Here is a 422,226-nt window from a genome sequence, read left to right on the forward strand (position 1 = left end):
CTAACCATGATCGTGTCGCCAAGCACCTGCACAACAGAGCGACCGACGCTGTAACGGAGGTTTTTATTGCGCTCTACCGCGTCTGCTACGGGATAAAGCTTCGCTAGAGCTGGTCTGTAAGGTTGCCCGCCAGCGGCCATGATGAGCACAGAGAGCACTTCGCGAAGCACCAGTTTCTGCAACCGGGGGATTTCAGAGATTATCCAGACATTATCGGCGTTCCGCCAGCGCACGTAGTTGCGCATGGCTGTGGCTGTTTCCTGTGCGAGCCAGCTTCTGCTCTGGGCGCAGATGGCTGCGAAACGCGCCAAGTGGTGGACTGTTGAACTGTGCGCTTCCAGTTGGTTCCGCACGCGCACTCGTTCCGTGCTGGTATCTTGGTTAGTCGGGTCTTCGATCCAGGTGAGCCCAGCGGCCGAAAGGTCTTCTCTCAACGCCGTCCGTCGGGTTGAAAGCAACGGTCGCCAAAGCGTGACACCCAAATGGTGCGTGCATGCAGTCATGCCTGCCAAACCGCGCGTGTTGCTTGTTGGGCGCAGGCGCATCGCCCGCATGAAAACAGTCTCAGCCTGATCGTCCATCGTATGACCAAGGGCAATTGTGGCGGCGCCCAAGGACTGTGCGTGAGCCACCAAAAGATCGTAGCGCGCGGCTCGCGCGGATGCTGCGGTCTTCTTTCCTCCGGACCAGCGAAGTGTTGCGTGGGCTACATCAAGTTTTTGGCAAACAGCCTCCACCTGTAGCGCCTCTTCAGCAGCCTCCGGTCTCAAGCCATGATCGACTGTTGCTGCGAACAGATTGCCCTTGGCAATTTCGCGATGCAGCCGGTGAAGAAGTGCGGACGAGTCCGAACCACCTGAAATAGCGACCAATACGGGAAGGGAAGGCGGGTTCATTGCACCCTTATGGGAGTGCCGGCCAGTTTTGGAAACCGCAGCAGATCAGTGAAGATTAATGAACTGTCAGGAACACTTGGCAGCAGCCTGCTCGTCTTTCACGCGGTCTCCCAAACGATTCTTTGCGTCCGGATATTGCTTCAAAACCTCAGCATATGTCGCGCAGGCCACTTCGCGCTGGTTCAGGCCTGCAAGCGAAAGGCCTAGGCCGAGCAAATTATCGGCAGCCGTGGGCGCTTGCGGGTAATCATTATGCGCTTTCAGATGCATTTCCGCGGCTTGGTAATAGTCCCGCTGCCAGAACATGGCCTGCCCCAGATAGTGGTAGGCCTCGCCGCTGCGGGGATCATCCGGCCAAGCCAGAATATGTGCCGCCAGCGCCTTTTGCGCGTCGGGATAGTTGCGGCCATCGAGTTGTTCGCGGCCAGCAGCAAGCACCTCGTCTGGAGTCGCGCCATATTGTGATGCTTCGACAGCGCCAGCGGTCCCGTCGCCAAAGACCGGTGGAAGAACCGCGCCGTCGTCGGTTTCCACCGTGCGACCCGGTTCTACCGAGCCTTTAACGTTGCCATTTTCGTCAAACGTAATCGTGCCTGGTGCGCGTGGCGCGGGGGGCAAACCGGTTGTGCCGTTGTCTGTCGTTGGGCCCGTGGTTGTCGGGTCGATCAGTCGCGGTTCGCTTCCGCTGCCAACAGTACCTGTCTGAGAAACGTCTTCAGTCCGCTCTCCTGAAGTTTCAGGCGCGGAGGCTGAGGGCTTTCCCAAGCTGTCGCTCGCCCCCTGATCGGTGGAGGCAACATCCTTGTTATCATCGCCGCCGAGATTTCCCTGCTTGTCTTCGATTTCCTGAAAGCGAAGCTCGTTGTCCTCTTCCATCTTGCGAACCTTCTCCTGCAGTTGCAGCAGGATGAAGTTCAGCTCTTCCACGCGTCCGTTGAGCTGGCGGATTTGTTCCTCCAGCTCGTTGACGCGAAAGCTATCTGCCGACTGCACGTTTATGACCGGCAGGCTGTTGCCAACCTGTGCAGGCGGCACGATTTGGGACGCCTGAACGGGGAGCGCCACTAGAGAGGCGAGAAGAAAGAGGCGCAGACGCATGGAAACGACCTTCAATTTGGCTACAGCCAGTTAGCTGCTTGATCCGCCGAGCACTGTAACGGCACGACGGTTCTGCGAGAAGCAGGAAATATCGTTACAAACGGCAACCGGGCGCTCCTTACCAAAAGAAATCGTGCGGATGCGGCCACGGTTCACTCCGCGAGCCACCAGATAATCGCGTGTTGCCGCTGCGCGGCGTGCGCCGAGTGCAAGGTTGTATTCGCGGGTGCCGCGCTCGTCCGCATGGCCTTCGACTACGATTGAGTAATTGCCATAACGCGAAAGCCATGTGGCCTGCTTGTCCAATGTCGCGCGGGCATCGCCGGTTAGAGACGTAGAATCGGTCGTGAAGAACACGCGGTCACCGACATTGACCGTGAAGTCCTGTGTCGAACCGGCAGCGGCGCCGTTTGTATTACCATTGCCAAGGCCCAATTGATTAGCGTTGTCCGGCAACGGCTTTTTGCGCGAGCAGCCGGTTACGGCCACGAGGGCGGAGAGCGACACGATGAGCGCCGCGCGGGCGACGGTCGAGGAAGAGGTCATCTGGCGCATGGCGCAAGCTCCTGAAGATAGATCGCTTCAATATCGATCAAATGGGTCGGATTATATTTGCCAAACGATAACCAAGTCCGGTTAATCGCGGCTCAAGCGTTGGGGTTAACGAAATGTGAATTCCCGGTTTTCGCTTTCTTGGACCGCATTAGCGCATCGCCCAATAGCGTTTGGAACGATGTTTGCGGCAATTGCGGCATCACGACGACATAACCGCGTCTTTTTGCAGCCTGCTTATCTACCGCGCCCGTTCAGCCACAGCCGGTGCCAGCACGCACAGCAGTTCAAACATGATCGAAACGCCGACCCAAGCCGTGTTACCTGATGGGTCGAAGGGCGGAGAGACTTCAACAAGATCGGCTCCGATGAGATTCAGTCCGGCGAGCTCGCGCACCACTGCCTGGGCGGTGAACGTGTCTGGCCCACCGATTTCCGGTGTGCCTGTGCCGGGCGCGAAGGCGGGGTCGATGAAGTCGATATCGTAGCTGACATACGTCGCCGTATCGCCGACGAGATCGCGCGCCTGCGCCATCACGTCTGTAACACCGCGCTCCATCAACTCTTCGATCAGGATAAGAGTGACACCGGCATCTGCTGCAAACCGGCGGTCTTCATCATCATACATCGTCCCGCGAATACCGATCTGGATAGTGCGTTTCGGGTCGAGAATGCCTTCTTCGATTGCGCGGCGAAACGGCGTGCCGTGTGTGTAGCGTGTCCCGCCGAAATACTCGTTGAACAGATCGGTGTGCGAATCGAAGTGGATCATGCTCACCGCATCACCGCCGGAAAGCCCGCGCAGAATGGGCAGCGAGATCAGATGATCGCCGCCGGCGGTCAGCGGCACGATGCCGGAGGTTTTCAAATCGCTATAAAATTCTGCGACACGATCCAGCGTCGCCATCAGGTCGGCGGGGTTGGGCGGGACGTCGCCAAGGTCGGCACAGTTCACCAGCTCAAATGGCCGAACACCGGTGAACTGATGTTGCGCGCGGATCATGGTGGATAGGTCGCGCAACTGGCGTGGCCCATGGCGCGCGCCCGGGCGGTTCGTCGTTCCACCATCCCACGGCACACCGACAAGGCCGATCTGCACATCATTATAAAGCGCATCGCCTTCCACGATATGCGGCAAGCGCATGAAGCTTGGAACGCCCGCAAAGCGGGGAAGATCGAAACCGGAAACCGGCTGAAAACGTGGGTCAACTTTGGCGTCGGACATTTCAACGAACCTCCTAGATATCCAGCGACGCCAGTTGTTCGGCACCATCGCGCATCACATCAAGATGTCCCAGAAGCCGTTCGCGATCCAGCCGCAGTGTCGGTCCGTGGCAGGCCAGTGCAGCAAGAAAGCGGTGGCTGCGGTCGTAGATTGGAACGGCGATGGCAACCATGCCATCGAACAGTTCTTCTTCGTCCAGCGCGAAGCCCTGCTGTTTTATCCTGTGTAGTTCCGCATCCAACTCGTCGCGCTCGACATAGGTGTTGCTCGTTCGGCGCTCGAATTCCAGCGTGGACAGAAGGCGGTCCAATTCGCGGCGCTCGAGGCTTGCCAGATAACACTTACCTGATGCTGTGCAGTAGAATGGCACTCGCGAGCCAACCGGCAGTTCGGTGCGGAAAATCCAGTCCGTTTCCACACGATCAAGATAGGTCATGCCACCGGCTTCGGGAGCAGCGAGGTTGACTGTTTCCCGCGTAGCTTTGGCGACCTGCTCCAGCACCTCGCGTCGCGCAAAAGAATGACGGTCGGCGCGGAACATACCTCGCGCCATCGTCAGCGCACGGGGGGCAGGGGCCAGCCGTTTGCCAGCAAGATCGCGAACAATAAAACCCTCATCCACGAGTGTTTGGCACAGCCGGTGAATCGACTGTTTCGGCAGGCCGATAGAGCGATTGATTTCGGTCGGTGACAGTGGCACCGGGCTTTTTGAGAGCGCTTCCAAGATCAACAACATGCGCATGTTGGTGGCAATGCGGGAGGTCGAATCAACCTCTGCTGTTATTATTCCCGTATTTCCGTTCTTTTCATCCAGCACTTTGCTTCCCCCATCACCGGCTGACGCAGTTGCCGGTCATCAATCCCCAAGTGGACAAAAAGTCGCGATCCACACTTGTCAGGTCGGATGGACCATGGTTCACTCTCATTAACGAGACTAAAAGTCTCATTTTTTGATAGTCTTCGTCAAGGCCTCATATTCCGAAGGCCAGTGAAGTGGGAGAGGCTGCATCCGGAACCGGATGCAGCGTTCGGGCGAGGGGGAGCCGCTTGGAATTTGATTTCGTCGTTGTCGGCGCCGGCTCTGCCGGTTGTGCCCTTGCCGCCCGTCTTTCGGAAAGCGGTCGTTACACTGTCGCTCTCGTTGAGGCTGGTGGGCGCGACACGTCGCCTTGGATTCACATTCCCGTTGGCTACTTCAAAACGATGGGCAATCCGAAGATGGATTGGGCCTTCAAGACTGAATCCGATCCGGGCTTGAACGGTCGCTCTATCAACTGGCCCCGCGGTCGTGTGCTTGGCGGTTCGTCTTCCATCAACGGCCTTCTCTATGTGCGCGGCCAGCGTGAAGATTATGATGGCTGGCGGCAGATGGGCAACGAAGGGTGGGGTTGGGACGATGTTCTTCCTTGCTTCAAACGCTCGGAGAATTGGGAAGATGGCGAGAGCGATCTGCGCGGCGGTTCCGGCCCCCTCAATGTTTCCAAAACACGCATCAGCCGCCAGTGTGTCGACCGCTATGTCGAGGCCGCTCAAGATGCGGGCTATCCGTATAATGATGATTACAATGGCAAGACGCAGGAGGGCATTGGCTACTTCCAGCTTACGGCTCACAAGGGCCAGCGTTGCTCATCAGCCAAAGCTTATCTCAAGCCGATCCGTAGCCGCCAGAACCTATCCGTTCTGACCGGTCTCCAGACACGCCGCATCCTGTTGGACGGCAATCGTGTTGTCGGCATCGAAGCCGGTAGTGAGGCTGCGCCGAAGACGATCAAAGCGCGCTGCGAGGTTATTCTTTCTGCCGGCGCTATCGGTTCGCCCCAGATTCTTATGCTGTCCGGCATCGGGTCGGGCGAACAGCTTTCGGCACATGGCATCGAAGTGCGGAACGAAGCAAAGGGTGTTGGCCGCAACCTGCAAGACCACTTGCAAGCGCGCCCGATTTTCAAATGCCGCTCGTCCACCATCAACACCGAAACCAACTCGCTGCTGAAGCAAGCGCTCATCGCGGCTGAATATGCGCTCAAGCGCACCGGCCCGATGACAATGGCAGCCAGTCTCGGCACCGGTTATTTGAAAACACGGCCAGAACTGGCGACGCCTGATATCCAGTTCCATCTTCAGCCGTTCTCGACCGATAAGATCGGCACCGGCACCCACCCGTTCGACGCTTTCACTGCGTCCGTTTTGCAGATGCGGCCCGAAAGCGCCGGTCATTTGGAACTCAAGTCTGCACGCGCCGAAGATCATCCGGTCATCCATCCCAATTATCTGGCAACGCCGCTGGACCAGCAAACCATCGTCGATGGGATCAAGGTCGCCCGCCGCATAGCTCGCCACGAACCTGCAAAGTCCGAAATCATCGAAGAATATGCGCCCGGTGCTGCAATTGCAGACAACGATGATGATGCAATTTTGAATTGGGCGCGCGATACGGCGACCACGATTTATCACCCTACAGGCACCTGCAAGATGGGTTCTGACACCATGGCTGTCGTCGATTCGCGCCTCCGCGTTCATGGTATCGAAGGCTTGCGCGTTGCCGATGCCTCCATCATGCCCATGATCGTTTCCGGTAACACGAACGCCCCCGCCATCATGATTGGCGAACGGGCTTCCGATTTCATTTTAGAGGATGCCGCCTGATGTGGGATCTGGTTTCAGACTACGGTCGTATCATTGTCGCCGACCTCGTTTTGTCCGGTGACAATGCTCTTATCATCGGCATGGCCGCTGCTGGCCTTGCGCCGGAGCTTCGCAAGAAGGCAATCCTGTTCGGCATGGTGGTCGCTGCTGTTCTGCGCATCATTTTCGCGCTGGTGGCAACGAAGATGCTCGCTATCCCGGGCCTGCTGTTCGTGGGTGGCTTGCTGCTCTGCTGGGTGTGTTGGACGCTGTACAAAGAAATTCGCGAAAGCCTCGACGCCAAAGCCGAAGAGGCTCTCATCACGGCAGAGAATCCCGAGGCTGGTTACACCGGCGCGCCGCGTCGTTCGCTGCTGTCTGCTCTCTGGACAATCACCGTGGCGGACGTCTCCATGTCCATCGACAACGTGTTGGCCGTGGCTGCAATCGCCGATGGCGACAGCACGAAACTCGTGGTCGGGCTTGCTATCGCTATCATCGCCATGGCCTTCTTTGCGACACTGATCATGAAACTGCTGACCAAATACCCTGTCATCTCATGGGTTGGTCTGGTCGTGCTCATCTGGGTTGCGGGCGAGATGCTCTACAAAGGCATCTTCGATCCCGGCCGCGGACTGCTCGCCTACATCAACGGAACGGGGATTGTGGGTTAGGCAAAAGAATATGCGGGCAGCGCCTCATGCGCTGTCTCATTGCAGGCTGGCAGCGATAGTCGCAGCTTCGTCTGGAACATACGGTGACACACCATCATCCCGGGCCTTCGACGGGAACTTATGATGGCACCGTATTCATCGGGGGCACGGAAAAGAGACACTAGGGAGGAAACCAATGTCTGTTCTTTCAAAACTCGGGCCAAAACTGGCCAAAGGCTTTGCAGCAACTGCAGTTGCTGCTGCCATGACCACCGCGGCTTTCGCGGAACCGGTCAACATCCGTATTCAGTCTGTTATCTCGGCAACTGCCGATGAGGTGACGATGCTGAAAGACTTCGCAGCTGACGTTGCTGCGCTGACTTCCGACGATCCGGTCACCATCGAAGTGCTGCCAGCCGGCGCTGTTGTTGGTGTCAAAGAAGTGCTCGACGCTGTCGATAAAGGCCTCGTCGAAGGCGGCTTCGCCTGGACGCACTACTGGTCCGGCAAGCACCCTGCAGCAGCATTGTTCGGCTCCCCGCCAGCAGGCGGCGGCATCGGCATGGACAACATCGCGTTCCTGTCATGGTTCCAGTTCGGTGGCGGCAAAGAGCTGTACGACCAGCTTTGGACGGAAATGGGCGTCAACGTGAAAGGCTTCATGCTTCAGCCAGTTGGCCCGGAAGCTCTCGGTTGGTTCAAAGAGCCGATTCAGTCCATGGCTGACTTCCGCAAATACCGCTTCCGTACGCCTCCCGGAATTCCCGGCCAGGCATACAAAGACATCGGTGTTGCATCGGTCGCAATGGGTGGCGGTGACATCCTGCCAGCTCTGGAAAAAGGCACGATCGACGCAGCAGAATGGTGCTGCCCGAAGCCTGACTCCGTGTTCGGTTTCCAGAAAGTGCTCAAGCACTACTACCTGCAGGGTCTCCACCAGGTCGTCGTGAACGCTGACATGTACATCAACGGCGATGTGTATAACGCCATGACCGATCACCAGAAAAAAGCCATCGAAGTTGCTGCCAACGCATCGCTTTCGAAAGCTATGTCCTACCGTATCTACGAAAACGGTAAGGCGCTGAAGAAGCTGGTCGAAGAAGATGGCGTGATCCTTCACGACACTCCTGCCGATTACTTCCCGGCCTACATGAACGCTGCCAAGGCGCTGCTCGAGAAGAACGCTGCTGAAAACGCATTCTTCAAGACCGTCTATGACAGCCAGAAAGAATTTGCGGCAATCGCAGTTCCATTCTGGGCCGGTGCACAGGCGTCTAACGCTGCACTCGGCAAGGCATATGCTGACGAGTTGGCCAAGAAGTAAGTCTTCGAAACCAACATTGCAGCCGGGGGCGCTTTGGCGTCCCCGGTTCGCACCACATGACTGGTTATCCGCAAGTGCTGCTGTTGCTCCTATGAGCGCAGCGCTTTCGAATTGCCGATCAAGCGACAAGCGTGACGGAAACAAAAACGCCCGAATGGGCAGGGTAGGCCAATGTGCTGCCCGGGGGAGGACGAACCAATGGCTGATGAAGTCGTACCAGGCGAACTGGACATCACCGACGAGTTGATCGCCGAACGCCGTGCCGAAGAGCCCGGTGAAACGCCCGAAGACATGACGCCGTGGCAGCGTCCTATCGTTGCCTGCATCGACGTCATGAACTTGTGGGCCGGACGCATCGTCTGCTTGCTGCTCGTGCCGCTCATCTTCGTTATGGTATTCGAGGTCTTCTCACGCACAATGTTCGGCACGCTGACCGGTTGGGACATGAACGATGTCGCCCTGTCGCTCGGCCTTGGCCCAACGCTATGGGCCTACGATCTTTCCCGCATGAGTTCCGGCGTCATCTTTATGGCTGCGGCGGGTTATGCCCTTCTGCGCGGGGTCCATATTCGCGCTGACTTCCTTTACCGCACATGGACGAAAAAGACTCAGGCAACGACCGACGCATCGCTCTACCTGCTGTTCTATTTCCCAGCGATGTTGTTTTTCTTCTGGACGTCCGCCGACTTCTGGTGGGCTGCATTCCAGCGCGGCGAAACCACGATGGACTCCACGTGGGCGCCCGTTTTGTGGCCTGCACGCTTGGCGATGCCAGTTGGTGCGGCTCTGCTTTTCCTTCAGGGCATCTCTGAACTATTCCGCGCATTCTACGATATGGGCAAAGAGCGCGAACGCATGTTCGTGAAATTCTTGCCGGTCTACATCGCCATCGTTGCCGTTATATTCTTGGCGATCTTCTTCCCCGATGCCGTGCCATTCGATGATTGGTTTAATTCGGCCTTCGGCGGTGGTTTTGGCCTTTCGAAAGCAACCATCGGTCTGCTCATGTTGGGCGCGATGTTGTTCTCGATCTTCGTCGGCTTCCCGATTTCGTTCACCCTCATCTTCCTCGCTTTCACCTTCGGGTCATGGGGCGCGGGCTCGGCCGTCACCTTCTTCCTGATGACGTTGCAGGTGAACTCCACCATGCTCGACGACCAGTTGGTCGCCGTTCCGTTGTTCATTCTCATGGGCATCGTCATGGAGCAGGCAGGCCTGATGGAGCGGCTGTTCAACGCCGTGCAGTTGATGATGAGCCGCACCCGCGGCGCACTCTTCATCGCGGTGCTGTTTGTTTCCACCATCTTCGCAGCTGCCACAGGTATTGTTGGCGCATCCGTCACCATCCTCGGCATCATGGCCGCCAAGACCATGAATAAGTCGGGCTACGATGTACGCCTTGCCGCCGGTACGATCACCGCTGGTGGTACTCTGGGCATTCTCATACCGCCCTCGATCATGTTGATCGTCATGGGTCCGGTGCTAGAAATTCCCGTCACCGAATTGTTCCGTGCAGCGATCATGCCCGGCGTCATTCTTGCGGGACTTTATATGCTTTACGCATTGGGTCGTTGCTGGATTAACCCGAAACTCGGCCCGATCCTGCCTGAAGACGAGCAACCTGAAACGTCCGAATATTATGGGCTGGAAGTTCTCTGGGTTTTCGGCTCTTTGGGAGTTTTGATCAAACTTATATATTCTGGTGCAACCGGTCAGCTTAGCTACTTCCCAGTTAGCGGCTTGATAATTCCACTGCTCTGGACAGCGTTGATGTTCTTTGCTTATTCGATCAGCCGTTCTGCATCGATAAGTGGGAAAATCGTTGAAGTCGTTTCGCTGGTTTTTGGATTAGCGATCGCAATATTCTTGATATGGAACTTCACGATCCCTGCCTTTGTAGCGATAGTTGGCGGTGATATATTCTTCGGCATAATCAACTTTTTGCCTCTCCTGCTATGGCTACTAGTCATATATAAAACCATCAGCTGGGAGCGTATCAACGGGACTGGCGAACGCTTCTACTTCTCCGACCTCTGGTACGAGTTCTTCATGGGCCTTGTCCCACCAACTGTTCTCATCGCATTTGCGTTGGGTTCGATCCTTGCCGGTTGGGCAACCCCTGCTGAAGCTTCTGCATGTGGTGCGTTCGGTGCGATCCTGTTGTCGCTCGCCTATCGCAAGCTCACTTTCACGAAGTTCTACGACGCGCTTATCAAGACGCTGGAAATCTCCGTCCTCATCATGTTCCTTGTGGCGGCGTCCAACTTCTTCGGCGCAGTGTTCTCGAACCTGGGTACGCCCAAATACCTCACCGAGCTTCTGCTTTCCTTCGATCTGTCGGTGATCGCCATGCTCATCTTCGTGATGGCGCTGGTGTTCCTGCTCGGCTGGCCGCTGGAATGGGTGCCGATCGTGTTGATCATTATCCCAATCCTCGTGCCGCTGCTGGTGAGCATGAACGTGAACCTCACATGGTTCGCCATCCTCGTGGCGGTGAACCTGCAGACCGCGTGGCTGTCGCCGCCGGTGGCGCTATCGGCCTACTTCCTCAAGGGCGTGGTGCCTGAATGGGATCTGAAGGACATCTATTTCGGCATGATGCAGTTCATGTGCATTCAGGTTCTTGGCCTGTCGCTGATGTTTGCTTTCCCAGGTCTCATCCTGTGGTTCCCGGACTGGATGGCAGGCAACCCGCAGCCGTTCTTCAGCTACACCGGCTGGACCACTCCGTAATCTCGATCTCCCATTTGGAATAAAACGATGCCAATCGAATACCTGAAAAAAGCGGACATCACGTCCCAGACCGACTCCGCCGAAACGCGCGAGATCGTTCAGAACATCCTCAACGGCATCGAAGCGGGCGGCGAAGATGCTGCCCGTGAATATGCTGCGAAGTTCGACAAATATGATGGCAACGTCGTCATCACCCGTGAGGAGATCGAAGCCGCTGCTGCGAAGGTGCCGCAAAAGCTGAAGGACGATATTCAGTTCGCTCACGACAATGTTCGCCGCTTCGCCGAAGGCCAGCTAAACAGCCTGCAAGATTTCGACATGGAGCTGAATCCTGGCTTTACGGCGGGCCAGAAAGCGATTCCCGTTCGTGCAGCCGGTTGCTACGTTCCCGGTGGTCGTTACAGCCACATCGCCTCCGCCATCATGACAGCAACCACGGCTCGTGTTGCAGGTGTCGAAACAGTATCTGTCTGCTCACCACCGCGCCCCGGCGTCGGTGTGCATCCGGCGATCATCTACACGGCAGACCTTTGCGGCGCAGATCATATCATCGCCATGGGCGGTGTGCAGGGCGTGGCCGCGATGGCCTTCGGTCTGTTCGGTATGCCTGAAGCTGATGTGTTGGCCGGTCCCGGCAACCAGTTTGTTGCTGAAGCCAAGCGCATTCTTTTTGGCCGTGTCGGCATTGATATGTTCGCAGGCCCCACTGACAGCCTCGTTCTGGCCGACGGTAAGGCAGATGCTGAAATCGTTGCTGCCGACCTCGTGGGTCAGGCCGAACACGGTTACAATTCACCCGTCTGGCTCGTCACCGACAATCGTGAACTGGCCGAAAAAGTCATGGCCCGCGTTCCTGATCTGATCTCGACGCTGCCGGAAACCAACCGCGAGAACGCCGCTGCTGCATGGCGCGACTATGCGGAAGTCATCCTCTGTGCCGACCGCGAGGAAATGGCTGCGACGTCCGATGATTATGCGCCGGAGCACCTCACCGTGCAGACGGATGATCTGGATTGGTGGTTGGGACGCCTGAAATGCTACGGCTCGCTTTTCCTTGGCGAAGAAACCACCGTTTCTTACGGCGACAAGGCATCCGGTACGAACCACGTTCTGCCGACATCCGGCGCGGCGCGTTACACGGGTGGCCTGTCGGTCCACAAGTTCCTAAAAATCGTCACATGGCAGCAGGCCACCCGTGAAGCATCACGGGATGTTGCCATCGCCAGCGCCCGCATTTCGCGTCTCGAGGGTATGGAAGGCCACGCCCGCACATCGGATGTGCGCCTTGCCAAATATTTCCCCGGTGAGAATTTTGATCTGTCTGCAGAGGACTAAACCATGCGCGCCCTTTACTACACCGGCACAATGCAGTCGGAACTTCACGATGCATCGGACCCAGTTCCCGGTGCTGGTGAAATTTTGGTGGATGTCTCCCATTGCGGCATCTGCGGTTCGGATATGCATGCATGGCACGGACACGATCCGCGCCGCGTGCCGCCGCTGATTCTTGGTCACGAGGCCGTCGGTATAGCCGCATCCGGGCGTTACGAAGGGCAGCGGGTCGCAATCAATCCACTCCATTCATGCGGCTCCTGCCGTCATTGCCTTTCGGGCGACGATCACCTGTGCCCGGACCGGCAGATGATGAGCATGCAACTGCCGGGCGCATACGCTGAAAAAACCGTTGCAGCCGAGCGCAATCTCTACCCGCTAGATGATGCGCTTTCATCCGCCGATGCTGCATTGGCCGAGCCGCTAGCCGTTTGTGTTCACGCTGTAGAAGTCGCACGCAGAACTTTGCGCCGTCCTGTGGCTGAAAGCCGTTGCGTCATCCTTGGTGGCGGCGCCATCGGCGTGCTGACCGCAATCGTGCTGGCAGACCAAGGCTGCAAAGACCTCTGGATTGCCGAACCCAACGAGAAACGTCGCGCCGTGCTGGAAGCCGCAGTGGATTGCCGCGCTTATGATCCAGCCTCAGGCGCGCCGGATGATCAGACTGCCGACTTGGTGATGGATTGCGTTGGCGCACCCGTCACGCGCAAGGCGTCCGGCCAACTGGTGATGCCTGGCGGCACGATTATCCATGTCGGCCTGCAGGAAGCAGGCGACGGCTTGGACACACGTTATTTCACGCTGCAAGAGATCACTTTCGCGGGTACCTATTGCTACTCACGCTATGATTTTGCAGCCGCACTAAAGCTGCTGACACGCGGCATTATCCAGACCCACGGCTGGATCGAAAACCGTCCGCTAGCGGAAGGCGCACAGAGCTTTATCGACATCCACGAAGGCCGCGCAATGCCGAAGATCATTCTGGAAATGGGCTAACGACTAATCGCTTGAAATACACAGCGGAGATATACGAACCATCTTGTGACGGCTTCGGTCAGGCCGTCATAGAGATGGTCTGCTTGTTGAAGTCCGGTGGCCTAGACAGGCGCTTCGGTCTCAAGTCCTTCGATCTTGAAAGACGTTACGTCACGGGATTTGGTGCAGGTAGCGTTCTTGTACTGCTTTCAGCAGGCGACGTAGTTGTTGGTGGTTGCGTTATATTTCCTAGGCTTCAGCGTTCAAACGGGCCATGCGCTCTTCTCGCAGATCTTTACGTCGAACCTGAACATAGGAACTACGCGTGTATCTTCGCGGCGTATAGAGAACTCGCCGCATGGCGTGCCGGCCACGATAACGTGCCTTTCTATACACTGCCTAATACACGTGCGACACGTCTCAACCAGCGTTTTCTAGGTCTCGAAAATATAGATTTCTGTTTTCTTGAAGTGAGAATACGTCCCGTCGAATCACGAACGATTGCAGAGCTGCCATCAGATAACGTGCGTAACAAATGGTATAGAAATCCTGTGGTAATTACCTCTGACGATGTTGGACGGCAGGTAGTGTGGCGCGGCGTTGGAATACCATTCGTGAAATTCGTTCTCACTGCTGATGAGGGAGCAACGTGCGCCCCGTCTGGCGTCGTGCTAGCAACTGCCAAGACACATGAACGTATGGCCGGTATATCGGTGCCGATGGGTCGCAGACGTTTGGTCGTACAATGCAACGGTGCAATCAAAGCGCTTTTCCCGCAAGGCTTGCAGTTGGATGATTTCGATATCCTTTAACGCTACCCCTTCGTAACTACTCATTGACCATGATGTGAGATCATCCTGCCCTCTCAAGAGTGTGGATTACAACAATGAACAATGCGATCAGGCGACGCGAGTTTTTGGCAGTTGCAGGTGCGGGGCTTCTCGTGTCGGGGTGCAACAGCTCAAATTTTGACACGATGACAACTTCTGGCATTGATCGCATGTCCACCGGCTCCATCGGCGCACACCAGATACGCCCTGCCATCGGCGTCGATGCTAATCTTCGTTCTGCTGGCAAAATGTACGGCGAAATACGCGACGGCGAGCATCTGCTGGCAGCCGTGCCCCACGATAAAATGGACCCGCGTTTCCGACGCCAGCGCGTCGTGAACAAGACTGGCATGCCGCCTGGCACCATCGTCGTCAGCCCCCATCAGCATCACGCATGGTATGTCTTGAGCAATGACGAGGCGGTTCGATACGGCGTGGGTGTCGGCAAAGCGGGTTTCGAATGGCAGGGTGATGCTGTCATCGCCCGCAAGGCGCAATGGCCGCGCTGGACGCCACCTGCAGAAATGATCCAGCGCCGTCCTGACCTGGTAAAATTCGCCGGTGGTCAGGAAGGCGGAATCGACAACCCGCTGGGAGCGCGCGCACTTTATCTGTTCGCCGATGGTCGCGACACGCTGTACCGCCTGCACGGAACACCGGAGTGGGACTCCATCGGAAAGTCCATGTCATCCGGCTGCATCCGGTTTTTGAATCAGGACATCATCGACCTCTACAACCGCGTTCCCAATGGTACACGTGTCCGCGTGATCTGATCGGGCTTTCGGCTTTTATTCAACAGGCTTTCGCCTGGGATTGCCTTCGGCTACACCGCTTCCACGATCATTTTCGGGAGGCGGTAGCGCCATGAACACCATTCCACATTATATCGGCGGCAAGCGCGTCGAAGGCACGTCCGGTCGCTCCGCTGACGTTTTCAATCCGGCCACCGGCGAAGTGCAAGCACAGGTGCCGTTGGCCTCTGCCGATGAGCTGAATGCTGCCATCGAAAACGCCAAACAGGCACAGCCTGCCTGGGGTGCTACAAACCCGCAAAAGCGCGCACGCGTCATGATGAAATTCGTCGACCTGCTGCACCGCGATATGGATAAGCTGGCCGAAGCGCTGTCCCGCGAACACGGCAAGACGATCCCAGATGCCAAGGGTGACGTGATCCGTGGTCTGGAAGTTGCAGAATACTGCATCGGTGCACCGCAAATGCTGAAGGGCGAATTTTCCGAAGGTGCTGGCCCCGGCATCGACATGCATTCGGTCAAGCAGCCGCTCGGCGTTGCAGCCGGCATCACGCCATTCAATTTCCCGGCCATGATCCCGATGTGGAAATTCTGCCCAGCCATCGTGTGCGGTAACGCCTTCATTTTGAAGCCGTCCGAGCGTGACCCGTCCGTGCCGTTGATGTTGGCCGAATTGATGAGCGAAGCCGGTCTGCCGGATGGTATTCTCAACGTCGTCCACGGCGATAAGGAAGCGGTGGATGGCATTCTCGATCATCCTGATATCATGGCTGTCGGTTTCGTCGGTTCAACGCCGATTGCCGAATATGTTTATACCCGTGGTTGCGCCAACGGTAAGCGTGTTCAGTGCTTCGGCGGCGCGAAAAACCATATGATCATCATGCCAGACGCCGACATGGACCAGACCGTCGATGCGCTGATCGGTGCAGGCTACGGTGCTGCTGGCGAACGCTGCATGGCGATTTCTGTTGCCGTTCCTGTTGGTGAAGACACCGCCAACCGTCTGATGGAAAAACTAGCCCCCCGCGTCGAAGCGCTGAAGATCGCGCCTTACACCGCAGGCGATGATGCCGACTTCGGACCGCTGGTCACGAAAGAAGCCTACACCCGCGTGAAGGGCTACATCGACAAGGGCGTCGAAGAGGGCGCAGACCTTGTTATCGATGGCCGTGATTTCTCCATGCAGGGCTACGAAGACGGCTACTTTATGGGCGCATGCCTGTTCGACAACGTCACCAAAGATATGACCATCTATAAGGAAGAGATATTCGGCCCCGTGCTCTCAGTCGTCCGCGCCAAGGATTATGAAGAAGGTCTCGACCTCGCCATGAGCCACGAATACGGCAACGGCGTAGCAATCTTCACCCGCGATGGCGATGCAGCGCGTGACTTCGCCAGCCGCGTCAATATCGGGATGGTGGGCATCAATGTGCCGATTCCGGTGCCGCTGGCCTATTACACATTCGGTGGCTGGAAACGCTCAGGGTTCGGTGATTTGAACCAGCACGGCCCGGACGCCTTCAAATTCTATACGCGCACGAAAACCATCACGTCGCGCTGGCCTTCCGGCATCAAGGAAGGTGCGGAATTCTCGATCCCCACCATGGAGTGATCGAGCCGACATAGTCGGGAATGCAAAATTGAACGCTGGGCGGGGGCAAGATGAAAATCTTGTCCCCGCTCTCGTTCCAGCCCTCATCATGGCCGCCACCGCACTATATCCTTGAGGCCGCCCATGTTCGACGACGCCACCATCATCGCAATTTCTGAAATCGCAGAACGCTTGAATTGTCATCCCGCCGCTCTTTTGGCGGTGGTTGAAGTTGAATCAGGAGGACGCACAGGGGCGACAGTGCGAGGCCGCTTTCAGCCGCTCATCCGCTTTGAAGGGCACTACTTCGACCGCTTTTTGAAGGGCGATGTTTTGGAAACCGCGCGGTTGGCAGGGTTGGCGGATCGCAAGGCCGGTGCCATCAAAAATCCGCGTTCCCAATCGGCTCGCTGGGACATGCTGGACCGCGCAATCTCCATCGACCGCACGGCAGCGCTCTCATCGTGCTCTTGGGGTATGGGGCAAGTGATGGGCTCGCATTGGCAGTGGCTCGGTTACGGCTCTGTGGACGCGCTGGTGGCGGAAGCCCGCAGCGGTATTGCAGGGCAGGTCGAACTGATGGTCCGCTACATCGAGCGCGCAAAAATTTCAGACGCTTTGCGAACCTGCGATTGGCATCGTTTCGCCCGCATCTACAATGGTCCGGCTTATGCAAAGCACGGCTACCACACACGCATGGCCGCAGCGCACCGCCGCTGGATGCGTAAACTGGCAACCGCAGATACAGCCGAACGCGATGTGCTTAAATTCGGTGACCGAGGCCCTCGCGTAAAACAGCTGCAGGACCAGTTGAAAAACGCCGGATACATGGTCGTAAGCGATGGTATTTTTGGTCTCGATACGGATAAGGAATTGCGAAATTTCCAACGCGATAATGGGTTTGCGATTTCCGGCATGGTGGGACACGCAGAATGGGCCAAGCTCGGCGGTTCCACTGCCATTGCTGCTGTCGTGAAGCAGGCATTACCTAAGGTCAAAGTGCCCCGTTGGTGGACCAGTGCGTCACAGCGTTTGGCCAATCTGCTTTCCAAGGCCCGCGCCATCACCTAAGAGTGCGCCCGATAAATCAAAAACGCCGATGCGGACGTTCCTATGAAATCGAAAAATGAAAAGCTGGCAGAGATCATCGCCCTGTCGCCGGTTATACCGGTGGTGCAATTTGATGATGCCGATCAGGCTGTAGAAACGGCTAACGCGTTGGCGGCGGGCGGAATCCCTATCGTCGAGATCACACTCCGCACAAAGCGTGCTCTGGAATGCATCGAAGCTGTCGTTAAGCGCACCAAGGGCATCGTTGTGGGTGTTGGCACTGTGAACACACCTGAGCTGATGACCGACGTATTGGACATCGGTGTTGGATTTATGGTGTCGCCAGGCACGACGCAAGACCTGTTAACCGCTGCCAGCAAAACCCAAACACCTTTGTTGCCGGGCGTGGCAACGGTGAGCGAAGCCATGGCGCTTATGGCCGAAGGCTACCGCTACGCGAAATTCTTCCCCGCTGGCCCTGCCGGTGGACCAAGCTATCTGAAATCCATCGCGCCGGTTTTGCCCAAGCTGACCTTCTGCCCCACCGGCGGACTGACCGCCGACAACGCACCGGACTATCTTGCAGCGGCCAATGTTGGTTGTGTGGGTGGTTCATGGGTCGCGCCGACCTCGAAAATCGAAGCAGGCGATTGGGCCGGAATCACCGCGCTTGCGTCGCAGGCTGCCGCACTCGCTCGCTGAGGTTTCACCAGGATATGTTGCGACGAAGTGCTCTCACTCTCTTTTGCCTTTTCGCATCAATCGGCGCGGCATTTGCCAATTGTGCTGATGGCGAAAAAAAGCTGCGGCTTGGGGTAACCAAACTGATTGCTGGTTCCGATTTGCAGCGCGGTAGCGCAACGGTGAAAGAGCGGGTTGACCGCAATCTCCAAGGTCGATTTTGCCTCGACGTGTTGGAAGATGACAACAGTTTTGCAAGTGACGTCGCGATGTCTGGTCTGCAGGAAGGTGCTGCAGAAATGGTGCTTGTCGATTTGGGGCAACTTGGTCGGTTTGTGACGGTGGCGCAGGCCTATCGCTTGCCGTTTGCCTTTCGTCACGAGCGTGCGCTGACAAAGTTTCAGACTGCAAGCAATCCGGCGCTCAATGAAGTGCTGAAGAGCAACGGCGCATTTGTGCTTGCCAATCTTGTGCAACCATCCGTGCATTTCGGTGCGCGCAAACCACTGTTTGAGCCGTCTGACATGGCGGGTGCGAAAGTCCGCACCCCAGAAGCGGGCAATCTGTCCCGACCTCGCCTCAGGCCGCTTGATGCTGTGCCACAAGCGCCCAGCGATGCAGGTATTGTCGAAGACCTGAAGGCCGGTCGCGTTGATATTGTCGAAGCGTCTTGGAGCGAATTGCAGAAGCTGGCCGATGCCAAGATGATCACCCACGCTTTGGAAAGCCACCACCTCGCAGGTGGCTATGCCCTTCTCGTGTCTAACAAGTGGTGGGAAGGCCAGAGCGATGAGCTGCGCAAGGAACTATCAGCGCTGTTCAAAGAAGCTGTGCAACAGGCCAGCTTTCGCATCGCAAATGCGGATCGCAACGCCCGTAACATAGCTTTGGCGGCAGGGCTCGATGTTCGCATTCTCACCGATGGACAGCGTAACCGTTGGATCGCGCGGATGAGCGATTTGTGGGGCGATTTCCGCGCCTCTAACCCGCCTGCCGTTGTCGATGCTTTGGAAAGTGCCAACCGCGATTTTTAGATATTAGCCCTCCAAATGGGTCGCGATGCGATCCAATGCGCGCGAAATATTATCCTCGGAATTTGCGTAGGACAGGCGAATGTAACCTTCGCCCAAGATACCGAAATCCGGTCCACCAATGGTTGCCACACCCTGTTGCTCCAGCAATTCGCTTGCCAGCTCTTTTGCTTTGCGGCCTGTGCCGCTGATATTGGGGAAAGCGTAAAACGCTCCCTTGGGCGTCGCGCAGCTTACACCTGGCAGCGTGTTGGCGCGTTCGACTACGAGCTTCCGACGACGGTCAAAAGCCGTCATCATGTCGGTTACCGCGTCTTGTGGTCCTTCGATGGCGGCGATACCGGCGTATTGTGATGGTGCGTTAACGCAAGACCAGGCGTTCACCGCAAGCTTGCGGACGTTTTCGAAAAGCGCATCTGGCCAGATCGACCACCCCATACGCCAACCTGTCATGGCCCACGTTTTCGACCAGCCGTTCAACACGATTAACCTGTCGCGGATTTCCGGAAACTGAAGCAGCGAGACATGCTCCACATCGTTATAGGTCATCACGTCGTAGATCTCGTCGGACATAATAACGGCGTTCGGGAAGGCCTCTAGTCCAGCCACCAGTTTTGCGATTTCTGCCCGCGGAGTGACGCCGCCGGTGGGGTTGGCGGGAGAATTCAAAATGATGAGACGTGTTTTGTCGTTCACCAGCGAAAGTGCTTCTTCGCCTGAGAACGCAAAACCGTTCTCTTCACGCACCGGAATCGGCACCGGCGTTGCGCCGGTGAATTCGATCATCGAGCGGTAGATCGGGAAGCCCGGGTCAGGGTAGCAAATCTCTGCACCCGGTTCGCCCATCATTAGAATCGCGGCAAACATGGTCACCTTGCCGCCGGGCATGATGCACACGCGCTCCGGCGAAACCTCGACGCCTGTTGTGTCCAACGTGCGCTGCGCCACCGCTTCGCGAAGTGGCAAAATGCCGGTCGCGGGCGTGTAGCCGTGGTGCCCGTCACGCAGGGCTTTCACCGCCGCTTCAACAATGTGTTCCGGTGTTGGAAAGTCGGGCTGACCGATTCCCAGATTGATGACATCCATACCCTTGGCTTCAAAGTGCGGGGTAAGTTCAGCGGCGCGAGCCAGCACAGCGAAGGCATTTTCTTCACCGATCCGGTCGAAACCGGCAATGGTCTTGATCATGGGGACAACTTGACGTTCAACGTTGGCGATACGCCCTTCATGTCGCGCAATGGCGGCTTGGGCAAGCTGGGAGGCGCCCTTCAATTGACAGCCGATCTCGCCGACTGGACGCCGCGTCCTGCGCCGCACAATGGCTGCATGGCCGGACGCACCGTTCACATTCGCCCCTTCGACAGAACCAATGATCCGGCAGACTTGTGGGAAGCGTTCGGCGGTGACGGCGAAGGTGAGGGCACAGCCAACCATCACTTGCGTTACTTCGGTTGGCCGCTCCTTGCCGATGCGGATGCGTTCGGACACCAGTTTCATGATGCTGTTTTCGCTGGCGCGTGGTCACCATGCACATTCTGCCTATCCGGTAGCGACCGTGCTGTTGGTATGGCGAGTTACATGCGATCAGATCCTAGAAACGGCGTCACCGAAGTTGGTTGCGTCGGTCATGGCGCCGCTATGGCGGGCACAGCTGCTGCAACAGAAGCCCATTACCTGATGGCGAAACGCGTGTTCGATGATCTCGGCTATCGCCGCTACGAGTGGAAGTTGAACGCCGCCAACCAAAGTTCTCACCGCGCAGCAAAGCGCCTCGGCTTCACATTTGAAGGCACATTTCGACAGTTACTGGTCACGCCCCGTGGCAATCGTGACACGGCGTGGTACGCCATGGTGGACCATGAATGGCCGATCGTAAAAGCAGTCTTTGAGGCATGGCTGTCGCCTGATAATTTCGATAGCGGTGGTCGTCAGATCAAAACACTGGAAGACATCAGGAGCGCATCATGAGCGGACGTTTGAATGGCAAGACGGCATTGGTAACAGCAGCCGGGCAAGGCATAGGTCGTGCCATCGCGCAAATGTACGCCAATGAAGGCGCGAAGGTCGTTGCCACTGATCTCAACGTCGACCTGCTCACCGGCTTTACGGGTGATGTCACCGCGCACGAGCTGAACGTGCGCGACACGGCAGCGGTAAATGCCGCTGCGGCAGAAATCGGTCCGGTACAGATCCTCGCCAATATCGCAGGCTTCGTGCACCACGGTTCGGTGTTGGAATGTGATGAGGACGCTTTCGATTTCTCTTTCGATCTCAACGTAAAGTCCATGCATCGCACAATTGCGGCTTTCCTGCCCGGGATGCTGGAAAGCGCTGAGGGCGGTAACCTTGGCTCCATCATCAACATGGCCTCCGGCGCATCTTCGTTGAAAGGCGCACCGAACCGTTATGTTTATGGCGCGTCGAAAGCCGCTGTTATTGGCCTGACGAAATCGGTGGCTGTTGATTTCATTCGCAAGGGCGTTCGTTGCAACGCCATTTGCCCCGGCACGGTGCGTTCACCGTCTTGGGAAAACCGCGTAGCCGAATTAGGCAAAGAGGTCGGCAGCACAGAAAAAGCGATGGAAATGTTCGTCTCCCGCCAGCCTATGGGCCGTGTTGGCGAGGCTGATGAAATTGCTGCTCTGGCCACATATCTTGCAGGCGATGAATCCGGTTTCACCACCGGTGTCGCCATTCCCATCGACGGCGGCTGGACGCTTTAAGGATCAACACATGAAAATTCTCGTCCTAGGCGCTGCCGGAATGGTGGGCCGCAAGCTCATCGAAAAATTGCTGGAAACCGGAACGCTGCGCGGCGAAACGGTCGATGCCATTCACGCGTTCGACGTGGTCGAACCTTTGTTCGACGACGCCCGCGTGACGGTGCAGGCTGGTAACATCACAGACGCTTCGACGGTTGATGCGATGGTCGATGCAAAGCCTCACGTCATCTTCCACCTTGCCGCAATCGTATCCGGCGAGGCCGAAGCCGATTTCGAGAAGGGCTACAGCATCAATCTTGGCGGTACGAATAATCTGTTCGATGCCATCGTTTCCCGTGAAGGATATGTTCCGCGCGTCGTCTATGCGTCTTCTATCGCCGTCTTCGGTGCTCCATTCCCAGACACCGTTGCGGACGACTTCCATCTCACACCGCTCACTTCATACGGCACACAAAAGGCCATCGGCGAACTCCTTCTAGCTGATTATACCCGCAAGGGGCACATGGACGGCGTTGGTATTCGCCTACCCACCATCGTCGTTCGCCCCGGTAAGCCCAATGCTGCTGCATCGGGCTTTTTCTCCAACATCATCCGCGAACCACTTGTTGGTGAAGCAGCCAACCTGCCGGTCGATGATGATGTGATGCACTGGATGGCAAGCCCACGTTCTGCCGTGCATTTCTGCGTTCATGCTGCCGAGGTCGATGGCGAAAAGGTCGGCCCGCGCCGCAACCTTTCCATGCCCGGTCTTGCGATCACTACGGGTGAGATGGTCGATGCTCTGCGAAACTATGCTGGTGATGAAGTCGCCAACCGCGTGACGCGCAAGCCGGATGCGACGATCAAAGCTATTGTTGATAATTGGCCGCGACGTTTCGATGCCAGCCGTGCGGAATCGCTTGGTTTCAAGGCAGAAGCGAAATTCGACGATTTGATCGCAGCTCATGTGGAAGATGAGCTGGGCGGTAAAATCGGCTGACGGTTAGCTTCGTTCGTTTACCGAAGCGCGTTCCATCAGTGAGGGTTTCACCAACACCGCCTCGGTGGAACATTCTTCTTTTTTGATCTTGGAATAGAGGGCTCGCGCAGCCAGCTTCCCGATTTCGCCATGCCCGTCGTCCACCGTGGTAAGCGGAGGGAACGCGATGGCAGCTTCGGTGATGTTGTCATAACCTGTGACCGCGATATCGCGGCCCGGTTCCAGACCGGCAGCGCGCAAACCGTGCATCACGCCCAGCGCTACGGTGTCCGAACAGCAAGCGACGGCGTCAGGAGCAGGGCCATTTGCCAACAGCTTGGTCACCGCTTCGTAGCCCGCACGACGGTCGTAGGGTGTTTCAAAATCTTCACGCTGTGGCAGCGGCAGGCCTGCTTTCTCAAATGCTTGTGCAAAACCTGCTCGACGCGCCCGGCCTGTGGAGGTCAAACGCGTACCGCCGATCAGTGCGATGTCACGGTGACCTTTTGAGATCAGATGCGACGTTACCAACTCGAAGCCGGTGACATCGTCGCCCAAAAATGCGGGAACGCCTGCGTCTTCGACTGTGCGCGCCACCAGCGTGACGGGCAGGCCATTTTCTTCGATTTTGCGAATATCTTCTGCGGATGTTCCGACAGAAGGCGACATGATCACGCCATCGGCACCGAACTGCATGAGCGTCGAGATGAAATCTTCCTGCAGCGCAATATCATCACCGTGATTGCACAGCAAAAATGTCTGCCTGTTTTCGCTCAATTCCGCTTCGATGGAACCAAGAATCTCTGCAAAAAAGGGATTGATGATGTCACGCACCAATACGCCGACAATATCTGACCGCTGCGTTCGCAGGCTGGCTGCGCGCCGGTCATAAACATAGCCGATCTCTTTGGCGCGCCTTTTTATACGCTCCGTGGTTGCGGCTGCAACAAGCGGGGAATCACGTAGAGCGAGCGACACCGTAGCGGTGGACACTCCCAAATCATCAGCGATGGTCGTCAAGGTTACCTTCATGAAAGTCCAGCCGGCTTTTCATCGTTACGAACACCGTAACCATTTGGCGCGCCACGGCAAAGCATCTGCTTTATCTTTCCTGTCCATCCCCATAAGTTGACGGTCGAATATCGCAAACATTCAGCGGAAGATATCGATGCGGCTTTGGATCAAAAACCCCATGTCAATTTTGGCAAGCGGCGCAGAGGGCGGCGTCGTGGTGGAGGGAAGCCGCATTGTCGAACTGGTGGCTCAAGGCCGGGAGCCGTCTGCACCGGTGGATCGCACTTTCGATGCGTCTCGCCATGTTGTGTTGCCGGGCCTCATCAACACTCACCACCATTTTTTCCAAACGCTGACCCGCGCCCACCCGGCGGCCATCAACAAGGAACTCTTTCCGTGGCTGAAGGCGCTCTACCCGATTTGGGCGCGCAACGTGAAGCCGGAGGCGTTTCGCCTCGCCACGCGACTGGCGCTGACGGAGCTGCTCATGAGTGGCTGCACCACAGTGTCCGACCACCAGTATCTCTTCCCCGACGGGCTGGAGAACGCGATGGACATTCAGGTCGAGGAAGCCGCCCGTCTCGGTATGCGGATGACTGTTACCCGTGGCTCCATGAGCTTGAGCGAGAAAGACGGCGGCCTGCCACCGGACTCTATCGTGCAGGACGATGACACGATTCTGGCCGACTGCGAACGGGTGCTGAACAAATATCACGACCGCTCCGATGGCTCGATGTTGCAGGTTGCCCTTGCCCCTTGCGCGCCGTTCACCGTCACCAAACGTCTCATGACCGAGACGATGGAACTCGCCCACAAGCACGACTGCACTTGCCACACGCATCTGGGTGAGACGGTGGATGAAAACGACTATTGCCTCGAGCATTTCGGTTGCCGCCCTGTCGACTATCTCGATGAGCTGGGCTGGATGAACGACCGCGTTTGGCTGGCCCACGGCATCCACTTCAATGATGATGAAGTGCAGCGCTTGGGCAAGCACGGTGTCGGCGTTTGCCATTGCCCGACTTCCAACATGACGCTGGCATCCGGGCAGTGCCGTACGAAGGAGTTGGAAGCTGCCGGTTCGCCTGTGGGCTTGGGCGTGGACGGCTCCGCGTCCAACGACAACTCCAATCTGATGGAAAGCGTCCGCCACGCGCTGATGATAAACCGCCTTACCTACGACGCTGAGTCCATCACCCATTTCGATGCGTTCCGCTGGGCCACAGAAGGTTCGGCAAAATGCCTGAACCGCGATGACATCGGCAAGATTGCTGTGGGCAAACAGGCCGACCTGTCATTCTACACGCTGGACGAGTTGCGCTTTTCCGGCGCTGGCGACCCGCTTGCGGCACTGGTGCTTTGTGGTGCCCATTCCGCCGACCGCGTCATGGTCGCAGGCGAATGGAAAGTGGAAGACGCCAATCCGGTCAACATGGATATCGTGCGCTTACGCCACGAGCACGGCGCTGCGGCCAAAGCGTTTCTGGAAACCATTTGAGCAACGCCGCAATCACGATCATTCCGCTGGGCGCACACGAGCAGCACGGACCTCATCTCCCGTTCGAAACCGATGCCCTTATCGCATCCGGCGTGATGCAACGCACGTTGGCAAAAGCTGCGGACTTGAACCTGCACGTCATGCCCGCAGAACCGGTGGGATATTCGCCTGAACACATGCGCTTCGAGGGCAGCCGCACGCTGGGGTGGAGCGAAGCGATCATCCGATGGATCGGGCTCGGCGAGCAAGCTATCGCTGATGGTTCCGACCGCATCGTCTTCATGAACGCCCATGGCGGCAACGTGCCTCTGGTGCAGATCGTGTGTCAGGAACTGCGCTCGCGCCATGCGGTGCTTGCGGTTTCGACGAAATGGGACCGGTTTACTCGCGGTTACGGTATCGTTTCCCAAAGCGAGGAAGCGTTGGGCATTCATGGCGGCGAGATTGAAACTGCGGTCATGCTCGCGCTACATCCAGAGCTTGTGGATATGTCGAAAGCCGTCGATTTCCCCAACCTTCAATCGCGCCTGACAGGTCCGCACCTGCGCGCCTACGGGCCGCATTCATTCGGCTGGATGATGGGCGATCTCAACCCCGATGGCGTTGCGGGCAATTCTGCTGCGGCGACAGCAGAAACAGGCGAGAAACTTCTGGATATCGCATCCGATGGATTGCTGGCTTTGCTGCACGAAGTCGCTGACTTCGACCTGTCTTTGTTGAAGGATTGAGCGCCCACCCGTTGCGGTCGCACCCATCCAACGCCATATCCTGAGACGACCGCCCAAGCCGACCGAAGGAACCGCTATCATGTCCGCACCTGACCTCACCCCTGTCACCGTTCTCACCGGCTACCTCGGCGCGGGCAAGACGACTCTCCTCAACCGAATTCTGTCTGCCGACCACGGCAAGAAATTCGCGGTTATCGTCAATGAGTTCGGTGAAATCGGTATCGACAATGATCTGATCGTGGAGTCCGACGAGGAAATCTACGAGATGAACAACGGCTGCGTGTGTTGCACCGTGCGTGGCGACCTTGTGCGCGTGGTGCAAAACTTGTTGCGCCGTAAGGGTCGCTTCGACGGCATCATCGTGGAAACCACAGGCCTCGCGGACCCTGCACCGGTCGCTCAAACATTCTTTATGGACGAAGACGTGAGGGCCAAAGCGCGTCTCGATGCGGTTGTTGCGCTGGTCGATTCCCGCCATTTCCCCCAGACGCTGAAAGACGCACCGGAGGCCGAAGATCAGGTGGCTTTCGCCGATGTGGTGGTGCTGAACAAAACCGATCTCGTGGACGAAGCGGAGATCGAAAAACTGCGCGCGACCGTCCGGTCCATCAATCCGCATGCGGTCATCCACACGGCTGAACGTTCGGAAGTTGCGCTGGATGTTGTGTTGGATCGCGGCGCATTCGATCTCGACCGCATCCTGGAAAATGATCCTCACTTTCTGCATGCAAATGATCACGACCATGCCGACCATGAATGCAGCCCTGCCTGCGATCACCATGGTCACGATCATGGCCATAATCATGATCACGCAAAGCTTGATGGCAGCACCCACGACACCAGCGTCACCTCGATTTCTCTTCGCGGCGGAGAACTGAACCACACGCTGTTCTTCCCTTGGATCAACAAACTTACGCAGGTGGATGGTGCCGATATTCTACGCCTCAAGGGCATCGTTGCTTTCGCTGATGATGCTGACCGCTACGTGGTTCAGGGCGTGCACATGATTGTCGAGGGCGACCACCAGCGCCCGTGGCGTGATGATGAACCGCGCGAATCCCGCATGGTGTTCATCGGTCGTAATCTCGACCGCGAGAAGATTGAACGCTCGTTCCGCGCCTGCGAAGTGAAGCAGCCGGTAGCCGCCTGATGTCGACTGTTGCGCCGTATGATTTCGACGAGCCAGTCGTATGGGCAGGCTTCGTCGATGGTGAAGCCTGCTATGCTGTAGCCGATGGAACCGTGCATTTCCCGGTCGCTAAAAATGAACCTATGCAGGCCCACGACGGGTTGCTCTGCGCTACGTCTGCCTTGGACGGAAAATCACTTTTGACCGGCGGTGAAGATGGTCGGGTTGCCCGCGTCACCCAGCAAGGCGTGGAGTTGATCGCCGAGGAAACCGGCAAGTGGATCGACACGATTGCAGCAGGCCCACGCGGCGCATGTGCGTTTGCTGCGGGGCGTTCGGTGTGGATTGCAGACGAAGGGTCGGTAAAGCGTATCGACCACGAACGTGCTGTAGAAGGCCTTGCGTTCGCGCCCAAAGGCGTTCGCATTGCAGCCGCACGTTATAACGGCGTTTCGCTCCATTGGGGCGCCGGTGGGGATGTTTCAGAACTGCATTGGGATGGCGCTCACACCGGAGTTTCTTTCTCGCCGGACGGGAAATACATAGTAACCACCATGGCTGAAAACGCGTTGCACGGCTGGCGCTTGGACCAGTTGAAAGCTGGTTCCAAACCGGAAGATGGCGGCCATATGCGGATGAGCGGTTACCCCGCCAAACCCAAAAGCATGTCTTGGTCGAAAAAGGGCACCTGGCTTGCATCGTCCGGCGCTCAAGCTGCCATCTGCTGGCCTTTTGCAGGCAAGACCGGCCCGCAGGGGAAAGCACCGAAAGAGCTTGGGACGCGGGGCGATGCCCTCGTGATGCAGGTGGCGTTTCACCCGGTCGAGGATGTCGTTGCCGTTGGTTATAACGATGGCATGGTCGCTGCAGTCAGGGTGGAAGACGCACACGAAGCTCTCCTTCGCCGCTCTGGTAATGGCGAAATCACGTCATTGAACTGGGATGAAAAGGGCGACCGCCTTGCCTTCGGTACGGCCAACGGGGAAGCTGGCCTTATCGCGATTTGAACTGGCTACGACCCGCATGAAAAACCCTGAATTGAACGCATGGTGTAACTACGAACACGCAAAGGTTCCACACGCTGAAACCGGCCCGCTCGCTGGTTTGAAACTGGCGGTGAAGGATATCTATCAGGTGGCCGGTTACCCCAACGGCTGGGGGTCGCCGACGCGGCTGGTCGAAGCGGAAGTCGACACTGAAACTCAATCTGTGATCCAGCAGATGTTGGACGCTGGCATCGAGGTTGCAGGCAAAAGCCAATGCGAAGAACTGTGTTTTTCGCTCACCGGTATCAACAAGCACTATGGCGCACCTGTTAACGCTGCTGCTCCTGATCGGGTAACGGGCGGTTCGTCCTCCGGCTCCGCATCGCTGGTTTCTGCAGGCGTTGTCGAAGTTGCAACAGGATCCGACACCGGCGGTTCTGTGCGTGGACCGGCCAGCTATTGCGGCCTCATCGGCCTACGCCCCACCTATGGACGCTTGTCGCTAGATCGCACCATGCCGTTGGCTGACAGCTACGATTGCTTCGGTTGGTTCACGAAGGATGGTGAAACGTTCGGCAAGGTCGCGGATGTGGTGTTGGGTGAGGATGCGGACGACACCAAATTGCGCCGTCTTATCGCCGTGCCGGAACTCGACGCCCAGCTGCTCGGTGATGATGACTATCTAGCCTATGCCAAAGGCGCAGAAATTATCGAAAAGCACTTCGATGACGAACGCCATTTCGAGCCGTTGCCTTTCGATCTGGAAGAAGCCTATTGGGCTTTCCGCGTATGTCAGGCTTATGAAGCGTGGCAATCGCTTGGTCCGTGGATCGAGAAGAACAAGCCGCAACTCGGCCCCGGCGTGAAAGAACGCTTCGAGTTCGGAGCATCTATCACGAAGGCCGATTTCGAGAAACAGGTTCCCAAGCGTCTGGAATGCCGCCTGGCGCTCGAAGAACTGATAGGGTCAGACGGCCTTCTCGTCATGCCCACCATGCCGAGCTGCGCGCCGCTAAAGAATGAATCGGAGGAAACCCTTCAGGCCTTCCGTGAGCGCGCGCTGCGATTGCTGTGCTTGTCGGGTAATTCGGGTCTGCCGCAAATCACCTTGCCGCTGGCGACGGTGCATGGCGCGCCTCTCGGCGTCAGCATCATTGGCCCGCGCGGCAGTGATCGACGTTTGGTGCGGATTGCCGAAGCGCTGGTTTAGCGCCGGTTGCGCGGCACCACTTCGTAGCCTGTTTCTTCCGGTTCATCGTCGGTCATTTCTGCCGGAAAGCCATCGGCCAGAACACTCTGACCGGTCGCGTCCTCCAAACGACGGATGATGTTTGGAGACAATTCGCGAGGGCCGTAACGGGCTTCGCCGTCCTTGAAAATGTCCACGATTGCGGGGGAAAGCTCCAGCGGCACGCCATTATCTTCGGCTATTTTCTGAAATAGCCCGATATCTTTGGAAACAAGGTCCATGGTGAAGGAAATATCGCGCGATCCGTTGAGAATGATCTGTCCTTCCGTCTCCGCCACGAAGCTGGTGCCGGAGGAAATCGTGATCGCCTCGTAGGTGGTGGCAAGGTCCAAACCGGCAGCCTGCATCGTCGTCATGGCTTCACAAATCGAGATCAGATTCACGGTCGCCAGATAGTTTGTCATCACTTTTAATTTGGACGCGGTGCCGATTGGGCCGGTGTGCAAAACGCGACGGCCTAACGTTGTCAGCAACGGCAACATGCGGTCGAAAACATCGCGGTCGCAGCCGGCGAAAATCGAAATGTTACCGGTGGCAGCGCGGTGGCAACCGCCGGAGACGGGGCACTCGATAGCGGACGCGCCGGTTGCCTCGACCAGCTTCGCAAGCCGCGCGACTTCGCTTTCGTCGGTGGTGGACATTTCGGCCCAGATTTTACCGTCGCTCAAACCTTCCAGCAAACCACCTTCGCCCTCCACAACTGCAGCGCAGGCGGCTGGCGAGGGTAGGCATGTTATGGTGACATCGCATTCCCGCGCCATCTGTGCCGGGCTTTCCGCAAACTGTGCACCTTGTGCGATAAACGGTTCTGCAGCTTCACGGTCAAGATCGCGAACCCATGTGGTGAAGCCATTTCGAAGCAATGAACCGGCGAGTTTGCCACCGACATTTCCCAGCCCGATGAAGCCGACGATGAGGTCTGGTTTGGTCATGGACGGTCTCTAATTCAGTTGGGACAATTATTGCGGGTCGAGGACGATGGCTTCGCCGTGGGGCGTGCGAGCTGCGGCCTCGTGCCAAGCCTTTTCCCGCGTTTGAACTGCATCGCGGTCGGCTATGCGCTTGGTGTCCAGCAACGTTTCAAGCGCAGCGCACCAGTGGCGGTAGTAAGGAAGATCAGTTCCCGAATGAATTTGCGCAGAAAGTGCTGCTGCCCACTCATCCCAAGTAAAGACATCGCGTTGGTGCAGCGCCACGACCATAGCAAAAGCCTGCGCTTCCCATGGTTCACGGAAAACCGGCTCGCCATCATGCAGTTCGATCCCGTCGAGCGCTGCAATATCAGCCGCGCTCAAGATAAGGCTCCCACAGGTCTAGTGTTACGCTATCGCGCGGGTTGCAGTCGTCGCCCCAAAGCTCCCGCGCTGAAAAGCGAATTTGGTAGAGCCATTGCGGGTCTTCGCCCTTGCCGTGTGCACCCAAGGCGTTGCTGTCGGGAAAGACATGAAAGCCTAAAATGGCGGTAACAACGCCAGCCTTACCACGTGCATAGCGGGGCAGACGGGTGTGGCTTTCGGGGTGAATGTTGATGGTTTGCACGTTGTCGCCCACGGCAAAACCGGCACTACGATCCGCAGGTCGATCAACCGGTCCACCAGCTTGTAACGCAGCAGCAACGTCTTCGCGGGCAAGTCGTTTGCGGATGGGTTGTGGCTGCGAAATCATGCGTCCCGCTTCCAGCTCGTCTGTCGTTATCATCTGCCGTTCCAGCAGCAGCTTTTGGGCAGCCTCCAGCCAGATGCGGTAGTACGGAAAGCGCATGTAGTCGGCGGGCGGCAGGCTCTCGCGGGCGAAGCGGGATTGGTCGAGGTTCCATTTTCCAGCAGCACCAATTGCCACGATCATGCCCAGGACACGGGGTTCCCAGTCGGCATGAAACAAGGGATCTAATGCAGATGCTTCAGCGCTGTCGACAACAGGGCCAAAGCCCATCATGCCGCCAAGATCGGCCCCGCCGTTCATGCAGCCACCGGCTTTGCGGCCAAGGTGGTGCCGATCATGGAGTCGCGGGACACGCAGGCCATCAATTGCTCTTCGGACCATCCGTCCGTGCCATCGGGCCTGGCAGGGATGACGAGATAGCGGGTCTCTGCGGTCGAGTCGTGAACCTCGACACCGACGTTGTCTAGCAAGTCTGTTCCAAATTCAGCCAGGACACCACGCGGGTCGATCACAGCGCGGGAGCGGTAGGGCGGTGACTTGTACCAAGTCGGTGGCAGGCCGAGCACGCTCCACGGGTAGCATGAGCACAATGTGCAAACGACCATGTGATGCGTCTCATCATCGTTGAAGACGGCGACCATGTGTTCGCCCTGTCGGGAGATATAGCCGAGGGAATGAATGGCAGCGGTAGCGTCCCGCTTCAGCCAATCGGCGAAGTCCGGTTCCAGCCATGCCTTTGCCACGACATGTGCGCCATTGCGCGGGCCGATCCGCGTTTCATAGGTCTCGATGATTTCGTCCACTGCCGCGCTGTCGAGATAGCCTTTTTCAACCAACAGGCTTTCAAGCGCACGAACGCGGGCGTCCATCTCGCTCAAATGCGAATGATCGTCATCACCGTGATCATGCCCGTGGCTATGGTCGTGATTGCCGCTCACGCCGCCACCGATGCAGCGCCAGTTTTAGAATGCATGTAGGCACGGGAAGCATCGCCGAAAGCCGCTAGAACTTTGTTGGAAGCTGTGTCGGTCGCGGCCCAATATTCTGGATGCCATTGCACGCCGACAACCCAGCCCGGTGCGCTTTCAACGGTGACAGCTTCGATGGTGCCATCTGCCGCCATGGCTTCAACAACTATGTTGCGACCGAGTTCATCCAACGCCTGCGTATGAAGTGAATTCACTTGCGGCGGTGCGCCTTGTAGAATGCCCTCGAGGCAAGAACCGGCAGCGACCTTTACGCTGTGAGCCAGTGCGAACCGTTCATCCATCGTGCCTTCCCAAGGGTAGCCATGGCCTTCGATATTGCGGTTCTTCTGGAAAGCTGCAGTGATCGACCCGCCTAGAGCGACGTTCAATTCCTGAATGCCACGGCAGATGGCAAGAAGCGGCACACCGCGTTCGATGGCACGACGAATAAGGGGCAGGGTGGTTGCGTCCCGTGCGGGATCGAAAGGTTCGTGATCTTCCGTCGGTATCACGCCGTAATGGCTGGGATGCACGTTAGAGCGTGACCCGGTGACCAACACGCCGTCGGCACGGTCCAGCGCATCATCGATATCCAACCTGTCGGCGAGGCTGGGCAGGGCCAGCGGCAACGCGCCGGATACGTTGGCGACGGCATCAATGTAAGGCGAGGGCACGGCGTGCCACATATATGGATCGACCTGTTTATAGTCTGTCGTCACCAAAACGAGTGGTTTTGCCATGAATTTTCGTCCTGCAGGGCCGCAAACGTGATGCGGCGTTTCATTTTGCGACCTTAGACCGCCAAAACGCTCAAGCGAAAGACATGTTTGCGCCATTTCAACAATTCGCGAACGGTCTCAATTTTTCTCTCAATCGATTGAGAGGGCGCAGATGGCCTTGCGATATGCCGACATTTGTTCTGTAAGGAATGTCACTGGGAGGTGCGGCACAACTTGTCGCGGTCAGACTGTTGGACATTTTCCAACCGTCATGACCGTCTTGTCTGAAACTCCCGGTACTAACAACGGATCGTGGGCCAAAGCCTGCGGACGCAATGGGAGACCAATATGGATAGACGTTCATTTATCAAAAAGGCCGGTCTGGTCGGTGCAGCCGGTACGGCCGCCACCCTCGCCACGCCTGCACTGTCGCAGAACCTGAAGGAAATGGTCATCGTTTCCACATGGCCACGGGATTTCCCGGGTCTTGGTCTGCCGGCACAGCGCCTCGCTGCTCGTATCACCGAGCTGACCGACGGTCGCATCACTACCAAATATTTCGCTGCTGGCGAACGTGTCGGCGCATTCGACTCGTTCGACGAAGTCGCTTCCGGTAACGCACAGGGCTACATGGCCGCTGAATACTACTGGAAAGGCAAGCACGCTGGCTTCTCGCCATTCACCGCTATTCCTTTCGGTCTGACCTACACGGAAATGGACGCATGGATTAAATACGGTGGCGGCCAGGAACTTTGGGACGAGCTTTCCGCTGAATTCGGCCTCAAAGCATTCGCTGCTGGTAACACCGGCGTTCAGATGGGCGGTTGGTTCAACAAAGAAATCAACTCTGCTGAAGACCTCAAAGGTCTGAAAATGCGTATCCCGGGCCAGGGCGGCGACGTCATGGCGAAACTGGGCGCTTCGCCTGTTTCCCTTCCCGGTGGTCAGATTTATGAAAATCTCACATCCGGCGCCATTGACGCCACCGAGTGGGTTGGTCCTTACAACGACTATTTCATGAAGTTCTACGAAGCCGCGAAGTACTACTACTTCCCGGGCATGCACGAGCCAGGCGCACAGCTTGCACTCGGCATGAACAAGGCTTGGTGGGACGGTCTCGACAAAGTCGACCAGGCTATCATTCAGGCTGTTGCGAACGAAGAAAACGCGCGCACTATGGCTGAAACCAACGCCAACAACGGTGAGTATCTGTCGAAACTCATCAACGAAAACGGCGTCCAGCTGCGTGAATTCAACGACGATGTTTACGCATCGTTCGGTGAAGCTGCTCAGGAAGTCTTCGAAGAAGCCCGCGATCACTCGCCGCTTGCTGCGAAGATCCTTGATGCCCACGCTGCTGCCCGTATGGAACTCGGTTCCTGGATGGCCAAGTCGGACGTCTCCTACTCCATCAAGCGCAACAACGTGCTTGGCATCGAGTAAGCCTTTTGGCTTGCTGCAATCGCGGCAGGCTAACGTGACGAGAGTGAAGGGCGGCATATGCTGCCCTTCACTTCACTGCCGGTCAAAACCGCCGGTACGATAGCGGGAGCATGTCCCCGTACGGAAAGCGTAATTGCTCCGTGAAGTGATATGACGAAATTTCGCGTTGGCGATGCAGGGGCTGGGGAGCTGCTCTGCAAAAGCTGCGCCATGACGGGGATAGTGTCAGCATGAACGAGTCGACTTCGAATTTGGAGCCAGCCGCCGCGACACCCACCCCAATGAGCAATCCCGATAGCCGCGCCGTCCACCACACCGGATCAGGCATAGAGCATCCCGGAGATGCCATAACGCTGGGTGCACGGTTTTTCGGCTGGGCGATGCTCACCGTGCTCACCGTGTGGTTCGTAAATGTTGTATTGAAACTCAGCTTCGGATGGCCCGGAGCCTTGGCCCTGTTTGATGGCGGCGGCGTGTTATCCGCTATCGAAGTTGCGTCCTATCTGATCGCTGTCGCTTTTGCGGGCTGGATTGTGACCCGCGATAAAACGGTGCCTCTAAGAGCTGATTCCGCGCGTATTCACAGGTTCAATCTCTTCGTTGTCCGGGCTGCTTTTTTCATCGTTTTATTCGTTGGCCTCGGCGACGTTATCGTCTCTGCGCTACGCGTCGAAAATGCGCTGGAAGGTATTGTTGGCTCAGACCTTAGCCGTGATTTGGGCCGTTCCCAGTTTCGCGGTCCATGGCTTCATGTGCCGTTGATGATTTTGGGAGTTGTCTGCGCGTTCTTCGCCAGGACATTGGGCTTCCATTGGCTAACATTGATGATTGTCGCAGCGGAATTGATGATCGTGATCACACGTTTCGTGTTCTCATACGAACAGGCTTTCATGGGTGATCTCGTTCGCTTTTGGTACGCCGCTTTGTTCCTGTTTGCTTCCGCCTACACGCTATACGAAGAAGGTCACGTTCGCGTCGATATCTTCTATGCAGGCATGCGCAATCGCTCGAAGGGGCGGGTCAACACATTTGGAACTGTGCTGCTGGGCATGGGTCTGTGTTGGACGATCCTGATTATCGGCCTCGGTGGTCCATCGGCCATCATCTACGGCGCGGTTGCCAACTTCGAAGTCTCGCAGTCCGGCTTTGGCCTTTACGTCAAATATATGATGGCGGCCTTCCTTGGCGTGTTCGCGCTCACCATGCTCATTCAGTTTGTCAGCTATTTTATGGAATCGGTTGCAGACTGGCGCGACGAACCTGGCACCCGCCTCAACCGTGGTGACACCGCTGCTCACTAATAAAATTGAACGGCCAAACCACCTTCTGAAATTCAAGACCCGGTAGATATCCACGATGGAACTGTTTTTCCTCCTTCTCCTGCTCATCATCATGGCGACCGCTTTGGGGTCTGGTTATCCGGTGGCATTTGCGCTTCCCGGTGCAGCCATCATCACAATCACGCTGGCAGCGCTTGCAGGTTGGGCCTTTGCCGGTAGTCCAGACGCCTACTTCGCCCAAGGCGGTCCGGGGCAGTGGCTGTCTGCGGGGGTCACGAACCTTCGAGGTATCTATTGGGAGGTGGAGCGAGATACGCTGATCGCCATTCCGCTGTTTATCTTCATGGGCATCATGTTGCAGCGGTCCAAGATTGCCGAAGATCTGTTGATGACCATGGCGCAGCTGTTCGGTCCAGTGCCCGGTGGTTTGGGTATCTCGGTCGTTTTCGTGGGTGCTCTGCTGGCTGCCACTACTGGCATCGTTGGTGCCACCGTCGTAGCCATGGGCCTGATTTCACTGCCCGCAATGCTGCGCAACAACTACTCGCCATCACTGGCCACAGGTACGATCGCGGCATCCGGCACGTTGGGGCAGATCATTCCGCCTTCTATCGTGCTCATTATTTTGGCTGACCAGTTGGCCGCTGCAGTGGACCAGGCAGGCACCACCCGTAAAGCACTCTACAAGGCATCTACCGGCGAACTCACCATGCCGTCACCCTTTGGTGTGACCTCGACTTCCGCTGGCGAAATGTTCCTCGGCGCTCTCATTCCGGGCCTGCTGCTGGTGGCACTTTATATGATCTATATTTTGGTTACCGCATTGCTGTTCCCAAAAAAGGCTCCAGCAGTTCCAAACGAAACCGGGCTCGATAAGGTGTTCTGGCAGCGCCTTGCTCTGGTTCTGGTGCCGCCTCTGGCCCTCATCTTCCTCGTTCTCGGTACAATCCTTGCTGGTATCGCCACGGTGAACCAGGCCGGTGCCATCGGTGCGGCTGGTGCCCTCATCATGTCGGGTTACCGGCTGAAGGAAGGTCAGAAGGGTGCCTATCTGCCCGCTATTTTGGCATTGGTATCCATCGCAGTCATTGCGGTGGTGGTGAGCAACTTCAACACCAACATCAAAGCCATCAGCACCGCTAACGATCAGATCGGCATTATCATCGCCCTGATCGCTTCTGCTGGTCTAATTGGTGCGCTGGTCTGGTCCGCAGTGCGGGCCTACCGCACCGACAACACGCTCAGCGACGTTATGATTGAGACGGCCAAAGCCACGTCGCTTGTCTTCATCATTCTGCTGGGTGCAGCGATGCTAACCGCAGCCTTTCGCGCTTTTGGCGGCGAAGAACTGGTGCAGCACTTCCTCGAAGGTGTGCCAGGTGGCTTCTGGGCAAAGTTCATCGTCGTCATGGCGATCATGTTCGTTCTTGGCTTCTTCTTGGACTTCATCGAAATCGCGGTGGTCGTGGTGCCGATCATGGCCCCGATCCTGCTGGCAGACCCGTCCGCCAACGTCACTGCTGTTTGGTTAGGCGTGATGATTGGCCTGAACATTCAGACATCATTCCTGACGCCGCCGTTCGGTTTTGCACTTTTCTATCTGCGCGGTGTGGCACCTGCCGTGGTGAAAACGCTGGATATGTATAAGGGCGTCATCGGCTTTATCTGCTTGCAGCTTTCGGCGCTGTTTATAGTCGCGCAGTTCCCTCAACTGGTGAACTATCTGCCGAACCGCGTCTCACTATTGGGCGAAACCGCGCCGCCGCCGCGTAACCCCCGCCTGCAATATTGCGTCGAAAACTACATCCATGGCCGTTTCCAGGAGCCCACGGGCCGCATCGTTTCGGCTCAGGACAATCTCAAGGCGTTGGACGTGTCTTATCTGCCAGCCAATCTCCAAAAGGCTCTCGAAGAGTCTTATGCGGCAACAGGAGAAGCACGCGACAAGTTAATCGCGGCTAAAGCGGTTGAAGCCCGCGAAGGTGTTGCGGCCGACGCATTCCGCCCGCTCCATGTTTTGGTAAGGGGATATGAGCGTGACGCCCGCGCTCTTGATGCCGATATCGAGCGTCTCCGTGTTCGCGCGTCGCGCATGCGTAGCGAAGATCAGGCTGAGGCCCGTGCGCAGCTTGAACAACGGATCGCCGACGAAGAGGCGGAACGTGATGCGTTGCTCGCGCAGATCCCAGAAGATTGGGTGCCACGTCGTGACGCCTTCAAGGAAATCGTCAAAGAACAAGCGCAATTGCGCAATGAGTTCCGTCGTTCGTCGAGCACGGCGTACACCAGCGTGAAAAACCTACAGGGTGTCCTTGCGGGGAACGAAGACTTCAACGCATTCGTGCCTATTCTTGATGGTCTGATGGCCAGTCTTCAGGGTGTCGATTCCAAAGAAGGTCAGGCTCTGATCAAGGCGGCAGAGGACGCCGTATCACGTGTCGATGGAACCTCGAAGGTGAAAAGCGCTTTGTCAAAGGCACGCCGTGGTATGCGCCGCAATCCGCCTCGCATGGATGACGTCGAGACCAATGTGGCCGAAGCCCGTCGTCTATTGGCTGTTCAAGGCGAATGGCGAGCGCAGGTGACACCGGAATTCGTTGCGGCTCTTGATGAGTATGAGTTAGCGATGCGCGATACGGTGGGCCTTACCCAACAGCGCAGGCTGTCGCGTGAACAGGCTCTATTCGTGGCGAGCTGCCAGTCCGGCCATCGCGACATCTCGCTGAACTTCTAGTCTCGGCATGGAACGCGAGCCAGCGTTTCAGCCGGGCATTTGGGTAAAGGCGCTGCACGGTGTTGCAGCGCTGGCCCTTCTAGCCGCCTGTTTGCTGCAGGTCTCGGTGGTAGGTTTGCGGGCTGCCGGCATAGGCTTGCTTTGGGGGCAGGAATTGGTGGCAGCACTTTGCGCTGTCGCAATATTGACCGGTAGCGCTTCAACGCTGGCCCAAAACCGTTTGGTGCGCATTGATGTCTGGTCTGCTGGTCGCTCCGAAAAATTGTGGCGCGTTTTGGAAAAGGTTGGGACCGTGCTGTTTCTCCTGCCTTTCTCGTTGTGCTTAATCTGGTTCGGTTGGACATATGCCACCGAAAGCTGGCTCATCGGCGAAGGCTCGGCTGAGATTTCAGGTCTACCGGGCCGCTATGCGATAAAATTTCTCATACCGCTTTTTGCAGTCAGTCTTCTATTGGCCGGATTGGCGAAGTGGCGCCGATCATGATGGAACTGGCCATGACGCAACAAGACATGACGCTATCATGGACATAGTGTTCGCATGCCTTGCCCTGTTGCTACTGTTGGCCGGTTATCCCGTGGCGATAACTCTTGGCGGCTTTGCGGTTTTGTTTGCTGTCTTTGCGACGCTGGTAGGTGCGTTCGATCTTGCTCTCTTAGGCGCTATCCCGTCCCGGGTCTTCGGCATTGTTACAAACCCAATCCTACTCGCTATTCCGTTTTTTGTTCTGATGGGGGCTATCCTCGAACGTTCCCGCATCGCCGCAGAAATGTTGGAAGCTGCCACCCATGGTTTGCGCGGCCTTCGCGGTGGAGCTGCGGTTTCCGTAACACTGGTTGGTGCGCTTCTTGCTGCTTCTACGGGCATCGTGGGCGCAAGCGTCGTAACGTTGGGATTGCTAGCACTGCCAGTGTTGTTGTCGCGCGGTGTTGCGCCGAACCGGGCCGCTGGCACCGTTGCAGCAGTTGGTACATTGGGCCAAATCGTGCCGCCATCAATTGTACTTATCGTGCTGGGTGATCAGCTATCCAACGCTTGGCAAACCGCTCAAACAAGCAGCGGGAATTTTGCACCCGACACGGTGTCAGTCGCAGACCTTTTCGCAGCGTCCATTTTGCCAGGCGCGCTTCTGGTGGGGTTATTTGTCTGCTGGCAGATTTTACGAGGTGATGATGCAGGTCAGGGCGCCCAACCAGTTTCGAGCAATACAACCGCAGGCAGTTTGTCGGCGTTTGTTCCGCCATTTGCGCTTGTGGTCGCGGTGCTTGGTTCGATTCTTTCCGGCATCGCGACCCCGTCGGAAGCGGCCGCAGTAGGCGCGTTTGGGGCTGCACTTCTCGGCTCGCGCAAGCTGGGTTGGAACGACTGGCGGCATATTGCCAGTGAGGGCGTTCACCTCACGTGCACTATTTTTACGATCATCATCGGCGCATCCATATTCGCGCTTGTGCTGCGCGGTTTGGGCGGGGATGAAACGTTGGCCGGATGGCTTTCTGATTTGCCCGGCGGTGCCATGGGTGCGCTGGCAGTCGTTATGCTAACGGTTTTTCTGTTGGGTTTCGTGCTGGATTTCATAGAAATTACCTATGTTGTCCTGCCATTGGCAGCACCAGTGCTGCTGACATTGCCGATGGCTGATGGGTCCACCATGAGTCCCGTTTGGTTGGGCGTTTTGCTGGCGCTTAACTTACAGACCTCGTTCCTAACGCCGCCCTTTGGCCTTTCTCTTTTCTACCTGCGAAGTGTCGCGCCGAAGCAGATCACTACCGCCATGATGTATCGCGGTGTTGTGCCTTATATCGGGCTACAGCTTCTGGCTTTGGCTCTCGTCTTTTGGTGGCCATCTCTGGCCACCTCGCTACCAAATTGGTTCTATGGCGCGTCTTAACGGGCTTGACCCACGCGGTGATGCTGCGAAACTCGCAATAGAAGAAGCGCGCCCCGCTTCGTGTTGAGGGAGCCATAACCATGTCCGATAAAACCACCGATTCCGTCCACGCCGCAGGGTCCGGTGCGCAGCCTGATCTAACGCCCGTGAATCTTGCTGATAAATACGATCTCGATAAATCCGATGTCTTCATCACCGGCACGCAAGCCGTTGTGCGCCTGACGCTGATGCAGAAGGCACGCGATGAAGCGGCCGGTTTGAACACCGGTGGCTACGTGTCCGGCTATCGTGGCTCGCCCATTGGCGGCCTCGACATGGCCATGTGGAAAGAGCAATCGCGGCTCGGCGCCCGCGATATTGTCTTCGAGCCGGGCCTTAACGAAGACCTTGCAGCCACCGCAATTTGGGGCACCCAGCAGGCAGAAATGCGTGGCGAAGGCCGCTTCGATGGCGTTTTCGGTGTCTGGTATGGCAAGGGCCCGGGAGTGGATCGCTCAGGCGATGTGTTTCGTCATGCCAACCTTGCAGGCACCTCAAAAAATGGCGGTGTCTTGCTGTTGATGGGGGACGACCACACGGCAGAATCCTCCACCACAGCACACCAGAGTGAATTCCATCTGCTCGATTTGAAAATTCCGATCCTGTCGCCTGCCGGTGTTCAGGAGATCCTAGACTACGGAATCTTCGGCTACGGCCTGTCGCGCTACGCGAGCGTCTGGGTTGGCATCAAATGCGTGAAGGACACCATCGAATCGACTGCGGTCGTCGATGGTCGCGTTGACCGTTTGGAATTGCACGAACCGAAGGAAGATCGCCGCCCGGCCGACGGCCTCAGCATCCGTCCCAACGACCCGATTCTGGTTCAGGAAGAACGCCTGCATGTCCACAAGCGCTATGCGGTGCAGGACTATGTAGAGGCCAATAAGCTAAATCACACCATCACGTCCGGCGGGAAGAAACCCAAGGTCGGTATCATCACGGCAGGCAAATCCTACCTCGATGTGCGTCAGGCTATGGACGATCTCGGCATCGATGAGGTGCGCGCCAACGACCTCGGTATTCGCCTTTATAAGTGCGGTTGTGTCTGGCCGTTGTCGCGCAAAGAGTTGCGCGCATTCGGCAAGGGTCTCGACCTCATCATCGTGGTTGAAGAGAAGCGCGAGCTGATCGAAGTCCAGGTGCGCGAGGAGCTTTACTCGGTCCCCGACCACCCAGCGATTGTAGGCAAGAAAGACGAAAAGGGTGAATGGCTTTTCCCGATCCATGGTGCGTTGGATTCCAACCAGATTGCTGTTGCCATAGGCGAGCGGGTCAATAGTTTTGCCAAAGACCGCAAACTTGGCTCGCGGGTAAAAGCGCTAAAACAGGCGCAGGAAACCCTGAAGGCGACGGAAGGCGTTGCTGGCCGCATACCCTATTTCTGCGCCGGTTGCCCGCACAATTCATCCACCCATATCCCCGAAGGTAGCCGCGCTTATGCGGGTATCGGCTGTCACTACATGGTGCAGTGGATGGACCGGGAAACCGAGGGCTACACCCAGATGGGCGGCGAGGGTGCTAACTGGGTTGGCGAACACCATTTCTCCACCCGTGACCACGTTTTTCAAAATCTGGGCGACGGCACCTATAACCACTCTGGCTATCTCGCCATTCGCGCAGCGGCTGCCAGCAAGGCCAACATCACCTACAAAATTCTGTTCAACGATGCGGTGGCAATGACTGGCGGGCAGCCGAACGAGGGCGGACTGACGCCATGGCAGATCGCCCAGCAGGTGGCTGCTGAAGGCGCGCACCGCGTGGTTGTTGTCACTGATGAGCCAGAAAAATACGACAGTCAGATCGCGTGGCCGTTCGGAACGACGATCCACCATCGCTCCGAACTCATTCCAGTTCAGGAAGAGCTGGCCAAGGTGAAAGGTCTCACGGTCGTCATCTACGATCAGACCTGCGCCAGTGAAAAACGCCGTCGTCGGAAGCGCGGAAAATTTCCTGATCCAGATCGTCGCGTCGTTATCAATGAACAGATTTGCGAAGGCTGCGGCGATTGCGGTGTGAAGTCGAACTGCGTTGCCGTCGGCGCGGTGGAAACTGAATACGGTCGTAAACGCCAGATCGACCAAAGCGCTTGCAACAAAGACTTCTCTTGCGTCGAAGGCTTCTGCCCAAGCTTCGTCACCGTCCATGGCGCAAAGCTGAAGAAGGGCGAAAAGGGTGCAGCTAGCGGTGATATTCCTTCGGTTCCAACCCCTGAACTTCCAGCGCTCGATCATTCATTCGGTATCATCATCACCGGTGTGGGCGGTACGGGGGTGGTTACGGTGGGTGCCGTGCTCGGCATGGCCGCTCATCTAGAAGGGCGTGGCACGGCCATCATCGATATGGCAGGACTGGCGCAGAAAGGTGGCGAAGTGTCCAGCCATCTGCGCATCGCGCCAACGCCGGAAGACATCAAATCCATCCGTATCGCAGCGTCCGGTGCAGACCTGATTTTGGGTTGTGACATGGTCACGGCCTCCACCCAGAAGGTGCTCGGCTCCATCCAAAAAGGCCGCACCAAGGTGGTTGTGAACACGTTCGAAAAACTGTCAGGCGAATTCACCCATAATGTCGATTTTAGCTTCCCCACCCAGCGCATTATAAAGACGCTGCGGGAAACAGCTGGCAATGACATGACGGCGGTGGTGGACGCGCAAAGTGCTGCCATCTCACTGTTGGGCGATGCGATGGGGGCGAACATGTTCATGCTTGGCTTCGCTTGGCAGCGCGGCGGTTTACCTGTGAGTGAAGACGCCATCATGCGCGCCATCGAAATGAACGGCGTGCAAATACCTATGAACCAGGCGGCATTCCAGTGGGGCAGGGTAGCTGCCTATGACATGGCTCTGTTGCCGGTCCAGCCGGAAGCTAAGTCTAATCCACTGGAACACCGCCAGCTTTCAGAAACTCTGGATGAAATGATTGCGCGGCGCGTCGAGCGATTAACCGCTTATGCTGATCGCAAATATGCGAAGCGATTTGCAAGCAATATTGAGCGTGTGCGGCAGGCCGAAAAATCAGCCGGTGGCGACGACATCTTGAGCGAGACCGTGGCTAAAAACCTGTTTAAGCTTATGGCCATTAAAGATGAATACGAGGTCGCGCGCCTCTACACCGATGGCTCGTTTGCCAAGCAAATGGCGCACCAGTTTGAAAGCTGGGACAGTCTTGAATTTCACCTCGCGCCACCGCTGTTCTCCAAGACGAACGACAAGGGCGAGTTGCAAAAACGTCAATATGGCCCGTGGATGATGAAAGCGTTTGGTTGGCTGGCGCGCTTCAGAGGTTTGCGTGGAACAGCGCTGGATGTGTTCGGCTATACCGCTGAACGCAAGATGGAGCGCGAATTGCTGTCGGACTACGAGCTTGTGATCGACGAAATCGTCGCCGGACTGAACGGCAAGAATCTTTCAGCAGCGCAAGCCTTGGCAGCCTACCCGGAAACCATTCGCGGCTTTGGTCACGTCAAGGAACGCAACGCGAAAAAGGCGCTAGCAGAACGGATGAAACTTCGCGCTGGCTTTAACAATCCGGCTGGTTCGATGGACAATCTTTTGGATGCAGCTGAGTAACGCTGCCCGAATATGACCCTGAACTGATCTCGCAACCGCCGGAATCACGACATGTTTCGGCCAGATGGGAGGCGTGATGTCGCGCCACTTCATCTTGGGAGATTTTCATTATGTCCGAACCAACACTCACCGCTCCGGCACCCGCCGGAGTGCCCAGTGCTGCTGATTCAACAGTGGTTAGCAAAGCGCAAGGCTTCTTCGCTCAACCCGGCGTAAAATTTCTAGCCATCGGCTTTATATCTTTGCTGCTCATCATTCCGACCTTCTTCGTGATGGACATCGTTCGCGAGCGTCAACAGCGCGGCAATGTGGTGGCGAACGAAATCGCGCAAGGTTGGGGCGCACCACAAATCATAAACGGTCCCTATATCGTTGTGCCTCGAACACGCACCACAACGACGAATAATCGAATTTCAAAGCAGCGCGACTTCCTCTTCATCTCCCCGCAGCAATTGTCGGCAGACAGCGCGTTGGAAGTGACCGAGAGAAAGAAATCGATTTATTCGACAACGCTGTACGGAAGTGAAGTGGCATTAAAGGGGCGTTTTGCAGCCAGTGATATCGACGGGTTCGTTACTGAAGGAGAGGGTGAGTTGAATATGGCTGCCGCTTTCCTGCTGGTTCAGGTTGGCGACAACACGGGCTTTAGATCTTCTGTCACTGCTAAACTTGGTGCGCGCGATATGGAGATGCAGCCCGGCACGAATGGCGTTCTCGCTAGCTCAGTTTCCCGTCGCCAATCGCCCGGCGTAAACCGTCAGGGCAACGGAATTTTTCTCCCGCTTAATCAGGCTATGTTGTCGGCAGGTTTCGATTTTTCGATGACGCTGAATCTAAACGGTTCTCGCAGTTTCACCGTTGCGCCGGCAGGGCGCGATACCAAGATATCCATGAAAGCAGACTGGCCGCACCCAGGCTTTCGCGGGGCCTTTCTACCGGAAAAGCGTGACATCTCCGAAGCGGGCTTCTCCGCCACTTGGACTGTGCCCTTCATCGCGCGGGGTACTGCAGTCAACAGTTTTGCCACAGCAATTCCGAACGGCGGCGCAGCCGTATCCGTCGATCTGGTCGAACCGCTGAAATTCTACCAGATCGTCCAGCGCACGTTGAAATATGCCGTACTGGTCATCGCGCTCATTTTTCTGACCGTGTTCATTTTGGAACTTATGGACCGTAACGCTTTCCATTGGATTCAGTACATTCTAACTGGTATCGCATTGGTCGTGTTCTACGTGTTGCTTCTCGCGTTGGCCGAACGTGTTGGTTTCGATACTGCCTATCTCATCGCCGCACTCGCCACGACTGCGCTGATATCTTGGTATGTCGGCCATGCGCTGGCACGACGCTACGCTACATGGATTGTAGCTGCTGCAATCGCTGCAACTTATGCCGTAATCTATCTTGTGATGCGCGAGGCGGAATACGCCTTACTGGTCGGCGCGTTCGTCGCCTTCGCCGCGGTGGCTCTCACCATGATCGCTACGAGGAATGTCGACTGGGCCGGTGGCAGCACTTTGGAACCCGTAGAAGGAAAATAGGATGACGGAGCAGGCGGTACGGGAAGCTTTCACGGTGCAAGCGGATCATTGCGACAAGCTTGGTTCCCCCATGACCGCCCATCTGTGTCGCCTGTTCACAACCCATCTTGATGCTTCCACGAAGGTTGGGTCGCTTTGCCTGAACTGGCAAGGTGATCCATGCAGCGGTGCAGACAATGTGCCATTGCGCTTGTGTGGCGGGCTTCACTCCCTCGTTTTATCGGGCGTGAATACAGAGTTGGCGGATGCCTACTCGTTATCTTTATCGCACATCACGCCTGAACTTCTGACAGCAGTGATGCGCCGCAACGATGAGTGTTTGCACGACTTCATGGCCTCTCCGCCGCAGACGAACGAAGTTGCCCGCGCAGCAGCGCTTTGGCCTTGCTTGATGGCGATAGCTGGAGACAGTGATCTTCCATTGCACCTACTGGAGTTCGGATCGTCTGCCGGATTGAATCAAAATTTGGACCGCTTCGGCTACGATCTTGGTGGTGTCCTGTGCGGTGACCTTTCTTCGCGGTTGCAGCTAAAACCCAAGTGGAAAGGCCAGCGACCTCAATTGGCAGACGTAAAGGTCTCCGGCCGCCGTGGTGTTGACCTGTCGCCTTTCGATTTATCGGATCCCCAACAGCGCCTGCGTTTGCGCAGCTATGTTTGGCCCGACCAGCCTGACCGTCTAGCTCGTTTGGACGCTGCAATCGCAATCGCAGACGAGCATCCGACGAATGTAGATCGCGATGATGGCTTGGCGTGGCTTGATCGAAAGCTCGCAGACCGCCCGCAAAACGCGAAGACTGTCGTATTCTCAACGATTGCATGGCAATATATGCCGTCGGAAATGAGAGAAGCGGGCGACACTATGCTGAGGAAGCATATGCGCTCCGTCGGTGGCCCTGTTGTCTGGCTGCGCATGGAGGCCGACGGACAAGAACCCGGCGCTGCACTTACCGTGGTCGATGAAGCTGACAGCGAGCTCCGCCTTTTGGGTAGGGCCGATTTCCATGGTCGATGGATTGAATGGCATGGGTGAACGCTGAAACTATTTCCACGGCGTTCTCGTTTCTGCTTTACCCAAAAACAACGAGAGACGGCCTGTCATGAAATTTGCTATCGCTTCAGCCTTGCTAATGACCGCGTTCACCACGTCCGCCAACGCTGACGCCTTGCATGGCCTTTCGGGCAGTTGGACCGGCTCCGGCAAGGTTCTGGTTGAACCCTTAGGCCGCATCCCTGTGAAATGTACGATGAATGTCGATCAAACCGGCCCGCAAACAGCAATGACCGGCACCTGCCGCTACGGCATATTGAAGAAAAGCTTTGGGATGAAGTTGGCAGCAGACGGAACTGCTGTTCGCGGAGAATATGATGGCGCCCGCACGGGTGTTGCAAACCTACAGGGCAATAAGTCAGCCGACCGTGTTGTGTTGGATATTGGCTGGGCAGCACCTGTGAACGGCGACCGTACCGCACGGCTGACTGTTGTTCGCCAAGGTCCCAACCAATTTATGCAAACCGTTGGCGATCGTGTGGACGGTAAGGATGTCACCACCTCGTCATTTACCTTCCGGCGCATGTAGCCGCGAATAACCACGGTTTACCCGTAAATGGCGCTTGCCACCGGGCATTCCATTGACGAACATGTGCTGTCGCTTGGGAGGGCGGCAACATGGCAACGGACAAACTCGATACATTTCCAAAACTGCTGTTGAGCAACGCGAACAGGTTTTCCGACCGACCCGCGATGCGCCACAAGGATTTTGGCATCTGGCAAACTTGGACTTGGGCGGAAACGCTCACACAAGTCCGAGACTTTTCTCTTGGCCTAAAAGCTTTGGGTTTTGTAGCTGGTGACAAGGTTGCCATCGTCGGCACCAACCGCCCGCGGCTTTATTGGGCGCTAACCGCCATCCAAGCGCTCGGTGGTGTGCCCGTTCCCGTCTATTCCGACAGCGTTGCTGAAGAGATGGTCTATGTTCTCCAGCATGCCGAGGTGCGGTTTGCGGTTGTTCAGGACCAGGAACAGACCGACAAAATTCTTTCCATCAAAGATGAGCTGCCGGAGCTGGAAACCATCATCTACGATTGGGAGCGAGGGCTCGGTGACTACGATGAACCGTTCCTCCACTCCTTCGCAACGGTGCAGGAATTAGGCCGTGGCGCAGACGATGCCGCCCGCCAAAAATGGAAAGACCAAATCAATGCAGGCAAGGGCGAAGACCTGTCGGTCATGCTCTATACCTCAGGTACGACCGGCAAACCCAAGGGCGTTATGCTGTCCTACGACAACCTCGTTATCTCTGCCCGCAACGCAAATGCGTTCGATGGTTTCGACGAAAATGACGAGATCATCGCCTACCTACCGCTCGCTTGGGTTGGTGACCACATCTTCTCCTACGCACAATCTCTGACGTCGGGCTATTGCGTCTGCTGCCCCGAAAGCCCGGACACTGTCACAGAAAATCGTCGCGAGATTGCGCCCACTTATTTCTTTGCACCACCCCGTGTTTTCGAAGGCCTGCTCACCGACATCATGGTTCGGATGGAGGATGCCAGCGCGCTGAAACAGAAGATGTTCCACCATTTTCTGGGCGTGGCGAACCGTGTTGGTGAGAAGCTTTTAAACGGTGACAGCGTCGGCTTGCTGGACAGGTTGCGTTACAAGCTCGGCGATTTTCTCGTCTATGGTCCGCTGAAAAACCGCCTCGGCATGAGCCGTATGAAGGTGGGTTATACGGCTGGCGAAGCGATCGGCCCTGAGATTTTCAGCTTCTACCGTTCCCTCGGTCTGAACCTGAAGCAGCTCTACGGTCAGACCGAAGCCAGCGTGTATATCACCGCTCAGCCGGATGGTCAGATCAGCGCCGATACGGTCGGCACACCTTCTCCGGATGTGGAAATCGAAATCGCCGACAATGGTGAGGTTCTCTATCGCTCGCCAGGCACATTCATCGGCTATTATAAAAACGACGAAGCCACACGCGAGACGAAAAACGCAGAGGGTTGGGTGAAAACGGGCGACGCTGGTTTCCTCGACGCGCAGGGTCATTTGCGGATTATCGACCGCGCAAAAGACGTGGGAAAACTCGCCGACGGCTCGATGTTCCCGCCTAAATATATCGAGAACAAACTTAAGTTCTTCCCAAACATCAAGGAAGCGGTCGCTATCGGAGACGGGCGCGAATACGCAGCCGTCATGCTGAACATCGACCTGCAGCCGGTGGCCAACTGGGCTGAGCGCAACAACATCGCCTATGGCAGCTATCAGGAACTCGCGAACCACCCCAAAGTCTACGACATGATGGGCGATCACGTGGATCAGGTGAACCGCGACCTGGCTGCCGAAGAGCGCGTGGCTGGAGCGCAGATCGCCCGTTTCCTTGTGCTACACAAGGAACTTGACGCGGACGATGGTGAGCTCACCCGCACCATGAAAGTGCGCCGAAGCCTCATCAACGAGCGCTACGGCGACCTTATCGATGCGCTCTACGATGGCTCGTCTGAGAAATTCGTGGAGACAGAGGTGGTCTTCGAAGACGGTCGCAAGGGCAAAATCGCGGCCACTGTTCAGATCCGCGACGCCAAACGACATGCTCCAGAAGCAATGAAAGAGGCGGCGGAATGAACGCTCACGATACGAGCCTCCACGCTGCCGGCGATGGCATTGCGATGGGCGAAGAATTGCTTTCGGTTGATAACGTTACGCTCCGCTTTGGTGGCGTAACGGCTATTGAGGATATTTCTTTCGACATCCTTAAAGGCGAAATTCGCGCGATCATCGGACCCAACGGCGCGGGCAAAACGTCGATGCTCAACGTCATCAACGGCTTCTACCATCCGCAAGAAGGCACGATCCGCTGGCGTGGCGAGACGCGCACCAAGATGAAGCCTTATGAGGCTGCTGCCTCCGGTATCGCGCGCACGTTCCAGAATGTGGCGCTGTTCACTGGTATGTCGACGCTCGATAACATCATGTCCGGTCGTTCGCTGAAGATGAAGTCGAATTTTCTCACTCAGCTTTTCTACTACGGGCCTGCTCGCAACGAGGAAATTGAACATCGCAAGAAGGTGGAAGAGATCATCGACTTTCTCGAAATCCAGCATATTCGCCGTCAGCCCGTGGGCAAGCTGCCCTATGGCTTACAGAAGCGTGTTGAGCTTGGTCGCGCGCTTGCGCTTGAACCCGATCTTTTACTTCTAGACGAACCTATGGCGGGAATGAATCTCGAAGAAAAAGAGGACATGTCGCGTTTCATTGTTGAGGTGAATCGCCAGTTCGGCACCACTATCGCGCTCATCGAACATGACATGGGGGTGGTGATGGACCTCGCCGACCGCGTCGTGGTGCTCGACTACGGCAAGAAGATTGCTGATGGCGAACCCGCCGCCGTGCAAGCGAGCCAAGAGGTCATTGATGCCTATTTGGGAGTGCCGCACTGATGGCTGCTCACGACGCTCACCAGACTTCAGCTTTTGGATATTCAAATGAATTTCATTCGCGATTTAATCGTCGCCGACGCGCGAACCCTTTACGGCTTCATGCTTGTGGCGGGTATTCTACTCATCATGGTTCCAAAGTGGATACGATGGGCCATCGCGGTCACGATGATCGCGTTGGGTCTGGCTGGACTGTTCCCAGACCTTATTCCAACTACGCCGCCACCAACCTAGGGGCCGCGTAATGGATCTCTTCAACCAGTTTTTCGTGGACCCGTTTGTCTTGATGGCAGACATTCCTGACCTGCTCTTGCAAACGGTTTGGGAAGGTTTTGTTTCTGGCGTTCTCTATGCGCTGATAGCGCTGGGTTTTGTGCTGATTTACAAAGCCTCAGGCGTGTTCAACTTTGCTCAGGGCATCATGGTGGTGTTTGCAGCGCTCGCACTGGTGTCGCTGCACGAAGTCGGTGTTCCTGCATGGTTGGCGGTTATTTTGACCCTCGGCATTATGGCGCTTTTGGCCATTGGTGTGGAGCGGATCGTGCTTCGTAAACTGGTCAACCAGCACGACGCTATCTTGCTCATGGCGACTATTGGTCTGACGCTGTTTCTCGAAGGTCTGGGCGAAACTATTTTTGGCGGTGAGCCAAAATCGATGATCACCGAAGAATTGGGTCTGCCCACCGGGGTCAGCGACTGGGAAGTATTTGGCGGGCTGGTATCCTTCCAACATATCGACATCGCAGCCGTGGTAATCGCCGTCATCATGGTGGCTGGGCTTGCGCTATTCTTCAACTACAGCCGCATCGGTCGCGCCTTGCGCGCGGTAGCAGATGACCACCAAGCCGCTCTATCGGTAGGTATCTCGCTCAACCAAATATGGGCCATAGTCTGGTTCGCAGCGGGCGTCGTGGCGCTGGTGACAGGTATCATGTGGGGCGCACGCTCCGACGTGTCATTCGCGCTGGAGGTCATCGCGCTGAAGGCATTAGCCGTTCTCATTCTAGGCGGCTTCACATCCATCCCCGGCGCTATCGTTGGAGGCCTTATCATTGGCATCGGTGAAAAGGTCTTCGAGGTCTATTGGGGTGCAATCTTCGGCGGTGGCGTAGAAGCGTGGTTCGCCTACGTTCTAGCCCTCATCTTCCTGCTGTTCCGACCCCAGGGTCTGTTCGGCGAAAAGATTATCGAGAGGGTGTGATGGTCCGCCAGTCAGCAATATTCATAACCAGTTCTGTAGCATTGGCGGGTTGTTCTGACATCGGGTTCCCCAATAGGGCCGATATTCAGGAGTGCATTGCGTTTTCGCGCCTCTTCGATGTGTACGGTAGTAGTAATGCTGGGGCCAACGTCGCGTTCGCATTTGAAAGAGCAGAACAAAACTCTCCTGACAGAACATTTGAGAGCGAGAAAGAACGGCTGCCATTTTTTGCTGAGCAGCGATTGTCAGGCCGTATCGAAAGCGCTGTGAACAATAAGAAATTCGACGATATCGATAGATACGTAGAGATGTGTATCAGTGAAATTGAAGCTCGGAGCGCCCGCTAATGTTTTACCGCGAAGCAGGGCAATTCAAAACGTCCTACAAGTCCGATTCTGCGATCTTTCCGATCCTGCAGGACCGCGTTGGGCTGGCGATCATTATATTTGTAGCTGCCGTGGTTATACCGGTTTTCGGAAACGATCTGTTCCTCAACTCGATCATGATCCCGTTCCTGATTTTCACCCTTGCAACAATCGGGCTGAACATCCTGACGGGTTATTGCGGTCAGCTTTCGCTGGGCACAGGCGCGTTCATGGGGGTTGGAGCATACAGCTGTTACAAGCTCGCCACGATCTTCCCCGAAGTCTCGATCCTCATCCACATTCTGCTGTCGGGCTTTTTTGCAGCAGCCGTAGGCGTGGTGTTTGGTCTGCCGAGTTTGCGGATCAAAGGGCTGTATCTGGCCATCACAACATTGGCCGCACAGTTCTTTCTCGAATGGGCGTTTGTGCGTGTCGCTTGGCTTTACAACTACAATGATTCCGGCGCGATCCAGAACGTTCCGCAGAAGCTGTTCGGCATTCAGATTACCGGCGCTGCTGCAGAGCCCGTCACCCGCTACATGTTGGTTCTGGGTATCGTCATCATGTTCACGTGGCTTACCTCAAACGTCATTCGCGGACGTATTGGTCGGTCGTGGATGATGATCCGCGACATGGATATTGCTGCTGAATTGATGGGCATCAAACCGCTTAACGCGAAGCTTTCAGCCTTTGCGATGTCGTCTTATCTTTGCGGCGTGTCGGGTGCGATGCTGGTGTTCTTCTGGTTGGGTTCGGTAGAAGCTGAAAGCTTCTCGATCAACCTGTCCTTCCAGATTCTGTTCATGGTCATTATCGGCGGTATGGGATCATTGATTGGCTGTTTCATGGGCGCTGCGTTTATCTTCGTGCTGCCATTGCTCATCCGCGCTGTTACACGCGGGGTGGGTTTGGATATTTCCGGTGCAATGATCGAGCATATCTCGACCATGTCCATTGGCGCGCTCATCATCTTCTTTCTCATTGTCGAACCCCATGGCCTCGCGAGGCTGTGGCAGATCGCCAAAGAAAAACTGCGCAACTGGCCTTTCCCTTACGGTTAGGCAAAACTGCAAACACGAGGGCTGCAAAGCGCTCAACAAAACAGGCGCCGGGAGGGTGCCTCAACGACTTTCCCCGCCACATTGCGGGGCAACACTGGGAGAATGACATGACTTTGAAGAAAGCGATCCTCGGGCTTGCAGCCACCGCCGTATTGGCAAGTGGCGCAGCAACAGCATCCTTTGCTGCTGACGAACACTACATCCCGAACCTGTCTTACCGGACCGGTCCTTTCGCCGGCGGTGGCATTCCTTTCGCCAATGGTTTCAACGACTATTTCACGATGTTGAACGAGCGCGATGGCGGCATTGGCGGCATCAAGGTGCGGGTCGAAGAGTGCGAGACCGGCTACAACAGCCAGAAAGGCGTTGAGTGCTACGAAGCGACCAAAGGCAATAATCCGCTGGTCTATACGCCACTGTCCACCGGCATCACGTTGGCACTGATCCCCAAGACAACGGAAGACAAAATTCCGCTGCTCACCATGGGCTACGGCCTGTCGGCTGGCGGTGTGGGTGAAACCTTCCCTTACACCTTCACCTACCCAACGTCCTACTGGAACCAGATGTCGTCGATCCTGCAATATATCGACTCCACTGCTGAAGGCGGGATCAAGGGCAAGAAAGTCGGTTTCCTCTATCTCGATGCCGGTTACGGCCGCGAGCCGATTCCTGTTCTGGAAGCGCTTTCCAAACAGATGGGCTTTGAGTGGGTCGGCTTCCCGGTCGCAGGTAAAGACATGCAGAACCAAGGTTCGCAATGGCTGAACGTGCGCAAAGAACGCCCCGACTACATGGTCATGTGGGGCTGGGGCGCAATGAACGCGACCGCCGTGAAAGAAGCAATCAAGATCCGCTTTCCACTCGATAAGTTCATCGGCAACTGGTGGGCCGGTGCCAACGCTGATCTCGATCCGGTGGGTGCTGCAGGCAAAGGCTACAAAGCAGCCAACTTCTCTGGCGTGGGAACCAGCTTCCCGGTTATTGCCGACATCCAGAAGCATGTTGTTGATGCCGGTAAGTCTCAGGCCGATGCCGACAAGGTGGGCGACGTGCTCTACAACCGCGGCATGTACAACGCGGTCATCATCGCCGAAGCCATCCGCAAGGCGCAGGAAATCCACAACACTAAGACGCTGACCGGCGAGCAGATGCGTGATGGGTTGGAGCAGATCGACATCTCCGAAGCCCGTCTTAAAGAGCTTGGTCTCGAAGGTTTCACCGGCCCGCTCAAAGGTTCCTGCAAGGACCACGAAGGTGGCGGTGGTGTCTTCATCCAACAGTGGGATGGCGACCAGTTCGTGAAGATTTCCGACAAGATTGCGCCAATGCTCGACGTGACCCGCCCGCTTTTGGAAGAAGCTGCTGCAAAGTACGTTTCCGACAAGCCGGATTGGAAAGGTCAGACCTGCAACTAAGCGTGTAAAGCAGATCTAAGAATTGCAGCGGGGCGGCCTGTAAAGGTCGCCCCGTTTTGCACCACCGATTGAGAGGTCCGCCATGAGTGCCGAAATGAGTACGACGACAGTCCCGGCTACCGAACCGGTCGACACAATATTGGACGTTAACAATATCGAGGTCATCTACGATCATGTCATTCTGGTGCTGAAGGGCGTTTCGCTGACCGTGCCGCGTGGCGGTATCGTTGCTATTCTTGGCGCAAACGGCGCTGGTAAAACCACTACTCTCAAAGCTATTTCGAACCTCTTGGGCGCGGAGCGCGGCGAGGTGACGAAGGGAAACATTCTCTTCAAAGGTGAAGAGGTTCAGTCGCTTTCTCCCAACGATCTTGTGCGCCGTGGCTGCATTCAGGTGATGGAGGGTCGCCATTGTTTTGGTCATCTGACCATTGAAGAAAATCTCCTCACTGGCGCGTTCACCCGCAAGGATGGTGCTGCTGCCGTGAAGGCCGATCTCGAGATGGTCTATAATTATTTCCCGCGCCTTCGTGAGCGGAAGTCGTCACAAGCTGGTTACACATCGGGCGGTGAACAGCAGATGTGCGCCATCGGTCGTGCACTTATGTCTCGTCCTGAAATGATCCTGCTGGACGAACCTTCAATGGGGCTTGCGCCGCAGCTGGTGGAAGAAATTTTTGAAATCGTCAAAGAGTTGAATTCCAACGAGGGCGTCTCTTTCCTGCTGGCTGAGCAGAACACGAACATCGCACTGCGTTACGCCACTTATGGGTACATTCTAGAGTCCGGTCGCGTCGTTCTGGACGGTGAGGGCGCTGCCCTGCGCGAGAACGAAGATGTAAAAGAATTCTACCTCGGTGTCGGAGGCGAAGGCCGTAAGAGCTTCCGCGATGTAAAGCACTACAAGCGTCGCAAGCGCTGGTTGGCTTGATCCCGCATTGCTCGGCAAATGTGCCTAATCAATCGCTCACTCTTGGTTTGACGCGAGCAAGCCCTATTTAAGGGCGAGACGTTTGAACTGAATTCCCGGCGCAACAGGAACGACTGATGCAGACGCAATACCGCTACTCGCAGCAAGGGTTTCGACGTTCGGTCGCCACCGCAGTGGGGCTAACCGCGATCATGTCATTCCTCGTCTGGCTGTTTGCAAGGCTCGCTGGTTTTGCTGATGCGAAAATCATCGCGTCTGTTGTGGCGATCCTGTTCTTCTCGTTCTGCTCTGCTGCCATGATCTGGCGTTATCTGCGCCGTGAAATCGTGGTTGCCATTCGTCCGGACGGTCTCTTCGACGCTCGCCGTTCCAGCCAGGCTTTGCTTTGGGATGATATTCGCGAAGTGAAATTGGGCCGTGCTGAGAACGAGTTTCGGTTGATCCTGTCGGTATGGGAGCGCAGCGGAAAGGCGAAGGATGTAGAGGTCGATCTTTCCGGTCTCGACGCGGATGTGAATGTCATTCTGCAAGCTATTTCCGCTTATCGGGATGTGACAATGGAGGCTGCTTAAGTGCTGCTGGTTGGAATTATTGGCGTGGTGTTGGTTGGTTTTCTGATCTCTGGTCCGCAGCTGTGGGTCAAACGACAGATGCGCCAACACTCTGCTGACCGTCCAGATTTGCCGGGCACTGGCGCAGAACTCGCCGAGCATCTGATCAAACATTTTGGCGTCACAGGCGTCACTGTCGAACAGACTGACGCTGGCGATCACTACGACAGTGAAGCGAAAGCCGTGCGGCTTACCCAGCAGAATTACGAAGGTCGAAGCCTCACCGCGGTTGCTGTTGCTGCCCACGAAGTCGGCCATGCCATGCAGGATCACAATGGCGAAGCCGGGCTCAAACGTCGGCATCGCATGGTCAAATTCGCGATGGCGACAGACAAGATCGCTTCCATATTTTTTCTTGCCGCGCCAGTGCTTGGCTTGTTGGCGCGAACGCCTGCGGCGTTCATCGGTTTTGCAGCAATTGGTATCGCGTTGTTGGCTGTCCGCATTCTCGTTCACCTCGTCACACTTCCCGTGGAATATGACGCGAGTTTTGGTAAGGCGCTGCCAATCTTGAAGGAGGGCGGATATCTTGCAGATAGCGATTTGCCCGCCGCACGCTCGGTACTGAAGGCTGCTGCGTTGACCTATGTTTCAGCCGCCGTGATGAGCCTCATCGATCTGGCGCGCTGGATTCGCATTCTCAGATAGGAGACCGGCATGGCCGATCTGCCAACTAACGATATTCCCATCACCGACATGTATGACGAGATGGACACCCGTGACCCGGAATTGCGTGAGCGCAATCTCTTTGTCGCACTGCCGGAGCATTTAGAAACAGCGGTAACCGGTGCGCCGGGTCTCGCACGGCATCTGGAAGGCCAAAATCTGACAGCGATTACAGACCGTACGGCTTTGGCGACACTACCTGTTTTGCGAAAATCCGACCTTATGAAGGCGCAGCAAACCCAACCTCCTTTTGGCGATTTTGCGGTTGCTGCCAACCTCACCGGAACGCGTGTTTTTGTTTCTCCCGGTCCGGTATGGGAGCCACAGGGGCTAGGTGCCGATCCCTGGAGTGGCGCGCGGGCACTCTATGCTGCAGGCTTCCGAAGTGACGATATGGTGCACAATGCGCTTTCCTATCACGCAACACCGGGCGGGTTCATTCTTGACGAAGCATTGCGGGCGCTTGGTTGCACGGTGTTTCCAGCCGGTGTTGGAGGTACGGAGCAACAAGTTCAGGCGGCAAACCATTTTGGTGCCGTCGCCTATACCGGCACACCGGACTATCTAAAGGTTATGCTCGATAAGGCCGATGAAACGGGCATAGATCTGTCGTCTATCAAGCGTGCGATGGTGTCTGGCGGTGCGCTGTTCCCATCCATGCGCGAGGAATATCGTGAGCGTGGGGTGGACGTGATGCAGTCCTACGCCACAGCGGATTTGGGCGTGATTGCATACGAAACCAAAGGTCCCGATGGACTGTGCGATGGCATGATTGTCAACGAAGGATTGATTGTCGAAATCCTTCGTCCCGGGACGGGCGATCCCGTTGCTCCGGGCGAGGTGGGCGAGTTGGTGGTTACCAATTTTTCCAAAACCTACCCGTTGGTGCGCTTTGCAACAGGCGATCTTTCGGCGGTGCTAGATGAGCCGTCACCCTGTGGTCGCACCAACATGCGTATCAAGGGGTGGATGGGCCGGGCGGACCAGCGCACCAAAGTGAAGGGCATGTTTGTTGACCCCAAACAGGTGGCCGACATCATTTCCAGCCATGCGGGCGCATCCGCCGGACGTCTGATTGTGAGCCGCGATGGTGCAAGTGATTCAATGCACTTGCAGGTGACAGGCAGCGACCTTGATGCCGAAGCCATTGCCTCCAGCATCCGCACCGTCACTGGTCTTTCTGGCACGGTTGAGCTTGTCGATGCGCTGCCCAACGATGGCAAGGTCATAGACGACACTCGCGATTACGAAGCCTGATCCGAAACGCAAAAGGGCCACCCAAATGGACGGCCCTTCGTTTTTATCCGAGGCGCTTTACTTTATGGTCAATCGACCATCGATGCCCGTTTTCAGTGTGCCCAAATCGCGTACACGAGCCATCACCGCGTTTGCCATCAGCTGTGCCGAGTCTGCGTCGATCAACACTTTGCCTTCACGCAACATCGCGTAACCATCGCCACCACGGGCCATGAAGTCGTTGGTCGCTAACGTGTAGGTTGCGGCTGGATCGAGGGCCTTGTCGCCAACCATTACGTCCATAACCCGCGAACCGGCAGGCTTTGCTGTGTCGATGGTTGCCGTCATTCCTGACAGGTGCAGGAACGAACCGGCAGCTTCTGGCGATGCAGCATATCCATGCTCCAGCGCCTTCTGCAGCACTTCGCCGGTTACTTCGAGCTTCACGGTGCCGTTGCCGAAAGGAAGTTCCTCCAGCACATCGCGACGGGTGATAACGTGGCCGGGATCGTATTGTTTATTGCCGCGGATACCGCCCCCGTTAGTGAACGCGACGTCGGCATCGACCGCAACGCGCATGGCGTCTGCAGTCAGGTTTCCGAAAGCGTTTTCCTTGGTGCGAACGTCGATACGAAGTGTACTGAGCGCGACTTCGGAATTTCCTAACTCGACGTCGAGTTCCTTCGATAGCGTGGCTTCATAGCCCGCCACCTTCGCCTCAACTTCTGCGTCAGGCGTTACGGTTGCTGTGTCGATGATGTTCCAGTTCGGCCACCATTTAACTGAGCGACGCCCACGGCTTTCGCCGATGTCGAAGGCGACATTCATCACCGTCACATATTCGGCCTCTTCTTTGGATTCCACCAACGCGCGACGACCATCGAAATAGACGTGCAGCGTGTGATCGTGCCCGGACAGAACGATATCGACGCCTGCACTGTAGAGTAGATCAAAATCTACTTTCTGCGCGGTATGGACAACCGCAACCACAACATCTGCCCCCTGTTCACGCAGCTTTGCGCCCTCGGTCTTTGCCGTCTCTACCGGCGAAGTGAAGGTGATGTTGCCGGGCGATGAGATCGTTGGAGTGGTATCGGTTGTGAGTCCAATTATGCCGATTTTCAGATCGCCAAATGTTTTCATGATGGCGGTTTCGAAACCAGGAATCGGCTTGCCGTCCTGAAATGTGTTGGTGGCAAGTTTCGGAAATTTGCCTTCACTCATGCGCTTCAAAAAGACATCCGGACCAAAATCATACTCGTGGTTGCCCGGTACCAGCACATCTGGTGGTGACATATTGAGCAGTTCGATCATGTGCGCGCCTTTGTCGAAACCTGCGAGGATCGACGGTGACAGCAGGTCGCCGGGATAGACGAAGATAGAATTGCCGCCTTTGGCACGTTCGGCCTTCACCACCGCTGCTAGGCGTGCAACGCCACCGCGTTCCTTGCCGGACATTGTGTCCATGTCTGAGGCTACGATGAATGATACGTTGACCGTTTCGGCGAGTGCAGTTGCCATCGAAGCAACTGACACACCGGCTGCGAGGCCAGCTGCCGCGAAGATTTTGAAGAGTTTTGATGTAGGCATGGGATGGCTCCTTGAGATTGGGCTGCCCTATCGTGCGCCGCACTTCGCAACATGCGCAAGAGTTTGATCGGTTTGTCGACAGGGACAACCGAGAGTGAGGATAGCCGCGACCCTTTGACGGTTGCTCACGCGGGCTTGGGGGGCTAACCAATCCTGCGTGTCATCGGGGAGGATGGCGTCGCAAGCCCGCGTAATCGCGCCATAACTCCGACCACGGACCCATTGCCATGAATGCTCCCGTCAGACCTTCCGCATTTAAGCGTGATCTCTCCGCCGAAGCTTTTCCGCCTGAACATCCGGCAGTGAATTTTGGCCGCATCGGCGTCCTTCTTGTGAATCTCGGTACGCCTGACGGTCACGACAAAAAGAACATGCGGAAATATTTGAAGGAGTTTCTGTCCGACAGCCGTGTGATCGAGACGCCAAAGATCATCTGGTGGCCACTGCTGAACGGTATAATTTTGAATGTGCGGCCCAAGAAATCAGGCGCGCTATACGCTTCCATATGGAACGAAGAATTGGACGAATCGCCACTGCGCACATTCACACGTTCGCAGTCTGACCAGCTCACCGAACGCATGGGCGATGTCAGCCATCTCGAGATCGACTGGGGTATGCGATACGGCAACCCGTCTATTGAAAGCCGGTTGAAGGCACTTCAGGAAAAAGGGTGCGAGCGCATCCTGATCTTCCCGCTCTACCCGCAATATTCCGCTGCTACGACGGCGACCGTGAACGATAAGGCCTTCGATGCGCTGAAAAAAATGCGCTGGATGCCAGCCACACGGACAGTGCCAGCCTATCATGACGATCCGTCATATATCGATGCGCTTGCGATCTCGATCCAGAAGCACCTCGATAGTCTCGACTTTAAGCCGGAACATATTGTGGCGTCCTATCACGGCATCCCGAAGAGCTACTTCACCAAGGGTGACCCGTATCATTGCCATTGCCAGAAGACCTCGCGTCTTTTGAAAGAGCGCATGGGCTGGGATGAAGGATTTCTCATCACAACATTCCAGTCCCGTTTTGGGCCGGAAGAATGGTTGCAGCCGTACACTGACAAGACCGTTGAAAAGCTGGCCCATGAAGGTGTGAAGCGCATTTGCGTGGTCAACCCGGGGTTCTCTTCCGATTGTCTCGAGACCTTGGAAGAGATCGCAGGGGAAGTTCGTGAGGAATTCGAGGATAATGGTGGCGAGCACTTTAGCCACATTCCATGCCTCAATGACGGGCCGGAAGGTGTCGATTTGATCGAGACGATCGTGCGTCGAGAATTACAGGGCTGGATTTAACCGTTCTGCCGAAAGCAGCCGTCTATTCGTCGGATTTTATTGAAAATAATCGCTGCGCACCCCATATTCAATCAAAAGGGAGATTGCCGACATGGATTTAGCTTTCAGTGACATCGCATTCATCGGTTTTGCCGTACTGCTTGTTGTTATCATTACATCAATCCTCAAAATTGTGCCGCAAGGGTGGCACTATACGGTTGAAAGACTCGGCCGTTACGACCGGACGCTAATGCCGGGTCTGAACATCATTGTTCCGTTCATCGAAAGAATCGGCACGAAAATGAACATGATGGAGCAGGTTCTTGATGTTCCAACGCAAGAGATCATCACCAAGGATAATGCGACTTGTGCAGTCGACGGTGTGACTTTCTTTCAGGTGCTGGACGCCGCCAAAGCCTCTTACGAGGTCAGCGGGTTGGAAAACGCCATTCTCAATATCACTATGACCAACCTGCGTACTGTTATGGGTTCTATGGACCTCGATGAATTGCTGTCGAAACGCGATGAGATCAACACACGTATTCTGCATGTCGTGGATGACGCGGTGGCGCCGTGGGGCATTAAGATGACCCGCATTGAGGTGAAGGATATCGAGCCACCAGCTGACCTAGTGGAAGCCATGGGCCGCCAGATGAAGGCGGAGCGTTTGAAGCGCGCCAGCATTCTGGAAGCTGAAGGCGAACGCGAAGCGGCCATCCTGCGCGCTGAAGGTGAGAAACGCGGCCAAGTGCTTGAAGCCGAAGGCCAAAAGGAAGCTGCATTTTTGGAAGCAGAAGCTCGCGAGCGTGAAGCTGCGGCTGAAGCTGAAGCCACCCGTCTGGTGTCGCAAGCTATTGGCGAGGGCAACAGTCAGGCGATCAACTACTTCGTCGCCCAGAAATACACAGAAGCCTTGCAAACCATCGGCTCTGCGCCAAACCAGAAGGTTATTATGATGCCGATGGAGGCGACTGCGCTCATTGGTTCGTTGGCTGGTATGGGCGAAATTGCCAAGGAAGTGTTCGGCGATACTGCTTCTAAACCGGCATCATCACCGCGACCTGCCCGTAGCCGCACACCAGCGGTGGGTCGCAACACTGAAAGCTAAACAAAACCACGAAGGGAGATCGCCATGCTTATCGATATGATCGCCGCAGCCGGGCCATGGACATGGTTCATCTTGGGCTTTGCTCTCCTTGTCGGCGAGGCGCTTGTTCCTGGCATTTATCTCGTGTGGTTTGGCACATCCGCTTTGGTTGTCGGCTCTGCTTCGTTGCTGCCATTTGCAGCGGTAAATAACTGGTCATGGACAAGTCAGATCGTCGTCTTCGCGATCCTGTCACTCCTCAGCGTAATGCTGGCCCGCAAATTCTTTCCAACCGGTGTGGAAGGCGATGATGCGGGCCGCATGAACGACCCCTTAGGTCGTTATGTGGGTCGCGAGGCGACGTTGATGGAGGCCATGGAAAACGGCGCTGGACGCGTTCGAATAGGTGACACAACGTGGCGCGTTCGCGGCGTAGATGCGCCTGCCGGTACACGAGTGAAGGTTGTCGGCGTCGAAGACGGGGCACTAACGGTTACCCCGCTTTAGGCAACGCCCACACGAAGCAGATCATGAAGATGGACGATCCCAACAGGTCGTCCGTCTTCTGTCACCATTAGCGTCGTAATTGAGCGACGGTTCAAAATATCCAATGCAGCAGCTGCCAGCAAATCTGGCGCAACGGTCTGCGGCGCTGCGGTCATGATATCGTCCACCATCTCGCCAAGAAGCGATGTTGAAAGATGCCGCCGCAAGTCGCCATCGGTGACAATCCCGATGAGCAGGCCATCGCGAACAACCCCGACGCAGCCGAAACCCTTTGCCGAAATCTGCAAAATCGCTTCCGTCATTTGAGTGCCGGTTTGCACCAGCGGTAGCTCATCACCAGTGTGCATGACGTCGCTAACCATCGACAGTTGCGCGCCCAGCTTGCCGCCGGGATGAAACACGCTGAAGTCGCTGGCTGAGAACGAGCGATGTTCTAGCAGAGCGACAGCCAGTGCATCGCCCAAGGCAAGTTGCATGATAGCGGACGTTGTCGGGGCGAGATTGTGCGGGCAAGCCTCGTCAACCTTTGGCAATTGCAGGATAACGTCGGCATGACGTCCCAATGTAGATAATGGGTCAGCAGTCATTGCTATCAACGGGATTGAGAAGCGTTTCGCATAAGCCAGTGTGCCGCCAAGCTCCATCGCTTCGCCGGACTTCGATAAAGCGACGATAACATCATCGCGGGCGATCATTCCCAGATCGCCATGGTTCGCTTCGCTGGGATGAACGAAGAATGCGGGCGTGCCCGTGGAAGCGAGCGTTGCAGCGATCTTGGCCGCCACATGGCCGCTTTTGCCCATGCCGGTCACAATCACGCGTCCGCCGATGTCGGCAATTGTATCGACCGCCTTCTGGAACGCGGGAGCCATTTCGCTGCCAAGCGCATCGCGAAGAGCGGCAAGTCCGCGTGCTTCTGTGTCCAGCGTGCGAAGCGCCGAAGCGCGTGGGTCTGTTTTTTCTATCATTTCCGTGTCGTAGCGGTTGGAGAAACGGACGCAAGAGGGAAGGTGAGGAAGATTTCGTTAACCATCCCTGTTTACGGTTCGGTAACCGTGGCCTTACCCGTGTCACGACCCGTTTGCCGCAGCAAGAGACACACTTATGACAAACCACATCCGCCACCTATTTTGCGGAACAGCACTTGTTGCGGGCTTGTGGACGGTATCGGCTTTTGCACAATCCGCGGGTACGCTCGATAACACGGTGCTGCGTGGTAACATTGATGGCGCAGCAACAACCGGTCAATTGGCAACCGAAGATGCTTTTGCGGAGCCACTTTTCGATCCCAATGCCGAACAGCAGCTCAACGCATCGCGCGCGTCGGTTGAGCCACTTCAAAACGCTGATACTGCCGAAGTGCCGACGACGGGCCGTGCCCAGCCGGCAGGTAGAGTTGGAACTCTACAGGCAGACGGTAGCGTTACGCCCTTGGCCAACACGCGCGTTGACCCGATAGAAGCCAACCGCTCGACCGCAGGTGCCGATCCCTACGCGCCACTCGGCATAAGGCGTGGCAGCTTCACGCTGTTTCCGGTGCTGACCCAATCGTTTGGTTATACGACAAATGCCAACGACACGCCTGAGGCCGACGCGGCTGGTTTCAGCCGCAGCCAAGCGGATCTGACCGCAATTTCCGACTGGAGCCGCCATCAGCTGACCATTCGTGGCACGGGCAGTTATCAAACGTTCTTCGATACTGAGGCCGACGACACGCCAACTCTGGAAGGTGACGTTGAACTGCGTCTGGACCACAGCCGCGCACTGACCGCGACTTACGGTGTAAGCGCCAATTGGACGACGGAATCGATCTCCAGCAATAATCTTTCAGGCGTCGCTGTCTCCGAAGAACCAGGGCTGCTGCAATACGGTGCGCGTGGCCAACTCGACTATCAACCAGGTGCGCTGGGCGTAACTTTGCGCGGCAGCGTGGACCGGCTTGAGGCTGAAGATGTTGCCTTGTCTGGTGGTGGAACGTTGGACCAAAGCGACCGTGACTTCATTTTGGCATTGGCAGCAATTCGCACCACGTGGACCGAAAGCGCTGTGCTTCAACCCTATGCTGAAGTTGAAATTGGGCGGCGTGCCTTCGACAAAGAAGTGGATAGCAACGGTGAAAGGCGGACAGCCGACATTCTGGCACTGCGCGCCGGTGTAGCTTTCGACGGCGGTGAAAAGTGGACCGGCTCTGCGGAACTCGGCTACCGCATCGAACGGCTTGATGATCCACGTTTGGAAAACCTTGAGGGCTTTACCTTTGATGGCACTCTAAACTGGTCTCCACGCCGCTTTACGCAGGTGTCTGCTAATCTCCAAACGCAGGCCAATACATCAACTGTTGCGGGCGAATCCGGTTCATTGACATACGCTGGTACTTTGGGCGTCACGCAGGACTTGCGTGAAAACCTGTCAATCAATGCGCAAGCTGGACTGGCCTTTCAGGATTTCACAGGCTCGCAGGCTGATGAAACGACCTTGCAGGTCGCGGCTGGTACAGAATGGCGCCTGAACAGGAATGCAGCAATCTTCGGCACAGTTGACTACGAATTTACGAATGATGGCACTGGACGTCGACAAAGCACCACTACGAGAACGGCGCTTATTGGTCTTCGCGTCCAGCGCTAGCCCATCAGTTTTGCGATAATTTCGCGAACTGCTGGTCCGGTATCATCACGTTGCAATGCAAATGACACATTGGCAGCGATAAAGCCTTCCTTCGACCCGCAATCATAAGTCTCGCCTGTGAAGATGTTGCCGAAGAAGTCCTGACTATCGGCCAGTCGCAGCATCGAGTCGGTCAACTGAATCTCTCCACCGGCACCGCGTTCCTGATTTTCCAACAGGTCGAAAATCTCCGGCTGCAGGATGTAACGACCGTTGATATAGAGGTTCGAAGGCGCGTCTTCTTTGGAGGGCTTTTCCACCATCCCATCAATGCGAAACCCGCCAGCGACGGTTTCACCTTGTTCTACGATGCCGTAGCTTGAAACCTCGTCAGGATGACATTCCTGAACGCCAATAACGTTGCCTCCAGACGTGCGATAGACGTTCATCATCGACTCCATGCACTCGCGCCCGTCACGGCTTTTCATCACCATGTCGGGCAGCAACAGGGCGAAAGGCTCATCGCCCACAATATCGCGTGCACACCACACAGCATGGCCCAAACCGAGTGGTGCTTGCTGGCGGGTAAAGCTGGTTGCCCCGGCTTCCGGTTGGTGTGTTGCCAACACGTCCAGCATGTCTTGTTTTCCGCGATCAGCCAGCGTGTTTTGCAACTCCGGCTGGAGATCGAAGTGATCTTCTATCACGTGCTTGTTGCGCCCGGTGACGAATATGAAGTGCTCTATACCGGCGGCTTTTGCTTCGTTCACTGCATATTGAATGACCGGCATATCCACGACCGTCAGCATTTCCTTGGGCACCGATTTGGATGCGGGCAGAAACCTTGTGCCCAAACCTGCAACAGGAAAAACGGCCTTACGAACGGGACGAATGGCTGTCATGGGAAAATTCCTTGCTGTGCAGGCGGTTTGCCGAAAATTTCCCACAAATGCGGGATGCAGAAGTTCCAACACGTTTAGAACGACTTGGTTGCCCTGCAGTTGCTGTCGGACGGATGCAGACACAATACTGCGCCATCATTGACCTTATGGTAAACGCATTGTTAACGGCTCTTCGATTCACTGCCGGGTACAACCAGTCTTTCCGCTTCGCCAAGAGATTTTTTATGTCGCTTCTCATTCGTTCCGCAATGGCCGTGATTTGCTGTATCGCTCTTCTCAGCACCACAACACCATCTTTCGCTTCTGCCAAATTTCGCAAGTGGATTGCTGAGTTTGAAAACGTTGCCGCCCGCAATGGTGTGAAGCGTTCAGTTTATCGCAAGGCGTTTAAAGGCATACGTTCGCCCGATCCCGAAGTGTTGGAACTGGCACGCTTCCAACCGGAGTTTCGCCAGAAGCTATGGATGTATTTTGACACCCGCGTGAACGAAGAAGGCATCGCTCGAGGCCTTCAAGAAAAGCAAAAATGGGCACCTTGGCTTTCCCGCATCGAAAAGAAATATGGCGTCGATCGCGACATTCTGCTTGGCATCTGGTCTATGGAGACCGGCTTCGGTGAAGCCTTGAAGAAGGGCAGTGCCACGCGCAGCATCGTGCGTTCATTGGCAACACTGGCCTATCAGGACCGCCGCCGTCGCAAGTTTGCGCGTAGCCAATTGATCGCTGCGATGAAGATTGTGCAGGCAGGCCACGTGTCGGTAGAGGGTCTTCAAGGTTCTTGGGCAGGCGCGATGGGCCACACCCAATTCATCCCGACCTCTTACCGCGCCTATGGGCAGGATATGGACGGCGACGGCCGCAAGAACATCTGGACATCGGTGCCCGATGCGCTCGCAACAGCTGCCCAGCTTCTGCGCAAGAACGGTTGGCGCACGGGCGAAACCTGGGGCTACGAAGTTGAGAACGCTGGGCGTGCTTATACCCAGCGCAACCGTTCAAAAAGCATTGGTCAGTGGGCAAAGCTAGGTGTGCGTCGTGTCGCCGGTCGCAAGTGGCGCAACACGAAACAGCGGGCAGTGCTTAAATTTCCTGCAGGCAAAAACGGCCCTGCATTTTTGATGACCAAGAACTTCTTCGTTATCAAACGCTACAACAACTCAGATAAATACGCGCTTGCCGTTGGCCATTTGGCGGACCGGTTCGGTGGTTCCGGCGACTTCATCAACCCTGTGCCACGACCATTCCCCAAACTGTCATTCGATCAGCGTGTTGAGGTTCAGCAGCGTCTGGCACGTATGGGGTTGTATAAGAGCGATATCGATGGGAAAATCGGTAGCGGAACACGTGCCGCTATTCGCAAGGCGCAAATCCAAATGAAGCTCAACCCTACTGGCTTTGTTTCGCCTGATTTCTTGAGAAGACTGCGCAGAGTTAGCTGATAGCTTCATCCGTCGGGTGGGGCTGCCTATCAACGGAGATGCCATATCGTGACCCGTTCTTTACGCCTATTTGGCGCAGCTATCGTGTTCGTCGTTGCTTTCGCGGTTGGCCTACCTCAAAAAGTTGGAAACAGCTTCAGCTTCGGTGTTTCAGCTGTTGAAGCCCAAGAGAAACGCAAGCGCAAAAGCCTTTTTTCCGTTTTATTCGGTCGTCGTGATGCTCGCAAGAAGCGCGTGAAGAAGCGTGTGCGTGCGCAGCCCCGCAAAACGCAACGCACCAAGAAACGCAGAACCACCACACGTAAGAAAAGAACCACGCGAAGCGCTAGTGTAACAAAACGTGCCGCTGCTGTTGCTGCGGTGGAAAAGTCCGAAGATGCCAAGGTTGTTCTGGTTATCGGCGACTTTTTCTCCGGCGGCCTCGCAGACGGTCTGGTCAAGGCCTACGCTACCGTTCCCGGCGTCACGGTTGTAGATCGCAGCAACGGCTTGTCGGGCCTCGTTCGCGACGATGTGACGGACTGGGCCGCAACCCTGCCTGGCATCGTGGAAGAGATGAAGCCTGATTATATCGTCACAATGTTAGGCTCCAATGACCGCCAGCAAATGCGCGTTGCTGGTAAACGTGAAGACACGAGGAGCCTTCCGTGGGATGCGGAATACGGAGCGCGCGTGGCTTCTCTTGCTGCTGCAATGAAGGCGACCAATTTACCCTACACGTGGGTGGGCTTGCCGCCGGTACGTTTCAAATCGGTCAACAAGGATTGGCTCTATTTCAACGGTGTTTATTCGAAAGTGGTTCAAGGACCCGCCGGTCAATTTGTCGATGTTTGGGATGGTTTTTCCGATGCCGAAGGCAACTACACCCGTTCTGGGCCGGACGTGAGCGGTCAGATCGTTTTGCTGCGGTCCAAAGACGGTATCAATTTAACGAGGGCCGGTAAGGAGCGTCTGGCATTCTACGTGCAGGACGATATTCTCAAACGGCTCGGCGAAGGGGCTGGTGGTGCACTTGCCGGTGCCGATCCTTCGCTCCTTTTGGAGGGAGGCGTAGTCTCGCCCTCCGCGCCGACTTACGATCCTGTAAATACCGGCCGTACTATCGTTATGGGATTGGATGATCCGCAGGTGGATGGTGCCAATGCTCTTGCCGGAGCAGAAGCTTTACAACCGTCTTCTTCTGCATTGCCCAAAGAGGCTGGCATTGTTGTAACGCCTGTTTCTGCCAGTGCTAATCGGACGGGCAGAGTTGATGATGCAGCATGGCCGCCAGCGGAAATTACCCCCACTGCTCCCGCCGCAGTTGCTCAGAGCGGCAGTTGATACCTGTGCTGGAAACAAAAAAGGCCAGAGCAAAGCTCCGGCCTTTTGGCAGTCTATCCGATCAGATTAACGCGGAAGCATGGTAGCGCCCATCAAAGCCTCATCTACTGAACGTGCGCATTGGCGGCCTTCGCGGATTGCCCACACCACCAAAGATTGACCACGGCGCATATCGCCCGCTGTCCAAACTTTGTCATGGGTCGTCTTATAGCTCACGGTATCGGCCTTGACGTTATCGCGCTGGTCACGCTCGACACCGAGGTTTTCCAACATGCCGTCGGTCACCGGGGACACGAAACCCATGGCCAGCAACACAAGATCCGCCTTTATAACGAATTCAGTGCCTTTAATCGGTTGGAACTTCTCGTCGACCTCAATGCAATGCAACTTGGTCACTTGTCCGTCTTCGCCTTCGAACCGTTCGGTCATAACGGAGAACGAACGCTCCGCGCCTTCTTCCTGCGAAGAAGACGTTCTCATTTTCAAAGGCCAATTGGGCCACGTTAGAAGCTTGTTTTCCTTCTCCGGCGGCTGCGGCATAATTTCCAGCTGCGTCACCGAGAGAGCACCCTGACGGATCGATGTGCCGATGCAGTCCGAACCAGTATCGCCGCCGCCAATAACCACGACATGCTTTTGACCGGCTAGGATCGGCTCCACATTGTCGTTCTGTTCGCTGCCCACACGACGGTTCTGCTGCGGCAGGAAATTCATGGCGTAGTGGATGCCGTTGAGATCACGCCCGTCGATGGGCAGATCGCGCGGCTTTTCAGCACCGCCCGACAGAACAACCGCATCATGCTGATCGACGATTTCGCTGATCTGCATATCTTCGCCCACATGCACACCGGTGTGCAACGTCACGCCCTCCGCTTCCATCTGCTCGGCGCGGCGGTCGATATGGTGCTTTTCCATTTTGAAGTCGGGGATGCCGTAGCGCATCAGACCACCGATCTTGCGGTTCTTCTCATAAAGATGAACGTCATGACCGGCTCGCGCCAACTGCTGGGCCGCTGCCATACCGGCAGGGCCGGAGCCGACAACAGCGACGGATTTTCCGGTTTTCACCAGATTGATCTGCGGTGTCACCCAGCCGTTTTCCCACGCCTTGTCGACGATGGCGCATTCGATGCTTTTGATCGTAACGGGCGAGTCCACCATGTTCAACGTGCAAGACGCCTCGCATGGGGCAGGGCAGATACGGCCCGTGAACTCCGGGAAATTATTGGTGGAGTGCAGGTTCTTTGACGCCTGTTCCCATTCGCCGCGATAGACGAGATCGTTCCAGTCCGGGATCTGGTTGTTCACCGGGCAACCCTTCTGGCCCTTCACATCGTGGCAGAACGGGATGCCGCAATCCATGCAGCGGCTTGCCTGTTCGCGCAGGTTCGATTCCGGCAGCGGAACCATGAACTCATTATAGTTGCGAATACGCGCCGAAGCCGGCCGATATTTCGGCGCCTGACGATCGATTTCGAGAAAACCTGTAACTTTACCCATATCAATTCACCCTTCGGCCAGCGTTCGAGGCGGCCCGTTGGTTTTGTATTTCTGACTCAGCAGCCACACCTATTCAGCAGCCACACCGGCAGCCATCTGCGCTTCTTCGATTTCGCGAAGGGCGCGGCGGTATTCGGTTGGCATGACCTTCACGAATTTGGAGCGATAATCGTCCCAGTTATCGAGGATGTCGGCCGCGCGCTGCGAGTTGGTGTAGCGCTTGTGATTTTCGATCAGCTGGCGAAGCCGCTCATCATCGTAGCGTGTCATGTCTGACGACACGTCCACACGACCGTGGTGCTCGATATCGCCGCCATGATTGTGCTCGGACTCCATCAGATCGTCCTCTTCCGGCACCGGCTCCAACTCGACCATGGCGAGGTTGCAGCGGTTGGCGAAGTCGCCGTCCTCGTCCAGCACATAGGCGATGCCGCCCGACATGCCAGCGGCGAAGTTGCGACCTGTGTAACCGAGAACGGCGACGACGCCGCCGGTCATATATTCGCAACCGTGGTCGCCCACGCCTTCGACAACGGCGACTGCGCCGGAGTTGCGAACGGCGAAGCGCTCGCCTGCGACGCCGGACAAGTAGCACTCACCATCGATAGCACCGTAAAGCACGGTGTTGCCAGCGATGATGCTTTCGCTCGGTGTAATCTGCTTGGCCGCTGCTGGCGGATAGACGATCAGCTTGCCGCCCGACAGGCCTTTGCCGACATAGTCGTTGGCTTCGCCTTCCACTTCCAGCGTCACGCCGCGCGCAACCCAGGCACCGAAGGCCTGGCCGGTGGTGCCATTGAACTTGAAGTGGATCGTGTCGTCCGGCAGCCCTTTGTGGCCGTATTTACGAGCGACTTCGCCCGACAACATGGCACCAGCGGAGCGGTTGTAGTTGAAGATTTCCAACTCGTGCTGCACCGGCGTGCCATCGTCGAGCGCGGGTTTGGCGAGTTCCACCAATTTGCGGTCGAGAATATCGTCGATGTGGTGGGTCTGCGTCTCGCAGTTGTAGCGCGGAACGTCGTCGCCCATGCCGGGATCGGCAAAGAGCAGCGAGAAATCTAGCCCCTTGGCCTTCCAGTGATCGACGGCCTTGTCGCGGTCGAGAACGTCCAGCTGGCCGACCATTTCGTCGATGGTGGCGAAGCCCAGTTCCGCCATCAACTCGCGCACTTCTTCGGCAACGAAGAAGAAGTAATTGATGACGTGCTCCGGCTGGCCGGTGAAGCGCTTGCGAAGAACAGGGTCTTGCGTAGCAACGCCAACGGGGCAGGTGTTGAGGTGACATTTCCGCATCATGATGCAGCCGGAAGCGACCAGCGGTGCGGTGGCAAAACCGAACTCGTCCGCGCCCAGCAGCGCGCCGACGACAACGTCGCGACCTGTGCGAAGACCACCATCGACCTGAACGGCGATGCGCGAGCGCAGCTTGTTCTTCATCAAGGTCTGATGGGTTTCGGCGAGGCCCATTTCCCAAGGGGAACCGGCATGTTTGATCGACGTCAGCGGCGAAGCGCCGGTGCCGCCTTCCATGCCGGAAATCGTGACGTGGTCTGCGCGTGCTTTGGCAACGCCTGCGGCAACGGTTCCGACACCGACTTCCGACACCAGTTTCACCGAAATATCGGCTTTGTAATTTACGTTTTTCAAATCGTAGATCAGCTGCGCCAAGTCTTCGATGGAATAGATATCGTGGTGCGGCGGTGGCGAGATGAGGCCGACGCCTTGAGTGGAATGGCGTACCTTGGCGATCACGGCATCGACCTTATGGCCGGGCAGTTGGCCGCCTTCGCCGGGCTTTGCACCCTGCGCCATTTTGATCTGGATCATGTCGGCGTTGACGAGATATTCCGTCGTCACACCGAATCGACCCGAGGCCACTTGTTTGATGGCGGAACGTTTGGAATCGCCGTTGGCCATGGGTGTGAAACGTTCGACTTCTTCGCCACCTTCGCCCGTGTTGGAACGACCGCCGATGCGGTTCATTGCAATCGCCATGTTCTCGTGGGCTTCGCCCGAGATTGAACCGTAGGACATGGCGCCTGTAGAGAAGCGCTTCACGATGTCCGACGCACTTTCCACCTGATCGATGGTGATCGGCTTACGGCCCGTCTCATCAGCCGGGCGTAGGCGAAACAGGCCGCGGATCGTCAGCAAGCGCTCCTGTTGATCGTTGATGCTTTTTGCGTAAGCGCGGTATTTGTCCTGCGCGTCCTGCGACTGCGGGTCTTCGGACCGCACGGCGTGCTGCAGGTTCGTCACCTCGTCCGACGTCCAGGCGTGGACTTCGCCGCGCTGGCGCAGGGCGTAATCGCCACCCACGTCCAGCGCGTGGCGCAGCACTTCGACATTGCCGTAGGCTGCGCGATGACGTTCGAAGGTTTCCTTGGCGATGGCGTCGAGGCCGATGCCTTCGATTTGCGTTGCCGTGCCGGTGAAGAACTCTTCCACGAAGTCTGTGGACAGGCCGATGGCATCGAAAATCTGCGCGCCGCAATAGGATTGGTAGGTCGAAATGCCCATTTTCGACATGACTTTGAGCAAGCCCTTGTCGATGGATTTGATATAGCGCGTCACCACCTCGTTGTGGTCGACCTCCGGCGGGAACATGCCGTCGGAGTGCATTTGTGCCAGTGTTTCGAAGGCGAGATACGGGTTGATCGCTTCCGCACCGTAACCGGCCAGCACGGCGAAGTGATGCACTTCGCGCGGCTCGGCTGATTCCACCACAAGACCAACGGATGTCCGCAAGCCCTTGCGGATGAGGTGGTGATGAACGGCAGCGGTAGCCAGCAGGGCAGGGGCCGCGATGCGGTCTGCGCCGAACTGCCGGTCCGACAGGATGATGATGTTGTCACCGGCACGGACAACGCGCTCGGCCTTGTCGCACAAGCGCTCGAGGCAGGCGCGCAGGCCTTCCTCACCGCGCGATGCGGCGTAGGTCATGTCCAACACGCGGGAAACGAACTGGTTGTCGCCGATGTCCGAGATGTCACGAATTTTCAGCAGGTCGGAGTTGCGAAGGATGGGCTGGCGCACTTCGAGGCGCTTCTCGGCTTCATCACCCTTCTGCGAAAACAGGTTCGGGCGCGGACCGATGAAGGAGACGAGGCTCATCACCGATTCTTCGCGGATCGGATCGATGGGCGGGTTCGTCACCTGCGCGAAGTTCTGCTTGAAATAATTGTAGAGCAGCTTGCCCTTGTTCGACATGGCAGCAATCGGCGTGTCCGTGCCCATAGAGCCGAGCGCTTCCTGCCCGGTCATCGCCATGGGCGCGAGCAGAACTTTCACGTCTTCTTGAGTGTAGCCGAAAGCCTGCTGGCCATCGAGCAGCGCTTCGCCGGTGATGCGGCGCGGGCTTTCGCGGTTGCCCTTCATGTCTTCCAGCACGATCTGCGTTTCAGAAAGCCACTTGCTGTAGGGCTTGTCGTTGGCGAGCTGCTCTTTGATCTCCGCGTCGGAGATGATCTTACCTTCTTCAAGGTCGATCAGCAGCATCTTGCCCGGCTGCAAACGCCACTTGGTGACGACTTGCGCTTCATCGAAGGGCAGGGTGCCAGCTTCGGAAGCAAGAACCACAGTATCGTCATCAAGCACGAAATAGCGGGCAGGGCGCAAGCCGTTACGGTCCAGCGTCGCGCCGATTTGGCGACCATCGGTAAAGGCTACGGCAGCGGGGCCGTCCCACGGCTCCATCAGCGCTGCGTGATATTCGTAAAACGCCTTGCGGTCGGCATCCATCAACGGGTTGCCGGCCCATGCTTCGGGGATCAGCATCATCATGGCGTGGGCCAGCGGGTAACCGCCCTGCACCAGCAGTTCGAGCGCGTTATCGAAGCAGGCCGTGTCCGACTGGCCTTCGTAGGAAATCGGCCACAGCTTGGCGATGTCATCACCGAATTCCGGCGAGGACAGCGTGGCCTGTCGTGCGGCCATCCAGTTCACGTTGCCGCGCTTGGTGTTGATCTCACCGTTATGCGCGACGAGGCGGTAGGGGTGGGCCAGTTTCCACGATGGGAACGTGTTGGTGGAAAAGCGCTGGTGAACCATCGCGACGGCGGAGATGAAACGCTCGTCGGCCAGATCGAGATAATATTTGCCCAGCTGGTCGGCCAGCAACATGCCTTTATAGACGATGGTGCGGGACGACATGGAAACGGGATAGATATCGTCGCGGCGGCTCAACTCGTCGATGAGCGCGTTGGAGATCACGCGGCGTCCGACATAAAGCGCGCGTTCGAATTCATCGCCCGCTTCGTGAGTGCCTTTCTCAAAGAACACCTGCCAGCTCGATGGCTCGGACGCCTGAATTTCGGGGTCCTGGCTGAGGCTGGAATTATCCACCGGTACAGCGCGCCAGCCGATAACGGGAATGCCTTCTTCTTCGGCGGCTTCGTCGATCACTTTGCGGGCGCGGGCGAGATCGTCTTCGTCTTGCGGCAGGAAGAAGAAGCCAACGCCGTAGTCGCCAGCGTCCGGCAGGCGGAAATCTGTTTCGGATGCGAGGAAGTCGTGTGGGATCTGGACCAGCATACCAGCACCATCGCCCATCAACGGGTCGGCACCTGTTGCGCCACGATGCTCGAGGTTTTCGAGAATCTTGATGCCGTCCTGCACGATCTTGTGGGTCTTCGCGCCCTTCATGGAGGCGATGAAACCGAGGCCACAGGCATCGTGTTCGTTACGGGGGTCGTAGAGACCGTGTTTTTCAGCGCGGTTCTTCACCGGTACGGCGGTGCTGGCAGAAAGGCCGTCGAAAATCGTGTGCGTCTTGGTCATGGTGCAAACCCCCGGGCGCAGAGCCCGTTGCCGGGCCCGTATTATCAAACTTCACTATGCCCCCATGCCGCAAGCGGCTGTGAGGCATGCCGCCTGCTGGCAGCAAGATATGCGGTCACCAGCCTGTATCAGGGCCGAAGTGCCGGTCGTCATCCCCGCAATGTGCTGGGCCGCCATCAGGTGGTGCGGTGTCGCTTATGCCACGTCGGGCTGTGCATACACCATCGCATGATGACGCACTGCTTTTAACCGATGGCGACGGGTCATGCAATATGGGTAAGCAACACTGTCCTATTTCTGGGGATAGATGCTTGGCGACTGTCTCGACAAACCATCGGTGCAGAATACGCCGTTTTTAGTGCCGATCGCCCGTTTTGACTGCGTTGCGACCACGAAAAAGGGCGCCCGCATACACGAGCGCCCTCCGATCAGGCTCGAACCATCCGCGACGATGCGCGCGGCTGACCTACTTTTTCTTTTCAGCTTTCGCTTCGATCTGCTTCGCTTTTTCATCCGCACCGCCGATGGCGATCTTACGCGCCTTCATGGCTTCGGGAATCTCGCGCACGAGGTCGATGTGCAGCAGTCCGTTTTTTAGATGCGCGTCGCGCACTTCCACATGGTCGGCCAGCTGGAAGCGGCGTTCGAAGTTGCGCGCGGCGATGCCGCGAAACAGCATTTCGGTTTCACTCTCGTCAGGCTTGGCCTGGTTGCCCTTGACCAAAAGGGCGTGCTGCTTGGCTTCGATTTCCAAATCGTCTTCGCCGAAACCGGCAACCGCCATGGAAATGCGGTACTCGTTCTCGCTACGCCGTTCGATATTATAAGGCGGGTAGGCGGGAGACGATTGCTCCGGCTGGCCCATGGAATCGAGCAGGCTGAACAGGCGGTCGAAACCGACGGTGGAGCGGTAAAGGGGGCTGAAATCTACGTGTCGCATGAGGTATCCTCTTTCTGAGCGATATATGACGACCATCACGAACCTCGAAAACCTCCAGATGGCAGGTTTTCATTTCAGGCTCGCATATGGTGCAGACCCGGTGTTTCGGCGTCTGTAGATTAGATTTAAGGCTTCCAAACCGACCTTCAAGACCTGTGCCGGGTAAGTGATGCCGAATCCGCTTGAGGCGAGAGCCACCACCGGCTAGCACCCTGCAATGTCTATGAAACCGCAGCACGCTTCAGATCTGTTCAGCCTCACCGGCGATGATGATGCTCAGCTATATTCCATCATCGACAATCCCGCTCCCGACGGGGCGACTATCGGTTGGCTGGAAACATCCGATGGCGTGAAACTGCGCTATGCGCGGTGGGAAACACTGGTACGGCCTTCCAAAGGCACTATCGTCATTCTTCACGGGCGGTCGGAGACAATTGAGAAGTACTTTGAGACGATCACCGACTTCAGGTCGCGCGGTTTTGGCGTTTTGGCTTACGATATGCGTGGGCAGGGGGCTTCTTCGCGTATGACGGGCGATCGCAAAAAAGGCCACGTGGATTCCTTTGCGCACCATGCGGCCGATCTTGAACAACTTATGGAAGAAGTCGCGCTCCCCGATTGCAAGCCGCCCTATTTCGCAATCGGGCATTCGAGCGGTGCTCTCGTGGCCCTTCTGGCGGCCCCGCGGCTGGGCAACCGTTTGCAGCGGATGGTTCTTCTGGCACCGCTTCTGGGACTGACTAAAATTCCCATCTCTCAGACCCTGCTGCGGCGGGTCACCGGTCTACTCAACTTCCTTGGGCTAGGCCGTGCCTATATCGGTGGCAGCGGCACCCGCGTGCCCAACAAAACCTTCATCGGCAACAAATTGACATCCGACACCGCCCGTTTCGAGAGAAATCGCGCAATTCTGGATCGTTACCCCGATCTGGCCATTCACGGTCCGACAATCGGTTGGGTTCACGCGGCTTGCTTGGCCATGCAACGGGTTACAGCAACCGGCTACACCAACCGCATTACGATACCAACGCTGTTCATCGCGGCAGGTAACGATGAGGTTGTGGATTCGAGGCTGATCGAACGATTGGGTGATGGCATGCGCTCGGGTGCTTTTATAACCGTATCTGGTGCAAAGCATGAGGTGCTGCAGGAGCGCGATGTTTTCCGCGAGCAGATGTTGGCCGCGTTCGATGCATTTATTCCTGGGACCCAGCCGGGCAGCAGCGTGTCTTTGGAAAAGACCAAAGGCTAACCGTTCAAGACGGCCATCGCCTCATTGTGCACTGTTTCGCTAGCTGCTGCGAGAACACTTCCGCCCTGTGACGGGTCTCCACCATCCCACGCTGTCACGGTAGCGCCTGCCATTTTCATGATGGGGATGAGGGCAGCGATATCGTAGATATTCAGGCCATTTTCAATCACGAGATCGACATGGCCGGCAGCCAACAGGCCATAAGCCGTGCAGTCGCAGCCGTAGCGGAAAAGTTTCACCTTCTGCTCCACATTCTCGTAGCGCGTGCCATTGAGAAGATGCGGAGAGGTCGTCATCAAAATCGCCTCGGCGAGCGTTGTGACGTTGCTCACCTGATTTTCGATTTTTGTGCCGAACCTGTCCTGCAAAAGGCTTTTGCCGCCGGTTGCAATGTGTCGGTCGCCCGTAAACGGCTGGTCCATGGCCCCCGCGATTGGCCTGCGGTCATCATATAACCCGATCAACGTTCCCCATACCGGAAGTCCGGAAATGAAAGCGCGTGTGCCGTCCACAGGGTCGAGAATCCATGTGTAATCGCTAGAGCCTTCAACCGGATCAAACTCCTCGCCGATAATAGAATCATCTGGGCGACGCATCGCCAGAACATCGCGTATGGCTCGTTCCGCCTCGCGATCGGCCTCCGTCACAGGGTCGAACCCGTCGGCCTCTTTGTTGTCTATGCTTAGCCGTTGGCGGAAGCGGGGCAGTGTCTCGCGTGCCGCCACATCGCATAACTCGTGAAGCAGGGCCTTGATCTCAGCGTCGGTCATTCTGCAGCCAATCGCTGGGCTGGCAGTTCCGCATCGGGGATCGCGATAAGTTGGGCCATGACCTTGTCGATATCTCCGCACAGCGCAGGGAACCCGTCGGTCAATTCCAAATCCCGCTCATTCATATACAGGGCGCGATTGATCTCGATCTGGACCGCATGAAGCCCCTTCGCCGGCCGACCGTAGTGCTCAGTTATGAAGCCGCCCGCGTAGGGTTTGTTGCGGACGACCGAATAACCCAGATCGCTGAACCCTTGCATGATCTGGCGAGAAATCTCGCCGTTACACGCCGTACCATAGCGATCGCCCACAATGATGTCTGGCCTTGATGCCCGGTTCGCATGGTTTTGAACCGGCTGGGCGGATGGCATCGAGTGGCAATCCACCAGAACCGCAAACCCGAACTCCACAGCCGTTTGAGCCATCATCCGCCTGAGAGCATCATGGTAGGGCCTGTAGACAGCGTTCACCCGCTCCAACCCTTGGTCGAGCGTGGGCGGATTTTCGTAGATCGGTAGATTTTCAGAAATCAGGCGTGGGATGGTGCCCAAGCCTCCTCCAACGCGCAGCGAATGCACATTGGCGTGGCCGGGCAGTCTTTCGCGAAAAAGTTTCGGATCGAGTTCGTAAGGCTCGCGGTTCACATCCAGCCAAGCGCGGGGGAAGCGGGCCCGTAAAAGCGGAGCGCCCAAGGCCACAACACCGGAAAAGAGGCGGTCGACGGCAAGATCTTCGGAACGCCGCAGATCCAATGCCGACAATCGGGATGCCGCGAGAAAGTTGGGCGGATAATAATCTCCGCTATGGGGAGAGTTGAAGACGAAAGGCACCCGCTGTTGCGCCGGGCGTTCGACCAGAAATGGCGGATTGGTTTCCGCGTGGAATCCGGCAGGTAGGTCTTCGGTGAATGTCATCATTGCCTTGATGGTACGACGTGAAAGGCCATATTCGCATGCCGCAACCGTGTCAGGCGTCCCGCACGCTGTCTAGACCGAGCCGATGCGGCCGATATGTAATGGCTCCGTAATTCATCCGATATTTACCGCATCGCTGTTTGGTCTGCTATGGAACAGTGATGGACGCTTCAAGAGTGGCCACCGGGGAATGGAGTGACGCAATGGACAAGATCCTGCTGGCTGAAGACGACAATGATATGCGCCGGTTTCTCGCGCGCGCACTTGCCAATGCTGGTTATGACGTCATCTCCTACGATAATGGTGCCAGCGCCTACGAGCGTTTGCGCGAAGAGCCCTTTACGCTGCTTCTGACCGATATCGTGATGCCGGAGATGGATGGTATTGAACTTGCGCGGCGCGCAACCGAGCTAGACCCTGACCTTAAAGTTATGTTTATCACCGGTTTTGCTGCCGTAGCTCTCAACGCGGAAAGTGATGCACCCAAAGACGCCAAGGTGTTGTCAAAGCCCTTCCACCTGCGTGACCTCGTCAACGAGGTCGAGAAAATGTTGGCGGCCTAATGAAGCCAGCCACGGATAACATCTAATCTTGCCATTTTCCCGTCCTTGATCGTCTTGACGGCCTCGGGCTTTCATGGTCTAGGACGCATCGCTGCAGGCTTAAGCTTTCAGCATCCCGAACTCCGGATATCTCCGGACCGTTCATGGTAACGGGCGATTAGCTCAGCGGGAGAGCACTACATTGACATTGTAGGGGTCACTGGTTCAATCCCAGTATCGCCCACCATTCCATTGCGACATGGTTCCAGAGGCCTGAAATGGGTTCGAATTTTGGATTGTTGATACCGTCTTCTCAGCAGAACGGCGAAATTGAAGTCTCATTTTTCAGAGCTTGTGAAGACTAGTTTTCCCAATTCCGTAATGGCTTTAGTAGGCCTGACTTTCCTGAAGCTGACTTTTCAAGTCTCAGTTTTTGGCGATGCGAGGTTTTGGGTCCAGTTTTATGGTCTGAACCCTAAACTACAATGATTCTGGCACCCCTGGCGAATTGACACGCGTCAACGATGCCGCCTAGCCTCCTCCCCGCAAGATCGATGCCTTTCGACAACGGCAGGCACGCCGCTTCAAATATCGTCACTGACGATGAATTCCCGGGAGAACTTTATGAAAACTATGATCAAATCCGTATTGGCAGCTAGCATCGTCGCTATGTCCGCCACCACCGCGATGGCTGATGCCCACGTCAAAGAACTCGTCGTCGGCTACTTCCTCGAATGGCCAACCCCGAACCAGTACGCTCAGGCCAACGAGCTGTATGAAAAAGAGCTGGGTATTCCGGTCAAATGGGTGTCCTTCGACGCTGGCACCGCAATGTCCGCCGCTATGGCTTCCGGCGACGTGCAGATTTCCTTCTCGCAGGGCGTGACACCATTCCTCGTCGCAACCGCTGCTGGTCAGGATCTTCAGGCTGTCGACATCGCCGTGTCCTACTCCGACAACGACAACTGCGTTGTTCGTTCCGAGCTGGAAGTGAACAAAGAGAACGCTGCTGAGAAACTCAAAGGCAAAAAAGTCGCTGTGCCATTGGGCACCGCTGCTCACTCCGGCTTCCTCGCCCAGATTGCCTATCTCGGCATCAACGAAGCTGACCTGAACATCGTCGACATGTCGCCTTCCGATTCTTCCGCTGCGTTCGCGCAGCCAAGTACCGATCTCGCAATGGTTTGCGGTTGGGGTGGCTCACTTCGCAAGATGAAAGAGCACGGCAACCCGATCATCGAAGGCGCTGAAAAAGAGAAGGTCGTCGGCAAAGTGTTCGACATCACGTCCGTTCCTTCCGCATTCGCTGAAGAAAATCCAAAGCTGCTTGCCAAGTTCCTGAAGGTCACCGCCGACATGAACGCGCAGTACGCCAAGGATTCCGGCCCGATGATGGAATCCATCTCGAAAGCTGCCGGCATGGACATGGAAGGCACAACGGCTGTCATCAAGACATTCGTGTTCCCGACACTCGACGAACAGCTTTCCGACGAATGGATGGGCAAAACGGTCGCCGAATACCTGACCGCAGCTGCTGCCAAGCTCGAAGAAGGTGGCAAGATCAAAGCGCTGTCCGACTACTCCGCGCTGGTCAACACCGGTCCGCTTAAAGCCGCAGCAGGCATGTAAGCTGACTGACTGAATGAGATGGCGCGGTGGCAATCGTCACCGCGCCCTTGTTCGTCCCTGAATGGTGGGGCGGGGAATTTCCCAAATCGACCATTCGATTTTTCTGCAAGGACCAGCGTGGGGGATTGCACCATGTCCGGGCTTATTATCGACGACATTTCCATGACATTCGAACTGCCAGCAGGCGGTTCCGTCCACGCGTTGAAAAACGTCTCGCTCGACATCAAGGAAGGCGAGTTGCTCGCTGTCCTCGGTCCATCGGGTTGTGGTAAAACCACCCTGCTGAACATCCTAGCCGGTTTCCTTGCGCCCACAGGTGGCCAGATCGAGCTTAATGGAGACCGCGTCGTCGGACCAAGTTCCGAACGCGGTATGGTGTTCCAGCAGGGCGCGCTGTTCGAGTGGATGAACGTTTCCAAGAACATCGGTTTTGGTCCTGCCATGAAGGGCACGCCGCAAGCCGAGATCGACAAGCGCGTTACCGAACTTTTGGGCATCGTTGGCCTGCAGGATTTCGGCGAAAAAATGATCTATGAATTGTCCGGCGGTATGCAGCAGCGCGTGGCCTTGGCCCGCTGTTTGGCAAACGACCCCGACGTGATCTTGATGGATGAACCGCTGGGCGCGCTCGATGCGCTGACCCGCGAAAAGATGCAGAGCCTCGTGCTCGATATCTGGAAGAAAACCGGCAAGACCATCATCCTCATCACCCACTCGGTGGAAGAGGCTCTTCTTCTTGGAGAGCGACTTCTGGTCATGGCGCCAAGGCCCGGCCGTATCCATAAAGAATACAGACTGCCATTTGCCGAAATGGGCGTTGGCGCAGACCTCCGCGAGGTCAAACGCGACAAGAAATTCGGCCCCACCCGCGATGAAATCCTCAACATGATCTGGGACATGGAAGAGGAAATCATGGGTCGTACGGAAACCGCCTAACCGCGAGCCGATCTCCAAGAGAGAGCGGAAAAAGACGAAGTAGGGATTACGATTATGGGTGCAGAGCTGCTCGATACACTATTGGTCACCATCAAGATGGTTGGTGGCATTTTCGTCATTTTTGGCGTGTTTCTCGGCGTCAGTGCCGCAGTGTTTTTCCTCTGGAACCTGTTTTCAGGCAACAAGAAAGACGACAAAGGCTACACCAGCTTGAAAACTGTTACCTTCGGCGATGAAAGTGCGGTGACGGCAAACAGACTGGCCTCGATTGCTGGTGTGGTGACAGTGTTCCTGATCTGGAGCATCGCCACCGGTTCTTCGCTGCTGCCATTCAGCCTGCCAAAACCGTTCACCGGTATCTCGCAGTTTCAATACACAGCAATGAACGCCGCCGGTCAGACGGACACAGGCAGCGTTGCGGTGAATGTCTTCGTTTTCGGTTCGGAAAACAGTTCCGCACCGGAAGCACCAGCCAAGACCGGCTCCGGCTTCACGCAAAACGATACGGTCGCCGTTCCTGAACGCCGCCGTAAGATCGTGCGCGTCACCAACAACGACGAGGGCGGTTCCGAAGAGGGCTACAAGGTCACGGAAGTGAACGGCCAGCCCATCGCGCCCGGCCAATCCGTGCCATTCGATGGCGGCCAGGTCGCCATGCTGGCTTCCGGTTCTCTACAGGTTCGCCCCTCCGGCGGCATGACCATGGAGGCGCTTTATCTACCGCCGCCTGAGCAGGTTTGGACCCGATTCCTAGATCTCAATGCGAACGGCTACCAAGGCGTCGGCCTTTGGGAAAACGTCATGTGGTCGCTCATCCGCGTTGTCATCGGCTTCGCGCTGGGGTGCTTGTTCGGTATTCCTTTGGGCTTCGCCATGGGCCTGAATTCGTGGCTTCGCGGCTGGTTCGACCCAATCGTTGAGTTCATGCGCCCCGTGCCGCCATTGGCGCTTATTCCGCTGGTCATCATCTGGTTCGGTATCGGTGAGCAAGGCAAAATCAGCCTGCTGTTCCTCGCAGCCTTGTGGATCATGACCATCGGTGCGCGCGCTGGCGTGTCGGGTGTGAACATCTCGAAGGTCCACGCCGCTTACTCGTTGGGCGCTACGAAACCGCAAATCCTGTCCAAGGTGATTTTGCCCAACTCGTTGCCGGAAATCTTCACCGCAGCCCGTGTCGCCATGGGCGTCTGTTGGGGCACGGTGGTTGCAGCCGAATTGGTTGCGGCTGAAAAAGGCGCGGGCAAAATGATCATCGCGGCCTCCAAGTTCCAGCTCACCGATATCGTGCTCATCGGCATCATCATCATCGGCGTCATCGGCTACGGCATCGACGTGTTGATGCGCATGGCTGAGAACAAGCTGGTTCCGTGGAAAGGTCGCGGCTGATAAGTCTCGAACCGCGAACGTTTTTTCTTTCATCTGCGACGTCTTTGCCTGACCAAAAGCCGCAATAGAGTTGCGTGGCAGGCTAATTGAGGTCCAATGTCGCTGAGAAAATTCGGTCGGTCGGCGTGCATCCCACATGCGTTCTGAGACCTAAGATTGCCGCGATGGAGATGAAGCGTGTTTGTGAAAAAATCCCTTACCGGACTCGGTGCCGCAGCTGCAGTGTCATTTGCGTTAACAGCTTCGGCTTTCGCACAGGACGTGACGCTCAAACTTCACCAGTTCTTGCCACCGCAATCGGTTGTGCCAAGCCAAATTCTCGATGTGTGGGCTGACAAGGTTGAGGCTGCTTCCGGCAAATCGATCAAGGTAGAACGCTACCCGTCCATGCAACTTGGTGGAAAGCCGCCCGAGCTCATGGACCAGGCGATTGATGGCGTAGCTGATCTTGTATGGACCGTTGTTGGTTACACGCCGGGTCGCTTCCCGCGCACGGAAGTGTTCGAGCTGCCATTCATGTTGACCAATGCAGAGGACACATCCTGCGCTTTTTCAAAGATGTTTGATAAGCACATGAAGGACACGGAGTTCCAGAATCTCAAGATTATAGGAACGTGGGTTCATGGCCCTGGCGTTATTCACTCGAACCGTCCCGTGCGAAAAGTGGCGGACATGAAGGGTCTGAAAGTGCGCGGTGCATCCCGCACAATCACGTCGATGTTGAGCCAATTGGGCGCAACCTCTGTGGGTATGCCGGTACCTGCCGTTCCGGAAGCTCTTTCAAAAGGCGTCATTGATGCGACCACAATTCCGTGGGAAGTGACCGGCGCGCTAAAAGTGCCGGAACTCGTAAAAAATCACACTGAATTTGGCGGACAGGCGCTCTACACACTGACTTTCGTACTGGCGATGAACAAGGCCAAATACGAAAGCTTAAGCGACGAGATGAAAGCGGTAATCGATGCCAATTCTGGTCAAGGCTTTTCAAGCTTCGCAGGACGGGTGCAGCAGGCTGCTGACGAACCAAACCGCAAGAAAGCCGAAGATGCAGGCAATACCATCATCACTTTGTCAGATACGGAAGTGAATGAATGGAAGAAAGCATCAGAACCGGTGGTCGCAGCCTGGATCGAAGATGTGAAGGCTAAAGGCATCGACGGACAAGCGCTCGTCGATGAAGCCAAGTCCACGATTGCGGCATGTGCATCGGAACCCCGGTCGACATTTCCGAACTGATGTGAAAGCTGAACGGGGCGTTTCAGGTCCGTTTCTCCAAACGCCATATGCCGGGGGCAGGCGCACTTATGGCAACAGCTGACCGCTTCATTCGCACCCTGGCCCGATGGTTAGCTCTAACTGGCGGTCTGGTGCTCGTGGCGCTTATTGTCATCACCACTGCTTCTATCGTTGGCCGCCTTCTAAATTCCATCGGCTATTCGCAATGGATTTCCGATTGGCTGCCGATCCTCATTGCGCCGCTGCAATGGTTTCGCCCAATCACGGGTGATTTCGAGCTGGTTGAGGCAGGCATTGCTTTCGCGATAATGGCTTTCATACCGTGGTGCCAAATCAGTCGTGGCCACGCGAAGGTTGAGGTGCTGACCGGGCTCCTGCCATCGAGTTCAAACCGTTGGTTGGCGTTTCTTTGGGAAGCTGTTTTTTGTGCAACTTACATTCTCATTGCTTGGCGCCTTGTCGTCGGTACAGGCGATAAGATGCGCTACAACGAGACAAGCTTCATGCTCCAATTTCCCGTCTGGTGGGGCTATGCGGCTGTAACCGGTGCAGCTTTGCTGGCATGTTGGGTGGCGCTTTGGTCGCTATTCCTGCACGGGCGTGAAGCGCTCGGGTATGAACCGCTTTCCAAAACCGTATCGCGAACCGCCTGATGGAAAATTTGACCATCGGCTACCTATCGCTGCCGGTCCTGCTGGTGCTGATTTTTGCCCGGATGCCTATTGGGCTTGCCATGCTTGTGGTCGGCCTTGGTGGCACGATGTTGATAACGGGTGGGCCGACTGTTGTGTTGGCTAAGTTGAAAAACGAAACCTATTCGACTTTTTCATCCTACTCATTGTCCATCATCCCATTGTTTTTGCTTATGGGGCAGTTCGCGACGCTTGGCGGCATGTCGGCCGCATTGTTTAAGGCGGCAGAAACATGGCTTGGCCATAGGCGCGGTGGCTTGGCTATGGCCTCTGTAGGGGCGTGTGCCGGGTTTGGCGCGATCTGCGGTTCGTCCTTGGCAACTGCTGCCACAATGGGGCAGGTGGCTCTGCCGCAACTTAAGAAATACGGCTATCCGGGCGGTCTCGCCACCGCGACGCTGGCAGCGGGTGGAACGCTTGGCATCCTCATTCCGCCATCTGTAGTGCTGGTTATTTACGCGATCCTAACTGAGCAAAATATCGCGAAGCTCTTTCTTGCTGCTTTCATTCCGGGCTTTCTGGCTGCTGCGGGCTATATGATAACCATCTCGATTATCATGCGGGTTTCGCCTTCTACTGCACAGTTGCGGGAGCGTGTGCCCTATGCCGAACGCTTCAAGGCTATGGCGGATGTTTGGCCCGTTCTGCTCGTCTTCTTCTTGGTGGTGGGGGGCATTTATCTCGGGTGGTTTACACCAACTGAAGCTGCTGCAGTCGGCGCTGCCGGCACAGGCATCATCGCATGGTTAGCCGGTGGATTGTCACGCTCAACGTTTTCAGAGGCCGTTTTGGCGACGGCTTCTAATACCGGAATGATTTTCATCATCGTTTTGGGCGCTGGTTTCTTCAACGCTTTCCTCGCGCTCACGCGTGTGCCGCAGGAACTGTCCAGCGTTATTTTGGAACTCGGCCTAAGCCCGTGGACGATTCTGATCGTTATCTTGTTCCTTTATCTCATCTTCGGCTGCTTCATGGATTCGCTCTCCATGATCTTACTGACGATACCGATTTTTTTCCCGATCATCTCGACTCTCAACTTCGGTCTGACGCCGGAAGAAACAGCGATCTGGTTTGGAATCCTCGTGCTTATTGTCGTGGAGGTGGGATTGATAACGCCACCGGTGGGGATGAACCTGTTCGTCATTAATGCAATTGATCCGAGAACGCGTATCTTGGACACGTATCGCGCCGTCCTGCCTTTCGTAGCGTCGGACATAATACGCACCGCGATACTGGTTGCTTTCCCCGGCATCACATTGTTTCTGTTGCGCTGGCTTTATTGATGCGCGCTGTCGTGGCGTTTCGATTTCGGTGCATCGTAAATGACATGATCGCATCGTCTGATTGACTCACGCAGGAGCGCGTGTTGCACCAAAACTCAGCTTCCAACGCTCAGGCTCCTGCTATGACCGACCGCCCGCTCCTTATCGCTCCATCCATTCTATCGGCTGATTTTTCCCGTCTCGGAGACGAAATAGAAGCCGTGATGGAAGCTGGTGGCGACTGGGTTCATCTGGACGTCATGGACGGCCATTTCGTTCCCAACATCACCTTCGGTGCCCCTATCGTGAAGGCTGTACGGAACCGCACCAAAGCCGTGTTTGACTGCCACCTTATGATCGAACCTACCGATGCGTACCTGAAAGATTTTGCCGAGGCGGGCGCTGATATTATCACCGTCCACGCGGAAGCCACCCGTCACCTTGATCGGTCACTACAGGCGATTCGTGATTTAGGGGCGAAGGCGGGCGTAGCGCTCAATCCTGCGACACCGGAGAGCGAAATTGCTTATGTTTTGGACCGTGTCGATCTTATTTTGCTGATGACGGTGAACCCAGGTTTCGGTGGTCAGGCGTTCATTCCCGCCGTTGTCGATAAGGTGGCGCGCGTTCGTGAAATGATAGGTGATCGCCCGATCCATATCGAAATCGATGGCGGCGTTACACCGACAACAGCGCCAATGGTTTTCGGCGCTGGAGCAGATGTTCTTGTAGCTGGATCCGCAGTCTTCAAGGGCGGAACGCTCGCCCATTATGCCTCTAATATTGATGCAATTCGAAAGAGCTGCGCTATTTAGGTTCAGCTTGAACGTTTGCGTGGCATAAACCGCACGACGTTTTGAATGACCTGTTTCTGTACCGTTGGGTCTTCGTCGATGTTGAAGTGGTTTATGCCCGGGCGTTCTGAAAGATCGACATTGGTCAGGTTTCCACGAAACCCGCGCCCACGTCTAACCGGTTTGCCCCAGCCTTCGCCGCTGAAATAATAGTTAGTAACTTTACGAATGTTGGACGCGGCTGGCAGAGGATTCGTCGCAGCAAAAGAGGCGACGTAGTCAACCTTAATTTTGGCCTTCCGCAAGCCGGCAGCGATCTTCATGACCGAATTTGCGCCCCAGGAATGGCCGATCAATACAACCGGTTTGCTGCCATATTTCTTCTGGTTGGCAATGATCTCATCAACAATCGAATCTTCACGGACGTGAGAAATAACGTTCGGATTGAGACCGCGCTTCTTCAATTTGGCAGCCATACCATCCAACCCACGCGAAAACACGCCAAAGCCACCACGAACCAATATAAGTTCGCCAAAGTATGCCTGCTCTCGTGCGACTTCTAAAGCATCGACAGCTTTGAGCCCCTCAGCTTTTGCAGCTGTCGTCACTGTGGCGAATGATAGGGTGATGCAGATTGCTGCAAGTAAAGTGCGGATCATTTTGACTGTCTCGTAAGCAACGATTCGCTCAGATGGCGGGCGAATTTCGCATTAACTCAGTTGCTAAGCCAAGGGCGCGCGGTGAGCAACGGTGAGGCTGCATCTGACGTCGAATTTGGACGGTGGTGACTCTTTGGTGCATCACCCATGTAGCTCTGAGGTGCTCGGCGTTGTTAAACGAACCCGGGTACAAGTCTCGCCGTCCGCTTGCGATATGCGTCGTACTCAGGCCCGAACTGCGCCTGCATCATCGCTTCTTCCTTATTCACGCGGCTGAAATACAACCATGCCACAGCAGCAAGGCCGGTCAGTCCCGCAATCCAATTGGGAATGAGCAGCGCTTGCCCGAGGCCCCAAAGCCAGAACGAGGTGTACATCGGGTGACGAACGCGGGCGTAAACACCGTGATCGACCAGCTTGTGATCTTCACGGATTTCCAGCGTAACGGACCAATTGCGCGCGAGGTCGCGGTGGCTGAGATGGAAGAGAACCAAAAAGCCAATCATTGCGGTAGACCCAAGAATGCCTTGGATCATAAAAAACGGGTAGTCGGCGAAGGACAACAGCCCGGTTGCCAGATGGAAAGCCGGGATGACGACCAGCCCAACAGTACACCCGGTCAACGCAATCCACTCTGCACGACTGCGTTGATCGGTCACCACTTTGGTTTTGCGGGCACGACGCCGATGCGGCCAACGGATGACCAGCCAGAAAACTATGGATAGGCACCAGATTACAGAGGCGATTTCTGCGTTCATTTTTTTGCTTTCAGCGACGTCCGCACGCGCGTTTCCAGTGGTGTCGGACCAAGGCAAATTCCTGGAAAATCGTAGTGATATTCCTGCGTGTTTCCAAAAACGAACTGGTAGTGCAGACGGAAAAAATTACCGCGGATGTGCTCGCGGTAAAATTCGGGATCGACCATGTTGCGAACGCGGATCGTCTGAACGACAGGCTTGGAACCATCGCCCACACCCATCAGCTTCGCTGGTTTGGTGCGGTAGAAGTTGATGACATCGTTCACGCACTGATATTCAGCCCAAAAAATTGCGTTGTTGGCAACGATCCGTGCGGTAGCTTCACGGAACCACAATGCAGCGGGGTGAAGCCCGATTTTCAAGGCGGTGGAGCCCACGGTCAACATAGCGACACGGGCGCGCCCTGTTCCGATTTCGGGCCGTTCGCGTTGGGCTTTGTCCAAAGCTTCAAGAATGAGCGCGCCGCCAGTGCTGTGCCCGACAACCACGATTTCATCGTAGTGATCGCTAGCATCAGCTGCAGCAATCACATGGGCGAGGCGCAACAGGGCATCATGGGCAGCCGGTCTTTGACGTCGCAAGAATTCCCGTGAAAAGCTCCATAGATCCATCAGATGAAGTACCGACCAGCGCTCCCATAACATTTGAACGCAAGCGGAAAATGCTGCCAGAAAAACGATAGGGGCCATCAACCAGGACAGCGATACGCCAGACGTCCAGATCAGGCCTGCAATTGCCAGTGAGGCGACGAAGGACAGAAAAATAGCAACGAATGGATAAAGAAAATACAGCGAAAAACGCCAGGCGTGGCGAACGAATTTGAATGCTGTCAGCGTGATCGTATAATCAGCGAACGTAAGCAAATACCTGCCCAACCGAGACAGGAACGGTCTGCTGAAATCCTTCAGCACCAAACTGTCGACGCTTAGAAAATGGAAATCAGTGGTGACTTCCTGACCGTCATGATCGGTCTTGTAAGTGACGCGTGCGAGATCATCGTGCAGCATTTCAATGCTGTTTGCGTCGATTGATGCATCAGCCAGCGTTTCATAGCGTGATGCTTCGCGGCGAAACCTATCGAAGAAGGCTTCCGGCGATTTCGGATCGTAGCCGCCGATGAAGAATACGGCCCGCGATGATACGTTTGATACGTCTGCCGCCGGCACGTCCGTTCACCCCTGAATCCACATCGGTTTTAAATGTCGCGCCTGTCTAAGGCACCACACTTGCCGCGTCCACACTTGTGTTTCTAGAGCGCAGCATCCCGCGCCGCATCCTTCAGGAATGCGAAGAGATAAGGCGCGAACGAACGCCAGCACTCTACGCTGAATGTGTCGTTGGCGGGGCGGTGGATAACGACTTCTGTCTTGCCAATTACGGTGCGGGCTGCCGAACCCTTCGGAAAGGCTGCAAGTGAAAGGTCTCGAGGGCAGCCAGCGTTTAGGCAATCGGCAGCGTTGGTGCCGGATACGGTAAACGCTACATTGCGGTGCGAGACGTCCGTTGCAGAGATTTCTTTGCTTTCCGATTTGGGAACCATGCTGTCGTCCGGCTTCTTCATATCAACGATCAGCCATTCGTCCTGCCCCAGGCACATGGCGGTGACACCGGCTTTAGATTCGCTGGTGCCGATCTTACGAGGCAGCGTTACACTCAGCGATTTCTGGAAATTTGTTGCACCTCGTTTTGTGGCGCGAAGCGCAAGTCGCGAAGCGTCAGGCGCTGTTTCCACCAAAACGCCATCGCTAGCGATGCGCTTGTTGTTCACCGGGTTGTCGCGGGTAGCACGAATAGTCGTTGCTGCTTTAGCCATCAAGCTTCTCCCCCTTCGGGTCATAGAAAACGGAACCTGTCACTTCGACTTCGATGGTCTCGTCTTCCATCGGCACATAGAGCGTCTCGCCTATACGGTCGAAACCGCCTTCGACCAGCGCCATCGCCACGGAGTGACCGAGCGTGCCGGACCAGTAGGATGATGTGACGAAACCGAGCATCTTCATCGGGATCGGTTGGTTCGGGTCGGCAACGATTTGCGCGCCTTCCTGCAGCACCTTGGTCGGGTCTTTCGTCTTCAACCCGATCAGCTGGCGACGGCCATCCTTCACGAGGTCGGAACGCAACAGACCGCGTTTGCCGACATAGTCTGGCTTGATCTTGGAAATGGCCCAAGAGAGGCCAGCGTCGTGCGGGGTGACGGTACCGTCGGTGTCCTGACCGACGATGATGTAGCCCTTCTCGGCGCGCAAAACGTGCATCGCTTCGGTGCCATAAACACATGCGCCCAGCGGTTCGGCGCGTGCCCATACAGCCTCCCATACGGCGCGGCCATAGTCGGCAGGAACGTTGATCTCGAAGCCGAGTTCGCCCGTGAACGAGATGCGGAACAGGCGGGCGGGCACGCCGCAGACTTCGCATTCCACAACGCTCATATGGGCGAACTTCTCAGCTGATATATCGGCACCGGAAACCAGCGGTTCGATGATCTCACGGGCCTTCGGACCTTGCACCGCGATGGTGGCCCATTGCTCGGTGGTGGACGTCAGCCACACCTGCATGTCGGGAAACTCGGTCTGCAGATAGTCTTCCATATGCACCATCACGCGCGGCGCACCGCCGGTGGTTGTGGTGACGTGAAAGCGGTTTTCCGACAGGCGACCGACGACGCCATCATCATAGATGAACCCGTCTTCGCGCAGCATGATGCCGTATTTGGCACGGCCCGGTTTCAGCTTGCTCCAACCGTTGGTGTAGAGCTTGTCCATAAACGCTGCCGCATCCGGCCCCACGACCTCGATCTTGCCGAGTGTCGAGGCATCGAACACGCCTGCCGTTTCGCGCACCGTGCGGCATTCGCGGTCGACGGCTTCGTGCATGTCTTCACCTGCCTGCGGGAAGTACCATGCACGTTGCCAGTGGCTGACGGGTTCGAATTCCGCGCCATTCTCCACCGCCCAATGATGGATCGGTGTTTCGCGCACCGGGTCGAACAGCGGCCCACGGGCCTGGCCCACGATGGAGCCGAAGGTGGTGGGTGTGTAGGGCGCGCGGAATGTGGTGAGGCCGACGGCGGGGATGGGCTTGTCCAACTTCGTGGCCGCGATGGCGAGGCCGTGCATGTTGGACAGCTTGCCCTGGTCGGTCGCCATGCCGTTGGTCGTGTAGCGCTTCACATGCTCGATGGAATGCATGCCCTCGCGCACGGCGAGCGATATGTCTTTGGCGGTCACATCGTTCTGGTAATCGACGAAGGCCTTGCCCTTATCGGCGCTCGTGCCGGTTGCGCCAATCATGCCGCCAGAGCAGGAAATATCGTCGGTGATGTCGTGGCGCTTGGGCTGGCTGCCCACAGCTTCCAGCGCTTCCATCAACACGGCGTTCAAATCATCAGTACCGTTGCATCCGCCGATGGATACGCAGTCCTGCGGGCTCTTGCCGGGCAGGAAGCGTTGCGTTGCTTCGTCCCAAGCGGGCTTGCCGCGCGACTGGGAATAAAGATGCAGCGATGGCGTCCAACCGGCGCTCATCAGCAGCGCGTCGATTTCGAAGTCCTGCTCCTTGCCACCATCACCGTGCGGCTTGGCCGACATACCGTTCACCCGCAGGCGACCGGTGGTGTTGGTGATGTGGTGGCCGGTGAGAATCGGAATGCCGAATTCCTCAGCCTGCTTGCGAATGTCGTCGGAAATCGTGTCGCGATGTTCGATGATCGCAGCGACCTCGACGCCTTCTTCCGCCAGATCGAAGGCGGCGGCATAGGCGCTGTCGCAGGCGGTGAAGACGCCGATGCGGGTGCCGACGATCACGCCGTAGCGGTTCAGCCATGTTTGCGCAGCACCGGCCAAAACGATGCCGGGGCGGTCGTTTCCGGGGAACACCATGTGGCGCTCGATGCCACCCTGCGCCAACACGACCTGCTTGGCGCGAATCTGCCACAGCCGTTCGCGCGGCATATCAATGTCCGGACGGGAAAGGTGGTCGGTCAGCCGCTCGTTCAGCGCCACCATGTTCTGCTGGAAATAACCGAAGCCTGTGGTGCGTGTCAGCACGCGCACATTCTTGGCGGCCTTCAATTCTGCAACACGCTCCGCAACCCATTCATGGCCCGTGCGGCCATCGATGCGAATGTCGGTGTCCGACAGCAGCCAGCCGCCGAGCTCAGGATTCTCATCGACCAGAATGACGTCCCGCTTCTGCGCTGCGGCAGCGCAGGCTGCAGCAAGACCGGCAGCGCCACCGCCGACGATCAGCACATCGCAATGGGCGAAGCGGTTGGTGTAGCGGTCGGGGTCGGCGCGTTCCGGCGCGTTGCCGAGACCGGCAGCCGCACGAATGAACGGCTCATAGACCGTCTCCCAAGCGGCACGGGGCCATTTAAAGGTCTTGTAGTAAAAGCCTGCTGAAAACAGCGACGACATCAGGTTGTTCACAGCGCCCATATCGAAGGGCAGGGTGGGCCAGCGGTTCTGGCTTTCCGCCTCCAGCCCGTCGAACACTTCCTGCACGGAAGCGCGAACGTTCGGCACGGTCCGCGCCTTGTCGTTTTGCCCTGCGCGGGAAATTTGCATCAAGGCCGATGGCTCTTCGACGCCTGCGCCGATGACGCCGCGCGGACGGTGATATTTGAACGAACGGCCCATCAGATGAACGCCGTTGGCCATCAAAGCGGAAGCAAGCGTTTCGCCTGCGAGACCTTCATAAGTCTTGCCGTCGAATGTGAACGACACGGTGCGCGCGCCAGCCAATTGGCCGCGCTTGGCGATGCGGTAGGGCTGTGGTTTGGTCGGGGTCACTTCGCTGTCTCCACAACTTCGTTCAGGCCAACAACAGGGCCACCATCAGCCCGCGCCTTGGCGTGCATGGCCTTTACCTCGTCCACGATCTTCGCCAGCTCCTCGTCGGAGGGGCGCGGTTCGCCCGCTTTGTAAACGCGCAGAAACCTGTCGGAGATCGTGTCACGAATGGCGTTGAAAAACCGCTGGCAACCATGGGCATGCCGCCACCGCTCAAGGTTCACCCCCTTGGGGTTGGCGCGAATGAAGAACATCGCCTCGAAGTCTTCATCGGGCATTTCCGACATATCGGAAGGCCGCACGATATGCGCCTGTCCGGCATTGGCAAACTCCAACTCCGGCAAATCTTTTTCGCAATAGGGGCAATGGATTAGGAGCATTATCTTACTTCCAACTCTGTCATAGTCTTACACTGTTCCCGCAGGAGCGGGTCAAATCGCAAAGAAGCTCTGTGCGGAAAAGCGAGTAAGCGACGATCAGCATAAGCGCCAAACCTGCGAAGAAGACTGCGAGCACGCCAGAAATCTGGTGTGTAGATCGCAGCAATTCACTTGCTGTACCGATTTTGCCAACAGCGATGTGTCTTTCACTTATTTTCCACACAACAGCGCATGCAGCGCTCAGCAAAAAGCCAAGCAGAGCAAGTGTTGTTATTTGATCCGGCGTAGCCATTAGTGAGCCACAGCCGCAGCTGCGGCCTCATCGATCAAGCGTCCCGACCGGAAGCGATCCAGCGTGAAGCCTTCGTTGATCTTGTGTGGTGCGTCATTGGCTATCGTATGCGCAAAGACGTTCGCGCTGCCCGGTGTGGCCTTGAAGCCGCCGGTGCCCCAGCCGCAGTTTACGTAAAGGCCACCCACCGGTGTCTTGCTCAAAATCGGTGAGCGGTCCGGCGTCACGTCCACGATGCCGCCCCATGTCCGCAGCATCTTCATGCGGCTGAACATCGGGTATAGTTCAACGATGGCATCCAGTGTGTGCTGCAAAATGTGCATCGAACCGGTCTGCGAATAGGACAGGTATTGGTCCGTACCCGCGCCAATGACCAACTCGCCCTTGTCGGACTGCGAAATGTAGGCGTGAACCGCGTTGCTCATCACCACGCATGGGAAGCAGGGCTTCACCGGTTCGGACACCAGCGCCTGCAATGGATAGCTTTCCAGCGGCATGCGAACGCCTGCCATTTCCATCAGCACCGATGTATGGCCGGCGGCGACGACGCCAACTTTCTTGGCACCGATTGTGCCGCGATTGGTTTCGACGCCCGTCACCTTGCCGTCCGGCGAACGGTTGATGCCGGTGACTTCGCAGTTCTGAATGATGTCCACGCCAAGCGCAGACGCCTTGCGCGCATAGCCCCAAGCTACGGCGTCGTGGCGAGCCGTACCACCGGAACGTTGCAGCGCTGCGCCCATAACCGGGTAGCGGCTGTCTTTGGAAATATCGAGCGGCGGGCAGTATTCCTTGGCCTGCTGCGGGGTGAGCCACTGGTTGTCGACGCCGTTCAGACGGTTGGCATGAATGTGGCGCTGGGCCGACTGCACGTCGTGCACGCTGTGGGCCAGCATCATCACACCGCGCGGGCTGAACATGACATTGTAGTTCAGCTCCTGCGACAGCGTCTTCCACAGGTTCAACGAGTGATTATAAAGACCCGCCGATTCGTCGTAGAGATAGTTAGAACGAATAATCGTGGTGTTGCGGCCCGTGTTGCCGCCGCCGAGCCAGCCTTTTTCCAGCACCGCGATGTTCGTGATGCCGTGCTCTTTCGCAAGATAATACGCAGTGCCGAGGCCGTGGCCGCCCGCGCCGATGATGATGACATCATATTTCGATTTCGGCTCTGGGTTGGTCCACTGCTTTTCCCAGCCCTTTTGGCCGCGAAGCGCCTCTTTGGCGAGCGTTAGCGCATTGAAAGGTGTCATCGTTCAACGTCCTTACAGTCGTTTGCGTGCGGGGCTTGTCGTCGAGGCGGCTGGTCTGCCCGATCTGCGCGCGCTCCCCTGCGCTGCATCTCGTTGTCGTATTTGGCATTATCATGGCGGTAAGACCACGCACCATCGCGCTTGCGACACTGTGCGACATGCTGTGGTGCAGTTGCGCCACGGCGGCCTTCAAGCCCTCGAACTGCGCCTTACGAGGTTGACTTTGATCTATCGGACGCTAAATCAAACCAAGATTTCCCGCAGACTTTCGCAGGCCAGCGCGTTTCGCGCCATACCCGCTTGTTTGCCACACGAACGGACCGAGACGATGAAAGTCAAAAACTCCCTGCGCTCGCTTAAAGGCCGCCACCGCGCTAACCGCCTGGTTCGCCGCAAGGGCCGCGTTTACATCATCAACAAGGTGAACCCGCGCTTCAAAGCTCGCCAAGGCTAAGCGTTCCGGGCGCAGGCTGCTGCCTGCGACACCGCTGCTCAGGCAGTTCACGAAAATTCGAATTGACCGGCATGGGAACAAGGTTAGTCTTGTCTCCATGCTTTTGCTCGTCCGACTGACATTTGCCGTCTTGCTTTCCGTGGTTCCCGCAATAGGAGCCAATGCAGCTTTCGCGCAAGAAACACAGCTTGCCCCCGGAGTTGATCCGAGCGGGGACATCGACACCGGCATTCCGCTGCCGAAGGTTGAGAAGCCGGAAGCAAAGAAGCCGCCGCCGAAAACTGCCTTTGAATTCGCCAAAGACCTTGATGGTCTATTCGGTCAGTTGAAGCGTACACGCGACCACAAACTGGCAGACCGTATTTCCACCCAGATTTGGGAAAAGTGGCAAACGTCCAACAGCAAATCTATCGATCTGCTCACACACTGGGCACGCGCTGCCAGTGGCCGCAAACAGTTCGATGCTGCACTCGATCTGCTCGATCAGGTGATCGTCTTACGGCCGGAATACGCCGAAGGATGGAATCAGCGCGCGACTTTGCATTTCCAGCGAAAGGATTTCCGCAAATCGATTGCTGATATCGAGAAGGTTTTGGCGCTTGAACCACGCCATTACGGGGCGCTGTCCGGCCTTGCCGTTATTTTGGAACAGTTGGGCAATGAAAAGCAGGCACTGCAAACTTGGTATCGTGTCCTCAGCGTTTACCCATCCAATCGCAGCGCAGGCCGTGCGGTGGTTAGGCTGGAGGAAGAGTTAGCGGGCAGCGGCATCTAACGTGCGATCAATTCTGCTTTTACCCACATATCTGTAGTGATTTTTGAACCAGAACGACGTAGCGCTCGTTCCTACACACAGACACGCTAATCGGTTCTTCTCCTTTGAAAATTATGACCATTTTTATATTGCTCCTGCTCGTCGTCGGTGGTGCAGCCTTTGGATACACGCGCTTTCAAGCTGAACGGATCGAAGCGCAGTACCCGCCCGCTGGAGAGTTTGCGGATGTGGCGGGTGTTCGCCTGCATTATCTCGATGTTCCGGCAGAGGCGTCTGAGAAGCCGCCGGTCGTTTTTCTCCACGGCGCTTCCGGTAATCTGCACGACCAGCGTGGTGCGTTTGAAGCTAAACTCAAAGGCTCACGACGGATGCTGTTCATTGATCGCCCGGGTCATGGTTACTCGCAGCGTGGCGAGGCCGAAACACCTGCACAACAGGCTGATTTGATCGCCGGTTTGCTTGATCAACTCGGCATTGAGCGCGCCGTCATCGTTGGGCATTCACTTGGCAGTGCATCCACAGCTGCCCTCGGCGTTCTGCATCCGGAAAAAGTACAGGGTCTCGTCTTCTTGGCGCCAGCGACCCACGTGTGGCCCGGTGGCGTTACGTGGTACTACTCCATCGCGGCACTCCCTGTGATCGGGAATATGTTCACCGAAACCCTGTCATTGCCAGTGGGAATGACAGCACTCGAAACCGGTACAAAGTCGGTTTTCGACCCAAACGCGGTTCCACAAGGCTATGTTGAAAACGCTGCCATTCCTGTGTTCTTGAGGCCTTCTGTCTTTCGCGCAAACGCCCGTGACGTGGCGGGTCTGAAAGGTTTCGTAACAGAATTTTCCAAGCGTTATTCTGAGATCAAAGCGCCGACGGTTATTATAACCGGTGATACTGACGATATCGTCGCGCCATCCATCCATTCCATCGGTCTGGAGCGTGACATTGAAGGGGCTGAACTCATCATTCTTCCCGGCGTTGGCCACAAACCTGATTACGTCGCGACTGACCGAATTATTCAGGCAATAGACAAAGTCTCATTTGCGAAGCCGGTCCTGACCAACTGAACAGGTAACGAGAACTTAGCTCGCAACCCGATTCTGGCTGCCCTGACCGTCTTCGCTAATATACGCGATGCGAAGCATATTGGTTGAACCCGGCGTTCCAAGTGGAACACCCACTGAAATGATGATCCGTTCGCCTGGCTTGGCCAAACCCTCGCGGTGGGCACAGCGGCAGGCCTTGTCGATAACGTCTTCCAATGTGTTGGAATCAGGTGTGATGACGCATTTCGTGCCCCATAGCATCGCCATCCGCCGGGCCGTTGTGGCGACAGGCGATAGAGCAAGAATGGGTTTTTCCGGCCGCACACGTGCAGCGCGAAGGCCGGTAGAACCGGAGGCGGTGAAGCAAACGATAGCAGCGAGATTAAGCGTGTCGGCAATCTCCGCAGCCGCGAAAGAAATTGCATCTGCACCGGTCGATTCTGCCTGCGGGCGTTGGCCTGCAATCACGTCGACATAACCTTTGTCCTTCTCGATGGACTCAGCGATCGAGTTCATCGTTCGAACTGCATCTTCGGGATAGTCGCCAGCCGCAGATTCAGCTGATAGCATGATGGCATCCGCGCCTTCGTAGACAGCGTTTGCAACGTCGGACACCTCGGCACGAGTTGGAACCGGCGAGTGGATCATCGATTCCAGCATCTGCGTGGCGACCACAACCGGAACGCCGGCGCGGCGGCATTTGCGGATCATTTTCTTCTGAATTGACGGTACGAGTTCCAGCGGCATTTCCACGCCAAGATCGCCGCGAGCCACCATTATGGCATCGGAAAGGTCGATGATGTCATCAAGCCGTTCAACCGCTTGCGGCTTTTCGATCTTGCACAAAATACCGGCTTTGCGACCGACGATTTTGCGCGGTTCGGCCAGATCTTCAGGGCGCTGGATAAAGGACAGCGCGATCCAGTCGATCTCTTCTTTCAGCGCGGCCTCGAGATCTTTGCGATCTTTCTCAGTCAGCACGCCCGCGTCGATGTCTGAGTCGGGTACGTTCACGCCCTTCTTGTCTGCCAACCAAGTGCCGGACAGCACCTTGGTTTTGGACCAGCCATCGCCGGTTTCGATAACTTGTAACTGCACCTTGCCGTCATTCACCAACAAACGGTGGCCGGGTTCCATAGCTTCAAGAATTTCAGGATGGGGCAGGTGAACGCGTTCGCTGTTGCCAGGCGTCGGATCACTATCAAGAGTGATGACATGTCCCGGCACAACGTCAATTTCACCGTTTTCAAACGTACCGAGGCGGTGCTTTGGCCCCTGAATATCGACCATGATGCCGATGGGGAATTTTAGCTCAGCTTCGACCGCGCGAATGTGTTGAACCGTTTGGCGCATCAGATCATGGCTGGCATGGCTCATGTTGATGCGGAACGTGTCAGCACCAGCCAGCGCAAGCGCGTGAATTTTCGCTTGTGTGTTGGAAGCCGGACCGAGAGTGGCAACAATTTTAACGCGGCGATTGCGGTTCATTGGCTTGGAGCCTTTTCTTCAATGTCGTTGCCCGTGTCACTGCCCGGCGCGCGGGCTTGGCCGGGGTTGAGCCTAACCTGCCAATTGGTTTGTTTGCCGGTGTCGATCTCGAAAAATCCGGTGCGCTCGTGACCGCGCGCAAAGCAGTTCTCAAGGCCTTCGATGTTGAACTCTTTTGACGACGTGCACATGAACACTGGCCCGCGCCATTGTCCGCCTGTCACAGAATCTTCTGCGTGAAGATAGAAATACCGTGCGTTGAGCGAACCTTTGATAACGGCTGCGCAATCTCCGGCAGGGATGCGCCACCAACCTTCGCTCTTCCACATTTCCTTATCGCGGTAGCCTACGGACACGCCGACAAGATTTTCTGTAGTGTTGCAAACGCTTAAATCTGCGCGCGCAGGAAGGGGGGCCAAAGCTTGCAATGCAAGTCCGGCAGCGCCCGTCATAACGAGTTTTTTCAAACGATTCATAGGCTCTGGTGTTGCCTGCTCTCCGGCCAAGTGTCAACGCGCATAAAGGTGGTTAAGTCGCTCTTGGCCGTGCCACGTAAACACCTGCAAGAATGAGTGCGCCACCGGCCAGCTGCAACGGCGTTAGCGCTTCTGAAAAGATGATCCATGCAACAGCTGCTGCTGCCAAAGCTTCGATGAAAATGACCAGCGAGCCGAACTGTGCTGACAGGCTGCCCATGGCAACAGCGAGAAGTCCCTGTCCCCCGGTGTGACTGATAAGCCCCAGCGCCAGCAAAGCGGCCAGTCCTGTTGCGGTGGCCGGCCATAGGGTTGGTTCAAGCGCCAGCGCAACGACCAGAAGGATGGCAGCTGTGATCGAAGTGGATGAAAACGTCAGGGCGCCTGCGCCACAGCTGCGCCGTGCTACCCGAACTGCGAGAAAATAGAGACCGAAGAAAACCGATGTCAGCAGGCCGTAAATATCACCCAGCAATCGTTCTGGCGCCAAACTATAGCTGGAGCCGATCACCATGCCAGCGCCTATGAGACACATCGCCAAGCCGATATAAGAGTTGCGATGAACCGGCTCTCCAATCGCAACGCCGGACAATAGCACCACCCAGACGGGCGCAAGACATGTGAGCAGAGTAGCATTTGCGATGGTCGTGTTCAAAATCGCCAGATGCCAGAAAAACAGATCACCAGCGAAGAACAGCCCCGTTGCCAGAACAGCCTTGTTGATGGGCATGAGCTTGGCCGTTGGGTCGCGTCGGCCTTCGTACCATGACCATGCAAAAAGCAGTGGCAGAGCAAGTCCCACCCGCCAGAACGCGCTGGCAAATGGCCCGACATCCGCCAACCGCACGAAGACCGGTGATATACCCATGAAGCACGCGCCGACGACCAGCGCCGACAGCGCTGTGCCGGTGCCTAGCGGCGCGGTTTTACCGGAGGGTGATGCGTCTGGTGTGGACATGGATCAAAGGTAAAGGGGTGAGCAGGTTTCTCTCCATTGAACCCCCCGAGACGCTGTGACAAGAACCGCTGATGAGCTATGCGCAACCAAATTCATTCTCTCCCTGCCGCCTTATCGAGGGCGACCCTGAAGCCGGCATGATTTTGCTGTGTGACCACGCCCGCAATGGCTTGCCAGCAGAGTATGGAACACTTGGTCTCGATCCGGTGCAGTTCGAGCGCCACATCGCCTATGATCCGGGTGCAGAAATGATAACCGAGCGACTGGCAGAACGCCTCGGCTGCCCTGCCGTCCTCTCGACATTTTCACGGTTACTGATCGACCCCAACAGGGGGCTTGATGATCCAACATTGGTAATGCGTCTGTCGGATGGTGCTATCATTCCGCAAAACCACCCTATTGATGCTGCCGAGATTCAGCACAGGATCGACAGCTATTACACGCCCTATCACGCACTGATCGAACGTACGATCGATACTGCGATTGCAACCGGTCGTCCGCCGATGATTTTTTCGATCCATACCTTCACTCCGTTCTGGAAAGGACAGGCGCGGCCTTGGCACGGTGCTATATTGTGGGATGCAGATTCTCGTCTGGCACGCCCGATGATTGACGGGTTGCAAGGTAATTCTGATCTCATGATCGGCGACAACCAGCCTTATGATGGTGGAATGGCCAACGATACGCTTTATCGCCACGCTACGTCGCGGGGCTTGGCTGATGCTTTGGTCGAGGTGCGGCAGGACCTGTGCTCGCATGAAGCGGGCGCACAGGAATGGGCGGACCGATTGGCCGTGCAACTGGAAAGCGCCAATGCCAATCCCCATCTGCATGAAATACAACATCACGGTTCTCGCTCCGACCGCATAGTGGCAGCTTGAGTGAACCGCTAAACCGGAAGAACCTTATGACCGATACGACAACCGAACTCGAAGCTGCAGCCTTCCGTGCGTTGCGTGATCACCTGCGCGAGCGCACGGATGTGCAGAATATCGATCTGATGAACCTGTCAGGGTTTTGCCGTAACTGCCTGTCACGCTGGTACATGGAGGCTGCAAATGAGCGCGGCATGGACATGGATAAGGACGGCGCGCGCGAGATCGTTTACGGGATGCCGTTTGGCGAGTGGAAGGGTCTGTATCAGACCGAAGCGACGGCCGAACAGAAAGCCGCGTTCACCGATACCCATCCGCCGGTTCGAGATTCCGACGGCTAAGCCCGTCGCGCATCACTTCCAGCTTGGCATAACGCGACGAATCCTGTTCATGGCGAGTTCGCAAATTTGAAGGAATAGACCCATGGCCGATACATCTCTTGCCCGCGACCAGCTTCGTACCATCGTTGAGCGCATCGAGCGTCTCGAAGAAGAAAAGAAAGCCATCGCGGATGATATTCGCGACGTTTATGCCGAAGCCAAGGGCAACGGTTTCGACGTGAAAGCGCTTCGTAAAATTGTATCGCTGCGCAAGATCGAGCCAACCGAGCGCGAAGAGCAGGACATGATCCTTGACACCTACATGATCGCTCTCGGCATGGCGCCGGATACATCAGGTGACGGCCCCGACCTCGGCTAAATTGACCTCGGTTAAATTAATCTCGGTTGAGCAGATGGCGGTCGGCTATTCGCCGATTGCCACACCTTCCCGGCGCGGGTCCGCCCCGCCGGAAAGACCATCTGCTGAAATGACGATGCCGTGCAGACCAGACGTCAGCGCTCGGATTTCCGTCTCATAGCCGATGGCCTCCAGCGGCGCTTTCAGCGTCTCTGCTGCGGTACCCTCTTCCAGATCATAGCGTCCGAAGCGGTTGACCAGATGCGGGCTGGAAATGGCCTGTTGCACATCCATTTTCCAATCGATAATCGCGATCAGCGTTTTCGCCACATAACCGATGATACGGCTGCCGCCTGGCGAACCGATTGCAATCACCGGCTTGCCACCCTGCATGACGATGGTGGGTGACATGGATGAACGGGGGCGTTTGCCCGGCTCCACGCGGTTCGCGATGGGCTTGCCATCCTTCATATCGCGGAAGGAAAAATCGGTCAGTTCGTTGTTCAGCAAAAAGCCTTGCGTAATCAAGCGCGAGCCGAATCCGTTTTCGATGGTCGACGTCATCGAAACAACGTTGCCCGCCGCATCGACAATGGAAAAGTGTGTGGTGGAAGGAAGCTCCAGCGACTCATCCGGTGCAAGCAGCGAAGCCTCATCCCATTCCGGCTCGCCCGGCTCCACACTTTCGAGTGCATCCTCACGGAACAGCAGTTCTGCCCGTGCAGCGAGATAATCGCGCTTGAGCAGTCCCTTGGTGGGCATCTTCACGAAATCGGAATCGGCCATGTAGAGGCCGCGATCGGCGAATGCGAGACGCGATGCATCGCCTATCAAACGCCACGCTTGCGGCGACTGCGGGCCAAGTGACGCGACATCCATCGGCTCGATCAATTTCAGGATCTGTCCAACAGTCAGTGCACCGGAGGAGGGCGGTCCCATCCCGCAAACATCGTGGTCACGATAGGTGACGCAGACCGGTTTACGTTCTGCGACCTGATAGTTTTTCAGGTCGTCCAGCGTCAAAGTGCCGGGATTGGACGCAAAACCCTGTACCGTGTCCACGATGCCTTGCGCGACTTCACCTTCATAAAAACCGGCACGGCCTTCGCGGGACAGCTTTTCGAGCACGGTCGCATAGGCTGCATTTTTGAGAACGATTCCTTCGCGCAGAGGTTTTCCTTCTGGCACGAAATAAGCGCCCGTCGGCTTGTAGAGTCTCAGCGCCTGTTCGCCACCGGCAATGAGGCCAGCCAGTCGCGGCGAGACTGCAAATCCGTTTCGCGCCATTTCCGCAGCCGGTGTCAGAAGATCTGCGAACGGTGTTTTGCCCCAGCGCTTGTGCATATCCAACAGCAGAGCAGGGGTGCCTGGCACTCCAACTGAACGTCCGCCGATAACTGCCGAGAAAAACGAAAGCGGCTCGCCGTCAGCATCCTGAAACAGTTTTGGAGTTGCGGCTGCCGGTGCGGTTTCGCGTCCGTCCAGCGTGGTCAACTCACCAGAAGCTGCGTCGTAATAAACAAGAAAAGCACCACCGCCTAAACCTGAACTTTGCGGCTCCACCAGACCGAGCATTGCTTGCGTCGCAATAGCTGCGTCCGCCGCAGTTCCGCCTGCCCTTAACACGTCCGCCGCTGCTGCGGCTGCCAGCGGATTCGCAGCAGACACCATCCAGCGCTTTGCTTTCACAGGCTTGCGCGCATCACGTGCCACAAACCCGGTTGCCGCTTCCGGCGCAACGCTATCTGCGGCGTTTTGAGCGTGCGCCACCTGTAACGGCGCGAAGGCTAATGCGGTTGCAAGAAGAGTGCTTGTGGCTTTGCGAGGCAGGAAACTCATATCGACACCAATGAAGCTGTTTCTCGAATGTCGATGCTAGTCGCAGGTCCCACAGCTTGGAACCCCTGAAAGCTAGTCAGTGGTCATTGATTAAAATTTGAATTAAATTCAATTTTACTTGTAAATATTAGTATTAACAAAGTGTTTATTACACAAATACGCGGGTTGTAGTAAGAAAAAAGAAACCATTGGAGAACTCTGCGATGACCACGAAAATTCAGAATGTATATACAAACGAACCGTCGCAGAGCGCCCCGGACGCTGTGACAATTTCTAAATCTAACACGCCTCCTGCACCTATTGTGCCAGACGATATGAACGCAAAGGTCACTGTGACCGTCGCTGAAAGCGGCGGCCCCGGCGAAGATATCTTTGGCACCGACAGCGACGATGTTCTCACCGGCAAAGAAGGTGACGACGGCTTTCTGGAAACCAAGGGTAATGACACCGTTGATGGTGGCGCTGGTCGCAACCAGATCGACTATCTTGGCTCTAGCTCTGAATACGCCATCACACGCGACGGTGATACACTGACCGTGGTCAAACTCAACGGTGGCACCGACACGGTGACGAACGTTTCCGGTGTTTATTTCTTCGGGGACGACGTGTGGAAAGCTACGTCAGAATTTAGCGCTGCAACCGACGATAGCGGTGATGACAGCGATGATTGTGTTGGCGACGATAGTGGTTCCGATGATCATCCAGTAGATGATGGCGATGACACAACCGGTGGTGATGCTACCGGCGGCGACAACGGCTTCGGTGGTAAAGATTTCTTTGGTACTGATGATAACGACGTTCTTACGGGCGGCGAAGGCAATGATGGTTTCCTCGGGTCCGCAGGTAATGACACAATCGATGGTGGCGAAGGCTACAACCAGATCGATTACGCCGGTTCCAGTTCCGACTATTCCGTCACCCTCGATGGCGACACACTTACTGTTGTGAAGCCGAACGGCGAAGGCACCGACACGGTAAGCAATGTTTCGGGCGTCTATTTCTTCGGAGATGACACGTGGAAGGCGGTCGAAGAGTTCGGTGCTGACGGCGATGACGGCGATGATAGTGCCGACAACGTCGATTCTTACGATCATCCAGTTGACGACGTCACCGATGGCGGTTCCGATGATGCTGGCGACATGACCGGCGGCGACAACGGCTTCGGTGGCCAAGACTTTTTCGGCACCGATGGTGACGACGTTCTAACCGGTGGCGATGGAAATGACGGCTTCCTCGGCTACGCAGGCAACGACGTGATCGATGGCGGCGAAGGTTACAACCAGGTCGACTACACCGGTTCAAGCACCGACTATCAAGCTGGTATCGCTGCAGATGGATCTGTCACCGTGATCAAGCCGAATGGCGAAGGCACCGACACGCTCGTCAATGTTGATGGCATCTACTTTGCCGGAGACGACGTTTGGAAACAGGTGTCGGAACTTGGCCCAATTGATGCGGGCGAAGAGCAGCCTGTTGATGGTGGTGACGGTAACCCTGTAGATGGCGGCGGCGAAGAGCCAGTCGATGAAACGCCCGTTGTTGATTGCCCGGTTGATGGTGGCGGTGAACAGGCTGAAACATACGGCACCGACGGCTTCGATATTCTGAGCGAAGACGGGAGCTCGGCAGTCTACGGCTACGGTTCTGCCGACCTCATTTTTGCCGGTTCCGGTGATGCTGTTCTGGATGGTGGCGAAGGTTTCGACGTCATGCACGCTAATGGTGCCAGCACGGATTATACGTTCAATGCCAACAGCGACGGCTCGGTGACAGCTTCCAGCGATGTGGATGGCACCGACACGATGGTCGACATGGAGGCGGTTTATTTCGCTGGCGACGATCAATTCGCAATGGTGTCTTCATTGACAGGTGGCGGTGAAGCCGAAGTCGAAATGGACGCTGAGCTCAGCTGCTTCTAGGCGTTATTGCTGCGGTTTCAGCCTCGCACCAAATGCAAAAGGTCCGGTTGGTAACGACCGGGCCTTTTGGATTCTAACAGGTGGGGTAAATCCAAGAGCATTTGTTAGTAATTTTCATCCAATCTTTCGCAATCTCATCCTGCACCTAACTGGTGGCGGGTGTACGGGCGTGTGTTTGCCCGGCCGATCTTCATCATTCGAAGGCGGTTTGCGTTTGGAGGTTGTGTCGTGGGTCTTGGCTCGTTGAAATGGGTGGCTGTGTTTTCGGTCGCTACAAATTTGCTGATGATCGTGCCGCCACTGCACATGTTGCAGGTCTATGATCGTGTGCTGTCATCCAACTCGCTAGAGACGCTTATTTACATCACGCTTATCGCAGTTGCGGCCATGGTTTTGTACGGCGCAGCCGAAGCTGTGCGCGGTATTCTGGTGCAGCGCGCTGCTGCCCGCTACACGGTAGAAAAGGCGGACCCGCTTTTTGAAGGTCTCTCGAAGTCCAATGGCGGTATGCGCCAGTCTTCCGGCTTGCTGCGCGATTTCAATATGGTTCGCAGCTTTATCGCCAGCCGCACATTGGTGGGCCTTTTCGATCTGCCATTTGCACCGTTTTTCGTGCTGCTCATGTTCATGTTGCACTGGTCACTGGGCATCATCACGCTGGTCGGCATAATGGCGTTGGTCGGTATCGCGATCATGCAAAAGGTCATCACAGCCAAGGCTGCCGATACCGCCAAGGAAACCGACAGCGAAGCACTCTCCTTCGCACAAACCGTGTTCAGCCGATCTGAAGACATTCGCGCCATGGGCTTGTTGCCGTCAGTCATGCAACGCTGGGGCTCCCGCATGGGGGCGTCGCTTGCTTCCGGTGACGAGGCCGCTGGGCAGGCATCAGCATTTTACGGTACGTCGAAAGCGCTGCGTAAAATTCTGCAGATCGCCATCATGGCTTGGGGTGCTTATCTCGTGATCGACGGCCAGATTTCAGGCGGCGTCATCTTCGCGGCGTCCATGTTGTCCGGTCGCGCACTCGCACCATTTGAACAGGTGATTGGCGGTTGGGACCGTATCTCTCAAGCCCGTGGTTCGCACGGCAAGCTCGAGGCATTCCTTGCCGAACAGGCTAACCGCCCGGAAACCATGCGTTTGCCGGAGCCGACGGGGCACATCGCCGTGGAAAGTCTGACCTTCAATCCCAATGAAGAGAAGGGCGGCAAGCCAATTCTTGAGAATGTGTCGTTCGAAGTGCCTGCTGGCAAAGTGCTGGCCGTCATCGGTCCGTCCGGCGCAGGTAAATCTACCATCGCTAAGGCTATCGTGGGCGCGATCCAGCAGAACACTGGGCAGGTGCGGCTTGATGGTGCCGAACGCAGCCAATGGCCTGAAGACCAGTGGGGCGAAACGGTGGGTTACGTTTCGCAGGAAGTCACACTCTTCCCCGGTTCACTGGCGGAAAACATAGCGCGTTTGGAAATCGAACCAAATGAAGAAAAAGTGGTTCGGGCTGCTATGGCCGCCGGAATGCACGACATGGCAGTCGCCTTGCCAGATGGTTACGGCACCATGATTGGGCCCGGTGCGGTCATGCTGTCCGGTGGCCAGAAACAGCGCGTGGCACTGGCCCGCGCGCTTTATAGCGACCCGCGTGTACTGATCCTCGACGAGCCGAATGCTCATCTTGATGCCAACGGTGAAACCAGCCTCATCGCGGCAATAGAACGCGCAAAAGGGCAGGGACGCACCGTTGTGATCGTCACACAACGCCGTTCGGTTCTTACTGTCGCAGATTATGTTATGACGGTGAAAGATGGCCGTATCGACAGCTATGTCACAGCCAACTTTAGCAAGTCACAACAGCAGGCGAAGCCGCAACAAGCGGCTGCTCAAGCGGAACCTCAAGCAGCACAAAATACGCCCGTCGCCGCTGCAAAGTCGGAACGTTTAGATAGCGAAGCGTTGAAAAAACGTCGCCGTGTAGCCGGAGCGCCGGGCATCTCTACACCTGCAGCAGCCGAACCTGTGGTTGCGCCTGCTCCGGTCCAGCGCGATTTGGGAGAACGACTATGAACACCTCCGCACGTAACGCAGCAACGGCTGCAGCCACCGGCATGCGTTCATCCGGCAATGCGGCCCCCGCTCAGCCAACCCAAAATAGCGGTGATTGGCGCAAGCAAGTGCCCACGGCAAATGGCTCGATCGTCCGAAAAGGTTTGATTTTTGTCTTCGGCTTTCTCGGCCTCTTCGTCATTTGGGCCTTTGCGTTCCCCATCGCTTCTGCGGTTGTAGCAAGCGGCAAGATCGTGTCTTCGGGCCAGAACAAACTCATCCAGCATCCCACGGGTGGCGTGGTTCGTTCCATCTCGGTTCAGGACGGTTCACAGGTCGCAAAGGGCGATGTTTTGCTGGTGCTGGACGACTCCGCCAATCGTGCGGAATTTACCCGTCTGACGGCTCGTCACCAGCGTTTAACGGCACTGAAAACAAGGCTGGAAGCTGAAAATTCCGGCGGCACGTTTCAGCAACCAGCCGATACAGGTTTAGCTTTACGTGGAACCCAAGCCGCTTCCCCAAGCGGCGAAGAGACTGCGATTTTCAACGAACAGCGCCGTGAATTCGAAGCTGGGCGCAAACGTCTGAACGCTGAACTCGATGCTGCTGTTGCTCTGGCTGAAGCGCAAAAAGAACAGCTCGTCGGCTTGCAAACCCGCATCGCTGCCAGCCGTCAGCTTTTGGCACAAACCGATCTCGAAATTTCCCGCTTACGTCCACTGGCGAACGCCGGTGATATTGCAAAATCCCGCCTTTGGGAGGTTGAGCGTCGCCGCTTGGAACAGGCTCGTGATGTTGGTGATCTCGATTCGCAAATTGCATCGACCATGCAGCGTATTGCTGAAGGTGAAGCCCGTGTGGAACAGCTTGCCGAAAGTGACAACGAAACCCGTTCCGAAGAATTGACCGGTGTATTGGGCGAACTTCGCGAGATTTCCGATCAGCTAAACGCGGCTCGCTCCGCAGTAGAACTCACAGAGTTGCGTTCGCCTGTCGATGGCACGGTCACCGCATTGATCGCCAATACCATCGGCGGCGTGGTGCCTGCCGGTGAGCTGGTGGCACAAATCGTGCCGACAGGTTCAGAACTCGAGGCCGAATTCCGCGTGGCTCCGACAGATGTAAATTCCGTCAATGTTGGCCAGAAAGCGCGCATCGTTGTGACGGCCTTTAACCGTCGCACCTACGAACCCGTAGAAGGTGAAGTTACTTATGTGTCAGCAGATTCGCAGACGGATGCCAGTACAGGCGAAACCTACTTCCTCGCACGCGCATCATTGCTTCAGGACGTAGAAAAAAATCAGGGAATAGCCCAAATTCAACCGGGCATGCAGACAGAAGTCTACGCGCTGAAAACGCCACGAAACTTCGTCACATATGCGGTGCAGCCTGTGTTGGATTCCTTCTCAAAAGCCTTCCGCCAAACGGACTGAACAGGCGCAAACAGCCCGACCGGTTTCCCAGTCGGGCCTACTGCTATCATCCGGGGGTGGTGAGCAGCAGTTCGCGCTTAGCCGCCGACCAGGAGGGCGTATTCATCGGCATCAATAGCGCCATCATTGTTGGCGTCACCGGCGACAATGGCCGCTTCGTCCAACGTTGGCAGGGCAACCTTTGCTTCTTCGAGCGACAACGAGCCGCTGGCATCCGCATCGGCCTGTTCGAAGCTTGGTGCTGTTTGCGCAAAGGCTGTACCGGCAAACAGGGCGAGAGAAAGTGCTGCGATAAGACGGGTCATAGACGTGTCCTTTCGTGATGGGCCGAACGATTTCGTTGCGGCCCGTTGGGGGATGTGAGCGTTTGGTTGTTCGCTCGAAACCCAACCTGATGCCCTCTCGTGGCGGCAACTGGCCGCGACGGGGGCAGCAATGGGGCGCTTTGCACATTTGCGATCAACTGGCGTTACCGCGCGTCACACCGGTTCGCCACGTTTCTCCAATTGCAAGAAATGGTGTGTGAACGTGGCCTGTTTTGTGGTTGAAAGCACCCACGCAACAAAACGGGATCGACCATGCGAGACACTGTCGCCACCACGCCATTCGATGACCAGAAGCCCGGCACGTCCGGCCTGCGCAAGAAGGTTGCCCGTTTTCAGACCGAGAACTATCTGGAAAATTACGTGCAATCGGTTTTCGACTGCTTGTCCGGCTATGAGGGCAAGACGCTGGTCGTGGGAGGCGATGGCCGTTTTCACAACCGTGAAGCGACGCAAATCATCATCGCGATGGCCGCCGCCAACGGCTTTGGCCGCGTGCTTGTGGGGCAGGATGGTATCCTGTCGACGCCCGCGGTTTCCCACATCATCCGCAAACACGGCGCATTCGGCGGCATCGTGCTGTCCGCCAGCCACAACCCCGGTGGCCCCGATGGCGATTTCGGCATCAAATATAATGGCGAAAACGGCGGCCCCGGCACACAGGCGGTCATGGACCGCGTGGAAGCCCGCAGCCGCGAAATCACGCAGTATCAAATCTGGCGTGACGACGAGGTCGACCTCTCCCAAACCGGCACGAGCAAGCTAGGCTCCATGAAGGTCGAGATCGTTGATCCCGTCACCGACTATGCCGAGCTGATGGAAGAACTGTTCGACATGGACGCGATTGCTGCGATGTTCAAAGGCGGTTTCAACTTCCTGTTCGATGCCATGCACGCGGTCACCGGCCCCTATGCGAAAGCGATATTCTGTGACCGTCTCGGCGCACCATCGTCTGCGGTCATCAACGGTACACCGAAAGAAGACTTCGGTGGTGGGCACCCTGATCCGAATCTCGTTCATGCCAAAACCATCTACGAAGCCGCCATGCGCGACGATGGACCGGACCTTGCTGCAGCAAGTGATGGGGATGGCGATCGCAATCTCATCATCGGCAAAAAGTGCTTCGTCACCCCGTCGGATTCGCTCGCGGTCATCGCCGCCAACGCGCATTTGGTGCCGGGCTATGCCGACGGTCTCAAAGGCGTCGCCCGCTCCATGCCGACCAGCGGCGCGGTGGACCGTGTGGCCGAAGCCATGGGCCTACCGATGTATGAAACCCCAACCGGCTGGAAGTTCTTCGGCAACCTGCTGGACGCTGGCGACATCACGCTTTGCGGCGAAGAATCCGCCGGCACGAGTTCCAGCCATGTGCGCGAAAAAGATGGCCTTTGGGCAGTGCTCATGTGGCTGAATATCTTGGCCGCGCGCAAAGTCAGCGTCGCCGACATCATGGCCGATCACTACGAGCAATACGGCCGCAACTATTACGCCCGCCACGATTACGAAGAAGTGGACAGCCAAGGCGCGAACGATCTCGTCACCGCGCTGCGCGCTTCTCTGTCCGACCTTCCAGGACGCGTAACGGAAGCCGGCACAATTCAGCAGGCCGACGAGTTCGCCTATTACGATCAGGTTGACGAAAGCTACACGGAAGGCCAAGGCCTGCGAGTGCTGTTCGAAGGCGGCTCCCGCATCGTTTATCGCCTTTCCGGCACAGGCACGGTCGGCTCGACCCTGCGCGTTTACATCGAGCGTTACGAACCTGTTGGTGGTGATCTGACCCGCGAAACCGGCGATGCCATAGCCGACCTCATTACAACTTCGCGCTCGCTTGCCGGTATCGAACGGCACACGGGTCGCACCGAACCTAACGTGATCACATAAATTGGCACCACCGCTTTTAACACTACGCGATATTCACCTGACATTCGGCTCCACCCCGCTTCTCACCGGGGCGGATTTGGCCGTGCATGCGCGCGAACGGCTTTGCCTCGTTGGGCGAAACGGCTCCGGTAAATCGACGCTGCTCAAAGTTGCCGCAGGGCAGGTCGAACCGGACAGTGGAGAACGGTTTTTCCAGCCGGGCACGACCGTGCGTTATCTGCCGCAAGAGCCGGACCTCACGACATTCGCCTCCATCGGTGAGTATGTCGAAGGCGGCTTGGAAGAGGCCGACGACCCGTACCGCGCAGCGATGTGCATGGATGCGCTGGGTCTTGATGCAGATATGCCCACGACCAATTTGTCCGGCGGTGAGGCCCGCCGTGCGGCCTTGGCGCGCGTGTTGGCACCGGAACCCGATATTTTGCTGCTGGACGAGCCGACCAACCATCTCGATCTGCCCACTATTCAATGGCTCGAAGAGGAATTGGCGCGGCTGCGTTCGGCCATCATTCTCATCAGCCATGACCGGCGTTTTCTCGAAAATCTCTCGCGCCGTACCGCATGGGTGGATCGTGGCAAAACCCGCGTTCTCGACAAAAGCTTCGCCCATTTTGAGGACTGGCGCGACACGCTGCTGGAGCAGGAAGAACTCGACGCCCACAAACTCGACCGCACCATTGTGCGCGAAGAGCATTGGGTCACCCACGGTGTCTCGGGTCGCCGCAAGCGCAACGTTCGCCGCCTTGGCGAACTTGCAAACCTTCGCAGCCAGCGTGCCGACCGCATCAAGCCATCCGGCCAGGTGCAGATGACGGTTGCTGAAGGAAGCGAGTCCGGCAAGCTGGTGGCGCGGGTGGAGAAGATTTCGAAGGGCTACAACGAACGCGTTCTGGTGGATGATTTCTCCATGCGTCTTGCCCGTGGCGACCGGGTCGGTTTCGTTGGCCCAAATGGCATCGGTAAAACCACACTGGTGCGGATGCTCACCGGCGAATTGGAGCCGGACAGCGGCAACGTGAAACTGGGCGCGAATGTCGACATGCTTATCGTCGATCAGAAACGCGCTGCGCTAGACCCTAACGCGACCGTAAAAGACACGCTTACGGGCGGCGGCACCGACGTCGTTGCCATCGGCGATCAGCGCAAGCACGTCATGGCGTACATGAAGGATTTCCTGTTCTTGCCGGAACAAGCCCGCACGGCAGTCTCGCGACTTTCAGGTGGTGAGCGTGGCAGGCTTATGCTCGCCATGCGTCTGCGCCATCCGTCCAACCTTCTCGTGTTGGACGAACCGACCAACGACCTCGATCTCGAAACGCTCGATCTGCTGCAGGAGATGATTGCAGATTACGTCGGTACGGTTCTCGTCGTCAGCCATGATCGCGATTTTCTCGATCGCGTTTGCACCTCTGTCATCGTGCCGGAAGGGCAGGGCCAGTGGCAGGAATATGCCGGTGGTTACAGCGACATGGTGAGCCAGCGCGGGTCGGCAGATTTCAGCGGTGCGCGAGCAACGAATGTTTCATCCGAAACGCCTTCGCAGGAAGTGCCGACTGGGACGAATTCCGCAGCAGCAGCCAAGAAGTCATCCGGGAAGATGAGCTTCAAAGACAAGCACGCGCTCGAAACTCTGCCGGTGACGATGGAAAAATTGGAAGCGGATATTGCGAAAGTTGGCACTGCATTGGCGGAACCTGACTTGTTCGAGCGCGACGTGAAACGTTTCAACGGTCTGGTGGACTTGTTGCAAAAGACGCAGGGCCAGTTGGATGCCGCCGAAGAACGGTGGCTCGAATTGGAAGCCATACGTGAAGAGCTGGAAGGCTAGGCCTTCGCGACCAACGCATTTCGCACCGGCCTGAAACTCATCCGGTGAATCTGGCAGGGACCAAGGCGGGCGAGCGCATCGCGGTGGGCGGCGGTCGGGTAGCCCTTGTGGCCCGAAAATCCGTATTGTGGCCAAAGCGTATCGGCGCGCACCATGATCCGGTCCCGCATCACTTTTGCAATAATGGATGCAGCAGCAATCGATAATGAACGAGCATCGCCCTTCACAATCGCCTCTGCACTACACGGCATGTTTGGTGGCAACGCATTGCCGTCGATAAGCGCGTGGTTGGCACAAACGGGAAGCGCACGAACCGACTGTTCCATGGCGTAGAGGCTGGCCGCGCGGATGTTCATGGCATCGATACGGCCCGCAGCAACGGTTGCGAACGCCACCTGAGAGGTGGCCAAAATCGCGTCGAACAATTCACTGCGCCGTTTTTCCGTCAACGCTTTGGAGTCGTTCAGACCTGATGGAATGTTGTCAGGGTCCAGGATCACTGCGGCAGCAATCACAGGTCCAGCCAAAGGGCCACGCCCAGCTTCATCAACGCCGCAGACATTCTTTATGCCTTTGGAGAGTGCCAAGGTCTCCAGTGTGAAGTCGGGTTGAAAAGCGGCCATAGCCCGCAATGCCTGTCGTACCTATCGGCGTCAAATAAGTTCGGAGCCACCCACCCTTTTCAGGCGGGCAGCTCCGATGACCACCGGTCACGAGGCTGATGGGCCGGTGGTGTATCGATTGTCCTGGGTGAGCAGGAAAGCCAAGGGGAAGAGGCTCAGCCGACTGCCGGTGAGAGGCAGGTCGGGTGCAATCGATTGGGTTGCCGATCAGCGCCTCAAAAGAGACTAAGCTGCTGACCGGCAAGGGCGGGTGGCACAAAGCGATCCGTGCGCATCGAAATGGAGCGCAACGGCGCAAGGCCGAGTTTCTTGGTGGCGATCTCAAAGCGGCGACCCAATTGCCAGGCGTAGGGGCCGACACCCTTCATGCGCGTTTTGAAATTCGCATCGTAATCCTTGCCGCCGCGCATGTTCTGCATCAGCGACATGACGTGGGCTGCACGGTCGGGATAATGCTGCTGCACCCAGTCGCGGAACAGGGGGGCCACCTCGTGGGGCAGTCGCAACACGGTATATGTCGCTTCCGCAGCGCCCGCCGCTTTACCCGCATCGAGAATACGCTCCATCTCATGATCGTTGAGTGACGGGATGATCGGAGCGACGCTGATCGACGTCGGAATACCGGCCTCGTGCAACTTACGAAGCGCATCGAGCCGGAGGCCAGGCGTTGCAGCACGGGGCTCCATCGCGCGTGCCAGCTTACGGTCGAGCGTGGTAACTGAGAGCGCCACTTTCGCCAGTCCCTTTTTAGCCATGCGTTCCAGAATATCCACATCGCGCAACACCAGCGCAGATTTCGTGACGATGGTGACGGGGTGGTTCGTTTCTTCCAGCACGAGCAACAGATCGCGGGTTATGCGCCACTGCTTTTCGACCGGCTGATAGGGGTCGGTGTTCGTACCCAAAGCCAGCGGCTTGCAGACGTATTTTTCCGACGCCAGTTCTTTGCGAAGCAGTTTGGCAGCGTTGGGCTTGGCAAACAGTTTGCTTTCAAAATCCAACCCTGCCGAAAGACCCATATAAGAATGGGTGGGCCGTGCGTAACAATAGACGCATCCATGCTCACAACCGCGATACGGGTTCATCGATTGTTCGAAAGGAATGTCGGGCGAGTCGTTCGTGGTGATGATCTTGCGCGCAGCTTCTGCCGTTACGTCGGTTTTGAACGGTGGCAACTCGTCCAGCGTTTGCCAGCCATCGTCGAAGGCTTCCCGTGATGTGGGTTCGAAGCGGCCTGCCATGTTGAGGCCGGCACCACGCCCGCGCCGTCGTTGATCGCGAATGCGATGTGGCGCACCGCTGCTTAAAGCGACCGCTGCAGCTTGCGCTGAAAAATTCGATACCTGTTCTGCACTCGTAACCATAATACCGCTCCTTCATAAGGATCGTTTCGGACTACGAATTGGGTGGCATACGCTTTCGACTCAACACCCGTTCCGTGCATAAATTCCTAAAGAACGAATGAGAACATTACAAGAACAAAAATGAAGGCGGCGCAAATTTTATCCAGCACCGCGCCGCAAGTGCTCGTCCAGCCGCGGCATGATTTCCACGAAATTGCAGGGGCGGTGGCGGTAATCCAATTGCGCGCCAAGAATTCCGTCCCATGCATCGCGGCACGCGCCGGGTGAGCCGGGCAAGCAGAAAATGAAGGTTGCACCAGCAACGCCTGCGGTCGCGCGGGACTGGATGGTCGATGTGCCGATCTTGGCATGGCTGAGCGTGTGAAAGGCTATCGAGAAGCCGTCCATGCGCTTTTCAAACAGCGGCTCCAGCGCATCGGGCGTCACGTCGCGACCGGTAAAACCGGTGCCGCCTGTGGTGATGATGACGTCCACCGCCGCGTCGTCGATCCACTTTTGTACGCGGTGTTGAATGGCTTCGACATCATCGGTGACAATATCGCGGTCGGCCAACCGGTGGCCCGCTTCCTGCAATCGCTCCACCAGTGTGGTGCCGGATTTATCGTCTTTCGGTTTGCGGGTATCGGAGACGGTCAAAATGGCGATGGAGACAGGAATGAATTCCCTATTCGTGTCGATCCGGCTCATGATGTGCTTCCCTGTAATTGCGATGCGGTCACCCACCAATCGGGATAGGCTGCCTTTAGCTGCGCTGCCGCGCGGGCTGCGCACCCTTCACTATCATATAGCGCAAAGCACGTTGCGCCCGAGCCGGACATGCGCGCCAGACGCACCCGCGACGTGCCCCAGAGCGCGTCAAGACATTGGGCGATTTCCGGCGCAGTGCTGAAGGCTGGCGCTTCGAGGTCGTTGCGCTGGTCGGTCAACCACATCAACCAGTCGCCATCTGCGTCCTCTAACGCATCAAGTGGCGGATGGTCCTTGCGGTCGAGGCGCGAGAATATCGCGGGGGTGGAGACGGCAACACCGGGGTTCGCCAGCACGATGTGAAAGCCGGGCAGGACGACCGCCTGCAGCTGCTCCCCTATGCCTTGCGCGCGGAGCGGCTCACTCTTCAAACACATGGGCACGTCGGCCCCTAATTTCGCTGCGATTGACGCAAGGTCTGTGTCGGTGTCCCACAATGCTGCCAAGCCGCGAAGTGCTGCCGCCGCATCAGCCGACCCCCCTCCGATGCCGGAGGATAGGGGCAGGTTTTTCTCCAGCCGGATTTCTGCGCCTGTCGTTGCGCCTGCGGCTTTCCGTAAAGCAGTGGCGGCCCGCAAAACGAGATTGTCATCGTCTGTAGAAAGGCCTGCACCGAATGTTCCGTTGATAGACAGTGTCAGCTCATCGGCAGGTGCAAAATTCAACCGGTCACCCACATCTGCAAATGCCACCAGCGTATCGAGCAGATGGTAACCATCCTCACGTTGCCCGGTAACGTGCAAAGCGAGATTGATTTTCGCTGGCGCGAATTCGGTGATGGTTGCAGCGCTCATGGCCATAGACCGGATAGGAGGCAGCGCCTTGGCGCTACTTCTGTTCCTCGGCGAGCTTTGCTGCTTTTTCCTTTTCCAGCACCGCGTCGAGACCATTTTTCAGCTTGTCTGCGATACGCACTTCGGTGCCGTCCGGTGGGTCGAGCGCCAGCGCGTGTTGCCACTGGAATGTGGCTTCCAACTTGCGATTTGCGAGCCAGTAAGCATCACCCAGATGATCGTTGATCGTGGGGTCGCCGGGGCGCAATTCAACGGCGCGTTCCAGCTCTTTCACCGCTTCGGGAATGCGGCCAAGGCGGTAGAATGCCCAACCGAGACTATCCACCATATACCCGTCATTGGGGCGCAGGCTGACCGCCTTGCGGATCATATCCAAGCCTTCCTGCAGGTTGATGTCCATGTCGATCCAGCTGTAACCGAGATAGTTCAGCACGCTGGGTTGATCGGGCTCCAACTCCAAAGCGCGCTTGAAGGCGGCCTCTGCAAGCGACCACTGTTTCGTGCGTTCGTAAGCGATGCCAAGGCGGTAAAACAGGTTCCAGTGAACGCGCTGCGGTTGTTCCAACTGCGCGATATAGCGGTTGTAGATCTTGATGGACTCGTCATATTTTTCGTGCCGCGCCATCACAGCACCATAGGAAAGGTGGGCGACCAGATCGTCCGGACCGCTTTCCAACAGCGCGTCGAGTTCCTTGCGGGCCACGTCTTTCTGGTCCAACTCATCAAGGTTCAACGCATATTCCAGCCGAGCGATGCGGTAATTGTGCGAGTTGGGGTCGATTTTCGAAAACAGCGCGTTGGCCTCTTTCAGGCGACTTTGCTTGTCCAGTAGTTCGGCCAGCTTCAGCGCGATATCGTCGTTCTGTGCGGACAACACGCGGGCAAGTTGCACATAAATGAGCGCGAATTGCTCGCCGCCCTCACGATCCACCGCCATGCCGAGATTGAGGAATACTTCTGCCCCGCCGCGTTGGGCGGTGTTCAGTTCAAAGCCCGGCGTGCGGCCGTCTTTCGCCGCCTGCAACATGGATTCGTAAAGCGGGTCTTGCGGGTTGTCCTGCAAAGCGCTCGTCAGTATTGCGGTTGCCGCGTCTTTATTTTTGTTGCGGAAATGCGCCTGCGCCAGTGCCGCGACTGAGCGCATGTGGCTGCGCCGTGCAAACTGTCGACCGGCAGGGTTGGCCGTGGCTTTTTCCAGCCGCCCAACAGCTGCCGGCACGTCGCCAGCGGCCAGTGCGATCAACCCGCCATGATATTCCACGAAAAAGTTGAACCAGCCTGGTCCAGAAAGCTCATCGACAGCTTCCAGGGCTTTTTCAGCGTTGCCGCGCCCGAACTCGACCCAGCCATCCACAAGCCCCGCAATCAGACGGTCGACAGGGCTGCGCCATTCGGATTCCAGCAGCCGTTCAGCTTGTTTCCAGCTTTTCTTACGCAGCGCTTCTACGGACAAGATAAGGCGCACAATTTCCGGCGCGTCGCCTGCTTTGACGATCTCGTCGCCCAACTCCACCCCTTCGGCAAAGTCGCCATTGGCGATGAAGTTCATAAAGCCCTGCAGCTTCAGGTCCGTGTTGTCAGGATCGAGCGCGATGGCCTTGCGATAAAACTCCACCGCCGCTGCCGTATCACGATCGGTCGTCGCGATGCGGGCTGCCAGATAATTCCCAGCCAGCGAGCGTCCGGCCTTTATCTCATCAACAGGCGCAGTTTCCGCAGCAGCCGGTCCGGCAAACCCGAGACCCGCCACAAGAGCCAGCGATGCAAAACCCGCACGAGACACCAAATTTTTCATAAACGAAAACCCACCAAAAGCTCGAGCCCAAATCACCCGAAGATGTGAGCCATCATGGCGCAAACCATGGCGCTTTTGGGGGCGGGGGTCTAGCTTGTTGACACGTATTGGTGAAGCCATGACTGGCGTTTGGACGTACAACGTCCCTATCACGCAGAATGCGTTTGAAGTCATCCTCGCGTAGCTTCATTGAAACATATGCACTTGCGATTACCCCAATCTGCCGTTCTTGCGACCGGGTTCTGACAACAAGGTGGGTTTTGACTTTGCCAAGTCCCAGCCTAAAAGATTGATGCAATCCCCATTCGCAGGGGTCTGACATCGAATTCTTTTGACAAATGTCCTTACAGGATAGGTAAGAGATATTTTGAAGCCCTGCGTTTGTACGGGTCAGCTTAAGCGAACCGACTTCCATGACAACGCCTTCCAATCACATGACTGAAGAGATCGCGCGCATGCAGGAGGAACTGCTGGCAAATGCGGAAAAGCGCCGGTCGGACTCCAATATAGCACGCGCACAATCCCGACGTATCCATGTGTTGGAATCGATGATGGAGACGGTGCCTGTCGGTGTGGTTCTTGCCGATGCTGATGGGCAGATCATTTACGGTAACAAGCATGTGGAAACCATGGTCCGGCATCCGATCCTGTTTTCCGATGATGTTGATTCGTATGGCGAATGGATTGCATATCACGCTGATGGGAGACGGGTAGAAAGTCATGATTTTCCCCTGTCGAGAGTATTGCGCGAGCGCGATCCTCGCTCTGAACTCGATGTCCATTATCAGCGCGGCGATGGAAGTCGTTTCTGGATGCGAATTATTGGCGAGCCGATTCTTGATTCGGAAAATGAATTGCTGGGAGCGACAGTAGCGCTGATCGATATTGATGAAGAATTGCGTTTACAGAATGCACAGCGGGTTTTGATCGCCGAACTCAACCACCGTGTTAAAAACGCATTCTCTGTAGTAAAGTCGATTGTCAGTCAGTCGCTTCGTAAGGTTAGCGTAGATAGTGGCCTTCGCGACACGGTGAATAGGCGGCTAGATGCCTATGCGAGCGCCCACTCCAAACTGATTGGTTCGTCATGGGAAACAGCGCCTTTGAAGGATGTGGCGCTAGAAGTTCTCGGGCCCATCGGCGGGGATCAGGTCAAGCTGGAAGGGCCGGTTATTGAACTCCCCTCCCGGCAGGCTCTTGCATTCTCAATGGCGTTTTACGAGCTAGCGACCAACGCACTCAAATATGGTTCGCTTTCCGAACTGGAAGGCCGCGTCGATCTGTTTTGGAACCTAACTGACAACACGGAACTTTCTCAATTAGAAATCTGCTGGATCGAGCGTGGCGGACCAGTTCCGTCTGAACCCAGCGATAAGGGCTTCGGCTCATTTATAACCGGAAGGGCACTAGAGGCAGAAACGAGCGGTCGTGTGACCAGCGAGTTTCTACCCACCGGATATGAATGGAAGCTGCGAATGCCAATACAAAAGGAAGAGATAAAAAACACATGACTGACAAACCGCAACGCATATTCATTGTCGAAGACGAAGTGATGCTCGCTTTCGAAATGTCGGATACTCTTGAGGATCTGGGATTTGAGGTCGTTGGCCCGAGTATCCATTTGGAAGAAGCAAAGACAGTGGCAGAAAACGAAGACATTGATGTCGCAATTCTTGATGTGAATCTTGGTGGTAACAAAACCTCGAAGCCGATTGCCGATACATTGCGGGAGCGTGGCATCCCGTTCGCATTTGTGACCGCATATGACCGTGATCAGATTAACTTCGACACGACCAACGAAAGAGTTGTCAAGAAACCGGTTTCTACTGCAAAATTGCTTTCAGTTTTGCGATCAGCATTCTCCGAAAGAGAAAGCTAGGAACGTGAGGATCACCAGCCCGACGTTCTCGCCTCAACTCACCCGCGCAATACAAAAATCAACCACATCCAACAGCGCGCTCTTGTGCTCACCCGCTGGTAGCGGAGCCAGCGCATCGCGGGCCATTTCGCCGTAGTGGCGGGCGCGGGCGACTGTGTCGTCTATGGCACCGTGCTTTTTCAGCAGCACCATGGCGTCATCCAGCGCGCCTTCGCCTGCATTGTCGGCTTCCATGTTGGTGCGCCAGAAGTCGCGTTCTTCGTCTGAACCGCGACGGTAGGCCAGCAGCACGGGCAGGGTGATTTTGCCTTCGTGAAAATCATCCCCGACGTTTTTGCCGAGGTCCGCTTTCGAGCCGCCATAGTCCAGCGCATCGTCCACCAGCTGGAACGCGAGGCCGAGATTGAGGCCGTAGCTGCGGAGCGCATCGCGGGCGGGTTTGCCAGCATCCGCCAAAATGGGGCCAACCTCGCAGGCGGCAGAAAACAGCGCCGCCGTCTTGCCGCGGATCACGGCCATGTAATCGTCTTCGGTCGTTTCCATGCTTTGTGCTGCGGAAAGCTGCATCACTTCGCCTTCGGCGATGACCATCGACGCGGTGGACAACACGTCGAGCGCTTCCATCGAGCCGGCATCCACCATCATGCGGAACGCCTGACCGAGTAGAAAATCGCCCACCAAAACGCTGGCCTGATTGCCCCACACCATGCGCGCGCTTTGCTTGCCGCGCCGCATATCGCTTTCGTCCACCACATCATCATGCAGCAGCGTAGCCGTGTGCATGAACTCGACGGATGCGGCCAGCGTGACGTGATGGTCGCCGGTGTAGCCCAGCATTCGCGCGGCGGAGAGCGTGAGCATCGGGCGCAGGCGCTTGCCGCCGCTGTCGATCAAATGCTTGGCGACCTCGGGGATCATTTCGACGTCCGAACCGCATTTCGACAGAATGAGCGTGTTCACCGCTGCCATATCATCGGCGGTAAGGCGCAACAGCGGATCGATCCCGGCTTTTGCGGTTTTGGCACTGGCCAGTTCTACGACGACGCCCATGGTGGTGTTCCTGCAATTCGTTTTCTAACAGCGAGGTAAGGCGGTGACGGCCCACCCGCAAGCCCGCCGCTGGTCGCATCCCTGTGAGATGGGTGGACAACAGGTCTTGTCCAGTCGATGAAGCGCGCATGGAAGAACTGCTTCGCACCAACAATCCGGTTTCCGTATCCTTCGCGCAATCGCTGCTGCAGGAGGCCGATATCGTGCACTTCGTGGCCGACGAGCACATGAGCATCGTCGATGGTTCGCTCGGCATTTTGCCCCGCCGCATAATGGTCGATGGCGAAAAGCTGATGCAGGCGCGGCGGTTGATGGAAGAGGCGGGACTGGGCGTAGAACTTCCTGCCAAGCTGGTCCGTCCCGTCGATTGAGCGCTGCGGTAATGTGACAGATATCAAGCCGGAAATCACAGAAGACGGCTTTCTCGACAACGCCTTTGCCGTTCTCCAACCGAGAAAAGGTGCCCACCGCGCCGGTCTCGATGCTGTTCTTTTGGCCGCTTGCGTTTCAGCAAGTGAAACGGGGGCCGTCGCTGACCTCGGCGCAGGCACCGGAGTTGCCGGCATGGCCGTCGCCCAGCGTTGCGCTGAAGTGCAGGTGGAGATGTTCGAGAACGATCCAGCTAGTGTCACTCTTTTGCGCCGAACGGTAGCATTGCCGCGCAACACGCATTTGGCAGGTCGGTTAATCGTGACGGAAGCGGATGTAGTCGCGTTGGACGGAGCACGGTTTTCCCACGTCATCGCAAACCCGCCCTACAACGCAAGCGGTCGGCAGGCATCGCCACACGCCCGCCGCGCCGCCGCGCACATGGCGACGGATGGGTTGTTGAAAAATTGGGTCGAGGCTGCGGCGCGAATTTGTCTGCCGAACAGTCGGCTGACGATGATTCTCCGGCCGGACAATTTGGATGACATACGACAAGCGATGACTGGAAAGTTCGGGGAGAGCTTCGTGCTGCCGATAGCGGCAAAAAACGAAAGCGCCCCGATCCGCATTCTCATCACCGCCCGATTAGGAGCGGAAGACGGCGAGCGCGAATTGCCGCTATTGGTTTTGCACAAGCCGGATGGCGCCTTCACCGATCCTGTCGAAGATATTTTGCGCGGCAGAAAAGGCATCGATCTTCTGGGAATGTCGGGTTGAATTTCGGCAAAAGCGTCTCCATTTCCTGAAAAGACGCATTATTTGCCGAGAATTTTCAGGATACTCTAATTTGCCCAAACTTTCCAAGCTGTTACCCGCCAAATTACGTTCAAAAATGGGCATGGATGCCGCCATCATTCCCGTTGTTCGGCTGGAAGGGGCGATCATGTCCGGCGGTTCGGCGCTGCGCCAGAACCTCAATCTCGCCGGTTGTGCCAGCCGTTTGAAACGCGCTTTCGAAATGAAAGAAGCGCCCTGCGTCGCCATTATCGTCAATTCACCCGGCGGGTCGCCCGTACAGTCACGACTGATTTACCAACGAATTCGGGATCTTGCGACCGAGCATGACAAGAAGGTCCACGTTTTCGTAGAAGACGCCGCAGCCTCCGGTGGTTACATGATCGCCTGCGCGGGTGACCAGATCACCGCAGACCCATCCAGCATCATCGGGTCAATCGGAGTGGTATCATCGGGCTTCGGTTTCGTGGGGGCCATCAACAAATTAGGCGTAGAGCGCCGGGTTCATACAGCAGGTTTGAACAAGTCAGTTCTCGATCCATTCCTTCCCGAAAAAGCGCAAGACATCAAACGCTTGAAAGAACTTCAGTTGGAGATCCACGGTGTGTTCATCGACCTCGTAAAAGCCTCGCGAAGCGACAAACTGGTCGAAGATAAGTCCATGTTCACCGGCATGTTTTGGACAGCAGGACCAGCAAAAGACATGGGTTTGATTGATGGCATCGGCGACTTGCGCGGCACGCTGCGTGGATTTTACGGTGAGAAAACAAAGCTCAAGCTGGTAGAAGCCAAAAAGGGGCTGCTTGGTCGTTCTGCCAGTATGGGAATTTCCGGCTTGGGCATTCCGGTAATGGACGCTAATCTAGGCCATCAAATCGCCGATGGGCTGCTGTCCACCGCAGAAGAGCGCGCGCTTTGGGGCCGCATTGGCTTGTAACCAAATGAGAATTTCGGAAGGGCAGTCATGATCCAGTTCGTTGCCGCAGCAGCCGTCGGGGCTGTAGGTCTCTACGCGTGGAAAGAACTGCGCCGTCATTTGACCAAGCTGGAAGAAGAAGAGGCCGCGCAGGTCCGCGCTGAAAAACTGCGCGAAACCAAAGACGCACCAGCCCTCGAACTCGACCCAAAAACCGGGAAATATCGCATTCGTGATCGCTAAATCAGATGCGGTTCTGACTGCGCTGAGCTAGCCTCTCGCCTGACAGCAACGGAAATTACCCAACATGAACAAGATGATGCCCGGCACGCCTATGCCGATGATCGAAGTCGACACGCTGTCCGGCGGCAAGATGCAGCTCGGCGGTAAGGGTTGGAAATTCATCGTCGTCTATCGCGGTGCGCATTGCCCGAAATGCAAAGACTACCTCGCCAAACTCGAAGTTTTGCGCGCAGCCTATGCCGCAGATGGCATTGAAATTCTTGTGCTTTCTGCCGATAGCGCGGACCGCGCCCGCCCGTTCATCGAAGACTCGGAGTGGACCGCCGAAGTCGGCGTCGACCTTTCCATCCCGCAGATGGTGGAACTCGGCCTCTACATCTCGCAGCCCCGCGACGAGCAGGAAGCGCCACGACCCTTCGCCGAACCAGCGCACTATGTGGTCAACGATGATGGCCTCGTTCACATGCTCGATATGTCGAACGTGCCTTTCATGCGCCCTGACCCGGAAGCGCTTCTGGCAGGCATTCGCTTCCACCGCGAGAAGGGTTTTCCCATCCGCGGAAGACTGGAAGCCTAACGCACCCAACCTTGATTCTGCGGGCGTTGGGTGGCATCGCAACGGCACGTTCTCCAGCCGGTTGAAACAATGTCCACTCACGACCCGAAAACTTCCTTTCAGGGCCTGATCCTGACGCTCCATGACTATTGGGCGAAGCACGGCTGTGTAATTTTGCAGCCCTTCGATATGGAAGTCGGCGCTGGCACATTTCACCCGGCAACGACCCTGCGCGCGCTCGGCCCGAAGCCTTGGAAAGCAGCCTACGTGCAGCCCAGCCGTCGCCCCACCGATGGCCGCTACGGCGAAAACCCGAACCGCTTGCAGCATTACTATCAGTACCAGGTGCTGCTTAAGCCCAGCCCGCCGAACTTGCAGGAGCTTTATCTCGGCTCGCTCGCCGCCATAGGCATCGACCCGCTGCTGCACGATATTCGCTTCGTGGAAGATGACTGGGAAAGCCCGACGCTTGGCGCGTGGGGCCTCGGTTGGGAGGTCTGGTGCGATGGCATGGAAGTCTCGCAGTTCACTTATTTTCAGCAGATTTGTGGCCAGGAATGTTCCCCCGTCGCGGGAGAGCTGACATATGGCCTCGAACGTCTCGCCATGTATGTGCAGAACGTCGATGATGTTTACGACCTGAATTTCAACGGCGGGGAGGGCGAAGAGCGCGTGTCCTACGGCGAAATTTTCCAGCAGACCGAACGCGAATACAGCCGCTGGAATTTCGATGTCGCCGACACCGAAACTCTACTGCGCCATTTCGAAGATGCCGAAAAAGAGTGCCGCAACATTCTGGCCGCCGATCCCGTCGACCCGAAGAAAGGCCGCGCCATCGTGATGGCCCACCCCGCCTACGACCAGTGCATCAAAGCCAGCCACGTCTTCAACTTGCTCGACGCCCGCGGCGTGATTTCTGTCACCGAACGCCAGAACTACATCGGTCGCGTGCGCGATCTTTCCAAAGCCTGCGGCGAGGCGTTTCTCGCAACCGAAGCCGGTGGCGGAAATCCGGATGCCTCTGAAGTGGAGGCAGCGTAATGCCCGATTTTCTGCTCGAACTTCGCTCCGAAGAGATACCCGCCCGCATGCAAAGAAAAGCGGCAGGCGACTTGAAGAAGCTTGTCACCGACGCCCTAGTCGATGCTGGTCTCACCTATGAAGGCGCGCGCGAATACTGGACGCCGCGACGCTTGACGTTGGACCTTCGCGGACTGACCGCGCGGTCTGCCGACATAAAAGAAGAGCGCAAAGGCCCGCGCACCGACGCGCCGGAAAAAGCGATTGCTGGTTTTCTGCGCGGTGCCGGATTGGAATCTGTCGACCAGGCGGAAACCCGAACCGATCCGAAAAAGGGCGAGTTTCTCGTCGCGGTGATCGAAAAACCGGGGCGCGATGCCGCCGATATTATCGCCAGCGTCATGCCGGGCATCATCGAGAATTTCCCGTGGCCAAAGTCCATGCGCTGGGGCGCGAAGTCGGCACAGGCTGGCAGCCTGCGCTGGGTGCGTCCGCTGCAAAGCATCATCGCGCTGTTGGGCGTGGAAAATGACGAGACGGAAGTCGTCCCGTTCGAAGTGAGCGGTATCGCCACCGGCAAGGTCACCTACGGCCACCGTTTCCACGCGCCGGAAGAAATTACCGTGCGTCGGTTCGACGATTACGTCGCCAAGCTGGAAGCCGCCAACGTCGTGTTGGATGCCGAGCGCCGCAAGGACATCATCCGCGCCGACGCTGCCAATCTGGCCTTCGCCAAGGGGCTGGAACTGGTGGAAGACGAGGCGCTGCTGGAAGAGGTGGCGAACCTCGTGGAGTGGCCCGTCGCGCTGCTGGGCGAATTCGGCGCCGACTATCTCGATATCCCGCCGGAGGTCATCCGCCTCACGATCAAGGAAAACCAGAAGTGCTTCGTGCTGCGGAAACAGGGCGAAACCGCGCTGTCGAACACGTTTCTGCTGGTCTCCAACATCGACGCCCATGACGGCGGTACGGAGATCGCGAGCGGCAACGCCAAGGTGGTGAACGCCCGCCTGTCGGACGCGAAATTCTTCTGGGAAACCGATCTGCACACGATCGAGACCGAAGGTTTTCAGCCTTGGATAGACAAGCTGGACAATGTCACCTTCCATGCCAAGCTGGGCAGCCAGGGCGACCGCGTACGCCGCATCGCGGCACTTGCCCGCGAACTCGCCCCGCTTGTGGGGGCCGACCCCGATGATGCCGAACACGCCGCAAAAATCGCAAAGGCCGATCTCAACAGCCAGATGATCTACGAATTCCCCGAATTGCAGGGCGCGATGGGGCGAAAATATGCCGAGATCAAAGGCGAGAAACCGGAAGTCGCAGCCGCAGCTGAACTGCACTATTCGCCACTAGGACCGACGGACGATGTACCAACGGAGCCGGTGAGCGTAGCCGTGGCGCTGGCGGATAAGTTGGACACGCTGGTAGGCTTTTGGGCGATCGATGAAAAGCCGACGGGGAGTAAAGATCCGTATGCGTTGCGTAGGGCTGCGCTGGGTGTGACCCGCCTTCTCTTGGAGAATAAACTGAGCGTTAGTGTGTTTTCGTTGATACGCGAGTCGTACATCCAGCATCTCTTTCGCCGACAAGCTTGGAACGAGATTGTTCTCATTCCTCTTTGTGATCACGGTTACGCCTCCATAACTGCGTTTTTCTTCTATCGGGGTGACGAAGTTGCTCCGTGGGCAAAATTCTCTGAAATTGATTATGATCGTCGGGTTGCAGTGGTTAAGGCGAAAGAAGAAGAGGCTGATACTCGGGATTCTGCAACACTTACGAGCGGATTGCAGGATTACGAATTGAGTTATGAGTTGCCCAGTTTCGGGAGTGTTATTCCTGACCTCCTCGCCTTCTTCCACGATCGACTAAAAGTCTATCTCCGCGATTCCGGTGCGCGGCACGACCTCATTGACGCCGTCATTACGCCGGCATCGGACGACCTCCTCGCCATCACTCGCCGGGTCGAAGCCCTCGGTTCCTTCCTCGACACCGACGACGGCGCGAACCTGCTCGCAGGCACCAAACGTGCTGTGAACATTTTGGCGGCTGAGGAGAAGAAGGGCACGGGGGTTGCGGAAAGCGTCGATCCCGCCATGTTCGATACCGACCAAGAGCGAGCACTGTTCACGACGCTGGAAAGCGCCGAACATTGCGCTGCCGAAGCCGTGGAAAAACAAAACTATGAGGGCGCAATGAAGGCGCTCGCCGCCCTGCGCGCGCCGGTGGATGCCTTCCTGGACGACGTGATGGTGAATGTGGAAGACGATGCCGTCCGCGCCAACCGCCTGGCCCTAATGCGTCGCATCCGCGACGCCACCGGCACGGTTGCCGATTTCTCGAAAATTGCAGGATAAAACATGACCGACGCCCACACATCCGAACGAACTTGGAACGTCTATCTCTCCGGTGAAATCCACACGGATTGGCGCGAGGAAATTGCGGCTGGCACGAAAGCCGCCGGTCTGCCGGTGCGCTTTTCCGCTCCCGTTACGCACCATGAAGCGTCCGATGATTGCGGCGTGACGATATTGGGCGCGGAAGGCGACAAATTCTGGCACGACCGTAAGGGCGCGCAGGTCAACGCCATCCGCACCCGCACGTTGATCGAAGGGGCCGACATCGTGGTCGTGCGCTTCGGCGAAAAATACAAACAGTGGAACGCCGCTTTTGACGCGGGCATAGCATCCGCGCTCGGCAAGGCGCTGATCGTGGTGCATCAGGATGAGCACCAGCACCCGCTGAAAGAGGTCGATGCAGCAGCTTTGGCCGTCGCAAAAACCAGCGGTCAGGTGGTGGATATCCTGCGCTACGTCATCTGTGGTGAGTTGGCGGGTTACACCGACTAGCTCTTTTCCCGCTCCACCGCGCGCGCTCCGATATCGGTGCGCCAGAAGCCTTCGGGCCAGTTCACCTCTTCCACCGCGTAGTAGGCCAATTGTTGCGCTTCGGTGGCGGTGGGGGCTTTTGATGTGACGGCGAGCACACGCCCGCCAATCGCATGAATGCGCTCGTCGCGGGCTTCGGTGCCCGCGTGGAAAACCTCGATCTGGTCGTCGTACAACGCGTCCAGCGCGGTAATGCGGGTGCCTTTTTCGTAGGCACCAGGATAGCCCTTGGCGGCCATGACAATGGTGAGTGCGAAGTCATCGGACCATTCGGCGCTCTGACCCGCTAGATCGCCATTGGCGCAAGACAGTAGCAGCGGCACGAGATCGGATTCCAACCGGACCATCAGAACCTGACACTCAGGATCGCCGAACCGGACATTGTATTCGATGAGTTGCGGACCATCGGCGCTAAGCATCAAACCGGCGTACAGAACGCCGGAAAACGGTGTGCCAGCTTCTGCCATGCCGTCCAGCGTAGGCTGCACGATGCGCTGCATCACCTCGGCTTCGAGTTCCGGCGTTAAAACGGGCGCGGGGGAATAGGCTCCCATGCCGCCGGTGTTCGGACCGGTGTCGCCATCATAGGCGCGCTTGTGGTCTTGCGCGGTGCCGAAGGGCAGGGCATTTTTGCCGTCGCAAAGGAAGAATGCGGAGGCCTCTTCGCCTTCCAGATATGCCTCGATCACAACTTCCGCACCCGCTGAGCCGAATGACCCGTCGAAGCAATCATCCACCGCTGCATGGGCTTCTTCCACAGTCATCGCGACGGTGACACCCTTGCCAGCCGCCAAGCCATCCGCCTTCACCACGATGGGCGCACCCACCATGGTGATGTATTCGCGGGCCTTTGCGGCGTCGGTGAAGTGGCCTGAGGCGGCGGTGGGAATGGCCTTTCGCTCGCACAGTGCTTTGGTGAATTGCTTGGAGCCTTCCAACTGCGCTGCGGCCGCTGATGGACCGAATGTTGCAAATCCAGCTTCGCGTAAATCGTCTGCAAGACCTGCCACCAACGGCGCTTCAGGCCCGATGACCACCAAGCCGATCTCGTTTGCGCGACAGAACTCCACCACCGCTCCGTGGTCGGCCACATCCAAATCGGGATGTTCCCCATATGGGCGTGTGCCGCCATTGCCGGGTGCGATGAACAGCCGGTCGAGCAGGGGGGAATGATGAATTTTCCAAGCGAGCGCATGTTCGCGGCCGCCGGAACCGATGAGCAAGATATTCATGCAGTAGCGCTCAGTGTGCGTGATAGTCATGCAGCAGCATCTAGCACGAGCGGTGGCACTTCCACGCATGGACGCGGCGGTTGGTAGCGGTTATCCCCAATCACGATCTAAAAAAGCGGGCTGCCAGCCCGACGGAATATTTATGTCCACCAACTCCACCACCGCAGGCCGCGTTGCCGATGCGCCGAGCAACAGCTGGGTTTATCGTCTCCTGCCTGTCGGCCTGTGGCCCTATGCCCAACTTGCGCGGTGGGACAGACCGATTGGTTGGAAACTGCTGCTTTGGCCGTGCATGTGGTCGCTCGCACTGGCGTGGAGCGTTGCGGGTGAAACAATAGAACCGACTCTTCTGGCACAAATTGCGCTGTTTTGGGCGGGCGCCGTCGCTATGCGCGGCGCGGGCTGCACCTATAACGATGTTGTCGATGTGGATATTGACGCGAAGGTCGCCCGCACCGCATCGCGGCCTATTCCTTCGGGGCGCGTGTCGAAAATGCAGGCGACTGTTTTTCTTGTAGCGCAAGCGCTGGCCGGACTGTTGGTGTTGCTCGGCCTGTGCGCGCTGTCGGAGCCGTTCAACGGTTACGCCTTCATTCTTGCGTGTTCATCGCTGGGTGTGGTCGCGTTTTACCCATTTGCAAAACGCCTGACGGACTGGCCGCAATTCGTGCTCGGCCTGTCGTTTTCTTGGGGGGCGCTGATGGGTTGGGCGGTGGTGTTCGGCGAATTGTCCGCTCCGCCGGTGCTGCTCTATATCGGATCGATCCTCTGGGTCATCGGCTACGATACGATCTATGCCCATCAGGATCGAGAGGATGATGCCATTGTTGGCGTGCGATCTACGGCACGGCTTTTCGGCGACCGCACGGTGCAGGCTCTCCTCATTCTGTATGGCGGCACATTGATCCTGTTCGCAGCCGCCTATTTTGAGGCTGGTGTAGGTGCAGCGGGCTATATCGGGCTGCTGGTCGGCGGCATGCACATGATCTGGCAGATCACATCGCTGGATATCGAAGACGGCGAAAAATGCCTGCGGCTCTTCCGTTCGAACAATTTCTTCGGTTGGGCGGTTTTCGCTGGCCTGATAGCGAACTGGTTGATCTAGTTTCTAGCGATCAGCTCTTCGCCGGAAATACGAACCACGGGGCCAAGCATGCCCGGCTTACGACGGCGCAGGAAATGCGGGCGGTGGGCGATGTTCGATACGCGACGACGGCGCGGTTTCGGCGTGCGTGATACGAGACCGGCAGCGTCTTTTACCACTTCGACAGCACCGGTGTGGTCGATACTCAACATCGGCAAAGCGAGACGTTTCGCCCAGCTGTGCCAGTCACTTGCCGCATCTTCCAGCGTATCAGCCACGCAAAGCGGCACGCAAAGCGCAGGGTCGGTGTGGAGCAGTTCCAGCGTCACCGTCATGGAGCCATCGGTGTTTTCGAAGGCGCGTGCAGCTACGCCTTGAAAGGCACGGTTCGGCAGAGCCATTGTTAGTGGAAGGTTGCCACCGACCATGGTTTTGACCGTGGTTCCGGATGCAGCGACCATGTAGCTGGCGCGGCGTGCATCGTTGCGCTGTACGGTCTGGGGGAGCGCGAAAGGATCGACGCGGAGCGGTTGGTCCGCCCATTCTGGCTTTACTGCCATGTTGTTTGTTTTGGTCATCATCGGCCCCGTCGCTATCGTCTGTTCTGAACTTCAAGAGCCGCTGATCTGACGCCGCGATCTCTCATTTAGTTTCCCGCAGGCTCGTTGTTCGGCTCTGCGTTGAATGGACCATAGGGGCGGGGGTGCCCGTTTCCACTTAAGGGACGAGGTTAAGCAAATCCCACCGTGCGGCAGGGTTGACGAAAGCTTGTGGGGTGCAAGATCGAGGTAAGGTTGCGCGGGTGTTAAGCGCCGCGCTGCGTCTTCAGACTTCGATTACCTTGCCCGGGTTCATTATGTTAACCGGGTCGAGCGCCCGTTTGACGGCGCGCATCATGTCCAGCGCGACGGGGTCTTTAAGCCGGGCCAGCTTGTCGCGCTTCATTTGCCCGATGCCGTGCTCGGCAGAGATGGACCCGCCCAGTTGGCCGAGAATTTCATAGACGGCCTCGTTCACCGCATGTTCCAGCGCGTAGTGATCTGAAGCCTCCCAACCCACGGGCTGCGAAATATTGTAATGCAGGTTGCCATCGCCCAGATGACCGAAATTCACGATGCGGGAACCAGGTGCGATACGTTCGACCGCTGCGTTGGCTAACTTGATGAACTTCGGTACCTCACGAATAGGCACGGAGATATCGTGCTTGATCGACGCGCCTTCGGGTTTCTGCGCCCAGCTCATGTCTTCGCGCAATTTCCAGAATGCGTTTTGCTGTTCGCCGGACTCAGCAATTACTGCGTCGCTTATGGTGCCGTCTTCGAAGGCTTCGGTGAGAATGGTCTCCATCGTCTCGCGCGCATCTTCTGCGGAACGAGGCGAGGAGATTTCCAGCAACACATACCAAGCCGGACGGCTTTCCAGCGGCTCCCGTGCACCATCGGTGTGGCGGGTGGTGAACTCCATCGCCACGCGGGCCATGAACTCGAAGGCAGTGACGCCATTGGCCGCTTTGGCCTTTGCCAGTGATAGCAGTTTCAATTTGTCTTCAGGCGAGCCGAGACCTGCAATCGCAACCTCGCGCCCTGCCGGTTTAGGGAACAGTTTCAGCACCGCTTTGGTGACGATGCCCAACGTGCCTTCCGCGCCGATGATGAGGTTTTTCAGGTCGTAACCGGTGTTGTCTTTGCGGAGTTTCGACAGCCCGTCCCACACGCGCCCGTCCGGCAACACAACTTCCAACCCCATGACCAGCTCGCGCGTGTTGCCATAGGCGATGACCCCCGTACCGCCCGCATTGGCGCTGATGTTGCCTCCGATTTGACAGGTGCCTTGCGAGCCGAGCGAGAGAGGAAAGAAGCGGTCTGCTTTGTCGGCAGCGTTCTGGATGTTTTCCAGAATGGCACCTGCTTCGACGGTCATGGTGTTGGTCTCGGTATCGACTTCGATGATCTTGTTCATCCGCCCCAGCGAAACCATCACCTCTTCGCCCGTGCCGCCTTGCAGCGGAACGCCAGCGCCGACGAGGCCAGTGTTGCCGCCTTGTGGAATGATCGCAGTGCCTGTCTCCGAGGCGAGTTTCAGTATCGCGGATACTTCCCCGACGCTGCCAGGGCGAAGCGCCATCGCTGCGGTCCCATCAAAACGGTTCCGCATCTCGGTCGTGTAGGGCGCCATGTCCTCGGCGCGGTGGAAGGCGTAGCGTTGGCCAACAATTTCTGTGAAACGTTTGCGCAGGGTGTCATCCATGATCTTCACCTGATTGGTTGCTGCTTGACTGGGACCCATGGGCGGCACGGCGCAGGCGGTCGTTTATGGCAGCCCCGATCCCATTTTCAGGTACGGGCTGAACCGCGATACCTGCAACGCCTGCACTATCCAGCGTCTTCATCATGGCGAACAGATTGCGGGCGGCTTCCGCGACATCACCGGTAGGGCTTAGGTTGAGCGACGGGCCTGCACTGTGAAGCGGCGCTGGTCCAAAGGCCAATTGTCCTTCGCCTTCATCTACTTCATGAGCGTTCATACGAAGCGGCACGTCCGGTGCGTAATGCGCCAGCAATTGGCCGGGGGCTTCGATCTTTCCGCTTTTTTCAGGCTCGGCCAACGGTGCGATTTCGGTAAGCTGATCTGCCGTTATCCCGCCGGTACGCAGTATGTTGATCTTGCCGTTGGTGCATTTGACGATGGTCGATTCGACACCCACAGCGCAGGTTCCTCCATCAAGAACGAGATCGACCCGGTCTTCTAAATCATCGGCAACATGCTGGGCTGTTGTAGGGCTGATGCGGCCTGATGAATTGGCGCTGGGCGCAGCAATTCCGGTACCCAGTGAGCTGGCAAGCTCTGCCAGCACGCCGATGGGCTGGCGAAGTGCAACCGTTCCCAATCCTGCTGTAACGCTTGGTGCAAGGGCAGCATCACCACGCAAGGGCAACACTAGCGTGAGCGGCCCGGGCCAGAATTCTTCTGCAAGCCTGCGAGACAGTGGATCGAAAACCGCAAGCTCTTCCGCCATCTTCAAACTATCAACATGAACGATCAGCGGGTTGAAATCAGGCCGACCTTTGGCAGCGTAAATTTTTGCCACCGCCGTCGCGTTGCAAGCGTCTGCCGCCAAACCATAAACCGTCTCCGTTGGCACGCCCAACAAGCCGCCCTCGCGCAAAATGCGGGCTGCTTGTTCGAAGCCATCGCCGGTGGTCATGATGTTCGTCATGGCTTTGACGTAGCGGCTTGCGGGGCGGTGCAGCAAGCCCCTTATCTTGTCGGCGTCGCTTGCGAAAAACTTTGACGTTAACGTCAATTCGTGGCACCGGTTGATCGGAAGAATTGAGGAGCCTGCCCGCCATGTATCGCGCCCCTGTCGACGAGATCGTTCACACACTTAAAAACGTAACCGGTTTGGGTAGCCAGATCGAAGCCGGTGAGGCTGGCGATCTTTCTGAAGACCTTCTTGCTGCAATTGTGGAAGAAGGTGCACGGTTTGCTGGTGACGAGATTGCCCCGCTTTCGCGTGCCGGTGACGAGCAAGGCGCGCATGTAAAAGATGGCGTCGTCAGCCTGCCGGATGGTTGGGCTGACTTGTACCGCAACTGGGCGGAAGGTGGCTGGAACGCCCTGTCCGGACCAGAAGGTTTTGGCGGTCAAGGCCTGCCGATGAGCCTGCAAATCGCGGCTTTCGAAATGTGGAATTCCGGATCGTTGGCCTTTGCCATCGGTCCGACGCTGACCATCGGTGCAATCGAAGCCATCGACGCCCACGCCAGCGATGAGTTGAAAGCGATCTATCTGGAAAAACTAGTTTCCGGCGAGTGGACCGGCACGATGAACCTGACCGAGCCGCAGGCCGGTTCCGACCTCAACGCCCTAAAATCCCGCGCTGAACCCGTTGGTGATGGCAGTTATCGTGTGTTTGGACAAAAGATCTACATCACATATGGTGAGCATGAAATGACGGACAACATCGTCCATCTCGTCCTAGCGCGCCTGCCGGATGCACCCGCTGGGCAGCGCGGCGTTTCGCTATTTCTCGTGCCTAAGGTGCTTGAAGACGGCACCCGTAATGACGTCTATTGCCACTCCGTCGAGCACAAGCTCGGCATCCATGCGTCGCCCACATGCACGATGCTCTATGGTGATGGGAAGTTTGGCGACGAGCCGGGTGCTATCGGCTGGCTCATCGGCGAAGAAAACCGTGGTCTCGCCTGCATGTTCACGATGATGAACAACGCCCGCATCATGGTCGCTATTCAGGGCACCGCAGTTGCGGAAGCTGCCACGCAAAAAGCGCTCGCCTATGCGCAAGAGCGGCGGCAAGGCAAGGCGGAAGGCTTTGATGGCGAAGGCATGGCTCCGATCATCCATCACCCCGATGTGCAGCGGAACATTGCCACCATGCGCGCGCTCACCAACGCGTCCCGCACCATCGCTTACAATTGCGCACACGCTATCGCCCGTGCCGACGAGTTGAACCACGCGTCGGCCCGAAATGGCGGTGAACCGACGCCAGAAATGCCGTTCTGGCAGAACCGCGCAGCGTTGCTGACGCCCGTCGCCAAGGCCTTCGCTACAGATATCGGCTGCGAAGTCGCGAGCATCGGTGTGCAGGTGCATGGGGGCATGGGGTTCGTGGAAGAAACCGGCGCGGCGCAACTGCTCCGCGATGCCCGTATCGCGCCTATCTATGAAGGTACGAACGGCATTCAGGCCATAGATTTGGTGACGCGCAAATTGCCGCTAGATGGTGGTGAGCATGTTCGTGGCTATATCGGTGAATTGCGCGACATGATCGAAGAGGTTCGCGGCTCTAACCGTGCCGACCTCAATGGTGTGGCCGATGCGCTGTCGGAAGGGCTGGATGATCTGTTGGCCGCGACTGAGTGGTTGCTGGATCGCATGGCTGCTGGTGAAAAATCTTCAGCGCTGTCAGGTGCAACACCTTACCTTCGCCTGTTTGCGCTGGCGTCCGGCTCGACCTATCTCGCTGCATCTGCAGTTCGTTCTGAAGACGCGGATATTGCTGAACGGGCGGCAATTGCCCGCTTTGCCGCGCTTGATATTCTCACCACCACATCCAGCTTGCGGCGGTCCATCGAAGGCGGCAGCGCTGCTCTTTTGGCTGCCGGTCAATTCCTGAAATCCGCCTGATCTGCCCAAACGCCCGCACAGAAAGACCCAACCATGCCCGATATCGAAATTGGCCGCGAAGGCCGCGTTCAAACCATCCGCTTCAATCGCCCGGAAAAGAAAAACGCCATCACCCGCGCCATGTACCGCGAGATGGCGGACGCGCTTAATGAGGCTAACGACGATGACGATGTTGCCGCGACACTTATCATGGGCACGGCTGGTATCTTCACATCGGGTAACGATTTGGCCGACTTCATGGCGGTCGCTGCCGGCGGCGAACAGGCGAACGACGTACACGATTATTTGCAGGCGATGGCCAACGCCAAAAAGCCGTTCATCGCGGCGGTCGACGGTCTTGCTGTAGGCGTAGGCACCACGACACTGATGCATTGCGACCTCGTTTACGCGTCACCGCAGGCATGGTTTCAGACCCCATTCCTCGACCTTGGTCTCGTTCCGGAAGCTGGTTCTAGCCTCATCGCATCGCGTATTATGGGCCATCAGATGGCTTATGAACTGTTGGTGTTGGGCGAACGCTGGACTGCCGAACGTGCCGAGCGGGCCGGGCTCATCAATACAATCGTGGACGCGGGCAAGTTGGAGGCGCATGCGATGGAACAGGCGCAGCGCCTTGCAGCAAAACCTCCTCAGGCTTTGGCACTGTCGCACGGTTTGATGCGAAATGGCCCCGAAGAAATCGTCGAACGCATTCGCCACGAAGGCCAAATGTTTGCAGATCGTCTGAAATCCGATGAAGCCCGCGCGGCTTTCATGGCGTTCATGAACCGCAAACGCGCTTAGCTGCTGCGGCCTAGCGGAAGATCGAGCGTTTCTTGGGCGCACCCAATTTTTCCAGAAGCGCAACACTTTCGATGTGTGGTGAGAACACGAATTGGTCCACCGGCGTGATGGAAGCGATGCTCCATCCCGCTTTTACCAGCACGGCGACATCCCGCGCCTGCGTCACAGGATTGCAGGAAATGTAAGCGATGCGGCGGATGTCGGTGCGTGCAATTTCAGCAATTTGTTCGGCAGCGCCTGCGCGTGGCGGATCAAGACAAACGCCGTCGTAAGCCTCCAATTCCTTCGGCATGAGCGGCAGCTCGATCAAATCCCGAATTTCCGATGTCACCGCTTTGCCACCATCGCGTTGGGCGTAGTGTAGGGCCTTAACGGCTGCAACATCCGACTCCACAGCGTGCACCTTGGAGTTCGCTGACAGCGGAAATGTGAAAGTGCCGAGGCCGGAAAACAGATCTGCGACCCGTTTGCTTTTCTTCAAATGTCTACTCGCAAGATCCAGCATTGCGTCTTCAGCGGATTTCACGGCTTGCAGAAACGCGCCCGTTGGAAGCTCCACAGTCGCGCCTTGAAAGCTGATGATCGGGTGTTCACGCGCTGCGGCCACCTCGCCATCAACGCTAATGCGCAGGAATGGTGAGCGGGCAAATGCGCGAACCATCGCGGCCATCGTGTCTTCATTGGCTTCACCTGAGGTTTCGATGCCGACATCTATGCCGTTATCGGCGGCTGTCATGTGAGCCCGCGCCTCGGCATTGCCCTGCAACACGGTGGCCAGAACACTTTGCAACGGCCCTAAAGCAGCTCCCAGTTCTGGCACCAAGATAGGGCATGACTGGATCGGCACGCGGTCGGTGCTTCCTTGTTCGCTGTAGCCCAGCTTGATGGCGCCACCTTCGCGCCATGCCGTCATTGTAACGCGACGGCGGCTGTTAGGGGCGTTGCCGATGGTCTCTGCGACTTCGACTTTTAAGCCTGCCTTGGCGAAAGCGCGCTCTACTTCACTGCGTTTCCATGCCCGCTGCGCCGTCAGCGACATATGTTGAAACGTGCAACCGCCGCAGCGTTCGAAATGCGGGCAGATTGGATCGATCCGGTCTGGCGAAGGTTCGAGAACCGCATCCAGATCGAGATGCGGCGCTTCGCCCGAAGCCTCAACCCGTTCGCCTGGAATGGTGCGGGGAATATAGGCGGGGTGGCCCCGCGCATCTTTAGCGATGCCGTGACCAAGCGTGCCGAGCGCGTCGATGGTGAAGTCAGTCATCGCGAACCCCGCAAAGTAGATATTCCTGATTGCCGTCTCCGCCGCGAATGGCGGAAGGCAGAAGATGGGTGGCCCGCCAACCGGCGAGGCCGTTCAGCCAATCGCGCATGGTGTCGAGCATCGGTGGCACCAACGCTTCATCCCTTACAAGACCGCCCTTGCCGATACCATCACGACCGACCTCGAATTGCGGCTTTACCAGCAATATGCATCGGGCAGCGGGCGCTGCGAGAAGCAGGGCAGGTTCAGCGGCAATTCGCAGCGATACAAAGCTCATATCGCTCACGATGAAATCCGGCACGCAAGGCAAATGCGTTGCGTTCAAATCGCGCGCGTTGAAGTGCTCCAGCACAGTGGTGCGTTTGTCTTGGCGTATCTCATCGGCCAATTGTCCGTGCCCCACATCAAGCGCAATTACGTGGCTTGCACCGCGCTCCAACAGCACCTGCGTGAACCCACCGGTGGATGCGCCAAGATCGAGCGCTTCAGATTGGCTCACGTTCCAGCCTGTGTCATCAAGCGCGCCGACCAGTTTCAAAGCTGCGCGTGAGACATAGTTCGATGCCGCGTCATCGACTTCGATTGTGCTGTCTGGTGCGAGGCTTTGGCCCGGTTTGGTGATTGGGGTTCCGGCAATCATAACGCAGCCGCGCTTTATCATATCGGCTGCGCGCGAACGGCTGGGCGCCATGCCTCGCTCCACCAGCAATTGGTCAGCGCGTAATTTAGTTGGGCTTTGCGACATGAGCCGGTGTTGTCAGCCCGTCGCCGTCTTTGCAAGCGTTAGGCAGGGTACGCCTAACTGTCGGGGCCGTTGGCAATCATCGCATCGACCGCCTGCATGATCGAGCGCATGTCGGAATCGTTGGGCAGTTGCGCTGCAACAGGCTCCGCGCCGATTTTATAGCCAGGGTCAGATGGCAGTTCTCTGCGCTCAGCCACTTCTGGTACGGAAGCGATGGGCCGCCAGCGGTCGATCAATTCCACGGTCAGGCGAACGTTGGTGTCTGCCGGTGCGATGGTGCCACGAATGGTGCCCATTTTTTCCTTTACCCGTTCAGCCGCCATTTCCTGCACGCTGGACGCGATAGCGACCGACGGCATGGTAATGGAGGCGGCGAGAAAGAGCAGGTGCAAGCGCATGATATGACCAACGATTCGAACATTCGATTCAAACTCTATCTATCTCGAGTTGACCGCCGGTGCGTAAAGTATGTGAATTTTTGGTTAAAAGCAGGCCATCACAAGGCCCGCCATATAGGCCAATGCCACGCTTTCACCGAAGCCTATCCACAGTGCTGCAGCACCACCGGACAACAGCGCGAGCGCTGTAACGACGGCCAAGGTTGCGGTGCGGCTCACTACGAGTCTGCCAGCCGCTTCATCTTGGCAATAGCGACTTCAGCGCTCTCGCCATAGGCAATCGTGCTCTGCAACGTGTTGTCGGATGTCATCAGGAAGGTCGTTGCGGTGTGGTTCATCGTGTAGTCGTCGCCGTCCTCATCCACGCGTTGCGCGAATACTCGATAGGCCTGCATCATCTCAGCCATCTGCGCCTGCGTGCCGGTGATGCCTTTGATGCGCTTGTCGAAGGCGGAAATGTAGTCTGCCAGAACCTGTTGCGTGTCGCGCTCGGGGTCGACGGTGACGAAGTACATATCCACTTTATCGCCGTCTTCGCCCAAGGCTGCATACCACTGCGAGGCTTCATAAAGCGTGGTGGGGCAAACGTCCGGGCAATGGGTGAAGCCGAAGAAGATGGCGTAAGGGCGGCCTTCGATCTTGTCTTCATTCGCAACGGTGCCGTCCGTGAACACGCCTTCGAACGGCCCGCCGACAGCAGCTACATTATCGCCTTCGCGAAGCGTGGTCTGCACTGTTTGAAAAGCGAGATAAGCGCCGAGAACGAAGATCACGGACCACAGGGCGAGACGGAAGACTTTCACGGACAGGCTCCAAAATTGATGCAGGCTTTCGCGATGTGTCTATCCGATCAGAAGCGGAAATGCAGTGCGACCATCCGCCGAACCGCGAAAACGTGATCAGGCTCTAAGCGCTGCGTCCTGTTCCGTTCCCAATGCCGCGAATACGGTTTTGACGATACCGGCCTGGTCCAATCCCGCCACTTCGATCATCCGTGCAGGGCTCATCTGATCCAGATAAACGTCCGGCATGGTCATGGTGCGAATTTTCAAACCGTTGTCGAGAAGACCGGAACCGGCAAGATGATGCAGCACCATCGCGCCGAAACCACCGACAGAACCTTCTTCCACCGTGATGAGAACTTCGTGGTTGCGTGCGAGACGCTCAATCAAATCCGTGTCCAGCGGCTTGGCGAAACGAGCGTCAGCTACGGTTGTGGACAGGCCGTATTCCTCAAGCTCCTCAGCAGCCGCCATGCAGTCGGCGTGCCGTGAACCGAAAGACAGCAGCGCAATCTTCGTGCCTTCCTTGGTGATACGGCCCTTGCCGATTTCCAGCACAGAGCCGCGCTCCGGCAGGTCGACACCGACGCCTTCACCGCGTGGATAGCGGAACGACAGGGGGCCATCGTCATAGGCAACGGCTGTTGCCACCATGTGCTTTAATTCTGCCTCGTCGGCTGCGGCCATGACGGTGAAGCCTGGCAGACAGGCGAGATAAGCGATGTCGAAGGAGCCAGCATGGGTTGCGCCGTCAGCGCCAACGAAGCCTGCGCGGTCGATGGGAAAGCGAACCGGCAGGTTCTGGATCGACACGTCATGGACAACCTGGTCGTACCCGCGCTGCAAGAAAGTGGAATAGATCGCGCAGAACGGTTTATAGCCCTCGCTCGCCATACCGGCGGCAAATGTCACAGCGTGCTGTTCGGCGATGCCGACGTCGTAGGTACGTTCCGGAAACGCTTCGCCAAAGATGTCGATGCCCGTTCCACCGGGCATGGCAGCTGAAATGCCGACGATCTTGGGATCGTTCTCCGCTTCCTGCACAAGGCTTTGGCCGAAGACTTTCGTGTAGGATGGCGCGTTGGGAATGCTCTTGGACTGTTCGCCCGTCACCACATTGAACTTGGCTACGGCGTGCAATTTATCGCCCGCAGCTTCAGCAGGTCCGTAGCCTTTGCCTTTTTCAGTGATGACGTGGACCAGGATCGGCCCACTTTTGGCATCGCGAACATTGCGTAACACGGGCAACAGGACCGAAAGATCGTGACCGTCTATGGGGCCGACATAATAGAAGCCGAGTTCCTCGAACATCGTGCCCTGTTCGTTGAACACGTTGCGGGTGTATTCTTCGGCCTTGCGGGCCTTGTCGGCGATAAATTTCGGCAGCTTTTCATTCAGTTGCTTCGCGGTTTCACGCAGCGAGCGGTAGGTTTTGCCGGAAACAAGACGGGCCAGATAATGGCTCATTGCGCCCGTTGGTGGGGCGATGGACATGTCATTATCGTTCAAAATCACGATCTGTCGCGCATCGATACCACCGGCGTTGTTCATGGCTTCATAGGCCATGCCAGCTGTGATCGAGCCATCCCCGATCACAGAGACTACGTTGCGGTGAACGCCCGCCAGTTTCGAGGCCTCTGCCATGCCGAGACCAGCGGAAATCGAGGTGGATGAGTGCGCCGCGCCAAATGGGTCGTATTCGGACTCAGCGCGTTTCGTGAAGCCCGACAGTCCGGTTTCGGTGCGAAGTGTGCGAATACGGTCGCGGCGACCTGTGAGAATTTTATGCGGATAACACTGGTGGCCTACGTCCCAGATGATGCGGTCGTGGGGCGTGTCGAACACGCTGTGCAGCGCAACGGAAAGTTCCACCACGCCAAGACCGGCACCTAGATGCCCACCGGTAACAGATACCGCGTCCACCATCTCGCTACGAAGCTCATCAGCCAGTTGCGGCAGTTGTTCGTCGGACAATTTCCGTAGATCAGCGGGTATATGGACCTGGTCGAGAAGTGGCGTTTCGGGTCGCATTGCGGTTGGCTCCTATGGCCCGCGCGGTGCGGTCGCGCGGCTGGTCGCTCAAGTTTACAGTGCGACTGTCAAATAGTTTAGACACTCACGCTGCCTTGGCAAGTGTAAGGTGGGGATGACCTGTGCCAATACTGCGAGGCATGGCGTCGCGGTGTCAGTCGCCCAGCGGTTCGCTGCCCTTGGCCGTGCCGTCGGCACCTACGCGAATTTTCTCGACCTTGTTTTCGGCCGCTTGCAGCAGCGAGGCGCAATGCTTCTTCAGCACCTCGCCTTCTTCATACTTCGCAATAGAGGCTTCCAGCGGAACATCACCGCGTTCGAGGTCGGTGACGATGCGTTCCAGCTGTTCCAATGCCTGCTCGAAGGAGAGCTTCGATACGTCCTGTTTTTTATCACTCATCGCGGTCGTTCCCCAGATCGAATTTCGTTCTAGCCGTTCATCAGGCGCTTCACATGGGCAGCGCAGGATTCGGCCAATCCCTGTAGGTCATACCCGCCTTCCAGCAGTGCGACCACCCGGTTGCTGCAGTGCCGTTCTGCCGATGACATCAGCTCAGCCGTCACCCAATCGAAGTCGTGGGCCGACAGGTTCACGTTGGCCAGCGGGTCGCGGGCGTGGGCGTCGAAGCCTGCAGAAATAATGATGAGATCGGGCGCAAATGCGTTCAACGCAGGCAAGACACGGCTTCGAAAAGCATCGCGGAAATCTTCGGTGCCAGCACCGGGCTGAAGCGGCGCATTGCAGATGTTGCCGACACCTTCTTCGCCCTTTGCACCGGTGCCGGGGAAAAGCGGCATCTGGTGGGTGGAGGCGTAGAATACGCTCTTGTCACGCTCGAAAATATCTTGCGTGCCGTTGCCGTGGTGGACATCAAAATCGACGATGGCAACGCGTTCTGCACCGTGGTGCAATTGTGCGTGGCGGGCCATTACAGCGGCAGTGTTGATGAAGCAGAAGCCCATGGCGGTAACTTGTTCCGCATGGTGGCCGGGCGGTCGCGCTGCGAGAAAAGCGTTGTCGGCTTTGCCACTCATCACCGCTTCGACCGCGGCCAATCCACCGCCAACTGCGTGACGCACACACTCCCAGCTCTTCGGGCTCATCACGGTATCAGGGTCGATGCGGGCGATTCCCTCGTCGGGAATTTGCGCCCGCAAGCCTTCGACATATGAAGCAGAATGGGCGGTTTCGAACACGGCCTCGTCTGCCATCGTGGTTTCGAACCGTACCAGATCACGAAAATCTTCATGGCCCAGCGCATCTGCAACAACACGAATGCGGTCGGGGCGTTCCGGATGACCGGCGGGTGTTTTATGCTCGGCGAAAATATCGTGGGTATAAAGATGTGTTGTCATAATGCGCTCCCTGAACGCGGACTGTGGCAGGCTTGGCGCACACCGCAAGCGCGGCGTCGATGCTTCACAGGTTTCAGTTGTTCGGCAACCCACGGTGGATAGCGTAAACGGAGCCGTTCTCTAGCCCGACGGTCAGCACAACATCGTCGCCATTGCGCGTCACGCCGATGGCTTTGTCGATGGGCGAGGGCAGGGAAACGGAGGCGATGATATCGACCTCTGGGTTCTTACGGCTCGAGAGTTTGACGAGTTGCAGGCTGCGTCTATCGGCGGATGGCAGGGCGAGATCGGAAACACCGTCATCATCGAAGTCTTCGATGGCGGAGAGGCGCAACTCGGGCGAGCCGTATTGGTGGTTTGAGAAACCGAAGGCTTCCGCGACTTTCGTCAACGTGCCTTTCGACCATCGCCAGAACTCTAATGTTCCGCCGATATGCGGCGTGCGAACGACGGCAATGGAGGCCGAACCCGATCCGTCGAAATCCTCGATACCAGCGATGTTCATCCAACGGTTAGCCCGTCCGATGGCGGGTGTTTTTGCTGCAAGCGACAGCTTACCGTCGGCAAACTCATACACCGCAACAGCAGCGCCAGTGCTTGCTTCGGAAAGCAGGGTGACGACGTGAGCTTTGCCAAAACCATCCAGATCAACGGCGCGTGGCCATCGGTCTTCGAAGACGAGATTTTCCGGCAGAACCAACTTGTTGATCGGCTCTCCCGTTTCCGCGTCGATCGCCACGAGGCTTCCACCTTCGATATCGTCACCTAAGACCGCGTGGGCGTATCTGCGTGTCGGGTCTGAATAGATGAAGCGGTTTGGTGCATCGGCGCTTTGTAGCGGCGAGACATTGCTCATCGGCATCGCAAGCGGGTGGCCTTCGAATGGCGATTCGCCGCTCGTCGCAGACGCGCAACTGCTTGGATTTTTAGCGTTCTCGATGTGGCAGCGTGTCAGCTGCAAGACCGGTTGATCAATTTGACCGCCACTCGGTACTTCAATTGCAACAGGCGTGGATACCCAGTCGCTTGCCCAAGCAGGATATGCGGCCAAGCAGGCGGCAACGACCAACCATCTCACGATGTAATCGTTTCCGAAATCTCGATACCGAACCCGCTCAGGCCGACATAGTGGCGCTCTTTCGATGACATCAGGCGGATCGACGTCACGCCAAGGTCGCGCAAAATCTGCGCGCCGAGACCGATTTCCAGCCACTCTTCCTGTCGGCTCTGCGCGGTGCCGTGGCCTTCAGCTTCATCGCCGAAAGCTGCCCCTTCTGTTCCGACGCGCGGCTCGTGACGCGATGATTCCTGCTCTCCGCGAATGCCTTGCGAGGCCACGCCGACGGAACCCTCGCGCAGATAGACCACGACGCCACGGCCTTCTTTGCCGATGGTTTCCAGGTGATCGTGCAGCGCGTTTGAGCCGCGGAAGGCGTCGTCCAACACGCTTTCCACATGCAGGCGCACCAGCACGTCGCGGCCATCACGAATGTCGCCGAAGACGACGGCCAACTGCTGCATAGGGTCGAAGGGCGTGGTGTAGGTGATGGCGCGGGCAGGGCCTGCTTCCGTCACGGTGTCGAACTCGTCCACCCGCTCCACCAAGCGGTCCTGCCGCTGGCGATATGCGATGAGGTCGGCGACGGTGACGGTCTTCAAGCCCTTTTCACCGGCGAACACTTCGATTTGTGGTCCGCGCATTACGGAGCCATCGTCATTCACCAGTTCGGAAATCACACCCACCGGCGGCAAGCCCGCTAGGCGGCACAGGTCCACGGCGGCTTCCGTATGGCCGGAGCGCATCAGCACCCCGCCTTCACGTGCCACCAGCGGGAAGATGTGGCCGGGGCGCACGAAGTCGCTTGCGCCTGCATTGGGGTTCGCCAACCCGCGCACGGTGGAGCAACGCTCCTCGGCAGAAATGCCGGTGGTCGTGTCGTGCTTGTAGTCCACCGACACGGTGAAGGCGGTGGAGTGGGGCGCGTCGTTTTCCGCCACCATGGGCGCAAGATTCAACCGCCGCGCCTCGCTTACGGGCATGGGCGCGCACACGATGCCGGACGTATGGCGAATGAACATCCCCATCTTCTCCGGCGTGCAATGAACCGCCGCCACGATCAAATCGCCCTCGTTCTCACGATCATCATCGTCCATGACGACGACGATTTCACCAGCCTCAAAAGCGCGGATCGCGTCCGCTACTCGTTCCATGTCTGTGGTCATGTGCAACAACTTCTAATGTTAGAAACAATGAGGTCGCCATAACCCCAAATCAGAGTGCCAAACAAAATGGCGATTAGGCTAGGCGTGTGAGATATCGGGATCGTTTGAATAATGTTCAACAACTTGCTGACTTTGTCGTCCAATCTTGCAACATCCGTGTACACAAGAGTTTTGTTACACCGAGCAGTTAAGTTTAAATTCGCTTGTGACTTTTGTTCATGCTCGAATTTTGTGATTTTAAAAAGCGCATCGATAGTGAAGAACTGAAATTCTCTTGCAGCGCCACCAAGCACGAGAATTGATCCGGAGCGTTGAAACCATGATGAGCAGAAATCTCCTGTCCAATCGAAGTACAGGCTGACTACCGAAATTAGAACTGCGAAAAATAGGCTGAACTTAAGTAGAAAAAGGCTAGCCTCCAAAAGTTGGCGTTTGAAAGTGAGGCGCAACATCTACCCATTTTGCCCCCGATGCCGCAGCATGTGATCGGCCAGCACACACGCCATCATCGCCTCACCAATCGGCACAGCGCGAATTCCAACACACGGGTCGTGGCGACCCTTAGTCATCACATCCACCTCGTTGCCGTCCTTGTCGATGCTCTGCCGCGTCGTCAGGATCGAGCTCGTTGGCTTCACCGCGAACCGCGCGACTACCGGTTGGCCCGATGAAATGCCGCCCAGCATTCCGCCCGATTTGTTGGACAGGAAGCGCGGCTGACCATCATTGCCCATGCGGATTTCGTCGGCATTTTCTTCGCCGGTGATCGCGGCGGCCTCGAAACCGTTGCCGATTTCCACGCCCTTCACGGCGTTGATCGACATGAAGGCCGAGGCGATATCCTGATCGAGTTTGCCATAAACCGGCGCGCCCCAACCAGCGGGCACACCTTCCGCCACAACCTCGATCACCGCACCAACGGAAGAACCCGCCTTGCGGATTTTGTCGAGATCAGACGCCCAAAGTTCCGCCGTTTCACGGTCGGGGCAGAAGAACGGATTGTCGTTCACCGCATCCCAATCCCAATTTTCGCGGTTCACCTTTCGCGGGCCGACCTGAACGAGCGCGGCGCGAATGGTGACACCATCCAAAACCTTGCGAGCAATCGCACCCGCCGCCACCCGCGCAGCGGTTTCGCGTGCGGATGATCGCCCACCACCGCGATAGTCGCGGATGCCGTATTTCGCGTCATAGGCGAAATCGGCGTGGCCGGGGCGGTAGCGGTTGGCGATGTCACCATAATCTTTCGAGCGCTGGTCGGTGTTTTCGATCATCATCGAAATCGGCGTGCCGGTGGTGAGCAACGTGCCATCTTCCTGCGGCATCACACCGGACAGGATTTTCACCGCGTCAGGCTCTTTGCGTTGCGTCGTGTATTTGCTCTGCCCCGGTTTGCGCTTGTCCAGCCAGTGCTGAATTTCAGCTTCCGAAATTTCCACGCGCGGCGGACAGCCGTCCACAACGCAACCCAATGCAGGTCCGTGGCTTTCGCCCCAGGTGGTGAACCGGAAAAGATGGCCGAAGCTGTTGTGAGACATGGGTGCGCGCCGGTGGCGGAATGAGTTTTGCCCGTTCTATGGCGCAGCTTTGTTGTGGTCAAACAATCCATACGGTGCATAAGCGCACGGCCCGCTTTGCGCTTGCCGTTCGCTTCGCTAAACCGTGCCTCATGAACAGCATTACCATTCCCCGCCCCGACGATTGGCACCTGCATTTGCGCGATGGCGCGATGCTGGAAGGTGTCATCGCCGACAGCGCCCGTCACTTTGCCCGCGCCATCATCATGCCCAATCTCGTGCCGCCTGTGGTGACGGGCGACCAAGCCGCCGCTTATCGCGACCGCATTCTGGCAGCATTACCGGAAGGCATGGCGTTCGAGCCGCTGATGACGCTCTACCTTACCGAAACCACTGACCCTGATGATGTGGCCGCCGCCGTGAACAGCGGCTTGGTGAAAGCGCTGAAACTCTACCCCGCCGGTGCCACCACGAACTCCGATTCCGGCGTGCGTGATTTCGACAAGGTCGTGCCGGTGCTGGAGCGCATGGCCGAACTCGGCACGCCGCTCTGCGTCCATGGCGAGGTGACCGATAGCGACATCGATATTTTCGACCGTGAGGCCGTGTTCATCGATCGCGTGCTGGACCCGCTGCGCCGCAAGGTGCCTGGCCTGCGCGTGGTGATGGAGCATATCACCACAAGCGACGGCGTGGCCTATGCGCGGTCCGGCGGGCCGGACCTCGGCGCGACGATTACGACGCATCACCTCATCATCAACCGCAACCACATCCTCGTGGGCGGAATCAAACCGCATTACTATTGCCTGCCCGTCGCCAAGCGTGAGGAACATCGCCTCGCGCTGGTGGATGCTGCGACTTCCGGTGAGCCGACCTTTTTCCTCGGCACCGACAGCGCCCCGCACCCGACGGACCTGAAGGAAAACGCCTGCGGGTGCGCCGGTTGCTACACCAGCCCCAACACGATGAGCCTGCTGGCCCATGTGTTCGAGGCCGAAAACGCGCTGGACCAACTGGCGATTTTCGCCAGCCAGAACGGCCCCGCCTTTTATCGCCTGCCGGTGAACGACGACGTGCTGCGCCTCACCAAACGCGATGCGCCTGTGGCTTTTCCCGCCACACGCGAAACCGGCGCCGGGCCGGTGACCTTGTTCGACCCCGGCTTCGATCTTTTCTGGGAAGTGGAAACCACATGACCTTTGCCAACTCTTTTCCCGACCGCGAAACCATCGCCGAACTCACCGCCAAGATGTTGTGGGAAATCGGTGCGGTGCATTTTCGCGCAGACGAGCCCTACACTTTCACGTCCGGTCTCAAGAGCCCGGTCTATATCGATTGCCGCAAGCTCATTTCCTATCCGCGCATCCGCTCCGCCGTGTCGGATTTCGGCTGCGCCACGGTTATGCGCGATGCTGGTTTTGAAAAATACGATGTGGTGGCGGGCGGCGAAACGGCAGGCATTCCCTACGCCGCCTTCATCGCCGAACGCCTCAACCTACCGATGATCTATATCCGCAAGAAGCCCAAAGGCTTTGGCCGCAACGCTCGCATCGAGGGTGACCTGAAAGAAGGCCAGCGCGTGCTCTTCGTCGAAGACCTCACCACCGATGGCGGCTCCAAGATCGGCTTCGCAGACGCCATCCGCGAAGCCGGCGCACAAGTCACGGACACCTTCAGCGTCTTCTACTACGACATCTTCAAAGACGCCCCCGAAACGCTACGCGCCCACGGCATGGAACTGCATTACCTGACCACATGGCCAGACGTGCTGAAGGTGGCGCGGGCCGAAGCGCTGTTCGACGCCGAGACGCTGGATGCAGTGGAAGAGTTTTTAGGCGCACCGTATGAGTGGAGCGCGAAGCATGGTGGGATTAGTGAGCGGGGCTAGTCCGCACGGTCGCGCTGCGCCAATTTTTTTCGACGCGAAGCCACCACCACACCACCCGCAATCAACACCGAAGCCATCACGAATCGCAACGTCAGTGGTTCGCCCAGCATCACCATTCCGCCTACCATCGCGAGCGCTGGCACTGTCAGTTGGGCGACGGCTGCGGTGATGGTCTCCAGTTTGGGAAGCACGGTGTACCATAGGGCGTAGCCTAAGCCGGAGGTGATCGCGCCGGAGGCGACCGCAAGCACAATGCCCGTCGTGGTTATCGCGGTGCTGTCTGCGAAGGTTAGCGCGACGATTGCCACGAGCGGTACGGCCCAGAGGAAATTGGTTTGGGTTTGGCGCAAGGGGTCGGTGGCCGTGCGGCCTATCAGTGAATAAATGCCCCAGCCGATGGCTGCCGCTCCCATCAATAGCGCGCCGCCAAGGTTTGGGGCGCTGCCTTCACCGCCAATTGGTGCGAGCAACAGCACCACGCCGCCGAAGGCCAACGCCGCGCCGAACCAGCGGGCGCGGGTGATCGTTTCGCGCTTCACCAAGGCTCCGGCAAACATCGTCACCTGCACCCCGCCAAACAATATCAGCGCGCCGATTCCGGTGGGCAGGGTGACGTAGGCGTAGGAGAACCCCAGCAGGTAGGTGGCCAAGGCCAGCACGGACTTCGGGTCGATGGGGGAGGGCGCGCGCTCTTTCTTTGCTCGAAGCGCGACCAGCATCAAAAGCACCGCAGCGCCGGAAACCACGCGTAGAACCGCAAAATTTGCAGGCCCTATTTCACCGTCAGCAAGTGCCAGCCGGTTGAGAATAGAATTGCCCGCAAAGGCCACCATGGTGAGCGCGGTGAGAAACAGCAAGCGGGCTGGCAGCGGCATGAAAGTTGTCCGAACAGGCAATAGAATTACCTATCACGTGCGGGAGAAATGTCCGGTCACAATTGCTTGCAGTGGAACGGGTGCTTGCTGCGGAGTGGCTGCTTGCTGTGCAGCGGGTTAGAGACCCATCGAGCGTGCGGGAGCCGGTGCAAACGAAGCTGCCAACAGGCCATAGCCCATAATCATCAGCAGAACGCCGCCGCCCAGCGTAATGACCCCACTTGCCATGGCTGCTGTGTTGCCGGTCGCGCCGGACAGTTTCAGAGCAAAGGACCGTGCGTTGACGGCGAGTAAGGCCAGCGCAGTTACTGTAATCGCGGTTCCCGCAGACATAGCCATCACCGCAATCGCGCCGATCCATGTGATGTCTGAAAAGCGCGCAAAGGCCAGCACCAGCACCGCGCCGGTGCATGGGCGCATACCGATAGAAAGAACGATACCAGCCATCGTGCGCCAGTCAGTCGCCGCATCCACCTGTTCCGCTGTTGGCGCATGGGCGTGGCCGCAGGATGAGCAGACCTCATCATGGGCATGATTGTGCCCATGTGAATGAGAGTGGCTATGATCGTGATCGTGCTTCGCGTGAGAATGATCATGGTGGTGATGTTCATGATGATCGTGAGCCGGTTTTGCCCGCATCGCCCACAGCGCTTTCGCGCCACGCCAAGCCAGCGCGATGCCCACCAATGTAAGCAGACCAAACGCGATACGTTCGCTCCAAGCCACCGCGAATTTCGTATCCCGCGCCGCAACGTCAAAGATGAAAAACAGGCCATAGACCAAGGCGATGGCCACAAGCCCCTGAACCATCGACGACGCGATAGCGAGCCAGATGCTGCGGCCAATCTTCTCTGGCTGGCTGAGCAGATAGGTGGACAGAATGACTTTGCCGTGGCCCGGCCCCGCAGCGTGGAAAACGCCGTAGAGAAAACTACCGCTGATGATCGCCATACCAGTCGCCCAACCGGCTTTATCGGCAAAGGCTGAAACTGATTGCGTGAGTGCTGTGTGGAATTCGCGCTGAGTGGTGAAAATCCAGCTCAACGCGGCGGTATATGCATCACTGAACAGTCCAAACGTGAGCCAAACAAGCAGCGCAACAAACGGCAGGCCCAGAAACCCGACCCAACCACGATATTCACGTATCAGCTGCATTTGATCGTCACCCATTCTGCAAAAGCTGCGCCAAGTTCATCGCCACCGGATTCGTCGCGACCTAGAGAGCTGGCAAATGCTTCGATGTCGTCGCTCGGATCAGCACCGGCAATATCGCTGGTGCAACCGTCTGACGTTCCGGCCAATGATACCGCATCGTCACCTTCAACATGGTTCATGGCGATGAAAAATTGCTCGTCATAAATAGCATAGCGCAAAGGTTTCACAGAAACATCGAGCGCCTTTTTGAACGGAACGTCGAACACCAGAGTCACCTGTCGATTGTCGAAGCTGCTGCTGACCGGAATGGCCTTGTCTAACTCGGGCAGCGTGCTTTTCTCGTCAAATTTGGTGAAATAATCGATCTCGGCGATGTTGTTCAGCACGTCAGCCAGAAGCGCATCGGATTCGCTTTGCTCTACTTCGCGGTTGCCGTTTTCATCGAACGGTTCCAGCGCGTAGGCGGAGAAAAATTCATCAAATGTCCAGTTGTAGCGCATGCCGACCATGCGCCCAGCCTTATCGAAGGCGACCTGAATTTTCATTGTGACGAATTCGTGCGGGTGCGAAATCGCTGTGCTCATGGGTGTGGCGGCGACGGCACTAGCCAGCAGCAGCGTTGCAAAACAACGACGAAACATGACGCCCGATCCCAGTCTGCGCGTTTTCAAATCACACCTGTGAAGACGACAACACAATGGCGAAAGCTAGGCGTTGCGCAAGTCTTTCGCATTTGACTTTTATCGCGCGATGTAACGGTCTTCGCGATGATTGACCGCCAGCACCAAGTTCAAAATGACTGCACTGAGGACGGAAAGAGCGACAAGCCAAAGCTCCGTCACCCAAAGCGCGCTTGCCAGGATGCAAAGATCAATCGCCATTTGCACCCACCCGGCGCGCCAACGGAACTTGTCTTGGAGGTAGAGCGCCAGAATGCCTACGCCGCCCAAGCTAGCGCGATGACGAAACATTGCAAGCAACCCAAGCCCCAACAGAAGCCCTGCAACAACTGCGCCCCAAAGCGGGTTTATCGTATCGAATTGAAGCACAAGCGGCTGATAGCGAATGATAATTGTAAGCGCTGCCACCGCTGCAAAGGTTTTTAGCGTGAAAGCCCAACCCATTCGTAAGATAGCCAGAAGGTAGAAGGGAAGATTTATGAGAAAGAACGCGGTGCCGACGCCTATGCCGGTTGCATAGTGGGCCAACAGCGCCATGCCAGCGACACCGCCTGTCACCATGCCTAGCTTCGCATAGATCGCTAGCGCAAGACCGACCAAGACGACGCCGACAGCCATGCCGAAAGCGTCTTCCCACGGCGCGTGGTTACTGGCTGTCGATTTCCACTGGCCGAAGGACTGGGGCATACGGGCGATCTCGTGAAAACCAGATTCTTTATGATTTCACGACCATGCGCCAGCAGTGCTGACGCATGGCAGGCCTGCGTAGAGAAGAGGTGTAGTCAGCCCTTCGGGAAGTAGTCCGTCAGATCACCGTCACGGAATACGTCTGTAGTTGCGCAATGTAGGGCCCCGCCGAAGGCGTAGGCATCGCGGAAGGGGATCGGCAAAACTTCCAGGCCCATCTTGTCGAACTGCTCCATCTGGTTGATCTCGGATGCTTCGCAGCAGACGGTTTTTTCATCCACCATCAGAACATTCATCGACAGCCAAACGGACGAGTAGCAGAGCGATGGTGGCTGGTTGTGGGCAGGGCGTGCAGCATCGACGATTTCCCAGTCGTTGCGGTGGAAGAATTCGCGCTGATCGTCCGGCAAACGACGTTCCGGGTTGTTGATGATGAGGCCGGGCCGGATCGGCGTGAAGGTAGCGTCGATATGGATGGGGTAGGGGTCGCCGGGGAAATTCACGGCGGTGACACGGTGGTCCGGATAATGACGACGCAGCCAGTCGATGCCCTTCAGGTTGGTCGTGAAACCGTGCTGGACGATGAGATCCTTGCCGAAGCGCAGCACGTCTGCGGCATCGAACATCGGTTCTTCTTCTGTGGTGACGAAGAATTTTTCTGCAGTCCATTCCAACCGTTTCTCATCGCCAATCGTGTCAGCGAGATAGTCCATCCGGTAACTGGCGTCTGTCATGCGTGGCTTGGGTGCAGATGTGTGACGGAACGCAGGATCGTCCTCAAAATATTTCTGCAGCAACGGGCGGTAGCACAGGTATTCAAAGAAACGTGCGCGATAGCTCATCGTCGCTTCCAGCATTTCCTTGCCGACTGTCAAAATGACATCGCGGGGCGGCATACAGCCGAAGCTGGACGGGTTATCCCAATCCGGCGTCGACACCGGCTGAGAGAAATCCATCGGTGTAGGGCGGTCGACACGAACGCCTCGGGACTGCAGAATCTTCGCAAAATTATCGAGTTGTTCGTTGGCCTTGTCGACGGTTTCCTGCGTGCGTGGCCCCCACTGGCCTTTCATGTCTGAGTCTTCCGGCACCTTGGCATCCAGCGCAGGCTCTGAAGGCGGAATCATGCATCCGTCTGCAACGCCCACAATAACGTGCTTCAGTGGCGACCATTCATCCCATGATTTTACGATTGCTGGCTCATCACCGCCGAGGTTCGGGGCGGGGGTGGAAAACGTATCAGTCATGGCAGGTGCAACCGGTGATGGGACTCATTATGCGCTATAGCGGGGCGCAATATGACTTGCGACCGTTTGCGACACTGAATGTCGTAAGTCATGAAGTTAGCGGCCAGAGCCTAGAGCCAGACACCGCCATCTTTGCTGGTCCACTTCCATATACGGTCCTGTGGAACTTCCAAGTGCGCCGCATCTTCATGTTTCGTGCCGTTCAGCATGCGCTCTAGCACCCGAAGAATACCACCGTGGCACACCACAACCGTGTCCTCTTCGATGTAGCGCCACCAGCTCTCAACGCGGGCTTCCAGCCGTTCATAGCTTTCACCCAACGGTGGTGCGTAGCTCCATTTTTGGTCTTCGCGGGCTGCGACTGCATCAGCGTGGTCGACCTCAAGTTCCTTGAACGTGTACGTCTCCCACAGGCCGAACGAAATCTCTTTAATCCGGTCGTCGGTGTCGTAAGAATGAACGGGCAAGCCTAGTTCGCGGCGAACGATATTCATCGTCTCGCGGGTACGGCCCAAGGGGCTTGCGACGTAGCGATAGGCAGTCGGGTCGCCCAATATTTCCTTCAAACGCTGGCCATTGGCTGCAGCCTGCTTACGACCTGTCGCATTAATCGGAATGTCCTGCTGTCCTTGCAGGCGGTAGGCAGCGTTCCAGTCCGTCTGACCGTGACGCATGAAATAGACTGTGGGTGATGCCATGAAATCAGCTTCCGGTAATTTTGGGAGATGCAGGCCTCGGTTTTCCGGCTGACGCTTCATCGACTGCAAGACCCAGGCGCTTTGCACGATCACGCGCTTGCTGACGCGCCAGCACTTGCATGTCGGCAGTGTCGTCGGCTTCGTCGACTATCTCGAGACCGAGCAGCGTCTCCACCACATCTTCCATGGTCGCAACGCCGTCCATACCGCCATATTCGTCGGTGATGATGGCGATGTGAGCGCTTTCCTCAAGAAGGGTTGCGAAAAACTCTTCGAGAGACGTTTTCTCGGACACGCGCAATGCATCTCGTTTGAGTGTGCTAACGGGAACGTTCGTTTCTTTGCGTAGTGCAGCGGCCAGAATATCATTCTTGAGAACGATGCCGGTAACGTTGTCGATGGAGCCTTCGTAGATAGGCAAACGCGAAAAGCGCATTTGATCCATATCTTTGATCACGTCGCCCACCGTCGTAGTTTCATCAAGGGCATGAACCACCGTACGGGGTGTCATTACATCTTCGACGGTGACGGTATGGAACCGCAATAGGTTGCGGACTATCCGGCTGTGCTGCTCGCCCAACACGCCTTGCTGACGACCAACATCTGCGAGCGCTGCGATCTCTTCGCGGGTTACTGCGCCCTTAGGCTTACCACCGGAAATGAGCTTGGAGAGAAATTTGGACACCCATACCAGTGGGTAAAGCACCCAAATTAGTGGTGGCAAAACTCGGGTGACAAACGGCACGAGGCTTTTCCAATAGGTGGCACCTAGTGTCTTGGGAATGATCTCGGATGCGAACAGGATGATCAGCGTAAGCACGATGGAGAATATCGTCAGCGATGCATCACCAAACACTTTTGCAGCCTGCGCGCCCGCGCCAGCGGCGCCAATAGTATGAGCAATTGTATTGAGCGTCAGAATTGCTGCGAGCGGTCGATCAATATCGTCCCGCAGCGCCTGCATTTTTTTGCCGAGGACTGGGTCCTTTTCCTTCAACGCACCCAGATATGACGGCGAAACCGACAGCAAAACTGCTTCAAGGATCGAACATAGGAACGAGGCGAGGACCGCGATGGAGATGTAGACGACGAGAAGGGTCACGAGCGGTTTCCAGATGTATTTGTGGATGTAGCTCTAGAGGAAAGACACCGGCGGGCGCAAACGTTCCGCTTTGGCTGCTCCAGCTAACTATATACAAATAGCAATGTTGCGGAGAGCCCGCCCGAAATTCGGTTGATGTTAGTCTTTGTGAACCGTGATATCCGGTGCATCAACGGCTTTCATGCCAACGGTGTGGTAACCGGAATCAACGTGATGAATTTCGCCCGTTACTGCTGTGGACAAATCCGAGAGCAGGTAGAGCGCGGAGCCACCAACTTCTTCAATCGTCACCGTACGCTTCAACGGCGCGTTGTATTCGTTCCACTTTAGAATGTAGCGGAAGTCGCCGATGCCGGAGGCGGCAAGCGTTTTGATTGGGCCAGCAGAGATCGCGTTCACACGGATGTTCTGGTTGCCGAGATCGACAGCGAGATAGCGTACAGAAGCTTCCAGAGCCGCTTTCGCTACGCCCATAACATTGTAATGCGGCATAACTTTTTCAGCGCCGTAATACGTCATGGTCAGCAACGAGCCGCCATCTTTCATCAGCTTTTCAGCGCGTTGCGCGATGGCCGTGAAGGAATAGACGGAGATATCCATCGTGCGGTTGAAGTTGGCGGATGATGTGTCGACGTAGCGGCCCACAAGTTCGTTCTTGTCGGAAAAGCCGATGGCGTGAACCACAAAATCCATTTTGCCCCATTCGTTTTCGATGCGCTCGAAAACGGCGTCGATGGATGCAGGGTCAGACACATCGCAATCGCCGAATACAGTTCCACCCAGTTGATCGGCCAACGGCTCGACACGCTTTTTTAGCGCGTCACCCTGGTAGGTAAAGCCCAACTGTGCGCCATGTTCGGACAACACCTTGGCCACGCCCCATGCGATGGAGCGGTTGTTGGCGAGGCCCATGATGAGGCCGCGTTTCCCGGCCATCAATCCTGCTGTGGTGGTCATTTAGGCTGTCCTTGAAGTTCGCGCGCAAAAACTGCCCATGCGCGCTGGTGTAGCTGCTATTGCACACCGCCATGGGCGCTTCAAGCGAGGGGGGCAGACACCAAATATATCAGCCTGTCTCGTCAAGTGTTTCCGCGCGCTGGCGCATGAGGTCGAGCAGCGCCTCATCCTTCTCGCCAAGATCGACTTCAAGCGTGGCCAGAATATCGCCCGGTTTGCCGTCACGACCCGGTAGGCCTTTGCCGCGAACCCGGAACACCGCACCGCTGTTTGACCACTCAGGCACTGTCAGGGCAATGGCACCGCCAAGTGTCGGCACGCGAACGCGACCGCCAAGTGCTGCTGTTTCCAGAGCGATTGGCACGGTCACGCGCAGGTTTTTGCCTTCACGGCGAAATTCTGATTGGTCCACCGCCGAGCTATCGCTGATGTTCAGGGTAATAAGAACATCGCCGCGTCCGGCGGGGCCTTCTTTGCCCTGGCCTTTGAGACGAACAATTTGCCCGTTTTCCGGTTCTGGCGGAATGGTAACATTTACAGTGCGGTCTGCATCCAAGCGCACGGGCGCTTTGCCAGCGGCCAAATCTTTCAGCCCGACCGTAAGTTTGATTTTCCGGTCTTCGCCTTTGGATGGTCCTGCTTGTGGTCCACGTCCAACGCCACCTCCCATACCACCAGTCGGGCCTGCGCCGCCGAACGGGCTTCCGCCACCGCCCATGCCGCCAAACATTTGCGACAAAATATCTTCAGCGCCTGAAAACCCGCCACCTGCTCCGCGAGGGCCAGCACCGCGCTGACCGCCACCAAAGGGGCTTCCGCCGCCGAACGGGTTTCCTGTGAAACGCTCTTTGCCTTCAGCATCGATTTCGCCGGCATCGAACTGCGCACGTTTCTTTTTATCACCGACGATTTCGTAAGCGTTGCTCACCTCACCAAAGCGGGCTTTGGCGGAGGCATCGTCTTTGTTCTGATCGGGGTGATACTTCTTGGCGAGCTTCCGGAAGGCAGATTTAATTTCCTTCTCGTCGGCTGACTTGGGTACACCCAGAACCTGATAGGGGTCGCGCATGCCGCGTCTCCTTTATGCAATGGATGGAATGCTTGTTGGGATATAGGGGCTGCACCCCACTTATTAAAAGGGTGGTGGTGCGATTCATCGCGATTTATCGATGAAGTAGCTTCAGCTAGTCCGCTGGTTTGAACCAGGTCAGGAGCCAGCGGTCTTCGCGCACCTTGCAAGTTTCACCGTTGTACAACGCAACACCCATGAACGAATTCACAGATGTTTTGAAGCCACGGCAGATCTGCCCGTGCTTACCCTTGAAGCTGTCGATGGACAAAACGGTGCCAGTTGATCCGGTTTCAGGGTTGGACCAATTCAGCGCCATTTGTTGCCGTGGGGTCGGTACAGTCGTCACCACATCGGTGATGACCCTCGCATCGGTGCCGTCTACACCTTCCGGTTTTGTCTGCTCGTTCACCGCATTGGTTACGAGATCTTCGCCAGACGTAACTTCGGGCAATGAATTACCGTTGATGGCGCAACCGGACACCAGAATCGCGAACGTGACAGCGGATGCGGCATTTCGGAAGGTTGCAACATATGGAATGCATGCGCTGGCCGTGCCACAGCAGGGGCTGAAATGAGCTGTGCCCAACCTTTCCGACAACGCCGTACCTCCATCCGAGGATCGGCGCCGGTAGGGCGCTCTCGGATTTTACGCAATAAGTGCGCCATTGTGCGCTCGCAGCGGTAAACGAACCGTCAAGGATAATCACAGATGGACTTCACGACCCGAACTGACCCGTTGCCGCTGTTTGACGAATGGCTGAATGAAGCTGTCGAAAGCGAGCCAAACGATCCAAACGCCATGGCGGTCGCCACTGTAGATGAGGCGGGAATGCCCAATGTTCGCATGGTGTTGCTCAAGGGGCATGATGAGCGTGGCTTCGTCTTCTACACCAATTTTGAGGGCAAGAAGGGTGGCGAAGTGTTGGCCAGCCGCAAGGCTGGTCTGCTGTTTCACTGGAAGTCCCGCAGACGTCAGATTCGCATTCGTGGGCCCGTGGAAATCGTTTCCGACGCTGAAGCCGACGCTTACTACAATTCGCGGCACCCCCAGAGCCGTCTTGGCGCATGGGCATCGGACCAGTCACGCCCGCTGGCTAACCGACAAACCTTGGTGGACAAGCTTGCTGAAACCGAGGCGAAATACGGAACCGAGAACATTCCGCGTCCGCCGCACTGGAGCGGATTTCGTGTAATGCCGGAAACCATCGAATTCTGGCAGGACGGCGACCACCGATTGCACGACCGGGTCGTATTCACTCGAGAGGAAGATGGCTGGAGCTTGCCGGAACGGTTGTACCCTTAAATCCCTTAGGTATCAGCCGAAGCGTTTTGCCAAATCGTTCTGAATCACTTTGTCGAAGCCGAACAACACCTCATCATCGACGAGAAACACCGGACGTTTCATAAGCGTTGGATGCAGTAGGATGAGGTCTATCGCTTTCTCATTGTCCAAATCCGTTTTCTGGTCGTCATCAAGCTTGCGCCATGTGGTGCTGCGCTTGTTGACGGCCTTTTCCCAACCGGCGGTCGTCACGACATGCCGGACGATGCTTTCGGGCAGTCCATCACGCCGGATATCGTGGTTTTCAACTTCAAACCCGTTGTCGGACAGAAAACCAAGCGCCTTGCGGCAGGCGTCACAAGCTTTGAGAGTCAGTATTTTCATCATGCGACCAGCCGCTTGAGCGCTTCAAAGTGCTTTTCCGCATAGACCGCAAAATCTGCACGGAATTGCTGTGCGGTCAGTTCGACCACGTCGTCGGGGATTAATTTCAACGGCTTGCCGGTTGATTGTGCCAGGATCTGCTGCTTGGCAGCGCGTTCTAGATAGTACAGATCATCGAATGCCTGCGCCACGGTTTCGCCGTTGCAGACGACGCCGTGGTTGGCGAGAAACAGCGTGTCGATCTGCGGATCGTCCCGCGTTACGCCAGCTAGTCTGTCGCCTTCTTCTTCTGTCGAACCCAGACCACCGAAATGGTCTTCATAGGCAATGCGCCCGTGGAAGCGGCATGCTGTCTGATGAGCCATTTCCAGGCGTCCGCCGTCCAGCATCGAAATCGCTGTCGCATTGGGGCAATGGACGTGAAAAACCGCCTTGTGACGTGGGTTGGCGCGGTGCGCGGATACGTGGATGAAGCGCGCCGTAGCTTCAACTTCGCCTTCACCGTCCAAAACCGTGCCGTCACCGTCGATCAACATCAACCGCTCCGGCGTAACTTCGGACCAGTGCCAGCCGTAGGCGTTGATGAGATAGAGTTCGTCAGGCCCATCGCAGCGCACGGAGAAGTGGTTGCAGATGCCTTCATGCAGTTCGAAGTAAGCCGCCGCGCGGATCGCGGACGCGAGATCATCGCGGTCGCGGGCTATCGATTGTAGGTGGTCGGATTTGGTCAGCATATTTTTCGCCCCCGATGTTGTGCCGTGACTTTGCGCTGTGCGCATCTGCTACGCAAGGATGGTTAGCCCGCGTCGGTACCACCGATTGTGATGTCATCCATGCGGCAGTGCGGCTGGCCCACGCCCACCGGCACGCCTTGGCCCTGCTTGCCGCACATGCCGATGCCCGTATCGAGCGACATGTCGTTACCGAGCATCCGAACCCGCTTCATGTCTGCGGGCCCGTTACCGATCATCATCGCGCCTTTGAGCGGTTCGCCCACTTTACCGTCACGAATACGATAGGCTTCCGTGCAACCGAAGACATATTTGCCGGACGTGATGTCCACCTGGCCGCCGCCGAATGACACGGCATAAACGCCGTCTTTAACCGACGATATGATCTCTTCCGGCGTGTAGTCCCCGCCCATCATCACCGTGTTGGTCATGCGAGGCATCGGAGCGTGGGCGTAGGACTGCCGACGACCGTTTCCGGTGGCCTCCATGCCCATCAACCGCGCGTTCTGGCGGTCCTGCATGTAGCCGACCAACACGCCGTCTTCGATCAATGTGGTGCGATTGGTTGGTGTGCCTTCATCGTCGATCGTCAGCGATCCACGCCGCTCGGACACTGTTCCATCATCAACCACGGTCACGCCCTTGGCCGCCACGTGTTCGCCCATAAGGCCAGCGAATGCTGATGTGCCTTTGCGATTGAAATCGCCTTCCAGCCCGTGGCCCACAGCTTCGTGCAACATGACGCCGGGCCAGCCATTGCCGAGCACCACATCAAATGTTCCGGCAGGCGCAGGCACGGCTTCCAGATTGACCCGCGCCTGACGCACAGCCTCATCCACAGCATGTTTCCATACATCCGGCGTGATGATGCGCTCAAACGAATGACGCCCGCCAATACCGTGAGAACCTGTTTCCTGCTGGTCACCGTTTCGGCAAACCGCGCTAATGCTCAACCGCACCAAAGGGCGAATGTCAGTGGCCAACCGTCCGTCAGCCCTCAGAATAGCAACGTTCTGCCACGATCCCGTCAGCGATACAGAAACCTGATGCACATCGTCGCCAAGGCCGCGTGCGTAGGCGTCGATCTCTTCTAATAGTCTTGCTTTGGTTTCGAAGCTTGGCTCGATCAGAGGATTGGCCGCTTCATAAAGCGATGTGTTCGTGGCACGGGGTGGCTCGGCCAGTTCGCCGCTATAACCGTTTCCAACTGCGCGAACGGCTTGGCCTGCTCGTTCCAGTGCTGCCCGCGATAGATCGCCTGCGTGGGCGTAGCCGGATGCTTCGCCAAAAACGCTGCGTAGTCCAAAACCTTGCCGTGTGTCGTAGGATGCCGATTTCAGTTTTCCGTCGTCGAAAACGAGGCTCTCAGATTGGGTGGCCTCTACGAAAAGCTCACCGTCATCTGCGCCTGACAATGTGGCACTGAGAATTCGTTCGAGGGTAGGGCGGTCGCAGTCGAATTGGTCGAGAAGAGACATCGTGTGCTTTCGTTGGCGGCTGCGTAGGTTTGTCGAGTTATGGAAGTTTGACGAAACCGTCTTTGAAACCGGTCAGGTCAACCGGAATGCCGATGCCTTCTTCAGGAGTGGCAAAGATAATGAATGTTGCCGTAGCACCGATCTGCATCTGACCGAGCAGCTCGTCTTGAAGAATCACCTCTGCGTAGCAACCATCAGACATGCATCGTACGAAGTTGGCGCGACCGAGATCCTTGCCGTCGATATTTAGGCCCAAACCGTTGGGAAGAATAACGCCAAGAGGTGCAAGGACGCGAAGAATGCGCGCTTTGTTATCTGCAGTTTTCAACACAACAACCGAAAGCCCGACTTCAGGGCGGTCATCGGCCACAACATTCTGCATCAGTGCACATTGTTCCGATGAGGCTCCCGGAGGCGTGTCACATATGATGGTCCAAGCGCCGAACTTGGTTCCCTCTTCGCTAGTGGACTGAGCTGAGGCTGCGGAATGAATTCCGGTGACCATAAGCAGTGCGAATAACGCCAGGGAGAAACTACGGATTGGAAAAAATGACATGTAAAAACGACGAATCATAGGGAACCTCAGACGACGAACGGTGCAACAGCTGCGGGGCAAAGCAAAGCCGCTCCAACGTGATGTTGATAGCGTGTGTCTTCTGCCCTAGCGCCAAACTGATGGAAAATACGGCGGAAGCGGGGAGAAGACTATAAGAAGTGGTATTTTGCGCCTAAAGTTGCGCCTCTAATGGCGGCCATGACGCACCCGTGAAGCTTGCGGGGCTTAAGCTGTTGTGATTGAAACGCAGGAACGCCGGTTTTGATTAGAGAGCCTGGACCGGCCACAGCATATGATCCGGAGAGAATGGATGAAGCATCCGATGAAAACGCTCGTTCGCATGGCAGGGGCAGCAACTGCCTCAGCAGCGACAGCTTTGGCGTTGTCGACACCTGCATGGGCCGACAAGCCTGTGGACTGGCAGATATGGCACCAGACGGCTGCATCGCCGGGCATGGAGGCTATTGTCTGGTTCGACTGGTACACACTCGCCTTCATCGTGCCGATTACGCTCTTCGTCATGGCCTTGCTAGGCTACGTGATGTGGAAATTCCGCGCCAGCGCCAACCCTGTGCCGTCGCAGACAACCCATAATACGGCTATCGAAGTCGTTTGGACGTTGGCTCCTGTTGCCATTCTGGTGGCGATCGCCATTCCATCCTTCCAGTTGCTTACAGCGCAGTTCAACCCGCCAAAAGAGCCGGGGATTACGATCAAGACCACAGGTTATCAGTGGTACTGGGGTATCGAGTACCAAACCGGTGAAGATGGTGCCGCAGCGATCACCTATGACATGCGCCCAATCGGCTCCGACGAAATTGCCGGTTCTGCCGAGGCAGCTATGGCCGAGCGTGTTGCGCTCGGCAAAGAGGATGAAGAGGCTTACCCAACGCTTCTTGCCGTCGACAATGAAATCGTTGTTCCGGTCGGTGAAGTTGTCCGTGTTCTCGTCACCGCAGGTGATGTGATCCACAACTTCGCAATGCCTGCCTTTGGTCTGAAAATGGACGGTTATCCCGGGCGTTTGAACGAGACATTCTTCCAGCCCACCAAAGAAGGCCTCTACTACGGCCAGTGCTCGGAACTCTGCGGCAAGTACCACGCCTACATGCCAATCGGCATTCGCGTGGTTTCCCAAGCAGACTATGACACCTGGGCCGCAGCCGCCGCTGGTGGTGACGTCGAAGGTGCCAACAAGGCCCTGATGGCAACCCTGAACGCAAAAAAGAAGGTCGACGTCGCCTCCAACTAAGGCGCGTAACGATCCAAGGAATTTAAGAGAGAGAATACGACATGGCTTATGCAGCGACCCATGACGATCACGGGGAACACAAACCGTCCTTCTTCAAGCGTTGGTTCTATTCGACCAACCATAAGGACATCGGCACACTTTATCTGATCTTCGCGATCTTCTCGGGTATCTACGGCGGATTCCTGTCCGTCATGATGCGTTGGGAGCTTCAGGAGCCGGGCCTGCAGGTCTTCTCCGACCCGCATGTCTATAACGTGTTCACCACGTCGCATGGTCTCATTATGATCTTCTTCATGGTGATGCCCGCTTTGATCGGTGGCTTTGCTAACTGGATGATCCCGATCATGATCGGCGCGCCGGACATGGCATTCCCACGCATGAACAACATCTCGTTCTGGCTGCTGCCGCCTGCGTTGTTGCTGCTCACCATTTCTCTCTTCATGCCATCCGCGCCCGGTTCTGTAGGTGCCGGTAATGGTTGGACAATCTATCCGCCGCTTTCGACAACCGGTTCGCCCGGCCCGTCGATGGATTTCGCGATCCTTGCGCTTCACGTCGCTGGTGCCTCGTCGATCCTCGGTGCTATCAACTTCATTACAACGATCTTCAATATGCGCGCTCCCGGCATGACGCTGCACAAGATGCCACTCTTCGCCTGGTCCGTGTTGATCACCGCCTTCTTGCTTCTCCTATCGCTGCCTGTTCTGGCTGGTGCCATCACGATGCTGCTTACGGATCGTAACTTCGGTACGGCCTTCTTCACGGCAGAATACGGTGGGGACCCTATCCTCTTCCAGCACCTGTTCTGGTTCTTCGGTCACCCTGAAGTTTACATTCTGATCTTGCCCGGTTTCGGCATCGTCAGCCACATCGTGTCGACCTTCTCGAAGAAGCCGATCTTTGGCTACATCGGCATGGCCTATGCCATGGTTGCGATTGGTGCGGTGGGCTTCATCGTGTGGGCTCACCACATGTACACAGTCGGTCTATCGCTGAACACGCAGCGCTACTTCGTTTTCGCCACAATGGTGATTGCGGTACCGACGGGTGTGAAAATCTTCTCATGGATTGCAACGATGTGGGGCGGGTCTATCACCTTCCGCACACCGATGCTCTGGGCCATCGGCTTCATCTTCCTGTTCACCGTTGGCGGTGTGACAGGCGTGCAGTTGGCCAACGCCGGTCTCGACCGCGCATTCCACGATACATACTATGTGGTTGCCCACTTCCACTATGTGCTGTCGCTGGGCGCCGTGTTCGCGATTTTCGCAGCCTGGTATTACTGGTTCCCGAAAATGTTCGGCTACATGTACAACTCGTTCATCGCCAAACTTCATTTCTGGACCACGTTCATCGGTGTGAACATCATCTTCTTCCCGCAGCACTTCCTCGGTCTTGCAGGTATGGCCCGTCGCCACGTCGATTACCCACCAGCATTTGCCGGTTGGAACTATGTGTCGTCGCTAGGCTCCTACCTGTCGGCCATCGCTGTGCTGATCTTCCTCTACGGCATCATCGAAGCGTTCATGAAAAAGCGTGTTGCTGGTGACAATCCTTGGGGTGAGGGTGCAACGACACTCGAGTGGCAGCTGTCTTCGCCTCCACCATACCACCAGTGGGAACAGCTGCCCCGCGTGCGCTGATCCTGCAGCGGCAGAAACTCTGCCGCGTCTGACTGAAAAAGAAGCCCGCGGATGGTTCCACCGAACTGTCTGCGGGCTTCTTAATATAAACCCTGACGAACCAATTTGTGAGCTGACCAATGAGCGTTGATACCGCCGACACACAACCGGCCCTTTACGGAGACGATATCTCGTCTGCGATGCCGTCGGACTATATCGCGCTGATGAAGCCGCGCGTGATGCGCCTCGTTGTGTTCACCGCGCTGTGCGGAATGCTGGCAGCGCCCGGTTCAATCGATCCGGTTCTGTCCATAATTGCCATCATTTGCATCGCAGTGGGCGCGGGGGCGTCCGGCGCACTCAATATGTGGTACGACGCCGATATCGACGCGATTATGTCTCGCACAACAAAGCGTCCTATCCCTGCTGGTAATGTAACGCCGGAAGAAGCGCGGAATTTTGGTCTGATCCTGTCTATCATTTCCGTTCTTGTACTCGGCATGTTGGTCAACTGGATTTCGGCTGCGATCCTAGCCTTCACGATTTTCTTCTACGCCGTCATTTACACCATGTGGCTGAAACGCTCGACGCCGCAAAACATCGTTATCGGTGGTGCTGCCGGCGCTTTTCCACCCATGCTGGGTTGGGCGACCGTTTCTGGTGATCTTGCTTGGGGTGGCGTCGTTCTTTTCGCAATCATCTTCATCTGGACGCCTCCGCATTTTTGGGCGCTGGCGCTTTGGAAAATGCGGGACTACGACGACGCTCATGTGCCGATGATGCCGAATGCGGTCGGTGAAGCTTCCACGCGTAACCAGATGCTCGCTTATTCCGCGGTGCTGCTTCCAATCACCATACTGCCTGCCGTCATGGGCTTTGCCGGTATCGCTTTCGGCGTCGTTGCTGTAGGCTTGTCGGGCTATTTCCTTTGGCTCACTTACAAGGTCTGGAAGATCGCTGGCGCTGATGAAAAGCTGCGCGCTGAAAAGCACCTCTTCGGCTACTCAATTGCCTATCTCTTTGCACTTTTCGCCGCACTTGCGGTTGATGCCATAGTCTGGCGCGCTACAGGCGACTATATATTGGGAACGCTAATATGAGTGTTGATGATCCTCTGAAGGAAGACCCACAGACAATGCACATGCCACTGGAAACCGTTCAGCTTACAGAGCGTCAGATGAAGGCGCGCCGCATGCGGTCTGTTGCCATCGCACTCTGCCTGCTTGGTTTGGTTGGCGCATTCTACGCTGCAACAGTTGTGAAGTTCGGCCCGAAGATTTTGGATCGCCCGATGTATATCGAGCGGACGAACTGATGCAGAAGATAACAGGAACTGCAAAAACCGTACTTGCTTGCTCCGCAATGGCGGTTGGCATGTTGGGCATGTCCTATGCAGCAGTCCCGCTATACGAACTGTTCTGTCAGGTCACCGGCTACGCGGGCACCACCCAGCGTGCTGAAAACACAGACGGTCCCGTTTTGGATCGTACGATCACGGTTCGCTTTGATTCCAATACCGACCAGAATCTAAACTGGGAATTCAAACCCAAGCAGCGCTCGGTCTCGGTTAAGGTCGGTGAGAAATCGACAATTTTTTATCAAGCCAAGAATATTGGCTCAGTCCGCAGCCAGGGAACCGCTACGTTCAACGTTTCGCCGGGCGTTGCTGGCGTCTATTTCAACAAGATCGAGTGCTTCTGCTTTACCGAACAGCAGCTGGCATCTGGCGAATCCATTGACATGCCCGTCTTGTTTTTCATCGATCCTGAGATCGTAAACGATCCACTTTTGAAAGATTTACCCACCATTACGCTATCGTACACCTTCTTTGATGATGGTGACCCCAGCGATGAAACTGCGTCTGTTGAGAAAGCCGACGAAAAAACTCCTGGCTAGACCAAAGACCATGCGATTTTTCGTGGCAAAGTGGATTGTTTTTTCGCTATAAGGACGACAGACGGAGCCAATACGAGACCGCACCATGGCCGACGCACAAAGCAAAAATCACGACTACCACATTTTGGAACCCAGCCCTTGGCCGCTTATCGGTTCGATAGGTGCTTTCGTCATGGCCATTGGTGGTGTCGTTTGGATGCAGTCGCTCAAGGGCGCTGAATCGACCATGGGCATGAGTGGCCCTTGGGTCTTCGTGATCGGTTTGTTGATCGTTCTCTACACTATGTACGCATGGTGGTCGGATACGATCACTGAAGCCAATGCTGGCGATCACACGCCGGTTGTTTCGATGCATCTGCGTTATGGCATGATCATGTTTATCGCATCGGAAGTCATGTTCTTCGTGGCATGGTTCTGGGCATTCTTTGACGCTTCACTGTTTTACGATGAAGCGATCCAGGTTGGACGCACTGCATATACCGGTGGCCAGTGGCCTCCTGCTGGCATCAACGTGTTGGACCCACTGCACCTACCGCTTTTCAACACCATTACGCTGCTTCTTTCCGGCACGACGGTCACTTGGGCGCACCACGCGCTTTTGGAAGGCGACCGTAAGGGGCTCATTTGGGGGCTGGCGCTTACTGTGGGCTTGGGCTTCATCTTCGCTATTGTCCAAGGCATCGAATACGCGGTTGCACCATTTTCGTTCTCCGACAGCCTCTACGGCGCGACTTTCTTCATGGCGACCGGCTTCCACGGGTTCCACGTCATCATCGGCGTCATTTTCCTTGCTGTCTGTTTGGTACGTGCGATGAACGGTGCCTTCACTCCGAAGCAGCATTTTGGCTTCGAGGCTGCCGCCTGGTACTGGCACTTCGTGGACGTAGTTTGGCTGTTCCTCTTCGTTGCGGTTTACATCTGGGCCAGCGCTGGCGCGACAATCGCACATTGAATGATGGCCCGATGATCGAACATCATCTGGCATGGAGTGGGCGGCCCTTGGGTCGCCCTTTTCATTCGTGATTACGTATCCAGAGCAGGACCCGGTCTCTACAGGCGTGAAGGGCAGATGCCCGCGTTGCGGGGAGGGGAACCTTTTCGATGGCCTTCTGACCGTCAAATCCGAATGCACGGCTTGCCGGTTGGACTACGATTTTGAGGATTCGGGTGATGGTCCAACGGTTTTCATCATCATGGGCCTTGGCTTCCTAGTTTTAGGTGCAGCGCTCTTTGTTGAGTTGAACTATGGACCACCTGTCTGGGTCCATATCGTAGCTTGGCCCATTATGATTGTTGCACTTGGCTTACCGGCATTGCGTGTTGTGAAAGGCATTCTCATTGCGCTCACCTACCAGCATCGCCACAAGAAAAAACAGGATGATTCTTAATGAGGCTAAGCACGATCATCCTGCTTGTTTGCATCGCACTGGGTACTGCCTTTTTGATGAGCCTTGGCTTCTGGCAGCTCAACAGGTTGGACCAGAAGGAAGCCATGATCGCCCGCGTTCAGGCCAATATCGAAGGTGAACCGCAAACTGTTCAGGAAATTGATGCGCTTATAGCGGCTGGCACGGATATTGAGTATCGGCCCGCTGCCGCCACAGGCATTTTCGATCATGATGCAGAGGCCCATTATTACGCTACCCACAAAGGCCGGTCTGGCTATTTTGTGTTCACGCCATTGGTGCAGGACAGCGGAAAAGCCATCATGGTCAACCGTGGGTTTGTTCCGCTGGAGTTGAAGTTCGCTGAAAGTCGCTCGGATGGGCAGATCAATGGAACGGTGACCATTACTGGTCCTGCGCGCTCTGCGCCGCCTGAGAAACCAAATGCGGCAGTGCCAAACAACGATCTCGAGAACAATATTTTCTATTGGAAATCGCTGTCGCAGATGGTGTCGATCGGTGGTAAACTAGAGCGATCCTATGAGCGGTTCTTTTTAGATGCTGATGCAACGCGGAACGTCGGCGGCCTGCCCGTTGGTGGCGTTACCCGAGTAAGCTTTCCCAACAACCACCTGCAATACGCCTTCACATGGTTTGGCTTGGCTGGTGCATTGATCGCAGTTGGTGGTTTTTTCCTTTTCAGCCGTTGGAGGGGTACGTCCTGATCTGGTCAAGACCGGGTCCTCCCGCTACCTTACCCAAAGACGCATCTTCAGTTGGACACCGATAGTTTGCCGATTTCCAAGCAACCCATGACCCTATTGCTGTGCGGGCCACGCGGCTTTTGCGCCGGTGTGGATCGTGCGATCCAAATCGTCGTTTTGGCGCTCAAGAAATACGGCGCACCGGTCTATGTCCGCCATGAGATCGTTCATAATCGCTACGTCGTCGAAGGGTTGGAGAATCAAGGTGCGATATTCGTAAAAGATCTTGATGAGCTACCGGAAACTGAACAGCCTGTGATCTTCTCGGCCCATGGTGTGCCGAAATCGGTCCCGGAACGGGCGGCTTCGATGAACCTCAAATATCTCGATGCCACCTGTCCGTTAGTCTCCAAGGTTCACAAACAAGCCATGCTGCATGAACGGCGGGGACGTCATGTCGTGCTCATTGGTCACAAGGGTCATCCGGAGGTTGTCGGCACGATGGGGCAATTGCCCGAAGGCGCTGTCACCCTGCTTGAAACGGAAGCTGATGTTGATGCCTTCGTGCCACCTGCGGAGCTCGGTCTCGGCTTTGTCACGCAAACCACGCTTTCGGTCGATGATACAGCGGGCGTGATAGCTCGACTTCAAGAGCGCTTTCCAGAAGCTCAAGCGCCATCAGCGGAATCGATTTGCTATGCAACCACCAATCGGCAGGAGGCAGTAAAAGCTGCTGCAGATGGTTGCGATTTGTTCCTGGTCGTCGGTGCAGCGAATTCTTCAAATTCCAATCGGCTTGTCGATGTAGCTCTGAGGTCTGGTGCGAAAGAGGCCGCGCTTGTGAACACAGCCGCTGACATTCCTTACGCGACGCTGCCTAAAGCTGGACCACTGACTGTGGGTCTATCTGCGGGCGCATCCGCCCCGGAAGTGCTCATTGCCGGGGTTATCGATGCGCTGAAGGATCGTTACGACGTGACGTTGGAACTGGCGCAAACCGCAATCGAAGACGAGAATTTCATGGTTATGCGAGATCTGCGTGATGTACCGCTCACGGCAGATGATATGGCTTTCGTGAATGGTCCTGCCTGAACCATGGCCGTTTACACGCAGGTTTCTCCCGAGGCGCTAGAGGCGCATCTCAAATCTTATGATCTCGGAGATGTGACGTCGTTCAAAGGCATCGCTGGCGGTGTTGAGAACAGCAATTATCTGCTTGGCACGTCTCACGGCACTTATATCTTGACGCTCTACGAAGCGCGCGTTTCAGCTTTGGACCTGCCGTTCTTCATCGGTTTGATGGATCATCTGGCGGCTGCCGGGTTCCCTTGCCCGACGCCGATCCGGATGCGCAATGGTGGAGCGCTTGGTGAGCTTTGCGGGCGGCCTGCCGCTATCGTTTCTTTCCTTGATGGCATGGAAGTCGAACGCGCTGACGTCGATCATTGCCACATGGCAGGTGCCACAATGGCGAAGCTGCATGCGGCAGGGCAGGATTTCAAGATCCACCGCACCAACGCACTCGCACCGCATGGTTGGCCTGCGTTGATTGATGGAAACATCGATCACGCTGATGGTGTGGAAGCTGGCATGCAAAAGTTGATCAAAGACGCAAAGGCACAAACGGATGTTCAATGGCCGACCGATTTGCCTGCGGGCGTCGTTCATGCCGACATGTTTAAGGACAACGTTTTTTTCCTGGATGGTCATCTGTCTGGCGTCATTGATTTCTATTTCGCCTGCAACGATTTTCTCGCTTACGATATCGCCATCGCGATCAACGCATGGTGCTTTGATGAGAAACTCGAGTTTCAACCGGAGCTTTGTTCAGCCTTGGTCGCTGGCTACGAATCAGAAAGATCGTTGACGGAAGAAGAGCGAAAAGCGCTGCCTATCTTTGCTAAGGGGGCTGCGCTTCGCTTCCTGCTGACGCGCCTGAATGACTGGTTAAATGTACCCAAGGGCGCGCTGGTCATTCCTCACGACCCAACAGCGTTCAGTACCCGCTTGAAATTCTTCATGAATAATGAAGCGGTATTGGAACAAGCGACCCAACGGACATTGGCATGAAACATATCGAAATCTGGACGGATGGCGCGTGTTCGGGGAACCCTGGCCCCGGAGGTTGGGGCGCTATCCTACGTTCTGGCAAACATGAAAAAGAGTTGTCAGGTGGCGAGTTTCAAACCACCAACAACCAGATGGAACTATCTGCCGCCATCGAAGCGCTTAATGCTTTGAAGGCTGAAAGCCACGTCGATCTCTATACCGATTCCAAATATGTCATGGACGGTATGAAAGGCTGGATTCACGGCTGGAAGAAGAATGGCTGGAAGACCGCTGCAAAAAAACCGGTGAAGAATGCTGAGCTTTGGCAGGCATTGGACAGGGCAGTTTCCCGCCACGAGGTCACTTGGCATTGGGTCAAAGGACATGCGGGCCAAGTGGAAAACGAGCGAGCTGATGAGCTCGCTCGCATGGGTATGGAGCCCTATAAACTCAAAAGCTAAAGCTGTTCGAGAATAGCGCTTGCAGAAGATGCTACAGCCTGACCGGGATTATCTTCCACGTTTAAGTTGGTGATGACACCATCCTTGATAATCATGGAATAACGCTTTGAGCGCATACCCATGCCAGCGACGCCCAGATCAATTTCCTGACCAACTGCAGTTGCAAACTCTGCATTGCCATCCGACAAAAACACGACCTTACCCTTGGCTTTGGAAGCGTCTGCCCACGCGTTGGTGACGTGGATGTCGTTCACGGTAGTGACCGCAATCGTATCGACGCCCTTTTCCTTAATCGCATCCGAATGCTCTAGAAAGCCGGGCAGGTGGTTGGCATGACATGTTGGCGTGAATGCACCTGGAACGGCGAACAGCACTACGGTTTTGCCTGAGCAAAGCTCTGACGTGGACATTTTCGCAGGGCCATCGTCGGCCATGATGGTGAATTCAAATTCGGGGATGCGGTCTCCGGTGGAGATGCTCATGGATATATCCAATCAAAAGGGGAACGTGTTTCATGTATTCGCTCCAATGCTGCGTCGGTCAAGCGGATGCTAGTGACTGATCGTAACAACCTGTTCGATGCCTCTGTCACCAGCACGCAATGTCATGCTCATGGTGGTGCCAATAACGCTGGCGCTCTTGGGGCGTTGATCAATGGGCAGTTTGAAGCTGGCAACGCCATCTTTCACCGAACTGGCGTGAACAGGACCAAGATACCAGTCCGAAGGGCCGTCTGGGAACAGCGTCGCTGAGGTTGCGCCGACAGGAACTTTAGCCGTAACGATCAGGACGTCGTCATTTTGGGTGAGTCCCGTGATCGACATGTCGTCCTGCGCGCTAGGCGGTACCGAACTGCGTGCGACAAGAAGTGCGGACGCAATGTCACGCTTCGACACGCCTGTACCATCGATTTCCAACTCCACTTCGAATTGAACCGGAACGCAAATATCTTCGCAAACGCCCAGAAACCCAGAACCTTTTATGGAAAGAGGCCGGCCAGCAAAAAGCGGCTCTATCGTAATTGGCAGAGTAACAGTGGATGTGTAACCGGCCGTAAGGTCTCGCTTTGAACCGAAAGTTGTCGGTAGCGGATATGATATCCGCGTTGCTGCAACATTCTGCGAGCCTTCAAACGTGATCTGCGGTGGAAGCCCTGAGGCACCTGGTGCCTTCCAATATGTCTTCCAGCCTTGCTGCAGCTCAATTTGCAATCCTGCGTCAATCGTTGCCCCATCTGCTGCAGGCAGAGCAATCAGGCGCAGGCGCGCGCCGTCCGTTTCGAACCAAACGCTTTCGGCTGCCAGCGCGGTGCCTGTCAGGAGTGTGGATAGGGTAAGGGCGAGAAGTTTGATTTTCATAAATACTTTCTAGCGTGATGCGCATTAACTCACGACCAAAGCCATGTCAGTTTTACGTGACCGGAATGTGAGGCTGGCAACGGTCCTTTGCATCGCTAAGGTGTTGTCATGAGTAAACCACAAGATCTTGATCTGCGAGGGCATGTGCTGATCGCAATGCCGGGGATGGCGGATGACCGCTTCGCCCGCTCAATCGTGCTTTTGCTAACCCATACCTCAGAAGGCGCGATGGGTTTCATATTGAACAAGCCTATCGACGAGCCAACGTTTTCAGATGTTTTGGGCGTTTTGAAATTGCATGAAGAGCGCACCAAGTTCGACGACAGCTCCAAAGAGTTTCAAACCTTTAACGGTGGTCCGGTAGAAATTGGACGTGGCTTCGTCATTCATACGCTTGAACGAACAGACTCGTCGTCCGTGCGTATCAATGATTTAGCAGCGGTCTCCGGTACCCACGAAATTCTCCGCGCGATGATCGGTGATCATCCTCCCGAGTTTGCCTTTCTTGTGCTTGGTTATGCTGGATGGGGGCCAGGGCAATTGGAGGACGAAATCTCTCAAAACGGATGGCTAACGTTAGAAGCTACCCATGAATTGGTTTTCGAAACGAATTACGAGCACCAATACGACGCAGCATTGGCAGCCCTTGGAATAAGCGAAGAAGCATTATCGGCCAGCGCGGGTAACGCTTAGCGGATCTATCTTAGGCCGCTTTGCGCGTCAGTAATTGCATTGCATCATCGGCACTGACCCCGGGGCCGAAATGGAAGCCTTGTGCAAACTCGCAGCCCATTTGTTCCAGTTCCAATGCGTCGCGTTCGCTTTCAGCACCTTCTGCAATCACTTGCATGCCGAGGTCGTGCGCCATTGTGACAATAGATTTCAGGATAATTGGCCGTTCAGGCCCCGCCTGCTTATCAAGGAAGGCGCGATCGATCTTGATCGTGTCGAACGGGAAACGCATCAGGTGGGATAGCGATGAAAAGCCGGTCCCGAAATCGTCCAAAGCAAGTCCGGCACCTGCATCACGCACGCGGGCCAATACGCGGGTGGCATGTTCCGGATTGTCCATGATCAGCGACTCGGTGAGTTCCAGACGCAGAGCATCGCGGGGCAGGGAATGGCGTGCCAGAATAGTTTTGACGTCGTTGATGAGATCATGGCGCAGCAACTGTCGGCTGGAAACATTGACACTCACGAACAGGTTCTCGTCGCCGGTCGCAATCATGCGTGCCAGTTCGGTGGCAGCTTGTTCCAGCGCAAATTGCCCCAAGCGCACGATAAGCCCGGATTTCTCAGCCGCAGGAATGAACTCGGACGGCATGACGGCACCCCGTTCAGGGTGTTGCCAGCGCATCAGAGCTTCAAAGCCGACGAGCTGACGGGTTTTGAGGTCGACAATCGGTTGGTAAACCATCTCGAGCTGATTGAGATCGAGAGCTGAACGTAGGTCGTGGTTGAAGTCGCCAACCGGTGCCTGTCCGTGGCGGAAAGCCGGGCGGAATGGTTCGATTCTGTCGCCGCCAAGTCTTTTGGCCTGAAGCATTGCGGTTTCTGCGTCTTTATACAGAGGCTCCACCGTGCTGCGATCGTTCGACCAACTCACGAGACCAACCGATGCTGTTACTGAAATACCTTCTTCGGCAAAACTGATTGGAGCGCGGATGGCGCGTTGTAGCGCATCAGCAAGCACAACGACTTTCTCAGGCTCACCTTGAGAAAGCAGCAAGAGGCCAAACTGGTCGTTGGATAAACGTGCCAAACAATCTTGCGGTCTAAGGATACGCCGAATTCGGCGCGCCATAGTTAGCAGAACTGCATCACCAGCGGCCACGCCAGCGTCTTTGTTCAGCTGGGCAAACCTGTCGAAGTCGATGATGAACAGGCTTGGTCGCAGGTCAGAAGTTTGCTGCGCGATGGCGATAGCGCTCTCGATCCGGTCAAGGAAGATTTGTTTGTTGGGAAGGCCGGTTAAGTTGTCATGGACAGCGTCGTGCAGCAGTCGTTCTTGGGCTACGCGCTGGTCGGTCACGTTTGTCAGGCTACCAACACAACGCAACACTTCACCATCATTGCCAATGACCGGGCGCGCGCGCAGTGCGTACCATGTGTAATGCGCGTCGTCTCCGCGAAGACGGATATCCAGTTTCAGACGCCCTTTGCGGTGATCAAGTATGACATCGAGAGCGGAGCGGAACGGGCTACGGTCTTCCGGGTGTAAGTGCGGCAACCAATCGGCAGGCGCACCATCAAGAGCACCTTGTTTCAGGCCCAGCGCGGTTGCGACTTCCGGTCCGGCATGAATACGATCACGGTCTACATCCCAGTCAAAAACTGCGTCTCCTGAACCGGTCAGAGCGAGTGCCTGTCGCTCCACATCGCTGACGAGATTTTGCGCAATCGCGCCGCCCGCAAAGGCATGTTGCATAACGGTAAAGGCGAGCAACAGTACCAACAGAACGAGACCGCCCCCAAGTGCCGGTTGAATGATGTCATTGTCCAACTGGCCGGAAATTGTCCACCAGCCACCAACAGTCCAAGCGATTGTTAGCAACCAGGTTGGCACAATCAAAATCGCCCGATCATAGCGCTGGAAGCATAGGATTATGATCAGCAGCAGCGTGACGCCAACCGCGCCTGCAAACGCCATGCGGGCGATGCCGGAAGCTCTCTCCGGCATGAAGATGGCTGCCGCAAAAAGCGCGCCCATCGCCGCTATCCAGCCGAGCATCAACCAGTTCCAGCGGGAGTTCCAACGGCCAAGATGCAAATAAGCATACGGGAAGATAAGCAGGGTCGCTGCAAGCGCAACCTCCGTACCAGCACGCCAGCGGTTCAGATCGCCAGGCGCTAGATCAACGATCTTGGAAATGAAGCCGAAGTCGACGCAGATATAGGCAAGCACCGCCCAAGCCAAAGCGGCCGTGGCGGGGAACATTGCTGAACCTTTGACGACGAAAAGGATCGTAAGGAAGACGGCTAACAGCCCCGAAATGCCTAGAACGATGCCTTCATAAAGCGTGAATGAGTTGACCGCATCCTTGTAGGCGTCCGGCTCCCATAGCGTCAGGCTGGGAACGTCTGCAGAACCAAGTTCGGCAACGAATGTAACCACAGCGCCGGGATCGAGCGTGACGCGGAAAATATCCGCCCCACCATCAAGTTGCCGGTCCAGCGCGAACCCCTGACTTGGAGTAATCGACACGATGCGTTGGCGACCGAGGTCCGGCCACATGAAACCTGATCCTGGAAGCCGGTAGTGGGGAGCAACTATCAGGCGGTCGATTTGCCTGTCGGATTTGTTGGCCAGTGCGAATGACAGCCAATCACCACTGCCTTCATTGCCGGTGGAGCGCACTTCGATGCGGTTGATAACACCTCCCGCATCGGGGGCCGTTTGAACCGCCAATCGTGCACCGGCAGCCGGATGAAAATCGGTTGTGCCTTTCAAATCGATGGCGGTGGCTTGCGACGTCACATCGACAGGGTCGAGCGCGCGGGCCGATGTCGTTGCAAGGCATGTCAGCAGCACGGCCAATATAAACCGGATCATTGATCTCGTCGGTAATGACATAAACGCAGTGCTGCCTCTCCGCGCCTGACGAGAAGTTGGTCGGGCCTTGATTGGTAATAGAGATTTTGACCATCCGGGTAAACGGCAGCAAGCTGGAACAAACTGCCATTTTCCAATCATAAATCGCGATCAGTCGGTGCGGAGTCCTCGGCAAGCCGCGCAAATAGATCGTGGTCTCTCCACTGACCATTGATGCGCAGATAACCCCGCGCCAAACCCTCACGCTGAAAGCCGGAAGTCAGCAGAAGGCGCCGCGACGCATCGTTGTCTGTAACTGCGGCGGCTTCCAGTCGGTGCAGACGATGTGTTGTGAACAAATCCGTCGTTACCGCCTTAACCGCCTCGCTCATGAAGCCTAGTCCGGCATAAGCCTCGCCCATCCAGTAACCCAGCGTGCCGGTATCAGCGACGCCGCGTCGGATGTTGCTCACGGTTATGCCGCCCAACAACGCGTGGTCATGGGAAAACAAAAACCAAGGCAGGCTCCTTCCTTGCGCAATATCGGCTTCGTGTCGGCGCATACGAGTGCGCCAATTGGCCGTTGAAAACTCGTCTCTCGCCCAAGTTGGTTCATAGGGTTGAAGAAAAGCTCGGCTGCTTTCGCGCAACTCGCGCCATTTTTGAAAGTCAGCGGTTTCCGGTCGCCGCAGCAACAGACGTTCCGTTTCAAGCCGGGTGGGCTGTGGTGGTCGTTCCGGGAATCGCAGAAGCCGCATTGTCTGTTACTGCGCCGCCTCGCGAACCCGCACGCCCAGCGCATCAGCCAAAGCCGCTTGATCGGGGACGCCTGAAACCGGCCCAATGGCTGCGATAGTCGGCATGTTCTCGATGAACAGGCGCGCAGATAGGTCCCGAAGTCTCTCGATGGTAAGCGCGTTGAGACGTTCCATCAGCTCATCATTGGGAATGGGGCGCCCAAACAACAATATTTGTCGCGCGATCTGGCCCGCGCGTGAGGCCGGGCTTTCGAGACTCATGAGCAGACCGGCACTTATCTGGGCTCTTGCCCTATCGAGCTCATCCTGACTTATGCCTTCGCCTGCTTTTTTCAGTTCGTCTATGATGACCGGCATCAACTCACCCAGATCGCTTTCTTCAGTGGCTGCATGAACGCCGAATAGACCGGTGTCGGAATAGCCTTGATGGAAAGCGTAGATGGAGTAGCAAAGGCCGCGTTTTTCGCGAATTTCCTGAAACAGGCGGGAGGACATGCCGCCGCCTAACATCATGGACAGGACGTTAGAGGCGTAGAAATCGCGCGCGTGATAGGCGCGGCCTTCGAAACCCATAACGATTTGCGCTTCCTGATGATCGCGAACCAGCAACGCTTCACCGCCGGTGTAGAACCCTTTTTCGGGTTCTCTTGCAAGTTGGTTGCCGAAGTGGGCAAACCGCTTCTCTGCCATCTTCACTATAGCATCGTGATCCACGTTGCCGGATGCGGCAAGAACCATGTTCGGGCCGTGGTAATGGTCTGAAAGGTAAGAGCGAATATCATTGGCCCGAAACGACGATACAGTTTCTGGCGTACCCATGATCGGACGCCCCAGCGCCTGATCGCGAAATGCGACGGCCTGAAATTCGTCGAAAACTATGTCTTCGGGATTGTCGTGCGCCGCGCCGATTTCCTGCAGGATGACGTGTTGTTCTCGAGCAAGCTCGTTTTCGTCGAACAGTGAGTTGTTCAAAATATCAGCGAGAATATCGACTGCTAGGGGAACGTCATCCTTCAGCACACGCGCATAAAAAGATGTCGTTTCAGCGCTGGTTGCAGCGTTCACATCGCCGCCTACATTTTCGATCTGAACCGCGATGTCCCGCGCCGTTCGGCTGGCGGTGCCTTTGAACGCCATGTGCTCTAACAGGTGGGCAATGCCGTGTTCCGATGCCCGCTCGTCACGTGAACCGGCCTTTACCCATACGCCAAGTGCTGCACTTTCAAGGTGTTGCATCCGGTCTGTGACGACTGTCAGGCCGTTGCTAAGTCGTGTGACTTCAACGTTGCGGGGCAGATTTCCCACCAGTTCCACAACTTCGGCTGGTTCATGTGCGGCTATGAATTCGGACAATTCGTTTCTACTCCCAGCGCCGAAAGCGTTCGACGGTAATTCCTAAGAAGGGGATACGAGTTGCCTATGCGGCAGCCCGGCTGTGCCCCTTGATGAAGGCTTCCACGGCCTCCTGCTCATTGGCCAAGATTGTGAAGTGTTCCGGCCCCTCCATCAACCCCTCGCAACGTGCTGGTAGTTCTGGATGAATTCCGCTTGCAGCCTTCACCGCATCAGGGAATTTGGCCGGGTGAGCCGTTGCCAGAACCACCATTGGAGAACCTGTAGCTGCAGGTTTTTCACGTGCTACAGAAATGCCGGTCGCTGTGTGCGGATCGAGCAGATAATTGCTGTCGGCCAAAACATTTTCGATGATAAGATCGACTTGCGGATCGTTCGCGCGCCCTGCGGAGAAATCGCGGCGGATGGTTTCCAGCAATTTGTCATCAAGCGTGAAAGCGCCCGATTGAGAAAGACTGGACATGAAGCGCCCCACTTTTTCAGAATCGCGGTCGCCAGCCTCAAACAGCAACCGTTCGAAATTGGAGGACACTTGAATGTCCATTGAAGGCGATGTGGTGGCATGAACGCCGGATGTTTCGTAGCGTCCGCTTTCCAGGGTGCGGGCAAGAATGTCATTGGAGTTGGTGGCGATCAAAAGCTGGTCGATATTTAATCCCATGCGTTTGGCGGCATATCCTGCAAAAATATCTCCAAAATTGCCTGTTGGAACAGAAAACGATACCGCGCGATCAGGCCCGCCGAGTGCTGCCGCTGCTGTGAAGTAATAGACGATCTGAGCCATGATCCGGCCCCAGTTGATCGAATTCACGCCAGAAAGTGCCACGCCATCGCGGAAAGCGTGATGATTGAACATCGCCTTCACCAGCGCCTGACAGTCATCGAAATTGCCTTCAATAGCGAGTGCATGGACGTTGGGATCATCCACACCCGTCATTTGCAAACGTTGAACGTCCGAGACCTTGCCGTGCGGGTAGAGAATGAAGACGTCGCAATGTTCACGCCCATGAAATGCCTCAATGGCAGCGCCGCCTGTATCACCCGAGGTTGCACCGACGATAGTTACCTTCTCACCGCGTTCAGCGAGAATGTGATCCATCAGCCGTGCAAGCAGCTGCATGGCGACGTCTTTGAAGGCCAGCGTTGGGCCATGGAAAAGTTCCAACACAAATTCATTAGGACCGGTCTGCACAAGTGGCGCGACGGCTGCGTGTTCGAAGCTCTCATAAGCCTGATCTACGATGTCCGAGAATGTTTCGTGATCAATCTCGCCGCCAAGAAAAGGCTCAAGCACGCGCTTTGCGACCTCTGCGTAAGGAAGCCCAGCCATATCCCGCAGAGTATCGGCATCGAATTGCGGCCATGTCTGGGGAACATACAGACCACCATCGCGGGCCAGACCGGCAAGAATGACATCGCTGAACCCAAGAACAGGCGCTTGGCCGCGCGTGCTGACATATTTCATTGTAAAATCCCGGCAAAATCACAAAGGAATGACTTTCGGCCCTAAAGGCCATCGTTGCGCCATCGTCTATGGGAAAGACGCCTGTATTCCAAGCGGTGCAGCGCCACAGGCGCTGTAGCGAGTGCCACCTTATATTGGCAAACCGCGCAACACGGTGGTAAGTCGCCTCAACTCTTCCCGCATAGGCGTTTCTCGAACGCTTTTGTGACGAGATCGAAAACACGTGAGGGAGCGGGCAATGCCGCTGTTCGACAAGATGCAAACTCCGATCACCACAGCTGCTTTGGCAGCGATGCTAGCTTTGACCGCTTGTCAGACCGGCAGCGTTTTGTCGGGCCAGAACACGGATGATGCAACCGACACCGCCCAAGATACTGCGCGGCAGAACAATTTGACCAACCCCAACGACCGCCCGAAACTCGCCAACACCCGCACTGCGCTGACAGACTATTGCCCCACCGTGCAAATTCGCGCCGGAACGGAAAGCTTCCGTATTCTGCCCAAGGGCGAAGACCCTGAGACTAGCGACAAGGTGCGCTATCAGGTGTCGATCACCAACGCTGCCCGCGAGTGCAACTATGTTGGCCAAAACCTGCAGATGCGTGTCGGCGTGAAAGGTCGTCTTATCACTGGGCCGGTCGGCGGTCCTGGAACCGTCACGATGCCAATCCGAATTGCGGTAACCGAGGGCAACGAGACAATTTATTCAAAGCTTTACAAGCAGCCGGAAACGATCTCGTCCGGCGAGAGCGCAAAGCTGTTCTCGTTCGTTGATGAGGAGGTCATCATTCCCGCGCCGACCAGACCGAATATTCGTGTTTACATCGGCTTCGACGAAGGTCCGTATAATACGCCGTAAACTCTCTAAAGGTTTCCGGTATCATCCCACGCTGATAGAGCCTCAATGACGGCTGGAACATCTGTAAGCTTGGAAACAACGGTAATTGCGCCGGCTTCTGTTAACTCGTCAGCCAATCCACGGTGAGCGTGTGAACCGCCGGTAAAGCCGATTACACGCATTCCCGCCGCTGCCGCACCAGTGACACCCGCGACTGAATCCTCAACCACAACACAGGCTGCGGGAGCGACTTCGAGTTCTTTCGCGGCGTGCAGGAACAAGTCGGGTGCAGGCTTAGACTCTCCTTCGATTTCGTAAGCCGAGAAGACATAAGGGCGAAAGCGATCCCAAAGCTCGCCACGCGTTAGTTCGATTTTCAATTTTTCCATATCGGCATTGGATGCAATGCAACGGGGCTGGTCCAGATGGTCCAGCATCTCTTGAGCGCCGGGCATTGCTTTTACCTCACGCCACAAGCGCTGCTTCATCGCTTCGCGCATCTTGGGAATGTGATCTTCGGGCAGGGCGCGCCCAAGCTCCGCTTCCATAGTGGTTTTCACAACTTCAGACGAAGTGCCTGAGAAGCGTGCCTCAAATTCAGCTACGGTAAGCGTTGCTCCATATGGCTTCAGCGCGTCGACTTCGACTTCAGCCGCGATGCGCTCGGAGTCCATGAGAGTTCCGTCGCAGTCGAAAATAACGAGTTCGCAGGCTGGCATGATGAGCGCTTTCCGGAAGACAGGATTTCGCGCCGACCAATGCACAGCTGTGTCGTGGCGGGCAAGTTCGACATTTCTACCGCGCGCCTTAACCGCATCTTCACCCCGTTGGGTAACCTTAACGCCAACCCCAGTTGTTTTGCGTTCGGGTCTCAGATGCAGGTACTTTCCGCCGCTGCTATGCAGCAGGTCGAATCCGTAAAGTCGGTCGACCACCTCGATTCCATCATTCAGGGCGACTGCGTCGCCGCCATGTCACGGCTTCCCGCCAACAGCGTGGACGTGATTTTCGCTGATCCACCGTATAATTTACAGTTGGGCGGAGAGCTGTCGCGACCCGATCAGTCCACGGTCGATGCCTGTGACGATCACTGGGATCAGTTCGACACATTTGCCGCTTACGACGCCTTCAGCCGCGCCTGGCTGACCGCTGCGCGACGGGTGCTGAAGCCCAATGGTACGATCTGGGTCATCGGTTCCTACCACAACATTTTCCGCGTCGGCACGATGCTGCAGGACATGCAGTTCTGGATTTTGAACGACATCGTCTGGCGCAAGACAAACCCAATGCCGAACTTCCGTGGCCGTCGTTTCACCAACGCGCACGAGACGATGATCTGGGCGTCACCGGACCCCAAGGGCAAAGGTTACACGTTCAATTACGATGCTCTGAAAATGGCCAATGACGACGTTCAAATGCGCTCCGACTGGGTCTTTCCGATCTGCACCGGTGGCGAACGATTGAAGGGCGAGGACGGCAAGAAAGTTCATCCAACCCAGAAGCCGGAAGCGCTGCTGCACCGCGTGTTGATGTCTTCTACCAAGCCGGGCGATGTGGTCCTCGACCCCTTCTTCGGCACCGGCACCACCGGCGCTGTCGCCAAACGTTTGGGCCGTCATTTCATCGGTATCGAACGCGAGACGGACTACATCGAAGCTGCACGCGCGCGCATCGATGCTATCGAACCGGGACAGGCAGCGCAGTTGACCGTCACCACCGGCAAGCGTGCTTTGCCGCGGGTTCCTTTTGGCGCGATCATAGAAAACGGTTTGCTGTCAGCGGGCGATGTGCTCACCGATTCCAAGCGTCGCTGGAAGGCGATGATCCGAGCAGACGGTTCGTTGATCGAAAGCGGTGAGGCAGCTTCGATACATAAGACTGGCGCAAGGGTGCAGGGTTTGGATGCCTGCAACGGCTGGACGTTCTGGCACGTGGAGCGCGAGGGAAAATTGGTCTGTATCGACGATCTTCGCGCCATCTACCGCGATGCGATGGGATCAGCCGCGTAGTTTTTAGACTCACGAATCACTTTGCGAAAGAGTGTCGGCAAGTCGTTGATTTCGCTCATCCACTTGCCCTGAATCGGTGCATCAACTTGCGCCGACCAGACCTCGAGTTCGATGTGAAAATGGGTGAAGGTGTGAGTGATGCTTTCACCCTGTTTCCAATCCGCCACGAACGGCGCCGCGGCGATCCCTGTTGCGCCATCGACTTTCGATGACCAGTCCGTGCTCGGCGGTGCCTGCATGCCTCCCAGCATTCCATCTTCAGGTCGCCGGATCGTAAAAAACTCGTCGCCCTGCCACGCCACGAACGCAGCGCCACGCCGCGTCGGTTTCTGCTTTTTCGGCTTCTTCACGGGGTAATTCAACATCGTACCTAAGTTCCGCGCCGCACAATCTTGCGCCACAGGACACAGCCCACAAACCGGATTTTTCGACGTGCAGATCGTCGCGCCTAGATCCATCATCGCCTGCGCGAAATCACCGGGCCTGTCTGTGGGCGTGACTTCTGCCATCACCGCACGAACTTCACCTTTGGCCTTCGGTAATGGCGTCGAGATAGTCCGATGCCGGGTCAGCACCCGCTCGATATTTCCATCCACCACAGCTGCACATTCGCCGAACGCGATGGCAGCGATGGAAGCCGCCGTGTAGTCACCGATGCCCGGCAGTTTCCGCAATTCGTCTTCCGTCTCCGGAAACCGGCCATTGTAATCTCGGGTTACGATTTCCGCGCAGGCCTTCAAATTTCGTGCGCGGGCGTAGTAGCCGAGGCCCGCCCACCGGCTCATCACATCATCATTTTCAGCAGCAGCCAGATCGTTCACTGTGGGCCAGATTGTTGTAAATGTTTCGAAATACGCCTTCACCGCAGCAACGGTGGTCTGCTGCAGCATCACCTCCGACAGCCAAACCCGATACGGGTCAGGTCGAACACCGGCTTTTGATTGCTCCGGCGGAATGCGCCACGGCAATGTTCGCGCGTGACGGTCATACCAATCCAGCAATCTGGTCGAAAAAGAATCCATGCCGCCCTGTTCCACCCTTGCCGCGCCCGTGGCAAGACGGGCCATGGATGGATCACGCCCCCCCTTTAAAAAAACCGCCGCCCGGCCTGTGGGCGATCTGGTGTCGCGCTTGCTCGATCCTGTAATCGAGCGCCGTGCGGGCATGACCATGGACTTGATCGCGTCATGGACAGAAATCGTCGGTGATCGCCATGGCAATAAATCTGCGCCGCAAAAGCTGAATTGGCCGCGGCAGGCGAGTGACGACCAGCCCTTCGAGCCCGCAACGCTGGTGGTGGCATGTGACACCGGCCACGTCCTGTTCATGCAGCATGACACGACCACCATCATCTCGCGCGTCAATGCGTGGTTCGGGTTTTCCGCCGTTGCCCGCGTCAAGTTTACGCAACGCGATACCAAAGCCGTGAAGGTCTCGGACAACCTCGCGACACCTGATCCGCAAAGGACTGCGAAACTCGCCACCGCATTGGCTGAGATAGATGATCCGAACCTTCGCAACGCTCTTCAAAAAATGGGCGTTGGGGTGTTCAGCCGTGGTTCATGACAATCGTGTCATATTCGCTGTCCGGCCTTCTTTCGCCACACCCTTTCGCATAAAACGAACAAAAGCCTGAGACCTCAACTGGAGCGCCCCATGATCCGCCTCGACCGCCGCATCTTCCTCGCCTCGACTGCCGCTGCAGCCGTTACCTTCTCGCTTCCTGCTTTTGCGCAGAGTGTGGAAGGGCTGATGAACAACATCCCGCTGGAAGACAAAGTGATGGGCCAGGCCGACGCGCCGGTCACGATCGTGGAATATGCTTCCATGACGTGCCCACACTGCAAGACCTTCCACGACACAATCCTGCCGGACCTGAAGAAGGACTATATCGAGACCGGCAAGGCGAAATACATCCTGCGCCCGTTCCCATTCGACGGTGACCGCCGCGGTGAAGCTGCCTTCATGTTGGCTCTCTGCGCGCCGAACGATAATTATTACGCCATGGTCGACGCGCTCTTCGCGACCCAGAAAAACTGGGGCGGGCAGGGCAACCCTGTGCCGGAACTGCTGCGTATCTCGAAACTGGCCGGTATGAGCGAAGCTGACTTCAAAGCGTGCCTCGGCAATCAGGACCTGTTGACCAAGATGGTGCAGGGCCGGAACAAGGCTGTGAAGGAATTTGGCGTCCGTGCGACCCCCACAGTGTTCATCAATGGTGAAAAAGTTGGGGAACCAAGCCTTGCAAACCTCAAGGAAGCCATCGAAGCGGCTTCTTAGTGCTATAAGCGGCAAACTCCGCTTGGCTGGAGTTTGCCGCATCATGCTTGTGGCGAACCCATACTCGCGGCTGCAAACAGGCGGCTAAAGCGATGGAATTCGATAAATTACGCCTTCTTGGCTTCAAGTCCTTCGTCGAGCCGACCGAGTTCTCGATCAAGGCCGGTCTGACCGGCGTTGTCGGCCCCAATGGCTGCGGTAAGTCCAATCTCGTGGAAGCGCTCCGCTGGGTGATGGGCGAAAATTCCTACAAGAACATGCGCGCGTCCGCGATGGACGACGTCATCTTCTCCGGTTCCGGCAATCGCCCCTCGCGAAACATGGCCGAAGTCGCGCTTTTCCTGAACAACGATGACCGCACCGCGCCTGCTGCCTTCAACGATGCGGAAGAGTTACAAGTCTCACGCCGCATCGAGCGCGAGGCAGGTTCGGTCTATCGCATCAACGGCAAGGACGTTCGCGCCAAAGACGTGCAGCTTTTGTTTGCCGACGTCTCCACCGGTGCCCGTTCGCCATCGATGATCGGGCAGGGCCGTATCGGCGAGTTGATTTCAGCCAAACCGCAGGCCCGCCGCGCCTTGTTGGAAGAGGCTGCCGGTATTTCGGGCCTCCACTCCCGCCGCCATGAAGCGGAACTGCGTCTGCGCGGAGCCGAAACCAATCTCGAACGCTCCGACGATGTCATCGCGCAGTTGGAAACCCAGTTGGAAAGCTTGAAGCGACAGGCGCGCCAAGCCAATCGCTACCGTAATCTGGCTGGCGACATACGCCGCGCCGAAGCAAGCATTCTCCATCTGCGTTGGACCGCCGCAAGCGAAGCGTTCCAGCAAGCAGAAAGCGCTATGTCGGACGCTGCGGTAAAGGTTGGCGAAAGCCAGATCGTGCAAACCGAAGCCGCCCGCATTCAGGCGATCATCGCATCCAAACTACCCGCATTGCGCGATGCCGAAGTCGCAGCCGCTGCAGCACTCCAGCGCGTCACGATCTCCCGCGATCAACTCGACGATGAAGCCCGCCGTGCTGAACGCCGCGCCCGTGATCTCGTGGGACGCATCAAGCAGTTGGAAGACGACATAGAGCGTGAGGAAAAGATGGTGGCGGAAAACTCCGACATCATTTCGCACCTCGAGCGCGAAGAAAAACTGCTGACCGAACAGACGGGTGGCAACGCCGGGCGCGAAGTGGAACTGAAAGCGGCGCTGGAAACCGCCAAGGGCAGTCTTTCCGAAAGTGAGACGGCGCTTGGTGAGAAAACACAGGAATTGGCCGCACTCCGCGCTCGCATTCAGCAGAACGTCAACCGAACCCGTGATGGCGAGCGTCGTTTGAACAATGCCCGCGAGCAGGCCCAGACCGTTGAAAATGATCTTGCAGCAATTGTTTCGAAAATCAGTGAAGAATCACAAGTGCAGGCTGCAACTGCCGAAGTGGACCGCTTGCAACGCGAATCGGAGAAAGCCGCGCTTGCACGTGATGAAGCGGAGCGGCAGGCTGAAACTGCACGTGAGGCAGATCAGGCCGCGCGCCAGCCTTTGGTTGAGGCGCAGGCGGAACTAAACCGTATCGAAACCGAGGCGCGCACCCTGTCGAAAATGTTGAACGCTGGCGGCAAGGACCTGTTTCCCGCAGCGCTCGATCAGATCAAAGTCGCTGCGGGCTACGAACGCGCATTGGGCGCTGCGTTTGGTGAAGATGTAGATGCACCGCTGGACGCTTCGGCACCGAGCTATTGGAGCGATGACAACAGAGTGTCGGGTGCCGATCCGGCTTTGCCTGAAGGCAGTCAATCGCTGCTGGAACACGTAGATGCGCCTGAAGCTTTGCACCGCCGCCTATCCCAAACCGGCATAGTAGAAGCGGCTGAAGGTGCGCTCTTGGCAGATGGCTTGGCCACCGGTCAGGTGCTTGTCAGCCGGGAAGGCGACATATGGCGCTGGGATGGTTTTCGCGCAGGCGCGGAAGCTCCGACATCCGCCGCGATCAAATTGGAACAGCGCAACCGGTTGGCAGAACTCGACAAGCAGGCCGTCGAAGCTACCGTTGCGGTTCGTGAGAAAAAAGAAAAGTCGGACGCTGCAAAGATCGAAGCTGAGCAAGCGCGCGAAACCGAACGCGATAGCCGCAACACGGCTCGCGTTTCAATCGAGCAGTTGGAAGCTGCGCGCCGTGCGCTATCGCAAGCCGAACGAGCGATAGGCGACCTGTCGAACCGGCGTTCAGCGCTTGAAGAAGCGCAAAGCCGTTTGGCCACCAATCTTTTCGAGGCTGAAGAGGAGTTGAAAACGGCGCGCACCGATGAAGCGGCTACGCCTCAGCCCGCCGAGTTGGAGCGCGAGGTGACGGACATCTCCACGAAAACCGCTCACGAAAGGGCTGCGTTCGCCGAACTGCGTGCTGAATTCGAAGCGCTGGCGCGTGAAAATGCCATGCGTCTCGACCGGCTAACCGCCATCGGCCGTGAGCGGGCATCATGGAACGACCGCGCTCTTAACGCCGACCGTCAGATCGCCACCTTGCGCAAACGGCTGGAAGAAACCGCCGCCCAGCGTGAAAAGGTGGAAGCTGCGCCTGACGATATCGCGGTGCGTCGCATAAAAATTATCTCCAAAATCAAAGATGCGGATACGGCCCGGAAAACTGCTGCCGATGCGCTGGCACAAACCGAAAACGAACTGCGCGAGGCAGATCGTGCAGCAAGTCTCGCATTGCAGGCGCTATCCGACGCCAAACAGCTTTCCGCCCGTGGCGAAGAGCGGCTGGAAGCAGCGCGTGAGCGCAAGGCCGAAATTGCTACGCGTATCCGCGAAGACATGGAGTGCCACCCACACGAAGTGCTAACAAAAGCGGGTGTGGAAAACGCTGACAAATTGCCCGACCGCGAGCAGCTGGAAAAACGGCTGGAGAAATATAAAGGCGAGCGTGAGCGTCTGGGTGCGGTCAACCTGCGCGCTGAGGAAGAGCAGAATGAAATTGCGGAACAGCGGGACACGCTTGCCTTCGAACGGGACGAATTGATCGAGGCTATCCGCCAGCTTCGCACCGGTATTTCGAGCCTTAATAAAGAAGGCCGCGAGCGGCTTTTGACCGCTTTTGACCAAGTGAACGCCCAGTTCCAAACGCTTTTCACAACGCTCTTCGGTGGCGGTACGGCGGAACTGCAACTTGTGGAAAGTGACGACCCGCTGGAAGCCGGTCTTGAAATTCTGGCCCGTCCGCCCGGCAAGAAACCGCAGACCATGACGCTGCTTTCCGGCGGCGAACAGGCGCTCACCGCCATGGCGCTCATCTTTGCGGTGTTCCTCACCAATCCGGCACCAATTTGCGTGTTGGATGAGGTTGATGCCCCGCTGGATGACCACAATGTCGAGCGCTTCTGCAATCTGATGGATGAGATGTCGAAGAACACGAACACGCGTTTCGTCATCATCACCCACAACCCGATTACCATGGCGCGTATGGACAGATTATTCGGCGTCACCATGGCGGAACGTGGCGTAAGCCAGCTTGTGAGTGTCGATCTGCAAACTGCCGAATCTTTCCAAGAGGCAGGCTAATGAGCGACCTCATCACACCATTCGCCCTTGGCCTTGATATGCCTCAAGGCGATCCCTCAGCGCACGGGGTGAAGGGCGCAAATCTTATGACGATGGCGCAGCTTGATTTGCCGGTGCCTCCGGGTTTCGTCATCAGCACCGCGCTGGGCCGGGATGTTTCTGATGGTGCAGACGAGCTGCCCAAAGATGCGCTCGAGGCCATTAGCGCTGCCATTTCTACGATGGAAGAAAACCTGCAGCAGGGCTTTGGAACTGGTGAAAAACCGCTTCTGCTATCGGTTCGTTCCGGTGCAGCAATCTCCATGCCTGGCATGATGGATACCGTTCTCAACCTCGGCTTCAACGATGTTGTTGCCGATTGCGTGGCAAAAATTACCGGCGATGAACGCTTTGCGTGGGACACTTATCGCCGCTTCATCGCCAGCTTCGCGCAGGTGGTGTTGGAATGCGATCCTTATGATTTCGAAGACATGCTGGATGACCTGCGCGTCGCGGCCAATGTGGAAACTGACGCTGAACTGCCGACCGAGCGGTTGCGCGAAGCCGTTGAGCGGTCATTCGCAATTGTGGAAGCGACGAGCGGCGAGCCATTTCCGCAAGATGTCCATCAACAGCTTCGTTTGGCCTTGCTGGCCGTCTTTCGCTCATGGAACACGGACCGTGCCAAACGTTATCGGGAATTGCAGAACCTCGACGATACCGGTGGCACGGCTGCGATTGTGCAAGCCATGGTGTTCGGCAACCGCAACAGCGAAAGCTGCACCGGCGTCTATTTCACCCGCAATCCATCCACTGGCGATGCAACGCCCTATGGCGAATGGCTGCCCAATGCCCAAGGCGAAGATGTGGTGTCCGGCATGCGAACACCCTGTGAATTGACCGAAGTCGGACGTGATCTTTCTATGTCTTCACAGCCGTCGTTCGAGGCTGCCCAACCGTCGCTTTATAAAGAGCTACTGGGTATCGGCGCGCAGCTGGAACGCCATTTCCTCGATATGCAGGAAATCGAGTTCACCGTGGAAAGCGGCACGCTTTATATGTTGCAAACCCGCACTGGAAAACGGACGCCGAAAGCTGCTCTAGCCGTTGCCGTCGGTCTGGTTGAAGACGGCATCATCAGCCGCTCTGACGCATTGTCACGCTGTTCCGACGACGAGTTGAGCGCGCTTCAGGTGGCGAAAGTCGAGGTATCGAAAGCAGCCAAACCTCTCGCCAAAGGCCTGCCCGCTTCACCCGGTGCAGTAACCGGTGCAATCGCGCTGACCTCCGAGGACGCTGTTGCCATGGCAGCGCAAGGCGAAGATGCCATTCTTGTTCGCGCTGAGACCGACCCGCGCGATGTCCACGGCATGCATGCAGCGATCGGGATTTTGACCAGTCGTGGCGGCATGACGAGCCACGCAGCGGTGGTCGCAAGGTCGATGGCAAAAGCCTGCATCACGGCTGCTTTGGATGTTGCCATAGATATAGATGCGCGGCGTTTCACTATCGGAGATCATAGCTTTGCAGCAGGCGATATCATCACGATTGATGGTGCCACGGGCCAAGTCTATGCCGGCCCGCAGCCCTTGGTGAGGCCTAAGGCGGATGGGGCTTTGGCGAAATTGCTGGAGTGGCGGGATGGCAACGACGGCTGACCGGACGTGACAGGTTTTTATAGCGAGGACTCGTTCTTCACGCTATCTGCCGTCGGCCAAGCAGGATTGCTCTTAATTTCTACGGCCTTGGCTGCCATCTGGCTTTGGACTGTCTGGTACTTGGCGGGCGGCAGGCCATTCTGGCAGCGTTTGTTGATCGCCGTCATCGCTTTTGCTTTGTTCGACTGGCTCACACCGCAAATCTACTATTTCTACTACATGGTCTTGATCGACAATCTGCCGTTGCAGATCGTCACCCAGATGCCGCCATCGCCTTTGAAATTGCTGCACCTTCTAACCTTCAGCGAACGCAGCAATCTGTCCTTCCACAGCCGAGGCCTATTGGGATGGACTTTGATCGCAGGCGCTGCATTGCAGTGGCGTCGCCCGACTGTCTGAAGTTTCAATCGGCTCTCGCCAGACACGTTTAGGCTGCCCGCAGGCCTTCTTTGTTGGCCCAGTGTTCAGTGTCGTCCAGCGCGAGTTCCAAACGGTCGAACAATTCGTTTAACTCATCTTCCGTGATGATCATTGGCGGACATATAGCAATCGTATCGCCGATGGGTCGCAATATGACACCGTGCGCCTGGCACCGCGTGGCGCAATGCGCGCCTACGCCTTGGGTCGGCGACCACGCCTGTTTCGTCGCTTTGTTCGACACCAGTTCGACACCACCAACGAGGCCTGAATTGCGGACTTCGCCCACAAGCGGGTGGTCACGTAGTTTGGCAAGGCGTTGTTCGAACAGCGGAGTGAGGTCGCGCACGCGCTGCACGATGTTCATGCGCTGATAAATTTCGATGGCTTTCACGCCCATGGCACAACCGAGTGGATGGCCGCCATAGGTATAACCGTGGCCGAAAACGCCGATCTTGCGGGACTGATCTTCCAGCGCGTCCATCATGAATTGCGGGATCATCACGGCACCAAGCGGGGCATAGGCAGACGTCATCTGCTTGGCGACCGAAATCGTGTCCGGCACCATGCCGTGGGACGATGCGCCGAACCATTCGCCGGTGCGACCGAAGCCGTTGATGACTTCATCGTCGATGAGCAGAATATCGTGCTGCTTCAGGATCGGTTGAATGGCCTCGAAATAGCCTGACGGAGGCACGATGACACCACCGGCACCCATAACGGGTTCGGCGATCATGGCGGCAATCGTATCGCCGCCTTCGCGTTCGATCAGGTCTTCCAGCGATTTTGCCAGACGGGCAACGAATTCGCCTTCGCTCTCACCATCATGGCCGAAGCGGTAATGGTGCGGACAATCTGTGTGTAGCACGCCGTCGAAGGGCAGGTCGAAATCCATGTGGTTCGCGGGCAGGCCGGTCAGCGAGGCGGCCATGAGCGTGACACCGTGATAGGCCTTCATGCGGCTGATAATTTTCTTCTTTTTCGGGCGCCCCAACGCGTTGTTGTAATACCAAGCCAGCTTCACCTGCGTGTCGTTCGCCTCCGAACCGGACGAAGTGTAGAAAACCTTCGACGTATCGAAGGGCGAAAGTTCCTTCAGCTTTTCGGCCAACTCGATCGCAGGTTCCGTGCCGCGACCCGAGAACTGGTGGTAATAGGGCAGGGTACGCATTTGCTCGGTGGCGGCGTCGATCATTTCTTCATTGCCGAAACCGAGACCGGTGCACCAAAGACCTGCCATGCCTTCGATATACTCATTGCCCTGCGTATCGGTGATGAAAACACCTTTGCCGCTGGCCATGATGGTCGGCCCGATTTCGCGCAATTTATGCAGCGGTGAATAGGGGTGCAGCACCGCATCGAGGTCGCGGGCCTGAAGGTTTGAAAGTGGCTGGCTCATGGTTTGCTCCGCCGGTTGGTGGGCGCATCGGTTGGCGTTGAACCTAGTCCCGCAAGGCATCTTCCCGCAAGCTTTGACGTGAGCGTAACTGTCGCCCAAAGTCGCGAACGGATTCGCGGTCGATGTGGCCCGTTTGACCATACGTGGTAGGAGAATGACGATGCTGGGTTTGATGCAGGAATGGCCGCTGCTGTGCCACAAATTGCTGGACTACGCAGCCGAACAACATGGCGCGCGCGAGGTAATTTCACGGTCCACCGAAGGCCCGATCACCCGCACGAACTATCGCGACATTCACACCCGCTCAAAGCATCTGGCGAAATGGCTTGAAGGCAACGGCTACAAGCTTGGCGACCGCATCGCGACGCTGGCCTGGAACACCGGTCGTCATATGGAAGCGTGGTACGGCATCATGGGCATCGGTGCGATCTATCACACGCTGAACCCGCGGCTGTTTCCGGACCAGATCGCCTGGATCATGAACCATGCGGACGATCAGGCCATTTTGGTGGACCTGACATTCGTGCCGATTGTCGAAGCCATTGCCGAGAAAGTACCGGGCCTGCGCCACATCATCGTTCTCACAGACGAAGAGCACATGCCGGAAAGCAAGCTCGATCTCATCTGCTACGAAACGCTGATTGCCGAGAGCGATGCGGACTTCAAATGGGCCGATTTCCCCGAAGAAACCGCTGCCGGCATGTGCTACACATCCGGCACAACCGGCGACCCCAAAGGTGTGCTTTACAGCCACCGGTCCAACGTCATTCACGCCATGATGGCCGCATTGCCGGACGCGCTCAACCTGTCATCGAACGAAGTGCTGATGCCGGTCGTCCCGATGTTTCATGCCAACTCATGGGGCCTCGGCATGGCCGCGCCGCTGACCGGCACCACCATGGTTATGCCCGGTGGCGGCATGGATGGCGCGTCGATTTTTGAACTGTTGGACACGGAGAAAGTCACATTTACCGCAGCGGTCCCCACCGTCTGGTTGGGTTTGCTGGACTATCTCGAAGAGACCGGCAAGAAACTCCCGCACCTTACCCGCGTCGTCGTTGGCGGGGCGGCGTGTCCGCGCGCAATAACCGCAAAGTTCGAACGCGACTACGATGTCGAGGTCGTTCACGCATGGGGCATGACGGAAATGAGCCCGCTCGGTTCGCTCGGCTCGATCAAACCGGAATATGGTGGGTTGGACGTCGAAAAAACGCTCGATGTGAAAGAGAAGCAGGGTTTTGCACCCTTCGGCGTCGAGATGAAGATCACCGATGACGAAAACAAGGAACTGCCGTGGGACGGCAAGACCTTTGGCCGTCTGAAAGTGCGCGGTCCAGCCGTTGCCAAAGCCTATTACGGCGGTGCAGGCGCTGAACAATTCGACGGGGACAACTGGTTCGACACCGGCGATGTCGCGCATATCGATCAGTATGGCTACATGCAGATTACCGACCGCGCCAAGGACGTCATCAAGTCCGGCGGCGAATGGATTTCCACCATCGATCTGGAGAATCTTGCGGTCGGCCATCCCGATGTTCAGGAAGCTGCCGTGATCGGTGTCGCCCACCCGAAATGGGACGAGCGGCCGCTCCTCATCTGCATTCCGCGAAAGGGCGCAACGCCTACGAAAGAAGGCATTCTGGGCTTCATGGAAGGCAAGGTTGCCAAGTGGTGGATGCCTGATGACGTGGCGTTTGTGGAGGAGATTCCCCACACGGCAACGGGTAAGATTCAAAAGATCGAACTGCGGAAACAATTTGCCGACTACAAGCTGCCAACTGCTTAAGCGTATTGCCGTGGGCGACACCTGCGCTATGACATCGCCATGATGCGTACGGGATACATCGAACGATTTGAAGTGGAGGCGCGCGGCGTCTCCACAGCAGCAGCTTGGTGCCAACGCATGGCAATCTTCTGCGTGCCGTATCTTGCCATCGTTATTTTGGGCCATCGCTTTGGTAGTATTGAAACCGCGCAAGCATTTTGGCTGTTAGGGCTCGGTGCCGCCATGCTGTTGCTGGCGATAGGCCTCGGCGTTTGGGGGCTGTACCGGCTTTGGACGTTCGGAGATAAGGGCGGAATACGGTCAGCGCGAGGCCTCGCGATTGCTATGCTTTTGGTCGCACCATTCCTTTATCAAGGGGTGCGGGCATTCGCTCTGCCGCAGCTTTACGACATATCCACTGACCTTGAAGAACCGCCGCAATTCGACACGGTCATGGATGATCGTGCGACGGGTATGAATGGCCAAAGTGCGTTCGATGAGATTCAAAAACAGTTGCAGTTGGAAAACTACCCGCGTGTCGCGGCACGGCGCTATCCGCTGGGCATGGTAAGGGTGTTCCGTGCAGCGGTGGAATTGGTCAGCGAACGCGACTGGACGATCCTGACGGGAGAACGCAACAATTCCGAGACCGCGATTGATGAAGAAGGTAGCGATCTCATGGCGCGACCGGTAACCGGCTCTGACGGCATGCCACTTAATCCGAGCATACCTAGGTTTAGACCTGATACATCGCGCACACCGTCATCGGCGCCAGTAGAGGCTTTTGAGACCGTTCAGGTATCCCCAATCGGGCGTACCGCCAGCGATGATGCGGATCAAGACGAGCGATATATCGAGGCTGTAGCCACATCACTGATCTTCGGTTTTCAAAGTGATGTGGTAATCCGAATGATCGAAGAGGAAACCGGAACGCTTGTCGATATGCGTTCCAATTCGCGTTTCGGACCGCACGATCTTGGTGCCAACGCCGCGCAAATCGAAGCGTTTCTAGCCGACTTGGACGCGTCTCTTCAGGGGTTGGCGAACTAGGTACTCAGGCTGCCGTGTAGATGCTGTCCAGCAACGGGGCGCCGTCACATCGCACCGATCCTTTGCCCACAAGATCTTCCAGATGCGCCAGCACGGAAAGTCCTGCCGCGCCGTGGAGCTTTGGGTCCGTCGACCGGTAGATGACCGCAACCATATCGGGAATTGTGTGTCGCCCCTTACGAACCTGATCCAGAACGGCTTGCTCACGCATTTTGCGGTGCGCCCGCAGAGCGCGAACGAAGGCGTGAGCGTTTTCCAACCGTCCTCCATGGCCCGGAAAGTAGATACTTTGCGGTTCTGCCAGCATCACCTCAAGCGACGCCATATAATCGGCCATCGAACCGTCTGGCGGGGCAACGATGGATGTGGCCCACGCCATCACATGGTCACCAGACAACATGAAGTCTGTTCCTTGCAATGCGAAAGCCAGATGGTTGGCTATGTGCCCCGGTGTGAAAAGCGCCTTGGCCGTCCATCCATTGCCCTCGACAATATCGCCGTGAGCTACCTTCACGTCCGGTACGAAATCGGTGTCTCCGCTGGCATCCAGCGCATTCGTTTCGCCCAGCGCCAAAGGTCGGGCCGCGCGATGCGGGCCTTCGCCATAAGTCTCTGCGCCGGTAGCGTCTTTCAAACGAGCGGCCAGCGGCGAGTGGTCCACATGGGTGTGCGTGATGAGAATGTGGCTGACGGGCCGTCCGGCTATAGCTGCAATCAACGCATCGAAATGCCCGTCGTTCAATGGCCCCGGATCGACGACAGCTACTTCGTCAGTGCCCAACAAGTAGCTATTGGTGCCGTGGAATGTGAAAGGCGATGGATTGTTGCACACAACACGGGTAATACCCGGCGCGACTTCAACGGCCTTACCGTGGCGCGGTTCGAACTGCATCCGGAATTTGGGGGAAGACATGGCAAAGCCTCAGAAGCGCGCACAATTTTTACAGCGTTAAAGTGCGCAATGCGGGAAAGCGTGACGACTTGTCTTGGCAGCCCCCTTGCAAGTCAATATGGTTGCGCGAAAGCAGATGATGGCATCTGCATCCAAATTATGGGAAATCCACCATGGCTCTGAATTCTGCAGCTCTCGCACCTACCTATCTGCCAAGTGAAGGGACGAGCCGTATCATCCGCCAGACAGGCCTCGTCGTTTTAGGCACAGTGCTAATGACAGTAGCCGCTAAAACACAGGTTCCGTTCTTTCCTGTACCGCAGACGCTGCAGACATTGGCCATCTTCGGCATCGCGGCTGCTTACGGTCGCAACCTCGCAATTATCACGATACTCGCCTACCTCGCGCAGGGCATCATGGGATTGCCCGTGTTCTCTGGCGTAGCTTCCGGTCCGGCTTACATGATGGGTCCAACGGGCGGTTACCTGGTTGGCTTCATCATCGCTGCAGGCATCGTGGGTGAAGCTGCAGACCGTGGTTTTTCAAAGCGCCCATTCGCTATGTTCGGAACCATGTTGGTTGCTGATATGATCCTTTTTGCCCTCGGTTTTGTGTGGCTCACGACACTCATTGGGGCGTCCAAAGCATTCGAATTCGGCGTTGCTCCCTTCGTGTTGGGTGACATCGTCAAAATTGCACTCGCATCAGCTGCCCTTGCTGCAATTTGGAAGTTGCTGCGTCGCGCCTGATCGCTTTTGCCATTAAAATTTCAAACCGCGCTGCGATCAACAGATCCAGCGCGGTTTTTGTTTGAGGAAACGCCTGATGGGCCACACCGACCTACCGTTCCCACCGCCACGCATTCCTGCAACAGGCCTAGGCGCTGACCTCGCTAAACGTGCTGATGACGGCAAGCCGGTGCGCGTTTGCATTATTGGTGCTGGCGAAATGGGTACGGATCTCGTCACCGCCATTCGCCAAATGCGCGGCGTGGAAATCTCATCCATCGTCGACCGCCGTTTGCAAAGCGCAAAACCAGCCATTGCACTCGCCGGGCATGACGATGATATGGGCGTGATCTGCGATACCCACCGCGATATTTCGAACGCGTTGGACCGCAAGCGCATCCCCATCGTGCAGGACGCGACAACCGCGATCACCCACGATCAGGCCGATGTTGTCATCGACGCCACGGGCGTTCCCGCAGCCGGTGCCGAGCTGGGCATGGCGTCATTGGAAGCCGGTAAACATCTGGTGATGATGAATGTCGAAGCCGACGTCACCGTTGGTGCGATCATGGCTGAAGAAGCCCGAAAGCGGGGTCTCGTCTATACAGTCGGTGCGGGCGACGAGCCCAGTTCTGTGTTGGAAATCTATGATTGGGTCACTGCATTGGGCTACCCTGTGGTCGCTGCCGGTAAAGGCAAAAACAACGCCTTCCGTATCGATGCAGTGCCGGATGATTACCGCGAAGAGGCCGAACGCCGGAACATGAACCCGCGTATGCTGGTGGAATTCGTCGATGGCTCAAAGACCATGGTCGAGATGACCTGTATTGCTAACGCGACCGGCCTTGTGCCGGATAGACCCGGTATGCACGGTCCAGATTGCTCGCTCGATGAGTTGCACAATGTGCTGTGTCCCACCGAAGAGGGCGGACTGTTGTCCCGCCACGGCTGCGTCGATTTCACGGTTGGTAAAGGCGTCGCACCCGGGGTGTTTGTTATCGCCGATATGCGCCACCACCGCGTGCGTGAGCGCATGAACGATCTGCATCTCGGGCCGGGTCCATATTACACGTTCTACCGCCCTTACCATCTCACATCGCTCGAAGTACCGCTGTCAGCGGCTCGCGCAGTGCTCTACGGCACAAGCGACATGAAGCCGTTGCCGCGTCCTGTGGCAGAGGTTTGCGCGTTGGCAAAACGCGATTTGAAAGTGGGCGAGACTTTGGATTTCATCGGCGAGACTTGTTACCGCTCATGGGCAATGGAGGCTGGCGAAGCGCGGGCGGAAGGCGCTATTCCTGTTGGCCTGCTGCACAATGGCCGCGTCACGCAGGACATTGCCAAAGGCAGCCTCATAACGCGACACAGCGTCGATGTTGCCCGCGATACGCCACTCTACCGTCTCCGTGTTCAACAAGACGAATGGTTGGGTTACGACGCTTGCGCTTGATCCGGAACATGCAAAACCCTGCTTGACGGCGCATATCTATGCGCCAACATGGTGGCATGACCGAACCTATTACATTTGATTTGAACGGCGCACCGACAAGCGCTGAATGCCGCGCCGACCGTACCGTTCTGGAGTGGTTGCGGGGCGATGCGCTGTTGCGTGGCACCAAGGAAGGCTGCGCCGAAGGTGACTGTGGAGCCTGTTCAATTTTGATGCGCGCGCCGGATGATGATCGTTATCGCCCGGCCAATTCCTGCATCTTGCTTATGGGCCAAGTGGAAGGCGCAAGCCTGATGACTGTTGAGGGCTTGGCTGCGATGGGGCCCGATGGGCATCCGGTGCAGTCATTGATGGCCGAAAATGGTTCATCCCAATGCGGTTTTTGCACACCCGGCATCGTCTGTGCATTGGCCGGTCTTGGTGATGGCGACACGGCTGTCGACGAGCCTGCTGTTCACGAAGCTCTGGCCGGTAATCTGTGCCGTTGCACCGGCTATCGCCCTATCGTGGAGGCTGCTTTGGCCACCGCGCCTGTGAAGCTGAACGCGGCTTCGCCATCGGGCGGGCGACGCGCATCTGTTGGTTCTGCTAACTCGCAAATGCACCATCCCGGTAATTTTGAAGAGCTATGGGCGGTGATGAAAACACATCCCGGTTCACCATTGCTGGCGGGAGGAACCGACGACAATCTGTCGGTCGCCCAAGCCCACACCCGCCACGACAACATTATCTCGCTGCGAGCGATTGCAGAGCTTGCGAGGATCGAAACGAACGCCACTCACCTGAGCATCGGTGGTGCGGCGCGCTGGTGCGATATGCTTCCGCATCTGGAAATGCATTGGCCCAGTTTTGCGGCGATGTTGCGCCGTTTTGGTTCGGTTCAGGTGCGTTCTGTCAGTACGATGGGAGGCAATCTCGCCACCGCCAGTCCTATCGGTGATAGCGCGCCAAGTCTGATTGCGCTCGATTCTGCGTTGGTTTTGAAGTCATCTGCTGGAGAACGCCGCGTATCGGTCGAAGATTTTTACACTGGTTACCGCGAGACCATTCTTCGCGAAAACGAGGTTATCGCAGCTATCGAAATTCCGCTTTCAAAGGATGTGGAGTTTCGCGTTTACAAAGTGTCGAAACGTTACGATCAGGACATTTCTACCGTTTGCGGCGCGTTCTCCGTCCGGATGGATGGTGAAAAAATCGCATCAGCCCGCATAGCATTCGGTGGCATGGCGGCCACACCAGTACGATGCCGCAGCGCGGAGTCTTTGTTGGTTGGCAAGCCGCTCGAAGCGCTGAACGATGCCCGAATTTCCGACGCTATTGAAGCCGACCTCGCACCCATGTCGGATATGCGCGGAACAGCCAACTATCGCATGCGCGTGGCACGCAACCTGCCAAAGCGGCTTGCACTCGACCTGTCAGGTGAAATTGTGGAGGTGATGGCGCTTTGAACATCCGAACCGATCCAAAAGCACTCAAGGCTGACCCGCTTGCCATCGAACGAAAAGTGGTGGGGCGGAGCCATCCTCATGATAGCGCGCGCCGCCACGTTCGCGGTGAGGCGATCTACATAGATGACATGCCGGAGCTGCCGGGCACGCTGCATCTGGCACCCGTTCTTTCACCGGTGGCAAAGGGCAAGCTGAAGAACATTGATACTTCAGCGGCGCTGGACCTAAATGGTGTCGCCAGCGTCATCACAGCCGCCGATATTCCGGGCAGCAACGAAGCTGCGCCTATTCTGGCGAACGAACCGTTTCTCGCTGAAGACGAGGTGCTGCATGTTGGTCAAATAGTTGCAGTGGTCGCGGCGACTTCCTTCGAGCTTGCCCAACAAGCGGCCCGTTTGGTCGTCTTGGACATTGAGGAAAAAGCACCGAATTTCGATCTCGATACCGCGTTTGATGCTGACGATTTCACCCATCCCACCCAGCTACTTGCATCCGGTGACGCCGCATCGGAAATGGCCAAAGCCGATGAGGTAATCTCCGGTTCGCTGACTATGGGTGGGCAGGATCACTTCTATCTCGAAACCCACATTGCTCTCGCCATTCTCGGCGAAGACGAGGACATGCTGGTCTGGTCCTCGACCCAACATCCCACCGAAGTGCAGGTGCACACCGCGCTTGCTTTAGGCGTGGCGAGCCATCGTGTGGATGTGCAGATACGGCGTATGGGGGGTGCCTTTGGTGGCAAGGAAAGTCAGCCCACCATCATCGCTGGCCTAGCTGCGGTTATGGCGCGGCTGACCGGAAAACCATGCAGCTTTCGGCTGCGTCGCCATGACGATATGGCTGCCACCGGCAAACGCCATGGTTTCAAGATGGATTGGCAGGTTGGTGTCTCGAAGACGGGACGCATCGCTGCGATGAAGGTGAAGGCGCTCGCCAATTCCGGCCACGTGGCGGATCTCACCGGCCCGGTCGTCACCCGTGCTCTGACCCATTTTGACAATTGCTATCATTTGCCCGCAACCGATTTCACGGGGTTTTCAGCCAAAACCAACACGGTGTCGAACACCGCCTTTAGAGGCTTTGGCGGGCCGCAAGGTATACTCGCTTCAGAAGCGATGATTGATGAGATCGCACGGCATTTGGGCAAAGATCCGAACGAAGTTCGGGCGGTCAATTACTATGGACCCGGCACCGGCGAAGAGACGCCGTACGGGCAACCGGTGGATGATAACAGAATCACGGATGTAGTTGATCGCGTTATGGAAAATGCGGAATGGACCCGCCGCCGTATCGAGATTGACGAGTTCAATGCCAAAAGCCCTGTTCTGAAAAAAGGCCTCGCAATGATGCCGGTGAAATTCGGCATTTCCTTCAACCTCACCGCGCTTAATCAGGGCGGTGCATTGGTCCATGTTTACATGGACGGTTCCGTCCACTTAAACCATGGCGGCACCGAAATGGGGCAGGGGTTGAACACGAAAGTAGCACAGGTCGTGGCAGAAGTTTTCGGTCTGCCCCTAGACGCTATTTCTATCACGCCAACCACCACTGGCAAAGTGCCGAACACATCGGCCACGGCGGCATCAGCTGGTTCAGATCTGAACGGCGCTGCTGCATTCAATGCCGCCACAGCGATACGTGCGCGGATGGCGAAGGCTGCTGCAGAGCATTTTGACTGCCCCGTCGAAGACATCATTTTCGAAGACGGCTCCGTTTCAGCAGGTGGTCGTTCGATTACCTTCGGTACGCTCGCCAAACACTGCTGGGCAGAACGGATCGGATTATCTGAAGCTGGCTTTTACAAAACCCCCAAAATTCATTGGGACGGCAAAACACTCAAAGGTCGACCGTTCTTTTACTACACCTATGGCGCAGCCGTTTCTGAAGTCGTTATTGATACGCTGACCGGCGAAAACCGCTGCCTGCGGACGGACATCGTGCAGGATTGCGGCAAGCCGTTGAACCCGGTCATCGACCTCGGCCAGATCGAAGGTGGCTTTGTTCAAGGCATGGGCTGGCTCACCTGCGAGGAGCTGTGGTGGGACGATAAGGGCAAGCTGCGGACCATCGGCCCGTCCACCTATAAAATTCCCGGATCGCGTGATGTGCCACCGGTTTTCAACGTATCCATTCTTGATGATAAGCCGAACCGCGAAGACACGGTGTTCCGTTCGAAAGCTATCGGGGAACCTCCGCTCATGCTGGCGATTTCGGTTTGGCTGGCGTTACGCGATGCCGTTTCATCACTGTCCGGTGGACGGTACGCTGCAGCACTAAATGCCCCCGCTACGCCGGAAGCCGTGTTGATCGCGGTCGATGCGATGAAGGAAAAGGTTGTCTCCAAGGATGGATGAAATACCGTTCGATGAGCTGAACAAGATGGAGCCTGAAACCTTCATCGACTACCTCACGCCCATTCTGCAGGGTGAACGCTGGTTGCCGGAACGCGTCGTCGACAATCGCCCCTTCGGCTCTGTGCGCATGCTCCATAAGGCGCTGTTTAATGAGGTGATGGATGCTGGAGATCGCAAGCGCTGCGACCTGATAATCGCTCATGACGGCGTGCTGCCGCAAGAAGGAGACGCACCACCTGTTCCCGCGACGGAAGAGGCTGAAGAAATTCCAAGCCAAAGTTGGCCGTCGCTGCGGTCGCAATATCGCGGAAATTTCGGCTTCGACTTCGTGCTGGCTCGTCCGCCGGAGGACGAAGCCAAACTTCTCGGCGCACTCTTGGCTCGGATGAACAACACAGAAAAAGACGAGCGGCTGCTCGCGCTACGTGAAATTTCAGAGATGACCTTCGAACGGTTGGAAGACGCTTTTCGCGTTGCCGAGCCCGATACACAGCACGCCGAACAGGCGGGCGACACAGAAAATGACGAAGAAAGCTGAAAGGTGGTGCTGGAACCGTTGCAGCGTGCCGCAGCCTCACCTATAGAAGCGCCCGTGCCGTGTTATTCGGCACAATGCTGGGGCGTGGCCAAGTGGTAAGGCAGCTGCTTTTGGTGCAGCCATTCGCAGGTTCGAATCCTGCCGCCCCAGCCATTTATGGAAACTAAGATGTCGAAATCATATCAACTTGCACAATCGGCACTTAGTGACCTGAGAGCCGCTGTTCATATGATATTGTCTGAGTCAGGCGACGTTGGTCTTCGGAATGTCGAAATAGGGAAAGCCTTAGGCATTTACGCCGGACATATTGGTCACGTCGGTCATATCCCAAGAACTGTCTTAGGTCTTATGGAAGCTGATGGGACCGTCGTTCAAGACAAAGAAACAAAACGATGGACGCTTTGTCCTGTCCAAAACGGCGATCCCGAATCTAATTAGACTAGCCGAGCTTCGCCATGGCGACTGCTGTGTCGCTCATGCGGTTGGAGAAGCCCCACTCGTTATCGTACCAGGTGAGAATGCGCGCCATGTTGCCGCCGACCACTTTGGTCTGGGCTGACGCGAAATTCGATGAATGCGGGTCGTGGTTGAAGTCGATGGAGACCTTGGCTTCCGTGTCGTAGTCCAAAATACCCTTCAGTTCGCCTTCGGCTGCTTCACGGATGGCATCGTTCACTTCATCTGCTGTCACGTCACGTGACAAAACGGCTTTCAGATCGACCACGGAAACGTTGGGGGTAGGCACGCGGATGGAAGAACCGTCTAGCTTTCCGTTCAACTCCGGTAGCACGAGGCCCACGGCCTTGGCAGCGCCGGTGGAGGTCGGGATCATCGACATGGCTGCAGCGCGGGCGCGGTAGAGGTCTTTGTGCATCGTATCCAGCGTCGGCTGGTCGCCGGTATAGGCGTGGATGGTGGTCATGTAGCCGTGCTCGATGCCGAACTTGTTGTGCAGCACATGGGCAACCGGCGCGAGGCAGTTGGTGGTGCAGGAGGCGTTGGAAACGATCGTGTCGTCTGCCGTCAGCGTGTTGTGGTTCACACCGTAAACGATCGTTTTCTCAGCATTCACCGCATTGGAAAGCGGCGCGGAGATCAGCACTTTTTTGGCGCCTGCTTCGATGTGGGCTTTCGCCTTGGCCGGGTCGGTGAAAATGCCTGTGCATTCCATGGCGATTTCGACGCCAAGCTCACCCCAAGGCAGGTCTTTTGGGTCGCGGATTGCGGTCACGCGGATCGGGCCCATCGTGCGGTCGCCGTGGGAAATGGTGATGCTCTCGCCATCTACCGTCACCGTGCCGGGGAAGCGGCCATGAACCGAATCGTATCGCAGCAGGTGGGCGTTGGTCTCCACCGGTCCAAGGTCGTTGATGCCGACGACTTCGATATCGGTGCGACCTGATTCCAGAATGGCGCGAAGGACGTTGCGGCCGATGCGGCCGAACCCGTTGATGGCGACTTTGGTGGACATGATGCGTTTCCAAAACATTGGGAGAATTGCACATCTTCTAGGGGGGCGGTCGCACCTGCGTCAACGCAGACGAGGGTTCTTACCCCTTCACTTCCACTTAACTTTGCAATCAAACCGATTGGATATTATTTTGGTGGAAACGCAGTTCAGGAACGCACCACATGACCGCATGCATCACCGGTTGGGCTCATTCGCAATTCGGCAAGCTGGAAGGCGAAGACGTCGAAAGCCTCATCACCGGCGTCACCCGCGATGCGCTGGCAGATGCTGGGTTGGAGGCGGCGGACATCGACGAGGTGATACTCGGTCACTTCAACGCCGGTTTTTCCGCGCAGGATTTCACCGCAAGTCTCGTTTATCAGGCGGATGATGGCTTCCGCTTCAAACCCGCCACGCGGGTCGAGAACGCCTGCGCCACCGGTTCCGCTGCGGTCCACCAAGGCGCTCGTGCGGTCAATTCCGGGCAGGCGCGGCATGTGCTGGTGGTCGGTGTGGAAAAGATGACCGATACCCCCGGTCCGGCGGTTGGGGCGAACCTGTTGAAGGCGTCCTATCTGAAGGAAGATGGCGACACGCCGATGGGATTTGCCGGTGTTTTCGGCAACATTGCCGATGCCTATTTCCAGAAATTCGGCGACCAATCCGATGCACTGGCAGCGATTGCCGCGAAGAACCATGCCAACGGCGTGCACAATCCCTACGCGCAGATGCGGAAGGATTTGGGCTACGACTTTTGCCGCGAAACCAGCGACAAGAACCCATACGTTGCAGGGCCGCTGAAGCGCACGGACTGCTCGCTGGTCTCTGATGGCGCAGCGGCAATCGTGTTATCGGACACGGCAACGGCGCTTTCCATGAACAAGGCCGTAGCACTTCGTTCCACCGCCCACGCGCAGGACTTCTTGCCCATGTCGAAGCGCGATATTCTGGGTTTCGAAGGCTGCGCTGAAGCGTGGAAACGAGCGCTCGATCAGGCGAACCTCACCATTGATGATCTGTCATTTGTCGAAACCCACGACTGCTTCACCATCGCGGAGTTGATGGAATACGAAGCCATGGGTCTCGCACCGCGCGGCAAGGGCGCGGACGTTTTGAAAGACGGTATCACTCATCGCGACGGACGCCTGCCGGTCAATGTGTCAGGTGGTTTGAAAGCAAAGGGTCACCCCATCGGTGCAACGGGCGTTTCCATGCACGCGTTGACCGCGATGCAGCTCACCGGCACCGCGCCGGAAGGCATGCAGTTGAAAGCCCCGGAACTGGGCGGAATTTTCAATATGGGCGGCGCTGCGGTGGCGAACTACGTGTCCATTCTGGAGCGTATCAAGTAGTCGCCGGACCATCACCCCAAAGGTGAAAATTGCCGAAACCGGGAACTTTCACGATGCCATCGGCAGGGTGAAAACCAGAGACCAGGCCAAGAAAGTTCAGTTCGAACCCGTAGCGCTGGCCGATTGCAAAACCTGCATATCCGGCCAGCGAGACGCGCAGTCCTTCGCTACTGTTCATCGTGAACCATTGACCTTCGCTGGGGAAATCGCGGCCCACGGCGGTGGAAGTGGTGACAGCTTCCAGCTCAGGCACCGCGCGCAGAACGTGGGCTACAAAGGTGTTTGAATTCGGCCCCGGCCAGATTTTGTAGTCACCCGGCTCATTATATCGATAGCTTCCTATGGCCGCTTCCAGCTTGGGGATCAGCTTTTCGGCCTCCGGGCCGGAAATTGTGGCGTCGATACGCGGCGGGTTGGAATACCAGCGCGCATCCGGCGCGTAAGCGTTTTTGCGAACGGGGCGGCCCCAACCGACCACATCATAACGGTCGAATTGCTGACGCCCCGGCTTCTTGAGCAATATCCATGAATGCGTCGCCAGCGCGCCTTTCAAGCCACCGGTACGCGCTGACATCACATGAATAACCGCATCACGCTCCGGCAAAACGCGCGGCAGAGTGCCAGCACTCGACCAGTCTGCGGTCCGCCAACTCGTCGGCTTCTCGCCTGCCGTCCACACGGCGATGTGGAGCAACGCGGGTGCGATAAAAATGGCGATGAGAAAGACAAAGGTAAACGTCAAAATGCGCTTCATGTGAGGTGAGATCTTGGGAGATATGTGGTGCTTCAACTCTCACATTCCAAAGCTGGCGACACGATGGCGCAACACCTTTGGCGGCGTCACGCTTTCGTCACCCGGTTGTTTGCCAGCGTCAGATGCTCGGGTACACCGCTGGTGCGCCCCACCAATTCGCCGGTCGCAACCTCACGCCAGCGTTGGCCGATAATGCCGCCACGGGTCGGGCGGTCGATCACATTGTTGGTGATGATCGCGGACCCAGCGCCTTCCACCACGGTGGGCACGATTCCCGTTCGGCAGTTCCGCAAAATATTTCCACTCGCCACCACGTTTCGCATGTACGGACCCCATCCCATACCGATGCCCATATTGGGTGCGCCTTCGACCACATTTCCCGTAACCGTCGTTTCCGCTTCCACAGAAATGCCCGTGCCGAATTCGTCGATATCGGCGGGGTATGGACCGGTGGCGGACATGTTGCGGATGAGGTTGTTGGCGACCACCGCAAGGCGTCCACCCTCGTTGAAATTGACGATGGACACGCCGGTCGTGCCACCATCCACAATGTTGTTGGCCACCATCGCCCCTTCGAAGGCGAATTCCGAATAAATGGCGGTTTCTCCCGAACGAAGGCATGTGTTTCCCGAAATAGCGACATTATTCCCGGAATTTGCGCGGATTGCCGAAAAAGCGCAGTCTTTCAGATGGTTATTTGAGATATTTACGCCGCCAGCGCGGAATATATTTATTCCGTTACCGTACTGGCCCGTACCGCCACTGCGCGCGCCGATCCGCTCGATGCGATTGCCGGAAATGATCGTGTTGTCCTCGCCGATCTCCCAGCGGTGCACCAAAATTCCACCATCGGCACAGTCGCGAACTTCGTTGTCGGTGATGGAAAGTCCGGTGGAACCCACCGCATAAATACCGGCAACAGATGCTGCGCCGGAAATCGAACAGTGATGAATTCTACCGCCGCAGGCTTCTAAAAACATGCCCGCGCCGGCGCTTCCGGCAAATGTGCAATTGTCCAAAACCACCCGCGGACAAGCCCGCGTTTGCAACAATGCACCTAAATTATCGGCCAGCGGACGGTTCGCCCCGTCAAAGGAAACATCAGCTATTTCAACACGTTCGCAGCCGGTGGCCGTCAGCATTGCGCCGCCGCCGCTGTAAATTAAACGGGTCGCACCGGAAATTCCGATCAAACGCGTTCGCATCGGAAGTTCCAGATTCGAGACGCCATAAACGCCCGGCGGCAGGAACACCGCTTTGTCTTCGGCAGACGCTTTTTCCAACGCGCGTTTCAGTGCAGCGCTCTGGTCATCGCCATTTCCTGGCACCACACCAAAACTCGTAGCATCCAGCGACCCGCGCAAAGACGCCGATTGAATTTGTGCCGCAGCGGGAACCGCAGCAACACTGGCTAATGCACTGATAATAAAGCGACGTCTCAGCATGTCCCGATCCGGTACGAACGTGGAGTTTCACCATTTGCCATGCAGGAACCGTGCCACAGCTTCAAAGGCTCGCAGGGTTTGCGGGCCAAGCGTTGCCGCCGTATAGATGGCACAAATCTCGCACAGTTCGGACTTTCCCCATGCTCGAAGACGGTAAAATCTACCTCGGCACCAGCCGCAACCCGCAAGACGAATTGCAGGGGCCGGAATATCTCGAACTGTCCCTCGCCAACCGCCATGGTCTTATCACCGGCGCTACCGGCACGGGTAAAACGGTGTCGCTGCAGATACTTGCGGAAGGCTTTTCCAACGCTGGCGTTCCCGTGTTCTGCGCCGATGTGAAGGGCGATCTGTCCGGCGTTGCGATGGCCGGTAAGGGCAAGGATTTCCTTGAGAAACGCGCGCAGGATATTGGTCTCGAAGACTACGAGTATCAGGATTTTCCCGCGATCTTCTGGGACCTTTTCGGCGAACAGGGCCACCCCATCCGCACCACGGTTTCCGAAATGGGCCCGCTGTTACTGTCGCGCCTGATGGACCTGACGGACGCTCAGGAAGGCGTTTTGAACATCGCATTCCGCGTGGCTGATGACGAGGGATTGCTGCTTCTCGACCTCAAAGATTTGCAGTCCATGTTGGTCAATGTTTCGGAGCGTTCCAAGGAACTTTCCGCAAAGCTGGGCAACGTAAACAAGCAGTCGGTCTCGGCAATCCAGCGTTCGCTGCTGGTGTTGGAGGAGCAGGGCGGCGACCATTTCTTCGGCGAACCAGCACTTGAGATCGCCGATCTGATGCGGACCACCCGGGACGGTCGCGGTTCGATCAACGTGTTGGCCGCCGACAAATTGATGATGTCGCCACGTCTCTATGCAACGTTTCTCCTTTGGCTTTTGTCGGAACTTTTCGAGGAATTGCCGGAGGTCGGTGACTCCGACAAACCGCGCCTCGTATTCTTTTTCGACGAAGCACATTTGCTGTTCGACGACGCACCCAAAGTGCTGACCGAGCGTGTCGAGCAAGTCGTCAAACTCATCCGCTCCAAAGGTGTTGGCGTCTATTTCGTCACTCAGAATCCGTTGGATGTGCCGGACGGTGTGCTGGCCCAACTGGGCAACCGCGTACAGCATGCGCTTCGCGCTTACACGCCGCGCGAGCAGAAGGCCGTGAAAACGGCGGCAGAAACTTTCCGCCCGAACCCTGATTTCGATGCGATGGACACCATCAAAAATCTCGGCGTCGGTGAAGCGCTTGTCTCAACGCTGGAAAAGAAGGGCGTGCCGTCCATCGTGCAGCGCACTCTGATACGCCCACCGCAATCTCGCCTTGGCCCGTTGACGAAATCCGAGCGCGCAAAGGTGGTGGCGATGAGCCCTGTCGCTGGTCAGTATGACAAGGCCGTAGATCGCGAATCCGCTTACGAAATTCTCGCCAAACGTGCCGAAAAACAGGCCAAGGCCGAAGAAGAGCAAGAGCGTTTGGAAGCGGAAGAAAAAGCACGCGAAACTGAAGCGCGCGCCGAGGCCCGTAAAAGCCGCAAGAAAAGCCGTGGTTCAGGCCGTCAGACGGTTGCTGAAGCTGCGATTAAATCGGTCACCCGCACAGTTGCCACGTCGCTTGGTCGCGCCCTTGTGCGCGGTATTCTGGGCAGTCTCAAGCGGGGCTTCTAAAGAAGCTCCGTGAGGTCGGAGATCACGCGGTCGGGCGTGAGGTCGGCATATTCATCGGGCTGGCCGGTGCGGTTGCACCATACTGTGCCAAAGCGAAATGCCTTTGCGCCCGCGATGTCCCAACGGTTGGATGACTGGAACGAAACGTCTTCCGGCTGCAGGGCGAACTCATCACAGACCAACTGATACGCCGATGGCACGACCTTGAATTGCCGAAGTCTATGCACCGATATGCTGGCATCCAAGACATCATCGAGATCGGCAGAGGCTACCGCGGCTGCCAGCATATCTGGGGAACCGTTGGAGAAAATTGCGGTCTTCGCGCCGCTTGCCTGCAATTTGCCAAGGACGTCGCGCACTTCGCTGTAGGCTTCCAATTCCCAATAGGCATCCAGCAGGTCGTCGCGAACGCTTTTGTAGGCTGATGGAAAACGGGCGAATGCAAAATCCAGCGCTTGCTGTGTGATTTCCCAGAAATCTACGTAACGCCCCATAAGGGTTCTAACCCACGTGTATTCCAGCTGTTTGTTACGCCACATGTCGGAGAGCGCCGCGGCATCCGGTCCAAGCTGGTCCGCATATTTACGGACAGCAGAGTGAACATCGAACAGTGTGCCGTAGGCATCGAATACGTAAGCGGCGGGTGTGTTGGGCATGATTGCGGCTCGGATATTGGCTCAAACCGTACCAAGCCGCGTGTTGGGCCGTTGCGTCAAGGTGATGCGCGGCATAGCGTCGGTTCAAGCTCATCTGGAAGGACGAACCAGTGTCAGAATTTTCCGAAACTTGGACCTACACCGACGATGAATGGCATGAGGGCAATGTGCCGATCATCGGCGCGCGCGAACACGCATTCTGGTTGGGTTCCAGCGTTTTCGACGGTGCCCGTGCCTTTGAAGGTGTCACGCCCGATCTCGATTTGCATTGCGCCCGGCTGAACAAATCTGCGGTTGCTTTAGGTCTTGAGCCGACCAAGACGGCAGACGAAATTACCGCACTTTGCCGCGAGGGCGTGGCCAAATTCGCGCCGGATGCCGCCCTTTATATTCGTCCGATGTACTACGCGACGCAGGGCAATGAGGTGGCGGTCGCGCCGCTGCCGGAATCGACCAAGTTCATTATTTCGATCTACGTGACGCCCATGCCCGAACCGAAGGGCACGAGCATCACGATCTCACCCTTTCGCAGACCGACTCAGGAATGCATGCCGTTGGATGCGAAGGCTGGGTGCCTTTATCCCAATAACGGACGCGCTTTGGTTGAGGCGAAAAATCGCGGTTTCGGTAACGCAGTTCTGCTCGACATGCTTGGCAACGTGGCAGAACTGGCAACATCGAACTTGTTCATGGTGAAGGATGGTGTCGTCTATACGCCCGCGACAAATGGTACATTTTTATCCGGTATCACACGCCACAGGGTCATCCAATTGCTGGGCGATGACGGGATGGAAGTGCGCGAAACAACCTTGAAACCGCAGCATTTTGACGATGCTGACGAGATTTTCTCGACAGGGAACTTTGCGAAGGTCATGCCCGTTATCAAATATGAAGAGCGTGATCTTCAGCCTGGGCCTGTTGCAGCACGCGCGCGGGAACTCTACTGGAAATACGCATTCGATACCGCCGTCTGAAACCAGTCGGACATATTATTTAAGAGGAGACATTTTATGGCTTTTACCCTTCCCGAATTGCCCTATGCCTACGACGCATTGGGCGACTACATGTCGGCAGAAACGCTGGAATACCACCACGACAAGCACCACAAGGCTTACGTCGATAACGGCAATAAACTAGCTGAAGAAGCGGGCATGGCCGACAAGTCGCTGGAAGAAATCGTGAAGGCCAGCCACGGCACCAATGCAGGCCTGTTCAACAATGCAGCGCAGCATTTCAACCACGAGCATTTCTGGCACTGGATGGCCCCGAACGGTGGTGGCAAGAAAATGCCGTCTGAGCTTGAAAAAGCTATCAACGGCGATCTCGGTGGCTACGACAAGTTCAAGGCTGACTTCATGGCCGCTGGTGCTACGCAATTCGGTTCCGGCTGGTGCTGGGTTTCTGTTAAAGACGGCAAGCTGGAAATTTCCAAGACGCCGAACGGTGAAAACCCGCTGGTGCATGGCGCAACGCCAATCCTCGGCTGCGATGTCTGGGAGCATTCCTATTACATCGACTACCGCAACGCGCGCCCGAAATATCTGGAAGCCTTCGTCGATAATCTCATCAACTGGGACTACGTCGCCGAGCTCTACAGCAAGGCAAAGTAGGCCTGGCAGTTAGACGAATTGAAAAGGGGAGCCGCGAGGCTCCCCTTTTTGTTGCGGTGTCAGATCAGGCTTTGCCAGCGCATTTGAGCGCGAAGGCATAGACCAGCGCGACTTCTTCTAGATATGCGAAGCGGCCCGTCTTACCAAAATGGCCGGAGCCCATATTGGTTTTCAGCAGGATCGTGTTGGCGTTGCCGCTCTTTTCCCGCAGCTTCGCGATCCATTTCGATGGCTCCCAATATTGCACCCGTGGGTCGGTGAGACCCGAAAGAGCGAAGATCGGCGGATAGGCCTGTTCGACCACGTTGTCGTAGGGTGAATACCCCTGAATGATGGCGAACTCTTCAGCGCTCTCGATGGGGTTGCCCCACTGGCTCCATTCGCCGGGTGTTAGCGGCAACGTATCGTCGAGCATCGTGTTGAGAACGTCTACGAAAGGCACTTGCGCTATGATGCCTGAGAAGAGATCGGGCGCCATGTTGGTGACAGCTCCCATCAGCAACCCGCCTGCTGAACCGCCCATCGCCACAACCTGTCCTTTGGACGTGAAACCTTCCGCCGCGAGATGTTCACCCGCCGCGATGAAGTCCTGAAACGTGCGGGGTTTACCGGCCTTCTTAGTTTGCTCGTACCAGTTGCGTCCAAGCTCATCGCCTCCACGAATGTGGGCGGTGCAATAGACGAAACCACGATCAACAAGGCTCAACCGGTTGGTAGAAAAGCTGGCGGGCATGCCCGCACCGTAAGAGCCGTAGCCGTAGAGCAGGCACGGCGAAGAACCGTCAAGCGACATATCCTTGCGGTGCAAAACCGTCAGCGGCACCATAACGCCATAACTCGATGGGGCATGGAGACGGCGTACTACGTAATCCGACGGATTATGACCCGAGGGGATTTCCTGCTCCTTACGAAGCACGCGCTCGCGGGTGGCCATGTTATAGTCCCACACCTGTGCAGGCGTAGAAGGCGAAGAATAGCTGAAACGAAGGATATCGGTTTCGAACTCGTAGCCTGAGCGAATTCCCAGAGAATAGGCTTCTTCGTCGAAGGAAACTGTGTGCTCTTCACCGCTTTCCAGATGCCGAATGACAATTCGGGGCAGAGCATTTTCGCGTTCTTGACGGACCATCCAATTTTTTAGAACAAAGCTACCGTCGAGCAGCACGTCGCTGCGGTGAGGGACCAATTCCTTCCAGTCGCTCTCGTGCGGTGCGTCGATACTGGCCGTCATGATGCGGAAGTTTTCAGAACCGCCGGAGTTTGTGGTGATGAACAGTTGGTCGCCATGGGTATCTACGCTGTATTCATGACCAGCGCGGCGCGGTGCTAAGAGGATCGGTTCTGCGGTGGGGTCATCAGCACGCAACAGGCGCACTTCATCCTCGTCATTTTGACCAGTGCCTATCGCGATCCAACGGCCATCAAGTGAACGATCCAGACCGACATAAAAGCGGGCATCTTCCTCGTTGTAGATGAGTTGCTCTTCGCCATCATGTGGCCGGTAAAACACTTTGTTTGGCCGATGGTTCTCATCAACCTTCACGTAGAGGTAAGAGCGGGCGTCTGCGCACCAGGCAAAGCTGCCGACATCTCTGACGAGTTCCGCGCTGTCCTCGCCGCTGGCAAGGTCTCGGATGCGCATATGGTGATATTCGGAACCGTTTGTATCGACGCTCCAAGCCAGTCGCTCGTGGTCCGGCGAATGGCTCATCATCCCCAATGCGAAATACTCGTGGTCTTTCGCTTCTTTGGGGCCGTTGAATAAAACCGTCTCTTCACCACCGTCACGCGGTTCGCGGGTGAAGAGTGGATACTCGGCCCCCTCTTCGTAGCGTGAGGCGTATGACCATTTCCCATGGGGCGATGGCACCGAGGATTCATCAGGTTTGATACGGGCTTTCATCTCATCAAACAGTTCATCACGAAGCTGCTGGGTGTCTTCGAATGCGGCCTCTTGATAAGTGTTTTCAGCCTCGAGATAATCGCGAATATCTTGAGGTAAAGCTGCGGGGTCGCGCATTACCTCTTGCCAATTGTCGGCTCTCAACCAAGCGTAATCGTCGTACAGATCCTGCCCGTGATATGTGCGTGTTGTCGCCCGTTTCTCTGCTGATGGTGGTGTCAGCGCTGAAAGATCAAAGGCCATTCAAACGTCACCTTCCGGATCAAACTGCATGGCGATACCGTTCATGCAATAGCGCTGCCCTGTTGGGCGTGGGCCGTCCGGGAAAACATGGCCGAGGTGGCCACCGCAATCTGCGCAGCGCACTTCTGTGCGTTTCATAAACAGCTTGCGGTCTGTGTGTTCGCTCACCGCATCGGCGTCGATTGGCGCGTAGAAGCTTGGCCAGCCCGTACCGGAATCGAATTTGGTTTCCGCTTTGAAGAGTGGCTTTTCACAACCGGCGCAGATGAACAAACCGTCACGCTTCTCATCATTCAAGGGGCTGGTGAACGCACGTTCAGTGCCTTCTTCGCGCAGCACATAAAACTGTTCAGGCGTTAGTTCTTCGCGCCACTGGCTATCTGTCTTGTCGATCTTGGGCATAACTTGCTCCTCGCGTTTGCTGCCCAACAGATAGGCGCGCTGAGGGCACGGAACAACCGACAGGCGCTATCGTAGATCGAGCAGATTGACGCTGAGCGCAGCACCTAGAAGAACAGCTAGCCAAAGCACCATGGTTCCGGTCGGTTGCAACTGCGCAGCACGCCCCTCCGGCCCGTAAATGCTCTCTAGAAAACTGAACGTTGCTTTGAGCAAAATACCAAAGCCGCGCGTAATCTCTTCCCAGACTGTGCTGATGAAACGCGCCGTAAAGCCGAAAACTGCCGGAGCAAATACGCGGTAGCTCCAGTCGGTATCAAGATTGATCGAGCGCTTCTCTTCGGGGAAGAACCCACCGCGCATAAGCAACGCAAAGGCTAGCAGCGCGAACATGAGCAGCTGAAGTTGTCCGACAACATGATCAATCGTGTAGGGCACATAGTTCACGTCGTAGGGTAGCATGGCGTAAAGCGGCGCAGGAAACACGCCGACGAGGATACAGGCTGCTGCGGTGATGCCCATTGCCAAGAGCATATTCATTGGTGCTTCAGCCGGGCGTTTGCCGCTGTCATGGGCGAAGAATGTGAAATAGGGAATCTTGATGCCGGAATGACTGAGAACGCCAGCAGAGGCAAAAACCAGAATGGCCCAAATCACCGGATACTGTTCTGTCGCGGTAGCGTCCAGAATGAGTGATTTGGCGATGAAGCCTGAGAACAATGGAAAAGCTGAGATCGACATCGCGCCAACGATACAGAACGTCATCGTCCACGGCATGGTGCGATAAAGTCCGCCGAGTTCTGACGCTTTCGATGTGCCTGTGCGGAACATCACCGCGCCTACAGCCATAAACAGCAGTCCCTTGTAGAGAATATGCGCGAAAGCGTGGGAGGCAGTGCCGTTGAGCGCCATTTCGGTGCCGACGCCAACGCCAACCACCATGAAGCCCAACTGGTTGTTGAGCGAATAGGCAAGAACGCGACGCAAATCATTTTCTATCTCTGCAAAGAAGATAGGGAAGAGCGTCATCACAGCGCCGATATAGATCAGCATCTCGGTACCGGGGAAACCGCGGGCGAGGCAGTAGATGGCCATTTTGGTGGTGAAGGCCGACAGCGTCACCGCACCCGTGATTGTGGCGGCCGGATAGCTGTCCTGCAGCCAGTTGTGCATCAACGGGAAGGCCGCCTTGATGCCGAAGGCGATAAAGATGAACCAGACGCCCAGCGTCCATGTCTCAGGCCCACCGCCAGTCATCTTATCGAACGAAACGTTGCCCTCTGTGCCGTAATAGATGGCGATGCCGGCGATCAGGATAACGCCTGATCCGATCTGCCAGACAAGATAACGCATACCTGTCCGGAAAGCAGCCTCTGTACCGCGCTGCCAGATCAGAAAGACCGAAGCGAGGGACGTACCTTCCCAGAAGAAAAACAGCGTGATGAGGTCACCACAAAAGACGGCTCCGATAGCCGATCCCGCATAGAGCAGCGTAGCCACCTGCTGAACTGTGTCGCGCACATGCCAGGCGTAGAGAGCAGCCAGAAATGCGGCGAAGGAGAAGATCAGTCCGAAAATGCGCGACAGCGGGTCCATGCGCATCAAAATGATGTCTAGCGTTTCGATCCTGCCGACACCGAACACTCCGTCCGGGGTGTTCCAGATCATCCAGCCCGCCAGAATTGGCACGACCAATGTTACCGCGAGACGGAACGTAGCCACAGGAATGAGCATCACCAGCAGAGCGCCGACGAGAAAAAGCCAGATCGGGCTGGCGCTGAGAACGGTGATGAACTCACTCATCGCCGAACTCCTTCAGACCAAGCTTGCGGGCCGGGTAATCTTCAGAATCTACAGCGCCTTCGCCGTAATAGTCTTCCGGACGGCCAAGCAGTTTCTTCAAAACCTTGGTCGCAAAAATGATGAAGGCGAAAGCGAGAAAACCGAAAATTCCGTAGAAGGCCGGTAGGGTTTCTATCTCGAACTTGCCATGGCGATGATATAACAGATCGAAGACTGCAAGTGCTGCGCAGATCGCCACGAGTCCCCAAGTCAGCTTCTTGCGTACGGCATCGCTCTCGGTCAGCAGCAACAAGCGGCTCAACGCAGAGAAACGTGATGTGTCTTCGTTTTTATCAGGAGGCGTCATAGAGTCATTGCCCCGGAACGTTGGTAATCGGGATGAGGAATTCCTCAATCGTACCCGCATAGAAGAAGATGAGCAGGCAGCAGACGGCGGTGATGCACGGCGGAACCACGCAGAACAACGGCGCTTCCTGAATACGTTCGCGCCACGGCACACCATCCTGCACCACACCGCCACCGTAAAAGCCTCTGGCGAAGATGGGCAGAAGATAGACCACGTTGAGCAGAGACGACAGAATCAGAACGCCGACTACGATCTGGTGGTTCGTTTCAGCGGCGGTGATGAGCAGCAGCCATTTCGACCAAGAGCCTGCCAATGGCGGGAGCCCGATGATTGAAAGCGCACCGATACCGAAGGCGAGATATGTGAACGGCATCTTGCGGCCCAAGCCGTTCATGTCGCTGATCTCGGTCTTGTGCGTGGCCACGTAAATCGCGCCTGCACACATGAACAACGTTATCTTACCGAAGGCATGCGTAACGATGTGCAACGCACCGTCCAGCGCACCTGTCGTGGTGGCAAGTGCTACGCCGAGCGTGATGTAGGACAGTTGGCTGACCGTTGAATAGGCAAGGCGCTTTTTCAAATTGTCCTGCGCCATGGCGATGAGCGAGGCGATAATAATCGTACCGGCAGCAACCCAGACCAACCATTCCGATGATCCTGTGGAGTAGAGGTTATCAATGCCGAAAATATAGATGCCGACCTTCAGGATCGAGAACACACCAGCCTTCACAACGGCGACCGCGTGCAGCAACGCGCTAACGGGCGTCGGTGCCACCATTGCTGCTGGTAGCCACGCATGGAACGGCATGAGTGCAGCCTTACCGATGCCAAAGGCATAAAGACCCAGCAAAATCCCCATGAACAGCGGTGAAATTTGTCCGTTGAACACGCCACCCGGCGTGAACTGCATGGTGCCGGTGATGCTCCACGTCCACACGATAGCAGGCAGCAGGAAGAAGATGCTCGTGCCCATCAAGATGCCAAGGTAGATACGCGCGCCACGAATGGCTTCCGGTGTGCCTTTATGGGCAACCAACGGGTAGGTCGAGACGGTGAGCAATTCGTAGAAGAGGAACAGTGTCAGCAGGTTGGCGGAATATGCGATGCCTAAAGCTGCAAAAATGGCGAAGGCAAAGCATGCGAAGAAACGCGCGTGGTGCTTCTCGTTGTTCCCGCGCATGTATCCGACGCCGTAAATATGGGTCAGCACCCACAGCGATGATGCGACCAGCGCGAACATCAAGCCGAGGCGTTCGATTTCGAAGGCAAAAGAGATGCCGGGTGCAAAGTCGACGAGATTCAGACTAAACTTCGCGCCATCCTCTAGCGCAAATGCCATCGACAATACCGTCGCAAACAGCGCCAGCGTTGCCGCGAAAGTCAGGCCATCGCGTAGATTGTGTTGGTTCTTGAGCAGCAGACACATGATGCTGGCTGCAAGCGGGATAACCAGCGACAGGATCATAAGAGTGTTGGGAGACATCAGCGTCCGACCTCCCCGACGATAGTTGCATCACCGAGATAACCGCCTTCCAGCATGCTGCGGGCGGCAACTTCGCTGATGGACAGAATGGCGTTTGCGTCGATGCCGAAATAAATCGTGGCGATAATCAAAACCCAAGTCGGAATGAGCAAAGAAAGCGGTGCCTCGCTGACATCACGACCGGCAGGAACCGGTTTCATGTAAAGCGTTTCGACAATGCGCCAGACATATATGACGGCGATGAGGGATGAGGCCACGATGAGCATAGAAATCGGCCACCAGCCTTTTTCAAAAGCTGCAAAGAGCAACTGCCATTTGGATACAAAACCCGCTGTTGCGGGAACGCCGATTAGTGACAAGCCGCCGATAACCATCGCAGCGCCGGTCCATGGCATCTGTCGACCAATGCCCTCCATGTCGCGCACCAATGGGCTGCCGATCCGATAGATGATTGCACCAACTGCTAGGAACAACGCGCCTTTGGTGACGGCGTGGTTGAACAGATGCGCCATGGTGGCCGTCGTCCCTTCAACGCTCACAAGGCCGATGCCAAGCAACATGTAACCGATCTGCGCAATGCTGGAAAAAGCGAGCAAACGCTTGATGTTAGCCTGATAGACAGCGACTGCGGAGCCAACAAACATGCCCAACACGGCGAGCGGCATAACGATGTATTCCAGCAGATCGAGCTCGAAGACAAACTTGACCGAATAGACCGAGAACATGAACCGCATCAGCACATAGATCGCGACCTTAGTGGATGTAGCGGCAAGGAAGGCTGAAATTGAAGATGGTGCAAAAGCGTAAGCGCCGGGCAACCAGCGGTGAAGCGGGTAGATCGCGACCTTCAGACCCATCCCGATGACGAGAAATGCGAACGCGGAACGAACCGTGCGGTTCTCTTCCATGCCGGATAGTTTCTCAGCCAGGTCCACCATATTAAGCGTGCCGGTGGCCTGATAAATCATGCCCAGACCGATGACGAAGAACGTCGCGCCGATAGTGCCAAGAATCAGGTAATCATAGGCCGCTGATAGCGCTCGTTTGTCGTTCTTTGCGCCGAGAGATACCAGCACATAGGTCGCCAATGACGATATCTCGAGGAACACGAAAACGTTGAATGCATCGCCTGTAATCGTAACACCCAATAAGCCTGTCAGACAAAGCATCAGGCATGCGTAGAACAGTGTATGATGGCGTGTTGCTATCTCTTGGCGGATGGTTTCGCGGCTGTACGGCAGAGTGATGAACGCCATCGCCGATACTATGACCAAGACCAGGGCATTGGCTGCATCAACGCGGTACTCAATGCCTATAGGAGGAGCCCAACCACCCATCGCGTATGATAAAACTGTCCCGTCTTTTACGGCCATCAACAAAATGAGCGCGCATAATAGTGAAAGTCCGCTGGCGATCCATGCAATCGCGAACGCAAACGTTCTGTAGCCAACAATAACCGCGAGTGGGCTCGCAAAAAGCGGCACCAAAACGACACATACGATTGCCAGATGAACCCAATCGGACATCACGATTCCGCTTCCCCGGGAATATGCCGAGGCGTCACGCCAGCTTCTTCGGCTGCAATCAAATGGTCCTGATGCAAAACCGCGTCCTCTTCAATTGTGCCGTACACCTCGTTAATTCGAACGATAAGGGCGAGGCCAAGAGACGTCGTGGCGATGCCAACAACAATTGCGGTCAGTATCAATACGTGGGGCAGGGGGCTGGAATAAACGTAGTCGGGGTTGTCGCCAAAGATCGGCGCTGTACCGCCTGCAACTTTGCCCATTGAAATATAAAGCATAAAAACCGCGGCCTGAAAGAGATTCAGGCCAACGATTTTTTTCAAGAAATTGCCGCGTGCGACGACGACGTAAAGCCCCGTCATCATAAGGACGACAAAGAACCAGTAGTTCATGTGCCCGAGCACGAATTCCAGATTGATGAACTGCTCCACGCTACCAGTCCTTATCGTCTATAGAGCCGGAACGACCAGCAAACGCGTAATAAACCGACAACATGACCGCGAAGACGGCCAAGCCTACGCCGACCTCAACTGCGATAATTCCGTAGTGTTGGGCTGCGATGGGGTAAGGTCCCAATTGGCCATAGTTCAAGAAATTGTCGCCGAATATCATGCCAAGCACGCCTGTTCCGCCATACATTAGGACGCCAACAGCCATAAGCCGGTGGATCACATGGTCCGGAAATTTCGCCCGAAGCTGTCGCAAGCTGAAAATTGTGCCGTATAAAATAAAACCAACCGCGAAAATAACACCGGCCTGAAAGCCGCCACCGGGACCGAAGTCGCCGTGGAACTGCACATAGAGTCCGTACAAGAATATCGGCGCGATCAGGATTCGGGCTACAACCCGTAAAATGAGATGGTGATCGTTCATCGGTCGCTCCCACCCTGACGGCGACGTCTGCGGCCCAAGCCACTGAGCAAGAGAACGACCCCAATCCCTGCGGTGAAAACCACTACGACTTCACCGAATGTATCGAAGCTCCGGTAGCTGGCCAAAACGGCCGTCACGATATTGGGTACGTCGATTTCAGATGGCGTTCGCTCAATGTAGCCTGCCGCCACGCCGGAAATAACGGGTGCAGTAGGATCGCCAAAATTTGGCATGTCCAGTGTGCCGTAGATCAAAACACTGCCTGTCAGAACAACAACCGCGAGAGGGGTCCAACTGCTCGTGCGGGTTGGTGTTTCACTCCGCGCGGTCAAAGCGATGGTGCTCAGCATCAAGACGGTGGAAATACCAGCGCCGACGGCCGCCTCAGTAAAGGCAACATCCACCGCGTCCATAACGATGAACAGCAGCGCTGCAAGAAGCGAGAACACCCCTGACAACATGACAACCGCAAATAGCCGCGTCATGAACACGATGGCGATAGCTGTTGTCACAAGTAGGGTGAACAGCAGTAGCGTGAGAGCAAGTTCCATCAGGTTGCCTTGCTTTTCGTTTTCTTCGTCGCTGGCTTTTCGGATGGTGCTTTTCGTTTGCGTTTCGAAACAGGCTCACCGGCTCTCAACTTCGGCTCCTTCCGTGCTGTTTCGTCCACGACAAGCGAACGCGGCCTTGAGCCTGATGCGAATGCAGCATTGGCAACAGCATGCGATGCGGTCGGGCCTGTAATCAGCAGAAAGAGTACGATTGCGATGAGCTTGACCGTTACGAGCGTAAGTCCCGCCTGAAACATCATACCAAACAAGATGAGGCCAAGGCCCGCGCTGTCGATGATCGATGCGGCGTGCAGACGTGCCCAGAAATCACCCAATCGCAGTAATCCCAAAGAGCCGATGAACAGGAAAAAGCCTCCTGTAATGAAGCAAATCCAGCTGATTATTTCGACTGCTATCTCAAGCATCGCCATCACCGCTGTTCGTTCCCACCATCTCGGAATCTTCAGGTGCATCACCCAGACGGCGATAACGGAAGAATTTCAGCACAGCTATCGTACCGACAAAATTGATAAGAGCGTAGAGGAGCGCGATATCCAAAAATTCAGGTCGTTCAGCCAAAAAGCCCATTGCCGCGATAAGTAGGACGGTAGCCGTGCCAAACACGTTGAGCGCCAATACCCTGTCATACAGTGTGGGCCCAACGAATAAGCGGATCAGCATCATCACCATACACAGGATGATCAGCAGGTTGACGAAAATCATCATGCCGGCGCCTCATCTTGTGCTGGTGCAGACTCGCTTGATGCATCTACCGTTTCAAGATCGCAGACCCTGCGAGCCATAGCCGAAAGACCATCCATATCTCCAGCTTCTTCGTTCAGTGCATGAACAATGAATCGACCGGGTTCGGTCTCTACGGTTATCGTACCGGGTGTAATCGTGATCGAGTTCGCGTAGAGCATTTTCGCAAAATCGCATCGCTGCTCACTCTTCACATATAACAGTCTTTGATCATCGCCCCGATCTTTGGATAAAATGACCTTTGTCACTGCCCAGTCGGCTTTGCCAATTTCGAACACCAGCCAGAACACGTACCGCGCCAACGCAAATGGGCGCATATTGGATAAAAAGCCGCGTTCCGGAACTAAGCCCAGCCGATATATAAGCCAAACGGACACCACGCTGGAAAATACGCCAAAGCCAATTATCAACGGCCTGTAGATCCCGGATAACAGGAGCCAAAGCGTCATAAGGCCAATGGTGAGTAAGGCTGAGCGAAGGATAGCGAGGGTTCCGTTTCCCTGTGTGTCACTACGACTTTTCCCATTGCGTGCCGCAGGTCAAGCGCAAGTGTGGCGAAACCAAATTTTGCTTTAGCAAGGACATTTCAGTAACGGTCGTTTCCTGCCGATGGCACACACAATTGCCCGATTTAGGGTAAATAAATTTTGACACGTATTGAAGCGAATATTTTTGACTATTTTGGAATACATCGTTGATATTAGTTGTGAGTGTCAAATACATCGCGTTGCTTGACAGTGCGAAGCAAGCGGCCTAGTTGCCGCATAAATCTGTTCGGTTCCCTCTCTAATCAAGAGGTTGTTTCGTCAAGCTTTTAAATCGAATTCCTCGAAGGAAATATATCTCAATGGAAAATTATGAAGTAGAAGACGACAGCGTGATGTTAGGACTCACAACGGAAGTTGTCTGTGCATATGTTGGCAACAATCCGATTGCTGCATCCGATCTCGCTGGTTTAATAAAAGAGGTGCACGGTGCCCTTCACGGGCTGCAGGCTCCGGCGCCCGAGCCTGAGCCAGAAAAACCCGTACCAGCCGTATCGATCCGTAAGTCGCTAAAAGACGACTATCTGATCTGCCTGGAGGATGGGAAGAAATTCAAGTCGCTGAAACGGCATTTGAAAACCCACTACGATCTCTCCCCCGAACAATACAGAGAGAAGTGGGGCTTGCCGTCAGATTATCCAATGGTCGCGCCGAACTACGCCGCAGAGCGCTCTCGGCTTGCCAAGAAGATGGGGCTTGGCCGAAAGGCCAGCTAATCAAGGCAAAATACCATTCAGCTTTGTCTAGAAAACTGAATTTAACATACTAAACCGTCCGGCGCTTGTCGGGCGGTTTTTTTATGTAACTGAAATTTATCGGCTTTTCTGAATCATACACAGAGCGGAGAAAACTTTCCCCTTTTGTTCTTTTTATAGGATAATGGTCCTATAATTACGTGACTTGAACGATGAGGGTTCGTCTATGAATGGGAAGTTGAAATCGAGAAGTGTTGGTTTCCTGAATGAGCGGTCTTCCAAAGGGCCGCTGCAATTGCATCACGCAGGAGATGAGGTCACGCCATTTGCGCCTATTAACCCAGTAGGGCGTTATTCGCCGCTGCGCGCTGATCCCAATATTTTCCGGCTCGAACCGTCTCTCGACCTTGAACATTTGGGCACTCGACAGCGCGACCATTCCGGCAATTACCGTAATGCGGTGTGCAGCTTATGCAGCAGGACTGTCGCAATCGCTCTCCAGGTTTCGCTGGACGCATTGAATTCACCGGATCGGGAAAACGGTGAAACGTCCAAGGCACGACAGATTGCAATGTATCTAAGCGCAACGATGTTCAACTTGTGCGCAACCGAAGTTGGTCGGGCATTCAAGCGGGATCGTACCACCGTGGCCTACGCTTTGGAGCGAATCGAAGAACAGCGTGAAGACCCGGAGTTCGATTTTATTCTGGTGCAACTGGAGGACCTTCTCAGTGACGCCCGCCATGCCATATCCCTGTGCTACGATTACTTTGATGGTGGTAGCGTCAGAATTCTGGAGGAGGTGTAGTTATGGATGCATCTTCAAACACAAAACTCGCGGTCAGAATTCTGGAATTTCTGTCCCACCACGCGTGTGTCACCAGCAAACCATTTCTTGAAGCAACCGATTCTGTCGAGCATCGCGTTATTCTAACCGCGGATAACAATCGTTCGATGGTTGCCACGACTTCCGCGATTTCCGTTTTGGAAGCTGCTGATGTGCTGCGCTTGGACGGATCGGATATCTCACTTACGGCTATTGGCAAAGCGCGAGCTCGCCGGGCGAAAGCCGTGTTGGATGGCGCACGGGACGGCGGCTTTGCAGAGCAACATCAAAAACGCCGGGCAACCAACATCAATGTGAACGGAGCAACCACCAGTGTCTGTGTGGATGACCATGAGTCCCCGTTGTCACGGCTCAGACTACGTAAGGGAAAAGACGGCGCCCCTTGGATTGACGATGCGGCTTACGCGGCGGGAGAACGGCTGCGTTTGGACTTCACCCGGGCCCAGTTGATGCAGAAGGTAACGTCCAGTTGGGATCCAACATCAGGCTCACGCCAGAGAGGCGGTGCTGGCGGAAAGGCGGAACTTGGTGACAACGCTATAGATGCACGCGCACGACTTGAAGCTGTCCGTCGTCAACTGGGTGACGATCTGTGTGGTGTTGCGTTGGATGTGTGCTGTTATTTGAAGGGGTTGCAAACCGTTGAGCGGGAACGGTCTTGGCCACCTAGGTCAGCAAAACTGATGCTGCGCACTGCATTGGTGATTTTGTCGAACCACTACGGAACAAAAGCTGGGCATCAGTCAAACTAAAGCTCAGCTGGCTGCTGCTATGGCCTTTATACGATCCACCATGGCGCGCAGTCCGTTGGCGCGTTGTGGTGTGATGTGTTCTTCAAGTCCAATCTTCTGGAATGTCTCACGCTCATCAAGCGAAAGTATTTCAGACGGCGTTCTGTCTGAGAACAAAGCCAGTGTCACAGCCACCAGTCCGCTAACGATATGGGCGTCTGATGCTCCTCGGAACTGGAGTAGCCCACCCGCTTCTTGAGAAGTAACCCACACTTGGCTGACACAGCCCTGAACTTTGGTTCTATCGTTTTTCAACGCATCATCCAGCGGAGTAAGCGCGCGGCCCAGTTCGATCAGGTAGCCATAGCGGTCGTCCCAATCATCAAGAAACGAGAAATTCTCGATGATTTCATCGATATCGGTGTCGAGGGTAAGTGCTGATGACATGGTGTCGTTTTCGCGTTTCACTTTGGCCCAGCGTTAACGACAGTCAGTCGACAGGCCAAGTGGGCAGTTTGTCCAATTCCACGGGCTGCCGGCAGCTCACTTTGGAATTGCTGATTAAAAATCTCGCTAAAATTTTCATGTTTAGTTTTCCGTTAAACGGCATGTGGCAACCTGTTCGTTGAAAGCGGCTCACCAAATGGCTGGGCTTCCGTTTCGAGGATAAGTGTTGCGTTCCTTCGTTTCTCATAATTGGCTTAGCGGCCTAAGTGCACGGCTGTCTGCCTGGCTCAGGTCGCGTCAGGCCGCGACAGTCGGACTTGCTGGCATCGGTTGTGGGCTTGCTGCGACGGCTGTTGCAGCGGGTCCAGCTGCCGTTCCAATACTATCGCTTCTTGCAATTTTGCCGCTGGAAGCTGCCTTAACAGGCAGCCGTAAGGCTATGTGGTGGGCTACGGTATCTTCGTTGTGCGTTGCTGCGGCTTCAGTTTTGTTGATGCCGATCATTGGTTCGAATTTTGGAAACGCTTCGACGTTCACAACGGCGACAATCATTGCTGGATTGGCTTATCTCGCTCATTTCGCGACGCGACTTATCGGTCGCAAAGATGCTTCCGCTGAGCGCGAACGCAGCTTGATCGAGCGTGCTGATTTGCTGGCTGATCACTCCAACGAGATGTTGATGCGTCTCAATCGCTCGGGCCATGCAGCTTTTGTTTCCAAAGCTTCTGTTCGGCTATCCGGTCACGAACCTACGAGCCTTCACGGCGCAGGTTTGTTGGAAGCAATGCATGTTCAGGACCGTGTGGTATTTCTCAAGGCTGTCAACGACAGTGTGGCAAGCCGTGCGTGCGTTTCTACTAAGGCGAGACTGCGTGTTCGCGGGCACAGCGACGTTCTGTGGCGTGAGTTTGCCATTATACTGCACCCACCGATCAAGAGCCGTGAACTTGTTGCAGTTTGGCACGACAATACCCGAGTTGGGGCATTGGAAGATCGTTTGGATGCGATGGATGTTGCAACGCTTGAGCGTGGCGAATCCCAAGCGAAGAAGTTCGCCCAGATGAGTCATGAGTTGCGCACCCCGCTCAACGCAATCGGTGGTTTCTCGCAGCTGCTGGCATCCGGTGTCGCAGGGCCGCTAACGACCGACAAGCAACGCGAATATGTCGCGTTAATCCAGCAGTCGAGCGATCATCTTCTACAAATTGTCGGCGATCTACTCGATGTCTCGCGTATCGATCAAGGGCATTTCGAGCTTGATGTAGCGGCCTTCGATTTCGTTGAAATGGCGCAATCAACAACCGCTATGATGCAGGCGGAAGCCATCGCTGCAGACATAGACCTTGTCTGCGATATGCCCAAAAGCCTGGCTGCTGTGGTTGGTGATCGCCGCGCTTGCCAGCAGGTGCTGATCAACCTGCTTTCAAATGCCATCAAGTTTTCTCCCGCCGGTTCCAGCGTTCGCCTGACCGCGCGGCGTCATGGTCGTTTCGTGAAAATCCGCTGTAGCGATTTCGGTATCGGAATGACGCGTGAATTTATCGATCAAATCGGCCGACCCTTTATGCAGGCACAACCAGCGTCCGAAGGCGGTCCAACCGGTTCAGGCCTTGGCGTTTCTGTCGTGAAAGGCCTTGTGGAGCTTCACGGCGGCCAGATTCATTTTGACAGCAAACCGGACGAGGGAACGACGGTTACCGTCATGCTGCCTTTCCGTAGCGCCTCGGCAAAGCCGGTTCCCGCAGATGCCAAGACCCGTGTTTTGCGTATCGGCACCCCGCGATTGGCAGCTTCCACCGATGAGGCAGATACCAACGCCTCAGAAATCGAAAATACGGGCCCCGAAAATACGGAACCCGAAAACCAGACGTCCTCAATTCAGACGCAAGGAGAATCCAGTGCACGCGTATCAGCCTGATCGTCTCAAGTCCGCCCCCACCCGTGATGGCGGTTTCATAAATGACATTTTGTGCGCTCACCCCGCCTTGCTGGGTGGAGCGGCGATGTCGGTTGTCATGATGGCAGCCATCGTAACAAATGCTGTGTGGTATCAGCCGGGCAAACATCCTGCGCCGTTGTTCTCCACTCGCGTTGCTGCGGTGGAGCCCACCAGCAAATCTGTTCCTGCAATCAAGACAGTCAAAACCACCTCGGTTAATCCGGCTACCAAAGTGGTGACTGCTGAGGACGCGGCTTCCCGTGAGGTTTTACGCGAAGTGCAGACAGCTCTGTCCGTTCGCGGCTATTACGGTGGCAAGCTGGACGGGGTCTATGGTTCTCGTACCCGCAAGGCGATCACTGCATTTCAAACCGATACCGGTCTTGCAAAGGACGGAAAGCCCAGCGTCCGTTTGCTGACACAGATTCTGATGTCCGCCTCTGCTCAGACCGACCGCGTACCGCTTCCCAAGGCACCGAAGGTTGCCAGTGTAAAGCCGGTGCCCATTCAAACTGTTTCGATAACAAGCACAGCTCCGCAAGCGGCACCGGCTGATGGTTTGGTTGCGCGTATTCAATCCGGCCTAAAAGCTTACGGGTATGAAGAACTTCAGGTCGATGGTAAGATGGGCCAGCAGACAGCGACAGCAATTCAGCGCTTTCAGCTTGATTACGGCATGAAAATCACTGGTGAGCCATCCGGCGATGTTCTGCGTAAGCTAACCGAAATCGGTGCCTTCCAAGGCTAATATTAAGCAAGCAGACAGCCATGTTTCTCCGCATAAAGAGCGAAATTTGGGTGTCTGCGCTATTGCGCAGAGCGCGGGGTGCAGGTGCATTCGCGACCGTCCTGCATAGCGGAGCGGAAGAGGCTGGCGCTATATTTGTTGTGGTGAACCGGGGCGGCTTGCGCGGGAGCTATGACCTCTATGCGCCAGCACCCCAGAGCCTGACTGTTGATGATGACACAAATGCTTACGACCGGCGTTTCGAGCAACGTCTTGAAGGTGTTGATGAGGGCGCGATCAACAATGCTCTCGCATCAGAGCGTCGGTTCGATCCTGATCTGTGGGCGATTGAAATCGAAGATCGTGACGGCCACGCATTCATCGATGTAATCAGCGAATTCTAGCCGAAACGACGCGTATCCAACTGTGTCTCTGCTGCTGATGCCGGGCGCGCCTGCGTTCCGATATGGCGTTCTCGCAGGCCATCGGTATCCGCTGTTGCGGGCATATGGTCAGTTGACGTAGCAAGTTCAGCTTTCGGCCATTGTTCGATAGCTTCCAAGCAGCTTTCCGGTGTCAGGGTCGCGTAGAAGCGGACTGCGCGCATAGCGTTTTGTACGGACAGACCAATCGTTGGATGAGCAAGAATCTGAATGCGGTTCGCTTGCCCTTTTTCTACCTTGGCAGCTTTTAGCGTCACTGCGAGCGTGTCGCCGCTGTCGTCTTCCATCACCTGATGCGCAGACGTGAGATCTATCCCATAACGTTTCATCATGATGGTGCAGATCGCCTGCCGGTTGCTTGTGCGAGAAGCTTTTTCCATGGCTTCTCCAAAATCCCAATCAGGTGTTTCGATGGCTGGAGCAAGCGGCGGAGGTGCAATGTCTAGTCGGCCGCCGCGTGCGGCTGCTTGCAACAAGTCTTGTTGTGCGCTGCTCTGCTGTGAGACTTCGATATGCGCTTCTGCCACTTCAAAGAGCGAAATCGCCTCGGCTGAAGTTTCTTCTTGAACGACCTCCAGTGCTGCCGCGATGGTGCTGGTATTCATCTGCGTTGTGCTGATTTGCTGATCTTGAAGCGAAATAGCGCTTGATGATGCGACCGCATCAATTGATGAGCGGGTTGCAAGAATTGGGAAGGCTTGGTTGGCCTTTAAATACTGATTCACTGTTTCGTCATTCAAAGCGCGCAATGCACCAACGACGGTAGCACCTAGATCGGGTCGCATCGCGATTGCAGCGCAATGGTTGCTACCTTCAGTGTTGATGAGGGTCAGCAGATCTAGCTGGGACAGCGACTGCGAGTTGCGCAACATCGGCAAAGCAACGTCCAATGTGTCATAGGCAAATTTGAGCACGAGTTCGCGCGGCGCAAACGGACAGAATGCCAACAGGCGGGCAACCATCTGCCTGGTTGGTTGGGTCACTGAACCGATGAGCAGCCCGAACGCCTCAATGTATTGGTTATGGCTAAGGCGATCGCCGCTATTGGTATCGCAAAAGCGATTGGTCGCCAGCATTAACAATTCGTCATGGCTCTGTGGCTGGGAGCGCAGTCCGTTTTGCTCAGACTGCAAGTGGGAAATTGCGGGATCGAACTGCTGTGCCATGCGCGGGATATTCATCAAAGAATGCGGTTACCGCACCATGCTGCGCGTCTCGTTAATTTGCGGTTAACCATAATCAACCGGCAAGCAGGTTTAGTTCTGTGAGGATGTGTCCGTCTCGGAGGTGTCTGCAAAATCAGCCTGTTCGCATTTAGCCTGTCCAAGGAATCTGCTGACTTCTTCGCGCCAACTTTCGTCTTGTTGAAGGGCACGGATGAGGACGAAACCTGTTGTAGCCGTGGATTCAAACAGCACCGCGCGATCTGTTTCAGCGGGCGGGTTCTTACGGATTTGTGCCATTTGAATGGGGTTCACGACGAGCAGCAGCAGCTTCCGTTCAATGGCAGTGCGGTCGTTGAAGGAGTAAATATTGCGGCCCTTGCGGTCGAAGATCGCAACGGACCAGAATGGCAGGTCTCCATCCGCCGTGACTCGAAGCGGCGCTTGAGACAGATCAAAACGGCACGCTGCAATTCCAAAAGCCGGGTCGACATTGGGCAGGTCTGTGTTCAGTCGCCCAGGTTCGCTGACCACGGAAAACTGCCATGGCTCACCGCGTTGCTCTAGCTTCGCCCAAGCATCTTTAGCGGCATATGACGGGATCAAAAGCACGATCATGATATGCACGATGCCTGCAAGAACCAGCCCAACCACTCCGGCATAAATGAGACGGCGCATTTAGCAGGCCACCCTTTTGAGGGACGGCATATCTATACCGTTTAACGCACCGGTGCCGGTTAGTGGCGTATCGTAAAACCGCATCAACACGATGAAGAACCCTGCACCCGACGTCTGCAACCAATCTCCTGAGGACAGACCAGGACCAATGGCGATATCTACAGCGCCCGTTTGGTCGCGAAGCAATTGACCCGATGTCAGTACGGTCGCATCTGTTGCCACCGTTTGAGCAGCGCTCTCATCCAATCGTTGGTAGGTGAGGGTCCAAAGGCGGGCAGGCGGAGTTTGTCCCTGCAGTCGGTAACTGCACTGTGGACGTAGCTTACGGTCCGCTTCATCTGCTCTGATAACGAACGACAAGCCTTCCGCCGCACCCAGTGGTATTTCGCCACCAGCAGCAACGCGGGCCTTGGTGTAAGGGTCTGAATCAGGACGCCCTGAAGATGGCCATGACGTCCATTGACCGACACTTGCAGCACCTATGCCTTGGTCTGTTCGAATGGTCGCCCACGATATTGCACCGCCAACACCAAGGCCGAGCAACACAACGATCATGAGTTCCAAAGATCCTTTCAACGCGACAGGCCTAATCGTTCGAATCGACGAAACGTCACTGTTGCGTTGTGTCGGCAGGTTCAGCCGATGCCGCAATTTTTGACGGGCCGACAGGCGCAGCAGACGTGGTGCGAAGAGGTGCTTCGGGCAATGGTGACGCTGCCAGTAGTTGCTGCTCTAGCTCTCCCAGCATTCTAGACATGGCAAGTGAAAGCGGTTTTTGGCGAGCGATATTGACCGGTACATCTGCTGGGGCATCGCTTGAGGCAACTGGTGTTTCTCCGCCGTCTTTTCTCTTTTCAGGTTCCACAAACGGCAGTGGCTTCAGCTCAACATCGGCATGGGCATAGGTCATGAATTTCTTCCAGGTCATAGCTGGAAGTCGACCTCCAGTCAGACGTTTTGTGGGCGTGTAGTTGTCATTACCAAACCAAACTGCTGCGGTGTAATTGCCGGTGTAACCAACGAACCATGCGTCGCGGTAAGCCTGAGTGGTTCCGGTTTTGCCTGCCGTCTTAATGCCGTCCAGCTTAGCGCGGCGCCCCGTTCCCCATTCCGGCACCTGCGATAGCATCAGGTTCATTTTACCTGTCGCATCTTCTGAAAGAACGCGAACTGGTTTGGTTCCATCGCGGCGGAAATCGTAGAGCAACTGACCGGCTTTGTCGGTCACCTGTGTGATTGTATGTCGGTTGGTGGTCATGCCGCCTGACATGAATACGCCGTAGCCAGTTGCCTGGTCCATCACTGTCATTTCGTTGGTGCCCAATGGCATCGCCGGTTCAGCGGTGAGCGGTGAGTCGACGCCCATTTTTTGAGCGAGTTCAACGATAGGGCCACGACCCAGTTGAGCGGCGATACGAACTGGCACGGTATTGATCGACTTCACGAGAGCCGTCGTCAGGCTGATCCGACCGAAGCTTCTGTTGTTATAATTTTTCGGCGTCCAGCCACGAATGGTAATCGCTCCACCAGAAACGACTTGATTGGGACGCATGCCGCGCTCCATCGCGTAGGCATAGACGAATGGTTTGAAGGTAGAACCCGGTTGACGTTGAGCGCGCGTCGCCTTGTTGAACTGGTTTTGGCCGTAGTCAGTGCCGCCGACAATTGCGCGAACAGCCCCACCATTTTCGATCACAACCATTGCCGCTTGGTCGGCATTATACTCTTCGCCGTACTGGCGAATGTGGGACAGCACGGCGTCATCGGCCGCAGTTTGCAGGCTTGGGTCGAGCGTCGTTTTTGCAATGAATGTGTTCGTTGGAAATGTCGCTGCCAGATCTTTCACCTTCTCAAATGCATAATCTACGAAGAAGTCCGGCGAGTCCTTCTTATCACGTTCAACAGCGGTTGCAGGCTGGCGGCGCGCCTGAATAACTTGACCCTCTGTCATGAAGTCGGCCTGAACCATGTTGGTTAGCACCTCGTTGGCGCGGGCGCGGGCGGCTGGAAGGTTGATGTGAGGTGCGTATTTGGCGGGAGCTTTGTAAAGTCCGGCCATCATTGACGCTTCCGCAAGGTTCACATCGCGAATGGACTTGTTGAAATAGAACTCTGCCGCTGCTGCTGCACCGAACGCGCCGCCACCCATATAAGCGCGGTCGAGATAAAGCTTCAAAATCTCTTTCTTGCTCAGATTATATTCGAGCCAAAGGGAAAGAAACGCTTCTTTGATTTTGCGGCTCAGTGTCCGCTCGTTCGTCAAAAACAGGTTCTTTGCCAGCTGCTGCGTGATCGTTGAGCCACCTTGAACCACGCGGGACGCGCGGGCGTTTTCGACCATCGCGCGGACGAGTCCGAGGAAGTCGATGCCGATATGCTCGAAGAAACGCCTGTCTTCGGTCGCCAACACGGCTTTCACGAAGTGATCCGGCAGATCGTCTATTGGAACTGCGTCACTGTGCAAGATCCCGCGACGGCCGATCTCGTTGCCAAAGCGGTCGAGAAAAGTGACCGAGTACTCGCGCTGCTCGCGCCAGTTTTTCTCTGTTTCATCAAAGGCAGGCTTTGCTAGCGCTAGCATCAACAGAGAGCCAGCCACGCCCAGCGTCAATGCTTCGCAAGAAAGTTCGACCACGCCCTTTTTGAAGCCCGTCACGCGAAAGCGGCGGAAGAAAATGGTCAAGGATTCCCACCACTCGCCGCCGCCAGCCTTGAAGCGGTACATGGCGTCATCGACGGACGAGTCAAAACCCATCAGCAGGTGTGACAGGCTCCATTTTCGTTTTGGTGCGAAAGGATCACGCATGGCCTTTGTGGAGGCTCCGTTCCATAAGGGGCAATGTTTTGGCGGTCAGTCGCCTATTAATCGGATATTTCGATGGCAGGAGCAAGCGCGTGAGCGGCACCAAACCCGTTCAAAGTGAACGTCCGTACTGGGAAAGCGTGCCACTGGCAGAAATGTCACAGGAGCAATGGGAGGCTTTATGCGACGGCTGCGGACGATGCTGCCTGCAAAAGCTGGAAGATTGGGACACGGGCGAGATCGCGTTTACAAATGTCGCCTGCCTGCTGCTGGACGGCGATACCTGCCAATGTCGCGATTACGAGAACCGCTTCGATACCGTGCCTGACTGCGTGCAGCTTAAGCCAAGCGACATCGGCCAATATGCATGGCTCCCGCCCACATGTGCATATCGTTTGCTTGATGAGGGAAAAGCATTGCGACCTTGGCACCCGCTGATCAGCGGGGATCCTCAAACGGTGCATGAAGCTGGAATTTCTGTTTCGGGGCAGACTGTTAGCGAGGAGGGGCTATCAATCGAAGAGTGGGAAAAATACATTGTAGGGTGGCCCAATGTAGATAAAAAGGAAAAAAATCATAAAATAGGAAAATAGGCGTTGACTGCGGTGCGGTCGTCGTGTAGTCTTAAGACACAATCGGAGAACTGGGCCACTGGCGCTTCGATACACAACAAATTGCCTGTCGGCGCTTCACCATCTGGTGCGGCGCTTTTTTATGTCCGGCATTACCAAATCAATTCATTGATAGGAGCGACCATGAAGCAGCCTAACAGGCATAAATGGTTGGCCGCTCGACGTTTGCACGAAGCTTACGGTGTCGATCATCACGTTATTGCCGATGTTGCCGACACGACCTTAGCCGCGATCCGCTATCGCGCATCAAGCGAAGGATGGGGCCACCCTGGCATGGCCTTCGCGCTTCATGCGCGGCTGCTGAAACTCGTTGAGGCGCAGTTCGACCGCATCGCCAACAGTGATGAAAGTATCGAGAAAACTGCCCGTGCAACTGCGTCGGTGGCGAAGATCGTCGAGGATGCACTCGATCACGATAACAAAGAACGCGAGAAATTTGCCAATGATCGATACGCCGATGACAAAAACGGCAGTGACGATGACTGGCGGAAAACTTTCCTCGCGCGAGTGGAAGATGCAGCTCGGGCAGAATGCGAAGACGGAAACGGGAAACAGCCTCTTAGCGCCATTTGAGCTGGCGAACCAAACCGAAGCGGAGGGATTTTGGCCGCCAAAGGCGCGGCTGTCGCAACTCCCACCTGAAGGAAATTGGTCGACGTGGTTGCTGATGGGCGGGCGCGGTTCCGGCAAGACCAGAACTGGTGCCGAATGGGTGAAAGGCATGGTTCTCGGTCAAGACTGGTGCACGCTACGTGCTGTTGGAAGCATTGCGCTTGTGGGTGAAACATATGCGGATATCCGCGAAGTTATGGTGGATGGCGAGTCCGGTCTGTTGGCTATTCATGCCTCCAATGAGCGCCCGATCTTTGTCAGTTCGCGGCGGCGTCTGGAATGGCAAAACGGAGCGGTAGCACAGCTGTTTTCATCCGAAGATCCGGATGGCTTGCGTGGGCCGCAATTTGAAATTGCCTGGTGCGATGAATTGGCGAAATGGAAAAACGCCGAAGCGACATGGGACACACTTCAACTTGGTCTTCGATTGGGTAATTGCCCCCGTCAGGTTGTCACAACAACACCAAAAGCGGTGCCTTTGCTGAAACGGATCATCAACGATCAAGCCACGGTGATTTCGCGCATGAGAACGGTAGAAAACGAGGCGCACTTGGCTCCCAATTTTCTGGATCGCGTCACCAAGCTCTACGGCGGCACGTCGCTAGGCCGTCAGGAACTCGACGGTGAATTGATCGAGGATCGCGAAGACGGTCTTTGGTCACGTCCCATGTTGCAGCGGTGCCGTGTTCGCAAACATCCACCGCTGCAGCGTATCATCGTTGCCGTCGATCCACCGGTGACCGGCCACGCGCATTCCGATGCATGCGGTCTGGTTGCCGTGGGGCAGGGCGAGGATGGACAAGCCTATATATTGGAGGACCGGACGATTGGGGCGGTGTCGCCGGCCCGATGGGCTGCGGCCGCTGTCGCGCTGTACAGGCGGTTGGGCGCAGACCGTCTGGTCATCGAAACCAACCAGGGCGGCGACATGGCCGAAAGCGTTCTGCGCGCAGTCGATCCTGATCTGGCGATCAAACAGGTGAAGGCAACACGGGGAAAATGGTTGCGGGCCGAGCCCGTAGCTCACCTTTATGAGCGGGGGCTGGTCCACCACGTCGGGCCGCTGCCAGAACTCGAAGACGAAATGTGCGACTTCGGCCTTGATGGCCTCAGTCGTGGATCATCTCCAGACAGGCTCGATGCGCTGGTCTGGGGACTGACGGAATTGATGCTCAAACGGACGGGCTCGCCGCGCGCGCGCTCCATCTGACGACACGGCAGGCAGCTTTTCGCTGCTGCCCAACAACAGGAACATTTTATGAAACATCCGTTCCGCTGGTTCGCGCCGGCGCGATCCGGCACGTCTGCCGGTCACCAGATTGAAGAAAAAGCAGCAGCGCCCATGAATTCGGCAATGTTTGCGATAGCTGGTTCCGGCACGGCCATCTGGTCGAATGCCGACTACGCCACAATGGCAAAGCGTGGCTACATGTCGAACCCGGTCGTCTATCGCTGCATCAGGCACATTGCCCAAACCGCCGCTGCTGTGCCTCTTCTGGCCTATGATGGCGCACAGGAGCTCGACACCCATCCAGCGCTCGATCTGCTGCGGCGCCCCAATGAGCGTCAAGGCGGTTCGGATTTTATGGAGGCGCTGATCGGGCATCTTCTGGTGTCCGGCAATGCCTATATTCACGGTGCCGCTATTGATGGCGCTCCCCGTGAACTGCATCTTCTGCGTCCCGATCAGGTCGTTGCAACCACAGGCCGTGATGGCTGGGTGACGGGTTACGAACACACCAGTGGCACGGCCCGCACCCGATACATGGCTGATGAGGCTGATGGCTGGTTGCCGGTTCTCCATATTGCGCTGTTCCACCCACTTGAGGACGCGCAGGGTTTTGCACCGCTTCAAGCTGCGCTGACCGCGCTAGATGTTCACAACGCCGCCAACCGCTGGAACAAGGCGCTGCTGGACAATTCAGCCCGTCCATCCGGCGCGCTGGTTTATAGCGGTGGCCATGATGACAACCTGACCGACGAGCAATTTTCTCGTCTCAAATCCGAACTGGAAGATGGATATACGGGAACAGCAAGCGCTGGCCGACCTTTGCTCCTCGAAGGCGGTCTCGATTGGAAACCAATGGGGCACAGCCCCAAGGATATGGACTTCATCGAAGCGCGAAACGGTGCTGCGCGAGATATCGCGCTCGCCTTCGGCGTACCGCCAATGTTGCTAGGAATTCCCGGTGACGCGACCTACGCCAATTACCGCGAGGCCAATCGCGCATTTTTACGTCATACGATGGTGCCAACGCTATCGCGCATTCTGGATGGCCTGTCCCACTGGCTTGCCCCCCGCTTCGAGGGCGGGCTGCGCCTGGCCATGGACGAAGACTGTATCGATGGTCTCGGCGAGGACCGGCAGGCCATATGGGATCGACTGAAAGACGCGGATTATCTGACCGATGATGAGAAACGCGAGATGTTGGGCTTCTCGCCAATGTCGGAGGCCACAAAATGACCGCTGCACCGGAAATCAAACGCAGCGTCCTGCGTGTCGAAGAACTATCCGAAAACGGCACCTTCAGCGGTTACGCCAGCCTTTTCGGTAAAACCGATCTTGGGAAGGATCGCGTCGAACGGGGTGCATTCCGCAAATCGCTGAAAGTCCGAGGCGTCGCAGGCGTCCGCATGTTGTACCAACATGATCCGGCAAGTCCCATAGGGACATGGCTCGACATTCGCGAGGATGCGAAAGGGCTTCTGGTAAAGGGGCGCATTGTCGAAGACACGCCTCGTGGTGCCGAAGTTCTGACTCTCATGCGCGCTGGTGCGGTGGACGGCTTGTCCATCGGTTTCAAAACGATCCGCTCGAAGCCCGCAGGGCAGGCAGGCGTGCGCTCAATTCTCGAAGCCGATCTTTGGGAAATTTCTATCGTGACCTTCCCGATGCTGCCGCAAGCGCGGGTATCGCAAGTCAAATCGGGTGCCGGACAGGCTTTGCCGTCCGTTCGCACCTTCGAACGCTGGCTCACGCGGGATGCTGGGCTGTCGAGAAGTCAGGCGAAGACGATCATCGCCAAGGGCTTCGTCCACCTTTCGGGTCAGCGGGACGCTGCGCCTACTTCAGCCGATATGGCCGCCAGAATTCGGCAGGCCACCGCGCTGATGCAATCTCACCGCACATAACGAAATTGAACAGGACGTGTTGCACATGACCGCACACCACACCGCCGCCCCCGAAACGAAAATGGGAACTGGTACAGACGTCGCCGAAGCTTTCGACGACTTCATGATGGCCTTCGAGGCCTTCAAGGAAACCAACGACGAGCGCCTCGCGCAAATCGAAACACAAGTCACCGCCGATCCGGTAACCGAAGAAAAGATGGCCCGGATCGACCGCGCTGTCGAAGACCATAAACGCCGCCTCGACAACATGCTGCTGAAAAGTCAGCGACCATCTCTGTCGTCCGGTGGCGTTGTCACCAGCGCAGCGCAGATGGAGCACAAATCGGGCTTCCACTCTTACATGCGAAACGGCTCCGATCATGGCCTTCGCGGGCTGGAAGAGAAGGCGATGTCCGTCTCATCCGACCCCGATGGCGGCTACCTCGTGCCGGAGGAATTGTCGACCGAGATCGGTCGTCGCCTTGCTGCTATCTCGCCCATCCGCTCGATTGCCAGCGTTCGTGAGGTCTCCGGCAACGTCTATAAAAAGCCGTTCGCATCCACCGGTCCGGTGGTCGGCTGGGTCGGCGAAACGGAGGCTCGGGCAATCACCGCGTCGCCGTCGCTGGCCGAACTGCAGTTCCCGACAATGGAACTCTACGCCATGCCGGCAGCAACTTCTGTGTTGCTGGAAGATACGGCCATCGATCTAGACCGATGGATTGGCGAAGAAGTCGAAGTGGCGTTTGCCGAGCAGGAAAGCGCTGCCTTCATCAACGGTGATGGCGTCAATAAACCTACAGGCTTCTTGAGCGCCTCGCAGGTTGATGAGACCAACTGGTCATGGGGCAATCTCGGCACCATCGCCACGGGCGCTGCAGGTGAGTTCGATCCGGCAACAGGTGCCGACGTGCTGGTGGATACGATCTACGCGCTGAAGGCGGGCTACCGTCAGAACGCCAGCTTCGTGATGAACCGCCGAACCCAGGCGGAAATCCGTAAGTTGAAAGACGCCGATGGAAACTACCTGTGGCAGGCTCCGGCCATGCCGGGCACTGCAGCGATGCTGATGGGCTTCCCGGTCGTTGAAGCGGAAGACATGCCGGACATTGCCAACGACGAAACGGCAATCGCCTTCGGCGACTTCCGTCGCGGTTACCTCGTGGTGGACCGGACCGGCGTTCGCGTGTTGCGCGATCCGTATTCTGCAAAACCCTACGTGCTCTTCTACACCACCAAGCGTGTTGGCGGCGGTATTCAGGACTTCGATGCCATCAAACTGGTGAAATTCGGCACGGCGTAAGCCCCTCCCACTTGCGGTGGATCGGGTTCTAGAACCCGCCCGATCCACCTTCCGTGCCGTCAGACGGCCCTGCTTTCGCATGTCGAGAGTGGGGCCGTTTTTGTTTTCAGAAACGGGTTCCCATCAATTTCGGGAGAAAGATCACATGACCACAGCCATAATCACGCCGCCTGCACTGGAGCCGTTAACGCTCGCAGATGCGAAACTGCATTTGCGTATCGAACATGCCGATGAAGACGACTTCATCACTCAAACCATCGCTGCCGCCCGTCAGTATGTCGAAGCGGTTACTGGCGAACGCATGTTGACCCAAGCCTGGCGGCAATACGTTTCCGACTGGCCGTCCAACCGAGGCGTGCGTCTGGAAATTTCGCCGGTCCAATCTGTAGTGGCCGTCACTGCATTCGACCGTGAAGGTGTGCCTCATCAGATCGCGCCGGAAGACACGGAACTCGTGCGCGGCAGTCGCCCGCAACTGTTGATGTTTTCCGCAAGCGTCGATCCGAGTTTGGCGGCAAATGGTCTGGAGATCGATCTGACGGTCGGGCAGGGCGACCTTCCCACGGATGTTTCGCCCGCACTGCGACAGGCCGTCGCGATGCTGGTAGCCCATTGGTACGAATTTCGGGGCGCCGTCTCGCCATCGCAACAGCCCGTATCGCTGCCCGCCGGTCTCGACGCGTTGCTGCGTCCCTTCAAACGTGTGGGGCTGACATGAGCCGAACTTTTCACGATCCCGGTGCGCTGAACCACCGTATGGGCCTGGAAAGTTTGCTCGAAACCGCTGACGGTATCGGCTCGCTCGACAAGCAGTTTCAACCGGTGGCTACCGTATGGGCTGCCCTCGAACCGAAGCGCCATGATGAACGCCTGCTCGCGCAACAGATCGACGAACAGGGTAGTCACATCATCACAATCCGCTTTCGACCCGACGTGGCGACCGGTTGGCGCTTTGTGGAAGGCGACCGTTCGTTCGAGATCGTCGCCATCACCGACCCCGACGAGCGACACCGCTATCTGCAATGCCATACGAAGGAGGTCGCTCGATGAACCTGTCGTTGAAATTGACCGCCAATTCGCTGTCGCGTGCGTTGACGCAGCTGACAAAAACACCTGCCTTCGATGACGCCATGGAAACTGCGGCTAACGAAGCTGCTGATCGCCTCGAACCGTCTTTGGCAGCATCAGGCAGCGATTTTCAGCCGCGCATTGTGTCGAGCGCTAACGGTCCTGTTCTCAAGGCCGCCGCAACCGATGCAGCTATTGTGCGCGAGGTGCTGACATGAAGGATGCAACTCTCGCTGTTCATAAGGCAGCGTACCAAGCGCTTTATGCCGACACCGACCTACAAGCCGAACTCGGTGGCGCGCGTATTTTTGACCGGGTGCCGGAACGCGCCCGCCCGCCTTACGTCGTTCTGGGTGATGCGCGCAGCGACGACTGGAGCACCGCGACCGAAGGCGGCGAAGCCATCGTTTTCTTCGTTCACATTTGGACCCGCAGTGGTCACCGGCGCGACAACCATGCGCTGCAGGCCCACGCAAAACGCATCCTCACCGCAGATGGCCTGACCATCGAAGACCACCATCTCGTGGCGCAACGCTATCAGTTTTCCGACACGAGACGCGACCGCTTGCACGGTTATCTGCACGGCGTGCTGCGTTTTCGTGCGGTTACCGAACCTGTGACCAACATCTGATCCCACCACATTCAGGAGGCCATCATGGCTGCCCAAAAAGGAAAAGATCTTCTGCTGAAGATCATCGACCCCATCTCACAACTTCCCACCACGGTTGCTGGAATGCGAAGCCGACGCATCGCATTCAACGCTGAAAGTGTCGACGTGACGGATTTCGAAAGCGCCGGTCGCTGGCGTGAACTGCTGGCAGGCGCAGGGGTTCAACGCGCTGCGATTTCCGGCTCCGGCATATTCAAAGACGCTGCGTCCGACGCGAAAATCCGCACGCAGTTTTTTGCTGGTGCGGTCACGCGCTTCCAAACCGTATTGCCGGACTTCGGCACGCTCGAAGGCGACTTCCAGATCGTATCGCTAGAGTACGGCGCGGAACATAATGGCGAAGTGACCTTCGACATGTCGCTGGAATCTGCAGGTGCGATCACCTTCACGGCAGCAGCCTAATGGTGAACCGTCATCGTGGAGAAATACCCGCACGGCTGGACGGCCGCGATTGGACCATGTGTTTGACACTTGGCGCGTTGGCAGAGTTGGAAGCTGCATTCGAAGCTGATGATCTGCAAACGCTCGCCGAGCGTTTTTCAAAAGGCAAGCTTCGCGCGCGAGATCTGAGCCGCATCATTACAGCCGGGCTGCGCGGGGCAGGGCACTTGGTCGAGCTGGAAGAGGTAGAGCAGATGCAGGCTGACGGCGGCGCAATCGGCTTCGCGCGACTGGCTGGCGAACTGCTGCAAGTCACCTTTGGCGAACCCTTCGATGAAAATAATGTTCAGGCAAAAGTCATTGGCTGAGCCGCAACCGTTTCCATGGGCTGAAGCCATGGCCTTCGGCTTCGGGCGCTTGAAACTTTCATCGGCTGAATTCTGGGCACTCACCTTACCGGAACTGGCAGCTGCTATGCGCGCTTACGGTTTGGGTGAGCCAAATACTGTCGATCGAGACTGGTTGAATGGGGCGCTCAAAGACCACCCTGACCCGCAGCCAAACATCACTATGGGAGATGAATATGACCGATGATGAATTGGCCGTCACCATACCGGTAAAGGCTGACATAGCACCGTTTTCGGACGCCTTGGGCAGTCTGGAAAAGCAGAGCGACCGTTTCGGCCGCGCCTTTTCCAGTAGCCTCAAATCCGCTGTCACCAGTGGGCGCAGTTTCAACGACACGTTGAAAGACATGGCACTGCGCATGAGTTCCATCGCGTTGGATGCAGGTTTCAAACCTCTTGAGAACCTGGCGTCGGGGTTATTCCAGAACCTTGCCTCAGCTCTCGTCCCATCTGGTTTCGGTGGGGGCGGGGGAACACCCGCAATCACGCCGTTTGCAAAAGGTGGGATCGTCGCTTCGCCCACTTTTTTCGGCTCCGGCGGCAGCGTTGGGTTGATGGGTGAGGCAGGTGCAGAAGCCATTATGCCGCTGTCCCGCGGCAGCGATGGCAAGCTGGGTGTGAAGATGCAGGGCGGCTCTGCTCCCGTGAATGTGACGTTCAACGTGTCCACCCCGGATGCCACCAGCTTCCGGCGGTCGCAGTCGCAGCTGTCCGCAATGCTCGCCCGCACTGTCGGTCGCGGTCAGCGCAATCTCTGATTTGAAAAGGGCGCAACGATGCCTCTCGACAACCAATTTCACGATGTGCGGTTTCCGACCGACATCGCGCTTCAATCCAGCGGCGGCCCGATGCGGGAGACGCGAATTGTAACGCTCGGCTCAGGACGCGAACAGCGCAACCAGCGTTGGGCGCGATCCAGACGCCGGTTCGAAGCGGGGTATGGCGTGAAAGACATGGAGGCTTTGCGCCGTGTCGTTGCTTTCTACGAAGCAAGGCGTGGACCGCTTCACCCGTTCCGCTATCGCGATCCACTGGACTGGAGCACTGCTGCTGAGGGGCAACCTATAAGCAGCGATGACGAATTGTTGGGTGTTGGCGACGGTGTGCAAACTTCGTTCGTGCTTTCGAAGGCCTATGGCGAAGAGGCGACATCAGCCTATCGACGGTCAATCGATCTGCCGACATTGAGCACGCTTGTGATCGCTGTCGATGGTGTTGCGTCAACTCTAGACCAGGACTTCGACGCCGACCTGACACCGGGAACGGTCACCTTTCGGCAAGGGCATGCTCCGCCTGAGGGAGCCACTGTTACCGCTGGTTTCGAGTTCGACGTTCCGGTGCGGTTCGAGGCTGACGAATTGATGGTCAATCTGGCCGCGTTCACCGCAGGCGAGGTGCCGTCCATTCCACTCATGGAGGTTCTGCTGTGAGAGCGTTTTCACCTGAACTAACAAGCCATCTGTTCAAGGATGCAACGACACTTTGCACCTGCTGGATCGTTCGACGGCGCGACGGTGCCGTGTTGGGCTTTACCGATCATGATGCACCATTGGATGTTGATGGAACCCGCTGCGAAGCGGCCACTGGTTTCGAGCCGACCACGGCAGTAACCGAACTCGGACTGGCACCCGACAACCAGCAGATTGCTGGTGCGCTAAGCGCAGACGCCATTTCCTCTGAAGACTTGCAACTTGGCAGATATGATGGAGCAAATGTTGAGGTCTGGTTGGTGAACTGGGCGCGTGCTGATAGTCAAAAACACCATCTTCGCACCTTCATTTTGGGTGAGGTTGTACGTTCGGGTGCTGCTTTTTCCGCCGAGCTTCGCGCCTTGGCGAGCTTGCTCGACCAACCGATTGGACGAACGTTCAGCCGCAGTTGTGATGCAACCGTTGGGGACAGCAGATGCGGTGTCGACCTCTCCGACAGCCGGTTCCGTTTTGAGGCTCAGGTAATATCTGTCACCGATCGCCTAACAGTAGAAATAATTGACCCGATCAGCTTCGATGACGGCTGGTTCTCAAACGGCAAATTGCGTTGGGTATCGGGGAGGAATTCCGGCACGTCGAGCGAGATTTCCCGTCACGTCGGCAAACGCATTTCGTTGTGGCAAGCACCCGCGTTTCCACCTTCTTCAGACGATCAATGTGTGCTCACGGCAGGGTGCAACAAGACATTCGCGCAATGCCGTAACCGTTTTGAAAACGGCGATAACTTTCGCGGTTTTCCCCATATGCCCGGTGGCGATCTTTCGCTTGGCTACGCTGATCGTGACACGCTGCATGACGGTTCGCCTCTCGTCGTCTGATCTACTCTTTAGGAGTTTCTATGAAAAATCATGAAGTGGGCGAGCGCGTCGTTGCAACGGCGCGCCAATGGCTAGGCACGCCCTACATCCATCAAGCCTCTGTAAAAGGTGTCGGTGCAGATTGTATCGGGCTCATTCGCGGGGTCTGGCGCGAGGTGGAAGGCCAAGAACCACAGCAACTGCCGAACTATTCTAGCACATGGTCAGATCCCACGGGCCAAGAAGACCTGTTGGTGGCCGGATACACTCACTTTCGTGAAGTGGCATTTGGTGAAGATCAGCCGGGCGATGTGCTCATTTTCCGTATGCGCCGCGGCTCGGCTGCAAAGCATGCTGGCATTCTGTCGAGCAGCCGTCACTTCATTCATGCTTACGAAGGCAACACGGTCGTAGAGAGTGCATTATCCTCTTTCTGGTCTGATCGCATAGGCGGTATTTTCCGCTTTCCTTCATCTGTTTGTAGCGATGTGAAGGAGCCAGACTAATGGCCACACTCGTACTTCAAACCCTTGGCGCAACTGTTGGTACTGCTTTGGGCGGGCCGATTGGTGGTGCGATTGGGAGCGCACTTGGTGCGACTGCAGGCTCCGCAATAGATCAAAGGCTATTCGGTCCGGGTGACCGAAGTGTTCAGGGCCCGCGTCTGGATTCCGTTCGCATTCTCACGTCGCGAGAAGGTGCACCAATTGCACGCGCATATGGGCGAACCCGTATCGCGGGTGAAATCATCTGGGCAACGCAGTTGCAAGAAGTGCAGACCGTTCAGCGACAGAAGAGCGGCGGCAAGGGCAGCGCGCCAAAAACCACCACAACGACGTATACATATCTTGCCAATTTCGCGATCGGTCTGTGCGAAGGGCCGATTGGTGGCGTTGGCAGAATTTGGGCTGACGGCAAGTTGCTGGAACAAACGGGTGCAACAATCCGGGTTCACAACGGCGATCAGCAGCAGCTTCCCGACAGTCTGATAGAAGCGAAGCAGGGAAGTGGCGCTGCGCCTGCCTATCGCGGCACGGCATACATTGTGTTCGAGCGACTTGCGCTGGAGCGCTACGGCAACCGCATTCCCCAAATCTCGGTCGAAGTGCTGAATGCAATTGGTGACGTCGAAAAAAGCCTGCAGGGAGTCAATTTAATTCCGGGGGCGACAGAATTCGGTTACGATACGCAACCGGTAATTGAACGTGTAGATGCGGTGGAAAGCCGCTCGCTGAACGTCAACCAAACCGTTGCGACGACCGATTTCCTAGCCAGTATAGATGCTTTGCAAGCAAGTGTTCCAGGGATCGAGCAAGTGGCGCTTGTCGTATCCTGGTTCGGTGATGACTTGAGGGCCGGACAATGTAGCGTGGCACCGCGCGTTGAAGTCCCAGCGCGCAACATCACGTCCGGCCAAGGATGGTCTGTCGCGGGTATAGGTCGCCAGGATGCACGAACTGTGTCGCAGATTGAAGGTCGACCGGCCTATGGCGGAACGCCAAGTGATGGTTCGGTGCTTCGCGCCATCGCCGAATTGAAACGTCGCGGCTTACGTGTGGCTCTCAATCCGTTTGTGCTGATGGATGTTCCTGCTGGTAATGAACTACCGGCACCGGATGGAAGTGCATCCCAACCGGCCTTTCCGTGGCGGGGTCAAATTACCTGCGATCCGGCTGAGGGTATTGCAGAAACAGTCAACAAAACCGCCGCCGCTCGTCAGCAGGTTCAATCTTTCGCAAGTCAGAATGAGTGGTCCTATCGCCGCCTGATTCAGCACTACGTTGCGCTCGCTAAACTGGCGGGCGGCGTGGATGTGTTTATTATCGGTTCCGAGATGCGTGGGCTAACTCATGTCCGCGATGACAACGATGCTTTTCCCTTCGTGGAAGAACTGCGGTTTCTTGCAGCCCATGCAAAGCAGGAACTGGGAGCGTCTTGCACCGTCACATATGGTGCTGATTGGAGCGAGTATTTCGGCCATCAACCTGATGATGGTTCCGGCGATGTATTCTACAACCTTGATCCGCTCTGGGCTGATCCATCAATCGACGCGGTGGGTATCGACAACTATCTGCCGCTGACCGATTGGCGTGATGCTGGCGATCCGGTTGATGCCTTAAGATCAGTTTCCGATCCAGAATACCTAGCCGCAGGTTTTGCTGGAGGTGAGGGCTTCGACTGGTTTTACGCTTCTGAAGTAGATCGCAAGGCAGGGCAGCGAACGCCCATCACGGACGGCCTTGGCAAGCCATGGGTTTATCGACCAAAGGACATTCGTTCGTGGTGGGAAAACGAACATTATGAGAGGAGAAATGGCACCGAATTAGCTGGCTCTTCATCCTGGGTGCCTGAATCCAAACCCGTCATCTTCACCGAATACGGATGCCCCGCCATTCATAACGGGACTAACCAACCTAACGTTTTCTTTGACCCGAAATCCGACCAAAGCAGCTTTCCCTACTTTTCGTCTGGCAGTCGCGATGACGCCGTGCAGCGCGCGTATTTAAGGGCTACCAACGTCTATTGGAGCAATCTGGACAACAATCCACAATCGACAAGCTTCAACGGTTCGATGGTCGATCTGTCGCGAAGTCAGGCATGGGCATGGGATGCAAGACCGTTCCCAAATTTCCCACTCGATGACGAACTTTGGAGTGATGGAGCAAACTGGCAGCGCGGCCATTGGTTGAACGGCCGCATGGGTGGTATCGCCATGGCAGATCTGATTGTTGATCTGTTGCGTCGCAGCGGAATAGAAAACTACGATGTATCGAGGCTGGAAGAAGTTGCCGACGGTTATATCGTTGCAGAAACCGGCTCGGTTCGTGCCGCAATCGAAGTCCTCATCGAACTTTATGGGTGGGACGTATTCGAAGATGCCGGCGTCTTGAACTTTGTCTCGCGTGGAATCATCGAACCTGCTCTAATCGGTGATCACGAAATTGCATCGGTTGAGGTTGACCGGGCTCTGGTCGAATACTCCATCGAACAGGAAAGCGAGTTACCTGCCACGGTCCATCTTCAAGCTATCGACGGTCTTGAAGATTACCAAGAGGTACAGCGCAGCGCGCGCAGGATTGATAGCGCTTCATTGAGGCAGCAATCTTTTTCTGCCCCGATTGTAGTTGATGCGATGCAGGCAGAGCGACAACTGTTGCGTTGGCTACATGACGGTTGGACGGGAAGGCACTCGGTCACATTTGCTTTGCCACGCTGGTATCAGAATCTCACCGTTGGTGATCTCATAACTTTCGCTTCAGACGAGGGCGGTCGGATTTATCGAATTGCGCAGGTTGAAGAAGGTGATGTGCTGGAGGTCACGGGGCGCGCTACCGAATTTCCACGTCTTACTTCGACGACCGCTGCAGATGAAGTCCGAAAATATTCCAGTCGTAACCCAGCCACCAAACCGCTCGTCCGCTTTCTTGATTTACCTGTGTTGCCTATAAGCGCCGGTGCCTCAGGCAACTGGGTTGTTGCGACCAGTCGTCCGTGGACCGGCGCTCTAAGCGCCTTTGCGTCACCAACCTCCATTGACTTCGACTATCGCGGTGCGATTGAGCAACAAGCAACTGTCGGGGAAATACAAGAAGGCGCAGCGGGTTGCGGTACTATCTCAAGATGGGACGATGCTGCACGGCCCGTCATAACATTGTTCACCGGAACGCTCTCATCTGCGGAAACTACCCAGGTGCTTGCAGGTGGAAATGCAATAGCTGTGCGCCACCAAGAAGGTTGGGAAATCGTACAGTTCCAACAAGCCGAGCTGGTTGCCGACAGCAGATGGAGACTGTCCCGCCTGCTACGCGGGCAAGCGGGCACCGAAGCGCTCGCATTGAACCCTTTGCAAGCTGGTCGTGATGTTGTGTTGCTTGATGGCGCGCTAACACCGTTGCCGATTGCGGACAATGAACTGGGCCTGGCCCTTAATTGGCGCGTTGGCTCGGGTGATAACCCGCTTAGCGACGCGTCTTTTACAGGCGCTTCTTACGTTTCTGGGTACCGAAGTGTGACGCCGCTTAGTCCCGTCCATCTTAAAATTTCCGGTTCTGAAACCGATGGCTTTTCTACTAGCTGGATAAGGCGGGATCGCAGTGACGTCGGTGACTGGAATGCGGTCGAAACGGCAATGAGCGAAGTGGAAGAGCGCTACAGCGCGACGTTACTTTTTGCATCAGGTGCTGAAATTACCCACGACATACAGCAATCTGAAACAGTGTTTTCTGCTTCTGAAATATCGTCCAAAACTCAGTCAGGCGACAGTGTCTCCGGCTTCCGGGTCGCGCAAATGAGCACCAGCTACGGTCTTGGCGACCCTGCATTTCTTACAATCAACTAATCCGAAACCTATAAAAGGAGATCACTATGACTGAATCTAAACCTTGGTATCTATCCCGCACAATTTGGGCATCTCTTGTCGCCGTGGCGGCTGCATTGTCGTCGGCATTCGGGCACACGGTTGATGACGGGATGCAAACTCAACTTACTGAAGCTGCAATGCAGATCGTTGCCGTTGGAGCATCGCTCATCGCCGTGTTTGGAAGGCTGGCAGCCACATCAATCATTGAATGACAGTTCCATTGGCGCCTTTGCAGCGCTGCTTAAATGGATGCTTGATATCCTGCGCCGCCATTGGCGGCGCAGGTTTGAAGCCGAAGGGAGAAAGCGTGCATTGGCCAGAAAGCGGCAGGCTCAGAAAATCCGTAAGGCTATTCGTGATAGCACTGGGCGCAGCGGCAGTCTCAAGCTGCGCGAAGATGACGGTTTCAAGCGGGATGATTGACGACTGCGCGTTGTTTCAACCAATCATGTGGAGCGCAGCAGATAGTGATGAAACTCTGCGACAAGTACGGGAGCACAATGCGGTTTGGACAAATTTGTGCGGCCCTCGTTCATCGACGGTTCAGCTAGAGCCTGCTAACGATACATTATGAAAACTCGTATTGCCCTTTCCGCATTATTTGCGTTGACGCTCATCCACGCCACACCCGGTCATGCCGATGTGTGCGGGCAAAAGGCTGCTGCCTATGCCGCTAGCTCCGGCGCTAGCGTTCTTGCAGTGCGGGATACCGGCTCTTCATGCCGCGTAACCGTCCTCATTCCTTCCAGCACTGGTGCGCCGAGGCGTAAAACGGTTACGCTGCGCAAGTAGCCACGCTTTCGCTTCAGTCGAAGAAGTAAGGACCATCATGCATGCGCATTCTTGTCGTTGAAGATGATCGCGATCTCAATCGCCAACTCGTCTCTGCGCTAGAAGAGGCAAGTTACGTGGTGGACTCTGCAAGCGACGGTGAAGAAGGTCATTTTCTCGGTGATACCGAACCCTATGATGCGGTAATCCTTGATGTAGGCCTTCCTGAACTCGACGGCATTAGCGTGTTGGAGAAATGGCGGCGGGGCGGGCGATCAATGCCTGTTTTGCTGCTCACCGCCCGCGACCGCTGGAGCGACAAAGTTGCTGGCATTGATGCTGGTGCTGATGACTACGTCGCCAAACCATTTCACATGGAAGAGGTCCTTGCCCGCTTACGCGCGCTGATCCGCCGCGCAGCAGGTCATTCCAGTGCAGAGATAGAAATTGGAAAAGTGCTCCTTGATACGCGCCAGTCTCGCGTTTTCATGGACGGGACGCCGGTAAAGCTAACGTCCCACGAGTTTCGGCTTCTGTCATATTTGATGCACCACAAGGGTGAAATCGTTTCCCGGACCGAGCTCATCGAACATCTATACGATCAGGACTTCGATAAAGATTCCAACACGATTGAGGTCTTCGTCGGCAGGCTGCGCAAGAAACTGCATAGCGATGTCATCGAGACTGTACGAGGTTTAGGCTACCGCGTTTGACGAAAGGCGGCGAGACCCAAACTGTAGGTTCAATGTCGCTGGCACTGCGGCTAACCTTGTTCATCGGCATGTGGCTTGCTGTTGCGCTTATTCTGACCGGGCTTGTGCTTTCGGCACTATTTGCAGCAAACGCGCGCAACAATTTTCGTGACCTATTGCAAGCACATGCGCTTAACATCATTGCGGTAATTAATGTTGGCGATGATGGTCAGTTGAACGGTCTGCCCGATCTTGGCGATCCTCGTTTTCGTCAACCGCTCTCCGGTTGGTATTGGGCTGTTTCCAAGGCAAATTCCTCTGACGTGTTGCTTCTGCGATCCCCCAATCTTCCTGACACATTTCTCGAAACGGCCCCGGTTGCCGCTCCACCATTCGATGACCGCTTCAGTAGAAGTTACCGCATGGATGTTGCTGGAATTGGCATGATCCGCAGGCTTGAAAACCAACTGTATTTTGGAGAGGGCGACGAACTTTATCAGGTGCTCGTCGCGGGTAATGTGGCGGATGTAAGCGAAGCCATCTTTGAGTTTAATAGCCGCCTCATAGCGGCATTTACGGTCCTCGCTATAATTTCCTCTATAGCTTCTTGGTTCATAGTAAGACTGGGTCTTCGCCCGTTGAACCGCACCACCACAGCCTTGGCTGCCCTTCGCGAAGGACGGTCTGAAACCGTAGAAGGGCCATTTCCTGCTGAAGTTGCACCGCTCACAAAAGAATTGAATGCGTTGCTGGACGCGAACGCTTCGGTGCTAGAGCGCGCGCGAACCCAAGTCGGCAATCTCGCGCATGCTTTGAAAACACCATTGGCTGTTTTGAAGAATGAAGCCGAGGCCTCCAAGGCTCCAGAAATGCAGCTAGTCTCGCAGCAGGTCGAGGCGATGACCAACCAAATCGGCACTTATCTGGAGCGGGCAAATATCGCAGCCCAGCGAGGCGTCATCAATTCCCGCACTCCAGTCGGACCTCTCGTTGAGCGTATCGTCTCAGTTATGGGCAAACTATTTCCCGATACGAACTTCACCGTGACGAACGAAGCACCTCAGGCATTGTTTCGAGGTGAGGAGCAGGATCTCGAAGAGGTCTTGGGCAATTTACTCGAGAATGCTGCCCGTTTTGCTGATAGATTGGTCGAAATTTCGGTATCCCCGCATCATAAAGATAACGGGCAAATTATCCTGTCTGTCGAAGATGACGGTCCCGGAATGACCGACGATGAAATGAGCGAAGCAACCGCTCGCGGTAAACGGTTCGACGAACTCTCAGCCGGTTCAGGCCTCGGCCTATCCATCGTCAGAGATATTGCTTTAGAATATCGAGGAAGCCTGTCTTTGAGCCGAAGCACGAATGGCGGTTTGCGCGCTGCCGTTTTTCTGCCAAGTGCGGGCGTCACAAAGCCTCCTGAAACTTCGCATTCCAAGAAAGCCGGCTAGTTCAAGATGCGCCACGCACTATTCATAATTCTGGCAGGCTCTTTGGTCCTAACCTCTTGCACCGGCTTCGGACGAACATCGCCCGATACATCGCTGACAAATGGTGCGGATGATCAGCAAGCCCTCATCGCTCGCGTAAACCCAACCATCACAAAGGGCTTATCCCGACCTGAAAAAGATGTGCTGGCGGACGCGGAGTCGAGGGCTCTCAACTTCGCGCAAGCAGGTGATCCCGTGCGATGGGTCGGGGACAATTCAAAAACCAAAGGTGAAATTCGCGCGCAAGCAACGTTTCGTGTTGGTGGTAACACATGCCGCAAGTTTTCCCATGTGGTCACAACCGATGGCGAAACACGGCGCGGCAGTGCAACCGCCTGTCGTCAGGGCGATGATAGCTGGCAATTGATAACGTGATGACGCTCGTGTGTTCGGGCGTGATACCTGGTCGCGTTGCCATCCTCCACAGCTGGGATATGTCCTGATCATGACCTTTTGGATCATCGTACTCGCCATGCTTTTGATCGCTGCACTTTTCGTGCTGCGGCCGATGCTGCGTGCTGTTCCCGTTGAGCAGGCTGAAGAGGTGACCGCTACCGACATCTATCGTGCCGAATTGCGTGAGCTGAACGATCGCATCGCCAGTACCGATGGCGATAGTGATGTGTTGGAAGCCGAGCGTGTCGAACTGGCTCGGCGGCTCTTGGCGGCTGAAGATGATTTGAAGAACCGGCAAACTGCGTCGGGAGCAACGAGATCGTTACGCTGGGCAAGCGTTGCTTCTATTTTGGCAGTCCCGGCTTTAGTTTTGCCGGCTTACTTGTCGATTGGGTCGCCGGGTTTGCCCGATGCACCGCGTCTCGATCCTTCCAGTGTTAATCTCGCCGGACAATCGGTCGACCAGATGGTTTTGATAGCAGAGCGACACCTTGCCAAAAATCCCGACGACATTCGTGGCTGGAAAGTTCTGGCGGAGACTTATGGCCGGTTAAACCGCCCACTTGGTCGAGCGCGAGCACTGCGCCGTGTGGCAGAGCTTGGTGAAGACACACCGTTTCTGAAAAGTGAGTTGGGTGAAGCTCTCACTGTTGCCGCAGGTAATATTGTAACCGGCCCGGCCAGACGTTTGTTTGAAAAGGCGCTTGCGGAAGAGCCCACACAACCCAAGGCCAATCTTTATATGGCTCTTGCATTGGAGCAGGACGGCAGGGTTGGTGAAGCGCTAACCCGCTGGAAGGCGCTGCAAGCCACACGCCCTGAAGATCAACGCTTTCAGCAACTTGCTGCGGCGAGCATTGCGAGACTAGAAGCTCGCGTTCCGAGTAAGCGTGCCGGTGAAATAGCAGCTTTACCTCAAGCTGAACGTCAGTCGATGATCGAAAATATGGTTGAAGGTCTTGCTGAACGTCTCAATGAAGAGCCTAACGATTTCCAAGGTTGGGTGCGCCTCATTCGCTCTTACAACGTTTTGGGCCGCGACGCTGAGGCGCAGGCAGCGTTCGGCAAGGCAGTCACAATCTTTGCTGAAGATCAAAGCAATGTAGGAAATTTACAGAATCTGGCCAAGTCCCTCGGGCTAAAGCCTGCCGAAAAGACGGATGGATGAGCATGACAAGGCGGACGAACAGGCTGATATGGATCGGCGTAATTGGTATCGTTTTGGCAGGAGCCGTTGGTCTGTCGATGTTCGCGTTGCGAGAGGGCATTTCCTTCGCACTTTCGCCGAGCGAGTTGAAAGCGGCATCTGTTGGGCCGAAACAGAAGGTTCGACTATTCGGTTTGGTTGAAGAAGGGTCCGTAAATCGTGGCAACGGGTTGGATGTCAGCTTCGTGCTCACCGACACCGATGAAACCATCAAGGTCAGTTACACCAACATTCTGCCCGACCTGTTTCGCGAGGGGCAAGGCATTATCACGGAGGGCGTTCTTGGTGCCGATGGCACGTTTATGGCTGACACGGTTCTGGCCAAACATGATGAGAATTATATGCCCGAAGGTATGGCCGAGAAACTGAAAGAAAAAGGCGTCTGGAAGGAAGCTGCAAAGTGATTGTAGAACTTGGTCATGTCGCGCTTTTGATCGCCTTCGCTCTGGCGGTGATTCAGTCAGTGGTGCCTGTTTGGGGCGCTTATATCGGCGACCGGAAGATGATGGCTTCTGCCGATTCCAGCGCAATGGGCATTTTCGTTTTCACCGGGTTGTCTTTTTGCGCGCTGATGTGGGCCTACCTCCAGTCTGATTTCTCGGTCGTCAACGTCTGGCAGAATTCCCACAGCGATATGCCGACATTGTTCAAGGTAACTGGCACTTGGGGCAACCATGAAGGTTCGATGCTTTTGTGGGTGCTGATTCTCGCTCTATTTGCAGCAGCCGTTAGCGTATTGGGCGGTAATTTGCCGGAGAAGCTGCGGGCTAACGTTCAGGGCGTTCAAGCGTGGATGCTAGCGACATTTCTTGCGTTCATCATTTGGACGTCCAACCCGTTTGAACGCCAGCCGACAGCAATCGAAGGGCAGGATCTAAACCCGATCCTTCAGGACATCGGTCTCGCGATCCATCCGCCCATGCTTTACCTCGGATATGTCGGTTTCTCGATCACATTCGCCTTCGCAATCGCTGCACTGCTTGAAGGCCGGATTGATGCGGCTTGGGCACGTTGGGTGCGCCCTTGGGCTTTGATCGCTTGGGTATTCCTTACCGCTGGTATCGCGATGGGTTCTTACTGGGCTTATTACGAACTCGGCTGGGGTGGCTGGTGGTTCTGGGATCCGGTCGAAAACGCGTCCTTTTTGCCTTGGCTTTCCGGGACAGCGTTACTCCATTCAGCGCTGGTTATGGAAAAGCGCGATGCGCTGAAAATCTGGACGGTCTTGCTCGCTATTCTGACGTTCTCCCTGAGTCTACTTGGTACATTTTTGGTCCGCTCGGGCGTTCTCACGTCAGTGCATACATTCGCGTCTGACCCTTCGCGCGGCCTCGTCATTTTGGCAATTCTCGCCGTCTTTGTTGGTGGTTCTTTGGCACTGTTTGCTGTGCGCGCTAACAAGCTTGAAGCGGGTGGTCTGTTCGCTCCGGTTTCGCGTGAAGGCGCGCTCGTCCTCAACAATATATTGTTGTCGACTGCGGCGGCCACGGTTCTGCTCGGCACGCTCTACCCTGTTGTATATGAGGCGATTACCGGAGCAAAAATCTCGGTCGGCGCTCCATTTTTCAACCTGACTTTCATTCCGTTGATGATTCCGCTCATTTTGGCTCTGCCATTCGGACCGCTGCTGGCTTGGAAAAAGGGAGATATTCTCGGCGCGGCTCAGCGTTTGGTTTTCGCTGCGGTTGTCGGCATTTTGGCGATGGTGCTCGTGCTGGGCTTCACGCGGGGGGGCTCAATCCTTGCGCCTGTGATGATCGCGATTGCCGTCTGGCTTATGGTCGGTTCGTTTGCTGAACTTGCCCAGCGCGCTTCTTTCCGCACTGCTGGATGGAGCACAGGATTACGCCGTCTCGCCGGTACGCCGAGATCGGTTTATGCCACTGCATTCGCCCATTTCGGTGTCGGCGTTACGATGCTGGGTATTGTTGTAGTGACAGCTTACGAGACCGAGACCGTAACTGCGCTCAAACCGGGAGAAACGGTCGAAGCAGGTGGCTATACATTGCGCCATGACGGTTATGTCGACGAGCAAGGCTCGAACTTCCAGTCCCAAGGCGCCCGTCTAACGGTGTTCCTCGATGGAGAAGTTGTTGCTGAAGCTTTCCCGACGAAACGCTTCTATCCAGCGCGTCAGATGCCAACCAGTGAAGCATCAATCCACACTTTCGGCTTCTCACAGCTCTATTTCGCATTGGGAGACTTACAACCGGGTGGCGCAGTGACGTTGCGCATATGGTGGAAGCCCTACGTGACACTCATCTGGTATGGCGCAGTGATCATGTCGTTTGGCGGTCTTTTGTCTCTCACAGGGCGACGCAAACGTTTGGCGAAGAAGGCGGCCAAGCCATCGCCAAACGCGGTCCCTGCAACATGAAGATCGCCATCGCATTTCTGATGGTTTCTATGAGTTGGATGAGTGCTTTCGCCCAACCTGCGCTCGATACGGCGCAACACGAAAGGGCTAAAGCGCTCTACAGTGAGCTGCGCTGCGTCGTCTGTCAGAACCAGTCGATTGGTGAGTCCGATGCTGATGTGGCAAAGGACCTTCGACAGATCGTGTCGGAGCAGATTGCAGCCGGACAAACCAACTCTCAGGTCAAACAATACCTTGTCGACCGCTACGGAGAATTCATCCTCCTAAAGCCGGTTCTGGCATGGCACACGCTCATTCTTTGGCTTGCACCTGCTCTGCTTCTGGTGGTTGGCATTGGGTTTGCGTGGAGCAGACGAGGTAAGGCAGAGCCTGAGGCCGTTGCGTCTCTTACGCCAGACGAAGAGCGGCGCATCGCTGAACTCATTGATAAAAAAAGCTAAACCGCTGAGAGCGGCAACACTCTATCATTACCAAGCTTTAATTCTATCGCCCCCTGCATTTCACAATTGCAGTCCCATCTAAGTGGCGAGGGTCGGACACTACGTGGCCGCACCATTTTGGAATTCAGGAGCTAGAAGCATGAACCCCATCCGTAAAACTTTTCTCGGCGGCGTTGCCGCAGTCGCTCTAACTGGCGCATTTGTTGCCGGTGGCAATGTCAGCCTTATCCAGCCAGTTTTCGCTGAAGCCGTCAAAGTCGAGGCACCGCAAGCCCCTAGCTTTGCTGATGTAGTGGAAGCTGTCTCGCCAGCAGTTGTGAGTGTCCGCGTGAAGGCGTCGGTTAAGCCTGCGTCCAACGACGGCAATCAGCGTGGCTTCCGCGAAGGCTTCGGCAATCTACCCGAAGGTCATCCACTCCGCCGCTTTTTTGAAGATCAGCAGCGCGCCAACCCGCGTCGTGATCGCCGTTCCCCCCGCAACTTTGGTACATCACAAGGTTCAGGCTTCTTCGTGTCCGACGATGGTTACGTGGTGACCAACAACCATGTTGTCGCCAATGGCGATGAATTCACCATCGTTATGAACGACGGAGTTGAACTCGACGCCAAAATGATCGGTACCGACCCGAAGACAGACCTTGCCGTGTTGAAGGTCGAACGGGCCGAGAAATTCACCTACGTTGATTTTGCGCAAGGCAAGAGCCGTGTCGGTGAATGGGTGGTCGCGGTCGGCAATCCGTTTGGCCTTGGCGGCACAGTAACCGCAGGTATCGTGTCGGCTGCAGGCCGAGATATTGGCTCCGGACCTTACGATGATTTTCTTCAGATCGATGCAGCCGTAAACAAAGGCAACTCCGGTGGCCCTGCCTTTAACCTGCGTGGTGAGGTCATTGGTGTGAACACTGCGATCTTCTCACCATCAGGCGGCAATGTCGGCATTGCCTTTGCTATTTCTGCAAAAACTTCCAAGGAAGTCGTTGGCGACCTCATCCGTGAAGGCAGCGTGACGCGCGGCTGGCTGGGTGTCGCTATTCAACCTGTTTCCGAAGACATAGCTGACTCGCTTGGCCTAGATAGCGCAACTGGCGCCATCGTCTCCGAGGCGAGTCCAGGCAGCCCAGCCGATAAGGCTGGTATGCTCTCGCGCGATGTTATCGTCGCCGTGGATGGCAAGAACGTCAAAGATGCAAAGGCATTGTCCCGCATGATTGCGGCATATGAGCCGGACGAGATCGTGAAAATCGAGGTTGTCCGCAATGGCGAGAAACGCGTTATCGACGTCACTCTCGGTACGTTGGATCAACCAAAGGAAGCTGCTGCAGGTTCCAATTCGCAGCCAGATGAAAAAAGCGCTATCGAGCTTTCTGACTTTGGTATGTCGATCATTCCTGACGAAGATGGAGTTCGAGTTTCCTCGGTCGAACAGAATGGCGCAGCAGCAGAAAAAGGCCTGCGCGTCGGCGATCTCATCGTGTCGGTCAACGGTAAGGAAACCAGGTCGGTCACTGATGTCGGTCAAGCGGTTGCGCAGGCGATGGAGGATGACCGCAAGGCAGTGCTTTTCCAGCTTCGCAACAACGAACGAAACCGTTTTATCGCCTTGCCCGTTAATCAGGGGTAGTCGACCTGCATGAATCGGGGCGCGCGTGAGGTCTCCTCGATCCTCAACCCCAAGAACGCGCAGTCCCGGAAGCGACGGCAGCGAAAGCTCCGTCGCTTCACTCTCTTCAGCTTTCGCGTTTGCGATAGGAAAAGGAACTTGTCGTTGAAGATACTTCTGGCGGAAGACGATACCATCGTCGCGCACCAATTGACTTTAACGCTTGAGACGGCGGGCCACGAGGTGACGCATGTTGGTGACGGAGAACAAGGTGAAGCGCGTGCTTCTGCCGCTGAATTCGACGTGCTGATCGTTGATCGCATGATGCCCAAACGCGATGGATTGACTATGGTGTCCAATCTGCGTTCCCAAGGCGTGAACACACCCGTCCTAATTCTCTCCGCTCTGGGTCAGGTGGATGATCGCGTGGCTGGCCTTCGCGCCGGCGGTGATGATTATCTCACAAAACCCTATGCCCAGACGGAGCTTCTCGCGCGCGTTGAAGCTTTGGCCCGTCGTTCCACAGTGCAGGCAACAGAAACGTCCAGCTCCGTTGGAGACCTTTCGCTTGATCGTTTGTCGCGCAAAGCAGAGCGTTCAGGTGAAGAAATTATCCTGCAACCTCGCGAATATCGATTGCTTGATTATCTCATGCGGCACAGTGGCCAATTGGTAACCCGCACCATGCTTTTGGAAAACGTTTGGGAGTTGAACTTCGACCCTCAGACGAACGTAATCGACGTGCATGTTTCCAGACTTCGGAGCAAAATCGATAAGGGTTTCGACAAGCCCCTTCTTCACACGGTGCGCGGCAAGGGGTACCGGCTGGAAGCCTTGCCCGATTGATGGGCAGCTATTCGCTGGGTTTTCTCAATGTTCAAATCCACAGCTGCAAGACTAACGGTGGTCTATACGGTAATCTTTGGCCTGCTTGCTGCTGGTATTGTGGCCTACATTTCAACCAACACATCGCAGCTGCTGCTCGGCCAATTTCGCACGGCCATTGAGGAAGAGGTATCAAACCTCGACCGTATGAGCCGTCGCGGTGGCCTCGCCCAACTCATTAGGTTAATCGAAAATCGAGCACGGCAGCCCGGTGCCAATCTTTATCTCGTCGCTGATCGCTCCGGCAGGATTGTTGCTGGCAACGTTGCGCAAATTGATCGCGCATTACTCGCGCAAGATGGTTGGCGCACTGAACCTTTCCCTTACATTGCGTTGGGTAGTGACAGCACGGCCCGGCTTGCGGTCGCGCGTATTTTCACACTGCCACAAGGCCTGCGACTATTGGTTGGGCGTGACACGGCAGATGCCGAAAAATTCTCACATATTATCTTTCAGGCAGCCGTCATCGCACTCTCCATCATGGTGGTGACCGGCATCGGGCTGTGGTTCTTTATTGGGCGGCGTGGCTTGAAACATATCGAACGTGTTGCCCGCACCAGTCAGCGCATTTCAGCCGGTGATCTGTCGCAACGGCTTCCACTTTCGGGTTCTGGCGATGAGTTTGATCAACTTGCGGGCATTCTGAACGCTCTCATTTCGCGCATCGAGAAGTTGAATTCCGGCGTCACCGAAATGTCTGACGCTATCGCCCACGACCTGCGCACCCCACTCACTCGATTGCGCAGCCTGGCGGATGTCCGCGCCCATTCCGAAGATGCTGACGATCAAGCTGCATGGCTTGAGATTGTGGAGCAGTCGGACACGATGATCGCGACTTTTGACGCGCTTCTCATGATCTCGCAAGTCGAAGCTGGAGCGAAGCCTGCCGAGTTTACCACTGTCGATCTAAGCGCAGTCGCAGTCGATGTGTTTGAGCTCTACGAACCGTCTGCGGAAGATGTTGGGGTACAGCTGGAAATTGATACAAACGGTCCCGTCGAAGTGTTGGGCAACCGAGCTCTGCTCAATCAGGTGCTGGTAAATCTGCTCGATAACGCGATGAAATACGGTGCTGATGCCAGCAATCCGGTTGTTACAATCAGCATGCAACGGCAAGGGCAGGAAGCTGTGCTGTGCGTGCAGGACAATGGGGTAGGGGTCCCGTCAAAATACAAAGAGCGCGTATTCGACCGAATGGTGCGCCTTGATTCCAGCCGGACTGAAGCTGGATCGGGGCTTGGCCTATCTCTTGTTCGTGCAATTGCAGGTTTGCACGGTGGCAAAGTCGTTCTTGATGACGGCGAACCGGGGTTGATCGCACGGATTAGCTTGCCCCTGAGCTGACGATAGGCACAGTGGCTAAATGAAACAGCCCACGATCAAGCCGCATCAAAATGCATTTGATGCCGTCGCTCTCCAGACCCCTGTTCCAGCGTCCTGTCTGGCTAGCAAGGCGCTTAGCGTGGACACTATTCAACGCTTAGATGCGCTGGTCGTCGAACCGGACCTCCAGCAATTCCTGAAAGCATGTTGTTCTTGCTCACCTTATTTGAGTGTCCTGATGGAACGGCATCCGGATATAATTGCCTTGTGTCAGAGCGGATTTTCAACAGCGCTTGATGCAACGTTGGAACAGCTTTCCAGCAGCGCCTTTGACGATCTAACGGATGTCGCCAAAAGCCTACGGTTGGCCAAGCAGCGTGGTGCGTTGCTGATTGCCTTGGCAGACCTTGGCGGCTGGTGGTCGGCTTTGCAGGTCGGCGAGGCGATGACGCGACTGGCGGATGCCTGTGTGACGCTCGCGGTGCGCACATGCCTTTATCAAGCTCATCTGTCCGGTCGTTTGGCCTTGCCCGATCCTGCCATGCCTGAGCTTGACTGCGGCCTGACGATCATTGCTATGGGAAAGCACGGTGCACGCGAACTGAATTATTCCAGCGACATTGACCTGATTGCATTCATTGATCCCCACGCGCCCGCGATCAGCGATCCTGATGAAGCCGTGTCAACTTTCACCCGCATCATCAAGGCGCTTGTGAAGTTGATGCAGGAGCGAACAGCCGATGGCTACGTCTTCCGTACAGATCTGCGCTTGAGGCCCGATCCCGGAGCGATGCCGTTGGCCGTGCCGGTGGAAACAGCAATGATCTATTACGAAGCACGCGGCCAGAATTGGGAACGCGCCGCAATGATCAAGGCGGCAGCGATTGCGGGCGATGCCAAACTTGGAGCTGAAGTCTTGGACCGGCTGCAGCCCTTTGTTTGGCGCCGTTACCTCGACTACGCTGCGATTGCCGACGTCCAGTCGATCATGCGCCAGATCCGGTCTCACCGGGACCTCACCGGCCACCTTGCCCCGGGACATAATGTAAAGCTTGGTCGAGGTGGTATTCGTGAAATCGAGTTCTTCGTCCAGACCCAGCAACTGATTGCTGGTGGCCGAAACGCCAAGCTTCGTGGCTTGAGAACTGTAGAAATGCTGCGTCAATTGCGTGACGACCAGTGGGTTATCAAACAAGCGGCCCACGAGCTTGAAGAAAGCTATCAGGTGCTGCGCGACATCGAGCACCGGCTACAGATCGTAAATGACGAACAAACCCATATCCTGCCGGTCGATGATGCCGCGAGAACCAACATAGCGGCGCTTTGCGGTTTCCAGAATCTCCCTGACTTTGATGATTTCGTAGAAAGCCATTTGCTGCGGGTGGAGCAACATTGTTCGTCATTGTTTTCCGAAACGTCAACGTTGGCAGGAGAGACCGGCACCCTGTCGTTTACAGGTGACGAAGCTGATCCAGCGACTATCGAAACCCTGTCAGGTTTGGGTTTCCAGAATGCGGGCCGCGCAACTGACACGATCCGCAACTGGCATTTCGGACGCATTCCCGCCACCGCGGATGCACGTGAACGAGCTGCCCTGACGGAGCTCGCGCCGCTTCTCCTTGAGACATTGGGCAATACGGATCAACCCGACCAGATGCTGTCCGACTTCGACGGTTTCCTGAGTAATCTTGGCTCCGGTTCGCAGTTCTTCTCGCTGTTGCGCGCTCAACCTAGATTGCTGGAATTGCTGGTTACCATTCTTTCCACTGCTCCTCGTATGGCGCAAATAGCGACGCGACGGCCTCATGTTTTTGATGGAATGTTGGAGCCCGGTTTCTTTGAAACCACGCCGGGTCCCGCACAATGGCGCGAAATGCTGTCGCGAATTCTGCAGGATCTGAAGGGGTATGAAGACGGCTTGGACCGAATGCGTGTTTTCGCTGCAGAACAGCGTTTCCTTTTGGCGGCGCGCGCACTCTCAGGTCATCTCGACCTTCAATCGATGGGGGCGGCGTTCTCCGACCTTGCGGACACGCTGCTTCTAACGATGACGGCTTGGGTGAAGCAGGAGTTTGTGCAGCAACACGGCGAGGTGCCGGGCAGTTCGTTCGGTTGGTTAGCCATGGGAAATCTGGGAAGTCGTGCGCTTACAGCTGCCTCCGATCTCGATCTGATTGCGCTTTACCGTTTTGATTCAGATAGGGATCATTCCGATGGACCTCGTCCGCTTCACGCTTCGCAATATTTCGGACGTTTCACCCAGCGCATTGTGGCAGCCATGTCGGCAGCTACGGGGCAGGGTGTGTTGTACGAGATCGATATGCGTTTGCGCCCGGACGGCTCATCAGGCCCGGTGGCGACAAGCCTGCAGGCTTTCGAGCGCTATCATGAGAATAATGCTTGGACCTGGGAAAAGCTTGCACTTAGCCGCGCCCGACCATTGTTGGAAGATGACGATGAGTTTCTGGGAGCGATCTCGCAAGCCGTTCAGACGGCTCTGGGCAGCAACAAAACCAGCGCTGAATTAAAGGCTGATGTACTTTCGATGCGTCTGGAGATGGACGCAGGTCGAGCTCCGAAAAGTGCTTGGGACGTAAAACGTGCCGCCGGCGGCTTGATCGATGTAGAGTTCATCGAGCAAGCTCAAGCCTTGCTTGCTGTGCGATCTGAGAAGCTGGATATCTCAGAGGCAGGCAAGGCGGACTTAGAGACAGCCGGCACAGTCTATCGCGACATCGTGCAGCTCTTGCGTCTATGCGTTGGCGATGAGTGGAACGTCAACGAACAGCCAATTGCCGTTCAGGTCCGTCTTCTTAAGCTGTTCGATTTGCCCGATTTGGGGTCAGCCAGAACGCATCTGAAACGCACCACAAAAAGCGTGCGCAAAATCTTTAAAGCCGCTTTGGCGTGAGCCAGACAACCTGTCTTTAAACGAGCTCTAGCTCTGGTTTTTCTTCGCTCAGTATCTCGTCCTCATCTGACGCTTTTTCTGCGTCCAGATGCGATGTGCAGTCCAACGGCAGCCTAACGAGTACGGTGGTTCCGATACCTTCAATCGAAGAAATATCTACCGACCCTCCGTGCAATTCTGCAAGCGATTTTGCGATTGCAAGACCGAGGCCACTTCCCACGTGGTCGCGCGTCAGTTCAGATGCTGCCTGTTCAAATGGAAGGCCGATGCGTTCCAGCGCATCTTGCGAAATACCGATTCCACTATCCAGAATTTCCATCTCGACATTGTCGTCCAGCCGGCGGGCAGAAACCTGAATGCTTCCGCCTTTAGGCGTGAACTTAACAGCGTTGGACAGCAAATTAATCAACACCTGTTTGACAGCACGTCGGTCGGCGATGATGTCGAGACCAGTTTCGATTTCGGTGGTGACTTGCAATTCTCCATCATCAGCCTGCGCCGCGATGATCCTAAGGGTTTCCTGCAATAGGTCACTAACGGCCAATTCTTCGGGGTAGATTTGCATTCGTCCGGCTTCGATTTTTGACATGTCCAGCACGTCGTTGATCACGCCCAGCAGGAAGCCACCTGAGCTTCGAATATCGTTGGCATATTCCGTATATTTCTCGTTGCCCAACGGCCCGAACATGCCTTCGCGCATAATGTCGGAAAACCCGATAATCGCGTTAAGTGGGGTGCGAAGTTCGTGAGACATGTTGGCGAGAAATTGCGACTTGGATTTGTTGGCTTCATCAGCCTGTTTGCGCTGTTCATCGGCAAGCAGGCGCTGATCGTCTGCTTCATTGGCAAACGCCACTAGGTTCTGTTGCATCTTGCGAAGTTCTACGATGGTCGCGAGATGCTCACGCTCGGAATCTTCCAGCTTCGACTGATTACGCTTGATTTGGGTAATGTCGGTACCAACGGAAACCGCACCGCCATCAAGGGTGGGGCGCTCTGAAATCTGGAACCAGCGTCCGTCGTCCAACTGCGCTTCAAATGTATTGCTGTGGTGTTTCTGATTGCGATCCGTGTTGACCTGCGAGCGCATGACAGGCGCCTTACGGATAGCTGCGACGTCTTGCTTGGTAACGCCATGGCGGATTGCGGAAGAGGGTAGGTTGAACAGTTGCTGATACTTGCCGTTGCAAAGCACCATACGCTCCTTAGCGTCCCAAAGAACGAACGCTTCAGAGATGTTATCGATCGCTTCACGCAGGCGAATGTCTGCATCGCGGCTTTGACGCTTCAATGCTTCCTGTTCACTTACATCGACTGCAATGCCGATGAGGTGTGGTACTGCACCACGGTAGTGAACAAGCTCAGCCCGCAGCCGCATGGAAACCCAACCACCAGATGCGTGGAGAATGCGAAAGCGATGGTCGATCTGTCGGCTTGATTCCTGAAAGGTCTCGTTGGCGATCTGCAGCAGGTTGCGATCGTCAGGATGCAGCAATTCGGCTAGCTCGCCGTAACCCATGGCGCGGCTGCGGCCAGCGCGGCCGAGCATTTGATGCATCGACGGTGACCATACGATACTGCCTCGCGACAAGTCCCAATCCCACAATCCGCAACGTCCGCGAGCAAGTGCGGTGTCGAACCGCGCGTTGGTTTCAAAATAAAGGCTTTCCGTTTCCCGGGTCCGTGCGCCTTGCACGAAATAGGCGTAAACGATGATGAGCAGCACCGAGCCGATGGCAAGAAACAGCGTGACGTTGACTTTGACTGCTGTCCGCCAGCTTTCAAATAACGATGCGCTTGGGTGAACAAGCGCGACATAACCCGCGATGGTTTTATCAGCGAGCTCCAGCGGCACGGATGATGCCAGCGCACTTTCAGTTCCGTCAAAGAGTATCGACCGAACGTCTTCCTCCAGCTCTGTGCCTGCCGATTCTACAAAATCGCGGCCTATTAGTCGGCCCAGAAGAACGCCTTCGACAACTGATCCACCGCCTCTTTGCGCAACGATTTTGCCCGTGCTGTCTGCGAGGTAGATGCTTATGTCAGGTAGGGCAGATCGTGCTGGAAGCGCGTCGCGCAACACTGCAAGCGCTGCATCGCTGTCTTGTAAGGTCGTGGAAAGTTCCGAGTTAGCGCTTAGTCGTGACTGGGCAAGTTGCGTGGTGAGAGCAATTTCGGATCGGGCCTGAATTTCGATGTTCGACAGTTCGATCATCAAAGTTTGTGTGCGAACCGCAGCAACGAGAAGCAATAGACCGCCAATCAACAGCGGTATCAAGCGACGCAGAACCCGTTCTGATGCAAAGAAGCGCATCCAGACAGGTAGGCGTGACGTTTCGTGTGATGGGTGAAGACTGAGCAACGGCGACTTCGCCGATGATGCATCGGCCAGTCGATGCATATGCTCTTGTAGAACGCGCAGAAATCCTGCGCGCCCGCCTGCCGCGTTCGCTTGCTTCATCTTGATCTGTCCTACACCTCACCCTGAACCGTAGAACGCGACCACGACACCTCACCAGTGTGTCAGAAACGATTCGCGCTCACTTTGAATCGAGCGATTCGCCTTGTCTACCGTTAAATTCAAACTTTGGCGTAACCTTATGACTTTGAAACGAATTGTATCACCGGTTATGCAAGCGCGCGGTCGGCGATCTCTTGGGTGTCGACAGATAGTCCTGTACTTCCAGCAACTTTGGAAAGTGCTTCGCGGGCGTGTTCTGCACGAACCGGTTCCAGCTTCCGCCAATCGTTCATCAGGCTTAGCAACCTTGCGGCAAGCTGCGGATTTCGACGGTCTAATTCGATGATGGTATCGGCGAAAAGCGCCACGCCCGAACCATCGGCGCGATGAAAGGCGGTCGGGTTGGATGCCGCAAATGGCGCCAGCAACGCGCGTGCCCTGTTGGGGTTGGACAGTGTATAGAGTGGATGGTTCAGCAACGTTTCGAATGTTTTCAAGCCTGCCTCGCCCGGCGAAGCTGCCTGCACGGAAAACCATTTATCGATGACCAATGGTTCATCAGTGAACTCGCTAAGAAAGTTCTCGATAGCTTTGGCACTTTCATCCGCCATGACCGGTGATCGCAGCATCGTGGACAGCGTCGAAAGGCGAACGGTCATGTTCAGGCTTGCACGATGCGTTTCTACAACTGCGGTCGTGGCCCCCTTTACCTCACTTGCAACAAGCAGCTGCCATAGTGCCGTTGAAAGAGACCGCTCAGCAGCGGCTTGCAGCGGATCTGAAGACTTTTGGCTCTCATCAAGCTGCAACGCTAACGCGAACCCCGTTTCTCCTAGTGTGCCTCCCACACGTTTCGCCAATTCGGAACGAGCAGCGTAGATCGCGTCAGGATCAATGTTTGCTTCCAACTCCCGTGCAATGTCACCTTCGGAAGGCAGGGTGATCGCAGCTGCCCTAAACGCAGCCTCAAGCGAATTGTCGAGTGCTGTTGCTGCGAGCGTTTCAATCAAACGGCTATCGAAATCGAATTTCGGGTTTCCCGCCACTGCAGCCAACTGCTTGAGCGCGAAACCGGAAAGCGCCTCCCAGCGGTTATATTGGTCGCTGTCATGTGCAGCGCGAACCAGCCGGTCCTCATCGCTTTCGTCGAAGTCCAACCGCACAGGAGCTGAAAACCCCTGCAAAAGTGAAAGCACGGGCCGTTCGTTGAGGCCGATAAATGTGACGATCTGTTCAGCCTCGTCCAGCACGATTAGACCGCCTGTAACAGCCTCGCTCTCGTGGCTGGCAGATATCGGCTCGCCTGCGCCCGACATCAATCCGAAGCGCATCGGAATAACGAAGGGCTGCTTGGTGTCCTGCCCGGGTGTTGGTGCGGTTTCCTGGCTTAGACGCAGTGTGTAGCTTTTCGCGTCGGCATCGTACTCACCACGTGCTGTCACCCGTGGCGTACCGGCCTGCGCGTACCAGCGTTTGAATTGGGTCAGATCAATGCCTGCGCTGTCTTCGAAAGCTGCAAGCCAGTCTTCCACCACTGCCGCTTCGCCGTCATGACGTTCGAAATACAGATCGGTCGCCTTGCGGTAGGCTTCCGGCCCGACCAGAGCAGCCAGCATGCGAACCACTTCTGCGCCCTTTTGATAGACGGTCGCCGTATAGAAGTTGTTGATCTCCTTATAAGCGGCAGGGCGAACCGAATGGGCCAGCGGGCCTGAATCTTCGGAAAATTGTCCGGCCATCAAAGTACGAACCTGTTGGATACGCTGCACGGCGCGCGACCGTTCGTCTGCTGAAAATTCCTGATCGCGATAGACCGTCAGTCCCTCTTTCAAGCACAGCTGAAACCAGTCGCGGCAGGTGATGCGATTGCCGGTCCAGTTGTGAAAATATTCGTGGGCGATGATCGCTTCGATATTTGCAAAGTCCGCGTCGGTAGCGGTGCGTTCATCAGCCAACACGTATTTATCGTTGAAGACGTTGAGCCCCTTGTTCTCCATTGCGCCCATATTGAAATCGGAAACGGCGACGATGTTGAACACATCAAGATCGTATTCGCGGCCATATTTCTCTTCATCCCAACGCATGGAACGGATCAGCGAATCCATCGCCCACGCGGCCATCGGTGCTTTGCCGGTTTCGACGAAGATATTCAGATCGACTGCCATGCCGGAGGCGGTGGTGAAGCTGTCATTCAACACATCCAGATCACCGCCGACGGCTGCAAACAGGTAGCTTGGTTTGGGGTGCGGGTCGTGCCAGTGGGCGAAGTGACGGCCGTCTTTCGAAGCGCCAGTTTCGCCCGGATTGCCGTTGGATAGCAAGATCGGGCACTGCGCTTTGTAGCCTTCCAATCGCACGTCATAGGTTGCCAGCACATCGGGGCGGTCTGGAAAGAACGTGATGCGCCGGAAGCCTTGCGCCTCACACTGCGTGCAATACACGCCGTTGGTCAGGTAAAGCCCCATCAGCTTGGTGTTGGCTTCAGGCGCGAGCGAAGTTTCGATTTCGACCTGAAACTCGTTGGTGGCTGGCAGGTTGGAAACTGAAATTCCGGTGTCATCAAGCGTGTAGTCTGACGCGCTTAGCTTTTCGCCGTCGACCGAAATCGACACCAGTTTCAGCTCGTCGCCATCCAGCCATAACGGTTCTGACACTGCGATATCCGCCATGCGCTCCACCGACAATTTAGCGATGACGTGCGTTTTTTCGGCATGCAGGTCGATATCCAGATTGACGTGGCGAACTGTGTAAGCGGGCGGGGTGTAGTCTTCCAGCCGGATGACGGGGGCAGTGTTGGTCCGCATGATGATGTTCCAAAGCGAGCGCGTATGCAGCCTTCATGCCAAGGAATTCGCCTTAAGTCATCGGGCAACATGGAACGTGCGGTCTACCAGTTCTGGGCGATGGAGGCCGTCGCCAGTCTTGGCGGTGTGGCGTCATCCAAACGGTCCACGACATAAGACGTGACCGTGATCTTGTCGCTTACGAAGGACTTCAGTCCCGTCATCGAGCCATCGACCTTGATGGTACTGCGATGGCTTAGCGCGAGCCTGCGCCCTTTGCCGGTTACCCGGCCGCCCAAGGCAGAGCTTGCGCCTTTCAAGCCTTTGGCGTTGTCACCGGTTTGCTTCATCACCAAACGTGCCTGTTGCCGCATTGCACGTGGCCCTTCGCGCAGAGCAGCCATTGCCGACAGTGCAGCTCTGTCAGAGGCTTCCTGAAGCTGTGATTTCAATTGGCTGTATTGCGAAATTTCCAACGCACCAGCGACACCAATGGCCATTGGGAGCGCTGCCGCAGCAAAAATAATCATGACGTTGCCGCGCTCGTTATTGGCAAAGCGGCGCAGAAATTGCCGCCATGGTTTTTGGCGCGTTATCGACTTTTTTGTTGCAATCATCTTGTTGTCTACCCTGCACGGACTTGCCACCCGCAATGCGAATGTGGCTCAACCCCACAAACACTTCACACTCCTTTGTCGCCTTTTCGCGTTGCAAAGGGGTGCAGCAGTTATTCGCAATTTGAGGCAAGTTATTATGATCGACCCCGCCACCCGCGCTTTGGAAACGGTCCGTGAGCTTTGGCAAAACAAGCGCGACACCAAGATTGCTGAACTGTTTGATGCCGACTCGGGGCGCTTTGGTGGCTTCTCGACCAGCTGTGGCGATGTTCTCTATGACATGTCGAAAACACGGCTGGACGATGCTTTGCGGGACGCGCTTCTGAAGGTGGCTGACGCGGCAGATGTTGCGGGTTGGCGTAACCGTATGTTTGCGGGCGAAGCGATCAACAGCACCGAAGGCAGGGCCGTTCAGCACATGGCGTTGCGAGCGCCGGACGATGCTGAGGTGATAATCGACGGACAAGACGTAATGCCGGACGTTCGGGCCGTACGCGATGCGATGGCAACATTCGCAACGGGTATCCGCAACGGCTCGATTGCGGGGAAGGGCGGTGCGTTCACCGATGTCGTGAACATCGGCATCGGCGGGTCGGATCTCGGTCCTTATATGGTCACCGAAGCGCTAAAGCCTTGGCACGACGGTCCGCGCACGCATTTCGTTTCCAATGTCGATAGCGCAGATATTCGTGAAGTGCTGGCGAAACTCGATCCATCAACGACACTGTTCATCGTAGCGTCCAAAACCTTCACCACGCAGGAAACCATGACCAACGCCACGACCGCCCGTGAGTGGTTCGTGCAGCGCTGTGGCGAAGAAGCGGTGGGCGCACATTTCGCGGCACTTTCTACCGCTTTGGACAAGACCGCTGATTTCGGTATCGCGGAAGACCGCACGTTCGGATTTTGGGAATGGGTTGGTGGTCGCTATTCGGTGTGGTCCGCCATAGGCCTATCCGTCATGCTGGCTGTGGGGTCGGATCGCTTTCGAGAATTTCTCGCTGGCGCCCACGCCGTCGACAAACACTTTCAGCAAGCCGATGGCGCTGGTAATGTGCCGTTGATGATGGCCTTGGTCGGCATCTTCCACCGCAATATCTGCGGCTACGACACCCACGCCGTTTTGCCTTACGACCAATATCTCCACCGCTTCCCGGCCTATCTACAGCAGCTCGACATGGAGTCGAATGGCAAGAGCGTCGGTCGTGATGGCGGGGCGGTGGCCACCGATACCGGTCCGATCGTCTGGGGCGAACCGGGCACGAATGGGCAGCACGCATTCTACCAGCTCATCCACCAAGGTACCTCCGTCGTGCCCTGCGATTTCCTTATTGCGGCGAATGCGGTGAACCCGATCGGCGATCACCATGAGAAGCTTGCTGCTAACGTTTTCGCCCAAGGCGAAGCGTTGGCCAAGGGTAAGGATGAGGCGTCGGTTCGGGCAGAACTGGAAGCCAAAGGCATGGCTGCCGATGAGATCGACGCGCTCGCGCCTCACAAGGTTTTTCCCGGCAACCGCCCCAGCTGTACCGTCCTATATCCGCAACTAACGCCATTTGTTTTGGGCCAGTTGATCGCGCTCTACGAACACAAGGTTTTTGTTCAGGGCATCATCTGGAACATCAATTCTTTCGACCAGTGGGGTGTAGAACTGGGCAAGGAATTGGCGGGCGGTTTGCTGCCGCTGGTGAAGAGCGCGGCAGAAGCGAAGGCCGACGAAAACGCTTCTACCGCAGGTCTGCTGAGTGCATTTCACGCGATGAGAAACGCCTGAGCGGATTCCCGCACGACCCTGAAATGACTCATGTATTCGTGTGTTCGCGCCCCTGCGGCGAACGCACCAGCTTCGTGTTGCGAGCCCGTTCACGCTGAACGGTGTAGAGCGCTGCAGCGATGATCACGACCGATCCGACCCATGTGTACGGCCCGGGTAACGTGTCGAAAATCAGCCAGCCGAAGAACGTCGCGTAGAGCAGCCGTACATAGTCCAGCGATGCCAGCACGGAGGCCTCGCCCCATTTATAAGCATAGATATTGCCCATCTGCGCGGCGAAGGACGTGACGCCCATGGCGAGCAACAGCACCCACTCCGTGACGGTGGGCCACTGCCAAAAATAGATAGCGGGTATGGCGACACACAGGCCCACGAGAAACGCCTGATAGGCAAGAATTGTGATTGGCTCATCGGTGCGCGACAGCAGCCGGATAATGACCATCACCAAGCCCGCTGCGGCTGCACCTGCAAGCGCGTAAAGCGAGTAAGGGTCGAACCCGGAGGAGCCGGGCTGCACCATCACCAACACACCAAGAAAACCTACGGCAACCGCCATCCACCTCCGCCACCCCACTTGTTCCTTCAGCAGCCAGATTGCAAAAATGGTGACGAAGAAGCTCTTCGCAAAACCGATGGCAACCGCATCAGCCAGAGGCATTTCTATGATCGCCGTGAACCCTGCCAGCATGGCGACCAGCGCCAGAGCCACGCGAATAATTTGAAGATCGAGCCGGGAGGTCCGCAAGCAACCGGGAAACTCCTTCATCACTTGCGGCATCACAATGGCCATCATCACGACTTGCCGCACCAGCAGAATTTGCGTCACGTGCAGCCGTTCACCGGCGACCTTCACCAGCAGCACCATGACCGAAAACCCGAACGCGGCAGCGAAGATCATCAGCGAGCCCTTCACGTTGCCGGGAAGCGCGTGAAAGCGGCGGACTGTGGTTGCAATTGGCATGAGGCGGATTGATTCCAGCTGAGATGGACGCAGGATGGACCCGCGCCCCTCGCGGCACAATGCGCCTTGCGTAGGTGAACCAAAGCGTCGAAACTCGATACCGAATATGCAACCGCCAGTGGGCGGGTAGATGATGCGGAGCTTCCACCATGAACGCCATGACCCCACCAAAATTCGGACAGAAAGTCGGCATGGGCCAATCGGTTCTTCGCAAGGAAGATGCAGCCTTTATAACCGGCGAAGGCAACTACACCGATGATGTGAAGCGCGACGGCGCGCTCCACGCTTACGTTCTGCGCTCGCCCACCGCCCATGCGACCTTCACCATCGAAGACCGCGACACTGCAGCATCCATGGATGGCGTTAAGCTGGTGCTGACGGCAGCTGACATAGAAGGTCATGGCGGGTTGAAATGCCAGACGGTGCTGAAGCAGGTCGATGGCACCATGCACGACACCAAGGATATTCCATTGCTCTGCGACGGTGTGGTGCGTCATGTTGGCGACGCCATCGCTTTCGTGGTGGCTGAAACGGAAGCTCAGGCGCGCGAAGCGGGCGAGGCCATCGAAGTCGATTTCGACATGCTGCCCACCGTGGTCGATACCGAATCTGCGCTCTCCGACGATGCTGTGCTTGTCTATGACGACACGCCAAATAATCTCGCCTTCGAGGTGGAGATGGGCAATGCAGACCGCTCACGCGAGATATTCAAATCCGCGGCCCGCGTGTCCGAACTCAAGCTCATCAACAACCGGTTGATCTGCAACTACATGGAAACCCGTGGCTGCGTGGCCGAATGGTCCGATGAAGAAGATCGCTACACGCTTACCGTCGGCTCGCAGGGCGTGCACAGCATGCGCGATGCGCTGGCGGGCCAATGCCTCAACGTATCACCTGACAAATTGCGGGTGGTAACGCCGGATGTCGGCGGTGGTTTCGGCACCAAAGTCTTCCCATATCGTGAATATCCACTGGCGCTTATCGCTGCAAAGCGTCTCGGCCATCCGGTGAAATGGCGTTGCGACCGCTCCGAACATTTTGTCGCCGATGCCCATGGCCGCGATAACGTGGTGACCATGAAAATGGCAATGGATGAAGACGGTCGGTTTTTGGCGCTCGATGTCGATCTGATCGCAGCCATGGGCGCATATCTACACACTTACGGCCCGTACATCCCGACGCTTGGCACAACAATCGGCACCGGTATTTATGACATTGAAGCCTGCGCCTTCCACATTCGCGGCGTCTATACTCACACCACCCCGACAGATGCCTATCGCGGCGCAGGGCGTCCTGAAGCGATCTACGCGCTTGAACGATTGGTCGATCAATGCGCCCGCGACATGGGCGTCGGTCCAGATGAAATTCGCCGCCGTAACGCTATTCCTTCCGACATGCTGCCTTACAAAACACCGTTCGGCCGAACCTACGACACTGGCGAGTTCACCGCTCATATGGACAAGTGCATGGAGATCGCCGGTTGGGGAGATTTCGACAGCCGCGCAAACGCCGCAAAGACGGAAGGCAAATTGCGGGGCATCGGCATGTCCACCTATATCGAGGCCTGCGCCTTTGCTGGCTCCGAACCTGCCAAGCTGGAATTGCAGACCGACGGCACGGTGAGACTGCTCATAGGCACCCAATCTAACGGGCAGGGCCACCAGACTGCCTACGCGCAATTTGCAGCCGAAGTGCTGAACCTCGACATCGATTCCATTGACGTGCGGCAGGGCGATACAGATGAGTTGGCGACCGGCGGCGGCACCGGCGGTTCCCGCTCCATCCCGCTCGGGGGTGTATCGGTTAAACGCGGCTCCGAAGCGCTGGCGGAAAAAATTAAGGAAATCGCAGCCGACAAGTTGGAAGCAGCAGCCAGCGATCTCGAACTCATGGAAGGCGAGGTCTGCATCGTCGGCACCGACCGATCCATGACGCTGGCAGAAGTTGCCGCCAGCACCGACACGCCCGTCGAAGCCACCGGAGAGTTTGTGCAGGACGAAGCGACATTCCCCAATGGCACCCATGTCTGTGAAGTCGAGATCGACCCGACAACAGGCGAAACCGAAGTCGTCGCCTACACAATCGTTGATGATTTCGGCACCACGGTGAACCCTATCATGCTGGCCGGTCAGGTGCATGGCGGCGTGGTGCAGGCCATCGGCCAGTGCATTATGGAACAGACGGTCTATGACGACGATGGCCAATTGGTCACGGCGTCCTTCATGGACTACCGCATGCCCCGCGCTCAGGACATTCCGAACTTTCATTTCGAAACACGCAACGTGCCGTCCACGACTAATGCGCTCGGCATTAAGGGCGCAGGCGAAGCGGGCACGATCGGTGGTTGCCCTGCAGTCATGAACGCTGTCGTGGATGCGCTTCACCGCGCGTACGGTGTCGAGCATATCGACATGCCGGTCACGCCGCTCATCATGTGGAACGCCATCCGCGCCGCCGAAAAGCAGCGTGCGGCCTAGCCGCATATAAACGCACGATTTGCCCTTGCGGGGGCAGGTCCGCGCGCCTATTTTCCCGTCATCTCATAGAGGTGCCATCGGCAAAGCGTGCCGTGGCTGAGAGCCGTTCGTGGCAACTCTTTGAACCTGATCCGGATCGTGCCGGCGGAGGGAATGGGACATCGTGGAAAAGCACCTTCAACTCGACCCGAGAGCTATCGCCGATTGCGTGTTGGCTGTTCGTGAATTTCGGCCGCATGTTCACAGTATCACGAATTCTGTAGCCCAGAATTTCACCGCAAACGTATTGCTTGCCGTGGGCATGAAGCCGTCCATGACGGTTGCCGCCGCCGAAATGCAGGGCTTCGTCACAATGGCGGATGCTCTGCTCATCAACATCGGCACCATGGATGATGAGCGTCGCGCCGCTATCGATGAAGCGATCAAGGTTGCCGAAAAATCCAACACGCCGTGGTTGCTGGACCCCGTATTTGCGCAGGCATCCACGCCGCGTCTCGAACTTGCAAAACGCCTGCTCAATCGCAAACCCACCGCGATGCGGTTCAACGCTTCTGAAGGCCAATATCTGTTTGGTGCGCATATGACGCCAACGGCTCTTCCGCTGCTCAGTAGCTCGACAGAGGTCTCACTCATCCTGACTGGTGCAGAAGATCATGTTGCTGTTGGCCATGATGCGGCGACCATCCGTAACGGCAGCGCATTGATGGATCGTGTCACGGCGATGGGCTGCGCTCTGTCGGCGGTTATGGCTGGCTTTCTCGCTGTCGAACGCAATCAGCATCTCGCACTTACATCCGCGCTCGTTCTTTACGGACTCGCCGGTTCCACAGCGGAAGCGAAGTCCACCGGCCCAGGCAGCTTCGTGCCCGCATTTTTGGACGCACTCTACACCCTCTCGCCAGACGACATCATCGCAGGAGCCCGCCTCGCATGACCGCACTCGATATCAGCCTCTACGGCATTCTCGATCCCGCACGCTCCAATGGCCGCCCATTGCCCGAACTTGCCGCAGCCGCTGCCCGTGGCGGCGCAACCTTGCTGCAATATCGCGACAAAACCTCCGACACCCGCACCATGGTCGAGACCGCCCACGACATTCTCGAAGCGCTGGAAGACTTCGATATACCGCTGCTGATCAATGACCGGGTTGATGTTGCGTTGGCCGTCGGTGCGCACGGTGTTCATCTCGGCCAAACGGATATGGAAACGCAAGACGCGCGCGATCTGTTGGGCGATGACGCCATTATCGGTCTCACCATCAAGAACCGTTCCCACGCCACGAATGCGCCGGTGGATCTGCTGGATTACGTGTGCATCGGCGGCGTGTTCCAGACGTTGTCGAAGGACAATCCGGTAGCCATCGGTCTTGATGGCTGGTCCTCCGTCGCAGGCCACTTCCGGCAGATCGACCACCGCCTTCCGGTCGGTGCAATCGCAGGTATCGACGAAACGAATTGTGCCGACGTCATGTCGAACGGCGCCGATGGCGTTGCGATCATCTCCGCCATGTTCATGGCAGACGACGTGGAAGCCGTCACAAAAAATCTAGTCAAAATCATCAAGGAATCCCGCCGATGACCGCCATCGCACTTACAATCGCAGGCTCGGATTCCGGCGGCGGCGCGGGCGTTCAAGCGGACTTGAAAACCTTCAGCGCACTGGGTGTTTATGGCGCAAGCGTCATCACCGCTTTAACGGCGCAAAACACCCTTGGCGTTACCGGCATCCACGATGTTCCACCCGCATTCGTCACCGAACAAGCTGATGCGGTCTTCTCCGATTTGGCAATCAATGCGTTGAAGATCGGCATGTTGTCCAAGCCCGAGATCATCGACGCTGTGGCTGCTGCTATCGACCAGCACAAACCAAAGGCTACCGTCTTGGACCCTGTCATGGTGGCCGAGTCCGGCGATCCGTTGATTAACGATGCCGCAGTCGCGCATCTTGCCGAAACACTCTTCTCGCGCGTCACTCTCATCACGCCAAACCTGCACGAAGCTGCCCGGTTGTTGCAAACGGAAGTTGCCGCCGACAACGACGCGATGGAAGCGCAGGCGGAAGCTTTGCTCGACCTTGGTGCTAATGCCGTTCTGCTGAAAGGCGGTCACAGCGATGCGGTGGAGGCCTGCGATGTGTTGGGCATACGCGGTGAACCGCTCCGCTGGTATTGCGCGCCCTTCATCGACACGAAAAACACCCACGGCACAGGCTGCTCCCTGTCATCGGCAATCGCTGCACAACTGGCTAAGGGCGATGAATTGCCGGACGCCGTTCACGCCGCAAAATTATGGCTATCGGCTGCAATTGGCGCTGCCGATGATCTCGATATAGGGCAGGGCGCTGGCCCGGTTCACCATTTTCACGCCCTCTGGAACACCTGATATGACCAAGACCAACCGCCGCAATGTGCTTGCAGGCCTCGTCGCAGCACCGGCAGTCGCACTCGCTGCACCCGCATTAGCGCAAGACGTTACTGAATGGCGCATGGTCACGTCATGGCCCAAAAATCTGCCAGGCCCCGGCGTCACAGCACAGCGCTTGGCGGACTCGATTACGGCAATGTCCGGTGGACGGTTGCGCGTTAAACTCTATGCGGCTGGAGAGATCGTACCCGCGCTGGAGGTCTTTTCAGCCGTGTCCAACGGCACCGCGCATATCGGTCACACAGCGTCGCTGTTTTGGGGCGGAAAGGTTCCTGCTGCACCGCTTTTCACAGCCGGACCATTCGGCCTCACGCCTATCGAACACATCACGTGGGTGGACCACGGCGGTGGGCAGGCCATCTGGGATGAGCTCTACGCGCCCTTCGGCATCAAGCCTTTCATGGCCGGTAACACCGGTTTTCAGATGGGTGGTTGGTACAAGGAAGAGCTGAACAGCCTTGCTGACCTGAAAGGCCTGAAAATCCGTATGCCGGGTCTTGGCGGCGAGGTGATGCGTAAGCTTGGCGCGGCCCCCGTTACCATTGCGCCGGGCGAAATTCTGTCCGCGCTTCAAACCGGAGCAATCGACGCCACTGAATTTCTTGGCCCCTCGTCAGACTTCGCCATGGGCTTCTACAAGGCTGCGAAATTCTACTACGCCCCCGGCTTCCACGAACCCAACGGCACGGGCGAAGCGCTCGTTTCCGCAGAAGCACTCGCGGCATTGCCAGCCGATCTACAGGCGATTGTGAAAGCTGCATGCGCTGCCGAAAACATTCTGTCCCTCGGTGAAAGCGAGTGGATGAACGCCGAGCGTTTGAAGCTCTTGGTCGAAGAAAAAGGTGTGCTTCTTCGTGACTATCCGTCCGACATCATCAATGCAGCCCACGCTGCAACGGTTGAAGCATTGGATGAATTGGCTGCCCGTGATGCGCTAACGGCTAAAGCAGTTGAAAGCTTCCGCGCGGCCAGCCGCCACCAGAGCGAATGGTCTCGTCAGTCCGTGCAGAAATTCCTTAGCGCGCGTACCTAAAGCTTCCGCACCGTTACTGGCGGAGGCATAGCTGGCATCTCTTCCTCAGGTTCCAGCTGATAAGGGTCGCTCAGCGCTCTTGAGTCATACACATACGATTCTGGCGTCGCACTCTGCGCAAAGCCGATGGTCTGGAAATCTTCTCGGTCATCTTCTGCCACACGTTCCGAGCGGAACGTTCGGTAAAGTGCATAGCCACCAAACGCGGCATGAGCGATCGTGGTGGTTGTGAAAACGCCAGCCGGTCCCATGATCGTCATAATCTGCGCGGCCATCAATGGCCCGACCATCGTGCCGATGCCGTAGACCAGCAGCAGGCTGCTCGCGACCTTGACGAAATCATCTTCGGCGCGGTCGTTGGCCAGCGCGACGGCAAGCGAATAGATTGAGTAGATCATTCCACCATACAGCACGACGGCCATGAAAAACGGCGTATCGAAACTTGCTGATTGCGTTAGCACCGTCATGATACTGCCTGCGATGATGCCGATCATTCCCGCAATTGCCATCACATAGCGGCGGTCGATCATGTCTGAGAGTTTCCCGAGCGGGAACTGGAACAAAACAGACCCCGCCAAAGCAGCACCAAGAAGAGATGCGATCATTGCCGATGACATGCCGACTTGCTGGCCATAGACCGCACCAAAAGTTCCCCAAGTGGAGGATACGATACCGGCTGCGAACGCACCCACTGCTGCTGCGGGCGAGTTGAAAAACAGCCCCTTTACGTCCAATTCTGCTTCGTTCAACGGTGCCGGTGACTGAGCTTTGGACACGCTTGTGGGAATAAGCGCAAGCGCAAACAGGATCGCGCCTACCATGAACAACAGGTCACGGCTCGGTTCTGCCAGGATTAGCAAATACTGCCCTGCCGCCATCGCGACCATTGTGGTAATCGCGTAGATCGAGAACATTTGGCCGCGCTGTTCGTTGCTTACGCGCTCGTTCAGCCAGCTTTCAGCGACCATGTAACAGCCAGCAAAACAGAAGCCGGACAATGCCCGCAACACTATCCAGAAGATCGCGTCGACCCACATCGCATTGAGCAATATTGAAACAGCGAGCAGCGCCGTAAGCGCCGAGAAAGTACGCACATGGCCGACACGGCGCACGAGGTGCGGCATGAACCAGCAACCAAAAGTAAAACCTATTGCGTAGCCTGTACCGATCCAACCCAGCTGGAACGTGCCAAAGCCTTCGAGCTGGCCGCGAATAGGAATGAGAACGGCGTGTAGTCCGCCGCCCATCATGAGAAATATCATTCCGCCAAAAAGCGAAAAGAACGGAACAAGCTGACGCACCATGGCGCGGCCAATCTTACAATTCGACGCCGACAGATGCCGCGCGACCGGTTGCAGGGTGAAAGTGGCCGCAACCACTCCCTCATATTTCGCCTATGATCACAGGTTGAAGTGCGTGTCCAGTCACTAAATTCGCAGCTTATTCCGCGCCGATTTCCAACCGGGCCTTGAGCATCAAAAGGTCCTGCCAAGCACGACGTTTTTGCGCCGGATTTCGCAGCAGGTATGCCGGGTGAAACATTGGCAGTGCAGGCCATTCCCGTTCACCGATCTTCACATCTTTCCACCGCCCGCGAACCGATGTGATGCCATCGGTCGTTCGCAACATCGCTTTCGCGGAAGAGCCGCCGACGAGCACCAGCAACTTTGGAGCGGCCAGTTCTATGTGCCGTTCGATGAAGGGGCGGCAGATTTCAATCTCCGCAGGCGTAGGAGTTCTGTTTCCGGCTGGTCGCCACGGAATGACATTGGAGATGTAAACCGACTTGCGATCCAGCCCGATGGCCGCAAGCATACGATCAAGCAACTGACCTGACTTGCCGACAAATGGCAGCCCCTGCGCATCTTCATCGCGCCCTGGTGCTTCGCCGATAAGCATAACGGAAGCTTCCGGGTTGCCGTCTGCAAACACCATCTGCTTCGCTTGATACCGCAGGTTGCAACCTTCGAAGCCGCGTATTGCGTCACGCAATTCATCCAGCGTGGTGGCTTTTGAAGCGAGCTGCTTGGCCTGTTCCACAGCAGCACCGTCCGGAATAGTCGGTCGAGCGGGTGCTGCTGCGGGAGGCGGTGTTGCAGCTTTGGTGCGCGATTGGTCCCGCAGATTGGATTGCTGGTCAGCAACAGGGGCTTGTTGCGTTTGACGTTCATCCGTTTTGCTGACGGCCTTCTTGTTTTTTACTGCCTCAAACGCCTGTGCCGCCTCGGCAAAACGATCCACCGGCTCATCAGCCAACGCAATATCCACGCCAGCTTCAGCATACCATTCCAGCAATTCGTGGGGATAAGCGTGCTCGGTCATCGGTCCATCTTGAGCGATGCGTCGAAAACCACAACCGTGCGGATCGCAAAATGATCGGAGCCGCCGGACTCCAACCGTTGCCGCGATACCGGTCCTACACCATCAGACACCATCGTTTGGTCGATGGGCAGCATCGGCCATGGGTTGCCGTTGGAGCGCCCCGCGAGCCTTGGCCCCCAACTGTGAATCAAGCCTGAAAGTACCGCTGTCCTGCTCCATTGCGCCACCCGCTGAACCGCATCGCTCCATGGTGTTGAATTGAAATCGCCGGCCAGAATTTTGGGTTCCGGCAATGTCGAAAATCTCCCGCGAAGCCGTGCCATTTGCCGCCCCTGACCGGCAGGATATGGCCAGCGGGAATGAAATGTCGCAAGCGTGAACGGCTTTCCTTGCCAGACGATTTGCGCCGCAGCATACCCCTCGCGCCTCAAACAATCTCTCAACCCGCCGTCTAGGAATGGTAGACTGGAAACTATGGCAACGCTGCCGAACCGGTCGGTCTGACACGACAATTGATGCGGATAGCGGGTCTTCAATATATCCAACATGACCTCCGTCTTCCGCGTCACCTCTTGCAGCAAAATCACATCGGCATCGGAACCCAATAACAAAGCCCCGGCATCTTCAGGCCGCGGATTGTTGAAGAGCATATTCATCTGAACAACCACCAACTGCTCAAACTTTGCAGCAGTCTGCGGCGTTGCGTAGCCCCGTTTGAAGCCTGGAAGATACGGCGCGGTCAGCGTGGCCGATATCGCAATCGTGACACCTGCAGCGACCGCCCATCCTGGCTGCCGAACCCAGAGGCAGACTATCAAACCGACCACCAGCGCCAGCATTGCCAACACGCGAAAATGGCTGGCTGTATCGAGCAGCGGATGCACCGCCTGAAACCAGCCCGAAACCGACAGTCCGATCAACGCGAATGTTCCAAGCCGCACCAGCAAGATGAAAATGCGGCGCTGCGAATTCGAAATCATGGCAGAAAATACGCGGTGAACTATCCCGTGCCTTCTGCCATGATCGTGAGCGTCTGCGCCAGTACAATGACGCGCGGCGCTTTAGTCGTTCAGCACGAAAGTCACCTTCAGCCCGACGCGATATTCCGCGATCTTGCCGTCTTCGATCGACACTTTCTGGTCCTTCACCCACGCGCTTTGCACGCCCTTGAGCGTCGAGCAGGCGCGTTCGATGCCTTTGGCTGTAGCGTCTTCGAAGCTGGTGGTGGAGGAGGAAATGATTTCCGTTACGCGTGCGACTGACATGATGAAGTCTCCCAATGTTGGCGAAAGCACAATTGCTCCCACGCCATATCAACCCGCGAATGTGGCGAACGTTGCCTATCCCGCTTTCGACCACGCTTGAAACGCCTCGATATTGCGCGCGATGCACAGGGGCAGACCGCGGCTTTCCATGTTGTCCCATACGTCTTGTTCGGCGGTGGGCAGGGTGCGGCGGGTGTAATCGAAATGGCAGATGCGGTGGCGGCGGCATTTGGCGAGCGAACACCGGCGCGGCAGATCGAGGTCCATGGCGGCCTGAAGGCACATCCGCGCCAGTTGAACCAGCTTTCGGGTGTTGCACTCTTCCATATCACCCGCGAGCAACCGCGCCACACGGCGATGGGCGATGCTGTTTTCCGACGGGGAACCGCTGCATTTGCATTGCGGTTCGGCAGGAGCGGCTTTTGTTTTGGGAGCCATAGCGTCCTCGCATTTATTAGCGGAAAATCGCACGCGCGAAAGCGGCTGCCCGCACAACGGCGCGGGACAGGCAAAAGGCCAGAACAGTTTAGGGCCGGGATGCTTTATCGACATCTTGGCTAGTCTGTAGGCAGATGCCGGTAAAGCATCCCGCGGCTATCGGGCGAGGGGCGAACCCACCGCCGAACCACACCGTTCGCACTTGCAAAGCGCACGAACTGGCCGGGTCTCACGCTCCCCCGCCCATCGCCGCCTGCCTCCCGAATGAACGGGAGCGGAGATGAAACGGGTTACGGCCGTTGTGATGCACGCTGGCTCGACTCCAAGAGACAGTGCTCCGGCCAGACGGCATCAGCCGCATGACACGAAACAAATGGCTCAGGCCGCACGACCCCGTCAAAAAGACGGTACGCCGAACGATCTTTGCGTCGAGCAGGGCGAACCCCTGCTCCTCACGGGCGGGGCGAACCCCATCCGCTTGCCGGAAAGGTTCTCACCTGCCGACAAAAGCTGCGCGCGCACCCGGCAGCCCGACCTTAACGGTCGGACGGGCGACACCCTGCGGTCCCCGGTTCGAAAAGGCTGCAACCCCACAAACCGGCACCGGCTCCCCCCACCATAAGCAACGCCTCGCGAAAGCGGCCCCATGGGGTAAGCGATGGACAGGGTAAGAGATGGCAAAGGGGGCGGGGATAGAATTTTGCGCCCTAACAAATTGAGCGCCGCCCGCGCAGACACGACTGCGCAGATAAAGCGATAACAGGGCCGCGCAGCAAATGTCACGAACGGCCCCGTAGATGTTTAGAACAGTCAAATGGCGAAGTCAGTCGTTCAGAATGAAAGTGACCTTAAGCCTGACGCGGTATTCGGTGATTTTTCGATCGTTGATCGTAATCTTCTGGTCCTTGACCGAAGCCCCCCTGAACGCCCTTCTGCGTGAAACAAGCCCGCTCGATACCCTTCGCCGTGGCATCTTCGAAGTTCATATTAGAGGAAGAAATGATTTAAGTTATGCGTGCTACAGATATATCTATGTCTCCCAGGTCCGGCGAGATTGCTGGATGCGGAGAGCATGTTCGGCGATATGAGCGGAAGTACGCGGCATCTACGAATGCACCCGAACCCTCATTGTCATGCACCGGACGGATGAAGCTATGCGGTTCCCGATCCGGAGAAGCTGCGACACTCCCCAAGCGGGTGCCTGCCCTTCCCACCAAAACGCCGCTTTTCGAGGGCGGCCCCACTGAGAAAGCCTTCGTAATCCGGCAAATATCCCCAAAAAAAAAGGAGGTCCAATTTCTTGGAACTCCTTTTTCTCAAATTTTTGTCTTCGACTAACCCGAAGTACCCCCATCACCCAACTTAACAGCTGCTAGTTTGGAAAAATTCTTCATGGATCATCCTCAATTCGGCTTTTTGACGTTGTGATACGAAAATAATTCTATCGACAAGTGATTACAACAACTATCGGTGAAAATAATTAATGGCTCCCACCGCGTTGATCCGATATCGACAATTCTAGGTTGTCACCAAACACATGGTGAGTAAATGGTTAACCCAAAAACCAGCCTTAAAGATTTGCTTAAACATGACGAATTTTTGGCTCGGCTTTTTTTCGCCCCGCCGGTTTGACGTCCACTAAAATTTCCGCTGATTTTCCGACGTTAGCCGCACCTGTGTTCGACCTCCACCAAAGATTTATCCCTTGATGAGGTAAGACAGCCACGTCACTAACAAATGAGTGGGAGCCTCGTCCAAAAATTTTATCTGGGCTACCCAATATCTCTTTCAAAGAACCATGCAAAAGATCGTCGATCGACCACTCGATACCGTCGACTAGGTTGTTCACAACCACTTCCAAATCCTCCGATGGATAAAGGCTGGTCCAAAGTTCATTGTCGGAAAATTCTTTAATCAGCGTGAATTCAAACCTGACTCTAAGTTCGGATTTTCGTTCAACATTTCGAACAAATTGATAAGCTCTGTGCGATGCCACATCAACACCAGCGGTTTGCGCCCGTTTAAAAGCGTCGGAAATTTCGTCGTCAGACAATAGGTCGCCATCTAACATTCCAGAGTTAATTCTACAGACAGGTTTAAGGTCGTTAATATTTGTAACAGGAATCATCAGATCAATAGGGCAAACCAAGTCTACGTCTGTATGGTTCACGATGCTATACGACATAGTAGTCACAAGCTTTATATATGTAGAGTCAAATTTATTAGATATGGTTTTACCTTCGGGAAGATGCGCCGATCCAAGTGCTGAAAGCGGCGACAACTCGTACTGCAGTTTCATGTCTCTTCGCGAAAAGCGCGTCGAAAAAATGGAGTCCAAAATATGATCGAGCACTTTGTCGGGTATTTGACGTCTCAGAACTGAGTCAAAAACATCTTGCCTTACCATTTCCGAAGAACTTTGCGCAGTCTCGATAAGAGTGAGTAGTGCGGCGTCATGACTTACATTCGTGTCAGTTCTATGTCTTGCTTCCACAAAATAGATTATTGTGGCGGCGATAAGGGTAGCAAATCCGATCTCCTTAGTTAATGAAGCCCAGAACTCCGACTTGAACAGAAAAAAGGCGGGGTTTCCAAAAAAACTATCCTCTTGAGGGATTTTAGCAACCAGTTCTATGAAAATAGATATGCAAATAAAGGCGACTGAAAAAGTCAAAATTTTAGCAACTTTAAATTTTTTCAGGGCCTTTTCAGAACCAGACTTTGTTTTTTCTTGTTGTTCTTCGAGAAGGGCCTCGAGTAACCTCCTGGAGTCTCCGAAAGATGGTGCGTTCTCAATTGAGTGAAATTTTTTGTCGTCCATTATCGAAGCAATCAGAAAGATTTTTAAAAACTGTAAAACGCACATTACCTCAATGCAATGTTGAAAATTTCTCAGTTTAGAAAGTCATCTCTAAAAAATTTGGAAAAGTTTTCAGAATTTCGACAGATATTCCAACTCGCCAAATCTACTTGGATCAAATTTTGCAAGAGAATAATTAGCGCCTTGAGGTTTTGCCAATCTAGAGCACATTCATCGCCCCCGCTTATTCGCCTTGAACCCACCGCGTTGACCCGGTTTTCCGGTCGTACTCCTCGGTAATGGTCTTTTCTCCGGCACTGCGCCGCCCACTGGTTTTTCGGTTCTGCCGACGGTCATCTCGTCGAGTTCCGGTTTTTTGAACAGGCTGGCGTTTTTGTCGGTGTTGTCCGTGGCGCGGCCACCGACCTTGCCGCGTTTGGCGGTGTTGGCACGGCTGCTGCGGGTGTTTTCGATACCGGGGTTGCGGGCCAGAGGGTCGTCGGCGATTTCCAGCTCGATGGCCTGCAGGCGCTTGATCTCGTCGCGCAGGTTGGCGGCTTTTTCGAAATCGAGGTCGGCGGCGGCGTCGCGCATGTCCTTTTCCATGGCGGCCAGATGGGCCTTCATGTTGTTGCCCACCAGCGCGCCTTCTTTCGCAAGGCCCGCATCCACGCGCACATGGTCGCCTTCGTAAACGCTGCCCAGAATATCGCTGATATCGCGCTTGATGCTGGCCGGAGTGATGCCGTGCTTCTCGTTATAGGCCTCCTGCTTCTCGCGGCGGCGGTCGGTCTCGGCCATGGCGCGTTCCATGGAGCCGGTAATGCGGTCGGCATAGAGGATCACGCGGCCATCGACGTTGCGCGCGGCGCGCCCGATGGTCTGCACGAGTGACGTTTCGGAGCGCAGAAAGCCCTCCTTGTCGGCGTCAAGAATGGTCACCAGCCCGCATTCGGGAATGTCGAGACCCTCACGCAGCAGGTTGATGCCGATCAGCACGTCGAAGGCGCCCAGCCGCAGGTCGCGGATGATCTCGATGCGCTCCAGCGTGTCGATGTCGGAATGCATGTAGCGCACCTTGATGCCCTGTTCGTGCATGTATTCCGTCAGGTCTTCGGCCATGCGCTTGGTCAGCACGGTGACGAGGGTGCGATACCCCTGCGCGGAAACCTGCTTGATCTCGTCCACCACATCATCGACCTGCGTCTTGGCCGTGCGAATTTCCACCGGCGGATCGATGAGGCCGGTGGGGCGGATAACCTGTTCGGCAAACACGCCGCCGGCCTGCTCCATCTCCCAACCGCCCGGTGTGGCGGACACGCAGATGGTCTGCGGGCGCATGGCGTCCCATTCCTCGAAACGCAGCGGGCGGTTGTCCATGCAGGACGGCAGGCGGAAACCGTATTCAGCCAGCGTTGCCTTGCGCCGGAAGTCACCACGATACATGCCGCCGATCTGCGGAATGGTGACGTGGGATTCATCGGCAAACACCAACGCATTGTCGGGCAGGTATTCAAACAGCGTGGGCGGCGGCTCGCCCGGCTTGCGGCCGGTGAGATAGCGCGAATAGTTCTCGATGGAGGCGCAGGATCCGGTGGCCTCGATCATCTCGATGTCGAATTTCACCCGCTGCTCGAGGCGCTGTGCTTCGAGGAAGCGACCGGCGCGAGTGAGTTCCTCCAGCCGCCATGTCAGTTCGAGTTTGATCTCTTTGACGGCCTGATTAAGCGTCGGGCGCGGGGTGACATAGTGGCTGTTGGCGTAGATTTTCACGCTCTTGAGATTGTCGGTCTTCTGGCCCGTCAGCGGGTCGAATTCCGTGATCGTCTCGATCTCGTCACCGAACAGGCTGATGCGCCATGCGCGGTCTTCAAGGTGAGCGGGGAAGATTTCGATCGTATCGCCCCGCACGCGGAACGAGCCGCGCTGGAAATCCGCATCGCGCCGCTTGTATTGCTGCGCCACGAGGTCGGCCAGCAGTTGGCGCTGGTTCAGCGTGTCGCCGATCTTCATCTGAAAGGTCATGGCGGTGTAGGTTTCCACCGACCCGATACCGTAGATGCACGACACGGATGCCACGATAATGGTATCGTCACGCTCCAGCAACGAGCGGGTGGCCGAGTGGCGCATCCGGTCGATCTGCTCGTTCACGCTGGATTCCTTCTCGATGAAGGTGTCCGAGCGCGGCACATAGGCTTCCGGCTGGTAGTAGTCGTAATAGGAGACGAAATATTCCACCGCGTTGTCTGGGAAGAAACTCTTCATCTCACCGTAAAGCTGCGCGGCCAGCGTCTTGTTGGGCGCAAGGATGAGGGCAGGGCGCTGGGTCTCCTCGATGACCTTGGCCATGGTGAAGGTCTTGCCCGACCCGGTGACGCCCAACAGCACCTGCGTTCGTTCGCCGCCCTGGTTGGAGCCTGCTTCCGATTTCAACCCGCCAACCAACTCCTTGATCGCCGTCGGCTGGTCGCCCTTGGGTTCGAACTCGCTCACGACCGTGAACGGCTTCTGGTCGGGGTCTTTGTCGGGCCGGTCCGGGCGGTGGGGCACCCAGATGTCGCCCTTCATCTCGTCGCGTCCGTGTTCGATGAGCTCCGAAAGCGCCTGCACGGTTGCGGTAACGCCGGAGGTCGACGCCATTTCCAGCGCTTCTTCGGCAGAAACATCCAAACCTGCGATGGGGTTCAGGCCCGCTGCGACGCGCTCTTTCACATCGTTGGAACCCCCGATGATCGTACCGCCACCGGTGCGCTTGGTGCCGACCTTATCGCCTTTCTTGGGCTTAGCTTGTGCCTTGGCATCCACTTTGGCGCGATATTTGGCAGCCTTGTCCTCGCGTGCGGCGCGCTCCGCCTCTTCGGCCACAGATTCGCGAAACCCCTGCGGATTGGTATCGCTTTCAGCGGCGATTTCTGCAGCCCAAGACGAAACGTCACCGGAAAGCGGCGCGCCCTCGAACGGTGCCTGCGGTGATTCTTCAAAGCCGGTCTTGGGTTCGGTTTTCTTACTATCAGCCATAGAGCCTCGAATTATGCGGCTTTCGCGCATTCATATCAAAAGGTCGGCAGACCCGCCGGTCCACACATGAAGAGATGAACGCATGATTACGTACATGGTTCGTTCTGTGTCTTATCACACATACAAACGGGTCGCGTCGAGCGATGGTGACGCATCGAAGCAAAGGCTGAAAGGACAAGCCCGTGAAACTCTCCACACTCTTCGTCGCAGCTATCGTCGGCCTGATGATTGGTCTTTCCGGCCCTAACGCTAGCGCTGATGACCCGCAGTCATCTGGCGATCCATACACGATGGTCGCAGCAACGAACTGAACAAAATATTCGGAACGAAATGTCCGGCAATGTCTTTACTGAGCAGAACGCAGGCAAGGGAGCCAGAAAATGAAACTATCCGCCATCATTGCAGCCGCATTCGTAGGAATTTCGATTTCGCTTTCCGCTCCGCAAGCAGATGTTGCTCCTGCAAATGACTCAATGGCGAGCATTGATGTCGCATCCACATAGAGATTGGCTGACATAGCGACTCCAGCGCTATGTCAGCCTGTAATTCGAAAGGGCAGTCGGGAAACCGGCTGCCCTTTTCTGTCATGCAAGGGCGGTGAAAGCAGCCTTGTCCATATCTGCCGGGCGAATAGCCACTTGGCAGTGCGGGCACTTCGAAGTTGAAAGAACTTTGTTCTTCATCCGCTCGTCAACATAGGCCGAGTTGAGGATCGTTCGCAGGTGAGCGGATAACTCCTTGTGATGGGCAACGCACAGGGCGCTGTTTTTGCCTGCAACCGGGCCGGATGCCGATAGTCCAGTAGCCGCGTGGGCGGAACCCATAAGGCCGGGCGTTAACGCGCTGGCCGCCAAAGCTGCCACCGTTCCGGTTAGCACTGTGCGCCTGTTCGGGCCTTTATTTGAGTGATTTTCTGGGGTGAAGGTTGGACGAGCCATGCGCGTCTCCTGTCATTGCGGCCACCGTTCGGGGCATCACCTCGATGCCACCGTCTTTGGTCAACCAAATTACAGGTAGGTATTTGCGAACGGTTCGCAACAAAATTCTAAAAACAGCTCCCGTTTTGCAAACCGATTAAAAAGCTTACCTAAACGTAAAACCGCTTGTTCCGCGACATTCTGTCGGCTAGCTTCTGGTTCACCGTAGAGCGGCTCGAGACCGCCTATGGGTTATTTCCGCCTTTCGTTCCCGCAGCTACTGGTGGGAGCAAGAAGGGTAGGGGCGTTTAATTCTGGGAGATTCGCATGAACCGCACTGTAAAGACACTCGTTGGAGCCGCAGCAATCGGCGTCGCCATGGCAGCCGCTAGCGCGGCATTTGCTGCACCAATCGAGGGCAACTGGCGCACAGCGTCAGGCGAGACCGCAGCTATCGCAAAATGCGGTGGTTCTTATTGCGTTACGCTTCGTTCGGGCAAATATTCCGGCAAAAGCATTGGCCGCATGAAGGGCAGTGGTGCAAAATACTCCGGCACGATCACTGATCCCTCAGATGACAAAAAGTATTCCGGCACGGCCACCGTTTCCGGCAATTCCATGAAAATGCGCGGCTGCGCGTTGAAGGTTTTCTGTAAGACCCAGAATTGGTCGCGCAAATAATCAAGAGATAAGTCGACCGCCTTCCTGGAAGGCGATTGCAGATTGGCCGGTGGTGTTGGGAGGCACTACCGGCCTTTTTTTGTCTTGACCAAGGGTCGCATATCTAGCGCTGGGCCTTGATGGTTCCGGTCTGCGCGGGCAAGAGATGGCGAAAGCTGAAATTCCCGGATTCCCATCATGCAGTTTGCCGACATCAATGGTGTTACGCTCCACTATCAGGTTATCAGCGCGGCTGATGACAAGCCGACCATCGTCTTCTCGAACTCACTAGGTACAGATTTCCGTATCTGGCGTGATGTCATCATCCGTTTCGTCGGCGAAGCGTCCATCATCATGTATGACAAGCGAGGCCACGGCCTCTCCGACTTCGTAGCCTTGCCGGAAGGCGTTGCCCCGAAGATCGATGATCACGTTAACGATCTCGCCGGATTGCTTGATCATCTTGGTGTTACAGACGCCGTAATTTGTGGACTCTCGGTCGGCGGGTTGATCGCTCAGGGACTGAATTTCCTTCGTCCCGACCTGGTGAAAGCTATGGTGCTTTGCGATACGGCGGCAAAGATCGGCGACGATGAAACGTGGAACGGGCGTATCGAAACCATCGAGAAGGACGGACTGGCCGCCACGGTCGACGCGACCATGCAGCGCTGGTTCTCACCGACGTTCCACAACGAACGGGCCGACGAATTGCAGGGCTACATCAACATGTTCAACCGGCAGCCAGCTGAAGGATATATCTCTACCGCAATTGCCATTCGCGACGCAGATTTGCGCGGCGCAGCATCTCAAACCACGACACCCACAATCTGCATCGTCGGGGAATATGACGGAGCGACCCCACCTGCTGTGGTGCTGGAATTGGCCAAATCTATTCCCGATGCCCGCTACGAAGTTATCAAGAATGCAGGCCATCTACCCTGTGTGGAGCAGCCGGAAATGCTATCTGAAATCATCAAGGCATTCCTGAAGGACGCTAAGGTCACTTAGTCCACGAAGTCGCGGATCAGCGCCGCGATCTCTTCGGGCTTTTCGTGCAGCAACCAATGGCTTGCGCCTTTGAGTTCTGTGACGGTCAGATCGTCGCAAAATTCCCCAAGGTCGGCACGGGCTTCAATGAGAAGCGCCTGATCGTCTAATCCCCAGATGAGCAAATGTGGCATGGCGATACGGTAGCGCGCCCGCATCTCGTCGGTGATGTTTAGTTCCCGGGGCTCTGCATCTTCTGCTGGCACGATCATCGGGGAAGCGCGGTACCAGTTAAGCATTGCCGTCAGCCTCCCATCGCCCGACCAGGCTTTGCGGTAGGCATCTTCGATAGACGCATTCAGCCACGGTGCTGAAGAGAATTTACGAAACATGCCGAGCAGTCTTTCGAAGCCGTTCGGCGCAAGCCGATCTTCGATATCCGGCGTGCGCAGGGTGGTCATATACTGGCTGGCTACTGTCTGTTCGCCACCGGCATAGAGCGCCTTTTGAAAACAGATCGGGTGCACACCGTTGGCAATGATGAGACGCGAAACGCGCGCGCTATGGCGCATCGCAAACGCATAGGCAACGGACGCGCCCCAGTCGTGACCGCATAAGATGATCTGCTGGTCCGGCGCGATCTGATCAATCAGTCCAAGAAGATCGGCCACCATGTGTTTTGTGTCGTAGGCCTCGACACCTTCCGGCGCATCGGAGCGTCCAAACCCGCGCTGATCGGGCAGCACGAGATGGTATGTATCCGCCAGCTTCTCTGCCACCGCCGCCCAAGCAACGCTGTATTCAGGAAACCCGTGCAACATCACCATGACCGGCGCGTTCGACGCTCCGGCCTCACGCACATTCAGGTTGATGCCGTTGCTTGCATATGTCCGTTCGGCCCACATCATCTCATCCCTTCAAAACGTAAAAGGGCGACCCGAAGGCCGCCCTTTCTATCGTCATTCGTCTAACTCTACTGCTCGATACGCGCGAGTTCTTTCCAGTTGTCACCTTCGATAACCGAAATGATGATCTCGTCGGCACCTTGATGGTCCTCCGCGCTGTAGTCGACCATGTTGTCGGAAATCTCGTCTTTGTAGTTCAGGCTTTCGATACCCTTCTGGAACGTCTCGGCGTTCAGGTCTTTACCAGCGGCCTCCAGCGCTTTCACCATCGTGGTTGCGCCGCTGTGGCCGAGCAAAGCGCCCGTGCCGGGAAACTTCTCGCCGGACGCTTCAGTGTATTCTTTGAAGAAGGCCTGCACAGCTGGATTGCCCATGCGTGACAGCAGATCGGACCAACCGGCTGCCGCATAGTAACCTTCCGTCACGCCGCCGGGCACTTTTGCCATGACGGAGTGGAAGCCTGCGGACGCGCCCATAAAGCTCATGTCTGCGAAGCCAAGCTTCTTGGCCGTTGCAACGATGGCGATTGTCTGCCGCACGCCCATGGCCATGGTGACGATCTGGCAGCCATCCGCGTTCAGTTTTTGCAATGCGCCGACGAAATCAGAATCGTCGGGTTTGTGCGTGGTTTCCGAAGCAAACTCCAATCCGCCTTCAGATGCAGCATCGCCGGCACCTTCACGAATTTCTTTGCCGAAATCGGTGGGCAAATACATGGCGCAAATCTTCGTCGCGCCTTTCTCTTTGGCCAGATAGTTCACGCCAGCCTTGATCTGCGAATAGTAGGATGCGGTTGCCGCATAGCGCAGTGGGTGCAGTGGCTCGTTCATCTGGCGCGCTGCTGTGAGCGGCGCAACATTGGGAATTTTCTTGGCTTCGAGAAGTGGGAAGGCGGCCATGTTCATGGGTGTGCCGAGCGACAGCAACATGGCAAAAACCTTGTCGCCGTTCACCAGCTTGTTCATGCCTTGAATGGCTTTGGGCATCTGGTAGCCGTGGTCTTCGACAACGAAACGGATTTTGCGGCCATGGATGCCACCTGCGGCATTCACCTTGTCGAACACCAGCTGCGCTGCCTGCGTGGCAGGGCCGCCGAAGGGCGCGAATATGCCGGAAAGATCGTTGTTGGAACCGATCAGAATTTCGGTTTCCGTTACGCCCTGTTCCGCGCGGGCGACGCTTGGCATGGCGGTGGCCAGCGCCAGTGCGGTGGCTGCGATTTTTAATGTTGTTTTCATCAGTTTTCTCCTCCCAGAGTATCCCGTCCCGTGGACAGGGTTAGGTGTACATATCGTCGATAAGGGCAGCGTGGCGCTTTTCCACGAAGCCGCGTTTCAGTTTCAACGTGGGCGTCAGTTCGTCGTCCTCGGCTGTCAGCAGCACGTCGATCAAACGAAAGTCCTTGATCTGTTCCACGCGCGCAAAATCCTTGTTCACGTCTTCCACGATGCTGCCGATGAGATCACGAACCTCGGTTGCGGCGCAAAGCGACTGGAAGTCATTGAACGGTATGCGACGGTCCTGTGCAAACTTTTCGACATTTTCCTGATCGATCATCACCAGTGCTGACAGGAATTTGCGCTTGTCGCCGATGATGACGGCATCGGTAATCATCGGCGAGAATTTCAACCGGTTTTCGATCTCGGCGGGCGTTATATTCTTGCCACCCGCAGTGATGATGATGTCCTTCAGACGGCCTGTGATGGTGAGGTAGCCGTCTTCATCCAAATGTCCGATGTCGCCTGTCCGCAACCATCCATCTTCGGAAAATGTCTCCGCCGTCTTTTCCGGCAGGTTCAGGTATCCGGCGAACATGTTGCCCGCGCGATACTGAATCTCGCCATCATCAGCGATGCGAATTTCGGCACCATCTATCGGGCGCCCCACCGTGCCGACCTTGTTGCTGCCTGTCGCATTCAACGAAATGACGCCGGAACTTTCGGTCATACCGTAGCCTTCCAGCACGTTCACGCCGATGGCGTTGAACCAGCTGAGAAGTTGTGGTGCGATGGGTGCCGCACCGGATGCGCCACGGCGTAAACGATCGAGGCCAAGCATCCGCCGCAAATTGCGAAAGACCACATACTCGTAAATCAGCTCTTTCAGCCTTACGCCAAAGGGCAGCGGCTTGCCCGCAACTTCAAGCTCCACCCGCCGCGTGCCGTTGGCGATAGCTGCGTCGTAGATGCGGCGCTGTAGCGGTGTCGCTTCCTGCGACAGGATAGTGACCCGCGAATATATCTTCTCCCACAAGCGCGGCACGGCAACGAAAACGTGCGGGCTGACCTCTTGCAGATTGTCAAAAACCGTCTCCGGGCTTTCCGCAAAGTTCAGCCGTGTGCGAAATGCGATGGGCGAGAAACCGGAAAACACCCGTTCGAGAATATGACACAACGGCAGAAAGCAAATCTGCTCGTCGCCTTCATATAGCGGCGCGGCGGTTGCGCCTGCGGCGACCGAGTAAAGCAGATTAGCGTGGGTGATGGTCGCGCCTTTAGGCATTCCTGTCGTGCCGGATGTATAGACCATGATTGCGGTATCATCGGGCTTCGTAGCAGCCACTATTTCTTCGAAACGTTGCGGCTTTTCTGTTGCTGCACTGCGACCCAATTCCATCAACTGGTCGAGGAACATCACCTTCGGGTCGCTAAAATCCGTCAGCCCGTCACGCTCGTAAACCACGACGAGCAGATCGTCGGGCAACTCCGCTCTGGCCGCGAGATATTTATCCAGCTGCTCATCGTTCTCGATGAACAGAAAGCGTGTGCCGGAATCGTTCACCAGATATGCGAGCTGGGAGGCGGAGTCGGTGGTGTAGATGCCTGAGCAAATGCCGCCCAGCGCCTGCACCGCCATGTCGGTATCGATCCATTCCTTGCGATCTTCCGACAGGACCGAGGCGACATCGCCAGCGACCATGCCCAGCGCTTCAAGCCCCAGCGCAATCGCTTGTGTGCGTTCGAGAAAGTCGGTCCAGCTGAACGAATTCCACAACCCGCGATCCTTCTCACGGTGGGCGATGTCGTCGCCCATCTCGCGACAGCGATGCAGCATGAGCTTGGGAATCGTATCGCAACCGTCGATACTGGTAGGGCGGTCGACGTCACCGAGTTCGAGCGTGGGAATGGGTTTTAGCGCCATGTCTTGCGCGCCTTCCAACGGCGCTGGCCGCGCTGGTTTTCCTGTTGCGACTGGCCGAGATAAAATTCCTGAACGTCGGCGGAATTGGCAAGTGTCTCCGCGTCTTCCGCCATCACGACGCGGCCCAATTCCATCACGTAGCCGTAGTCTGCGACGGACAGCGCGATGGCTGCGTTCTGCTCCACCAGCATCATCGTCACGCCGCGCTCTTTATTGATGTTAGCGATGGTCGCAAAAATCTCCTGCGTCAGCAGCGGCGAAAGGCCGAGGCTCGGTTCGTCCAGCAACATGATGTCGGGCCGCGCCATCAACCCGCGCCCGATCGCCAGCATCTGCTGTTGCCCGCCGGACATGGTGCCCGCCGCCTGATTGCGGCGCTCTTTCAGGATGGGGAATGTGTCATAGACGAAGGCTTCGTCGGCGCTGATTTCGCCACGGTCCGAACGGGAATAGGCACCCATGGCAACGTTTTCAGCCACCGTGAGCAGCGGGAAGATTTCACGTCCTTCCGGCACATGGGCCAGCCCCAGAGCAACGGTTCGGTTGGGTTCGACGCCGGTGATATCCTCACCCTTGAGCCGGACCTGCCCCTTGCGCGGGTTCAACACGCCGGAGATTGTTTTCAACAGCGTCGTCTTGCCAGCACCGTTCGCGCCCAGAACTGTAACGATCTGGCCCTTGCGAACCTGTAGAGACACGCCCCGAATTGCCATGATGGGGCCATAGGAGGCTTCCAGATTGTCCACCTGCAAAACGATTTCGTGTTCGCTCATCCCGCCACCTTTCGCACATTGCCTGTGCCGAGATAGGCTTCGATGACGGCAGGATGCGACTGCACTTCTGCAGCGGTTCCTGTGGCGAGTTCGCGGCCATCGGCTAGTGCCATCACACGGTTTGCAACGGCGGAAACGAGGCCCATATCGTGCTCCACCATCAGCACGGTGATGCCCATCTGTTTGGCGATGTCCTCGATCCAGAAGGCCATATCCTGCGTTTCTTCCACCGACAGACCGGAGGCTGGTTCATCAAGCAACAACAAGCGCGGTTGCGTTGCCAATGCGCGGCCCAGTTCCACCACCTTGCGAACGCCATAGGGCAGGCCCGCAATGGGGCGGTCGCGGTGCGGTTGAAGATCGAGAAAGTCGATCACGTCTTCTACAGCGGCACGGTGTGCGCGCTCGTCGCGGCGGACGGAGGGCAGGTGGAACAGGTCTGATAAGACGTTCGTCTTGCGGTGGCGGTGGCGACCGACAAGCAGGTTCTGCAACACGGTGGCTTGTTCGAACAATTCGATGTTCTGAAATGTCCGCGCGATACCGAGGCCAGCAATGTCGTGGGCGGGGTGGGCCAGCAGGTCTTCGCCATCGAACGAGGCTGTGCCCTCTTCCGGCGTGTAGAAGCGGGAGATGACGTTGAAGACGGTGGATTTCCCCGCACCGTTCGGCCCCACCAGCGCAAACACTTCGCCCGGCTCAACGGTAAACGTCACTGTGTCGACAGCCGTCAGACCGCCGAAGCGTTTCGTTATGCCGTTGAGAACAAGCCCGCTCACGTCACTGCACCCGCTCGGTTTTCAGATAGCTTTTCTGGCGGGCGAACAGACCTTTGCGATAGAACGGGAACAGGTCGAACCATGTGCGGATTTTCATCCAGCGCCCGTAGAGGCCCATGGGTTCGAACAGGATGAAGCCGATGAGAATGGCTGCGAAGATCGCCTGTTCGATGCCGGGAATGTTGCCGGTAATATCGAACGATGTGGACAGCCATGTGCGCGCATTGGCGATGATGACGGGAATGAGCCCGACAACGATGGCCCCCAAAAACGCGCCGTGAATGGTGCCGAGACCACCGATCACAATCATCAGCAGCAGGGTGATCGACATGACGATGTCGAAGGTTTCGTGCGTCACGTAGGTTGCATTGTGGCCGAACAGGGCGCCGGCCAGACCGGCGATGGAACAGGACAAAAAGAACGCCAGCGCTTTTGTTTTAGCCGGATCGACCCCCATCGCGCGGGCGGAAATTTCGCTGTCGCGGATGGCAGCGAAGCTGCGGCCCGTGGGTGAACGCACGATGTTGCGGTAGAAGGCGACGGTGATGAGGCACACGCCCAGGACGACATAATAGAAGGCGTAGGGATTGGCGTAGCGGTTCACGGTGAATCCGAAGAGTGAGATATCAGGCACGGAAATACCGGCCACACCACCGGTGAAATCCTCACCCAGTACGATGAAATCTACCATCAGAACGGAAAGCGCCAACGTCGCCAGTGCGAGATAAACGCCGTGCAACCGCATGACCGGCATGGCGATGAACGTGCCCAGCGCACCGGCGATCAATCCGGCCAGCGGGAAAGCGATCAACCACGGCACACCGGCGTTCAACAGCAGCACATTGGCATAGCACCCGATGGCCATGAAGGCCGCGTGGCCAAGGCTGGCAAGGCCCGTTTGGCCGGTGAGCATCATCAGGCCGAGACCGGCAATGGCAAAGATGAAGACACTGGTCACTTCGCCCAGAAGATAAGTGTCGTTTTGCCAGAAAAAGTAGAGTGGCAGCGCCAGGAACGCGGCGAGTAGCACGAGATACCAGCCTAGTTTCGCCGGGTGCGAGAACCAGTCGATATCGGTGTCGTAGTTGGTTTTGAACAATGTCCGCATGGCTCAGACCTTCTTGGCCTGGGTCTGTGAAAACAGGCCGCCGGGTTTGAACGCCAACACCAATAACAGGATGGCATAAGGTGCGATTTGCGCGACGCCTGCAGGGCCGTAGCGGGCGGCCAGTGGTTCGATGACGCCGACGATCAGCCCGCCGACAAAGGCACCGGGCAGTGAGCCGAACCCGCCGATGGCGGCAGCCGCAAAGGCTTTGATGCCGAGCAGACCGGCGGACGGATCGATGGCACCGCGGGCTGCGAACAGCACTCCTGCAACGGCGGCCACTGCGCCCGAGAGCATCCACACCAGCGTCTGCACCCGCTTCACCGGCACGCCCATGTAATAGGCGGCGAGCATGTTTTGCGACGCTGCCTGCATGGCAAGGCCGAGTTTGGTTTTGGAAAAGAACAGGTAGAGCAGGGCGGTCAGCAACAGCGTAACAAGGATTGTCGCGATCTCGTCCACGCCTAGCACGACACCGCCAAGCCGGACGTCTGCGCCAGCAAAAGGCGTTTCCAGCGACACTGGCTCGTGCCCCCAAATCGTTCCTGCTGCGAACCGCAAAATGAAGCCAAGAGCTATGGTGAGAATAACGACGGACACCTGCGATTCACCCGCCATGCGCCGCAACACTGTGGCATCGAATGCGCCGCTGATAAGGGCCAGAACCACGATGGCCAGAGGCACTGCCAACCAAAATGACAGGCCAAAGAACTGCTGATTGGCGAAGCCCACGGTCAGGAAGGCACCCAGCATCATGAAGTCGCCTTGGGCGAAATTCACCGCTTCTGTGGCTTTGTATATCAGCACGAAGCCGAGCGCGATCAGGCCGTACACGCAGCCATTGGCAATGCCACTCACGATGAGCTGGATGAAATCCAAAACGTAGGTATCCTCATCGTGAAACTGCTGGAAGTCTTTGATATTATAATCGTAGTGGCAAGTGCACAGCCTTCGCAACTCCCAACCCTTAGACCACCCAAATTTGGACTAGCTCCCGATCAACCGATAGCCCAAACCGCAACTAAGAAACAAAAAAGCGCGGCTGCGAACCCTGCTGCAAAAAAGAAGGAAGCGATGATCAGCAGGCGCGTGGAGCCGGATTGCAACATGTGCATTTTCGTCAAAATATTTTGTTCGGAATTATAGAGCCTACTTCTGATGTCGGTATAGAGATGCTGCAGGCGAACTGAAGAACTTTCCGTGTGCCTGCTGATGTCACTCAATCGACTCACGAAGAATTCGCTTTCATTGAGTATGGACGGTTCACCGAAGCGGGCCACCGGACGAATGGTCGGTTGCTTGGACGGCATCGCCATATTGGGTATCTCGTTGGCCGGTTGGTTGGGCATGCTGAAAACAGGCCTGTCACTGTTGTGAAACCGTTTGGCAGATTCGAGGTAGGGCTCCACATTGGTGCCACGATAATGCTGCTGTACCCCTAGGCGATCAACGGTCGTATTTTCTCCCTTCTCAGCGATGCAGTAGGTCGATCCATAACCAAAAGTGCTGACGTGAGCAGGCAGGAACACTTCGCCATTTTCCGTGGGAACAAGAGGGTCGTAATGAAACAAGTCGACAGACTTGCCATAAACCGGCTCTCCGAAGGGCGTTTCGCAATGCGATACATAAACCTTGGCGTCGGCAAATTCGTTGACGGCGCAGAAGTCCATCATCCAGTCTGGAGTGATCTTCAGATAAGCGCTGGGAAAGCCTTCGCTCCAAGCGAAGATGAAAATTCGACCGCCTGGTTTTAGCATTCTTGTCATATTCTGGGTCATGCGAAGCACGTCGAATACGTTGTCCAGAGACCCACCGTCGATAATGAAGTCGAACTTGCCGACCAATTCTTCCGGAACCTCATCGCAAATATCGAAGACAAAATCCGCTCCTTCATAAGAACTGATATCGGCAACTTGATATTTGACGTTTGTAAATGACCGAAAAAAGGACGTGTCCGATATCGGTGTCTCACCTTCTAGGTGATGCGTATCCAAAACATCGTCTCGAATTCAGGATTCAAGATATCGACGCCGTATTTCTCCAGAAGAGACAGGACGTGATCGCCGGTAGAGCTGATATGCTGGCGGCCGATCGCCAAAACTTCACCGGTGATAGGTTTGTGCGAATGCTCATGGATGAGCAGTTCGATTTCGATGCTGCCCATACCCATAGGCGTATTCCGTTCGTTTTTTGTGCGACCAAGACGCGGATCGAATGAAGCTTGGTTATACTCTAATGGTATTTCCCCCAGCGATGTTGCGAAAACCGCATGTTTTCACAACATCACACAAGCTCAAGGCGTAATTTTACGGTTTGATGAACACCTTGCCGTTCGGCTTGGCCAGTTCTTCAGGCAGGCGCGCGATAGCGTCTTCCAATGGAACGATAGCCGTCACGTCGGTTTTCCATTCACCGGATGCGAAACGTTGCTGCGCCTGCTGGATGGTCTTCATCTTGGTGCCCATATCGGCATCCTGCATCCAGCGGGTGAGCCAGAAGCCTTCGATGATCTTCGATTGGAAAATCATCGCGCCGGGCTGGAGAATGGTCGGCAACTCGTCGGACAATTTTCCGTAGATGATCCAGCGCGAGCGGTTCGGCATGGCGTCGTGAATGACAGCCGACGTCTGGTCGGCCACGGCATCGAGGAAGATGCGGGGCTTTTCGGCGCGGCTCACCTTGGCAAAATCTTCGGCAAAGGTATCGCTGGTCACGTTCAAAACATGGGCGGCACCGTGTTCTTTCAGCATGTCGATCTGTTCGTCACGACGCACCAGTGCGATGGGGCGGAAGCCTTCATCGCGGGCGACATTCATCATCAGCTTGCACAGCTGGCTGGCACCGGCGGACAGGATGAATGCTTTCTCGCCGGTTTCGCGCACGATATCGAACATGGCGAGCGCGGTCAGCGGGTTCACCACCATGGCGGCCCCGTCCTCGTCGCGCACACCTTCGATCAACGGGATGCAGGTCATGGCGTCGGCGATGGTGAACTTGCCCCATGTGCCGGGCTTGCCGGGTTTGGCAACGACGGCAACGCGCTGGCCCATAAGGCCATCGGCATATTGTCCGCCACCGGACGCGACGACCTTGCCGACGCCTTCGAAACCGGCAGCATTACCCTGCACGCGCGGTTGGCCGTAAAGGCCTTGAATGAACATCTCGTCGGACGGGTTCACAGAGGCCAGCGTCACCTCGACCTTCACCTCACCCTCCTCGGGTTCCGGCTCGGGCAGGTCACCCATTTCGACGAAGGGCGTCATGTCGGACAGCACGACGCTGTCCGGTTTGTCTTTGGTGTAACCGTGGTTCTTGAGCAGAAGGGCTTTCATGGAATTTTCTTTCTCAGGGGGAGGGGCAGTCGAGCCGGGTCAGACGAGCACCGCAAAGATCGCGAGGACGAGTAGAAACAACATCGAGAATAGGGTGAGCATCATGCCGCCCACGCGGCCGAGAGGCCAGTTCATCGTGAAGCCGAATGCGATGCCATGCAGCATACGGCCCAAGACGAAAGCGCAGGTCGTAGCGATGAAAGCGACATCGAAGGCTCCAGCCCACAGCGTGACCGTTTGCATTTCGATCACGAAGATCAGCATCAGGGCGATAGGCACGTTCTCGACGAAGTTGCCTTGGCCGCGCATCGTCCGGATCAACCGTTCGTCGCCGCCATCACCCAATGAAACACCGGCGGCGCGTCTGGCACCGATGACACGCATCGTCAGGGCGACATAGAGACCTGCCAACAGCAGCGTGGCAAAAGTCGTGACTGGAATGCTCACGTCAGTTTCCTCTGCGTATAGCCCTTCAATTCCGCGCGAGCGATCTGGCGGCGGTGGACGGCGTCGGGGCCGTCAGCGAAGCGGAGTGTTCGCAGGTGCATCCACTGGCGGGCCAGTGGCGTGTCCTGGCTGATGCCGACGCCGCCATGCATCTGCATCGCATCGTCAGTCACTTTCAGCGCCATCAACGGCGCGACCACCTTGATCTGGCTAATGTATGGAGCGGCAGCGCGTGGGTCGCCCTGATCCATCATCCATGCTGCTTTCAGGCAGAGCAGGCGGGCCTGTTCGATTTCCATGCGGGCGTTGGCGATGATGTCGAAATTACCGCCCAGCTTCGCTAGTGGCTGGCCGAAGGCTTCGCGGGACACGGAGCGCTTGCACATCAACTCGAGCGCGAGTTCCGCTTGGCCGATAGCGCGCATGCAGTGGTGGATACGACCCGGGCCAAGGCGACCCTGCGCGATCTCGAAACCGCGCCCTTCACCCAACAGAAGCGAGTCGGCAGGCACGCGCACGTTGGTGAACCGTATATGCATGTGACCGTGGGGCGCGTCGTCCATAGAGAACACGTGCATGGGTCGTAGAATTTCGATGCCGTCGGCATCGGCGGGCACCACGATCATGGAATGTTGCTGGTGGCGCGGGTCATCGTCGCTGCCGGTGCGGACCATCACGATATAGACCTTGCAGCGCGGGTCGCCCGCACCGGAAATCCAATATTTTTCGCCGTTCAGCACATAGTCGTCGCCATCGCGGATGCAGGACATGTTGATGTTGGTGGCGTCCGATGAGGCCACGTCCGGCTCGGTCATGGCATAGGCGGAGCGGATTTCGCCGTTAAGCAACGGCTTGAGCCAGCGGGTTTTCATCTCGTCGGTGCCGTAGCGCTCGAAGACTTCCATATTGCCGGTATCGGGTGCGGAGCAGTTGAAGGTTTCAGCCCCCAGATGCGCCTTGCCCATTTCTTCGGCCAGATAGGCGTATTCGACGGTGGTGAGGCCGTAGCCGCGTTCCGAATCGGTGAGCCAGAAATTCCACAAGCCGCGCTTTCTGGCTTCCGCTTTTAGGCCTTCCAGAATTTCGGTCATGCGGGGCGTGTAGGTCCAGCGGTCGCCTTTGGAGACCTCGTCGAGAAACTCTTCTTCGACGGGCATGACCTCTTCGCGGATCATCTCCGCGATGCGGCTTTTCAGGTCTTCGACCTTGTCGGTAACGCCCAGATCCATACTCGCCATGTGCCGTTTCTCCTTCAGATTTGTGCCACCATAGGCACGGGCAGGCGAAGCCTTGTCAATGCTGTGCAGACTTGACGTGAACGTAAACGTCGATATTGCCACGGCTTGGAGCCGCGACTAGGGTTTTGTTCGCTGAGGAGAGCTGCATGTCGATTTTCGAAGATCTGTTTTCGGTTGCCGGAAAGACCGCGCTCGTCACTGGTGGTGCCAGCGGCATCGGCCGCATGATGGCGCAGGCATTGGTGGAAGCCGGTGCCCACGTTATCATCTGTTCGCGCAAAGGCGATGCCTGCGAGGCGGTCGCTGCCGAACTGAATGCGCTCGATGCGTCAGGCAGTGCGGAAGGTTTCGCAGCCGACCTGTCCAGCGAGGAGGGCGTGAAAGCTGCTTCCAATGAGGTGATGTCACGCTGCGATAAGCTGCACATCCTGTGCAACAATGCCGGTGCAACATGGGGCTCCAGCTACGAAGAGTTTCCCCGTGCCGCATGGGACAAGGTGATGACGCTCAATGTCGCCGCCGTCTTCGAACTGACCCGCGACCTGACACCGCTGCTGGAAAAGACGGCCACTGACGCGGACCCCGCTCGTATCATCAACACTGCTTCCGTCATGGGCATCAAACCCATCGCAGATGGTTGCTGGTCCTATTCGACGTCGAAAGCCGCCGTCATTCACCTGACCGAAATTCTGGCCAATGAAATGACGGACAAACGCATCACGGTGAATGCGCTGGCACCGGGACCATTCCCGTCGAAGATGACCGCCTTTGCCATCGGTTCGGAAGAGGGGGCGGCCAAGGTCGGCTCGCTCAATCCGCTCGGTCGGGTCGGACGTCCCGCCGACATTGCGGCGGCAACATTGTTCCTCTGCGGCCACGGCGGCTCATACGTCACCGGCACAACCATCCCGCTCGACGGCGGCTATCTCGTCGATACGGGCGACGATGGCCTGTTTGCGGAAGGCTGAAGCATGAGCGACACGATCACACTCGACGAGTTGAAAGCGCAGGTCGGCGGCGACCCGCGCCACAGCGAATGGTACACATTGGACCAGTCGCGTATCGACGCTTTTGCTGCTGCAACGGACGATCACCAATTCATCCATTGTGACCCGGAAGCGGCGAAGAATACGCCCTTCGGCGGCACCATTGCCCACGGCTTTTTGTCGCTCTCCATGCTGTCCACCATGAGCTATGACAGCGAGAAAGCGCTTGAAAACACGGCGATGGCGATCAACTACGGTTTCGACAAGGTCCGCTTCACGTCACCCGTCGCATCCGGCAAACGGGTTCGCGCCAAATTCATCACCCGTGCGGTTGAGGAAAAGGGCGATGGGATTCTCGTTACCCGTGGTGTCACAATAGAAATCGAGGGCGAGAGCCGCCCCGCGCTTACCGCGCAATGGCTCGGATATACAGTTTTGGAGAAAGCCACATGAGCGACATTCGCTACGACGGACAAGTCATCATCGTCACCGGTTCCGGCAACGGTCTGGGCAGAAACCACGCCATCGAATTCGCCAAGCGCGGCGCAAAGGTTGTGGTCAACGATTTCGGTGGCGCACGTGACGGCACGGGCGGATCGTCGGAAGCAGCCGAAGCCGTGGTAAAAGAGATCAAGGACGCTGGCGGCGAAGCCATCGCCAACGGTGCCAACGTCACCGACCGCGCCCAAGTGACTGCCATGGTGCAGCAGGCGATGGACGAATGGGGCCGCATCGATGTGCTGGTCAACAATGCCGGCATTCTGCGCGACCGCTCCTTCGGCAAGATGACCGGCGACGAGTGGGACGCAGTGGTTGCCGTTCACCTCACCGGTTCCGCCAATTGTTCGCTCGCCGTGTGGAACATCATGAAGGAGCAGGGCTACGGCCGCATCGTCATGACCACTTCCACGTCCGGCATCTACGGCAACTTCGGTCAGGCCAACTATGGCGCTGCCAAAGCCGGTGTGTGGGGGCTTATGAACACGTTGCACATCGAAGGTGCCAAGAACGATATCCGCATCAACTGCATCTCGCCTACAGCTGCCACCCGCATGACGGAAGACGTCATTCCTGAGGAAGCACTCAAGGTGCTTGACCCCAAATGGGTGACCCCCGCCGTGCTCTTCGCCGCCTGCAAGGACGCACCATCGCGCACGATTTTGTTGGCCGGTGCCGGTGGATATTCTGTCGCCCGCCTTATGGAATCGGAAGGTGTGTTCTTCGAAAACGAAGCCGACCGCACGCCGGAGCAGATTCTCGCCAACTGGGAACAGCTGACGGATATGTCCGACGCACAGCAGATGATGACCGGCTCTGACCATGTGTCGAAAATGGTCGCAAAAGCGCTGGGCGGTGCAACATCGGTGCGCCAGCGTTGAGCACTACTCCGCACCAACACGGATTCGACGAAGCTGCTCTGAATGAGTGGCTGACGGCGCATGTCGAAGGTTTCGACACGCTGCAGGAACTCGTGAAATTCGGTGACGGCCAATCCAATCCGACCTATCGCGTGGATGCCGCATCCGGCAGCTACGTGTTGCGCGCGAAACCGCCGGGCGAATTGCTGAAATCCGCCCATGCGGTGGACCGCGAATACCGTGTGATGAAGGCGCTGTCGGATACACCGGTCGCCGTGCCGAAAATGCTGGTTTTGGTGGATGAAGATGACAGCCCCATCGGGCGCATGTTCTTCGTCATGGAACATTGCGACGGTCGCATCCTTTGGGACCCTTCGCTGCCTGAGAGCGACAAGGCCGACCGCGCTGGTATCTATGAAGCGCAGAACGCAACGCTTGCTGCTTTGCACGATGTCGATCCCGCCGCAGTTGGCCTATCGGACTTCGGAAAACCGGGCGACTATTTTGCTCGCCAGACCACCCGCTGGGCACAGCAATATGAAGCCAGCGAGGTAGAATACAATGCCACCATGCACGAGCTGATCGCGTGGCTGACGGCGAACCTGCCGGAGGATGACGGGCAAGTTTCCATCGTCCATGGCGACTACCGCATCGACAACATGATCTTCCGCAACGACGCACCCGAAGTGATGGCAGTACTCGATTGGGAACTGTCCACGCTGGGCCATCCGCTGGCCGATCTCGCCTACCAGTGCATGCAGTGGCGCTTGCCCAACCAAGGTGCCATGCGTGGCCTTGCAGGCATCGACCGCACGGCACTCGGTATTCCCACTGAAGATGAATACGTCGCCCGCTATTGCGAACGTCGCGGCGTGACGAAGCCGGACAGCTGGCCCTTCTACATTGCCTTCTGCTTCTTCCGTCTCGCAGCTATTCTGCAAGGGGTTTACAAGCGCGCTTTGGACGGCAACGCCTCGAACCCCGAACGCGGCATCAAAATGGCCGCAGCGATTCCGCTATTGGCGGGTGCCGCGATGCAGGAGGTGAAGAAAGCATGAGCGATTTTGCAGGCAAGACCGTCCTCATTACCGGTGCTGCCGGTGGCTTCGGCCGCGCCATGGCGCAACGCTTCTCCGCCGCCGGTGCGAAGTTGGTCCTGTCGGACTACAATGCCCACGGCCTCGGCGAATTATCCGCCACACTCGACACGCCCCATTGGTTGCTCGCGGGCAGCGTCGGTGATGAAGACCATTGCGCTGAAACTGTCGCCATCGCCGATCGTGAGACGGGGCGCCTCGACATAGCGATCAACAATGCAGGCATCGGCCACATGCCCGGCAAGACGGCGGACATCGACTCCAAACAGGCGACCACGTGCGTGCAGGTCAATTTGATGGGCGTGTTTTTCGGCATGAAACACCAGCTGCCGTTGCTGCTGGCGACACACGAGAAACACGGCAGCATCGGCAACATCGTCAACTTCGCATCGCTGGCCGGTATAGGCGGCGCGCCTACGCTTTCGATGTATTCCGCAGCCAAACACGGCGTAGTCGGCCTGACGAAATCATCCGCGCTCGAATATGCACGTCGCGGCGTTCGCATCAACGCGCTCTGCCCCGCTTTCGCCCGCACACCGATGGTGGAAAAGGGCATTCTGGCTGGCAACAACAACGCCGAAGGTGAAGCGCATCTGACGCGCGGCATCCCGATGAAGCGCCTCGCGGAGGTGAACGAAATCGTGCAGGCCGTCGAATGGTTCTGCGCCGAAGAAAACTCGTTCATGACGGGACAAGCTGTCGCCCTAGATGGCGGCACCAGCGCGATGTAGTTTGAAGCGAACGATAAAAGCCACAATCAAGACCGAAAGCCTGCGGTACGGCAGGCAGCTCTGGGAGCCGATACAATGGACCTGAATTATTCCCCCGAAGAACTCGCGTTCCGCGACGAAGTGCGGACCTTCATGGAAACCAAACTGCCGAAGGATATCGCGCAGAAGGTGAAGACCAAGAAGAACCTGACCAAAGAAGATCAGGAACGCTGGCACGCCGCCCTTAACGAGGCTGGTTATCTGAACGCTCATTGGCCGACCGATTTCGGCGGCAAGGGCTGGAACGCCATCCAACGCGATATTTTCGATGTGGAATCGGAAGCTGCTGGCGGCCCCCGCGTTGTGCCGTTCGGCCTCAACATGCTGGCCCCCGTGCTTCACGCGTTCGGCTCAAAAGAACAGCAGGACCATTATTTGCCCCGCATTCTCGATGGCACCGACTGGTGGTGTCAGGGTTATTCCGAACCGGGTGCAGGCTCCGATCTCGCGTCGCTGAAAATGTCTGCCGTGCTCGACGACAGTGGTGAGAATTACATCGTGAATGGTCAGAAGACATGGACCACACTTGGCCAGCACGCCGACTGGATTTTCTGTCTCGTTCGCACGTCCAACGAAGGCAAGCCGCAGGAAGGCATCTCCTTCCTGCTGATCGACATGAACACGCCGGGCGTTGAAGTGCGTCCGATCATCCTGCTGGAAGGCACCCACGAGGTGAACGAGGTTTGGTTCACCGATGTGAAAGTGCCGGTGGCCAACCGCGTCGGCGAAGAGAACAAGGGCTGGACAATTGCGAAATATCTGCTCGTCCACGAACGTTCCGGCATCGCCTGTGTTGGCGACGCGTTGGCCTCCCTCGACCACCTGAAGCACATCGCTGAGGATCAGAAGAAAGACGGCAAGGCGTTGGCCGAAGATCCGTTCTTTGCCGCACGTCTGGCGCAGATCGAGATCGATATTTCTGCCATGCGGACCACCAACATGCGCGTCCAGCAGGCGGGTATGGAAGGCAAGGAAATCGGACCGCAGGTCTCGCAATTGAAGATCACCGGCACGGTCTTGCGCCAGTCGATCAACGACCTGACCCGCCGCGCACTCGGCCCATACGCCATGCCATTTGTCTCGGAAGCGTTGGAAGGCGGTTCGAATGCCGAAACCTTTGGTCCCGACTACGCCAATCCGCTGGCAGCCGATTATTTCAACCACCGCAAGACGTCGATTTACGGCGGCTCCAATGAAATCCAGCGCAACATCATCGCCAAGATGACCCTCAGCTGAAAGCTGAACTAAATAAGCCTGGTTGAGGATGAGAACATGAATTTCAATCACACCGAAGAACGCCAGATGCTCGCCGATATGGCGGAGCGTTTCGTGCGCGAAAACCTGTCCATCGATGACCGCCATAAGGCTGCTAGCCGTGATGACGGCTTCTCCCGCGAACGCTTTGCTGAAATGGCGGAACTGGGCCTTGTTGGCGCTCTCTTTTCCGAAGAAGCCGGTGGCTTCGGTGGGACAGGTTTCGACATCGCAGTTGTGTTCGAGGCGCTGGGCAAAGGCCTGGTGACCGAACCATTCCTGCCAAGCCTGCTGGCCGGTACAGCATTGGCTAAAGCCGGACGCACCGACGACGTCGAAGCCATCGCATCCGGCGAAGCGCTCTACGCTTTCGCCCATGGCGAACCGTCTTCACGCTACACGTTGGAACATGTTTCGACCACTGCGAAGAAAGCTGGCGACGGCTATACGCTTGGTGGCAACAAGGCCGTCGTTCTGGGTGGGACCACCGCAGACCATCTTGTCGTTTCCGCCCGCACATCGGGTAGTGTTGACGACGCAGACGGTATTTCGCTGTTTCTGGTCGATGCGAAATCAGATGGCGTCCACATCCGCGGCTATTCCACAATCGATGGTTATCCGGCTGCTGAAATTGCCCTGAAAGATGCGGCTGCCGAACTGATTGGCGATGAAGGTTTGGCGATCGAAACCATCCGCGCCGTCAATTCCACCGGTGCATTGGCCGTCAGTGCGGAAGCGTTGGGCGCTATCGAAGTCTGCATCTATATGACGATGGACTACCTCAAAACCCGCACGCAGTTCGGTCGCCCCATCGGCACGTTTCAGGCGTTACAGCATCGCATGGTCGACATGATGGGCGAGCGCGAACAAATCCGCTCCGCCGTCATCAACGCTGCGGGTCATCTGCTGGGCGACCAACGCGATTGGCACGTCAGCGCCGCCAAAAACCTGATCGGTCGTTCCGGTCGCATGATCGCGGAAGAATCGATCCAGATGCATGGCGGTATCGCCATGACGTGGGAATATGCCGTGGCGCATTACGCCAAGCGTGTCATCATGATCGACCATCTGTTCGGTGATGTGGACCACCATTTGGAGCAGATCATCAAACTCGGACGGGCTGCCTGATTGCGGGTGTGGGAACGGTGATGCCAGTCGAAACGTTTCCCACCCGATGACCGATCACCCAACCATTCCGAACTCTCCCGCGCTTTTTCTGGATTTCGACGGCACCCTTGTAGAACTGGCCGAAACACCGGGCGCGGTTCTTGTGCCTGATACGCTGGCGAATTTGTTGAAGCGGCTGAATACCTGCTGCGGTGGCGCAATAGCGTTCGTAACGGGTCGTTCGATCATCGACCTCGACGCACTGCTGGGCGACGCGCCTGCAAATGCTGTCGGAGTCCATGGCGCAGAATGGCGGTTGGCCGGGGGCGAAATTTCAGGGGTCGAAGGTGCAGGTTTTGACACTGAACGCGATGCGTTGAGAGCCTTTGCAGAGGAAAATACAGCCATTGTAATGGAGGAGAAATCCGGCGGACTGACTTTGCATTACCGCCGCGATCCCACCTTGCAGGACGATGCCCACGCGGTCATGGACACAGCCTTCGCAAACCGGAGTGATTTCGAAACATTCGGCGGCCATATGATGGTCGAGGCCCGCCGTGTTGGCGTCGATAAAGGCGCAGGTATTAAACGTCTCATGGCCGAACCACAGTTCACGGGCCGAACGCCAATTTTTCTTGGTGATGATGTCACCGATGAAGACGGGTTTGCTGCGGTCAACACTATGGACGGAGTTTCTATAAAAGTGGGGCAGGGCGATACATCCGCCGCCTATCGCGTGGCTGATATTCCTTCTGTTTACGATTATCTCGAAGCGCTGGCGGGTTCACGATGAGCCGCCTCATCATCGTTTCCAACCGTCTCGGCAATCCGACCAAACCCGCATCCGGCGGTTTGGCGGTCGCACTTAACGGTGCGCTCAATTCCCGTGGCGGAATCTGGATGGGATGGAGTGGTAACATCACGGACACCGCACCCGGTCGTGGAGACATTCACGTTCAGGAACTGGGCCACATCACCACTGCCGGCGTTGATCTGACCCAAGAGGAATATGACGGCTATTATCTCGGTTTCTCGAATTCCGTGCTGTGGCCAGCCTTCCACCACAGGCAGGATTTGATCGACTCAAAGGCCGAATATATCGACGCCTATCGTGCGGTGAACCGCACATTTGCCCGTCATTTACGCGAGATGTTGCAGCCTGATGATCTGATCTGGGTACACGATTATCACCTTATTCCGCTGGCCAGCGAATTGCGTGCCATGGGCGTGGAAAACAAGATCGGCTTCTTTCTCCACATCCCGCTGCCGCCGAGTCAGGTCATGTCCGCTGTGCCGGAACATGAGTGGCTGATGCGATCGTTCTTTTCCTATGATCTGATCGGGTTCCAGACCGAAGCCGACACCGAGAATTTCAATCTTTACGCCGAACGCCGCCTCGACCAACCGCAGATCGAAGGTGACCGGGTGAAGGCTTTCGGCTCGTCGGTTATCGCGAAGGCATTTCCCATCGGTATCGATGTCGAGCAGTTCCGCGACCTTGTGGCCTCTGAAGAAGCACAGGAATTGAGCGACCGGCTGCAAACCAAATCACAGGGCCGAAAGTGGATCACCGGTGTAGAACGACTGGATTATTCCAAGGGATTACCAGACCGTTTGAAGATTTTTCGCCGACTTTTGGAAAAATACCCCGAAAATCGCGGAAGATCGACGCTTGTTCAGATAGCCCCGCCCACCCGCGAAGACGTGGAAGCCTACTCCGATATCCGCGAAGAGTTGGAACGGTTGTCCGGCGCGGTAAATGGCGAGTTCGCCACCATCGACTGGACTCCGGTGCGCTACATCCACCGCAACGTTCCCCGCGCACAACTGTCGGGTCTCTTTTCGATTTCCAAGGTCGGACTTGTCACGCCTTTGCGCGACGGCATGAACCTTGTCGCCAAGGAATATGTGGCCGTCCAACCTGACGATGATCCTGGCGTTTTGGTACTATCGGAATTTGCCGGTGCTGCAGAGCAGATGACTGACGCTGTGATCGTAAACCCCTACGATATCGAAACCACGGCAGACGCTTTGCAACAGGCGCTCAACATGCCGCTGGATGAACGTCGCGACCGCCATGCGAAACTGAAAGACATCGTCGAAAAGACTGACGTGGTCATTTGGTGTGATGGATTTCTCGATCGGCTTCGTAACGTTTGATCGCACACAAATTCCCCTGTAAACGCAGGGTTGAATGTGGGGCAGGCTGGGCCGACCCTTTTAGAAGTTAGTGGCAAGGGAGCCGCCTGATGAGCGATAGTGTAGAACTGGAACCACGCGAAGCGATGGAATTCGACGTGGTCATAGTCGGTGGCGGCCCATCGGGGTTGAGTGCCGCGATCAAGCTCAAGCAGATCGACCCTGAAATCAACGTCGTCGTGCTGGAAAAAGGTGCCGAGATCGGCGCTCATATCCTGTCCGGCGCGGTTGTCGATCCCGTGGGTGTGGACCGTCTGTTTCCAGACTGGCGTGAAGAGGAAGGGCATCCCTTCACCGTTCCGGTAAAGACCGACAAATTTTTCGTGCTTGGTCCAGCTGGCAAGCTTCCGCTGCCCACTTCGCTGATGCCGAAGTTGATGAACAACCACGGCAATTATATCGTCTCCGTAGGTAACATCTGCCGTTGGCTCGCCGGTAAGGCCGAAGAGATGGGCATCGAAGTCTTCCCCGGCTTTGCAGCTTCCGAGCTGGTGTTGAACGATGCGGGCGCTGTAGTCGGTGTGGCCACCGGCGACATGGGCGTTCAGCGTGACGGCACGCCGGGTCCGAATTTCGAGCGTGGCGTGGAACTGCACGGCAAATATGTGCTCATCGGTGAAGGCGCCCGTGGTTCCCTAGCAAAGGAACTGATCGCGAAGTTCAATCTCGGCGAAAACAGCGACCCGCAGAAGTTCGGTCTTGGCTTCAAAGAGCTTTGGGAAATCGACCCTGCCAAACATAAGGAAGGTACGGTTGTTCATACCCTCGGCTGGCCGCTGGATTCCAATCAGGATGGTGGTTCGTTCATCTACCACCTCGACAACAATCAGGTTTACGTCGGCTACGTCGTGGCGCTTGGTTACAAGAACCCATATCTGTCGCCCTTCGATACGTTCCAGAAATTCAAGACGCACACGTCTGTCGCGCCATTGCTGGAGGGCGGCAAGCGCATTTCTTATGGCGCGCGCGCGATCACGCAGGGTGGTTTCCAGTCGGTGCCGAAATTGTCGTTCCCCGGTGGCGCGATCATGGGATGCTCGGCGGGCTTCGTGAACGTGCCGCGCATCAAAGGCACCCACAACGCGATGTTGTCCGGCATTCTGGCGGCTGAGCATGTGGCTGAAGCGCTGAAAGCCGGTCGTGAACATGACGAGCTTTCCTCGTATGAAAACGCATGGCGCGAGAGCGACATCGGTAAAGACTTGAAGCCGGTTCGTAACGTGAAGCCGCTCGTCACACGCTTCGGCACGGTGATCGGCACGCTGATCTCCGGTGCGGAAATGTGGTGCAACACGCTGCTTCGCAACTGGTCGCCACTTGGCACCATGAAGCACCAGAAGGCTGATTACGAAGCGACGGAACCTGCCGATCAGCACGAGCCGATCCACTACGATAAGCCGGACGGCAAGCTGACCTTCGACAAATCTTCCTCCGTGTTCCTGTCGAACACCAACCATGAGGAAGACCAGCCCAAGCACCTCAAACTGCTGGACCCGGAATTGCAGAAGAATTCCGAATTCATGAAGTTTGCTGGCTTGTCGCGCTACTATTGCCCAGTCGGTGTTTACGAGTGGGTCGATGACAAGGGCGATGCCGCTGACGAGAAAGACCCCAATGCGTCTTACGTCATCAACGCGCAAAACTGCGTGCACTGCAAAACTTGCGACATCAAAGACCCCAACCAGAACATCAAATGGGTTCCACCGCAGGGCGGCGAAGGCCCCGTTTATCCGAATATGTAAGGCAAGCGGCCACTCTCTATTAAAGCGTCATCTCGCGAAGAACGGCGGGCAACTCTTCTATAGAGGCGATGATACGGTCCGGCTTTGCGGGCCATGCTGCCGTATCTTTAGGCTGCGCGATTGCAACCGTGATCGCCCCCGCTGCATGGCCGGCTGAACAATCGTGTGCGCTGTCACCCACCATTACCGTATTTGAGGCGCTGACAGCCATCGCGTCGCAGAACGCGGTGACCATGCCCGCTTCCGGTTTTGCGCCGTAGCCGCTGTCGCAACCAACGATGAAATCGAAATACTGCGCCCAGCCCAGTGCATTGAGATGCCCGAGCGCACCCGCATGGGTGTCATTTGTTGCAACCCCAAGCTTCATGCCCCGCTGCGCCAACCCAATCAGAACCTGCTCGGTCGCGGGGAAGGGGGTCAGCGTTTTGAGGCTGGCGTTTCTATAGAGACGGTCGATGCGCTGGAAAAACGCTTCGCGGTCCGGAACGTCCACGACCTCCGCGATGTGATCGACGATATCGTAAAGCGACCCGGCAACGAGAACCGAACCGGGCAGAATGCGCCGGGCCTTCAAATCGAAGCCCACGGAAGCTGCAAGATCGGCCAATGGCATGTTCGGCGTCGCCAAATCTTCCAGCACGAGCGATGTTGCAGGTTCGAAGGTCGCATCGAAATCGATCAGCGTTCCGTCTTTGTCGAAAAGCACAGCTTCGATTGTCATTATCAGGCTCCGTCTTAGGGCAGTGTGGCCGCGACTGTCGTTCAGGACAGCCAAAATGCAGCGAATTGCACTCTATATAGAGCAGCATGTCATTCGTGCCTTGATCGTATGAATCTTTTGGCCTACCCACGGCGCGGGCAGGTGGCCGAGTGGTTGAAGGCGCACCCCTGCTAAGGGTGTAGGCGTGGAAGCGTCTCGAGGGTTCGAATCCCTTCCTGCCCGCCAGTCTCTTGCAGATACGGAATCTGACTTGGGTGCCGAAGTGCCCCGAGCGACGTTCGAACCCTCTCCATTTTTGTTTCACCGCTTCGCGATGGTGGTTCGAATCCCTTCCTGCCCTTGATCTCACTTTAATATCAGAGAGTGAGTTGGCCGCAGCACTTTAGCGCCAGCCAATCAATCCCCGCTGCCGACCCGCCTGCTATCCTCGCTTCTATATGGGCCTCGGCTCGGTGCGATGAGGGCAGCTTATGACGAACGCTGAACATGCAGGGGCGAACCCGCCTTTGCGGAAAACACTTTTGGAATGGGCAGAACTCGCCCGCAAATGGTGGTGGTCCGCAGCGCTGGTGGTGGGCTTCCTGCTGTTTCAGTCAGATCATCCAGCGGTAAAGGGTGCCTTGCACGATTTGAGTGGCGTCGGTGTTCTGGAAGATCAGGTCAGCGACCGCTTCGATACATTCGACCGCAAGATCGACGCACTGCTGGATTTGGGGGCGCGTTCCCGATCGGACAATGCCCGTAACTTCACCGAACTGGGCCAGAAGGTTCAATCCAACACCCGCCGCATCGATGATATCCGCTCCGACCGTAGAATTGTCGATTGGGACCTGAACGGCAGCTATGTAAAAGCAGGTTGCCGCATCGGCGGGCCTTGCGTTGCTGTCTATCGCCTAAACCGCACGCCGTTTGGTGAAACATGCGGTCGCCCCTTCGATCTGGTGGGAACCGTGGTCAACACCAACGGCCAGCCGCACCATCAGCGGCTCGATGACGGCAAAGCCATTCGTGCGACCGGCGTGAAAGGTAATGTGGAGGTGGCGTTTATCGCACCATCGCTGGCAAAACCCGGGCCGGCGCGCTTTTACGTCGGTCTTACCTATCCCGGCTGCTTGCCGGACCAGCCCAATATCAACCTCACCCGCTCCAGTGACGAGATAAAGTTCACCTTGCTACCGGAAGATGGCTAGGAACCGCGTTGCAGTGTTGACCGACAAACCCGGTTTCACATCTCGCACCGCAGATTCGCATCAATTCGAGCGATTCTGTCAGCACTTTCATTAGATTCGCCCGCAAACCTGCTGCGATTCCGTTTATCTTCATATTGTGTTAAGCATCTGAAGCCCGCTCACAGAGAAAATCGTGGCTTTCGTGCAACAACGGTTTTGGGAACATCCCTACAGCCCCCCAAACAGCGCTTTGGACGATTGCCATCCCGGCGCGTCCGTCTAGGTTGCACTCAGGGAACGGGCGTAACGATGTCCACCCCATCTTGGGCACCGCCCTTACTCAAATGGTTCTTACTGGAGATCATACCATGAAACTCAAAACCCTCCTTCTGGGTTCTGCTGCTGCCATGATCGCATTCACTGGCGCACGCGCCGCTGATGCTGTCGTTGCTGAGCCAGAGCCCGTTGATTACGTCCGCGTTTGCGACATGTACGGCGCTGGCTTCTTCTACATCCCAGGCACCGAAACTTGCCTGAGCATCGGCGGTTACGTCGACGTGCAGTACGAATACACCACACGTAACGGTGGTCGTTCTTCTACTGGTGAAGCTTCTTACACCGGTCGTGTGAACTTCGACGCTCGTAACGAAACCGATTACGGCACACTGCGCTCCTACATTCGCCTTGAAAGCGAAGGTGGCAACAACTCCACAACTGGCGATGCTGCTCTGCGCGACGTTTATATCGAACTCGGCAACTTCTCCATGGGTTATCGCGGTCACATCTTTGGTGTTTCCGGTCACCGTAAAGTCTTCACCATCGTTGATGATGATAACTTCCAGCGCGATTTCTACGGCCAGTACACATACGCAGCTAACGGCCTGTCCGCTACTGTTGGTGTGTCCACGGACAGCACGAATCAGGTTGCTACTTTCAATGCGGCTACAGGTGCTGCTACTCCCGCACCCGCATTCGCTCGTGTTGCATCTGACTCCGGTCGTTCGATCGACCCATACCTGAGCGTTTCTTACGCTGCGAGCATCTTCTCGCTCAAAGCAAGCGTCGCATACGATTCTTCTGCTGAAGAAACCGGCTACGGCATCAACGCTCTTGTCACACCTGTTGATGGTCTTGACATCTGGGCTTGGTACGAAGGTCAGTCCGACGATAACGAGTTCACCGCCTTTGAAAACTTCTACGGCGTTGGTGCTTCTTATCAGGTGACCGATACTCTCGCACTCGCAGTTGGCTACAGCTACGGTGACGAAGCTACCGGTACAACCAACACTGACCGTGAGCGTTATGCTGTTGGTCTGCTCTGGAACGTTGCACCAGGTCTCAACATGCACGCTGAGTACCACCACGACGAAACAGATCCAGGCGTTGGCCCTGATCTCGAATCTGACGAATTCCGCGTCCGTTTCCGTCGCTCCTTCTAATCAGCTAACACTGATTTGAAATCGAGAGGCCCGGTGGTTTACCACCGGGCCTTTTGTTTTTTGTTTTCATTATCAATGCCATAGTCGTTAGCTAATTGAGGTTGCCCCTTGTCATGCGGTTCGCATGCCTCAAATATGCCGCAAGACGGACGGCTCTAACCGTATGGATATAACCTCGACCAATTAAGCGGGTCGGCGGAGCGACTATCGCATCATGTTCGTACTGTTCATTCGCCTTCCCGTAATGTGGAGATGGATGACGCTCATGGTGAAATGGACAAAATGGATCGTCCCTGGCCTGATAACGATAGCCGTTCTGTCGTTTCTAGCAGTGCGCTTCGAGGCCGATCGTATAGAGGCTGATTTGTTGGCAGGCGCCGAAACTTTGCTTGCTGAAAAACAGTTATCCTGGGCAAACGTCACCCTAGATGGTCGCGATGCATTTATTTCGGGTTTAGCGCCTACAGAAGCTGACCGTGATCGTGCCCGCGATTTGGTGGCAGGAACCTACGATATACGTGTTGTTTCAGATGATACTGCTCTTATAGCTCTCCAAGATCCCTATATTTTCACTGGGAAGAAAGCTGACGGTAAGATAACAATTGGCGGTTTCGCGCCAAACGAGACGAGCCGTTCGGCGATATTGTCCTTAGCAAAAACAAGCTTTGCTGATGTCGAACTGGATGACCAAACCACCCTAGCGCGGGGAGCGCCGGATGGCCTCGAACAACTCGTGGCTTTTGCCTTCACACAATTGCAGAAACTATCGTCAGGCGAAGTCACGCTGTCCGGATCAGAGTTATCCATTACCGGAATTGCAATTGACCGCGAGGGGTACGACAGCATCCTTGCTCTTCCTCAATCGACGGATACATCCGGTACCAGCATTGGTGAGCTGAATATAACGCCACCGCTCGTTGAACCCTATGTTTGGCAGGCCACGGTTGCTGACAACGCTGTTAAAATTTCAGGCTTCGTGCCGGATCAGCAATCAAGATCAGTCTTGAGCAACCGTCTTGCTGAGCTTAGGCCGCAGTTGATGATTTCCGATACTAGCCAGCTCGCGCAGGGCAATCCTCAATCTTATGACGAAGCCATGACCTACGCTGCGGGACGTTTATCGCAGCTTGAATCGGGATCGGTCACAATTGAAGGCGAGAACATTTCCGTATCGGGCGTAGCACTTAATTCGCAAACATATCTGGATGCGGTATCCAAAGATACTTCCGCTCCGCCTAAGCCTTATAGATTGGCGACAAATGATGTTGTCGCTCCGGTTCAGTCAAACTGGAGCTGGGGCTTGCGCTACAACGGCCAACTTGCCGATGTCAGCGGATATGTTGCAAATAACACAGAGCGGACTTCCATCTTATCTGATGTTGCGGCTGCTTTGCCCCAAGCTCAGATTGTCGACGGTATGCAGTTTGGTTCGGGGGCACCAGAAAATGACAAGTCGCATCGAGATTTCACAATCCAGCAGTTGCGCCATCTTGCGTCGGCCGAGGTCGCTCTCGACAATGGAACTCTTGGAGTTGTTGGCGTCGCGATGTCGCGTGACGGTTATGCAGAGATAACAAGCGCTCTACGGGACAACCTGCCGGAAGGTCTTGCTTTGTCGAGGATGGAGATTACTCCGCCATCTCAGTCGCCGCATATCTGGAGCGCTAAACGTGATGTGAGCGGCACCACACTTTCTGGCGATGTCTCTAGCAACGCAGTTCGTGAAGGTGTGCTCCAACAGGCTGGTGAAGCGTTCGAAGGTTCCGTCATTGACAATATGCAATTGGCATCGGGGGCGCCTGACCAACGGCCCGAAGCGCGTGAATTTGCCTTTGGTCTCTTGGAAAAGATGTCATCGGGTATAGTTACTTTGTCGAACCAAAAGCTGTCTTTTAATGGTGTAGCGTCAAATCTTGATGCCTATGACGAGATCCAAGCAACCATCGCCAAGCCGCTACCTGCCGGTCTTGAGTTGCAGGAGAACGACATATCGCCTCCGGCAGTGAACTCATTCCAATGGTCAGCAATTTTGGAAGACAGCAATGTCACCTTGGATGGTTTTGTCCCCGACAATTCAATTCGCGCCGATCTCGTGAGTGAGGCAAAGCAGGTTTTTCCTGAAAATTCGGTTGTTGATCAGATGCGCGTTGCTGCAAGTTCTTCGACAGATTTTGGCGATATCGCTAAGCGGTCGATCAACGATCTGGCGCGCTTGTCCAGCGGCAGCTTGTTTTATGAGGATGGCAACCGTCGCATTTCCGGTGTGGCCAAGAGCTCTGGTGATTTTCTGTTCCTGAAGCGTCGGATCGACAGCGACCCGAAACTGAACGGTATAGTAACCCCACCGCGCGCAACCGGCAGCTATAATTGGCAAGCTGTCAAAACAGCGACGAGTATTGTTGTATCAGGCCTGGTTCCAACTGCTTCGGACAGGCAGCGCATTGCAGGGCAACTAGCTTCCGAAAATGCAGATAAGTCGATTGTTGATCGTACTCTTCTTACAAGTGGCGAAGGCCCCGCCCACATCAGCAACGTCGATCTCGTCGTCCAGGCTATGAATGGTATGCGCAGTGGCAATGTCGGCGTTAGCGATGGAAAAATCTCTATTGATGGAGTGGCTTCATCAGTTGATCAGTACGAAAGCTTGACGTTGGAGGCCGGAAAATGGGCCGGTAATCAATCCATCTCTACGGGCCTAATTGATATCCGCCCTCCGGCAATTTCTCCATTCACCTGGATGATCGTTGAGACAGAGCAGGGCATTACCCTGTCTGGATTTGCGCCTTCATCGGATGTCGCTGTTGATTTGGCAGCTGCAGCCTCGTCTCAACTGAAAGCCACGGTTGAAAACAACCAACGTGTCGCTGGTGGTGCGCCTTCGGGCTTCGGGCGCGTAGCTCGAATTCTGATCGATGCGGTTGGCCGCGTTGATAGCGCCTCTGCTAGTTTGACGGGTGAACGGGTCGTCCTTGAAGGCAAGGCAGGTTCGGAAACCGAAGTATCGGAAATAGGGAAGCGAGTGTCTGATGCTTTGCCGGACGGTTATCGTTTGGCGAACCGTCTTTCCTATCCGATTCCGGCACCAGCTATCGCTCCAAAAGCCGAACCGAAACCAGTAGAAGCTCCGGTATCCATGAAGCCTGAAAACCCCATTGCTGCACCGAAGGAAGACACCCCTGAGCCTGCTTCAGAAGAAGTGTCAGCTGCTTGTCCTGTTGATTTCCAACAGATTCTGCGTGGCAAAAAGATTCTCTTCGACAACAACCGAGCATTTATCAAAGCGTCATCCTATCCGTTGCTCGACAGTCTGGTGGATGGCTTCAGTAAGTGTTCTGATGCTCGGGTCATGATCTCGGGTCATACCGATGCAGTTGGCCGCGATGCCTACAATCTGTCGCTGTCTCAATCCCGGGCTCAGGCAGTTCTCGACTATATTGCCGGCAAGGGAATTGATGTTGACGCTTTTGAAGCGGCTGGCTTCGGCGAAACGAAGCCCATTGCAGATAACGCAACAGATACTGGTCGTGCTGCTAACCGCAGAATCGTAATCGAAGTTTTCCCCGCCGCACAATAGACCGCGTTATCTGCTGTCTTGAATGCGCATCTTGCGAAAGCCCAACGAAGGAACTGAACAACAATGTGGTATCTGGTGGAACAATATGTCGTCTATCTCGCGATTGCTTTCGCCATCGGCATAGCTGTCGGTTGGTGGAGCACTGAATTGAGAAAGGGCGAGCGGTGAACGGAAAAGCAGGAGACAAATCCCAATGGTAAGCCTTTCCATTCAAACGGTTCTTCTGATTGCGATCGCCTTCATATTAGGCTGCGTTATTGGCAGCCTCTTACGCTGGCTGTTCACATCAGGGTCCGAATCTACGCAATCTGAACCCAAGATAGCTGATGAGCGCGATGCGAAGCCTGCAAAGGTTGCTGCGCCTTCCGAACCGGTTCGCGTTGGCAAGAAACTTGAGCCAACCGCACCAAAACCGGTGGTGCCAATTGCTCCAGCGGAAAAAGCGACCGTTGCAAAGCAGGCTCCACTTCCCGACATTGAACCTGTTGCAAACGCAGAGCCGGTTCCGGCATTCGTTGCGGTAACGCCACCAGAAGGACCGTCAGACAATCTGAAGTTGGTACGGGGTATTGGTCCGCAAAACGAAGCCCGCTTGAACGCGCTCGGTATCACGCAGTTTTCGCAAATCGCGAAATGGTCCGCCAAGGAGCAACGTGCCGTGGGCGAAGCGCTCGCTTTTCCTGGCCGTATCGAACGTGAGGAATGGACCCAGCAAGCCGTTCTTCTGGCGAAGGGTGAGAAGACCGATTTCTCCAAACGCGTGGCATCCGGCGATGTGTCCTCTTCCATGGGCACCGCAGGTGTTGGCGATATTGGGACCAAGCCATCGGGAACGCTTATCGAAGCTCGTGGGGGCGCACCGGACAAGCTCACTCTCATTGATGGTGTTGGCAATGCGATTGAAAAAAAGATGTTTAAGCTGGGCATTTACCACTTCGATCAGCTGGCCCAAATGTCGAATGACGAACTTGTCTGGTTGGGTAATGCGCTAGGTTTCCCTGGTCGCCCTGAGCGGGAAAACTGGAAGGGCGAGTCTGGTGCACTTGCGTCCGGGGCATCGCCCACTGATGCAGAGAAACCTGCTGCACGCGGTGCTATAAAGACCAGCCGTGGCGGATCTAAGCGCAAAGAATAACGCATCTGCGTATGAAATAAAAAAGGGAGTGAACCTGATGGTTCGCCCCCTTTTTCGTATCGAAACCACCGCTACGCTATCTTGAGCTAAAGGCTAACGCCTAGCTTGTTGATGGTGGAGATCGTCAACCCGCCAGTTGGAAGGTTATTGTCCTCCTGAAACTTGCGGATGATTGCCTGTGTACCGGCCCCCAACTCGCCGTCCGGTTCAAAACCCAGCTTGTAGCCAGCGGAGATCAAAGCGTTCTGAATGCGCTTTACGACTTCCTGAGTGGTGTTGGTTTCGCAGAGAATCTGACGCCACTGCACGCTTTCCGAGTTGATGAGGGTGCGTTTCTGAATTGACGCAAAGCGTGCCGGGGTCTCATTGACCTCAAATTTCTCAGGAGCAACCAGCTCCTTGATCTTTATGGTTTTGTATTTGGCCGGAATGACGCGTCGTTGCGTCGTCGGAGGCGTCACCATCTTCTTGCGCTGAACTGTGACGTATTGAGCGGGAACGACCTCCTCGCGGGTCTGTGCCGGCTGGTCAATGACCTGCTGTTCGTAGGTTTTGAAAACGGCTGGAATTTCGACGCGGCACATAATTTCGCCGGTTGCAGCATCCAGTTTCTCGTGCGGCCCACGACCGACTTTCCATTCCATACGGGCAGGAGAGATGAGAACCCGCTTCTCTTCTGTTCGGTAGGTCGCTGGCACTACAGACTTCACCACCTGTTCGGGCTGCACCAAAATGGTCTCTGATACGTTCTCGTAAACCGGTGGAACCGCGACCAGTTCAAAGCTTTCCTCTTCAATGAGAACTTCTTTCTCAACGTCACGGTAGATCGCTGGAGTCTTCTTGAAAGACGATGAAGCAGGTTGAACCATCACCTCTTCCGGCGTTGTGCGGTAACTCGCTGGTATCAAAACCTTAGCGTAGCACTCGCCGGGTTTGGCATCTGCAGGCGGCAGCTGTTGGGCCAGTGCGGGTAGGGTGAACATGGAGACCGCGCAAAGCGCCAGCGCAGATGACCTGTAGTGTTTCATTTAACCCTCCTGCAGGACGACCAGAAATTGGTAGAACCCTTGAATACTATGTTTCACAGTGCCTTTGAGCGGAACTCAGCGTCCCGCACACACGCGTGCCAAAGGATAGCAGGCAGATTTTTCGTGGCGAGAGGCATAGTAAACAAATGGTTAATTTTCTCATTCTATTTTTTATGAATTCTCCTTAATATTCTGAAATTAATAGAAATAATGAACGATCAGTAAGGCTCGAAATGGAAGCGCTAAACGTGAAAACAGCACTGGTGAAATCTTTTTGAGCCAATTGTTGACCCTCAGCGCAGGCCAGCCCGGAGTCTGGGGTCTGTTTGAAAGCCGTGTTGCAGACGCGCCAAACGCAATCGCTTTAGACGATGGCATCACCCGCATGACCTATCAGGAACTGGCCGCTCGCGCGCTAAATGTTGCTGGATGCATGATCGCAGTTGGCCTTCGTCATGGTGATCGCGTGGCTTGGTTGTCGCGTAACAGCATCGACTGCGTGGTGGTCGAATTGGCTGCGGCCAGATGTGGTGTCATTTGTGCTGCATTGAATTGGCGGTTGGGTGATCGCGAATTGGCGCATTGCATTTCGCTGGTGTCACCCAAGTTGCTGCTTACCCAACACGATTTGCAAGCAAGTTTGCTACAGCCCCACAGCGCACTGGCGACTGACGAGTTGCCTGTGATGACCGTATCTGAGCTTTGCGATCTGGAGCCGAACTTGTTGGCTTCGCGGGAGGGCAGGGGCGAAGATGGCCTCGTTATTTTATACACCAGCGGAACAACAGGCCTGCCCAAAGGCGCATTGGTCAGCCACCGCGCAACGGTCGCGCGCGCTGCTGCGTTTGTGTCTGATCTCGGCTTGGAACCGGGTGCCAACTTCGTTGCTTGGGCACCATTCTACCACATGGCTTCGACAGATCATGCCCTGGCAACTCTGCTGCGCGGTGGAACGGTTTTCGTGGTGGACGGTTATCAGCCCAGCCTGTTGATCGAGATTCTGGCACAATACAAGATCGGCTGGTTCGTCGTCATGCCGGGTATGATTGCAGACTTTGCAAAGCAGTGTGTTGCAGCAGCACTCCAGCCGAAGGGCATCACTTGCATAGGTGCTATGGCTGATCTCGTTCCTCGCGATGATCTGGCCAAGATAACACACGCACTTAACGCACCCTATCTGAACAGCTTTGGCGCGACGGAAACGGGTCTTCCTCCAGCAACGCGCAGTGTGGTCGCCATAGGCGATGCACCGGACCGCCTGCCCAAACGACAAAGTGCATTCGTTGAAATTAGGCTGGTCGATGCGGAGGACCGTGACGTTCCAATTGGCGAAGCTGGGGAACTAGCTCTGCGTGGACCGACTTTGTTCAGCGGTTATTGGAACGCGAAGGAGACCAACGTTTATGATTTTCGAGGTGGCTGGTTCCACATGGGCGATGTCATGCGACGCAACAAAGATGGCACGCTCGAATATGTCGATCGCGTCAAATATATGATCAAATCTGGCGGCGAAAACATCTATCCAGCTGAAATCGAGCAGGTTCTACTAACTCACCCCGATGTTGAGCAAGCCATCGTTGTGCGCAAAGTCGATAAAGAATGGGGCGAGGTGCCAGTGGCCTTCGTCGTGGGAATTGCCAGCGAACATGAGTTGGCGGCGCTCTGCAAAGCAGACCTGTCCACTTACAAATGGCCACGCAAATTTATCTTCGTCGAGGATACAGAACTGCCCCGGTCAACGACCGGAAAGATCCAGCGACACTTGCTCGAAGCCCGCCTTAGCGGCTAATCGCGCGCTCTGCTGTCCAAAGCGTACCGGCACCGCGATAAAGGCGCTCGACGATGGTTTGTTCTGTCACACCGAGCCGTGCTGCTGGAGATAGGTCGACAGTGCCATCTTCGCCTGCATCCGAATGCTCGCCTCTCACACCTCGCAGGTCCAGTCCAAGATCGTTTGCGGCAGCCTTCAACTGATCCGGAGTTGCCATCAGATGAGGGAGCGCGATGTGCAAAGAAGCTCGCATGGCGGTTCCAAAATTCGTTGGGCAACTGGTTAGATAGCCGAACTGATTATCATGCAAAAACGACCGACCAAGCGCACCTTCCAGCATCGCTACCCGCGTCATCAGATCATCCAATAGTGCGCCAAGGGCGGTGCTGTGACGGATCATCATGATGCGCAGGTGATCTTCTTCGTTAACCCAAATAATGGTGTCACGCTGTGCTGAAATCCAGCAGCCCCGGCCTGACGGCCAGTTGCCGGATACACCGGCTGCCCGAAGGTAAGGGTCTGTATCCAGCGGCTTGAACAACAGGTGTTCATCAATCAGCTTTTGCTGCTGCGCGGCATCGATGGTGTCTGGCCTGGCCTGCGTGAGCGAATGATACTCACCTTCCCAACCCAGTTTGGTAACCGCAGACACAACCTCTTCTTCGAGCGCTAACCTGTCTGCTTCAGTCATCAGCGCTGGCAGAGGGTAGCCATCCAGATTGCGACCAACGCGAATACGCGCGCTGACCGGTGGTAGACCAAAATCTGCAATGTCGAAGCGTCCATTCGCCGGCTCTGGATCATACGGTTCGGCCTGTGCGATACCGTGTTTGAGTTCCGCGATGCGTGAGAACCAAGGCCTAAGGCGGGAGACATCGTCCATCTCACCTAAATAGCACCCCATCGCGCTATCCGAATTGTTGAGCCCTGAAGCGATGCAGCGCTGAACACGCATTTTATCAGCGGAATCGTAGGCGGCATATTCCGACGCATCGAACGCTTGAGCCGCAATCATTTGCGTCGCGCCGAGCGCTTTCACCGCAGATATGAAATCCGCATCCGTCATGCGGCAAGCTGCGCGAATATCGCGGCCTTTACCTGATCGGTGGCTTCTTCGGCTGGGGAGTGACCAACACCAGTCAGAAGGTGTGTCGTTGCGTGACCCTCGAATTGATCCAACTGCAAAACGGGAAGCACGTTATCTGCCGTCCCCCAAAGGACCGTCTTCGGCATGGGCAACGCCAGAATATCAGCAACAGGAAGCACGCCCTGCTGACCGTCCGACGACATGCCGGTTGCGATAGCGGTTAGCATTTCAACTGCACCGGTGCGGGATCGCAGATGGTGTTGAAACGCGACGATCTTCTCGGAAACTTCATAGGTCGGTCCAAAAAACTGTGGCAGCAAAGCCCGCAATTCTTCCGCCGTGCGCGCACCGGCCCATTCCATAAGCAGTGGATGGTTGAATTCGGTGCCGTATCCACCGGGTGCCAGAAGCGTGAGGGACGCAAATCGTTCGGGCTTCATCAACGCTGCAAGGCTTGCAACCGCGCCACCCATAGAATGTCCGACGATATGGGCTGTCGAAATGCCATGAGCTTCGAGCGTCGCAAGCACCGCCTTGGCGGCCAGTCCTGTCGGTCCGGCGCCTGCATAATCAACCGCCTCGCCATGGCCAGGAAGATCAATTGCCAGGGTTGCCGTTTTGAAAGAGGTGCTCGTTTGCAACCCGCGCCATTGCATCGCCGCACCGCCGAAACCGTGCAGGAAAACCACCGGCGGACAATCGGACCCGCCGGAATTATCAATTGCGATGGTCGGTAGCGGCTCCACTACAGATCGCCAGCCAACTTACGGTTTACGCCGGAGCAAAGCGCCTCGAGCGATGCCGCCACGATGTTTGCGTTGATACCCGCACCGAACCAGCGTGTGCCATCCTGCGTGTCTTCCATCTCCATGTAGCAGATGGCGGTGGCGTCCGAGCCTTGTTGCAGTGAATGCTCGGAATAGTCGGCCACAGACATCGTGGCCTCGAAGCGTGTGTTCAGCGCATCGACGAAACCGGCGATGGGTCCGTTGCCTTTGCCTTTCAGCACTTCTTCTTTGCCATCTACGGTAACAGTCACCTCGACATTGCGCCCGGCACCGTCGCTGTCGGTGAACGTGGCGTGGTCGATATACTTCACACGGCCGTCGGCCTGGTCGATATAGCGCTCCATGAAGCGATTATAGATAGCAGAGGAGGGCAGCTCTTTGCCCTCTTCATCGGTGATGCGCTGAACGTCGTTACGCATCTCCACCTGTAAGTTGCGTGGCAATTTCAGGCCGTAGTCAGCTTCCATCACGTAAGCCACACCGCCTTTGCCCGACTGCGAGTTGATGCGGATGATCGCCTCATAGCTGCGTCCAACATCTTGCGGGTCGATGGGGAGGTAAGGCACTTCCCACGTTTCCTTATTGGCCTGCTCCAGTGCCTTCATGCCCTTGTTGATGGCATCCTGGTGAGAGCCGGAAAACGCTGTATAGACCAGCTCGCCAACATAGGGGTGTCGCTCCGGGATGCGCAGCTGGTTGCTGTATTCGTAGACGCCCTTGATGCGCTCGATGTCCGAAATATCGAGCTGTGGATCGACACCTTGCGTCATCATGTTGAGCGCCAGTGTCACAAGGTCGACATTACCGGTGCGCTCGCCATTGCCGAACAAGGTGCCTTCCACGCGATCGGCACCAGCCATCAATCCAAGTTCGGTAGCAGCGATACCTGTGCCACGGTCGTTATGCGGGTGCAGCGAAATGATGACACTGTCGCGACGGTCGATCTGACGGCACATCCATTCGATTTGGTCGGCATGGATGTTTGGCGTCGACATTTCCACCGTGGCTGGCAGGTTGAGGATCAGCTTTTCGTCCGGTGACGGGTCTATGACGTCGATAATCGCGTTGCAGATTTCCAGCGAGAATTCGAGTTCAGTACCGGTGAAACTCTCGGGAGAATACTGATAGCGGAAGCTCGATTTGCCGCCTGACGTGGCAGACGCCATATCGACAATCAGCTTGGCGGCATCGGTTGCGATGTTGCGAATGCCATCGCGGTCCTGCCCGAACACAACGCGACGCTGCAGTTCAGAGGTCGAATTGTAGAAATGCACGATTGGTGTTTTCGCGCCCTCCAGTGACTCAAATGTTCGCGTGATAAGTTCCTTGCGGCACTGTACCAGCACCTGCAGATCGACATCGTCCGGGAGGTTACCCTCTTCCACGCACCAGCGCGCAAAGTCGAAATCTGTCTGGCTGGCGGAGGGAAAACCGATCTCGATTTCCTTGAATTGCATATCCAACAGCAGCGCGAACATGCGCGCTTTGCGTTCGTGCCCCATAGGGTCGATGAGCGCCTGATTGCCGTCCCGCAGATCGACGGAACACCAGATCGGAGCTTCGGTGATTGTGTTGGAAGGCCATGTCCGGTCGGTGATCTCCACCTGCGGATATGGCTGATATTTATGTGCTGCATCCATAATCATGGAAGCGCTCCTTATAGTGTGGCGCGCGTTTGCGGTGTCGTTTGGACGACCGGAATGCGCTGGAATGAAAAGTGATGGCGGGGCGCGTTCTGCAGCCTAATCATGTTGATGGCAGGCATTTGCATGGGCTGGCTTGCAGGCTATCTATCGACCGCCGGGCGCCCCTTATGTGCGCACGATCCGACGGCCGCTGGTTAGCAGCAGGTCGGAAGCAGTTAGGAGCGCGAAGATGGTCATGACGACAAGGTTATGTGTTGAAAGCGCACTCGGCAAGAGGGTGCATGCGCCGTTAGCGGCATTTTTCTTACTCTTTGCAATGCTATGGCCGGGGCAGGCGAGAGCAGAACCCGTAACCTTTGTTGCGCTAGCGCAAGTCAAACAGGGCGGGCAGGCGGGTTATGATGACTTCATCAAGAAGGTGAAGCCGATCTGGCGCGCCAATGGCATGACGGTGCTGGCGCGTTTGAGGGTGGTGGACCTGATGGTAGAGCCTGCCTTTCCAGTGCCAACAGAAATTACGGTCATTCACGCGGAAACCCGTGAGGGCTTCAATGCCTATATCGGCAGCGATGCTTACCGGCAGATCAAGCAGTTGCGTTTGGACGCTGTCGATCATCTGACCGTGCTTGAGGGCAACCTCAGCGGCCGCAGTGGCGAGGCATTTCTAGCGAAAAACCCAATGGCGGTGGTGACGTTGTCCGGCAACGCGAGCGCTGGCGAACGCTCCGGCTTGACCATCGACGTCACGTTGTTTGGACCGGTGAAAGGGAAGCGCAGCCCGTTTCTGAAAGAGGTTCGGCAGGTGCGCGTCATGCCGCTTGGGTTTGATGATAATCCGACGAACTTCGCAGCCGATAGTGATCAGGCATTCATCGCAGAACAAGTCCGATAGTTGGAGTGATGAGCCATACGCACCCTGCGTTGGCTTAAGGATTCGGCAAGCTTTAGGTTACATTATATTAACCATGTTTCAGGCGCTGACCTGAAAGTTGTTACCGGGGGGCGAACCATGTCCAAATATACAATGATTGCGACTGCCATTCTGGCTGGCGTTACAGCCACCGTTCCAGCCGCAGCGCAAACTTCTGACGTCATCGCCACGCAATTGGTCAGAAGCACTGTGTCATGGTCCGGCCAAACATTCTCGACCGAGAATCTGCGCAAGACATATGAACGGCGCAAAAATTCCCCTATCTGGCTGACCAATGGACAGTTGAACCAGCAGGGCGAAGCATTGCTCGGTGAACTGAGTGGATCATACCGCGATGGGCTTGATCCAAACGAATATCTCGCTGGCGTGCGCGGCTTTGCAGGCCAGTTGAGTGATGATGATGCAGCCAAGCTGGAACTTGCCATGAGTGATGCGTTTCTTAAGCTTGGGCTTGATCTTTACAGCGGTTTCACAACGCCCTCCGTTTCAGACCCGAACATTGTCATCAAACGCAAGAAACGTGACGCCACCCAGTGGCTTGAAGGCGCGACGGCCACCGGCGTATCTGCGATGCTGACGACGTTGCGACCACGGCATCCACAATATGGCCAGCTACGGCAAATGTTGGCAGGGTATCGCAGTCTGATGGCCCGCGGCGGCTGGCAGCCGATTACCGAAGGGATAACACTCAAGCCTGGAATGACTGATGCTCGCGTGAACGAAATGCGCCAGAACCTCGCCGCCCGTGGTTACGACGTTCGCGGCGTCGAGTTTGCCGATCTTTATGACGAAGGCCTCGTGGATGCGGTCAAACATTTTCAGAAACGCCACGGTCTGGCATCGGACGGCGTAGCTGGTCCGGCGTCTTTCAGGGCTTTGTCGGTAACAGCGGCTCAGCGTGTCGATCAGATCGCAATCAATCTGGAGCGCTGGCGCTGGTTGCCACGTGATCTCGGCAAGGCGCACGTGCTGGTCAATCAGGCCGGTTTTGAGATGTTCACGATGAACGGCACTGAGATTTACGACAAACGTCGCGTTATTGTTGGCAAGCCATTCCACCAATCACCAATGTTCTCGTCGAGCATATCTTATGCGGAGTTCAACCCGACATGGACTGTGCCACTGTCTATTGCTGGCAAGGAAATGCTGCCGAAGATACGCAACAACCCTGCTTATCTGGTTGAGAAGAACTATTCGCTCTACAGCGGCTGGGGCAACAATTCTCAGAAGCTAAACCCTTACGCGGTGGATTGGAGCGCTGTATCGGCCAAACGCTTTCCGTATCGCATCGTGCAGGAACCCGGACCGCGCAACGCGCTGGGGCAGGTGAAATTCATCTTTCCCAACAAATTCAGCGTGTATTTGCATGACACGCCATCGCGAAACCTGTTCTCCCGCACCGGCCGCGCCTTCTCCCACGGCTGTATTCGCGTCGATAAACCACTGGATTTCGCCCGCAAGCTCTATGAACTGCAAGGCGGCATGAACCCGTCTCAGGTGACCCCGATTATCGAAAGCAAGAAGCGCAAGCGCGTGAATTTCAAACGCAAGATGCCCGTGCATCTCGCCTACTTTACAGCATGGATCAACGAAGATGGCGTTCCGCTTTTCTACGAGGACGTGTACAAGCGCGATAAATTGGTCAGAAAATTCCTGTTCTAGAGTAGGCGCAGTCTCATGAGTTCTACCGACAAGTCAGATGATGACGCAAAGCCGGTGGAACTGAGCGGGCCGTCCCGCAGCCTGAAAGCATCCGTTGAAAAGCTTCGTAGCCGTAACGCTGAGCGTGAGGATGCCAAGACCGGTAGGTTGGCTGCTGAACGGTTGCGCCTTGAAAATCTGGCTGACGAACTTCGACCGGTATTTGAAGAGGTCGATCCAAACGACGATCGTTTTGAATTTACCTTGGTCGCAGGTTCGCGCCCGCGGCTTTGGGTCGATCAAACCGCATTCGTAGCTATTGGTCGCGATGGTCGAACGTACCGCATGTTTAAAGACACGCGAAACGGTCGTGTCGTTTTGGCTGAAATTGTCGAACTCGAAAGCATGGCAGATATCGTGTCCGAATATATCGCCGAGCGTGTGATCGCGCGCGAAACCATGATCGAATCTGATGTCGTACCGTTGCGTATTTTGCGCGAAGCCGACACCGCACCGACCCGCGTCAACAACCTCGACCGGAGAGCAGAGCCAAACTCTCCTGCACCTAGACGGTTGGGTTGGTTCTTGTTCGGCGCAATTGCGTCGCTTCTCGGCACAATCGCGGCCGTCATCGTCTATTCGTCAGCCGCGTTCTGACCGGCAATCGCGATTATGTCGTCCGCGAGTTCGGAGATTTTCTGTTGGCCGTCGCCGTAACCAAATTGCTGTTGGCGACAGCGCCATGCGCCTTGGTTGCCTGAAATTTCAAACAGATTGTAGCGCGCACCCGGGCGACCTATGCTCGGCGTTAGACGAGGGCCATGGCTGGCTGATGGCACACCAATGACCGGCACCGGCCCGTCCGGCCCATCAATACGTTCGTCACTCACGATATGAGTGTGCCCGTGTAGAATGAGCTCGGCCCCTTCGCGGGCTATCATGCGACGGAACCGTTTCGCGCCAATCAGTCTTTTGTGTTGTGCGGTGGCATTGGGGAAGGGCGGATGATGGATCATCACAACGCGAAACTGTCCGTCTGCTTTCGCTCGCTGTAACATTTCCGATGTGTCGCTATCCTGCTGTGCCCGCCACGAGCCTGTTGCCAGAAACGGTGCGGTCGCGCGTCCTGAATTGGTGCCGATGAGAGCTACCGCTCCCCGGTCGCGTCGGTAGGGAAATGGGTTTCCAGCGACCGGTTTATCGCCTTGCATCCAGGGTTTCCAACGCTCGATGATCCTTCTCAATGCGCCAGGAACGTAGGTGTCGTGATTGCCGGGAATCACCGAAATGTCCTCTGGTGCACCCAGTCCCGTGAGCCATTGATGGATCAGTTCGATCTCTTCTGGCAGCGCCAGATTGACCAGATCCCCGGTGATCGCGAGATGGTCCGGATTGGTTGCGAGGGTATGGTCGATCAGATTGCCCAACACACCGGAATGCAAGTCGCCCTTCCGGTTCAACCGCCAGTTGGCATAGCCAAGCACGCGCTTGGACAGCAGTGCGCTGCGTTTGAACGGAGGCAACGGCCCCAGATGGACGTCACTGATATGGGCAAGCTTGAACATCTTTGACCTAAGCGAAACGTGCCCGATCATGCGGCGCATCGAAGTTTAAATCAGGCCCAACGGGAACAATACGTGTCGGGTTGATGGTCTCGTGGCTTGCATAATAATGGTTTTTTATGTGGTCCATACGGATCGTCTCCGCGACGCCCGGCCACTGATAAAGCTCGCGCGTGTAGTTGAACAGGTTTGGATAGTCAGCGATGCGCTGACGGTTACATTTGAAGTGACCGACATAGACGGCATCGAAGCGGATGAGCGTTGTGAATAGCCGCCAGTCCGCTTCCGTGATCTGATCGTCAATAAGATAGCGTTGGCTGGATAGTTTTTCCTCTAACCAATCCAGCGTTTCAAACATCGGATGAAAGGCGTCTTCATAAGCGGTTTGCGTGGTAGCAAAGCCGCATTTGTAAACGCCGTTATTCACCGTGTGATAGATGCGCTCGTTCACCTCATCGATCACGCCACGAAGATTTTCGGGATAAAAGTCTTCAGTGTTTCCGGTGAAGCCATCAAAGGCCGAGTTGAACATACGAATGATTTCACTCGACTCGTTTGAGACGATTGTCGCTTGCTGTTTATCCCACAACACCGGCACCGTGACACGGCATGTTACGTCCGGTTGGGCTGCGGTGTAGACCTTGGACATCAGATCGAAATTATGAAGATTGTCGCCCACTGCGTCGTCATGCTTCTTGTCGAACGTCCAGCCTTGGTCTGCCATGTACCAATCGACAACCGATACATCTATAAGGCTTTCCAGCTCTTTGAGAACGCGGAAAATTGCAACACGGTTAGCCCACGGGCAAGCGTGTGAAATGTAGAGATGATAGCGGCCAGCTTCCGCTTTGAACCCGCCTTCGCCGGATGGCCCAACACTTCCATCGGCGGTCACCCAATTGCGAAACAGAGCTTCGCTGCGTTGGAATTTCCCGCCGCTACTCTTGGTATCATACCAACTGTCCTGCCATTTTCCGTCGACCAGCAGACCCATCGTCATTCTCCATCGCCTGATGCGTTGTACGATCGGTAAAGGGGCTAGGCTCATCCGTCCAGCAAACCGTATGGACGTGGTTTCAAACTCATGTTAGCCAACGTGATCGAAGAGAAGAGGCGGCCACCTATGGCTATTACGGCAACATCATTGCGACGACGATCCAAGCGGTGAATGCGCGGAGCTGCGCTTGCAGCTCAAATTCGCGGCCAAATGTGCCGCGCGATCTCTTTGAAAGCCTGCCGACATGACCTCCGTAAAATTCTCAAGCCAGACGGCTGATTCTGCTTCGTCTGTTTACATCTCATTGGAAACCGCTGCCGATTCTGCCGAAGTAGCCGCCCTGATCGAGCGCGTTTTCGGCCCCGCAATCTTGACCCGTGCAGCCCACGTTTTGCGTGGCGAAACAACATCTGTTCCGCAATTCACATTCGTTGCCCGGCGTGATGACACTATCATCGGCACGGTGCGGCTTACGCCAATCAGGTGGGGCGAACGCGAAGTGTTGATGCTCGGCCCGCTCGGCGTCGATCCGTTGGCCAAAAACATGGGTGTTGGTCGCAAGTTGATGAAAACTGTGATGGACGCAGCGCGGGCTGATCAAAATGCTGAGCGCTGGGGCGCTGTCATGCTGGTCGGCGATCCGCCTTATTATCACCCGTTTGGTTTCAGAGCTGTGCCGCACGGCAAGTTTGAAGCGCCGCTGCCAGTCGATCCTATGCGGGTGTTGGTGGCTGAACTTTGCGAAGGTGGAGCGGAAGATTTGTCCGGCAACGCAAGAGCGCTCTAGCGCCCTTCACGCGCCCACATACCCGCCATCGCCAGCAGCAAAATCGCAAGGCCAAGAAAGCCAGCCAACAATGGAATTTGCGATACGCCAATGAGCCGCGTGGCATCCGTTGTCCGCAAGCCGATCCAGCCATTGCCGCTGGTTGCAGAGTTGCCGCGCACGGGAATGATGTTGGGAAGCGCCGAAGCAGACCCATCGCGCGCCATACGAAGCACATTCCCACCAGTGGAGTTAGCCACCGGTTCCAGCAGGCTGGCGGTGGATACGATGTCGGAATATTCGCGCGGGTTAACAGGCCCGACATGGGTCAGTGCCGTCAAATCACCGTTGGCGAGACGATAGAGGCCTAGAGTAGGTGCTTCGTAAGACGCTGCAAATTTGCCGTCGCCTTGCGGCTCAAACGCCAATTCAATCACATCACCGGAAGGTGTTATGAGCGTCAGCGGGCCTGGTTCATCGCCCATGGTCTGGCGTTCAACGGTGATGCGATTGCCATTGGCTTCAGCTCTCAACGCCTCTTCGTCGAGCTCCGGCTCTTTCATGAGCCAATGGCCCAAACGGCGCAGTAATTGGCTGTGCGGTCCACCGCCTTCGAACCCGCGCGCCCATAGCCAGACATGGTCCGACATCAGCATCGCGATGCGGCCGTCACCGGGTCGGTCCAACACCAGCAACGGCTGATCGTTCGGCCCGTTCATAACGGTGCTGCCGCGGTTTGCTGTGCCGTCAATCTGGCGGAACCAACGGCTCCAGTCGGGGTCGGCAGCATCGCCTTCAGCGCCTAGCGCTGGCAGACCGGGAAGAGAGTTCGTCACCGGATGGCGGCGCCCTTCATCAGACACGAGCGGCTTGAACGGTCCGGTTGTGACATTGCCTGTGGGGCGCACCGGCATGACGCGGGAGAGGGGGGTCGTGTCGAGGCTTGCAGGACCAGAGTGTTCCGGCCCGGCAGCCACCAAAATGGCCCCGCCTTCTTCGAGATAACGCGCGATATTATCGAAATAGAGCACCGGCAGAACGCCACGTCGCTGGTAGCGGTCAAAGATGATGAGATCGAATTCATCGATCTTTTCGATGAACAACTCCCGCGTTGGAAAAGCGATCAGCGATAGCTGATTGATCGGTGTACCATCCTGCTTTTCCGGCGGGCGCAAAATGGTGAAATGGACAAGATCGACCGAAGCATCCGACTTCAACAGGTTGCGCCATGTGCGTTCACCGGCATGGGGTTCGCCGGAAACCAGCAAGACTCGCAGGTTTTCGCGGATGCCATCCAGCACAGTAAATGCGCGGTTGTTCACCGTAGTGATTTCATCATCGACGCTTTCGGCTTCCAGTTCAATAACGTTCTTGCCGCCGTGGGGAACATCGAAAAACAGGCTGAAATCCTGGCCGGAAACGATACGCTCGGTGGTCACCAATTCGCCGTCGATGGACAAGCGGATTTCAAGTTGGCTAAGCGCAGGGTCAATGTTCGTATCATCAACACGAAACGTGAGTTCTTGGCTTTGACCGACTATGCCAAAGCGTGGTGCCTTGACGATTTGAAGGCGGCGGTCGCGATCATCTTCGCTGCCAGAAAGTAGCGCGTGAACGGGGGCATTGAAGCTTAGCTCTTCCCTGGATTCTGGAACGTCATGAACCTGACCATCCGTCAACAATATCGCGCCACCAACCTGTTCTGGCGGTACATCGCCAAGGGCTGCTTGTAGCGTTGAGAACAAAGCCGATGATGCGTCGCCAGTCTCCGCACCACCATTTTTTGCAACGACTTCCCGCAGTTCAAACTGCGGCATACGGTCGATCAACGCTTTCACGGCAGCACGTGTCGCCTCGGTTTGCGTGTCACGATCATCGAATTTTTGGCTGTCGGTTTCGTCCACCACAACAGCGACTACGGTTTTTAATTGCTCCCGGTCTTCCCGCAGCAGAGATGGGTTCAGCAGTGCGAGCGCCAACAACACCCAAGCACCGGCGCGCATCCACGCGCCGCGCAAACCGCGCAAAATTCCGTAGGCAACCAGAAATCCGGCCACCACTGCCAATCCAATAATGATGGGCAGCGGGAAAAGGGGAGCTAGATCGATGGACCAGGCGTTCATTGGCCAAGCCTTTCCAGGAGCGCTGGAATATGGACCTGATCGGATTTGTAGTTACCGGTCAGTGTATACATCACGATGTTTGCGCCGGTGCGGTAGGCATAGACGCGTTGAGTGGGATTAGGCGGCACGATGGGTAGGCTAGGCGAGCGGTCAGCTTCAATTGCCCATGCGCCAGCGAGGTCGTTCGACGTGATCATTACGGACGAGACGCCATCACCGGCTCTCGCTGGTCGTTCGGCATCATCCTCACCGGTCGCCTGTGTTTCCACCCAAAGTGGTCCGTCTAGATAACGGCCGGGGAACACATTGAGCAGGTAAAAAGCGCGGGTGAGAACATGATTTTCAGGCACCGGCTCCAGCGGCGGAATGTCGAGGGTCGACAATATTTGCCGCAGTTTTTGGGTTTGCGGCGTCACTGCACCGTTTCCAAATCCGCCGGAAAGCTGGTCCCGCGTGTCGAACAGCACACTGCCGCCGCGCTTCATGAAGGTATCGATCCGCGCCATGGTGGCTTCATTCGGAACAGCCGCATCTTCCGAAATTGGCCAATAGAGCAATGGGAAGAAAGCCAGCTCATCAGTTTCGATATTCACGCCAACCGGCTCGCCTGGTTCCAGCGATGTTCGGCTGGAAATGAACTGTGTAAGGCCGAGCAACCCTTTTTGGGAAAGGCGGTCCAATGCATCATCGCCAGTTTGCACATAGGCGAGGCGGGTTCGAAGAGTATTTTCGAAATCAAAGCTGTCTTCCTGTGCAAGGCCCGGCGTCGGGTTTGAAACAAAAAACACAAGTACAAGCGCTGCTGCGCCCATTGAGCGTGTCTTTGGCATACGGCGAAGCGCTCCCCCCATCCATAGTACGGCGAGGCAGTCGAGCGTTAGCAAAATGATAGCGAGGGCAAGCAACCATGGTTTGATATCTGTTGCATTCTCGCTCGCATAACCTTCAACAACCGCGCCTGCAGGCAGAGTGGCAGGGTCAAACAGTTTCAAATCAGCGGGACCGCTAAACAGGTTCAACGCGCGGAATGCATCGCTCGTGCCGTAAGTCCCGGGCGGGTTTTGAAAACGTAACTCCGGTTCGGCGCCAGCGCGAACAGGAAGTGGTTCGACATCAGAAGACGCTGGCAAAATGCGTCCTTGAGGGTCGATTGAAAGCAACGGCGGTAAGGTGGTCTCTGTGGCAGAACGCGCAGCCGCGGTCGTGCCGCCGCCAGCAACTGTATCAGCAGAAATCGCGCCATTTGATACGGCAACGATACGGCGCAGCAGATCAACAAAACTGCCGGAAAGCGGCAGGTTTGACCATGATGTGTTGGCCGTTACGTGAAACAATACGATCCAGCCTTCGCCGCGTTGGGATGCGGTGATCAATGGTGTACCATCTGCAAGGCTCGCCCATGTGCGGTCTACGAGATCGATGCCTGGCTCTGCCAAAACCTGTCGGGACACTGTGACGTCAGCAGGTATATCTAACCCAGAAAATGGGCTGTCTTCTGCGAAATTGGCCAGCGGTTGCGGCGTACCCCACGTCAGCGTTCCACCAAGGCTGCGGTCGCCTCTGCGCAGTTCTACCGGTACCAAAGCATCGCTCTCTGCGCCTGCCATACGTGGGCCGGCAAAGCGCACCAACAGGCCACCGCGACGCACCCAATCGGTCAACTGTTCTTCAGTGTCTGTTGGCAAGGTGCCGATATCTGCGAGAACGAGCGTTGAGACATCCTGTTCCAACAATTCTGGTACGGCATCAGCAACGCCTGCAGCGCGGGGTTGGCGAACTTCGCTAAACGGGGCCAACGCGCGGTCGATATAGTAAGTAGGTGCCAGCAATGGTTGATCGGCAGCGTCCGCCTTAGCGCCTGAAATGATACCTACGCGACGGCGACGGAATCGCTCATCCAGCAGCTGGACAGAGCCTGCTGTTGCTCCACCGTCTATTGCTATTCGGGCGACTTCGTTACGAAGTTCCACTGGCAAATCGAAGCTTGCCTCGGAGAACTGGGTGTTGCCTTCGAATTCATAAGACGCGGTTCCTAGCGGTCTGCCCTTTTGGTCAAAGGCGGTTGCTGTACCTGTCTTCTCGCCACTGAAATCGGCCCTTTCGACGCCCACGGTCAGGGCTTCGGGCGTGTTGGTCACTTTGGTCAACACTTGCAGTTTTCCGCTTTCGGGAGCGAGATAAAGCGTGCGCGTCGGGCCATGGGCGGTAACTGCGGTGATCCAACCTGTAGTAAGCTCACTTTGCAAACCATCGGCCAGCCACGCGATTGTTCCGAAGGCCGTTGTGCCTTGTGAAAGCGCTGCCGTTATTGGTGAAAGGTCGCCGGGGATAGAGCGCGCCTGCGCCGCCTCTAATTGCGGGCGGATTTCCGATGCCAATTTCGGCGAAAGAGCCTCTGGCGTGCCAGTGACTGTAAGAGCGAAAGCCACTGGCTGGCCGGCATCTTCTGCTTCGTCCAGCAATACACGGGCTGCTGCTTTTCGCGCGGGCCAATTAGCCCCGGCGGTCCAGCCATTATCAAGCACAATCAACACCGGCCCTTCAGCCGCTAATTGCTTATCACGCGCATTCCAGACCGGTTCTGAAAGGGCGAGAATGACCAGTGCTGCCATGGCGAGACGCAACAACGTCAACCACCACGGGCTTTGCGCTGGCGTTTCTTCCTTGGGCGCAATTTCGCTCAAGATCGCTGTGGGCGGAAACACCTCGTCGCGTGGGCGTGGCGGCGTTAAACGCAGCAGAAACCAGATGAGCGGGAGGGCAAGAAGCCCAGCGAGAATAAGCGGCGCGCCGATCGTGAGGCCAAGAAATGTCATGCGGCAGCTCCCACGAACGAAGGCAGCGTCAGGCGCGTGTGAACGGCCACCAATGCAGTCGAAGCCAGTTCATCCGTATGGTGGACCACGTGATGCCAGCCGAGTCGGCGGCAGTGGTCCGACAGCGCCTGTTTCCGCGCAGCAAAGATGCGCGTGTAGTCATCGCGCAGCGTTTCCGCCCGACCAAAAGTCAGTTTTGCGCCTGATGAAGGGTCTTCAAAACGGGTGCGGCCGGTGAACGGAAACCGTTCCTCGGCAGGGTCGATAATTTGGAGCAATGTTCCGCGAACGCCCCGTCGCGCAATGGTTGATAAGCGCTCCAGCGTTTCATCCATAGGCGCCAGAAAATCTGATACCAAAAGAAGTTCGGAGCGATTTCTCACATCTTGCAGTGGTGGAAATTCGGGCATCTCTTTGGCGGCCATCAATTGCGCAGCAATACGTTCAGCCCCGTTTCTGGATGCTACCGCGCGGGTCACGCCTGGCCAGCCCACACGTTCACCGGAACGCGCCAACACGTCACCAGCCGCCAGCGCCAAAACCAATGCGCGTGATTGTTTCGAGACGTGACCCAGCTCAGACTTGTACAGCATCGAGGACGACGAGTCGGCCCAGACCCAAACGGTATGCGCTGACTCCCACTCTTGGTCGCGCACGAAAATACCCGTGTCGTCGCGGGCCGAGCGACGCCAGTCGATGCGGGCCATGCTCTCGCCGGTGTCGTAGGGACGAAACTGCCAGAATGTATCGCCAGAACCGCGTTTGCGACGACCGTGCCAACCGGCGGTAACCGTGTTGGCAATGGTATGGGCGTCTATCAGCAAGTCGGGAATGAGGGCAGCGCGGGCGCGGGCTCTCGCCAGCACCTCACGACTGTTTTCCGTTTCACTGCGTTGTCCGATGGTGACGGCCAAGATGCGCGTCCCGTCCTATTGCCAAGGCTTTTTGAGATCGGCGATGACCTGCCGAACCGTAACGCCTTCCGCACGGGCGGCAAAATTCAACGCCATGCGGTGCTGAAGCACGGGTTCTGCAAGCGCGACCACATCATCGACCGAAGGCGCAAGGCGTCCGTCAAGCAAGGCACGGGCGCGAACGGTAAGCATGAGAGCCTGTGATGCACGAGGGCCGGGGCCCCAAGCGATGTGCTTCTGTGCAGCGGTGCCGCCATCGTCTTCGTCCGGGCGGGCAGCGCGGACGATGCCAAGAATAGCTTCCACAACGCTTTCGCCCACCGGCATACGCCGCACCAACGCCTGAATGTCCATAAGCTGCTCTACCGTCATCGCTGCCATGGGGACGGCTTCATCGCTACCGGTCGTTTCCAGCAAAATGCGCCGTTCGGCTTCAAGATCAGGGTAAAGCACGTCGATCTGCATCAAAAAGCGATCCAGCTGCGCTTCGGGAAGCGGATATGTGCCTTCCTGTTCCAGCGGGTTCTGGGTTGCGAGAACGTGGAACGGCTTCGGCAGGTCATGGCGTTCACCGGCGATGGTGACGTGATATTCCTGCATGGACTGCAGAAGCGCTGATTGCGTACGCGGCGATGCGCGGTTGATCTCATCTGCCATTAACAATTGCGCGAAGATCGGGCCTTTAACGAAGCGGAACGAGCGTTTGCCTGCGTCGTCCTGGTCGAGGATCTCCGACCCGAGAATATCCGATGGCATAAGGTCCGGTGTGAACTGGATGCGATTGCCGTTCAGGCCAAGAACGGTTGAAAGCGTGTCCACCAGCTTGGTTTTGGCGAGGCCAGGCACACCGACAAGCAAACCATGCCCGCCAGCCAGCACCGTGGTGAGCGTGTTGCCCACAACATCTTCCTGCCCGAAAATAACCTGCGCGATGGCCTCACGGGCGCGGCCAACGGTTTCAACCGCAGCTTCTGCCTGCGCAACAAGCGCTGCATCATCTATTGCTGGCGTCTGGCTCATGTCATTCATTGCTCGACAAATCCCTGCTGGTTTTCTCGTGAGTTGCGGCCCACTTTTTGCATATGACTATGTGGTGGACGCAAAACGGGGCGGCAAATTGGCGGGCGAACCAGTATGGCTTTTGCCCGTTAGTATCGTCAGAAGCGTGGTACGCAACGAAGCGCTGCGCAAGTTGAAAAGGGTATTCCAACGCCATGGCCTCTGACAACAGCGACACATCATCATCCCGTGATCCAGCCCAAGATCCATCAGGTCTCGAAGAGTTGCTGCGGCGAGCGCGCGAAAACGGCGGTGGTGGCAAGGGCTTGCCGCCGGTGGACAAATGGAATCCGGACTTCTGCGGCGATCTCGACATGGTCATCAAGCGCGATGGAACGTGGTTCTATAACGGTACGCCGATCGGCCGCGCTCCGCTTGTGCGTTTGTTTTCAACGATTCTGCGGAAAGACGAAGACGGCAAGACCTATCTGGTCACGCCGGTCGAGAAGGTCGGCATCACAGTCGAGGACGCACATTTTCTCGCTGTTGAAATGGGCGAGGACGATGATGGTCGTCTGACATTCCGCACCAATGTGGGGGATGTCGTCACAGTAGATGACGACCACCCGATCCGTTTCGATATTTCTGGCGAGAACGACGAGTTGAAACCCTACGTTTTGGTTCGGGGCCGGTTGGAGGCGCTGTTGGCGCGACCTGTCATGTACGAACTGGTTGAACGTGGAGAAGAAATCGAGATGGACGGTCGAACCATGTTTGGTGTTCGCTCCGGCAAGCAAGTGTTCCCCATGATGCCAGCCGACGAACTGGCTACGCAGGTCGCGAAAGACAACGCTTGACCCTCGCGCATCTGGAGTCCTCTGATTTTTCGGTCGCTGGTTTTCGCGAACGCGTAAGCCAGCGCTTTGCTTCGCGGGCTGATGTGATGGCAGCCGTCGGTGGCGACCACGCCCTTAACCCCGACTATGCACCGGAACTGTCTGAGCGAACGTTCAAACCTGCCTCAGTTCTCATTTGCGCGTTCGAGCGCGATGGTGAGGCATGGGTTCTCCTGACGAAACGCACCGACCATCTGTCGAGTCATAGAGGTCAGGTGGCTTTTCCCGGTGGAAAGATCGACGATGGTGAAACACCTATCGAAACCGCATTGCGTGAGGCTGAAGAAGAGGTCGGTCTGCGTGAGGCCGACATCGAGGTGTTGGGCGCGATGGGCAAATACTACTCCGGTTCCGGCTACCTCATCCATCCGGTGCTGGCGATTGGGCGCGGTTGGCCAGAGTTGAATCTGAGTCCCGATGAAGTCGCCGATGCATTCTTTGTCCCGCTGGCTTTCCTGATGAACGCCGACAACCACATCAAGGAAAGTCGCGAGTTCAAAGGCAACGAACGCTTTTTCTACGCCATACCCTATGATGACGACGGCACAGAGCGAAACATCTGGGGCGTGACCGCGGGTATTATTCACACAGTGCAGGAGCGGCTTTACGGTGGCTGAACATATAGATCAGCCGTGGCTGCATCGCCCGCAACTTCAAGCTCTTCTTGCCTTGCTCAACGACGGCGAAGGCGAAGCAAAAATTGCCGGTGGCGCAGTGCGGAATTCCTTGCTGGACCAACCAATCGCCGACGTTGATGTGGCAACCACGCTGGTGCCTTCGGAGGTGGTGGAGCGGTTGAAAAGCGCAGGCCACAAATCTGTCCCCACCGGCATCGACCACGGCACGGTTACCGCCATCATCGATGGTGATGCCTATGAAGTGACGACACTTCGGGCCGATGTCGAAACGGATGGACGACACGCCACTGTTGTTTTCGGAACGGATTGGGAGGCCGATGCTCGCCGCCGCGATCTCACAATGAATGCGCTCTACCTCGACGCTGACGGCACGGTTTTCGACCCACTCGGCGGCATGCAAGACGTGCTGGCAGCCCGCGTCGTTTTCATCGATGACGCCACCCAGCGCATTCGTGAAGATTATCTCCGCATCCTTCGCTTCTTCCGCTTCTTCGCTTGGTACGGAAAATTCCGCCCGGACGCAGATGGTCTTCGCGCCTGCGCACGCGAAAAGGATGGCTTGGAGGGCCTTTCCGCCGAACGTGTCTGGCAGGAACTGTCCAAGATGCTCGCCGCTCCCGATCCTGTTCGCGCCGTACTGTGGATGCGGCAAACCGGCGTGCTGTCCAAAATTCTACCCGAAAGCGAAAACTGGGGCATCGATGGTATTCACCCGCTCATCGAAACCGAAAAAGAGCGAAAGTGGGAGCCGGACGCTGTGTTGCGCCTGATGGCGATTTTGCCGCCGATGGAAGAGCGGGTTGCCTCAGCGACAGAGCGCCTCAAGCTACCCAACAGCGTTCGCGACAGGCTGCTTGCATGGGCGCAGTTGGAACTGCCTGCAGCGAAAACGAAACAGGAAGCCTTTGCCCGCTTTCTATACCGAACCAACAACGATCAGGCAGTTACAGACCGGCTGAGGCTGGCGATAGCCACAAGTGATGCAGATGCGAAAAAACGCCGCCGCCAGTTGAAATGGCTCAAGCGTTGGCAGCGACCCATTCTACCCGTGCGGGGCGCTGACTTGATCGCAGCAGGCATGGAACCAGGCCCCGCGATCTCCGAACGCTTGTCGAAGATGGAAGAGCGCTGGATCGACAGTGACTTCGCCCTGTCTTCCGAAGAGCTTCTTACGGGAATTTGACCACTGGCGGCATGCTGGACAGGATCGAATTCACGTTTCCACCGGTCTTCAAGCCGAAGATAGTGCCACGATCCTGCAGCAGGTTAAATTCCACGTAGCGGCCACGGCGGATCAACTGCTCATCGCGCTGTTCCTCTGTCCACGGTGTCTCCATGTTACGGCGAACGAGGGCCGGATAAATGTCTGCGAATTCGCGTCCGATATCCTGAATGAACGCGAAGTTTGCATCCCACATGTCGTGCTTTTCGCCGCTGTGGAGATAGTCGCAAAAGATGCCGCCAACGCCACGCGGTTCATCGCGGTGGCTGAGGTGGAAATACTCATCGCACCACGCCTTGAACTCGTCGTAGTCGGCAACATCGTGGGCATTACACGCCGCTTCCATCGCTTTGTGAAAATCCACAGTGTCGGGGTCGGTTTGTGTGCGCCGCGCGTCTAAAACGGGCGTCAGGTCACCACCGCCACCGAACCACTGCGTCGATGTCACCACCATGCGGGTGTTCATGTGAACGGCTGGCACGTTGGGATTTTGCGGGTGTGCGATCAACGAAACGCCTGATGCCCAAAAGCGTGGGTCTTCGTTGCCGCCAGGCATCTGTGCCCGAAATTCCGGCGAAAATTCTCCGTGAACTGTTGAGCAATGCACGCCGACTTTCTCGAACACGCGGCCTGTCATCATACCCATGACGCCGCCGCCACCCTTGCCCTCGTCGCGGTGCCACGGGGTGAATTCAAAGCGACCGGCGTCTTTGTCGGAGAACGGGCCTTTCACATCATCTTCGATGGCTTCGAACCGCGCACAAATATCGTCGCGCAATTCTTCGAACCATGCGCGTGCGGTGGCTTTTTTGCCTTCGATATCGTCAGGCAGGCCGGGCGGTAGGGAGTGACGGTCGCGCATGGAAGCTCCGGTAGAGTCGCGGTTGCATTGAGTATTGGGTGCCATGCGTTTTGCCGTTCTGACAAGCCATACGGTCGTTGAAGTGAGAAAAGTCACTGCGCATGACAATTTTTTCGCCCAAGGTTGGCTCCGACGCCGTCAAAACCGGTTGAAGAACTTCGGAGAAGTTGCGCCCTTGTCTCATTCCCATACGCACACCGAACTGCTCGTTTCAGAAGCGCTGCAGGCTTTAGACACGCCCGCTGGCATTGAATTGCGTCGTCAGACCTTCACGATGGATGCTGATGAAGCCCGCAGCACGACTTTCGAATGGATGCGCCGCTGGCCTGTTGCAACTCATTGGACGCGTGTGGAAAGCTGGTCGAACCTTCCGGATGGCCGCATCCGATTCACTATGGTGCGCCTACCATCGAACGATCAGACAATTTCGAGTTGAGACCAGCCACATCGCCAACGGATCGCGCCCATGCGTTGCGGTTGCGGCATATAGTGTTCGTGGATGAACAACATGTGCCGTTGGACATGGAGATCGATCATCATGATTCGACCGATGCTCACCACTATCTCGGTTGGCAAAACAGCGAACCGGTTGCTGCCGCCCGCATCGTTATCTTTCCCAGCTACGCGAAGCTTCAGCGCATCGCTTTGATAAACGAGCATCGGGGCAAAGGTCTCGGCGGGGTAATGCTTCGACAACTGATCGAATTTGCCAGAACGCTGGCACCTGATTTACCGATAGCTCTGGACGCACAAATTCAAGCGCGTGGTCTTTACGAAAAACAAGGTTTCGAAGCCCAAGGCGATGTTTTTGATGATGCTGGCATCGACCACATTCATATGCGGTTGCGTTAGTCACACCCTTGCCCGACCAATTGCAATTGTTCCGGCAATTGGCCCGTGTAAAAAAGACAACCAACCCCCATATCGAGTCGTCCAGCATCACCGCTGCGCGCGAGGCAACATCATGTCTGGTCTCATCGACCGCATCCTAAGCTGGTTTGAAAACCGCATCGACCCGTTTCCACCGCAGGAACCGGAACAAGCCCCGCAAGGACTGCTTGCGTTTTGCTGGCATTATTCCAAAGACATTTGGCCCATTCTGGCAATCGTCAGCTTTTTGGGAGCATCGGTCGCGATGCTGGAAGTCACTCTGTTCAGTTATCTCGGCAGTATCGTCGATTGGCTATCCACGGCCGATAGGGCCACTTTTCTGGAGCAGGAAAAGGGCACCCTCATCATGATGGGCTTGGTGACGCTGGTGCTTTTGCCAGTGGTTCACGTCCTGTGGTCGCTGGTTTTTCATCAGACGATTATGGGCAACTATCCCATGCGAATTCGCTGGCAGGCGCATAGGTATTTGCTGGGCCAGTCGATGCACTTCTATCAGGACGAGTTCGCCGGTCGTGTGGCGACGAAGGTCATGCAGACGGCACTTGGTGTGCGCGAAGCGGTGACGAAGGTGTTGGATATCTTCATCTACGTCATCGTTTATTTCATCAGCGCCGCTGTGCTCGTCGCATCATTTGATCTGCTGTTGCTGATGCCCTTCATCGTGTGGGTTGTCCTTTACGGTTTCGTGATGCGCTACTTTCTGCCGCGCATGGCGGAAGTGTCGAAGCGTCAGGCTGACGCCCGCTCCATGATGACGGGCCGCGTCGTGGACAGCTACACGAATATCGGGACCGTGAAGCTTTTCGCCCACGCAGGGCGCGAAACCAGCTACGCGCGCGAATCTATGGACGATTTCCTGAAGACAGTTCATCCGCAAATGCGCCTGTCCACCGGCATGAACATGTCGCTCGACTTCTTGAACAACTTGCTCCTGTTCTCGGTCGGCGCAATCGCCATTTGGCAATGGCTGGATGGGTCCGCGACTGTTGCTGCGGTCGCTGTCGCAGCTGCGGTCGTCACGCGCTTGTCTGGCATGTCCCACTGGGTGCTATGGGAAATGGCGGGATTGTTCGAATCCATAGGCATGGCCATCGACGGCATGAACACAATCGCGCAGCCACGCAGCGTCTTGGACAAGCCGGATGCAAAGGCGCTCACCGTCAAAAAGGGTGAAGTCGCGTTCGATGAAGTGTCGTTCGAATACGATCGCCATGGGCGGATCATCAGAGACATGAACCTCACTATCGCACCGGGCGAGAAAATCGGCCTGATCGGGCGTTCAGGTGCGGGCAAAAGTACGCTGATGAACATCATGCTGCGCCTCTATGACATCAAAGGTGGCACGGTGCAGATCGACGGTCAGGACATCACCGGCGTGACGCAGGAAAGTCTTCGTGCGCAGATCGCGGTGGTGACGCAGGATACCTCCTTGCTGCATCGTTCTGTGCGCGAAAACATCTCCTACGGCCGACCTGATGCGACCGATGAGCAAGTTGAAGCGGCGGCCCGAAAGGCCAATGCTCACGAGTTCATCATGGAGCTTCGCGACAATGACGGGCGCACCGGATACGATGCACAAGTGGGTGAGCGCGGTGTAAAATTGTCCGGCGGCCAACGCCAGCGCGTCGCCATCGCGCGGGTGTTCCTGAAGGACGCGCCGATCTTGATTCTAGACGAGGCAACGTCTGCCTTGGACTCGGAAGTCGAAGCGATCATTCAAGAGAAACTGTTTGAATTGATGGAAGGCAAGACAGTCCTCGCCATCGCCCATCGCCTGTCCACAATCGCTGATATGGACCGGCTGATCGTGCTCGATGGCGGGCAGATCGTGGAGCAGGGCACCCACGATGAGCTGGTGAAACAGAAGGGTCTCTACGCCTCGCTCTGGTCGCGCCAGTCCGGTGGTTTCATCGATACTGAATCCATCGAGACGACTAAGTAGAATGGCAAAATACGACGTCATCGTTTTGGGGGCAGGGGCAGCCGGTCTGATGGCCGCCGCGCGCGCAGGTCAACGTGGACGCAGCGTGCTGGTCGTAGATCATGCGGATTCACCGGGTAAGAAGATTCTCATAAGTGGCGGTGGTCGTTGCAATTTTACGAATATCAACACCCGCGCCGAGACCTTCATTTCTGCGAACAAGCATTTCGCGAAATCGGCGCTTGCCCGCTACACCCCACGCGATTTTCTCGATCTCGTGGAGCGCTACGACATCGCTTGGCACGAGAAAACGCTGGGGCAACTGTTCTGCGACGGCTCCGCAAAACAGATAGTTGCGTTGCTTATGGAAGAGTGCCGAGTGGCGGGTGTCGAGTTCGCATTCGGCAGTGCTGCGGAGGCAGTCGAACGCACTGATGACGGTTTCAAACTGATGCTGGCGGGCAAAGCCCATCAAACTTCAAGCCTCATCATCGCCACCGGTGGTCCATCCATACCCAAGATGGGCGCGAGCGATTTCGCTTACAAACTTGCCAGACAATTCGGCTTGAAGGTCGTGGAGCCGCGCCCCGCGCTCGTGCCATTCACGCTGCCGAATGCCGACAGCTTATTCCGCGAATTATCCGGCGTTGCCACTGAGACCATCGCTACGGTGGGTAAGGCTGTTTTTCGCGAGGCATCGCTGTTCACCCATAAAGGTCTGTCAGGCCCAGCAATGCTGCAGGTGTCGTCCTACTGGCGGCACGGCGAACCGGTGCATGTCAATTTGTTGCCGGACGTTACGTCACACGACTGGTTGATCGAGGAAAAGCACGCGGCGCCTAAAACCAAACCCGTTGCATTGCTGACCCGCCATTTACCGGAGCGCTTGGCGCAGGCACTCGTCACCAAATTGGCCTTGCCCGCTATGCTGGGCGACTGCTCCGACAAAGCGTTGCGTCAGGCCGGTGAGCAACTCGCGAAATGGCCTTTCCTGCCCGATGGCACGGAAGGTTTTGCAAAAGCGGAAGTCACTGTGGGCGGCATATCTACGGCAGAATTGTCGTCCACCACGATGGAAGCTAAGCGTTGCCCGGGTCTGTACGTCATTGGCGAGGCGGTGGATGTGACCGGCTGGCTTGGTGGATACAATTTCCAGTGGGCATGGGCCTCGGGTGTTGCCGCGGGAAATGCCGCCTAAGCTGCCTTATCATCTGCTGGCTTCTCGTCCTTTTCGGGGACCAGCCCGTAGGGCGCGACCAGCTTCCATATATGGGCAGGCACCATCGACCGCATTTTCTTCGGCATCGCCGCGCGCAGATGCAGCACGGTTTCAATCGCTTTCATCTCGACCCTCGTGCGCGCGAATTCCTGTCCCTTGGGGCCGATTTTCGGCATCATGAACGCCACTATTGGCCGAACCCAATCCGGCATCGCCCGTAGCGGTAGTCCGCCAGCGGCGCGTTCGACATTCGCCATGAACCCACGCACATGGCTCTCACGTTTGCCCTTTGATGCCACCGGTCCTGTGATGATCTTGTCGTCGAGATCAGCCAGCAATTCCTCCCCGCGTTCGTTGCGGACGATCAGCCACTGCTCGCCGGTACCGCCCATATAACCCACGGTGATGTCGGCCAGTCGGTTCGTGTAATCGACACAGGTGCGGCAGGTGAGGGGGAAGAAGTCTGAAGGCAATTTGGAAATCGGCAGTTTCAAAAATGGAATTTCGCGCTTCGTCCCATCATCGAAGCGCAACTCCACCTGATAGTCTGCGCGAAATTCCAGATAGGTAATCCGCTCAGGTCGGTCGTCGAGCAATTCGAGAAACGTGTGGAAATTCTCGGTCGTGGTGTTGTCGGAACATGGCGTCCCAATCACGTAAAGCCGTTCAAGCCCTAGCTCCGCTTCCAGCTTCCGCAACGCGTGGATTTGGCAGGGAATGCCGATGACCGCGAGCCGTTTGTGGCCAGCTTCAAGAGCAGGCTCCAACAACGCCAGCAGCGGCGCATACCCCATTCGCATACCTCTGGCGCGGGTCATATCTGCTGCATCAGTGATGAGTGCAGGTTTCGGTCGCCATTTATCGTCGTCGCTGGGCACCATCGCCAGAACGGCATCGACTTTGCCCTGTTCCAGCAGTTCTGCGGCAAGGCCGGTGGTGATTCCTGTCCACTGTGCGCCTTCCGCTGAATGCGCCATTCGTGCGCGCACGATGCGTTGATGGACGCCGAAATGAACTTCGTCGGGCCGTTCGCTGGCCGCGCGCCCGTGGGCCACCATTTCGCTTTCTGCATATTCGGGTGCGATGAACTGGCAGGCGGTGCCGCATGCCGAAGGGTCAGCCATCCGCGACACGCCACAATCCGTGCAAAGCCGCCGCGGGACAGCGTCACGAAAGCCTTCCAAAGACGGCGGTTGGGTAAGGCGATCAGCACTCGACATGTCCAATTCACTTGTCATAATGAAAAGACAGGTGTCAACGTCATCTGACGGCTGTGTTTGCGCGGCTAATTTCCATCGGGAGCAGTAAATGTCAGCCGCAGCCGCAACAGCCAAGCGCATCGCCTATCCGTTTTCAGCCATTGTCGGGCAGGACAGCTTGAAACATGCGCTACTGTTGTCCGCCGTCGATCCCAGCCTTGGAGGCGTGCTGGCCTTGGGCGACCGCGGCACCGGGAAAACCACCGCCGTGCGCGGCTTGGCCAATCTGTTGCCACCCATCAAGGCGGTAAAGGATTGCCACTATCACTGCGATCCCGCTGTCACCGATGCGCTTTGCGAAATCTGCGCTGCGAACGCCGATTTAGCCAAACAAGGTACCCGCACAGTTGCCGTGCCGGTGGTCGATCTCCCCCTCGGAGCGACGGAAGACCGTGTGCTTGGCGCATTAGATATTGAACGTGCGCTTGTCGATGGCGAAAAGCAGTTTGAGCCCGGGCTGCTGGCGGATGCCAACCGTGGCTATCTTTATATCGACGAAGTGAATCTTCTCGAGGACCATTTGGTCGATGTCTTGCTGGACGTCGCTGCTTCCGGCTCCAACGTCGTTGAACGCGAGGGTCTATCGTTGCGCCACCCCGCACGGTTCGTCCTTGTTGGCTCCGGCAATCCTGAAGAAGGCGAATTGCGCCCGCAACTGCTCGACCGCTTCGGGCTGTCGGTGGATGTGGAAACACCAAAAGATCCCGCACAGCGGGTCGAGATCATTAAGCGCCGCGAGGCATTCGACGCAGACCGCGCGGCCTTCGCAAAGCGTTGGGCAAGCGCTGACGCGAAGAACCGCAAGCGCATTCTCACAGCTCGTGAAAAGCTACCGAACCTCGACGTTCCTGATGCCACTCTGCTGCTGATTGCTGAAATCTGCATCGCACTCGGCACGGACGGTCTGCGCGGCGAACTCACCCTCATCAAAGCCGCCCGCGCCCACGCCGCGCTGGAGGGGGCCACATCTGTGGAACCTTCCCACGTGAGGGCGATGGCACCGCTCGCTCTAGGCCACCGCTTGCGCCGCAATCCGTTGGACGATGCCCGCGCCACTGTTCGCGTGGAGCGCATTCTGGACGATATCTTCGCTGCCCGCGAAGCCGCGTGAGGGCCGCAGTGCATTCCGTCCTGCCGGACATTCCCCGCCTTCCTGCACCCCCGGAAGCCGAGGTCGCGCTTTGGGATGACGCGTGTCTGGCCGCTGATTTATTTGCCGCCATGGCTGCAGAAGGTCGGGTAGGAATTCGCATTCGCGCCTCTGCAGGGCCGGTTCGCGATGCATGGATGGCGCGTTTGGCTGCGCGCTTGGGCGAAACCCCAATACATCGTGTGCCGTCTGCTATTGCGCTGGACCGCCTGCTGGGCGGGCTTGATCTTGCGGCAACGCTGGAAACAGGGCGAACGGTTCTTGAAGAGGGGTTGCTCGCCAAGGCCGATGACGGCGTGCTCGTTTTGCAGTCGGCAGGCGCAACGGGAGAGACTGTTGCATCCATCTGCGCTGCATTTGACGATGGTTTCGTTCGTATCGAGCGCGATGGCGCAAGCCATATCGCAGCAAGCCGCTTTTCGCTGATTGTTTTCGATGAGTCGGAAGACGGTGATGAACCTATGGCAGAGGCCCTTACCGACCGCCTAGCGCTGCATATAGACCTGCGCCAGATCGGCATTCGCGCTCTAGACAGCGACCGTCTTCGCAGCGTTTCCAATGCTAGCGCAACAGCGCAGATTTCGGGTGAGCTCCTCGAAGCTATCGCTGCGATCCCACCCGGTTTTGGCCTCACGTCCCTACGCGTTTCGCTTCAGCTTGCCGCTGTGACGAGGGCAATTGCGGTTCATTCAGGACGAGCGGAAGCCATAGGCAGCGATTTGGAAGTCGCTTGTAGGCTTTGTCTGATCAATCGGGCCACGATGTTGCCAGCTCCGCCCGAGACCGAACAGGAACAGCAGGAGGAGACACCACCGCCGCCCCCGCCCGAACAGGAAAGCTCCGAACGGCCCGACAATGATGCCGACGACTGTGAGGTCGATCAGTTGCCGCCACTGGATATGGTGTTGGATGCGATCACGGCGCAACTGCCTGATGGCTTGCTCGAACAACTCATGGCCGCCCGCACCTCGAAAACCCGCTCCAAAGCCGAGACTGGCCGCGTGGGCAAAGCGCGGAAAGCGCTCGATCGTGGCCGCCCGCTGACCAGCCGGAAAGGACGTCCAGGTTCCGGCAATCGCCTCGATCTTATCGCGACGCTCCGCACCGCAGCCCCTTGGCAGAAGTTGCGTGCACGCGAAGACGATCCACGTCCAATCCAGATTCGTGCGGGTGATCTTCACGTGCGCCGCTACAAGGAAAAATCTGCAAGCAGCGTTATCTTCGCAGTAGATGCGTCCGGTTCGACAGCATTGAACCGGTTGGCGGAGGCCAAAGGCGCGGTGGAACTTCTGCTTGGCGAAAGCTACGCGCGTCGCGATCACGTCGGCCTTATCTCGTTTCGCGGGCAGACGGCTGAAATGTTGCTGGCCCCCACACGCTCTCTCTTGCGGGCTAAACGCGCTCTTGCGGCTTTACCCGGCGGCGGCGGTACACCGTTGGCTGACGCGCTGCGCCTCGCGGCGGAAGCCTCACGCGATGAGCAGGATAAAGGCCGCACACCCACCATCGTCATCATGACCGATGGCAGCGCAAACGTTGCGCTTGATGGGACCGGCGGCAGAAGCAGAGCGGGCGATGAGGCACTGGCCTCGGCTCACGCTTTCGCAACGACTGGCGCTAACGCTGTGTTGCTAGACGTGGGTCGTCGCCCATCCGCTAAAGCCAAAGCGCTTGCGGAAGCCATGGCGGCAGCTTACGTGCCGATGCCATTCGCCAACGCGGCGACACTTAGCGCCGCCGTGCGCACCGCAAACTGAGGCTGCATCTTGGATTGGAACCGACACAAGCGTGACTGGCCCCATGCCGAAGCCAGCCGTTTCGTGGTGTTGGACCGGCAGGCGTTCCACATTCAGGAACTATCCGGCCCGAAGAAAGCGCCGGTGGTCTTGTTGCTCCATGGCAGCGGTGCGACGACCCATTCTTATGCCGATATGATGCCGCATCTAACGCAGCATTACCGTGTCGTGGCGCTGGACCTTCCCGGTCACGGTTTCACGCAGCCCATGCCGGACAATCGTCCTACTTTGCCCAGCGTTGCTAGAAAGCTTGTCGCATTACTGGAAGGTGAAGACATCCAGCCGGCACTCATCGTCGGCCATAGCGCAGGCGCTGCGATTGCGGTGCAAATGCTCGGTCATCTTACTGAAGCACCGAGCGCGATCATCTCGATCAATGGGGCGTTTTTCCCGTTTCCGGGCCTAGCGAGTCACTTGTTTCCCGCTGCTGCGAAATTACTTTTCCTAAATCCATTCGTTCCGTGGGCTTTTTCTTTTGGCGCAGGCAGCACCCACAGGGTGGAACAATTGTTGAGTTCCACCGGTTCAAAAATCTCGCGCGAAGGCCTCGCGCGTTACCAAGCTGCTCTCATGTCACGCGCTCACGTGGAAGGCGCGTTGGCGATGATGGCGAATTGGGATTTGACCGATATGGAGGAGCGCTTGAAATCATTGCCGATTCCGCTCCATCAAATTATCGGCGCAAATGATGGGACTATCTCGCCGAACGCCGCACGCCGCGCTGGAAAATTATTGCCGCAAGGGCAGATTGAGGTCGTGCCGAATACTGGTCACCTCGTGCATGAGGAGCAGCCGGAACATGTGGCTGAATTGATCCTGCAATTTGCGACTGCAGCCGCCTGACGGCACTTGCCTCATTGGCTTCAATCAGCTTACTGTCAGGCGATGAATACACATATCCTGTCAAGCAACCTAGACAACGCAACACCTGCTGATGCCGGTGATGTTCGGCCCCATGCGGTCGTCATTGGTGCCGGTTTTGGCGGTCTTGCCGCCGCAATTCGCTTAGGTGCCCGCGGCTATCGTGTCACAGTAGCGGAGCGGCTGGAACAGGCTGGTGGCCGTGCCAGTGTGTTCAAGCAGGACGGTTATACGTTCGACGCAGGCCCCACCATCATAACCGCGCCTTTCGTACTGGAAGAGCTTTGGACCATTTGCGGCAAGCAGATGGCCGACCATGTGCCACTCACCGCGATGGACCCATTCTACACCATTCGCTTCGACGACGGCTCCGAGTTTCATTGCAATGGTGACGCTGATTTTATGCGCGCCGAGATCGCTCGTTTCGAGCCGAAGGATGTGCCCGGCTACGAGAAATTCTTCAAAGAAAGCAAAGCAAATTACGGTGTCGGTTTCGACCTGATGGACAAGCCGTTTCACCGTTTGATGGATATGGCCGCCTATCTGCCGCAAATGGCAGGACTGCGGGCCGATCGTTCGGTTTACGGCCACGTCGCCAAGCATATCTCCAACCCGAATCTGCGGATTGCACTGTCGTTCCATCCGCTGTTCGTGGGCGGCAATCCACTTCGGGTCACATCCATCTACTCGCTCATCGCCTATCTCGAACGCGAGTATGGCGTTCATTACGTTTGGGGTGGAACGGGTGCCTTGGTTCAAGGCATGGTCGATCTGATCGAGGAGCAGGGCTGCACTGTTCGCACCCACGCACCGGTCGATCAGCTGATGTTAGACGGTGAACGCGCCGTTGGCGTTGTTCTGGAATCCGGCGAAGAAATTCCAGCCGATGTGGTGGTTTCCAATGCGGATTCTGCATGGATGTACGATCATCTTTTGAAGGATCGTAAGCCGAAACGCTGGACCCGCAAAAAGCTGAAAAAGCTGAACTATTCCATGAGCCTTTTCGTCTGGTATTTTGGTACGGACAAGAAATTCGAAGACGTGCAACACCACACGATTTTGATGGGGCCGCGCTACCACGAACTGCTGACGGACATCTTCGATCGTAAAATTCTGGCCGACGATTTCAGCCTCTACCTGCATCGCCCAACGGCCACCGACCCATCGCTTGCGCCGGAAGGTTGCGATGCGTTTTACGTGTTGTCACCCGTTCCGCACCTTGAAGGTGATGTGGACTGGACGACCATGGAAGAAACTTATCGCAAGCGCATCGAGAAGCGTTTGGAAGAAACGATCATGCCAGGCCTTGGCGACCATATCGCCACATCGAAGACTATGACTCCGTTGGATTTCCGTGACCGCCTCAACGCTCCGCTTGGCGCAGCTTTTGGGCCGGAACCGACGTTTACGCAATCCGGTTGGTTCCGCCCGCACAATGTGTCGGAAGAAATCGAAAATCTTTTTCTAGTGGGGGCAACCACTCATCCCGGCGCAGGTCTTCCCGGTGTCGTGACATCGGCAAAGGTTCTCGACCGCGTCATTCCTCATGCCGATGATGTCGTGCGGGCAAGAACCGGTGCGAATGCCAGTGTCTGAAATGTCTGAAGCCATTCACACAGTACCCGACCTTGCGTCCAGCAAGTCGCGAAAAACGGTCAAGCTTCGCCATGCAGCGGAATGCCTCGACGTTATCCGCCAAGGCTCCCGCTCTTTCCATTTTGCCTCGCTCGTTTTGCCACGCGACATTCGCATGGCTGCTGCATCGCTATACGCCTTCTGCCGCGTGTCCGATGATCTAGTGGATGACCCGCGCGCCACGCTGGAAGCTGCGCACCGCCTTCGCGAACGGCTGGCGCTGGCTTACGAAGGCCGCCCGATCGACCATATAGCCGACCGCGCTTTTGCTGAAGTGGTCGAAGCCTACGATATTCCACAATCTGTGCCGCTTTCCATGATCGAAGGTTTCGAGTGGGATCTCACCGGGAAGCGTTACGAAACCATCGGTGACGTCATTGATTATGGTGCCCGTGTCGCCGGTACTGTTGGCGTTATGATGAGCCTCGTCATGCACCGCCGTTCGCCGCGGACACTTGCGCGCGCATGCGATCTCGGCGTCGCCATGCAACTTATCAACATTGCCCGTGATGTTGGCGAGGACGCCAGAAATGGCCGCGTTTATCTGCCCGCGGATTGGCTGGCAGAAGCCGGTTTGAACGTTGAAGAGTTGATGAAAAATCCACAGCATAGCGACGCTCTCGCATCTGTGGTGGAGCGGTTGCTGGATGAGGCTGATGCAATCTTCGAGCGCGCCCGCACGGGTTTTGCCGATCTCCCTGCCTCCTGTCGTCCCGGCATTCGCGCTGCGGGTTTCGTTTATGCCGGTATCGGCACCCAGGTGCGTGCCAACGGTTTTAATTCGGTCGACCACCGCGCCTTCACCACAAGGCGGCAGAAGCTACGGCTGCTGTTGCGCGCGCTTTCCGTTGCGGAAATTAATGGTGCTTGTGACGAAACACCGGCCTTGGCGGAAACATCTTATCTCGTTGATGCCGCAGCCGATCACAGCGCTGATCCGCGCAGCCGTGGTGAATGGCTGGTCGATCTTTCAGCCAAGCTTCACCAACACGACCGTCGCCCCACGCGCGTTCAGAGCTGAAGTCCAGCCAGCTGTTGCCAAAGGCCGCAGCGGAACTTTCGTGCTTTTCATGCGCTTTGACACTAGGTGTTGGTAATTCGCCGACCTAAGTTCCCTCTTTCGAAAGACGAAATCCATGAGTTGGTCGCTGCTTGCCTTTGTTGGCGTGAATTTTTTCGCCGCCATGTCAGGTGGAATTTTTAGGCCCGACGAGTGGTTTCGGGCCTTGAACAAACCTAGCTGGCAACCACCGGATTGGGCCTTCCCGGTCGTTTGGACGGTACTTTACCTTTTGAACGCAGTTGCCGGTTGGATGGTGTTCGAACAACTGGGCTTCTCGCCGATCGGCATCATGGTTCTCGCGATTTATGGAATTTCGCTTGCCTTGAACGCTGGGTGGTCAGCTGTATTTTTCGGAATGAAGCGTATTGATCTCGCAACCTGGGAGGCTGCTGCATTGTGGTTGTCACTCGCCGTTCAGATCGCTGTGTTCTGGACCTTTGTTCCGCTCGCAGCGCTGCTGTGCTTGCCCTATCTTCTCTGGGTGTCCATCGCGTTCTACCTCAGCCTCACCATCTGGAGGCTCAATCCACAGGCGGTGAGCTAAGCAATGGATATGAGCGATTGGGTTTTCGTGCTGGAATTTGGCGGCGGCTTCGCTGTTATATTGCTGCTGGGCTGGTGGCAGCTTCGAGTGCTGAAAAAAGATGAAGAGCGCGAAAAGGCTGAAGAAGCCGCGCGTGATGCTTCACCAGCCGGCGCGGCGGGGCATTCGGAAGGGCAACATCGCGCGAACGATGGGGCTTGAGAATTTACGGAGATCTAAGCTCTCGTGAACAGCTTCGACACGCTCACCCATCCAATCCGTCGCAATCTTGGAGCGCGAGTAGAACGGCGTGTCTTCCAACGTCGATATGATGCGCGGTTCATTTTTAGACAATGTCTCTCGCGGCATCCGCCAGACCATGCAGCGTGGTAGATTCTGCGGTCGCGGTATCGCGCGTTGCTGCACCTTTCCGCCTTCATCAAACTCTAGCGCATATTGCCGGTGCTGACCATCCAGCGTGTGGGCATCGTACAAAATGCCAGCCCCGTCTTTCAGCGAAGCCCGCGACCAGTTCCAATAGGAAAAGCCTTCCTCCAGCATTTCGCTGCCCCAGTTGGAATCGATATAGCCTTCGCCACGCCACTTGGTATTCGGCGCATCCATCTCGCATTCAACGTCGCAAATTGGCGCAATGGGTCGCCAGAAGTGCTTTCCTGCAAAATCCAGCGGCCAGTCCTGTTTGGTGATGCCGCGTGGCGTCAAACGCAGTTTTCCGCGAACGGGAAAGGGCAGGGGGGCTGCGCGTTCATCTATGGTGATGGTTAGCGTTGTGCCGTCCCATTCCAATGCAGATGGTCCGATGTCGAGGCGGGTGCGGGTTTGCGAAAGCGCTTCTTCGCCACGTTCGGTCATGGTCCACCGCTTCACGCCGCGTCCGTAAACCCCGACATTCAGTGCGATGTGATCTTTTGGACGCTTGTTGCCTGCCCACGCATAGTAAGGCGAGAAGACCGAGCCGATTAACGCGATGATCGAAAAGCCGTAGGCGCCGTCTTCGCTTATGGCGTCGGCGTACCACCAGCCGTAGCCGCCGGATGGAACCGTGAGGTCGAATCGCGGTCCTGCATCATCGCCTGCGCCGCCAGCCGGCCCGAAAGAGCTGCCATCGGCACCCCCGCTCCCGGATGCACGCTGCCCCCCGCTAGATACAGGCCCGGAATTTTCGTCGTGGCGCCCGGCCGCGCAAAGCTGGCCGTCCAGCCATGGGAGGCGCGACCGTAGATCGAGCCGCCCGAGCCCGGAAACAGGTTTTCGAAATCCGCCGGTTGCGTGGCCACCATTCGGGCTGCGTCCCGCTCCACTGTCAGGCCACATCGCTCCAACAGACCAAAACTCGCTTCCTCGCATCGTGCCATATCTCCATCGTCGAGTTTTGTGGTGTCGCCAAAAGCGGGGGCATTCATCAGAACCAGCATCGTATCGTCTGCGCCGTCTATCAGTTTGCAATTATCATCGCGGTTCTGCGCGCATACATAGACCGTTGGCCGTTCCGGAACTTCCCGTTCGTCGAAAATCGACGCGAACTCTGCGCTGTAATCGTCGGAAAAGAACACGTTGTGGCGGTGTAGATCGAAACCGCTTGTTTTCGCCTTTACCGACCAAGTGATCGCAGAAAGAGCGCGATTTTTGGGCTGAACCGGTTTTACAGGTGAGCTCTTCCCGCCAACCCGCTCGCGTGTGAGCCAGGACATATCGCCAGCGTAAAGCACCTGTGAGCCATACAGATGATTGCCGTCGCTCAGTTCCACGCCGCTGGCTTTGCCGTTCTCGACCAGAATTCGTTCAACCTTGGTGTCTTCCATAACGACGGCGCCGCGAGCGCGCGAAGCTTCTTTCATGGCGCGCGCCAGTGCATGCATGCCGCCGCCAATCGTCCACACGCCCTGTTGCTCCACATGGGCAATTAGCATCAGCGTGGCGGGAGATAGGTAAGGGGATGATCCCACATAGGTAGAGTAACGCCCGAACAATTGCTGCAGGCGCGGATCGGGAAAGTAGCCGCCAAGCGTGTTCCAAAGTGTCGAAAACGGCTTCAGCGCGAGCAGATCGCCAATACGGTGAAACCCAACCCGCCGCGCTAATTCTATAGGGCCGGGCATCTGCGCTGACATGAAAGTATCGCGCAGTGTGTCGTGTATGCGACCAGCGTCGCGGCAGAATCGATCATACCCATTGGCGTTTGCAACGCCGAACAAGGAACCTATCTCATCACGTGATTCTGCCACATTTGCGAACAGGTCGAAGGGACGATCGAGCGAATTGGCCCCGTCCCAGCCGTGTCGGGCCAGTCTTTTTGCCCTGTGCAAATCAAGCGCTTTATCGACTTCCATACCGCTTGCAGCGAACAATTCATCGAACACCCACTTCATCGTGAAGACAGTCGGTCCACTATCAATGTGAGAGCCATCCACCTCAATCTGTCGCATCTTACCGCCGGGAGCGTGTTGTTTTTCCAACAGAACAACCTCGCGGCCAGCCGCAGACAGCGTCATGGCAGCCGCAAGCCCAGCCATGCCTGCACCGATAATAAGCGTTCTGTCGCCCTGTAGTTGGTGTTGTGCGTTCACTGTTTGAGGGCGCTCCAAAAAAGCGGTCCGCGGGGACCAATGGAAAAAAGTTTGAGATGACAAGTTGCTTTGTCAGTTTCATGTGTCAATATAACTGTACAGTTTGAGATGTCACGTAAGTTGGACACTCTGTTTAGGAACCACGATGGATAATGCAGCACGGATAGAGGAATGCCTTGAACGCTCGCTTTCGCGCGCCGCCAATGCCGACTGTCCTCCCAAGCTGCGTGCTGCTGTTCATTCTGCAGTTTTTCCAGGTGGTGCCCGTGTGCGTCCGCAGCTGACTTTGGCTGTCGCTGAAGCATGTGGTGACCATGAGATCGAGTTGGTCGATGGCGCAGCTGCTGCTATCGAACTGCTGCACTGCGCCTCGCTGGTGCATGACGACCTGCCTTGCTTTGATGATGCTGACCTGCGCCGCGGCAAGCCAACCATTCATTCTCTCTATGGTGAAGAGATCGCGGTTTTGACCGGCGATGCTCTCATCATTGAGGCTTTCAATACTCTGTGCGCTTCCAGCGCGCAGCATCCATCCCGCCTTCCTGCCCTTGTTGCCGCTGTATGCGCTGCAACGGGAATGACCACCGGCATCACCGCTGGTCAGGCGTGGGAAAGCGAAGACGTCGTTGACGTCGAACGGTATCACTGTGCCAAGACAGGCTCCCTCTTTGTCGGTGCAGTGTGTGCGGGCGCCTTGGCTGTCGGATCTGATCCGCTGCCTTGGCGTTCGCTTGGTTCCCGGATCGGGGCGGCTTACCAGCTTGCCGACGATCTGCTGGACGCGTTGGGAAGCGAAGAAGAAAGCGGTAAGCCCGTTGGGCAAGACCGCACTCACGGACGCCCCAGCGCCGTCGCAGAGCTGGGCTTTGGCGGTACCGTCAAACGCCTGAACGAAACCGTGGAAGCAGCAATTGCCGCCATTCCACCTTGCGAGGGGGCTTCGCTTCTGGAGTCCCTCATCGCTGCCCAGTCCAAGCGATTGGTGCCAGCAAGCCTTGCCAGCCAGTCTGCCTGATAACGCTGCGGGCAACCGCTTGCGTCAATCCTCGGCTGTTAGTCGTCCATCGCGTGTTCGGTCTTTTGATGGTGTGATGAAAACTTGGCTCGATTTTCGTGACCGTCTGCTCACTTCTCCTAAATTTCAGGAATGGGCGCTGGCCTTTCCACTTACGCGACCCATCGTTCGCAAGCGGCAAAACGAGCTGTTCGATATCGTATCCGGCTTCGTCTATTCGCAAATTCTCGATGCGGTCGTCCAACTCAACGTTCTCAAGCATGTGTCCGGTCAAGGGCGCAGCATCGACGATCTTGCGCGGCTCTGCTCGCTTGGCGAAGATGAGATGCGTCGTTTGGCGGAAGGCGCGGCAAGTCTCAGGCTCCTTCAACGACATGGTGATCGTTATCGCCTTGGCGATCTGGGGGCTGCGCTTTCGGGCAATGCCGGTGCATTGGCGATGATCCGCCACCATGGTGCGCTTTACCGCGACATCACTGATTTGCCCGCACTCCTTCGCGGTGGCCGACAGGAAACCAACCTGTCGCGCTACTGGGACTACGCCCGCTCCGATGATCCGGCGCTTGCTGATGCTGACGACGTTGCGCCCTACAGCGAATTAATGGCGCAGAGCCAGCGCATGGTCGCTGCCGAAGTCGTCGCAAGTTTCAACTTCTCGCCCTACCGCAAGCTGCTCGACTTCGGTGGCGGGCAGGGGGCTTTCGTCTCGGCAGTTGCAGATGCTGCCCCTGACCTCCAACTCGCCGTCTTTGATCTGCCCGCGGTGGCCGAACGCGCCACCCGCGCGTTTGAAGCGCAGGGCATTTCCGGCAGAGCAACTGCAATCGGCGGTTCGTTTTTCGGCACGCCACCCAAGCGCGCCGCTGATCTCGTGTCGTTGGTGCGAATCCTTCACGACCATGACGACGAATCTGTCACCCGAATCCTCGCCGCAGCCTTCGAAGCTGTGGAGCCAGGCGGTAAACTGATCGTCTGCGAACCAATGTCCACCGATGGCGGGGCGCGCCGTATCGCGGATGCCTATTTCAACATCTATCTCTACGCGATGGGCTCTGGACGCCCCCGTTCGCCGGAAATGCTGACAGAAATGCTCAAAACGGCAGGCTTTTCTGCGGTCCAGCGGGTTAAAACCCGTAGCCCTTTCGTCACGAGCATGTTGTGCGCCCATAAAAGCGCGGAAGATGTGTAACATCTGCTTGACAACTTTAACTGTCCAAATCACATTACACGTGGGAGCCTGTCCGAATGGAGACGTTAGCTGGCGGTTCCTCTTGGGAGGTTAGAATTGCAAACTGAAGCCGTCATTTTTGAGCGACCCGGACAGTTGAGGGTCGATCACGTCGATCTCGACATTTCTGTTCTGGGCCACGCTTCTGGTGATGGTTCGACAGATCATCTTGTGGTCGAGTCCCGCACAAGCGGTATCAGCACAGGTACGGAACGCCTCTTGTGGACCGGCGAAATGCCGCCATTCCCGGGCATGGGCTATCCCCTGGTTCCCGGTTACGAAACGGTCGGCGAAGTTGTTGATGCGCCGCATCACCTTAAATCCCGCATCGGCGAAACGGTCTTCGTTCCCGGCTCAACCGCTTATAAAGATGTTCGCGGCCTTTTCGGTGGCACAGCATCCACCGTCGTTGCGCCTGCTGATAAAGTTCAAAAAATAGCTTCCACGCTGGGCGAAAATGGTGTGCTCATGGCGCTGGCCGGCACCGCCCACCACGCGCTCGTTTCGCCCCATGGAAAACTGCCTGATCTCATCATCGGCCATGGCGTGCTGGGTCGTTTGCTTGCCCGCATCACCGTCGCGCTCGGCGCACCTGCACCCACCGTGTGGGAAACCAACGCGACCCGCAGCGATGCGCAAAGCTATACCGTTATCGATCCTGCTGATGATGGCGCCTCGCGCTACCACACGATCTGCGACGCCAGCGGTGACAGCGCCATTCTCGACAAGGCTATCGCAGCGCTCGCCCCTAGCGGTGAGATCGTTCTGGCCGGCTTCTACAAAGATCCGCTCGGCTTCGCTTTCCCTATGGCCTTCATGAAGGAAGCGCGCATCCGGATCGCGGCCCAGTGGCAACCCGAAGATATGACCGCCGTCATTCGACTGGCGGAAGAAGGCGCGCTCGATCTGAGCGGCCTTATCACCCATCGGCAGCCCGCGTCGCACGCGCAGGCCGCTTATGACACGGCCTTCGGCGATGCCGAATGCCTGAAAATGGTCCTGCAATGGAGGGAGCCATCATGACCGACGTAATGACACGAGAAGCTGAAAACAAAGATACGGCAGAGAAAGTCGACATCTTCAATCTGTTAAAAGATGAGGCCGATCAAGAGCCTGATCCTGTTCACACCGGCCCGATCACCAAGGAAACCGAGGTCATCGCGATCTACGGCAAGGGCGGTATCGGTAAAAGCTTTTCGCTCGCCAACCTGTCTTACAATCTGGCCAAGTCCGGCAAGAAGGTCTTGCTGATCGGTTGCGACCCGAAGTCCGACACGACATCGCTGCTGTTTGGCGGCAAGTCATGCCCCACTATCATCGAAACCTCTGCAGCTAAAAAAGCTGCCGGTGAAGATGTGAAGATTTCCGACGTTTGCTTTATGCGCGATGGCGTCTTCGCGATGGAACTGGGCGGACCTGAAGTTGGTCGCGGTTGTGGCGGTCGTGGCATCATCCACGGTTTCGAACTGCTGGAAAAGCTCGGCTTCCACGAATGGGACTTCGACTACGTACTGCTCGACTTTCTGGGGGACGTGGTCTGCGGCGGCTTCGGCCTGCCGATTGCCCGCGACATGTGCCAGAAGGTCATCGTCGTTGGTTCCAACGATCTCCAGTCGCTCTACGTCGCAAACAATGTCTGCTCGGCAGTGGAATATTTCCGCAAACTTGGCGGCAATGTCGGCGTGGCCGGTATGCTCATCAACAAGGATGACGGCACTGGCGAGGCTGCTGCCTTTGCTGAAAAAGTCGGCATTCCTGTTCTCGCGGCTATCCCGCAGGATGATGATATTCGCAAGAAATCTGCCAGCTATCAGATCGTTGGTGATCCCAACGACAAATGGGGACCGATGTTCACCGGTCTCGCCAACAATATGATGACCGCGCCGCCGCGCCAGCCCACTCCGTTGGACCAGGATGGTCTGCTCGGTCTGTTCGCTGCATCGCAAACCGGTGCCGATTACGTGCTCATTCCGGCCAACCCCGAAGACATGTGCGATCCGTCGATCATCAACAAGCCTTCCCTCGAAGTCATCTACGACGCTGTTTGATGACGATGAGCGAGCACCTCAACACCCAAGACAAACGCAGCGACGATTCTGCCGAGGTCGATATTGTGAGCGCTGATACCGCTCCCGAGATCACAGATGGCGCTGGTTGCCATGCGGGTGCTGACACGATGAAGGCTGCTGCTGAAAAGGCAGGTAAGTCTGAACTGCTCGAGCAATACGCCAAAGATTATCCGCAAGGCCCGCACGACCAGCCGCAAAGCATGTGTCCTGCATTCGGTTCACTGCGCGTCGGTCTTCGCATGCGTCGCACAGGAACGATCCTGTCCGGTTCCGCCTGCTGCGTTTACGGTCTTACCTTCACAAGCCACTTCTACGGTGCGCGTCGTACGGTCGGTTACGTGCCGTTCGACAGCGAAAGCCTCGTTACTGGTAAGCTTTACGAAGACATCCGCGACGCCGTGCACGAGATGGCTGACCCGGAAAAATATGACGCTATCGTCGTCACCAACCTCTGCGTGCCCACAGCTTCCGGCGTGCCATTGCAGATGTTGCCAAAGGAAATTGACGGCGTTCGTATCGTCGCCATCGATGTTCCCGGTTTCGGTATCCCAACACACGCGGAAGCCAAGGACGTTCTGGCCGGTGCAATGTTAAACTACGCGCGCACCGAAGTTGCCGCTGGTCCGGTTCAGGCGCCTTCAAACAACAGTGACACTGGCAAGCCGAAGATCACATTGCTGGGTGAAATGTTCCCAGTCGATCCGATCTCCATCGGCGCGATGCTGGAGCCCATGGGCCTGGAGGCAGGCACTGTCGTTCCAACCCGCGAATGGCGTGAACTGTACAGCGCGCTTGATGGTGCTGCCGTTGCTGCAATCCACCCATTTTACACGACATCCGTTCGTGAATTCAGAGCTGCCGGTCGTCCGATCGTCGGCTCTGCACCTGTCGGTGTCGAAGGCACGCAGGCGTGGCTTGCGAAAATCGGTGAGGCTTGTGGCGTGAAGCAAGCCGACATCGCAACCGCTCAAAACGCCATGCTTGGCGCTATCCGCGGCGCGCTTGATGCCATGCCAATCAAAGGCCGCATAACTCTTTCAGGCTACGAAGGCTCTGAGCTTCTGGTGGCCCGTCTGCTCGTCGAAAGCGGCGCAGATGTCCGCTATGTAGGCACCGCTTGCCCGAAGACCGAATGGTCGAAGGATGATTGCGATTGGCTCGAAGCCAAAGGCGTTCAGGTCAAATACCGCGCCTCGCTTGAAGATGATGTCATGGCGATGGAGTTCTACGATCCCGATCTGGCCATTGGCACGACGCCCGTTGTGCAGAAGGCGAAAGAACGCGGCACGCCGGGTCTCTATTTCACGAACCTGATCTCCGCCCGCCCCCTCATGGGTCCGGCTGGCGCAGGCTCGCTTGCGACCGTCATCAATTCGGCAATCGCCAACAAACCGCGCTTCGACCGTATGACCGAATTCTTCGAAGGCGTTGGCACGGGCGACACCGCAGGCGTTTGGGAAGATACCCCGAAGATTAATACCAGCTTCCGCCGCAAATTCGCAGCGCGTGCTGCAAAAGCGGCGAACGCAGTTGATGCAGGGGAGGCGATAGGCACATGATCATGTCATCCGCCAATCGCTGGTCTTTTGTTTCCTCTGGGCTTCGCCCAACCGGTAGCGCCACATGACCCTCGTCCTCGATCATGATCGCGCCGGTGGCTACTGGGGGTGCGTTTACGCCTTCACAGCCGTCAAAGGTTTGCAGGTCATCATCGACGGTCCCGTCGGTTGCGAGAACCTGCCCGTCACCTCGGTGTTGCATTACACCGACGCGCTACCTCCGCATGAATTGCCCATCGTCGTCACTGGCCTTGGCGAAGAAGAGCTAGGCCAACACGGTACAGAAGGCGCAATGCGTCGGTCCCGTAAATCCCTTGATCCTGATCTTCCAGCTGTCGTCGTAACCGGTTCTATTGCCGAGATGATCGGTGGTGGCGTCACGCCGGAAGGAGCGAACGTCGTCCGCTTCCTGCCGCGCACGATTGATGAAGATCAGTGGCAATCCGCAGATCGTGCGCTGAAATGGCTCTGGACAGAATATGGCCCCAAGCGGGTGCCGAAAGTGAAAGCGCGCAAAGAGGGCGATAAGCCGAAGGTCAATATCATTGGCCCGATGTACGGCCAATTCAATATGCCGTCCGACCTCGCTGAAATCCGTCGCCTGATCGAAGGCATCGGCGCTGAGGTCAACATGACTTTTCCGCTCGGTTCGCATCTCGCCGATGTTGGTCGCCTCGCGCAGGCCGAAGCGAACGTCTGCATGTACCGCGAATTCGGTCGTATGCTTTGCGAAACGCTGGAACGGCCTTATTTGCAGGCACCCATCGGCATCCATTCGACGACGGCCTTCCTGCGTCAACTCGGCGGTATGCTGGGCCTCAATCCTGAACCATTCATCACCCGTGAAAAGCACACCACACTGAAACCCATGTGGGACCTGTGGCGCTCCGTGACACAGGATTTCTACGGCACCGCATCCTTCGCGGTGGTTGCCAATGAAACCTATACGCGCGGTTTGAAGAATTTCCTCGAAGAGGAAATGGGCATGCCCTGTACGTTTGCGGTGTCACGTCTGTCCGGCAAGAAAACTGACAACGCCGAAGTGCAAGAAATGCTGGCTGAGAAGCCACCCATGATCCTGTTCGGCTCATATAACGAGCGCATGTATATCGCCGATCAGAAGAGCCGCACCATGTGGATGCCGGCCTCTTTCCCTGGGGCAGTTATTCGCCGCCACCTCGGCACGCCCTTCATGGGGTACGCCGGGACAAGCTATTTGATGCAGGAAGTCTGCAACGCGCTGTTCGACATGCTCTTCCACATCCTGCCGTTGCAATCGGACATGGATGCGGATGCACCAGCCGCGCATGCGCGCATCAAAAACTCGCTGCCTTGGGACTCTGATGCCCGCAAGCAGCTCGACGATATCATCGACCGTGAACCCATTCTCATTCGCATCTCTGCTGCCAAACGGCTGCGGGACGCTTGTGAGCGCGAAGCACTGGATGCGGGCGATGCCCGTGTCACCGTCGCGCGGGTTCTCGAAACTTCACAGCAATCGGTCGCGGCATAGCGCGACCACCACGGGGAGGAACCCAAAATGTCTGACACCCAGCTCGACCGCCCAATCATCGGCCACGGTCCATCGCTTGCGGAATCGCTCGGCTACCGGGCGCTCTTCGCCATCATCTTTATCGTTTCGGTCGCTCTGATCGGTCTGGCTCGGGTCTTTGGCTCGAACGACACCGCATCGGTTTGGACGCAAGCCCGGCAGGCGGCACATGCCACCGCTGGCTACACGTTCCAGTCGTAACGATTTCAGTAATTCACCCGCCTCATCAGCGGGAGAATAGGTTCACCTGAACCAAGCCCTGCCGCCGGGGTCATCTGCGGTAACGGTCGAAAGACCACAAGACTAGGAGGTTTATCGTGGCTAGTCCTGAAAACGTCTCCATGACCGGAATGACGGTCGGAGAGGCACGGGAGTTCCACTCCATCTTTGTCAAAAGCACCATTGCTTTTACTGGATGGGCCTTTGCTGCACACATGCTTGTGTGGTTCTGGCGTCCGTGGACTGCCAACACTGACGGTACGTATTCATCACTCATGGACGGTGTCCAGGTGATGGCAACGGCTTTGGTCTAAGGAGAACAGATATGCATAAAATTTGGCTTCTTTTTGATCCCCGCCGCGTGCTCGTGGCTCTTGCCGTATTTCTCTTCACGCTCGCAGTTCTGATTCATTTCGTTCTGCTCAGCACCGAGAGATACAACTGGCTGGATGTCAAAGCTGCAACCGCTTCTGTTGAAGTGGCTCCAGCAACTAAGTTCATCACTTAGTTACATCCGACTTTCCGGCAGGCGGGGGATATTTCTTCTGCCTGCCGGCATCACAAATTTCCGGTTCGACGCCTAATAGCACCCGAATATCGGGCGCGATGGCAGGCGAGAACCATCTTCTGGCCAATGCCGTCTTGGGGCGGTGAATGGTCGAACCTATTCATGGAGAACCAGCTATGGCCTTGCTGAGTTTCGAACGAAAATATCGCGTACGTGGGGGTACGCTTCTCGGCGGCGATCTGTTCGACTTCTGGGTCGGACCTTTCTACGTCGGCTTCTTCGGCGTATCGGCGGCGTTTTTTACCGCGCTGGGTACCCTCCTCATCATCTACGGTGCGTCCATGGGCGATACCTGGAACCTCTGGCAGATTAGCATTAATCCACCGGATCTTGATTACGGTCTGGCGCTGGCGCCGATGGCCGAAGGCGGGCTTTGGCAAATTATTACCATCTGCGCGATCGGGGCTTTCGGGTCTTGGGCACTGCGCGAGGTAGAAATCTGCCGCAAGCTTGGCATGGGCTACCATGTGCCCTTCGCGTTCTCCGTTGCGATCTTCGCCTATGTTACGCTGGTGGTCATCCGCCCGTTGTGGATGGGCGCTTGGGGACACGGTTTTCCATACGGCATCTACAGCCATCTCGAGTGGGTGAACAACGTCGGCTACGCCTACGGTAACTTCCACTACAACCCGGCCCATATGATCGCGATCACATTCTTCTTCACCACCACGCTAGCGCTCGCGCTTCACGGTGGTTTGGTCCTGTCCTCCACCAACCCCGGTAAGGGGCAGGTGGTCAAAACACCGGAACATGAAGACACCTATTTCCGCGATTTCATCGGTTATTCAGTCGGTACACTCGGCATTCACCGCGTGGGCCTGTTCCTCGCGCTGTCCGCCGGTTTCTGGTCCGCCATCTGCATCGTCATCTCAGGCACACTCTGGGAAGGCGCGTGGAGCGACTGGTGGCTCTGGTGGCTCGAACTGCCCATCTTCGCCCAGGAAGACCTGGTGCGTGAGATCGGCGATCTCAACTATCTCTAAAGGGGAACGGTGACATGAAAATCTATCAAAACATCTTCACCACAACCCAGGTGGTCACGACCCCCGGCATGGGCATTGATCTGCCCGCCGGTGAGGACCCGCGCATCGGCAAAGGTTCCATGAACTACTGGCTGGGCAAGATCGGTAACGCCCAGTTGGGCCCGATCTATCTGGGAACGCTGGGGGTGATCTCGGTCATCTCTTTCCTGCTGGCCTTCAACATCATCGGCCTGAATTTTTGGGCGCAGGTGGGTTACGATCCGGTCCAGTTCGTCCGTCAGCTCTTCTGGCTGTCGCTCGATCCACCATCGCCGGATTACGGTCTGTCGGTTTTGCCACCGCTCAAAGAAGGCGGTTGGTTCATGATCGTCGGCTTTTTCCTGACGGTCTCGGTGCTGTCATGGTGGTTGCGCACATACCGTCGTGCAAAGGCTCTCGGCCTCGGCATGCATGTGCCTATCGCTTTCGGTGCTGCCATCTGGCTGTTCTTGGTGCTGGGCTTCATTCGCCCGGTGCTGATGGGGTCATGGTCGGAAGCTGTTCCTTACGGCGTCTTCAGCCATCTGGATTGGACGAACAATTTCTCGCTGACTTACGGCAACCTGTTCTACAATCCGTTCCACGCGCTTTCGATCGTGTTCCTCTACGGTTCGGCCCTGCTGTTCGCCATGCATGGCGCAACGATCTTGGCAGTCTCCCGCTACGGCGGCGAGCGTGAGATCGAGCAGATCACCGACCGCGGTACGGCTTCTGAACGTGCAGCTCTGTTCTGGCGCTGGACCATGGGCTTCAACGCCACGATGGAGTCGATCCACCGTTGGGCCTGGTGGTTTGCGATGCTGACGACACTGACAGGCGGTATCGGTATTCTGATCACCGGTACCCTGGTCGATGACTGGTCATCCTGGGCGATCAAGCACGGTGTCTTGCACGAGAGCGGAACCAACATCCGCTAATCTCGGATCCACGAATGAAGAAATTACGGCCTTGCACACTTCCTTGGGGAAGGGGCCGTGATGAAGAGGGAAGAGGAGGGGGATGTCTTGCACAAGGCATCCCCCTCATCGTTTCAACATTGCAATTTCGGATCATTCCATGAGCCAAACCCGTCCTGCCGACCCCACCGTCCGCCAGATCATCGCCGCGATGCCTGAACGCTTCAACGCGGAAGTTGCAGGCCCGCTAAAGGCGATCATTCAATTCCGCCTCGATGGTGAGCAAGGCGGTGAATGGTATGCAGATATTGCCGATGGAAAATGCGCGCTCATAGAAGGGCGGCGTGATGATGCTTCCATCACCTTGAAAATGGCAGCCGCCACTTACGTCGATATGGTCATGGGCCGCATCACCGGCCAGAACGCATTCTTCACCCGCAAACTCACTTACAAAGGTGATATATCTCTGGCCATCCGACTTCATAAACTGTTCCGGCCGCCTGAAGCAGCCGAGCTTGAAGCAAGTGCCTGAACTGAAAGATGTATGAATTCCGCTACATTCTTGGCTTGATATTGATCGTCATCGTGCCACTCGTGATCGTCTTCTGGACAGTCATTCACTTGGGATCATCGTTCTGGCGCCAGCGGCCCGCGTGGCAGGCTTATTCGACCGCCTTTGCGTTTCTAGCGGTCTCCACAATTCTTCTCTGGCTCAACCGTGATACGCTTATGGGGCGCGATCTCGGTCTGAACTGGCTCTTGTTTGTCCCGGGTGCGGCCCTCTACCTTGCGTCGATTGCCATGGCGCGACCCATCCGCAAGCACTTGTCGCTTGCCACTTTCGCCGGTGTTCCTGAAATTACCAATCAGCCTATTCCGTTGCTGGAAAGCGGACCATTCTCGGTCGTGCGTCACCCACGCTACCTGATGGTCATTGTCGGAATTATCGGCTGGGTGATGATGGTCAACTGGTCCGGCGTTTACGTGGTTGCTCTGCTGGGTGTCATTGGTCTGGTCGGCATCATCATGCTGGAAGAGCGCGATCTGCGCGCCCGTTTCGGCGCTGCATATAGCGACTACAGCACCCGCGTTCCCATGCTTCTGCCTAGGCTTGGCTCGCTATCGAATTTCTTCGACTGAGCGTTAGGCAATCTAGAAGTCGAGGTTGGGATAGCGGTTGAGGTAGATGCGGAACCACGGGGTGAAATCACCCGGCTTGTCTCGCATTTCAGCCTTCAAATTATCTGCGGAAATCCAGCGCGCTTCGCACACCTCTTCTGGATTCAGATCGAGCACGACATCGCTGCGTTCGACATCGGCACGGAACATGTGAACGCGTTCCCGCTCCCACAATCCGCCACCGACATCAGCTGAATACTCGACGATGCGCTGCTCGTGGATCGGAACTGTGAAGCCAAGTTCCTCGGTCAAACGCCGGCTGGCAGCGGGCTTTGCCTCTTCACCGAAATGCGGGTGGGTGCAGCAGGTGTTAGCCCATTGGCCGCCGCAGTGGTATTTTTCAAAAGCGCGACGCTGAATCAGCAGTTCCAACTCGCCATCGTCGTTTTTGGAGAAAACGAAAACCGAGAGTGCAAGGTGATGCAGTCCACGCACATGCGCTTCGATTTTCTCGATTGGATAAAGGCTATCGTCCGCCGCTATTCCGGGAATCATGATCGGCGGATTGGTCGCCGGAAGGGGCCACTCATTACCGTCGACTTCAGGAGCGTCTTCTGCATCCGGCGTCAGATAAAGAACTTCATCCAACACGGTATTACGCCACCGCGCGCGAGAGCGCACATTGCGACCAAAGCTCCGACAACGCGCCGACCAAGTGGTCGATGTCAGCTTCCGTATGCAGTGGGCCAGGTGTTATCCGCAGCCGCTCGGTGCCCTTCGGTACAGTTGGGTAGTTGATCGGTTGTACGTAGATGCCGTGCTGGTCGAGCAGCAGATCGGAGATGAATTTGCACTTCTTCGCATCGCCAACCATCACAGGAACGATGTGGCTTTCATTCATCATGTGGGGCAGGCCGATGGCGTCGAGTCGTTCGCGCAAAATGCGAACATTCTTCCGCTGGCGAGCACGTTCCATCTCGCTGCTCTTCAAGTGGCGAATAGATGCCGTCGCACCGGCTGCAAGCGCTGGTGGCAAGGCGGTAGAGAAGATGAAACCGGATGCGAACGAGCGCACGAAATCGATCAGTGCGGTGGAAGCTGTGATATATCCACCCATGACGCCATAGGCTTTGCCCAGTGTGCCCTGGATAACGGTTACGCGGTCCATGAGGCCTTCGCGTTCGGCAATGCCGCCTCCACGTGGGCCGTAGAGGCCGACAGCGTGGACTTCGTCGAGATAGCTCATCGCGCCGTGTTTGTCGCAAATGTCGAGGATTTCTTTCATGGGGCAAATGTCGCCATCCATGGAATAGACACTCTCGAACGCCACGAGCTTCGGCACGTCTGGATCAGCTTCCGAAAGCATTCGGTCGAGATCTGCCGGATCGTTGTGCTTCCAAAGATGCTTTGGTGCGCGCGAATGGCGAATGCCTTCGATCATGGAGGCATGATTGTCGCTGTCGGAGAAGATCTCGCAGCCGGGGATGCGAGACGCCAACGTGCCGAGCGCAGCCCAGTTGGCCACGTAGCCGGAAGTCAGCATCAAGGCAGCTTCCTTGTTGTGCAGGTCGGCCAGCTCTTCTTCGAGCAGAATATGATAGTGGTTCGTGCCGGAAATGTTGCGTGTGCCGCCAGCACCTGCGCCGCATTTGTCGATGGCTTCTTTCATGGCCGCGACCGTGGTTGGGTGCTGCCCCATGCCGAGGTAATCGTTGGAACACCACACGGTCACTTCGCTGGTTTCGCCATCTTCGCCGTAACGTGTGGCCTTTGGAAAACCGCCTTTGTGGCGCTCCAAATCTGCAAAGACGCGGTAGTTGCCCGCGTCTTTCAGCTTGTCCAACTCAGTTTCAAAAAAAGCTTCGAAATTCACGTTAAATACTCCATTCCGGCAGTCGATTTATCCTAGCGCAAATCACTCTGCTGCGCTTACATTTTTTAGTGCTTCGCCCTCGGTCGAGGCGGTTTTCTCAGGCGTTGAACCCATGGCCCAACGCCACATTGCACTGTCTTTGACGGGCAGGATCATGAACCAGTGTTCCAGCGCTGCCAGCGCAATCAACGTCGTCATCATAACCGCCGCCGTGTGCTGATCTGGGGCGAAAAAGTCGCTGTGAAAAGCTGCGACCGCCGCGACCAAAAGACCTGTCGTCAATAGGGTCGACGCCCAGAACACCGGTCCTATGCGGTCCACGCGGAAGTAGCTGTGCAGGTGGGTGAGCGGCGCGGGCATCATGTCCGCGGAAAAGGCTGGGACGCCTGAAAATATCGTCAGCTTCGCAGATATCCGCATCAGCCATAGAACGGCGAATGTATAGAAAGCGACGGGCTGCGCCGTGTTCGCGGTCACCAACCAAACACCGCCCAAGGCTGCCACCAATACGAATTCATGGTGGCTCACCGTGCGCCACGCAAGGTGGAAGCGGCGACGTTCCGTGATGTCGGCAGGGCAGGTACTGTTACGCGGGCCGGTGATGAGGCCTGTCAGAAAAGTAAACTCCGCCCAAGCCCAGATCGCCAGTGCGGCAAAAAACCCCGCGTAAGGTGCCCAAGCCGCATCGCTGTTTGCAGAGACGGCGGCTCCGGCAAAACCCATGGCGGCAATCATCGTCACACCAAGAAGCCGCACATGCACACCGCTTTTCTCACCCCGCGCCAACCACAAAACGGCACCCGTGGAGACGTACCAAAGCGTCACCACGAAGCCGATCGGCAGCAGGTATGAAAGGTGGGCGGACAAGTGTGCGTCTCTCCTTGCTTCCGGCTACCAGGCCGGAACCATTTTGGAGACCTCGGGGATCTCGTTTTTCTTGGTGGGGATGGCGTAGAGGCGCGCGAAGTTTGCAGCAGCAACCGCTTGCAGAGCCTTAGTTTTGATCGCGCCTGCGATGCCACCTTGTTCGGATGCAGCTGCGATTTTAATCGCAACATCGTTCAAACGACGCAGGGTCGGCAGGAACGCAGGGTGATCGATATCCAGCACCAACGGGAAGCACTGGGTGGTGCAGGCGTTGGTGATTTCGAAGACCTTCATGTCGTAGTCTTCGATATCGAGACCGGCAGCTTTGTGGAATTCAGGCCGTGCATGGTCGCGTACAAACATCGTGGCATAGACCGCGCAGAGGAAGAATTTGATCCAGAGTTTGTTGTGGCCCGACAGCAGTTTGGGATCGGAGCGCATCAGCAGCGAGAAAGCCTCGCCGTGGCTGAACTCGTCGTTGCACCACTGCTGGAACCACTTGAAAATCGGGTGAAACCGCTTTTCCGGGTGCTTCTCGAAATGACGGAAGATGGTGATGTAGCGGGCGTAACCGATCTTTTCCGACAGGTACGTCGCGTAGAAAATGAACTTCGGCTGAAAGAACGTGTATTTCTTCGCCTTCGTCAGGAAGCCGAGATTCACACCGATACCGAAGTCTTTCAGGCTGTCATTGATGAAACCTGCATGGCGGGCTTCGTCGCGCGACATGTAGGTGAACAGCTGTTTGATGTCTTCGTTGGTGCCGCGGCGCTTCATCTCTTTATAGAGGACACAGCCGGAGAACTCGGCGGTCAGTGATGACACGAGAAAATCCACCAACTCTTTGCGCAGGCCTTCCGGCACGTCGTCGAGATTGATGTCGTCCCATTCTTCGTTGCGCTTGAAGTGGCCACGGTTCGGGTCACTCGCCATGGATGCGATCAGCGCATCCCATTCTTCGCGTACAAGCGACACGTCCATCGCGTCCAGCTTGTCGAAGTCTGTGGTGTAGAAGCGCGGTTGCAGCAACGTGTTTTCATACGCCATCTTCGTGGTGGCATTTTGGGACGAAAGATCGACCGGCTTGCCTTTAAGCTCGGGATGGATGTGTGCGTTCATGTCAGGGCTCCCGTCCTGTTGAATTGCGTTAGGTCAGGCGTTCTTCGGAGAAGCTGAATTCGCACAGCTCCATGAATTCGAAGTCGCCGGTGGCGCGCGTCCAGAACCGTTCCAGCGCATTGGCGCGGGTCAGCGTGGCGCGGCGTTCGAAGGTTGCAGCTTCGCCATAGGGGACAGAGATAGGCGTGCCGTGAACCAGCACCTCGTCGCCGGGGTTGACGGTCGTGCCGTCATTGAAGCGCACGTGCGCCTCGAAACTTTCAAACGTGTTGACGATCTCGACTGTGCAATCGAGGTCAATACGTTCCTTACGGATGAATCCGTTGAACATAGCAGGCTCCCTTTTCTCAACCACCGGTGGTGGTTGGCTTTGGCATTGCAGTCGCCGTTAGCAGCGGTGCGAAGCTGCCTGTGGCGACTTTGCCGAAAGCGTTGAGACCGATGGATTTACCGTTTTCGGGGTCCATCAATGTCAGCTGACCGTTTTCCGCCTTCTGTAGTGCGTAAGGGGCGGAAAGGTCTTGCTTCCGAATGCGCCGATTGTGGATCAGCGCCCGCATGGATTGTCGCACAAATGCGCCTTCACCGCGACCAAAAGATGCCAAAAGTGCTTTTGAATTGGCATCGTGAACGAGAACAATGCCTTGCGACCCATCGCGGAACAGCAAAGCGCGCTCTTCCACAGGTTCGCCGACCACGCGGCTCACTTTTCCACCATCACTAAGTTGCGCGCCGATGACCACGAATAGCGTCAAAATGACGACGCCTGCGGCTGCAAACAGCGGCAATTTATGAACACCCTCGATTTTATCGGTGCGTTGGTCTTCGGGAATTTTCTCGTTCATTTCCATAACAGGTCTCTCCTCCCCTGTGTAAAGGTGTATTACGTTTCCGCCTCACTGTGCATGCGAAGCGCAGATCGTTTGCCGCATTACTGGGCGGGCAGTCCGCCAACGCTTCCAGCCGAAGCCGACATGAAGGATTGTGCGGATCCTTCCTGTTTCGTGCCGGACGATTGAACGGTGACGTTTTGGCCGTGTGCTTCGCGCAGGCCGTTGGCCAGAATTTCAGCAACACCATCCACACCGGCAATCGCCCGCAAGGTTGGTTGTGGTTTTCCGACTTTCCACGGGCGCACATGCGGCCAAAGGATCGGCCAGGAAATTTTCGTATGCTCTTTCAATTCCAGCGCGATGTTACCGCGTCCGCCAGCCACAGGCTTCACATCGGCAGATGTGATCTGCTGGAAGGGGAACTGGAAGGTGATCGGAATAGCGATGCCAAACCGCATCACCACACGCTTGTTGGTGATCGTGTAGATCGTCGTGCGTTTAACGAGCACAGCGATGCCCCACAGGATCGCCAGCACCAAAGCGCCAAGCGCCAGAGTGGCCGTTACCGTGGAGAACAATTCCATGGCAGCGCGACCATCGGCAATGCCGGTGGCGAGACGCCAGACGGCCAGCGCGCCAAAATAGACGGCGATGGCCGTGGTGTGGAACGCATCGCGCGCCACACCGGCTGTTTCCGGCTTGCCCTGCCAGACGATGTGTTCACCGTCTGGCAGTTTGGCAGGCAGGCCCGGGGTGGGCTCAAAGGCGAAGTCGTCGTGGCTCACAGCAGCGGCTCCGAGCGACCGGCCATGGCATACATTTCACCACCACCGAAATAAGCCATGATCTTCTCCTCCTCGAGGAAAGTGATCTGTTCGGCTGATGCCAGTTTTGGAATGTCCTTGAACTGGGCAGCCGTCAGGTTGTGCACGTAATATTCACGTGTCCGACCGCGGGCTTCACGCTGAACAGCAAAGTGCAGCGGGATGAGACGCTGGTTTTTACCGAACTGCACTTGGAAGTAGCGGATATAGTTTTCCATCTTGTCGACCCATATGTCGCTGATTTCGCCAACAACTTCACCATCGGCTGCAACGACGCGCAGTCCGCGTGGATCAACATCGTTTGCCGCGATGTCAAATTCCGGCGCGATAGACATTGGCACGATCTTCGGTTCGCCGTGAGGCATTGCATCCGGATAATCCGGGCGTTCTGCCCACGCAGCCGGTCCAACACCGTCGATCATAGGATTACCCGTAGGAATGAGCGGCGCACCCGGTGTCATCGAAGCGCGTTTGGCAGCGATTGGGCGTGTGTCGCGGTTTCCGGCATCGGGGAAGGTCCGCGTGCCCTGACCATGCGGCAAGATGAACGTTTTCGGCGACGGCAGTTGTAGCCACGCATCTTTGTTGTAGTCGCCGGTCAGGTCGTTCTCCAGCGGATAGCCTTCGCGGCGGCTTTCCGCCTGCAGGTACCAGATCAGGCCAGCGAAAAAGATCCAGAAAGCGTACAGAATGATCTGCGCTCCATCGATATTGCCAACTATTTCACCCATGGTTTTTCTCCAGTCATGTTCAGCCGGGCAGGTCTGCCAGGCCGATCTTCTTTACGGTTCGAGGGGAATCGGTGGTTGCCCAACCGACAAGTGGTCCAATGGCGATCAGGCTTGCGAACAAGATTCCGATCTCCAGGTGGTAAACAACGCTGTAACCCAGCGCCGCATCCGTGAACGCGCTCCCGAACGCTCCAGAATTTGAAAGTCCCGCGACGACGTCGCGAATGATGCCACCGGCAGCAAGGCCGATGCCGACGGCGGATGCCTGTACGGCACCCCATGCGCCGAGTGCGAGGCCAGAGCCTGCGCCATTGCCTGATCTGTCCGCCATTTCCATGCAAGCGGTCAGCGTGCCAACGGCGAACAAGCCGCCACCAAAGCCGATAAGCGCGGTGCCGACGCGGAACAGATTGGCGGAGTCCAAAGGCGCTGCAAAAATTACGCAGGTGAAAGCGACGATACCGGCCATCGTGCCGTGGGCTGCCATCCGGTAAGGGTCGCGCCCTCGGCCAAGGCCACGGCCGGCCAATGCAAAACCGGCCAGTGTTCCTGCGGCGAACATCGCAGTTAGCAGCGTGGTTTGTGAAACGGAAAGGCCGAGCACTTCGCCGCCATAGGGCTCCAGCAAAACGTCCTGCATGGAAAAGCCCAACGTGCCCATGCCGACCGCAACCAGCAGCCGAAGGCTGCGAGGGTCTTCGCGATAGGCGGCCCAGCTTTCAGCAAAAGAGGGAGTGTCCCGTTCCGGCGAAGTTTGCGATGGCTGACGCGCTTCCTGTTTCCACAGCGCAACGACGTTCAAAACCATGGTTACCGCAGCGGCACCTTGCACGACCTGGATGAGGCGCTGTGCAGAAAAATCTGTCAGCAACCAAGAGAAGGCCAGCGCGGAAAAGAACATGCCGACGAGCAGCATGACGTAAAGCAATGCCACGACGCGGGGACGGGTTTCGACCGGCGCGATATCGGTCGCAAGCGCAAGGCCAGCGGTTTGCACCGTGTGGATACCGGCTCCGGTGGCAAAGAACGCGACCGCAGCAGCAACAGGTCCGGCCCATGTCGGACCAAGCGTTTGCGACTGCAGCAGCAGCAACGCAAAAGGCATGATGGCAAGACCACCAAACGCGGTCATCGTACCGAACCAGATATAGGGAACGCGCTTCCAGCCGAGCAGCGATTTATGCGTATCGGACTTATGGCCGATCAGAGCGCGGGCAGGGGCAAACAGGAAGGGCAGGGCGACCATCACGGCCACCAGCGTGACCGGAACACCGAGTTCCAAAATCATCACACGGTTCAACGTGCCCGTCAGCAACACCGCAATCATGCCCACCACAACCTGAAACAGCGACAGGCGCAGCAGGCGGCCCAAAGGCAACTCCGCGCTTGCAGCATCTGCAAACGGCAAAAAGCCCGTTCCAACATTACGCCAGAAATCGAGCATCGGTTGCTGAGAAGGTTGGCGGTCGGCTGACACGGCTACGCGGCCCTCCTGACCAGTTTGACGGAGGTGGATTTGTAAAAACCTGTGCTCACGTGGTGCATGTCTTCGATGGCAAAGTCAGCCAGCGCGCCGGTCGCTTCGGCGACAGCCTTGCGAAGTGCGGTTTCTTTCACAGGTTCGATGGCAGGCGAACGGTCGTTCTTGGGAAAGAACTTGCCCGCAAATTTCATCACTTCCAACATCGGCGTAGAAGGCGCGACGGTGAACAGGATCGAGCCTGTAGTGCGTTCAGCAAAGCCTTCCAGCAGTTCCATGATCGCTGGAAGCGGGTAGTGGATCAGCGAATCCATCGCGACGACATGGTCGAACATGCCGCGATCGGCAGCCATATCACCAGCTTCGAATTCGATACTTGTATCGGCAAACCGCAGCTTGGCCTCATTGATGAGAGCCGCAGAAATATCTACCGCAACAACATCTGCACCGCGCTTCGCGGCCATTTCCGCCAGCACGCCAGTTCCGCAACCGGCATCATAAATACGCTTGCCGGTCAGCTCAGTTGGCAACCAGCCCAGCAACGTCTCACGCGTTTGCTCACGCCCTGCGCGCACGGTCTCGCGGATATACGAGACCGGTGTTTGCGAGGTCAGTGCGACCCACTTATCGGCAGCCGTTTGACCAAAATAGGTCTTCAGCTCGCCTTTGCGGGTTTCGAAAGAGACGTTTGCCATTGCCGTGCGCTCCTAGTCGAAGCCGAGGAAATCGAAGATTTCCCGGTCTTTCATAGGGGCTGCCGGCATCGGATCGATACCGTCCCACAGGTTTTGCGCCAGCTTCAGGTATTCGGTCTGCACGGCCAGCAACTCGGGGGATTCTTCCATTTCGAATAGGGTCGATTTCTTCAGCCGCGACCGGCGAATGACGTCGAGATCCGGGAAGTGCGCGACGCGCTCAAGACCCACGGCCTCGTTGAAACGGTCGATCTCGTCGGTGCCTTTGGAGCGGTTGGCGATCACACCACCAACGCGCACCTGATAGTTCTTCGATTTCGCACCAATCGCAGCCACAATGCGGTTCATCGCAAAAATGCTATCGAAATCATTGGCGGTGACGATCAGCGCTTTTTCCGCGTGCTGCAGGGGCGAGGCAAAGCCTCCGCAGACTACATCGCCCAACACGTCGAAGATCACAACATCGCTGTCGTCCAGCAGATGGTGCTCTTTCAACAATTTGACGGTCTGACCAACGACGTAACCACCGCAACCCGTACCTGCTGGCGGGCCACCGGCCTCGACACACATCACGCCATTGTAGCCCTCATAAACGAAGTCTTCCGTCCGCAATTCTTCGGAATGAAAATTCACGTTTTCAAGCGCGTCGATAACGGTAGGCACCAGCTTTTTGGTCAGCGTGAATGTGCTGTCGTGCTTCGGGTCGCAGCCGATCTGAAGCACCCGCTTGCCGAGTTTGGAGAAGGCTGCCGACAGGTTCGACGATGTCGTCGATTTACCGATACCGCCTTTGCCATAGATCGCGAACACCTTGGTGTTGCCCACATCCATATTCGGGTCGAGATGCACCTGCAGCGAACCTTCGCCGTCCAGCCCGGGGGGCAACGGGCGGCTTTTGTCTTTGAAATGTGTGTTCGGGCCGAGAATATTCATGAGGCTACACTTTCGGTTTCGATGCCTTCCAGGCGGTCTTCCAGCTCTTCGCTGGCGCGCTGTAGTGCATCGAGTGTCTCGTCGTCGGGGTTCCAGTAATCGCGTTCGTGGGCTTCGATGAGCCGGTTCACGAGGCGCGAAGATGAGGCGGGGTTGAGCTGCGCGAGGCGCTCGCGCATGGCGTCGTCGAGCACGAAGGTCTCGGACATTTTTTGATAGACCCAGGGCTGCACTTCGCCGGTGGTGGCGGACCAGCCCATGGTGTTGGTGATCTGATTTTCGATCTCGCGAACGCCTTCAAAACCGTGCTCCAGCATGCCGTCGAACCACTTCGGGTTCAGCGAGCGGGTGCGGGTTTCAAGGCTGACTTGTTCGCCAAGCGAACGCACTTTGCCTTCGCCTTGAGTTTGATCGGAAATGAAGACCGGCAGCGTAGTTTCATCGCCACGCGCTTTACGTTGCTTGGCCACCGCGCGGGAGATACCGCCCAGCGTGTCGAAGTAATGGTCGATGGTTGTGACGCCCAATTCGACGGAGTCGAGGTTCTGGTAGGCCATCTCGACTTGACCCATGACATTGTCATGGATCTCGGGTCGCGCGGCGCTCTTGCCCTTGCGGTCGATGGCGAAATTTTTGCGGTTGGAATAGGTGTCGGCCAACTCGTCTTCATTATCCCAAGCGCCGGATGACACGAGGAAATTGACGTTGGCGCCATAAGCACCTTCGGCGTTGGAGAAGACGCGATAGGCGGCATCATCGATGCTGCAATCGTGTTCCGCCGCATAGGCCAGCGCGTGCTTGCGAACGAAGTTCTGAGCCACATCCTCTTCGGCTGTCGCCGCCAACCAGCTGGCTTCCGCAAGCATCGCCGCCTGAATGGGCAACAGATCGCGGAAGATGCCTGAAAGCGACGCGACCACATCGATGCGTGGGCGTTTCAATTCATCCAACGGGATGAGCTCTGCACCTGTCACGCGGCCATAGCTATCGTGGCGAGGGCGTGCGCCGATCAGCGCCATGGCTTGCGCCATTGGTGCGCCTTCGGTCTTCAGATTATCGGTGCCCCAAAGCACCACCGCGATTGTTTCCGGCAGGGCGTGGTCTTCATCGAGATAGCGCTCCAGCACCCGCGCAGCTTGCCGTGCACCATCGCGAACAGCGTAGGCGCTGGGAATGCGGAAAGGATCGAAGCCGTGGATGTTGCGGCCTGTCGGCAGCATATCCGGTGTACGGATGAGATCGCCGGACGGCGAAGGCTGAACGAAACGTCCGTCCAGTGCGGTCATCAAACCGTCGAGCTCCTGATTGTTCGACATATTGTGGTTGGCCGTGACCAGCTTGCCGATCAGCTCCGTTTGGCTGTCGTCACCGACCGGTGTTTCACCCGCGGCCAGCGCGTCGAGAGCATCGGTGGAAAGCGGTGCTGCTTCTTCATCACCATCAGCGATCAACGACAACATTTCGCGGCGTTCGACGTCATCCATCCAGCGACCCAAAACGTGCAGGCCGTGGGGGATCAACGCATGTTCCATCTCCACCAGAGATTTAGAAAGTTTGGCGGCGCAACCCAGCGCATCGCGGGGCAAGCCATCGGCAAGGTCCAACTGCTCTGCCTGTGCCAGAACGAGTTCCAGAACTTCGGCCTCGTCGGTAGATCCGTCTTCCACCTGCCGCAGCTTATCAAGGCTGGCCTTCAACTCGGTCAGTCCCTTGTAGAGACCGGCCTGTGTGACGGGAGGGGTGAGGTAGGACACCAGCGTTGCAGCCGAGCGGCGTTTGGCGATGGTGCCTTCAGACGGGTTGTTGGCGGCGTAAAGATAGAGGTTCGGCAGATCGCCGATCAGGCGGTCCGGCCAGCATGCCGCGCTCATGCCGACCTGTTTGCCGGGCATGAATTCCAACGCGCCGTGAGTGCCGAAATGCAGCACTGCATGTGCGTCGAAATCTTCGCGCAGATAGCGGTAGAAAGCGGAGAAGGCATGGGTTGGTGCAAAGCCGTTTTCAAACAGCAACCGCATCGGGTCGCCCTCGTAACCGAAGCCCGGTTGGACCGCGATCAGCAGATTGCCGAACTGCTTGCCCAGTACGAAGATGGACGAACCGTTGGTGTTGTCGCGGCCCGGCGCAGGTCCCCAAGCGGCTTCGATTTCGTTGAGATATGTCTCGCGGCGAACGTGGTCGTCGCTGGAAATAAGGTGATGAACATTTGCCAGCGCGCCATATGTAGATGCGTTGCCAATGGTCACAGCTTCGCGCAGGGCGTCAGCGTCGGTGGGAATCTCACCCACATCGTAGCCCGCATCTTTCATGCGCTGCATGGTGACGATCAGGCTTTCAAAGACCGAAAGGAAGGCTGCTGAACCGGTGTTGCCAGCGTTCGGCGGGAAGTTGAAAATCGTCAGCGCGATGCGGCGTTCGGCGCGTTCTGCGCGGCGTAAGGAAACCAGACGGGCGACGCGGGCCGAAAGTGTTTCGACACGCTCGTCATGGGCGCGCATGCAAGACCGACCGACGGGGCAGGAGCCGCATTTGCGGGCGCAAACACAGGCCGTATCGCCACCGGCACTTTCCTGACGACCACCGAAGACGATGGAGCCGGTCGCGCCATCGAGTTCGGGAATGGCCACCATGATGGTGCTTTCGATGGGCAGCAGGCCGGTCTTCGACGCTTCCCATTTGGAAAGGCTCTGGAACTCGGTGACGTGGGCAGAGATATAAGGAACGTCTAACGTTCCCAATGCCTCAGCGGCAGCATCTGAATCAGAATATGCAGGACCGCCGACAAGCGAGAAGCCGGTGAGCGACACCAGCGCGTCGATCATCCGCGCGTCAGTTTCAGGCTCGGCCACGCCATTTGCGAAGAAGCGGTCCATGGCAGGGCGGTTGTCGAGGCCGTTGCAGAACACCGGAACCACATTGAGCCCTTTGGCCTCCAGCGCGCGAATGGCGCCGTCGTAATGACCGGTGTCGCCTGCCAAAAGATAGGAGCGCAGAACGAGCAGGCCAACTGTGCCTTTGGCATCTTTGCGGCGTGGCAGAAGCGATGGATCGGCGGAAACACCACCGTCGATGGACGGGTGGTAGACGCCGGTTTCCGGATAATCGCGGGGCGCTTTGACCTCCAGCGAACCGCGCATTTCAGCGCGAGCACCGTCGGAATATTTGGACACCAACATCCGCACCAGATTGGCGATATTTTCCGGCGAAGCGGCCAGACGATACTGCATGGCGAGGAAGTAGGAGCGCACATCCTGCGCGGTTCCTGGCACGAATTTCAGCAGCTTGGGCAGACGGCGCAGCATCTTCATCTGCTTTTCGCCGGAAGACTTGCTGTTGGGCATGCCCGGCTTGTTTTTGCCACGAAGCTTTTTCAACAGGCCGGTTACGCCGGATGGATCTTTGCCCATATCGAATTTGCCGAGGCGGGTGAGTTTCACCACTTCCTGCGCGGACATCAGGCAAACCATGGCATCGCAATGGTCGCGACGGGCTTCTAGGTCCGGCAAAATCGCTTTGATGTGGTCTTCGAGGAACAACATCGAGGCAACGATAACGTCCGCCTTGGCCACATCCTTGCGGCAGGCATCGAGACGGGCTTCGCTATCGCCCCAATCGGTCGCCGCATGGACGGTGAGATCGAGGCCGGGAAGATCGGCGGTCAGCAGCGCGCGCGCTTCGTCGGTCGCGCCGGACATATGATGGTCCAGCGTGATCAGCACCACGTTCAACGTGGGGGCGCTACCGGCTGAAATGGGATTTCGCTTCATAAAGCGTCTCCATCGAGATTTCAGCCAGGCCGCGTTCGGCCGCGAATTTTTCCGTGTTGCGCCGGGCTTTGCCACGTACGAAGAACGGGATTTTTTTCAGTTCTGCTTCGCCGTCCACGGTCCAGCGCAGTTCGGTGACAGTTTCGCCTCCCGAATCGATAGAGGCTTCGATTTCAATCTCTGGCGCGGTTTCCGTCTGTACAGGAGCGCGTGACGAACCGTGGCCGAGATGGCTTGGACCTGCTTCGTCATTGAATTCGAAATCCTCGCGGAACATGCCGAGCAAATGCTCTTCGAGACCCATTGTCAGCGGGTGTACCAGCGTGTCGAACAAGACGTTTGCACCCTCGAACCCCATCTGGGGCGAGTAGCGGGCGGGGAAATCCTGAACGTGAACGGGAGACGAAATCACGGCGCAGGGAAGGCCGAGCCGCTTGGCGATGTGGCGTTCCATCTGCGAACCCAGAACAAGTTCTGGCTGCAGGTTTTGCACCTGCTCTTCGACTTCAAGATAGTCGTCTGTGATCAGCGCTTCGACGCCGTATTTCTCAGCCGCGTCACGAACATCGCGGGCGAATTCGCGGGAATAGGTTCCCATGCCGACCACCTGATAGCCCATCTCGTGCTGGGCCACGCGCGCCATGGCGATGACGTGGGTCGCATCGCCGAAGAGATAGACGCGCTTGCCGGTGAGATAGGTGGAATCGATGGAGCGCGAATACCACGGCAGACGAACTTCCTGCTCGTCGATCAGCGCTTCCAGTTCGGCCTCGTCGATGCTGGCCAGCTTGCCGACTTCACGCATGAAATCGCCGGTAGCGCCGACACCGATAGGCACGGTCTTGGTGTAGTCCTGCTTGAAAGAGCGCTTCAGCCAGTCGCAAGCCGTCTTGCCCGTTTCGGGGTAGAGACAGACGTTGAAATCAGCTTGTTTCAACAGCAGCAGATCGTGAACCGAGGCGTCCAGCGGCGCGACGACATTGACGTCGATGCCCATCGCTTCCAGCAGGCCGACAATCTCGCGCACATCATCACGATGGCGGAAACCGAGAGCTGTTGGGCCGATGATGTTGCAGGACGGACGGCCCGTGGAACCTTCAGCGTCGGTCTTATCGGGACCATGCGGTGCGATTGTGCGGACGATTTGATAGAAAGTCTCGGCCGCGCCCCAGTTTTCCTTTTTGGAATAGGACGGCAGATCGAGCGGAATGACTGGGCAGGGCAGGCCGAGGGTTTTCGACAGACCGCCGGGATCATCCTGAATGAGTTCGCCCGTGCAGGATGCGCCGACGATCATCGCAGCTGGCTGAAAGCGTTCCTGCGCTTCGCGTGCAGCGTCCATGAACAACTGGCTGGTGTCGCCGCCCAAATCGCGGGCCTGAAATGTCGTATATGTCACCGGCGGACGCTTCTTGCGGCGCTCGATCATCGTGAACAACAGGTCGGCATACGTGTCGCCCTGCGGCGCGTGCAGCACGTAATGCAAATCCGTCATCGCGGTTGCAACGCGCATCGCGCCTACGTGAGGCGGGCCTTCATATGTCCAGACCGTAAGCTGCATCTCTACACCTCCAGCCGTGTGCGGCGGTTCAGCGGGCGCGCGAAGAGTTCGGCCAGATCACCGGCCTGCTCGTAGCCTTGGATCGGCGTGAACACGAGTTCGATGGACCATTTGGTCGACATGCCTTCAACTTCCAGCGGGTTGGCAAGGCCGAGGCCGCAAACCGTGATGTCGGGGCGTTCGGCGCGGCAGCGTTCCAGCTGAATGTCCACGTCCTGACCTTCGCTCACCTGCACATGGTCGGGCAGGGCGTTCAGATCATGGGCGAGAAGGCGTTTGTTGAGGTAGGGCGTGCCGACCTCGGTCAGGCGCATGTCCAGTTCGGAATGTAGGAACCGCGCCAGCGGCACTTCCAACTGGCTGTCGGGGAAGAAGAAGACGCTTTTGCCTTCCAGCGCGGGCTTCAACTTTTCCACCGCACGACGGGCGCGGCTGCGGGGCGCATCGACCACGCTTTCAAATGTCTCGTCGCTGATGCCGAAGGCGTCGGCTGCTGCTTTCAGCCAAGCTGTCGTGCCTTCCGCGCCAAGCGGGAAAGGCGCTTGTAGCAAAGTCGCGCCACGGCTTTCCAGCACGCGGGCGGTTTCGGTCAAAAACGGCTGCGCCAGTAGGAAGAATGTGTTCGGCCCCACCGGCGGCATATCATCGGCCAGACGCGCTGGGAGGAAGCGCGCCTCGCCGATGCCCATCTGCTTGAACAGACGGGAGAACTGGTCCTCGACCACATCGGGCAGAGCGCCGACGACCATAAGTTCGGCGGGTGCATTGTCGGGTTCGGCGGGCAGCGTCGGCACGAGCGATGCAAGGCAGGCGTCTTCACCCTGTGTGAAGGTCGTTTCGATACCTGAACCGGAATAGTCGAGAATACGAACGTCAGGGCTGTGGCGGACAGACAGCCGTTGCGCGGCCTTGTTCAAATCGAATTTGATGACTTCCGACGGGCAGGACCCCACCAGAAACAACAGACGAATTTCAGGACGGCGCGACAGCAGCTTGGCCACCACATCGTCCAGCTCGTCATGCATATCTGCGATACCGGCGAGATCGCGCTCTTCCATTATCGCGGTGCCGAAGCGCGGCTCGGCGAAAATCATCACACCGGCGGCGGACTGCATCAGGTGGGCGCAGGTGCGTGAGCCGACGATGAGGAAGAAGGCGTCCTGAATCTTGCGGTGCAGCCACATGATTCCCGTCAGCCCACAAAACACTTCGTGCTGCCCGCGTTCTTTCAGAACCGGACGTTCTCCACAGCCAACAATCGGAGGGAGCTGAATTTTATCGACCGCGATGCTCATGCAACGGCCCTCCCTGCGGAAAGTGCGGAAACCGATTCCCTCAGTGAGTTTTCTGCGGCTTGAGACGCCGATTGCAGGCGGGCCGAACGCAATTTCAAGATGAACTGAACCGCGTTGACGACATAAGTGGCGTAGGCGGCGAGGGCCAGCCAGAGCAGCGCGGTGGAGGACAAGGCACCGGTAAACAAGGCAAGCAGATAAGCGGTGTGCAGGGCCAGAACGAGGAAGGAAAACACGTCTTCCCAGTAGAACGCGGGCGCCAGAAGATACTGGCCGAAGACCTCTTTTTCCCATATCGCGCCGGTGATCATAATGACGTAAAGAAATAATGTTTTCAGTACGATGGAGGCCGTAGCCAACTCGTATCCAACGCCTGTAGTAAGGGTGCGAATGACAAGGCCGAGCGATACGAGAAAGACGAGGAATTGAACCGGTGCGAGAATGCCTTGAACAAGCGTCCACCGGCTTTCATCGCGACGGATGCGTTGCTCCGGTGTGTAAAGCCCAACGACATCGGAGGTTTGGTGCTCCGTCGCCTGCTTCTCGCCTCCCAGCTTCTTCATCGTCTGTCCCTCTGCTGACGGGCCCTGTGCGGGGGTCTGTCAAATCTACCTTACAGTTGGAAAGGTAATTGGATTGAGCGGGAAGTGTCAAGTAAACTTGACGTCCAAAGTTCTTGTCATATAGCGCTGTTCGTGCTTGGACTCCTTTATGCAACAGGCGCACCATCATGGCCGGACGTGAATCCGCAAGAAACCGGCAGCCAAGCCGGTCTGCGGTCGACATGCGTCCGCTTGAGCGTCGTCCGCGTAACCCGCGATCTGGCGGTGGCCTGCCGCATGACGAGTGCGAAGGTATGATCGACCGCGCCGTTCATGATTTTATCTTGCCAACGTTGCTGCTGCGTCAAACTGCGGGTCGTATCGCGCTCATCAACGAAGCAACCCGCCTGAACGCTGAAAATCTCGTTTTCACGCAGGAGCTGGTGGATGCGCGGGCTTCTGCGGCTAATTTGGTTGAAATTACCGGTGCGCAAATTTTGGCTGAAAAGTCGCAAGCCAACAATTTCGTGACGAATTCGTCTTCACCATCTAACTTAATGGCGAAGAGGGAAGATTTGACGGACGACGAAGCTTTGGCACGAGCGCATGACGCGATATATATAGAAGCCCACGAGATCATAACCTGCGCTGTGGCCGCTTTGGATGGTGACGGGAAACTTTTTGCCGCACGCTGGGATGCTTTGCGTCAGGCAGGCATCAGCGCTGAAGGTCTCTATCTCGGCTTGCTTTCACCTGTAGCCGTAGAACTTGGTCGCAGATGGGTTGATGACGAGTCGTCGTTTGGCGAGGTCACGCTCGCGATGACCGTGCTGCATCAGCAACTTCACGCTTCATACGGCGAGTTGGAAGCTGAGGTTACGCCGCACGGGCACAGCAACAGTATTTTTCTGGCACCCGCACCCGGCACCGATCATGTTTTTGGCGCCGCAATGGTTGAGTTGTTTTTCCGCGCCTACGGTTGGTCCGTCACTTCCGGCGTCGGCATGAGTGAAGCGGAAATTATATCTCAGGTTGCAGCCAATGAATTCGACGTGGTTGGCCTTTCTTTAGGCTCCCACGACAACAACCGGAACTTCGCGGATCTTGTCGCTCGTTTGCGGGAAGTATCAGCCAACAAGTCACTCGTTTTCATGGCGGGCGGCGCACCTTTTATTGAAGAGCCGGAACTTGCAGAAAAATTAGGGGCAGACGCTACAGCCCCGGACGCAACACGGGCAGTTTTGTGGGCACGACGTCTCGTTTCTCACAAGCTCGTGAAATAGCCCTAAGGGCTAAATGGACGACCACTAAAGAGTTTACTGCGAGGCGAAAATCGCCTAAGAGACTAATAGATAAACGGAATTTCCAGTCGGGCTTCACCATAAGCCTATAAGTTGAGACGAGGCTGGGTACGGAATTTGAACAAAGAGCGAGGTCATTCGGTCCCGCTTAACCTTCCTGAACCGGCCGCCGCACACGGCCCTTTTGGAAAGATCACAAACGCCTCCGGGAGCGGGCACAACGCGTAAGGACCGATTGTCTTGGACGATCTCGTTTCCCGAACCGCCGCCGGTGATTTCACGCGGGCCAAGGACTTTTTTCAAGGTCTTGCCCCTGAACGCACGGCAAAAATCGTAGCTTCGGCTGCCGATGTAACCCTCGTAATCGACGCGCAGGGCATCATTCGTGATGCCGCCTTTGGCGTCGAAGCCCTGTTCAATTCAGGCGGACGAAGTTGGGCCGGTAGGCCGTTGACCGAAACGGTCACTATCGAGTGCGAAGACAAGGTTGAGCTGCTGCTGAGTGAGGCCCGCGCTGGTGGTGCTATGCGCTCTCGCGAAATCAATCATTCCCTTCCCCATGGCGAAGACATGCCCGTGCGCTACTCGGCAGCCCAACTGGGCGATGATGGCTCGGTCATCGTGTTTGGGCAGGATATTTCGCGCATTGCGGTGCTCCAGCAAAAACTGATGAACGCGCAGCTTTCCATGGAGCGCGATTTTGCGAAATTGCGCGCTGGCGAATTGCGTTACCGTATGATGTTCCAGCTTTCAGATGTGGCGCAGCTGGTGGTCGAGGCCGAAGGTCTGACCGTTGCCGACATCAACGCCGCAGCCGCCCGTGTGTTGGGCGAAGATACAGCCGCTGCCAAAGACAAGACCCTCGCCAAACTGTTCGATACTGACGACAGCGCGTTGCTGGAAAACGTGCTGCGCGCGACGGTCGACGAAGATCGCGAGCACGACATCGCCATTCATCTTCGCGATGGCAATGCGTTGACGTTGACCGCCACTCCGTTTCGGCAGGAGCGTCGCACTTATCTTTTGATCCACCTTATGGCGCGGGGTGACACGTCGTCTTCAGGTCATTTTGCGCTGGACCGGCAGGTCATGGATATTGTCGAGCAGATGCCCGACGCCTTCGTGCTAACGACGCCGGATCGCAAGGTTCTGGCCACCAATGCGGCCTTCCTTGATCTGCTCAACATCGATTCTGTGCGTGATACCGAAGGCACAATTTTCGATCACTGGTTCGAGCGTCCCGGCGTCGATTGCAATGTGTTGATCGCCAATGTGGAAGAGCATGGAATCGTGCGCCGTTTCGCCACCATGCTCCGCAGCCGTTTTGGCCGCGTGGAAAGTGTCGAACTTGCAGCCACCCGTATTCCTCACCGCGACACATATGTCCTCGGTTTCATCATTCGACCGCTGGCAGCACCTGCCGGAACGTCTATGGGTGAAGAGACGGCGCTGACCCGATCCAACGAGCAGATTACCAATCTGGTCGGTCACATGCCGTTGAAAGACATCGTGCGGGAAACGACTCACATGATCGAGCAACTCTGCATCGAAACCGCTTTGGATCTGACCAAAGGCAACCGCGTTTCAGCCGCCAGAATGCTCGGCCTGTCGCGCCAGAGCCTTTACGCAAAACTCGCCCGGGATTCTGAAAACGAGTGAGATCTTTCTCAAAAATGTGCCGATATTTCTGAAATTTTGGCACATTTTCGCAAAGTTTGAAGGTTACGCAGGAACGGTCTTTTGTTTCAGGAGCTTACACGAGGAACCTTAGCGGACACCCTGTGATTTCAACTGTCCAGTTTGATTGACAACTTTTACTGTCAATCATAACGTACAGCCATGAACCCGTCCGTCATCACTCCTGCAAGCGCCGTTGAAGCCAGTATTCCTGCCCCCGGCAAGCTGCAGCCGCTCGCCGTTTTGGAACTGCTGAAGCCTGTCACATGGTTTCCGCCAATGTGGGCGTTCATGTGCGGTGTCGTGTCGTCGGGCGTAGCGCTTTCAGGCAACTGGCATCTCGCCATCGGCGGCGTCATTCTGGCCGGACCACTGGTCTGCGCCATGAGCCAGGCGATCAATGATTGGTACGACCGCCATGTCGACGCGATCAATGAGCCGGATCGGCCTATTCCGTCCGGTCGCGTTCCGGGTCGTTGGGGGCTTTATATTGCGCTCATCTGGACAGTCTTGTCGCTTGTTATGGCTTGGTTTTTGGGTCCGGCGGTGCTTGCGGCAACCGTTGTCGGTCTTGTGCTTGCAGCCGCCTATAGCGCACCACCTTTCCGGTTGAAGAACAACGGTTGGTGGGGCAACGCCGCCTGCGGCATTTGTTATGAAGGTCTCGCATGGTTTACGGGCGCAGCTGTCATGACCGGCGGATGGCCCGATTGGCGCATTGTCACTTTGGCTATTTTATACAGCGCCGGTGCCCACGGCATCATGACGTTGAACGACTTCAAATCTATCGAGGGTGATCGCGAAATGAACGTTCGCACCATCCCCGTGCAGATTGGTGCAGCCAACGCGGCGCGTGTCGCAAGCGTGGTGATGACCCTGCCGCAACTGGCGGTGATCGGGCTTCTGTATTCATGGGATAAGCCCGTTCATGCCGGAATCATTGTCGTAGCCGTCCTGCTTCAACTCGTTGTCTTTTCTTATTATTTGTTGCGCGCAGACTCGCTGGCAGCCAACCCGCGCCGCAACGCAGCCTTCACCAATCTCTACGGCGTCACGCTTTATGTGGCGGGCATGCTGGTCAGCGCCTTGGCTATCAGCTCTATTTTGAGCGCCGGATTATGAGCGCGCTTCAAGCTAATCCTGCGCCACTAGGCTGGTTCGGTATTTTCCGTCTCGGCCTCGTTCAGGCAGCACTTGGCGCAGTCGTTGTTCTCACCACATCGGCGCTCAACCGAATTATGGTTGTGGAATACAGTCTCGCCGCCACCATTCCCGGTGCGCTGGTGGGCTTTCATTACGCCATTCAACTGTCACGCCCCCGCTGGGGTTACGGGTCGGATATGGGTGGCAGCCGCACGCGGTGGATCATCGGCGGAATGGGCATTCTCGCTATCGGTGGCGTTCTTGCCGCTGTTGGAACGGCGCTCATGGGAACCAGTTTCGTGCTGGGTCTTAGTGTTAGCATTTTGGCGTTCACGTTGATCGGCATCGGTGTCGGCGCCTCCGGCACATCGTTGCTCACGCTTCTGGCCATTCGGGTTGCACCACAACGGCGTCCTGCTGCGGCTTCGATGGTCTGGATCATGATGATCGCAGGCTTCATCGTCACCACGATTGCTGCCGGTGCAGCGCTCGATCCTTATTCGCCAGAACGACTTGTCATGGTCTCCGCCACGGTGTCCGCAATCGCTATGGTCGTCGCCTGTCTTGCTGTTTACGGCATCGAGCAAGGCGCGAGGCAAACCGCTCTTGCGACATCTAACAAGCCTTCTTTCAAAGAAGCCTTTACCGATGTCTGGCAGGACGACCGGGCACGCAACTTCACTATCTTCGTCTTCGTTTCGATGCTGGCCTACAGCGCGCAGGACCTCATTTTGGAGCCCTTCGCCGGTCAGGTCTTCGGCTTCACGCCGGGTGAATCCACCCAGCTTTCGGGCCATCACAGCGGTGGTGTTATGGCTGGAATGATCGTGGTTGCGATTGCCGGTAGCGCCTTCAAGTTCGGCTCGCTGCGCCTTTGGGCGGTTGGCGGTTGCATCACATCAGCCATCGCTTTTGTAGGCCTAACCATGGCCGCGCAAAGCGGTGGCGACTGGCCTTTGAAAGCCAATGTTTTTGCACTCGGCATAGCAAATGGTGCATTCGCAGTTGCCGCCATCGGCTCGATGATGGGCCTGGCCCGCGCGGGCAAGGCACAACGTGAAGGCACACGCATGGGTACCTGGGGCGCGGCTCAGGCGATTGCGGTAGGTCTTGGTGGATTTGCCGGCACAGTGGCCGTTGACATTGCGCGACTGACCACAGGGTCGGTGCCGCAAGCCTATGGCGCGGTCTTCGCCTGCGAAGCGGTGTTGTTCGTGGTAGCGGCCATCATCGCCTTCCGCGTCGCACCAAGCGGCGAGATAAACATGACACAAGCGGCAGATGCCGATGCTTACGGAATGCAGGCGGCTGAATAGGCCGTTATTTTGAAATTGGAATATGGGGGCTACGATATGACAGGCCAAATCGAACGCACATCCATCCTGGTCGTTGGCGGTGGCCCCGCTGGCGCAACCGCTGCAAACGACCTTGCCAGCCGCGGCCACGATGTCGTGCTGCTGGACCGGGCAGGGCGCATCAAACCTTGCGGTGGCGCAATTCCGCCCCGCGCTATCGAAGATTTCGATATTCCAGCCGAACAAATTTGCGCGCGCATTCGTTCTGCCCGCATGATTGCGCCTTCTGACAAGGGCGTGGATATGCCCATCGAAAACGGCTTTGTCGGCATGGTCGACCGTGAGCATTTCGATGAGTGGCTGCGTGTTCGTGCCACCAAAAATGGCGCAACCCGCGTGACGGGCACATTCGATGGAATCACCCGCAACGCGGATGGCACGGTTGATGTGAGCTACAAGGATTCAGGTGGCCAAAGCCGCACGATCACCGCATCCATGGTGATCGGTGCCGATGGCGCTAAATCCAAAGTGCTCAAAACCGCGATGCCAAAGGTGAAGCCTGCACCTTATGTTTTCGCCTACCACGAAATCGTCGATGTGCCCGAGGCCATTAATGACAACGCAGCCTACATGGCGAACCGTTGCGACGTTTATTACCAAGGCAAACTGTCGCCGGACTTCTACGCATGGGTTTTCCCCCACGGCAAAACAGCGTCGATTGGCGTCGGTTCGGCCAAAAAAGGATTCTCATTGCGCGGTGCGGTGGCTGATTTGCGCCGCAACACCGGCTTGGACGACATGCCTTTGGTGCGGCACGAAGGCGCGCCGATTCCCATGAAGCCGATCAAACGCTGGGACGATGGTAAAAACGTCATCGTCATCGGCGATGCTGCAGGTTGCGTGGCTCCAGCTTCTGGCGAAGGCATCTACTATGCCATGGCCTGCGGTCGTATGGGTGCAGAAGCCGTAGAATTGGCACTGCAGACAGGCGATGCCAAACATCTGGCCAGCGCCCGCAAGGCGTTCCTAAAAGAGCACGGCAAGGTGTTTTGGGTGCTCGGTATCCTGCAGTATTTTTGGTACGGCGGCGATCGCCGTCGGGAGCGTTTCGTGAAGATTTGCGAAGACAAAGACGTGCAGCGCCTGACTTGGGAAAGCTACATGCACAAGCGCTTGGTGAAGCGTGAGCCGATGGCGCATGTGCGCGTGTTCTTCAAAGATATGGGGCACTTGCTGGGTCTGGCCCGAACGTAACATCGTCTTTCGATGCAAGCGTTTCTGAACTTCACCACCAGCCCTTGGGTCGGGGTAATGGTGCTGGCCGTTTTGATTGTCGAAGGGGCGGGCCTTGCGCTGTATCGCGCTTCGACAGGCCGTGGCCCGACATTTCCAGCATTGCTTCCGTTCCTGGGCGCAGGCTGCGCATTTGCTGTCACGCTTGTTGCTGCATTGGCTTTGAGAAGCGATGCTGCAGCGGCGACCATGACGCAGGCGGCTTCCATTGGTTTGCCATTGGTGGCCGCGTTTCTGTTTCATGTCTGGGATCTAAAAAAGCGCTGGTGAAGGTTGCTGTTTGCAACGTTTTCTCGCCCAATCCGTTTTAATATATGAGCGTGACATTCTGCCGTCTCAATCTCGGCAATAAGTTCGTCACACTCATAAGATATCTAAGGTCTTGCTTGACCTTTCCTCGCACCAACGTCACATCTTGTGTGAATGAGGGAGCAGACCAAACCCCCGGGAGAACCTAATGTTCAAGACCACACTTTCCGCCGCCGCCCTGATGGGCGCAATGTTCGTCAGCACAGCGGCTTTCGCTGACGGCCACTCCGGTGGCGACGCTGCCGAAGGCGAAAAAACTTTCCGCAAATGCGCCAGCTGCCACGCTGTTGGTGAAGGCGCAAAAGTCAAAGTCGGCCCACCGCTGACCGACATCATCGGTCGCACCGCTGGCACATATGAAGGTATGCGCTACGGTGACGATCTCGTCGCCGCCGGCGCAGCTGGTCTCGTTTGGGATGGTGCAGAAATGTTCGCCTATCTCGAAGATCCGCGCAAATATCTCCGCGCCAAGCTGGACGACAAGAAAGCCCGTTCGAAAATGGCCTTCAAACTTCGCAAGGCCGAAGACCGTGCAGACGTGATTGCATATCTGGAAAGCCTGAAGCCTGCCGAATAAGCGGCTTTTGCAGATACAGTTTTAGAAAACGGCCCTGCCATCGGTGGGGCCGTTTTTATATTGGGAGACAAGAATGCCGCTGAAACGAATGGTCATGGAGCTCGGCATGGGCACAGACTTGCAAGGCGAGAGCCACACCAAGGCTTCCTGCCGCGCCGTGCACAACGCGCTGCGCCAGAACTCATTGTCGGTTTATGAGGCTTTCGGCGTCGACCGCGAGGATATGGTGGTGGAGATCATCGTCGGTGTGGCGGACCCCGAAGCCGTGGACACCGAGAAGGTGGCAGCGGAACTTCCCTATGGTCGCCGAACGGTGCGTGTCGAAAAAGGTGGCATGGACACGCCGAAGGAAGACGGGGGCGGGTTCACCGTAATGGCCAATGCCGCGATCATCGTGTTCCTCGATCTGCCTGAAGGCAAAGACTGGGTCGAAGGAGGCGTTGCAGCATGAGCAACCATACCTCTTCCCTGAAGCGTGTCATTCTGGAAATGGGCACAGGCAACGATCTATATGGTGAGGACTACACCAAGGCCGCCCGACGCGCCGTGCAGGACGCGATCCATCATTCGTCTATCACTCTGTTCAAGTCACTCGGCATAGATCCGGGCGTCATGCAGATCGAATTGCGGATTGCGGCGCAAAAGCCGGAAGCAATAGATAAAGAAGCAGTCGCTGCCGAACTGCCCTATGGACAGGTGACGGTTGAGCCGGTGTTCGGCGGTTTGAACGTGATCGATGATGTGTCCGGACACACCAGCGTCATCGTCAACGCGGGTATCATCGTTCGGCTTCCGATGAAGGGCTAAGAAGCCTCTAGCCCTTTGACAAAAGTGCGGATCATAAATTCGGTTTGCTCATTCAACATATCGAGGTTCACGCCGGACACCCGCCGTTCCAGCGAGAGGCTGACCATGCCGTGAACCATGGAGAACAGGCTGCGCGCGGTACGGCCCACCAACATTGGGTCGCTGCCCTTCATATAATGTGTCAGCGGCTTCTCGATATGGCGGAACAGCGATAGCTGCCCTTCCAGCACCCAACCGGGCAGGGGATAGTCGGCAGGCAGCGCATGCTCGAACAGCGCACCCCATAGATTGCGGTTTGTCACCGCGAAGTCGCAATACGTGCGCCCGAGCGTCACCATATGCGCCAACGGCTCGGTCTCGCCGGTATCAGCGATGGACTCCGCCATAACCGTGTCGATGCGCTTCAGTGTGCGAAAGCTGACATGCAGGATCAGCGCGTCGAGATCATCGAATAGATTGTAAATCGTGCCGATGGAACAGCCCACATCAGCAGCAAGGTCGCGTGCATGAAGCCGTCCGACACTATGCGCTTCAATGCGCGTTTCGGCAGCTTCGATCAGTTGTTCGTGCAAGCGCGCTTTGCGTTCCGCGACTTTCGACATGGTGGATGTCCCGCCAGATGTGAGCTTTCACACACCACATAGGGTAAAATCGATCATTTGGCGAGAAAAATGAACTTTGTTCAATTTAGGGATTGAACAACGTTCAATTATGAGTAAGTTGGTCTCATGAACAACGTTCAATAACGGAGACCAAAAATGTTTAAGACCCTCACCACACTCCTTCGCGGTCGCACTGCTGACGCTGTCGAAGACTTCGCAGATGCCAACGCTTTGCCGCTTCTGCGCCAGCAAATTCGCGAATCCGGTCAGGCCGTTGCCTTGTCCCGCCGCGCAGTTGCCGCTGCCATGGCGGCGCACAAACAGGAAAACGAGCGCTTTGACCGCATCGTTGCCCAGATCACCGACTTGGAGACTCGCGCCGTTGCCGCGATGGAGCAGGGCGATAGTGATCTGGCCCGCGACGCTGCTGAAGCCATTGCTCATCTGGAAAACGAACAGGCGTCTTCTGAACAAGCCAAGGGCCGCTACACCGCCGAGATCACCCGCTTGAAGCGTGATGTCCGCGATGCTCAGAACCGGTTGCGTGATCTAGAGCGCGGCCACCGTTTGGCCCACGCCACGAACCACACACAGCGTTTGGCTGCGACGCCCGCATCCAGTGCGACCACCCTGAAAGATGCCGAGCAAACGCTGGACCGCTTGCAGAAACGCCAGCGCAACATGGACCTCACCCGCGAGGCCGAAGCCGAAATCTGCCAGTCCGACGAACCTGCCGACATCGTTCGCCGTCTTGCTGAAAAGGGCCACGGAGACGCTCTTTCCTCCTCGACCGACGCTGTGCTGGCCCGCCTGAAAGCCAGCAAACAGAAGCCTGCAAAATCGAAATAGACCCAACTTCCCAAACCTGAAAACCAACCAAATCCTAAAAGGAACACACCATGTCTAACCCAACCAACGTCGCCCCAACCGCTCCTGCCATGAACGCCTTTTCCATGTTCACCTTCATCTCGTTTGGCGTGTCCGCGCTGATGATGGCCGGTGGCATCTATTTCATGGAGGCCAGCTTTGCGGCCAAGGGCTTCTACGCAATGTCCGCGATCATGCTGGTCCACACCACGATTTCGCTGTCGAAAACACTCCGTGATCAGGAAGAGCAGCGCAAATTGCACAACCGCATCGACGAGGCCCGCGCTGAACGCCTGCTGATGGAAACCCGCGACGGTGATCTTCTGTAAGCATCACACGCATAAATTTTGGAAAGGCCGGTGCGGAAACGCATCGGCCTTTTTGTTTGAATCGTGGACGCAGCAGATTCCACCAACCGTTTGAAGCGATTCACACTTTCGCTCATCCACACGCCTGCTATCAAAAGGGCAGAAACGGTTGGGAGAATACATCATGCACGCACTCGTCATTCACGACGCCAAGGATTTACGAATCGAGCAACGTGACGTCGCGGAACCTGCCGCAGGTGAAGTTCGCATCCGTTTGGCGACGGGCGGAATCTGCGGATCGGACCTACATTACTTCAACCACGGTGGCTTCGGCACTGTGCGCCTGAAGGAACCGATGATCCTTGGCCACGAGGTTGCAGGCCATGTTGCAGCGTTGGGCGAGGGCGTCTCCGATCTTGCTGTCGGCGATCTTGTCGCCGTCTCTCCGTCGCGGCCATGCGGCGCGTGCCGTTATTGCGCGGAGGGTTTGCCGAACCACTGCGAGAACATGCGCTTCTATGGCTCCGCCATGCCATTCCCCCATATACAAGGCGCATTCCGACAAGAGCTGATCGCAAACGCAGCACAATGCGCTCCTGCGGGTGATCTGACAGCAGGTGAAGCTGCCATGGCCGAACCGCTTTCCGTCGTTCTCCACGCCTGCAAAAGGGCAGGCGATCTGTTCGGAAAGCGCGTTCTGGTCACCGGTTGCGGTCCCATCGGTACGCTCGCCATCGTTGCTGCGCGCGCAGCAGGCGCGGCGGAAATAGTGGCCACAGACCTCTCGCCCAACGCGCTGGACTACGCAAAAAAGGTGGGCGCAGATCGTGTGATCGACAGCAAGGCCGAACCGGATGCTCTGTCCGAATATGCTGCGGGCAAAGGCACATTCGACGTGCTGTTCGAATGCTCTGGCGCAGCGCCAGCGCTAGCTTCCGGCATCGCTGCGATGCGTCCGCGCGGCGTCGTCATGCAGCTTGGTCTTGGCGGTGACATGCAAGTGCCGGTTCAGGCTCTCACCGCAAAAGAACTCGATCTCCGCGGCTCGTTCCGCTTCCACGAAGAATTCTTCACCGCCGTCCAGCAAATGCGCTCCGGCCGTATCGACGTGAAGCCGCTGATTTCTCACACCATGCCCATGGCCGATGCGTTGGAGGCGTTTGCATTGGCAAACGACCGCAGCCGCGCCATGAAGGTGCAGATGGACTTCTCGTAAGGAACGCCCCGATGACCGTGATTACCGAACAGCTGGAAGCCCGCCGCGAAGAAGCCCGCCTCGGTGGCGGCCAAAAGCGCATCGATTCACAACATTCCAAAGGCAAACTCACCGCCCGCGAGCGCCTCGACGTGCTGCTGGATGAAGGCTCTTTTGAAGAATACGACATGTTCGTCGCCCACCGCGCGGTGGATTTCGGCATGGACAAGATCAAATATCCCGGCGACGGCGTCGTAACCGGTTGGGGCACCATCAACGGTCGTCTTGTCTATGTTTACGCGCAGGATTTCACGGTGCTGGGCGGTTCACTGTCGGAAACCCACGCCGCCAAAATTTGTAAAATCATGGACATGGCCATGAAGAACGGCGCGCCCGTCATCGGCCTGAACGATTCAGGCGGCGCGCGTATTCAGGAGGGCGTGGCGTCACTCGGCGGCTATGCCGACGTGTTTCAGAAGAACGTACTGGCCTCCGGCGTCGTGCCGCAAATTTCCGTCATCATGGGTCCGTGCGCGGGCGGTGCGGTCTATTCGCCGGCCATGACAGACTTCATCTTCATGGTGCGGGACACGTCCTACATGTTCGTCACCGGTCCCGACGTTGTGAAAACCGTCACCAACGAGATCGTCACCGCGGAAGAACTTGGCGGCGCTAAGACCCACACGACAAAATCCTCAGTCGCTGATGGTGCGTACGACAATGACATCGAGACCCTGCGCCAGATGCGCCGCCTCTACGATTTCCTGCCGCTGAACAATCGCGAAAAAGCGCCTGTGCGCCCGTTTTTCGATTCCCCCGATCGCGAAGAGGCGTCACTTGACACGCTCATCCCCGCCAACCCGAACCAGCCTTACGACATCAAGGAATTGATCGTGAAATTGGCGGACGAGGGCGACTTCTTCGAAATCCAGAAGGATTTTGCTGCCAACATCGTCACCGGTTTTGTCCGCATGGAAGGCCAGACGGTCGGTGTCGTTGCCAACCAGCCGTTGGTATTGGCGGGCGTGCTGGACATTGCATCATCGCGCAAAGCAGCCCGTTTCGTGCGCTTCTGCGATGCGTTTTCCATTCCCATTCTTACGCTGGTGGACGTTCCCGGCTTCCTGCCCGGCACGTCGCAAGAACTTGGCGGTGTCATAAAACATGGCGCGAAACTGCTCTTTGCCTATGGCGAAGCGACGGTGCCGAAAGTCACACTCATCACCCGCAAGGCCTATGGCGGCGCGTATGACGTGATGGCTTCCAAACACCTGCGCGGCGACGTCAACTACGCCTGGCCCACCGCAGAGATCGCTGTCATGGGCGCAAAAGGCGCGGTGGAAATCATCTACCGGCAGGATCTAGCAGACGCCGAAAAGATTGCCGACCACACTAAAAACTATGAAGCCCGCTTCGCCAACCCCTTCGTTGCCGCAGAAAAAGGCTTCGTCGACGACGTCATCCAGCCCGCCGAAACGCGAAAACGCCTATGCCGCGCCTTTGCGGTGCTGAAGGGCAAGCAGTTGGAGAACCCGTGGAAAAAGCACGATAATTTGCCGTTGTAGATCACGGAGAGCCGCATGAAAGACTCCCGTGAACACGGCATAGACCGGTACCACACACTCGATCCAGCCGCAGACCCGAAGACTCAATTGAAGCAGGTTTATGCGGAATGGGCGGCCGACTACGACCATGATAATGACCACAAACTGGAGACGGTTTCTCAACCGAATACCGTTGCCATGCTTCTGCGCCATATGGACGATCGTAAGGCCGAGATTCTCGACTACGGCTGTGGCACGGGTATCGTTGGGCTTCACCTAGCGCATGTCGGTTTCACCACATTCGACGGCGCGGATATTTCGACTGAAATGTTGGAAATCGCCCGACCGCGAGGCTATCGCAATCTTCAAACACTGGGTGATGGTTACAGGTCGTTACCTGAGGCTGCATATGGTGCGGTTCTTTGCGTCGGTGTTTTTACCCATGGACATCTCGGCAAGGAAGGTTTGTCTGAATTGCTGCGTCTGACCAAACCCGGAGGCACGATTTGTTTCACGGTGAACGAAGGTGTTTGGGAGCCGGAGGGTTTCGAAGTCGCGATTGAATCCCTTGAAGCAACAGGGCTCTGGCAAGTTCTGGAGTGCAGGCGAGACGACTACATGCGTAAGGAAGGTGTGCAGGGCTGGTACGTTGCAGCGCGTAAGACCCTCTGAACGTCTGAACCGATCACTGCGCTGAAAACGTGAATTGCGGCATCGCTTTCATTGCGGCAGTCTTTTGGCATGACGAAACATTTAGCCCGATTTGCACTCGTATCGCTCTTGCTCTTTTCCAGCGCGGGAAATGCCCCCGCAGCAGACGTTGAAGTTGATGTCGAGCTCGTTCTCGCCGTCGATGTCTCCCGCTCCATGTCGCCTCGCGAGTTGGAAATTCAGCGGCGCGGCTATGCGTCTGCGCTCACCAGTCCGGAAGTCACAAAGGCTATTTCATCTGGGTTGATCGGCAAAATTGCGCTCACATATTACGAATGGGCAGGTCACACTTCGCAGCGCACTATCATTCCATGGACTTTGGTGGAAACGGCGGCGGATGCGGAAGCAATTGCGCTGAAACTGACGGCGCAATTCAACCCAAGTCTGCGCCGCACATCGATTTCAGGCGCCATCGACCATGGTGCTTCTCTGTTTTCTGACAACGGTTATCGCGGCATGCGGCGGGTTATCGATGTGTCGGGTGATGGTCCCAACAACAATGGCCGCGCGGTGGTGAAGGCGCGAGATGCTGCTGTGGCGCAGGGCACCATCATCAACGGGCTGCCGTTGATGACCCGCGAAGGGATGGGATCGCGCTTCCATATCACCGATCTGGATGAATACTACCGCGCCTGCGTCGTGGGCGGGCCCGGCTCATTCGTTATTCCCGTGCGCCGATGGGAAGAGTTTCCCCAAGCCGTGCGGCAAAAATTAGTGCTGGAACTGGCATCGAACCCCGTGCTGCCCAAACGAACCGCTTTCAGGTCGCGTAAAGCCAACGGTACAATCGACTGCATGATCGGTGAGCGCATCTGGAACCGCTATTTCCGCGATTGGGCGCAGTGAAACCTCAGAACATTATTCGTCGGTGGGATAGTCGGTAAGGTCAGGCTGATGGGTCGCGCGAAACCATATGCCGGTGGCACACACCGCCATGGCGAATAATTGCGCGAAACCGGCAGCCAGAAGTGCTGCGAAGGCGAAACCCCGGTCTGATGCGGCGACGAGTGAACCCAGATTGGCGATGTTGAAATAGATCATGGCGAGCGCGATGAAAGCACCAATGGTCGCGCCAGCCAGCGAATCCCAAGCCATGGCGTGAAGCCACGACCGGTGTTGGGCGGCAATACGCTTCCGGTTGCGGCGAATGTGGAGCGGCTCCGTCAAATACTTCATCCTTCACTTCCCTCGCGGTCACGCCATGGGTATCTCTTGAGTGATGAAGTGCAATCCGCAACGGTGACGCAGCTGAACGAGTTTGATCCTCTGTCGCCAGCCTTCGCGCGCGATCCTTACAAGATTTATCAGCAGCTGCGCGCGCTGGATCGTCCGCACTATTTCGCGCCCCATGATGCCAATCTGCTTGCCCGCTATGATGATGTTGTGGCTGTGGCGACGAACCCCGCGATGGTGCGGTCGTTGAAGGGGTACGAGAGCGCTACTGAAGCAGCTGAACGGCAACGGCGCGCCAACTGGCACGATATGCCGTATCACGAGAGGGTGGTGCAGTTTTCGCTGTTGGACAGTGATGGTGACGTGCACCGCCGGCTGCGGAAGCTGGTTTTTGGTGATCTCACAAGCCGGTCGATTGCTGGTCTTGAGGCTGAGGTGCGTACCTATGTGGTGAGACTTTTAGACGGCATAAAAGATCGTGATGAGTTCGATTTCATCGCAGATTTTGCAGCCCACATTCCCGGTCATATCATTGGCCGCTTGCTCGGTTGCCCTGCGGAAGATGCGCCGCAATTGCGGCTGTGGTCGGAGCAGGTGGTGCAGTTTTTCGATGTGGACCGTACCGCCCAAAAGAAAGCTTTGGCGGAGACAGCTACACGCGATTTCTATCATTATCTCGAACACCTGAAGGCTGAACGCACACGCCACCCTAAAGACGATCTCATTTCCAAAATGCTGTTGGACGAGCGGGCAGGGCGCTACACGCCGGACGAGTTCATCTCCACCTGCATGCTGCTGCTGATGGCAGGGCATGGTTCGACCATAGACGTGTTGGGTTCCGGCATGCACACGCTGCTGAAACACCCTGATGCGATGGCGCAATTGCGTGCTGACCAATCACTGCTTCCCAACGCGATCCAGGAAATATTCCGCTACGAACCACCGCTGCCGTTCTTTCACCGCCATGCGCTGGAGGACGTAACGATCAGAGGCCACTACTATCCGGCAGGCACAACCTTCGGTCTGCTCTACAGCGCAGCCAATCGTGACGAGGCCCAGTTCGAGCGGCCTGATGAATTCGATATTCACCGCACACCCAACCGCCATTTGGCCTTCGGTATGGGCGCGCATCTGTGCCTTGGAAATCACTTGGCACGATTGAATATGCGAGTGATTTTCGAGGAGCTTTTTGTGCGAACAAGCACCATCGAAGGCGTTGGCGGCGAAACAACCTACAAGCCCGGCCTGTCTGTGCGCGGGCCGCTGGCGCTGCCTGTCAGGTTAGCTTTTCGCTGACTGCATTAGCCGGCGTCGGCGCTCTTTTATGTGGGCGTGGGCTTCTTCCGTGCCATCGTGGAATGAACCAAACCACTTGTCCCACGGCACTTCCAGATTGCCGTAATTACAGTCAAAATAGCGGTGGTGCATCTGGTGGTGGAACGTCCCCAATGCCAGTTGGTTTTTGTCGCCTGCAATCCAGCCTTCAAAGCCGGTGTGAGAAGTCGCTGCGGTAAGCGCCTGATGTTGCATATGGAACAGAATGTGCAACGGATGTGCGGCCACAACGAAGTGTATCAGCACGCTGGACAGGAACAGCAGGTGCTCCACCGGATGCATGGAAAAGCCCGACCAAGGCCCGACATTGATGTTGCGATGGTGCAGAGCGTGGGCGAGCTTGTAGAGCGGCGGCCAGTGCAGCCAGCGGTGAATCCAATAGAAATGGAACGAAATCCAGATCGGTGTCAGGAAGAAAAGCACCACGAACCACACCGGATTTTCCGACCACAGCAGCACCGGTGCGTAACCGTTGGCCATGGCCCAGAACATAAGTGCTTCGTACGCCGTCCAAAACGCCACGCCGCTGCCAAGCGACCAAGCCATATTGTCCAGCACCTGATTGTTGAACGTGAAGCTGCGGCCCTCCCGCGACAGTTCTCTGCCGTCGAATTTTAGTTCGTCGCGTTGCTTTTTGTAGCTGTGAAAATACAGATGAAGGCCGCCGGCCACGACGAGCAGAAGCAGGAAATTGCGGATGTAAAGTTCGGCAACCCAGCCGAACGATAGCGTGCTCATCTCTTCCAGCTCGGGTTGGAAAAAGACCCACGAGATAACCGCTAAAACGATGAGAATGGAGTTCTCGGCAAACGCGAACCACCGTTGCGCCACCCAACTTATCATACGCTTCGGTTCAGGTGGCCATTCCATGAACGGCGATACCCTAATACGGCCTTCCGGCCGGTGGTGCCATTGGCGTTCAAAGCTGGATGGCGGCGCAGCTTTTTCGGGGTTGGCGCTCATTGTGGAGTTCCCGTGCGGACTGCGTATTTGTGAGTGACAGGATTGTTCAATCGCAGCTGCTTCGCAAGTCACCCATTGAAGCATCACATCGCCAATTGGTGAGTGGCGGTGCCCCGCAGTTTGCGCGATAAGGGCATCAACGTATCAAACTGAAAGACCGCTCCCATGGCTGATGACAAACCCAACCCCGCCGACAATCTGCCCGCAGGCTACGAGCCCGCATCCGTTTGGGAATGGAAGCAGGGCAACGGCGGCAAGTTCGCCAATATCAACCGTCCGATCTCAGGCGCTACAAGCGAGAAAGCCCTGCCGGTCGGTGACAATCCCATGCAGCTTTATTCGCTGGCAACGCCCAATGGTGTGAAGGTGACGTTGCTGCTGGAGGAATTGCTGGCGGCTGGTCATACCGGCGCAGAATACGACGCTTGGTTGGTGAATATCGGCGAAGGCGACCAGTTCGGTTCCGGCTTCGTTGGTGCAAACCCCAACTCGAAAATTCCGGCACTCATGGACCACTCCGCAGGTGTCGAGCCGCTTCGTGTGTTCGAAAGCGGTGCGATCCTGCTTTATCTGGCAGAAAAATTTGATGCGTTTCTGCCGAAGGAACACCGCGCCCGCACCGAATGCCTAAATTGGTTGTTCTGGCAGATGGGCTCTGCACCTTATCTCGGGGGCGGTTTCGGCCATTTCTATGCCTATGCGCCGATGAAGATCGAATATGCCATCGACCGCTTTTCCATGGAGACCAAGCGTCAACTCGACGTTATGGACAAGCATTTGGCACACCATGAATTTATGGCTGGCAATGAATATACTATCGCCGATATGGCGATCCTGCCTTGGTATGGCGGGTTGGTTGATGGCGTTCTTTACGGTGATGCGGCGAACTACCTGCAAACCGCCGACTACACCCACGTGAACCGCTGGAAAGATCAGCTGATGGCGCGCGATGCCTTCAAACGTGGTCGTATGGTCAACCGTGCATTTGGCGAAAAATCCAGCCAGCTGCGCGAACGTCATTCCGCTGCGGACTTTGAAACGCAGACGCAAGACAAGCTCGATCCGGACACTTGATCTAATGTTGAAGCATCGAGGATTTCCATCACGCCTGCCGGGGACAGATTACCAGTTCACAATCCGGCGCGATAACCCCAAGGGCGCAACGCCTATCAAGGCGCGGGAGCGTTATGCCGACAGGTTGCCGAATGACCGTAAGGCAGACATCAATTTCCTGTCCTGCCTTCTGGAACAATTTGGTCTGGAACCCTTCGTGCGCGGTAATCTCGATGCGGGCCGCATTTCATGGCTTTTTGGGCGTGAAATAGTGCCGGCAGATGATAACTTTGCTCCAGATGACTACGAGGCGATGCTGCGTATCAACGAAGATGTCGCGCGAAAGTCGTATCCCAAGGCGTTCGACGAGACCAACTGGCAGTAGTCAGTCTGCAAAGCGCAAATAAAAAGGGCTGCACGTTTTGGGGAAAACGTGCAGCCCTTGTGGGTTCTAGAAGAACCTATGGCAGCGGGTCTGGGGGAAAGACCGGCTACTATGATGTGTCTTGGGCGGGGGGAAGTTGCCCTTGTCACAGATATGAAACTGCCCGCTGCGATATCGGTTCCCGCTATTTTGAAAATTTTTCATTTTTTTCGATCGATGAAATAGTGGCTCACACAATCTGTTTTGGTAGAGCACCAGCCGCAAAAATAACGAAGTCGCAAAAATGAACTTGCCACCCTGAACGCGAAGCGGCCCGCGCTGCAGTGCAGGCGGGCCGCTTCATTCCATTTGTGCTTCAGGTTTAGCCAAGCGGGTAAATATCGCCGAATGGATCGACCACATCCTGTGGACCGTCGATGCCTTCCACAGTCACCGTAACCGTGGCTGTGTCGGTCGCGCCATGCTGGTCCTCAACTATGTAGAGGAACGTGTCGGTTGCAGTTTCGCCATATTGCAGATCATCGAAGTTGCCACCGGCGCTGTAGCCGAAGGTTCCGTCGCCATTGTCCACGACATCGCCCAGCGTGCCGCTCGTATCGAGATAGTAGCTGATGACATCGGTTGCATCGGGGTCGAAGCCAATTGCCGTGATCGTCGTCATGTCAGCACCCGCTTCGCCGCCCGGCGTCACTTCCACGGAAGCGCTGCCGATTGTCAGCGAGATCGGCGGGTCTTCTTCGATGTAGTCGACGTCGGTCAATGTGAAGGTCAAATTTGCAGGGCCGTCCGGTGTAGGGATATCCGACAGCTCGATGCTGATGTTGGCATCAATTGTCGTGTCTTTGAGATAGAGTGCGTCTGCATAAACCAGCGTTTCCCCATCGTAACCCGACACCGAAATGCCCGCGGCATCTACCGGCGTCAGTTCACCGTTGAACACGGTTGTCGCCTGTACAAACCAGTTGGACGTATTCGGGTTAACGTGAATGACGACACCGTTGTCCGGCGCGACATCTTCGGCAGTTAGCGCGCCGGTGGTGCGAATGACTGTCGTCATCTCGCCGGTATCGTGATCGATAACGTAGAAATAACCGGCATTAGCCACGTATTGCGGACCGCTTTCTGCAGCGAAACCTGTAACATAGGTTGTGGCTTCTGCAACGGTCACTTCGATGTCTTCAGCAACCGGCGCATCGTTGCCACCTTCGATGGTGATGGTCACCGTCTGTGTATCGGTCGCGCCGAACTCGTCCGTTGTTGTGTATATGAACGTGTCTTCAGCGGTTTCACCCACTGCAAGAGCCGCAAATGCGTTGCCTTGGCTGTAGGCGAAGGTGCCATCGTCCAGCACTTCGACAGAGCCTGTTGTTTCGCCGGTATCGACCGTGAATGTTAGCACTGCGCCATTGTCCACATCGCTTGCAACCGGCGTGATGATGACAGCGTCCGGAGCATCAGAAGGCAGAACAGAGGCTGTGCCACCGCCGACCTGCACCATGATCGGGCCATCAGGACCGTCCCAAGCGATGTCGGACAATGTGATCGACAGATCAGCTGCACCCGTATCGGTGGTAATATTCGCGCCACTGACGGTGAGTGCTAGGCCGCTGGCTGCCGAAGACAGGTAGAGACCGTCCTGATAGGCCGCCACTTCGCCATCATAATTGTCAGGCCAGAGACCTGCTGGATCGATTGCCGTTTCGACGCCATCGTTGAAAACCGAAGCAAATATCGAATAGTTCGAGCTGTTGGCATTGATATAGACGACGAGGCCCGAGTCGGGAGCAACGTCAGCGATTTCCAATGCGTTCAGGCCGCGTACGACACTGGACAATTCGCCCGTGTCGGCATCCAGCACGTAAAACGCACCGGCGTTACCAACCATCGTCATGCCCATGCCGGAAATAGCGGCCTCCACATCGGAGCCGCTTTCGGTAACCGTCACGGCAAGTGCTTCGGCGACCGGTGCATCGTTGACACCGACGACATCGATGGAAACTTCCGCCTGATCGCTGTCTCCGTCCGTATCCGTGATTTGGTAAGTCAGTGAAACAGTTTCAGTTTCACCTTCCGCCAAAGCTGCGTGCGCACCAGCATTGACGGTGAAGACGACATTGCCTTCTTCATCCACGCTGCCTGTTGCAATGGGCTCAGGTTCAGGTTCTGCATTGACTGCAGTCCGAAGGAGGCGGGGTTCAAGCACCAGTTCGACACTGCCGATACCGTCAAGCGCGCTGTCGTTCTCTGCGACGTCCACAACGATGCTGTTTTCGCCGCCCACCGATTCAACCGTATCGTCGGTAGCAACCACCATGTTGTTGGGAGCGGCCACTTCGTCGAGATCGATCAGTGCATTGTCGACCAAGATGCCCAAATTTTCAAATTCACTGGCCTGAAAGTTCAATGAAGCGACAGTGAATATCGTTCGCCCGGCTTCTGCTGTGCCACTGTTGCTTGTGTTTTCAATTCCGTCACGCAGAGCGATCAACTCGTTCAGCATTGTGCGGTCACCGGCGAGATCGGCTTCCCAAGCCTCGCCGTCGATTGACACGTAGAGCACGTCCGTGCCCGAGCCCCCCAGATAACTGTTGGTATTGCCGTCTGCGTCATTTTCGCTGGCCACATGAACAACAACATCGTTGCCGCTGTCGCCGTCGACTTGGTCGCTTCCAGAACCGGCGAACAGCCAGTCATTGCCCGTGCCGCCATAAAGACGGTCGTTACCTTCGCCGCCGTAGAGAGCGTCGTCGCCGCTATCGCCATACAGGTGGTCATTGCCGGTGCCGCCGATTAGCAAGTCGCTATCGTTGCCACCGTAGAGGCGGTCATTGCCCGACCCACCATCAAGACCATCGTAGCCGGAACCGCCATATAGACGGTCATCACCTTCCATACCCAAGAGGGCGTCGTTACCGGCGTCACCATACAGGCGATCCTTGCCTTGGTTGCCGTACAACGCATCATTACCACCATCGCCCTTGATCGTGTCGTTGCCTGCACCGCCGTACACAACGTCGTTGCCGTCGCGCGCCGATATGCGGTCACCTTTGGTAGAGCCGATCAGAACGTCATCACCATTGGTAATAACATTTTTGACCTTGCCCCACTGATCATCAAGCCAAGCGAATTCTTCACTTTCAGATTCGGTGCCGGTTACGAGGCTGCTCTCGGTTGGTTTAGCCATTGTTCTCTGCCCTTGTTACCGTCTTCTGCGGTATCTTTTTCAAGTCTGACGACAACGTGTTTGTCGCCTCCTGCTGGCATTAAACTAACGCGAAGGTCTTTCGCCCCGGCAAAAGAAGGGGGTGAATTTTGTGTTTCGATCTTAGAAATTGATTCACTATTAAAGCTTTGTTGCGTGGCCAGCCGGGCCTCGTCATGATCCGCAATCTGGAACCCTTCGACAAAGCGGTGCAACACCGTGCGAATGGCGTTTTCGTCGCCATGGGTAAGCGCCAGACGCAACGAAGCCATAGCGTGTTCGACCTGCTGTGGCCGCAGCCGGGACTCGCGGGCACGCATAATTTTCGGATGAGGGGTGGGCAATGTGTCCGCGTCGATCAGCAATTCTTCATATAATTTTTCGCCCGGACGAAGACCTGTCACTTCGATTGCAATGTCGCCCTCTGGAGCATCTTCGCTTTGTACGGTGTGACCTGAAAGTTGGATCATTCGTTCGGCCAGATCGCGGATGCGAACGGGTTGACCCATATCGAGAACGAACACTTCGCCGCCTGAAGCGTAGCAGCCGGCCAGCAGAACCAGACGCGCGGCTTCCGGTATGGTCATGAAATAACGGGTGATATCGTCATGAGTAAGCGTGACGGGGCCACCCTTTTCGATCTGCCGTTTGAACAACGGAATGACCGAGCCGGATGAGCCCAGCACATTGCCAAAGCGCACCATAGAAAACACCGTCTCGCGGTGGCGGGCGGCACAATCCTGTACCACCAATTCGCCTAGCCGTTTGGTCGCGCCCATAACATTTGTTGGGCGCACGGCCTTGTCGGTGGAGACCATGGTGAAGCGCTTCACTTTGGCTTCGATTGCTGCCTGCGCCAGCGTTTGTGTGCCAAACACATTGTTGCTCACGCCTTCCGGCACGTTAGCTTCCACCAGCGGTACATGCTTGTAAGCGGCCGCGTGGATGACGACATCGATCTCGTATTGCTTGAACAGTCCGTCGAGGCGATCACGATCGGAAATGGAGCCCAAAGCCGCGATCAGTTCGATGCCGGCGGCTTCTGTTTTCGCGCGCAATTCGCTTTCGATGCCGTAAAGCGCGAACTCTGAAAGCTCGAACAGAACCATGCGGCGCGGGCGCAAATCGCTGACGATGCGGCAAAGCTCGGACCCGATGGATCCACCGGCGCCCGATACGAACACGCTGGCACCTGCATAAGCGTTGCCCACTTCAGGGATAGCCAGATCAACGCCTTCGCGTCCCAACAGGTCTTCAGGGGTTACGGTGCGCAGGCTGCTCAAAACACCACCGGAACGGATCATTTCTACGTAGGAAGGAAGCTCCTGAACCTCACAATCGAGTTCCGCCAATTGCTCCATGATCATGGATTTTTTGGCGTTGGAGATCGAAGGAATCGCAAGAATGACCTTCTCGATGCGCCCGCTGGCACGGTGTTTGGCAAGATCAGTTGGGCGATAGACGGGCAAGCCCGAGATGGTCAGGCCTTGCATCGTGGCGCTGTCATCCACGAACAAAACGGGGCGGTATCGGCGCGACGAATTCAACGCTGCGATCAACTGCAAGCCACCAGCACCAGCGCCGTAAATCGCGACCGGAACACGGTTGAGTTTTTGATCGGCAGAGCGATGGAGCACGTAGATCGCTGATGCGCGGAACATGAAGATCAGGATTGCGAGGATGAAGCCGGTCAGCACGGGCACCGTGCGCGGCGCGCCAAGGCCGAGTGCGATGTTTGCAATGGTTCCAACAGCCGTGAGCATCGCCACCCAAAGCGCGGTGCGGGCCATGGCCGTCGTGTCGTAGCCGGACAGTTTCGTCATGTGCAGACGGAAGAAGCCGGTGAGTGTGATACCCGTCAGCCAGAGGATCGAAAGCAGTACCCAAGAGTCCAGAAGTCGGTCGAGAACGAAAGGGTTGTCCAAACGAAGTGCGAAGGCCGCGTAGAGCGCAATCGCGGTGAGCACCATGTCGGAGTAGAGGAGAATGAACCCCTTCAGATTGCGCGGAAGCCGCGCTGCAATCTCATTCATACCGTTTATGCCGCCGCCAGTTCACCGCCTTTCGAAAGGTCGATGTCCACTTTGTGAACCCCAGGATGGCAGACAAACATTAAGCTTGTTTCACCCAAACGCTTTGCAATGGGCAGAGGATGGGCCGGACGCAAGTCTAAGCCGTCAAATGCCTTTTCCAGATAGATTTCGGAACATGATCCCTGCATGCAGGGCAGTCCTTGTGCCACAATTTCTGCAATCACAGCATCCCGCGTTGCGCCGTCCGGGAGATGATCCGGTCGCACGAAAGCGTAGAACTTGTAGTTGGCGTGGCGGCTGCCCTGCGCTGCTTCCGCGTTGAAATCCGGCAAGTGTAAAAACCCGTCCGGCCCGCTCCACGGCGCAAGCGTTTCAGCCAGAGCATCGGCATTTGCACCCCGTTGCAACGTCCAACAGGGCATACGCTTCAACTGAATGCGCCCGATCACGGCTTGCATTTCCGTCATGCGCCAGTTGGTGCCGACGCTTTCGTGCAGCCAGCGAAAACCGGGAGCATGATCGCGTTCATAAACGGCTTCATAGCTTTTGCCGTGGTCCTTGAAAGCCCACATGCGCCGCCAGATATTCTCGTCATTACACGTCACCATGCCGCCTTCGCCGCCGGTGGTCATGATTTTGTCCTGGCAGAAGGACCACGCCGCCACGTCGCCCAAACCACCCACGGGGCGACCTTTATAAAGCGCTCCATGGGCCTGCGCACAATCTTCGATCAGCTTGATGTCGTAGTGGTCCGCCAGCGCCTTCAACCCGTCCATATCGCAGGGCCAGCCCGCCAGATGCACGCAGATAACCGCACGTGTCTGCTTGGTGATATGAGGTTCGACGGTGACGAATGTGATGTTCTGGCTCTCGGCATCCACGTCGGCAAAAACCGGCCGTGCGCCTGCGTTCAACACGCAACTGACAGACGCCATGAAGCTGCGCGGCGTGACGATCACCTCGTCGCTTTCCGCGCCACCGTTGCGTGAACCGATACCGAGCCCATGCAAAGCGAGGTCCAATGCAAGCGTGCCATTGGCCAAGGCTACGGCGTGGTTTGCGCGCGCGAAGGTGGCGAACTCTTTCTCGAATTCACGCCCTTCCTGCCCCGTCCAATAGTTGACGCGGTTCGACAGCAGCACGCGGGATACGGCATCAGCCTCTTCTGCGGTGAAATTCGGCCAAGGCGCGAAGGGGCCATCAAGCATTTGTAGTCTCCGTTTTCTGACCGGTGAATTTGCTCATAGTGGCTTCGCCAGCTGCTGAAATGCCGTCGCGCACCAAAACTTTACGCAGGGTCATCCACAAGATCCGAAGGTCGAACGAGAGCGAACGGTGTTCGACATAGTGCAGATCGAGTTCGAATTTCTCGTCCCAAGACAGCGCGTTGCGTCCATTCACCTGCGCCCAGCCGGTAATGCCCGGCTTCACATCGTGTCGCCGCATCTGGCGGGTTGAATAAAGCGGCAGGTATTCCATCAGCAGCGGGCGAGGGCCGACGAGGCTCATATCTCCGCGCAACACATTGATGAGACCGGGCAGTTCATCCAAAGATGTTTTGCGAATGAAATCGCCGGTGCGCGTCAGCCGCTCGGCATCTGCCAACGGGTTTCCATCGGCATCTACAGCATCGCGCATGGAACGAAATTTCATCATCTCGAACGCTTCGCCGTTCAGCCCCGGACGCTGCTGACGGAAAACCACAGGGCCGCCCATCGTCCAGCGGACTGCTACGGCTGTGGCTGCGATCACGGGCGAAAGGGCCACCAGTGCGGTGGCCGAAATCGCGATGTCCAAAAGACGTTTCATCATGCAAGCCCCAGATCGTGCAGCAATTTCTCGTTCACTTTCGTCACGTCGAAACGCTCCTCTGCAAACGCGCGACCCGCTGCACCCATGCGGGCGCGAAGGTCGCTATCTGCGCCAAGATCGCGCATCCGGTTTGCCAAAGTGTCAACGTCGCGCACGGGAACGAGAAAACCTGTCTCACCGTCACGCAGCGTTTCACGGCAGCCCGGCGCGTTAGTGGTGATAACGGGCCGGCCGCAGGCCATCGCTTCCAGTACCGAGCGCGGTGTGCCTTCACGGTAGGACGGCAGCACGTAAATCGAAGCTTCAGCCAACTCGCCAGCAACATCGTTGGAGGGCCCGCGATAATCCAGACCCTGCACCGCCCAGCTTTTGATCTCCGCTGCAGGAACGGCGTCCGGCCCTTCATCACGCCAACCGACAAGACGAAATTCCCAATCGGGATGGTCGCGCTTCACTTGCGCTGCAGCTTCTGCGTATTCCCGCACGCCCTTTGCAACCAGCAGTCGGGCAACCATCAGAAAAAGCGGCTTCTGCGGGAACGGAGAGGGGAGGAGTTTTGCCACATCAACGCCTGAGCCTGCGGTGAAAACCACCTTGGCAGGATTATCAAGACAGCCAGCGCGCTCGAAATCGCGCATGTCGTCCGGGTTCTGAAAGATCAGTTTTGAATGATGTCTAGCGGCAGCTGCATAGAGCTTTCTCGCCAGCGCACCAACGGCTTGTTGCTTGACCGATGCCGCATCGTCTTCGGCAAACGCATAGCCCAAACCGGTTATCATCGCGGCACTTCGAATTCCGAGCGACCGGGCCGCTAGCCCACCCCAGATATTCGGTTTGATCGTATAGGTAAGCACGAAATCGGGTTTCGTTTCCCGAATTATTTTGCGCAGACGCAACATCGTTGCGATGTCGGCGATCGGGTTGGTACCGGTCCTGTTCATAGGCGCATCAACCGGCGTTGCGCCCAGCGCTGAAAGTTGTGTTCGCGTTGTAGCATCAAGGTCCGGCGCAGCGGCCAGCACATCATGGCCCGCCGCGATCATAGCTTCTATCAAAGGGCCGCGAAAATTCAGGAGAGATTCGCCGTAGGAACCCAACAGGAAAATCCGGCTCATAATGTGCGCGCTTCTTGCTCACGGCTTCGGGTGAGAAGCCAAGGCAGTGGCAGCAGTGCCCAAAGGGCTAGGCCGGTGATGGCAAATGCTGCGAAAACATCCAACGAGGCCCCAAAGCCGACAATGGCAAAGACAGCGGCATAACGTGGAATGATGACGCAGATTTCCCAAGCCAGAACGATTTTTTGCAAACCGCGCGCTTGCATCAGGCAGATGGCGGGAACCTTGAACGCATCGGCAGCGACGCCCAGCGCCAACCAGCCCGCAATCCGTCCTCCCAACGCCCAATCCTGACCGAGGAATGCAACGAAAAGGTTCTCACCGAACGTGAATAAAATCGCGGCTACGACGAGCGCTGGCAGAGCGATTGCCGCCATGTGGCGCAAAGCCATCATTTTTCCGGAGCGCTCGTCGAGGTCACGCAAAGCGGGCAGTGCGGCTTGTCGGTAGGCTGAACCAAACAGCGTCACTGGTGCGATAAGCAGGCGGTAGGCCACCCAGAATTGGCCTGCCAATGCCGTCTCTCCATAGGCCACGAGGACAAGAGGCAATCCGTTCCAAGACAACGCTGCGAGCCATCCCTGCGGAACGCCGAAGAGCGGAAAATGCTTGTGTCGTTTGATGACGTCCCACAATTCGCTTGGTGCGAAGCGGGCAAATTCTATTCGATCGTGACGCCACCAATCCCATGCAGCTGCGGCCAGCGCGACTGTTGCACCAAAGGCTGCGCCTGCAATCAAGCCCCATCCGGCCCAAGCAAACAGGATGATTTGAGAGACCACGACAGCCACGCTTCGCAGCACCGCGTTTCGTGCCGAGACGGTAAATCGGCCCTGCCTGCTGCGCCAATAGGCCATGCAATCCAGAGCGGCGCTGAAGATGGTGAGCAGTACGGCAAGCCCTACGAATGTGAGCGGAGACAGCTCGTCCGGCGCGCGTCCCATTGCCAAGGCGATGATGCACACCACCGGCAAAGATAGCGTCAGAACCAACAGCAACGATGTCGTCAGCAATGCCTGCGCTTCGCGTTGGGATGAAACGGTTGGCAAGGCCATCTGATATCGTCCGTGAACGATCACCGCTGCAAGCGAGACAACCGCCATCACCGCGCCCAATTGGCCAAAGTCGATAGGGTCGTAGAGCCTTCCGAGCATTGGCAGAGCCGCGATTGTCGCGATTTGCGCCAATCCTCCGCCGCCCAAAATGGTTAGAAATCCGCGCCGCATCACCGCACCCAATAATAGACGAGCAGCACACCGTAAGCTGCAGTCATCACCATCGAGCCTTGACGCAATTCCTTCTTCATCAGTGGCATGGCTGCAAAGATAACGGGAATGGCCAGTGCCACGAAACGAAAGCCTGGAAGTGACAGGAACTCTGCCAGCGAGCCGAACAGCGTGATGAAAGTGGCGAAGGCGTATTCCCAGCTAACGGCATTCCGGCGTGCGGCAGAAGCGGCGAGCGCGATGCCAAGCAACAGCCAGAACATTACATAGGCTGCGGTCTTGTTGCCGTAGTCTGCTAGCTGTCGGCGGTCGCCCGCTTCATCGGCAAGCGTAGGCAGAAACGTTGCGACCACCACCACCATGACAGCCGCACCGCAGCCAATCAGCACACTGCGCATAACGGGTGAAAGACGGGGCATAACGGTTATAATTTTAGCGCCCGCAAAGACGGCCAATATCATCGTCATTGCCGTGTGAATAAAGGGCAGGGCGAGCATCGCGCCCCATCGTACCCACGCCCATTTTCCGGTGGCTGATCCACCAGCAAGCGCGAGAAAAACAGAAAATGCCAAAGCGCTACGAACTTGCGACGACATGAGGTCGATGGAAATCGGATTGGCCAGCACCAGCCCAGCCAGCAGCGCGCCGATATATTGACGCAAGAACCGGTGGGTCAGGAAAGCGGAGAAGAAGGTGACGCTCGATAGAAAAACCGCTGGTTCGACGTTCAGTTTCGCCACCAGTGTCAGCAACGCAAACCAAAGATATTCGAACTTTAACCAGCCCAGTATCGTGTCTTCCCACTGGAAGGCGCGCATGCCGTAGTCGCGCAGATCGTAAATGCGGGTGGTGTAGTTCACGAGGTCGGCGAACTCGTCGCCACGCACCCATTCCCACGGCATGAAGACGATAAAGAGGGCAAAGAACAGGCTGGAAAATTCTGGTGCAAGCGCACTCTGCCCGCGCGGCGAGGTGATGACGGTTCCAGAGGGAAGTGTGGGTGCGGAAATGCTCATGCGGCAAGAAGCCGTTCAAAAAAGCGTTCTGGTGATCGTGACTCGAGCACGACTTGCAGGTCCGGCGGCGCAGCCTGCGAAGCCGATGCTTCGAGCAGTGCGGTTGCCAAAATTGCAGGCGTCTTGTCGTGACTGATGATGACGCCCGGCAACGCATCCAAACCGCCGGCGCAGTTGGTCGTCACGACGCGGCGCACGCCACACGCCAGCATTTCTGGAATGACGTTGGGGTAGCCCTCGATATCGGAGGTCAGCAGGCCAATATCGCAATAGGCCATGATCGGGGCAGGGGAAGCAACGCGACCGGTGAAGGTGACCGCGTCTTGCAGTCCATCGTGCAACGCACGGTTCTCAAGTTCGGTTCGCATCGGACCATCACCAATCATGGTGAGATGGAAGCGCCCCGGTGCCATGCGATCCAGTTCCGCCAAGGTCGCCAATGCACGATCTGGCGATTTCACTTCTGCGAGGCGTCCGCACCAGACGATCTTGCAACGATTGTCGGTTCGCGTGGGAGCAAGCGAGGCGGAAATTGCGTCTTCAAGCGCTTCCATATCCAGCGGGTTCTCGATCACTCTTGTCAGGTGCGCCAACCGGTCTTTCGTGTGCTGGGCAAGTGAATCTGCCATACGCTGCGACTGACAAACCAACAGGTCTTGGCCGCCATAAGCGCGGTACAGCTGCGGCGCGATGCGGCCACGGCCTGTGAACTCACGTTCGAAAATCATGGTGGATTCGCGCGTGACCAGCCGCTCTGTCGTAAACCAGCCCACCCGACGCGCCAGCGATGCGGCAGCGTTGAGATGGGTATGGGAGGACATGACGAATTCCCACGGCCCATCACGCAGAACCTTTGCCAGCGCAGGCAGGCCTGCTTTCTCGGAAGCCGCACCAGTATGAATGATCGTCACCCGTTTATCGCCTGCCAAAGTGTCCAGCGCACCTGATGGAGCGCGGCACAATACGAAACAGACCACCTCGTCATAGTCACCACTGGCCAGCGCAGCGCTTGCGGAAAGCCGCAAAACATTCTCCGCGCCCCCCATCGTATCGGTGGGGAACAGAAACAGCGCACGGCGTGGGGTGGCGGGCTGCGTCATCGATCACACGTTGTAGTAGCTGCGGTACCAGTCGACGAAATTCGCAACTCCCGTCTCGACAGGAGTGGCGGGCTTATAGTCGACCGCTGCCATCAATTCGGAAACGTCGGCATAAGTATCCGGCACGTCGCCGTCCTGCAGCGGCAGGAAGTCTATCTCGGCTTTCTTGCCCAAAGCGTCCTGTAGCGCACCGATATAGGTCATCAGCTTTACCGGCGTGTTGTTACCGATGTTGAAGATGCGGAACGGCGCGTTGGATGTCGCCGGGTCTGGGTTCGCCGCATCCCAATCCGGGTTCGGCGCAGCCGGATTGTCCGTGATCCGCACCACGCCTTCCGCAATGTCGCTGACATAGGTGAAGTCGCGGGTGTGGTTGCCGTTGTTGAACACAGGGATCGGTTCGCCTGCCAAAATTTTGCGGGTGAACAGGAACAGCGCCATGTCAGGCCGGCCCCATGGACCATAAACGGTGAAGAAGCGCAGGCCCGTCGTCGGCATCCTGAACAGATGGCTGTAGCTGTGGGCCATCAACTCGTTGGCGCGCTTGGTGGCGGCGTAGAACTGGATCGGGTGGTTCACCCCGTGGTGCTCTGAAAACGGCATGTTGGTGTTGGCGCCATAGACGCTGGACGTCGAGGCGTATGCGAGGTGTTCCACCTCGCCATAGCGGCAGCATTCCAACAGGTTGGTGAACCCGATAATATTGGATTCCACGTAAGCGTGCGGATTTTCCAGGCTGTAGCGAACGCCGGCTTGTGCTGCGAGATTGATGACCTTGCGCGGCTTATGTTCCTTGAACACAGCTTCCAACGCGGCGCGATCAGCGAAGTTTATGCGGGCGTGATGATAGTTACTGCCGGTTTTCGCGCTGACTTCATCGAGCTGCTTTAGCCGCGCTTCCTTGATGCCAACATCGTAATAGTCGTTGACCATGTCGACGCCGACAACGCTGTTGCCGCGTTCCAGCAATTTGCGGGTGGTGTGATAGCCGATGAAGCCGGCATTACCGGTAACGAGATAGTCCATTTGATGCGCCCGTAGAGCGAGCCCATTCCGGCCCGCGCAACAAAGTGGCGCGAGCGCGAGGCTCTTGATGGGATAAGGTTTCTCCCATTGGGCTTAATGCACCGTTACAAATAGCGCATTGGCGTTCAGGAGCGGCGGCGTTCGACGCTCATTCCGTCCCGATTGCTGACGATTACGATGTTCACAGCAAGTGCGACGAGGAAGCCGATCCCGACACCTTTTATGCTGGCCCAAAGATCATTTGGATCAGCCGAGCGCGAGGGGAGGTACATCTGAAGCGATTCCACCAATATCGCCGCAAGCACGCAGAACGCGATGGCTGGCAGATAACGGTGCCGCCCGACTGCAATCAGGAAGGTCAAAACTGCGAATGCTAAAATGTGGAGATTCTGGTCGCCGCGACCGCGCAGTTGCTCGGTGGGGTCGAATTCAGGGAAGAACTTGGCCGCCAAGCCGAAATAGAGCAGCACCGAAAACGTAACGATGATGGCGATGTAGCGCGCCCACCGCCATTTGCGGTTCGATTTTGCAATCGAGTGCAACACTTCTCGGCCACCGTTGCCGCCGGGGTAGCTTGGGGGAACTGTCGGCTCTGTCATGACAGTCATATCCTGGGTTCGCTTCACGGCCTGTGCGGGCATATCGGAACGAGCGATATACCAGTTCCAGCTTAATTCCAGACTAACGTCGGCCTCCCTGATCTTAACCGATTATGCACCGTAACGCATCTATTGTGGACGGAACCATCGTGGAACAGGGCCACGGGGGCGGATTTGCATGGTTGGACGTGGCACGAAAGTGGTGCCTCGTTCTGTCTTGTTTTGCTCTCGACCAAGCCGCTGCCGCACTGGATGAAATTGCGCGGAACCGGAACGGTCGATGACATTTAAACGACCAGATGCAGGCTTAAACAACGAAAACCGCAGCTTTTGCGGTCTTCGCACGATGTCCTGCGCGTCGGTCGCTTTGGTAATTTGCTTGGGGCTGTCCGGTTGCAACACCGGTACTACCTTTGGCGCTGCCGAACCTGTAAAATCTCCTGAACTCATCGGAAAAAGCGCCGATGGACTGCGCGTTGTCTCCGGCCTCGACCTGCCGCCGGGGGAACGCGCTGGTCAGCCACGCCGTATCTCCACCAACGATCTTTTGAAAATTCAGTTCTATGAAGTGACCGATCTCAACCGCACGGTTCGTGTCGAAAATGATGGCGCGATCACCATGCCGCTCATCGGCTCGGTCAACGCGGCCAAGTTGTCGGTTCCTGAACTGGAATCAGAACTGGAGCGCCGTTACGGGCGCGACCTTCTCCAGTCGCCCGATATTTCCGTGTTCATTCGCCATTCGCCGGGTCGTGAGATCACCATGGACGGCTCGTTCCGCAAGCCCGGTGCTTACCGCGTTGAAGGCGAAGCGGACCTGATGAAGATGGTCGCCAATGCTGGTGGCCTGCGCGATATTGCTGATGACGGCACCCTGTACGTCTACCGTAAGTTCGAGCAGGAAACGCAGGTTTTGCCGGTATCGCTCAAGGCGATCCGCAACGGGCAGGCGCGCAACCCGAAGCTCTATTCGGGCGATGTGGTGGTGGCGTTTTCATCCAAACGCAAAATTGCCCTTCAGAATTTGAAGGAAGCATTGGGTGTTGCCACGAGCGCTGCACGCATTGGAGCGCCATTGTGATCTTCAAGGGCGTGATTTTGACGGGCGGGAATTCAAGGGCGACGGAACTATGAAGCATTCTCAAAGCATGACGCCGGAACAGCGCTCGGTTGCGCTGATGCCGAGCCCCAACGCCGGTATAGGCGTCGCGGTCGGGCATGGCGTTGATGGTTCGTCCAATGACGGCGGCTTCGATGCGCTGAAGATATTCTGGTTCCTGCTGCACCACCGCTGGGTCATTATCATCTCACTGATGCTGGCCGTTATTTCCGGCCTCGTGTTCACCCGCTTGCAGACGCCGCTCTACAATTCTTCTGCCCGTATCGAAATCGCCACCGCCAGCCCCAATGCCTTGAAAGAGCTGGAAGTCACGTCCGAGTTGAAGGATCTGGTGGATTTTGAAACCGCGCGTCAGAAACTGAAATCCCGTGAAGTCGCCAAGCGGGTTGTTGCTGCGCTTGGGCTTGCTGATGAGCCTGCTTTTCTGGCCTCAACACCGCGTTTCAGCATCGCGAACCTGACAAGAGTTCCCGGTGAGCCCAGCGCTTTTGCTGATTTTGACACGCTCACGCAGGAGCGTCGTGCGCAGCTCGCAGCTGAAAAAGTGAAGGCCGGTCTAGGCGCACGTCTCATCCGCAACACCAGCGTTATCGCCGTAACCTACACGCATCCCGTTCCGCAGTGGAGCCAGCGCATCGTTGACCAGGTGGTCGAAAGCTACATGGCCATGGTGGTGGAGAAAAAAGCGCAAACTTCGGATCAGGCCCGCTTGTTCCTGCAACAGCAGGTGCAAGTCGCCAAAGCTGATCTGGAAACGGCCGAAGAGGCACTCGTCTCTTACGCGCAGGAGCAGGGACTAACGACCGTTGGCCAGTCTTCTTCCTTGCTCGATGGCAACATTGCCGAGACGAACCGTGCCATCTCGGTTGCTGTGAACGAACGCCTGCTTGCAGAACGTTACGACACACAGCTGCGCAAGAACGGCGCTGCCTCGCTGCCTCAATCCTTTGCCAGCGAAACGGTACAGGTCGCCAAGGCAAGGCTGATTGAGCTTCGGTCCACATATCGCCAGAAACGCGCACGTATGAAACCCAGCTTCCCTGAGATGCAGAAGTTGGCCGCACAGATTGCTGAAATCGAACGCAACCTCAATCAGGAAAACCGCGCCATTGGCCAATCCATTGCGGTTCAACTGGAACAGGCTGAACAAAAGGAAGCTTCGCTCAAGGAAGAATTGCTGCGGTTGGAAGCGGAAAGCCGCACCTACCAGCGCAAGAACATCCGCTACACGATCCTGAAGCGCGAGGCTGATACCGTGCGTTTGCATTACCAGACGCTGATTGCAAAGCTATCTGAAGTCGGCGTCGGTGCCGCGCTTAAAACTGCCGGTGCCACCATCGTTGATCGCGGCGAACTGCCGAAAGCGCCGTTCTCTCCTAACCTGCCCAAGAACCTGCTGCTGATGTTCGGTATCTTTGGCGCGCTGGGCGCATCGTTCATCTATGCGCGCGAATTGTTCGACAACACATTCGCAACGCCAGACCAGATCGAGAGCGAACTTGGTTTGCCCGTTCTGGGTCTTATCCCGCGCCTTTCTGCGAAGGATCTGGAAGCGGCCTGGGGCGATCCGACCTGCGAGTTCATGGAGTCCTATCGCACACTGCGCACATCGGTGCAGTTTACTGGCACCGAAAACGACATTCGCCATATCCTCGTTACCAGCGCCGCACCGGGTGATGGCAAGACCACCACTGCCGTGCGTCTGGCCGCTGATTTTGCAGCACTTGGCCGCCGTGTTCTCATCATCGACGCTGACATGCGCAAGCCGCGCCTGCACAAGGTCTATGGCGTCGACAATCAGATCGGCTTGTCTAACCTTCTGTCGAATCTCGTTTTGAGCGGTGACGTGAAAGCCTGCTTCAAGAAGACTGGTCACGCTGGCGTTTCGGTCCTCACCGCAGGCACGATACCGCCCAATCCGGCAGACCTCATCGCGTCATCGCGCATGGTGCGGGTGCTTGAATTGCTGGTGAAGCGTTACGATATGGTCATCGTTGATTCGCCGCCTGTCATGGGCCTGTCGGATGCACCGCTGCTTTCCCGTCTGGTCGATTCAACGCTGTTCGTTGTGGCCTGCAAGTCTACCAAGCGCGAACCGGCGAAGGCTGCTATCGGCCGCCTGCGCACCGCTGGCGCAACGCTGGTTGGCGCTGCGTTCACCCGCTTCTATCTCGACCGGATGGATTACAACTTCAGCCAGCGCTACCTGCATCAGGGCTATTACACCTACGGCGACAAGCCGACACTGGACGCCCCGTCCATGACGACGCCGGAAACACCGCTCGAAGAGTCTAAAAAGACCGGCAAGGCTGCCCGTCGCAAGATGCAGGGCGTTTAGGCAAGCTCTCACCTTCAGCCCAGCAGCCGGTAGGCTACTGAAATCAAGAATGCGCTGATGGTGGGAAAAAGCTGGTAGTCCCTAGGGGAATCGAACCCCTCTTTCCAGGTTGAAAACCTGGCGTCCTAACCGATAGACGAAGGGACCACAGCGCGGTTTTCTATAGTCAGGGGAATTTCCTGCCGCAAGGGGAAAATGCGTAGAATTTCAATTTTTGACGTGCCGTCCTGTCGCGGGCGGGCAAGGTGGCCAAAATAGGTGGCGTGCAATCAGGCCCGGCGCTTTTTGCGGCGGTTGCAATAGTGCCATGCGCGCTTGGCGCCGATGTCGATATGAACGGATTTCGTCCAGCAATATGTGCCGACACCACCGCGACCGGGAATGCTGCGCATATATTTCGCAAGTTGCCACTTGGACACGCCCTCAACCTGAATATCGGCTGCCAGACATTTTGTGTGGGTGGAATTGCGTGCACCGCGAATTCGGCGGTTATACGACTGACTGCGAAAGCCGGAGGTAATGACGACCGGCTTGCCGTAGTGGCGCTCCACGCGCTTCAAAATAGCAACCAGCGCTCTTGGAAAACAGTCAGAGCGAATGCCTTTGCGCTGGTGAGCAAACACAGTGCTGCCCGCGCGACCAAGATTGGTAACGGACGCCAACTGGTCGCGGTCGTTCTTGTTGCGCGTGTCGCTTCCATTGCGCTCATTGGTGGTCGCGATGATGCCGAACAGTCCACCGCCGCTCCGCACACCCGGCAATGTGCCGGTTCCGCTGGCGCGGCTTGTTGAGCGACTGGCAGTGCGCACCGGCTGCAACTGCTTTTTCTTCTGAATTCCGGCCTTCGGACGTTTCGGCTTATTTATCGGTTCGCTTGCCGTAAAAAAGCTGGCCAGCGGATTCACTGGTTTCGCTTTGGCAGGTTCAGGAGCCGCTGCGATTTCGACAGATTCAACGACAGGTTCGGCGGTTTTTGCAAGATCTGTAGACGCAACAGCTGCCGATGTTTCTGCAGTAGGGGCGAGCGCTGTTGCTTCGGCAGATGGCAAGAGCTGCTCTTCACTTGCCTTAGCGACGTCCGCATCGGTCGTCAGGCCCATAGCTGTTGGGTCTGCGGTCTGGGGTGTTGCAACGTCTTCAGCTGGGGTGAGAGCGGCTGCCGTATCTTGCGTTTGCAAGCTGTTGCTCGCCACGCAGCCTGAAAGAGCCAGCATCGATAGCGCAGCCACTGCGGCACGAAGCCGCGATGTCGTGCATCGATATGGGCTGGTACCCGATCTCACTTGTTCATGCTCCCCTGGCAACTGCAATGCAGCCGCTGAATTCTATAATCGCCCCACAGTGATCAGAAAGCAGGTCGTAACTATTCCTGCCACCAGTGCAAACGCACTCGACCAACCAAGCGAGTATGGCCGAACTCTGGCGCAATTGTGACGCCATGACAGGCCGCATCACTGTTTACCAGGAGCCTGTATTTTCCATGCTTTTCCAGGGTTCAGCCGGTTCCAGCGAGTCGCCCGCCTGCAGCAATTCAAACGAGATGCCATCAGGAGATTTGACGAAGGCCATATGGCCGTCACGGGGAGGGCGATTGATCGTCACGCCAGCATCCATGAGCCGCTGGCAGGTCTCGTAGATGTTCTCCACGGTGTAGGCGAGATGGCCGAAATTGCGACCGCCGGTATATTCCTCAGGGTCCCAATTATATGTCAGCTCAATCATCGGCGCCTTTTCGGCATTGGCCTGTTCAACGTCTTCGTCTGCTGCCAGAAAGATGAGAGTAAATCGACCGCCCTCGTTTTCCATGCGCCGGATTTCAACCAGCCCCATCTTGTTGATGTAAAAATCCAGCGAAGCATCGAGATCGGCTACGCGCACCATTGTGTGGAGATATTTCATAACAATCGCTCTTAACGGGAATGGAGATGGTCTTTTGGTTCTAGCGCTTTGGCACAATCTGACAACCAGTTCGCGCGATGTCGTCGGTTTGCGCCATGTCAGGTGAGGCGTCACACCAACAACTGGCGGATTGGGTAAGAGAATCGAGTTCGACCGTGCTTTTCACTGGCGCAGGTATCTCCACCGAGTCCGGGATCGACGATTTCCGCAGCCCCGGTGGTGTGTGGACCAAAATGAAACCGATCCAGTTCGATGTGTTCGTTTCCGATGAAGATGCGCGATTGGAGGATTGGCGACGGCGCTTCCACTTCCAGGCGCAGTTCGATGCAGCACCACTCAATGATGGCCACCACGCCTGCGCTGCGATTCTCGACTCACCGGGCGGGGAGGCGTTGGTCACCCAGAACATTGATGGCTTGCACCAGCGCGCAGGCGTTGCCGATACCGATATCGTGGAAATCCATGGCAACGGTACGAGAGGCGAATGCCTGGATTGCTCAGCACCCATGTCGCTTGCCAATGCCAAAGCTCATATCGACACAACAGGTCTGTCTCCGCGCTGTGCCCGTTGTGGAGGCCTCGTAAAAGCGGCCGTTATTTCATTCGGTCAGCCAATGCCCACAGATAAAGTGACCCGGGCTGCAAAGCTGGCTCAGCACTGCGAATTGTTCATCGTGCTGGGGTCTTCGTTGGTGGTGCAGCCAGCTGCGAGAATCCCGCAAATCGCAGCAACGTCCGGCGCTCGGCTCGTCATCGTCAACCGGGAGCCTACACCTCTGGACGCACTGGCTGACCTCATCATTCGCGACTCCATAGGTGTTGCAATGAAGCCGGTTTTGCATGCTCTCGGCAGACGTTAAGACTTTTTTTGCTTTCGACTCTTGCCGAGATTCCGCCCTCTCGTGCTACATTGAAAACGAATCAAGGCGGCATCCAAGTATTCGATTAGGCTCCTGTTCAACCTGTTCTGGTCCACGGCGACCATCGGTATCGCTTTGCTTTAGCGTACTCGCTGGTGTTGTTCGTTTGTGAGTATTTTGGAGTGTAGTCGATGAGTGCGAGCGATGGTCGCAATGGTGATGGCCCCGGTATGATAGGCGGTCAGATTCCCATTTCCTTGGGCGAAGGCGCATCGGACAACACATCCGAGCACACTCTGATCTCTCCAGCTGATGGCATTTCACCCGACGTTTTTGTTGTAGCAGGTGCAATCAAGTGGTTCGACGTTTCCAAAGGGTTCGGCTTTGTCGTTCCCGATGACGACATGCCCGATGTCCTGCTGCACGTTTCGTGCCTGCGCGATGATGGCTTTCAAACCGCTCACGAAGGTGCTCGCATCGTTTGTGAGGTTGTTCGCAAAGCCCGCGGCCTTCAGGCGTTTCGTGTGCTGTCGATGGACAATTCCACCGCCATTCACCCGTCCCAGCTTCCGCCCGCCCGCACTCATGTCGATGTAGAGCCCACCAGCGACATCGTTCGCACCGAAGTGAAATGGTTTAACCGCACCAAAGGCTTCGGCTTTCTGACGCAGGGTGAGGGCACCGAAGACATCTTCATTCACATGGAAACCCTGCGGCGCTTTGGATTGACCGAACTGCGCCCCGGTCAGCACGTCATGGTGCGTTACGGCCATGGTGATAAGGGTCTGATGGCCGCCGAAGTGCATCCTGTTGCAGGCGGCAGCCTGCCGATGAGCCACTAGCCTGATCTTTTCGGCTGACCGCAACCCGCTCCGTTTTGTGATCGGCTTGCTATCTTGACGGGTAAGGCTTTTCGGCTCGATGGTTCTGCCATGCGCGCATTCCTACTCTTCTTCATATTTGCATTTACGTTTGCCAGTGCCAACGCGACAGAGAACCTGCCTTACGAGGCCGAGCCTCTCACCATCGCCGTTGATGGGCAGGTGCTGCAGTGGCGGATCGAACTTGCCGACGAGCAACCGGAGCGCAGCAAGGGGCTGATGTTCCGCCAATCTATGGCACCCAAGACAGGTATGCTGTTTCGCTTTGATGCCGCCCGGCCGGTGATGATGTGGATGAAGAACACCTTCATCCCTCTCGATATGCTTTTTGCTGATGATGGCGGCAGCATCACCCATATTCGCCGTCAAGCCGAACCGGAATCGCTCGACATCATCAGTTCGCGTGGTCCTGTCCGTTACGTGTTCGAAATCAATGGCGGTGAGGCGGAACGGCTTGGACTGCAGATCGGTCAGCGTCTGGTTCACCCAGCAATTTCACCCTGATTGCTGCTGGGGTGGTTGATCGTGAAAATATTGCTCGGAAACGGCTTGCATGCACCTCGCGACCGGCCTAATCACTCCGCAGCCCTTTAGAGGGCCGGTCGGGGTGTGGCGCAGCCTGGTAGCGCA

At 56.6% G+C, this 422,226-nt stretch carries 395 protein-coding genes, 4 tRNA genes and 1 riboswitch (1 of these 400 only partly in view); of the genes, 230 read left to right on the forward strand and 169 right to left on the reverse strand.

Translation table 11 applies throughout. The features are described 5' to 3' along the window. The 5 genes from tilS to R2A130_RS10340 form a co-directional block, all read right to left on the reverse strand. Positions 1–896, reverse strand: the 5' portion of a protein-coding gene (tilS, locus tag R2A130_RS17590) for a tRNA lysidine(34) synthetase TilS (RefSeq protein ID WP_009757988.1). It extends 139 nt beyond the left edge of the window; only the first 896 of its 1,035 coding nucleotides appear in the window; its start codon is at positions 894–896; its stop codon lies beyond the left edge, outside the window. Positions 897–962: 66 nt separating this feature from the next. Beyond that, on the reverse strand, positions 963–1,994 hold the full coding sequence (locus R2A130_RS17595) for a tetratricopeptide repeat protein (RefSeq protein WP_009757989.1): 1,032 nt from the start codon (positions 1,992–1,994) through the stop codon (positions 963–965). A gap of 30 nt (positions 1,995–2,024) precedes the next feature. After that, complete coding sequence (pal, locus tag R2A130_RS10330) at positions 2,025–2,549, reverse strand: peptidoglycan-associated lipoprotein Pal (RefSeq protein ID WP_009757990.1); 525 nt, start codon at positions 2,547–2,549, stop codon at positions 2,025–2,027. A gap of 238 nt (positions 2,550–2,787) precedes the next feature. Continuing rightward, entirely contained in the window at positions 2,788–3,771 is a 984-nt protein-coding gene (locus R2A130_RS10335; RefSeq protein WP_009757992.1) for an agmatinase, read from the reverse strand. A gap of 13 nt (positions 3,772–3,784) precedes the next feature. Further along, on the reverse strand, positions 3,785–4,588 hold the full coding sequence (locus tag R2A130_RS10340; RefSeq protein WP_009757993.1) for an IclR family transcriptional regulator: 804 nt from the start codon (positions 4,586–4,588) through the stop codon (positions 3,785–3,787). 230 nt (positions 4,589–4,818) lie between these two features. Between R2A130_RS10340 and R2A130_RS10345 the strand changes: the two genes are divergently transcribed. The 12 genes from R2A130_RS10345 to R2A130_RS10395 all read left to right on the forward strand — a co-directional run bounded on the left by R2A130_RS10345 (position 4,819) and on the right by R2A130_RS10395 (position 19,348). Continuing rightward, complete coding sequence (locus R2A130_RS10345; RefSeq protein WP_009757994.1) at positions 4,819–6,414, forward strand: GMC family oxidoreductase; 1,596 nt, start codon at positions 4,819–4,821, stop codon at positions 6,412–6,414. Next, on the forward strand, positions 6,414–7,067 hold the full coding sequence (locus R2A130_RS10350) for a YjbE family putative metal transport protein (RefSeq protein WP_009757995.1): 654 nt from the start codon (positions 6,414–6,416) through the stop codon (positions 7,065–7,067). The genes R2A130_RS10345 and R2A130_RS10350 overlap by 1 nt, the downstream gene beginning before the upstream one ends. 175 nt (positions 7,068–7,242) lie before the next feature. Then, positions 7,243–8,370 carry a TRAP transporter substrate-binding protein gene (locus tag R2A130_RS10355; protein WP_009757996.1) on the forward strand — a complete coding sequence of 376 codons (1,128 nt, stop codon included), beginning with the start codon at positions 7,243–7,245 and terminating at the stop codon, positions 8,368–8,370. Positions 8,371–8,568: 198 nt separating this feature from the next. Continuing rightward, on the forward strand, positions 8,569–11,103 hold the full coding sequence (locus R2A130_RS10360) for a TRAP transporter large permease subunit (RefSeq protein WP_009757997.1): 2,535 nt from the start codon (positions 8,569–8,571) through the stop codon (positions 11,101–11,103). Positions 11,104–11,130: 27 nt separating this feature from the next. Beyond that, on the forward strand, positions 11,131–12,438 hold the full coding sequence (hisD, locus tag R2A130_RS10365) for a histidinol dehydrogenase (protein ID WP_009757998.1): 1,308 nt from the start codon (positions 11,131–11,133) through the stop codon (positions 12,436–12,438). 3 nt (positions 12,439–12,441) lie between these two features. Continuing rightward, on the forward strand, positions 12,442–13,431 hold the full coding sequence (locus R2A130_RS10370; RefSeq protein ID WP_009757999.1) for an alcohol dehydrogenase catalytic domain-containing protein: 990 nt from the start codon (positions 12,442–12,444) through the stop codon (positions 13,429–13,431). A 593-nt stretch (positions 13,432–14,024) separates the two neighbouring features. Beyond that, entirely contained in the window at positions 14,025–14,222 is a 198-nt protein-coding gene (locus R2A130_RS18490) for a hypothetical protein (RefSeq protein ID WP_156798475.1), read from the forward strand. A gap of 65 nt (positions 14,223–14,287) precedes the next feature. Next, the gene (locus R2A130_RS10375) at positions 14,288–15,013 is read left to right on the forward strand and encodes a L,D-transpeptidase (RefSeq protein WP_040305770.1); all 726 of its coding nucleotides are present in this window, start codon (positions 14,288–14,290) and stop codon (positions 15,011–15,013) included. A gap of 91 nt (positions 15,014–15,104) precedes the next feature. Then, positions 15,105–16,604: a CoA-acylating methylmalonate-semialdehyde dehydrogenase gene (locus R2A130_RS10380; RefSeq protein WP_009758002.1), complete on the forward strand. Its 1,500-nt coding sequence runs from the start codon at positions 15,105–15,107 to the stop codon at positions 16,602–16,604. Positions 16,605–16,727: 123 nt separating this feature from the next. Continuing rightward, entirely contained in the window at positions 16,728–17,654 is a 927-nt protein-coding gene (locus R2A130_RS18695; protein ID WP_009758003.1) for an N-acetylmuramidase domain-containing protein, read from the forward strand. Positions 17,655–17,696: 42 nt separating this feature from the next. Further along, positions 17,697–18,335, forward strand: a complete 639-nt coding sequence (locus R2A130_RS10390) for a bifunctional 4-hydroxy-2-oxoglutarate aldolase/2-dehydro-3-deoxy-phosphogluconate aldolase (RefSeq protein WP_009758004.1) — start codon at positions 17,697–17,699, stop codon at positions 18,333–18,335. 14 nt (positions 18,336–18,349) lie between these two features. Then, on the forward strand, positions 18,350–19,348 hold the full coding sequence (locus tag R2A130_RS10395) for a TRAP transporter substrate-binding protein (RefSeq protein ID WP_009758005.1): 999 nt from the start codon (positions 18,350–18,352) through the stop codon (positions 19,346–19,348). Between the two features lie 3 nt (positions 19,349–19,351). Here the strand turns inward: R2A130_RS10395 and R2A130_RS10400 are convergent, their stop codons facing one another. Continuing rightward, the gene (locus R2A130_RS10400) at positions 19,352–20,533 is read right to left on the reverse strand and encodes a pyridoxal phosphate-dependent aminotransferase (protein ID WP_009758006.1); all 1,182 of its coding nucleotides are present in this window, start codon (positions 20,531–20,533) and stop codon (positions 19,352–19,354) included. A 39-nt stretch (positions 20,534–20,572) separates the two neighbouring features. Between R2A130_RS10400 and R2A130_RS10405 the strand changes: the two genes are divergently transcribed. From R2A130_RS10405 to denD, 3 genes are read left to right on the forward strand one after another with little or no spacing between them, the layout of a single operon-like run. Further along, positions 20,573–21,313 (forward strand): GNAT family N-acetyltransferase, encoded by a 741-nt coding sequence (locus R2A130_RS10405; protein WP_083804300.1) that lies wholly within the window; start codon positions 20,573–20,575, stop codon positions 21,311–21,313. Further along, positions 21,310–22,068: an SDR family oxidoreductase gene (locus R2A130_RS10410; RefSeq protein WP_009758008.1), complete on the forward strand. Its 759-nt coding sequence runs from the start codon at positions 21,310–21,312 to the stop codon at positions 22,066–22,068. The genes R2A130_RS10405 and R2A130_RS10410 overlap by 4 nt, the downstream gene beginning before the upstream one ends. Before the next feature lie 10 nt (positions 22,069–22,078). Then, the gene (gene denD / locus R2A130_RS10415; protein ID WP_009758009.1) at positions 22,079–23,047 is read left to right on the forward strand and encodes a D-erythronate dehydrogenase; all 969 of its coding nucleotides are present in this window, start codon (positions 22,079–22,081) and stop codon (positions 23,045–23,047) included. Between the two features lie 3 nt (positions 23,048–23,050). Here denD and R2A130_RS10420 read toward each other — a convergent pair whose 3' ends face one another. Next, positions 23,051–24,058, reverse strand: coding sequence for a LacI family DNA-binding transcriptional regulator (locus tag R2A130_RS10420; RefSeq protein WP_009758010.1), 1,008 nt, complete (start codon positions 24,056–24,058; stop codon positions 23,051–23,053). Positions 24,059–24,194: 136 nt separating this feature from the next. Here R2A130_RS10420 and R2A130_RS10425 point away from each other — a divergent pair, with 136 nt between their 5' ends. The 5 genes from R2A130_RS10425 to R2A130_RS10445 all read left to right on the forward strand — a co-directional run bounded on the left by R2A130_RS10425 (position 24,195) and on the right by R2A130_RS10445 (position 29,591). Continuing rightward, positions 24,195–25,538, forward strand: a complete 1,344-nt coding sequence (locus R2A130_RS10425) for an 8-oxoguanine deaminase (protein WP_009758011.1) — start codon at positions 24,195–24,197, stop codon at positions 25,536–25,538. Beyond that, a complete protein-coding gene (locus R2A130_RS10430) occupies positions 25,535–26,266 on the forward strand; it encodes a creatininase family protein (protein ID WP_009758012.1) in 732 nt (243 codons plus the stop codon). Before R2A130_RS10425 ends, R2A130_RS10430 begins: the two co-directional genes overlap by 4 nt. Positions 26,267–26,345: 79 nt before the next feature. Next, entirely contained in the window at positions 26,346–27,416 is a 1,071-nt protein-coding gene (locus tag R2A130_RS10435; RefSeq protein ID WP_009758013.1) for a GTP-binding protein, read from the forward strand. Beyond that, positions 27,416–28,402: a WD40 repeat domain-containing protein gene (locus R2A130_RS10440; protein ID WP_009758014.1), complete on the forward strand. Its 987-nt coding sequence runs from the start codon at positions 27,416–27,418 to the stop codon at positions 28,400–28,402. Before R2A130_RS10435 ends, R2A130_RS10440 begins: the two co-directional genes overlap by 1 nt. Before the next feature lie 16 nt (positions 28,403–28,418). Then, positions 28,419–29,591, forward strand: a complete 1,173-nt coding sequence (locus R2A130_RS10445) for an amidase (protein WP_009758015.1) — start codon at positions 28,419–28,421, stop codon at positions 29,589–29,591. Here the strand turns inward: R2A130_RS10445 and R2A130_RS10450 are convergent. Genes R2A130_RS10450 through R2A130_RS10470 form a run of 5 tightly spaced genes read right to left on the reverse strand, consistent with a single transcriptional unit; the run spans position 29,588 to position 33,000 of the window. Then, a complete protein-coding gene (locus tag R2A130_RS10450) occupies positions 29,588–30,562 on the reverse strand; it encodes an NAD(P)-dependent oxidoreductase (RefSeq protein WP_009758016.1) in 975 nt (324 codons plus the stop codon). The two genes, R2A130_RS10445 and R2A130_RS10450, sit on opposite strands and share 4 nt — an antisense overlap. Positions 30,563–30,589: 27 nt before the next feature. Continuing rightward, complete coding sequence (locus tag R2A130_RS10455; RefSeq protein ID WP_009758017.1) at positions 30,590–30,925, reverse strand: nitrile hydratase accessory protein; 336 nt, start codon at positions 30,923–30,925, stop codon at positions 30,590–30,592. Continuing rightward, a complete protein-coding gene (gene nthB / locus R2A130_RS10460; RefSeq protein WP_009758018.1) occupies positions 30,912–31,592 on the reverse strand; it encodes a nitrile hydratase subunit beta in 681 nt (226 codons plus the stop codon). Before nthB ends, R2A130_RS10455 begins: the two co-directional genes overlap by 14 nt. Next, a complete protein-coding gene (gene nthA / locus R2A130_RS10465; protein ID WP_009758019.1) occupies positions 31,589–32,230 on the reverse strand; it encodes a nitrile hydratase subunit alpha in 642 nt (213 codons plus the stop codon). Before nthA ends, nthB begins: the two co-directional genes overlap by 4 nt. Further along, positions 32,227–33,000 carry a gamma-glutamyl-gamma-aminobutyrate hydrolase family protein gene (locus R2A130_RS10470; protein WP_040305626.1) on the reverse strand — a complete coding sequence of 258 codons (774 nt, stop codon included), beginning with the start codon at positions 32,998–33,000 and terminating at the stop codon, positions 32,227–32,229. Before R2A130_RS10470 ends, nthA begins: the two co-directional genes overlap by 4 nt. A 327-nt stretch (positions 33,001–33,327) precedes the next feature. On the opposite strand from R2A130_RS10470, the gene R2A130_RS10475 reads away from it, so the two are divergent. From R2A130_RS10475 to R2A130_RS10570, 20 genes are all read left to right on the forward strand, one after another. Further along, positions 33,328–34,422, forward strand: a complete 1,095-nt coding sequence (locus R2A130_RS10475) for a TRAP transporter substrate-binding protein (RefSeq protein WP_009758021.1) — start codon at positions 33,328–33,330, stop codon at positions 34,420–34,422. Positions 34,423–34,652: 230 nt separating this feature from the next. Continuing rightward, positions 34,653–35,723 (forward strand): TRAP transporter small permease subunit, encoded by a 1,071-nt coding sequence (locus R2A130_RS10480; protein ID WP_211098042.1) that lies wholly within the window; start codon positions 34,653–34,655, stop codon positions 35,721–35,723. A gap of 55 nt (positions 35,724–35,778) precedes the next feature. After that, positions 35,779–38,436: a TRAP transporter large permease subunit gene (locus tag R2A130_RS10485; protein ID WP_009758023.1), complete on the forward strand. Its 2,658-nt coding sequence runs from the start codon at positions 35,779–35,781 to the stop codon at positions 38,434–38,436. A 7-nt stretch (positions 38,437–38,443) separates the two neighbouring features. Then, positions 38,444–38,920 (forward strand): TRAP transporter small permease subunit, encoded by a 477-nt coding sequence (locus R2A130_RS10490; RefSeq protein ID WP_009758024.1) that lies wholly within the window; start codon positions 38,444–38,446, stop codon positions 38,918–38,920. A 37-nt stretch (positions 38,921–38,957) separates the two neighbouring features. Continuing rightward, on the forward strand, positions 38,958–40,322 hold the full coding sequence (locus tag R2A130_RS10495; RefSeq protein WP_009758025.1) for a TRAP transporter large permease subunit: 1,365 nt from the start codon (positions 38,958–38,960) through the stop codon (positions 40,320–40,322). An 80-nt stretch (positions 40,323–40,402) separates the two neighbouring features. Next, positions 40,403–43,930, forward strand: a complete 3,528-nt coding sequence (locus R2A130_RS10500) for an indolepyruvate ferredoxin oxidoreductase family protein (RefSeq protein ID WP_009758026.1) — start codon at positions 40,403–40,405, stop codon at positions 43,928–43,930. 110 nt (positions 43,931–44,040) lie between these two features. Next, positions 44,041–45,468 (forward strand): cell envelope integrity protein CreD, encoded by a 1,428-nt coding sequence (gene creD / locus R2A130_RS10505; protein ID WP_009758027.1) that lies wholly within the window; start codon positions 44,041–44,043, stop codon positions 45,466–45,468. Position 45,469: 1 nt separating this feature from the next. Continuing rightward, entirely contained in the window at positions 45,470–46,501 is a 1,032-nt protein-coding gene (locus tag R2A130_RS10510) for a DUF2332 domain-containing protein (protein ID WP_009758028.1), read from the forward strand. Positions 46,502–46,568: 67 nt separating this feature from the next. Next, positions 46,569–47,048, forward strand: a complete 480-nt coding sequence (locus R2A130_RS17600; protein WP_009758029.1) for a hypothetical protein — start codon at positions 46,569–46,571, stop codon at positions 47,046–47,048. Between the two features lie 89 nt (positions 47,049–47,137). Then, positions 47,138–49,093: a long-chain fatty acid--CoA ligase gene (locus tag R2A130_RS10520; protein WP_009758030.1), complete on the forward strand. Its 1,956-nt coding sequence runs from the start codon at positions 47,138–47,140 to the stop codon at positions 49,091–49,093. Beyond that, positions 49,090–49,908 (forward strand): ABC transporter ATP-binding protein, encoded by an 819-nt coding sequence (locus R2A130_RS10525; protein ID WP_009758031.1) that lies wholly within the window; start codon positions 49,090–49,092, stop codon positions 49,906–49,908. Before R2A130_RS10520 ends, R2A130_RS10525 begins: the two co-directional genes overlap by 4 nt. A gap of 45 nt (positions 49,909–49,953) precedes the next feature. Then, the gene (locus R2A130_RS10530; RefSeq protein ID WP_009758032.1) at positions 49,954–50,139 is read left to right on the forward strand and encodes a DUF3096 domain-containing protein; all 186 of its coding nucleotides are present in this window, start codon (positions 49,954–49,956) and stop codon (positions 50,137–50,139) included. A 10-nt stretch (positions 50,140–50,149) separates the two neighbouring features. Continuing rightward, complete coding sequence (locus tag R2A130_RS10535) at positions 50,150–51,106, forward strand: branched-chain amino acid ABC transporter permease (RefSeq protein WP_009758033.1); 957 nt, start codon at positions 50,150–50,152, stop codon at positions 51,104–51,106. Next, entirely contained in the window at positions 51,106–51,453 is a 348-nt protein-coding gene (locus R2A130_RS10540; RefSeq protein ID WP_040305629.1) for a hypothetical protein, read from the forward strand. Before R2A130_RS10535 ends, R2A130_RS10540 begins: the two co-directional genes overlap by 1 nt. Then, positions 51,453–52,532 carry a branched-chain amino acid ABC transporter permease gene (locus R2A130_RS10545; RefSeq protein ID WP_009758034.1) on the forward strand — a complete coding sequence of 360 codons (1,080 nt, stop codon included), beginning with the start codon at positions 51,453–51,455 and terminating at the stop codon, positions 52,530–52,532. Before R2A130_RS10540 ends, R2A130_RS10545 begins: the two co-directional genes overlap by 1 nt. Positions 52,533–52,639: 107 nt before the next feature. Further along, on the forward strand, positions 52,640–53,947 hold the full coding sequence (locus R2A130_RS10550) for an ABC transporter substrate-binding protein (RefSeq protein WP_009758035.1): 1,308 nt from the start codon (positions 52,640–52,642) through the stop codon (positions 53,945–53,947). Between the two features lie 94 nt (positions 53,948–54,041). Next, positions 54,042–54,878: an ABC transporter ATP-binding protein gene (locus R2A130_RS10555; RefSeq protein ID WP_198008700.1), complete on the forward strand. Its 837-nt coding sequence runs from the start codon at positions 54,042–54,044 to the stop codon at positions 54,876–54,878. A gap of 116 nt (positions 54,879–54,994) precedes the next feature. Then, on the forward strand, positions 54,995–55,450 hold the full coding sequence (locus R2A130_RS10560; protein WP_009758037.1) for a hypothetical protein: 456 nt from the start codon (positions 54,995–54,997) through the stop codon (positions 55,448–55,450). Further along, positions 55,451–56,137 carry a zinc metallopeptidase gene (locus R2A130_RS10565; RefSeq protein ID WP_009758038.1) on the forward strand — a complete coding sequence of 229 codons (687 nt, stop codon included), beginning with the start codon at positions 55,451–55,453 and terminating at the stop codon, positions 56,135–56,137. Positions 56,138–56,146: 9 nt separating this feature from the next. After that, on the forward strand, positions 56,147–57,412 hold the full coding sequence (locus R2A130_RS10570; protein WP_009758039.1) for a phenylacetate--CoA ligase family protein: 1,266 nt from the start codon (positions 56,147–56,149) through the stop codon (positions 57,410–57,412). A gap of 57 nt (positions 57,413–57,469) precedes the next feature. On the opposite strand, the gene R2A130_RS10575 is transcribed toward R2A130_RS10570, so the two are convergent. Next, the gene (locus R2A130_RS10575; protein ID WP_009758040.1) at positions 57,470–58,981 is read right to left on the reverse strand and encodes a bifunctional UDP-sugar hydrolase/5'-nucleotidase; all 1,512 of its coding nucleotides are present in this window, start codon (positions 58,979–58,981) and stop codon (positions 57,470–57,472) included. A 227-nt stretch (positions 58,982–59,208) separates the two neighbouring features. Here R2A130_RS10575 and hemH point away from each other — a divergent pair, with 227 nt between their 5' ends. The 3 genes from hemH (at position 59,209) to R2A130_RS10590 (ending at position 61,849) form a co-directional block, all read left to right on the forward strand. Continuing rightward, positions 59,209–60,276 carry a ferrochelatase gene (hemH, locus tag R2A130_RS10580; RefSeq protein WP_009758041.1) on the forward strand — a complete coding sequence of 356 codons (1,068 nt, stop codon included), beginning with the start codon at positions 59,209–59,211 and terminating at the stop codon, positions 60,274–60,276. 91 nt (positions 60,277–60,367) lie between these two features. Then, positions 60,368–61,363: an SPFH domain-containing protein gene (locus tag R2A130_RS10585; protein ID WP_009758042.1), complete on the forward strand. Its 996-nt coding sequence runs from the start codon at positions 60,368–60,370 to the stop codon at positions 61,361–61,363. Positions 61,364–61,387: 24 nt separating this feature from the next. After that, the gene (locus tag R2A130_RS10590; RefSeq protein ID WP_009758043.1) at positions 61,388–61,849 is read left to right on the forward strand and encodes an NfeD family protein; all 462 of its coding nucleotides are present in this window, start codon (positions 61,388–61,390) and stop codon (positions 61,847–61,849) included. Here R2A130_RS10590 and R2A130_RS10595 read toward each other — a convergent pair. Beyond that, positions 61,846–62,817, reverse strand: a complete 972-nt coding sequence (locus tag R2A130_RS10595; protein WP_009758044.1) for an SIS domain-containing protein — start codon at positions 62,815–62,817, stop codon at positions 61,846–61,848. The two genes, R2A130_RS10590 and R2A130_RS10595, sit on opposite strands and share 4 nt — an antisense overlap. 136 nt (positions 62,818–62,953) lie before the next feature. Here R2A130_RS10595 and R2A130_RS10600 point away from each other — a divergent pair, with 136 nt between their 5' ends. Continuing rightward, positions 62,954–64,474, forward strand: coding sequence for an outer membrane beta-barrel protein (locus R2A130_RS10600; protein ID WP_009758045.1), 1,521 nt, complete (start codon positions 62,954–62,956; stop codon positions 64,472–64,474). On the opposite strand, the gene R2A130_RS10605 is transcribed toward R2A130_RS10600, so the two are convergent. Continuing rightward, positions 64,471–65,355 carry a UTP--glucose-1-phosphate uridylyltransferase gene (locus tag R2A130_RS10605; RefSeq protein ID WP_009758046.1) on the reverse strand — a complete coding sequence of 295 codons (885 nt, stop codon included), beginning with the start codon at positions 65,353–65,355 and terminating at the stop codon, positions 64,471–64,473. The two genes, R2A130_RS10600 and R2A130_RS10605, sit on opposite strands and share 4 nt — an antisense overlap. Before the next feature lie 224 nt (positions 65,356–65,579). On the opposite strand from R2A130_RS10605, the gene R2A130_RS10610 reads away from it, so the two are divergent. Together R2A130_RS10610 and R2A130_RS10615 are read left to right on the forward strand one after the other, a co-directional pair. Continuing rightward, positions 65,580–66,794 (forward strand): lytic murein transglycosylase, encoded by a 1,215-nt coding sequence (locus R2A130_RS10610; protein ID WP_040305632.1) that lies wholly within the window; start codon positions 65,580–65,582, stop codon positions 66,792–66,794. 48 nt (positions 66,795–66,842) lie between these two features. Further along, positions 66,843–68,117 carry a DUF459 domain-containing protein gene (locus R2A130_RS10615; RefSeq protein ID WP_009758048.1) on the forward strand — a complete coding sequence of 425 codons (1,275 nt, stop codon included), beginning with the start codon at positions 66,843–66,845 and terminating at the stop codon, positions 68,115–68,117. A 66-nt stretch (positions 68,118–68,183) separates the two neighbouring features. Here the strand turns inward: R2A130_RS10615 and R2A130_RS10620 are convergent, their stop codons facing one another. The 3 genes from R2A130_RS10620 to R2A130_RS10630 form a co-directional block, all read right to left on the reverse strand. Further along, a complete protein-coding gene (locus R2A130_RS10620) occupies positions 68,184–69,617 on the reverse strand; it encodes a glutamate synthase subunit beta (RefSeq protein ID WP_009758049.1) in 1,434 nt (477 codons plus the stop codon). A gap of 69 nt (positions 69,618–69,686) precedes the next feature. After that, the gene (gltB, locus tag R2A130_RS10625; protein WP_009758050.1) at positions 69,687–74,399 is read right to left on the reverse strand and encodes a glutamate synthase large subunit; all 4,713 of its coding nucleotides are present in this window, start codon (positions 74,397–74,399) and stop codon (positions 69,687–69,689) included. A 466-nt stretch (positions 74,400–74,865) separates the two neighbouring features. Further along, entirely contained in the window at positions 74,866–75,339 is a 474-nt protein-coding gene (locus tag R2A130_RS10630) for an Hsp20 family protein (RefSeq protein WP_009758052.1), read from the reverse strand. A 217-nt stretch (positions 75,340–75,556) separates the two neighbouring features. On the opposite strand from R2A130_RS10630, the gene R2A130_RS10635 reads away from it, so the two are divergent. Further along, positions 75,557–76,591 carry an alpha/beta fold hydrolase gene (locus R2A130_RS10635; protein WP_009758053.1) on the forward strand — a complete coding sequence of 345 codons (1,035 nt, stop codon included), beginning with the start codon at positions 75,557–75,559 and terminating at the stop codon, positions 76,589–76,591. Here the strand turns inward: R2A130_RS10635 and hisN are convergent. Continuing rightward, positions 76,588–77,361: a histidinol-phosphatase gene (hisN, locus tag R2A130_RS10640; RefSeq protein WP_009758054.1), complete on the reverse strand. Its 774-nt coding sequence runs from the start codon at positions 77,359–77,361 to the stop codon at positions 76,588–76,590. The two genes, R2A130_RS10635 and hisN, sit on opposite strands and share 4 nt — an antisense overlap. Continuing rightward, on the reverse strand, positions 77,358–78,278 hold the full coding sequence (locus R2A130_RS10645; protein ID WP_009758055.1) for an N-formylglutamate amidohydrolase: 921 nt from the start codon (positions 78,276–78,278) through the stop codon (positions 77,358–77,360). Before R2A130_RS10645 ends, hisN begins: the two co-directional genes overlap by 4 nt. Before the next feature lie 200 nt (positions 78,279–78,478). Here R2A130_RS10645 and cpdR point away from each other — a divergent pair, with 200 nt between their 5' ends. The 9 genes from cpdR to rpe all read left to right on the forward strand — a co-directional run bounded on the left by cpdR (position 78,479) and on the right by rpe (position 86,773). After that, entirely contained in the window at positions 78,479–78,838 is a 360-nt protein-coding gene (cpdR, locus tag R2A130_RS10650) for a cell cycle two-component system response regulator CpdR (protein WP_009758056.1), read from the forward strand. 151 nt (positions 78,839–78,989) lie between these two features. Continuing rightward, positions 78,990–79,064 (forward strand) — tRNA-Val (locus R2A130_RS10655). A 377-nt stretch (positions 79,065–79,441) separates the two neighbouring features. Continuing rightward, the gene (locus tag R2A130_RS10660; RefSeq protein WP_009758057.1) at positions 79,442–80,446 is read left to right on the forward strand and encodes an ABC transporter substrate-binding protein; all 1,005 of its coding nucleotides are present in this window, start codon (positions 79,442–79,444) and stop codon (positions 80,444–80,446) included. A gap of 132 nt (positions 80,447–80,578) precedes the next feature. Further along, on the forward strand, positions 80,579–81,382 hold the full coding sequence (locus tag R2A130_RS10665; RefSeq protein WP_009758058.1) for an ABC transporter ATP-binding protein: 804 nt from the start codon (positions 80,579–80,581) through the stop codon (positions 81,380–81,382). Between the two features lie 54 nt (positions 81,383–81,436). Then, a complete protein-coding gene (locus R2A130_RS10670; protein WP_009758059.1) occupies positions 81,437–82,768 on the forward strand; it encodes an ABC transporter permease in 1,332 nt (443 codons plus the stop codon). Between the two features lie 177 nt (positions 82,769–82,945). Beyond that, positions 82,946–84,004 carry a TRAP transporter substrate-binding protein gene (locus tag R2A130_RS10675; protein WP_009758060.1) on the forward strand — a complete coding sequence of 353 codons (1,059 nt, stop codon included), beginning with the start codon at positions 82,946–82,948 and terminating at the stop codon, positions 84,002–84,004. Positions 84,005–84,072: 68 nt separating this feature from the next. Beyond that, positions 84,073–84,657, forward strand: coding sequence for a TRAP transporter small permease (locus R2A130_RS10680; protein WP_009758061.1), 585 nt, complete (start codon positions 84,073–84,075; stop codon positions 84,655–84,657). Further along, positions 84,657–85,979 carry a TRAP transporter large permease gene (locus R2A130_RS10685; RefSeq protein WP_009758062.1) on the forward strand — a complete coding sequence of 441 codons (1,323 nt, stop codon included), beginning with the start codon at positions 84,657–84,659 and terminating at the stop codon, positions 85,977–85,979. Before R2A130_RS10680 ends, R2A130_RS10685 begins: the two co-directional genes overlap by 1 nt. 122 nt (positions 85,980–86,101) lie before the next feature. Beyond that, the gene (gene rpe / locus R2A130_RS10690; protein WP_009758063.1) at positions 86,102–86,773 is read left to right on the forward strand and encodes a ribulose-phosphate 3-epimerase; all 672 of its coding nucleotides are present in this window, start codon (positions 86,102–86,104) and stop codon (positions 86,771–86,773) included. A 2-nt stretch (positions 86,774–86,775) separates the two neighbouring features. Here the strand turns inward: rpe and R2A130_RS10695 are convergent, their stop codons facing one another. The 7 genes from R2A130_RS10695 to R2A130_RS10730 form a co-directional block, all read right to left on the reverse strand. Further along, positions 86,776–87,360 (reverse strand): alpha/beta hydrolase, encoded by a 585-nt coding sequence (locus tag R2A130_RS10695; protein WP_156798476.1) that lies wholly within the window; start codon positions 87,358–87,360, stop codon positions 86,776–86,778. Positions 87,361–87,584: 224 nt separating this feature from the next. After that, entirely contained in the window at positions 87,585–88,169 is a 585-nt protein-coding gene (locus R2A130_RS10700) for a protein-S-isoprenylcysteine O-methyltransferase (protein ID WP_009758065.1), read from the reverse strand. After that, a complete protein-coding gene (locus R2A130_RS10705; RefSeq protein ID WP_009758066.1) occupies positions 88,166–89,335 on the reverse strand; it encodes an alpha/beta hydrolase in 1,170 nt (389 codons plus the stop codon). Before R2A130_RS10705 ends, R2A130_RS10700 begins: the two co-directional genes overlap by 4 nt. A gap of 83 nt (positions 89,336–89,418) precedes the next feature. Then, positions 89,419–89,982 (reverse strand): sarcosine oxidase subunit gamma, encoded by a 564-nt coding sequence (locus R2A130_RS10710; RefSeq protein WP_009758067.1) that lies wholly within the window; start codon positions 89,980–89,982, stop codon positions 89,419–89,421. Further along, positions 89,975–92,959, reverse strand: a complete 2,985-nt coding sequence (locus tag R2A130_RS10715; protein ID WP_009758068.1) for a sarcosine oxidase subunit alpha — start codon at positions 92,957–92,959, stop codon at positions 89,975–89,977. The genes R2A130_RS10710 and R2A130_RS10715 overlap by 8 nt, the downstream gene beginning before the upstream one ends. Next, positions 92,956–93,339: a sarcosine oxidase subunit delta gene (locus R2A130_RS10720; RefSeq protein ID WP_009758069.1), complete on the reverse strand. Its 384-nt coding sequence runs from the start codon at positions 93,337–93,339 to the stop codon at positions 92,956–92,958. The genes R2A130_RS10715 and R2A130_RS10720 overlap by 4 nt, the downstream gene beginning before the upstream one ends. A gap of 291 nt (positions 93,340–93,630) precedes the next feature. After that, complete coding sequence (locus R2A130_RS10730; RefSeq protein WP_009758071.1) at positions 93,631–94,884, reverse strand: sarcosine oxidase subunit beta family protein; 1,254 nt, start codon at positions 94,882–94,884, stop codon at positions 93,631–93,633. 328 nt (positions 94,885–95,212) lie between these two features. Between R2A130_RS10730 and ykgO the strand changes: the two genes are divergently transcribed. From ykgO to R2A130_RS10745, 3 genes are all read left to right on the forward strand, one after another. After that, a complete protein-coding gene (ykgO, locus tag R2A130_RS10735; RefSeq protein ID WP_009758072.1) occupies positions 95,213–95,338 on the forward strand; it encodes a type B 50S ribosomal protein L36 in 126 nt (41 codons plus the stop codon). A 97-nt stretch (positions 95,339–95,435) separates the two neighbouring features. Further along, positions 95,436–96,113: a tetratricopeptide repeat protein gene (locus R2A130_RS10740; protein ID WP_009758073.1), complete on the forward strand. Its 678-nt coding sequence runs from the start codon at positions 95,436–95,438 to the stop codon at positions 96,111–96,113. A 113-nt stretch (positions 96,114–96,226) separates the two neighbouring features. After that, positions 96,227–97,177, forward strand: a complete 951-nt coding sequence (locus tag R2A130_RS10745) for an alpha/beta fold hydrolase (RefSeq protein ID WP_009758074.1) — start codon at positions 96,227–96,229, stop codon at positions 97,175–97,177. A 15-nt stretch (positions 97,178–97,192) separates the two neighbouring features. Here R2A130_RS10745 and pyk read toward each other — a convergent pair whose 3' ends face one another. The 3 genes from pyk to R2A130_RS10760 are packed head-to-tail and all read right to left on the reverse strand — an operon-like array spanning position 97,193 to position 100,078. Further along, complete coding sequence (gene pyk / locus R2A130_RS10750) at positions 97,193–98,644, reverse strand: pyruvate kinase (protein WP_009758075.1); 1,452 nt, start codon at positions 98,642–98,644, stop codon at positions 97,193–97,195. After that, complete coding sequence (locus tag R2A130_RS10755) at positions 98,641–99,120, reverse strand: DUF1036 domain-containing protein (protein ID WP_009758076.1); 480 nt, start codon at positions 99,118–99,120, stop codon at positions 98,641–98,643. The genes pyk and R2A130_RS10755 overlap by 4 nt, the downstream gene beginning before the upstream one ends. Positions 99,121–99,172: 52 nt before the next feature. Beyond that, the gene (locus tag R2A130_RS10760) at positions 99,173–100,078 is read right to left on the reverse strand and encodes a DMT family transporter (protein WP_009758077.1); all 906 of its coding nucleotides are present in this window, start codon (positions 100,076–100,078) and stop codon (positions 99,173–99,175) included. 71 nt (positions 100,079–100,149) lie between these two features. On the opposite strand from R2A130_RS10760, the gene R2A130_RS10765 reads away from it, so the two are divergent. The 3 genes from R2A130_RS10765 to R2A130_RS10775 all read left to right on the forward strand — a co-directional run bounded on the left by R2A130_RS10765 (position 100,150) and on the right by R2A130_RS10775 (position 101,652). Further along, positions 100,150–100,959 (forward strand): N-formylglutamate amidohydrolase, encoded by an 810-nt coding sequence (locus tag R2A130_RS10765; protein WP_009758078.1) that lies wholly within the window; start codon positions 100,150–100,152, stop codon positions 100,957–100,959. 26 nt (positions 100,960–100,985) lie between these two features. After that, positions 100,986–101,294 (forward strand): DUF1244 domain-containing protein, encoded by a 309-nt coding sequence (locus R2A130_RS10770; RefSeq protein ID WP_009758079.1) that lies wholly within the window; start codon positions 100,986–100,988, stop codon positions 101,292–101,294. Between the two features lie 82 nt (positions 101,295–101,376). Continuing rightward, positions 101,377–101,652 (forward strand): DUF2312 domain-containing protein, encoded by a 276-nt coding sequence (locus R2A130_RS10775; RefSeq protein WP_009758080.1) that lies wholly within the window; start codon positions 101,377–101,379, stop codon positions 101,650–101,652. 45 nt (positions 101,653–101,697) lie between these two features. Here R2A130_RS10775 and ggt read toward each other — a convergent pair whose 3' ends face one another. Further along, a complete protein-coding gene (gene ggt, locus R2A130_RS10780) occupies positions 101,698–103,470 on the reverse strand; it encodes a gamma-glutamyltransferase (RefSeq protein ID WP_009758081.1) in 1,773 nt (590 codons plus the stop codon). Positions 103,471–103,673: 203 nt separating this feature from the next. On the opposite strand from ggt, the gene R2A130_RS10785 reads away from it, so the two are divergent. The 3 genes from R2A130_RS10785 to R2A130_RS10795 all read left to right on the forward strand — a co-directional run bounded on the left by R2A130_RS10785 (position 103,674) and on the right by R2A130_RS10795 (position 108,868). Continuing rightward, positions 103,674–105,389, forward strand: a complete 1,716-nt coding sequence (locus tag R2A130_RS10785; RefSeq protein WP_009758082.1) for a calcium-binding protein — start codon at positions 103,674–103,676, stop codon at positions 105,387–105,389. A 228-nt stretch (positions 105,390–105,617) separates the two neighbouring features. Beyond that, positions 105,618–107,453 carry a type I secretion system permease/ATPase gene (locus tag R2A130_RS10790; protein WP_009758083.1) on the forward strand — a complete coding sequence of 612 codons (1,836 nt, stop codon included), beginning with the start codon at positions 105,618–105,620 and terminating at the stop codon, positions 107,451–107,453. Next, on the forward strand, positions 107,450–108,868 hold the full coding sequence (locus R2A130_RS10795; RefSeq protein WP_009758084.1) for an HlyD family type I secretion periplasmic adaptor subunit: 1,419 nt from the start codon (positions 107,450–107,452) through the stop codon (positions 108,866–108,868). The genes R2A130_RS10790 and R2A130_RS10795 overlap by 4 nt, the downstream gene beginning before the upstream one ends. A gap of 77 nt (positions 108,869–108,945) precedes the next feature. On the opposite strand, the gene R2A130_RS10800 is transcribed toward R2A130_RS10795, so the two are convergent. After that, positions 108,946–109,173 (reverse strand): calcium-binding EF-hand, encoded by a 228-nt coding sequence (locus tag R2A130_RS10800; RefSeq protein WP_009758085.1) that lies wholly within the window; start codon positions 109,171–109,173, stop codon positions 108,946–108,948. Positions 109,174–109,446: 273 nt separating this feature from the next. Between R2A130_RS10800 and R2A130_RS10805 the strand changes: the two genes are divergently transcribed. Continuing rightward, entirely contained in the window at positions 109,447–111,075 is a 1,629-nt protein-coding gene (locus tag R2A130_RS10805; protein WP_009758086.1) for an alpha-D-glucose phosphate-specific phosphoglucomutase, read from the forward strand. A gap of 1 nt (position 111,076) precedes the next feature. Then, the gene (locus R2A130_RS10810) at positions 111,077–112,903 is read left to right on the forward strand and encodes an ABC-F family ATP-binding cassette domain-containing protein (RefSeq protein WP_009758087.1); all 1,827 of its coding nucleotides are present in this window, start codon (positions 111,077–111,079) and stop codon (positions 112,901–112,903) included. On the opposite strand, the gene R2A130_RS10815 is transcribed toward R2A130_RS10810, so the two are convergent. The 5 genes from R2A130_RS10815 to R2A130_RS10835 all read right to left on the reverse strand — a co-directional run bounded on the left by R2A130_RS10815 (position 112,900) and on the right by R2A130_RS10835 (position 118,226). Beyond that, a complete protein-coding gene (locus R2A130_RS10815; protein WP_009758088.1) occupies positions 112,900–113,526 on the reverse strand; it encodes a ribonuclease HII in 627 nt (208 codons plus the stop codon). The two genes, R2A130_RS10810 and R2A130_RS10815, sit on opposite strands and share 4 nt — an antisense overlap. A 215-nt stretch (positions 113,527–113,741) precedes the next feature. Beyond that, the gene (locus R2A130_RS10820) at positions 113,742–114,890 is read right to left on the reverse strand and encodes a PA0069 family radical SAM protein (protein ID WP_009758089.1); all 1,149 of its coding nucleotides are present in this window, start codon (positions 114,888–114,890) and stop codon (positions 113,742–113,744) included. Positions 114,891–115,028: 138 nt separating this feature from the next. Beyond that, positions 115,029–115,577, reverse strand: coding sequence for a molybdenum cofactor biosynthesis protein B (gene moaB, locus R2A130_RS10825; RefSeq protein WP_009758090.1), 549 nt, complete (start codon positions 115,575–115,577; stop codon positions 115,029–115,031). Continuing rightward, on the reverse strand, positions 115,574–116,431 hold the full coding sequence (locus R2A130_RS10830) for a 4-(cytidine 5'-diphospho)-2-C-methyl-D-erythritol kinase (protein ID WP_083804302.1): 858 nt from the start codon (positions 116,429–116,431) through the stop codon (positions 115,574–115,576). Before R2A130_RS10830 ends, moaB begins: the two co-directional genes overlap by 4 nt. Positions 116,432–116,465: 34 nt before the next feature. Next, on the reverse strand, positions 116,466–118,226 hold the full coding sequence (locus R2A130_RS10835) for a tetratricopeptide repeat protein (protein ID WP_040305638.1): 1,761 nt from the start codon (positions 118,224–118,226) through the stop codon (positions 116,466–116,468). A 413-nt stretch (positions 118,227–118,639) separates the two neighbouring features. Between R2A130_RS10835 and R2A130_RS10840 the strand changes: the two genes are divergently transcribed. Both R2A130_RS10840 and R2A130_RS10845 read left to right on the forward strand, forming a co-directional pair. Then, positions 118,640–119,737 (forward strand): HWE histidine kinase domain-containing protein, encoded by a 1,098-nt coding sequence (locus tag R2A130_RS10840; RefSeq protein ID WP_009758093.1) that lies wholly within the window; start codon positions 118,640–118,642, stop codon positions 119,735–119,737. Further along, entirely contained in the window at positions 119,734–120,105 is a 372-nt protein-coding gene (locus tag R2A130_RS10845) for a response regulator (protein ID WP_009758094.1), read from the forward strand. Before R2A130_RS10840 ends, R2A130_RS10845 begins: the two co-directional genes overlap by 4 nt. Before the next feature lie 33 nt (positions 120,106–120,138). Here the strand turns inward: R2A130_RS10845 and R2A130_RS10850 are convergent, their stop codons facing one another. Beyond that, positions 120,139–121,155 carry a polyprenyl synthetase family protein gene (locus tag R2A130_RS10850; RefSeq protein WP_009758095.1) on the reverse strand — a complete coding sequence of 339 codons (1,017 nt, stop codon included), beginning with the start codon at positions 121,153–121,155 and terminating at the stop codon, positions 120,139–120,141. Between the two features lie 128 nt (positions 121,156–121,283). Between R2A130_RS10850 and R2A130_RS10855 the strand changes: the two genes are divergently transcribed. From R2A130_RS10855 to R2A130_RS10890, 8 genes are all read left to right on the forward strand, one after another. Further along, on the forward strand, positions 121,284–121,526 hold the full coding sequence (locus tag R2A130_RS10855; RefSeq protein WP_009758096.1) for a DUF2007 domain-containing protein: 243 nt from the start codon (positions 121,284–121,286) through the stop codon (positions 121,524–121,526). A 13-nt stretch (positions 121,527–121,539) separates the two neighbouring features. Then, complete coding sequence (locus R2A130_RS10860; protein WP_009758097.1) at positions 121,540–122,301, forward strand: tRNA1(Val) (adenine(37)-N6)-methyltransferase; 762 nt, start codon at positions 121,540–121,542, stop codon at positions 122,299–122,301. Positions 122,302–122,416: 115 nt separating this feature from the next. Next, a complete protein-coding gene (locus tag R2A130_RS10865) occupies positions 122,417–123,256 on the forward strand; it encodes a S49 family peptidase (RefSeq protein ID WP_198008718.1) in 840 nt (279 codons plus the stop codon). Positions 123,257–123,283: 27 nt separating this feature from the next. Continuing rightward, positions 123,284–123,478 carry a hypothetical protein gene (locus R2A130_RS10870; RefSeq protein WP_009758099.1) on the forward strand — a complete coding sequence of 65 codons (195 nt, stop codon included), beginning with the start codon at positions 123,284–123,286 and terminating at the stop codon, positions 123,476–123,478. 64 nt (positions 123,479–123,542) lie between these two features. After that, a complete protein-coding gene (locus tag R2A130_RS10875) occupies positions 123,543–124,055 on the forward strand; it encodes a redoxin domain-containing protein (protein WP_009758100.1) in 513 nt (170 codons plus the stop codon). A gap of 69 nt (positions 124,056–124,124) precedes the next feature. Further along, complete coding sequence (locus R2A130_RS10880; protein ID WP_040305640.1) at positions 124,125–125,075, forward strand: glycine--tRNA ligase subunit alpha; 951 nt, start codon at positions 124,125–124,127, stop codon at positions 125,073–125,075. Beyond that, positions 125,075–127,411 (forward strand): glycine--tRNA ligase subunit beta, encoded by a 2,337-nt coding sequence (gene glyS / locus R2A130_RS10885; protein WP_009758102.1) that lies wholly within the window; start codon positions 125,075–125,077, stop codon positions 127,409–127,411. The genes R2A130_RS10880 and glyS overlap by 1 nt, the downstream gene beginning before the upstream one ends. Positions 127,412–127,414: 3 nt before the next feature. After that, positions 127,415–127,903, forward strand: a complete 489-nt coding sequence (locus R2A130_RS10890; RefSeq protein ID WP_009758103.1) for a YtoQ family protein — start codon at positions 127,415–127,417, stop codon at positions 127,901–127,903. Here the strand turns inward: R2A130_RS10890 and purD are convergent. Beyond that, positions 127,900–129,174 carry a phosphoribosylamine--glycine ligase gene (gene purD / locus R2A130_RS10895; RefSeq protein ID WP_009758104.1) on the reverse strand — a complete coding sequence of 425 codons (1,275 nt, stop codon included), beginning with the start codon at positions 129,172–129,174 and terminating at the stop codon, positions 127,900–127,902. The genes R2A130_RS10890 and purD overlap by 4 nt on opposite strands. Positions 129,175–129,316: 142 nt before the next feature. Between purD and ubiA the strand changes: the two genes are divergently transcribed. Then, complete coding sequence (ubiA, locus tag R2A130_RS10900; protein WP_009758105.1) at positions 129,317–130,279, forward strand: 4-hydroxybenzoate octaprenyltransferase; 963 nt, start codon at positions 129,317–129,319, stop codon at positions 130,277–130,279. Here ubiA and R2A130_RS10905 read toward each other — a convergent pair. The 3 genes from R2A130_RS10905 to R2A130_RS10915 form a co-directional block, all read right to left on the reverse strand. Next, positions 130,276–130,839, reverse strand: coding sequence for a DUF6101 family protein (locus R2A130_RS10905; protein ID WP_009758106.1), 564 nt, complete (start codon positions 130,837–130,839; stop codon positions 130,276–130,278). The two genes, ubiA and R2A130_RS10905, sit on opposite strands and share 4 nt — an antisense overlap. Before the next feature lie 244 nt (positions 130,840–131,083). After that, positions 131,084–132,508, reverse strand: coding sequence for an FAD-binding oxidoreductase (locus R2A130_RS10910; RefSeq protein WP_040305804.1), 1,425 nt, complete (start codon positions 132,506–132,508; stop codon positions 131,084–131,086). Further along, the gene (locus R2A130_RS10915) at positions 132,498–133,475 is read right to left on the reverse strand and encodes an L-threonylcarbamoyladenylate synthase (RefSeq protein WP_050786142.1); all 978 of its coding nucleotides are present in this window, start codon (positions 133,473–133,475) and stop codon (positions 132,498–132,500) included. Before R2A130_RS10915 ends, R2A130_RS10910 begins: the two co-directional genes overlap by 11 nt. A 131-nt stretch (positions 133,476–133,606) precedes the next feature. On the opposite strand from R2A130_RS10915, the gene R2A130_RS10920 reads away from it, so the two are divergent. Further along, positions 133,607–135,406, forward strand: a complete 1,800-nt coding sequence (locus R2A130_RS10920) for an acyl-CoA dehydrogenase (protein WP_009758109.1) — start codon at positions 133,607–133,609, stop codon at positions 135,404–135,406. A gap of 33 nt (positions 135,407–135,439) precedes the next feature. Continuing rightward, entirely contained in the window at positions 135,440–136,189 is a 750-nt protein-coding gene (locus tag R2A130_RS10925; RefSeq protein ID WP_009758110.1) for a crotonase/enoyl-CoA hydratase family protein, read from the forward strand. Between the two features lie 10 nt (positions 136,190–136,199). Here R2A130_RS10925 and R2A130_RS10930 read toward each other — a convergent pair whose 3' ends face one another. The 11 genes from R2A130_RS10930 to aroC all read right to left on the reverse strand — a co-directional run bounded on the left by R2A130_RS10930 (position 136,200) and on the right by aroC (position 146,526). Continuing rightward, positions 136,200–137,453 carry a class I SAM-dependent RNA methyltransferase gene (locus R2A130_RS10930; RefSeq protein ID WP_009758111.1) on the reverse strand — a complete coding sequence of 418 codons (1,254 nt, stop codon included), beginning with the start codon at positions 137,451–137,453 and terminating at the stop codon, positions 136,200–136,202. After that, positions 137,446–138,198: a TlyA family RNA methyltransferase gene (locus tag R2A130_RS10935; protein WP_009758112.1), complete on the reverse strand. Its 753-nt coding sequence runs from the start codon at positions 138,196–138,198 to the stop codon at positions 137,446–137,448. The genes R2A130_RS10930 and R2A130_RS10935 overlap by 8 nt, the downstream gene beginning before the upstream one ends. Positions 138,199–138,251: 53 nt before the next feature. Continuing rightward, entirely contained in the window at positions 138,252–138,596 is a 345-nt protein-coding gene (locus R2A130_RS10940; RefSeq protein ID WP_009758113.1) for a hypothetical protein, read from the reverse strand. 84 nt (positions 138,597–138,680) lie between these two features. Next, on the reverse strand, positions 138,681–138,815 hold the full coding sequence (locus R2A130_RS19010) for a hypothetical protein (RefSeq protein ID WP_009758114.1): 135 nt from the start codon (positions 138,813–138,815) through the stop codon (positions 138,681–138,683). Continuing rightward, a complete protein-coding gene (locus tag R2A130_RS10945; RefSeq protein WP_009758115.1) occupies positions 138,815–139,399 on the reverse strand; it encodes an SCO family protein in 585 nt (194 codons plus the stop codon). The genes R2A130_RS19010 and R2A130_RS10945 overlap by 1 nt, the downstream gene beginning before the upstream one ends. A gap of 96 nt (positions 139,400–139,495) precedes the next feature. Continuing rightward, on the reverse strand, positions 139,496–141,409 hold the full coding sequence (dxs, locus tag R2A130_RS10950) for a 1-deoxy-D-xylulose-5-phosphate synthase (protein ID WP_009758116.1): 1,914 nt from the start codon (positions 141,407–141,409) through the stop codon (positions 139,496–139,498). A gap of 154 nt (positions 141,410–141,563) precedes the next feature. Then, positions 141,564–141,809: an exodeoxyribonuclease VII small subunit gene (locus R2A130_RS10955; RefSeq protein ID WP_009758117.1), complete on the reverse strand. Its 246-nt coding sequence runs from the start codon at positions 141,807–141,809 to the stop codon at positions 141,564–141,566. Between the two features lie 29 nt (positions 141,810–141,838). Beyond that, positions 141,839–142,765, reverse strand: coding sequence for a histone deacetylase family protein (locus tag R2A130_RS10960; RefSeq protein WP_009758118.1), 927 nt, complete (start codon positions 142,763–142,765; stop codon positions 141,839–141,841). 73 nt (positions 142,766–142,838) lie between these two features. Continuing rightward, entirely contained in the window at positions 142,839–143,621 is a 783-nt protein-coding gene (locus tag R2A130_RS17605; RefSeq protein ID WP_156798478.1) for a hypothetical protein, read from the reverse strand. Positions 143,622–143,839: 218 nt separating this feature from the next. Continuing rightward, positions 143,840–144,988, reverse strand: a complete 1,149-nt coding sequence (gene ribB / locus R2A130_RS10970; protein WP_009758120.1) for a 3,4-dihydroxy-2-butanone-4-phosphate synthase — start codon at positions 144,986–144,988, stop codon at positions 143,840–143,842. A 452-nt stretch (positions 144,989–145,440) separates the two neighbouring features. After that, entirely contained in the window at positions 145,441–146,526 is a 1,086-nt protein-coding gene (gene aroC, locus R2A130_RS10980; protein WP_009758121.1) for a chorismate synthase, read from the reverse strand. Positions 146,527–146,657: 131 nt separating this feature from the next. On the opposite strand from aroC, the gene pyrC reads away from it, so the two are divergent. Then, positions 146,658–147,701, forward strand: coding sequence for a dihydroorotase (pyrC, locus tag R2A130_RS10985; RefSeq protein ID WP_040305808.1), 1,044 nt, complete (start codon positions 146,658–146,660; stop codon positions 147,699–147,701). Further along, the gene (locus R2A130_RS10990; RefSeq protein WP_009758123.1) at positions 147,698–148,393 is read left to right on the forward strand and encodes an orotate phosphoribosyltransferase; all 696 of its coding nucleotides are present in this window, start codon (positions 147,698–147,700) and stop codon (positions 148,391–148,393) included. Before pyrC ends, R2A130_RS10990 begins: the two co-directional genes overlap by 4 nt. Here the strand turns inward: R2A130_RS10990 and R2A130_RS10995 are convergent. The 10 genes from R2A130_RS10995 to R2A130_RS17610 form a co-directional block, all read right to left on the reverse strand. Then, complete coding sequence (locus tag R2A130_RS10995; RefSeq protein ID WP_009758124.1) at positions 148,390–149,268, reverse strand: DMT family transporter; 879 nt, start codon at positions 149,266–149,268, stop codon at positions 148,390–148,392. The genes R2A130_RS10990 and R2A130_RS10995 overlap by 4 nt on opposite strands. A gap of 117 nt (positions 149,269–149,385) precedes the next feature. Then, the gene (locus tag R2A130_RS11000; RefSeq protein ID WP_050786121.1) at positions 149,386–150,438 is read right to left on the reverse strand and encodes a nickel/cobalt transporter; all 1,053 of its coding nucleotides are present in this window, start codon (positions 150,436–150,438) and stop codon (positions 149,386–149,388) included. Beyond that, positions 150,414–151,064, reverse strand: coding sequence for a DUF1007 family protein (locus tag R2A130_RS11005; RefSeq protein ID WP_009758126.1), 651 nt, complete (start codon positions 151,062–151,064; stop codon positions 150,414–150,416). The genes R2A130_RS11000 and R2A130_RS11005 overlap by 25 nt, the downstream gene beginning before the upstream one ends. Before the next feature lie 99 nt (positions 151,065–151,163). Then, on the reverse strand, positions 151,164–151,790 hold the full coding sequence (locus R2A130_RS11010) for a YitT family protein (RefSeq protein ID WP_009758127.1): 627 nt from the start codon (positions 151,788–151,790) through the stop codon (positions 151,164–151,166). 95 nt (positions 151,791–151,885) lie between these two features. Next, on the reverse strand, positions 151,886–153,037 hold the full coding sequence (locus R2A130_RS11015) for a serine/threonine protein kinase (protein ID WP_009758128.1): 1,152 nt from the start codon (positions 153,035–153,037) through the stop codon (positions 151,886–151,888). 110 nt (positions 153,038–153,147) lie between these two features. Then, on the reverse strand, positions 153,148–153,735 hold the full coding sequence (locus tag R2A130_RS11020; RefSeq protein WP_009758129.1) for a histidine phosphatase family protein: 588 nt from the start codon (positions 153,733–153,735) through the stop codon (positions 153,148–153,150). A 4-nt stretch (positions 153,736–153,739) separates the two neighbouring features. Continuing rightward, positions 153,740–154,837 carry a CNNM domain-containing protein gene (locus tag R2A130_RS11025; RefSeq protein WP_009758130.1) on the reverse strand — a complete coding sequence of 366 codons (1,098 nt, stop codon included), beginning with the start codon at positions 154,835–154,837 and terminating at the stop codon, positions 153,740–153,742. A 138-nt stretch (positions 154,838–154,975) separates the two neighbouring features. Further along, positions 154,976–155,794, reverse strand: a complete 819-nt coding sequence (gene fabI, locus R2A130_RS11030) for an enoyl-ACP reductase FabI (protein WP_009758131.1) — start codon at positions 155,792–155,794, stop codon at positions 154,976–154,978. 109 nt (positions 155,795–155,903) lie between these two features. After that, on the reverse strand, positions 155,904–156,863 hold the full coding sequence (locus tag R2A130_RS11035) for a DnaJ C-terminal domain-containing protein (RefSeq protein WP_009758132.1): 960 nt from the start codon (positions 156,861–156,863) through the stop codon (positions 155,904–155,906). A gap of 115 nt (positions 156,864–156,978) precedes the next feature. Then, positions 156,979–157,347 (reverse strand): RT0821/Lpp0805 family surface protein, encoded by a 369-nt coding sequence (locus R2A130_RS17610; protein WP_198008701.1) that lies wholly within the window; start codon positions 157,345–157,347, stop codon positions 156,979–156,981. Between the two features lie 228 nt (positions 157,348–157,575). Between R2A130_RS17610 and pdxH the strand changes: the two genes are divergently transcribed. Continuing rightward, positions 157,576–158,169: a pyridoxamine 5'-phosphate oxidase gene (pdxH, locus tag R2A130_RS11045; protein WP_009758134.1), complete on the forward strand. Its 594-nt coding sequence runs from the start codon at positions 157,576–157,578 to the stop codon at positions 158,167–158,169. Between the two features lie 12 nt (positions 158,170–158,181). On the opposite strand, the gene R2A130_RS11050 is transcribed toward pdxH, so the two are convergent. The 4 genes from R2A130_RS11050 to R2A130_RS11065 all read right to left on the reverse strand — a co-directional run bounded on the left by R2A130_RS11050 (position 158,182) and on the right by R2A130_RS11065 (position 161,246). Beyond that, positions 158,182–158,535: a Spx/MgsR family RNA polymerase-binding regulatory protein gene (locus R2A130_RS11050; RefSeq protein WP_009758135.1), complete on the reverse strand. Its 354-nt coding sequence runs from the start codon at positions 158,533–158,535 to the stop codon at positions 158,182–158,184. Continuing rightward, complete coding sequence (locus tag R2A130_RS11055) at positions 158,532–159,266, reverse strand: aldolase (RefSeq protein ID WP_040305648.1); 735 nt, start codon at positions 159,264–159,266, stop codon at positions 158,532–158,534. Before R2A130_RS11055 ends, R2A130_RS11050 begins: the two co-directional genes overlap by 4 nt. A 62-nt stretch (positions 159,267–159,328) precedes the next feature. Beyond that, positions 159,329–160,741: a metalloprotease TldD gene (tldD, locus tag R2A130_RS11060; RefSeq protein WP_009758137.1), complete on the reverse strand. Its 1,413-nt coding sequence runs from the start codon at positions 160,739–160,741 to the stop codon at positions 159,329–159,331. 37 nt (positions 160,742–160,778) lie between these two features. Continuing rightward, entirely contained in the window at positions 160,779–161,246 is a 468-nt protein-coding gene (locus R2A130_RS11065) for an invasion associated locus B family protein (RefSeq protein ID WP_050786143.1), read from the reverse strand. Between the two features lie 391 nt (positions 161,247–161,637). Between R2A130_RS11065 and coxB the strand changes: the two genes are divergently transcribed. The 11 genes from coxB to rnhA all read left to right on the forward strand — a co-directional run bounded on the left by coxB (position 161,638) and on the right by rnhA (position 170,666). Beyond that, complete coding sequence (coxB, locus tag R2A130_RS11070; protein WP_050786144.1) at positions 161,638–162,549, forward strand: cytochrome c oxidase subunit II; 912 nt, start codon at positions 161,638–161,640, stop codon at positions 162,547–162,549. A gap of 41 nt (positions 162,550–162,590) precedes the next feature. Next, positions 162,591–164,192, forward strand: coding sequence for a cytochrome c oxidase subunit I (gene ctaD, locus R2A130_RS11075; protein ID WP_009758140.1), 1,602 nt, complete (start codon positions 162,591–162,593; stop codon positions 164,190–164,192). Positions 164,193–164,311: 119 nt separating this feature from the next. Beyond that, complete coding sequence (locus R2A130_RS11080) at positions 164,312–165,271, forward strand: heme o synthase (RefSeq protein WP_009758141.1); 960 nt, start codon at positions 164,312–164,314, stop codon at positions 165,269–165,271. Then, a complete protein-coding gene (locus tag R2A130_RS11085; protein ID WP_009758142.1) occupies positions 165,268–165,486 on the forward strand; it encodes a hypothetical protein in 219 nt (72 codons plus the stop codon). The genes R2A130_RS11080 and R2A130_RS11085 overlap by 4 nt, the downstream gene beginning before the upstream one ends. Continuing rightward, positions 165,486–166,067, forward strand: coding sequence for a cytochrome c oxidase assembly protein (locus R2A130_RS11090; protein ID WP_009758143.1), 582 nt, complete (start codon positions 165,486–165,488; stop codon positions 166,065–166,067). The genes R2A130_RS11085 and R2A130_RS11090 overlap by 1 nt, the downstream gene beginning before the upstream one ends. A gap of 85 nt (positions 166,068–166,152) precedes the next feature. Next, the gene (locus tag R2A130_RS11095) at positions 166,153–167,019 is read left to right on the forward strand and encodes a cytochrome c oxidase subunit 3 (protein WP_009758144.1); all 867 of its coding nucleotides are present in this window, start codon (positions 166,153–166,155) and stop codon (positions 167,017–167,019) included. A gap of 31 nt (positions 167,020–167,050) precedes the next feature. After that, positions 167,051–167,455, forward strand: a complete 405-nt coding sequence (locus tag R2A130_RS11100) for a DUF983 domain-containing protein (RefSeq protein ID WP_009758145.1) — start codon at positions 167,051–167,053, stop codon at positions 167,453–167,455. Next, positions 167,455–168,177, forward strand: coding sequence for an SURF1 family protein (locus tag R2A130_RS11105; protein ID WP_009758146.1), 723 nt, complete (start codon positions 167,455–167,457; stop codon positions 168,175–168,177). The genes R2A130_RS11100 and R2A130_RS11105 overlap by 1 nt, the downstream gene beginning before the upstream one ends. 87 nt (positions 168,178–168,264) lie before the next feature. Then, the gene (gene ispH / locus R2A130_RS11110; RefSeq protein WP_040305649.1) at positions 168,265–169,248 is read left to right on the forward strand and encodes a 4-hydroxy-3-methylbut-2-enyl diphosphate reductase; all 984 of its coding nucleotides are present in this window, start codon (positions 168,265–168,267) and stop codon (positions 169,246–169,248) included. A gap of 3 nt (positions 169,249–169,251) precedes the next feature. Continuing rightward, the gene (locus tag R2A130_RS11115; RefSeq protein WP_009758148.1) at positions 169,252–170,226 is read left to right on the forward strand and encodes a homoserine kinase; all 975 of its coding nucleotides are present in this window, start codon (positions 169,252–169,254) and stop codon (positions 170,224–170,226) included. Continuing rightward, positions 170,223–170,666, forward strand: a complete 444-nt coding sequence (gene rnhA / locus R2A130_RS11120) for a ribonuclease HI (protein WP_009758149.1) — start codon at positions 170,223–170,225, stop codon at positions 170,664–170,666. Before R2A130_RS11115 ends, rnhA begins: the two co-directional genes overlap by 4 nt. Here rnhA and R2A130_RS11125 read toward each other — a convergent pair. Together R2A130_RS11125 and R2A130_RS17615 are read right to left on the reverse strand one after the other, a co-directional pair. After that, on the reverse strand, positions 170,663–171,148 hold the full coding sequence (locus tag R2A130_RS11125; RefSeq protein WP_009758150.1) for a peroxiredoxin: 486 nt from the start codon (positions 171,146–171,148) through the stop codon (positions 170,663–170,665). The genes rnhA and R2A130_RS11125 overlap by 4 nt on opposite strands. A gap of 69 nt (positions 171,149–171,217) precedes the next feature. After that, complete coding sequence (locus R2A130_RS17615) at positions 171,218–172,024, reverse strand: protein-disulfide reductase DsbD domain-containing protein (RefSeq protein ID WP_009758151.1); 807 nt, start codon at positions 172,022–172,024, stop codon at positions 171,218–171,220. 108 nt (positions 172,025–172,132) lie between these two features. Here R2A130_RS17615 and R2A130_RS11135 point away from each other — a divergent pair, with 108 nt between their 5' ends. Next, positions 172,133–172,717, forward strand: a complete 585-nt coding sequence (locus tag R2A130_RS11135; RefSeq protein ID WP_009758152.1) for a YqgE/AlgH family protein — start codon at positions 172,133–172,135, stop codon at positions 172,715–172,717. Between the two features lie 10 nt (positions 172,718–172,727). Here R2A130_RS11135 and R2A130_RS11140 read toward each other — a convergent pair whose 3' ends face one another. The 4 genes from R2A130_RS11140 to thrC all read right to left on the reverse strand — a co-directional run bounded on the left by R2A130_RS11140 (position 172,728) and on the right by thrC (position 179,132). Next, complete coding sequence (locus R2A130_RS11140; RefSeq protein ID WP_009758153.1) at positions 172,728–175,577, reverse strand: EAL domain-containing protein; 2,850 nt, start codon at positions 175,575–175,577, stop codon at positions 172,728–172,730. A gap of 137 nt (positions 175,578–175,714) precedes the next feature. Further along, entirely contained in the window at positions 175,715–176,314 is a 600-nt protein-coding gene (locus tag R2A130_RS11145; protein ID WP_009758154.1) for a GNAT family N-acetyltransferase, read from the reverse strand. 6 nt (positions 176,315–176,320) lie between these two features. Continuing rightward, positions 176,321–177,610 (reverse strand): pitrilysin family protein, encoded by a 1,290-nt coding sequence (locus R2A130_RS11150; RefSeq protein WP_040305818.1) that lies wholly within the window; start codon positions 177,608–177,610, stop codon positions 176,321–176,323. Positions 177,611–177,731: 121 nt separating this feature from the next. Continuing rightward, positions 177,732–179,132 (reverse strand): threonine synthase, encoded by a 1,401-nt coding sequence (gene thrC, locus R2A130_RS11155; RefSeq protein WP_009758156.1) that lies wholly within the window; start codon positions 179,130–179,132, stop codon positions 177,732–177,734. Positions 179,133–179,370: 238 nt separating this feature from the next. Here thrC and R2A130_RS11160 point away from each other — a divergent pair, with 238 nt between their 5' ends. Further along, a complete protein-coding gene (locus R2A130_RS11160; RefSeq protein WP_009758158.1) occupies positions 179,371–179,991 on the forward strand; it encodes a hypothetical protein in 621 nt (206 codons plus the stop codon). A gap of 5 nt (positions 179,992–179,996) precedes the next feature. Here the strand turns inward: R2A130_RS11160 and R2A130_RS11165 are convergent, their stop codons facing one another. Next, positions 179,997–180,689 carry an HAD family phosphatase gene (locus tag R2A130_RS11165; RefSeq protein WP_009758159.1) on the reverse strand — a complete coding sequence of 231 codons (693 nt, stop codon included), beginning with the start codon at positions 180,687–180,689 and terminating at the stop codon, positions 179,997–179,999. 180 nt (positions 180,690–180,869) lie between these two features. Here R2A130_RS11165 and R2A130_RS11170 point away from each other — a divergent pair, with 180 nt between their 5' ends. Continuing rightward, a complete protein-coding gene (locus tag R2A130_RS11170) occupies positions 180,870–181,979 on the forward strand; it encodes a site-specific DNA-methyltransferase (protein ID WP_198008719.1) in 1,110 nt (369 codons plus the stop codon). On the opposite strand, the gene mutY is transcribed toward R2A130_RS11170, so the two are convergent. After that, the gene (gene mutY, locus R2A130_RS11175; protein WP_156798479.1) at positions 181,949–183,001 is read right to left on the reverse strand and encodes an A/G-specific adenine glycosylase; all 1,053 of its coding nucleotides are present in this window, start codon (positions 182,999–183,001) and stop codon (positions 181,949–181,951) included. The genes R2A130_RS11170 and mutY overlap by 31 nt on opposite strands. A gap of 43 nt (positions 183,002–183,044) precedes the next feature. Between mutY and R2A130_RS11180 the strand changes: the two genes are divergently transcribed. The 5 genes from R2A130_RS11180 to R2A130_RS11200 all read left to right on the forward strand — a co-directional run bounded on the left by R2A130_RS11180 (position 183,045) and on the right by R2A130_RS11200 (position 189,849). Continuing rightward, the gene (locus R2A130_RS11180) at positions 183,045–183,545 is read left to right on the forward strand and encodes a DUF721 domain-containing protein (protein WP_009758162.1); all 501 of its coding nucleotides are present in this window, start codon (positions 183,045–183,047) and stop codon (positions 183,543–183,545) included. Between the two features lie 90 nt (positions 183,546–183,635). Next, complete coding sequence (locus tag R2A130_RS11185) at positions 183,636–184,259, forward strand: DsbA family protein (protein WP_009758163.1); 624 nt, start codon at positions 183,636–183,638, stop codon at positions 184,257–184,259. Between the two features lie 92 nt (positions 184,260–184,351). Then, a complete protein-coding gene (gene smc / locus R2A130_RS11190) occupies positions 184,352–187,813 on the forward strand; it encodes a chromosome segregation protein SMC (protein WP_009758164.1) in 3,462 nt (1,153 codons plus the stop codon). After that, a complete protein-coding gene (locus R2A130_RS11195) occupies positions 187,813–189,450 on the forward strand; it encodes a pyruvate, phosphate dikinase (RefSeq protein WP_009758165.1) in 1,638 nt (545 codons plus the stop codon). The genes smc and R2A130_RS11195 overlap by 1 nt, the downstream gene beginning before the upstream one ends. A 6-nt stretch (positions 189,451–189,456) precedes the next feature. Next, entirely contained in the window at positions 189,457–189,849 is a 393-nt protein-coding gene (locus R2A130_RS11200) for a hypothetical protein (RefSeq protein ID WP_040305651.1), read from the forward strand. 28 nt (positions 189,850–189,877) lie between these two features. On the opposite strand, the gene R2A130_RS11205 is transcribed toward R2A130_RS11200, so the two are convergent. After that, entirely contained in the window at positions 189,878–191,266 is a 1,389-nt protein-coding gene (locus tag R2A130_RS11205) for an aminotransferase (protein WP_009758168.1), read from the reverse strand. Between the two features lie 160 nt (positions 191,267–191,426). On the opposite strand from R2A130_RS11205, the gene R2A130_RS11210 reads away from it, so the two are divergent. After that, entirely contained in the window at positions 191,427–193,052 is a 1,626-nt protein-coding gene (locus R2A130_RS11210) for a long-chain-fatty-acid--CoA ligase (RefSeq protein WP_009758169.1), read from the forward strand. Between the two features lie 39 nt (positions 193,053–193,091). Then, a complete protein-coding gene (locus R2A130_RS17620) occupies positions 193,092–194,081 on the forward strand; it encodes a DUF1499 domain-containing protein (protein WP_050786123.1) in 990 nt (329 codons plus the stop codon). A gap of 4 nt (positions 194,082–194,085) precedes the next feature. On the opposite strand, the gene R2A130_RS11220 is transcribed toward R2A130_RS17620, so the two are convergent. Beyond that, positions 194,086–194,994: an MBL fold metallo-hydrolase gene (locus tag R2A130_RS11220; protein WP_009758171.1), complete on the reverse strand. Its 909-nt coding sequence runs from the start codon at positions 194,992–194,994 to the stop codon at positions 194,086–194,088. Positions 194,995–195,146: 152 nt separating this feature from the next. Between R2A130_RS11220 and R2A130_RS11225 the strand changes: the two genes are divergently transcribed. The 6 genes from R2A130_RS11225 (at position 195,147) to R2A130_RS11250 (ending at position 201,647) form a co-directional block, all read left to right on the forward strand. After that, on the forward strand, positions 195,147–195,722 hold the full coding sequence (locus R2A130_RS11225) for a biotin transporter BioY (RefSeq protein ID WP_009758173.1): 576 nt from the start codon (positions 195,147–195,149) through the stop codon (positions 195,720–195,722). 76 nt (positions 195,723–195,798) lie between these two features. Next, positions 195,799–197,151 (forward strand): NAD(P)H-dependent oxidoreductase, encoded by a 1,353-nt coding sequence (locus R2A130_RS11230; RefSeq protein ID WP_009758174.1) that lies wholly within the window; start codon positions 195,799–195,801, stop codon positions 197,149–197,151. A gap of 56 nt (positions 197,152–197,207) precedes the next feature. Then, entirely contained in the window at positions 197,208–198,599 is a 1,392-nt protein-coding gene (locus R2A130_RS11235; RefSeq protein WP_040305831.1) for a xanthine dehydrogenase small subunit, read from the forward strand. Beyond that, the gene (gene xdhB / locus R2A130_RS11240) at positions 198,596–200,956 is read left to right on the forward strand and encodes a xanthine dehydrogenase molybdopterin binding subunit (protein ID WP_009758176.1); all 2,361 of its coding nucleotides are present in this window, start codon (positions 198,596–198,598) and stop codon (positions 200,954–200,956) included. Before R2A130_RS11235 ends, xdhB begins: the two co-directional genes overlap by 4 nt. Continuing rightward, a complete protein-coding gene (locus R2A130_RS11245) occupies positions 200,949–201,494 on the forward strand; it encodes a 2-oxo-4-hydroxy-4-carboxy-5-ureidoimidazoline decarboxylase (protein WP_009758177.1) in 546 nt (181 codons plus the stop codon). The genes xdhB and R2A130_RS11245 overlap by 8 nt, the downstream gene beginning before the upstream one ends. A 78-nt stretch (positions 201,495–201,572) precedes the next feature. Next, positions 201,573–201,647 (forward strand) — tRNA-Gln (locus R2A130_RS11250). 286 nt (positions 201,648–201,933) lie between these two features. On the opposite strand, the gene gap is transcribed toward R2A130_RS11250, so the two are convergent. Then, positions 201,934–202,965 (reverse strand): type I glyceraldehyde-3-phosphate dehydrogenase, encoded by a 1,032-nt coding sequence (gene gap, locus R2A130_RS11260; RefSeq protein WP_040305834.1) that lies wholly within the window; start codon positions 202,963–202,965, stop codon positions 201,934–201,936. A gap of 161 nt (positions 202,966–203,126) precedes the next feature. Here gap and R2A130_RS11265 point away from each other — a divergent pair, with 161 nt between their 5' ends. After that, positions 203,127–204,296, forward strand: a complete 1,170-nt coding sequence (locus R2A130_RS11265; protein WP_009758179.1) for an acetyl-CoA acetyltransferase — start codon at positions 203,127–203,129, stop codon at positions 204,294–204,296. Here the strand turns inward: R2A130_RS11265 and R2A130_RS11270 are convergent. Both R2A130_RS11270 and R2A130_RS11275 read right to left on the reverse strand, forming a co-directional pair. Then, complete coding sequence (locus tag R2A130_RS11270) at positions 204,289–205,050, reverse strand: DUF3750 domain-containing protein (protein ID WP_009758180.1); 762 nt, start codon at positions 205,048–205,050, stop codon at positions 204,289–204,291. The genes R2A130_RS11265 and R2A130_RS11270 overlap by 8 nt on opposite strands. Before the next feature lie 86 nt (positions 205,051–205,136). Beyond that, on the reverse strand, positions 205,137–206,495 hold the full coding sequence (locus tag R2A130_RS11275; RefSeq protein ID WP_009758181.1) for a TIGR03808 family TAT-translocated repetitive protein: 1,359 nt from the start codon (positions 206,493–206,495) through the stop codon (positions 205,137–205,139). 140 nt (positions 206,496–206,635) lie between these two features. Here R2A130_RS11275 and R2A130_RS11280 point away from each other — a divergent pair, with 140 nt between their 5' ends. Next, on the forward strand, positions 206,636–208,162 hold the full coding sequence (locus tag R2A130_RS11280; protein WP_009758182.1) for a helicase HerA-like C-terminal domain-containing protein: 1,527 nt from the start codon (positions 206,636–206,638) through the stop codon (positions 208,160–208,162). Here the strand turns inward: R2A130_RS11280 and R2A130_RS11285 are convergent. Beyond that, a complete protein-coding gene (locus tag R2A130_RS11285; RefSeq protein ID WP_009758183.1) occupies positions 208,159–208,818 on the reverse strand; it encodes a haloacid dehalogenase type II in 660 nt (219 codons plus the stop codon). The genes R2A130_RS11280 and R2A130_RS11285 overlap by 4 nt on opposite strands. Before the next feature lie 110 nt (positions 208,819–208,928). Between R2A130_RS11285 and R2A130_RS11290 the strand changes: the two genes are divergently transcribed. Together R2A130_RS11290 and R2A130_RS11295 are read left to right on the forward strand one after the other, a co-directional pair. Next, the gene (locus R2A130_RS11290; protein WP_009758184.1) at positions 208,929–209,792 is read left to right on the forward strand and encodes a branched-chain amino acid aminotransferase; all 864 of its coding nucleotides are present in this window, start codon (positions 208,929–208,931) and stop codon (positions 209,790–209,792) included. Between the two features lie 36 nt (positions 209,793–209,828). After that, positions 209,829–210,428, forward strand: a complete 600-nt coding sequence (locus tag R2A130_RS11295; RefSeq protein ID WP_009758185.1) for a superoxide dismutase — start codon at positions 209,829–209,831, stop codon at positions 210,426–210,428. A gap of 64 nt (positions 210,429–210,492) precedes the next feature. Here the strand turns inward: R2A130_RS11295 and R2A130_RS11300 are convergent, their stop codons facing one another. The 12 genes from R2A130_RS11300 to R2A130_RS17625 all read right to left on the reverse strand — a co-directional run bounded on the left by R2A130_RS11300 (position 210,493) and on the right by R2A130_RS17625 (position 220,769). Continuing rightward, positions 210,493–212,574 carry a S9 family peptidase gene (locus tag R2A130_RS11300; RefSeq protein ID WP_009758186.1) on the reverse strand — a complete coding sequence of 694 codons (2,082 nt, stop codon included), beginning with the start codon at positions 212,572–212,574 and terminating at the stop codon, positions 210,493–210,495. Beyond that, positions 212,575–212,976, reverse strand: a complete 402-nt coding sequence (msrB, locus tag R2A130_RS11305) for a peptide-methionine (R)-S-oxide reductase MsrB (protein ID WP_009758187.1) — start codon at positions 212,974–212,976, stop codon at positions 212,575–212,577. It abuts the gene before it with no gap. Positions 212,977–213,042: 66 nt separating this feature from the next. Continuing rightward, on the reverse strand, positions 213,043–214,776 hold the full coding sequence (locus R2A130_RS11310; protein ID WP_009758188.1) for a Na(+)/H(+) antiporter subunit D: 1,734 nt from the start codon (positions 214,774–214,776) through the stop codon (positions 213,043–213,045). After that, the gene (locus tag R2A130_RS11315; RefSeq protein ID WP_009758189.1) at positions 214,769–215,122 is read right to left on the reverse strand and encodes a hypothetical protein; all 354 of its coding nucleotides are present in this window, start codon (positions 215,120–215,122) and stop codon (positions 214,769–214,771) included. The genes R2A130_RS11310 and R2A130_RS11315 overlap by 8 nt, the downstream gene beginning before the upstream one ends. Before the next feature lie 4 nt (positions 215,123–215,126). Then, complete coding sequence (locus R2A130_RS11320; RefSeq protein ID WP_009758190.1) at positions 215,127–216,608, reverse strand: proton-conducting transporter membrane subunit; 1,482 nt, start codon at positions 216,606–216,608, stop codon at positions 215,127–215,129. Continuing rightward, a complete protein-coding gene (locus R2A130_RS11325; protein ID WP_009758191.1) occupies positions 216,608–218,134 on the reverse strand; it encodes a monovalent cation/H+ antiporter subunit D family protein in 1,527 nt (508 codons plus the stop codon). Before R2A130_RS11325 ends, R2A130_RS11320 begins: the two co-directional genes overlap by 1 nt. Next, a complete protein-coding gene (locus tag R2A130_RS11330; protein WP_009758192.1) occupies positions 218,134–218,565 on the reverse strand; it encodes a cation:proton antiporter subunit C in 432 nt (143 codons plus the stop codon). Before R2A130_RS11330 ends, R2A130_RS11325 begins: the two co-directional genes overlap by 1 nt. A gap of 1 nt (position 218,566) precedes the next feature. Next, positions 218,567–219,007: a Na(+)/H(+) antiporter subunit B gene (locus R2A130_RS11335; protein WP_009758193.1), complete on the reverse strand. Its 441-nt coding sequence runs from the start codon at positions 219,005–219,007 to the stop codon at positions 218,567–218,569. Then, positions 219,004–219,558: a DUF4040 domain-containing protein gene (locus tag R2A130_RS11340; protein ID WP_009758194.1), complete on the reverse strand. Its 555-nt coding sequence runs from the start codon at positions 219,556–219,558 to the stop codon at positions 219,004–219,006. The genes R2A130_RS11335 and R2A130_RS11340 overlap by 4 nt, the downstream gene beginning before the upstream one ends. Next, positions 219,558–219,983, reverse strand: a complete 426-nt coding sequence (gene mnhG, locus R2A130_RS11345) for a monovalent cation/H(+) antiporter subunit G (RefSeq protein WP_156798481.1) — start codon at positions 219,981–219,983, stop codon at positions 219,558–219,560. Before mnhG ends, R2A130_RS11340 begins: the two co-directional genes overlap by 1 nt. After that, on the reverse strand, positions 219,976–220,284 hold the full coding sequence (locus R2A130_RS11350; protein WP_009758196.1) for a monovalent cation/H+ antiporter complex subunit F: 309 nt from the start codon (positions 220,282–220,284) through the stop codon (positions 219,976–219,978). Before R2A130_RS11350 ends, mnhG begins: the two co-directional genes overlap by 8 nt. Continuing rightward, positions 220,281–220,769, reverse strand: coding sequence for a Na+/H+ antiporter subunit E (locus R2A130_RS17625; RefSeq protein WP_009758197.1), 489 nt, complete (start codon positions 220,767–220,769; stop codon positions 220,281–220,283). Before R2A130_RS17625 ends, R2A130_RS11350 begins: the two co-directional genes overlap by 4 nt. Before the next feature lie 398 nt (positions 220,770–221,167). Between R2A130_RS17625 and R2A130_RS11360 the strand changes: the two genes are divergently transcribed. The 3 genes from R2A130_RS11360 (at position 221,168) to R2A130_RS11370 (ending at position 223,159) form a co-directional block, all read left to right on the forward strand. Next, a complete protein-coding gene (locus R2A130_RS11360) occupies positions 221,168–221,581 on the forward strand; it encodes a MucR family transcriptional regulator (RefSeq protein ID WP_009758198.1) in 414 nt (137 codons plus the stop codon). Positions 221,582–221,765: 184 nt separating this feature from the next. Further along, a complete protein-coding gene (locus R2A130_RS18120; RefSeq protein ID WP_156798482.1) occupies positions 221,766–222,368 on the forward strand; it encodes a helix-turn-helix domain-containing protein in 603 nt (200 codons plus the stop codon). Between the two features lie 176 nt (positions 222,369–222,544). Then, a complete protein-coding gene (locus R2A130_RS11370) occupies positions 222,545–223,159 on the forward strand; it encodes a DUF6456 domain-containing protein (protein WP_156798483.1) in 615 nt (204 codons plus the stop codon). A 3-nt stretch (positions 223,160–223,162) separates the two neighbouring features. Here the strand turns inward: R2A130_RS11370 and R2A130_RS11375 are convergent, their stop codons facing one another. Next, on the reverse strand, positions 223,163–223,585 hold the full coding sequence (locus R2A130_RS11375) for a SufE family protein (protein WP_040305653.1): 423 nt from the start codon (positions 223,583–223,585) through the stop codon (positions 223,163–223,165). 493 nt (positions 223,586–224,078) lie between these two features. On the opposite strand from R2A130_RS11375, the gene R2A130_RS11385 reads away from it, so the two are divergent. The 3 genes from R2A130_RS11385 to R2A130_RS11395 are packed head-to-tail and all read left to right on the forward strand — an operon-like array spanning position 224,079 to position 226,655. After that, a complete protein-coding gene (locus R2A130_RS11385) occupies positions 224,079–225,503 on the forward strand; it encodes a PAS domain-containing sensor histidine kinase (protein ID WP_198008704.1) in 1,425 nt (474 codons plus the stop codon). Next, positions 225,484–226,272 (forward strand): peptidoglycan-binding domain-containing protein, encoded by a 789-nt coding sequence (locus R2A130_RS11390; protein WP_009758203.1) that lies wholly within the window; start codon positions 225,484–225,486, stop codon positions 226,270–226,272. The genes R2A130_RS11385 and R2A130_RS11390 overlap by 20 nt, the downstream gene beginning before the upstream one ends. A 20-nt stretch (positions 226,273–226,292) precedes the next feature. Continuing rightward, positions 226,293–226,655, forward strand: a complete 363-nt coding sequence (locus R2A130_RS11395; RefSeq protein ID WP_009758204.1) for a DUF1491 family protein — start codon at positions 226,293–226,295, stop codon at positions 226,653–226,655. On the opposite strand, the gene R2A130_RS11400 is transcribed toward R2A130_RS11395, so the two are convergent. From R2A130_RS11400 to R2A130_RS11415, 4 genes are all read right to left on the reverse strand, one after another. Continuing rightward, positions 226,652–227,677, reverse strand: coding sequence for a DUF2336 domain-containing protein (locus R2A130_RS11400; protein WP_198008705.1), 1,026 nt, complete (start codon positions 227,675–227,677; stop codon positions 226,652–226,654). The two genes, R2A130_RS11395 and R2A130_RS11400, sit on opposite strands and share 4 nt — an antisense overlap. 273 nt (positions 227,678–227,950) lie before the next feature. Further along, positions 227,951–228,535, reverse strand: a complete 585-nt coding sequence (locus R2A130_RS11405; RefSeq protein ID WP_009758206.1) for a putative N- transmembrane anchored protein — start codon at positions 228,533–228,535, stop codon at positions 227,951–227,953. Further along, positions 228,536–229,090: a DUF1214 domain-containing protein gene (locus R2A130_RS11410; RefSeq protein WP_040305847.1), complete on the reverse strand. Its 555-nt coding sequence runs from the start codon at positions 229,088–229,090 to the stop codon at positions 228,536–228,538. It abuts the gene before it with no gap. A gap of 55 nt (positions 229,091–229,145) precedes the next feature. Then, complete coding sequence (locus R2A130_RS11415) at positions 229,146–231,341, reverse strand: transglycosylase domain-containing protein (RefSeq protein WP_009758208.1); 2,196 nt, start codon at positions 231,339–231,341, stop codon at positions 229,146–229,148. A gap of 89 nt (positions 231,342–231,430) precedes the next feature. On the opposite strand from R2A130_RS11415, the gene R2A130_RS18125 reads away from it, so the two are divergent. The 31 genes from R2A130_RS18125 to R2A130_RS11565 all read left to right on the forward strand — a co-directional run bounded on the left by R2A130_RS18125 (position 231,431) and on the right by R2A130_RS11565 (position 260,261). Next, positions 231,431–231,931 carry a YcgN family cysteine cluster protein gene (locus R2A130_RS18125; protein ID WP_256364874.1) on the forward strand — a complete coding sequence of 167 codons (501 nt, stop codon included), beginning with the start codon at positions 231,431–231,433 and terminating at the stop codon, positions 231,929–231,931. 162 nt (positions 231,932–232,093) lie between these two features. Further along, entirely contained in the window at positions 232,094–232,543 is a 450-nt protein-coding gene (locus R2A130_RS18495; RefSeq protein WP_009758210.1) for a hypothetical protein, read from the forward strand. Further along, the gene (locus R2A130_RS11425; protein WP_156798485.1) at positions 232,485–233,792 is read left to right on the forward strand and encodes a terminase large subunit domain-containing protein; all 1,308 of its coding nucleotides are present in this window, start codon (positions 232,485–232,487) and stop codon (positions 233,790–233,792) included. Before R2A130_RS18495 ends, R2A130_RS11425 begins: the two co-directional genes overlap by 59 nt. 48 nt (positions 233,793–233,840) lie before the next feature. Further along, entirely contained in the window at positions 233,841–235,046 is a 1,206-nt protein-coding gene (locus R2A130_RS11430) for a phage portal protein (RefSeq protein WP_009758212.1), read from the forward strand. Next, complete coding sequence (locus R2A130_RS11435; RefSeq protein WP_009758213.1) at positions 235,043–235,714, forward strand: HK97 family phage prohead protease; 672 nt, start codon at positions 235,043–235,045, stop codon at positions 235,712–235,714. Before R2A130_RS11430 ends, R2A130_RS11435 begins: the two co-directional genes overlap by 4 nt. Before the next feature lie 25 nt (positions 235,715–235,739). Next, positions 235,740–236,996, forward strand: coding sequence for a phage major capsid protein (locus R2A130_RS11440; protein ID WP_040305659.1), 1,257 nt, complete (start codon positions 235,740–235,742; stop codon positions 236,994–236,996). Positions 236,997–237,141: 145 nt separating this feature from the next. Then, a complete protein-coding gene (locus R2A130_RS11445; RefSeq protein ID WP_009758215.1) occupies positions 237,142–237,714 on the forward strand; it encodes a head-tail connector protein in 573 nt (190 codons plus the stop codon). Next, positions 237,711–238,046, forward strand: a complete 336-nt coding sequence (locus R2A130_RS11450) for a phage head closure protein (RefSeq protein ID WP_009758216.1) — start codon at positions 237,711–237,713, stop codon at positions 238,044–238,046. Before R2A130_RS11445 ends, R2A130_RS11450 begins: the two co-directional genes overlap by 4 nt. Next, positions 238,043–238,282: a hypothetical protein gene (locus R2A130_RS11455; RefSeq protein WP_009758217.1), complete on the forward strand. Its 240-nt coding sequence runs from the start codon at positions 238,043–238,045 to the stop codon at positions 238,280–238,282. Before R2A130_RS11450 ends, R2A130_RS11455 begins: the two co-directional genes overlap by 4 nt. After that, positions 238,279–238,695 (forward strand): DUF3168 domain-containing protein, encoded by a 417-nt coding sequence (locus R2A130_RS11460; RefSeq protein ID WP_009758218.1) that lies wholly within the window; start codon positions 238,279–238,281, stop codon positions 238,693–238,695. Before R2A130_RS11455 ends, R2A130_RS11460 begins: the two co-directional genes overlap by 4 nt. 24 nt (positions 238,696–238,719) lie before the next feature. After that, positions 238,720–239,136, forward strand: a complete 417-nt coding sequence (locus R2A130_RS11465; RefSeq protein WP_009758219.1) for a phage major tail protein, TP901-1 family — start codon at positions 238,720–238,722, stop codon at positions 239,134–239,136. After that, a complete protein-coding gene (locus R2A130_RS11470) occupies positions 239,136–239,483 on the forward strand; it encodes a gene transfer agent family protein (protein WP_009758220.1) in 348 nt (115 codons plus the stop codon). The genes R2A130_RS11465 and R2A130_RS11470 overlap by 1 nt, the downstream gene beginning before the upstream one ends. Then, positions 239,476–239,709, forward strand: coding sequence for a phage tail assembly chaperone (locus R2A130_RS11475; RefSeq protein ID WP_009758221.1), 234 nt, complete (start codon positions 239,476–239,478; stop codon positions 239,707–239,709). The genes R2A130_RS11470 and R2A130_RS11475 overlap by 8 nt, the downstream gene beginning before the upstream one ends. Further along, positions 239,699–240,280 (forward strand): phage tail tape measure protein, encoded by a 582-nt coding sequence (locus R2A130_RS11480; protein WP_009758222.1) that lies wholly within the window; start codon positions 239,699–239,701, stop codon positions 240,278–240,280. Before R2A130_RS11475 ends, R2A130_RS11480 begins: the two co-directional genes overlap by 11 nt. Positions 240,281–240,298: 18 nt before the next feature. Next, the gene (locus R2A130_RS11485; RefSeq protein ID WP_009758223.1) at positions 240,299–240,952 is read left to right on the forward strand and encodes a DUF2460 domain-containing protein; all 654 of its coding nucleotides are present in this window, start codon (positions 240,299–240,301) and stop codon (positions 240,950–240,952) included. Next, the gene (locus R2A130_RS11490; protein ID WP_009758224.1) at positions 240,949–241,830 is read left to right on the forward strand and encodes a DUF2163 domain-containing protein; all 882 of its coding nucleotides are present in this window, start codon (positions 240,949–240,951) and stop codon (positions 241,828–241,830) included. Before R2A130_RS11485 ends, R2A130_RS11490 begins: the two co-directional genes overlap by 4 nt. A 20-nt stretch (positions 241,831–241,850) precedes the next feature. Continuing rightward, entirely contained in the window at positions 241,851–242,315 is a 465-nt protein-coding gene (locus tag R2A130_RS11495; RefSeq protein ID WP_009758225.1) for an NlpC/P60 family protein, read from the forward strand. Next, a complete protein-coding gene (locus R2A130_RS11500; protein ID WP_009758226.1) occupies positions 242,315–246,148 on the forward strand; it encodes a glycoside hydrolase TIM-barrel-like domain-containing protein in 3,834 nt (1,277 codons plus the stop codon). Before R2A130_RS11495 ends, R2A130_RS11500 begins: the two co-directional genes overlap by 1 nt. A 26-nt stretch (positions 246,149–246,174) precedes the next feature. Then, the gene (locus R2A130_RS11505; protein ID WP_009758227.1) at positions 246,175–246,381 is read left to right on the forward strand and encodes a hypothetical protein; all 207 of its coding nucleotides are present in this window, start codon (positions 246,175–246,177) and stop codon (positions 246,379–246,381) included. 358 nt (positions 246,382–246,739) lie between these two features. Further along, positions 246,740–246,961 (forward strand): hypothetical protein, encoded by a 222-nt coding sequence (locus R2A130_RS18500; RefSeq protein ID WP_009758229.1) that lies wholly within the window; start codon positions 246,740–246,742, stop codon positions 246,959–246,961. Positions 246,962–247,002: 41 nt separating this feature from the next. Continuing rightward, complete coding sequence (locus R2A130_RS11515; RefSeq protein ID WP_009758230.1) at positions 247,003–247,653, forward strand: response regulator transcription factor; 651 nt, start codon at positions 247,003–247,005, stop codon at positions 247,651–247,653. Further along, complete coding sequence (locus tag R2A130_RS11520; protein ID WP_009758231.1) at positions 247,650–249,083, forward strand: ATP-binding protein; 1,434 nt, start codon at positions 247,650–247,652, stop codon at positions 249,081–249,083. The genes R2A130_RS11515 and R2A130_RS11520 overlap by 4 nt, the downstream gene beginning before the upstream one ends. A 6-nt stretch (positions 249,084–249,089) precedes the next feature. Next, on the forward strand, positions 249,090–249,497 hold the full coding sequence (locus R2A130_RS17635; protein WP_009758232.1) for a LipA protein: 408 nt from the start codon (positions 249,090–249,092) through the stop codon (positions 249,495–249,497). Positions 249,498–249,567: 70 nt separating this feature from the next. Further along, positions 249,568–250,686, forward strand: coding sequence for a c-type cytochrome biogenesis protein CcmI (gene ccmI, locus R2A130_RS11530; RefSeq protein WP_009758233.1), 1,119 nt, complete (start codon positions 249,568–249,570; stop codon positions 250,684–250,686). A gap of 2 nt (positions 250,687–250,688) precedes the next feature. Next, positions 250,689–251,129 carry a cytochrome c maturation protein CcmE gene (gene ccmE / locus R2A130_RS11535; protein WP_040305854.1) on the forward strand — a complete coding sequence of 147 codons (441 nt, stop codon included), beginning with the start codon at positions 250,689–250,691 and terminating at the stop codon, positions 251,127–251,129. Continuing rightward, positions 251,126–253,102: a heme lyase CcmF/NrfE family subunit gene (locus tag R2A130_RS11540; protein ID WP_009758235.1), complete on the forward strand. Its 1,977-nt coding sequence runs from the start codon at positions 251,126–251,128 to the stop codon at positions 253,100–253,102. Before ccmE ends, R2A130_RS11540 begins: the two co-directional genes overlap by 4 nt. After that, the gene (locus R2A130_RS11545; protein ID WP_009758236.1) at positions 253,099–253,542 is read left to right on the forward strand and encodes a cytochrome c-type biogenesis protein; all 444 of its coding nucleotides are present in this window, start codon (positions 253,099–253,101) and stop codon (positions 253,540–253,542) included. Before R2A130_RS11540 ends, R2A130_RS11545 begins: the two co-directional genes overlap by 4 nt. Before the next feature lie 139 nt (positions 253,543–253,681). After that, the gene (locus tag R2A130_RS11550) at positions 253,682–255,163 is read left to right on the forward strand and encodes a Do family serine endopeptidase (protein WP_009758237.1); all 1,482 of its coding nucleotides are present in this window, start codon (positions 253,682–253,684) and stop codon (positions 255,161–255,163) included. A 144-nt stretch (positions 255,164–255,307) separates the two neighbouring features. Continuing rightward, positions 255,308–255,988: a response regulator transcription factor gene (locus tag R2A130_RS11555; RefSeq protein ID WP_040305856.1), complete on the forward strand. Its 681-nt coding sequence runs from the start codon at positions 255,308–255,310 to the stop codon at positions 255,986–255,988. Positions 255,989–256,015: 27 nt separating this feature from the next. Further along, entirely contained in the window at positions 256,016–257,371 is a 1,356-nt protein-coding gene (locus R2A130_RS11560) for a HAMP domain-containing sensor histidine kinase (RefSeq protein ID WP_009758239.1), read from the forward strand. 19 nt (positions 257,372–257,390) lie between these two features. Further along, positions 257,391–260,261, forward strand: coding sequence for a bifunctional [glutamine synthetase] adenylyltransferase/[glutamine synthetase]-adenylyl-L-tyrosine phosphorylase (locus R2A130_RS11565; protein WP_009758240.1), 2,871 nt, complete (start codon positions 257,391–257,393; stop codon positions 260,259–260,261). A 16-nt stretch (positions 260,262–260,277) separates the two neighbouring features. Here the strand turns inward: R2A130_RS11565 and R2A130_RS11570 are convergent, their stop codons facing one another. The 3 genes from R2A130_RS11570 to R2A130_RS11580 all read right to left on the reverse strand — a co-directional run bounded on the left by R2A130_RS11570 (position 260,278) and on the right by R2A130_RS11580 (position 266,122). Beyond that, positions 260,278–262,722 carry a PAS domain-containing sensor histidine kinase gene (locus R2A130_RS11570; protein WP_009758241.1) on the reverse strand — a complete coding sequence of 815 codons (2,445 nt, stop codon included), beginning with the start codon at positions 262,720–262,722 and terminating at the stop codon, positions 260,278–260,280. 167 nt (positions 262,723–262,889) lie between these two features. Further along, positions 262,890–265,526, reverse strand: coding sequence for an aminopeptidase N (gene pepN / locus R2A130_RS11575; RefSeq protein ID WP_009758242.1), 2,637 nt, complete (start codon positions 265,524–265,526; stop codon positions 262,890–262,892). Positions 265,527–265,609: 83 nt separating this feature from the next. After that, a complete protein-coding gene (locus R2A130_RS11580; RefSeq protein ID WP_009758243.1) occupies positions 265,610–266,122 on the reverse strand; it encodes a TadE/TadG family type IV pilus assembly protein in 513 nt (170 codons plus the stop codon). A gap of 136 nt (positions 266,123–266,258) precedes the next feature. Here R2A130_RS11580 and pgi point away from each other — a divergent pair, with 136 nt between their 5' ends. Then, the gene (gene pgi, locus R2A130_RS11585) at positions 266,259–267,896 is read left to right on the forward strand and encodes a glucose-6-phosphate isomerase (protein ID WP_009758244.1); all 1,638 of its coding nucleotides are present in this window, start codon (positions 266,259–266,261) and stop codon (positions 267,894–267,896) included. Positions 267,897–267,924: 28 nt separating this feature from the next. On the opposite strand, the gene R2A130_RS11590 is transcribed toward pgi, so the two are convergent. Beyond that, positions 267,925–268,857 (reverse strand): DMT family transporter, encoded by a 933-nt coding sequence (locus R2A130_RS11590; RefSeq protein WP_009758245.1) that lies wholly within the window; start codon positions 268,855–268,857, stop codon positions 267,925–267,927. A gap of 149 nt (positions 268,858–269,006) precedes the next feature. Here R2A130_RS11590 and R2A130_RS11595 point away from each other — a divergent pair, with 149 nt between their 5' ends. From R2A130_RS11595 to R2A130_RS11615, 5 genes are all read left to right on the forward strand, one after another. After that, entirely contained in the window at positions 269,007–271,334 is a 2,328-nt protein-coding gene (locus tag R2A130_RS11595) for a xanthine dehydrogenase family protein molybdopterin-binding subunit (RefSeq protein ID WP_009758246.1), read from the forward strand. 57 nt (positions 271,335–271,391) lie between these two features. Beyond that, positions 271,392–271,504: riboswitch (TPP riboswitch) on the forward strand. Next, positions 271,498–272,268 (forward strand): hydroxyethylthiazole kinase, encoded by a 771-nt coding sequence (gene thiM, locus R2A130_RS11600; RefSeq protein WP_009758247.1) that lies wholly within the window; start codon positions 271,498–271,500, stop codon positions 272,266–272,268. It overlaps the preceding riboswitch by 7 nt. Next, entirely contained in the window at positions 272,265–272,912 is a 648-nt protein-coding gene (thiE, locus tag R2A130_RS11605; RefSeq protein ID WP_009758248.1) for a thiamine phosphate synthase, read from the forward strand. Before thiM ends, thiE begins: the two co-directional genes overlap by 4 nt. Further along, positions 272,909–273,715: a bifunctional hydroxymethylpyrimidine kinase/phosphomethylpyrimidine kinase gene (thiD, locus tag R2A130_RS11610; RefSeq protein ID WP_009758249.1), complete on the forward strand. Its 807-nt coding sequence runs from the start codon at positions 272,909–272,911 to the stop codon at positions 273,713–273,715. The genes thiE and thiD overlap by 4 nt, the downstream gene beginning before the upstream one ends. Before the next feature lies 1 nt (position 273,716). Then, a complete protein-coding gene (locus R2A130_RS11615) occupies positions 273,717–274,790 on the forward strand; it encodes a TRAP transporter substrate-binding protein (protein ID WP_009758250.1) in 1,074 nt (357 codons plus the stop codon). Here R2A130_RS11615 and R2A130_RS11620 read toward each other — a convergent pair. The 8 genes from R2A130_RS11620 to uvrB form a co-directional block, all read right to left on the reverse strand. Next, positions 274,787–276,094 carry an MFS transporter gene (locus R2A130_RS11620; protein WP_156798488.1) on the reverse strand — a complete coding sequence of 436 codons (1,308 nt, stop codon included), beginning with the start codon at positions 276,092–276,094 and terminating at the stop codon, positions 274,787–274,789. The two genes, R2A130_RS11615 and R2A130_RS11620, sit on opposite strands and share 4 nt — an antisense overlap. 136 nt (positions 276,095–276,230) lie before the next feature. Then, positions 276,231–277,112 (reverse strand): uracil-DNA glycosylase family protein, encoded by an 882-nt coding sequence (locus R2A130_RS11625; protein WP_009758252.1) that lies wholly within the window; start codon positions 277,110–277,112, stop codon positions 276,231–276,233. Further along, positions 277,109–278,092, reverse strand: a complete 984-nt coding sequence (locus R2A130_RS11630; RefSeq protein ID WP_009758253.1) for an endonuclease/exonuclease/phosphatase family protein — start codon at positions 278,090–278,092, stop codon at positions 277,109–277,111. The genes R2A130_RS11625 and R2A130_RS11630 overlap by 4 nt, the downstream gene beginning before the upstream one ends. 81 nt (positions 278,093–278,173) lie before the next feature. Beyond that, positions 278,174–278,377, reverse strand: a complete 204-nt coding sequence (locus tag R2A130_RS11635) for a dodecin family protein (protein WP_009758254.1) — start codon at positions 278,375–278,377, stop codon at positions 278,174–278,176. A 75-nt stretch (positions 278,378–278,452) separates the two neighbouring features. Next, entirely contained in the window at positions 278,453–278,815 is a 363-nt protein-coding gene (locus tag R2A130_RS11640; protein ID WP_009758256.1) for a hypothetical protein, read from the reverse strand. Between the two features lie 823 nt (positions 278,816–279,638). Further along, the gene (locus R2A130_RS18130) at positions 279,639–279,788 is read right to left on the reverse strand and encodes a dodecin domain-containing protein (RefSeq protein WP_371179395.1); all 150 of its coding nucleotides are present in this window, start codon (positions 279,786–279,788) and stop codon (positions 279,639–279,641) included. A gap of 609 nt (positions 279,789–280,397) precedes the next feature. Further along, complete coding sequence (locus R2A130_RS11645) at positions 280,398–281,636, reverse strand: hypothetical protein (protein ID WP_156798489.1); 1,239 nt, start codon at positions 281,634–281,636, stop codon at positions 280,398–280,400. A 210-nt stretch (positions 281,637–281,846) separates the two neighbouring features. Further along, the gene (gene uvrB / locus R2A130_RS11650; RefSeq protein ID WP_050786129.1) at positions 281,847–284,633 is read right to left on the reverse strand and encodes an excinuclease ABC subunit UvrB; all 2,787 of its coding nucleotides are present in this window, start codon (positions 284,631–284,633) and stop codon (positions 281,847–281,849) included. A gap of 182 nt (positions 284,634–284,815) precedes the next feature. Here uvrB and R2A130_RS19015 point away from each other — a divergent pair, with 182 nt between their 5' ends. Together R2A130_RS19015 and R2A130_RS19020 are read left to right on the forward strand one after the other, a co-directional pair. Next, positions 284,816–284,944, forward strand: coding sequence for a hypothetical protein (locus R2A130_RS19015; protein WP_009758260.1), 129 nt, complete (start codon positions 284,816–284,818; stop codon positions 284,942–284,944). Between the two features lie 69 nt (positions 284,945–285,013). Then, positions 285,014–285,136 carry a hypothetical protein gene (locus R2A130_RS19020; protein ID WP_009758261.1) on the forward strand — a complete coding sequence of 41 codons (123 nt, stop codon included), beginning with the start codon at positions 285,014–285,016 and terminating at the stop codon, positions 285,134–285,136. An 81-nt stretch (positions 285,137–285,217) separates the two neighbouring features. Here the strand turns inward: R2A130_RS19020 and R2A130_RS11655 are convergent, their stop codons facing one another. Further along, the gene (locus R2A130_RS11655; protein ID WP_009758262.1) at positions 285,218–285,571 is read right to left on the reverse strand and encodes a hypothetical protein; all 354 of its coding nucleotides are present in this window, start codon (positions 285,569–285,571) and stop codon (positions 285,218–285,220) included. Between the two features lie 306 nt (positions 285,572–285,877). Here R2A130_RS11655 and R2A130_RS11660 point away from each other — a divergent pair, with 306 nt between their 5' ends. Beyond that, entirely contained in the window at positions 285,878–286,231 is a 354-nt protein-coding gene (locus R2A130_RS11660; protein WP_009758264.1) for a DUF2147 domain-containing protein, read from the forward strand. Between the two features lie 177 nt (positions 286,232–286,408). After that, positions 286,409–287,218, forward strand: a complete 810-nt coding sequence (gene pcaD / locus R2A130_RS11665; protein WP_009758265.1) for a 3-oxoadipate enol-lactonase — start codon at positions 286,409–286,411, stop codon at positions 287,216–287,218. On the opposite strand, the gene R2A130_RS11670 is transcribed toward pcaD, so the two are convergent. The 12 genes from R2A130_RS11670 to R2A130_RS11725 all read right to left on the reverse strand — a co-directional run bounded on the left by R2A130_RS11670 (position 287,215) and on the right by R2A130_RS11725 (position 298,920). Beyond that, positions 287,215–288,105: an alpha/beta fold hydrolase gene (locus R2A130_RS11670; RefSeq protein ID WP_040305664.1), complete on the reverse strand. Its 891-nt coding sequence runs from the start codon at positions 288,103–288,105 to the stop codon at positions 287,215–287,217. The genes pcaD and R2A130_RS11670 overlap by 4 nt on opposite strands. Positions 288,106–288,170: 65 nt before the next feature. After that, complete coding sequence (locus tag R2A130_RS11675; RefSeq protein WP_009758267.1) at positions 288,171–289,340, reverse strand: ABC transporter substrate-binding protein; 1,170 nt, start codon at positions 289,338–289,340, stop codon at positions 288,171–288,173. A 40-nt stretch (positions 289,341–289,380) separates the two neighbouring features. Further along, on the reverse strand, positions 289,381–291,243 hold the full coding sequence (locus tag R2A130_RS11680) for a long-chain fatty acid--CoA ligase (RefSeq protein ID WP_009758268.1): 1,863 nt from the start codon (positions 291,241–291,243) through the stop codon (positions 289,381–289,383). After that, a complete protein-coding gene (locus R2A130_RS11685) occupies positions 291,234–292,016 on the reverse strand; it encodes an ABC transporter ATP-binding protein (protein ID WP_009758269.1) in 783 nt (260 codons plus the stop codon). The genes R2A130_RS11680 and R2A130_RS11685 overlap by 10 nt, the downstream gene beginning before the upstream one ends. Further along, positions 292,013–292,795, reverse strand: a complete 783-nt coding sequence (locus R2A130_RS11690) for an ABC transporter ATP-binding protein (RefSeq protein ID WP_009758270.1) — start codon at positions 292,793–292,795, stop codon at positions 292,013–292,015. Before R2A130_RS11690 ends, R2A130_RS11685 begins: the two co-directional genes overlap by 4 nt. 1 nt (position 292,796) lies before the next feature. Continuing rightward, on the reverse strand, positions 292,797–293,903 hold the full coding sequence (locus R2A130_RS11695; protein WP_009758271.1) for a branched-chain amino acid ABC transporter permease: 1,107 nt from the start codon (positions 293,901–293,903) through the stop codon (positions 292,797–292,799). A gap of 3 nt (positions 293,904–293,906) precedes the next feature. Continuing rightward, on the reverse strand, positions 293,907–294,782 hold the full coding sequence (locus R2A130_RS11700) for a branched-chain amino acid ABC transporter permease (protein ID WP_009758272.1): 876 nt from the start codon (positions 294,780–294,782) through the stop codon (positions 293,907–293,909). Between the two features lie 119 nt (positions 294,783–294,901). Further along, positions 294,902–295,897 carry a class I SAM-dependent methyltransferase gene (locus tag R2A130_RS11705; RefSeq protein ID WP_009758273.1) on the reverse strand — a complete coding sequence of 332 codons (996 nt, stop codon included), beginning with the start codon at positions 295,895–295,897 and terminating at the stop codon, positions 294,902–294,904. After that, the gene (locus tag R2A130_RS11710; RefSeq protein ID WP_009758274.1) at positions 295,879–296,073 is read right to left on the reverse strand and encodes a hypothetical protein; all 195 of its coding nucleotides are present in this window, start codon (positions 296,071–296,073) and stop codon (positions 295,879–295,881) included. Before R2A130_RS11710 ends, R2A130_RS11705 begins: the two co-directional genes overlap by 19 nt. A 136-nt stretch (positions 296,074–296,209) precedes the next feature. Then, positions 296,210–297,235 (reverse strand): zinc-binding dehydrogenase, encoded by a 1,026-nt coding sequence (locus R2A130_RS11715; protein WP_009758275.1) that lies wholly within the window; start codon positions 297,233–297,235, stop codon positions 296,210–296,212. A gap of 39 nt (positions 297,236–297,274) precedes the next feature. Next, positions 297,275–297,682 (reverse strand): MAPEG family protein, encoded by a 408-nt coding sequence (locus R2A130_RS17640; protein WP_009758276.1) that lies wholly within the window; start codon positions 297,680–297,682, stop codon positions 297,275–297,277. Beyond that, positions 297,679–298,920 (reverse strand): acyl-CoA dehydrogenase family protein, encoded by a 1,242-nt coding sequence (locus R2A130_RS11725; protein WP_009758277.1) that lies wholly within the window; start codon positions 298,918–298,920, stop codon positions 297,679–297,681. Before R2A130_RS11725 ends, R2A130_RS17640 begins: the two co-directional genes overlap by 4 nt. A 146-nt stretch (positions 298,921–299,066) precedes the next feature. Between R2A130_RS11725 and R2A130_RS11730 the strand changes: the two genes are divergently transcribed. The 10 genes from R2A130_RS11730 (at position 299,067) to R2A130_RS11775 (ending at position 309,433) form a co-directional block, all read left to right on the forward strand. Next, complete coding sequence (locus tag R2A130_RS11730) at positions 299,067–299,888, forward strand: SDR family oxidoreductase (protein ID WP_009758278.1); 822 nt, start codon at positions 299,067–299,069, stop codon at positions 299,886–299,888. 3 nt (positions 299,889–299,891) lie between these two features. Continuing rightward, entirely contained in the window at positions 299,892–300,359 is a 468-nt protein-coding gene (locus R2A130_RS11735) for a MaoC family dehydratase (protein WP_009758279.1), read from the forward strand. Further along, positions 300,356–301,285: an SDR family oxidoreductase gene (locus R2A130_RS11740; protein WP_009758280.1), complete on the forward strand. Its 930-nt coding sequence runs from the start codon at positions 300,356–300,358 to the stop codon at positions 301,283–301,285. Before R2A130_RS11735 ends, R2A130_RS11740 begins: the two co-directional genes overlap by 4 nt. Continuing rightward, positions 301,282–302,322 (forward strand): phosphotransferase family protein, encoded by a 1,041-nt coding sequence (locus tag R2A130_RS11745; RefSeq protein WP_009758281.1) that lies wholly within the window; start codon positions 301,282–301,284, stop codon positions 302,320–302,322. The genes R2A130_RS11740 and R2A130_RS11745 overlap by 4 nt, the downstream gene beginning before the upstream one ends. Then, a complete protein-coding gene (locus tag R2A130_RS11750; RefSeq protein WP_009758282.1) occupies positions 302,319–303,092 on the forward strand; it encodes an SDR family NAD(P)-dependent oxidoreductase in 774 nt (257 codons plus the stop codon). The genes R2A130_RS11745 and R2A130_RS11750 overlap by 4 nt, the downstream gene beginning before the upstream one ends. Positions 303,093–303,167: 75 nt before the next feature. Next, the gene (locus tag R2A130_RS11755; RefSeq protein ID WP_009758283.1) at positions 303,168–304,367 is read left to right on the forward strand and encodes an acyl-CoA dehydrogenase family protein; all 1,200 of its coding nucleotides are present in this window, start codon (positions 303,168–303,170) and stop codon (positions 304,365–304,367) included. Positions 304,368–304,403: 36 nt separating this feature from the next. Beyond that, positions 304,404–305,513, forward strand: a complete 1,110-nt coding sequence (locus R2A130_RS11760) for an acyl-CoA dehydrogenase family protein (RefSeq protein WP_009758284.1) — start codon at positions 304,404–304,406, stop codon at positions 305,511–305,513. A 46-nt stretch (positions 305,514–305,559) separates the two neighbouring features. Continuing rightward, entirely contained in the window at positions 305,560–306,285 is a 726-nt protein-coding gene (otsB, locus tag R2A130_RS11765) for a trehalose-phosphatase (protein WP_009758285.1), read from the forward strand. Next, positions 306,282–307,652: an alpha,alpha-trehalose-phosphate synthase (UDP-forming) gene (gene otsA, locus R2A130_RS11770; RefSeq protein WP_009758286.1), complete on the forward strand. Its 1,371-nt coding sequence runs from the start codon at positions 306,282–306,284 to the stop codon at positions 307,650–307,652. Before otsB ends, otsA begins: the two co-directional genes overlap by 4 nt. An 89-nt stretch (positions 307,653–307,741) precedes the next feature. Next, positions 307,742–309,433 carry an electron transfer flavoprotein-ubiquinone oxidoreductase gene (locus R2A130_RS11775; protein WP_009758287.1) on the forward strand — a complete coding sequence of 564 codons (1,692 nt, stop codon included), beginning with the start codon at positions 307,742–307,744 and terminating at the stop codon, positions 309,431–309,433. 19 nt (positions 309,434–309,452) lie between these two features. Here R2A130_RS11775 and R2A130_RS11780 read toward each other — a convergent pair whose 3' ends face one another. Next, positions 309,453–310,154 carry an HAD family hydrolase gene (locus tag R2A130_RS11780; protein ID WP_009758288.1) on the reverse strand — a complete coding sequence of 234 codons (702 nt, stop codon included), beginning with the start codon at positions 310,152–310,154 and terminating at the stop codon, positions 309,453–309,455. Between the two features lie 135 nt (positions 310,155–310,289). Here R2A130_RS11780 and R2A130_RS11785 point away from each other — a divergent pair. From R2A130_RS11785 to R2A130_RS17650, 5 genes are all read left to right on the forward strand, one after another. Continuing rightward, positions 310,290–310,379 (forward strand) — tRNA-Ser (locus tag R2A130_RS11785). Between the two features lie 245 nt (positions 310,380–310,624). Further along, positions 310,625–311,344: a hypothetical protein gene (locus tag R2A130_RS11790; RefSeq protein WP_009758289.1), complete on the forward strand. Its 720-nt coding sequence runs from the start codon at positions 310,625–310,627 to the stop codon at positions 311,342–311,344. A 347-nt stretch (positions 311,345–311,691) separates the two neighbouring features. Continuing rightward, complete coding sequence (locus R2A130_RS17645; protein ID WP_009758290.1) at positions 311,692–312,762, forward strand: porin; 1,071 nt, start codon at positions 311,692–311,694, stop codon at positions 312,760–312,762. Positions 312,763–312,976: 214 nt separating this feature from the next. Further along, positions 312,977–316,336 carry an OmpA family protein gene (locus tag R2A130_RS11800; protein ID WP_083804289.1) on the forward strand — a complete coding sequence of 1,120 codons (3,360 nt, stop codon included), beginning with the start codon at positions 312,977–312,979 and terminating at the stop codon, positions 316,334–316,336. Between the two features lie 193 nt (positions 316,337–316,529). Then, entirely contained in the window at positions 316,530–317,471 is a 942-nt protein-coding gene (locus R2A130_RS17650; protein WP_009758292.1) for a TolA family protein, read from the forward strand. A gap of 86 nt (positions 317,472–317,557) precedes the next feature. On the opposite strand, the gene R2A130_RS11810 is transcribed toward R2A130_RS17650, so the two are convergent. Beyond that, complete coding sequence (locus R2A130_RS11810; protein ID WP_009758293.1) at positions 317,558–318,499, reverse strand: peptidoglycan-binding protein; 942 nt, start codon at positions 318,497–318,499, stop codon at positions 317,558–317,560. Between the two features lie 274 nt (positions 318,500–318,773). Here R2A130_RS11810 and R2A130_RS11815 point away from each other — a divergent pair, with 274 nt between their 5' ends. After that, a complete protein-coding gene (locus R2A130_RS11815; RefSeq protein WP_211098043.1) occupies positions 318,774–320,288 on the forward strand; it encodes a class I adenylate-forming enzyme family protein in 1,515 nt (504 codons plus the stop codon). On the opposite strand, the gene R2A130_RS11820 is transcribed toward R2A130_RS11815, so the two are convergent. Genes R2A130_RS11820 through leuA form a run of 3 tightly spaced genes read right to left on the reverse strand, consistent with a single transcriptional unit; the run spans position 320,278 to position 323,791 of the window. Then, entirely contained in the window at positions 320,278–321,336 is a 1,059-nt protein-coding gene (locus R2A130_RS11820; protein ID WP_009758295.1) for an arginine kinase, read from the reverse strand. The genes R2A130_RS11815 and R2A130_RS11820 overlap by 11 nt on opposite strands. Next, complete coding sequence (locus R2A130_RS11825) at positions 321,333–322,103, reverse strand: alpha/beta fold hydrolase (RefSeq protein WP_009758296.1); 771 nt, start codon at positions 322,101–322,103, stop codon at positions 321,333–321,335. The genes R2A130_RS11820 and R2A130_RS11825 overlap by 4 nt, the downstream gene beginning before the upstream one ends. Then, positions 322,103–323,791 (reverse strand): 2-isopropylmalate synthase, encoded by a 1,689-nt coding sequence (gene leuA / locus R2A130_RS11830; RefSeq protein WP_009758297.1) that lies wholly within the window; start codon positions 323,789–323,791, stop codon positions 322,103–322,105. The genes R2A130_RS11825 and leuA overlap by 1 nt, the downstream gene beginning before the upstream one ends. Before the next feature lie 235 nt (positions 323,792–324,026). On the opposite strand from leuA, the gene R2A130_RS11835 reads away from it, so the two are divergent. From R2A130_RS11835 to R2A130_RS11845, 3 genes are all read left to right on the forward strand, one after another. Next, a complete protein-coding gene (locus tag R2A130_RS11835) occupies positions 324,027–324,683 on the forward strand; it encodes a hypothetical protein (protein ID WP_156798490.1) in 657 nt (218 codons plus the stop codon). A gap of 117 nt (positions 324,684–324,800) precedes the next feature. Continuing rightward, a complete protein-coding gene (locus R2A130_RS11840; protein WP_009758300.1) occupies positions 324,801–326,384 on the forward strand; it encodes a murein L,D-transpeptidase in 1,584 nt (527 codons plus the stop codon). Between the two features lie 15 nt (positions 326,385–326,399). Continuing rightward, positions 326,400–327,020, forward strand: a complete 621-nt coding sequence (locus R2A130_RS11845; RefSeq protein WP_009758301.1) for a hypothetical protein — start codon at positions 326,400–326,402, stop codon at positions 327,018–327,020. Here R2A130_RS11845 and R2A130_RS11850 read toward each other — a convergent pair. Together R2A130_RS11850 and R2A130_RS11855 are read right to left on the reverse strand one after the other, a co-directional pair. Next, the gene (locus tag R2A130_RS11850; RefSeq protein ID WP_009758302.1) at positions 326,999–327,928 is read right to left on the reverse strand and encodes a metallophosphoesterase; all 930 of its coding nucleotides are present in this window, start codon (positions 327,926–327,928) and stop codon (positions 326,999–327,001) included. The genes R2A130_RS11845 and R2A130_RS11850 overlap by 22 nt on opposite strands. A 7-nt stretch (positions 327,929–327,935) precedes the next feature. Next, positions 327,936–328,919 carry a glutathione S-transferase family protein gene (locus R2A130_RS11855; protein ID WP_009758303.1) on the reverse strand — a complete coding sequence of 328 codons (984 nt, stop codon included), beginning with the start codon at positions 328,917–328,919 and terminating at the stop codon, positions 327,936–327,938. A gap of 247 nt (positions 328,920–329,166) precedes the next feature. On the opposite strand from R2A130_RS11855, the gene R2A130_RS11860 reads away from it, so the two are divergent. Continuing rightward, the gene (locus R2A130_RS11860; protein ID WP_009758305.1) at positions 329,167–329,709 is read left to right on the forward strand and encodes a GNAT family N-acetyltransferase; all 543 of its coding nucleotides are present in this window, start codon (positions 329,167–329,169) and stop codon (positions 329,707–329,709) included. Here the strand turns inward: R2A130_RS11860 and R2A130_RS11865 are convergent. The 4 genes from R2A130_RS11865 to R2A130_RS11880 are packed head-to-tail and all read right to left on the reverse strand — an operon-like array spanning position 329,706 to position 336,570. Next, positions 329,706–331,811 carry a membrane protein gene (locus R2A130_RS11865; RefSeq protein WP_009758306.1) on the reverse strand — a complete coding sequence of 702 codons (2,106 nt, stop codon included), beginning with the start codon at positions 331,809–331,811 and terminating at the stop codon, positions 329,706–329,708. The two genes, R2A130_RS11860 and R2A130_RS11865, sit on opposite strands and share 4 nt — an antisense overlap. Then, complete coding sequence (locus R2A130_RS11870) at positions 331,808–334,627, reverse strand: DUF4159 domain-containing protein (protein ID WP_009758307.1); 2,820 nt, start codon at positions 334,625–334,627, stop codon at positions 331,808–331,810. The genes R2A130_RS11865 and R2A130_RS11870 overlap by 4 nt, the downstream gene beginning before the upstream one ends. Continuing rightward, complete coding sequence (locus R2A130_RS11875) at positions 334,624–335,541, reverse strand: DUF58 domain-containing protein (protein WP_009758308.1); 918 nt, start codon at positions 335,539–335,541, stop codon at positions 334,624–334,626. The genes R2A130_RS11870 and R2A130_RS11875 overlap by 4 nt, the downstream gene beginning before the upstream one ends. A 15-nt stretch (positions 335,542–335,556) precedes the next feature. Further along, on the reverse strand, positions 335,557–336,570 hold the full coding sequence (locus R2A130_RS11880) for a MoxR family ATPase (protein WP_009758309.1): 1,014 nt from the start codon (positions 336,568–336,570) through the stop codon (positions 335,557–335,559). A gap of 185 nt (positions 336,571–336,755) precedes the next feature. Between R2A130_RS11880 and R2A130_RS11890 the strand changes: the two genes are divergently transcribed. Genes R2A130_RS11890 through R2A130_RS11900 form a run of 3 tightly spaced genes read left to right on the forward strand, consistent with a single transcriptional unit; the run spans position 336,756 to position 339,257 of the window. Beyond that, a complete protein-coding gene (locus R2A130_RS11890) occupies positions 336,756–337,397 on the forward strand; it encodes a DUF1285 domain-containing protein (RefSeq protein WP_009758310.1) in 642 nt (213 codons plus the stop codon). Beyond that, complete coding sequence (locus R2A130_RS11895) at positions 337,394–338,053, forward strand: CoA pyrophosphatase (protein WP_009758311.1); 660 nt, start codon at positions 337,394–337,396, stop codon at positions 338,051–338,053. Before R2A130_RS11890 ends, R2A130_RS11895 begins: the two co-directional genes overlap by 4 nt. Then, entirely contained in the window at positions 338,046–339,257 is a 1,212-nt protein-coding gene (locus R2A130_RS11900; RefSeq protein ID WP_009758312.1) for a CCA tRNA nucleotidyltransferase, read from the forward strand. Before R2A130_RS11895 ends, R2A130_RS11900 begins: the two co-directional genes overlap by 8 nt. On the opposite strand, the gene hemF is transcribed toward R2A130_RS11900, so the two are convergent. After that, a complete protein-coding gene (gene hemF, locus R2A130_RS11905; RefSeq protein WP_009758313.1) occupies positions 339,244–340,158 on the reverse strand; it encodes an oxygen-dependent coproporphyrinogen oxidase in 915 nt (304 codons plus the stop codon). The two genes, R2A130_RS11900 and hemF, sit on opposite strands and share 14 nt — an antisense overlap. A gap of 175 nt (positions 340,159–340,333) precedes the next feature. Here hemF and R2A130_RS18700 point away from each other — a divergent pair, with 175 nt between their 5' ends. The 4 genes from R2A130_RS18700 (at position 340,334) to R2A130_RS11925 (ending at position 344,168) form a co-directional block, all read left to right on the forward strand. Beyond that, entirely contained in the window at positions 340,334–340,594 is a 261-nt protein-coding gene (locus R2A130_RS18700) for a hypothetical protein (protein WP_009758314.1), read from the forward strand. Between the two features lie 59 nt (positions 340,595–340,653). Then, complete coding sequence (locus R2A130_RS11915) at positions 340,654–341,010, forward strand: GNAT family N-acetyltransferase (RefSeq protein ID WP_198008707.1); 357 nt, start codon at positions 340,654–340,656, stop codon at positions 341,008–341,010. Between the two features lie 112 nt (positions 341,011–341,122). Further along, positions 341,123–342,991, forward strand: coding sequence for an ABC transporter ATP-binding protein (locus tag R2A130_RS11920; protein ID WP_009758316.1), 1,869 nt, complete (start codon positions 341,123–341,125; stop codon positions 342,989–342,991). Position 342,992: 1 nt separating this feature from the next. Then, positions 342,993–344,168, forward strand: coding sequence for an NAD(P)/FAD-dependent oxidoreductase (locus R2A130_RS11925; RefSeq protein ID WP_009758317.1), 1,176 nt, complete (start codon positions 342,993–342,995; stop codon positions 344,166–344,168). On the opposite strand, the gene R2A130_RS11930 is transcribed toward R2A130_RS11925, so the two are convergent. Beyond that, entirely contained in the window at positions 344,165–345,313 is a 1,149-nt protein-coding gene (locus tag R2A130_RS11930; RefSeq protein WP_247869265.1) for a Coenzyme F420 hydrogenase/dehydrogenase, beta subunit C-terminal domain, read from the reverse strand. The genes R2A130_RS11925 and R2A130_RS11930 overlap by 4 nt on opposite strands. A 184-nt stretch (positions 345,314–345,497) precedes the next feature. Between R2A130_RS11930 and bchI the strand changes: the two genes are divergently transcribed. From bchI to R2A130_RS11960, 6 genes are all read left to right on the forward strand, one after another. Continuing rightward, on the forward strand, positions 345,498–346,559 hold the full coding sequence (gene bchI, locus R2A130_RS11935) for a magnesium chelatase ATPase subunit I (RefSeq protein WP_009758319.1): 1,062 nt from the start codon (positions 345,498–345,500) through the stop codon (positions 346,557–346,559). Then, positions 346,556–348,355, forward strand: coding sequence for a magnesium chelatase subunit D (locus tag R2A130_RS11940; RefSeq protein ID WP_083804291.1), 1,800 nt, complete (start codon positions 346,556–346,558; stop codon positions 348,353–348,355). The genes bchI and R2A130_RS11940 overlap by 4 nt, the downstream gene beginning before the upstream one ends. 9 nt (positions 348,356–348,364) lie before the next feature. Next, entirely contained in the window at positions 348,365–349,237 is an 873-nt protein-coding gene (gene bchO / locus R2A130_RS11945; protein ID WP_009758321.1) for an alpha/beta fold hydrolase BchO, read from the forward strand. Between the two features lie 42 nt (positions 349,238–349,279). After that, a complete protein-coding gene (locus R2A130_RS11950; protein WP_009758322.1) occupies positions 349,280–350,851 on the forward strand; it encodes a phytoene desaturase in 1,572 nt (523 codons plus the stop codon). After that, positions 350,838–351,911, forward strand: a complete 1,074-nt coding sequence (locus R2A130_RS11955) for a phytoene/squalene synthase family protein (RefSeq protein ID WP_247869266.1) — start codon at positions 350,838–350,840, stop codon at positions 351,909–351,911. The genes R2A130_RS11950 and R2A130_RS11955 overlap by 14 nt, the downstream gene beginning before the upstream one ends. Positions 351,912–352,026: 115 nt before the next feature. Further along, positions 352,027–352,497 (forward strand): TspO/MBR family protein, encoded by a 471-nt coding sequence (locus tag R2A130_RS11960; RefSeq protein WP_009758324.1) that lies wholly within the window; start codon positions 352,027–352,029, stop codon positions 352,495–352,497. Between the two features lie 141 nt (positions 352,498–352,638). On the opposite strand, the gene R2A130_RS11970 is transcribed toward R2A130_RS11960, so the two are convergent. Both R2A130_RS11970 and crtD read right to left on the reverse strand, forming a co-directional pair. Further along, positions 352,639–353,349: a hydroxyneurosporene synthase (CrtC) gene (locus R2A130_RS11970; protein WP_009758325.1), complete on the reverse strand. Its 711-nt coding sequence runs from the start codon at positions 353,347–353,349 to the stop codon at positions 352,639–352,641. Positions 353,350–353,495: 146 nt separating this feature from the next. Then, entirely contained in the window at positions 353,496–355,064 is a 1,569-nt protein-coding gene (gene crtD, locus R2A130_RS11975) for a 1-hydroxycarotenoid 3,4-desaturase CrtD (RefSeq protein ID WP_009758326.1), read from the reverse strand. Between the two features lie 145 nt (positions 355,065–355,209). Here crtD and R2A130_RS11980 point away from each other — a divergent pair, with 145 nt between their 5' ends. The 13 genes from R2A130_RS11980 to R2A130_RS17660 all read left to right on the forward strand — a co-directional run bounded on the left by R2A130_RS11980 (position 355,210) and on the right by R2A130_RS17660 (position 366,332). Next, entirely contained in the window at positions 355,210–356,079 is an 870-nt protein-coding gene (locus tag R2A130_RS11980; RefSeq protein WP_009758327.1) for a polyprenyl synthetase family protein, read from the forward strand. Positions 356,080–356,155: 76 nt separating this feature from the next. Continuing rightward, positions 356,156–357,268, forward strand: a complete 1,113-nt coding sequence (locus R2A130_RS11985; RefSeq protein WP_009758328.1) for a methyltransferase — start codon at positions 356,156–356,158, stop codon at positions 357,266–357,268. Between the two features lie 96 nt (positions 357,269–357,364). Beyond that, positions 357,365–358,330, forward strand: coding sequence for a chlorophyll synthesis pathway protein BchC (bchC, locus tag R2A130_RS11990; RefSeq protein ID WP_009758329.1), 966 nt, complete (start codon positions 357,365–357,367; stop codon positions 358,328–358,330). A gap of 8 nt (positions 358,331–358,338) precedes the next feature. Next, positions 358,339–359,355, forward strand: a complete 1,017-nt coding sequence (locus R2A130_RS11995) for a chlorophyllide a reductase iron protein subunit X (protein WP_050786149.1) — start codon at positions 358,339–358,341, stop codon at positions 359,353–359,355. After that, positions 359,355–360,935, forward strand: coding sequence for a chlorophyllide a reductase subunit Y (bchY, locus tag R2A130_RS12000; protein WP_009758331.1), 1,581 nt, complete (start codon positions 359,355–359,357; stop codon positions 360,933–360,935). The genes R2A130_RS11995 and bchY overlap by 1 nt, the downstream gene beginning before the upstream one ends. 64 nt (positions 360,936–360,999) lie before the next feature. After that, positions 361,000–362,448, forward strand: coding sequence for a chlorophyllide a reductase subunit Z (bchZ, locus tag R2A130_RS12005; protein WP_009758332.1), 1,449 nt, complete (start codon positions 361,000–361,002; stop codon positions 362,446–362,448). A gap of 27 nt (positions 362,449–362,475) precedes the next feature. Beyond that, a complete protein-coding gene (locus tag R2A130_RS12010) occupies positions 362,476–362,688 on the forward strand; it encodes a hypothetical protein (protein ID WP_009758333.1) in 213 nt (70 codons plus the stop codon). 116 nt (positions 362,689–362,804) lie between these two features. Then, positions 362,805–363,020 (forward strand): light-harvesting antenna LH1, beta subunit, encoded by a 216-nt coding sequence (gene pufB / locus R2A130_RS12015; protein WP_009758334.1) that lies wholly within the window; start codon positions 362,805–362,807, stop codon positions 363,018–363,020. Between the two features lie 11 nt (positions 363,021–363,031). After that, positions 363,032–363,214 carry a light-harvesting antenna LH1, alpha subunit gene (gene pufA, locus R2A130_RS12020; RefSeq protein ID WP_009758335.1) on the forward strand — a complete coding sequence of 61 codons (183 nt, stop codon included), beginning with the start codon at positions 363,032–363,034 and terminating at the stop codon, positions 363,212–363,214. 176 nt (positions 363,215–363,390) lie between these two features. Further along, entirely contained in the window at positions 363,391–364,257 is an 867-nt protein-coding gene (pufL, locus tag R2A130_RS12025; protein ID WP_009758336.1) for a photosynthetic reaction center subunit L, read from the forward strand. A 14-nt stretch (positions 364,258–364,271) separates the two neighbouring features. Then, positions 364,272–365,213 (forward strand): photosynthetic reaction center subunit M, encoded by a 942-nt coding sequence (gene pufM / locus R2A130_RS12030; protein ID WP_009758337.1) that lies wholly within the window; start codon positions 364,272–364,274, stop codon positions 365,211–365,213. Positions 365,214–365,352: 139 nt separating this feature from the next. Then, complete coding sequence (locus tag R2A130_RS12035; RefSeq protein WP_009758338.1) at positions 365,353–365,724, forward strand: SCP2 sterol-binding domain-containing protein; 372 nt, start codon at positions 365,353–365,355, stop codon at positions 365,722–365,724. Positions 365,725–365,732: 8 nt separating this feature from the next. Then, positions 365,733–366,332, forward strand: coding sequence for an isoprenylcysteine carboxylmethyltransferase family protein (locus R2A130_RS17660; RefSeq protein WP_009758339.1), 600 nt, complete (start codon positions 365,733–365,735; stop codon positions 366,330–366,332). Between the two features lie 12 nt (positions 366,333–366,344). Here R2A130_RS17660 and R2A130_RS12045 read toward each other — a convergent pair whose 3' ends face one another. The 15 genes from R2A130_RS12045 to bchF form a co-directional block, all read right to left on the reverse strand. After that, positions 366,345–366,962, reverse strand: a complete 618-nt coding sequence (locus tag R2A130_RS12045; RefSeq protein WP_009758340.1) for an isopentenyl-diphosphate delta-isomerase — start codon at positions 366,960–366,962, stop codon at positions 366,345–366,347. Positions 366,963–366,966: 4 nt separating this feature from the next. Further along, positions 366,967–368,184: a 5-aminolevulinate synthase gene (gene hemA / locus R2A130_RS12050; RefSeq protein ID WP_009758341.1), complete on the reverse strand. Its 1,218-nt coding sequence runs from the start codon at positions 368,182–368,184 to the stop codon at positions 366,967–366,969. A gap of 42 nt (positions 368,185–368,226) precedes the next feature. Continuing rightward, positions 368,227–369,051 carry a putative photosynthetic complex assembly protein PuhE gene (gene puhE, locus R2A130_RS12055; RefSeq protein WP_009758342.1) on the reverse strand — a complete coding sequence of 275 codons (825 nt, stop codon included), beginning with the start codon at positions 369,049–369,051 and terminating at the stop codon, positions 368,227–368,229. 24 nt (positions 369,052–369,075) lie between these two features. Beyond that, positions 369,076–370,170 carry a magnesium-protoporphyrin IX monomethyl ester (oxidative) cyclase gene (gene acsF / locus R2A130_RS12060; protein WP_009758343.1) on the reverse strand — a complete coding sequence of 365 codons (1,095 nt, stop codon included), beginning with the start codon at positions 370,168–370,170 and terminating at the stop codon, positions 369,076–369,078. 28 nt (positions 370,171–370,198) lie between these two features. Then, positions 370,199–370,501 (reverse strand): hypothetical protein, encoded by a 303-nt coding sequence (locus R2A130_RS12065; protein ID WP_009758344.1) that lies wholly within the window; start codon positions 370,499–370,501, stop codon positions 370,199–370,201. A 16-nt stretch (positions 370,502–370,517) separates the two neighbouring features. After that, the gene (gene puhC / locus R2A130_RS12070; protein ID WP_009758345.1) at positions 370,518–371,021 is read right to left on the reverse strand and encodes a photosynthetic complex assembly protein PuhC; all 504 of its coding nucleotides are present in this window, start codon (positions 371,019–371,021) and stop codon (positions 370,518–370,520) included. Positions 371,022–371,101: 80 nt separating this feature from the next. Continuing rightward, on the reverse strand, positions 371,102–371,788 hold the full coding sequence (gene puhB / locus R2A130_RS12075) for a photosynthetic complex putative assembly protein PuhB (RefSeq protein ID WP_009758346.1): 687 nt from the start codon (positions 371,786–371,788) through the stop codon (positions 371,102–371,104). After that, on the reverse strand, positions 371,785–372,558 hold the full coding sequence (gene puhA / locus R2A130_RS12080; RefSeq protein WP_009758347.1) for a photosynthetic reaction center subunit H: 774 nt from the start codon (positions 372,556–372,558) through the stop codon (positions 371,785–371,787). The genes puhB and puhA overlap by 4 nt, the downstream gene beginning before the upstream one ends. A 19-nt stretch (positions 372,559–372,577) precedes the next feature. Continuing rightward, a complete protein-coding gene (locus R2A130_RS12085; RefSeq protein ID WP_040305678.1) occupies positions 372,578–374,002 on the reverse strand; it encodes a BCD family MFS transporter in 1,425 nt (474 codons plus the stop codon). Between the two features lie 35 nt (positions 374,003–374,037). Then, the gene (gene bchM, locus R2A130_RS12090; protein WP_009758349.1) at positions 374,038–374,733 is read right to left on the reverse strand and encodes a magnesium protoporphyrin IX methyltransferase; all 696 of its coding nucleotides are present in this window, start codon (positions 374,731–374,733) and stop codon (positions 374,038–374,040) included. Positions 374,734–374,745: 12 nt separating this feature from the next. Continuing rightward, entirely contained in the window at positions 374,746–375,666 is a 921-nt protein-coding gene (bchL, locus tag R2A130_RS12095) for a ferredoxin:protochlorophyllide reductase (ATP-dependent) iron-sulfur ATP-binding protein (RefSeq protein ID WP_009758350.1), read from the reverse strand. After that, complete coding sequence (locus R2A130_RS12100) at positions 375,663–379,433, reverse strand: magnesium chelatase subunit H (RefSeq protein WP_009758351.1); 3,771 nt, start codon at positions 379,431–379,433, stop codon at positions 375,663–375,665. Before R2A130_RS12100 ends, bchL begins: the two co-directional genes overlap by 4 nt. After that, the gene (gene bchB, locus R2A130_RS12105) at positions 379,405–380,994 is read right to left on the reverse strand and encodes a ferredoxin:protochlorophyllide reductase (ATP-dependent) subunit B (RefSeq protein WP_009758352.1); all 1,590 of its coding nucleotides are present in this window, start codon (positions 380,992–380,994) and stop codon (positions 379,405–379,407) included. The genes R2A130_RS12100 and bchB overlap by 29 nt, the downstream gene beginning before the upstream one ends. A gap of 2 nt (positions 380,995–380,996) precedes the next feature. Further along, positions 380,997–382,289: a ferredoxin:protochlorophyllide reductase (ATP-dependent) subunit N gene (locus R2A130_RS12110; protein ID WP_009758353.1), complete on the reverse strand. Its 1,293-nt coding sequence runs from the start codon at positions 382,287–382,289 to the stop codon at positions 380,997–380,999. After that, the gene (gene bchF / locus R2A130_RS12115) at positions 382,286–382,852 is read right to left on the reverse strand and encodes a 2-vinyl bacteriochlorophyllide hydratase (protein ID WP_009758354.1); all 567 of its coding nucleotides are present in this window, start codon (positions 382,850–382,852) and stop codon (positions 382,286–382,288) included. Before bchF ends, R2A130_RS12110 begins: the two co-directional genes overlap by 4 nt. Positions 382,853–383,019: 167 nt before the next feature. Between bchF and R2A130_RS17665 the strand changes: the two genes are divergently transcribed. From R2A130_RS17665 to R2A130_RS12160, 9 genes are all read left to right on the forward strand, one after another. Beyond that, positions 383,020–384,114, forward strand: a complete 1,095-nt coding sequence (locus R2A130_RS17665) for a B12-binding domain-containing protein (RefSeq protein WP_009758355.1) — start codon at positions 383,020–383,022, stop codon at positions 384,112–384,114. Between the two features lie 258 nt (positions 384,115–384,372). Further along, the gene (gene ppsR / locus R2A130_RS12125; RefSeq protein ID WP_009758356.1) at positions 384,373–385,791 is read left to right on the forward strand and encodes a transcriptional regulator PpsR; all 1,419 of its coding nucleotides are present in this window, start codon (positions 384,373–384,375) and stop codon (positions 385,789–385,791) included. A gap of 180 nt (positions 385,792–385,971) precedes the next feature. Then, the gene (gene chlG, locus R2A130_RS12130; RefSeq protein ID WP_009758357.1) at positions 385,972–386,931 is read left to right on the forward strand and encodes a chlorophyll synthase ChlG; all 960 of its coding nucleotides are present in this window, start codon (positions 385,972–385,974) and stop codon (positions 386,929–386,931) included. Further along, the gene (locus R2A130_RS12135) at positions 386,928–388,268 is read left to right on the forward strand and encodes a BCD family MFS transporter (RefSeq protein WP_009758358.1); all 1,341 of its coding nucleotides are present in this window, start codon (positions 386,928–386,930) and stop codon (positions 388,266–388,268) included. The genes chlG and R2A130_RS12135 overlap by 4 nt, the downstream gene beginning before the upstream one ends. 36 nt (positions 388,269–388,304) lie before the next feature. After that, positions 388,305–389,501 (forward strand): geranylgeranyl diphosphate reductase, encoded by a 1,197-nt coding sequence (locus tag R2A130_RS12140; RefSeq protein ID WP_009758359.1) that lies wholly within the window; start codon positions 388,305–388,307, stop codon positions 389,499–389,501. Between the two features lie 12 nt (positions 389,502–389,513). Next, positions 389,514–389,810: a hypothetical protein gene (locus tag R2A130_RS12145; protein WP_009758360.1), complete on the forward strand. Its 297-nt coding sequence runs from the start codon at positions 389,514–389,516 to the stop codon at positions 389,808–389,810. Between the two features lie 187 nt (positions 389,811–389,997). Beyond that, on the forward strand, positions 389,998–390,426 hold the full coding sequence (locus tag R2A130_RS12150) for a cytochrome c family protein (protein ID WP_009758361.1): 429 nt from the start codon (positions 389,998–390,000) through the stop codon (positions 390,424–390,426). A 73-nt stretch (positions 390,427–390,499) separates the two neighbouring features. Continuing rightward, entirely contained in the window at positions 390,500–390,877 is a 378-nt protein-coding gene (locus R2A130_RS12155; protein ID WP_009758362.1) for a Lin0512 family protein, read from the forward strand. Then, positions 390,874–391,233, forward strand: a complete 360-nt coding sequence (locus tag R2A130_RS12160; RefSeq protein ID WP_009758363.1) for a Lin0512 family protein — start codon at positions 390,874–390,876, stop codon at positions 391,231–391,233. The genes R2A130_RS12155 and R2A130_RS12160 overlap by 4 nt, the downstream gene beginning before the upstream one ends. On the opposite strand, the gene R2A130_RS12165 is transcribed toward R2A130_RS12160, so the two are convergent. Beyond that, a complete protein-coding gene (locus R2A130_RS12165) occupies positions 391,230–391,835 on the reverse strand; it encodes a TetR/AcrR family transcriptional regulator (protein WP_009758364.1) in 606 nt (201 codons plus the stop codon). The genes R2A130_RS12160 and R2A130_RS12165 overlap by 4 nt on opposite strands. Positions 391,836–391,991: 156 nt before the next feature. Here R2A130_RS12165 and R2A130_RS12170 point away from each other — a divergent pair, with 156 nt between their 5' ends. The 6 genes from R2A130_RS12170 (at position 391,992) to R2A130_RS12195 (ending at position 397,306) form a co-directional block, all read left to right on the forward strand. Next, a complete protein-coding gene (locus tag R2A130_RS12170) occupies positions 391,992–392,684 on the forward strand; it encodes a PspA/IM30 family protein (RefSeq protein WP_009758365.1) in 693 nt (230 codons plus the stop codon). Positions 392,685–392,734: 50 nt separating this feature from the next. Beyond that, a complete protein-coding gene (locus R2A130_RS12175; RefSeq protein WP_009758366.1) occupies positions 392,735–393,031 on the forward strand; it encodes a YiaA/YiaB family inner membrane protein in 297 nt (98 codons plus the stop codon). A gap of 163 nt (positions 393,032–393,194) precedes the next feature. Beyond that, positions 393,195–394,226 (forward strand): L-idonate 5-dehydrogenase, encoded by a 1,032-nt coding sequence (locus R2A130_RS12180; protein WP_009758367.1) that lies wholly within the window; start codon positions 393,195–393,197, stop codon positions 394,224–394,226. A gap of 11 nt (positions 394,227–394,237) precedes the next feature. Then, complete coding sequence (locus R2A130_RS12185) at positions 394,238–395,770, forward strand: acyl-CoA carboxylase subunit beta (RefSeq protein WP_009758368.1); 1,533 nt, start codon at positions 394,238–394,240, stop codon at positions 395,768–395,770. A gap of 15 nt (positions 395,771–395,785) precedes the next feature. Further along, complete coding sequence (locus R2A130_RS12190; RefSeq protein ID WP_009758369.1) at positions 395,786–396,421, forward strand: class I SAM-dependent methyltransferase; 636 nt, start codon at positions 395,786–395,788, stop codon at positions 396,419–396,421. A 69-nt stretch (positions 396,422–396,490) separates the two neighbouring features. Then, positions 396,491–397,306, forward strand: a complete 816-nt coding sequence (locus tag R2A130_RS12195; RefSeq protein ID WP_009758370.1) for a DUF1194 domain-containing protein — start codon at positions 396,491–396,493, stop codon at positions 397,304–397,306. Between the two features lie 12 nt (positions 397,307–397,318). Here the strand turns inward: R2A130_RS12195 and R2A130_RS12200 are convergent, their stop codons facing one another. After that, positions 397,319–397,636, reverse strand: a complete 318-nt coding sequence (locus R2A130_RS12200) for a hypothetical protein (protein WP_009758371.1) — start codon at positions 397,634–397,636, stop codon at positions 397,319–397,321. Between the two features lie 36 nt (positions 397,637–397,672). On the opposite strand from R2A130_RS12200, the gene R2A130_RS12205 reads away from it, so the two are divergent. After that, a complete protein-coding gene (locus R2A130_RS12205) occupies positions 397,673–398,929 on the forward strand; it encodes a cytochrome P450 (RefSeq protein WP_247869267.1) in 1,257 nt (418 codons plus the stop codon). Here R2A130_RS12205 and R2A130_RS12210 read toward each other — a convergent pair. Beyond that, positions 398,915–399,931 carry a sterol desaturase family protein gene (locus R2A130_RS12210; RefSeq protein ID WP_009758373.1) on the reverse strand — a complete coding sequence of 339 codons (1,017 nt, stop codon included), beginning with the start codon at positions 399,929–399,931 and terminating at the stop codon, positions 398,915–398,917. The genes R2A130_RS12205 and R2A130_RS12210 overlap by 15 nt on opposite strands. 165 nt (positions 399,932–400,096) lie before the next feature. On the opposite strand from R2A130_RS12210, the gene yghU reads away from it, so the two are divergent. Together yghU and R2A130_RS12220 are read left to right on the forward strand one after the other, a co-directional pair. Continuing rightward, entirely contained in the window at positions 400,097–401,005 is a 909-nt protein-coding gene (yghU, locus tag R2A130_RS12215) for a glutathione-dependent disulfide-bond oxidoreductase (RefSeq protein ID WP_009758374.1), read from the forward strand. A 4-nt stretch (positions 401,006–401,009) separates the two neighbouring features. After that, positions 401,010–401,369 (forward strand): hypothetical protein, encoded by a 360-nt coding sequence (locus R2A130_RS12220; protein ID WP_009758375.1) that lies wholly within the window; start codon positions 401,010–401,012, stop codon positions 401,367–401,369. 361 nt (positions 401,370–401,730) lie between these two features. Here R2A130_RS12220 and R2A130_RS17670 read toward each other — a convergent pair whose 3' ends face one another. The 10 genes from R2A130_RS17670 to R2A130_RS12270 all read right to left on the reverse strand — a co-directional run bounded on the left by R2A130_RS17670 (position 401,731) and on the right by R2A130_RS12270 (position 414,498). Next, positions 401,731–404,553 (reverse strand): calcium-binding protein, encoded by a 2,823-nt coding sequence (locus R2A130_RS17670; RefSeq protein WP_009758377.1) that lies wholly within the window; start codon positions 404,551–404,553, stop codon positions 401,731–401,733. After that, a complete protein-coding gene (locus R2A130_RS12230) occupies positions 404,523–406,604 on the reverse strand; it encodes a nucleoside-diphosphate sugar epimerase/dehydratase (protein ID WP_009758378.1) in 2,082 nt (693 codons plus the stop codon). Before R2A130_RS12230 ends, R2A130_RS17670 begins: the two co-directional genes overlap by 31 nt. Positions 406,605–406,609: 5 nt before the next feature. Further along, positions 406,610–407,812: a DegT/DnrJ/EryC1/StrS aminotransferase family protein gene (locus R2A130_RS12235; protein WP_009758379.1), complete on the reverse strand. Its 1,203-nt coding sequence runs from the start codon at positions 407,810–407,812 to the stop codon at positions 406,610–406,612. Continuing rightward, the gene (locus R2A130_RS12240; RefSeq protein ID WP_009758380.1) at positions 407,805–408,416 is read right to left on the reverse strand and encodes a sugar transferase; all 612 of its coding nucleotides are present in this window, start codon (positions 408,414–408,416) and stop codon (positions 407,805–407,807) included. The genes R2A130_RS12235 and R2A130_RS12240 overlap by 8 nt, the downstream gene beginning before the upstream one ends. Then, positions 408,413–409,531: a glycosyltransferase family 4 protein gene (locus R2A130_RS12245; protein ID WP_009758381.1), complete on the reverse strand. Its 1,119-nt coding sequence runs from the start codon at positions 409,529–409,531 to the stop codon at positions 408,413–408,415. The genes R2A130_RS12240 and R2A130_RS12245 overlap by 4 nt, the downstream gene beginning before the upstream one ends. Continuing rightward, entirely contained in the window at positions 409,528–410,757 is a 1,230-nt protein-coding gene (locus tag R2A130_RS12250) for a lipopolysaccharide biosynthesis protein (RefSeq protein WP_009758382.1), read from the reverse strand. Before R2A130_RS12250 ends, R2A130_RS12245 begins: the two co-directional genes overlap by 4 nt. Next, entirely contained in the window at positions 410,757–411,773 is a 1,017-nt protein-coding gene (locus tag R2A130_RS12255; protein ID WP_009758383.1) for an EpsG family protein, read from the reverse strand. The genes R2A130_RS12250 and R2A130_RS12255 overlap by 1 nt, the downstream gene beginning before the upstream one ends. Next, the gene (locus tag R2A130_RS12260; protein ID WP_009758384.1) at positions 411,770–412,873 is read right to left on the reverse strand and encodes a glycosyltransferase; all 1,104 of its coding nucleotides are present in this window, start codon (positions 412,871–412,873) and stop codon (positions 411,770–411,772) included. Before R2A130_RS12260 ends, R2A130_RS12255 begins: the two co-directional genes overlap by 4 nt. Positions 412,874–412,876: 3 nt before the next feature. Then, positions 412,877–413,899 (reverse strand): NAD-dependent epimerase, encoded by a 1,023-nt coding sequence (locus R2A130_RS12265; protein WP_009758385.1) that lies wholly within the window; start codon positions 413,897–413,899, stop codon positions 412,877–412,879. A gap of 125 nt (positions 413,900–414,024) precedes the next feature. Next, positions 414,025–414,498, reverse strand: coding sequence for a VanZ family protein (locus tag R2A130_RS12270; RefSeq protein ID WP_198008708.1), 474 nt, complete (start codon positions 414,496–414,498; stop codon positions 414,025–414,027). A gap of 280 nt (positions 414,499–414,778) precedes the next feature. On the opposite strand from R2A130_RS12270, the gene R2A130_RS12275 reads away from it, so the two are divergent. Both R2A130_RS12275 and R2A130_RS12280 read left to right on the forward strand, forming a co-directional pair. Beyond that, on the forward strand, positions 414,779–415,579 hold the full coding sequence (locus tag R2A130_RS12275) for a polysaccharide biosynthesis/export family protein (RefSeq protein ID WP_009758388.1): 801 nt from the start codon (positions 414,779–414,781) through the stop codon (positions 415,577–415,579). Between the two features lie 49 nt (positions 415,580–415,628). Continuing rightward, positions 415,629–417,956 (forward strand): polysaccharide biosynthesis tyrosine autokinase, encoded by a 2,328-nt coding sequence (locus R2A130_RS12280; protein WP_050786132.1) that lies wholly within the window; start codon positions 415,629–415,631, stop codon positions 417,954–417,956. A 72-nt stretch (positions 417,957–418,028) separates the two neighbouring features. On the opposite strand, the gene R2A130_RS12285 is transcribed toward R2A130_RS12280, so the two are convergent. The 3 genes from R2A130_RS12285 to R2A130_RS12295 form a co-directional block, all read right to left on the reverse strand. Beyond that, positions 418,029–418,103 (reverse strand) — tRNA-Glu (locus tag R2A130_RS12285). A gap of 122 nt (positions 418,104–418,225) precedes the next feature. Continuing rightward, the gene (locus R2A130_RS12290) at positions 418,226–419,239 is read right to left on the reverse strand and encodes a D-Ala-D-Ala carboxypeptidase family metallohydrolase (protein ID WP_198008709.1); all 1,014 of its coding nucleotides are present in this window, start codon (positions 419,237–419,239) and stop codon (positions 418,226–418,228) included. Between the two features lie 175 nt (positions 419,240–419,414). Next, the gene (locus R2A130_RS12295) at positions 419,415–419,855 is read right to left on the reverse strand and encodes a VOC family protein (RefSeq protein ID WP_009758391.1); all 441 of its coding nucleotides are present in this window, start codon (positions 419,853–419,855) and stop codon (positions 419,415–419,417) included. Between the two features lie 77 nt (positions 419,856–419,932). Between R2A130_RS12295 and R2A130_RS12300 the strand changes: the two genes are divergently transcribed. From R2A130_RS12300 to R2A130_RS12310, 3 genes are all read left to right on the forward strand, one after another. Continuing rightward, the gene (locus R2A130_RS12300) at positions 419,933–420,715 is read left to right on the forward strand and encodes a Sir2 family NAD-dependent protein deacetylase (RefSeq protein ID WP_009758393.1); all 783 of its coding nucleotides are present in this window, start codon (positions 419,933–419,935) and stop codon (positions 420,713–420,715) included. A 191-nt stretch (positions 420,716–420,906) separates the two neighbouring features. Further along, entirely contained in the window at positions 420,907–421,557 is a 651-nt protein-coding gene (locus tag R2A130_RS12305) for a cold-shock protein (RefSeq protein ID WP_009758394.1), read from the forward strand. A gap of 90 nt (positions 421,558–421,647) precedes the next feature. Next, positions 421,648–422,100: a DUF192 domain-containing protein gene (locus R2A130_RS12310; protein WP_050786151.1), complete on the forward strand. Its 453-nt coding sequence runs from the start codon at positions 421,648–421,650 to the stop codon at positions 422,098–422,100. Positions 422,101–422,226 lie beyond the last annotated feature (126 nt).

This window comes from Ahrensia sp. R2A130, assembly GCF_000179775.1.
In the GTDB taxonomy this organism is placed as follows: Bacteria; Pseudomonadota; Alphaproteobacteria; order Rhizobiales; family Rhizobiaceae; genus Pseudahrensia.

What these genes read in the sequence shown, in the direction of transcription:
- R2A130_RS17595 (WP_009757989.1), bottom strand. Translation starts at nt 1,994, where the DNA reads ATGCGTCTGCGCCTCTTTCTTCTCGCCTCTCTAGTGGCGCTCCCCGTT.
- pal (WP_009757990.1), bottom strand. Translation starts at nt 2,549, where the DNA reads ATGCGCCAGATGACCTCTTCCTCGACCGTCGCCCGCGCGGCGCTCATC.
- R2A130_RS10335 (WP_009757992.1), bottom strand. Translation starts at nt 3,771, where the DNA reads ATGTCCGACGCCAAAGTTGACCCACGTTTTCAGCCGGTTTCCGGTTTC.
- R2A130_RS10350 (WP_009757995.1), top strand. Translation starts at nt 6,414, where the DNA reads ATGTGGGATCTGGTTTCAGACTACGGTCGTATCATTGTCGCCGACCTC.
- R2A130_RS10355 (WP_009757996.1), top strand. Translation starts at nt 7,243, where the DNA reads ATGTCTGTTCTTTCAAAACTCGGGCCAAAACTGGCCAAAGGCTTTGCA.
- R2A130_RS10360 (WP_009757997.1), top strand. Translation starts at nt 8,569, where the DNA reads ATGGCTGATGAAGTCGTACCAGGCGAACTGGACATCACCGACGAGTTG.
- hisD (WP_009757998.1), top strand. Translation starts at nt 11,131, where the DNA reads ATGCCAATCGAATACCTGAAAAAAGCGGACATCACGTCCCAGACCGAC.
- R2A130_RS10370 (WP_009757999.1), top strand. Translation starts at nt 12,442, where the DNA reads ATGCGCGCCCTTTACTACACCGGCACAATGCAGTCGGAACTTCACGAT.
- R2A130_RS10380 (WP_009758002.1), top strand. Translation starts at nt 15,105, where the DNA reads ATGAACACCATTCCACATTATATCGGCGGCAAGCGCGTCGAAGGCACG.
- R2A130_RS18695 (WP_009758003.1), top strand. Translation starts at nt 16,728, where the DNA reads ATGTTCGACGACGCCACCATCATCGCAATTTCTGAAATCGCAGAACGC.
- R2A130_RS10390 (WP_009758004.1), top strand. Translation starts at nt 17,697, where the DNA reads ATGAAATCGAAAAATGAAAAGCTGGCAGAGATCATCGCCCTGTCGCCG.
- R2A130_RS10395 (WP_009758005.1), top strand. Translation starts at nt 18,350, where the DNA reads ATGTTGCGACGAAGTGCTCTCACTCTCTTTTGCCTTTTCGCATCAATC.
- R2A130_RS10400 (WP_009758006.1), bottom strand. Translation starts at nt 20,533, where the DNA reads ATGATCAAGACCATTGCCGGTTTCGACCGGATCGGTGAAGAAAATGCC.
- R2A130_RS10405 (WP_083804300.1), top strand. Translation starts at nt 20,573, where the DNA reads ATGTCGCGCAATGGCGGCTTGGGCAAGCTGGGAGGCGCCCTTCAATTG.
- R2A130_RS10410 (WP_009758008.1), top strand. Translation starts at nt 21,310, where the DNA reads ATGAGCGGACGTTTGAATGGCAAGACGGCATTGGTAACAGCAGCCGGG.
- denD (WP_009758009.1), top strand. Translation starts at nt 22,079, where the DNA reads ATGAAAATTCTCGTCCTAGGCGCTGCCGGAATGGTGGGCCGCAAGCTC.
- R2A130_RS10420 (WP_009758010.1), bottom strand. Translation starts at nt 24,058, where the DNA reads ATGAAGGTAACCTTGACGACCATCGCTGATGATTTGGGAGTGTCCACC.
- R2A130_RS10425 (WP_009758011.1), top strand. Translation starts at nt 24,195, where the DNA reads ATGCGGCTTTGGATCAAAAACCCCATGTCAATTTTGGCAAGCGGCGCA.
- R2A130_RS10435 (WP_009758013.1), top strand. Translation starts at nt 26,346, where the DNA reads ATGTCCGCACCTGACCTCACCCCTGTCACCGTTCTCACCGGCTACCTC.
- R2A130_RS10440 (WP_009758014.1), top strand. Translation starts at nt 27,416, where the DNA reads ATGTCGACTGTTGCGCCGTATGATTTCGACGAGCCAGTCGTATGGGCA.
- R2A130_RS10445 (WP_009758015.1), top strand. Translation starts at nt 28,419, where the DNA reads ATGAAAAACCCTGAATTGAACGCATGGTGTAACTACGAACACGCAAAG.
- R2A130_RS10450 (WP_009758016.1), bottom strand. Translation starts at nt 30,562, where the DNA reads ATGACCAAACCAGACCTCATCGTCGGCTTCATCGGGCTGGGAAATGTC.
- nthB (WP_009758018.1), bottom strand. Translation starts at nt 31,592, where the DNA reads ATGAACGGCGGGGCCGATCTTGGCGGCATGATGGGCTTTGGCCCTGTT.
- R2A130_RS10470 (WP_040305626.1), bottom strand. Translation starts at nt 33,000, where the DNA reads ATGGCAAAACCACTCGTTTTGGTGACGACAGACTATAAACAGGTCGAT.
- R2A130_RS10475 (WP_009758021.1), top strand. Translation starts at nt 33,328, where the DNA reads ATGGATAGACGTTCATTTATCAAAAAGGCCGGTCTGGTCGGTGCAGCC.
- R2A130_RS10480 (WP_211098042.1), top strand. Translation starts at nt 34,653, where the DNA reads ATGAACGAGTCGACTTCGAATTTGGAGCCAGCCGCCGCGACACCCACC.
- R2A130_RS10485 (WP_009758023.1), top strand. Translation starts at nt 35,779, where the DNA reads ATGGAACTGTTTTTCCTCCTTCTCCTGCTCATCATCATGGCGACCGCT.
- R2A130_RS10490 (WP_009758024.1), top strand. Translation starts at nt 38,444, where the DNA reads ATGGAACGCGAGCCAGCGTTTCAGCCGGGCATTTGGGTAAAGGCGCTG.
- R2A130_RS10495 (WP_009758025.1), top strand. Translation starts at nt 38,958, where the DNA reads ATGGACATAGTGTTCGCATGCCTTGCCCTGTTGCTACTGTTGGCCGGT.
- R2A130_RS10500 (WP_009758026.1), top strand. Translation starts at nt 40,403, where the DNA reads ATGTCCGATAAAACCACCGATTCCGTCCACGCCGCAGGGTCCGGTGCG.
- creD (WP_009758027.1), top strand. Translation starts at nt 44,041, where the DNA reads ATGTCCGAACCAACACTCACCGCTCCGGCACCCGCCGGAGTGCCCAGT.
- R2A130_RS10510 (WP_009758028.1), top strand. Translation starts at nt 45,470, where the DNA reads ATGACGGAGCAGGCGGTACGGGAAGCTTTCACGGTGCAAGCGGATCAT.
- R2A130_RS17600 (WP_009758029.1), top strand. Translation starts at nt 46,569, where the DNA reads ATGAAATTTGCTATCGCTTCAGCCTTGCTAATGACCGCGTTCACCACG.
- R2A130_RS10520 (WP_009758030.1), top strand. Translation starts at nt 47,138, where the DNA reads ATGGCAACGGACAAACTCGATACATTTCCAAAACTGCTGTTGAGCAAC.
- R2A130_RS10525 (WP_009758031.1), top strand. Translation starts at nt 49,090, where the DNA reads ATGAACGCTCACGATACGAGCCTCCACGCTGCCGGCGATGGCATTGCG.
- R2A130_RS10530 (WP_009758032.1), top strand. Translation starts at nt 49,954, where the DNA reads ATGAATTTCATTCGCGATTTAATCGTCGCCGACGCGCGAACCCTTTAC.
- R2A130_RS10535 (WP_009758033.1), top strand. Translation starts at nt 50,150, where the DNA reads ATGGATCTCTTCAACCAGTTTTTCGTGGACCCGTTTGTCTTGATGGCA.
- R2A130_RS10540 (WP_040305629.1), top strand. Translation starts at nt 51,106, where the DNA reads ATGGTCCGCCAGTCAGCAATATTCATAACCAGTTCTGTAGCATTGGCG.
- R2A130_RS10545 (WP_009758034.1), top strand. Translation starts at nt 51,453, where the DNA reads ATGTTTTACCGCGAAGCAGGGCAATTCAAAACGTCCTACAAGTCCGAT.
- R2A130_RS10550 (WP_009758035.1), top strand. Translation starts at nt 52,640, where the DNA reads ATGACTTTGAAGAAAGCGATCCTCGGGCTTGCAGCCACCGCCGTATTG.
- R2A130_RS10555 (WP_198008700.1), top strand. Translation starts at nt 54,042, where the DNA reads ATGAGTACGACGACAGTCCCGGCTACCGAACCGGTCGACACAATATTG.
- R2A130_RS10560 (WP_009758037.1), top strand. Translation starts at nt 54,995, where the DNA reads ATGCAGACGCAATACCGCTACTCGCAGCAAGGGTTTCGACGTTCGGTC.
- R2A130_RS10570 (WP_009758039.1), top strand. Translation starts at nt 56,147, where the DNA reads ATGGCCGATCTGCCAACTAACGATATTCCCATCACCGACATGTATGAC.
- R2A130_RS10575 (WP_009758040.1), bottom strand. Translation starts at nt 58,981, where the DNA reads ATGCCTACATCAAAACTCTTCAAAATCTTCGCGGCAGCTGGCCTCGCA.
- hemH (WP_009758041.1), top strand. Translation starts at nt 59,209, where the DNA reads ATGAATGCTCCCGTCAGACCTTCCGCATTTAAGCGTGATCTCTCCGCC.
- R2A130_RS10585 (WP_009758042.1), top strand. Translation starts at nt 60,368, where the DNA reads ATGGATTTAGCTTTCAGTGACATCGCATTCATCGGTTTTGCCGTACTG.
- R2A130_RS10590 (WP_009758043.1), top strand. Translation starts at nt 61,388, where the DNA reads ATGCTTATCGATATGATCGCCGCAGCCGGGCCATGGACATGGTTCATC.
- R2A130_RS10595 (WP_009758044.1), bottom strand. Translation starts at nt 62,817, where the DNA reads ATGATAGAAAAAACAGACCCACGCGCTTCGGCGCTTCGCACGCTGGAC.
- R2A130_RS10600 (WP_009758045.1), top strand. Translation starts at nt 62,954, where the DNA reads ATGACAAACCACATCCGCCACCTATTTTGCGGAACAGCACTTGTTGCG.
- R2A130_RS10605 (WP_009758046.1), bottom strand. Translation starts at nt 65,355, where the DNA reads ATGACAGCCATTCGTCCCGTTCGTAAGGCCGTTTTTCCTGTTGCAGGT.
- R2A130_RS10610 (WP_040305632.1), top strand. Translation starts at nt 65,580, where the DNA reads ATGTCGCTTCTCATTCGTTCCGCAATGGCCGTGATTTGCTGTATCGCT.
- R2A130_RS10620 (WP_009758049.1), bottom strand. Translation starts at nt 69,617, where the DNA reads ATGGGTAAAGTTACAGGTTTTCTCGAAATCGATCGTCAGGCGCCGAAA.
- gltB (WP_009758050.1), bottom strand. Translation starts at nt 74,399, where the DNA reads ATGACCAAGACGCACACGATTTTCGACGGCCTTTCTGCCAGCACCGCC.
- R2A130_RS10630 (WP_009758052.1), bottom strand. Translation starts at nt 75,339, where the DNA reads ATGCGACACGTAGATTTCAGCCCCCTTTACCGCTCCACCGTCGGTTTC.
- R2A130_RS10635 (WP_009758053.1), top strand. Translation starts at nt 75,557, where the DNA reads ATGTCTATGAAACCGCAGCACGCTTCAGATCTGTTCAGCCTCACCGGC.
- hisN (WP_009758054.1), bottom strand. Translation starts at nt 77,361, where the DNA reads ATGACCGACGCTGAGATCAAGGCCCTGCTTCACGAGTTATGCGATGTG.
- R2A130_RS10645 (WP_009758055.1), bottom strand. Translation starts at nt 78,278, where the DNA reads ATGATGACATTCACCGAAGACCTACCTGCCGGATTCCACGCGGAAACC.
- cpdR (WP_009758056.1), top strand. Translation starts at nt 78,479, where the DNA reads ATGGACAAGATCCTGCTGGCTGAAGACGACAATGATATGCGCCGGTTT.
- R2A130_RS10660 (WP_009758057.1), top strand. Translation starts at nt 79,442, where the DNA reads ATGAAAACTATGATCAAATCCGTATTGGCAGCTAGCATCGTCGCTATG.
- R2A130_RS10665 (WP_009758058.1), top strand. Translation starts at nt 80,579, where the DNA reads ATGTCCGGGCTTATTATCGACGACATTTCCATGACATTCGAACTGCCA.
- R2A130_RS10670 (WP_009758059.1), top strand. Translation starts at nt 81,437, where the DNA reads ATGGGTGCAGAGCTGCTCGATACACTATTGGTCACCATCAAGATGGTT.
- R2A130_RS10680 (WP_009758061.1), top strand. Translation starts at nt 84,073, where the DNA reads ATGGCAACAGCTGACCGCTTCATTCGCACCCTGGCCCGATGGTTAGCT.
- R2A130_RS10685 (WP_009758062.1), top strand. Translation starts at nt 84,657, where the DNA reads ATGGAAAATTTGACCATCGGCTACCTATCGCTGCCGGTCCTGCTGGTG.
- rpe (WP_009758063.1), top strand. Translation starts at nt 86,102, where the DNA reads ATGACCGACCGCCCGCTCCTTATCGCTCCATCCATTCTATCGGCTGAT.
- R2A130_RS10700 (WP_009758065.1), bottom strand. Translation starts at nt 88,169, where the DNA reads ATGAACGCAGAAATCGCCTCTGTAATCTGGTGCCTATCCATAGTTTTC.
- R2A130_RS10710 (WP_009758067.1), bottom strand. Translation starts at nt 89,982, where the DNA reads ATGGCTAAAGCAGCAACGACTATTCGTGCTACCCGCGACAACCCGGTG.
- R2A130_RS10720 (WP_009758069.1), bottom strand. Translation starts at nt 93,339, where the DNA reads ATGCTCCTAATCCATTGCCCCTATTGCGAAAAAGATTTGCCGGAGTTG.
- R2A130_RS10730 (WP_009758071.1), bottom strand. Translation starts at nt 94,884, where the DNA reads ATGACACCTTTCAATGCGCTAACGCTCGCCAAAGAGGCGCTTCGCGGC.
- ykgO (WP_009758072.1), top strand. Translation starts at nt 95,213, where the DNA reads ATGAAAGTCAAAAACTCCCTGCGCTCGCTTAAAGGCCGCCACCGCGCT.
- R2A130_RS10740 (WP_009758073.1), top strand. Translation starts at nt 95,436, where the DNA reads ATGCTTTTGCTCGTCCGACTGACATTTGCCGTCTTGCTTTCCGTGGTT.
- R2A130_RS10745 (WP_009758074.1), top strand. Translation starts at nt 96,227, where the DNA reads ATGACCATTTTTATATTGCTCCTGCTCGTCGTCGGTGGTGCAGCCTTT.
- pyk (WP_009758075.1), bottom strand. Translation starts at nt 98,644, where the DNA reads ATGAACCGCAATCGCCGCGTTAAAATTGTTGCCACTCTCGGTCCGGCT.
- R2A130_RS10755 (WP_009758076.1), bottom strand. Translation starts at nt 99,120, where the DNA reads ATGAATCGTTTGAAAAAACTCGTTATGACGGGCGCTGCCGGACTTGCA.
- R2A130_RS10760 (WP_009758077.1), bottom strand. Translation starts at nt 100,078, where the DNA reads ATGTCCACACCAGACGCATCACCCTCCGGTAAAACCGCGCCGCTAGGC.
- R2A130_RS10765 (WP_009758078.1), top strand. Translation starts at nt 100,150, where the DNA reads ATGAGCTATGCGCAACCAAATTCATTCTCTCCCTGCCGCCTTATCGAG.
- R2A130_RS10770 (WP_009758079.1), top strand. Translation starts at nt 100,986, where the DNA reads ATGACCGATACGACAACCGAACTCGAAGCTGCAGCCTTCCGTGCGTTG.
- R2A130_RS10775 (WP_009758080.1), top strand. Translation starts at nt 101,377, where the DNA reads ATGGCCGATACATCTCTTGCCCGCGACCAGCTTCGTACCATCGTTGAG.
- ggt (WP_009758081.1), bottom strand. Translation starts at nt 103,470, where the DNA reads ATGAGTTTCCTGCCTCGCAAAGCCACAAGCACTCTTCTTGCAACCGCA.
- R2A130_RS10785 (WP_009758082.1), top strand. Translation starts at nt 103,674, where the DNA reads ATGACCACGAAAATTCAGAATGTATATACAAACGAACCGTCGCAGAGC.
- R2A130_RS10795 (WP_009758084.1), top strand. Translation starts at nt 107,450, where the DNA reads ATGAACACCTCCGCACGTAACGCAGCAACGGCTGCAGCCACCGGCATG.
- R2A130_RS10800 (WP_009758085.1), bottom strand. Translation starts at nt 109,173, where the DNA reads ATGACCCGTCTTATCGCAGCACTTTCTCTCGCCCTGTTTGCCGGTACA.
- R2A130_RS10805 (WP_009758086.1), top strand. Translation starts at nt 109,447, where the DNA reads ATGCGAGACACTGTCGCCACCACGCCATTCGATGACCAGAAGCCCGGC.
- R2A130_RS10815 (WP_009758088.1), bottom strand. Translation starts at nt 113,526, where the DNA reads ATGGCCGCTTTTCAACCCGACTTCACACTGGAGACCTTGGCACTCTCC.
- R2A130_RS10820 (WP_009758089.1), bottom strand. Translation starts at nt 114,890, where the DNA reads ATGGTTACGAGTGCAGAACAGGTATCGAATTTTTCAGCGCAAGCTGCA.
- moaB (WP_009758090.1), bottom strand. Translation starts at nt 115,577, where the DNA reads ATGAGCCGGATCGACACGAATAGGGAATTCATTCCTGTCTCCATCGCC.
- R2A130_RS10830 (WP_083804302.1), bottom strand. Translation starts at nt 116,431, where the DNA reads ATGAGCGCTGCAACCATCACCGAATTCGCGCCAGCGAAAATCAATCTC.
- R2A130_RS10835 (WP_040305638.1), bottom strand. Translation starts at nt 118,226, where the DNA reads ATGAAAAATTTGGTGTCTCGTGCGGGTTTTGCATCGCTGGCTCTTGTG.
- R2A130_RS10840 (WP_009758093.1), top strand. Translation starts at nt 118,640, where the DNA reads ATGACAACGCCTTCCAATCACATGACTGAAGAGATCGCGCGCATGCAG.
- R2A130_RS10845 (WP_009758094.1), top strand. Translation starts at nt 119,734, where the DNA reads ATGACTGACAAACCGCAACGCATATTCATTGTCGAAGACGAAGTGATG.
- R2A130_RS10850 (WP_009758095.1), bottom strand. Translation starts at nt 121,155, where the DNA reads ATGGGCGTCGTCGTAGAACTGGCCAGTGCCAAAACCGCAAAAGCCGGG.
- R2A130_RS10855 (WP_009758096.1), top strand. Translation starts at nt 121,284, where the DNA reads ATGGAAGAACTGCTTCGCACCAACAATCCGGTTTCCGTATCCTTCGCG.
- R2A130_RS10865 (WP_198008718.1), top strand. Translation starts at nt 122,417, where the DNA reads ATGGGCATGGATGCCGCCATCATTCCCGTTGTTCGGCTGGAAGGGGCG.
- R2A130_RS10870 (WP_009758099.1), top strand. Translation starts at nt 123,284, where the DNA reads ATGATCCAGTTCGTTGCCGCAGCAGCCGTCGGGGCTGTAGGTCTCTAC.
- R2A130_RS10875 (WP_009758100.1), top strand. Translation starts at nt 123,543, where the DNA reads ATGAACAAGATGATGCCCGGCACGCCTATGCCGATGATCGAAGTCGAC.
- R2A130_RS10880 (WP_040305640.1), top strand. Translation starts at nt 124,125, where the DNA reads ATGTCCACTCACGACCCGAAAACTTCCTTTCAGGGCCTGATCCTGACG.
- glyS (WP_009758102.1), top strand. Translation starts at nt 125,075, where the DNA reads ATGCCCGATTTTCTGCTCGAACTTCGCTCCGAAGAGATACCCGCCCGC.
- R2A130_RS10890 (WP_009758103.1), top strand. Translation starts at nt 127,415, where the DNA reads ATGACCGACGCCCACACATCCGAACGAACTTGGAACGTCTATCTCTCC.
- purD (WP_009758104.1), bottom strand. Translation starts at nt 129,174, where the DNA reads ATGAATATCTTGCTCATCGGTTCCGGCGGCCGCGAACATGCGCTCGCT.
- ubiA (WP_009758105.1), top strand. Translation starts at nt 129,317, where the DNA reads ATGTCCACCAACTCCACCACCGCAGGCCGCGTTGCCGATGCGCCGAGC.
- R2A130_RS10905 (WP_009758106.1), bottom strand. Translation starts at nt 130,839, where the DNA reads ATGATGACCAAAACAAACAACATGGCAGTAAAGCCAGAATGGGCGGAC.
- R2A130_RS10915 (WP_050786142.1), bottom strand. Translation starts at nt 133,475, where the DNA reads ATGACGAACATCATGACCACCGGCGATGGCTTCGAACAAGCAGCCCGC.
- R2A130_RS10920 (WP_009758109.1), top strand. Translation starts at nt 133,607, where the DNA reads ATGTATCGCGCCCCTGTCGACGAGATCGTTCACACACTTAAAAACGTA.
- R2A130_RS10925 (WP_009758110.1), top strand. Translation starts at nt 135,440, where the DNA reads ATGCCCGATATCGAAATTGGCCGCGAAGGCCGCGTTCAAACCATCCGC.
- R2A130_RS10930 (WP_009758111.1), bottom strand. Translation starts at nt 137,453, where the DNA reads ATGACTGACTTCACCATCGACGCGCTCGGCACGCTTGGTCACGGCATC.
- R2A130_RS10935 (WP_009758112.1), bottom strand. Translation starts at nt 138,198, where the DNA reads ATGTCGCAAAGCCCAACTAAATTACGCGCTGACCAATTGCTGGTGGAG.
- R2A130_RS10940 (WP_009758113.1), bottom strand. Translation starts at nt 138,596, where the DNA reads ATGCGCTTGCACCTGCTCTTTCTCGCCGCCTCCATTACCATGCCGTCG.
- dxs (WP_009758116.1), bottom strand. Translation starts at nt 141,409, where the DNA reads ATGCGACCCGAAACGCCACTTCTCGACCAGGTCCATATACCCGCTGAT.
- R2A130_RS10955 (WP_009758117.1), bottom strand. Translation starts at nt 141,809, where the DNA reads ATGAGTGATAAAAAACAGGACGTATCGAAGCTCTCCTTCGAGCAGGCA.
- R2A130_RS10960 (WP_009758118.1), bottom strand. Translation starts at nt 142,765, where the DNA reads ATGACAACACATCTTTATACCCACGATATTTTCGCCGAGCATAAAACA.
- R2A130_RS17605 (WP_156798478.1), bottom strand. Translation starts at nt 143,621, where the DNA reads ATGAGCAATGTCTCGCCGCTACAAAGCGCCGATGCACCAAACCGCTTC.
- ribB (WP_009758120.1), bottom strand. Translation starts at nt 144,988, where the DNA reads ATGACCACAGACATGGAACGAGTAGCGGACGCGATCCGCGCTTTTGAG.
- aroC (WP_009758121.1), bottom strand. Translation starts at nt 146,526, where the DNA reads ATGTCTCACAACAGCTTCGGCCATCTTTTCCGGTTCACCACCTGGGGC.
- pyrC (WP_040305808.1), top strand. Translation starts at nt 146,658, where the DNA reads ATGAACAGCATTACCATTCCCCGCCCCGACGATTGGCACCTGCATTTG.
- R2A130_RS10990 (WP_009758123.1), top strand. Translation starts at nt 147,698, where the DNA reads ATGACCTTTGCCAACTCTTTTCCCGACCGCGAAACCATCGCCGAACTC.
- R2A130_RS10995 (WP_009758124.1), bottom strand. Translation starts at nt 149,268, where the DNA reads ATGCCGCTGCCAGCCCGCTTGCTGTTTCTCACCGCGCTCACCATGGTG.
- R2A130_RS11000 (WP_050786121.1), bottom strand. Translation starts at nt 150,438, where the DNA reads ATGGGTGACGATCAAATGCAGCTGATACGTGAATATCGTGGTTGGGTC.
- R2A130_RS11005 (WP_009758126.1), bottom strand. Translation starts at nt 151,064, where the DNA reads ATGTTTCGTCGTTGTTTTGCAACGCTGCTGCTGGCTAGTGCCGTCGCC.
- R2A130_RS11010 (WP_009758127.1), bottom strand. Translation starts at nt 151,790, where the DNA reads ATGCCCCAGTCCTTCGGCCAGTGGAAATCGACAGCCAGTAACCACGCG.
- R2A130_RS11015 (WP_009758128.1), bottom strand. Translation starts at nt 153,037, where the DNA reads ATGACTGATACGTTTTCCACCCCCGCCCCGAACCTCGGCGGTGATGAG.
- R2A130_RS11020 (WP_009758129.1), bottom strand. Translation starts at nt 153,735, where the DNA reads ATGGCATCACCCACAGTCTATTTCATGCGTCACGGTCAGACGGACTGG.
- fabI (WP_009758131.1), bottom strand. Translation starts at nt 155,794, where the DNA reads ATGACCACCACAGCAGGATTGATGGCCGGGAAACGCGGCCTCATCATG.
- R2A130_RS11035 (WP_009758132.1), bottom strand. Translation starts at nt 156,863, where the DNA reads ATGCGCGACCCCTATCAGGTTCTGGGTGTACCCAAGTCAGCCGACGAG.
- pdxH (WP_009758134.1), top strand. Translation starts at nt 157,576, where the DNA reads ATGGACTTCACGACCCGAACTGACCCGTTGCCGCTGTTTGACGAATGG.
- R2A130_RS11050 (WP_009758135.1), bottom strand. Translation starts at nt 158,535, where the DNA reads ATGATGAAAATACTGACTCTCAAAGCTTGTGACGCCTGCCGCAAGGCG.
- R2A130_RS11055 (WP_040305648.1), bottom strand. Translation starts at nt 159,266, where the DNA reads ATGCTGACCAAATCCGACCACCTACAATCGATAGCCCGCGACCGCGAT.
- tldD (WP_009758137.1), bottom strand. Translation starts at nt 160,741, where the DNA reads ATGTCTCTTCTCGACCAATTCGACTGCGACCGCCCTACCCTCGAACGA.
- R2A130_RS11065 (WP_050786143.1), bottom strand. Translation starts at nt 161,246, where the DNA reads ATGGTCACCGGAATTCATTCCGCAGCCTCAGCTCAGTCCACTAGCGAA.
- coxB (WP_050786144.1), top strand. Translation starts at nt 161,638, where the DNA reads ATGGCAGGGGCAGCAACTGCCTCAGCAGCGACAGCTTTGGCGTTGTCG.
- ctaD (WP_009758140.1), top strand. Translation starts at nt 162,591, where the DNA reads ATGGCTTATGCAGCGACCCATGACGATCACGGGGAACACAAACCGTCC.
- R2A130_RS11080 (WP_009758141.1), top strand. Translation starts at nt 164,312, where the DNA reads ATGAGCGTTGATACCGCCGACACACAACCGGCCCTTTACGGAGACGAT.
- R2A130_RS11085 (WP_009758142.1), top strand. Translation starts at nt 165,268, where the DNA reads ATGAGTGTTGATGATCCTCTGAAGGAAGACCCACAGACAATGCACATG.
- R2A130_RS11090 (WP_009758143.1), top strand. Translation starts at nt 165,486, where the DNA reads ATGCAGAAGATAACAGGAACTGCAAAAACCGTACTTGCTTGCTCCGCA.
- R2A130_RS11095 (WP_009758144.1), top strand. Translation starts at nt 166,153, where the DNA reads ATGGCCGACGCACAAAGCAAAAATCACGACTACCACATTTTGGAACCC.
- R2A130_RS11100 (WP_009758145.1), top strand. Translation starts at nt 167,051, where the DNA reads ATGGAGTGGGCGGCCCTTGGGTCGCCCTTTTCATTCGTGATTACGTAT.
- R2A130_RS11105 (WP_009758146.1), top strand. Translation starts at nt 167,455, where the DNA reads ATGAGGCTAAGCACGATCATCCTGCTTGTTTGCATCGCACTGGGTACT.
- ispH (WP_040305649.1), top strand. Translation starts at nt 168,265, where the DNA reads ATGACCCTATTGCTGTGCGGGCCACGCGGCTTTTGCGCCGGTGTGGAT.
- R2A130_RS11115 (WP_009758148.1), top strand. Translation starts at nt 169,252, where the DNA reads ATGGCCGTTTACACGCAGGTTTCTCCCGAGGCGCTAGAGGCGCATCTC.
- rnhA (WP_009758149.1), top strand. Translation starts at nt 170,223, where the DNA reads ATGAAACATATCGAAATCTGGACGGATGGCGCGTGTTCGGGGAACCCT.
- R2A130_RS11125 (WP_009758150.1), bottom strand. Translation starts at nt 171,148, where the DNA reads ATGAGCATCTCCACCGGAGACCGCATCCCCGAATTTGAATTCACCATC.
- R2A130_RS17615 (WP_009758151.1), bottom strand. Translation starts at nt 172,024, where the DNA reads ATGAAAATCAAACTTCTCGCCCTTACCCTATCCACACTCCTGACAGGC.
- R2A130_RS11135 (WP_009758152.1), top strand. Translation starts at nt 172,133, where the DNA reads ATGAGTAAACCACAAGATCTTGATCTGCGAGGGCATGTGCTGATCGCA.
- R2A130_RS11140 (WP_009758153.1), bottom strand. Translation starts at nt 175,577, where the DNA reads ATGATCCGGTTTATATTGGCCGTGCTGCTGACATGCCTTGCAACGACA.
- R2A130_RS11145 (WP_009758154.1), bottom strand. Translation starts at nt 176,314, where the DNA reads ATGCGGCTTCTGCGATTCCCGGAACGACCACCACAGCCCACCCGGCTT.
- thrC (WP_009758156.1), bottom strand. Translation starts at nt 179,132, where the DNA reads ATGAAATATGTCAGCACGCGCGGCCAAGCGCCTGTTCTTGGGTTCAGC.
- R2A130_RS11160 (WP_009758158.1), top strand. Translation starts at nt 179,371, where the DNA reads ATGCCGCTGTTCGACAAGATGCAAACTCCGATCACCACAGCTGCTTTG.
- R2A130_RS11165 (WP_009758159.1), bottom strand. Translation starts at nt 180,689, where the DNA reads ATGCCAGCCTGCGAACTCGTTATTTTCGACTGCGACGGAACTCTCATG.
- R2A130_RS11170 (WP_198008719.1), top strand. Translation starts at nt 180,870, where the DNA reads ATGCAGCAGGTCGAATCCGTAAAGTCGGTCGACCACCTCGATTCCATC.
- mutY (WP_156798479.1), bottom strand. Translation starts at nt 183,001, where the DNA reads ATGGATTCTTTTTCGACCAGATTGCTGGATTGGTATGACCGTCACGCG.
- R2A130_RS11180 (WP_009758162.1), top strand. Translation starts at nt 183,045, where the DNA reads ATGGATGGATCACGCCCCCCCTTTAAAAAAACCGCCGCCCGGCCTGTG.
- R2A130_RS11185 (WP_009758163.1), top strand. Translation starts at nt 183,636, where the DNA reads ATGATCCGCCTCGACCGCCGCATCTTCCTCGCCTCGACTGCCGCTGCA.
- smc (WP_009758164.1), top strand. Translation starts at nt 184,352, where the DNA reads ATGGAATTCGATAAATTACGCCTTCTTGGCTTCAAGTCCTTCGTCGAG.
- R2A130_RS11195 (WP_009758165.1), top strand. Translation starts at nt 187,813, where the DNA reads ATGAGCGACCTCATCACACCATTCGCCCTTGGCCTTGATATGCCTCAA.
- R2A130_RS11205 (WP_009758168.1), bottom strand. Translation starts at nt 191,266, where the DNA reads ATGAGCCAGCCACTTTCAAACCTTCAGGCCCGCGACCTCGATGCGGTG.
- R2A130_RS11210 (WP_009758169.1), top strand. Translation starts at nt 191,427, where the DNA reads ATGCTGGGTTTGATGCAGGAATGGCCGCTGCTGTGCCACAAATTGCTG.
- R2A130_RS17620 (WP_050786123.1), top strand. Translation starts at nt 193,092, where the DNA reads ATGATGCGTACGGGATACATCGAACGATTTGAAGTGGAGGCGCGCGGC.
- R2A130_RS11220 (WP_009758171.1), bottom strand. Translation starts at nt 194,994, where the DNA reads ATGTCTTCCCCCAAATTCCGGATGCAGTTCGAACCGCGCCACGGTAAG.
- R2A130_RS11225 (WP_009758173.1), top strand. Translation starts at nt 195,147, where the DNA reads ATGGCTCTGAATTCTGCAGCTCTCGCACCTACCTATCTGCCAAGTGAA.
- R2A130_RS11230 (WP_009758174.1), top strand. Translation starts at nt 195,799, where the DNA reads ATGGGCCACACCGACCTACCGTTCCCACCGCCACGCATTCCTGCAACA.
- R2A130_RS11235 (WP_040305831.1), top strand. Translation starts at nt 197,208, where the DNA reads ATGACCGAACCTATTACATTTGATTTGAACGGCGCACCGACAAGCGCT.
- R2A130_RS11245 (WP_009758177.1), top strand. Translation starts at nt 200,949, where the DNA reads ATGGATGAAATACCGTTCGATGAGCTGAACAAGATGGAGCCTGAAACC.
- gap (WP_040305834.1), bottom strand. Translation starts at nt 202,965, where the DNA reads ATGTCCACCAAAGTCGCCATCAACGGGTTCGGCCGCATCGGCCGCAAC.
- R2A130_RS11265 (WP_009758179.1), top strand. Translation starts at nt 203,127, where the DNA reads ATGACCGCATGCATCACCGGTTGGGCTCATTCGCAATTCGGCAAGCTG.
- R2A130_RS11270 (WP_009758180.1), bottom strand. Translation starts at nt 205,050, where the DNA reads ATGAAGCGCATTTTGACGTTTACCTTTGTCTTTCTCATCGCCATTTTT.
- R2A130_RS11275 (WP_009758181.1), bottom strand. Translation starts at nt 206,495, where the DNA reads ATGCTGAGACGTCGCTTTATTATCAGTGCATTAGCCAGTGTTGCTGCG.
- R2A130_RS11280 (WP_009758182.1), top strand. Translation starts at nt 206,636, where the DNA reads ATGCTCGAAGACGGTAAAATCTACCTCGGCACCAGCCGCAACCCGCAA.
- R2A130_RS11285 (WP_009758183.1), bottom strand. Translation starts at nt 208,818, where the DNA reads ATGCCCAACACACCCGCCGCTTACGTATTCGATGCCTACGGCACACTG.
- R2A130_RS11295 (WP_009758185.1), top strand. Translation starts at nt 209,829, where the DNA reads ATGGCTTTTACCCTTCCCGAATTGCCCTATGCCTACGACGCATTGGGC.
- R2A130_RS11300 (WP_009758186.1), bottom strand. Translation starts at nt 212,574, where the DNA reads ATGGCCTTTGATCTTTCAGCGCTGACACCACCATCAGCAGAGAAACGG.
- msrB (WP_009758187.1), bottom strand. Translation starts at nt 212,976, where the DNA reads ATGCCCAAGATCGACAAGACAGATAGCCAGTGGCGCGAAGAACTAACG.
- R2A130_RS11310 (WP_009758188.1), bottom strand. Translation starts at nt 214,776, where the DNA reads ATGAGTGAGTTCATCACCGTTCTCAGCGCCAGCCCGATCTGGCTTTTT.
- R2A130_RS11315 (WP_009758189.1), bottom strand. Translation starts at nt 215,122, where the DNA reads ATGACGCCTCCTGATAAAAACGAAGACACATCACGTTTCTCTGCGTTG.
- R2A130_RS11320 (WP_009758190.1), bottom strand. Translation starts at nt 216,608, where the DNA reads ATGTCTCCCAACACTCTTATGATCCTGTCGCTGGTTATCCCGCTTGCA.
- R2A130_RS11325 (WP_009758191.1), bottom strand. Translation starts at nt 218,134, where the DNA reads ATGTCCGATTGGGTTCATCTGGCAATCGTATGTGTCGTTTTGGTGCCG.
- R2A130_RS11335 (WP_009758193.1), bottom strand. Translation starts at nt 219,007, where the DNA reads ATGAACGATCACCATCTCATTTTACGGGTTGTAGCCCGAATCCTGATC.
- R2A130_RS11340 (WP_009758194.1), bottom strand. Translation starts at nt 219,558, where the DNA reads ATGGAACTTGCTCTCACGCTACTGCTGTTCACCCTACTTGTGACAACA.
- mnhG (WP_156798481.1), bottom strand. Translation starts at nt 219,983, where the DNA reads ATGCTTGAGATAGCAGTCGAAATAATCAGCTGGATTTGCTTCATTACA.
- R2A130_RS11350 (WP_009758196.1), bottom strand. Translation starts at nt 220,284, where the DNA reads ATGATGATTTTCGTCAACCTGCTGATCATCCTGTGTATGGTGATGATG.
- R2A130_RS17625 (WP_009758197.1), bottom strand. Translation starts at nt 220,769, where the DNA reads ATGACGCTTTGGCTCCTGTTATCCGGGATCTACAGGCCGTTGATAATT.
- R2A130_RS11360 (WP_009758198.1), top strand. Translation starts at nt 221,168, where the DNA reads ATGGAAAATTATGAAGTAGAAGACGACAGCGTGATGTTAGGACTCACA.
- R2A130_RS11375 (WP_040305653.1), bottom strand. Translation starts at nt 223,585, where the DNA reads ATGTCATCAGCACTTACCCTCGACACCGATATCGATGAAATCATCGAG.
- R2A130_RS11385 (WP_198008704.1), top strand. Translation starts at nt 224,079, where the DNA reads ATGCCGATCATTGGTTCGAATTTTGGAAACGCTTCGACGTTCACAACG.
- R2A130_RS11395 (WP_009758204.1), top strand. Translation starts at nt 226,293, where the DNA reads ATGTTTCTCCGCATAAAGAGCGAAATTTGGGTGTCTGCGCTATTGCGC.
- R2A130_RS11405 (WP_009758206.1), bottom strand. Translation starts at nt 228,535, where the DNA reads ATGCGCCGTCTCATTTATGCCGGAGTGGTTGGGCTGGTTCTTGCAGGC.
- R2A130_RS11410 (WP_040305847.1), bottom strand. Translation starts at nt 229,090, where the DNA reads ATGATCGTTGTGTTGCTCGGCCTTGGTGTTGGCGGTGCAATATCGTGG.
- R2A130_RS11415 (WP_009758208.1), bottom strand. Translation starts at nt 231,341, where the DNA reads ATGCGTGATCCTTTCGCACCAAAACGAAAATGGAGCCTGTCACACCTG.
- R2A130_RS18495 (WP_009758210.1), top strand. Translation starts at nt 232,094, where the DNA reads ATGAAGCAGCCTAACAGGCATAAATGGTTGGCCGCTCGACGTTTGCAC.
- R2A130_RS11425 (WP_156798485.1), top strand. Translation starts at nt 232,485, where the DNA reads ATGCAGCTCGGGCAGAATGCGAAGACGGAAACGGGAAACAGCCTCTTA.
- R2A130_RS11430 (WP_009758212.1), top strand. Translation starts at nt 233,841, where the DNA reads ATGAAACATCCGTTCCGCTGGTTCGCGCCGGCGCGATCCGGCACGTCT.
- R2A130_RS11435 (WP_009758213.1), top strand. Translation starts at nt 235,043, where the DNA reads ATGACCGCTGCACCGGAAATCAAACGCAGCGTCCTGCGTGTCGAAGAA.
- R2A130_RS11440 (WP_040305659.1), top strand. Translation starts at nt 235,740, where the DNA reads ATGACCGCACACCACACCGCCGCCCCCGAAACGAAAATGGGAACTGGT.
- R2A130_RS11445 (WP_009758215.1), top strand. Translation starts at nt 237,142, where the DNA reads ATGACCACAGCCATAATCACGCCGCCTGCACTGGAGCCGTTAACGCTC.
- R2A130_RS11450 (WP_009758216.1), top strand. Translation starts at nt 237,711, where the DNA reads ATGAGCCGAACTTTTCACGATCCCGGTGCGCTGAACCACCGTATGGGC.
- R2A130_RS11455 (WP_009758217.1), top strand. Translation starts at nt 238,043, where the DNA reads ATGAACCTGTCGTTGAAATTGACCGCCAATTCGCTGTCGCGTGCGTTG.
- R2A130_RS11460 (WP_009758218.1), top strand. Translation starts at nt 238,279, where the DNA reads ATGAAGGATGCAACTCTCGCTGTTCATAAGGCAGCGTACCAAGCGCTT.
- R2A130_RS11465 (WP_009758219.1), top strand. Translation starts at nt 238,720, where the DNA reads ATGGCTGCCCAAAAAGGAAAAGATCTTCTGCTGAAGATCATCGACCCC.
- R2A130_RS11470 (WP_009758220.1), top strand. Translation starts at nt 239,136, where the DNA reads ATGGTGAACCGTCATCGTGGAGAAATACCCGCACGGCTGGACGGCCGC.
- R2A130_RS11480 (WP_009758222.1), top strand. Translation starts at nt 239,699, where the DNA reads ATGACCGATGATGAATTGGCCGTCACCATACCGGTAAAGGCTGACATA.
- R2A130_RS11485 (WP_009758223.1), top strand. Translation starts at nt 240,299, where the DNA reads ATGCCTCTCGACAACCAATTTCACGATGTGCGGTTTCCGACCGACATC.
- R2A130_RS11495 (WP_009758225.1), top strand. Translation starts at nt 241,851, where the DNA reads ATGAAAAATCATGAAGTGGGCGAGCGCGTCGTTGCAACGGCGCGCCAA.
- R2A130_RS11500 (WP_009758226.1), top strand. Translation starts at nt 242,315, where the DNA reads ATGGCCACACTCGTACTTCAAACCCTTGGCGCAACTGTTGGTACTGCT.
- R2A130_RS11505 (WP_009758227.1), top strand. Translation starts at nt 246,175, where the DNA reads ATGACTGAATCTAAACCTTGGTATCTATCCCGCACAATTTGGGCATCT.
- R2A130_RS18500 (WP_009758229.1), top strand. Translation starts at nt 246,740, where the DNA reads ATGAAAACTCGTATTGCCCTTTCCGCATTATTTGCGTTGACGCTCATC.
- R2A130_RS11515 (WP_009758230.1), top strand. Translation starts at nt 247,003, where the DNA reads ATGCGCATTCTTGTCGTTGAAGATGATCGCGATCTCAATCGCCAACTC.
- R2A130_RS17635 (WP_009758232.1), top strand. Translation starts at nt 249,090, where the DNA reads ATGCGCCACGCACTATTCATAATTCTGGCAGGCTCTTTGGTCCTAACC.
- ccmI (WP_009758233.1), top strand. Translation starts at nt 249,568, where the DNA reads ATGACCTTTTGGATCATCGTACTCGCCATGCTTTTGATCGCTGCACTT.
- ccmE (WP_040305854.1), top strand. Translation starts at nt 250,689, where the DNA reads ATGACAAGGCGGACGAACAGGCTGATATGGATCGGCGTAATTGGTATC.
- R2A130_RS11545 (WP_009758236.1), top strand. Translation starts at nt 253,099, where the DNA reads ATGAAGATCGCCATCGCATTTCTGATGGTTTCTATGAGTTGGATGAGT.
- R2A130_RS11550 (WP_009758237.1), top strand. Translation starts at nt 253,682, where the DNA reads ATGAACCCCATCCGTAAAACTTTTCTCGGCGGCGTTGCCGCAGTCGCT.
- R2A130_RS11560 (WP_009758239.1), top strand. Translation starts at nt 256,016, where the DNA reads ATGTTCAAATCCACAGCTGCAAGACTAACGGTGGTCTATACGGTAATC.
- R2A130_RS11565 (WP_009758240.1), top strand. Translation starts at nt 257,391, where the DNA reads ATGAAACAGCCCACGATCAAGCCGCATCAAAATGCATTTGATGCCGTC.
- R2A130_RS11570 (WP_009758241.1), bottom strand. Translation starts at nt 262,722, where the DNA reads ATGAAGCAAGCGAACGCGGCAGGCGGGCGCGCAGGATTTCTGCGCGTT.
- pepN (WP_009758242.1), bottom strand. Translation starts at nt 265,526, where the DNA reads ATGCGGACCAACACTGCCCCCGTCATCCGGCTGGAAGACTACACCCCG.
- R2A130_RS11580 (WP_009758243.1), bottom strand. Translation starts at nt 266,122, where the DNA reads ATGATTGCAACAAAAAAGTCGATAACGCGCCAAAAACCATGGCGGCAA.
- pgi (WP_009758244.1), top strand. Translation starts at nt 266,259, where the DNA reads ATGATCGACCCCGCCACCCGCGCTTTGGAAACGGTCCGTGAGCTTTGG.
- R2A130_RS11590 (WP_009758245.1), bottom strand. Translation starts at nt 268,857, where the DNA reads ATGCCAATTGCAACCACAGTCCGCCGCTTTCACGCGCTTCCCGGCAAC.
- R2A130_RS11595 (WP_009758246.1), top strand. Translation starts at nt 269,007, where the DNA reads ATGAACGCCATGACCCCACCAAAATTCGGACAGAAAGTCGGCATGGGC.
- thiE (WP_009758248.1), top strand. Translation starts at nt 272,265, where the DNA reads ATGACCGCACTCGATATCAGCCTCTACGGCATTCTCGATCCCGCACGC.
- thiD (WP_009758249.1), top strand. Translation starts at nt 272,909, where the DNA reads ATGACCGCCATCGCACTTACAATCGCAGGCTCGGATTCCGGCGGCGGC.
- R2A130_RS11615 (WP_009758250.1), top strand. Translation starts at nt 273,717, where the DNA reads ATGACCAAGACCAACCGCCGCAATGTGCTTGCAGGCCTCGTCGCAGCA.
- R2A130_RS11620 (WP_156798488.1), bottom strand. Translation starts at nt 276,094, where the DNA reads ATGGTGCGTCAGCTTGTTCCGTTCTTTTCGCTTTTTGGCGGAATGATA.
- R2A130_RS11625 (WP_009758252.1), bottom strand. Translation starts at nt 277,112, where the DNA reads ATGACCGAGCACGCTTATCCCCACGAATTGCTGGAATGGTATGCTGAA.
- R2A130_RS11630 (WP_009758253.1), bottom strand. Translation starts at nt 278,092, where the DNA reads ATGATTTCGAATTCGCAGCGCCGCATTTTCATCTTGCTGGTGCGGCTT.
- R2A130_RS11635 (WP_009758254.1), bottom strand. Translation starts at nt 278,377, where the DNA reads ATGTCAGTCGCACGCGTAACGGAAATCATTTCCTCCTCCACCACCAGC.
- R2A130_RS11640 (WP_009758256.1), bottom strand. Translation starts at nt 278,815, where the DNA reads ATGGCTCCCAAAACAAAAGCCGCTCCTGCCGAACCGCAATGCAAATGC.
- R2A130_RS18130 (WP_371179395.1), bottom strand. Translation starts at nt 279,788, where the DNA reads ATGCCACGGCGAAGGGTATCGAGCGGGCTTGTTTCACGCAGAAGGGCG.
- R2A130_RS11645 (WP_156798489.1), bottom strand. Translation starts at nt 281,636, where the DNA reads ATGGACGACAAAAAATTTCACTCAATTGAGAACGCACCATCTTTCGGA.
- uvrB (WP_050786129.1), bottom strand. Translation starts at nt 284,633, where the DNA reads ATGGCTGATAGTAAGAAAACCGAACCCAAGACCGGCTTTGAAGAATCA.
- R2A130_RS19020 (WP_009758261.1), top strand. Translation starts at nt 285,014, where the DNA reads ATGAAACTATCCGCCATCATTGCAGCCGCATTCGTAGGAATTTCGATT.
- R2A130_RS11655 (WP_009758262.1), bottom strand. Translation starts at nt 285,571, where the DNA reads ATGGCTCGTCCAACCTTCACCCCAGAAAATCACTCAAATAAAGGCCCG.
- R2A130_RS11660 (WP_009758264.1), top strand. Translation starts at nt 285,878, where the DNA reads ATGAACCGCACTGTAAAGACACTCGTTGGAGCCGCAGCAATCGGCGTC.
- pcaD (WP_009758265.1), top strand. Translation starts at nt 286,409, where the DNA reads ATGCAGTTTGCCGACATCAATGGTGTTACGCTCCACTATCAGGTTATC.
- R2A130_RS11670 (WP_040305664.1), bottom strand. Translation starts at nt 288,105, where the DNA reads ATGATGTGGGCCGAACGGACATATGCAAGCAACGGCATCAACCTGAAT.
- R2A130_RS11675 (WP_009758267.1), bottom strand. Translation starts at nt 289,340, where the DNA reads ATGAAAACAACATTAAAAATCGCAGCCACCGCACTGGCGCTGGCCACC.
- R2A130_RS11680 (WP_009758268.1), bottom strand. Translation starts at nt 291,243, where the DNA reads ATGGCGCTAAAACCCATTCCCACGCTCGAACTCGGTGACGTCGACCGC.
- R2A130_RS11685 (WP_009758269.1), bottom strand. Translation starts at nt 292,016, where the DNA reads ATGAGCGAACACGAAATCGTTTTGCAGGTGGACAATCTGGAAGCCTCC.
- R2A130_RS11695 (WP_009758271.1), bottom strand. Translation starts at nt 293,903, where the DNA reads ATGCGGACATTGTTCAAAACCAACTACGACACCGATATCGACTGGTTC.
- R2A130_RS11710 (WP_009758274.1), bottom strand. Translation starts at nt 296,073, where the DNA reads ATGGGTATGGGCAGCATCGAAATCGAACTGCTCATCCATGAGCATTCG.
- R2A130_RS11715 (WP_009758275.1), bottom strand. Translation starts at nt 297,235, where the DNA reads ATGAAAGCCCTTCTGCTCAAGAACCACGGTTACACCAAAGACAAACCG.
- R2A130_RS11725 (WP_009758277.1), bottom strand. Translation starts at nt 298,920, where the DNA reads ATGGCGAGTATGGATCTGGGCGTTACCGACAAGGTCGAAGACCTGAAA.
- R2A130_RS11730 (WP_009758278.1), top strand. Translation starts at nt 299,067, where the DNA reads ATGTCGATTTTCGAAGATCTGTTTTCGGTTGCCGGAAAGACCGCGCTC.
- R2A130_RS11735 (WP_009758279.1), top strand. Translation starts at nt 299,892, where the DNA reads ATGAGCGACACGATCACACTCGACGAGTTGAAAGCGCAGGTCGGCGGC.
- R2A130_RS11740 (WP_009758280.1), top strand. Translation starts at nt 300,356, where the DNA reads ATGAGCGACATTCGCTACGACGGACAAGTCATCATCGTCACCGGTTCC.
- R2A130_RS11750 (WP_009758282.1), top strand. Translation starts at nt 302,319, where the DNA reads ATGAGCGATTTTGCAGGCAAGACCGTCCTCATTACCGGTGCTGCCGGT.
- R2A130_RS11755 (WP_009758283.1), top strand. Translation starts at nt 303,168, where the DNA reads ATGGACCTGAATTATTCCCCCGAAGAACTCGCGTTCCGCGACGAAGTG.
- R2A130_RS11760 (WP_009758284.1), top strand. Translation starts at nt 304,404, where the DNA reads ATGAATTTCAATCACACCGAAGAACGCCAGATGCTCGCCGATATGGCG.
- otsB (WP_009758285.1), top strand. Translation starts at nt 305,560, where the DNA reads ATGACCGATCACCCAACCATTCCGAACTCTCCCGCGCTTTTTCTGGAT.
- otsA (WP_009758286.1), top strand. Translation starts at nt 306,282, where the DNA reads ATGAGCCGCCTCATCATCGTTTCCAACCGTCTCGGCAATCCGACCAAA.
- R2A130_RS11775 (WP_009758287.1), top strand. Translation starts at nt 307,742, where the DNA reads ATGAGCGATAGTGTAGAACTGGAACCACGCGAAGCGATGGAATTCGAC.
- R2A130_RS11780 (WP_009758288.1), bottom strand. Translation starts at nt 310,154, where the DNA reads ATGACAATCGAAGCTGTGCTTTTCGACAAAGACGGAACGCTGATCGAT.
- R2A130_RS11790 (WP_009758289.1), top strand. Translation starts at nt 310,625, where the DNA reads ATGACGAACGCTGAACATGCAGGGGCGAACCCGCCTTTGCGGAAAACA.
- R2A130_RS17645 (WP_009758290.1), top strand. Translation starts at nt 311,692, where the DNA reads ATGAAACTCAAAACCCTCCTTCTGGGTTCTGCTGCTGCCATGATCGCA.
- R2A130_RS11800 (WP_083804289.1), top strand. Translation starts at nt 312,977, where the DNA reads ATGTTCGTACTGTTCATTCGCCTTCCCGTAATGTGGAGATGGATGACG.
- R2A130_RS17650 (WP_009758292.1), top strand. Translation starts at nt 316,530, where the DNA reads ATGGTAAGCCTTTCCATTCAAACGGTTCTTCTGATTGCGATCGCCTTC.
- R2A130_RS11810 (WP_009758293.1), bottom strand. Translation starts at nt 318,499, where the DNA reads ATGAAACACTACAGGTCATCTGCGCTGGCGCTTTGCGCGGTCTCCATG.
- R2A130_RS11820 (WP_009758295.1), bottom strand. Translation starts at nt 321,336, where the DNA reads ATGACGGATGCGGATTTCATATCTGCGGTGAAAGCGCTCGGCGCGACG.
- leuA (WP_009758297.1), bottom strand. Translation starts at nt 323,791, where the DNA reads ATGATTATGGATGCAGCACATAAATATCAGCCATATCCGCAGGTGGAG.
- R2A130_RS11835 (WP_156798490.1), top strand. Translation starts at nt 324,027, where the DNA reads ATGACGACAAGGTTATGTGTTGAAAGCGCACTCGGCAAGAGGGTGCAT.
- R2A130_RS11840 (WP_009758300.1), top strand. Translation starts at nt 324,801, where the DNA reads ATGTCCAAATATACAATGATTGCGACTGCCATTCTGGCTGGCGTTACA.
- R2A130_RS11845 (WP_009758301.1), top strand. Translation starts at nt 326,400, where the DNA reads ATGAGTTCTACCGACAAGTCAGATGATGACGCAAAGCCGGTGGAACTG.
- R2A130_RS11850 (WP_009758302.1), bottom strand. Translation starts at nt 327,928, where the DNA reads ATGTTCAAGCTTGCCCATATCAGTGACGTCCATCTGGGGCCGTTGCCT.
- R2A130_RS11855 (WP_009758303.1), bottom strand. Translation starts at nt 328,919, where the DNA reads ATGGGTCTGCTGGTCGACGGAAAATGGCAGGACAGTTGGTATGATACC.
- R2A130_RS11860 (WP_009758305.1), top strand. Translation starts at nt 329,167, where the DNA reads ATGACCTCCGTAAAATTCTCAAGCCAGACGGCTGATTCTGCTTCGTCT.
- R2A130_RS11865 (WP_009758306.1), bottom strand. Translation starts at nt 331,811, where the DNA reads ATGAACGCCTGGTCCATCGATCTAGCTCCCCTTTTCCCGCTGCCCATC.
- R2A130_RS11870 (WP_009758307.1), bottom strand. Translation starts at nt 334,627, where the DNA reads ATGACATTTCTTGGCCTCACGATCGGCGCGCCGCTTATTCTCGCTGGG.
- R2A130_RS11880 (WP_009758309.1), bottom strand. Translation starts at nt 336,570, where the DNA reads ATGAATGACATGAGCCAGACGCCAGCAATAGATGATGCAGCGCTTGTT.
- R2A130_RS11890 (WP_009758310.1), top strand. Translation starts at nt 336,756, where the DNA reads ATGGCCTCTGACAACAGCGACACATCATCATCCCGTGATCCAGCCCAA.
- hemF (WP_009758313.1), bottom strand. Translation starts at nt 340,158, where the DNA reads ATGCGCGACCGTCACTCCCTACCGCCCGGCCTGCCTGACGATATCGAA.
- R2A130_RS11920 (WP_009758316.1), top strand. Translation starts at nt 341,123, where the DNA reads ATGTCTGGTCTCATCGACCGCATCCTAAGCTGGTTTGAAAACCGCATC.
- R2A130_RS11925 (WP_009758317.1), top strand. Translation starts at nt 342,993, where the DNA reads ATGGCAAAATACGACGTCATCGTTTTGGGGGCAGGGGCAGCCGGTCTG.
- R2A130_RS11930 (WP_247869265.1), bottom strand. Translation starts at nt 345,313, where the DNA reads ATGGCTGACCCTTCGGCATGCGGCACCGCCTGCCAGTTCATCGCACCC.
- bchI (WP_009758319.1), top strand. Translation starts at nt 345,498, where the DNA reads ATGTCAGCCGCAGCCGCAACAGCCAAGCGCATCGCCTATCCGTTTTCA.
- R2A130_RS11950 (WP_009758322.1), top strand. Translation starts at nt 349,280, where the DNA reads ATGAATACACATATCCTGTCAAGCAACCTAGACAACGCAACACCTGCT.
- R2A130_RS11955 (WP_247869266.1), top strand. Translation starts at nt 350,838, where the DNA reads ATGCCAGTGTCTGAAATGTCTGAAGCCATTCACACAGTACCCGACCTT.
- R2A130_RS11960 (WP_009758324.1), top strand. Translation starts at nt 352,027, where the DNA reads ATGAGTTGGTCGCTGCTTGCCTTTGTTGGCGTGAATTTTTTCGCCGCC.
- R2A130_RS11970 (WP_009758325.1), bottom strand. Translation starts at nt 353,349, where the DNA reads ATGACCGAACGTGGCGAAGAAGCGCTTTCGCAAACCCGCACCCGCCTC.
- R2A130_RS11980 (WP_009758327.1), top strand. Translation starts at nt 355,210, where the DNA reads ATGGATAATGCAGCACGGATAGAGGAATGCCTTGAACGCTCGCTTTCG.
- R2A130_RS11985 (WP_009758328.1), top strand. Translation starts at nt 356,156, where the DNA reads ATGAAAACTTGGCTCGATTTTCGTGACCGTCTGCTCACTTCTCCTAAA.
- R2A130_RS11995 (WP_050786149.1), top strand. Translation starts at nt 358,339, where the DNA reads ATGACACGAGAAGCTGAAAACAAAGATACGGCAGAGAAAGTCGACATC.
- bchY (WP_009758331.1), top strand. Translation starts at nt 359,355, where the DNA reads ATGACGATGAGCGAGCACCTCAACACCCAAGACAAACGCAGCGACGAT.
- bchZ (WP_009758332.1), top strand. Translation starts at nt 361,000, where the DNA reads ATGACCCTCGTCCTCGATCATGATCGCGCCGGTGGCTACTGGGGGTGC.
- R2A130_RS12010 (WP_009758333.1), top strand. Translation starts at nt 362,476, where the DNA reads ATGTCTGACACCCAGCTCGACCGCCCAATCATCGGCCACGGTCCATCG.
- pufA (WP_009758335.1), top strand. Translation starts at nt 363,032, where the DNA reads ATGCATAAAATTTGGCTTCTTTTTGATCCCCGCCGCGTGCTCGTGGCT.
- pufL (WP_009758336.1), top strand. Translation starts at nt 363,391, where the DNA reads ATGGCCTTGCTGAGTTTCGAACGAAAATATCGCGTACGTGGGGGTACG.
- pufM (WP_009758337.1), top strand. Translation starts at nt 364,272, where the DNA reads ATGAAAATCTATCAAAACATCTTCACCACAACCCAGGTGGTCACGACC.
- R2A130_RS12035 (WP_009758338.1), top strand. Translation starts at nt 365,353, where the DNA reads ATGAGCCAAACCCGTCCTGCCGACCCCACCGTCCGCCAGATCATCGCC.
- R2A130_RS17660 (WP_009758339.1), top strand. Translation starts at nt 365,733, where the DNA reads ATGTATGAATTCCGCTACATTCTTGGCTTGATATTGATCGTCATCGTG.
- acsF (WP_009758343.1), bottom strand. Translation starts at nt 370,170, where the DNA reads ATGAACGCACACATCCATCCCGAGCTTAAAGGCAAGCCGGTCGATCTT.
- R2A130_RS12065 (WP_009758344.1), bottom strand. Translation starts at nt 370,501, where the DNA reads ATGTTCAACGGATTCATCCGTAAGGAACGTATTGACCTCGATTGCACA.
- puhC (WP_009758345.1), bottom strand. Translation starts at nt 371,021, where the DNA reads ATGGAAATGAACGAGAAAATTCCCGAAGACCAACGCACCGATAAAATC.
- puhA (WP_009758347.1), bottom strand. Translation starts at nt 372,558, where the DNA reads ATGGGTGAAATAGTTGGCAATATCGATGGAGCGCAGATCATTCTGTAC.
- R2A130_RS12085 (WP_040305678.1), bottom strand. Translation starts at nt 374,002, where the DNA reads ATGCTCGATTTCTGGCGTAATGTTGGAACGGGCTTTTTGCCGTTTGCA.
- bchM (WP_009758349.1), bottom strand. Translation starts at nt 374,733, where the DNA reads ATGGCAAACGTCTCTTTCGAAACCCGCAAAGGCGAGCTGAAGACCTAT.
- bchL (WP_009758350.1), bottom strand. Translation starts at nt 375,666, where the DNA reads ATGAATATTCTCGGCCCGAACACACATTTCAAAGACAAAAGCCGCCCG.
- R2A130_RS12100 (WP_009758351.1), bottom strand. Translation starts at nt 379,433, where the DNA reads ATGAAGCGAAATCCCATTTCAGCCGGTAGCGCCCCCACGTTGAACGTG.
- bchB (WP_009758352.1), bottom strand. Translation starts at nt 380,994, where the DNA reads ATGCAGCTTACGGTCTGGACATATGAAGGCCCGCCTCACGTAGGCGCG.
- R2A130_RS12110 (WP_009758353.1), bottom strand. Translation starts at nt 382,289, where the DNA reads ATGAGCATCGCGGTCGATAAAATTCAGCTCCCTCCGATTGTTGGCTGT.
- bchF (WP_009758354.1), bottom strand. Translation starts at nt 382,852, where the DNA reads ATGAAGAAGCTGGGAGGCGAGAAGCAGGCGACGGAGCACCAAACCTCC.
- R2A130_RS17665 (WP_009758355.1), top strand. Translation starts at nt 383,020, where the DNA reads ATGGCCGGACGTGAATCCGCAAGAAACCGGCAGCCAAGCCGGTCTGCG.
- chlG (WP_009758357.1), top strand. Translation starts at nt 385,972, where the DNA reads ATGAACCCGTCCGTCATCACTCCTGCAAGCGCCGTTGAAGCCAGTATT.
- R2A130_RS12135 (WP_009758358.1), top strand. Translation starts at nt 386,928, where the DNA reads ATGAGCGCGCTTCAAGCTAATCCTGCGCCACTAGGCTGGTTCGGTATT.
- R2A130_RS12140 (WP_009758359.1), top strand. Translation starts at nt 388,305, where the DNA reads ATGACAGGCCAAATCGAACGCACATCCATCCTGGTCGTTGGCGGTGGC.
- R2A130_RS12145 (WP_009758360.1), top strand. Translation starts at nt 389,514, where the DNA reads ATGCAAGCGTTTCTGAACTTCACCACCAGCCCTTGGGTCGGGGTAATG.
- R2A130_RS12150 (WP_009758361.1), top strand. Translation starts at nt 389,998, where the DNA reads ATGTTCAAGACCACACTTTCCGCCGCCGCCCTGATGGGCGCAATGTTC.
- R2A130_RS12155 (WP_009758362.1), top strand. Translation starts at nt 390,500, where the DNA reads ATGCCGCTGAAACGAATGGTCATGGAGCTCGGCATGGGCACAGACTTG.
- R2A130_RS12160 (WP_009758363.1), top strand. Translation starts at nt 390,874, where the DNA reads ATGAGCAACCATACCTCTTCCCTGAAGCGTGTCATTCTGGAAATGGGC.
- R2A130_RS12165 (WP_009758364.1), bottom strand. Translation starts at nt 391,835, where the DNA reads ATGTCGAAAGTCGCGGAACGCAAAGCGCGCTTGCACGAACAACTGATC.
- R2A130_RS12170 (WP_009758365.1), top strand. Translation starts at nt 391,992, where the DNA reads ATGTTTAAGACCCTCACCACACTCCTTCGCGGTCGCACTGCTGACGCT.
- R2A130_RS12175 (WP_009758366.1), top strand. Translation starts at nt 392,735, where the DNA reads ATGTCTAACCCAACCAACGTCGCCCCAACCGCTCCTGCCATGAACGCC.
- R2A130_RS12180 (WP_009758367.1), top strand. Translation starts at nt 393,195, where the DNA reads ATGCACGCACTCGTCATTCACGACGCCAAGGATTTACGAATCGAGCAA.
- R2A130_RS12185 (WP_009758368.1), top strand. Translation starts at nt 394,238, where the DNA reads ATGACCGTGATTACCGAACAGCTGGAAGCCCGCCGCGAAGAAGCCCGC.
- R2A130_RS12190 (WP_009758369.1), top strand. Translation starts at nt 395,786, where the DNA reads ATGAAAGACTCCCGTGAACACGGCATAGACCGGTACCACACACTCGAT.
- R2A130_RS12195 (WP_009758370.1), top strand. Translation starts at nt 396,491, where the DNA reads ATGACGAAACATTTAGCCCGATTTGCACTCGTATCGCTCTTGCTCTTT.
- R2A130_RS12200 (WP_009758371.1), bottom strand. Translation starts at nt 397,636, where the DNA reads ATGAAGTATTTGACGGAGCCGCTCCACATTCGCCGCAACCGGAAGCGT.
- R2A130_RS12210 (WP_009758373.1), bottom strand. Translation starts at nt 399,931, where the DNA reads ATGAGCGCCAACCCCGAAAAAGCTGCGCCGCCATCCAGCTTTGAACGC.
- yghU (WP_009758374.1), top strand. Translation starts at nt 400,097, where the DNA reads ATGGCTGATGACAAACCCAACCCCGCCGACAATCTGCCCGCAGGCTAC.
- R2A130_RS12220 (WP_009758375.1), top strand. Translation starts at nt 401,010, where the DNA reads ATGTTGAAGCATCGAGGATTTCCATCACGCCTGCCGGGGACAGATTAC.
- R2A130_RS17670 (WP_009758377.1), bottom strand. Translation starts at nt 404,553, where the DNA reads ATGGCTAAACCAACCGAGAGCAGCCTCGTAACCGGCACCGAATCTGAA.
- R2A130_RS12230 (WP_009758378.1), bottom strand. Translation starts at nt 406,604, where the DNA reads ATGAATGAGATTGCAGCGCGGCTTCCGCGCAATCTGAAGGGGTTCATT.
- R2A130_RS12235 (WP_009758379.1), bottom strand. Translation starts at nt 407,812, where the DNA reads ATGCTTGATGGCCCCTTCGCGCCTTGGCCGAATTTCACCGCAGAAGAG.
- R2A130_RS12240 (WP_009758380.1), bottom strand. Translation starts at nt 408,416, where the DNA reads ATGATGAAACGTCTTTTGGACATCGCGATTTCGGCCACCGCACTGGTG.
- R2A130_RS12245 (WP_009758381.1), bottom strand. Translation starts at nt 409,531, where the DNA reads ATGAGCCGGATTTTCCTGTTGGGTTCCTACGGCGAATCTCTCCTGAAT.
- R2A130_RS12250 (WP_009758382.1), bottom strand. Translation starts at nt 410,757, where the DNA reads ATGCGGCGCGGATTTCTAACCATTTTGGGCGGCGGAGGATTGGCGCAA.
- R2A130_RS12255 (WP_009758383.1), bottom strand. Translation starts at nt 411,773, where the DNA reads ATGAGCATTTCCGCACCCACACTTCCCTCTGGAACCGTCATCACCTCG.
- R2A130_RS12260 (WP_009758384.1), bottom strand. Translation starts at nt 412,873, where the DNA reads ATGACGCAGCCCGCCACCCCACGCCGTGCGCTGTTTCTGTTCCCCACC.
- R2A130_RS12265 (WP_009758385.1), bottom strand. Translation starts at nt 413,899, where the DNA reads ATGGACTATCTCGTTACCGGTAATGCCGGCTTCATCGGCTATCACACC.
- R2A130_RS12270 (WP_198008708.1), bottom strand. Translation starts at nt 414,498, where the DNA reads ATGACAGAGCCGACAGTTCCCCCAAGCTACCCCGGCGGCAACGGTGGC.
- R2A130_RS12275 (WP_009758388.1), top strand. Translation starts at nt 414,779, where the DNA reads ATGACATTTAAACGACCAGATGCAGGCTTAAACAACGAAAACCGCAGC.
- R2A130_RS12280 (WP_050786132.1), top strand. Translation starts at nt 415,629, where the DNA reads ATGAAGCATTCTCAAAGCATGACGCCGGAACAGCGCTCGGTTGCGCTG.
- R2A130_RS12295 (WP_009758391.1), bottom strand. Translation starts at nt 419,855, where the DNA reads ATGAAATATCTCCACACAATGGTGCGCGTAGCCGATCTCGATGCTTCG.
- R2A130_RS12300 (WP_009758393.1), top strand. Translation starts at nt 419,933, where the DNA reads ATGTCGTCGGTTTGCGCCATGTCAGGTGAGGCGTCACACCAACAACTG.
- R2A130_RS12305 (WP_009758394.1), top strand. Translation starts at nt 420,907, where the DNA reads ATGAGTGCGAGCGATGGTCGCAATGGTGATGGCCCCGGTATGATAGGC.
- R2A130_RS12310 (WP_050786151.1), top strand. Translation starts at nt 421,648, where the DNA reads ATGCGCGCATTCCTACTCTTCTTCATATTTGCATTTACGTTTGCCAGT.